The sequence below is a fragment of the Mucilaginibacter conchicola genome (assembly GCF_003432115.1).
GTDB lineage: Bacteria > Bacteroidota > Bacteroidia > Sphingobacteriales > Sphingobacteriaceae > Mucilaginibacter > Mucilaginibacter conchicola.
The window spans coordinates 1-396,708 of record NZ_QWDC01000004.1; the positions used below are offsets into that span (position 1 = coordinate 1).

Annotated in this window: 370 protein-coding genes, 7 tRNA genes and 1 riboswitch; of the genes, 217 read left to right on the forward strand and 160 right to left on the reverse strand. The window is 44.4% G+C overall.

The features are described from left to right. From D0C36_RS20695 to D0C36_RS20720, 5 genes are all read right to left on the reverse strand, one after another. Window positions 1–753, reverse strand: a 753-nt coding sequence (locus tag D0C36_RS20695) for a sigma-54-dependent transcriptional regulator (protein WP_262512212.1), incomplete at its 3' end; no start/stop codon positions are given. Window positions 754–1,003: 250 nt separating this feature from the next. Next, window positions 1,004–1,543 (reverse strand): OsmC family protein, encoded by a 540-nt coding sequence (locus D0C36_RS20700; RefSeq protein ID WP_147322073.1) that lies wholly within the window; start codon window positions 1,541–1,543, stop codon window positions 1,004–1,006. Between the two features lie 695 nt (window positions 1,544–2,238). After that, window positions 2,239–3,726 carry a catalase gene (locus D0C36_RS20710; RefSeq protein ID WP_117393976.1) on the reverse strand — a complete coding sequence of 496 codons (1,488 nt, stop codon included), beginning with the start codon at window positions 3,724–3,726 and terminating at the stop codon, window positions 2,239–2,241. A 139-nt stretch (window positions 3,727–3,865) separates the two neighbouring features. Next, window positions 3,866–4,669 carry an adenylate/guanylate cyclase domain-containing protein gene (locus D0C36_RS20715; protein WP_117393638.1) on the reverse strand — a complete coding sequence of 268 codons (804 nt, stop codon included), beginning with the start codon at window positions 4,667–4,669 and terminating at the stop codon, window positions 3,866–3,868. Window positions 4,670–4,744: 75 nt separating this feature from the next. Then, entirely contained in the window at window positions 4,745–5,170 is a 426-nt protein-coding gene (locus D0C36_RS20720; RefSeq protein ID WP_117393639.1) for a DoxX family protein, read from the reverse strand. Window positions 5,171–5,500: 330 nt separating this feature from the next. Here D0C36_RS20720 and D0C36_RS20725 point away from each other — a divergent pair, with 330 nt between their 5' ends. The 5 genes from D0C36_RS20725 (at window position 5,501) to D0C36_RS20745 (ending at window position 9,833) form a co-directional block, all read left to right on the forward strand. Further along, on the forward strand, window positions 5,501–6,433 hold the full coding sequence (locus tag D0C36_RS20725) for a heme-binding domain-containing protein (RefSeq protein WP_117393640.1): 933 nt from the start codon (window positions 5,501–5,503) through the stop codon (window positions 6,431–6,433). A gap of 19 nt (window positions 6,434–6,452) precedes the next feature. Then, entirely contained in the window at window positions 6,453–6,911 is a 459-nt protein-coding gene (locus D0C36_RS20730; RefSeq protein WP_117393641.1) for a hypothetical protein, read from the forward strand. Window positions 6,912–7,418: 507 nt separating this feature from the next. Next, window positions 7,419–7,676, forward strand: a complete 258-nt coding sequence (locus tag D0C36_RS24720; protein ID WP_199502104.1) for a hypothetical protein — start codon at window positions 7,419–7,421, stop codon at window positions 7,674–7,676. Then, the gene (locus D0C36_RS20740; RefSeq protein ID WP_117393642.1) at window positions 7,673–8,212 is read left to right on the forward strand and encodes a type 1 glutamine amidotransferase; all 540 of its coding nucleotides are present in this window, start codon (window positions 7,673–7,675) and stop codon (window positions 8,210–8,212) included. The genes D0C36_RS24720 and D0C36_RS20740 overlap by 4 nt, the downstream gene beginning before the upstream one ends. A gap of 337 nt (window positions 8,213–8,549) precedes the next feature. Next, window positions 8,550–9,833 carry an epoxide hydrolase family protein gene (locus D0C36_RS20745; RefSeq protein WP_117393643.1) on the forward strand — a complete coding sequence of 428 codons (1,284 nt, stop codon included), beginning with the start codon at window positions 8,550–8,552 and terminating at the stop codon, window positions 9,831–9,833. A gap of 63 nt (window positions 9,834–9,896) precedes the next feature. Here the strand turns inward: D0C36_RS20745 and D0C36_RS20750 are convergent, their stop codons facing one another. From D0C36_RS20750 to D0C36_RS20785, 8 genes are all read right to left on the reverse strand, one after another. Then, complete coding sequence (locus D0C36_RS20750; protein WP_117393644.1) at window positions 9,897–12,386, reverse strand: zinc-dependent metalloprotease; 2,490 nt, start codon at window positions 12,384–12,386, stop codon at window positions 9,897–9,899. A 36-nt stretch (window positions 12,387–12,422) separates the two neighbouring features. Continuing rightward, on the reverse strand, window positions 12,423–12,983 hold the full coding sequence (locus tag D0C36_RS20755; RefSeq protein ID WP_147322074.1) for a hypothetical protein: 561 nt from the start codon (window positions 12,981–12,983) through the stop codon (window positions 12,423–12,425). Window positions 12,984–13,028: 45 nt separating this feature from the next. Next, window positions 13,029–14,609 (reverse strand): RagB/SusD family nutrient uptake outer membrane protein, encoded by a 1,581-nt coding sequence (locus D0C36_RS20760; protein ID WP_117393646.1) that lies wholly within the window; start codon window positions 14,607–14,609, stop codon window positions 13,029–13,031. A 10-nt stretch (window positions 14,610–14,619) separates the two neighbouring features. Next, a complete protein-coding gene (locus tag D0C36_RS20765) occupies window positions 14,620–17,970 on the reverse strand; it encodes a SusC/RagA family TonB-linked outer membrane protein (protein ID WP_158557167.1) in 3,351 nt (1,116 codons plus the stop codon). A 183-nt stretch (window positions 17,971–18,153) separates the two neighbouring features. Next, the gene (locus D0C36_RS20770; RefSeq protein ID WP_117393648.1) at window positions 18,154–19,293 is read right to left on the reverse strand and encodes a FecR family protein; all 1,140 of its coding nucleotides are present in this window, start codon (window positions 19,291–19,293) and stop codon (window positions 18,154–18,156) included. A 158-nt stretch (window positions 19,294–19,451) separates the two neighbouring features. Further along, window positions 19,452–20,024 (reverse strand): RNA polymerase sigma factor, encoded by a 573-nt coding sequence (locus tag D0C36_RS20775; RefSeq protein WP_117393649.1) that lies wholly within the window; start codon window positions 20,022–20,024, stop codon window positions 19,452–19,454. 253 nt (window positions 20,025–20,277) lie between these two features. Continuing rightward, complete coding sequence (locus D0C36_RS20780; RefSeq protein WP_117393650.1) at window positions 20,278–20,637, reverse strand: response regulator; 360 nt, start codon at window positions 20,635–20,637, stop codon at window positions 20,278–20,280. A gap of 27 nt (window positions 20,638–20,664) precedes the next feature. Next, complete coding sequence (locus D0C36_RS20785) at window positions 20,665–21,042, reverse strand: response regulator (RefSeq protein WP_158557168.1); 378 nt, start codon at window positions 21,040–21,042, stop codon at window positions 20,665–20,667. A gap of 375 nt (window positions 21,043–21,417) precedes the next feature. Between D0C36_RS20785 and D0C36_RS20790 the strand changes: the two genes are divergently transcribed. The 8 genes from D0C36_RS20790 (at window position 21,418) to D0C36_RS20825 (ending at window position 29,065) form a co-directional block, all read left to right on the forward strand. Next, on the forward strand, window positions 21,418–22,716 hold the full coding sequence (locus D0C36_RS20790; RefSeq protein ID WP_199502106.1) for an epoxide hydrolase family protein: 1,299 nt from the start codon (window positions 21,418–21,420) through the stop codon (window positions 22,714–22,716). 33 nt (window positions 22,717–22,749) lie between these two features. Continuing rightward, entirely contained in the window at window positions 22,750–24,000 is a 1,251-nt protein-coding gene (locus D0C36_RS20795) for an MFS transporter (RefSeq protein ID WP_117393652.1), read from the forward strand. An 82-nt stretch (window positions 24,001–24,082) separates the two neighbouring features. Beyond that, window positions 24,083–24,559, forward strand: coding sequence for a nuclear transport factor 2 family protein (locus D0C36_RS20800; RefSeq protein ID WP_117393653.1), 477 nt, complete (start codon window positions 24,083–24,085; stop codon window positions 24,557–24,559). Between the two features lie 7 nt (window positions 24,560–24,566). Beyond that, window positions 24,567–25,784, forward strand: coding sequence for an epoxide hydrolase family protein (locus D0C36_RS20805; RefSeq protein WP_117393654.1), 1,218 nt, complete (start codon window positions 24,567–24,569; stop codon window positions 25,782–25,784). Window positions 25,785–25,883: 99 nt separating this feature from the next. Beyond that, window positions 25,884–26,624, forward strand: coding sequence for an SDR family oxidoreductase (locus tag D0C36_RS20810; RefSeq protein WP_117393655.1), 741 nt, complete (start codon window positions 25,884–25,886; stop codon window positions 26,622–26,624). A gap of 233 nt (window positions 26,625–26,857) precedes the next feature. After that, window positions 26,858–27,265 carry a winged helix-turn-helix transcriptional regulator gene (locus D0C36_RS20815; RefSeq protein WP_117393656.1) on the forward strand — a complete coding sequence of 136 codons (408 nt, stop codon included), beginning with the start codon at window positions 26,858–26,860 and terminating at the stop codon, window positions 27,263–27,265. Between the two features lie 216 nt (window positions 27,266–27,481). After that, a complete protein-coding gene (locus D0C36_RS20820; RefSeq protein ID WP_117393657.1) occupies window positions 27,482–28,537 on the forward strand; it encodes an alpha/beta fold hydrolase in 1,056 nt (351 codons plus the stop codon). 72 nt (window positions 28,538–28,609) lie between these two features. Continuing rightward, window positions 28,610–29,065, forward strand: a complete 456-nt coding sequence (locus D0C36_RS20825; RefSeq protein WP_117393658.1) for an organic hydroperoxide resistance protein — start codon at window positions 28,610–28,612, stop codon at window positions 29,063–29,065. Between the two features lie 79 nt (window positions 29,066–29,144). Here the strand turns inward: D0C36_RS20825 and D0C36_RS20830 are convergent, their stop codons facing one another. Together D0C36_RS20830 and D0C36_RS20835 are read right to left on the reverse strand one after the other, a co-directional pair. Then, window positions 29,145–29,738, reverse strand: coding sequence for a TetR/AcrR family transcriptional regulator (locus D0C36_RS20830; protein ID WP_117393659.1), 594 nt, complete (start codon window positions 29,736–29,738; stop codon window positions 29,145–29,147). Further along, window positions 29,739–31,337: an ABC-F family ATP-binding cassette domain-containing protein gene (locus D0C36_RS20835; protein ID WP_117393660.1), complete on the reverse strand. Its 1,599-nt coding sequence runs from the start codon at window positions 31,335–31,337 to the stop codon at window positions 29,739–29,741. A gap of 231 nt (window positions 31,338–31,568) precedes the next feature. On the opposite strand from D0C36_RS20835, the gene D0C36_RS20840 reads away from it, so the two are divergent. The 4 genes from D0C36_RS20840 (at window position 31,569) to D0C36_RS20855 (ending at window position 36,795) form a co-directional block, all read left to right on the forward strand. Further along, entirely contained in the window at window positions 31,569–32,600 is a 1,032-nt protein-coding gene (locus D0C36_RS20840) for a sensor histidine kinase (RefSeq protein WP_117393661.1), read from the forward strand. Beyond that, complete coding sequence (locus D0C36_RS20845; RefSeq protein WP_117393662.1) at window positions 32,581–33,342, forward strand: LytR/AlgR family response regulator transcription factor; 762 nt, start codon at window positions 32,581–32,583, stop codon at window positions 33,340–33,342. The genes D0C36_RS20840 and D0C36_RS20845 overlap by 20 nt, the downstream gene beginning before the upstream one ends. Window positions 33,343–33,468: 126 nt before the next feature. Then, the gene (locus tag D0C36_RS20850; protein WP_117393663.1) at window positions 33,469–35,718 is read left to right on the forward strand and encodes a sensor histidine kinase; all 2,250 of its coding nucleotides are present in this window, start codon (window positions 33,469–33,471) and stop codon (window positions 35,716–35,718) included. A 153-nt stretch (window positions 35,719–35,871) separates the two neighbouring features. Beyond that, window positions 35,872–36,795, forward strand: a complete 924-nt coding sequence (locus tag D0C36_RS20855) for an alpha/beta fold hydrolase (protein WP_117393664.1) — start codon at window positions 35,872–35,874, stop codon at window positions 36,793–36,795. 105 nt (window positions 36,796–36,900) lie between these two features. On the opposite strand, the gene D0C36_RS20860 is transcribed toward D0C36_RS20855, so the two are convergent. From D0C36_RS20860 to D0C36_RS20870, 3 genes are read right to left on the reverse strand one after another with little or no spacing between them, the layout of a single operon-like run. Continuing rightward, window positions 36,901–38,043, reverse strand: coding sequence for a hypothetical protein (locus D0C36_RS20860; RefSeq protein WP_117393665.1), 1,143 nt, complete (start codon window positions 38,041–38,043; stop codon window positions 36,901–36,903). Further along, window positions 38,040–38,660, reverse strand: a complete 621-nt coding sequence (locus tag D0C36_RS20865; protein ID WP_233524544.1) for an RNA polymerase sigma factor — start codon at window positions 38,658–38,660, stop codon at window positions 38,040–38,042. The genes D0C36_RS20860 and D0C36_RS20865 overlap by 4 nt, the downstream gene beginning before the upstream one ends. Before the next feature lie 54 nt (window positions 38,661–38,714). Further along, window positions 38,715–39,425, reverse strand: coding sequence for a DUF4397 domain-containing protein (locus tag D0C36_RS20870; protein WP_117393666.1), 711 nt, complete (start codon window positions 39,423–39,425; stop codon window positions 38,715–38,717). A gap of 523 nt (window positions 39,426–39,948) precedes the next feature. On the opposite strand from D0C36_RS20870, the gene D0C36_RS20875 reads away from it, so the two are divergent. The 12 genes from D0C36_RS20875 (at window position 39,949) to D0C36_RS20930 (ending at window position 48,836) form a co-directional block, all read left to right on the forward strand. After that, complete coding sequence (locus D0C36_RS20875) at window positions 39,949–40,302, forward strand: single-stranded DNA-binding protein (RefSeq protein ID WP_158557169.1); 354 nt, start codon at window positions 39,949–39,951, stop codon at window positions 40,300–40,302. A 34-nt stretch (window positions 40,303–40,336) separates the two neighbouring features. Next, window positions 40,337–41,407 carry a DUF932 domain-containing protein gene (locus tag D0C36_RS20880; RefSeq protein ID WP_117393668.1) on the forward strand — a complete coding sequence of 357 codons (1,071 nt, stop codon included), beginning with the start codon at window positions 40,337–40,339 and terminating at the stop codon, window positions 41,405–41,407. A 37-nt stretch (window positions 41,408–41,444) separates the two neighbouring features. Beyond that, window positions 41,445–41,819 (forward strand): hypothetical protein, encoded by a 375-nt coding sequence (locus D0C36_RS20885; RefSeq protein WP_147322075.1) that lies wholly within the window; start codon window positions 41,445–41,447, stop codon window positions 41,817–41,819. Window positions 41,820–41,822: 3 nt separating this feature from the next. Further along, window positions 41,823–42,074: a molybdenum ABC transporter permease gene (locus D0C36_RS20890; RefSeq protein ID WP_117393670.1), complete on the forward strand. Its 252-nt coding sequence runs from the start codon at window positions 41,823–41,825 to the stop codon at window positions 42,072–42,074. A 4-nt stretch (window positions 42,075–42,078) separates the two neighbouring features. Next, a complete protein-coding gene (locus D0C36_RS20895; protein WP_117393671.1) occupies window positions 42,079–42,666 on the forward strand; it encodes a PRTRC system protein E in 588 nt (195 codons plus the stop codon). An 11-nt stretch (window positions 42,667–42,677) separates the two neighbouring features. Further along, window positions 42,678–42,893, forward strand: a complete 216-nt coding sequence (locus D0C36_RS20900; protein ID WP_117393672.1) for a PRTRC system protein C — start codon at window positions 42,678–42,680, stop codon at window positions 42,891–42,893. A 46-nt stretch (window positions 42,894–42,939) separates the two neighbouring features. After that, window positions 42,940–44,049: a hypothetical protein gene (locus tag D0C36_RS20905; protein WP_147322076.1), complete on the forward strand. Its 1,110-nt coding sequence runs from the start codon at window positions 42,940–42,942 to the stop codon at window positions 44,047–44,049. Then, on the forward strand, window positions 44,024–44,770 hold the full coding sequence (locus tag D0C36_RS20910; protein ID WP_158557170.1) for a PRTRC system protein B: 747 nt from the start codon (window positions 44,024–44,026) through the stop codon (window positions 44,768–44,770). The genes D0C36_RS20905 and D0C36_RS20910 overlap by 26 nt, the downstream gene beginning before the upstream one ends. Beyond that, on the forward strand, window positions 44,767–45,582 hold the full coding sequence (locus D0C36_RS20915) for a PRTRC system ThiF family protein (protein ID WP_117393675.1): 816 nt from the start codon (window positions 44,767–44,769) through the stop codon (window positions 45,580–45,582). Before D0C36_RS20910 ends, D0C36_RS20915 begins: the two co-directional genes overlap by 4 nt. A gap of 354 nt (window positions 45,583–45,936) precedes the next feature. After that, window positions 45,937–47,310, forward strand: coding sequence for a DUF418 domain-containing protein (locus D0C36_RS20920; RefSeq protein WP_117393676.1), 1,374 nt, complete (start codon window positions 45,937–45,939; stop codon window positions 47,308–47,310). A 56-nt stretch (window positions 47,311–47,366) separates the two neighbouring features. Then, window positions 47,367–48,221, forward strand: coding sequence for an alpha/beta fold hydrolase (locus D0C36_RS20925; RefSeq protein WP_117393677.1), 855 nt, complete (start codon window positions 47,367–47,369; stop codon window positions 48,219–48,221). Between the two features lie 123 nt (window positions 48,222–48,344). Next, complete coding sequence (locus tag D0C36_RS20930; RefSeq protein WP_147322077.1) at window positions 48,345–48,836, forward strand: hypothetical protein; 492 nt, start codon at window positions 48,345–48,347, stop codon at window positions 48,834–48,836. Window positions 48,837–49,127: 291 nt separating this feature from the next. Here the strand turns inward: D0C36_RS20930 and D0C36_RS20935 are convergent, their stop codons facing one another. The 3 genes from D0C36_RS20935 to D0C36_RS20945 all read right to left on the reverse strand — a co-directional run bounded on the left by D0C36_RS20935 (window position 49,128) and on the right by D0C36_RS20945 (window position 52,064). Continuing rightward, window positions 49,128–49,817 carry a response regulator transcription factor gene (locus D0C36_RS20935; RefSeq protein WP_117393679.1) on the reverse strand — a complete coding sequence of 230 codons (690 nt, stop codon included), beginning with the start codon at window positions 49,815–49,817 and terminating at the stop codon, window positions 49,128–49,130. 388 nt (window positions 49,818–50,205) lie between these two features. Beyond that, the gene (locus tag D0C36_RS20940) at window positions 50,206–50,667 is read right to left on the reverse strand and encodes a protein-disulfide reductase DsbD domain-containing protein (protein WP_158557171.1); all 462 of its coding nucleotides are present in this window, start codon (window positions 50,665–50,667) and stop codon (window positions 50,206–50,208) included. 68 nt (window positions 50,668–50,735) lie between these two features. Then, on the reverse strand, window positions 50,736–52,064 hold the full coding sequence (locus D0C36_RS20945) for a glycosyltransferase (protein ID WP_117393681.1): 1,329 nt from the start codon (window positions 52,062–52,064) through the stop codon (window positions 50,736–50,738). Window positions 52,065–52,305: 241 nt separating this feature from the next. On the opposite strand from D0C36_RS20945, the gene D0C36_RS20950 reads away from it, so the two are divergent. The 7 genes from D0C36_RS20950 (at window position 52,306) to D0C36_RS20980 (ending at window position 58,582) form a co-directional block, all read left to right on the forward strand. After that, window positions 52,306–52,599 carry a hypothetical protein gene (locus D0C36_RS20950; protein ID WP_117393682.1) on the forward strand — a complete coding sequence of 98 codons (294 nt, stop codon included), beginning with the start codon at window positions 52,306–52,308 and terminating at the stop codon, window positions 52,597–52,599. A 64-nt stretch (window positions 52,600–52,663) separates the two neighbouring features. Beyond that, window positions 52,664–53,473: an SDR family oxidoreductase gene (locus D0C36_RS20955; protein WP_117393683.1), complete on the forward strand. Its 810-nt coding sequence runs from the start codon at window positions 52,664–52,666 to the stop codon at window positions 53,471–53,473. Window positions 53,474–53,485: 12 nt separating this feature from the next. Further along, window positions 53,486–54,214 carry a DUF3891 family protein gene (locus D0C36_RS20960; protein ID WP_117393684.1) on the forward strand — a complete coding sequence of 243 codons (729 nt, stop codon included), beginning with the start codon at window positions 53,486–53,488 and terminating at the stop codon, window positions 54,212–54,214. A 75-nt stretch (window positions 54,215–54,289) separates the two neighbouring features. Further along, the gene (locus tag D0C36_RS20965; RefSeq protein ID WP_117393685.1) at window positions 54,290–54,718 is read left to right on the forward strand and encodes an acyl-CoA thioesterase; all 429 of its coding nucleotides are present in this window, start codon (window positions 54,290–54,292) and stop codon (window positions 54,716–54,718) included. Window positions 54,719–54,744: 26 nt separating this feature from the next. Next, the gene (locus tag D0C36_RS20970; RefSeq protein WP_117393686.1) at window positions 54,745–55,563 is read left to right on the forward strand and encodes an SDR family NAD(P)-dependent oxidoreductase; all 819 of its coding nucleotides are present in this window, start codon (window positions 54,745–54,747) and stop codon (window positions 55,561–55,563) included. Window positions 55,564–55,598: 35 nt separating this feature from the next. Then, complete coding sequence (locus D0C36_RS20975; protein ID WP_117393687.1) at window positions 55,599–56,843, forward strand: MFS transporter; 1,245 nt, start codon at window positions 55,599–55,601, stop codon at window positions 56,841–56,843. Window positions 56,844–56,998: 155 nt separating this feature from the next. Next, window positions 56,999–58,582 (forward strand): DHA2 family efflux MFS transporter permease subunit, encoded by a 1,584-nt coding sequence (locus D0C36_RS20980; protein WP_117393688.1) that lies wholly within the window; start codon window positions 56,999–57,001, stop codon window positions 58,580–58,582. A 31-nt stretch (window positions 58,583–58,613) separates the two neighbouring features. Here D0C36_RS20980 and D0C36_RS20985 read toward each other — a convergent pair whose 3' ends face one another. The 3 genes from D0C36_RS20985 to D0C36_RS20995 all read right to left on the reverse strand — a co-directional run bounded on the left by D0C36_RS20985 (window position 58,614) and on the right by D0C36_RS20995 (window position 62,016). Further along, window positions 58,614–59,456 (reverse strand): HNH endonuclease, encoded by an 843-nt coding sequence (locus tag D0C36_RS20985; RefSeq protein WP_117393689.1) that lies wholly within the window; start codon window positions 59,454–59,456, stop codon window positions 58,614–58,616. Then, window positions 59,443–61,356, reverse strand: coding sequence for an AbiJ-related protein (locus D0C36_RS20990; RefSeq protein ID WP_117393690.1), 1,914 nt, complete (start codon window positions 61,354–61,356; stop codon window positions 59,443–59,445). The genes D0C36_RS20985 and D0C36_RS20990 overlap by 14 nt, the downstream gene beginning before the upstream one ends. Window positions 61,357–61,539: 183 nt before the next feature. Then, window positions 61,540–62,016, reverse strand: coding sequence for a GNAT family N-acetyltransferase (locus tag D0C36_RS20995; RefSeq protein ID WP_117393691.1), 477 nt, complete (start codon window positions 62,014–62,016; stop codon window positions 61,540–61,542). A 175-nt stretch (window positions 62,017–62,191) separates the two neighbouring features. Between D0C36_RS20995 and D0C36_RS21000 the strand changes: the two genes are divergently transcribed. Then, window positions 62,192–62,707, forward strand: a complete 516-nt coding sequence (locus D0C36_RS21000; protein ID WP_147322078.1) for a protease — start codon at window positions 62,192–62,194, stop codon at window positions 62,705–62,707. Between the two features lie 128 nt (window positions 62,708–62,835). On the opposite strand, the gene D0C36_RS21005 is transcribed toward D0C36_RS21000, so the two are convergent. Further along, window positions 62,836–63,624, reverse strand: coding sequence for an alpha/beta fold hydrolase (locus D0C36_RS21005; protein ID WP_117393693.1), 789 nt, complete (start codon window positions 63,622–63,624; stop codon window positions 62,836–62,838). Between the two features lie 135 nt (window positions 63,625–63,759). After that, window positions 63,760–64,098 carry a tyrosine-type recombinase/integrase gene (locus tag D0C36_RS21010; protein WP_158557172.1) on the reverse strand — a complete coding sequence of 113 codons (339 nt, stop codon included), beginning with the start codon at window positions 64,096–64,098 and terminating at the stop codon, window positions 63,760–63,762. 104 nt (window positions 64,099–64,202) lie between these two features. Between D0C36_RS21010 and D0C36_RS21015 the strand changes: the two genes are divergently transcribed. The 6 genes from D0C36_RS21015 (at window position 64,203) to D0C36_RS21040 (ending at window position 71,716) form a co-directional block, all read left to right on the forward strand. Beyond that, window positions 64,203–66,161 carry a DUF4365 domain-containing protein gene (locus D0C36_RS21015; protein ID WP_117393695.1) on the forward strand — a complete coding sequence of 653 codons (1,959 nt, stop codon included), beginning with the start codon at window positions 64,203–64,205 and terminating at the stop codon, window positions 66,159–66,161. A 266-nt stretch (window positions 66,162–66,427) separates the two neighbouring features. Continuing rightward, window positions 66,428–67,642, forward strand: coding sequence for a hypothetical protein (locus D0C36_RS21020; RefSeq protein ID WP_117393696.1), 1,215 nt, complete (start codon window positions 66,428–66,430; stop codon window positions 67,640–67,642). Between the two features lie 103 nt (window positions 67,643–67,745). Beyond that, the gene (locus D0C36_RS21025) at window positions 67,746–68,534 is read left to right on the forward strand and encodes a hypothetical protein (protein WP_117393697.1); all 789 of its coding nucleotides are present in this window, start codon (window positions 67,746–67,748) and stop codon (window positions 68,532–68,534) included. A 98-nt stretch (window positions 68,535–68,632) separates the two neighbouring features. Further along, entirely contained in the window at window positions 68,633–69,370 is a 738-nt protein-coding gene (locus tag D0C36_RS21030) for a Cthe_2314 family HEPN domain-containing protein (RefSeq protein WP_158557173.1), read from the forward strand. Then, the gene (locus tag D0C36_RS21035; RefSeq protein ID WP_117393699.1) at window positions 69,367–70,686 is read left to right on the forward strand and encodes a hypothetical protein; all 1,320 of its coding nucleotides are present in this window, start codon (window positions 69,367–69,369) and stop codon (window positions 70,684–70,686) included. The genes D0C36_RS21030 and D0C36_RS21035 overlap by 4 nt, the downstream gene beginning before the upstream one ends. A gap of 133 nt (window positions 70,687–70,819) precedes the next feature. Further along, entirely contained in the window at window positions 70,820–71,716 is an 897-nt protein-coding gene (locus tag D0C36_RS21040) for a bacteriophage abortive infection AbiH family protein (protein WP_117393700.1), read from the forward strand. Window positions 71,717–71,837: 121 nt separating this feature from the next. On the opposite strand, the gene D0C36_RS21045 is transcribed toward D0C36_RS21040, so the two are convergent. Together D0C36_RS21045 and D0C36_RS21050 are read right to left on the reverse strand one after the other, a co-directional pair. Then, window positions 71,838–72,878, reverse strand: coding sequence for a PDDEXK nuclease domain-containing protein (locus D0C36_RS21045; RefSeq protein WP_117393701.1), 1,041 nt, complete (start codon window positions 72,876–72,878; stop codon window positions 71,838–71,840). Between the two features lies 1 nt (window position 72,879). Continuing rightward, a complete protein-coding gene (locus D0C36_RS21050) occupies window positions 72,880–74,115 on the reverse strand; it encodes a tyrosine-type recombinase/integrase (protein WP_117393702.1) in 1,236 nt (411 codons plus the stop codon). A 257-nt stretch (window positions 74,116–74,372) separates the two neighbouring features. Between D0C36_RS21050 and D0C36_RS25025 the strand changes: the two genes are divergently transcribed. The 5 genes from D0C36_RS25025 (at window position 74,373) to D0C36_RS21070 (ending at window position 76,423) form a co-directional block, all read left to right on the forward strand. Further along, window positions 74,373–74,621: a GIY-YIG nuclease family protein gene (locus D0C36_RS25025; protein ID WP_117393703.1), complete on the forward strand. Its 249-nt coding sequence runs from the start codon at window positions 74,373–74,375 to the stop codon at window positions 74,619–74,621. Continuing rightward, window positions 74,602–74,684, forward strand: a tRNA-OTHER gene (locus tag D0C36_RS24605). Before D0C36_RS25025 ends, D0C36_RS24605 begins: the two co-directional genes overlap by 20 nt. A 109-nt stretch (window positions 74,685–74,793) precedes the next feature. Beyond that, window positions 74,794–75,306 (forward strand): GNAT family N-acetyltransferase, encoded by a 513-nt coding sequence (locus tag D0C36_RS21060; RefSeq protein WP_117393704.1) that lies wholly within the window; start codon window positions 74,794–74,796, stop codon window positions 75,304–75,306. Window positions 75,307–75,398: 92 nt separating this feature from the next. Beyond that, window positions 75,399–76,115 carry a pirin family protein gene (locus D0C36_RS21065; RefSeq protein WP_117393705.1) on the forward strand — a complete coding sequence of 239 codons (717 nt, stop codon included), beginning with the start codon at window positions 75,399–75,401 and terminating at the stop codon, window positions 76,113–76,115. Between the two features lie 2 nt (window positions 76,116–76,117). Further along, complete coding sequence (locus tag D0C36_RS21070; protein ID WP_117393706.1) at window positions 76,118–76,423, forward strand: hypothetical protein; 306 nt, start codon at window positions 76,118–76,120, stop codon at window positions 76,421–76,423. Window positions 76,424–76,480: 57 nt separating this feature from the next. On the opposite strand, the gene D0C36_RS21075 is transcribed toward D0C36_RS21070, so the two are convergent. From D0C36_RS21075 to D0C36_RS21135, 13 genes are all read right to left on the reverse strand, one after another. Then, complete coding sequence (locus tag D0C36_RS21075; RefSeq protein WP_117393707.1) at window positions 76,481–77,341, reverse strand: OmpA family protein; 861 nt, start codon at window positions 77,339–77,341, stop codon at window positions 76,481–76,483. 50 nt (window positions 77,342–77,391) lie between these two features. Further along, entirely contained in the window at window positions 77,392–78,099 is a 708-nt protein-coding gene (locus D0C36_RS21080; RefSeq protein ID WP_117393708.1) for a response regulator transcription factor, read from the reverse strand. A 338-nt stretch (window positions 78,100–78,437) separates the two neighbouring features. After that, window positions 78,438–79,286, reverse strand: coding sequence for a hypothetical protein (locus D0C36_RS21085; RefSeq protein WP_117393709.1), 849 nt, complete (start codon window positions 79,284–79,286; stop codon window positions 78,438–78,440). A 194-nt stretch (window positions 79,287–79,480) separates the two neighbouring features. After that, the gene (locus D0C36_RS21090) at window positions 79,481–80,260 is read right to left on the reverse strand and encodes a polysaccharide deacetylase family protein (RefSeq protein ID WP_117393710.1); all 780 of its coding nucleotides are present in this window, start codon (window positions 80,258–80,260) and stop codon (window positions 79,481–79,483) included. Then, window positions 80,257–81,228 (reverse strand): glycosyltransferase, encoded by a 972-nt coding sequence (locus D0C36_RS21095; protein ID WP_117393711.1) that lies wholly within the window; start codon window positions 81,226–81,228, stop codon window positions 80,257–80,259. The genes D0C36_RS21090 and D0C36_RS21095 overlap by 4 nt, the downstream gene beginning before the upstream one ends. 130 nt (window positions 81,229–81,358) lie before the next feature. After that, window positions 81,359–82,552: a glycosyltransferase family 87 protein gene (locus D0C36_RS21100; RefSeq protein ID WP_117393712.1), complete on the reverse strand. Its 1,194-nt coding sequence runs from the start codon at window positions 82,550–82,552 to the stop codon at window positions 81,359–81,361. A 91-nt stretch (window positions 82,553–82,643) separates the two neighbouring features. Then, complete coding sequence (locus D0C36_RS21105; RefSeq protein ID WP_117393713.1) at window positions 82,644–85,199, reverse strand: NACHT domain-containing protein; 2,556 nt, start codon at window positions 85,197–85,199, stop codon at window positions 82,644–82,646. Between the two features lie 29 nt (window positions 85,200–85,228). Next, window positions 85,229–85,486 (reverse strand): hypothetical protein, encoded by a 258-nt coding sequence (locus tag D0C36_RS21110; protein ID WP_117393714.1) that lies wholly within the window; start codon window positions 85,484–85,486, stop codon window positions 85,229–85,231. A gap of 256 nt (window positions 85,487–85,742) precedes the next feature. After that, complete coding sequence (locus D0C36_RS21115) at window positions 85,743–86,411, reverse strand: response regulator transcription factor (protein ID WP_117393715.1); 669 nt, start codon at window positions 86,409–86,411, stop codon at window positions 85,743–85,745. Continuing rightward, window positions 86,408–87,232, reverse strand: a complete 825-nt coding sequence (locus tag D0C36_RS21120; RefSeq protein WP_117393716.1) for a sensor histidine kinase — start codon at window positions 87,230–87,232, stop codon at window positions 86,408–86,410. The genes D0C36_RS21115 and D0C36_RS21120 overlap by 4 nt, the downstream gene beginning before the upstream one ends. Then, on the reverse strand, window positions 87,196–87,843 hold the full coding sequence (locus D0C36_RS21125; protein WP_117393717.1) for a hypothetical protein: 648 nt from the start codon (window positions 87,841–87,843) through the stop codon (window positions 87,196–87,198). The genes D0C36_RS21120 and D0C36_RS21125 overlap by 37 nt, the downstream gene beginning before the upstream one ends. 80 nt (window positions 87,844–87,923) lie before the next feature. Continuing rightward, window positions 87,924–88,592 (reverse strand): hypothetical protein, encoded by a 669-nt coding sequence (locus D0C36_RS21130; protein ID WP_117393718.1) that lies wholly within the window; start codon window positions 88,590–88,592, stop codon window positions 87,924–87,926. Window positions 88,593–88,642: 50 nt separating this feature from the next. Further along, window positions 88,643–89,041, reverse strand: coding sequence for a hypothetical protein (locus D0C36_RS21135; RefSeq protein ID WP_117393719.1), 399 nt, complete (start codon window positions 89,039–89,041; stop codon window positions 88,643–88,645). Between the two features lie 271 nt (window positions 89,042–89,312). Between D0C36_RS21135 and D0C36_RS21140 the strand changes: the two genes are divergently transcribed. The 4 genes from D0C36_RS21140 to D0C36_RS21155 are packed head-to-tail and all read left to right on the forward strand — an operon-like array spanning window position 89,313 to window position 100,623. Continuing rightward, the gene (locus D0C36_RS21140; RefSeq protein WP_117393720.1) at window positions 89,313–97,220 is read left to right on the forward strand and encodes a gliding motility-associated C-terminal domain-containing protein; all 7,908 of its coding nucleotides are present in this window, start codon (window positions 89,313–89,315) and stop codon (window positions 97,218–97,220) included. Between the two features lie 19 nt (window positions 97,221–97,239). Then, window positions 97,240–98,247: a PorP/SprF family type IX secretion system membrane protein gene (locus D0C36_RS21145; protein WP_117393721.1), complete on the forward strand. Its 1,008-nt coding sequence runs from the start codon at window positions 97,240–97,242 to the stop codon at window positions 98,245–98,247. Between the two features lie 11 nt (window positions 98,248–98,258). Further along, window positions 98,259–100,241, forward strand: coding sequence for an OmpA family protein (locus tag D0C36_RS21150; RefSeq protein WP_117393722.1), 1,983 nt, complete (start codon window positions 98,259–98,261; stop codon window positions 100,239–100,241). A 43-nt stretch (window positions 100,242–100,284) separates the two neighbouring features. Then, a complete protein-coding gene (locus tag D0C36_RS21155; protein WP_117393723.1) occupies window positions 100,285–100,623 on the forward strand; it encodes a hypothetical protein in 339 nt (112 codons plus the stop codon). Between the two features lie 49 nt (window positions 100,624–100,672). On the opposite strand, the gene D0C36_RS21160 is transcribed toward D0C36_RS21155, so the two are convergent. From D0C36_RS21160 to D0C36_RS21170, 3 genes are all read right to left on the reverse strand, one after another. After that, the gene (locus D0C36_RS21160; RefSeq protein ID WP_117393724.1) at window positions 100,673–101,077 is read right to left on the reverse strand and encodes a response regulator; all 405 of its coding nucleotides are present in this window, start codon (window positions 101,075–101,077) and stop codon (window positions 100,673–100,675) included. Next, window positions 101,077–102,672 carry a sensor histidine kinase gene (locus tag D0C36_RS21165; protein ID WP_117393725.1) on the reverse strand — a complete coding sequence of 532 codons (1,596 nt, stop codon included), beginning with the start codon at window positions 102,670–102,672 and terminating at the stop codon, window positions 101,077–101,079. The genes D0C36_RS21160 and D0C36_RS21165 overlap by 1 nt, the downstream gene beginning before the upstream one ends. 202 nt (window positions 102,673–102,874) lie before the next feature. Further along, a complete protein-coding gene (locus D0C36_RS21170) occupies window positions 102,875–103,075 on the reverse strand; it encodes a YtxH domain-containing protein (RefSeq protein WP_117393726.1) in 201 nt (66 codons plus the stop codon). Window positions 103,076–103,385: 310 nt separating this feature from the next. On the opposite strand from D0C36_RS21170, the gene D0C36_RS21175 reads away from it, so the two are divergent. Together D0C36_RS21175 and D0C36_RS21180 are read left to right on the forward strand one after the other, a co-directional pair. Beyond that, window positions 103,386–104,396 (forward strand): NAD-dependent epimerase/dehydratase family protein, encoded by a 1,011-nt coding sequence (locus D0C36_RS21175; RefSeq protein ID WP_117393979.1) that lies wholly within the window; start codon window positions 103,386–103,388, stop codon window positions 104,394–104,396. Between the two features lie 56 nt (window positions 104,397–104,452). Beyond that, window positions 104,453–104,641 (forward strand): hypothetical protein, encoded by a 189-nt coding sequence (locus D0C36_RS21180; protein ID WP_117393727.1) that lies wholly within the window; start codon window positions 104,453–104,455, stop codon window positions 104,639–104,641. Between the two features lie 165 nt (window positions 104,642–104,806). Here the strand turns inward: D0C36_RS21180 and gldB are convergent, their stop codons facing one another. Next, window positions 104,807–105,853, reverse strand: a complete 1,047-nt coding sequence (gene gldB, locus D0C36_RS21185) for a gliding motility lipoprotein GldB (RefSeq protein ID WP_117393728.1) — start codon at window positions 105,851–105,853, stop codon at window positions 104,807–104,809. Between the two features lie 70 nt (window positions 105,854–105,923). Between gldB and D0C36_RS21190 the strand changes: the two genes are divergently transcribed. The 3 genes from D0C36_RS21190 (at window position 105,924) to D0C36_RS21200 (ending at window position 112,386) form a co-directional block, all read left to right on the forward strand. Further along, complete coding sequence (locus tag D0C36_RS21190) at window positions 105,924–107,573, forward strand: NAD+ synthase (RefSeq protein ID WP_117393729.1); 1,650 nt, start codon at window positions 105,924–105,926, stop codon at window positions 107,571–107,573. A gap of 81 nt (window positions 107,574–107,654) precedes the next feature. Then, window positions 107,655–108,275, forward strand: coding sequence for a DUF4136 domain-containing protein (locus D0C36_RS21195; RefSeq protein ID WP_117393730.1), 621 nt, complete (start codon window positions 107,655–107,657; stop codon window positions 108,273–108,275). Between the two features lie 337 nt (window positions 108,276–108,612). Then, window positions 108,613–112,386 carry a S8 family serine peptidase gene (locus D0C36_RS21200; protein ID WP_117393731.1) on the forward strand — a complete coding sequence of 1,258 codons (3,774 nt, stop codon included), beginning with the start codon at window positions 108,613–108,615 and terminating at the stop codon, window positions 112,384–112,386. Between the two features lie 58 nt (window positions 112,387–112,444). Here D0C36_RS21200 and D0C36_RS21205 read toward each other — a convergent pair whose 3' ends face one another. Then, window positions 112,445–112,939, reverse strand: coding sequence for a hypothetical protein (locus tag D0C36_RS21205; RefSeq protein WP_117393980.1), 495 nt, complete (start codon window positions 112,937–112,939; stop codon window positions 112,445–112,447). A gap of 175 nt (window positions 112,940–113,114) precedes the next feature. Here D0C36_RS21205 and ggt point away from each other — a divergent pair, with 175 nt between their 5' ends. The 4 genes from ggt (at window position 113,115) to D0C36_RS21225 (ending at window position 116,924) form a co-directional block, all read left to right on the forward strand. After that, a complete protein-coding gene (gene ggt, locus D0C36_RS21210) occupies window positions 113,115–114,800 on the forward strand; it encodes a gamma-glutamyltransferase (protein WP_117393732.1) in 1,686 nt (561 codons plus the stop codon). 138 nt (window positions 114,801–114,938) lie between these two features. Beyond that, a complete protein-coding gene (locus tag D0C36_RS21215; protein WP_117393733.1) occupies window positions 114,939–115,379 on the forward strand; it encodes a MarR family winged helix-turn-helix transcriptional regulator in 441 nt (146 codons plus the stop codon). Between the two features lie 89 nt (window positions 115,380–115,468). Further along, window positions 115,469–115,975 (forward strand): FKBP-type peptidyl-prolyl cis-trans isomerase, encoded by a 507-nt coding sequence (locus D0C36_RS21220; protein WP_117393734.1) that lies wholly within the window; start codon window positions 115,469–115,471, stop codon window positions 115,973–115,975. A gap of 4 nt (window positions 115,976–115,979) precedes the next feature. After that, complete coding sequence (locus tag D0C36_RS21225; protein ID WP_117393735.1) at window positions 115,980–116,924, forward strand: FKBP-type peptidyl-prolyl cis-trans isomerase; 945 nt, start codon at window positions 115,980–115,982, stop codon at window positions 116,922–116,924. Between the two features lie 71 nt (window positions 116,925–116,995). Here D0C36_RS21225 and D0C36_RS21230 read toward each other — a convergent pair whose 3' ends face one another. Both D0C36_RS21230 and D0C36_RS21235 read right to left on the reverse strand, forming a co-directional pair. Next, window positions 116,996–118,312, reverse strand: a complete 1,317-nt coding sequence (locus D0C36_RS21230) for a cryptochrome/photolyase family protein (protein ID WP_117393736.1) — start codon at window positions 118,310–118,312, stop codon at window positions 116,996–116,998. Continuing rightward, the gene (locus tag D0C36_RS21235) at window positions 118,305–119,213 is read right to left on the reverse strand and encodes a TIGR01777 family oxidoreductase (RefSeq protein ID WP_117393737.1); all 909 of its coding nucleotides are present in this window, start codon (window positions 119,211–119,213) and stop codon (window positions 118,305–118,307) included. Before D0C36_RS21235 ends, D0C36_RS21230 begins: the two co-directional genes overlap by 8 nt. Window positions 119,214–119,312: 99 nt before the next feature. Between D0C36_RS21235 and D0C36_RS21240 the strand changes: the two genes are divergently transcribed. Continuing rightward, the gene (locus D0C36_RS21240) at window positions 119,313–119,600 is read left to right on the forward strand and encodes a hypothetical protein (protein ID WP_117393738.1); all 288 of its coding nucleotides are present in this window, start codon (window positions 119,313–119,315) and stop codon (window positions 119,598–119,600) included. A 92-nt stretch (window positions 119,601–119,692) separates the two neighbouring features. Here D0C36_RS21240 and D0C36_RS24610 read toward each other — a convergent pair whose 3' ends face one another. The 4 genes from D0C36_RS24610 to D0C36_RS21260 form a co-directional block, all read right to left on the reverse strand. Continuing rightward, a complete protein-coding gene (locus D0C36_RS24610; RefSeq protein WP_158557174.1) occupies window positions 119,693–121,717 on the reverse strand; it encodes an autotransporter domain-containing protein in 2,025 nt (674 codons plus the stop codon). 68 nt (window positions 121,718–121,785) lie between these two features. Further along, window positions 121,786–123,114 carry an ABC1 kinase family protein gene (locus D0C36_RS21250; protein ID WP_117393739.1) on the reverse strand — a complete coding sequence of 443 codons (1,329 nt, stop codon included), beginning with the start codon at window positions 123,112–123,114 and terminating at the stop codon, window positions 121,786–121,788. A gap of 239 nt (window positions 123,115–123,353) precedes the next feature. Further along, window positions 123,354–124,019 carry an HAD family hydrolase gene (locus tag D0C36_RS21255; RefSeq protein ID WP_117393740.1) on the reverse strand — a complete coding sequence of 222 codons (666 nt, stop codon included), beginning with the start codon at window positions 124,017–124,019 and terminating at the stop codon, window positions 123,354–123,356. A 202-nt stretch (window positions 124,020–124,221) separates the two neighbouring features. After that, entirely contained in the window at window positions 124,222–124,872 is a 651-nt protein-coding gene (locus D0C36_RS21260) for a TetR family transcriptional regulator C-terminal domain-containing protein (protein ID WP_117393741.1), read from the reverse strand. Between the two features lie 385 nt (window positions 124,873–125,257). On the opposite strand from D0C36_RS21260, the gene D0C36_RS21265 reads away from it, so the two are divergent. From D0C36_RS21265 to D0C36_RS21285, 6 genes are all read left to right on the forward strand, one after another. Beyond that, window positions 125,258–125,398 (forward strand): DUF2256 domain-containing protein, encoded by a 141-nt coding sequence (locus D0C36_RS21265; RefSeq protein WP_117393982.1) that lies wholly within the window; start codon window positions 125,258–125,260, stop codon window positions 125,396–125,398. A 49-nt stretch (window positions 125,399–125,447) separates the two neighbouring features. Next, on the forward strand, window positions 125,448–126,725 hold the full coding sequence (locus tag D0C36_RS21270) for a DASH family cryptochrome (RefSeq protein ID WP_117393742.1): 1,278 nt from the start codon (window positions 125,448–125,450) through the stop codon (window positions 126,723–126,725). 149 nt (window positions 126,726–126,874) lie between these two features. Next, window positions 126,875–129,682, forward strand: a complete 2,808-nt coding sequence (locus tag D0C36_RS21275) for a 2-oxoglutarate dehydrogenase E1 component (protein ID WP_117393743.1) — start codon at window positions 126,875–126,877, stop codon at window positions 129,680–129,682. A gap of 116 nt (window positions 129,683–129,798) precedes the next feature. Then, the gene (odhB, locus tag D0C36_RS21280) at window positions 129,799–131,379 is read left to right on the forward strand and encodes a 2-oxoglutarate dehydrogenase complex dihydrolipoyllysine-residue succinyltransferase (protein WP_117393744.1); all 1,581 of its coding nucleotides are present in this window, start codon (window positions 129,799–129,801) and stop codon (window positions 131,377–131,379) included. Between the two features lie 79 nt (window positions 131,380–131,458). Further along, window positions 131,459–131,632 carry a hypothetical protein gene (locus D0C36_RS24615; RefSeq protein WP_158557175.1) on the forward strand — a complete coding sequence of 58 codons (174 nt, stop codon included), beginning with the start codon at window positions 131,459–131,461 and terminating at the stop codon, window positions 131,630–131,632. Further along, complete coding sequence (locus D0C36_RS21285; RefSeq protein ID WP_117393745.1) at window positions 131,619–131,990, forward strand: type II toxin-antitoxin system VapC family toxin; 372 nt, start codon at window positions 131,619–131,621, stop codon at window positions 131,988–131,990. Before D0C36_RS24615 ends, D0C36_RS21285 begins: the two co-directional genes overlap by 14 nt. Before the next feature lie 183 nt (window positions 131,991–132,173). On the opposite strand, the gene D0C36_RS21290 is transcribed toward D0C36_RS21285, so the two are convergent. Beyond that, window positions 132,174–132,632, reverse strand: a complete 459-nt coding sequence (locus D0C36_RS21290) for a DinB family protein (protein WP_117393746.1) — start codon at window positions 132,630–132,632, stop codon at window positions 132,174–132,176. Window positions 132,633–132,722: 90 nt separating this feature from the next. On the opposite strand from D0C36_RS21290, the gene D0C36_RS21295 reads away from it, so the two are divergent. The 8 genes from D0C36_RS21295 (at window position 132,723) to D0C36_RS21330 (ending at window position 142,999) form a co-directional block, all read left to right on the forward strand. Further along, window positions 132,723–134,435 carry a glycosyltransferase family 39 protein gene (locus D0C36_RS21295; RefSeq protein WP_117393747.1) on the forward strand — a complete coding sequence of 571 codons (1,713 nt, stop codon included), beginning with the start codon at window positions 132,723–132,725 and terminating at the stop codon, window positions 134,433–134,435. Between the two features lie 10 nt (window positions 134,436–134,445). Continuing rightward, a complete protein-coding gene (locus D0C36_RS21300; RefSeq protein WP_117393748.1) occupies window positions 134,446–135,468 on the forward strand; it encodes a hypothetical protein in 1,023 nt (340 codons plus the stop codon). Between the two features lie 189 nt (window positions 135,469–135,657). Continuing rightward, window positions 135,658–136,374: a DUF2490 domain-containing protein gene (locus D0C36_RS21305; protein WP_117393749.1), complete on the forward strand. Its 717-nt coding sequence runs from the start codon at window positions 135,658–135,660 to the stop codon at window positions 136,372–136,374. Between the two features lie 3 nt (window positions 136,375–136,377). Next, complete coding sequence (locus tag D0C36_RS21310; protein ID WP_117393750.1) at window positions 136,378–137,298, forward strand: DUF58 domain-containing protein; 921 nt, start codon at window positions 136,378–136,380, stop codon at window positions 137,296–137,298. A gap of 259 nt (window positions 137,299–137,557) precedes the next feature. Further along, window positions 137,558–139,027, forward strand: coding sequence for a glycoside hydrolase family 130 protein (locus tag D0C36_RS21315; RefSeq protein ID WP_117393751.1), 1,470 nt, complete (start codon window positions 137,558–137,560; stop codon window positions 139,025–139,027). 36 nt (window positions 139,028–139,063) lie between these two features. Beyond that, window positions 139,064–140,095 (forward strand): tetraacyldisaccharide 4'-kinase, encoded by a 1,032-nt coding sequence (lpxK, locus tag D0C36_RS21320; protein WP_117393752.1) that lies wholly within the window; start codon window positions 139,064–139,066, stop codon window positions 140,093–140,095. After that, on the forward strand, window positions 140,079–140,894 hold the full coding sequence (locus D0C36_RS21325; protein WP_117393753.1) for a purine-nucleoside phosphorylase: 816 nt from the start codon (window positions 140,079–140,081) through the stop codon (window positions 140,892–140,894). Before lpxK ends, D0C36_RS21325 begins: the two co-directional genes overlap by 17 nt. Then, window positions 140,894–142,999: a putative porin gene (locus D0C36_RS21330; protein ID WP_117393754.1), complete on the forward strand. Its 2,106-nt coding sequence runs from the start codon at window positions 140,894–140,896 to the stop codon at window positions 142,997–142,999. Before D0C36_RS21325 ends, D0C36_RS21330 begins: the two co-directional genes overlap by 1 nt. 183 nt (window positions 143,000–143,182) lie before the next feature. On the opposite strand, the gene D0C36_RS21335 is transcribed toward D0C36_RS21330, so the two are convergent. Next, window positions 143,183–144,445, reverse strand: a complete 1,263-nt coding sequence (locus tag D0C36_RS21335; protein WP_117393755.1) for an asparagine synthetase B — start codon at window positions 144,443–144,445, stop codon at window positions 143,183–143,185. A 434-nt stretch (window positions 144,446–144,879) separates the two neighbouring features. Between D0C36_RS21335 and D0C36_RS21340 the strand changes: the two genes are divergently transcribed. After that, window positions 144,880–145,317 carry a peptidylprolyl isomerase gene (locus D0C36_RS21340; protein ID WP_117393756.1) on the forward strand — a complete coding sequence of 146 codons (438 nt, stop codon included), beginning with the start codon at window positions 144,880–144,882 and terminating at the stop codon, window positions 145,315–145,317. 83 nt (window positions 145,318–145,400) lie between these two features. Beyond that, window positions 145,401–145,904: a DUF5606 family protein gene (locus D0C36_RS21345; protein ID WP_117393757.1), complete on the forward strand. Its 504-nt coding sequence runs from the start codon at window positions 145,401–145,403 to the stop codon at window positions 145,902–145,904. Window positions 145,905–146,155: 251 nt separating this feature from the next. On the opposite strand, the gene eno is transcribed toward D0C36_RS21345, so the two are convergent. From eno to D0C36_RS21370, 4 genes are all read right to left on the reverse strand, one after another. Then, the gene (eno, locus tag D0C36_RS21350; RefSeq protein WP_117393758.1) at window positions 146,156–147,457 is read right to left on the reverse strand and encodes a phosphopyruvate hydratase; all 1,302 of its coding nucleotides are present in this window, start codon (window positions 147,455–147,457) and stop codon (window positions 146,156–146,158) included. A 107-nt stretch (window positions 147,458–147,564) separates the two neighbouring features. Further along, window positions 147,565–148,302, reverse strand: a complete 738-nt coding sequence (locus D0C36_RS21355; RefSeq protein WP_117393759.1) for a DUF2490 domain-containing protein — start codon at window positions 148,300–148,302, stop codon at window positions 147,565–147,567. Window positions 148,303–148,767: 465 nt separating this feature from the next. Further along, window positions 148,768–148,980 (reverse strand): hypervirulence associated TUDOR domain-containing protein, encoded by a 213-nt coding sequence (locus D0C36_RS21365; RefSeq protein WP_117393761.1) that lies wholly within the window; start codon window positions 148,978–148,980, stop codon window positions 148,768–148,770. A gap of 296 nt (window positions 148,981–149,276) precedes the next feature. Beyond that, a complete protein-coding gene (locus D0C36_RS21370) occupies window positions 149,277–151,085 on the reverse strand; it encodes a MutS-related protein (protein ID WP_158557176.1) in 1,809 nt (602 codons plus the stop codon). A 74-nt stretch (window positions 151,086–151,159) separates the two neighbouring features. Between D0C36_RS21370 and rlmH the strand changes: the two genes are divergently transcribed. The 3 genes from rlmH to D0C36_RS21390 all read left to right on the forward strand — a co-directional run bounded on the left by rlmH (window position 151,160) and on the right by D0C36_RS21390 (window position 153,387). Continuing rightward, a complete protein-coding gene (gene rlmH / locus D0C36_RS21375) occupies window positions 151,160–151,633 on the forward strand; it encodes a 23S rRNA (pseudouridine(1915)-N(3))-methyltransferase RlmH (RefSeq protein ID WP_117393763.1) in 474 nt (157 codons plus the stop codon). Window positions 151,634–151,738: 105 nt separating this feature from the next. Then, the gene (locus D0C36_RS21380) at window positions 151,739–152,656 is read left to right on the forward strand and encodes a cation diffusion facilitator family transporter (RefSeq protein ID WP_199502107.1); all 918 of its coding nucleotides are present in this window, start codon (window positions 151,739–151,741) and stop codon (window positions 152,654–152,656) included. Window positions 152,657–152,967: 311 nt separating this feature from the next. Beyond that, on the forward strand, window positions 152,968–153,387 hold the full coding sequence (locus D0C36_RS21390) for a Dabb family protein (RefSeq protein ID WP_117393765.1): 420 nt from the start codon (window positions 152,968–152,970) through the stop codon (window positions 153,385–153,387). Window positions 153,388–153,576: 189 nt separating this feature from the next. On the opposite strand, the gene D0C36_RS21395 is transcribed toward D0C36_RS21390, so the two are convergent. Together D0C36_RS21395 and leuS are read right to left on the reverse strand one after the other, a co-directional pair. Beyond that, entirely contained in the window at window positions 153,577–156,204 is a 2,628-nt protein-coding gene (locus D0C36_RS21395; protein ID WP_117393766.1) for a TonB-dependent receptor domain-containing protein, read from the reverse strand. A 416-nt stretch (window positions 156,205–156,620) separates the two neighbouring features. Then, complete coding sequence (leuS, locus tag D0C36_RS21400; RefSeq protein ID WP_117393767.1) at window positions 156,621–159,491, reverse strand: leucine--tRNA ligase; 2,871 nt, start codon at window positions 159,489–159,491, stop codon at window positions 156,621–156,623. Between the two features lie 174 nt (window positions 159,492–159,665). On the opposite strand from leuS, the gene D0C36_RS21405 reads away from it, so the two are divergent. Further along, complete coding sequence (locus D0C36_RS21405) at window positions 159,666–160,049, forward strand: DUF1634 domain-containing protein (protein WP_117393768.1); 384 nt, start codon at window positions 159,666–159,668, stop codon at window positions 160,047–160,049. Between the two features lie 40 nt (window positions 160,050–160,089). After that, the gene (locus D0C36_RS21410; RefSeq protein ID WP_117393984.1) at window positions 160,090–160,305 is read left to right on the forward strand and encodes a KTSC domain-containing protein; all 216 of its coding nucleotides are present in this window, start codon (window positions 160,090–160,092) and stop codon (window positions 160,303–160,305) included. 3 nt (window positions 160,306–160,308) lie between these two features. Here the strand turns inward: D0C36_RS21410 and D0C36_RS21415 are convergent, their stop codons facing one another. Next, window positions 160,309–162,756 carry an outer membrane beta-barrel protein gene (locus D0C36_RS21415; RefSeq protein ID WP_117393769.1) on the reverse strand — a complete coding sequence of 816 codons (2,448 nt, stop codon included), beginning with the start codon at window positions 162,754–162,756 and terminating at the stop codon, window positions 160,309–160,311. Window positions 162,757–162,954: 198 nt separating this feature from the next. On the opposite strand from D0C36_RS21415, the gene D0C36_RS21420 reads away from it, so the two are divergent. Further along, entirely contained in the window at window positions 162,955–164,241 is a 1,287-nt protein-coding gene (locus D0C36_RS21420) for an alpha/beta fold hydrolase (protein ID WP_117393770.1), read from the forward strand. A gap of 267 nt (window positions 164,242–164,508) precedes the next feature. Here D0C36_RS21420 and D0C36_RS21425 read toward each other — a convergent pair whose 3' ends face one another. After that, window positions 164,509–164,979: a DinB family protein gene (locus D0C36_RS21425; RefSeq protein WP_117393985.1), complete on the reverse strand. Its 471-nt coding sequence runs from the start codon at window positions 164,977–164,979 to the stop codon at window positions 164,509–164,511. A 94-nt stretch (window positions 164,980–165,073) separates the two neighbouring features. Here D0C36_RS21425 and D0C36_RS21430 point away from each other — a divergent pair, with 94 nt between their 5' ends. Next, complete coding sequence (locus tag D0C36_RS21430; RefSeq protein WP_233524545.1) at window positions 165,074–166,843, forward strand: DUF885 domain-containing protein; 1,770 nt, start codon at window positions 165,074–165,076, stop codon at window positions 166,841–166,843. Window positions 166,844–167,014: 171 nt separating this feature from the next. On the opposite strand, the gene D0C36_RS21435 is transcribed toward D0C36_RS21430, so the two are convergent. Together D0C36_RS21435 and panB are read right to left on the reverse strand one after the other, a co-directional pair. Further along, window positions 167,015–167,734 (reverse strand): RluA family pseudouridine synthase, encoded by a 720-nt coding sequence (locus tag D0C36_RS21435; RefSeq protein WP_117393771.1) that lies wholly within the window; start codon window positions 167,732–167,734, stop codon window positions 167,015–167,017. 100 nt (window positions 167,735–167,834) lie between these two features. Beyond that, window positions 167,835–168,650 (reverse strand): 3-methyl-2-oxobutanoate hydroxymethyltransferase, encoded by an 816-nt coding sequence (gene panB / locus D0C36_RS21440; RefSeq protein ID WP_117393772.1) that lies wholly within the window; start codon window positions 168,648–168,650, stop codon window positions 167,835–167,837. A gap of 98 nt (window positions 168,651–168,748) precedes the next feature. On the opposite strand from panB, the gene D0C36_RS21445 reads away from it, so the two are divergent. The 5 genes from D0C36_RS21445 to D0C36_RS21465 all read left to right on the forward strand — a co-directional run bounded on the left by D0C36_RS21445 (window position 168,749) and on the right by D0C36_RS21465 (window position 173,152). Continuing rightward, window positions 168,749–169,330 (forward strand): hypothetical protein, encoded by a 582-nt coding sequence (locus D0C36_RS21445; RefSeq protein ID WP_117393773.1) that lies wholly within the window; start codon window positions 168,749–168,751, stop codon window positions 169,328–169,330. Between the two features lie 135 nt (window positions 169,331–169,465). Next, window positions 169,466–170,566 (forward strand): glutamine-hydrolyzing carbamoyl-phosphate synthase small subunit, encoded by a 1,101-nt coding sequence (carA, locus tag D0C36_RS21450; protein ID WP_117393774.1) that lies wholly within the window; start codon window positions 169,466–169,468, stop codon window positions 170,564–170,566. A 107-nt stretch (window positions 170,567–170,673) separates the two neighbouring features. Continuing rightward, window positions 170,674–171,192, forward strand: a complete 519-nt coding sequence (lspA, locus tag D0C36_RS21455) for a signal peptidase II (protein WP_117393775.1) — start codon at window positions 170,674–170,676, stop codon at window positions 171,190–171,192. A gap of 131 nt (window positions 171,193–171,323) precedes the next feature. Then, a complete protein-coding gene (locus D0C36_RS21460) occupies window positions 171,324–172,718 on the forward strand; it encodes a DEAD/DEAH box helicase (protein ID WP_117393776.1) in 1,395 nt (464 codons plus the stop codon). Between the two features lie 137 nt (window positions 172,719–172,855). Continuing rightward, window positions 172,856–173,152, forward strand: a complete 297-nt coding sequence (locus tag D0C36_RS21465; protein WP_117393777.1) for an FtsB family cell division protein — start codon at window positions 172,856–172,858, stop codon at window positions 173,150–173,152. Window positions 173,153–173,162: 10 nt separating this feature from the next. On the opposite strand, the gene yiaK is transcribed toward D0C36_RS21465, so the two are convergent. Next, window positions 173,163–174,143 carry a 3-dehydro-L-gulonate 2-dehydrogenase gene (gene yiaK, locus D0C36_RS21470; RefSeq protein ID WP_117393778.1) on the reverse strand — a complete coding sequence of 327 codons (981 nt, stop codon included), beginning with the start codon at window positions 174,141–174,143 and terminating at the stop codon, window positions 173,163–173,165. 121 nt (window positions 174,144–174,264) lie between these two features. On the opposite strand from yiaK, the gene D0C36_RS21475 reads away from it, so the two are divergent. Together D0C36_RS21475 and purN are read left to right on the forward strand one after the other, a co-directional pair. Then, window positions 174,265–174,747 (forward strand): hypothetical protein, encoded by a 483-nt coding sequence (locus D0C36_RS21475; RefSeq protein ID WP_147322080.1) that lies wholly within the window; start codon window positions 174,265–174,267, stop codon window positions 174,745–174,747. 48 nt (window positions 174,748–174,795) lie between these two features. Further along, complete coding sequence (gene purN / locus D0C36_RS21480; RefSeq protein WP_117393780.1) at window positions 174,796–175,374, forward strand: phosphoribosylglycinamide formyltransferase; 579 nt, start codon at window positions 174,796–174,798, stop codon at window positions 175,372–175,374. 16 nt (window positions 175,375–175,390) lie between these two features. Here purN and D0C36_RS21485 read toward each other — a convergent pair whose 3' ends face one another. Beyond that, complete coding sequence (locus D0C36_RS21485) at window positions 175,391–175,921, reverse strand: STM3941 family protein (RefSeq protein WP_117393781.1); 531 nt, start codon at window positions 175,919–175,921, stop codon at window positions 175,391–175,393. Window positions 175,922–176,678: 757 nt separating this feature from the next. On the opposite strand from D0C36_RS21485, the gene purH reads away from it, so the two are divergent. The 6 genes from purH (at window position 176,679) to rodA (ending at window position 184,181) form a co-directional block, all read left to right on the forward strand. Then, a complete protein-coding gene (gene purH, locus D0C36_RS21490) occupies window positions 176,679–178,205 on the forward strand; it encodes a bifunctional phosphoribosylaminoimidazolecarboxamide formyltransferase/IMP cyclohydrolase (RefSeq protein WP_117393782.1) in 1,527 nt (508 codons plus the stop codon). Between the two features lie 226 nt (window positions 178,206–178,431). Beyond that, window positions 178,432–179,454, forward strand: a complete 1,023-nt coding sequence (locus D0C36_RS21495) for a rod shape-determining protein (RefSeq protein WP_067054626.1) — start codon at window positions 178,432–178,434, stop codon at window positions 179,452–179,454. A gap of 94 nt (window positions 179,455–179,548) precedes the next feature. Beyond that, window positions 179,549–180,385, forward strand: coding sequence for a rod shape-determining protein MreC (mreC, locus tag D0C36_RS21500; protein WP_117393783.1), 837 nt, complete (start codon window positions 179,549–179,551; stop codon window positions 180,383–180,385). Then, window positions 180,378–180,896, forward strand: a complete 519-nt coding sequence (locus D0C36_RS21505; RefSeq protein ID WP_117393784.1) for a rod shape-determining protein MreD — start codon at window positions 180,378–180,380, stop codon at window positions 180,894–180,896. The genes mreC and D0C36_RS21505 overlap by 8 nt, the downstream gene beginning before the upstream one ends. Further along, a complete protein-coding gene (mrdA, locus tag D0C36_RS21510) occupies window positions 180,893–182,917 on the forward strand; it encodes a penicillin-binding protein 2 (RefSeq protein ID WP_117393785.1) in 2,025 nt (674 codons plus the stop codon). The genes D0C36_RS21505 and mrdA overlap by 4 nt, the downstream gene beginning before the upstream one ends. After that, the gene (gene rodA, locus D0C36_RS21515; protein WP_117393786.1) at window positions 182,910–184,181 is read left to right on the forward strand and encodes a rod shape-determining protein RodA; all 1,272 of its coding nucleotides are present in this window, start codon (window positions 182,910–182,912) and stop codon (window positions 184,179–184,181) included. Before mrdA ends, rodA begins: the two co-directional genes overlap by 8 nt. Window positions 184,182–184,201: 20 nt before the next feature. Here rodA and D0C36_RS21520 read toward each other — a convergent pair whose 3' ends face one another. After that, window positions 184,202–184,543 (reverse strand): hypothetical protein, encoded by a 342-nt coding sequence (locus D0C36_RS21520; RefSeq protein ID WP_117393787.1) that lies wholly within the window; start codon window positions 184,541–184,543, stop codon window positions 184,202–184,204. A 24-nt stretch (window positions 184,544–184,567) separates the two neighbouring features. Then, on the reverse strand, window positions 184,568–185,818 hold the full coding sequence (locus tag D0C36_RS21525) for a hypothetical protein (protein WP_117393788.1): 1,251 nt from the start codon (window positions 185,816–185,818) through the stop codon (window positions 184,568–184,570). 82 nt (window positions 185,819–185,900) lie between these two features. On the opposite strand from D0C36_RS21525, the gene D0C36_RS21530 reads away from it, so the two are divergent. From D0C36_RS21530 to D0C36_RS21540, 3 genes are all read left to right on the forward strand, one after another. Beyond that, window positions 185,901–186,482, forward strand: a complete 582-nt coding sequence (locus D0C36_RS21530; RefSeq protein WP_117393789.1) for a thymidine kinase — start codon at window positions 185,901–185,903, stop codon at window positions 186,480–186,482. A 497-nt stretch (window positions 186,483–186,979) separates the two neighbouring features. Beyond that, complete coding sequence (locus D0C36_RS21535; protein WP_117393790.1) at window positions 186,980–187,270, forward strand: putative quinol monooxygenase; 291 nt, start codon at window positions 186,980–186,982, stop codon at window positions 187,268–187,270. 78 nt (window positions 187,271–187,348) lie between these two features. Beyond that, window positions 187,349–187,735, forward strand: a complete 387-nt coding sequence (locus D0C36_RS21540) for a response regulator transcription factor (protein WP_117393791.1) — start codon at window positions 187,349–187,351, stop codon at window positions 187,733–187,735. A 171-nt stretch (window positions 187,736–187,906) separates the two neighbouring features. On the opposite strand, the gene D0C36_RS21545 is transcribed toward D0C36_RS21540, so the two are convergent. Continuing rightward, a complete protein-coding gene (locus tag D0C36_RS21545) occupies window positions 187,907–190,087 on the reverse strand; it encodes a TonB-dependent receptor family protein (RefSeq protein WP_117393792.1) in 2,181 nt (726 codons plus the stop codon). 108 nt (window positions 190,088–190,195) lie between these two features. Beyond that, window positions 190,196–190,744: a hypothetical protein gene (locus D0C36_RS21550; RefSeq protein WP_117393793.1), complete on the reverse strand. Its 549-nt coding sequence runs from the start codon at window positions 190,742–190,744 to the stop codon at window positions 190,196–190,198. Between the two features lie 191 nt (window positions 190,745–190,935). On the opposite strand from D0C36_RS21550, the gene D0C36_RS21555 reads away from it, so the two are divergent. The 7 genes from D0C36_RS21555 (at window position 190,936) to D0C36_RS21585 (ending at window position 199,922) form a co-directional block, all read left to right on the forward strand. Beyond that, window positions 190,936–192,354 carry an alkaline phosphatase family protein gene (locus tag D0C36_RS21555; RefSeq protein WP_117393794.1) on the forward strand — a complete coding sequence of 473 codons (1,419 nt, stop codon included), beginning with the start codon at window positions 190,936–190,938 and terminating at the stop codon, window positions 192,352–192,354. 21 nt (window positions 192,355–192,375) lie between these two features. After that, a complete protein-coding gene (locus D0C36_RS21560) occupies window positions 192,376–193,461 on the forward strand; it encodes a lysylphosphatidylglycerol synthase transmembrane domain-containing protein (RefSeq protein WP_117393795.1) in 1,086 nt (361 codons plus the stop codon). A 73-nt stretch (window positions 193,462–193,534) separates the two neighbouring features. Then, the gene (locus tag D0C36_RS21565; RefSeq protein WP_117393796.1) at window positions 193,535–195,466 is read left to right on the forward strand and encodes a tetratricopeptide repeat-containing sensor histidine kinase; all 1,932 of its coding nucleotides are present in this window, start codon (window positions 193,535–193,537) and stop codon (window positions 195,464–195,466) included. A 726-nt stretch (window positions 195,467–196,192) separates the two neighbouring features. After that, complete coding sequence (locus D0C36_RS21570; RefSeq protein WP_117393797.1) at window positions 196,193–196,891, forward strand: response regulator transcription factor; 699 nt, start codon at window positions 196,193–196,195, stop codon at window positions 196,889–196,891. Beyond that, entirely contained in the window at window positions 196,875–198,233 is a 1,359-nt protein-coding gene (locus D0C36_RS21575) for a HAMP domain-containing sensor histidine kinase (RefSeq protein ID WP_117393798.1), read from the forward strand. The genes D0C36_RS21570 and D0C36_RS21575 overlap by 17 nt, the downstream gene beginning before the upstream one ends. A 242-nt stretch (window positions 198,234–198,475) precedes the next feature. Next, window positions 198,476–198,970 (forward strand): hypothetical protein, encoded by a 495-nt coding sequence (locus D0C36_RS21580; RefSeq protein ID WP_117393799.1) that lies wholly within the window; start codon window positions 198,476–198,478, stop codon window positions 198,968–198,970. 22 nt (window positions 198,971–198,992) lie between these two features. Further along, the gene (locus D0C36_RS21585) at window positions 198,993–199,922 is read left to right on the forward strand and encodes a bestrophin family protein (RefSeq protein ID WP_117393800.1); all 930 of its coding nucleotides are present in this window, start codon (window positions 198,993–198,995) and stop codon (window positions 199,920–199,922) included. A 416-nt stretch (window positions 199,923–200,338) separates the two neighbouring features. Here the strand turns inward: D0C36_RS21585 and D0C36_RS21590 are convergent, their stop codons facing one another. The 3 genes from D0C36_RS21590 to D0C36_RS21600 are packed head-to-tail and all read right to left on the reverse strand — an operon-like array spanning window position 200,339 to window position 203,833. Beyond that, window positions 200,339–200,758, reverse strand: a complete 420-nt coding sequence (locus D0C36_RS21590) for a hypothetical protein (RefSeq protein ID WP_117393801.1) — start codon at window positions 200,756–200,758, stop codon at window positions 200,339–200,341. Window positions 200,759–200,761: 3 nt separating this feature from the next. After that, the gene (locus tag D0C36_RS21595; RefSeq protein ID WP_117393802.1) at window positions 200,762–202,420 is read right to left on the reverse strand and encodes a response regulator; all 1,659 of its coding nucleotides are present in this window, start codon (window positions 202,418–202,420) and stop codon (window positions 200,762–200,764) included. 12 nt (window positions 202,421–202,432) lie between these two features. Continuing rightward, the gene (locus tag D0C36_RS21600; RefSeq protein ID WP_117393803.1) at window positions 202,433–203,833 is read right to left on the reverse strand and encodes an ATP-binding protein; all 1,401 of its coding nucleotides are present in this window, start codon (window positions 203,831–203,833) and stop codon (window positions 202,433–202,435) included. A gap of 266 nt (window positions 203,834–204,099) precedes the next feature. Between D0C36_RS21600 and D0C36_RS21605 the strand changes: the two genes are divergently transcribed. Further along, entirely contained in the window at window positions 204,100–204,510 is a 411-nt protein-coding gene (locus D0C36_RS21605; RefSeq protein WP_117393804.1) for a VOC family protein, read from the forward strand. 35 nt (window positions 204,511–204,545) lie between these two features. Here the strand turns inward: D0C36_RS21605 and D0C36_RS21610 are convergent, their stop codons facing one another. After that, complete coding sequence (locus D0C36_RS21610) at window positions 204,546–204,830, reverse strand: hypothetical protein (RefSeq protein WP_117393805.1); 285 nt, start codon at window positions 204,828–204,830, stop codon at window positions 204,546–204,548. A gap of 154 nt (window positions 204,831–204,984) precedes the next feature. On the opposite strand from D0C36_RS21610, the gene D0C36_RS21615 reads away from it, so the two are divergent. Beyond that, complete coding sequence (locus tag D0C36_RS21615) at window positions 204,985–205,500, forward strand: hypothetical protein (RefSeq protein ID WP_117393806.1); 516 nt, start codon at window positions 204,985–204,987, stop codon at window positions 205,498–205,500. A 13-nt stretch (window positions 205,501–205,513) separates the two neighbouring features. Here D0C36_RS21615 and D0C36_RS21620 read toward each other — a convergent pair whose 3' ends face one another. The 4 genes from D0C36_RS21620 to D0C36_RS21635 form a co-directional block, all read right to left on the reverse strand. Next, entirely contained in the window at window positions 205,514–206,659 is a 1,146-nt protein-coding gene (locus tag D0C36_RS21620; protein WP_117393807.1) for a serine hydrolase domain-containing protein, read from the reverse strand. A 38-nt stretch (window positions 206,660–206,697) separates the two neighbouring features. Further along, window positions 206,698–207,711, reverse strand: a complete 1,014-nt coding sequence (locus D0C36_RS21625) for a glycosyltransferase family 61 protein (RefSeq protein WP_117393808.1) — start codon at window positions 207,709–207,711, stop codon at window positions 206,698–206,700. A 140-nt stretch (window positions 207,712–207,851) separates the two neighbouring features. Beyond that, complete coding sequence (locus tag D0C36_RS21630) at window positions 207,852–208,400, reverse strand: hypothetical protein (RefSeq protein WP_117393809.1); 549 nt, start codon at window positions 208,398–208,400, stop codon at window positions 207,852–207,854. A gap of 131 nt (window positions 208,401–208,531) precedes the next feature. After that, window positions 208,532–209,086: a GNAT family N-acetyltransferase gene (locus D0C36_RS21635; RefSeq protein ID WP_117393810.1), complete on the reverse strand. Its 555-nt coding sequence runs from the start codon at window positions 209,084–209,086 to the stop codon at window positions 208,532–208,534. 230 nt (window positions 209,087–209,316) lie between these two features. Here D0C36_RS21635 and D0C36_RS21640 point away from each other — a divergent pair, with 230 nt between their 5' ends. From D0C36_RS21640 to D0C36_RS21650, 3 genes are read left to right on the forward strand one after another with little or no spacing between them, the layout of a single operon-like run. Continuing rightward, window positions 209,317–210,507: an ROK family transcriptional regulator gene (locus D0C36_RS21640; protein WP_117393811.1), complete on the forward strand. Its 1,191-nt coding sequence runs from the start codon at window positions 209,317–209,319 to the stop codon at window positions 210,505–210,507. Window positions 210,508–210,552: 45 nt separating this feature from the next. Then, a complete protein-coding gene (locus tag D0C36_RS21645) occupies window positions 210,553–213,696 on the forward strand; it encodes a SusC/RagA family TonB-linked outer membrane protein (protein ID WP_117393812.1) in 3,144 nt (1,047 codons plus the stop codon). Between the two features lie 26 nt (window positions 213,697–213,722). Then, window positions 213,723–215,642, forward strand: coding sequence for a SusD/RagB family nutrient-binding outer membrane lipoprotein (locus tag D0C36_RS21650; RefSeq protein WP_117393813.1), 1,920 nt, complete (start codon window positions 213,723–213,725; stop codon window positions 215,640–215,642). A 59-nt stretch (window positions 215,643–215,701) separates the two neighbouring features. On the opposite strand, the gene D0C36_RS21655 is transcribed toward D0C36_RS21650, so the two are convergent. Next, on the reverse strand, window positions 215,702–216,091 hold the full coding sequence (locus tag D0C36_RS21655) for a DUF2784 domain-containing protein (RefSeq protein ID WP_117393814.1): 390 nt from the start codon (window positions 216,089–216,091) through the stop codon (window positions 215,702–215,704). A gap of 128 nt (window positions 216,092–216,219) precedes the next feature. Between D0C36_RS21655 and D0C36_RS21660 the strand changes: the two genes are divergently transcribed. Beyond that, the gene (locus D0C36_RS21660) at window positions 216,220–218,547 is read left to right on the forward strand and encodes a family 78 glycoside hydrolase catalytic domain (protein WP_117393815.1); all 2,328 of its coding nucleotides are present in this window, start codon (window positions 216,220–216,222) and stop codon (window positions 218,545–218,547) included. 70 nt (window positions 218,548–218,617) lie between these two features. Then, complete coding sequence (locus tag D0C36_RS21665; RefSeq protein WP_117393816.1) at window positions 218,618–219,235, forward strand: hypothetical protein; 618 nt, start codon at window positions 218,618–218,620, stop codon at window positions 219,233–219,235. A gap of 64 nt (window positions 219,236–219,299) precedes the next feature. On the opposite strand, the gene D0C36_RS21670 is transcribed toward D0C36_RS21665, so the two are convergent. From D0C36_RS21670 to D0C36_RS21685, 4 genes are all read right to left on the reverse strand, one after another. Then, the gene (locus tag D0C36_RS21670; protein WP_117393817.1) at window positions 219,300–219,641 is read right to left on the reverse strand and encodes a HopJ type III effector protein; all 342 of its coding nucleotides are present in this window, start codon (window positions 219,639–219,641) and stop codon (window positions 219,300–219,302) included. Window positions 219,642–219,728: 87 nt separating this feature from the next. After that, on the reverse strand, window positions 219,729–220,154 hold the full coding sequence (locus D0C36_RS21675) for a hypothetical protein (protein WP_117393818.1): 426 nt from the start codon (window positions 220,152–220,154) through the stop codon (window positions 219,729–219,731). A 78-nt stretch (window positions 220,155–220,232) separates the two neighbouring features. Then, window positions 220,233–220,808 (reverse strand): hypothetical protein, encoded by a 576-nt coding sequence (locus D0C36_RS21680; protein WP_147322081.1) that lies wholly within the window; start codon window positions 220,806–220,808, stop codon window positions 220,233–220,235. Between the two features lie 75 nt (window positions 220,809–220,883). Beyond that, window positions 220,884–221,081, reverse strand: coding sequence for a hypothetical protein (locus tag D0C36_RS21685; RefSeq protein WP_117393820.1), 198 nt, complete (start codon window positions 221,079–221,081; stop codon window positions 220,884–220,886). A 141-nt stretch (window positions 221,082–221,222) separates the two neighbouring features. Here D0C36_RS21685 and D0C36_RS21690 point away from each other — a divergent pair, with 141 nt between their 5' ends. From D0C36_RS21690 to D0C36_RS21710, 4 genes are all read left to right on the forward strand, one after another. After that, window positions 221,223–223,844, forward strand: a complete 2,622-nt coding sequence (locus D0C36_RS21690; protein WP_117393821.1) for an NACHT domain-containing protein — start codon at window positions 221,223–221,225, stop codon at window positions 223,842–223,844. A gap of 579 nt (window positions 223,845–224,423) precedes the next feature. Next, window positions 224,424–225,020 (forward strand): TlpA family protein disulfide reductase, encoded by a 597-nt coding sequence (locus tag D0C36_RS21700; protein ID WP_117393823.1) that lies wholly within the window; start codon window positions 224,424–224,426, stop codon window positions 225,018–225,020. Window positions 225,021–225,055: 35 nt separating this feature from the next. Further along, complete coding sequence (locus D0C36_RS21705; protein ID WP_117393824.1) at window positions 225,056–227,311, forward strand: response regulator; 2,256 nt, start codon at window positions 225,056–225,058, stop codon at window positions 227,309–227,311. A gap of 109 nt (window positions 227,312–227,420) precedes the next feature. Next, on the forward strand, window positions 227,421–227,912 hold the full coding sequence (locus D0C36_RS21710) for a hypothetical protein (RefSeq protein ID WP_117393825.1): 492 nt from the start codon (window positions 227,421–227,423) through the stop codon (window positions 227,910–227,912). A 444-nt stretch (window positions 227,913–228,356) separates the two neighbouring features. On the opposite strand, the gene D0C36_RS21720 is transcribed toward D0C36_RS21710, so the two are convergent. Next, window positions 228,357–228,429, reverse strand: a tRNA-Phe gene (locus D0C36_RS21720). Between the two features lie 225 nt (window positions 228,430–228,654). On the opposite strand from D0C36_RS21720, the gene D0C36_RS21725 reads away from it, so the two are divergent. The 3 genes from D0C36_RS21725 to D0C36_RS21735 are packed head-to-tail and all read left to right on the forward strand — an operon-like array spanning window position 228,655 to window position 231,229. After that, a complete protein-coding gene (locus D0C36_RS21725; protein ID WP_117393827.1) occupies window positions 228,655–229,953 on the forward strand; it encodes a (Fe-S)-binding protein in 1,299 nt (432 codons plus the stop codon). A gap of 43 nt (window positions 229,954–229,996) precedes the next feature. Further along, window positions 229,997–230,431: a DUF2750 domain-containing protein gene (locus tag D0C36_RS21730; RefSeq protein WP_117393828.1), complete on the forward strand. Its 435-nt coding sequence runs from the start codon at window positions 229,997–229,999 to the stop codon at window positions 230,429–230,431. A 9-nt stretch (window positions 230,432–230,440) separates the two neighbouring features. Further along, entirely contained in the window at window positions 230,441–231,229 is a 789-nt protein-coding gene (locus D0C36_RS21735; protein ID WP_117393829.1) for a (Fe-S)-binding protein, read from the forward strand. Here D0C36_RS21735 and D0C36_RS21740 read toward each other — a convergent pair whose 3' ends face one another. Further along, window positions 231,230–231,793: a hypothetical protein gene (locus D0C36_RS21740; protein WP_117393830.1), complete on the reverse strand. Its 564-nt coding sequence runs from the start codon at window positions 231,791–231,793 to the stop codon at window positions 231,230–231,232. After that, window positions 231,793–232,275, reverse strand: coding sequence for a hypothetical protein (locus D0C36_RS21745; protein WP_117393831.1), 483 nt, complete (start codon window positions 232,273–232,275; stop codon window positions 231,793–231,795). Before D0C36_RS21745 ends, D0C36_RS21740 begins: the two co-directional genes overlap by 1 nt. 47 nt (window positions 232,276–232,322) lie before the next feature. Here D0C36_RS21745 and D0C36_RS21750 point away from each other — a divergent pair, with 47 nt between their 5' ends. After that, window positions 232,323–232,817 carry an ABC transporter ATPase gene (locus D0C36_RS21750; RefSeq protein ID WP_117393832.1) on the forward strand — a complete coding sequence of 165 codons (495 nt, stop codon included), beginning with the start codon at window positions 232,323–232,325 and terminating at the stop codon, window positions 232,815–232,817. 6 nt (window positions 232,818–232,823) lie between these two features. Here the strand turns inward: D0C36_RS21750 and D0C36_RS21755 are convergent, their stop codons facing one another. The 8 genes from D0C36_RS21755 to D0C36_RS21790 all read right to left on the reverse strand — a co-directional run bounded on the left by D0C36_RS21755 (window position 232,824) and on the right by D0C36_RS21790 (window position 238,059). Beyond that, window positions 232,824–234,227, reverse strand: a complete 1,404-nt coding sequence (locus D0C36_RS21755; RefSeq protein ID WP_117393833.1) for an NHL domain-containing protein — start codon at window positions 234,225–234,227, stop codon at window positions 232,824–232,826. A 79-nt stretch (window positions 234,228–234,306) separates the two neighbouring features. Continuing rightward, complete coding sequence (locus D0C36_RS21760) at window positions 234,307–234,696, reverse strand: DUF1801 domain-containing protein (protein WP_117393834.1); 390 nt, start codon at window positions 234,694–234,696, stop codon at window positions 234,307–234,309. 25 nt (window positions 234,697–234,721) lie between these two features. Continuing rightward, on the reverse strand, window positions 234,722–235,333 hold the full coding sequence (locus tag D0C36_RS21765) for a hypothetical protein (protein ID WP_117393835.1): 612 nt from the start codon (window positions 235,331–235,333) through the stop codon (window positions 234,722–234,724). A 42-nt stretch (window positions 235,334–235,375) separates the two neighbouring features. Beyond that, window positions 235,376–236,119 carry a monofunctional biosynthetic peptidoglycan transglycosylase gene (gene mtgA / locus D0C36_RS21770; protein ID WP_117393836.1) on the reverse strand — a complete coding sequence of 248 codons (744 nt, stop codon included), beginning with the start codon at window positions 236,117–236,119 and terminating at the stop codon, window positions 235,376–235,378. Window positions 236,120–236,236: 117 nt separating this feature from the next. Next, window positions 236,237–236,680, reverse strand: a complete 444-nt coding sequence (gene rplI, locus D0C36_RS21775; protein ID WP_117393837.1) for a 50S ribosomal protein L9 — start codon at window positions 236,678–236,680, stop codon at window positions 236,237–236,239. Window positions 236,681–236,696: 16 nt separating this feature from the next. Then, a complete protein-coding gene (rpsR, locus tag D0C36_RS21780) occupies window positions 236,697–236,960 on the reverse strand; it encodes a 30S ribosomal protein S18 (protein ID WP_095705209.1) in 264 nt (87 codons plus the stop codon). Then, window positions 236,960–237,325 carry a 30S ribosomal protein S6 gene (gene rpsF, locus D0C36_RS21785; protein WP_117393838.1) on the reverse strand — a complete coding sequence of 122 codons (366 nt, stop codon included), beginning with the start codon at window positions 237,323–237,325 and terminating at the stop codon, window positions 236,960–236,962. The genes rpsR and rpsF overlap by 1 nt, the downstream gene beginning before the upstream one ends. A gap of 98 nt (window positions 237,326–237,423) precedes the next feature. Beyond that, on the reverse strand, window positions 237,424–238,059 hold the full coding sequence (locus D0C36_RS21790; RefSeq protein ID WP_117393839.1) for a hypothetical protein: 636 nt from the start codon (window positions 238,057–238,059) through the stop codon (window positions 237,424–237,426). A gap of 132 nt (window positions 238,060–238,191) precedes the next feature. Here D0C36_RS21790 and D0C36_RS21795 point away from each other — a divergent pair, with 132 nt between their 5' ends. Together D0C36_RS21795 and D0C36_RS21800 are read left to right on the forward strand one after the other, a co-directional pair. Next, a complete protein-coding gene (locus D0C36_RS21795) occupies window positions 238,192–238,494 on the forward strand; it encodes a hypothetical protein (RefSeq protein ID WP_117393840.1) in 303 nt (100 codons plus the stop codon). A 73-nt stretch (window positions 238,495–238,567) separates the two neighbouring features. Continuing rightward, window positions 238,568–240,433, forward strand: coding sequence for a DNA polymerase III subunit gamma/tau (locus D0C36_RS21800; RefSeq protein ID WP_117393987.1), 1,866 nt, complete (start codon window positions 238,568–238,570; stop codon window positions 240,431–240,433). A 57-nt stretch (window positions 240,434–240,490) separates the two neighbouring features. Here D0C36_RS21800 and D0C36_RS21805 read toward each other — a convergent pair whose 3' ends face one another. Both D0C36_RS21805 and D0C36_RS21810 read right to left on the reverse strand, forming a co-directional pair. Continuing rightward, entirely contained in the window at window positions 240,491–240,901 is a 411-nt protein-coding gene (locus D0C36_RS21805) for a hypothetical protein (RefSeq protein WP_117393841.1), read from the reverse strand. 55 nt (window positions 240,902–240,956) lie between these two features. Beyond that, entirely contained in the window at window positions 240,957–241,673 is a 717-nt protein-coding gene (locus tag D0C36_RS21810; protein WP_117393842.1) for a hypothetical protein, read from the reverse strand. 263 nt (window positions 241,674–241,936) lie between these two features. Between D0C36_RS21810 and D0C36_RS21815 the strand changes: the two genes are divergently transcribed. The 3 genes from D0C36_RS21815 (at window position 241,937) to D0C36_RS21825 (ending at window position 244,837) form a co-directional block, all read left to right on the forward strand. Next, complete coding sequence (locus D0C36_RS21815; protein ID WP_117393843.1) at window positions 241,937–243,166, forward strand: NADP-dependent isocitrate dehydrogenase; 1,230 nt, start codon at window positions 241,937–241,939, stop codon at window positions 243,164–243,166. Between the two features lie 209 nt (window positions 243,167–243,375). Continuing rightward, window positions 243,376–244,359, forward strand: a complete 984-nt coding sequence (locus D0C36_RS21820) for a type I phosphomannose isomerase catalytic subunit (RefSeq protein WP_117393844.1) — start codon at window positions 243,376–243,378, stop codon at window positions 244,357–244,359. Between the two features lie 13 nt (window positions 244,360–244,372). Beyond that, window positions 244,373–244,837, forward strand: a complete 465-nt coding sequence (locus D0C36_RS21825) for a lipocalin family protein (RefSeq protein ID WP_117393845.1) — start codon at window positions 244,373–244,375, stop codon at window positions 244,835–244,837. Window positions 244,838–244,839: 2 nt separating this feature from the next. Here D0C36_RS21825 and D0C36_RS21830 read toward each other — a convergent pair whose 3' ends face one another. Next, window positions 244,840–245,274, reverse strand: coding sequence for a response regulator (locus D0C36_RS21830; protein WP_117393846.1), 435 nt, complete (start codon window positions 245,272–245,274; stop codon window positions 244,840–244,842). A 118-nt stretch (window positions 245,275–245,392) separates the two neighbouring features. Then, complete coding sequence (locus D0C36_RS21835; protein WP_117393847.1) at window positions 245,393–246,874, reverse strand: sensor histidine kinase; 1,482 nt, start codon at window positions 246,872–246,874, stop codon at window positions 245,393–245,395. Window positions 246,875–247,289: 415 nt separating this feature from the next. On the opposite strand from D0C36_RS21835, the gene D0C36_RS21840 reads away from it, so the two are divergent. The 6 genes from D0C36_RS21840 to D0C36_RS21860 all read left to right on the forward strand — a co-directional run bounded on the left by D0C36_RS21840 (window position 247,290) and on the right by D0C36_RS21860 (window position 252,996). Continuing rightward, on the forward strand, window positions 247,290–247,724 hold the full coding sequence (locus D0C36_RS21840) for a MarR family winged helix-turn-helix transcriptional regulator (protein WP_117393848.1): 435 nt from the start codon (window positions 247,290–247,292) through the stop codon (window positions 247,722–247,724). Between the two features lie 8 nt (window positions 247,725–247,732). After that, complete coding sequence (locus tag D0C36_RS21845; RefSeq protein ID WP_117393849.1) at window positions 247,733–249,037, forward strand: serine hydrolase; 1,305 nt, start codon at window positions 247,733–247,735, stop codon at window positions 249,035–249,037. A gap of 104 nt (window positions 249,038–249,141) precedes the next feature. Further along, entirely contained in the window at window positions 249,142–250,212 is a 1,071-nt protein-coding gene (locus D0C36_RS21850) for a glycoside hydrolase family 2 TIM barrel-domain containing protein (RefSeq protein WP_117393988.1), read from the forward strand. Between the two features lie 456 nt (window positions 250,213–250,668). Then, window positions 250,669–250,780: riboswitch (SAM riboswitch) on the forward strand. Window positions 250,781–250,923: 143 nt separating this feature from the next. Next, window positions 250,924–251,559, forward strand: a complete 636-nt coding sequence (locus tag D0C36_RS21855; RefSeq protein WP_117393850.1) for a peroxiredoxin — start codon at window positions 250,924–250,926, stop codon at window positions 251,557–251,559. A gap of 15 nt (window positions 251,560–251,574) precedes the next feature. Further along, window positions 251,575–251,645, forward strand: a tRNA-Cys gene (locus D0C36_RS24620). Between the two features lie 421 nt (window positions 251,646–252,066). Next, window positions 252,067–252,996, forward strand: a complete 930-nt coding sequence (locus D0C36_RS21860; RefSeq protein ID WP_117393851.1) for a DUF5996 family protein — start codon at window positions 252,067–252,069, stop codon at window positions 252,994–252,996. Between the two features lies 1 nt (window position 252,997). On the opposite strand, the gene D0C36_RS21865 is transcribed toward D0C36_RS21860, so the two are convergent. Beyond that, complete coding sequence (locus D0C36_RS21865) at window positions 252,998–253,657, reverse strand: class I SAM-dependent methyltransferase (protein WP_117393852.1); 660 nt, start codon at window positions 253,655–253,657, stop codon at window positions 252,998–253,000. Window positions 253,658–253,814: 157 nt separating this feature from the next. On the opposite strand from D0C36_RS21865, the gene D0C36_RS21870 reads away from it, so the two are divergent. The 3 genes from D0C36_RS21870 (at window position 253,815) to D0C36_RS21875 (ending at window position 256,779) form a co-directional block, all read left to right on the forward strand. Next, on the forward strand, window positions 253,815–255,983 hold the full coding sequence (locus D0C36_RS21870) for a carbohydrate binding family 9 domain-containing protein (protein ID WP_199502109.1): 2,169 nt from the start codon (window positions 253,815–253,817) through the stop codon (window positions 255,981–255,983). 271 nt (window positions 255,984–256,254) lie between these two features. Then, complete coding sequence (locus D0C36_RS24725) at window positions 256,255–256,431, forward strand: hypothetical protein (RefSeq protein ID WP_199502111.1); 177 nt, start codon at window positions 256,255–256,257, stop codon at window positions 256,429–256,431. Window positions 256,432–256,458: 27 nt separating this feature from the next. Next, the gene (locus D0C36_RS21875) at window positions 256,459–256,779 is read left to right on the forward strand and encodes a phosphoribosylpyrophosphate synthetase (RefSeq protein ID WP_117393853.1); all 321 of its coding nucleotides are present in this window, start codon (window positions 256,459–256,461) and stop codon (window positions 256,777–256,779) included. A gap of 281 nt (window positions 256,780–257,060) precedes the next feature. On the opposite strand, the gene D0C36_RS21880 is transcribed toward D0C36_RS21875, so the two are convergent. Both D0C36_RS21880 and D0C36_RS21885 read right to left on the reverse strand, forming a co-directional pair. After that, complete coding sequence (locus D0C36_RS21880; protein WP_117393854.1) at window positions 257,061–257,306, reverse strand: hypothetical protein; 246 nt, start codon at window positions 257,304–257,306, stop codon at window positions 257,061–257,063. Window positions 257,307–257,509: 203 nt separating this feature from the next. Further along, the gene (locus D0C36_RS21885) at window positions 257,510–258,754 is read right to left on the reverse strand and encodes a cystathionine gamma-synthase family protein (RefSeq protein ID WP_117393855.1); all 1,245 of its coding nucleotides are present in this window, start codon (window positions 258,752–258,754) and stop codon (window positions 257,510–257,512) included. Window positions 258,755–258,859: 105 nt separating this feature from the next. Here D0C36_RS21885 and D0C36_RS21890 point away from each other — a divergent pair, with 105 nt between their 5' ends. Beyond that, entirely contained in the window at window positions 258,860–259,462 is a 603-nt protein-coding gene (locus D0C36_RS21890) for a trimeric intracellular cation channel family protein (RefSeq protein ID WP_117393856.1), read from the forward strand. 96 nt (window positions 259,463–259,558) lie between these two features. Further along, window positions 259,559–260,881, forward strand: coding sequence for a hypothetical protein (locus tag D0C36_RS21895; protein ID WP_117393857.1), 1,323 nt, complete (start codon window positions 259,559–259,561; stop codon window positions 260,879–260,881). Window positions 260,882–260,888: 7 nt separating this feature from the next. On the opposite strand, the gene D0C36_RS21900 is transcribed toward D0C36_RS21895, so the two are convergent. The 3 genes from D0C36_RS21900 to D0C36_RS21910 all read right to left on the reverse strand — a co-directional run bounded on the left by D0C36_RS21900 (window position 260,889) and on the right by D0C36_RS21910 (window position 263,678). Further along, window positions 260,889–262,070 carry a hypothetical protein gene (locus D0C36_RS21900; RefSeq protein ID WP_117393858.1) on the reverse strand — a complete coding sequence of 394 codons (1,182 nt, stop codon included), beginning with the start codon at window positions 262,068–262,070 and terminating at the stop codon, window positions 260,889–260,891. Continuing rightward, entirely contained in the window at window positions 262,057–263,052 is a 996-nt protein-coding gene (locus D0C36_RS21905; protein WP_117393859.1) for a DUF2157 domain-containing protein, read from the reverse strand. The genes D0C36_RS21900 and D0C36_RS21905 overlap by 14 nt, the downstream gene beginning before the upstream one ends. A gap of 104 nt (window positions 263,053–263,156) precedes the next feature. Beyond that, window positions 263,157–263,678 carry an OmpA family protein gene (locus D0C36_RS21910; protein ID WP_117393990.1) on the reverse strand — a complete coding sequence of 174 codons (522 nt, stop codon included), beginning with the start codon at window positions 263,676–263,678 and terminating at the stop codon, window positions 263,157–263,159. Between the two features lie 237 nt (window positions 263,679–263,915). Here D0C36_RS21910 and D0C36_RS21915 point away from each other — a divergent pair, with 237 nt between their 5' ends. From D0C36_RS21915 to D0C36_RS21935, 5 genes are all read left to right on the forward strand, one after another. Then, window positions 263,916–265,520, forward strand: coding sequence for a tetratricopeptide repeat protein (locus D0C36_RS21915; protein ID WP_117393860.1), 1,605 nt, complete (start codon window positions 263,916–263,918; stop codon window positions 265,518–265,520). A 386-nt stretch (window positions 265,521–265,906) separates the two neighbouring features. After that, the gene (locus tag D0C36_RS21920; RefSeq protein ID WP_117393861.1) at window positions 265,907–268,684 is read left to right on the forward strand and encodes a TonB-dependent receptor; all 2,778 of its coding nucleotides are present in this window, start codon (window positions 265,907–265,909) and stop codon (window positions 268,682–268,684) included. Between the two features lie 29 nt (window positions 268,685–268,713). Further along, a complete protein-coding gene (locus D0C36_RS21925) occupies window positions 268,714–269,979 on the forward strand; it encodes a right-handed parallel beta-helix repeat-containing protein (protein ID WP_117393862.1) in 1,266 nt (421 codons plus the stop codon). 2 nt (window positions 269,980–269,981) lie between these two features. Next, window positions 269,982–271,052, forward strand: coding sequence for a phytase (locus D0C36_RS21930; protein WP_199502118.1), 1,071 nt, complete (start codon window positions 269,982–269,984; stop codon window positions 271,050–271,052). Window positions 271,053–271,152: 100 nt separating this feature from the next. After that, complete coding sequence (locus D0C36_RS21935; protein WP_117393863.1) at window positions 271,153–271,641, forward strand: RNA recognition motif domain-containing protein; 489 nt, start codon at window positions 271,153–271,155, stop codon at window positions 271,639–271,641. Window positions 271,642–271,803: 162 nt separating this feature from the next. Here the strand turns inward: D0C36_RS21935 and D0C36_RS21940 are convergent, their stop codons facing one another. The 3 genes from D0C36_RS21940 to D0C36_RS21950 form a co-directional block, all read right to left on the reverse strand. Further along, entirely contained in the window at window positions 271,804–273,672 is a 1,869-nt protein-coding gene (locus D0C36_RS21940; RefSeq protein WP_233524546.1) for a PAS domain-containing sensor histidine kinase, read from the reverse strand. Window positions 273,673–273,827: 155 nt separating this feature from the next. Beyond that, window positions 273,828–274,211, reverse strand: coding sequence for a response regulator transcription factor (locus D0C36_RS21945; protein ID WP_117393865.1), 384 nt, complete (start codon window positions 274,209–274,211; stop codon window positions 273,828–273,830). Window positions 274,212–274,271: 60 nt separating this feature from the next. Next, window positions 274,272–274,670: a hypothetical protein gene (locus D0C36_RS21950; RefSeq protein ID WP_233524547.1), complete on the reverse strand. Its 399-nt coding sequence runs from the start codon at window positions 274,668–274,670 to the stop codon at window positions 274,272–274,274. Between the two features lie 4 nt (window positions 274,671–274,674). Between D0C36_RS21950 and D0C36_RS24730 the strand changes: the two genes are divergently transcribed. From D0C36_RS24730 to D0C36_RS21965, 3 genes are all read left to right on the forward strand, one after another. Then, window positions 274,675–274,941 (forward strand): hypothetical protein, encoded by a 267-nt coding sequence (locus tag D0C36_RS24730; RefSeq protein WP_199502124.1) that lies wholly within the window; start codon window positions 274,675–274,677, stop codon window positions 274,939–274,941. Between the two features lie 15 nt (window positions 274,942–274,956). Then, entirely contained in the window at window positions 274,957–275,253 is a 297-nt protein-coding gene (locus tag D0C36_RS21960) for a hypothetical protein (protein WP_117393868.1), read from the forward strand. Window positions 275,254–275,320: 67 nt separating this feature from the next. Beyond that, window positions 275,321–276,604, forward strand: a complete 1,284-nt coding sequence (locus D0C36_RS21965) for an MFS transporter (protein ID WP_117393869.1) — start codon at window positions 275,321–275,323, stop codon at window positions 276,602–276,604. 76 nt (window positions 276,605–276,680) lie between these two features. Here D0C36_RS21965 and D0C36_RS21970 read toward each other — a convergent pair whose 3' ends face one another. From D0C36_RS21970 to D0C36_RS22000, 8 genes are all read right to left on the reverse strand, one after another. Further along, on the reverse strand, window positions 276,681–278,615 hold the full coding sequence (locus D0C36_RS21970; RefSeq protein WP_233524548.1) for an alkaline phosphatase: 1,935 nt from the start codon (window positions 278,613–278,615) through the stop codon (window positions 276,681–276,683). Then, window positions 278,572–280,086 (reverse strand): RagB/SusD family nutrient uptake outer membrane protein, encoded by a 1,515-nt coding sequence (locus D0C36_RS21975; protein ID WP_117393870.1) that lies wholly within the window; start codon window positions 280,084–280,086, stop codon window positions 278,572–278,574. The genes D0C36_RS21970 and D0C36_RS21975 overlap by 44 nt, the downstream gene beginning before the upstream one ends. 21 nt (window positions 280,087–280,107) lie before the next feature. Beyond that, a complete protein-coding gene (locus D0C36_RS21980; RefSeq protein ID WP_158557177.1) occupies window positions 280,108–283,488 on the reverse strand; it encodes a SusC/RagA family TonB-linked outer membrane protein in 3,381 nt (1,126 codons plus the stop codon). Then, window positions 283,448–283,633 carry a hypothetical protein gene (locus tag D0C36_RS24625; RefSeq protein WP_158557178.1) on the reverse strand — a complete coding sequence of 62 codons (186 nt, stop codon included), beginning with the start codon at window positions 283,631–283,633 and terminating at the stop codon, window positions 283,448–283,450. The genes D0C36_RS21980 and D0C36_RS24625 overlap by 41 nt, the downstream gene beginning before the upstream one ends. Further along, window positions 283,624–284,595: a FecR family protein gene (locus tag D0C36_RS21985; RefSeq protein ID WP_117393872.1), complete on the reverse strand. Its 972-nt coding sequence runs from the start codon at window positions 284,593–284,595 to the stop codon at window positions 283,624–283,626. Before D0C36_RS21985 ends, D0C36_RS24625 begins: the two co-directional genes overlap by 10 nt. 85 nt (window positions 284,596–284,680) lie before the next feature. Further along, the gene (locus D0C36_RS21990; protein ID WP_117393873.1) at window positions 284,681–285,283 is read right to left on the reverse strand and encodes an RNA polymerase sigma factor; all 603 of its coding nucleotides are present in this window, start codon (window positions 285,281–285,283) and stop codon (window positions 284,681–284,683) included. A gap of 525 nt (window positions 285,284–285,808) precedes the next feature. Continuing rightward, window positions 285,809–286,156, reverse strand: a complete 348-nt coding sequence (locus tag D0C36_RS21995) for a nuclear transport factor 2 family protein (RefSeq protein WP_117393874.1) — start codon at window positions 286,154–286,156, stop codon at window positions 285,809–285,811. A gap of 39 nt (window positions 286,157–286,195) precedes the next feature. After that, a complete protein-coding gene (locus D0C36_RS22000; RefSeq protein WP_117393875.1) occupies window positions 286,196–287,002 on the reverse strand; it encodes an AraC family transcriptional regulator in 807 nt (268 codons plus the stop codon). Window positions 287,003–287,062: 60 nt separating this feature from the next. Here D0C36_RS22000 and D0C36_RS22005 point away from each other — a divergent pair, with 60 nt between their 5' ends. From D0C36_RS22005 to D0C36_RS22015, 3 genes are read left to right on the forward strand one after another with little or no spacing between them, the layout of a single operon-like run. Further along, on the forward strand, window positions 287,063–288,394 hold the full coding sequence (locus D0C36_RS22005; protein ID WP_117393876.1) for a TolC family protein: 1,332 nt from the start codon (window positions 287,063–287,065) through the stop codon (window positions 288,392–288,394). A 1-nt stretch (window position 288,395) separates the two neighbouring features. Continuing rightward, window positions 288,396–289,466, forward strand: coding sequence for an HlyD family secretion protein (locus tag D0C36_RS22010; RefSeq protein ID WP_117393877.1), 1,071 nt, complete (start codon window positions 288,396–288,398; stop codon window positions 289,464–289,466). Beyond that, complete coding sequence (locus D0C36_RS22015) at window positions 289,453–291,051, forward strand: MFS transporter (protein ID WP_117393878.1); 1,599 nt, start codon at window positions 289,453–289,455, stop codon at window positions 291,049–291,051. The genes D0C36_RS22010 and D0C36_RS22015 overlap by 14 nt, the downstream gene beginning before the upstream one ends. A gap of 80 nt (window positions 291,052–291,131) precedes the next feature. Here the strand turns inward: D0C36_RS22015 and D0C36_RS22020 are convergent, their stop codons facing one another. The 3 genes from D0C36_RS22020 to D0C36_RS22030 form a co-directional block, all read right to left on the reverse strand. Next, on the reverse strand, window positions 291,132–291,983 hold the full coding sequence (locus D0C36_RS22020; RefSeq protein ID WP_117393879.1) for an endo alpha-1,4 polygalactosaminidase: 852 nt from the start codon (window positions 291,981–291,983) through the stop codon (window positions 291,132–291,134). 160 nt (window positions 291,984–292,143) lie between these two features. After that, window positions 292,144–292,227 (reverse strand) — tRNA-Leu (locus D0C36_RS22025). Between the two features lie 75 nt (window positions 292,228–292,302). Next, window positions 292,303–292,386 (reverse strand) — tRNA-Leu (locus D0C36_RS22030). Window positions 292,387–292,485: 99 nt separating this feature from the next. On the opposite strand from D0C36_RS22030, the gene D0C36_RS22035 reads away from it, so the two are divergent. The 3 genes from D0C36_RS22035 (at window position 292,486) to D0C36_RS22045 (ending at window position 293,856) form a co-directional block, all read left to right on the forward strand. Further along, complete coding sequence (locus D0C36_RS22035; protein WP_117393880.1) at window positions 292,486–293,499, forward strand: WD40/YVTN/BNR-like repeat-containing protein; 1,014 nt, start codon at window positions 292,486–292,488, stop codon at window positions 293,497–293,499. Window positions 293,500–293,632: 133 nt separating this feature from the next. After that, window positions 293,633–293,705 (forward strand) — tRNA-Lys (locus D0C36_RS22040). A gap of 78 nt (window positions 293,706–293,783) precedes the next feature. Continuing rightward, window positions 293,784–293,856: transfer RNA gene (locus D0C36_RS22045), tRNA-Lys, on the forward strand. 49 nt (window positions 293,857–293,905) lie between these two features. Here D0C36_RS22045 and D0C36_RS22050 read toward each other — a convergent pair. The 9 genes from D0C36_RS22050 to D0C36_RS22085 form a co-directional block, all read right to left on the reverse strand. After that, window positions 293,906–294,295 carry a hypothetical protein gene (locus tag D0C36_RS22050; protein WP_117393881.1) on the reverse strand — a complete coding sequence of 130 codons (390 nt, stop codon included), beginning with the start codon at window positions 294,293–294,295 and terminating at the stop codon, window positions 293,906–293,908. Between the two features lie 4 nt (window positions 294,296–294,299). Continuing rightward, window positions 294,300–294,542, reverse strand: a complete 243-nt coding sequence (locus D0C36_RS22055) for a hypothetical protein (RefSeq protein WP_117393882.1) — start codon at window positions 294,540–294,542, stop codon at window positions 294,300–294,302. Further along, window positions 294,535–295,107, reverse strand: coding sequence for an N-acetylmuramidase family protein (locus D0C36_RS22060; protein WP_117393883.1), 573 nt, complete (start codon window positions 295,105–295,107; stop codon window positions 294,535–294,537). Before D0C36_RS22060 ends, D0C36_RS22055 begins: the two co-directional genes overlap by 8 nt. A 118-nt stretch (window positions 295,108–295,225) precedes the next feature. Further along, window positions 295,226–297,010 carry a hypothetical protein gene (locus tag D0C36_RS22065; RefSeq protein ID WP_117393884.1) on the reverse strand — a complete coding sequence of 595 codons (1,785 nt, stop codon included), beginning with the start codon at window positions 297,008–297,010 and terminating at the stop codon, window positions 295,226–295,228. Window positions 297,011–297,043: 33 nt separating this feature from the next. Next, window positions 297,044–297,484: a hypothetical protein gene (locus D0C36_RS22070; protein ID WP_117393885.1), complete on the reverse strand. Its 441-nt coding sequence runs from the start codon at window positions 297,482–297,484 to the stop codon at window positions 297,044–297,046. Window positions 297,485–297,676: 192 nt separating this feature from the next. Next, entirely contained in the window at window positions 297,677–297,868 is a 192-nt protein-coding gene (locus D0C36_RS24425) for a hypothetical protein (protein ID WP_147322082.1), read from the reverse strand. Continuing rightward, window positions 297,811–298,512, reverse strand: coding sequence for a hypothetical protein (locus D0C36_RS22075; protein ID WP_117393886.1), 702 nt, complete (start codon window positions 298,510–298,512; stop codon window positions 297,811–297,813). Before D0C36_RS22075 ends, D0C36_RS24425 begins: the two co-directional genes overlap by 58 nt. 42 nt (window positions 298,513–298,554) lie before the next feature. After that, entirely contained in the window at window positions 298,555–299,778 is a 1,224-nt protein-coding gene (locus D0C36_RS22080; protein WP_117393887.1) for a PBSX family phage terminase large subunit, read from the reverse strand. A 9-nt stretch (window positions 299,779–299,787) separates the two neighbouring features. Beyond that, window positions 299,788–300,240 (reverse strand): terminase small subunit, encoded by a 453-nt coding sequence (locus tag D0C36_RS22085; protein WP_158557179.1) that lies wholly within the window; start codon window positions 300,238–300,240, stop codon window positions 299,788–299,790. Window positions 300,241–300,434: 194 nt separating this feature from the next. Here D0C36_RS22085 and D0C36_RS22090 point away from each other — a divergent pair, with 194 nt between their 5' ends. The 5 genes from D0C36_RS22090 (at window position 300,435) to D0C36_RS22115 (ending at window position 304,867) form a co-directional block, all read left to right on the forward strand. Then, the gene (locus D0C36_RS22090) at window positions 300,435–301,676 is read left to right on the forward strand and encodes a BamA/TamA family outer membrane protein (protein ID WP_117393889.1); all 1,242 of its coding nucleotides are present in this window, start codon (window positions 300,435–300,437) and stop codon (window positions 301,674–301,676) included. Window positions 301,677–301,855: 179 nt separating this feature from the next. After that, the gene (locus D0C36_RS22095; RefSeq protein WP_117393890.1) at window positions 301,856–302,449 is read left to right on the forward strand and encodes a hypothetical protein; all 594 of its coding nucleotides are present in this window, start codon (window positions 301,856–301,858) and stop codon (window positions 302,447–302,449) included. A 119-nt stretch (window positions 302,450–302,568) separates the two neighbouring features. Continuing rightward, window positions 302,569–302,847 (forward strand): RNA recognition motif domain-containing protein, encoded by a 279-nt coding sequence (locus tag D0C36_RS22100; protein WP_117393891.1) that lies wholly within the window; start codon window positions 302,569–302,571, stop codon window positions 302,845–302,847. Between the two features lie 208 nt (window positions 302,848–303,055). Continuing rightward, complete coding sequence (locus tag D0C36_RS22105; RefSeq protein ID WP_117393892.1) at window positions 303,056–304,339, forward strand: sensor histidine kinase; 1,284 nt, start codon at window positions 303,056–303,058, stop codon at window positions 304,337–304,339. 195 nt (window positions 304,340–304,534) lie between these two features. Beyond that, on the forward strand, window positions 304,535–304,867 hold the full coding sequence (locus tag D0C36_RS22115; RefSeq protein ID WP_117393893.1) for a hypothetical protein: 333 nt from the start codon (window positions 304,535–304,537) through the stop codon (window positions 304,865–304,867). Between the two features lie 181 nt (window positions 304,868–305,048). Here the strand turns inward: D0C36_RS22115 and D0C36_RS22120 are convergent, their stop codons facing one another. Both D0C36_RS22120 and D0C36_RS24630 read right to left on the reverse strand, forming a co-directional pair. Further along, the gene (locus tag D0C36_RS22120) at window positions 305,049–305,465 is read right to left on the reverse strand and encodes a hypothetical protein (RefSeq protein ID WP_117393894.1); all 417 of its coding nucleotides are present in this window, start codon (window positions 305,463–305,465) and stop codon (window positions 305,049–305,051) included. Between the two features lie 91 nt (window positions 305,466–305,556). Continuing rightward, window positions 305,557–305,730 carry a hypothetical protein gene (locus D0C36_RS24630; RefSeq protein ID WP_158557180.1) on the reverse strand — a complete coding sequence of 58 codons (174 nt, stop codon included), beginning with the start codon at window positions 305,728–305,730 and terminating at the stop codon, window positions 305,557–305,559. A gap of 206 nt (window positions 305,731–305,936) precedes the next feature. On the opposite strand from D0C36_RS24630, the gene D0C36_RS22125 reads away from it, so the two are divergent. From D0C36_RS22125 to D0C36_RS22135, 3 genes are all read left to right on the forward strand, one after another. Further along, window positions 305,937–306,629, forward strand: coding sequence for a S24 family peptidase (locus tag D0C36_RS22125; protein ID WP_117393895.1), 693 nt, complete (start codon window positions 305,937–305,939; stop codon window positions 306,627–306,629). After that, complete coding sequence (locus D0C36_RS22130; RefSeq protein ID WP_117393896.1) at window positions 306,629–306,931, forward strand: hypothetical protein; 303 nt, start codon at window positions 306,629–306,631, stop codon at window positions 306,929–306,931. Before D0C36_RS22125 ends, D0C36_RS22130 begins: the two co-directional genes overlap by 1 nt. 66 nt (window positions 306,932–306,997) lie before the next feature. Further along, on the forward strand, window positions 306,998–307,507 hold the full coding sequence (locus D0C36_RS22135; protein ID WP_117393897.1) for a GNAT family N-acetyltransferase: 510 nt from the start codon (window positions 306,998–307,000) through the stop codon (window positions 307,505–307,507). Here the strand turns inward: D0C36_RS22135 and porT are convergent. Then, window positions 307,494–308,222 (reverse strand): type IX secretion/gliding motility protein PorT/SprT, encoded by a 729-nt coding sequence (porT, locus tag D0C36_RS22140; protein WP_117393898.1) that lies wholly within the window; start codon window positions 308,220–308,222, stop codon window positions 307,494–307,496. The genes D0C36_RS22135 and porT overlap by 14 nt on opposite strands. Continuing rightward, a complete protein-coding gene (gene ubiE / locus D0C36_RS22145) occupies window positions 308,219–308,947 on the reverse strand; it encodes a bifunctional demethylmenaquinone methyltransferase/2-methoxy-6-polyprenyl-1,4-benzoquinol methylase UbiE (RefSeq protein ID WP_117393899.1) in 729 nt (242 codons plus the stop codon). Before ubiE ends, porT begins: the two co-directional genes overlap by 4 nt. Before the next feature lie 228 nt (window positions 308,948–309,175). Here ubiE and D0C36_RS22150 point away from each other — a divergent pair, with 228 nt between their 5' ends. Continuing rightward, window positions 309,176–310,552, forward strand: coding sequence for a Gfo/Idh/MocA family protein (locus D0C36_RS22150; protein ID WP_117393900.1), 1,377 nt, complete (start codon window positions 309,176–309,178; stop codon window positions 310,550–310,552). Window positions 310,553–310,682: 130 nt separating this feature from the next. Continuing rightward, window positions 310,683–311,516, forward strand: a complete 834-nt coding sequence (locus D0C36_RS22155; protein ID WP_117393901.1) for a TlpA family protein disulfide reductase — start codon at window positions 310,683–310,685, stop codon at window positions 311,514–311,516. Between the two features lie 155 nt (window positions 311,517–311,671). Here the strand turns inward: D0C36_RS22155 and D0C36_RS22160 are convergent, their stop codons facing one another. Next, entirely contained in the window at window positions 311,672–312,703 is a 1,032-nt protein-coding gene (locus D0C36_RS22160) for an aldo/keto reductase (protein WP_117393902.1), read from the reverse strand. A 184-nt stretch (window positions 312,704–312,887) separates the two neighbouring features. Between D0C36_RS22160 and D0C36_RS22165 the strand changes: the two genes are divergently transcribed. The 23 genes from D0C36_RS22165 (at window position 312,888) to D0C36_RS22275 (ending at window position 335,612) form a co-directional block, all read left to right on the forward strand. Beyond that, complete coding sequence (locus D0C36_RS22165) at window positions 312,888–313,652, forward strand: SDR family oxidoreductase (protein ID WP_117393903.1); 765 nt, start codon at window positions 312,888–312,890, stop codon at window positions 313,650–313,652. Between the two features lie 166 nt (window positions 313,653–313,818). Further along, window positions 313,819–314,268 carry a GatB/YqeY domain-containing protein gene (locus tag D0C36_RS22170; RefSeq protein ID WP_117393904.1) on the forward strand — a complete coding sequence of 150 codons (450 nt, stop codon included), beginning with the start codon at window positions 313,819–313,821 and terminating at the stop codon, window positions 314,266–314,268. Window positions 314,269–314,392: 124 nt separating this feature from the next. Then, on the forward strand, window positions 314,393–315,154 hold the full coding sequence (locus D0C36_RS22175) for an alpha/beta fold hydrolase (protein WP_117393905.1): 762 nt from the start codon (window positions 314,393–314,395) through the stop codon (window positions 315,152–315,154). 3 nt (window positions 315,155–315,157) lie between these two features. After that, entirely contained in the window at window positions 315,158–315,820 is a 663-nt protein-coding gene (locus D0C36_RS22180; protein WP_117393906.1) for a CBS domain-containing protein, read from the forward strand. A gap of 9 nt (window positions 315,821–315,829) precedes the next feature. Then, window positions 315,830–316,711 carry an NAD kinase gene (locus D0C36_RS22185; protein ID WP_117393907.1) on the forward strand — a complete coding sequence of 294 codons (882 nt, stop codon included), beginning with the start codon at window positions 315,830–315,832 and terminating at the stop codon, window positions 316,709–316,711. A 9-nt stretch (window positions 316,712–316,720) separates the two neighbouring features. Then, on the forward strand, window positions 316,721–317,494 hold the full coding sequence (porG, locus tag D0C36_RS22190) for a type IX secretion system protein PorG (protein WP_117393908.1): 774 nt from the start codon (window positions 316,721–316,723) through the stop codon (window positions 317,492–317,494). Between the two features lie 118 nt (window positions 317,495–317,612). Further along, window positions 317,613–318,131: an ExbD/TolR family protein gene (locus tag D0C36_RS22195; RefSeq protein ID WP_117393909.1), complete on the forward strand. Its 519-nt coding sequence runs from the start codon at window positions 317,613–317,615 to the stop codon at window positions 318,129–318,131. 270 nt (window positions 318,132–318,401) lie between these two features. Further along, on the forward strand, window positions 318,402–319,142 hold the full coding sequence (locus tag D0C36_RS22200) for an isoprenyl transferase (RefSeq protein WP_117393994.1): 741 nt from the start codon (window positions 318,402–318,404) through the stop codon (window positions 319,140–319,142). Between the two features lie 61 nt (window positions 319,143–319,203). Beyond that, on the forward strand, window positions 319,204–321,765 hold the full coding sequence (gene bamA / locus D0C36_RS22205; RefSeq protein ID WP_117393910.1) for an outer membrane protein assembly factor BamA: 2,562 nt from the start codon (window positions 319,204–319,206) through the stop codon (window positions 321,763–321,765). Between the two features lie 16 nt (window positions 321,766–321,781). After that, window positions 321,782–322,312, forward strand: coding sequence for an OmpH family outer membrane protein (locus tag D0C36_RS22210; protein ID WP_117393911.1), 531 nt, complete (start codon window positions 321,782–321,784; stop codon window positions 322,310–322,312). Between the two features lie 42 nt (window positions 322,313–322,354). Next, window positions 322,355–322,867 carry an OmpH family outer membrane protein gene (locus D0C36_RS22215; RefSeq protein ID WP_117393912.1) on the forward strand — a complete coding sequence of 171 codons (513 nt, stop codon included), beginning with the start codon at window positions 322,355–322,357 and terminating at the stop codon, window positions 322,865–322,867. Between the two features lie 63 nt (window positions 322,868–322,930). Continuing rightward, on the forward strand, window positions 322,931–323,767 hold the full coding sequence (gene murI / locus D0C36_RS22220; protein WP_117393995.1) for a glutamate racemase: 837 nt from the start codon (window positions 322,931–322,933) through the stop codon (window positions 323,765–323,767). A 113-nt stretch (window positions 323,768–323,880) separates the two neighbouring features. Then, a complete protein-coding gene (gene nuoH / locus D0C36_RS22225; RefSeq protein ID WP_117393913.1) occupies window positions 323,881–324,951 on the forward strand; it encodes an NADH-quinone oxidoreductase subunit NuoH in 1,071 nt (356 codons plus the stop codon). A gap of 141 nt (window positions 324,952–325,092) precedes the next feature. After that, window positions 325,093–325,683, forward strand: coding sequence for a NuoI/complex I 23 kDa subunit family protein (locus D0C36_RS22230; protein ID WP_233524549.1), 591 nt, complete (start codon window positions 325,093–325,095; stop codon window positions 325,681–325,683). Further along, the gene (locus D0C36_RS22235; RefSeq protein ID WP_117393914.1) at window positions 325,680–326,234 is read left to right on the forward strand and encodes an NADH-quinone oxidoreductase subunit J family protein; all 555 of its coding nucleotides are present in this window, start codon (window positions 325,680–325,682) and stop codon (window positions 326,232–326,234) included. The genes D0C36_RS22230 and D0C36_RS22235 overlap by 4 nt, the downstream gene beginning before the upstream one ends. Next, entirely contained in the window at window positions 326,231–326,536 is a 306-nt protein-coding gene (nuoK, locus tag D0C36_RS22240; protein WP_117393915.1) for an NADH-quinone oxidoreductase subunit NuoK, read from the forward strand. The genes D0C36_RS22235 and nuoK overlap by 4 nt, the downstream gene beginning before the upstream one ends. Beyond that, window positions 326,536–327,423, forward strand: a complete 888-nt coding sequence (locus tag D0C36_RS22245; protein ID WP_117393916.1) for a hypothetical protein — start codon at window positions 326,536–326,538, stop codon at window positions 327,421–327,423. The genes nuoK and D0C36_RS22245 overlap by 1 nt, the downstream gene beginning before the upstream one ends. After that, on the forward strand, window positions 327,420–328,637 hold the full coding sequence (locus D0C36_RS22250; RefSeq protein ID WP_117393917.1) for a TonB-dependent receptor: 1,218 nt from the start codon (window positions 327,420–327,422) through the stop codon (window positions 328,635–328,637). The genes D0C36_RS22245 and D0C36_RS22250 overlap by 4 nt, the downstream gene beginning before the upstream one ends. Continuing rightward, window positions 328,634–330,694 carry an NADH-quinone oxidoreductase subunit L gene (gene nuoL / locus D0C36_RS22255; RefSeq protein ID WP_233524550.1) on the forward strand — a complete coding sequence of 687 codons (2,061 nt, stop codon included), beginning with the start codon at window positions 328,634–328,636 and terminating at the stop codon, window positions 330,692–330,694. The genes D0C36_RS22250 and nuoL overlap by 4 nt, the downstream gene beginning before the upstream one ends. 4 nt (window positions 330,695–330,698) lie before the next feature. After that, the gene (locus tag D0C36_RS22260) at window positions 330,699–332,303 is read left to right on the forward strand and encodes a complex I subunit 4 family protein (protein ID WP_117393918.1); all 1,605 of its coding nucleotides are present in this window, start codon (window positions 330,699–330,701) and stop codon (window positions 332,301–332,303) included. Window positions 332,304–332,306: 3 nt separating this feature from the next. Further along, the gene (locus D0C36_RS22265; RefSeq protein WP_117393919.1) at window positions 332,307–333,818 is read left to right on the forward strand and encodes an NADH-quinone oxidoreductase subunit N; all 1,512 of its coding nucleotides are present in this window, start codon (window positions 332,307–332,309) and stop codon (window positions 333,816–333,818) included. An 87-nt stretch (window positions 333,819–333,905) separates the two neighbouring features. After that, window positions 333,906–335,213, forward strand: a complete 1,308-nt coding sequence (locus D0C36_RS22270) for an ammonium transporter (protein WP_117393920.1) — start codon at window positions 333,906–333,908, stop codon at window positions 335,211–335,213. 96 nt (window positions 335,214–335,309) lie between these two features. Further along, a complete protein-coding gene (locus D0C36_RS22275; RefSeq protein ID WP_117393921.1) occupies window positions 335,310–335,612 on the forward strand; it encodes a hypothetical protein in 303 nt (100 codons plus the stop codon). A 119-nt stretch (window positions 335,613–335,731) separates the two neighbouring features. Here D0C36_RS22275 and D0C36_RS22280 read toward each other — a convergent pair whose 3' ends face one another. Beyond that, a complete protein-coding gene (locus D0C36_RS22280) occupies window positions 335,732–336,520 on the reverse strand; it encodes a carbon-nitrogen hydrolase family protein (protein WP_117393922.1) in 789 nt (262 codons plus the stop codon). A 381-nt stretch (window positions 336,521–336,901) separates the two neighbouring features. On the opposite strand from D0C36_RS22280, the gene D0C36_RS22285 reads away from it, so the two are divergent. From D0C36_RS22285 to D0C36_RS22300, 4 genes are all read left to right on the forward strand, one after another. Beyond that, window positions 336,902–338,809 (forward strand): amidophosphoribosyltransferase, encoded by a 1,908-nt coding sequence (locus D0C36_RS22285; protein ID WP_117393923.1) that lies wholly within the window; start codon window positions 336,902–336,904, stop codon window positions 338,807–338,809. A 233-nt stretch (window positions 338,810–339,042) separates the two neighbouring features. Then, a complete protein-coding gene (locus tag D0C36_RS22290) occupies window positions 339,043–340,305 on the forward strand; it encodes an anthranilate synthase component I family protein (protein ID WP_117393924.1) in 1,263 nt (420 codons plus the stop codon). A 59-nt stretch (window positions 340,306–340,364) separates the two neighbouring features. Continuing rightward, on the forward strand, window positions 340,365–340,601 hold the full coding sequence (locus D0C36_RS22295; RefSeq protein ID WP_117393925.1) for a hypothetical protein: 237 nt from the start codon (window positions 340,365–340,367) through the stop codon (window positions 340,599–340,601). Next, window positions 340,583–340,960 carry a type II toxin-antitoxin system VapC family toxin gene (locus D0C36_RS22300; RefSeq protein WP_117393926.1) on the forward strand — a complete coding sequence of 126 codons (378 nt, stop codon included), beginning with the start codon at window positions 340,583–340,585 and terminating at the stop codon, window positions 340,958–340,960. Before D0C36_RS22295 ends, D0C36_RS22300 begins: the two co-directional genes overlap by 19 nt. 4 nt (window positions 340,961–340,964) lie before the next feature. Here the strand turns inward: D0C36_RS22300 and D0C36_RS22305 are convergent, their stop codons facing one another. The 5 genes from D0C36_RS22305 to D0C36_RS22325 form a co-directional block, all read right to left on the reverse strand. Beyond that, window positions 340,965–341,714: a YqjF family protein gene (locus D0C36_RS22305; RefSeq protein WP_117393927.1), complete on the reverse strand. Its 750-nt coding sequence runs from the start codon at window positions 341,712–341,714 to the stop codon at window positions 340,965–340,967. A 229-nt stretch (window positions 341,715–341,943) separates the two neighbouring features. Next, a complete protein-coding gene (locus D0C36_RS22310) occupies window positions 341,944–342,747 on the reverse strand; it encodes a M48 family metallopeptidase (protein WP_117393928.1) in 804 nt (267 codons plus the stop codon). Window positions 342,748–342,753: 6 nt separating this feature from the next. Beyond that, entirely contained in the window at window positions 342,754–343,401 is a 648-nt protein-coding gene (plsY, locus tag D0C36_RS22315) for a glycerol-3-phosphate 1-O-acyltransferase PlsY (protein ID WP_117393929.1), read from the reverse strand. A 197-nt stretch (window positions 343,402–343,598) separates the two neighbouring features. Beyond that, a complete protein-coding gene (gene nadC / locus D0C36_RS22320) occupies window positions 343,599–344,441 on the reverse strand; it encodes a carboxylating nicotinate-nucleotide diphosphorylase (RefSeq protein ID WP_117393930.1) in 843 nt (280 codons plus the stop codon). A gap of 47 nt (window positions 344,442–344,488) precedes the next feature. Then, window positions 344,489–344,881 carry a DUF4783 domain-containing protein gene (locus D0C36_RS22325; RefSeq protein ID WP_117393931.1) on the reverse strand — a complete coding sequence of 131 codons (393 nt, stop codon included), beginning with the start codon at window positions 344,879–344,881 and terminating at the stop codon, window positions 344,489–344,491. A 69-nt stretch (window positions 344,882–344,950) separates the two neighbouring features. On the opposite strand from D0C36_RS22325, the gene gpmI reads away from it, so the two are divergent. Both gpmI and D0C36_RS22335 read left to right on the forward strand, forming a co-directional pair. Further along, window positions 344,951–346,504, forward strand: coding sequence for a 2,3-bisphosphoglycerate-independent phosphoglycerate mutase (gene gpmI, locus D0C36_RS22330; RefSeq protein WP_117393932.1), 1,554 nt, complete (start codon window positions 344,951–344,953; stop codon window positions 346,502–346,504). Continuing rightward, the gene (locus D0C36_RS22335; protein WP_117393933.1) at window positions 346,491–347,045 is read left to right on the forward strand and encodes a hypothetical protein; all 555 of its coding nucleotides are present in this window, start codon (window positions 346,491–346,493) and stop codon (window positions 347,043–347,045) included. Before gpmI ends, D0C36_RS22335 begins: the two co-directional genes overlap by 14 nt. On the opposite strand, the gene D0C36_RS22340 is transcribed toward D0C36_RS22335, so the two are convergent. Then, complete coding sequence (locus tag D0C36_RS22340; RefSeq protein WP_117393934.1) at window positions 347,042–347,665, reverse strand: tetratricopeptide repeat protein; 624 nt, start codon at window positions 347,663–347,665, stop codon at window positions 347,042–347,044. The two genes, D0C36_RS22335 and D0C36_RS22340, sit on opposite strands and share 4 nt — an antisense overlap. A gap of 235 nt (window positions 347,666–347,900) precedes the next feature. Here D0C36_RS22340 and D0C36_RS22345 point away from each other — a divergent pair, with 235 nt between their 5' ends. The 5 genes from D0C36_RS22345 to D0C36_RS22365 all read left to right on the forward strand — a co-directional run bounded on the left by D0C36_RS22345 (window position 347,901) and on the right by D0C36_RS22365 (window position 354,159). After that, complete coding sequence (locus tag D0C36_RS22345; RefSeq protein WP_117393998.1) at window positions 347,901–348,944, forward strand: sterol desaturase family protein; 1,044 nt, start codon at window positions 347,901–347,903, stop codon at window positions 348,942–348,944. Window positions 348,945–349,212: 268 nt separating this feature from the next. Further along, window positions 349,213–351,690, forward strand: coding sequence for an endopeptidase La (lon, locus tag D0C36_RS22350; protein ID WP_117393935.1), 2,478 nt, complete (start codon window positions 349,213–349,215; stop codon window positions 351,688–351,690). A gap of 262 nt (window positions 351,691–351,952) precedes the next feature. Further along, on the forward strand, window positions 351,953–352,471 hold the full coding sequence (locus D0C36_RS22355) for a hypothetical protein (protein WP_117393936.1): 519 nt from the start codon (window positions 351,953–351,955) through the stop codon (window positions 352,469–352,471). 79 nt (window positions 352,472–352,550) lie between these two features. Beyond that, window positions 352,551–353,099: a tetratricopeptide repeat protein gene (locus tag D0C36_RS22360; protein ID WP_117393937.1), complete on the forward strand. Its 549-nt coding sequence runs from the start codon at window positions 352,551–352,553 to the stop codon at window positions 353,097–353,099. 85 nt (window positions 353,100–353,184) lie between these two features. Beyond that, a complete protein-coding gene (locus tag D0C36_RS22365) occupies window positions 353,185–354,159 on the forward strand; it encodes a lipid A deacylase LpxR family protein (protein ID WP_117393938.1) in 975 nt (324 codons plus the stop codon). On the opposite strand, the gene arfB is transcribed toward D0C36_RS22365, so the two are convergent. Next, the gene (arfB, locus tag D0C36_RS22370) at window positions 354,156–354,566 is read right to left on the reverse strand and encodes an alternative ribosome rescue aminoacyl-tRNA hydrolase ArfB (RefSeq protein ID WP_117393939.1); all 411 of its coding nucleotides are present in this window, start codon (window positions 354,564–354,566) and stop codon (window positions 354,156–354,158) included. The genes D0C36_RS22365 and arfB overlap by 4 nt on opposite strands. Window positions 354,567–354,679: 113 nt before the next feature. On the opposite strand from arfB, the gene cmk reads away from it, so the two are divergent. Further along, window positions 354,680–355,354 (forward strand): (d)CMP kinase, encoded by a 675-nt coding sequence (gene cmk, locus D0C36_RS22375; protein WP_117393940.1) that lies wholly within the window; start codon window positions 354,680–354,682, stop codon window positions 355,352–355,354. A gap of 128 nt (window positions 355,355–355,482) precedes the next feature. Here cmk and D0C36_RS22380 read toward each other — a convergent pair whose 3' ends face one another. The 3 genes from D0C36_RS22380 to D0C36_RS22390 form a co-directional block, all read right to left on the reverse strand. Continuing rightward, window positions 355,483–355,785: a GIY-YIG nuclease family protein gene (locus tag D0C36_RS22380; protein ID WP_117393941.1), complete on the reverse strand. Its 303-nt coding sequence runs from the start codon at window positions 355,783–355,785 to the stop codon at window positions 355,483–355,485. Between the two features lie 75 nt (window positions 355,786–355,860). Then, window positions 355,861–356,289 (reverse strand): deoxycytidylate deaminase, encoded by a 429-nt coding sequence (locus tag D0C36_RS22385; protein WP_199502119.1) that lies wholly within the window; start codon window positions 356,287–356,289, stop codon window positions 355,861–355,863. 115 nt (window positions 356,290–356,404) lie between these two features. Beyond that, complete coding sequence (locus tag D0C36_RS22390) at window positions 356,405–358,018, reverse strand: MFS transporter (RefSeq protein ID WP_117393943.1); 1,614 nt, start codon at window positions 358,016–358,018, stop codon at window positions 356,405–356,407. Between the two features lie 187 nt (window positions 358,019–358,205). On the opposite strand from D0C36_RS22390, the gene D0C36_RS22395 reads away from it, so the two are divergent. Next, complete coding sequence (locus D0C36_RS22395) at window positions 358,206–358,859, forward strand: LysE family translocator (protein WP_117393944.1); 654 nt, start codon at window positions 358,206–358,208, stop codon at window positions 358,857–358,859. 201 nt (window positions 358,860–359,060) lie between these two features. Here the strand turns inward: D0C36_RS22395 and D0C36_RS22400 are convergent, their stop codons facing one another. From D0C36_RS22400 to D0C36_RS22410, 3 genes are all read right to left on the reverse strand, one after another. Then, a complete protein-coding gene (locus tag D0C36_RS22400) occupies window positions 359,061–360,338 on the reverse strand; it encodes an adenylosuccinate synthase (RefSeq protein WP_117393945.1) in 1,278 nt (425 codons plus the stop codon). A 45-nt stretch (window positions 360,339–360,383) separates the two neighbouring features. Continuing rightward, a complete protein-coding gene (locus tag D0C36_RS22405; protein ID WP_117393946.1) occupies window positions 360,384–360,857 on the reverse strand; it encodes a Fur family transcriptional regulator in 474 nt (157 codons plus the stop codon). Window positions 360,858–361,050: 193 nt separating this feature from the next. Next, window positions 361,051–363,273, reverse strand: a complete 2,223-nt coding sequence (locus D0C36_RS22410; protein WP_117393947.1) for a RelA/SpoT family protein — start codon at window positions 363,271–363,273, stop codon at window positions 361,051–361,053. A 109-nt stretch (window positions 363,274–363,382) separates the two neighbouring features. Between D0C36_RS22410 and D0C36_RS22415 the strand changes: the two genes are divergently transcribed. The 3 genes from D0C36_RS22415 to bshB1 are packed head-to-tail and all read left to right on the forward strand — an operon-like array spanning window position 363,383 to window position 365,250. Continuing rightward, on the forward strand, window positions 363,383–364,000 hold the full coding sequence (locus tag D0C36_RS22415) for a DUF4294 domain-containing protein (protein WP_117393948.1): 618 nt from the start codon (window positions 363,383–363,385) through the stop codon (window positions 363,998–364,000). Next, a complete protein-coding gene (locus tag D0C36_RS22420; protein WP_117393949.1) occupies window positions 364,001–364,504 on the forward strand; it encodes a glutathione peroxidase in 504 nt (167 codons plus the stop codon). Between the two features lie 20 nt (window positions 364,505–364,524). Next, complete coding sequence (bshB1, locus tag D0C36_RS22425; RefSeq protein WP_117393950.1) at window positions 364,525–365,250, forward strand: bacillithiol biosynthesis deacetylase BshB1; 726 nt, start codon at window positions 364,525–364,527, stop codon at window positions 365,248–365,250. 238 nt (window positions 365,251–365,488) lie between these two features. Here the strand turns inward: bshB1 and D0C36_RS22430 are convergent, their stop codons facing one another. From D0C36_RS22430 to D0C36_RS22450, 5 genes are all read right to left on the reverse strand, one after another. Beyond that, on the reverse strand, window positions 365,489–365,926 hold the full coding sequence (locus D0C36_RS22430; RefSeq protein ID WP_117393951.1) for a hypothetical protein: 438 nt from the start codon (window positions 365,924–365,926) through the stop codon (window positions 365,489–365,491). A gap of 174 nt (window positions 365,927–366,100) precedes the next feature. Then, window positions 366,101–367,432 (reverse strand): L-lysine 6-transaminase, encoded by a 1,332-nt coding sequence (lat, locus tag D0C36_RS22435; protein WP_117393952.1) that lies wholly within the window; start codon window positions 367,430–367,432, stop codon window positions 366,101–366,103. 620 nt (window positions 367,433–368,052) lie between these two features. Next, window positions 368,053–368,724, reverse strand: coding sequence for a LolA family protein (locus D0C36_RS22440; RefSeq protein ID WP_117393953.1), 672 nt, complete (start codon window positions 368,722–368,724; stop codon window positions 368,053–368,055). A 76-nt stretch (window positions 368,725–368,800) separates the two neighbouring features. After that, window positions 368,801–371,407 carry an FtsK/SpoIIIE family DNA translocase gene (locus D0C36_RS22445; RefSeq protein WP_117393954.1) on the reverse strand — a complete coding sequence of 869 codons (2,607 nt, stop codon included), beginning with the start codon at window positions 371,405–371,407 and terminating at the stop codon, window positions 368,801–368,803. A gap of 269 nt (window positions 371,408–371,676) precedes the next feature. Further along, window positions 371,677–372,222, reverse strand: coding sequence for an outer membrane beta-barrel protein (locus tag D0C36_RS22450; RefSeq protein ID WP_117393955.1), 546 nt, complete (start codon window positions 372,220–372,222; stop codon window positions 371,677–371,679). Window positions 372,223–372,378: 156 nt separating this feature from the next. Between D0C36_RS22450 and D0C36_RS22455 the strand changes: the two genes are divergently transcribed. Further along, window positions 372,379–373,029, forward strand: coding sequence for an ankyrin repeat domain-containing protein (locus D0C36_RS22455; protein WP_117393956.1), 651 nt, complete (start codon window positions 372,379–372,381; stop codon window positions 373,027–373,029). An 80-nt stretch (window positions 373,030–373,109) separates the two neighbouring features. Then, on the forward strand, window positions 373,110–374,438 hold the full coding sequence (locus D0C36_RS22460; RefSeq protein WP_117393957.1) for a serine hydrolase domain-containing protein: 1,329 nt from the start codon (window positions 373,110–373,112) through the stop codon (window positions 374,436–374,438). 9 nt (window positions 374,439–374,447) lie between these two features. On the opposite strand, the gene D0C36_RS22465 is transcribed toward D0C36_RS22460, so the two are convergent. From D0C36_RS22465 to D0C36_RS22475, 3 genes are all read right to left on the reverse strand, one after another. Continuing rightward, window positions 374,448–374,636, reverse strand: a complete 189-nt coding sequence (locus D0C36_RS22465; protein WP_117393958.1) for a hypothetical protein — start codon at window positions 374,634–374,636, stop codon at window positions 374,448–374,450. Between the two features lie 308 nt (window positions 374,637–374,944). Further along, on the reverse strand, window positions 374,945–375,166 hold the full coding sequence (locus D0C36_RS22470; protein WP_117393959.1) for a hypothetical protein: 222 nt from the start codon (window positions 375,164–375,166) through the stop codon (window positions 374,945–374,947). Between the two features lie 80 nt (window positions 375,167–375,246). Continuing rightward, window positions 375,247–376,332 carry an acyltransferase gene (locus D0C36_RS22475; RefSeq protein WP_117393960.1) on the reverse strand — a complete coding sequence of 362 codons (1,086 nt, stop codon included), beginning with the start codon at window positions 376,330–376,332 and terminating at the stop codon, window positions 375,247–375,249. A 94-nt stretch (window positions 376,333–376,426) separates the two neighbouring features. On the opposite strand from D0C36_RS22475, the gene D0C36_RS22480 reads away from it, so the two are divergent. The 3 genes from D0C36_RS22480 (at window position 376,427) to D0C36_RS22490 (ending at window position 378,050) form a co-directional block, all read left to right on the forward strand. Next, entirely contained in the window at window positions 376,427–377,341 is a 915-nt protein-coding gene (locus D0C36_RS22480) for a DnaJ C-terminal domain-containing protein (RefSeq protein ID WP_117393961.1), read from the forward strand. A gap of 6 nt (window positions 377,342–377,347) precedes the next feature. Further along, window positions 377,348–377,641 (forward strand): chaperone modulator CbpM, encoded by a 294-nt coding sequence (locus tag D0C36_RS22485; protein ID WP_117393962.1) that lies wholly within the window; start codon window positions 377,348–377,350, stop codon window positions 377,639–377,641. A gap of 94 nt (window positions 377,642–377,735) precedes the next feature. Further along, the gene (locus D0C36_RS22490; RefSeq protein ID WP_117393963.1) at window positions 377,736–378,050 is read left to right on the forward strand and encodes a hypothetical protein; all 315 of its coding nucleotides are present in this window, start codon (window positions 377,736–377,738) and stop codon (window positions 378,048–378,050) included. Between the two features lie 241 nt (window positions 378,051–378,291). Here the strand turns inward: D0C36_RS22490 and D0C36_RS22495 are convergent, their stop codons facing one another. Continuing rightward, window positions 378,292–379,083 carry an enoyl-CoA hydratase/isomerase family protein gene (locus D0C36_RS22495; protein WP_117393964.1) on the reverse strand — a complete coding sequence of 264 codons (792 nt, stop codon included), beginning with the start codon at window positions 379,081–379,083 and terminating at the stop codon, window positions 378,292–378,294. Between the two features lie 223 nt (window positions 379,084–379,306). Here D0C36_RS22495 and D0C36_RS22500 point away from each other — a divergent pair, with 223 nt between their 5' ends. Next, window positions 379,307–381,937, forward strand: coding sequence for a PAS domain-containing sensor histidine kinase (locus tag D0C36_RS22500; RefSeq protein ID WP_117393965.1), 2,631 nt, complete (start codon window positions 379,307–379,309; stop codon window positions 381,935–381,937). Window positions 381,938–381,991: 54 nt separating this feature from the next. Then, window positions 381,992–382,369, forward strand: coding sequence for a response regulator transcription factor (locus tag D0C36_RS22505; protein ID WP_233524551.1), 378 nt, complete (start codon window positions 381,992–381,994; stop codon window positions 382,367–382,369). Here the strand turns inward: D0C36_RS22505 and D0C36_RS22510 are convergent. Then, complete coding sequence (locus tag D0C36_RS22510; RefSeq protein WP_233524552.1) at window positions 382,366–382,821, reverse strand: DUF983 domain-containing protein; 456 nt, start codon at window positions 382,819–382,821, stop codon at window positions 382,366–382,368. The genes D0C36_RS22505 and D0C36_RS22510 overlap by 4 nt on opposite strands. After that, window positions 382,818–383,693, reverse strand: a complete 876-nt coding sequence (locus D0C36_RS22515; protein ID WP_117393966.1) for a helix-turn-helix domain-containing protein — start codon at window positions 383,691–383,693, stop codon at window positions 382,818–382,820. The genes D0C36_RS22510 and D0C36_RS22515 overlap by 4 nt, the downstream gene beginning before the upstream one ends. A 788-nt stretch (window positions 383,694–384,481) precedes the next feature. On the opposite strand from D0C36_RS22515, the gene D0C36_RS22520 reads away from it, so the two are divergent. Next, complete coding sequence (locus D0C36_RS22520; protein ID WP_147322083.1) at window positions 384,482–385,114, forward strand: HAD family hydrolase; 633 nt, start codon at window positions 384,482–384,484, stop codon at window positions 385,112–385,114. A gap of 53 nt (window positions 385,115–385,167) precedes the next feature. Here D0C36_RS22520 and D0C36_RS22525 read toward each other — a convergent pair whose 3' ends face one another. Then, window positions 385,168–385,644 carry a ferritin-like domain-containing protein gene (locus D0C36_RS22525; protein WP_117393968.1) on the reverse strand — a complete coding sequence of 159 codons (477 nt, stop codon included), beginning with the start codon at window positions 385,642–385,644 and terminating at the stop codon, window positions 385,168–385,170. A 253-nt stretch (window positions 385,645–385,897) separates the two neighbouring features. Continuing rightward, on the reverse strand, window positions 385,898–386,671 hold the full coding sequence (locus D0C36_RS22530) for an Fpg/Nei family DNA glycosylase (protein WP_117393969.1): 774 nt from the start codon (window positions 386,669–386,671) through the stop codon (window positions 385,898–385,900). A gap of 132 nt (window positions 386,672–386,803) precedes the next feature. On the opposite strand from D0C36_RS22530, the gene D0C36_RS22535 reads away from it, so the two are divergent. The 3 genes from D0C36_RS22535 to D0C36_RS22545 all read left to right on the forward strand — a co-directional run bounded on the left by D0C36_RS22535 (window position 386,804) and on the right by D0C36_RS22545 (window position 388,862). Further along, window positions 386,804–387,859: a type III polyketide synthase gene (locus tag D0C36_RS22535; protein ID WP_117393970.1), complete on the forward strand. Its 1,056-nt coding sequence runs from the start codon at window positions 386,804–386,806 to the stop codon at window positions 387,857–387,859. Between the two features lie 6 nt (window positions 387,860–387,865). Next, on the forward strand, window positions 387,866–388,357 hold the full coding sequence (locus tag D0C36_RS22540) for an isoprenylcysteine carboxyl methyltransferase family protein (RefSeq protein WP_117393971.1): 492 nt from the start codon (window positions 387,866–387,868) through the stop codon (window positions 388,355–388,357). Between the two features lie 67 nt (window positions 388,358–388,424). Then, window positions 388,425–388,862, forward strand: a complete 438-nt coding sequence (locus D0C36_RS22545; RefSeq protein WP_117393972.1) for a hypothetical protein — start codon at window positions 388,425–388,427, stop codon at window positions 388,860–388,862. A 91-nt stretch (window positions 388,863–388,953) separates the two neighbouring features. Here the strand turns inward: D0C36_RS22545 and D0C36_RS22550 are convergent, their stop codons facing one another. Next, the gene (locus D0C36_RS22550) at window positions 388,954–391,980 is read right to left on the reverse strand and encodes a glycosyltransferase family 117 protein (RefSeq protein ID WP_117393973.1); all 3,027 of its coding nucleotides are present in this window, start codon (window positions 391,978–391,980) and stop codon (window positions 388,954–388,956) included. A gap of 491 nt (window positions 391,981–392,471) precedes the next feature. Between D0C36_RS22550 and D0C36_RS22555 the strand changes: the two genes are divergently transcribed. The 4 genes from D0C36_RS22555 (at window position 392,472) to D0C36_RS22570 (ending at window position 396,498) form a co-directional block, all read left to right on the forward strand. Beyond that, window positions 392,472–394,127 (forward strand): gliding motility protein RemB, encoded by a 1,656-nt coding sequence (locus D0C36_RS22555; protein WP_233524553.1) that lies wholly within the window; start codon window positions 392,472–392,474, stop codon window positions 394,125–394,127. A 50-nt stretch (window positions 394,128–394,177) separates the two neighbouring features. Then, window positions 394,178–394,570 carry a hypothetical protein gene (locus tag D0C36_RS22560; protein ID WP_117393974.1) on the forward strand — a complete coding sequence of 131 codons (393 nt, stop codon included), beginning with the start codon at window positions 394,178–394,180 and terminating at the stop codon, window positions 394,568–394,570. 225 nt (window positions 394,571–394,795) lie between these two features. Next, window positions 394,796–396,046, forward strand: coding sequence for a DUF2130 domain-containing protein (locus D0C36_RS22565; RefSeq protein WP_233524554.1), 1,251 nt, complete (start codon window positions 394,796–394,798; stop codon window positions 396,044–396,046). A gap of 104 nt (window positions 396,047–396,150) precedes the next feature. Continuing rightward, on the forward strand, window positions 396,151–396,498 hold the full coding sequence (locus tag D0C36_RS22570) for a single-stranded DNA-binding protein (protein WP_117393975.1): 348 nt from the start codon (window positions 396,151–396,153) through the stop codon (window positions 396,496–396,498). Window positions 396,499–396,708: the final 210 nt, after the last annotated feature.

A 396,708-nucleotide genomic window follows, 5' to 3' on the forward strand; every position in this document is an offset into this window, starting at 1 on the left:
CTCCAGGGGCATTTCGCCAACCTCGTCGAGAAAGATGGTGCCATTGTCAGCCTGTTCGAATTTCCCTGTCCTCTTATCGACGGCACCGGTGAAAGTACCTTTCTCATGACCGAAAAGTTCTGATTCGATCAGGGTTTGCGAGAGCGCCGCACAGTCGACGATGACGAGTGGTTTTTTCCCGCGGGCGGAGTGGTCGTGGATAGCGCGGGCGACCAGTTCTTTTCCGGTACCGCTTTCACCGAGTATAAGCACCGGGCTTTCAGCCGCGGCTGCGATCTGTATGAGGCGGGTCGTTTCCCTGAGCCCCGCACTTTTACCGGCCATTCCGAAACTGTCGGGGGCATTCCTTTTTGTCTCAACGGGGCTTTTTTGCACAACAGCTGCCCTGGCCAGCAGCAGGTGCTCACTGTGCAGGTCTGCGGCAATATCGAGCATGGCCAGGACATCCTTTTCCCTGAATGGTTTTACGAGGAATCCGTATGGAGCGGTTTGCTTGGCCATGGCAAATGTCTTTTTGTCGGAATTGGCAGAAAGATAAATGAAAGGGATATTGCGTTGTTTGAGTACGGGTGCCAGGTCAATGCCGGTCTTGTCACCCTTAAGGAAAATATCAAGCAGAACAAGGTCCGGCTCTTCTGTATCCAGGATATCCAACGCGATATCTACAGAGCGGGCAATAGAACACACCCGGTACCCCGCCACCTCCAGCATGATACGGAGATTGTTCGCTTCTATAAATTGATCTTCGACTATTAATACTTTTNTCTGCGCATAAAATAGTAAGCAGGTAGATGCTCAAAATTTTGTGATGTCATGTTAACTTCGCGGCTGCAGAAACGCAGGAACAAATAGAGACCTGATCAAGGTTAACGATAACCAAAGTGCAACGGAAAGTTAACGGTTCATCAATTCGGCCGAAAGATAGCGGTAATTTTAGTTTTAGCCAACTGCTGGGATATTGAACAGGCCAAATTGATTAAATGAGATGGTATCATTTATTATATCAGATTACGACATTGATATCAACATCGATGTTTTTTTGCAGCATCTTCGAATAAGCGCAAGTATGTTGTGCCGAGATGACCAAGGCATTAGCTTCTTCAAAACTGATACCCTGTAGGATGACATTAAGCCTGGCGGCCATCCTAAGTCCAGTATAGTGCATGATGAGATCAATCTCTGCATCTGCAGCGGCAGGGGTTGGTAGACCTATACGGTAGTAATCACAATATATCTGTACTGCTGATATAAAACTTGCAGACCATGCCGCCGCGATAAGTTGTAGCGGATTGGCCACATCGGCTTCCAGAAAGTTGTCGGAAACGAAAAACAGAGGTGAACCCGAAGTGCTCCTTATACGCCATTCCTTTTCGCCTCTCAACTCTGCACTGCCGGAACAAAGTAATTCTAAATTGGTGACCGGTGATTCGGCGATTTGATTGATGATATTTAAATTATGCATGGCATAGATTTGATAAGAGCGATTGGATTGCCGACCGCATCCTGCATTTGTCAGGCACGCGCGTTCGATAGTGGTATTCAAAAATAAGTTTCAACTTCCTGCGACATTCTGAAAGAATAGTTGAACCGGGCATAATTAACCTTAAAACGGGCTATTTGCGTAGCCAATATGAATTTGTTGATTAGCCGGAGCCAGCTCTTTGATGCCCTGCGTATTGGAAAAATCACCTCGTTCATGTCATCAAACTTGATATTTCATGATTTCTTGAAAAATCATTTTTTTTAAAAATTGTTTTCTTTTTTAAGAACCTGTTTATTAATATTTTATGTGTTTGGCATGATGTTTAAATGATTGAATCTAAAATCATCATATGAAATACCATTCCAAGGCTTATCATGTCCGGAACAGTTCCCTAACCAGAAGGGTGATTGACCTGCATGCTCAAGGCTATATCTACGACTACTGCCTTTACCAGGAACAGCAATTGATCTGTATACAAAGTAATCATTTGCAACCGATCGCTTCGGCGGTTATCCGTGTGGTGGATCAGGCTTTCGATCGGACCTCTCATACTTTCATGTACGTTCATACGATCGATACAGGGAATGGTGAGCTTGGTGTACTTGTTGCGGAATGCATCTTTACGAGCGGACCCCATACCTGATAACTTTCCGGCGCTTATAAATGAGGGAAAGGCCTGCCTGAAAAAAAATCGGCTTAATTATTTTACAAATGTTAATTCAGCCGGCGCACCAACTGAATTAACATGACGGTCCTTACCTAGACAGGGGGCTCATATCATACCCTTCAAAGGATTTTACTTCTTCCATAGACAAGCCAAGTGCATCAGCTACCCCTATCCCATAATTCGGGTCAGCCATCAGGCAGTTTCTGATGTGACGGATCTGTATGAATTTTTGTGCCGCTCCCAGGGCTGAAGCCGTATTTGTGAACAGAGCGTGCTGTTGTTTCTCATCCATCAAACGGAACAATGCCCCGGGCTGGCTGTAATAATCAGTATCTTCGCGATGGTCCCAGTGGGCGGCATCGCCACTAATCTTCAAAGGTGGTTCACTAAAATCACTTTGTTCCTGCCATTCGCCAAAGCTGTTAGGTTCGTAAGGGGTAGCACTGCCGTAGTTGGCGTCGGTTCGCATAGCACCATCCCGGTGATAGGAGTGATAAGGGCACTTAGGCGCATTGACCGGTATTTGGTGGTGATTAACCCCCAAACGATAGCGCTGGGCATCACCATAGGAGAACAATCTTCCCTGTAGCATTTTATCGGGAGAAAAGCCGATACCAGGAACCACTTGCGCCGGATTGAATGCTGCTTGCTCAACTTCCGCAAAATAATTTTGAGGGTTTCTGTTCAGAATGATCTCTCCGACCTGAATTAAAGGGAAGTCGGCATGCGGCCAGACTTTCGTGAGGTCAAACGGATTGATCGGATAGCTGTATGCCGCCTCTTCTTCCATAACCTGAACAAACATTGTCCATTTTGGAAAATCTCCTCTTTGAATGCTATCGAGCAGGTCGCGTTGATGGCTTTCCCTATCATGCCCGATCAATAATATAGCTTCGTCATTTGTTAAATTATCTATGCCCTGAGCGGTTTTGAAATGGAATTTTACCCAGTAACGTTTTTGCTCGCCATTGATAAAACTGAAAGTATGGCTGCCGAATCCGTCCATATGGCGGTAAGTCCGGGGAATGCCGCGATCACTCATGACGATCGTAACCTGATGCAATGCCTCCGGAAGCAAGGTCCAAAAATCCCAATTATTATCTGCGCTTCTGAGATTGGAATGCGGATCTCGTTTGACCGCGTGATTTAGATCCGGGAATTTTAACGGATCCCGGAGAAAAAAGACAGGGGTATTGTTTCCGACCAGGTCCCAAATGCCTTGTTCTGTGTAGAATTTGATGGCGAATCCCCTTATATCTCTTTCCGCATCAGCTGCGCCACGTTCTCCGGCAACCGTAGAAAATCGCAAAAATAAAGGGGTCTCCTTGCCTATTTCGGAAAAGATATTGGCTTTTGTATAACGGGTGATATCGTGTGTAACGCGGAATGTTCCGTAGGCACCGGAACCTTTCGCGTGCATTCGGCGTTCCGGAATGACCTCTCTGTCAAAGTGCGCCATTTTCTCAAGGAACCAGGCATCCTGAAGCAAAGCCGGTCCGCGCCTGCCTGCGGTCATGATGTTTTGGTTGTCAGCTACCGGAGACCCGGAACGATGGGTAAGCGATTTTAAATCCATGATCTGAAATTTAATTGGGATGAATATTGATGTTAATTGAATTGTTATCCCAAAATTATTTTCAAACCAAGGCACAATAAGTCCCGGATCGCTGAACCGGTCAATTTTTGTGTTGAAACGGACAATAAGCCACCCGGTCTTAACCCGCTATCGCCATGTAGTATTCGGTATCTTTTGAAAAATGCATAACGGCGTTTTCTGGCTGATAGGATTTTCCGGCAAGCCATATCGTTTGGATATCGTGGACACCGGGAACCCGGATATGCCTTCTCTCTTGATTGATGTCGATCTTGTTCTCCAATTGAAGGTAATTGTAAAAGTCATCTGACATGATTACATCGTTATCCGCTTTTTTCGTTTGTGCCTGAAGACGCGATGCAATATTTACCGGTAATCCCATCACGGATAATGGAATTTCGGAATTGTGCTCATATTCCACGATTACGCTTCCTGTGTGAAGGCCGACGCCGATCTCAAATTGGAAACCATATTTTGCGCTTACAAAGTTCTCATTGACATAGGCTAAAGCATCTGAGAGCATTTTGGTACTGCTATAAGCATCGTTGATCGCTGCTTCCAGGGGTTTGTTTAAACCGAAAACAGCAAATAGCCCGTCACCGGCCCGTTCGACGATCCGGGCGCCAAAGTGAACGATAATTCGTGAGAAAAGGTCCAGCAGGGATTTAACGGCCTGTACGTTTTCCAGTTGTGATCCATGTTGCAGAAAGGTAGTGAAATTCCTGAGATCAAGGAATAGGATGCCTAATTCTTTTTCGGATAAACTATTTACTGAATGCGCTTTAAGCACTTTATTTTGCTGATCAGGACACAGAATGCCTCCTTGTCTCTTGTTGCAATCCTGATGGATAAGTTTATTCAGCAATTTGCTTTCTATCGCCTGAGCGGTCTTCATTTGACCAGAATTACCGTTATATGTTTTCATGCCTATTTCGTGTTGTGCCGTTAAATTGCTTGCCTGTTACACTTTTGCAATGTTACAGGCAAGCCCATGTGAAAATTATAATCCTGCAGGTGACGTGCGATATTGATTATCGGCATGAGCCTTGGTATATAAAGCCGGATAAAGTTTACGGAACATAAGATAGGTAACACCGACCATAACAAATGCAATGATCGCATCAACGGTTGCCGGGAAACCCAAAACGGCAATCTTTGAAAGGAAAGCAAAAATAATGTCGAAAAATATGCCTGCAAATACCCATTCCTTTAATCTTAAAAGATTGTTTGGTATCAAAAGAACCAGGATTCCGGAAAGCTTTGCTACCCCAAGGATGTAGATGAAATGCGGCGGGTAGCCCAACTTAACGGTGATGTCCCAAACTACAGCATTTTTCGTCAGTTCACAAAAGCCGCTGGCTCCAAACCAAAGTGATGTTAAGAATACTCCGGTCCAGTAAATTGTTTTTGTTGTTTTAAGTGTCATGGTCGTGTTGTTTTAAATTTATAAAGCAAATGTGCGCCGGAATAGCGAGGGTTGACAACACAATATACCTGAACCGGACGTTTCAGGCGTTCAAGCCGACACTTTGGGGCCTGGCTGTGTCAGCTATCGCAGGGCAGGTGTTGAGATGATTAACTGCACGGGGAGCACACTCATTTAAGTAAATGAGAATCATCGACCAGGCCGGCCGATCTGTCTGTATCAACGCTGTAAATGTCCGTTTCAGCAGCTAGAATGTCGGCACCGGAGGCTTTTTAATAGTACCAGAGGCATCCTGCTCATATTTTTACTTATTGTTACCATTATCATATCATGAAGAGAACCAAACTAAATCCAATCCAAAGGATGATCGTCATCATTGGCGTTGCAATGATCATATTTGTTCCCCTGCAATTCTCGTCACCGGATTTGGGAAATCCGGCAACAAAAAAAGAGATCAGTCTTCCCACCGAAGTCAAAGCGATCCTGGAGCGCGCTTGTTATGATTGTCACTCTAACCGGTCACAACCGGAGTGGTTCGACCGGATCGCACCTGTTTCCTATATGGTTGGTCATGACATTAAGGAGGCCCGTAGCAGGCTGAACTTATCGGAGTGGGATAGAAATCCGCCTGCTGTACAGCAACTATTGCTTTGGGAAATGGTCAACGCGATCGAAGAAAAGAAAATGCCTCTTCCCCGTTATTTAACTATCCATCCAAACGCTGCAGTTTCCCCGGCTGAGTTGGCTGTATTGAAGCAATACGTGAACACTTTGCCTGGGAGAAACATGACTGATACTTCACCTATCGTCAGATCGGATAGCAACAAAAGGATGCCACTGGTACCTGTTGCGTTGAATGGCATCCACTACTTTTCTGATTTTAAAACATGGAGGATCATCAGTACAACAGATAAATATGACGGCGGCAGTATGCGGGTGGTTTATGGCAATGACCTGATGGTCCAGGCGATAAAAAGCAAAAAGCTCCCTTTTCCTGATGGTGCCAAAATCGTAAAGGTTGTTTGGGGAAAGCAGCATGAGGATAAAGATGGGAATATATTGCCGGGAAATTTTCAAAATGTTCAGATCATGATCAAGGATCGTAAAAAATACAGGTCTACTGAAGGGTGGGGATTTGCCAAATTCGACGGGCTTAAACTCAAACCTTTCGGAAAATCTGTTGCGTTTGCCACAACCTGCATTAATTGTCACCGTTTGCTGGTTAGTGAAAGCGATTTCGTATTTAACATTCCGACTAAATAATTAACCTTAAACAGATAACATGATGAAGATAATATTTTTTGCAGTGATAATAAGCATGTTCTTTTCAGCCTGCAGCGAAAAAAAAGCACCTGTCCTCGCCCCGGAATACCTGTTTCATGAAGAAGGTCAAAAAGTGATCACTTCACTGATCAACGATAAAATAGGTACCATTTCTATCATTTACGGAAACGAGGGTGCTTTTCGCTCAGCCCTGGATCCGGTGAAGAATCATGTTTCCGGGGAACGATATATCATGGTTACCTGGAAACAAAAACCTATGCCGCACTGGTACGGAACGGACATGAATGGTCCAATCATTTCTGTGGAGACCGTAATAACTCGGTCGGATCAGGCAGGGAGGGTTTCATTTGATTACAGTTCAGCTCTATGCAACGGAAAACTCCTTGATAGTAAAGACAAGGACCATAATCACCGGGCAAGGTTTATTGCGGATCAGCCTGCTGCAGTATTTCCCTGAGCAAATAACGTCAATGGCGTGGAAAACGACAGCGCGAATTTAATCGTTAAATTGGAAAGGTTGCATCAGCGGATCCGCAGCGCCTGCGAACGTCCGGGCCGAAGTGTGTCCGATGTCCAAATGATGCTAGCGACAAAAACAGTATCGCGGACAGGATAGCAGTTGCGATTCAGGCAGGTGAAGCATTGATCGGCGAGTATAAGATTCAGGAAACGTGGGACAAAGATCAATTATTGAAAGCATTGCCCCTAAAACGTCATTTTATTGGGCACCTGCAATCGAACAAGGTCAAAGATATACTTAACACGAAAATTGTATACAATCGCTGGATCGCCTCAATGTTGCTGAGCAACTGCATACAAGATTGGATATGGAGCAACGTATACTGGATGTTATGATCAGGTGAATATATCATTTGAAGGCAGTAAATTCGGTATTGCACCCTTGGAAACGCTTGAATTTATCTAACGCCTCGGTAATTTTCCCACTTTAAGGATGATCAGCTTGATGACCATAGGCCTTTTTGATGCCGAACCCGAAAAGGTTCGGCCGTCGTTTACATTGTTGCGTCAGTTAAGGGAATCTGTTTTATACAACAAACTGATTTCGGCTGGAACCTTTAGTTATTTATCAATGGGGATGAGCGCAGACCTCGAAACTGCCATAGAGGAGGGGGCGACCATCGTTCGCGTCGGCATGGCGATATTCGGACAAAGGGTCTGCCCTGACAGCTATTGCTGGAAAGAAAAAGAAAATAATTCATGACCATACACATTTTACAGCACGTTTATTTCGAAGGTCCGGGTTTTATTGCAAAATGGGCAGAGCAAAATTCATGTGAGGTAACCTATACACGCTTATATGAACCTGGACATCATTTTCCAAACCTCTCTAAATTGCATGCTTTAGTGATTATGGGTGGGCCTATGGACGTATTTGCTGAACACGATTATTACTGGCTGCATACCGAGAAAATATTCATCGAAGATTGTATCCAGGCTGGTAAAAAGGTCCTCGGTATCTGTCTTGGCGCGCAGCTGGCTGCTCATTGTTTGGGTGCTATGGTCTCAACAGCGCCGAACAGGGAGATCGGCTGGTATCCGGTCAAACTACTAAAGATGCTGTTCATTTGCCCTGGTTCCGTGCTTTGTTCGAAAATACGCCGGCGGTGTTCCACTGGCATGCTGATAAATTTCAGATTCCCTACGGCGGATTTGAGTTGCTTTGTTCTGAAGCTAACAAAAATCAGGCTTTTCTTTTTGGCGACAACGTGCTCGGGTTACAATTTCACCTGGAGGTAACAATTGAGTCTTTGGCCTTGATGTTAAATAGTTGCCGCAATGATCTAAAAAGGGATACTTTCATTCAATCTGAGGAAAAGCTCATCGAAGGAATCCGGCATATAGATCTCAAGCCATAGGATACTGTCTGGAATACTCCATAATTTTTTGTTAACGGATAAGGATGATGAACAGTAATCCCGAACGCGAGTGTATTTGGTATTTGCGAATTCTTCCGGACGGTGCTTTGCCCGCTTCAATAGGAACATTGTCCGCTTGAGCAGTTTCTATATCTTCTAATCCTGAACAGCCTGATATTTTCGTGTGATTAAACAATTAAAAACCAAATTTCAAGAAAATGAAAAACGTTTCACGACAATTCAAAGGGATTATACTGGCCGGGGCTATGTTACTAGGCTATACAAGCGGCGTCGCGCAAAAAAAACAAGGCGGTACAACGAAGATCAATGAGGATATCAGGCCTTTTCATGTAAGAATTCCTCAGGAGAAGCTGGAGGAACTTAAACGCCGCATCTCATCCACCAAATGGCCGGAATATGAAACGGTGAATGATCAGTCGCAAGGGGTACAACTGGCAACCATGCAAAAACTGGCGGCTTACTGGGCCAAAAACTATAACTGGCGCAGGATCGAAGCGCAACTTAATGCATTGCCTCAATTTAAAACAACAATCGACGGATTAGAAATTCATTTTATACATGTTCGTTCCAAACATAAGAATGCCCTGCCGGTCATCATCACCCATGGCTGGCCGGGATCCATCATTGAACAACTGAAGATGGTTGGTCCGCTTACTGATCCAACTACTTATGGCGGAAAGGCGGAAGACGCTTTTGATGTGATTATCCCTTCGCTGCCCGGTTACGGGTTTTCCGGAAAACCTAAGGTTATCGGATGGGACCCACAGCATATTGCAAAGGCGTGGACTGTTCTGATGAGAAAACTTGGTTATAAACACTTCGTTGCCCAGGGGGGAGACTGGGGGAATGCCGTTACGGAACAGATGGCATTGCAGGCACCCGCGGAACTTATAGGTATCCATACCAACATGCCGGCGACTGTTCCTGCCGGGATCGAAAGCGCTCTACAGGCGGGTCTTCCAGCGCCTGATTCTCTTTCAGCAGATGAGAAACATGCTTACAGCCAATTGGATTTTTTCTATAAACATGGTTTGGGTTATGCGAACGAGATGGCTAACCGCCCGCAAACCTTGTATGCCTTGCAAGATTCGCCGGTAGGACTTGCTGCATGGATGCTGGATCATGACGCAACCGGACTTGCGCTGATCACACGTGTTTTTGACGGCCGTAAAGAAGGGCTGACAAAAGATGATGTGCTCGACAACATCACTTTATACTGGCTAACCGGAACAGCAATTTCCTCTGCCCGCCTTTACTGGGAAAGCAAGCTTCCGTTTTTCGCACCCAAAGGAATTAAAATTCCTGTTGCGGTAAGCGCTTTTCCGGAAGAACTTTACCAGGCGCCAAAAAGCTGGGCAGAAAAGGCCTATCCTAACCTTATACATTACAATAAGATCGGAAAAGGGGGACATTTTGCTGCATGGGAACAACCACATATACTTGCGGAAGAACTTCGAGACTCATTCAGATCTTTGCGTTAACAGTAAAAAGGCGCGGGCGGTAAGACCGCCTCGCGCCAACTGAACTATTAACTGAAACTAAGATTATTCGTGGTGATCAAGCAGATTTTTGATCCTGTTTTGAAGATCACTGATATGATACCTGGTCATCGGATCCGATCTGCGCTTGGAAACGGCTTTTAACTCAGCCTGAAGATGTAAAAGATCTGCCCTCAGCATCGATCCTCCATCTGTTTCTGCGTCAGCTTCTTCTTTTGACGACAGGACCAACAATAGATTTTGAAAATAAGACTTTTGGAGATTACGGCGGTAGCTGCTGATGTAAAGCGATCCGGAGCCTTTTAGTTCTTTCCAGATCATTTCATGAATCAGGTCGATATATTCACTTGCAGTGCAGGTTTTTGATCCGAATTGCTTGGTGTTTGCCAGTAGTTTATTGATCCTCGCAATATCCATCAGGCTGTTCAGTACTCTGACCTGTATATCTTCTACAAAGTTTGCACGATCAGGTATGGTTGTCCTGCTCAATACCGATCTGTTCAAAAGCCAAACTGGTGTTTCAAATAGTTGCTCGCCGAAAAACTTTAGCGCACTGATCTGTTTACGTCGTGACACCGGCAAAATAGATGGCCCTGTTTCATCTGAAGTTTTGATGGTATATTCTACCCCGCCGATATTCTTCAGAACATGGTTCATATAACGGGCATATTGATCTTTCAGTTCTTTGTATAAAGAGAAAAGATTTTTTCCGAGATCGCCTTCTTCAGCCGTCCACGTTGGGAGGTTCGGCAGGATTCTTTTTAGGTTCTTGATGCCGTATGTACTCGCTTTGACGGCGTCATCCCCCAGGTCTTCGGTCTGACACCGGGGGTCGTAGTGGCGGGTTTCGCCGTCACCGAACCATAACCTTGGGTTTTGCCCGGTACGGGACACGATCATTTTACTCAGGATATTTTTATCTGCTTCGGCATCCACGCCTGCTATGTATTTGTAGCCCCATTCGATAGCCCATTTATCGTACTCACCGATCTTTGGAAATAAATATTCTTCCGGTATATGATCTTCAGGTTGTGCAACATAATTGAACCTGGCGTAATCCATGATACTTGACGTATGACCATGGGCAGCAAGGTAGCGGATATTGCGCAAGCTGTCTACCGGGGTACGACTGCTGCTGCCAAAATTATGACGTAGCCCCAGCGTATGGCCAACTTCATGGCTGGAAACAAACCGGATCAGCTGGCCCATCAACGCGTCATCGAACTTTGCTTTCCGCGCATTTGGTGCAACAGCAGAAGCTTGTATCATGAACCAGTCATGAAGTATCGTCATCACGTTATGGTACCACCCTATATGAGTTTGAATGATCTCACCGCTGCGTGGGTCATGTATCTGCGGGCCATAGGCATTCTCTACAGCAGACGGGAAATAATTGATAAAAGAATAGCGTGCGTCATCCATATGCATGGTGGTGTCGTTCTCCGGCCACTCTTTGCCTAAAATTGCATTTTTGAAACCAGCCTGTTCAAATCCTTTCTGCCAATCGTTTATACCCTGGACAAGGAAAGGCCTCCATTGTTTTGGGGTAGCCGGATCTATATAAATTATGATCGGTTTTTCCGGTTCTACCAACTCACCTTTTTTCCATCGTTCTTCATCTGCTTTTTTCGGTTCCAGTTTCCACCTGAAGATGTTCTTTCTTACTTCTGCACGCTGCTGTTTGTCTGAAAATTGCAGGTAGTCGTCTGCAAAATAACCAACCCTTGGATCAAAAAATCTTCGCCTCATAGGCGTCTCCGGGAGTTGGATGAAAGAGCAGTGCGTTTCAATAGTTACCGGTTGCCCCGTTGCCCCTAATTGCTTCGAGTCGTAATTTTTCGTAGAACTTATTTCAACGTTTATAGGGTAAGCGTGAATAAATTCAACATTGACGTCTTTCATAGAAGGTATGCTGAGACGGTTGGCGAGCTCGGTTGTGCCGTCAATGCTATTCAGGAAATTTTTTTCTTTAAGGAATGTCGTCATATCCACCACGTAACTTTTTTTGTCAGTAGAATAGGCGATGATCGGTAAAGACGCTGCGATCGCATTCAGACTGATGTTGGCCACAGCTTTGGATATACTGCTGGAGCTATCTGCCCTGCTAAATATCTTTACAAAACGGACTTTTATGGTTGAATCCCTGCCCAACTCAAGTTGAATCGTTTGTTCGTCGAGTTCTTCTCCCGGGTACATGCCCGCATCACCGGGGGCTTTGCTAAGGCGATTGATGACCATGATATCCTTATGCAGCACAGTGTCGCTGAATTCAAATAGGGTCTGCGCTTTTTCAGCGGAGCGATGAATGGTGAACAGGCCTCGCTGCGTTTTGAAATCTTTTGTAATGACCTCCCCATATTTTTTGATCTTGGAACGTACGGTGTTTTTTGCGCTGGTATCTTTTTTTACCAACTCTTCTACTTGTTCCCAACTGGTTGCAATAGGTTTGGTTTGTGCGTACAACAGACCTTGCCCCAAAAGGAAACTTATGGCGACAAGAATCAGGTAATGGTAGTGTTTGATTGTATTTTTCATAGTATGGGCCTGCCATAAATGGCTTTGGCTTATGGGTTAGTTAATTGTGACAGGGTTTAAACGCAGGGTTGGCATTTGTGCCGCAAGCGCTTTTATCTCGTTCATTCTGTAGGCGGTGCTTTTGTCATAAAAAATCACGACCGGAATACTGAAACCATCTTGCTGTTCCAGAAGGAAATCGGTACGCTGTTTTTCCTTAGAGGGGCTTAGCGTGAGATCAATGGCAACACCGTTACGTTGACGCCGTGCAAAATTTGCTAAGAGGGGAAGCGCAAACGGTTTTAAGTTTTGCAGCAGGCTTACGGTTGCGGAATCGGTCGAGGAATCCGGCAGATCAAACTGAACAAATGGCCTGCTGACCGAGCCGTAGTTCAGGTCAACATTTGATGTAGTGAACCCGTAGTGGTTCTTATCGGCTTTGCTATCACTGTGACCAAATGTATAGCCACCTTCAAAAGCATCATTATAATTATTCAGCTCGGGCATTTTTTTTCTGGTGGGTAATGAGGGAGTGCCGCCTTCACAACCGGCTATAAAAGGCAGCAATAATGCCAGGGCTATGGTAAAAAGTGAATTATTTCGACTTCGTGTTTTCATCTGTTCTTATTTGATAATGACTTACTTAATTGGGGAAGAATTTTGTTAGAAAGAATAACCGGGATTCTGAACAATATTTGGATTTGTAGAGATTTCCCTTGCCGGGATCGGGTACAAAAGCTTTGATGCATTCCATGGCTGCTTTCCTTTTAGCGCGCCGAGAACATCATTTGCTTTCCCTGTCCTTTTCAGGTCAAAAAACCGGTGGCCCCACTCGGCAAAAAGTTCGGTCTGCCGCTCGTGTGCGACAGCTGCCAGTACATTGGTTTGGCTCAGCCCGGCGGAAAGTGACGGTAACGGGTCAGGTACAGCGTTCGTAGCCTGGGCACGTGCCCTGGAGCGAATAATATTGAGGTCTGCGAGCGCGCCGTTAAGGTCGCCAAGCTGAGCCTTCGCTTCTGCCCTGATCAGGTATTGTTCTGCCAGACGGAGCACCATATAATATTGCGGCGGTTCATCGGTTGGGCTGAAAATACTCAGCCTATACTTTCGCGGATAATAAAAGCTGGCACCGGTGTAGGGCGCTATAGTCGGCGAGGGAAGATAAGTGGCCCATGCCTTGAGCCGGGCGTCGCCGTTTTCGAATGCAGAAAGCAGTTCGGGCGTAAAATAATAATTAGGAAGGCAAAGTGTCGAGATGCTTTCATACAGGTTGACATCACTCAGATATAGCGCTTCATCAGCCGGATTATCTCCGACAATTTCCTTCCAGCTGAAAACAGGCAAAAAGTTCTTGCCGTCCCAGGTAGCATTGTATATAGGAGGGGTTTCCTTGTTCTGTTGCCACTGGAGGATGGCCTCCCTGTTATTTGCATCAAATACTTTTGAAAGATCCGCCGATAAAGTGAACAATTGGGTATTCCCAATCACAGATGAGGATTCTTTAAGCGCGTTCCCGAAATCTTTCCGGTACAAGTACACTCTCGCGAGTAATGCCGTAGCAGCCCACTTATTTGCACGGACACGATCTGATTTGCTGGATACAAAAGTGTAGTTGTCCGGTAGGCTCTGCGCTGCCTCTGAAAGGTCGCGAACCATTTGCTCATAAACCTGTTCCTGCGGGCTTCGAGCCAGAAGCTTAGTTTGGTTGAAATCGGTCGTGAGCACTAACGGAACATCACCAAAAAAATTCACGAGGTAGAAATAACTGAATGCACGAAGAAATTTCGCTTCACCGGTGAGTTGCTTCCTCGTCGCGGCATCCAGCGCAGGGGTGGCCGGCCCGGATAGCTGTTCGACAGCGGCGTTGCAATTGTAAATAAGCTGGTAAGCGATCTTCCAGATCTGCTCTTCAGGTATGCTGTTATCCGACTGGATATTACCAGACGAAAACTGGTAATCGATCGGGCTGCCTGTTCCTGTGTATCCCAGCAATTCATCTGCAGATAATGCGGCATAGAGAGAGGTCGTACCGTTAGCAAAATTTGGCGTACCGTCACCTGACATTAATTTTGAGTATAGCCCAACAACAGCCTGGGTCGCCAATGCATTGGAGCTGTAGGCGACCTCCTGGGTCACAGTGTTTTCCGGGCGATCGATCTCCACGAGTTTTTTACAGCTGCTGATCGATGAATAAAGGCCGACAGTAACGACACAGATGATTTTTCTATAGTTTTTTGTAAGCATGATCTAATGGTTAAAAATTGCCGGTGAGTCCAAAAGTAATTGTGCGAACGGGCGGCAGGCCGCCAAAGCCCTGAATTTCCGGGTCAAGCCCCTTATAGGGCGTGATCACGAACAAGTTTTGTGCATTTGCATTTATGGACAAGTTTTTCATACTGATCTTTTTCACCCAGGAAGTGGGTAATGAATAGCCCAATGCGATTGTTTGTAGTCGCAGGTAACTTGCATCTTCATATTTTCCGTCAGAATTGGTGAACTGAAGATCGGAGGTCTGCTGGGCCGTTGTGAACCGCGCAAAAGTCGCATCGGTCTGTCCGGGATTTCGCCAGGTGTGGTTGAACTGATAAAGTGGTATGTTATTTTTGCCGCCACCGGAAGTTGCGACGCTTGCTCCAAGTTGTTTTCTGAAAGTAAAGAAAGCAGAGAAACTAACACCCCTGTAACTGAATTGCTGTGAAAACGAACCGGTGTATTTAGGCTTTAGCGATACGACAGAAACCATATCGTCCCCACCGGTGCCGGGAGCCGCATTACTCGAAGTTGTTATTTTCCCGTCTTGATTTGCATCCAGATAAGTGAACTGCCCGGTAGCCGGGTCTACGCCGGTATATCTTAACACGTAAATATCATCAAGCGACCCGCCGACTTTGAACAAACTGCGGTAGGGAGATAGCTCGATGAGCGGGTAAGCTAAAAGTTTATTTGAGTTGAGGGACAGGTTGAAACTTGTCGCCCAGGTGAAGTGTTCGCCCTGTAATATCCGTGCACTGCCGGAAAATTCCCATCCCGAGTTTTGAACGTTGGCAGGGCTATTGGCGACCACCGTAGGAAAGCCCGTATAGGATGGAAGCGGAAAGTTGATCAATTGGTTGTCACACCTGTTCCGGTAATACACAGCTTGCAAGTCAATGCGGTCTTCAAACAGACCGATATCAACAGCACCTTCCAGCTTTTTCGTGCTTTGCCAGTGGAATGCTGAATTGGCCATGATCTGTGCGATCAGCGGGCTGATGGTATTCAGGTAATTGGCATAGACCGGGTTCAGGTTACCCCATTGCGAAACGTAGGAGTAAGGCGTAACATTATCACTGCCGGTAATTCCGTAACTGCCACGAAATTTTAAGAGGCTGATCATTTTGGGAAGATGAGCTTTGAATAGCTTTTCCTCTGATACTATCCACGCTGCGCCAACAGAGCCAAAATTGCCGAACTTATTACCGTCCGCAAAATTGCTGCTTCCATCTCTGCGTCCGTTTAGATTGAGGATATACTTATTCTCCCAATTGTAGTTGATCCGGGCGAAAACACCAGCATATTTGTATTCCCCGAAGTTATCTGTTGCGATCACTTTTGGCGCGTTGGCCAGACTGCGCAGCAAGGCGTCCGATGTGTAGCCGTTACCGATCGAAAGCAACGATCTCGAACTGCTGGCCTGGCTTGTGGCACCTAATAACACATTCAGTGTCCCTTTACTTACCAACCGGTTATATTCAAGTTGTGGCTCTATATTCCAGTTGCTGGTTTGATTGGCGCCATAATTTGCTGTTCCTGTGCGCGCGGCACTTAGGTTCGGGTTCAACGATGTGATCGGAAGGAATTTTGTCTGGTTGTTGTAACTGAATCCATAACCCGCGTTGACCCTTGCCGTCAGCGCTTTAAAAATGCTGTAATTGATTGTCAGGGAATTGGTAATAAAGTTTGTTTTTGAGTTATATGGCTGCAGGATCTCTGCACCGCTGAATAAATAACCTGCCTTTTCATATTCGAGCCAGTTGAGATTCCCGTTTCCATCAAACACCGGGGGAGCGTTAGGGGCGAGCGCAGTAACACCGACAAGGTTGATCTGTGTATTTTCCGAAAACGAGTAATTTGAAGAAAAGGAAAGATTGAATTTATTGTCACTGCTGCGCGTATTAATATTTGATGAAAGAGATATGCGCTGATCGCTACCGCTATAATTTGTAATCGAGGTTGATTTGTTAAAGCCGCCGCTGATCCGGTAACTTGTGGATTCTTTACCCCCTGAGGCGGCTACTTGCGCTGATGTCCATTTTCCCGTTCCGCCATATGCGTACTGTTGCCAGTCGGTTTGCGCATTGTAATTTCCCAACAGGATATCTGCGGCATTATTTGCTGTCGGAGTTATTTTATCGTTTCGGAATGCCTCCTGCCTCATTTCTATGTATTGTGGAGTATTGAGCACGTCCCATTTCCTTGTAGGCTTCTGTATGCCCTGGCTTACTATCACACTCAATTGGTCACCCCCTATTTTTCCTTTTTTTGTGGTGATCAGTATGACCCCATTCGCACCTCGGCTGCCGTAAATTGCCGTTGCATCTGCGTCTTTCAATACTTCAATTGATTCAATATCAGCAGGGTTCAGACTATAAAGCGGGCTTTGTCCTCCTGCAGGGGATAACCCCGTCTGATCTAGACCTTTAGAAAGTGTGGCATTTAGGTTTGAATTATATTCATTAGAAGTTGTATTAAGGGAATAACCCCCTGAATTTGAATTGTGCATATCCGGTACGGTTTGCGGTACGCCATCGATAACGTATAGAGGATCTGACGTCAACGCCCTGTTTATCGAACTGCGGCCCCGTATCTCAACCTGGACAGGTCCTGATTGATAACCCGTGGCCGGAGTAATAAGCAATCCTGGGATTCTGCCTTCAAGTGCCTGGAGCGGGTTAAGGACCGGTTGTTTTTCAATCTCTTTAGCAGTAACACGGCCGATATTGCCCGTGGTAAGTCGCTGAGTAGTATGGCCGTATGCCTGAACAACCACCTCATCCAGGCTATTATTGGTCGGTTCCATGTTAATACTTAGGAATTTTACACCGGTGAGCGATCGTTCAATGGTATTATATCCGATATAGCGGATCAAAACAGTGTCGTCAGCAGTAGCATCTGATAATGTGAAAATACCATGAATGTCTGAGGTAGTACCACGTTTCGATCTTTTCACGATGATGCTGGCACCGCTTAATGGCTCGTTGGCCTTATTGGTCACCAAACCGCTAATGGTCATTTGATTTGCAGCGGATGGATGTTGTCGGTCTGCTGCAGGCTGTCCGCGTAACCTGATCGTAACGGTGCGGTCCTCGATCTGATAAGTTACCGGCTGGTTCCTGAAGATTTGCTGAAGAACAGTGCCAAGTTCCTGGTCGACCGCCTGAACAGTAACAGGCTTTGCCTGTTGAAGCACCTCTTCTGTATAAAGAAAATCGAATTTGCTTTGTTTACGAAGCTTGGTTAAGACTTTTTTTAGCGGGGTATTCTTTTCGTTAAGCGTGACCTTCTGGGCAGAACTGTTGATCGCTGTTAACATCAACCCCGCCAGGATGGAAAGCTGGATGATCATTCGGCGCAAATGCTGTGTGAAACGATGCCGCCCGGGTATGAAACAGCCATTTGTATAAATTTTATACATTTGTTTGGGTAGTTATTTAATCAGTTTAGCAAAATTTGTTAGAGAAGCACCCGGTATGGCAGGCTGTGTTAGCGCACAACCTGCCTTGTTTCCAGGCACAGTTAAAGGTTTAGTTTATTCTTTCACGATCACCCTCCTTCCTTCGATCGTAAAGTGGACGCGGCCGGTTAGTTCGAGCTTATGAAGCACCTGTTTAAAAGATTCGAAACGGCTGATGGTGCCGCCAAAACGGTCTGTCGGTAGCGCACCTTCATAAATAACTTCGATATCATACCAACGGGCAATTTTTCGCATAACCGCCTCTATGGTTTCGCCGCCGAACATAAAATATCCCTCTTTCCATGCCGCCGCCTGCTCGGTATCGGCTTCAGTAATGCTTACTGAACCAGCAACCACAGAGGCTTGTTGCCCAGGTTTTAGCTGATAGAAATTATTAGGATTTAGCGTTCCGGAAACGCTTATGCCGCCCTCTAATAATGTGGCGGTAATCGCAGGCTCGTCATTATATGAGTTCACAAGAAAAGTTGTTCCGATATCTTCTATGACCGAGCCTGCGACCTTCACGCGGAAAGGCCGTTTGGCGTTATGCCTAACCTCAAAATAAGCTTCGCCGCTGAGTTCCACCTCTCTAATCGGTTCATTCATGGAAACAGAATAGGTCAGCGTTGAAGCCGCGTTAAGCAAAACCCGGGAGCCATCCGCCAAGTTGACCCAATACTGCCCGCCCCTTGGGGTTGAGATCTTATTCTTTTCGCCTTGTACAACGCTTGGAGTATTGGACTTATAGGCCAGATGTCCTTCCGCCGTTTTAATAACCAACGCACCTGAAGTTGTGGCCAGCCTTCCTTCGGTAGCGCTATCTAACACTATCGTTTTGCCGTTGCCGAGCGTCAGAATAGCTTTATTTCCTCCCGGAATGATTTTGACTGCTGCATTTATGTTATCTGACGGATTGGTTCTTTTCCCGATCAGCCAGATCCCTATTACAACGAAGATCAGCAGAGATGCAGCGATACCCGCAAGGCGCCTGGCCTTCCTTAACCGGAATGCTGTACTCTCGGCTGCCTGCCTGCTTTTGATATTTTGAAAAATACGCGCTTTAAGTACCTCAACAGTCTCGTCACTTTCTTCTTCAAGGTAGGTGTCGTTATGCGATGCATACCATTGCTCAAAGGCTCGCCTCTCTGCTTCTGTAAAATTGCCGGCGGCCAGTTTACGTGCAAGCTCCTGTATTCTTTTATCTGGAAAGTTCATGGATTATATGTAGCCATTTATTACATAGTCAAATGGCCGGCAAAAAACCCCTACGTTATATAGTTTTTTTTGGTTAGTTCCTATGCTGCCAACCGGCTAAACCGGAGGACCTCAAATAAGGATGACATTCGCCTCTGGCAGAAAGTTCTCTATCAACGTCAGAGCAGAAGCAGGGGCAAAAGACCCCCAAATTGTTTTCTTAAACTTTTTCTTGCTTTAAGTAATTGATTTTCAACTGTTTTTATAGATATGCTCATTTCCTCCGCGATTTGACTCTGCGACATCCCGCGTTCCTGCTGCAGTCTGAATACAAGCTGACATCGTTCAGGAAGTTGATTGATCACCAGGTTATACCGTTCCTGCAATTCACTATAATCAAGTGCCTGAATCGTGGACTCGTCAATATCAGAAAGTCTGCGGCCAAGTTCACGTTCCAATACCGTTGCTCTCGATCGCTTCGCCAGTCGGTTAATTATCTCGTATTTAACGGCAACCGCGAAATAATTGTCAAACCCTTTAGTGAGTTCGAAAACGGCCCTGCGTTTCCACAGCTTATAAAAAAGGTCCTGTACCAATTCTTCAGCATCGGCCTTGTTGCCCATCCTATTGCGTGCTGCGAGGTAAATTTTTGACCAGTAACGATCGTAAAGGGAGCTAAAAGCCAGTTCATCGCCGGATCTGAGCAGCGCTGCAAGAGCAAAGTCGTCTGTAAGATTTTCATCCGGTCGCATTCAGTGCAGTGGTGATTTGATAATCTAAAATTAATCATTTTCTAATATCAAAGGTCTGATGGATGCTTCGTAATTGGTTACATAGGTTATATCAGGCATTTAAATGATAGCTGATGGGATGCTTTGCCGAAATGGCTTATTCAGTTTAACAATACAAAAAAAGCGTTTAATATAATGCACACAACAACTTAAAATGCCTGAGCAGCCTTTACAAGTTGATAGTTTAAAGCCAGGAATAATATGCTTATCGACATTAATTTATATATCTCCGTATAACAGAAACAAGATAATTAATGTCAAATGGCTTTTTAACGTATGCGTCAAAACTAAAGTTGCCAAGCGCAATCGCTTCTTTTTTATAAGCAGACATCAGTATTACCGGTAATTTTGATGTGCCTTTGTTTTGTTTGATCAGGGTACAGATCTGGCCGCCGGAAAGTCCGGGTAGCATGTAGTCTGTTAGCACCAGGTCGGGGTGGTGCCTTTCTACCAAATCTATGACATTATTCGTTCCCTCTGACCTGACAACCTCAAATTCAGCTGCTTTCAATACAGCTGATGTGATCTCGAGGACGTCCGCATCATCTTCTATCACAAGTATTTTCTTTTTCATGGATTTTGCAGTCAAAATAACACGTTATTACTCGGGACTTAAAACCTTCCTGATATCCTCAAGCGTAAGGGGTTTGCAAATAACAGCTTTAACCATGGATTCAGAATGTGATCTGCGTACATCCTCGCTATTAAAGATGCCAGACAAAATGAATATTTCGGTCTTCTTTGATTTGTCAAACCCCAACCGCTTATACTCCGAAAGAAATTGCCATCCATCCATATCCGGCATATCTATATCCAAAAAAATGTGATCCGGCAATAATTTCGAATTGAGATTCACTGCTAAAGTTAATTTTTCTATCGCGACCCGCCCACTCTGTATAGAATGAACCACAAAGTTTTTGTTGTATTTTTTTAAAAGAAGTGAAGATATCTGCCTGTCGATATCTTTATCATCGATCAAATAAATTTCCTTAAAAACCTTGTTACTCATTTAAGAAATAACCTCCCATTGAACACAGTCGTTTCTTAAAACTTAGATATTTAAAGCTAAAAACCAGTTTTTAACAGTTGTGCCGGCAATCTCTGCCATTAAAGATTGCCGGAATATAACTGTCGACAGCGACTATCCGGATTTACAAATTACACGGTACGCTTAGATGCAGTGATGGCCTAACCGTGGCCTCTTCTTCCTGTTTTTTCCCATTGCCCGTTCGCCACTGAGATTGCCCGATACAAGGACGAAAAAGTCCACTTAACCCATTTGGCAATGTTGTTTAATGCTCTCTGAAAATACTTTTGGTATATCAAATAAATCAAAAACAATAATCTTAACCAAATGAAAATCTTCAACAAAGTCTTAAAAAGCACAGCGCTATGCAGCTTTATGTTGCTGTTTAGCTTAAGCGGCTTCTCACAAAACGAACAGTCAAAAAGCGGTTCTCCGGCAAATAACAATGATCAAAGTATCCGTCCCTTTAAGGTTCATATCTCGGATGAAGCAATTGCAGATATGCGCAAAAGAATTGCAGAAACACGCTGGCCGGCAAAGGAAACTGTTGTAGATGCATCTCAGGGTGTTAAAACAGAAAAGTTAAAAGCCCTTGCCAGCTATTGGGCAACCGACTACGACTGGCGAAAAGCTGAAGCCAAACTGAATGCTTACCCCCAGTTTATCACCAACATTGATGGATTGGACATCCACTTTATTTATGTAAAATCTAAACACAAAAATGCGTTGCCATTGATCATGACACATGGCTGGCCGGGCTCTGTTTTTGAACTTTTAAAAACCATTGGCCCGCTTACCGACCCGACCGCATTTGGCGGAAAAGCAGAAGATGCCTTTGACCTGGTGATCCCCTCGATACCTGGCTTCGGTTTTTCTGGTAAACCAACGTCAACAGGTTGGGATTCAGATCATATCGGGCACGCCTGGGATGAATTGATGTCACGTTTGGGGTACAAGAAATATGTTTCCCAAGGCGGGGACTGCGGCTCGGTGATCTCGCAGCGCATGGCAAAAAATAAAGAAAAGGGCCTTATTGGCATACACGTAAACATGCCTGCCACCGTACCTGCCAACATTGCTAAGGCATTAACGGCCGGTGAAAAAGCGCCGGAAGGTCTTGCGGCAGATGAGCTTGAAGCCTACAACACCCTTGATAAATTTTACAGGAACAGCACAGGCTATTCTGGTATGATGGTTACCCGCCCACAAACGATAGGTTATAGCCTTTCTGATAATCCTGTAGGACAGGCGGCCTGGATATATGACGAATTTGCCGGCTGGACCTATTCTGGTGGCGATCCCGAAAAATCCCTGACCAAAGATGAAATGCTTGATGATATCTCTCTCTATTGGTTAACAAATACCGGTGCTTCTTCTGCAAGGATCTACTGGGAAGATCATTCCAACAATTTCAACGCGGTTGATCTGAACCTTCCGGTGGCGGTTACCGTTTTCCCGGGCGAAATTTACAAAGCTCCGAAGAACTGGGCGACCAAAGCGTATCATAACCTGATCTATTTTAACGAGGTTAACAAAGGCGGGCATTTCGCAGCCTGGGAAGAGCCTCAGCTTTTCACAGAGGAAGTGCGTAAAGCATTTAAAACACTGCGTCCGCTCGCCAAATAAAATAACAGGGCTGATCATTCTAAGTATCATATTATGGAAACTACTTTTTGCGCGTCACCGGACGTCGCCAATGAACGCGAAACAAAATCTTTGAGAAAACAGCATACAACCCTGGGATTGATCAGCCTTGTTTTAGTGTCGCTTGCCCTGCGTCCCTCACTGGTATCCGTGGGGCCTGTACTGCCAATGATCTCCAGGACATTTCAACTGTCCCATACGGTTGCAAGTTTGCTGACGACGATCCCGGACCTGTTGATGGGTGCAATGGCTTTGGTAAGCCCTTGGTTATCCCGGAAGTTTGGCAGGGACAGACCGATCGTTTTCGCCATGGCCGTTTTATCTGTTTCTACAGTTGCAAGGGCATTTTCTCCTAATGTGCTGACACTGCTATTGACAACCGCAGGAGTAGGCGCCGGCATCGCGGTAACAGGGGCTCTTTTGTCGGGCTTTATTAAAGGTACTTTTCCTCAGAAAGCAGCGATGGTGATGGGTGTTTATACAACATCACTTGCAATAGGAAGTACTTTGTCTGCGTTTTTGACAGCGCCCCTCGCAGCTTATTCAGGAAGCTGGCGATTCGCTGTCGGCATTTATTCGCTGATATGTTTTGTCGGGACGGTCTCATGGTATATACTCAGCAGGCAATCAAGGAACACTGATACGATGACTACCGAGTTGGTGGCCCCGCGCGCTGCACTTCCCTGGAAAGAACTGCAGGCATGGAAGATCGCCGTCTTCTTCGCATGCAATAACCTGCTTTTTTACGCATTACTGGCCTGGCTTCCCGGAATGCTGATGGAATCGGGTGCGCCAAAGGCGAGTGCTGACAGTGTGTTGGGTTACCTTACCTCTGCGCTCATTATCGGGACACCTCTGGTCAGCAGTTTGTCACGGAAGAGTGACCGACGTGCGTGGTTGGCAGGTTGTTCCATCCTTACACTGGAGGGACTACTAAGCCTGACTTTCCTGCCTGAATTTTTCCCCTCAGCCATCGTATTCATGATCGCCTTTGGACTCGCCGGGACTTTTACTCTTGGTATGACGCTTCCTTTGGATAACACAAGCCACGCAGAGGAAACAAATGCCTGGACAGCATTTACATTGCTGATCGGTTACGTTGTAGCATCAGCAGGCCCGCTGGCAGTCGGGATCCTGCGGGATTTTTGTGGAAGTTTCACTACCTCTTATTATTTCCTTATCACGGTCGCAGGAACTATGCTGGCATTTTCGCTAATGCTTAAACCACGAATGGAATCCGGGAATTTCAGGAAGAATGTGAGGTGAAACGGAGAAGAAAATGAAATGTAATGAAAGGCGAAATCATAAGAAACTTAACCAACATCAATAAATCCATAGATCTAAAACCATGAACACGAAAACCTTAAAAGAGCTGAAGACCAAGGATGATATCAGAGATCTGATGGCCAGATATGTCCGCCATGCGGATAACAAGGAATGGGAAAAATTAGCAGGACTGTTTGTTCCGGATGGTACGTTCACGCCCTTAAATGTTGAAGGCTTACCCATTTTGACCATGGTTGGCCGCGACCAGATTTTTCAAACGATATGGGAAAGTGTCGGAAACGCCACAGCTATTCACCATCTGTTTTCCTATGAGGTTGATATTCAATCGGATGATCATGTAAATGGTGTCTTTGCTATGGAAGACTATCTGATCAGGCCAGAGGATCAGCAGGCTCACGAAAAGCCTGATGCGGGCGAGCAACAATTTAAGTCAATGCACGGCTTTGGTCACTATCATGTGGAATTTATAAAGGTCGACGGCGAGTGGTCGATCGCAGGGCTTGTACAGACGAGAATCAAATTAGACTTTACTTATTAGATAGATTATGAAAACGGAATTAACACCTTTTACGATTAACGTGGCAGATGAGGTTCTACAAGACCTCCGTCGCCGATTAACAGATACGCGCTGGGCGCAGGATTTAAATAATGAAGATGAATATTACGGTTTAAGCACATCTTTTCTCAAAGAATACGGAGACCATTGGTTAAATAGTTATGACTGGCGAAGCGCAGAGAAAGGTCTCAATGCGGTCAGTCAATACCGCATCGATGTGGACGGACAGCCGGTTCACTTTATCTATGAAAAAGGGAAAGGGCCTAACCCAACCCCGATTATCCTCTCACATGGTTGGCCATGGAGCTACTGGATGTGGAGCAAATTGATTGGACCGCTCACCGATCCTGCAGCCCATGGAGGCGATCCTGAGCAATCTTTCGATGTCATCATACCATCCCTGCCGGGCTTTGGGTTTTCCACTCCGGTCAGCCGACCTGACCTGAATTTCTGGAAGATCGCAGATCTGTGGCACACGCTGATGACGGATGTATTGGGCTACGACAAATACGCAGCTGCAGGAAGCGATTACGGTATGCTGGTAACCGCTCAACTGGGGCATAAATATGCAAATGAGGTGATCGGCATACACCTGGGTCACGAAATGCCGTTAACGATCTTTCAAAGCGAGAGACCATGGGACCTTACTGAAGGCAACCTCGTACCTGCCGGCCTCCCGGATGAGGTACGCGACGAGATCATTCATTTCCAAAAAACCTTCGCATCTCATGTCGCCGTGCATATGCTCGATGCCCAGACACTGACCCATTCCCTTAATGATTCACCGATTGGAATGCTGGCCTGGATATTACAGCGCTGGAAAAAATGGAGTGACAAGAACGCTGATTTCGCTGACCTTTATACAAAAGACGATGTGATTACATTCGCAATGATCTACTGGGTCAATCAGGCGATCGGCAGTTCGATAAGGGTGTATTCAAATGCGAACAGATATCCCTGGAAACCGTCTCATGACAGGACGCCTGCGGTGGAAGTTCCTGCAGGTTTTTCATTATTGGTAGGAGAGGTCTATCCGCCATTCGCTACCGTAGAAAATCGTGTAGCGATGCTGAAAGACGGACCCCTTGCACAACAGTTTAACATCGTCTATGCCAAAGCATTTCAGAACGGCGGACATTTTGGTCCCTGGGAGAATCCCGCGGCATTTATTGAGGGTATCCGCGGTACTTTCAAATTGTTAAAGTAATGTCAATAACACTGGAGATACTGGTATCATCGATGATACTGATATAAAAATTATATCAGATGTGTTTTACATTTGTCCCAACAAAAAATTAAAAAGAAAATGGCAAATTTAAATGGAAAAAAAGCCCTGGTAACAGGTGGCAATAGTGGCATAGGTTATGCCGCTGCAATAGAATTAAAAGCGCAAGGCGCTGATGTTATCATAACTGGCCGTCGTGAAGAGGCAGTCAATAAAGCTGTTGAGGAACTTGGCGTAACCGGTATGATCGCAGATCAGGGTTCGGTTGCCGATATCGAAAAATTAGCGGCTCAGGTTGCGGATAAATTTGGTAAACTGGATATCCTGTTTATTAATGCAGGTGTATTAGGCGGTGCCGGCATTGAAGGTGCTACCGAAGCTGATTTTGATTATGTAATGGATGTAAATTTCAAAGGCGCATTTTTCACTTTGAGCCGCTTCATCCCTATCTTAAATGATGGCGCTTCTGTGGTTTTCCTTTCATCGAACGTAGCCAGCATGAACGCCGCAAATGCTTCAATTTATTCATCAAGCAAAGCTGCTCTTAATGCAATCATGAAAATCGCCGCCGTAGAATTGGCACCACGTAAAATTCGTGTAAATTCTGTTAGCCCGGGCCCAACGCAAACGGAAATTCTGAACAAATTAGGATTAGATGATGCCAGCCGCAAAGGTTTGGATGATTATATGATCTCACGAATTCCGTTGAGAAAAATTGGTACCGCAGAAGATGTAGCTAAACTGGTATCATTCTTCTCAGGAGAATCAGCAACGTTCATTACCGGTGCCGAGATCGTAATTGACGGTGGTATGAGTTTGTAAGGCAACAACCCTGTTTGACACAGTAGATATTTTAAAGGGGCGCCGACCTTTTAAGACGGCAAACCATCGGCTTTGTTTTTGAAGTTAGGGTTTATTGTTACTGCCTCCCGGGAGAATTTCCCGTGGGGCAGTTTTTATTATTTAGTATATTGTCAAGGATCGGGCGACCCGTATGGCAGAACCCGGCATCTTGTCAGAATATTTCAATTCGAATTGGTAATTTTATTATTATAATGAATGAAGAGCAGTTAAAAAGAGCAAGTCTTGTGCTTTCGGACCCGCGAAATCACAAGGAAGAGGTTCAGGCACTCCAGGACACGATGTATGTTATCGGAGGTAAATGGCGGTTGTTAATCATCAATTCGATTTGTAACGGCAACCGTCGCTTTCGTGAGATAGAACGGAGTATCCCGGGAATTACGACCCGGATGCTCTCCCGCGAATTAAAAGACATGGAGATTAATCGCCTGATTAAACGCACAGTAACACCGACCATACCCGTAACAGTCGAATATTCAGAGACCGATTACTGTTTGTCCTTCGGCAGCATTATACTGGAAATGATCCAATGGGGCAAAGAACACCGCGAACGCCTGAGAAGGGACCTCGCCGATGAGGCGAAAGAGGGTCCGCAGAAATAAACAAGTAATAACTTTGTAATATGATGGCCGGGCTCTATGCCTGGTTATTATATTCTCCCTTGGTAACGGGCCTGTAATTCACAATCCTTTTTGTCTGGTTAAAACAGGTAATTGTCCGTTTCGCACGGATTGTGGTTCGTAAATTTTTGTTCTTGTTTGATATTCGTTTCAATAGCCGCAAATAACGGCAGTGGTAATTTAACAAGATAGGAAATCATGAAACGCACAAACACATTTAACCGACGCAAATTCCTGGGTGTAGCCGCCATGGGTGTTGCAGTTTCAAAATTCATTGGCCTCGGATCAGTTCAGGCGAAGGAGATCGATCATAATAATAATTCCTTGAGGCATGCCCGGACCGATCTGAAATCGTTTAGCATTAAACAGGTTAAGACCGGTCAATTAGATATAGGTTATGCTGACGAAGGCCCCAAAAATGGACCAGTTGTAATATTATTACATGGCTGGCCTTATGACATTCATGCCTTCGCGGATGTCGCACCAATTCTGGTAGCTAAAGGTTACCGCGTTCTTATCCCACATCTAAGGGGGCATGGTAGCACCAGTTTCCTATCTGCCGCTACTCCAAGAAATGGCCAGCAAGCAGTGATTGCGCAGGATATTATCGATTTTATGGATGCATTGAAGGTAAAAAGTGCTATCATCGGTGGCTTTGACTGGGGTGCCCGCACGGCGGATATCGTTGCTGCGCTTTGGCCGGCACGCTGCAAAGCGCTGGTTTCTGTGAGCGGATACCTGATTGGCAGCCAGGAAGGTAATAAGAAGCCTCTGCCACCAAAAGCAGAATTATCGTGGTGGTACCAGTTTTACTTTTCCACCGAACGTGGCCGCCAGGGTTATGCGGCCTACACGCATGATTTTGCAAAGTTGATCTGGCAGACTGCTTCACCGCAATGGAAATTTGACGATGCAACTTTTGACAGGTCCGCGGCATCTTTCAGCAACCCGGATCATGTAGCCATTGTCATTCACAATTATAAGTGGCGCCTTGGCCTTGCTGAGGGAGAAAAAAAGTTTGATGACATAGAGAAGAACTTAGCGCAGGCACCATCAATCGACGTACCGGCTATTACGCTGGAAGGTGACGCGAATGGCGCACCTCATCCCAAGCCCGAAGATTATGCGGTACGTTTCAAATCAAAATATGTCCACCATACTATAACTGGTGGGATAGGGCACAACCTGCCGCAGGAAGCACCACAGGCCTTTGCCGATGCCATCATAGAAGCGGATAAATTAGCATCTAAATAATTTACGTTAATAAATCAGCAGACGATAGAACGATCTGCTTCATACAATTAAACATTAATATAAAACAATATCATGGGAAACCAACAAATTTTCGAATCAAACGGCAACGGTTCAGCAATTGATAAAGTACTTTATACCGGTAAGGTACATATCACCGGTGGCAGAGATGGCTCTGCGAAAAGCACCGACGGGCATTTAGATGTCAAATTAACAAGTCCAGGTACTCCGGGTGATGGTACTAACCCTGAGCAGCTTTTTGCAGCAGGCTGGTCTGCTTGTTTCATAGGTGCAATGCGCCACAATGCCTCGACTTTGCAGATCGCCCTGCCGGATGACCTTGCAGTTAATGCTGAAGTGGACCTGGCTTTAGGTAGCGAAGGTTTTGCCCTGCAAGCCCGCCTTAATGTATCATTACCAGGTTTAAGCGATGACGATGCACGCAAAGTAATTGAAAAAGCACACCAGACCTGTCCTTACTCAAAAGCTACACGCGGAAATATAAACGTCCAGATCAACCTTATCAGATAATTGGGTCTTATCATCTCTCGACCAGGACAACAAAAGGGGAGAAGGTTGCTTCTCCTTTTTTGTTAGTGTCTGGAACCGCCTATGGCCTTTTCAATACTAAGCGCAGCACTAACTCTTTTCGCTCTTGGATGATCTGGTCAAAGTCCTCTTTCGCGATTTGGAAAAACTGCCGGTACAGCGGAGCCATCATGATCGGATAGGACAAAAGAGCAAAAAGGTTCATCAGGAAATTGACAGGGCTCATTTTTTCGATCCGACCGGCACTGATCTCTGCCTCCACTTCTTCCAGAAAAATTTGTACAGGGCCCGCTTTGATTTCCGCAACAAGTTGTTGTCCGGCTTTATTTAATTCCGTGACCATAAAAGTCTCCTCATAAGGAAAAGACATCATTTCTTTTAAATAAATATCTATGATCTCGGTCACCTTCTCTTCAAATGAAGCGGATGAACCCATGGCATCGTCCAGCCTGTTGCTTAGGGCGATCATCGATTCCTGGAAAACCTGCATGATCAACTGATCGCGGGTTCGGTAATAGTAATGTACAGCAGAACGGTTGATCCCTGCTGCGTCTGCTATTTCCTGGGTGGTAGCAAATAGTTTTCCTTCTCCAAACAACATCCGTTTGGTGGTATCTTTGATCAGTTGCTCTGTCCCTGTATCTTTTAAAGGCATTTATGAACGTTTTAAGTGAATATGTTTATTTATTTTCATCCCGTCAATAAATGCTTTATCGTGAGATACAACAAGCATTGTTCCCTTATAGATATTGAGTGATGCCGTAAGGGTTTCGAGACTTTGTATGTCTAAATTATTGCTGGGCTCATCCAGTATCAACATATCCGGAGCTTGATCCAGGACCGAGAGGCAGCAAAGCGCTAATTTCATTTTTTCACCACCGCTCAAGTTCCCGCATTTCCTGTCCCAGCTTTCTTTCGGAAATTGAGAATAGATGAGCAAGGACTTTAGTTCATGCTCCTCCAGATTGCGGGCGTTATACCCACTAAGCTGTTCGTAAACGGAGCGAGCGGGCCTGATCATCGAGTAATCTTGGTCAAGATGTAAAAAATTAAATTCCTGTAGTATCAAACTACCTGATGATGGTAACATTTTTCCTGTAATTAAACCGATCAGTGTCGATTTCCCCGTACCATTATCTCCGGAAAGTTGAATACGTTCACCGGAACGTATCTGGAATGATAACGGTAATTCCCAAAGATGTATATCGTTATAACTATAATTTAATGCTTCGGCGTCGATCAATAATTTACCTTCATGCAGCGCAGGCGACCCAATGTCAATCCTTAGCACCTGGTTCTGCTGTATCTGTGAGCGGAGTTCCTGAATATCACTGATCAACCCTGCGTTCTTCTCCTGATGGGTATCCATCAGTTTGGCTGTGCTTTGCTCCGCTTTGCTCTTGAGGCCGCCTGAAATGATCCGCGGTAACGAATTGCTCTGACCCAATGACCTGCCACGTGATTCTTTCCTTTGCCGCTGTTCTGTCAGTTCCCTTGCTTTTTGCTGCGTTTGTTTTAGTGTTTTTGCCCGTTCGTCCAGTTGCGACTGAAGTGCGGTGACCTTGTTTTCTTTCTGTAACCGGTAAAACTCATAGTTGCCGCCAAAAACCTCCAAACCAACACGGGTCATTTCGATCGTCTTCGTAATGCTGTTCAAAAGCGTGCGGTCGTGACTAACCATTAGTATGGTGGCCGGGCTTGATTCGATGAGTTTATAGACTGCTGATCTCCCTGACGCATCAAGATGGTTGGTGGGTTCGTCCAGAACGATCACGGCGGGTTGCCAGATGCTGATGCCGGCCAGAAAAACTTTGGTTTTCTCGCCACCGCTTAGCTCATTCAGACGCTGTTCAAAGCCTAAATGTTTGAGTCCCCATTCATTAAGAGCGGTCCTTACCTTTGTTTCGATCTCCCAGTCATCTTCCAGCTCGTCATACAAAGAAAGGTCGGAACTTCCTTCTGTGATCAGCTCGATCGCGCGAAGCTTTTTATCTGCCTTAAGTACTTCTGCAATGGTCAAACTATCGTACTCGCCAAGATGCTGTGGAACGAACCATGAGATTTCATTGGTTTGAACCTCGCCGGCAGATGGCAATAAATTACCCGCAACTATCTTTAATAGTGTTGATTTTCCAACACCATTGTTTCCAATAAGAGCGGTCTTCTCTCCGTTTGCGATACTCAGGCTTAACGGGCCGAATAAACTCGATTTATCCGGATGCTCGTAAATTATTGTGTTGATGCGAATGCTCATAGAATGATATTAAGGTAGTCATCACTTTTATTAAACAATTTTATTCAACAAAATTGTTTAATAAAAGTTAATTCTCCAAATTTGCTTTGTTATATTCGTTGTGAATATTGTCCTGTTTGCCGGCGACTTTGTCCGTTTCACCCGATTAATGAATAATAAGGCATGCACAATTGTATTTTTGATAGTTGGTCGCGTTAGGCGGTCGTCCTCAAAACTTTTAGATGATAATTTATGAATTATAAGGTATCGCAAAAAAATATCAGGATAGCACCTTCCGTGATCTGGGGAAGTTCGATATTTATCGGGCTTCTATCATCTGTTCCCCAGATCGCCGCGATGCATTTCAACCCTGCGGAGGCTGCGGTAAACGCTGCTATAACAGCGGCATTTGCGCTGGTTATGTGGTACTTTAACATCTACATGCTGAGCCGTGGTTCAAAACATAAGCCTTCACAATCGATATCTTATTCGAGACTTTACAAAAGTCTGCTTTTTGGCCTTATTGTGATGCTTGGGCTGGCCTGGATACAGCAACTCATATTATCCCACATCAATTTCGGGCCTGTAATGCTCATGGTAGAGGTTCGCGGCATACTTATCAATCTGGTCTTTTATATGTTCTTGCATCTCGTGCAGCAGAATTATGAAAATCAGACGGTCAGCATGGAGCTGGAACGGATAAAGAACGATAACCTGGGCGCCCAATATGAACTTCTGAAGCAGCAGGTTAACCCGCATTTTCTATTTAATAGCCTCAATACCCTAAGGGCCATGGTGGAGACCCAAGATCCAGATGCGATTGATTTCATATTAAAATTATCGAATTTTTATCGCTACACCTTGGAAAGCAGAAAGCTTGACCTAATCCACGTTCATGAAGAAATGGAGATCTTAAAAGCATATCTTTTTTTGCAAAATGCAAGGTTCGAGGGAGGTTTTACTTTTCATGAGGATCTCCCTGACGAGGTATTGAAAACACTGATACCCCCGTTCACGCTGCAATTGCTCGTCGAGAATTGTATCAAACATAACGTGGTTTCGCTTGACAACCCCTTGCACCTCAGTCTATATGCTGAGGGACAGAAGATCATCCTGGAAAATCTTATCAGACTAAAAAAGTCAGAAGCCGGTTCGCTGGGTGTGGGATTAAACAATATACAATTGCGGTATCAGCACTTGATCGAGCGTGAGATCGAGATTAACAATGACGGTAAATTATTTCAAATTAAACTGCCAATCATAAATGAACATCATCATCATTGAAGACGAATTAAAGACCGCAAAGTCTTTGGAAAATATGATCATTAGCCTCCGGCCCGGAGCAAATATTACCGGGCGCTATCAAAGTGTTGAAAGCTCCGTTGCTGCTTTGTCTGCAAATGGGCAACCTGATCTTATCTTCATGGATATACAATTGGCCGACGGCCTTTCTTTTGAGATATTCAAAGAAGTGAAGATCACCTGCCCGGTAGTATTTTGTACAGCTTATGATGAGTATTCACTCGATGCCTTCAAAAGCAATGGCGTTGATTATGTTTTGAAACCTTTTTCGAAAGACGACATCCAAAATGCGCTTACAAAGGTGGACGAACTGAAGAATTTTTTCCAGCAGAAAGGCGTTCCTGATCTGGGAGAATTACTGGGGAGATTCAGTGTACCGGAAGGGAAAACAACTTTTTTGGTTTTCAAAAACAACAAATACGCTACCATTCAAACCGAGGATATCGCCTATTTCTATATCCGGAACGAAAGCACGTCGATCATGTGTTTTAATAAACAGGAATACGCCATCAACCAGTCACTGGACCAGGTTGCCGGTGCAGTGTCCGCAAAGCAGTTTTTTCGGCTGAACAGGCAATATCTGATCAATTTTAGGGCGATAAATGAAGTTGAACATTATTTTATGCGTAAACTTTACGTTAAACTCACTATCGAAACATCGGAAAAGTTGCTGATCAACAAAGAAAAGTCACACAGCTTCCTCGCCTGGATGGAAAATCGGTGAGATAACATTCGAAGGACCTTAATAAAACCGCAACGTAATAATTATCTGTAATGATCGGGGGGGACAGGATTGGTGGAGAGCCCCACTCTGCTCGGTATTTCGAAGCGCCGGAACCCAATCTTAATTATGAAATATAAATTTTTGATCACAGTACTGTTTGTTGTTGCTTCGTCAGCTTTAAGGGCTCAGGAAGTGGAAGAAACCCCTCAGCAATTATATAACAGGCTGAGGAAAATGCCGCGAGATACGGCAAGATTATCGACATTGTTAAAGCTTGCAGAAGCTTATACGTATATGCCTCCGCAAGCCGAACGGATGGATACGATCGCTTTTATCTTGAAAGAAGCGAAGCAGTTGAATGTAAAATTTAATGTACAAAAGTTCACTAACCATATCGATATTCTGGATGCGCAGAATAAGTATGACAGGGACCAGAAGCTCAATGTTGAATCCCTTTTTCTCCCAATTACAGAACGCTGTAGAAAAACCGGTGATATGGCGAATGAATGCCGTGCCTGGCAGGCACTAGGCTTGAATGCGGGCTCTGAAAAGAGGTCCAAATCATATCAAATAGACTGCTTCCAAAAGGCTCTGGCGTTGGCTGTAAAATTAAACGATAATCAAAATGCCATCGACATCATCAGGAATATAGCTCAGCTTAATTTTGAGCAGGGGAACAATTACCTCGCCGAAAAAGAAATACTTCAAATCATAGATCCCCAAAGAAAGGCTTCGGTCAATAATTTGATGTATGCTTATGACCTTTTAAGCAGGGTATATTTCAGCGATGCAAATTATCACAAAGCAATGATTTATGGGCTCAAGGCTATTGAAGCAATGCGCCAGGCCCGTGACTCCTCCTACGCTTACGAGTTCTATTCCCGTATATCCGCAATACATAAAACACTAAATAATTTGCCGGAAAGTTTGGAATGGTCGTGGAAGGCTTATCGTCAGGTTGTAAAAACTAAAGAGCGGCCATGGGTCATCGTCTACGCAAAAACGAATGTGGTAAAGCGAATGCTGGATTTGAATAAAGTGAAAGAGGGCCTGAGTTTCCTGAAAGTAAAGCCTGAAGAATATGCAAAGTTTGACCTTAATTCAAAATGGCAATATTCCTGGCAAATTGGCAATTGCTACCAAATGTTAAAAAAATACCAGCTTGCCAGGGAAAGCTTTTTTGAAATGATCAGGCTCGTGACCGTTGACTCGAATTATTTTTCTTTGAATGTGAAAGGGATTTCGTACCAGAGTCTGGGTGCTTTTTATCTCGAGACCAAGCAAAATCATCTTGCGAAACAAAATTTATTGAAAGCGCTGGAGTTTTTTAGAAAGGACGAATCCGTTGTCTTTTTAAAAGATGTCTATCAGGCGCTGTTCAGAGCAGACTCAGCGACTCACAATTATCAGCAGGCGATTTCATTTCTTTTAAAGCGGGATAAACTCAAAGACAGTATTTTCAATATTGAAAAAAGCAAAAAAGTACAGGAATTACAGGTCGTTTTTGATACCGAACAGAAAAATAAAAATATTAATGAATTGCAGGCTAAGGACAAATTACAGCAATTGAGTTTGAAAAGTGCCGGGGACATGCGAAATCTGCTGATTGCCGGATTTTTGATGTTGATCATTATCATGATGCTATTGTACAGGCAAACGCAAGTTTCTAAAAAGAACAGTAACCTTATTCAGGGTAAAAATCAAGTTCTCGAGCGTTTTCTAAAAGAGAAAGAGTGGTTGCTCAAGGAGGTTCATCATCGGGTGAAGAACAACCTCCACACCGTGATCTGTTTGCTGGAATCGCAGGCCAGGTTCCTGAAGGACGACGCGCTGAAAGCGATCGAGACCAGCCAGAACCGCATATTCGCCATGTCGCTCATTCATCAGAAATTGTACCGTTCAGAGGACGTTAAAACGATCGATATGGCGGAGTATATACCGGAATTGATCAGGAACCTGGAAAAAAGTTTTGATTTGTCGGAGCAGATAGGTTTTGAGCTCGATATCGCTTCGGTTTCTCTGAATGCAGGCTACGCAATCCCACTTGGACTGATCATCAATGAAGCGGTTACCAATGCTGTAAAATATGCATTTCCTGAAGGGAGACCCGGTCGCATCTCAATACTTTTTTACTGGTTCGAAGAGGAGATGGTACTGACGATCGCAGACAACGGTGTTGGCTTGCCGTCTCATTTCAAACACCGTTCGGTCCAATCCCTGGGAATGGACCTGATGAATGGCTTATGTAATGATATTGATGGCGAGATATCCGTTGACTCGAATATTGGAACAAGGATCATGGTAAGTTTTAATCCTTCCGGGGACTTTGACGATAAGGTGCCTGCTAGCAGCCGTGAAAATGATCATTGGAGCTGATCGCGTGAATTTGTCCGGTTTTAGGCAATTTCAATGTCGTCCATTCCCGCTTGGGAATGCCTGCCTCAGCCACGGATTTGCCCGGCTCGGCTTTAAAATACTGTTTCCAGACCCGTCCTGATATTAGTTTTGAGACATCAAGAAACAAACACTATGAAAAAAATCAGCTTATTATGTTTTCTCGGCCTTGCGATGATGTCCTGCAAAAAGAACCACGACCAGACGGAACCGGTTGAAAACAATATCGACTATCACCAGACTGCTCAGACGAAGTTTGCGCAGGTTGATAATGTGAAATTCGCTTACAGAACCCTTGGCGAAAAACCCGGCATACCGCTGGTACTTGTTGCTTCACTTGGAAGTTCCATGGACGACTGGGATCCTGCCGTTACCAATGGCCTGGCGCAGCAAAGCAAAGTGATCCTGTTCGATATTGAAGGCGTTGGTTCTTCAACCGGTAAAACCGCTGACAATATCGCTGACATGGCAAAGGGGGCAGTAAAATTCATAAAAGCGATGGGATATGAAAAAGTGAACCTGATGGGATTTTCCATGGGGAGTTTTATTTCACAGCAGATCATACTGACCGAGCCCGGCCTTGTCAATAAGCTTATCCTTACCGGAACCGGTCCCAAAGGTGCGGTTGGTCTCAGCAATTTGCCCAACCTGCTCGCCGCATCGGCCGGTTTAAGTGCTGAAGAAAGTTTTCTGAAATTTGCATTCACTTCATCTGACAACAGCATTGCTGCAGGCAAGGCAGCCTGGGCACGTACATTAAAGCGAACCGTTGATCGTGACGCACCATTGAGTCCGGAAGCTGGTGGTGCTGAGTTAAAGGCGGTCCTGGGCTGGGCGCAGCCTGCCCCGGGTGCATTAGATGAACTCAAAAAAGTTAGCCAGCCGGTTCTGATCGCGCAGGGCGAAGAGGATATTCCTTTACCGGTCGTTAATGCAAGGAATCTGGCCAAAAGCCTTCCTAATGCAAAACTGATCGTCTACAGCGATGCCGGACATGCTTCTTTTTTTCAATACCATGAAGAATTCGTTATCGCAGCAAATGCATTTTTAAAGAATTAAACGGTATCAATCACAGTTTCGGACACCTCAATGCAAGTTTGTATTGGGGTGTTTGTTTTAGATGTGCTGAATGACCGGGTTGAAAGGGAGGATGTTTACACGAAATTAAAAACCGATCTTCACTTGTAATCCGCTTTGCAAAAGATTGAAGCGCTGGTCTGCATAACGGGTTACGGGGACCTTTACGAAGGGTTCAATAATTACCGGGTGTTGCTTGTATCGGAATACCTGCAGGCCTATAGAAAGGTCATAGAAAGCGACAAACCTGTCCTTTTTAAGTTCTTGGTTTGTCAAAACGGCTTCCGTCACTTCCTGGATATTGATCGTCTCGGTATGCTCGCGACCATTCTCGTCGACAAATGTGTTGACGACAGATTTTGATTCTGTGAATTCCAGCGTTCTGTTCTGGTTGATCACCGGCAACACGGAAACACCGGCATGAGCATATACATTGGATGTCAACCGGTAGTTCAGCCTAAGCGGTATATTCAGACCACGGAGATCGGCGACGCCGCGTGTAAGCCTTTTTTCCGGATCTGCTGCAGTCGGCATCATGGAGGAACGTATTTCTGAGCCTGCTCCTAAATAATAGATTCCGGATCCTAAAGATACCCGTTCGGACAGTGCATAATTGATGTCGATGCCTGCCGTCCCGTTGCTCTTGCCGCGATTGTCAAGCCCGGAGCCGGCACCAAAACTGAAACTCCATCTTTTCCCTGCAGAAGGTGACGTGTTTTTCCTCGAATCGTCCCGTGACAGGATGTTTTGTGCCATATAACCACTTGTCTCAAATGAGCTGTCCCTTAAGCCTGCGTGGCGTATGTTAATTTCCCCAACGACTTCAGGTCGATGTATACTTTCAGGAAATACCATGGCAGGTTTTCCCAGATCAGCGGCCCTTCTGTGACCCTTCCCGCTGACGTGGCCTGATATGCCTACGTTTCGCGTTTTGTTTGCAGCGTCTTGCTCCCCGTGGCCCGGGCTGCTATTTCTGTCAGTTTGGAGAACCGGGGCTACAAACTTTTGAACGGCAACAACTTCTTCACGTGGATCTCCTTTCTCTGCATGATACATTTTATAAAGCACGCCCAGCACGAATATGAGCAGCGCGGCCGCGGCCAGCCGCCGATAGCTTGCCGTTCCTCTCCTTTTTTTGGCGCTGACGAATTCCTCCCATGCACCTTCACGATAACCAGCTTCGTAGGTGGTCAACTCGTTTTTGATATGTTCGAAAAGGTCTTTTTTCATCTTGCCGGAAATAAAAAATTTTGCTGGTAGAGCGCTCTGAGCTGTGATTTTGCCCTCCCCAGATAAGTCCTGCTATGATTAGGTGTGAATTTTAATTGCTCGGCGATCTCCTGGTGGCTGAAACCTTCGATCTCGAACATATTAAATACGACACGATGCACCGGAGGCAAATGCTCCAGTAGTTTAAGAATGTCCGCCACGTGTAGGTTGACATCCATTTCCTGGGAAGGTGTTTCAAAATCTTGATCACTGATCTCATGCGAGAGCATCCGGTTCTTTCCGATCCTTAGGTGGTCAATGACGGTACGGGAGGCGATCCTGCTGATCCAGCCCTTGAAAGCTTTTATCAGTTCAACATCTTGTGCCGGGAAAACGAACCTGTCAAGGTTATTAAAGATTTTAAGAAATGCGTCGTTGACGAGTTCCTCGAGTTGGGTCTCGTCGTTCATATAACGGCGGGTGACGGCCAGTAAGTAACCGTAAAACTCTTTATAAATGAACTCCTGGGCCGAAACGTCGCCGGCCCTGCATGAAACCAATACCGCTGCAAACGGCATTTTTTTATTTGCCGTTCTCTTTGGTATAAGGAAATTCAGGGTCAACGCAGCTGCTCTCATCTGTAAAAAGCCGCACCCTGTTAAGGCGTGCGGCTTGCGGGATGATAGTGGAATTTATTTGTTGGTCACAACGTTTACGCTCAGCTTGGTAGCATCGGTCGCCGCTTTAAGGCCATTGGCATAGATCGTATAGATCTTTCCTTTTTCGATCTTCACTTTTTCAACTTTTGCCAGTACCGTGGTTTTGGTCGTTTCGGTCACCTGGAAAGTTACCTCAGCACCCGGATCGGCAGCTGCAAAGGTCGATGCTGATTTGAACGCTGCGTTTTTGAACAATGGGTCGGTCTTACCTGAGATCGTTACATCAAGTGCGCCTGCATCAGGGCTTAAGTTCACGAACCTGATCTTCGCTTTGTCGGCAGCCGGAGCGGTCAGGTCATCTTCGGTCACGACGATGGTTTGTTTGCTGGTCACATCAGTCACATGTAAAGTGTAGAACTTATCTTTTTTGATGCTGGTAGATAGTTTTGACAGGACATCTGTTGCATCTTTTTTCGTGAAAGAAAACTCATAGTTTCCTTCCTGGATATTCACATACGGAAGGAATTTGCTGTAAGTGAAATCTTTTAGCTGGTTGGCAGATCCGTTGATCCTGAATGTCAGCTCAGGTGAGCCCGGTGACGCATGGTATAAGGCAAGATTCGCTATTGCCGGAACCGGCGCCGGTGAATTGTTGTCTTTACCGCAGCTGGTCAATAGGGTGCTGCCGATCATTAAGCCTAATGCAGCGAAGAGTACTTTCGGAGTAACTTTTTTAAGTTTCATGTTCTTGTTTTTTTCTTCGCTAAACGGGGCCCGGGTGATGAAAGCAACAAGGCCGCATAAAAAAAATGCGAGGGGGAACGGAGAGAGTTGATTATCAGCGCGAAAAAAAAATTATTAGTTTCTTAAAAAAAGGATCGACGAAGGGCAGAGCTGGGCCCTCATGTCTTTGGCGACTTCGTTTTCCTATCCCGCGCGATCTCTTTTGCTTAAGTCTTTCAGATCCGGTCATGGAGATCAGACCAGCCTGCACCTGCTGTTTTCGCCAGAAACGGTAAAAAAGGCAGCTAAGGTCTTGCCCGCGCCGAACGATCATCCCGAAACGACCAAAAGACTACGGCATAACGTCCCGTCGTCACGCATTCCTCCGGCCCGGCCTGCGGCACTTATTCCGTTTCCTTTTGGCTTCACGCGGGCAGACTTTTCGGCTTTCTTTTTTTCCGTTTTTTCTTTTGAAAACAGCTTTTAGGGGCAGGCGGCTAAAAAAGGGATTGAACATAATATAAACTTATCAAACGTAATGATTATGGAAATTACAGCAAGAGTCGTAGCAGATGCTACCGTGAGAAAGACAAACTCAGAAAAAGAAGTAACAGGGTTCAGGGTCGCGGTCAACCGCGCCTATTCCTCGAATGGGGAACGCAGGGAAGAGACCGCGTTCATCGAATGCGATTACTGGCGCAGTACCAAAATTGCCCCCTATATCACCAAAGGGCTGTTGGTGCAGCTTTCAGGATTTATGACCGCCCGCGCATGGGTAAGCCGTGACGGTGAGCCGATGGCAAGCCTGCATTTCAATACCTCTGACATTCAGTTTTTGACCGCATCCGCCAAACCTGATGCAGATGGCGAGCAAAGCCAGCTGAAAAGGCAACGTTAATCACCTCAATTATTCATTTTAAAATTTAATCATCATGGCACACAACATTTTTTATAACGAACATTCAGGAGAGCACAGTTTCTTTAGCGTAAAGGAAAAAGCATGGCACGGATTAGGGCAAATCGTAGAAGATTACCCGACCAGTGCGGAGGCCATTCGCTTTGCTGGTTTGGACTACAGGGTGGAAAAACGCCCCCTGTTCACTAATACGCTGCCCAACGATTTAACCGTTATGGAGGAAAGCATCAGCTTTCCCAAAACCGATGTGCCGGGCTTTTTTGCTACCGTTCGCAATGATAACAACGCGGTACTTGGTGTAGTGGGAAAAGACTACGAAGTGGTACAAAATGCGGATGCCTTCCAGTTTTTCGATGCCATCGTAGGCGGTGGTAATGGTATCAAGTACGAGACGGCAGGCGCGTTGGGTAAAGGCGAACGCATCTTTATCACAGCCAAACTGCCCGAGTATATCAGGGTCGGTAAGCAGGATTTAATAGAACAGTACCTGTTCCTGACCACTTCGCATGATGGTTTCGGCAGTATCACCGCGGCATTCACCCCGATTCGTATCGTTTGCAACAATACGCTCAACGCTGCCATGCGTAACCAGTCGAATGGTATCAAGATAAGGCACACGGCCTCGGCCAATGACCGGCTGAAACAGGCGCATACCCTCATGGGTATTTCTGCCGGGCAGGGCGGGCAATTACAGGAACTGTTCAATTACTGGACAAAGGTACGCATCACCGATGCGCAGGTGAAGAAACTGATACAAATCGCGATGGCACCGAACAAAGAGGTCATCAGCAATCTGGAACTGGGTTTATCGGATAAACTTTCGACCACATATACCAACATCGTCGATGACGCCTACGACTATGCAATGGGAAACGCCACCCAGCAAATGGAAACTACCGCAGGCACACTGTTCGGGGCGTACAATGCCGTAACGGGTTATTATCAGAACGTGCGGAACTTCAAGGACGGTGACGCCAAATTTAAATCCATCATGGATGGCACGGCCAAACAACGCGCACAGGTCGCCTTTAACCTTTGTAATGATTTTGCCAAAAAAGGCGCGGATGCCCTCAATTTTCATAATTAACCACTCGGGGGAGCAATCCCCCTTAAATCACCCCATCATGCGACCACTGAATGCAATGGACAATGTGCAGAAAGCAAGGCTTTTTCATGCACTCGTGTTAACTGATATACCCGCTTTCCTGAAGTATACCACCGATAGCTGCCTGTATATCGCCAATCATACTGATGCCATTATTCAATCGGGTAAAGACCACCTCTTATCACCCGATTTTTGGATAGAACTCTCAAAAACAGTCCACATCAACATCGAAAAACAGGGACGCAGGCTCGAACACAGCAGCGTCGTATTTGCCGAGCAATTGTTCGGTGGCTACGGGGCGATATTTATGATACATACTTTATTGAAATATGCAGGGACGCTTGGAGAGGCCGACCGCAAGTTCAAACAGGCCGTTGACCTTTTTTTTAGCTGAACCATGAAGGTAACACAAACATATACCACCATCGCAGGCGTTTTGCTCGTGGCGCTCGGTCTGCTCATCCGCTATGCTATCGGCAGGCGCAGGTTTTACCGCAGGAATTTCGCGGGGCTGCAAACCTTTTCGGGCTATAAACGGGCGTTGCTGATTTCGCTTGCCGAACGCCTCGGCATGTGGTTCGCGAACGCTTGTATCATCGCAGGGGGGCTGTTACTTGCAGCCACCCAAATCATTCACCATAAATTCTAAGCATATGAAAACGAACTTTTTTGAACAACTCGCAGGACTGCAAAACCAAAGCAGCCTGCTGCTAAATATCCAACCCGATGATAAAGGGCTGCTGACCGTCTCCGTTATCATGCGGAGGGATAACCAAACCAATGAAAGTTTGCCACCGATGCTGCTGCACGGTACTGCACAGGAACTGGACGGGGCATTCTTCGAGACCATCGCAGCACCCGTACAGCACACGAACGGCCTGCTGAATAACATCGATGCTTATCAGGCCACACTTGAAAAAGCAGGCAAAGAGGCAAAGGAAAAAGCGAAAGGCGGAAAGCCCGCAGCTCCCGCTGACGATGAAAAAGACGACGAGGCAAGCAATCTTTTTACGACGGCCACCGACGACAAGGAAGCGAAAGCAGAGAAAAAGCGCATCTATGATGAACAGATGCAAAAGGTGAAAACCCTTGCGCAGCAGATGAAATATGCCGAGGCATTGGCACAATTACCCGTTGCAGAGGACTATCCTGACAAGGTTGAGCTCATCAGCGCCAAAAAACAGGAACTCGAAAAAGGCAAAGAGATATATGACAGATTACAGAACCAGTTCAGTGACTAATCAAGACAGAAATGAAAGCTATCAAATTACCCAGGATTTTTCTGCACAGGAATAACGGGCAGGAAATACGTCTCCACGACCCTAACCCGAATTTTACACCTGCGGATGTTCAGCACTTTTACGCGGGTACGTACCCCGTCCTGACCAATGCCAAACTAATTGGTCCCGAATTTAAGGACGACGAAGCGCAATACCGCTTTGAGAGCATCATGGGGACGAAAGGATGAAAACACCGAAGAACAGGGTCGTTAACCTCAATAAATTTAGTGAGCAATGGGAGATACAACAATCATTCAAAGCATGGGCAGCGCGGTTAGACCGCCTGCCCGATGCCGACGAGGTCAGGCGCAACGCGCCCAGAAGCGCACCGCGCGGGTTCGTCGAAATGGTTTTCTGAAACATAGTTTTCGGCCGGTATGGGCGTACAGCTTTGCAAGGCAGGCCGCGGAAAGGCAATTTGCTGTTTCTTTAAAGAACCTCAACAACTACTATGGTCTGAACGTGGGAATGGCAGATTTGCCGTTCCCGCAAAATATATACGGCACATGGCAGGAGGCGAAAGCAAGATTGCGGGCTATCGACAGCGACCTGCATTGTATCGTTATCGCGGATGAAAAACGGCAGGCCGTACTGGCCACCGCGAAGGCCATGGACATCGCAGATTTGTACTATGTTCCCGTTAAAGGTTTTTGGCAGATGTCCCAATCATCACTAAAAACTGCCGAAAAGGCGGTTGTGCTGCGGCTTTTCGCATACCTGAATCAAAAAGCGGGTTTGCCGTTTTTTCAGGAGAACGGTTCATTCATGGATTACCAGTATGATACTTTGGAGAACTGGCTGAGCGAAGCGGAGACGGAAGAAGCGGGAGGGGAACGAAATTGGTTCAGCATGCAACTCGAGACGATCTACGAAATAAGGCGGGCAGGCGCGCATATCATGCCGCTTATCCAAAGCCCCGAAATTCTAAAATATTTCAAAAAGGTATGTAACAAAAACCTGCCTTTTGTCAGTGAGCCACTGGCGGAAATCACCGACGGCTTTCTGAAACTGGTTCAGGACTATCCCGAAAACAGCCTGCATGACCATATCCATACCGAATTGCTTTACCCTAACGAGGAGGATGCCATAAGGGTTGAACAATACACGGGTTTCTTTTGGAGCGCCTACGATACTTTCGCGGATGAACTGGATAGTTTGGTGACCTCCGAATTTCAGGAAATAGCCGTGATGGACGAACCTGTGGACCTGAAAATATTCGACGAACTGCCGACACCAGAAACGTACCCCGTACTCGACTATGAGAACCGTTTACTGCTATTGATACAGGATTTAAGGAATTATCTAAATGCATACGAACATGAAGAACGTCACGGAACAATTTAACATCGAATACAAGCCATTTAAAGCATTGTTGTTTTATCGTTATCAAAACCCCGAAAATGACCATCGGAATTTTATGCCCGACGATAGCACCGACCTGTATGTAGAAAGCTACGACATCGGGAAGCAGGGGCAGCCTATCAATGCCCACCCGCTTTCCATCAGTGAAATGGTCGGTTTAAGCGAGGTATTCAGCAGTGCGAAAGAAATGGATAACGGTTACCTGCGCTGCAAGGAACTACTGCCGCATAACCTGCTCAGCCTTGACCAGCGCACCAATGGTCACGCACTTTGGTACACGCCAACTCAACAAAGGGTTGTATTCTTTACCGAAAATCTTGGCATCCCGAGCGGCAGGGCCTCCGTTCCCGCGATGGTATGGAAAGCGACCGCCGATACCTTATCTGTTTTTGCCCTGAAAGGGAAAGCGAAACCCAACGAAAGCACTCCCCTCTACCATGCACCTTTTTTGAATATCTATTCGGGCGGGAACGTTTGCATGGGGAACGTCGCCATTCAAATCACCAAACAGACGAGCCTTGCTGAGTTCATGCAGCTATGGGAGGAATACTTTTTTCAAAGTAATTTCAGCCATAGCATCAACGGCAGCAGCAGTACCAAAGACGATACCGTTGCACTTTGGCGGACGCTTATTGGCCGTGATGAACCCTTCCCGCAGGAGCAACTGGTAAAAACGCACCAAACCCTAAAATCACTGTTATGAAAAAAGCAAACAAATCCCCGAGACCCGTCGTGCATTTCGTGCCGTCAGAATTGTTACAGCCCTATAACCCCGTCACCGTTAATCTTATCGGGGCGGGAGGGACGGGTGGTCAGATGCTGACCGCGCTGGCGCGCATCAACCACTCACTGATTGCTTTAGGCCATGCAGGGCTTTTCGTCCGCTTGTTCGACGACGATAAAGTAGACAGGGCGAACCTCGGCCGGCAGTTGTTCACAACAGCCGAACTGGGCGACCATAAAGCCGTTGCCCTCATCAATCGGGTCAACCGCTTTTTCGGGACGAACTGGAAAGCACACACCGAAAAATTTGATGCGGAATCGGCGGGAAATGATGATGCTTTTGCGGCAACACTGACCATCACTTGCGTAGATACCGTCAGCGCACGATTAGAGATTGCGGGGATATTGGCGAACCAGTCAAAACGACACCGGGGCAGGGGACGCCCGACCTATTGGATGGATTTCGGGAACAGCCGTTCATCGGGACAAGTCATCCTGTCCACCCTCGACAAGGTCAGGCAACCCGAATCCGAACAATTTGCGACGGCAGAAAAGCTGCCCCTTGTAACTGACGAGTTCAGCACACTTTTTAAGGATGCAGATTTGAATGACGATACACCGAGTTGCTCACTTGCGGAAGCACTGTCCAAACAGGACCTTTTTATCAATTCTGCTTTGGCCAACTGCGGGGCTTCCCTGCTTTGGCAGTTGTTCCGTGAAGGCGTACTGTACTACAGGGGATTTTTCATGAACTTGCAGGAATATACCACGCAGCCTGTGAAAGTGACTTAAAACCTATGTTTTCAGGCAGGCATATTGCTATCCCATTTGAAATACAGGAAAGCCATTATCAGCGTAACCACGAGAAGGATCAATGTCGGTGTATTCATGGTCTTTTTCAAAGATAACATTATTTAGAGAAAATAGCCCCCGGCGGGCGGGCATTCGCCCGCCCGCCGTTTCGCCCCGAACTTTCGGTTTCGATTACCGACGCTGAAAGTTCGGGGCGCTTCCATCGGAAGATCACTTCCCGGGACCTTTGATCTCGCCATGTATATATCCCCGCATTTGGGCATTGCTGCACTGTTCTCCTTGCAGCAATTTTGCCGCGATTCAGCATGAGCTGATCCTGAAATCAAATCTTATATGAGCTTTTTTTTTGATAAACCCCTGCCATCAGGTGCGACCGATCCGGGTCCCGTGACGGCGAGGATGGTATTTTTAGACGCTTTGCGCGGATTCGCCCTGTTCGGTATCCTGGTTATGAACATCATGGAAATGGGCCAGCCCACCTTTTTTTATTTCGGAATGGATCCCGCACGCCCTCTCACGGGCGCTAACTTTTACACCTGGTTTTACGGCTCGCTTTTCTGTGAAGGTTCGATGCGTGGCCTGTTCTCTATGCTGTTTGGCGCGGGTACACTGCTGCTGCTGGACCGGCTGGAGGTAAAATATAATACACTGGCTGCCGATATTTATTACCGCCGCGTCCTTTGGCTGATCGCATTTGGATTGTTGAATAGCTTCGTTTTTCTGTGGTTCGGTGATGTGTTGTATTTTTATGGCCTCCTCGCCCTTTTTCTATACCCGTTCCGGAAGCTTTCTGCCCGGCAATTGATGTTGCCGGTATTTTTTCTGCTGGCGTTCGGTGTTTTCCGCGAATCCCGCCCGCTTCTTGAGAAACAGGAAACCATTCGCAACGGACGGACTGCTGAGGCGCGTGTTCGCCGCCATCAAAACCTGACCGCCGAAAGCCGCGCCGACCTCGAAAAATGGCAAACCCTGAAAAAACAGAATGAAATTTCCGCCTTCAACGCTGCGGTAAAAGACGAAACATTCAAAAGGACTGCCTCCGGGGTCAGCGGATTGATCTCCTGGACGACCGAAACCAATATTTGGTGGGAAAGTACGTTCCTGTATAACAACTGGTGGGATATTTCCCTGATGTTCTTTTTGGGAATGGCGTTTTACCGATCGGGTTTTCTGCTGGGTAAAGCACGCACCGCCACTTATGTGCTGGTCTCGTTTGTTGGGCTTTCTGTGGGTTTAGGGTACAAATTCTTCGAATTGAAAGCCATGTACCGTGCTCAGTTCGACGACGTGCAACTGGCGGAGGGCGCGTGGCCGGTCGCTATGAACCAGATCAGGAGGGTTTTTCAGGTCTCCGGCTACGTATCCTTGCTTATCCTGCTGTATAGGCTTCGTCCATTCCGCAGCCTGTTCAATATTTTTGCACCCGCCGGCCGCGCCGCGTTATCGAATTATCTTTTCCAATCGGTCATCGCCGCGCTGGTCTTTTACGCCCTGGGCATCTTCGGCAAACCGGAGCGGTATGAATTGTTCGGGATCGCGGCGGGTATATTTATCATCCAGTTGGTCACCAGCTATCTCTGGTTAAAATATTTCTTTTTCGGACCATTCGAATGGCTCTGGCGTACCCTGACCTATCAGCAGTTGCAACCTTTTAAAAGGCCTTCACGGAATCAGGTCGGTACAGGGGGCTCAAAATCACCACAATAGGGGATTGGCAGATCATTGGAATTGCCTGAAATTTACGCAGCTTTAAACTACCTGTTATGATGGAACACTTCGCTGCCGCAGTATCCGGCGGAAAATATATCGACGTTTCGGGCGGGCGTAAATTACATGTTACCGATATCGGAAACGGGCGGCCCATTTTGTTAATACCCGGGCTGCCGATGAGCAACGAGATCTTCGGGCCGACCTCCGTTTTTTTAGCTGACGCCGGGTTCCGCGCGATCAGCATCACCCTGAGCGGGTTCGGTTTATCCGATCCGGCTGAACATTACCCCGTCGAAATGCATGCGGCTGATATCGATCAGGTGATCAGCATACTTGACCTCGAAAATGTTGTCCTGGCGGGCTATTCTTACGGTGGTGTTATCGCAGCATATTATGCTGCCGTATATTCTTCAACCCGGTTGACCCATCTGATGCTGATCAGCGCGAACGTACCAAAGTACAGCAGTTCTGAGGATTTTCCATTCGGTATGGAAAAGGACGCCATTGATCAGCTGAATGGGTTCATCCGCTCGGACATGCCCGCAAATCTGGACCTGTATGGTCCTGTTTTTGCATTAACAGAAGCGGAAATGCCAAAAGCAACGGCGGAATGGCTGACAGCGATCAACCTGCAGACCACGCCGGAAGGGATCAGTGAGGGTCTCTCATTGCTGCGAGATACTGATCTGAGACAGCAATTTGGGAATATCAGGGTACCGGTGACGATCATGCACGGCCGGACGGATACCATGGTGCCGTTCGAGATCGCGGAGCAGGCTTTTGCATTATTATCCAATGCGGAGATGATCACTTTTGAAGAAGGCGGGCACTGGTTCATTTTTACTGGACAGGAGGTTTTTCATCAGGCCTTGCTGAAAACGCTTCTCGAGTGTGTTCCCCACGCCTGACCGCCTCGTCAAATTAGAAACGATGCATGATGACAATGCGGGACGGGGGATGGAATGTTTTAATGAGCACACCAGAGATCAATGCACTATACAACTATCTTAAAACAAGTAATAAACAAGCAAATGAAGAAGTACTTTTTAATTAGTGTACTGGCACTGGCATCATGTGCCGGTAACAGTGACAAGAAAACCGATACGACCACCGTGGCGGGCGGAGATACGTCAGCCGGTTCCGCTGCTGCTCCCTCGCAGGATAGGGATCAATGTTTTGTACTGACAGAAGGTACGGCAGGTCAGGATACCACTGCGGTACACCTGGTCATAGCGGGGGATAAAGTAACCGGGGAGATGAAATGGTCGCCGAAGGAAAAGGATAGCCGTAAAGGTACTTTAACGGGTGCCGTGAACGGTGATGAGGTCAAGGCTGTCTGGAGTTTTATGCAGGAAGGTGTAAAAGATTCGATCAATGTTGTATTCAAACTATCGGCACAGGAACTTGCCCAGAAGCCATTGAAAGCAGGCGCTGACGGCAGGCAGGTGACCGATGAAAGCAAAGGCTATACCCTGATCTATAAACCGGGGAATTGCGAAACATCTGCGGCAGCGCGCAGGTAAGCACGAGATCAGGTCCAGTTTGTTGACAGGATACTACGAGGAGCGCCGTTAACTTTAACGGGGCTGGCTCCTCGTAGTATAGCATTACTGTGCCTCCCATGTCCTTTATTTAACGGCTGCAAGTTAAGGTTGGGTGAAGTAAATTACTGGATCCCCAACTGATGCTTCAGCGAAGCCCTGTGGCTTCACCGCAAAAAAAGAAAGCGGCCCGGAAGCCGCGATCTAACACTAGAATACAAAAACATACACTGAACTCTGCACTGACGCGACAGGGAGATCTTCGGCCACAGGTCAAACGATATGAAAATTGATTGATTTGGCGACCAGCTCCGTGAGCGATGTGACCTGCAACTTTTCGTAAATATTTTTAATATGGCTCCGGACGGTTTCGTACGAGATATTCAGCTCTACTGCGGCCATTTTATAGCTTTTTCCCTTCACGATACAGCTGAGCACTTCTTTTTCTCTGGCGGTCAGCTTGTAATCTACCGTTGATAACTCGAAATGGCAATCCCGGCGTTTCATCATTTCGATCACTTTTTTGGCAATCTGGGGGCTCATTGAAAATCCGCCCGAACGGATATCTTTGATCGATTGCAATAGCTTATCCCTTAGGTCACTCTTAAGAATGTAACCGGATGCGCCCGCCTGTAAGGCATGGTAGATCTGCAGATTGTCCTCGTTGGAGGTCTGAATAAGTATCTGGATCTGCGGGAGTTCCTCCCTTAATCTTTCCACCGCCTGGATGCCTTTCAAACCTGCGGCGGATATGTCCATAATGACCAGGTCGGGCTCGGCGTGCAGTAAATTCCTGATGAAATTGTTGACGTTATTATAAATGCCAACGATCTCGATAGAAACCTCGGGGCGAAGGATATTTAAAATATTATTCCTTACATTTTTATTTTCTTCAAACACAGCGACCCGCGTCAACTGACGGGTTGCCGGTGTCGTCTGAACCTGATATATTTCTTCTTGCATAACAATTTTCTTTTACAACACGGTTTGCTTCCTACTAAAGTGATGGGGTTATAGGTCGATACTACCAGATCCGGGTTTTGCATTGTTTGCCCGGCTTTTGCTCAAATGACGTTTTAAATGCGAACACTCGCCACAACAAACCCGCTGAGTTCGGCACATTAGTCTTTGAAGCCGACAATATGAGGGGTTTACCCTCCGCCTAAAAGGGGTATTATGTCACAATTTTGAGAGATCACCAACACGATCTTTAAGATCTTACATTTATGCAGGTGCTCAGTTGGTGGCTCCGAAATGCTTTAAAATGAAAACCCGAACATTTACCTTAAAGGTTGATTCGGGTTTAATGACCGCGCTTGTGTCAAACTTGCAAGCAGGTATGTTTCGGGCGTTAGCGATTTTCGGAGCCAGTTGGGACACTAAGCGTTACGTTTTCCGGTGACAGGCAAATATGGTCATTGAGAGCCATATAACCGATCTTTACCTTGATTGGCCCGGCATTTGATGATCTGCGGATCCTTTGCGTAAAAGTTACAGTCCCTGTAAAATAGCCGAGGTTCTTTTGATAAGAGTCTTCGTACTCGATGATAGGCTTAACACTTTTAAGTGGTCCGATCAACTGATAGCCTGTGGCGGGAAGAAATTGGATGGTCGTAGGGATCGGCCCGAATGAATATTTTTCTGTGGAATAAATGCGCCAGCCACTTGCGATATGCGCGGTTATCATTACCTGGATCTCGTTTCTTTCGATCTTACGCGATCCGACTTCAAACCATACCGGGGGATTTATCCGGCCGGCATCTGCCTTTACAGCGCAGAGGAGCAGCGCAAGGAATATAGCTTTTTTGAACATAAAAAAGGTAGATGTAATGAATGAGAAAATAGCCCCCGGATTATGGGGGCGTGAAAAAAACGTCATCTTCAGGAAACCTTGCTCGCACTGACAAGTTCAGAAAGGATACTGGTACATATTGCCGGCGCATCATAGTGCTCCATTTCCCCGGCAAGTGCGATGACGTTTGTCTTAAACTGCGGATCTGTTATGACCCTTTCTACAGCTTCTTTTATTTGGGTATGATTCGGTCGTTCTGTACCCAGATCGATGCCATATTTAAAATAGCCGACACGCGCGCAGATCTCAGCTTTTCCCTCGTGCAGACCTGCACATACCATAGGAAGGTGGTGCCCGATAGCCATCAGTGTACCGCCGTATCCCCCGTTTGTGATGTAGACATCGGCATGAGGCATGACCTGATCGAAAGGTATAAAGTCTTTGATGATCACATTGTCATATGGGTAATCGTTTGCTAACTTTTCCGTTTCAAAGCCACCGGTAGTAACGATCACAAGATATTCGGAGTTTTTAAACGTTTCGAGCGTCGGAATGATCAATTTGCTCACATCTCCCTCAATGGTACCCTGTGTCACCAATAACACTTTCTCATATTTCTTCAATCGCTCGTCGGTCCACTTCTCTTCTTTTCGGGGATCACTGTAGGGTAACAAGGCTCCGATGAATTCTATATTTGCTCCAGGTTTGCTCCTGGTATATTCGAAAGACGGGGTCCCGATCTGCAGATAACGGTCTGGCGCCTTCGTCATGATGTCGAAAAAGTTCACGCCTTTATGAGCAATCCCGTGCGCATCGAGCAGGGTGATCAGGCGATCGGTGCTTTCTTTATAAACTTCTTCGCGGAACATCGCCCTAACCTCGACCATTCTCATCATTTCCTCGTGTGTGGACGGGGGATAAAAACCTGGACCGTACGGGCCCAATTCTTCATCATCCTCCGATAGAGGGATGATGCCTATGGCTACTACCGGAACATCCAACCTCGCACTCAGGTAAGGTAGGGCAGGGAACATATTATCTACGATCACAGCATCGAACGAAAAATCTTTCCGTATTTCAATGATGTCCGCTAACTGATCAGGACCGGGCTCGATGAAAACATTGATCATATCGAAGTTTACTTTCTCCCCTGCGGTCTGGAACGCATTGCGTTCAGGGAAAATCTCATTCAGTGTTTCTCCGTTAATATCCTTCGCGAATTTAAACGGATAGTTCACTATTCCCATACTGTCCAGTTTATTCTTGTAGATACCGGACGTATACCACTTTACCTCACAGCCAATGTCGGAAAGATATTTCGCCAGGCCTGTTAAAGGTTTGAAATGACCGTCTGCAGCAACCGTAGCGATCAGTATCTTCTTATTTTGTAGTCCGTTTTGTTCCAGTTGTGATTTCATGACGCTTTTTAATTATTGATTAAAATTTATCTCCGGCAAATTTGTCGCAACCAACCCCTTCTATATATCCCCTAATTCGGTGAATTTGCCATCTTACAATATTTTAATTAAGCCAGAAATAGTTTTGGACCACACCTTAACCGGTTTCGGGGTTGCATATACCCTCTATTGGTTATAAATAGTCATTTGAGGACCGTTTAATTTTGTGGCCTGTTACGGAGTACAGTAATGTTTAAAGATTATGGAAGATAACAACAATGAACCGACCGACTTTCTTTTTAAAGCCGGATTTGTGAAAATAAATGACGCTGGCCCGCGCCATGTGATAACTGACCCGGGACGCCTGGGTAGTTTAATAGCTATTTTCCTGAGGAATTTGCTGAAAGACAAACCTGAATTGAAGATCTTTCTAAAGCTTCAGCCCGGTGGTCCTGACGACAGGTTACTGGAGTCTTATTTTGAGGTCAGACCGGAAATCGAAAGGACGGATTTGACAGACTATACGAGGAATTACTGGGTAGAACAACAAAGTTAACGGCGGAAAAATTCAAAACGGAAGTATTGGGAACAAGTTCCGGCGTAAAAAATCTAAAAATCTTATGAAGAAAGTAATATTGGTGACCGGTGCTTCGGCGGGCATCGGCTTGGCGACCGCGACTACATTAGCCAACGAAGGGCACGCCGTTTATGGTACGAGCCGTACCATTGATGAGGGCGATAACTATCCGTTTACAGTGATCCGGATGGATGTCACGGATGATGTGTCTGTGCAAGCGGCAGTGCGGAAAATAATGTCAGAGGAAGGCAGGATAGATGTATTAATCAATAATGCAGGCAATGGTATTGCCGGAGCTTTGTATGATACACCGGTCGATGCTGCCAGGTCACAGTTCGAAGTCAATTTTTTTGGCGTGATCAGAGTTAGCCGGACCGTCCTTCAGCTAATGATCCCGCGTCGCACCGGGCTGATCATTAACGTAAGTTCTATCGCCGGGCTTATCGGTCTGCCCTACCAGGGCCTCTACAGCGCAAGCAAGTTCGCCATTGAGGGCTATTCACAAAGCCTGCGAATGGAACTCGCCAGCACAGGTATCCATATTGCAGTAATCAATCCGGGCGACTTCAGGACCGCATTTACCAATAACCGTCAGAAGCTGCCTTTCGATTTCCCGGATAATAGCCTGCGGAAAGATTACGAGTCAGCTCTGGCAAGTATGGAAAGGGATGAGGCAAAAGGGGGCGACCCGGCTCGTGTTGCATCAAGGATCAGCAGGATCGTCAATTCCGCCCGCCCGAAGCAAAACTACCCGGTCGGCGCGTTGGGTCAAACCATTGCCCCTTTACTAAAGGCCTTGCTTCCCGGTAAACTTTTCGTCAGATTGATGAATGACCACTATGGTCTTCGTTAAGCGCCATTTGATATGATCGTCAATTATACAGCAGCGGGTTGGGAAGTTATCACCCAGCGCGCCCATGGTAATCTCTCCGGCATGATCGCCGCTCAATGGCTGCACGCTGAAAGAACGGAAAGATGGTTCGAGACAATGATCGCGGTAGCAGGACATGATGATGCCAGGCTCGAGCCTGATGGCCGTTCACTTCTGACAGCTATCGGTACCCCGCTTGATTTTCGGATGAACGGGTATGATCATGAACATTGCCGCCTCACACTAAGGTCTGCACTAAGTAAAAGCCGTTACGTGGCGCTGCTGAGTTCTATGCACCTTGATTTTGTTTATGGGAAGCTTGCGCTTGGATCCGATGACGGCAGAACGCTGATGCAGGTAATGAGCGCGGACAGGGAAAATTGGCGCGAAGAATTGGGTATCACCGAAGTTCAGGCGCAGCGAGAATACCGCCTGCTCGAATTTTGCGATGCACTTTCATTACTGCTCTGCCAGCGCCACTATCAGCCTGAACGACGCAGGGTAGAGATCAGTACAGGACCGGACGGCCGGCCGAGATTCCTCATGCGGAGGGATGACGGAACGCTAAATGTCAGCCCCTGGCCTTTCGAGGCAGATCATTTCGTTGTCAATGTAGAAAGCCGAGTAATTCCCCAAGTGGTCTTTACAAATGATGAAGCGTTCCGTTTCGCCTATGCATCCGCTACCGTGAAGATCAATAAATGGACCTTCAGCAAGAGCTGATATCACCATATATAACCGCTTTTGGTGATTTACCGGCATAGGGACATCCTTTAATTTTGCAGCAAATATCTGACTATGGAATATCAAAAAATATATACTGCTAAGGATGAACATATAGATGTTCAGGGAATCATGGACGGGCTGTACTATCCCTTTTACCTGGAATGGTGCAGGCATGATTTTATCCGAGATGTCCTTGGATTCGACCTTTATGCTGAAGCGGAAAAAGGAATCTACATGGTATTGTCCAGTTATAGCCTTCATTTCATCAGGTCGTTAAAAAAAGGCGATGAATTTATCGTGACCTGCGAAGTGTTTAAAGATAAAGGCGGCTCGCCAAAACTTCACTTTAAACAGACCATCTTACTAAATAAAAAAATCGTAACGAAGGCGGTATTTTCAGGAACATGCATCCCGGCTGCCGGAGGAAGGCCTTACCTGCCGGAATCAGTGGCCCACCTGCTGAAGGATGTACCTGAAATCCAAATAGACCACGCTTCCTGATACAAGTGTCATTTTATTTCTCTCATATGAAACCGAAAATTATATTCATCACCGCTGCCTCCCGCGGGTTTGGCCGGATCTGGACAGAAGCTGCGCTCGAGGCGGGCCACCGCGTCGTTGCAACAGCCCGGAACGTTGATTCACTTGCAGAACTGGTCGACAAGTACGGTGATGCCGTGTATCCTTTACAGCTTGACGTTACAGACCGTTCCGCCGCATTTTCGGCGGTAGCAGAAGGACACCGGCACTTTGGTGCACTGGACGTTGTCATTAATGTTGCCGGATTCAGCTTATATGGTACGATCGAGGAAACAACCGAATACGAGGCAAGAGCCCAATTAGAGACCAACCTTTTCGGTACCCTATGGGTGACACAGGCGGCACTGCCGTTCATGAGGCAGCAACAGGCAGGCCATATCATCCAGGTGTCAAGCGTGGGAGGCGTCGTTAGCTTTCCGACACTTGGGCTTTATAATGCGTCAAAATGGGGACTGGAGGCTTTCTCCGAAGCACTGGCGATGGAGGTTAAAGACTTTGGTATTAAGGTGACCCTGGTCGAACCGGGAGTGTACGAGACGAGTGACGATGAAAATGCGCCGGTACAGGAAAATATTATACCCGCATATGATCCGTTAAGGGCTGTAATCCGTCAAAAATTCAGTGCCAAAAAAGGTGACCCCGGGGCGACAACAGCATTGATATTAAATATGATCAGCGAACCTGAACCGCCGCTCCGTCTATTCCTCGGTAATTTTCCCTATCCGCTGGTAACCAGCAAGTATCAGGAACGCCTTGCTACCTGGGCGCAATGGAAAAAAGCGTCTGATGCCGCTCAGGGAAAATGATCTGATACCCAACCTATTTGAACAACACTGTTACCATGAGAAACTTTCACCACCCTTCTGTCGCGAAACAAGCACTTCCCGTTGCAGCAATCCTAGTCGCATCGCTGGGCTATTTCGTTGACATTTACGACTTATTATTGTTTAGCATTATCAGGTTGCCAAGCCTGCACGCTCTCGGGCTTTCCGGTGCGAAGGCGACCTCAACCGGGATTTTTTTACTGAATGTACAGATGGCAGGGCTCCTCTCCGGTGGTATTTTTTGGGGGATACTCGGCGATAAAAAAGGCCGTTTGAACGTTCTTTTCGGTTCAATCCTCCTTTATTCGGTGGCCAACATTGCCAACGGCCTCGTTACTTCTGTCAATGGTTATGCCCTATTCCGCCTGATCGCAGGGTTTGGGCTTGCGGGCGAGCTTGGTGCAGGGGTCACGCTTGTCGTTGAGCTTATGCCTGCAGCAAAACGTGGTTATGCCACAACGATGATCGCCGGGGTCGGGATCGCGGGTGCTGTCGTAGCGCACTTCGTTGCACAATATTTTGATTGGCGGACGGCGTTTTTTACAGGTGGCGGTCTTGGCCTTTGTTTGCTCTTTTTGCGGATTGGATTGGCAGAGTCTCATTTGTACACCAGCATCAACGCTGGTAACGTTATAAAAGGCAATTTTTTCTCTTTGTTCACTGATAGAGAACGCTTCCGAAAATATATTTGCTGTATCCTGATCGGTCTGCCGCTGTGGTTTGGTGTCGGTATCCTCATCACCCTTTCCCCTGAATTTGGCAGAGCGCTTGGTACGAAAGGTGCAATCAATGCAGGAGCGGCTGTTGCCTGTTGTTACGGAGGTTCTGTTATCGGCGATATCTTGAGTGGATTACTAAGCCAATACCTGCGAAGCCGAATAAAGGTCGTCGCGATATTTTTAACGCTGACAGCGGTTTCTATAGGGGCATATCTCTCACTTACAGATCTCTCCGTCTCCCAATTCTACTTCCTTTGCGGTTGCTTTGGTTTTTCCGCTGGTTATTGGGTGCTGTTCCTGACGATAGCTGCGGAACAGTTCGGTACGAATATCCGTTCTACGGTCACAACAACGGTCCCGAATTTCGTAAGGGGTGCCGTCATACCACTTTCACTGCTTTTTCAATACCTCCGTGTTATGTTCTACGGTTCGCTGGTATCTGCCGGCGCGGTGGTAGGGCTGCTATCCTTATTGCTTGCTTTTTGGGCGTTATATAGAACCCGGGAAACCTTCAGCGTCGATCTGAATTATACCGAAAATTAACGCCCGTTTGTAGAGGCGAAATATCAACCGATAGCTGAATTGACCATTTCACCGTCCAATGTGCCTATCTCGGTCATTGATGCGTTGAGAGGGCGCGTGGTTGAACCTATTTTTGAATTAATGCAACTGCGATTTATCCATATACCTGATCCTGCATGCAACCACAAACTGAATCTTTGATCGAACATGGCCCACGATTGGTGATCATCACCATTACGGCCGTATTTTGTGCACTCCTTGAAATCATTGACACGACGATCGTTAACGTAGCGTTGAACAGTATGCGTGGCAGCCTCGGTGCGACCCTCAGCGAGATCAGTTGGGTGATCACCGCCTATTCACTCGCTAACGTGATCATGATCCCGCTTTCCAGCTGGCTGTCCCAACAATTCGGTAGAAGGAATTATTTCGCAGGCTCTGTCATTCTTTTCACCATTTGTTCTTTTTTATGCGGCAATGCACATTCGGTCACTGAATTAGTGATCTTCCGGTTCCTGCAAGGCATAGGGGGAGGCGCTTTATTGGTTACGTCTCAAACAATCATCACAGAAAGCTGGCCGCCACATAAACGGGCAATGGCGCAGGCGATCTATTTTTTGGGCGTCATCGTTGGTCCGACACTAGGCCCGCCACTGGGAGGGTACATCGTGGACAACATCTCATGGCCCTATATCTTTTACATCAATATCCCGGTTGGCATAATGGCGAGTATCCTGACCATTCAATATGTAAGGAGCCCTTCTTATGGTAAAAAGCAGTCTTTGATGGATGCAGACTGGTTAGGTATCATTTTACTTACTGTTGGCCTGTCTTCTTTACAATACGTGCTTGAAAAAGGACAGGAGGATGATTGGTTCAACAGCGAACTCATCATCGTTTTAAGTGTTGCCGCCTTTTTGGGACTCTATCTTTTTGTGTGGCGGCAGCTGGTCGTAGCGTTCCCCGTGGTAGATCTACGCGTTCTGAAAGATAATAACCTTCGGATAGGGGTGACCCTGTCGTTCGTTCTCGGAGTCGGCACCTTCGGGTCGACGTTCATTATCCCGCTTTTCACGCAGTCTGTTCTTGGTTGGAGTGCACAGCAGGCTGGCGTTTTACAGCTTCCGAGCACCCTGTTTGTCGCGGTCATGATGCCTGTTGTTGCTACCCTCATCCAAAAAGGGGTGCAGCAGAAATGGTTGATCGCTGTAGGTATGTTCCTGTTCTATTGCTTTTGTATGCTGACCTATCACATTATCGTTCCCGATACGAGTGCCGGCGATTTCTTCTGGCCGTTGATGGTTCGCGGTGCAGGTCTTGGCCTTTTGTCCGTACCGATCAGTACGATGTCCCTGTCTACCCTCAAGGGTGCTGAGATCAGCCAGGGCGCAGCTTTCAGCGGCATGATGCGTCAGTTAGGCGGCTCCTTCGGGATCGCCATGATCACAACTTTTCTGGCAAGGAAAACAAGCATTCACCGTGCAGACGTAGCCAGGCATTTAAATGTATTTGATAACAATGTCCAGCAACACATCTCTCAGCTGGCCGCCGGCTTTCACAGGCAAGGACTCGACAGCCTGGCATCGCGAAATTCTGCCTACCAGGTCATTGAAGCTGCCGTCAACAAGCAGGCCACACTATTATCCTACATGGATGTTATGATGCTGGTCGGAGGCATCTTTATCGTTTTTGTGCCTTTGGTACTCTTGTTCATCAGAAGGTCAAAGAACAAGGTGAGCCTTGCTGACGCTGCACATTAAAAATGCCGTGGAAGAATGGGGCGCTTGGTAACTAGCTTATTTTGAGTAGTCTGATAAAGTATGGGCATTCGATCAGTTCCAGTTCAACCACACTTTTCCAATAATTCCGTCCAAAGTCCAACCGGTTGGCTTCTGCGGTTTCCCGTATTTCTTCTTTTATCACAGCATATGGGAGATTTTTCAGCCGCGAGCAGATCGTATTTCGAAGTTCAGAAATCAGGGGGATCGATTTTTCCCTCATCCGCTTAAGCAACTTCAATGATTTGAAATGTGATTCAATAAGTGAAAATACATCGTCGTCTATTCTGCCGGAATTTTCCAGATAAAATTCAAATTCCAGTTCTGAATATTCGTCCAGTTTCACTTCGACGAAAAGGTATTGATCGTCAGGCAACTGGTCAGTATACAGGTTGAGCGTCGTCCTTTTTTCGTTATTTCTCCATACAAACGATTTATGTTGGTTACATTTTGAACAGCTGGGGAACAGGTTCAATGGATTTACAGCATATTCAGGAAACTCATCTTTAGGTACATAATGATCCATCGATTCATTGCTTGTTAAAGTACAATACTGGCAGGTGGTCCTTAGTTGCTGCGGTTGCAGGCGCTCTATTTCATTTCTCAGGCGGGAGATCGCGCTGGAATTATAATTATACAATGATATAAGATCTCTCTTGTGTAAGATGAATGTTGGTCCCGGTACTAAAGACGCCAGGCCATTATCCCGGAAATGTGTCGCATAAATGTCAAAGGCCGCCTTGATCACACCGGATACCGGGGATAAGCGGAGTCGTAAGTCATCGGAATCTTTTGCAGATAGAACGGAATCGTAAAATTCGAAATCGTTAGCGTTATAGGGTTTAAGATTCTTCATCGCGATCACTGATCATGGCTTTTATCGTCAGCCGTGTGTTTAGGTTAGGTGTCAGGTTTTTTGACGTCAATAGTTCCAGGACCTCGTCGTAGTTAAGGTTTTGATTCACCAATTGGTTGATCTGTGTGAGGTGATGCTTATCTATGTTCCGGTTCCCAAAAATGTCCTCAGTGATCACGGTCAGGTTTTCCCCGAAAGATTCACGTGCCATCTGCCTGACATAGGCCATATTCTGATCGCGCTCCAGGATGATCACATTCCGGGCTTGTATCTCCTGGATGACAAGCGGAGAATGGGTTGCAATGATGCAGTAAGATTCAAACTTCTCAACCAACTCAAAGATCGTATTCATCAAAAGCGTGATCGCATTGGGATGCAAATGCGTTTCCGGCTCGTCATACAAGATCAGGGAATTTAACCGTATCTGGGAAAGGATCTCGGATATGATCAATACCAGTATGTTCTGTCCGGAACTTAACTTTTGATAGAATTCCTCAAAGTTCTGCGGTTGAAAAAGGGTTAATGTCCTTTGTCCTGTAAAGATCTCGGCAAGCAGGTCGTTAGGTATAAAATTTGCCAGGATTTTACGCCATTCCTGTACTAGCTTTTTATAAGTAATTTTATCTGCAAGGGTCAGGATCCGTTCCATGATCTCGTGCTCGGATAGAAAACCGCCCCCCTGTTTTTTCAGGCCGCAATAAACATAATTGAAAGCGGCATCTCCCGCAGGTATCTCAAAATGGTCGAATATGCTGTAGGACACCGTGAAAATTTTACCGTATAACGGTCTCCCGGGAAACAGCTTTTCCGTGTCGGTTTTAGATAACTCGTTAGCAAGCGTGCTCAATATCTGTGTTTTGCCCGTTCCGTTCTTTCCGATCATGGCGAAAACGCGATGGTCAACAGGACCTCCCGTCTCAAAATCAAATTCAAGTGCTATCGGTTCTTCCGCATACGGCAATTGATGCTGGAATCTGAATTTATACCATTCTCCGATATCGTTTCCGTTCAATTTGAACCGGATCTCTCTCAGTAGCTGCTCAGGCTCGTTGAATCTTATTAAAGATTCCTTGAATATTCCATCTTCCTCAAACGCTTCATGGATCTTTGGAAATAGCGCCGCATCCCGCAACGCAAGCAGAATGCTCCGGTATTTCTCCGGGAATAGACGGCTGATGTTCGCGTAATATTCATTTGCTTGTCCAAGGGAGCAGAACTCATCCGATAACGTTAGAAAATGATCCGACAGCACATCCGCTGTTTTTTTAGCCCCGCGCTTCATGAGCTTAAGTTCACCGATCTTTACCGAATTGAAATTATTTTCCCGGTAGCTTAGTTCGTAGGAGGTTTTATTGTGATAATCATCCCAGTTATCGTAAGTCAGATAGAAATGCGGGAAAGTTTTTTCCTTTTTGGAATCCGTATGAAAAAATGGAATTTCATTGGGCGGAACGTCTGATGGACGATCGTTTATCTCTGATTTACTTTGCAGGTTATAAACCGGCAGGCCGTTCTCGAAGTTGATCAGTGCAAATTTTGACGTTGAAACGGAAAGTATCGAGTTGATCATTGAAACGTACAGCGCGATCTGGCCTTTTTCTCCCCTCACAGCTGGACTTACGATAGTCTCGATGAATTTTTTGAATTTTTCGTCGTCGTCAAGGATACTTAACCTTTTGACAAAAAGATATTCATATGACCAGTCATCATTGCTGATAAGATGTTTTATGGCGTCTTCTTCCGCGTTGTCGTACCGGTCATCAAATGATGGCATTTCCTGCAAAGGCCAGATCAGATTAAGAAATCCAATGATGTCATCACTGAATTTACCGAGGAACTGATCTTGACCCAAAACAGCATCGAGAATTATAGGTTTTAAGGATTCAGGAAGCGTTATCATATTTTAGATTGTGTTCCTCATAACAAATGCAAGTTCATAGGTTTGGAGGACGTTGTATGTAACGCTGTAATTACTGATCATGTGGTTGGTCATAAGGTGCGGTGTTTCGCTATGCCAAATATAAAGAATATCTGAAAGGGTAGAATAGGAGGATGGCCAACGTCCGAAATGTTTCCGGTGTGATCATGGGGTCTCGTGCGATAGGGACAGGGAATATCTTATTTTATCTGTTTTACCTGTGGCCCCGATGCGTTCATAGAATTTAATGGCTTTTGCATTTGAATCCAGGGTCAACCATTTTATCGTCGTGCAATCATTGGACCTACCAATTTGCTGGAGGAGCTCCATCAGCGCATTGCCGATTCCCAAGCTTCGGTAGTTTTCCTCTACATAGATACAATCAAGCATCAGCGAGGGGGCGGCCTCCCAGGTCGAAAAAGTAAAATAATAACTTGCAAAACCAATCACGATATGATCACACTCAGCAATCAGGCAAAACAAGGAGGGCGGGTTTTTAAAAATTGCATTGCCCAGTTTCTCTTTTTTTTCTTCGGCCCTGAATTCGGCATGCTCGGCCCGGGCATGCATGCCGATCAGGTCAAGGATCTTGTCAAAGTCTTTTCTGACGGCGTTTCTCAAATGGATATTTAATTTATTCATTGCCTGGAATAGGAAGATGTGGATTTTGGATACAAGGTAAATCTTTCGTTAGCTTTTTACGAGGGTTTTTATCACCATGCTGATTACCGGCATGTTATCTGGTTACATCGGATACATCAGTTTCTGCTAAACTTTCATCTCAGTTCTGTGTCTATAGTATATACGATTCTACACGATGAGACAATATTTTTCTATTTCGCTGATCCTCCTGACAATTTTTGTTTCCGCCTGCGGCTCTCATAAAGTAAACCGACCAAACAGCAAGGCGACAGACTCAACTGCTTCCGTTAATGCAGCCGTCGATACAGGTTTATACGCTTATATGCAAGTTCCGGGGAAGATAAAAGTGGGGGACACCATACCGTTGAAATTCACGGTGCTGAACCGTACCGCAATGACCCGGAAATTTCTTAAATGGCAAACACCGTTTGAACCATTGCTGAGTAAATACCTGGATATACAAAACGAACTTGGTGAAGAGGTGCAATATAAGGGGCCGATGGCCAAGCGAGTGATGCCGCCTCCGGCTGATGCCTATATTTCTTTGAAGCCGAACGATTCACTAGTTGTGAAGGTAAATGTTTTGAAAGGCTATGATATCCATGAGCCAGGCAAGTATAAAATCTCCTATACAAGTGAAAACGTAAGCGGTTTAAAAGTTTTGGATTCTGTAAATTTTGAATATCGGTAGATCTTTAGCCTAAGATAAACGCCTTTTTTAGAGTAATTATGTATAGATCGATCAGTCCCGGAACTATCTTCCGGGGCTTTTTGTTATACACAATATCTTCTGGTTCTCTGTAATAGTGAGCGTTCCGTTTAGGAAAAACAATAGGTAGCAAATTCGCGAATCAGTCCGGCCAGTGCTTCGGGTTGGTCTAATTCTATGCAATGTCCTGCGTTATCGATCTTGAAGATATTGTTTCTCCATAGTTTCAGATCAGTTTTCTTAAGATAGTCGGATTGCACCAAGGCTTCCTGTGCTCCGTAAACTACCGCGACCGGAATGTTGGCGGACATTAGATTCTTTATACGGTCGAATTCGGGAGGTTTAACTGATGACTTCGAAAGACAAGCACGTACTTCAGAATCAGTTTGTTTGAATACTTCTTTATAATGTTGTTTGATCTCCGGACCCGCGCAAAAGATCAGCCGATCTATGAATTGGTCAATCTCTTCATCAGAGGGTACTGCCTTAAATCCGGAAACTCCGGTGGGATTTGGCTGCATCATATCTTTTACTGATATGTTTTTTGTTGAAAGCATAGCCGCTGAAAGAAATACTCCACTGCAAGCTTTTGGGAACGGATCAAGTGCGCTGATAATGCTTGTGCCTAAAGATGTACCTACCAGAATGTATTTTCTGTCCCGGTATACTTCTAAAAAATTACTGATCGTACTGGCAAAACCTGATATCGTGTAGTCTATTTGTGGCCGCTTACTTTTAAAAGATAAGCCGTGCCCTGGAAGATCTATTGTTATTTTAGTATAATTACTTAGCGCATCCTGGTAAATCACCTTGTCCCAAGTATGGAGTGATTGCGAGTTGCCATGTATAAAAACAATAGTATGTTCCCCGTCGCCCGTGATTTCTCTATTTAACAGCATGATATTTTGATATTAGCTGCATATAAAATTATGAATCTTAGAAGTCAAGGTAAATCCCCAAATGTGGGGGTACGCATATGTGGTGTAAGATTTAAGGACTTTCAGTACGTTCTAACAATTTGTTAATTTATCATATTAACCCAACGCTTCTTCAATACTACTCGCTATTTCAAAATCATCATATTCCTCCAGATAAATTCTCGTCGTTTCTTCGGTCCCGTGTCCCATGGCTTCCTGAATTATAGCGATATCAACTTTCTTATGTTTATGGTTTGTCGCAAATGAATGACGGGCTACATAGCCAGTGATATGGCGGCTGATATCCTGAGCGTCTTTGATGATACTTACGTCTTCGTTAAGATCTTTCAAGGCACTGTCAATTCTTGCGTCAAATTTTGCGGCAGAATTATGCTCTTTCTTCAAATATGAGAATAAATAGCCTGCATCACTCTGTAATGGGTAGGATCTGAACATATCTGCGATAGCGTGCGCTTTAGAGCATCTTAAAGTCATATAGCCTTCCGTTTTTTGTACGCAGGTATTTTAAAGGTTTCCGTTAAATATTAATAATTTAGGCCATGGACCAACCTAAACGCCCTCAAAGCCATATCATTTCAACCCGATCAGCTAAATACCTGGAAAATAATATTCCTGATGAATGGCATTTTAATGTTCCGGCCAATGATTATGGAATTGATTACCAGGTTGAAATTTCAAAAAACGGACAAGTCACTGGATTGAATTTCTCCTTACAGTTAAAGAGCACCGAGGAAACAGGCAAAGGTAATTTTGCAAAAGTGACCTTAAAACACACCACGCTAAATTATTACCAGGTCAGGTTAGAACCTATAATGCTGATAATCTATGACGCTGAACATAATGAAGCCTACTGGTCATGGCTATCTGACCACCGCATAGACCTGACCTCTGATAAAAAAAACTATTCCTTAAGGATCTCAAAGGAAAATAAACTAAGCGAAATAGACTGGAATGGAATAGCGAGCCACGTCCAAAAGCTTTTTAACGCAAAGTCATTTATAAGCGATTTTGATATCCTACAAATTGAAAATAACCTGGAATTAGGGGCATGGAAAGTTTATTATCAGGAAGATTACGAACAGGCGGTTTATCTATTCAGAAGACTGATCCGTGAAGGCAGCGTATCTTACAATATTCATCAGGCGTTGGCCTGGAGCTTATACCAGACCTATCAATACAATGATGCACTTTCAACGATTAATCTGGTTATAGAATCTTCTGAAACGCCAAATAGTCTAAAGATCAAAGCTTGCATCTTGACTGAATTTGGCTTTGCTACCCAGGACAAAGGCAAACTGATTCAGGCCCGGAATATTTTTAAGGAATTCCTCACAGGTGAAGATAGTGCAGTAATGCTTTACAATTATGCTAACGCGTTAAATTCACTTGGTGAGTTCAGGGAAGCTATCGTACAATACAGGCTAAGTATTAAAAAAGATCCTAATGAGGCGCGTTGTTGGAAAAATTTGGGTACAACGTATTACAACCTGGGTGAACATGATAAAGAAATGGCTTGTTATGATAAGGCTCTCGCTTTAAACCCGGAACTTCCTCAGGCGCTTTTCAGTAAAGGCATAACGCTTGCTCAACATTTTGCAAAACATGATGAGGCACTGGTTCTTTTCCACAAGGTTTTGAGTGAAAAGAATAATTTGGCACAGGAATATGTGAACGGACTTTTTTGGGTTGCATATTGTTATGAGCAGATTGGTGATATTGACAAGGCATTATTCTGGGTTGATAAAGGGCTGTCTTTTAATGGTTCAAGTATTTATTTTCTTAACTTCAAATCTAATCTCCTGGGCAGGGAGTGGCGGAACACTGCTAAGCTTAAAGAGATTGCCATTTCATTTTTCAAATACCGTGTAGAACTTGACAATGACCCTAAGAGCTGGCACCAGTTGGCAATCATTCATAACTGGGATCTGTCACAAATCCTTAGCAACGTTTCGGCTAAATTTGGTCTTTATAAAGATCTAAATTACAATGTCTTGGCGCAGTTGGGATTTACTAAGGAAGATTTGCAAAATACATTATCCTTTATGGAATATTATAAGCCATTTCGGGATAAGTATCCCACTTCCAGGTACATTAGTAATATTATATCACCTTATTTTTCGATTACTGCAGAGTTTTTTAATTTGTTGGAATTAGCATTTGCGGTTGCTTTTAATCAGGCTTTAATTTCTTATCGCACGGATAATAATGAAATAAACATTGTCAATAGCCTTACCGGAACGATGCTACGGTTTATGCCTGTTTTGATCAAGTACTATTTACCTGAAGAAAAGATAACTGATGCAGATACCAACGAGGTTATTCTGAGTTGCTTCCCGGGATATACGGATATGATTTATAGAGAAATTGGGGTGCAAAGCGGTCACATTACTGTAAACCTGAACTTAAGGAAGATCGATCCAGTTGAATATATTTCGGAGGAATATCAGGATCAATTGGGAGAAGCGATTTACAATAATTTTATAAAATATTTGAATTGATAAAGCAACAGAAATTCAGATTATGAAAAGCCGTTATCAAGCGGCTTTTTCTATTCTCTATATATTGGCGAGTCGAACATATTCCCTTTGCTCATCGTCATTTTTAGGTATTCAATTAATGAGGTTGATTTCCTAAACTTCCTTAAACATTACAATAATTTTAGCATTTAAGGATACTAAAATAAATTCCTGCTTTAATTCAAATCCCATTCTCTGCCGATAATTTGACTACCTAATTATTAGATTTAATGTACTAAATTTATATTATGAAGAAGCCTAAGCCTCTAAGTATCTCCCCTGTTACCCGTGAGAAGGAGCTCTATAAAGCCTTTTTAGAGCGCTTCAAATTAGCTTGCGAACGCATGGCCGGTAAAGGATTCTTTGAGCAATTACCGCCCGAACATTTTCCGCATTTATTCGAACAGCGGATACCGCCTTTAAAGCTCGAATTTGTATCAGGCGAATTTACGACAAAGCAGGAGACCGAAATGCACACTTTTTTCCGGTTGAAAATGGCCGGGCTGTCCTACAAAACGTTAACTGGAGAGTTTGTACAAGCATCTGACTATTTCCGTGAGGGTATATTACTGATTTCATATCTAAAAACATTATTTAAAATACGGCCAGATCTGCAGGTACTTCCTGTTATAATTGGTGGATATCAATTGGGCTCAGAATGGTCTGTTAATGCAACCAACGCGATTCTGCATTTTATGAATACCTTGTGCATTGTATTAAGCGATCAACTGAGCAGGGGCATTACTATCGATTATTCCACCACAACCTTGCTGGGTGCAAATGTTGCTGATAACAAAATCAAAGTGCGCTACGAACGTGTCCTGCCAAAAAGGGTGAAACTAGACGGGCATTTTCGTGATGTATTTCCCTTACAATGGACGGGCATTAAAGGAAAGCTTGAACCTGTAATGATACGACCAAATAATATCGGATATCCAGCCGAATGTAACCAACCCGCCCTTGTTTGTATGCAGCAACATGCGTTAACCCGTCTGACAGAACGGTTGTCGTTAGCTCCCGGTATGCTGCTATATATGCTTGATGTTTATTTTCGCAACCGACCCACCGGCATTTATTTTAACGACGCTCATCTCCTTGTGTTTAATGCCGGTGGCAAAAAACTCGGTTACCTGGTCACAGACCTTTTGAATGACATGCTGGTCATCCGCACCTTTCTTTTTCTGACCAACGACGGAACGCCTGAAGGTCGCAAAATAGCTGAACTCACACGGTTGCAACGACCGGATAAAAAACATCTCAGCATTGATACCTTGGAAGGTATAAACAGCTTAAGGTTATCTGAGGATGTCCAGTTGTCTGCTCTTTTCACAGAAGCAGGTTGTGAAGACTTGTTAGACCTCACTGTTTTTGAGAATTTTGCTGAACTGCATGCCACAGGCATAAATTCGGAAACCATGCTTCGCTATTTGCACAATAGTCCGTTCATGCGCCGTCGTTCCTGATTGTATTAATAATGGAATTGTGATAATATTTTTAATATCCTGAAAGTGCGCAAATACACTGCGCAGACAAGCCGGAGTTTTGTAAGAAATAAAAAATATAACTATGCATGTAAACAGTAAGGAATACCAGGAACATTCAATATTTGAGCAGCTTGAAAAATATTCCAGCTTTTACGACTCATTTTCTATCTCAATCATGAGTTTCATGACGTTGGGGACAAAAGCTGTATTGAATATTGATACAAGGGTTTATGCGTCCATGGCCGGCTCTTTAGATTCAATCAGACTTCTTCTTCAACTCGGTCGTATCAATGACGCCTTTGCCTTACAGCGGAAATTCTACGATTCATTATTGATGAATGTGTACGTGAACCTTTATCTCGATGACCATCACAGCTTAAAAAATTTCATTGTTGAGAAAATACAAAACTGGTTACAGGGAACCGAGCAGTTACCTGACAGCAGAACAATGATAAATTATATTAAGAACTCGCCCCGGACATCAGAATTATATTTGATGCTGCATAAGGATAAACGGTACATTCATATTCGCGACCGGGCTAATGACAATACCCATTATAATTTCTTCCGTAACGTCATGCTGAATGATAATAAAGTTTATAATGAAAAAAGAATAGAATATTTAAACGCTATGCAATCTGATATTAACCAGCTTGTACTGATGCATCTTTCATACATTTTCTTATTGAACCCGCATTATATGGTTTCGTCCGAACAAATGGATTGTTTTGATTTAGGCCTGGAACCACCTGAAAATGCCCAATATTTGGTTGCAAATTTTATCCAGCAAATATTTGATGAACTGGTTAAAAAATACAGGCCTGATATTGCTGAATATATTAAAAAAAATAGTTGCATGTTATTAGATTGATCACAAGGATAACTGCGAATTTCAAACTGCTGCATATGGAAATCTCTATAAAATTCGCCAAGAATAATTTTTTAATGAACCGATTTTCAATTGACCTGATGAAAAACGTTAGCGGGGCTTTAAAGAATCTGGAAAATGCAAAGGGGTTTAAAATCGGAGAAAAAAACAATCACCATTTGCTAAGTGAAGTAGATAAATACTACTCACGCGTTTTTAAAATCCAAAGTTCGCTTACAAAAACTGCCGAGCAGTTGAGTCAAATACGTATTTTTTTAAATCGGTATCCATTTAAAAAGTATTATTTTAAGAAGGGTATTTCACAGTTAGAATATATACAGTACCATACGGAGGTGCTTTTTCATAAAGTTCATACAGTACTCGAAATCATGAAACTTCTGATCAATGAGGTATATCAATTGGGTATCGCTCCGAAAGATTGTTCATGGGTCACATTGGTCAAAAAAATCCCCCTGAAGTCGGGGCCGATGAAAAACCTGGACCATTATTTCAAAACATTTGAAGATTTGATCGATCGCAGGCATAGTAACACGCATAGGGGCTATTATAAAGATCAGGAGAAAGATGATATCGATATGAAATATGGATTAGCATTTTACAAACTTGAAATGGAAGGGCATCGGATAGATGAAGAATTGAAAGATAACATGCCAATGCCCTTAATTAATTATATGCTGCGCGAGCATAAAAAGAAACGCGTCGAATTGATCGATACCTGCATAACGGAAAACGAAAAGTTGCTTACAGCTTTTCTAGAGAGCCTGTTTGATGAATATCAAAAACAAATTCTCCATTTATCAATCGTAGAGACGCAATGAAAATAAACCAAGCAGAACTCTATACCACTGCAGGTGGGTATTTGCCCTCTTTTTTTAAGATGAGTGTCGAAACAGGAGAATCATTTCTGGATATTCAAAAGTTAACTGAAGAAACAGCGAGTGTTTATTTTCATGAGTATATGCACTATATTCAAGATGTTAGCACCTTTCATGGTTTGAGCAATATGATAAGAATGGGTGAATACCTCCATTATTGCAAGAAAATCATTAAAGATGGCGATACAGTTTTTGAGGTTCCAATTGTTGTGGAAAGTTTAGATCCAGGTGTTAAGGTATCTGCGCAAATCGGAAATATTCTAAATGGGTCAAGTCATAATATAGTGGGTCCAGTCGAAATTGAGAAAATTGATTTTCACCAAACCGGTGTAGTATCCAGCGAGGGTGCGGACATTCCTGAAATAATAATCACTTATAACAATGGCAAACTATACCGCTTTGGAGCCTGGGCCGTTAATGAAAGCATGGCGTACATCGGTGAAAAGAAATTTTTCCCCGCAAGTCCGCTCGCACCAACGTTGCCCTATCATGCCGCCGAACTGATCACCAGAAAATTATTTCCAGAGTTTGCATTAGATAAGCTTAATATTTTTGCACTCTGTGATATTGCATTAATGAGTGCGGAACCAGGTCCGACCTACTATAAACATCTTATAAAACTTAGAGACAGTAATTTTGAGTGCAAAGATCCGAAAGAGATTTATAAGTTTTTTGAATCTGCGATTTTTGAATACCAAGACTGGAACCTTAACTGCATACAAATGCTGAGTACTCTTGGACAGATCGCGAGGATATATTTAAAGGGTTATTTTCCATTAGAAGATTACATAGCAAACGTTAATTGGATGGATCACATTATCGATCACGCCGTTGGTTTGCGTAACCGAAATATATCTTTCCCTTTGGATATTTTACTTCATGGTTCTTTTTACAATAATCCAGAACTTGATCTTACTATGAAAAATATTGGGGGGCCGCTGCAACTTAATAGCAACGGGCAGGCTTCTTTTATTATTATCGAGAAACTTGCGGACAAAATGATCCAACCGGATTTAAACTGGGTGATTTCAGATATATTAAAACAAATTATGGGCTCATCAAATCCATGTGGAATGAAAGCTTTTTGTAAAGCATCCGCAAGCAAGCAAAACATTCCGGATTTCACCAATCCATTATGTGATATCAGTCCGTGGTTTAGGGCTTACAACGATCTGGATTGTTCAATGACCAGAGTTTTAAAAATGTGGGAATTAGATAAAAAGATCCCCGTAAATGTTAATCAATCCTTTTTTTTTTGAGACTTATGCAGCCTATGAAAAACTGCATAAAGAGATTATGTCCCGACTTTCGGAGATGAATTTTTTTTAAAATTTGTCGCATAAAATCTGATTATCATTGTAATTTTTAATATTTCTACATGAGTATGAATAAATGAAAAAGCTATACATCATTGGAAATGGATTTGATTTATATCACAGCTTGCCATCCCGGTATGCGGACTTTCATCAACATATCGCCGTACATGAGCCTGATCTGTTACAAGAACTTGACAGTTACTTTAACTTCCGGGTAGATAAAAATTATTTGTGGAGTAATTTTGAGCAGGATCTTTGCCATTTTAATCATAAAAGGTTTATGGCAGCTTATAACCATATTGACATCATGTCTGATTCCTTTAAGCCAAGTGAATTTTACAGCTTATTTGATGAAGTTACTGCAGAGAGTGAAAGGCTGGCAGAGCAGATCAGGGGTGCTTTTAGAGAATGGGTAGAGGCCTTTGAATTGGATGAAATCGATCACACTCGCTATACGCCTTTGCTTTTGGATCAGGATGCGGCTTACATCAATTTTAATTACACGGATACCCTGGAAGAAATCTATCAAATCCCTAAAAACAGGATTTTGTATATTCATCATAATGCCAATGCCTATGATGGTGAACTGATCTTTGGACATGGTAAAAAAAGAGACCAAAAAGAAATTCCTACCATTGATGAAGGCGGAGAACCAACACGAACTCCCTATACTGATTCAGAAAATACATCCAGGTCTTTATTCTATGTTTTTCAGAAAAACACGAAAGAAGTTCTTAAAGAGCACCGGAAATGGTTTGGGACGTTGAAAAAGGTCGAAGAAGTGATCATCCTGGGCCATTCAATTGGTCGGGTTGATTGGCCGTATTTTAAGGAAATTTCCAAACAAGCCCCGCTGGCTGAATGGATAGTGAGTTATTACGGCGAAAAGGAATTAGCAAAACTGAAAAAATACGCGGCCAGGTTTTGTCGCCATCAAAATATTCAAATGATAACTTTTAATGATATCATTTAAATTCGCAACTTGAATAAGCTTTAATTCTGCTATTATTTTACTCTCATATGTGCTACCGATACATTAATACCTTCTACATCATGATGGTAAAGTCTTGCACCGATCCAAATTAACCAACGTCTTATTTAAGATTCTTTTCAATATCTGCAATTGAGGGCAAGCTATTTTTAAGGTTGTTTGGAATTGCCTTTGTTAAAAGGTATTCTGAGACGCCTATTGGTTTTTCTAATCCTTTTAGCGCATATTCCGCCACAACCTTATTTTTTTCTTTACAGATCAATATTCCTATAGTAGGCTGATCATGTTGATGTTTGAGTGTTCCGTCTACAGCATTTAGATAAAAGTTTAGTTTGCCTGCATATTCCGGAATAAATTTTCCGGCCTTTAATTCTATGACTACGAAGCAGCGAAGTCTTAAATGGTAAAACAATAAATCTATATAAAATTCTTCTCCACCGATTTCAAGTTGGTATTGTCTGCCGACATAACTGAAACCGTTGCCCAATTCTAATAGGAACTTTGTCATGTGGCCAACCAGGCCATCTTCCAATTCCTTTTCAAAATGATTATCTGTTAAACTTAAAAAGTCAAACTTGTAGGGGTCTTTAAATATTTCTCGGGCAAGATCACTTTGTTGAGGAGGAAGGGTTGATGAAAAATTAGTTACTGCCTTTCCTTTTCTTAAATAAAGATCGCTGTCAATTTGATTGACCAGCATATTTCTACTCCAGCCATTTTGCACCGTTTGATCAATGTAGAATAGCCTTTCATCAATATTTTTTACTTTGTCTAATAATGTGATGTGATGATACCAAGGCAATTTTGCAAGCGGCACTTGCAAAATTGCAGGCGAAGATTCATTTCTTGCAAGTGGCGCTTGCAAAAATGAGGGATAAGCCTCAGCAAAAGTTTGCATGTATTTTAAATTCCTTGGTGATATTCCTTTAATGTCTGGAAATTCATTTTTTAAATCAGCCGATATTCTCTCAATGATTTTTGTGCCCCAACCTTCAGCGTTTCTTTGTTGCAAAATGCTCTTTCCTATTTTCCAGTAAAGTTCAAGCAATTGTTCATTCACGGTAAAAGCAGCCCTGATTCTTGACTCGGCAATTTCCTTTTTTAAGTTATTTAAAAAGGATACATAGTTTTTTTCGTTTTCCATATTAATCCAGTGCCTCCTCAATACTGCTGGCCACTAATTCATCATCGTAGTCTTCCAAATAGATTCTGGTAACTTCTTCCGTTTCATGACCCATAGCTTCCTGGATCAGACTAACATCAACCTTTTTATGCTTTAAATTTGTGGCAAAGGAGTGTCGTGCTACATAGGATGTGACTACACGGTCAATGCCTTTTGCATCTTTGATCTTTTTAAGATCTTCGTTCAGGTCCTTCAATCCGCTGTCGATCCGGGCATCGATCTTGGCTGCCGTATCATGTTCAGCTTTCAGGATAGGGAATACATATCCGCCATCACTCTGAATAGGATAATTTCTAAAAACGTCAACAATTGCCTTCGCTTTGGAATGAAGTTTAAAATCATATAAGCGGCCGTTTTTGCTTCGCTTATATCGGACAATGTCTCCGTTAAAATTCGCTTCTTTAAGCTTAACGATGTCATTATAATTGATCCCCCTGCAGTAGTAACTAAACAAAAACATTTGCTGGCTACGATAGATTCTGCTACCATAATCAGCATCATAGCCCTCAATCAGCTTCATATCACCGGCTGATATAGCACGTTTACTCGTTTTATATTTCTTATATGGTTTAAACTTGATGAACTTCTTAGGATGATGATCCTTTGGACACATGCCCTCTTTGATCGCAAGATTCCAGATCCGGTAGAATGTACGCAAATATGCACTCATTGTGGTTTCTTTCAAATCCTGCTTGATAAGATACAATTCCAGCGCTTCGAAATCAGGTTTAGTGAAATTTACGAAAGCCTTGTCCTTTTCGCCAAAGACATGCTTCAGTACGTATTCCTTGATATTGTGAAACGTGTCAGCATAACCGATCTTATCGGCAGCCATGAGTTCTGCAACTATATTATCTGTGAATGCATACAACTTTGCTGGTATTACAGGCTTGTCCGATTTTTTTAGTTTATCAATAAGGTCAGCAAGGGAAATAAATTCATGCCCATTCTTTTTCATTAATTTGAGCTCAAAATCAATGTCGTCCAGTTTGTCCTCAATGGCCCTGCTAATAATTCTAAATTTAGGGTGAGTCGAACTAGGTTCGTTTGCTTCGAAATCCCAATGTTCAGGCTTCGACTTATGTCCGGTGGAAAGGTATTTTTGTTCCTTGTAAAATGTAAGCCTGATCCGAATTTCCCTTTCACCATTCGCATCCGCTCTATCCGCTCTTAGCGTTACTTTCTTTAAAACTTCCATATTCAACCTCGTATATTATAGTATCCCCAATAGCGATATGGGTATACTATGGGAATACTAAAATCGGAAAAATGGACGAATTTATGAAATAAAATGAAAAATAAATTTTTGTAAGTAATTGATAGTTAAATAGTTTGTGATTATTTGAACAACATTGAATGGGGCATAAAAGTTTATGGCATGCAAGAGGTCATCGGTTCGACTCCGATATTCTCCACTTAGTAAATTAATCGCCTCGAAAGGGCGATTTTTTGTTTATGGAATATTGTTGTTATATCATTTATTCTTTAAAACTTGATCGCTATTATGTCGGTCAAACAGACGATATTGAGCAGCGCCTTATTCAACATAATTCAGGTTTTTCAACCTATACTTCTAAGGCGAACGATTGGTGTCTTAAACATTTGGAAGTATTTGAAACCAGAGATCTTGCTCAAAATAGGGAACGGGAGATTAAAAGGAAAAAGAGCAGAAAGTATATAGAATGGGTTAGCTCAGCTAGATAGAGCGCTTGCGTGCCCCGAATGCTTTCGGGGAAGAGGTCATCGGTTCGACTCCGATATTCTCCACGGTAATTAAAAGCCTGATCGAAAGATCGGGCTTTTTTGGTTTTTGACATTTTCTTTCAGTTGCAGGTATTAGATTAGCGCCACAGAAATTTATAAAGTAGCCAAGCTGATGAACATACAAATCGAGCCGACCCGGATTGATGATCTGGATGAAATTTTTCACCTCTATAATGAAGCCATTGCTTATCAAAAAAAGGTTGGCAATAATCATTGGCTGGGTTTTGAACGTGAGATGGTTGAACAGGAGTTGGCAGAGAATCGCCATTTTAAAATATTGGGCAATGGCCATATCATCGGTACATTTCTGTACACGCTTAGCGACCCTCTTATTTGGAAGGATGCAAATGCTATTCCTGCAATTTATATTCATCGAATAGCAACCAACCCGGTGGCGCGCGGAAATAACCTGGTTGAAAAGATCATAGAATGGTCAAAGGCGTTTGCAGCGGCCAATCAGTTGCAGTATATCAGGATTGATACCGGAGCCGGTAATGATAGGCTGATCAATTACTACATTAAATGCGGTTTCACATACCTTGGCGATACAAAAGTAGATTATACTCCTGATTTGCCTTTGCATTATAAAGACGGCTCTTTTGCATTGCTTCAACTGGCCGTTTAACCGCTCAAATTTTCCCTGCCCACTCTTAATCTACATTAAGTTCGTTCAGTGTTTTGCACCTTAACTTTGTGTAACAATTAAGGAAAAATACAATGGCACAAACAATATTGCATAAAGCAGATACCCGCGGATACGCCGATCATGGCTGGTTAAAAAGTTACCACAGTTTTAGTTTTGCAAGCTATTATAATCCTCAACGAATAAATTTTGGTGCGTTGCGCGTGCTGAATGATGACAGTGTTGATGGCGGCCGTGGTTTTGGCGAGCACCCGCACGATAATATGGAGATCATCTCTATACCGCTGCAGGGCGATCTGGAACATCGCGACAGTATGAACAACGTTGCCGTAATTAAAAACGGTGATATACAGGTGATGAGCGCCGGTACAGGCATCTACCACAGCGAGTACAATAGCGATGCGCATAACCAGGTTAAATTTCTGCAGATATGGGTATTCCCTAATAAACGTAACGTTGAACCGCGTTATGACCAGCTTACTTTGCAGGCCGGCGAAAGGCACAACAAACTACAGCAGGTTTTATCACCAAATGCAGACGATGCAGGCGTTTGGATCCACCAGGATGCATGGTTTAACCTTGGCGGGTTTGACAAAGGCGTTAGCGTAAATTACAAGTTGCACAAACCGGGGCAGGGCGTTTACGTTTTTGTTTTAAAAGGTGATGTAAAAATTAACGACCAGCTATTGAACACCCGTGATGGTTTCGGGATATGGGATACAGATGGTTTTGATATCACTGCCGAAACCGATGCCGAATTTTTGCTGATGGAAGTACCAATGGAATTTTAAGCATGGAAAATATCCAAATACTGGTGATATGCCGCCACCCCGAAATTTTGGCAACGGTTGTGAGGCTGATAAACAACAAGCCGGAGTGGAAGGCCACCGGCTGCGAAACTGACGAAAGTGCTATAAACGCTTTTGAAGCCACCAAGCATGCCGTGGTGCTGATAGGTGCGGGTGTTGATGCCGATTCTGAAAGGCATTTGCGCCAAACATTCACCGGTATACATCCGCAGGTGAAAATTGTGCAGCACTACGGCGGTGGCAGCGGCCTGCTGTTTGCTGAAATATACGGTGCGTTGAATGCTCAATAGCTGAGGTTTTTATATTAAAAAGGTCGCCCTTGTTTTTTGGAGGGGCGACCTTTTTTGTTATTCTTCACCGGTATCGGCAGATCTTGCCGTTACTACTATCTCAACCCTGCGGTTGGCATCTTTATCGGCCGCCGTCTCTTCGGGGTATATTTTAGGTTTGGTAGCGCCCAAGCCTTTATATCTCATTCGGTTTTTTTTGATACCGTGATCGGCAAGGTAATCGTACACCACTTTGGCCCGGTTAACCGATAAATGCTTGTCGCGCGAGTCGTAATCGTAGCCATCTTTAAGGTTAAATTCGCAACAGATATGCCCTTGTATCTCAATCTTAATGTCCGTGTGCTTTTGCAGGTAATCCAGCAAAATATCCATATAGAACAAAGCCTGGCGCGTAAGTACATGCCTGCCGCCATAAAAATTAAGCTCGCTTAATTGCAGGGCTTCGCCTATTTGAATGTTGTCTAACTCCTGTATTTTCTTCCTGAATACTTCGTTTAAGCTATCCTGTTTGGTTGGCTTAGGAGCGGATGGAACAACCTGTACAGGGCGTACGGCAACAATATCTACCCGGCGATTATCTGGGTTGCCGATAATGCCTGTTATGCTATCCGCTAACATGCCATTACCAACTGCAAGCACGTTAAATTTAGGATCGAGAGATTTGAAGTAGGTTTGTACCGCCTGTGCCCGCCGCTCGGATAATGTTTGGTTACCGGTTTTACTACCAAGGTAATCAGCATAACCTGTAAGGCTTTTAACTGTGTAGCAGTTGAGTACGAGCGAATCGATCAGCTTTTTATCGCCAGCCGATAGCACCGTAGAATTGATGGCAAAATGCACCCTTAAGGTATCTGCTTGCGCTAATGAAGTAAAAGCTTTGCAAAGCAAAAGCGTAAATAATAAGGTTTTAAGTTTCATTAATATATCTCTGGCAAAACTAATGCTTATGTGATATAGTTAAAAGGCAACTACAGCCCAAAACGCTGCGCAATAAGGATCAACTCGCGGATGTTTTTTGTACCCAATTTGCGGTTGATATTTTTGCGGTGGGTTTCAATGGTATATGGTGCCAGGTATAACAGATCAGATATATTGGCATTACTTAAGCCTTGCGAAATAAGGCGCAATACCTGTTTCTCGCGTTTGGTAAGCGAGCTGAATTGCTGAAACTGTACCGGCGAAGGGCTTTCAATGTCTAATATTTTTTCTACCTGGTTTAACACGTTGTTGTGGGCTGCTGCAGCCATACCCAGCATAATGGTTTGCCCGGTGTTGCGCTCCAGTAACTTACCCGATAGGTAAAAGCGGCCCCAGTGGGTTTGTTTGTTTGGTCTTACCTTTTGATAAAAGCCCATGGTTTCGGCAACATCATCGCGCTCTATTACGCCTTTAAAAGTATGGGTAATAAGGCTTACTTCTTTAGGGCAAAATATTTCATCAACAAAATACTCAGGGCCCATCAGTTCCAGTTCTTCGGCCGATTTTCTGAGATAGTCGCAGCCCATGCGGTTCATGTAAGCGTTTTTCATGGTGCGCATATCATTAACCAGAACTACACCGGGCAGCAGGTCGCCAATTATTTTGATCATTTCAAGATTTACGCCGTATTGCTTATCCAAAGTAAACAGTTGTGCCTGTAACTTGGTATGCTGCTCGGCCTCACTTAACTTCATCATGTTTTAAAAATACAAACAAGTGGGTATTTTTTTACTATGATGATGCAATATTTTTGTGCGCAACTGCCCCCCACAGAACCTAATGAAAGCAGTTAAAGGAACAGGATCTTAATTTGAGCTTTACTATAAAGCTGCCATTATAAACCTGAACCTTATCACTCTAATTAAGCCCGGCATGAAATTATTGAACAAGCTCATAATAGCCATGATGCTCTCAGTATCTGCCGGCGCTATTTTATTCGCATTTAGCCTTAAACATCAATTCTCATAAAAATATTAGCCCAATAAAAAGGCCGTTTGTAAATCACAAACGGCTTTTTTATTGTTTTTCTGATCTGTTAATATTGTTGAAAGTTCAGCTCTGTAACTTCCCCTGTTTTCATATCAACCTGGTAAGCTTTTGTTTTGCCGGGTGAGCCGGGTATATTAAAGTATACCCTCATTGTGTTGTTAGCCCAAGGTTGCATATATCCGCTTGAGCTGCTTGTTGGCTGCGTGTTATTAACTTCGTTCCCTTTTTTATCAAAAACTAAAACGGTAAACTCAATTTCGCCTGCAAGATAAACGGGGTTTTGCCCGGGCGCGGGGCGTTGCGCAGCTACCTTTTTCCAGTTGTACGATATCGAGATCTTATTATACTCAGAAACAACACCGTTTATAACCTTTGATTTATATGAGTCTGAAGTTGTGGCACCTTCTATCTCAAGTTGAGAGTAATAGGCCGTTAACGACTTTACATGATAATCAATACTTGTATTATAAATGTTTTTGAAACCGGTACCGGTTTCTGTGGTAGTTACCGTATCCTGAAGGCGATAGGCATCAATGTTCCAACTGTTGTGGTAATAGCCATCGCACAGATAAGTGAAAACCCTGTTTCCTGTAACAGTACGGGTGGTATCACCAAAAATATTGCTGGTGTTTATATTACTTTTTTCAATTTGGCCACAAGTATTTTGGTAGTCCATAATTATCGGGCCACGGGCGCTAACAGCTTTCACACCATTTTCTGAAACGTTTTTTAAGCCGCTGTTGCCAGACTGATAAAAAGCCATTGCTATTTGTTTACCCAAGGCAGCATTTACAGCCGGGTTTTCTACATTTTTAATAATAGGTGAATCTTTTTTACATGATACAGCAAAAAGAGTGGCGAGTAACAAGACTGAGGTCTTTAAAGAAAATTTCATGCGGTTTAGGTAATTATTTATCAAATATAGTGTTATTGTTTGCTTCGCGACAGGCAAAAAGAAAGCCAGTTTTAATTTAAATAGAAATGTGCTTTTGTGCATTCAATATCAGGTGCTCATTTTGCCCATTATGTGAAATGAATGCCACATTTTTTATTCTTTTACCTGCCGGTTTAATGCCTGTTATTATCATATCAACGGCTTACCTTACCAACAAAATCAGCAGTACGCTCAAAGGTATAGCCCTTGCTTTTTGCCCATGTAATAAAACCACGCAGGCGTTGCAGCAGGTTGTTGCCCGAGTTTCGTACGATGTATGAGGGTAAACCGTACTGGGGTTTTGTTTCCAGGTTAAAAAACTCCCAGGGGTGGAAATACAGGTTTAAATAACCATCTTTTTTTAACGTTGATGCGCTAAGTGTTTTAAGAAGCCACATAGGCAGGTTATGAAAGCTGAGCCAAAATAGTGGTATACGTAAGCCCGGCGAAACCGAGGCAGGTAACTGCAGCACTCCGTTTTTATAAAACCATGTACGCGGCTGATCGAAATTGTTGTAACGGCCGGGCAACCATGTTGGGTTTAGTGATGAGTTGTAAGTATAAACTGCATCGGCAATTTCCTGCTCATCAACAGGCATCATACGCGGCATCCTGAAACCAGTTACCGGTACACCCGCTATCTCCTGCAATTTTAAACGCGATTGCAATAAATGTTCCTTCACAAATGCCGAATGGAAGTACCCGTGCGATGCTATCTCGTGGCCTTCCATTATTATTTGTTTAATAACCTCTGGTTTGTGGATGGCATAATTGGCGGTGCAATAAAATGTGGCTTTAACCGAAAACTCCTTTAACAGTGCCAATAGAGCCGTATTGCCGTAGGTTGATATAGTTAATTGCTCATCAAAGCTAATTGCATTACCCAATTCAATTGGTAAATCAAACTCCTCAAGATCAAAACCTAAAAGGATCATTTGTTAATAGGGTAGTTTAATTCTTCGTGGCTACCAATTAAATTAGTTGAGCGGATAATATAGCTTGGCCGGTTTTTAGATTGCACAAATATTTTACCTACATAAATACCGATAACACTAAGCAGAAATAGTTGCATACCACCTAAAAACTCGATAGATGCAATTATGGATGCCCAACCCGGTACGGCGTATCCGGCCAAATAACTTATCAAAATATAGGGGAAGTACAAAATAGCCAATGCTGCAAAACCAAGCCCAATGCCGGCCGCAACATACAAGGGGCGTGCGCTAAAGGCCATAATGTTACCAATAGCAAATTTTAACAATTTAAAAAAAGAATAGCTGGCATTACCGGTATGCCTTTTTGATGGTGTGTATGGGAAGCCGATTTGCTTAAAGCCCACCCATTTTACAATGCCCCTGAAGAATATTTCAGATTCATCAAGCTCTCTCAATTGTTTAACCACCTTAGCATCTATCAGGCGGTAATCGGCAATGCCGTTCTCCAGCTTAATGTCTGATAAGGTGTTTATCACTTTATAGAAAAGCTTAGAGGTGATGCGCTGATAAAATCTGGCGTGGCGGTTAGCAGTTTCGCGGTAAGTATATACCACATCAAAGCCATCTTCCCAATAGTTCAGCATCTTTTTTATAAGCTGTGGCGGGTGCTGCATATCGGCATCAATGGTAATTACTGCATTGCCTTTGGCAAGCGCCAGGCCGGCTTTAAGTGCGTAATCTTTCCCAAAGTTTCTTGATAGCTCAACAAAGTAAACGTTGCTGTGCAGGCGGGCATTAAGCTTTATCTCGTTAAGGGTGTTATCCTCACTACCGTCATCTACAAAAATAAGTTCGTAATCATAATCTATAGAACTGAATAGCTCTATGATGTGATTGGTTAGTTCACTGATGTTGCCTTCCTCATTATGGGCAGGCACAACAACAGATATTAACTTACTGGTGCGCATGTAGGGGTCAACTAATAGGGGTGATTAATACCTTTTGTAAGCATTACGCAATTCAACATCCAAATGATACAGCCGATGTTGAATTATGTAACATTTATGTTACGAATATAAGTAAAACTTATATTAATTATTATGCAAGTTTTAATTCTGACGGGGCGCTTACATTTTGCTGTTCTGCCTCAAAATTTCGGGTAAGCATCTCGTAAATTATCTTAAGCCATATCACCAAACAAGGCAAAGATTTTAGCCTGTATGGCTGTATATACTTTACGTTTATAGACTTGGGAAACAGATCTGACGGCGACAGGCTGGTAATGATTATGGCAAATACCAACAGGAAAATATCAAATTTAGTAACCGGGCGCTTTAAGTTCATGAACCAGATACCAACCCCGGTTAATGCAATAATGTATGTAGGCGACTCGGCCGAACTGCTGAATATTACAGTAAATATCAATACCGAAGCCAGCAGCAACAAGCGGAAACCTTGAAAGCGATACGCGCTGATACGCAGATAAGGCAGCAGGAACAACAATATTGCAGGTATAAGCACCACTGTGTTATTAAAGTTGCTGATATTGAACACCCGGGCAATCATTCCTAAAACAGATATGTTCTGCATTTTGGCTGTCATGTTTTCGGTGTTTTTGGCTATCAGGTCATAATACCAGTCATGGTAAGTTTGTATAATAAAACCGGGCGACGATATGGCCATAGGTAACACAAATAAAACTACGGCCCAAAAAGCAAGGCTAAGTATCAGTTTCAGTTTGTTATCAGAGAAAAAGAAGAACGCCAGGCCCACTATGCCATAAAGCTTGGTCATGGTGCCTAACATGATCATTAGCGCAGCCCAAAAATCTTTTTTTGTGTTAATGAAGTAGAATGTAAAGATGATAAACGCAGCTACACTGGGGTTAAACTGAAAATATAACGAAGAGCCAACCAGTTCGTTGGCGCAAAGCAGCAGGATAAAGTCTGATAGTTTGGTTTTTATGGGCAGGCTTTTGATAGCCAGGAACAGGAAAAAGGCGTTGAACATTACCCAAAGGATAACCCCCATGCTATCTGGCAATAAAGCAAAGGGCGCAATTATTAGCGCAAATACGGGGCCGTAATGGTTACGGTCATAATAATACTCCGGCTGTGGAGTATATAGGTTTAGCTGATGTAAAACATTAAGGAAGTTGTGCTTAAAAATGATGTAGTTGTTAAGCGACTGATGTGAACCAACGGTTTTGATAACAAAGAACAGGCTAAGCCCAAACCATAAAAAGTATATGGTATTGCGTGCAGCATTGCCACGCGTAAGTGTAAGCGTCATTTTTCTTAATAGGGGTTTGCGCAAAGATAGTTACCGCAATGTTATGTAACAAGAAAAATACATTCTTGCAAGCCGCGCAGCCTGGTTATGGCTAATTAGGAGTTGTCATTTCCGGAATAAACGCTTCTTTTAAAAGGCCGTTTTCGCGTACCATTTTCGCGTACTCATACTGGCATTGTTTGTAAAACTGCGGGTAAATTTCGCTTAGCTCGGTAGTTCTCGTTATCATGCCCAGCATTAAGGCTTTTGAGAGGTTATGATCGCCGGCGGCATCCATAAACATCCGGGTATCTTCAATAAGATGGCGGTAATCTTTAATACTCAGATTGGCTTTTAACCTTAAGGAGTAGAAAACCGTTTTCATATAATCGGTAAAAGTTTCGGGGCTTTGCTTGTAAAGCTGTTTATACTGTTGGTATGTGGTTACCAGGGGCTCTGTTTTATTCAGCTTGTAGTAACTATCGGCTTTAACGGCTTCTACAAAATATGCGTAGCCGTGATGGGCAGATACCTCCGGTTTTTTGTAATGCTGTTCAAGCGCGTTGATGTAACGCAGTGTTTTGAGCGGTTTTTGAAATAAGATCAAAGTGTAAGCGCCCAGTAAGAAAAGCATATCATGCGAGGCTGTATCGGCAAAATAGTTGCCCTCTTTAGGTGGGTTGAAATAAAATTTGGTTAATTCAACACCTACTTCTCTCTTTACTTCGGCAGTTTTAAAATAGGTATTTATAGCATCTAAACACTTAAGTGGGTTTATGGCAAACTTATTAAAGCTTTCGGGCGGCAGGCTTCTTAGTTTCTTTATGCTGTCTTCCAAATCATTCATGTCCAGCTTCAATATAGCGGTCATGGCCAGGGCGGTGTATATAAGTACGCGTTTACGGTTGCTTAAATTAAACTTTAATAAGCCATACAATGTTCGCTTGTATTTGATGTTTATAAACTCAAAACCAAAAAAATAATTAAATAACTCGGGGCTGGCATCTTGCTTAAAGTATGATATAAGCCACTCCGGTTGCCCTGTTGTGGTGCATTGTTCTGAGAACATATCACCCATAAAGTTTATCAGTTCAGATTTTTCGGTTAGGCTTAGTTTTGCGTGGGTAAGCAACTCGAAGTTTTCCTGTTGGCCGTTTTTAAAAGCATAAAGTACGCACCACTGTAAAACGGCAACTTTTTGCCCGTTCGTTTCAAGCAGTTTGTTTACCTGCTCTATCAATACCTCGTCAAAAATTGAGTTGTTATTGTATAGCAGGTATTTAGCTAAAGCGTGGTTTTGGAAATGTGTATTTGTAAACTGTACATGGGCATTGTAGTGCAGGCCTGTGCTTTGGTTGGTTTCGCGTAAGAAACCTATGCTCAGCATATCCTGGTATGCTTGCGGATATTGCTTAATGAGGCCGTTTATTTTAGCCCGAGATACACTGAAATTGTTATTCGGTATATCCATCCCCTCTACAAGGCCTTGTAGAAACAGCAGTTTTTCTGCCGAGTTGGGGCCCATGTATATCTTGCCGAGAATAAATGCCGATACAAGCTCATACAAACATACCTGGCTAATATTATTAAGCGTAAAGTTGCCGGTGTTTTGCTTATAGTAAAATTGAAAATACAGCGGATGGCTAAACTGTAAGGCTATATCTGTTGGTGCGTTATAATGATGCGCAGGGTTTATTTTTAATGCAAGCTGCTTAACCTCGTTAGCATCAAAAAGTGGTACGTTAACGGCACTGTTCTCATCGCCAATAAACCTGATGAACCACTTATCGTCGCTGGTATTAAACTCGTGCCTGTTGTTTATCCAGGTGAACGAGCGCATGGTTAATATAAGCCTAAACCATGGCGAATACCGGTAAAGTGCAAGTATATCAAGCAATTGGGCCAGTAATAACCTGTATTGTTCAGATTTGTAAACATGCTCGTCAAAAGCATCTACGATGAGGTAAAAATTGCCGCCTTTTTCACGTTGCTGGTCAAATATCGATGCAACATCATCATTTGCGGTATAGCCCAGCAAAGCAAGCAGCCAATGGTTAATGTCCTGCCCGCTTAAAAAAGCGTTCATGAGTGCACTGGTGCTAAAAAACAAGATAATATCGTTGTTGTTACCGGCGCCGTTGTTCAATAACCGTTCCTGTATCCAGTGGCATAAGGCAATAGTTTTACCGTGGCCGGCAGGTGCTGCCAATACGGTAGCAGTTTGGTCGCCGGTTAAAAAATCGTCTAAATGGTCTGATACAACCCGGCGTGTTATGGTTTGGCTGTATGGTATGCCCGATTTATTGCGTAAAACCTGTAAAGTAAAATTGGTTATTTTTTCGGCGTTGAGTTTAAGGCTGTTCCAATCAGGAGTAGTGTGTTCGGCAGTTTTGGTAAGTTTGGTTTCCTGGTTCTGGCAAAAATCTTCCCAGCCTTTATAACCGCAATACTTGGCCATTACATCAATAGTGAATATTGATGGCCTAAATTTGCTGTATGCGAAGCCAAAAATGCGTTTGAGCGTAGTTTCGCTAACACTTTGTTTAGTTTTTCTTACGATATCGGCAGCTATTATGCGGCAATCATGCGGCGTAATATTGCTAATACCGGATGTTGTGATAACGGCCCGCTTTAAAAGCTCGTAGTACTGAGGTAGAAATGATGTCATAAGCGATAGGTTTCAGGAACATTAAAATGTTAGGCAATAACCAGTTGAATACACTCGCGTACAGTCAGATCTTGAGAAATAGCCCCTTCCATAACCCTTTTACCGGTGTTATATTCTTGTGCTATTTGGTGTAACCTTTGTTCAAGCAAACGGCAGCGAATTTCATCGTTGTAGCCAACTTTTATTAAGGTTGTGGCAGCCAGTAAGTTGTAGGGGTTGTTAGCCGGCATGCCACCTGTAGTTAATATATCAAATTTAATCTGATTTGTAATAAATATCCTATCCATCTAATCAATCTTATTATGTTATTAAAACTTTTCAGAATATTTAATTTATACGTAAATATACTCAATACGGTTTTTTAAAATCCAAGGCTCCTAAATGCCACAACTGTTGGTTTTTGCGAGAATTATGGAATTACTCAATATTTTCGCTCTAATTGAAACAATATTGCTCAAATATTAAATATTTAATTGCCAGTAGGGGATATTTAACAGTAGAGCCAACAGAAAAAAATAAAAATCACGTGATTTTACGTGGTTTTTATAAGCCGAGGTCGATGAGATGGTATTTTATGGCAAATAATACCAGGCCTGCTGTGGTGTGGCAGCCTATTTTATTGATAAGTGAGGTACGGTGGCCTTCAATTGTGCGCACGCTAAGGTAAAGACTATCAGCAATTTCGTTGTTGTTACGGTCCTTGCAGATTAGGTCAAGTACCTGCATCTCGCGGCGGGTTATTTTTATGGGTACGTTGCTTATGCTTTTGGTGAGGATGTTGCGCTGGTTGGTACTATTCTTCAGCGCCATTTTAACTTCGTTATTAAAATAGAACCCGTTTTTAACAACTGCTTCAATGGTGGTTATCAACTCGTTTTTATCGCAGTTTTTCATCAGGTATGATGCCGCACCGTTATTTATCATCTGCGTTATCAGCATTTCATTTGCATGCCCGGTAAGGATGATCACTTTTATGGCCGGGTAATTTGCCTGCAGGTATTTATTAAGCTCGATACCGTTTATGCCCGGCATATCAAGGTCAATAATAGCAACATCAATTTCGCAACCGTTTTGCAGAGCATCAATAAACTCCTGCCCGCCAGAGCATTCTGTAACCAGTTTAAAATCGTTGATAGAATTGATAAGTATAGCAAGGCTCTGCCTGAATAAATTCTGATCGTCAACAACTGCTATATTTATTTCGCTTTTCATGCGATTGTTGCAGCCTGGTTTGCAGGAATAGGGTAGGTGATCTGGATAGCAAAACCTTTAGCTTCGTAAGGCAGTATAACGTAGCCGGCGTTTATGTTAAGCAGGCGGCTTTCAATATTTTGCATGCCCATGCCGCGTTTAAATACTTCGGGGCTTACAGACAGGCCTTTGCCGTTATCACTGTAATTAAGTAACAGGTTATCACCCTCTCTTTTTATACTGATGTTGGCACGGCTGGCTCCCGAGTGTTTAATGGTGTTATTCAGCAATTCTTCTAAAACACGATAAAGTGCAGTAGCGGTATTGATATGAAAATCAGCAAGCTCCTGCTCGGCCTCGTTCTCAAAAGTTATTGCCAGCTTGCCCGATTGATTGATAATACCGCAATGCTCCATTATTGCTGCGGCCAAACCATAATAACGCAGTGTAGTAGGTGATAGGTTGTGTGATATGTTGCGCACATCTTTAACAACCTTATCAATAATGGTTTTGCTTGATCGGGTAAACTCGATAAAGCTTGGGTCATCAGGGCCGGTGGGCTTAAACATCTCGATGAGTAAACGCAGGCCCGATATGGTGGTGCCTACATCATCATGCAGATCCTGCCCAATGCGTTTGCGCTCGGCTTCCTGCATCTCAATAGTTGCACGCAGAAGTTCTTTCTGGTGGTCTATCTGTGCCTGCTGAAACTCCTGGCGCTGGCGTAAAAGCCTGTTCTGGTTACGAACCGAGTAAATAATAAAGGCGGCTACGAAGATAAATACCCCCACCATAGCCAATATGATCAGGACTGCGGTATTGTCGTTGTTTGTGATCTGCATTTGCTAAAACCTATTGCAAATAAAATATATTCTATTATTAATATCGTATCAATCAAGCCCCATATAATATCGCTGAAAAGGGTTCTCTTCAGGAAAAAGTTGTATGATACAAACATGAAAAATCCTACGGCATAAAATATTAAAATGCCGGTGTTTACCCAGTTAAAACTATCAGCGGCCCAGGGGCGTAAGTTACTGCTGTTTTTTATAGTGTAGGCCATGCAAAAGGCAACAATAATAAGAGCGCCTATCGGCCTGGTATAAGTATTAAATTCGATCTTGTTTTGAATAAAAACCTGGTTAAAGGTACACAACGCGGCAAACACCGCAACAAGTATATAAATTGATACCCGCCATTTCTTATCAAATATGCGGCTAAACATTGCAGCAATAAAGGCAAACTCCATGGCCGTATAAAAGCTCATCAGCTTTACGGTATAGTAACCTTTTGATGCAATTATGATCATCAGCAAGTTAAACAGGCTGCCAAAAATAACGAACGCAAGTAGTATTTTAAATGCAGCCGGCAGGAACCGGTAGTTATTTAAACCAATAAAGATTGGAATAAGCGCACTTGCCGGAACAATGTACGTGGCATAAAAAACGAACATAAAAAGGGGGATTGTGCAAGCCCTAAAGATAACTAAAGCTTGTTAAAACGGCCTTTTTATTTAAAATTATCGGGTTGATCTTATTTAGTTACAGATTTATAAGCAATGCCGGATTTGTAGAACCCAATACCAAACAAAATATATTCAGTGATCAGGATAGTATCATGGATGGTCCATATCGTCAGCGTTAGCGTATTTAATTTGAGAAAGTAATTTGAGAATGTGAACATAATAAGGCCGGCCGAGTAATAAAGCAGCAGCCCTATGTTTATCCAGTTAAAATTATTATCCGTCCACTTGCTTTCTAAGGTTCCGGTTTTGATGATGTAGTTCATGCAAAACGCTATTATTAAAAGAGCACCCACAGGCCTGGTATAGGTGTTAAATTCTACTTTGTTTTGTATAAAGATGGCATTATAAGCGCAAACAGCAGCAAAGGTTATAATAAGCGCATAAAAGTACTTGCACCATTTTTTGTTATATACACGGCTAAAAACAAGTGCTATAAAACTAAACTCGAGCACGGTGTAAACGGGTATCCATTTTACCGTTTGTACATGATATAAGCCTATGGCAATAAGGTTTGCTGCATTAAACAGGCTTGATACAACGATAAAAGCAAAAAGTATTTTAAAAGGAGAAGTTAGCGAAGGGTAATTTTTAAAAGCGAAGTAAACAGGGAAAATAGCTGTTAACGGTGTAATATAATTTGAGAATATATTATATATATAAAGAAAAAGGGGATTCATAAGCGTTAAAGATAATCAACGCTTACGGAAAGCCCCTTTTTTATTTAGAATTATTCTGTCGGCGGTGGCGGTTCGGTACAAACAGGCGGGCATGCTTTGGTCATATCGTAGGTGTTGCTTTGGCTGCCATCACCATTTTCAACTTCAACGCCAGAACCTGGTTGCCCTTGTGGCATAATAATACGCCTTACCTCGTGCCCGTCAACTACAGGTATAAAAATAAGTCTTGCAGTTGTAGGGTCGTCGGCCACTTCAAGCCCTATGTGCACACGTACCGATTCTGCATCGGGATTAAATTGCACGATGTTGGTAAAACTGGCGATAGGGGTAAGAAAAGAACGTACTTCAAAGTGATTTGCCGGATCAGCAACATAGGCTTTCCAGTTGGCTATCATCTGGTCGGCTTCAAGAACAGGGATACTTCCCTCGGGGAAAAAAGATTCGCTCATTTTGATTTTTGTTTAAAGATTAATTAATAAGGAATTGATTGTGTAAGCGTTAACTAAAATGTGCAATCTTGTTAATCTCCGTTGTGTTAACTGGGCAATTTAATGGAATAAGCGTATTGTTTTGCCCTGCTAAAAATAGTGAACAAAATGAATAAATTATTCATTTTGTGAATAAAATGGCAGGTGTGAACAGTAAATGAACAAAGTGTTCTAAGGCTATTTGGAATGCATAGCCGTAATTAGGATTGATATCATACCTAACACTCTATGCATGAAAACCTCTACCTTTTTTAGCAGATGGGTAACTGTCTTGTTACTGCTGCTTTGTTCTACTCTCAATGTAATTGCGCAGCGCAATTTTGCTACCACACAGCAAAACGGCCGGGCAGACCTTTTGTGCCTCGGCTGCGTTGTTGATGATGCCGGTTTGGCCGTTGACGGAAACTTGCAAACCCACTCAACCATTAGGGTTGGTGTTGGGCTGATTGCCGCAACTTACCAGGAATTAATTTTTCCCGGGGCCGCCAAGGTTGCTGCCAACACACCCGTTAACATTAAACTGGGCACAGGAGATGATCTGCTTGATCTGACGGTGCTGGGGCGTATTACTATCCGGGCTTACAATGGCACTACGCCGGTGGGCGGGGCCATTGCAGCAAATACCCTATTAACGGCAGTAAGCAACAACAACCAGTTGCAGTTAAGCATTACGCCAACCGCGGTTTACGATCGTGTGCGTATTACGCTTGGCGGGGGGCTGGTTGGTGCCTTAAGCAGCATTTATGTTTATGATGCTTTTTACAACGGTAACGCCAATGTTGCCTGTAACAATGCGTTTGACGAGTTGCACGGCGTATCATCGGCCTTGCTTAACCTGGGGGTTGATGTGGGGGGCGTTGCCAACCCGCAAAATGCTATTGATGGAAACATCAACACGGCATCAACCCTTAATGCGGGTGTTGCTGCCCTTGGTGCTTATGCACAGCAAACTGTTATTTATGAACGACTCTCAACCGTAGGCGATTCTGTTCGCCTTACCATGGCTTTGCCGCCTGCATTGATTGACGCAGGGGTGTTGTCAAATATTTCGATATCAACCTACAACGGTAATACCTATAATAACGATGCCGTTGTTTTTAACTCAGCCCTGATCAATTTACGACTGCTTGACCTGGTGGGCGGCCGGCGCAGGTTTACAGTAACATACGCCCCGCCAAAAACTTTTGACAGGGTGCAGCTTCGCCTTGGTGGCGGCATAGCCAATGTGCTATCCAGCTTAAGCCTCTACGAAGCCGAGAAACTGATACCGCGCCCCGTTATCAGGTTTAACAATGTAGTTACTGATAATGCAAATATCTGCGCAGGCAGTTCGGTATCATTAACTGCCGTAGCAGTGCCAAATACCGTATTTAAATGGTACACCCAACCAACAGGTGGTACTGCGGTATTTACCGGTGCAACCTATTCACCGGGTGTACTTGCCGCTACAACAAGCTACTATGTTTCGGCCATGCGCAACGGCTGTACCGATGAATCTGAACGTACAAAAGTTACCGTAACGGTTAACCAGGTACCACTTGCGCCGGTTATAACCAACAATAATATTTCGGTTTGCCCGGGTGGTACGGTAACATTTACCGCAAACCCGGTTACCGGCGTTACTGTCAAATGGTATGCTACTGCTACCAGTACCACCGTATTGGCCACAGGCAATAGCTTTACTACGCCTGTTATAAACGCCACTACCACTTACTACGCCGAGGCTACAACAGGCGGTGCCTGCCCAAGCCCTACACGTACCATGGTTACGGCTACTTTAAGCCCGCTGCCTGCAGTGCCAACCTTAACTGCCGGCAACGTTACTATTTGCGATGGCGATGTTGCCATTTTATCAATAGCATCGCCTTTGGCGGCACAAACTTATAACTGGTACACTACCGCAACAGGTGGTACACCGGTTTACACAGGTGTTAACTTTACTACACCCGTATTACATGCTAACGCGATATATTACGCAGCCGCAGTAAATGCAACAGGTTGCGAAAGCGCCACACGCGTACAGGCTAATGTAACGGTATCGCCAAAACCGGCTAATCCTACGCTGGCTGCCAGTTCGCAGTCTGTCACCGCAGGGCAAACCGCTACCATCAACGTAACCAATGCCCAAACAGGTATTACTTACAGATGGTATACATCGGCCGCTGCAGCTACACCGGTGCATACAGGTAATAATTACACTACACCTGCACTATACACTAATACCACGTATTATGTAGCCGCATTTAACGCAGCAGGTTGCGAATCTGCAGCGCGTACGGCTATCACCATTAATGTAACTATTGATAATAACTCGCCGTGTACGTTTGCCAATGTGCAAACCGGCAATACCAGCGGCCTGTGTATAGGTTGTTTTGTTGAGAATGGTGCCCTGGCTGCCGATGCCGACACCACTACCGCATCAACACTGCATGTAATTGCAGGCTTGCTTGGTGGCTATCAGGAACAAAATCTGGTATTCCAACAATCTGGTTTTGCAGGCGATACTGTGAAACTGGTATTGCGTTCGCCGGTTGGTTTGGCCGATGTGGGTGTGCTGAGCCAGATCTCTGTAGCGTTATACAATGGCGCTACCGAAGTAGGTAGATATACTTTGGATAATAACCTGCTTACACTGCGCCTTTTAGGTGCAGGCAACCGTTATGCAGTTTACATCCCCGCAGTGGGTGCTTACGACCGTGTGCAGATCCGCCTTAATGCGGGTGTGGCAGGTTTGCTTACCGCGCTTGATGTTTATTATGCTATACAGCAATATCCTAAACCGGTGTTTACAAATGCTAACCCTCAAATTTGTGCCGGAAGCCCTGCAACGCTTAGCGTAACACCGCCGGCAAGCGGCACCATCAGATGGTTTGCCAATGCAACAGGTGGCTCAGCGTTAAGAACAGGTGCAACTTACACAACACCTAATCTTACAACCACTACTACTTATTATGTTGAGTATAGCCGTGGTACTTGCGTTAGCCCGGTGCGTTATCCTATAACCGTAACCGTAAATGATCCACCGGCTAAACCAACCGTTATCCCTTCAACAGCAAGTATAACTGCGGGCCAAACAGCTACCTTTAAAGCTACAGGCGCAACAGGTACGGTTATTAAATGGTACGAAGCACCAAGCGGCGGCACTGCAGTGTTCACCGGTGCTACGTTCACCACACCAGCGTTATCAGCCAATAAAACCTATTATGCCGAGGCAGTACTGGGCGATTGTCCGTCGCCGGACCGTACACCGGTAACTGTGACTGTTACCCCGGTTGTAGTACCAAATGTTACCGTAGTGCCGCCAACCCAGGCCATAGATCCGGGCACATCGGCAACGCTGGTAGCATCATCAACCACTCCTAACGTTACCTTTAACTGGTATACTCAACCAACAGGTGGTACCATAGTTTATACAGGTGCAACATTTAATACCCCTGCGGTATTTGCGCCGATAACTTATTATGCCGAGGCTGTTTCACAATCGGGCGTAAAATCGGCTACAAGGGCGCCGGGTGCTATAACGCTTAACTCGGTATCAAACAACCCTGTACCTTGTGATGCAGCTATCGCTCAAACCAATTCTGTTGGTGGCGGCTTGCTGTGTGTACTTTGCGGTATTTCAAACGCCAACGGCGCTATTGATGATAACCGCAACACGTTCTCGCAACTCAATGTGCCAATAGGTGTGCTGGGCGGCTATGCAGACCAAACCTTGAGGTTTGCCAACACAGGCCGTGCAGGCGATAGTGTTGTAGTTGAGTTAGGCGTGCCCGGTACATTAGCAAGTGTGGGCGTATTATCACAAATAAGCCTGGCTACTTACAATGGCACCACTTTCAATAATGACAGGACTGCTATTGACGGCGCCCTGATAAAGATCACTTTACTGAATAACACCAGCCGTTTCCGTGTAGTATTTAAAGCTAACGCAGATTTCGACAGAGTAGAGATCAGATTGAACTCGGGCGTAGCCGGAGTGTTAACTGCACTGAATATTTATGACGCTTCACAATCAGTAGCAGCACCTGTTGTAACTGCAGCAAGCGTTACTGCCTGCGCGGGCACACAAGCTACGCTTACCGCCACCGCGCCGAGCCATGTAACCATTAAATGGTATACAACAGCAACAGGCGGAGTGCCTGTAGGTACAGGCGCAACTTTTAATACGCCGGCCTTAACATCAACACGTACTTACTATGCAGAGGCAAGCCGTACTGCTGATGGTTGTACTCAAACCGTACGTACACCCGTAGTAGTTACCGTAACACCAACACCGGCGGCTCCGGTGGTTAATACACCAACGGTAACCGTATGTTCTGGCCAGCCGGCAACATTTACCGCTAATATCGTAGCCGGCGTAACCTTTGCCTGGTACGCGACCCCAACAGGTGGTACTGCTTTGGCAACCGGCAATACTTATACAACCGGCCCGCTTACCGCTACTGCCACTTACTATGTTGAGGCACAAGGCGCAGGTGGTTGCGGCAGCTCGGCACGCACACAGGTAACTGCCAACGTTACCGCTACACCACTGGTGCCAACCGTTGCACAAAGTACTGTACAAGACTGTTCCGGTTCGGCAGCTACGTTAACAGCAAGCTCAACCCAGGCAGGTGTTACCTTTAATTGGTACACTACAGCCACAGGCGGCACACCGGTGCATACAGGTGCAACTTTTGTTACGCCTACGCTTACTGCCAGCAGATCATACTATGTTGAAGCTGCATCCGGTACCTGTGTTAGTGCTACAAGGGCCCAGGTAAGGGTTAATGTTAACCCAACCCCGGCTAACCCTACAGTAACTATAACGCCGGCAGGTGGTCAGATCTCATCGGGCCAAACTGCTACACTTACTGCTTCATCAACCACTGCGGGTGCAACCTTTAAATGGTATACATCTGCAACAGGTGGTACCGCTATACACACCGGCGCAAGCTTTACAACTCCGGCACTTACCTCAAACATGACTTATTATGTTGAGGCTGTGCTTGCCGCAACAGGTTGTACAAGCCCTTCGCGTACGCCGGTTAATATTACGGTTAACCCAATATTCTCCACTTCGTGTGATTTTGCATCAACCCAATTAAAAGATGTGAACGGCGGCCTTGCTTGTTTGGGTTGTGATATCGATGACCCTAATAATTCGGTTGATATCGATACACTGAACTTTGCCCACTTGAGGATGCCTATAGCGGTGCTTGGTTCTTACGTTGCCCAGCAACTCATCTTTAGTGATGCAGGTTTGGCAGGCGATACGGTTACCGTTAAGATCGCTATCCCTGCAACAATTGCTTCGGCAACGGTGCTTAATCAATTGCAGATAGCATCATACAACGGCGGTACTTATAATAACGACAGGATAAACCTGAGCAGCAGCCTTATCGGCCTGCGTGTATTGGCCGGTGGCCAAAGTGCTATCATCAGGTTTAAAACAGGTGGTGCTTATGATCGCGTTGAAATAAGACTGAATAGTGCGGTTGCGGCCCTGTTTAATACTGCCGATATTTATTACGCAACCAAGCAAGTAGATGCGCCTAAAGTAACAGCATCAACCGCAAATATTTGTGCAGGTTCAAAAGCTACCTTTACGGTTAGCAACCCAACACCTGGAGTAAGCTATACCTGGTACACTACAGCAACAGGCAACACTGTTGCAGGTACGGGCGTAACCTTTACCACACCTGCTTTAACTGCTACAAGAACCTATTATGTGGCCAGCAGCCGTACATCAAACGGCTGTGCTAACCTTAACCGTGTAGCTGTTACAGCTAACGTTACACCGGTGCCGGTTAACCCAACACTTAACCAAACTGCGGCTACCATCTGCGCCGGCGAAACTGTAACCTTCACGGTTACCAATGCAGGTACCGGTACGGTAAGATGGTATAACGCGGCCACAAACGGCACATTATTGTTCACAGGCGTAAGCTATACAGTTACCCCGTTAATCACCACCAGCTACTATGCCGAGGTAAGCAATGGTACGTGTACCAGCCCGGCCCGTACAATGGCAACCGTTACCGTAAATCCACGCCCTGATAAACCGGGTGTTGACGCGGCTAACCTGCAGGTATGTACAGGTGGTACGGCAACTTTAAGCGTAACCAGCCCTGCTGTAGGTGTTACCTACAACTGGTACACCAGTGCAACTGCAGGCACTATAGCCTATACAGGTGCTACAGTTACCACAGTTCCTATCAGCCAAAACACAATCTTCTATGTTGAGGCAGTGAACAATACCGGCGGATGTACCAACAATGGTGGCCGTACGTCGGTAACAGTTACAGTTACCGGCCAGATAGCTGCCCCAACGCTTAATACAACTAACACAACAGTTTGTAGCGGTGGTTCGGTTACCATTAGTGTGAATAACCCTGTGGCCGGCCAAACGTATAATTTCTATACTGATGCTGCTTCAGCTACACCGGTATTTACCGGCACCAGCTATACGCTTACCAATGTTACTGCCAATGTATCATTGTTTGTTGAGGCTGTAAGAGGTACTTGTACCAGTGCAACCCGCACCCGTGCTGATATTACTGTTACACCGGCACCTAACCCACCACAAGTACAAGCACCAGCAGGTGGCCTAATTGCCTGCGATGGCTCTGACTTTACCCTGAGCATTGCCAACCCGCAAGCAGATCTGGTTTACAGATGGTATACCGCAGCCACTAACGGTACGCTGCTGTTCACAGGTACACAGTATACTATCAACATATCTGCAACCACAACTTATTATGTTGAGGCATCAAGCGCAGGTAACTGTAACCCATCAAGCCGTACACCGATTACGGTAACGGTTAGCCCGCTGCCGCCAGATCCTACAGTAACTGCAACAAACGTTACTGTTTGTCCGGGCAGTAGTGCTACACTAAGTGTTGCCGCGCCGCAGGCTGGTATCACTTACAGATGGTACAGTTCGCCTTCGCAAACTACAGTACTATTTACCGGGCCAACCTATGTAACTGATGCCATTTTAGCTACTACAAATTTCTATGTGGCAGCATTTAACAGCAATGGTTGCAGTAGCAGTAACCTGGCCATGGTACAGGTAAATACAAGGCCTGCACCGGCGCCACCGGTAATTGCCAATGATGTGCCGGTATCAACGTGTGCAGGTACAAGCGCAGCATTAACTGTTACCAATGCACAGGCAGGTTATACCTATAAATTCTATACTGTATCAACAGGTGGTACGGCAGTATTTACTGGTACAACTTACAATACACCGGTGCTTAACGCCAACACTACCTACTACGTTGAAGCACTTAATGAGGATGGATGTGCATCGCCAACCCGTACACAGGTAACTGTTACAGTTAACCAGGGCCCTAATGTTCCGGTAGCTTCTGCCACAGGAACGGAGATATGCCCTAACAACAGCACTACCATTACTGCAACATCTGATGCAGGCACTACCTTAAAATGGTATGCCGATGCAACTGGTGGTACACCACTGTTTACCGGCGCAAACTTTACCACACCGGTATTAACCACTACCACTACTTACTATGTAGAGGCGGTTAGCAATGCCACAAGTTGCGTATCGGCAACACGTGCCGCGGTTACGGTAACTATCCTTGGTGCGCTACCTGCGCCTGTGGTTACAGTACAAACTACAACCACATCAAGCGTAACATTTACCTACACTGCAATACCAGGTGCCATAGGTTACGAGGTAAGTTTGGATAACGGTGCTACGTTTATTACGCCAAGCTCCGGCGCAAACGGATTAACCCATACGGTTGGTGGCCTTAACCCTAACCAATCGGTAACCATTATAGTGCGTGCATTGGGTGGCAGCAGTTGCCAGCTAAGTGCAAACTCTAATGCGGTTACTGGCACCAGTTCTAATCCGTTTGGCGATGGCATTTTCGTACCAAACGCCTTTACACCAAATGGCGATGGTAATAACGATGTGCTGTACGTGTACGGTACCAACATCAAGAGCCTCGTATTCTCGGTGTACAACCAATGGGGCGAACAGCAGTTCCGCACTACCAATAAAGCTGCGGGCTGGGATGGTACCTACAAAGGTACGGCGCAGCCTGTTGGTGTGTACGTGTACTATGCGGATGTAACGCTCAACAGCGGCCAGGTGGTAAGGAAAAAAGGTACCGTAACACTCATCAGATAAACCTATAAAATCTATTCACATGAAAAACAAGATAATGATAATGATAGCGGTGCTGCTCCAGGTTGGAGCAGCCAACCGCTTGTTTGCCCAGATAGATCCGCATTTTTCGCAGTATTATGCTTACCCCATGTATCTGAATCCTGCGCTAACAGGGGTATTTAACGGAGATGCGCGTGTTACGGGCAACTTTAAAAACCAGTATGCCAGCATCAACAATGCTTACCAAACCGGTGCCGTATCGGCAGACTTCAGGCCGACGGACAGGGTAGGTGTGGGTGTTAACATCCTTAACCAGGCCGCCGGCGATATAGGGTATAACTATTTCTCGGCCTACGGCTCGTTTGCTTACAACATAGCCGTATCAAACGATGGTTATAAGAAAGTGAGCTTTGGTGTGCAAGCTGGTGTTATCAATCGTTTTTTTGATGCTAACAAAGCCCAGTATGGCAGCCAGTTCAACCCGGCCAGCGGCTTTGATCCAACACTGCCAAGCAATGAGAATTTCCTGAATACTAATGCTACCATATTTGATGCCGGTGCTGGTGTATTTTATTATGATGGCGACCCATCGCATACGGCCAATTTCTTTGGCGGTTTCGGCGTATCGCACTTAGCAAGGTCAAAAGACCCTATTGCCATGGCATCAAACACCAGCAGCGCTGCACGCTTACCTATGCGCTATACTGCCCATGCCGGTATCCGCCTAAGGATAAATGAAAGCTTTGACCTGGTGCCGCATGCTGTTTACATCAAACAACAAAAAGCCGAAGAAAAAGCCGCCGGTGCGTACAGCGAATTTAAGATAGATGGCGATAAAGGTTTGATACTGGGTGCCATGTACCGCTTTAAAGATGCTGCTGTGGCCAACGTGGGGTACCACTTTAATAACCTCATTATTGGTGCCAGTTATGACTTTAATACCACGCAAACCCGCTCGGCATTTGGGCAGGGCGGTATGGAGTTATCTATCAGCTACGTATTTCGCAGGCGCGTGCAGGAGCCAGAACCAATTTGCCCAAGGCTATAATCTTATCACTTATGAAAAAACTAATAACCATACTATTATTAACAGCCGCTATAGCCCCCGCACGCGCACAATACAGCAAGGATAACCCGCGCGGACTGGCCGACAAGGCATTTAATAATAAAGACTACTATGAAGCGGCCTACTATTACCGCAAGGCCGCCGAGGGGATGAGTTTGGTAACCCAGCAGTCGATACCTTATAGTGGCGGTGGCAAAACAGCCAAAGTGAAAGAGGGTAAAGTAAGCGACAGGGCGTACATCAGTTTCCAGCTGGGCGAATCATACCGTGGATATGAGAACTACCTTGAGGCCGAGCCGTGGTACTACCGGGTGTTAGAAGAAGGTAACGAGGCGCAGTTTCCGCTTGCCCGCCTATGGTATGGCGTATGTTTACGTGCCAACCAGCATTTTGATGAAGCCATAAAACAACTAACCGATTTTAACCTGGCCTACAAAGGCGATGCTAAGTACCGCGCCGTTGCCGAGAAGGAGATAATGAACTGCCGCTTTGCCAAAGAGCAGTATAAATATCCATTGCTGATTGAAGTGACCAAGCGCAAAGGCTCGTGGTTCTCTGATGGATCTGACTATGCCATGTACCTTAAAGATGGCATGAGCTACTTCACATCATCAAGGTTTGCCAAGGACGAGAAAACCCACGTAAACAGGTTGTACATGCTTAAGAACGACGGCAGCGGCCAGCCTGAACAGGTGAAGTTTAAGGATGATGCCGGTGTAAAAAGCAAAGACCTTGAATACGGTACACCAGCTTTTACACCAGATGGACAGCACCTGTATTTTACCCGCTGGTTTAAGGTAGGCAGCAAATCAACCTATGCTATTTACACCAGCCGTAAAGGTAGTGATGGCGTTTGGGGAACGCCTGAGAAGCTGAACTCAAACGTAAACGCCGAAGGCTTTAACTCGATACAGCCGTTTATTACTGCCGATGGAAAGCAGATGTACTTTGTATCTACCAAGCCCGGCGGGCAGGGGGGCGACGATATTTGGGTAGCAGACCTTAACGGCGACGGGACACCAACCAACTCAACCAACCTGGGCTCAACCGTAAATACTACCCAGAACGAGCAGGCGCCATATTACGATGTGTTAACCAAGCGCCTGGTGTACAGTTCAAAAGGTTTTACCGGCTTGGGTGGGTTTGATTTTTTTGAGGCCTTTAATAAAGATGGCAACTGGAGCACGCCAATGAACATGGGCTACCCCATGAACTCGGCTAAGGACGATCTGTATTACGTACCCGATCCTGCCGATGCCAATAAGTTCTACATCAGCTCAGACCGTGAATCTGACTGTTGTTTGAACCTGTTTGAAGCACATGACAAACGCCATACACTTAGCGGCTTGGTTATAGACTGTGACACCCGCAAAGCGTTGCCCGGCGTAAAAGTGAGCTTTGTTGATTCGCTGAACAAGCAAACCATCTACTCAATAGTAACAGATAAAACAGCCCGCTATAGTTTTAATGTAAAAACCAGCAGGCCTTATAGCCTCGTGTTAGAGAAACAAGGCTATTTCACTAAGGTGCTGCCTGTGCCGGCATCGGGGGGCGAGATGCAGGGCGATACGCTTTTTAATGCCGATATCTGCCTGCAGGCCTTTAAGGTTGATAAGCCTATCGTGATCAAAAACGTATTGTACGATTATGATAAGGCTACCCTTCGCCCCGAATCAAAAGAGGTGTTGAATGACCTGATCACTATCATGAAAGACAACCCTAAAATTAAAGTTGAACTGGCCGCCCATACCGACTCAAAAGGAAGCGATAAATACAACCTGGCCCTATCGCAACGCCGCGCACAAGCATGTGTGGATTATATAGTGAGCATGGGTATAGCAGAGGATAGGATATATGCCAAAGGCTACGGCGAAAGCCACCCAATTGCTTCTAATAAATTACCAAACGGCAAGGATAACCCTGTTGGCCGACAATTGAACAGACGTACTGAGTTTACCGTGATAAAAGTGGAATAGAATAGAAAAGTAGAACGAAAAAAGAAAAAAGGAGAAAAAAACTATGAAAAACACCGCATTTGTTTCAACCAGACCCACCCTTAAAACTAAGGGATTTTCAACCCATCACATCGACATTTTTAACTTGATCCTACTGGGAAAAACTAACCGCGAAATTAATCAGGTATTAGGTTACACCAAACGGTCGCATGCAGTGGTAGATCACTCACGCAAAGTAATGTACAAATTATTGGCACTTGAAGAATTGTGCCGCAGAGACAATCTGGATAGGGTAGTTTACCCGCGTAACTACCAGTTTTGGTGGAAAAAGCTTTTAGATAAACACATGGAGATGTTACTATCTGTAGCAATTGCTCCCGGTTTTTATGATGAGAGAGAGTAAGAGGATGAATCAGTGTACAAGTAGCCCCGCTTTCGCGGGGTTGCTTGTTTTAGGCATGTATCTGCGTTAAAATATCGTGCAGGTGGTTTACCGTTAAAGGTTTTACAATAAAGTCTGATACCAGCTCTATTTCGCGGGCCTTGGCATAATCAGCTTCATCAATAGATGAACTTACAATGTAAACAGTTATTTTTTTATGGATAGCCGGTACAAGGGCTTTAAACTCATCTAAAAACTGCCAGCCATCCAATACGGGCATATTAAGATCAAGCAATATCAAATCAGGCAGTTCACCGGTATTCTGTCTGTTCTCGATCACGAAATCCAGCGCAGCTTTGCCGTTATGGAAAAAGATGGTTTTCTCTGCAATATCAGCCTTCGCAATGATCCGCTTTACCGAAAAAGTATAAATTTCATCATCATCAACTACGCACGCAATACTAATTTTCTTCATTACAATATTATTTTAAAAGTGGATCCAATACCGGGTTTGCTTTCAACCTCAATTTGCCCGCCCTGTGATTCAACCTGCGTTTTTACCAGGAATAAGCCAACGCCATGCGCATCTTTACGGTCATGAAAGGTTTTATATAAGCCAAAAATTTTATTGCCGTGCAGCCTAAGGTCAATGCCAAGGCCGTTGTCGGCACACGCCAGCACCGTTTCTAAACTACTGTTTTTATAGGTTTTTATATCAATGTGTAACGGCACTTGCGGGTTACGGTATTTTATAGCATTTGATACAAGGTTAGTAAGAATGCTCTCCAGGTAAATACGCGGGAAACTGATGGTCTCCACATCCAATTGTACGCTAACTTTGGCATTATTAAAATTAAGGTCGGATTGGAAAATATCCAGCACCTTATCCACCTCTTTGCGAATGTTGAGCACCTCGCTTTGTATAACGGTATCCTTAATGCGGATAGCTTCAGACAAATGCTCAAGCGTATCGTTCAAAGCAGCGCTTACGTTATTCATCTTCTCAAACAACTCTTTATTGTTGTCATCTAATTTTTCTTCATCAACCAATGATGATATCAGCGCCATATTGCTGGCATGGTTGCGGATGTTGTGCGACAGGATATGCGTGAAATTTTTAAGCTGCTGGTTGTTAAGCGTAGTTAACTCTAATGATTTGTTCAGCGCCAGTTCATTTTGCTTATAACGGTCAATATCCATAAATATACCGCGCAGTTTTATCACGTTGCCGTTATCATCCTGTACGGGCTCACCGGTAGAGCGGATCCAGACGATGTTGCCTTTGGCCGTACGTATCTGTAGTTCGTTATCCCATTTGATGTTATTGTTGATAGCATCATCCAGCGCTTGTTGCGCTATGGTGAGGTTTTCGCCAAAAAAATAGTCTGATACTTTGTAAGTGCTCATGTCTGTATCATAGGGCAGCTCAAAAATATCGTAAACGGTATTGCTCCAGGTACGTTTATTGCCCGGCAGCTCGGTTTCCCAACCGCCAACACGGCTAATACGGCCTGCCTCTGATAATAAAAATTCGCTGGCGGCCAGTTTATCTTCCACCTCGCGGCGTTTTTCCATCTCGTATTCAAGGTCTTTAACCGTGCGGATGTTAACCGCCAGCGGCACAATGCGGTAAAGCGCATAAACCGAAAAGATAGATATGATACCGGTAATAAAGCGCACCAATGCACTAAAGCGGTAGGCCGGCCACCAAAATATGCCCGCATCAATCAAATGCGTTAGGCCGCATAGCAGAATAAAAGCAACAAACAGCAAAAATATCTTCGGGAAGGGAAGATCCTTTCTCCTGCGAACAAGCTTAAGTAGCAGGAAAGGGATGGCGAAATAGGCCGCCCAAATGCTGAGGTCTGATATGATGTAAAGCCAGCCATGAAAATCTGTCCAGGTGCCGCAATGCCAGCGGGCCGGGAAATCAACAGTGCTGAATAGCTTACTGAAAAACTCGCTGATCTGGTTGCCCAGCGAGGCTTTAGTGGCAGTATGTGCATGTGTTTTTTCGCAATAAGCGCCACACACCGCAACACTGTCTTTGATAGGGTTTAAGTGATTCAATGGGTAAATGATAATCTTTAAATATACCTTTAAATCATGTAGTTGTAAGAATTTTTATAATGATTTAAGTTGGATAAGTCTGTACTTGCATATAGGTTAATAATGTATTAAGCTATACTTAATTAGTGGGTTTTGGGTATTTTACAGCCCACAAAAAAAGCCCCCTGATTTTCAGAGAGCTCTTGTTATTTTAGCCGGTATATTAACCGTTATTTGAGCGGATCTTTTCGGTTGCCAGTTCAACTTTTTCTGATGCAAATTCTTTTGCTTTATTGAACCATTCGGGCGCTTTATCTGTAAGGTCGTCAAATATCGAGCGGCCGTCTTCTTCTCTTTTTTTGATGAGGTAATTAACGCCCAAGCCAACTGCTGCACCCAATGCTATAAATTTTATTAAGCCCATGATGTTTATTGTTTATGTGAATGATAAACAACAAAATGCAAGTATAGTGCCAAAAACATAACCGGGTAATGTACTTTATTGTTAATCAAAATTGGGCGAGAATATATTTAAGGATATTTTAGTGACGCAAATAATTTACCGGTACAAAGTGGGGCGTTGACTCAACGGTGTGGCGAAGGCTCGTTTACACCAGGTTGCAGCTTGTAAGCTTAAAATACAACCACAAGTGCTATATAAAGCAGGCGGCCTGGTTTTTGCAAGCGATTGGCAAAACAGCTTACAATTAATTAAACATATTATATCAAAACCTATGATCACTTCATTAGTAACCGGCGGGGCCGGCTTTATCGGATCGCACGTTGCCAGGCATTGTTTAGAACTTGGCCACAAAGTTATAGTACTTGATGACCTTAGTGGCGGTTTTGAAGATCATATACCGGCAGGTGCAAAGTTTGTTGAGGGATCTATAAATGATATTACCCTGTTAGAGTCTCTTTTTGAGAAATATCAGTTCGATTATGTATACCATCTTGCGGCTTATGCAGCAGAAGGCCTTTCGCACTTTATTCGCAGGTTTAATTATACCAATAACCTTATCGGTTCGGTAAATTTGATCAATCTTTCGGTATTGCATAAGGTTAAATGCTTTGTGTTTACATCATCAATTGCGGTTTATGGTGCAGGCCAGTTGCCAATGCTGGAGAGCATGGTGCCACAGCCCGAAGACCCTTATGGCGTAGCCAAATATGCTGTAGAGATGGATCTGAAAGCGGCTAACCACATGTTTGGGCTAAATTATGTCATCTTCCGCCCGCATAATGTTTACGGCGAAAACCAAAACATAGGAGATAAGTACCGCAACGTGATAGGTATTTTTATGAACCAGATAATGCAACAAAAGCCAATGACCATTTTTGGCGATGGCGAACAAACCCGCGCGTTTAGCTATATTGATGATGTTGCCCCGCATATTGCCAATAGCGTTAATACGCAAGCTGCGTATAACCAGGTGTTTAACATTGGTGCCGATAAGCCTTACACCGTTAACGAACTGGTGCAGGTGGTATCAAAAGAATTAGGCGTTGAACCACAAGTTACCCATCTTGAGGCCCGCAAAGAAGTAATGCATGCCCATAGTGATCACTCAAAAGCTGCCGGAGTATTTGGTGCCGGTAAAAACGTTAGTTTGCAGGAAGGTATAGCAAAAATGGCTGCATGGGCAAAAGTGGTAGGCTCGCGCGCAAGTGCCGAGTTTGAGAATATTGAGATTGAGGAGAACCTGCCGCAAGGATGGGCTAAAAAAGAAAAGGCAATTAATTAGCAATAGCTATCTGTTTTTCGCTAAACATTTATATTTTTGCGTCAAATAATTTAACAATGGCATCATCAACTCAAAACGCAAATTCAGAAAAACATTACGTAGCTTTAATTCTTGCTATAGTTATTGGTTTAGTAGGTGTTTTTATCCGCTTTGCCGATTTTAAACTTGCATCTGCAGTTGGTAACGTATTAATGGGTATTGGCTCTATCTTAGTGCTAAGAGCTGCATTTGCTATAATGAAGTAAGTTTCCCGATTTTTAGATATTGAAAGCGCTACCGGTAACGGTGGCGCTTTTTTTATGGGTCTCGCCACCACGTCATTGCGAGGTACGAAGCAATCGCTACATAGGCAGGTTCGCTCTGTATAGTTTGGAGATTGCTTCGTACCTCGCAATGATGCGTGGGGATTTCTACTCTTTCGGATTCTTCGGCCTATACTTAGATTCGTTCAGGATCCTTTGCGCATTCCGATCAGCCATTAACTGGGGCAGGGTAACCTCGGGGTGTTTATCCATGTAGGCCTTAACAATTTGCCAGCCTGTCCACACGCCAAGTTTTGGTGCCGATTCATTGTTATCGCCCAGGCCGGGAGTGAAGGGCGCCTCAGTTAAATATTTCTGAATTTTTTGATAATCGGTTTCGTAAAGCAGGTTCTCCTCAAGGAAATAACCCCAGATGTTGGCCTGGTAATCATCGCACCATTTCAGCTGTTTTTGGGTATAGCCAATTTTTGTAGAGTCGGGTACGTTTGGCATGGTCTGGTCCATAAAGTACAGGATCTTGCCGTTGTAAACCATTTTGGCCAGCAGGGTATTGTCCTCGTCATTCTCGGGGAACATATCCTCGCGGGCAATGCCTTCAACCACACGCGGGGTAATATTATCGGGCGTAAACCTGCGCGAAATATAGTGCGGAAAACTTTGTACCAATGCCGGATAAAACCTCGAATCGGCGCCCAGGAAAAGATCCAGCCCGATCCCAAAATAACCATCGCCAACCGTTACCTGTGTTTGAAAACCCGAGAAGTAGGCGTAAACCTTAGGCAGGTTTTTCTTAGGGAAATAGTATTTAATATGACGGAAAGCGTCGGTAAGTTCGGCGTTCTGTTTATCCAGGTTAGGGTAGGCGGCGTCAACATCGTGTTTAAGGTCTAAATATGCCTTGCCTGCAAATACCTGGCGCAGTACTCCGAAATATGCAGTATCCTGCGCACTACCGGCCTTTAAAACGCGTTCAATAAAATCCTGGTAAAACTTACCGTATTTGGTGTATAGTACGCCCGCCTGCTGATCCATTGATTTGGTGCGCATCAGGTCAAAATCTTTATCAAAACGTTCAACCTTTACATCAACAGGTATATTGCTTACATCAACCGTTTTGCGGCCGCCGCAGGCAGTCAGCAGAAGGCAAAAAACAAAACTTGCATAAATGACGGTTGTTTTACAGGAATAAGGCATCGTTATTAACGTTTTAGCAAAAATAATTCTTTTTATTTGTACAGCGCCTATTCGCGCTCGTTTATAAGCCATGAAAATAGCATTAGCACAGCTTAACTATCATATAGGTAACTTTGAATCTAACACGGGTAAGATCATCAAAACCATAAAAGAGGCCCAACAAAACGGTGCCGACCTTGTGGTTTTCTCCGAGCTTTGTGTGTGTGGTTACCCCGCCCGCGATTTCCTGGAGTTTGAAGAATTTATAAGCCTGTGCGATGCCGCTGCGCAGGAAATTGCCGCCGAGTGCAAGGATATTGCCTGCATCATCGGCCTGCCAACGCCGAATAATAACCCTCAGGGTAAAGACCTGAACAACTCTGCCTACTTTATCGAGAACGGCGAAGTGAAAGCCGTGGTTAATAAAGCCCTGCTGCCTAACTACGATATTTTTGACGAGTACCGTTATTTTGAGCCATCAACCTCATTTAACTGTATCGATTTTAAAGGTAAACGCATTGCGCTGACCATCTGTGAGGATCTTTGGAACACCATCGAAAATCCGCTGTACATCACCCGCCCGATGGATGAACTGATAAAACAGAAACCTGATGTGATGATCAATATAGCGGCATCGCCGTTTGCGTATAACCACGATGAAGAGCGTATTGCCATCCTGAGCGATAATGCCCGCCGTTATAACCTGCCGCTGTTTTATGTAAACCACGTTGGTGCCCAAACCGAGCTGATCTTCGACGGCGGCTCGCTGGTGTTTAACCGCGCCGGCGAAACGGTTGATGAACTGCCTTACTTTGTTGAGCATATTGCTTATTACGATCTGGATAACGATGGCGGCATCACCTTACAGCACCAAACCACTTTAAAACCAACCCGCGACAGCGACATACAGCAGATACACGATGGTTTGGTTTTAGGTATAAAAGATTACTTCCATAAATCGGGCTTTAAGCAGGCGATTTTGGGTCTATCAGGCGGTATCGATTCTGCCGTGGTTTGCGCCCTGGCTGCCGAAGCTTTAGGGCCAGAGAATGTAATGGCCGTGATGTTGCCGTCAAAATTCTCAACCGATCATTCTCTTAAAGATGCTGAAGACCTTGTGAATAACCTGGGTTGTAAAAGCGAAGTGATCGCGATAGCAAAAATTACCGATACGTTTGAAGAGGCCCTGCACCCACAGTTTAAAGGCCTGCCGTTTAATATTGCCGAGGAGAATATCCAATCGCGCAGCAGGGCTATCCTGCTAATGGCCATGACCAATAAGTTTGGTTACATCCTGCTTAATACCTCAAACAAAAGCGAGGTGGCGGTAGGCTACGGTACTTTGTACGGCGATATGTGCGGCGGAATGTCGGTTATTGGTGATGTTTTTAAAACGCAGGTTTTCCAGCTGGCGCGATACATTAACCGCGAGCGAGAGATCATTCCGGAGAATACCATCATCAAACCGCCATCGGCAGAATTGAGGCCCGATCAAAAAGATACTGATTCGCTGCCGGAGTATGATATATTGGATGCTATCCTGTCGCAATATGTTGAGCACAGGCGTTCATCTGCAGAAATTATAAAACAGGGTTTTGATGAAGCCATTGTGCGCAAAGTGCTGCGCCTGGTGAACATGGCCGAACATAAACGTTACCAAACGCCGCCAATTTTAAGGGTATCGCCAAAGGCATTTGGCATGGGCAGGCGTATGCCTATTGTGGGTAAGTATCTTACCTAAAATAATTTTTTTGTTACGTTAAAATTTGGTTAAACCTTTCGCGTACTTTTAGTCTAACAGATTATAACTTTTATTGACGTCATGAAAAAATATATCTATTTAGTGTTGATCGTAGCTTTCGTTTCAACGCTATCTGCCTGCAGCAGCTATAACTACTACACTGCAGCAGCCAACAAAACCAACCTTACTGCTTACCGCACTTTTGCTCTTGCAGCGCCCATGAAAGACCCCAATAAGCAATGGCGCCCGCTTAACGAGATTGGCAATGGCCGTATACAGGAAGCAACCAAGCAGGCCCTTATTGCCAAAGGCTTAACTCCCGAGCAGCAAAATCCCGATCTGTTGGTACGTTACGCAACCGTTACCGGTCGTGGTACCAAATGGGAAACCAGCTATCCGTATTATGGTGGTTGGGGCGGCGGCTGGGGCTGGGGTTACGGATGGGGCTACGGTGGTTTCTATCGCCCATGGGGTTGGGGTGGTTACGGCGGCTTTTATGGCCCGGGCTACGCTCAAAAAGTGCACTATAAAGAAGGTACAATTATCATTGACCTGATAGATGCCAGAACCCAGCAAATTGTATGGCGCGGTTACGGTGTAGGCGAATTGCAAAACCCTAAGAGAACCATGAACGATATACCAAAAGTAGTTGACGGTATCATCAAACAGTTAGATCTGGCTCCGCCGATGAGAAAATCATAATTGCGCAAGAAGAAATTGAAAAAGGGACGCCTGATAAGGCGTCCCTTTTTTGTTAATCATTTATCAGAATTATAGCGGCAAACTCATACAACAATCCAATATACTGAGTATCATTTGCTACCTTTCTTCACAATATGGTTAATTTTGTAGATTATTTTCTACAAATTGGGCAATATTTTCTACTGTCGCGAATTTGGTTCGCAAATTAATAGGTGCTCAACTGTTAAAATAAGCTTATCAAGCAAAATGTGATAGGTAGTTGCTTGCTTAAAATCAAAATTTACGCCATAGCTATAAACTTCATTTAAAACGGGTAAATTTAAGGCGCTAAAACTCAATGCTTATTGTGAAGAAATACCCGGCGTTAGTACTCTTCGTTTGTTTATATACTTGTATTACGGCGCAGGTTTTTGGGCAGGTTTTGCCGCTAACCGGTGCAGGCAAGCAAGAGTTAGATGCGCTATCGGTAAAAGCAAAGCAGAATTTTACCGCGGGTTTTACCAAAGCGGCTGCAGTAGCTAAACAAAACGGTTGGGCTTTAAGGCGTTTAAACAAAGCCGGTAACCTGGTGGCCTTGCAGGGGCTTAATGAACGCGGCTTTCCGGTTTTTTTATCTACCCATAACAATACTATTGCTGCGGCAACTACCGGTACAAACACCGTGCAGCCGGGTGGTTCCCTAAACCTCGATCTATCAGGCAGCAGCACATTCCTGAACGGAAAGCTGGGTATTTGGGATGGTGGTAGCGTTTACGCTGCTCATCGCGAATTTGCCGGTAAAACCATCACGCTAAATAATTCTTCGGCAGGGGTGGTAGATCATTCTACACATGTGGCCGGCACTATGCTGGCAAAAGGCGTTTATGCGCCGGCAAAAGGGATGGCTTTTAATGCGACAACTTTGGCATCATGGGATTTTGATGATGATGTTTCTGAGATGAGCGCAGCGGCTCCAAATCTGCTGTTATCCAATCATTCGTACGGTGATGTTGCCGGCTGGGATTATAATGCAGGCCAGCAGCGTTGGGAATGGTATGGCCTGCCCGGCGATACGGAAGATTATCTATTTGGTTTTTATGATTCGCGCACCCGCGATTGGGATAAAATAGCCTATAACGCACCGTATTACCTGATGGTTGAATCGGCAGGTAATAGTCATGGCAGCACCGGCCCGGCAGTTGGTGCCGAGTACTGGGGTTTCAGGAGCCGCACCGATCCTACTTTTGTAAGCAAGGGTGCCAGGCCCAACAACATAAGCAGTAATAACGGGTATGATGTGATCAGTACCACAGGTACGGCAAAAAATATATTAACGGTTGGCTCGGTAGGGCAATTGCCAAACGGGCCGGTGAACAGGCAGGATGTAGTTATATCCGGGTTTAGCAGTTGGGGACCAACAGATGACGGCCGTATTAAGCCGGATGTTGTTGGTTGCGGCGAGTTGCTTTTATCAACCGGTACGCATAATACCAGCTATTATTACTACTCGTCGGGCACCTCAATGGCGGCACCAAACGTAACGGGTTCTTTATACTTGTTGCAAGAGTACTATGCAAAAAAAAATAACGGTGCTTTTATGCGTGCTGCCACGTTAAAAGGCCTTGCCTGCCATACTGCATTTGATGCCGGCAACGTTGGCCCCGATTATGTTTATGGCTGGGGGCTGCTCAACATGAAAGTCGCCGCACAGGCCATTACCGATAATAATGTAAAAAGCCTCATCAGCGAAAATACTTTAGCACAGGGGCAAACCAAAACTGTTGAAGTAACCGCATCAGGCATCGGCCCTTTAGTGGTTTCTATCTCATGGACTGATCCCGAAGGTACGCCCACTGCAGATGCTACCATCAATAACCGCACACCCAAACTGGTTAACGATCTTGATCTGCGCATCAGTGATGGCGAAACCACTTACAGGCCATGGGTTTTAACGCCCGATAATCCATCGGCGGCAGCCACAACAGGCGACAACATACGGGATAATATTGAGCAGGTTTATATAGCTAATGCTATCCCCGGTAAAAAATATACCGTAACTATTTCGCATAAAGGTACGTTGCGGTCAGGTAGCCAGGCTTATTCGCTGATAGCTACCGGCGTGGGCGGTAACCCGTATTGTGCATCGGCACCAACCTCAACCGCCGATTCCAAGATCAATAACTTTACCCTCTCCAATATCAACAAAAACGGCGCTGCAGGTTGCACCAGCTATACTGATAATACCAACCTTTCGGCACAACTGGAGATCGGCAAGACTTATCCGTTCAGCATAACCATGGGTACCTGTGGGGCTAACTTTAACAAAGCAGCTAAGATATTTATTGATTGGAACGGCAACGGTGTTTTTGATGCCGGTGAACTGGTTGCTACCACAAATGTTATCAATGGCACAGGTACATACGCAGGCAATATTACAGTACCAACAACCGTAACCGCCGGTAATACCACCGTGCTGCGGATAGTGCTAACAGAAACAAGTAATGCTGCCACCATAACCGCTTGCGGCAGCTATGCCAAAGGCGAAACGCAGGACTACCGCGTGCAATTCGTAAAACCATCGGTTGATGCCGGTGCTACGGCTATTGTTAACAGTGCAGAAGGCGTTACCTGCGCATCGGCAGTAGCGGTAAAAGTAAGATTGAAGAATTTTGGCAGTGCTGCCATCAGCAATATCCCGGTAACGGTAACTATAACCGGCCCGGGTAATACAGTTACTACGTTTACCGAAACTTTCAGCGGTGCGCTTGCCCCTGAGGAAGAAACAGATTTTGTGTTCGGCAATAAGTTTAACACTACGCCGGGCAGCACTTATACGGTAACGGCTACCACTAAACTGGATGGCGACCCTATTACAGCAAATAATACCACTACCGGCACAATTGAGGTAGGTACAGCACCTGTTGTGGGTAATAACCTGCAAGCTTATTACTGCGTAAATACAAAGGCTTACGAGTTGAGCGGCAGCGGCGATGGCCAGCTGTTTTGGTATACAACCGCTAACGGTACGGTGCCGGTAGGTACAGGTTCTCCGGCTACGGTGACCACTGCGCCGATCAACAATACCTATTATGCCGGTTTAAACGACTTTAGCGGGCATGTGGGTTATGCCAACAAAGCTGCAGGCCCTGCGGGTGGCTATAACCAGTTTTCGCCGGGAGTAAGGGTAACAACCCAGGCGCCTGTGATTTTGGAGAGTGCAAGGCTGTACATCGGCTCATCCGGCAAGATAACTTTTAGCGCCACAAATGATAACGGCGAAGTGGTATCATCGGTAACGCTTAATGTAACCCAAACGCGTACCACCACCACTACACCCAACTTACCCGATGTTGAACTGGCCGATGATCCGCTTGACCAGGGTAAAGTTTTCGCATTGAACTTATTGCTGCCCGCACCGGGCAATTATACCATAACGCCGAGTTATGAGAGTGGCGCATCCATCTACAGAAATAAGGGTACGGGTATCAATTATCCGTTTACAATAGGCAGTACTTTTAAGATAGCAGGTAACGAAGCTACATCAGGTACTAACGAGGGCGATACTACTTATTACCGCGGCATGTACTATTATTTTTATGATATGCAGGTTCGTAGCCCCGGCTGTGCATCAGCCCAGCGTGCTGCTGTAACGGTAACCAAACCGGTTATTACCCAAAGCGGTGATGACCTGCAATCGAGCATTACGGGTGATAGCCAGTGGTTTTTAAACGGCGAAGCTATTGCGGGTGCTATAGGCCCAAAATATACGCCGCTAAAAAGTGGTGTTTACACGGTTGAGGTAACCCTGGGCACAGGTTGTATAGCCGAATCAGATGGGTTTAGCTTTCAGCTGCAAGCTAAGGACCCTGATAGGTCTGAGATAGCATTGGCCGTGTTCCCGGTGCCGGCAAATACTTACGTAAACATAGTGTTTAATGCGCCGCAAGCGGCTGATATGAGGTTGTCATTAGTAAACGCCATCGGGCAAACTGTTTACCAAAACAGCCGGAAGATAGCCGCAGGTAATTTTAGTACAGATATAAACACCTCGGGTATGGTGCCCGGCACATATATCATTAGGATAGATCTTGGGCAGAAACAATATTCGCGCAAGGTGATCATAGCACATTAAAATACAAAAGCCGCCCCGGCATACCGGGGCGGCTTTTGTATTAAGTGAGGTTTTTGTTTTAGAAAGTGTATTTTATCCCCAGGCCCGGCGCAATATCAAAAAAAGGCCCGGTAGCTAATTCCACACGCGGGTTAAGGTCTAAACTTATGGCAACAGGTGCCTGGTCGATTTTATACTCGAGGCCTAAAACACCGTCGGCACCCAGCAAAATATGGCTATCGTTATAAACTTTATCATCGCCGCCAAAGCGTTTGTAAACGCCGCTGCCTACGCTACCCAAGTGGGCACCAAAACCGTAGTAGAATTTTAGTCCGGCAGTGTTAAAGGCTGATTGGTGCAGCTCATACAGGCCCGAAAACACTACGCCATGGCTGCGGAAACCAACAAGGCCTTCAATGGCGGTACCCTCATCCAGGAAAAATTTACCTGAGATACCATTTTCATAACCGCCAAATTTAAGGCCTACTGCGGTTTTGTAATCCTGGGCCTGTAAGCGGCTGGTTACCAGTAAAAAAGAGCAAAGTGCTATTACCGAAAGGACGAATTTTTTCATTTTAAAGATGTAAATGTTGTTGAGTTTAATATGCATTGTTAACGGCGTAAAGCTGTATTTATGCTATGCCGCCGCAAATAAGGGGGCAAACATAGGGTATCGGGCTGATATTAAACAGTAAAAAAATCAACATATCCACAGCTGTTTTAAGATGTAAATAATATAAATTGCCCTCATGAAGTTCAACTTTGTATTGCAATATGCCTTTATATTTCTGGTAAGCACATGCAGTGTAGCCCTTGCGCAGCCATCCATTCTCTCTTACAAAAACGGAGTGGTGGTTTGTGCCTATCCAGATGCGTCAAAAGCCGGGGTTGAAGTGCTGAAAAAAGGTGGTAATGCAGTTGATGCAGCTGTTGCAGTGCAATTTGCATTAGCCGTAACACACCCGCAGGCAGGCAATATTGGCGGTGGCGGTTTTATGGTTTATCGCTCGGGAAAAGGCGAGGCCAATACACTTGATTTTCGTGAGAAAGCCCCCGCGCAGGCGAGTGAAAAAATGTATCAGGATAGTGCCGGTAACATCGTCCCTGATATGAGTTTGTACACCCACAAAGCCTCGGGTGTGCCCGGGGCGGTTGATGGCTTGTACGAGGCACACAAAAAATACGGTAAACTAAAGTGGACTGAGTTAGTGCAGCCAGCGGTTGACCTGGCGCTTAAAGGTTTTAAGGTGACCAAAAGGCTGGCATCAGATCTTAATCGCGCAGCAAACGAATTTAAAAAACTCAACCCGGGCAAAAGCTATCTGCTAAAAGAAGGCGGCTGGCAGGAAGGTGACCTGCTGATACAAACCGACCTTGGCCATACGCTTGAATTGATAAGAGATAAAGGCCGCGACGGATTTTACGATGGTAAAACTGCCGATCTGATTGTTGCCGAGATGAAGAAGAACAACGGCCTTTTCACTAAAACCGATCTGAAGAACTACCACTCGGTTTGGCGCAAACCGGTGCTGAGCAATTATAAAGAGTACCGCATTATCACCATGCCGCCGCCATCAAGCGGGGGGATAGCGCTGGTACAATTGCTGCATTCGGTAGAGAAATACCCCCTGAGCCGCTGGGGTTTTAACAGCGATAGTACTGTTAGGTTGATAGTTGAAGCCGAGCGCCGCGTATACGCTGACCGGTCAAAATACCTTGGCGACCCCGACTTTTTTAAGGTGCCGGCGGATAGCCTGCTGAACCCCAAATATATTGATGCCCGCATGCAAAGCTTTAGCTGGGATGCGGCAACACCGAGCACTGCCATACAACCTGGCAGCTTTATGGGCTACGAGAGCGACCAAACCACACACTACTCTATTGTAGATAAAGACGGCAACGCGGTATCTATTACAACTACTTTAAATGACTCCTTCGGCTCGCACATATTTGTTGCGGGTGCAGGTTTTTTGCTGAATAACGAGATGGACGATTTTAGCTCTAAACCGGGCGTCCCCAATATGTATGGCCTGGTTGGTGGTAAAGCTAACAGCATACAACCCGGCAAACGCATGCTCTCCAGCATGACGCCAACGATTGTAGAGAAGAATGGCAAATTATTTATGGTGGTAGGAACACCGGGCGGCTCAACCATTATTACATCCGTTTTCCAGACTATACTGAATGTGGTAGAATTTAACCAAGGGCTGCAGCAAGCAGTTACTTCAAAACGTTTCCACCATCAATGGTTGCCTGATGAAGTTGCTGTTGAGGCAGGTGCACTTGACGACATAACAAAAGAAAAGCTGCAGCAGAAAGGCTATAAACTTACGCCACGCGGCGCCATAGGCCGGGTTGATGCCATACTCGCCACCCCGCAGGGCTACGAAGGCGGCGCCGACCCGAGAGGGGATGATACGACCGTTGGGTATTAATTCAAAAGTCAAAATTCAAAAGTCAAAAGAGTGCAGCGGGTAAATAGAAATGTTAGCGTTTTGGTTGTTTTACTATGAACCATTAACTATTATCTATGAACTACGTAGTATTCATTTAAAATATTAAGTTTGTGCTTTATGCGAAGCAGTGTAAAACAGCAGGAAACTATCGACTATTTTTTGAAGATAGTTTGGCAAACCGTTGCCAACCGGTACAACCAAACGGTAACCGAGTTTGGTTTCACCCAGTCTATAGGTTACCTGCTCATCAATATTGATGAAGAGGGTACAACCGTATCACAGGCGGCTGCTTTGCTTGGCCTTAAATCAACCAGTTTATCGCGTATGCTTAACCAACTGGAGCAATCGGGCCTGATATACCGTGCATCAAACCAGGGCGATAAACGCTCGGTGAAAATATACCTTACCGACCTGGGCAAAGAGAAAAGGCAGATAGCCAAGAATGTTGTTAAGCAATTCAACAACTATTTAAACTCGCACATAAGCGAGGCCGACAGGGCCTACCTGACCGAAATGCTGAGGAAAATAAACCAGCTCACCCTTAACTACAAGCCCTGATCTTATTCTCATTATCTCCTAAGAGTGTTAAAAAGTGTTAAGCTGCATTTTTTGCGATATAAAACGATAACTTTGTCGTTATAACTTACATGAATAGGGTTCTGTTGATATTATTGCTGTTTGCAGGTTGTTTTGCTTCGTGCAAAAAAGGATATGATGCTATTGCTATAGAACGTAGCCAGGCAGCCGTAGATAACGGTATTATACAGGATTATATAGACAGCCATAACTTGCGCGACCTGGTACAGGAAGTGGATAGCATTGATGTACCCACAGGTATTTATTACCAGGTTTTGGCGCCCGGATCCGGCAGCGATATATTTTCGAACTCTACACGTGTAACGGTGGCCTATACTGCTAAAATATTAACAACCGGAAAGGTATTTGGGCAAAGCAATAATTTTCACCCATCGTTTACTTTGGGCGAAACTATCCGTGCCTGGAAACTATCTATACCGCAAATAAAAAAGGGTGGTAAAATACGTATCCTATCGCCATCGCGTTATGCATACGGCCCTTATGATCAGGATAGCCTCGGGGTGCCAAAAAACTCGGTGTGCGATTTTGAGATTGAACTTTTGAATGTAACGAACTGATTTAATGAAACAAAGAATTTTTACGCTTTTACTATTTGCTTTTGCGGGTTTAACCGCTTGTAGAAAAAATGACGATAATCAGCCTGATATAAAACAGTATGATGATGCGCAGATACAAACCTACATGTCTGCAAACGGCCTTACCGGCTTTACAAAAGATGAAACCCAGATAGCTGACGGTGCAACCGGTATTTACTACAAAATAATTAACCCGGGTAACCCAAGCACCGGCCCCGACTCGTTAAAATATTCTGACAAGATATCAATAGTTTACACCCTAAAATCAATGGATGGTAAATACGTAGCAACCGATACGATATTAAACCACTTTGATGATTACCTTGGCCATTTTGTTAACAGCAGTTACCCACAGGGTTTGCAATTAGCCATACATGACCTGTTGAAGTACCCGGGTGGCAGCATGCGTGTGCTTGTACCTTCGCGCCTGGCTTATGGCGTGCGTGGTTTTGGTGTTGGTAGCGTAACCTCAAGCGGCCGTATTGCAGGTAACCAAAGCCTTGATTACTATGTACATGTTATTAAAGATCAGGCTCAATATGATGATGAATCTATCAACAAATATTTTGCAGCAAACAGTTTAAGTGGTTACACTAAAGACCCGCTGGGGTATTACTACAAAATAAACACACAAGGTACCGGTACTATTGGTGATATAGGCGATTACTCAAACGTTGAGCTAACATACGTGGGCAGTATGCTAAACGGTACCGAGTTTGATAACGCTGCAAAAACAACAGCAACCACCATGACACCATTTGGTACTATTGATGGTTTTAAAGATGTGCTTACCAAACACTGTACCACCGGCACTTCAATATCAGTGTTTATCCCATCGGCTATAGGTTATGGCAGGTTTCAGTATAGCGCTATCCCGCCTAATTCAGTCTTACATTTTGAGATGCAGATAACATCTGTTACGCAGCCGTAATAAGATTAATACCAAAAATAAAGAGGGGATTAAAATCAGTAATGTTACTGCTTTAATCCCCTCTGCTTTTTTCAGGACTTGTTTAAAGCAACTTTAAAAGCCTTTAAGCAACGTTCGCGTGCTGCTGCGTGGTCAACAATGGGTTTTGGATATTTGCTGAAGTCAGCATATTCCGGCACCCATTTTTTTATGTACTCCAGTTTGGGATCAAATTTTTTAGTTTGGCTATCAGGGTTAAATATCCTGAAATAGGGCGCTGCATCAGTACCGCTGCCGGCTGCCCATTGCCAGCCGCCTACGTTGCTGGCCATCTCATAATCCAATAGTTTGCGGGCAAAATAACGCTCGCCCCAACGCCAGTCTATCAACAGGTCTTTAGCCAGGAAACTGGCAACTATCATGCGCACCCGGTTATGCATAAAGCCCGTGGCATTTAACTCGCGCATGCCGGCATCAACAATAGGGAAGCCGGTTTTACCCTCGCACCATGCAGCAAACTGTTTTTCATCGTTTATCCAGTTTATGCGGTCATACTCGGGCCTAAAAGCGTGGTCCATAGTTTGCGGAAAATGATAGAGTATCATGGAGTAAAACTCGCGCCATATCAATTCATTCAACCAGGTTTTATCATGTGCCTTATGTGCATCAGCAGCACAACGGCGTATGCTTAACGTACCAAAGCGCAGGTGCAGGCCAATGTGCGATGTGCCTTTTATGGAAGGCGTATCGCGGGTTTTGCCGTAGTCGGCAATAACATCTTTGTATTGTTTATCAGGAAATTTCTGGTTGCTTTTCTCAAAGCCCATCTCTTTTAACGAAGGGATATGTGGGGCCTTAAAATGCAGCAGGTTCTTTAAGTATTTTGTGGTTGGGTACGCTTTTAAATAAAACGGCTTCAGCTTTTGGTACCATTTGTTTTTGTATGGCGTAAAAACGGTGTAGGGTTTGCCGTCGTCCTTCACCACTTCCTGCTTCTCAAATATAACCTGGTCCTTATATGTTTTAAACTCGATATCGTGCTTTTTAAAGAGCTTTTCTATTTCGCTGTCGCGATGTTTGGCGTATGGCTCATAATCGTGATTGGTGTACACGGTTTTGATGTTGTACTCATCAATCAGCTTTTTCCAGGCATGCAGGGCCTTATCATAAACGGCTAACAAACCGCTGTGATGTTTATGCAGCTCTTTGTTGATGCCTTCAAGAGCCTCATAAATAAAAGTTACCCGGGCATCGTCCTTATCTTCCAGGTCGTCGAGTATCTCGCGGTCAAAAATAAAAATGGGCAGTACGGGGTGCTCACCTTTAAAGGCGTGGTATAATCCGGCGTTGTCATCTATCCGCAGATCGCGGCGAAACCAAAATATGTTTACGGGCTGTTTCTTATCCATAAATTTCTTTCAAGGCCGATTCAACATCAGGATAACTGAATTTAAACCCACTCGCCTGTATTTTTTGTGCCGATCCTTTGGTGCTGCCTAAAACCAATACGGCCATCTCACCAAACAATAATTTTATTAAAAACGCAGGTACGTTTGGTGCCCAAAGCGGTTTGTGCAATTCTTTTGCAACGGCCTTTGTAAGTTGCTTATTGGTTACAGGGTTAGGGGCAACCATGTTAAAGGCACCGGCTAATTCGGGCGTGTTTAACGCGTATAAATACATATCCGTTACATCCTGCGGATGGATCCAGGGAATCCATTGTTTTCCGCTACCCAGCGGCGAGCCTACATATAGTTGCACCGGCATGGCCAGTTTGGGCAGTGCGCCACCATTTTTGGTAAGCACAACCCCCGTGCGGAATTTTACTATCCTCAGGCCCAGCGCCGCACCTTCATCAACTGCTTTTTCCCACTCAACGCAGCAATTGCCTACAAAGTCATTAGCCGGCAAGTCACTTTCTTCCAAAAGTTTATCGCCGCTGTCTCCGTAATAGTTAATGCCCGATGCCGATATCACCGATGATATATTATGGGGCTTTTGTTTCATCAAACCATATATCAATCTGATAGATTCGGTACGGCTTTCAACTATCTCTTTTTTGCGTTCGGGCGTCCAGGGCTTATCGGCTATGCCTGCCCCGGCAAGGTGAACAATGGTATCAACGCCATCAATACAGGCGGGGTCAATTTCGCGCTTGTTCACATCCCACAAAAACGTTTTTACGTTGGGATTTTTACCGGCTTGCCTTGACAGGTGACTAACCGTATGGCCCTGCTCCAGTAATGCATCAGTTAAATGCTTGCCCAGTAGCCCCGAGCCACCTGTTATGAGAATATTTTTGTTGCCCATGCCTTGTTAAAGTGTTGCTAATATAGCCCGATTTTGACAACAGGCGGCATTACAGGTTGTTTGATATTATGCGCAACAGTTAACATTTACATAACAACTATGTTACAAAAACAATTGACACACTTTGTAGTTATTGTACGTATTACCACAAAAGGAGTTTATGAAATGATGTTTACGCGTACTTTTGAATTGTTTTTAATTGCCGCTTCTGTTGTTACTGTTTTGGCAATTGCGGGTTTTGCCGTTTTTTGCCGGTACAGGGCTAAATCTTTTGCGCACACCGGCCGTTTAACCGATGTGCAGATATGGGCCACCAGGGCCGATATTAGCTGGGTAATAGCTGTTTTATTTGCCGTTATTGCCTCATTTGCCGGTTACAACAGTTAAGCTTGCCAGGAAATATTTCTTAATCACTTATAGTGCATAAAAAAAGCAGTTACGTTTTGTAACTGCTTTTTTTATACTGAAAATTACAGGTGTTAAAATGCTGCGCTTACGCCGCCACCTATAAAGTAACGGTTATCTGTTAAGGCCGAGTTTACGGTGTGTAACATATTACGGGCATTAACAAATACCTGTAATTGTTTTACAACAGGCACTGTAAAGGTGTAACCGAAATAAATGTTTTGCAGCGATAACGGTTTCAACTTATTGTAAACGTTTGATAGTGGATAATTTTCTTTAACGCTGAACAGGTAAAGCATATCAATACCGGCAAATATTTTACCTGCACTTAACCTGTTGGCCCATCCGCCGCTCCATATTTTTTTGCCAAATGTAGCTGCAGGGAACGGCGTTGATTCGGCGTACTCTGTTTCAATATGTGTTGCGTTAAGGTTGCTGATAAGGCGTAGCTTATCGGCATCAATAATGCGCGCACTAACCTCGGCCCTGTGCGATCTGTAGGTAGCATCAGGATTGTAAAAGTAAACGTTCCCAAAATTGTCCATGTATTGGGCAAGCAGGTCATATTTTCTTTTCTCGTGGTTATAGCTAATGGTTAATTTATTGTTCAACACATCAACCTTAGCACCAAGGTTAATGGTATTGCCTACTTTGTTGGTGTACGCGTTTACCGGTATATTAAATAAGCCGGTTACAAGGTTATCATCTGCAAGGTTTGAGAAACTTGTGCTTGATGTATACAGTGAATTAACATTATCTAAAGTTGGTACAGACTTGCTGTAAGACCCATATACCGTTAATTTTAAAGCAGGGATAAAGTTTGATGAGTTAACACTACCGGTAACAAAGGGCAGAGTTTTATTTTCGGGCGTTGGTGGCGCTACCGAATTAGGGGTGTTAACATACGCTGCTTTGCTTTTTAACATGCGTGTGAAACCACCCTGCAAGTTTGCTATGTTTTTGTAGCTTAGGTTGATAGATGGCGTTAGCATTAGCTGTGTTGTTGTAAAACGCGCCTCGTTGGTTGAGCCGGAGTTGAACGGCGACGTAAAAATGAGACTAAGCGTATCATTTGTGTGCTGGTAACTAAAGTTTACCATAGGCTCTATCTCCACATCGCCTGCTTTAACATTGTAGCTTAAATTATCGCGAAGCAAAAACTGCCTCGAGGTAGCTTTATATGATGATGTTTGCACATCGGGCGTAGCGTTAGGATCAACTATTACCCTGTCATCCTGCGAAGGGCGATTGTTGTTAAAGCCCAAATTGAGGCTATTACGCAGGCCCTTATAAATATTGCTGTTTACATAAGCCTCGGCGCTAAAAAAGTTTTGTTTAAGCTGATTGCTGTAGTTCCCTAAAGCTTCGGTGCCTTTTTGGTTGGCGTAGCCCAATTTAACACCTGCAACGGTACCTGCAAATACTTGTTTTTCGGCATAACCAAACAGCCTTACACGGTTAAAGCGTGGGTCGTTCTTGTTGGTGATATCGGTGTAGATGGTTTTGTCGTAAACCAATGGCTGCACATCGTGCTGGTAGTTAAATGATAAACCAAAACGCGAGGTCTCGTTTTTCTTAAACGCCGCAACATTGTACTCGTGATAAGTACTTACTGTAGTTTTACCATTGTCTGGCATTTGGTCTGATACCTTATCGTGGCTGCGCGCAACAGCATTTATCATGGCCGATACCCTTACACCTGCGTTTTGAGCATGTTGCCTGCGGGTAGTTATTGCAACAAGTTGCTTTTGCTGATAAGCACCATTAACTTGTACCAGTGCGTTTTGTATTAGCGATACTTCCTCAATATCCTGTACGCTATAGCTGTTTATATCATTTATGAGATTGCCATCAATAACGTACAAAGTATTTTGGCTATCAAGATAAATACCGGTAAACCAAACATTAAGCGCACTGGCAATATTTGTGAACGGATATCGCTCCAGATCGGCACCTTTGACGGTTACAGCCTGGGTAAAATCTTTTTTTACTCTTACACGGCCAAGATCAAAATAAGTTGAATCGTTTTGCGCTTTAGACGTAAGCGCCGAAAAGGAAAGGGCGGTTAAAATAGAACCCGCCAACAGAAATTTCTTCATAATTAGGGTTAGGTCAAATACTGCCGCGAAAGTAGTATTTTTCCTGAACCCGCAAAATGATGTTTTTGTTAATTACGCCCGTTCTCTACATGTGGTTTGTAAGTATCTGTTTTTACAAAAGCTTTAAGATCATGCAGTATGTTATATAGCCCAAAATTGGTGCGGTTTACATAGATAAAGTGCTTTACGCCGCGGGCCTGCTTAAACTCGGGCATTTTTGAAACTTTCTCACCAAAGCCAAACAGGTCATCAAAGAAGGTTTTATCGCTGAAATCAAAAGTAGGGGTGATGTACGGCTTGGCAAACAGGCTTATCATCTGCTTGTACATGCCGTGGTAAAACTCTATTTGCTGAGGCGTGTCATTAGGTAATATCATCTCCAGTTTGCGAAAGGCTTTAATAGTTTCTTCTTTATCCTCAAATAAATTAGTTGAGGTGAGGGAGAAGAAGGGATAGTAAAAATCATCGGGCATTACCTTAATACAGCCAAAATCTATCACGCCCAGTTTATCATCCGTAGTGATCATGAAATTACCTGGGTGCGGGTCGGCGTGTACGGCGCGGAGTTCGTGCTGCTGATAATTGTAAAAATCCCACAGTGCCTGCCCAATGCGGTTACGTAGTTCCTGCGATGGGTTGGTGGCCAAAAACTCTTTCAGGTGCATGCCATCCAACCAGTCCATGGTGATGATGCGCTTGCTGGATAGGTCGGGGTAATAATCAGGAAACACTACGTTATCCAGTATTTTGCAGGCGATAGAAAACTCGATAGAGCGGCGAACTTCCAGTTCGTAGTCGGTTTCCTCAAGCAGGCGTTCTTCCACCTCTTTCATGTACACGTCCAGTTCCTTCTCGCTCATACCCAGCATGCGGAAGGCGAAAGGTTTTACCAGTTTTAAGTCTGATGATATAGAATCGCCCACGCCGGGGTACTGGATCTTTACAGCCAGTTTTTTACCATCAAGCTCTGCCTGGTGTACCTGGCCGATTGAGGCTGCATTGGTAGAGCGGATGTTAAACTTATCATAGATCTGATCGGGCGTTTTGCCAAAGTATTTCTTAAATGTTTGCACGATCAACGGTCCCGACAGCGGCGGTGCATTATATTGAGATTGGCTAAACTTATCTACATAAGCCTGCGGTAACAGGTTCTTATCCATACTCAGCATCTGCGCAACTTTAAGGGCGCTGCCCTTTAGCTCGCTTAATGATTGATAAATGTCCGTTGCGTTATCCTCGTTCAACTCGCTGCGATCCAGGTCGGGGTTGAAGAGCTTTTTGGAGTAGTGCTTAATATAATTACCGCCTATTTTGAAACCGGTTTTTACAAACTTGGCACTGCGCTCAACTTTGCCGGTGGGTATGCTGTTTTGCTCTTTAGCTTCTTCGTTGCTCATTTTGTTGTATCCTTAAAATTGACTCACCCTCGACATCGCTGCCAGCCCTTATTGAATCGCTCGCAGAGTTTACTCACCCCGACATCGCTTGCGCTTGTCGACCCTCTCTTCGCTGCGCGAAAAGAGGGTGAGGAGAAAACTTTATTTTAAATTTCTTTACCCTCTTTGCTGCTTGCAGCAGAGAGGGTGGTCCAGCGTAGTGTAGACCGGGTGAGTCAATTCTAACGCTGGTAATTAATTTAACTAACTAAGCCTGCCAGTTTTTGCAAACTCAGTTCGCTGTAATCGTCAAATACAATATCAGCAAGGCCGTCAATCACATCTGCTTTGTGGCTTGTGGTAATACCTGCAACCTTCATGCCTGCATTGCGGCCGGCTTGTAAGCCCATCAGCGAATCTTCAAACACCACACACTTATCAGGCTGCACGCCCAGCTGTTCGGCCGCCTTCAAAAATATCTGCGGCGACGGTTTGGGCTGACTCACCATGTTGCCGGTAATCAACACATCAAAATATTGGCCTATCGGGATGCTGTTAAATATAAAATCAATATCCGGCTGGTTTGATGAAGTAGCGAGGGCTATTTTAACACCGGCATCCTTCAGTTCTGCCAGAAAATTTTCTAAACCATTTATCGGCTGCAGATAAGGTTTAAAAGCTTCCTGGTATAAGCGCTGCTTTTCATCAGCCAGTTGTTTTTCATCCATATCTCCACCAAAAAACTGCCGAACGGTATTAATGATCGGCACGCCGCTTATTTGTTGCAGGTAGGTTTCCTTTTGAAGATGGGGCAGGTTATGCAGTTTAAACAGCTGCTGCCAGGCCAGAAAATGGTACGGTGTATTGTTGATGATGGTGCCATCCATATCAAAAATGGCAGCCAGGTAGGGTAGGTTGGTGTTCAATGGTTGGTGTTCAATTTGTCATTCTGAGCGAGAGCGAAGAATCTAACCGCGTTCTGCCCACCCCGTCATTGCGAGCGATAGCGTGGCAATCCTTGATATGCAGAGCCGCTCTGTATAGTTCGGAGATTGCTTCGTTCCTCGTAATGACGTGATGGCTTAAAGCCCCTCTCCCTCGGAGAGGGGTTTGGGGAGAGGCTTCTTCTCAAAACCCCATCTTCTCTTTCAATCCGCCATTTTTCGCCAGAAACTTGCCGTATTCAAACAAGTTATCTATCGGCGAACGTTGAAAAAGATCAAACGTTACGTTGATGCCTTTTTCAATGGCCTCGTCGGTTTTCTCGAAACCGGCTGAGTCGTCGTTTATCCAAAAGTTCAGCACAAAACCAAACTGGATCCATAGCGCATCTTTGTAACGCTTGCTGAAGAATTTGCGGTCGCTGAGTTCTGCAGTTTCCAGTCCTTCGTTAAGGATGTTGGTAGCAAAATCCTCAAAAATATCTTTGGCAGGCTCCAGCACTTTTGGCGTGCCTAAGCTGCGGTGCTTTTTAATACTGTAAACCGCAAAACTGCGGCTGCCCTTTAGCAACTCAAAAAAGCTGTAGAAAAAAGATAAAGCTTTTTCGCGGGCGGTATACTGTGGCCAAATTTCCTGGGCGCGTATCTCGGTTAGGGCACGTTCCATCAGGCCCGTCCATACGCTTTGCTCAACGGCATCAAACGAGCCAAAGAAACGGTAGAATTCGTCCTCGGCCATTTTATTCTTCTTTGCAAAAACGTAAACAGAGTTGGGTTGCTGGCCCTCGGTGAGCACGTAATCGATATATGCTTTCTGGATGCTTTCGGTAGTTGCCATGTTTGCTGGGGTTTATTGTTAAAGATAAGGTTGTTAATTAATAACGGTACAATGCTTGTTTTAGTTTTACTTTGAGATAACAGATGCATGTTCGCGGCCGTTCCATGAATGGGATGGTGATGAAATTTAAACCTGTTGATTGGGTAGCTCCTACGGAGCAAAATACATTGGCGGTTGTGGACTACAAAGCGGTAGTCCCTACGAGGCAGGAAAGATAAGTAGGCAGGCCGTCGCATTCATGGGAAGGCAATGAATATAATAAGTAATATCATTGCCGTCGGCTTCAGCCGACGGTTATCGTGTTCATGCGCGTGAACGTGGACACCCGGAAGACGATAAGCAAATGCTGTCGGCTTCAATCAATGGATTCATAACAGTAGCAACTATGCAAGACAAGGGCAATAAACAATATCTTCCTTCAAAAATTTGCCTTGTATGCAATAAACCCTTCGCCTGGCGAAAAAAATGGGCTAAGTGTTGGGACGATGTCAAATATTGCAGCGAAAAGTGCAGAAGAAATAAATAATCGCCATTTTTGTAATCAATCTAAATAAGGTTAGATTAGTAGTTCATATATGAGTGAGAAGACTATACTGGTTTGGTTTAGAAATGACCTGCGCATACACGATAATGAAATATTGTCTGAAGCCGTGCGCCGGGCTGATAAGGTTTTACCCGTATTTATCTTTGATCCGTTCTACTTTAAAACCGGTGCCTGTGGTGGTTGCAAAACCGGCAGTTTCCGCACCCGTTTCCTGTTAGAGTCTGTTGCCAACCTGCGCCAAAACCTGCAGGCCTTTGGTGCCGAGCTTGTTATCCGCACCGGCGACCCTGCCGAAGTGCTTGTTCAATTAGCCGAAGAATTTCAAATAAGCGAAGTTTATCATCACCGCGAGGTTGCACCTGATGAGACCACCGTATCTGAAAGGGTAGAAGAAGCGCTTTGGAAAAAGCAGCTGAATTTGAAACACTTCATCGGCCATACTATGTACCACAAAGAGGACCTGCCTTTCCCGATAAAGGATATCCCGGATAGCTTTGTGACCTTTAAAAAGAAAGTAGAGCGCGATAGCACCGTTCGCCCGGTGGTTGCCGCGCCTGAGAATATAGTTGTTCCCGAAATAGCCGATGCAGGCGAACTGCCAACATTGGAAGAGCTTGGTGTTCCACAACCCATTGATGATCCCCGCGCCGGCGATAAAATAATTGGTGGCGAAACCGAGGCTTTGAAACGCTTGCACGCATACCTTTCTAATACAGCTATCCGTAATCAGCCCAATTCATCAGGCCTTGGCCCCTGGCTGGCAGTGGGCTGTATCTCAACCCGCCAGGTTTACTGGGAAGTTTTAAATCATCAGAAAGAAAACCACCTGCAAAACGCCGACCCGCTGATGCTGGAACTGCTTTGGCGCGATTACTTCCGCTTTATGTTTAAAAAGCATGGGCAGCAGTTCTTCCGCTCAGAAGGTTTTGGCAGCGCACCCGATATTGCAGATAACCAGGACGAACTTTTTGAACGCTGGACGAAAGGCCAAACCGGCGAGCCATACATCGATGCTGCCATGCACCAGTTAAACGCTACCGGTTACATCAGCAACTATGCAAGGCAGGCCGTTGCCGCCTATTTGATAAAAGACCTGCAGGTAGACTGGACAAAAGGTGCTTTGTATTTTGAAGAGAAGCTTATCGATTACTCGCCGGCAAGCAACTGGGGCAATTGGGCATTTGTGGCAGGCGTGGGTAACGATACCAAGAGCAACCGCTTCTTTAACGCAGCAAAATCGGCACAGTCTGATGATGATTACATTGGTACCTGGGCACCCGCTACGGATGGAATTTCGACCACTGCCTAAAGGTTTTTGAGCCGTTTTTTTCCTGCTCATCTAAACCTTTAAATATTTCTTTTATCAAACCACAGTTATTACAAAAAGTTATAACATATAAATATGGCATATTGTACTATTATGCTTAGTTTTGCAACGTCTTACAACATAGCTATCTCATGGATCGCCTAAATTATATAAACAGCGGTAACGCTGACCACATCAACTCATTATACGAAGCCTACAAACAAGACCCTGAATCAGTAGACTACAGCTGGCAAAAATTCTTTGAAGGATTTCAATTTGGCCAGGATAATGCCCCTGCTGCAGGTGTTGCCGGAGCCGAAACCCCGGAGCATTTCCAGAAAGAAATTAATGTATTGAACATGATAAATGGCTACCGTTCACGCGGCCATTTATTCTCTAAAACCAACCCTGTACGCGAGCGCCGCAAGTACTTTCCGGGTAAGGAACTTGAAACTTTTGGTTTAAGCGATGCCGACCTGGATACCGTATTTAATGCCGGTGTTGAAGTTGGCTTAGGCCCTGCCAAACTGCGCGATATCCGCGAACTGCTTGAGCAAACCTATTGCCAGGCTATTGGTGCAGAATATACTTACATCCGTAATCCTATAAAACTGAAATGGTTTGAGGACAGGATGGAGAAAAAACGCAACACACCTTCTTTCTCTCAGGATGAGAAAAAAGCAATGCTTTCAAAACTGAATGAAGCGGTTGTGTTCGAGAACTTTTTGGGTACCAAATTCCTGGGCCAGAAACGTTTCTCATTAGAAGGTGCCGAGGCACTGATCCCTGCAATGGATTCAGTTGTTAAAAAAGGCTCAGAGTTGGGTATCGAAGAATTTATCATCGGTATGGCTCACCGTGGCCGTTTAAACGTGCTAACCAACATCATGGAGAAAACCTATAAAGAGGTATTCTCTGAGTTTGAAGGTAAAAACTACGATTCATCACAATCTTTCGGTGGCGACGTGAAGTACCACTTAGGTTACTCAACCGATGTGGAGACCAAGGATGGTAAAAAGGTTCACTTAAGCCTTTGCCCTAACCCATCGCACCTTGAAGCGGTTGATCCTGTAGTAGAAGGTATCACCCGTTCAAAAATTGACTTTAAATACAAAGGTGATCACTCTAAGATAGCCCCTATACTGATACATGGTGACGCCTCAGTTGCCGGACAAGGCATTGTTTACGAGGTGTTGCAAATGGAGAAACTGGATGGCTACAGCACAGGCGGTACTATTCACCTGGTGATCAATAACCAGATAGGTTTCACCACCAACTACAAAGATGCCCGCTCAAGTACTTACTGTACTGATGTGGCTAAAACTGTATTATCGCCGGTGTTCCACGTAAACGGTGATGATGTTGAGGCATTAGCCTATGTAGTTAACCTGGCAATGGAATATCGCCAAGTGTTTAATGAGGATGTGTTTATCGATATTCTTTGTTACCGCCGTTATGGCCACAACGAGGCAGATGAGCCAAAATTCACTCAGCCGGTATTGTACAAGGCGATTGATGCACACCCTAACCCGCTGCAGATCTACAGCAAAAAATTAGTTGCCGAAAAATCTGTTGATGAGGCCTATGTGAAAAATCTGGAGAAAACCTTCCGCGCCGAGCTGCAGCAAATGCTGGATGAGGCTAAAGCGGCAGACAGGTTTACCGATACCATTCCGATGTTTGAAGGCGCATGGAAAGGCTTACACCTGGCTAACCACAGCGAGTTTATCAGCACGCCTGATACATCGGTAAGCGAACAGGTTATCTCAGAAATTGGTAACGCGTTAACTACGCTGCCAAAAGATAAAGTGTTCTTCAAGAAAATTGAGAAATTGTTTGAAGACCGCCAGAACATGGTGAACAAAACCAAAGTGTTTGACTGGGCAATGGGCGAGCAATTGGCCTACGGTACCTTGTTAAAAGAAGGTTTCCCGGTAAGGCTAAGCGGTGAGGACGTTAAACGCGGCACCTTCTCGCACCGCCACGCGGTATTAACTCTGGCCGATTCTGAAGAAGAGTACACCCCGCTGGAGACCATCAACAATAAAGCTAAGCTGAGCATCTACAACTCATTATTATCTGAGTATGGTGTGCTTGGTTTTGAATATGGTTACGCTTTGGCTAACCCTAATGCATTAACCATTTGGGAAGCACAGTTTGGTGACTTCTTTAACGGTGCACAGATCATTATTGACCAGTACATTGCCAGTGCCGAAACAAAATGGCAGCGTGGTAACGGTTTGGTAATGTTGTTGCCGCACGGTTACGAAGGCCAGGGCCCCGAGCACTCATCAGCACGTGTTGAGCGTTTCTTAGAGCTTTGTGCCGATGATAACATCCAGGTAGCCAACTGTACTACACCTGCAAACTTCTTCCATATTTTAAGAAGGCAGATGCACCGCAGTTTCCGCAAGCCGTTGATCATCTTTACACCAAAGAGCTTGCTGCGCAGCCCTAACTGTATGTCGCCGCTTGATGAGTTTACCGGCGGTAAATTCCACGAGTTGATTGACGATAACTACGTTGATCCTAAAAAAGTAAAACGCGTACTGCTTTGTACCGGTAAAGTATATTACGACCTGTTAGAGAAACAACAGACCGACAAACGTAAGGATGTTGCCATTGTTCGTGTTGAGCAATTGTACCCTACACCGGTTCAGCAGATCTTAAAGGTGAAATCTAAATACGAGAAAGCCGAAGAGTTTATCTGGGTGCAGGAAGAACCTGAGAACATGGGTGCATGGCCGTACATCTGCCGTAAGTTCCATGATGATAAATATTTGAACCTGCGTGTTATCTCTCGTTTAGAGGGTAGCAGTACCGCAACCGGTTTTGCTAAACAACATGCTGCACAACAGGCGCACATAGTATCAAAAGCATTTGAAGCACCTGCAGGCAAAAAGGTTAAAGAAAAAATCGAAAAAACAACCGAGAAAATGGCTAACGCCGGAGCGGATTGATTCTAAGTCAAAAGTTAAAAGTAAAAAGTCAAAAGTAACGCTTAGGACTTTTTACTGACTTCAGACTAAAGACCCAAAACTCCAGACTTAACAAAACAACTACTATCCATAACAATATGAGTTTAGAAATAAAAGTTCCGCCGGTAGGCGAATCCATTACCGAAGTAACCCTGGCATCCTGGAAAAAGAAGGATGGCGACCATGTAGAAATGGACGAGGTGATAGCCGAACTGGAATCAGACAAAGCAACGTTTGAGCTTACTGCTGAAAAAGCAGGAACTTTAAAAACTGCAGCTGCCGAAGGTGATACTTTAGCTATCGGCGCTGTTGTAGCAACTATCGAAGAGGGTGGCGCTGCTGCAAGTGCACCTGCTGCATCTGCATCAGCTGATGCAGCTCCGGCTAAAGCCGAAAGCCCTGAGAACCCTGCCAACGCCCCTGCACCTGCTCCGCAGGCTGGCGGCGAATCTATCGAGATAAAAGTTCCGCCGGTTGGTGAATCTATCACCGAGGTTACTTTATCACGCTGGATCAAAAAAGATGGCGAAGCCGTTGAGATGGACGAAGCCATTGCCGAGCTGGAATCAGATAAAGCAACTTTTGAATTGACTGCCGAAAAAGCAGGTACTTTAAAAACTTTAGCTAACGAAGGCGATACTTTAGCCATTGGTGCTGTAGTTTGCAAAATTGAAGGCGCCGTTGCGGGTTCTGCTCCGGCACCTGTAACGCCTGCCGTTGCAGATAAAGTGAACGAGTCGCCGCAGGATGCTCCGTCAAAAGGTACTACTTATGCATCGGGCACACCATCGCCTGCTGCTGCAAAAATATTGGCAGAAAAAGGTGTTGATCCTGCTTCTGTAAATGGTTCTGGTGTTGATGGCCGTATCACTAAAGGTGATGCACTTGGCGCACAAGCTGGAAGTCCGAAGCCTCAGGCAGAAAGTCAAAAGCCTGCTGCTTCTGCTCCTGCAACTGCTGCCCCACAAGCACAAGGCGCACGTACAGATCGCCGTGAAAAAATGTCTTCGCTGCGTAAAACCGTAGCTAAGCGTTTGGTTGCCGTTAAAAATGAGACCGCGATGTTAACCACCTTTAACGAGGTTGATATGTCGCCGATCATGGAACTGCGCGGTAAATACAAAGATAAATTTAAAGAGAAACACGGCGTTGGCTTAGGCTTTATGTCGTTCTTCACCAAAGCAGTTACCGAGGCACTGAAAGAATGGCCTGCTGTAAATGCCCGTATAGAAGGTGAAGAAATTGTTTACAGCAACTTCGCTGACGTGTCTATCGCGGTATCGGCTCCTAAAGGTTTGGTTGTTCCGGTTATACGCAATGCTGATAGCTTAAGCCTTGCCGAAATTGAGAAAGCCATTGTTGTTTTAGCAGGTAAAGCCCGCGAAAACAAACTGACCATCGACGAAATGACCGGCGGTACATTTACTATTACTAACGGTGGTGTATTTGGTTCAATGATGTCAACACCTATCATCAATGCGCCACAATCGGCTATCCTGGGTATGCACAACATTGTTGAGCGCCCTGTAGCAGTGAACGGCCAGGTGGTAATTCGCCCGATGATGTACCTGGCGTTATCTTACGATCACCGCATCATCGATGGCCGCGAATCGGTAAGCTTCCTGGTACGTGTCAAACAACTGCTTGAAGACCCTGCAAGATTATTATTAGGCGTTTAATTAGCCTTTTTAATAGAATAAGAAAAGCCCCCGAATTTCGGGGGCTTTTTTGTTTAATGCTTATTAGGTATATTTGAATATGGGCAAAGTAATAGAAATAGATAAGAACACTACCCGTAGCCAACTGGATAAGGAGTTGGATAAACTTTCTACAAAGAAAGAACCTATTGATCTTAAAAAATACTTTGGTAAGGTAAAGTTTGGTGAGGACGGATTGGCGTATCAATTAAGGACACGCGATGAGTGGAGATAGTATTGTTATTGATACCTCATTAATAATTAACCTGTTTAATGGAGTTGATGAAGTCCATCAACTTATTGATGGCCGCAATCTTTTCGTCTCTATCATCTCCGAAATTGAAGTATTAAGTTTTCCCGGACTGTCTATAACCGACAACGATTTACTGAGAGATTTTTTATCTAAGTGCCATATTGTAGATATTGAGCCGGCGATCAAAGAGTTAACCATCAAACTTAGATCTCAAACAAAAATCAAATTACCCGATGCGGTGATTGCGGCAACAGCGATCTACTACGACTTGCCTTTGTTTACTATGGATAAAGGATTTAAAAGAGTTGCTGATTTGCAGGCAGTGATTTTAGCAGTATAGATTTACACTTGTCATGCTGAACGAGAGCGAATGACAAAAAAGTTGTCATTTCGAACGAGCCGGCTGCGAGGAGAAATCCCGTTATTGTGAAATTCAGTACTTACAGAGTAACAAGATTTCTCGTCGCCCCAACGTGCGATGCCTACGCTCTGCTCACTCGAAATGACATGATTTGTTTGTCCCTTACACCAACTTCCTCATCGCCATAATATAACCAATGTGCAAACCTTCGTGGAAAGGCAAAAAGGCAAGGGCATCGTCAATGGTACTCATTGAGAAGCCGTAACGGGTGGTCCAGGTGGTGTAATTGCCGAAGATGCCGGCTTTATAATCTTCACCAAGCTGATCAAGGCTGGTCATAAAAAGGGTTTTTATCAATTCGTATTCCTGCTCATCGGCTGGGCCTTCGGGTTTACTTTCAGATTTGTATCGGTTAAAGAAAGCTTCATCAACCCTGGTATCCAGCCCGGCGCGTTTGTAGCAAACGCCTTGCTGAGCGGCAACCATGTGGCCAAGGTTCCAGATAATGTTATTGTTGAAACCTGCGGGGATGGTGTTCAGCTGATCTAAAGTAAATTCTTCTAACGTTTTTAAGATGGTTATGCGTGGCTTACGCATAATTTCTAATTGTGTTTCAAGCATAGTGGGTTATGTTTTTCTGTTATCAAATGTAAAATAATCTGCATGATAAGCTGTGTGTTGCTTGCCGCATTTATTTTACATTTGTAGCCGATGGAAAACACTGCAACGGCAAAACAAAGTAACAGGGCTATAGGCTTATTTATTTTGTGCTGGACGGTGTTCAATATCATCCAGTCGGCCACGCTGGAGCTGCACGCCGATGAAGCTTACTACTGGATCTACTCCCGCTTTTTAGCCTGGGGATATTTTGACCACCCACCAATGGTGGCGCTGTTCATCAAAGCAGGATACGCCCTATTCCAGGATGAGTTCGGTGTACGTTTATTAACCATTTGTTGCAGCAGTATAGCCATTTATACCCTTTGGCTCATTGTAAAGCAATATGGCGTTAAGCCCAAATGGTTCATGCTCATCGCCTCGGGGATGTTCATTTTTAACATTTACGGCTTTACTACCACGCCCGATGTGCCGCTGTTTTTGTTCACCGTGCTGTTTTTTTACGTTTACAAAAAATATCTTGAGGACGATAATATAAAGGTGACGCTTCTGCTGGCGCTCATCATCGCCTGCTTGTTATACAGTAAATATCATGCAGTACTGGTTATCGGTTTTACCATCATCTCTAACCCGGCATTGCTCAAACGCAAAAGCTTTTGGTTAATGGCGATTGTGGCCACGGTGTTGTTTATCCCGCATATTTTATGGCAGGTAAATAATGGCTATCCAACAATTAATTATCACTTGTTTGATAGGTCTGAAGCCGGTTACAGAATCGACCAAACTTTGAGCTATATCCCGGCCCAGTTTGCCATGGGCGGGCCTTTTATTGGCTGGTTTGTTTTTTATGCAGCATTCCGCAAACGCGCTACTGATACTTTTAAACGCGGGTTATTGGTTAATGCTGCCGGTACGTTCATCTTCTTTCTGCTAAACAGCCTCAAAGGTATTGTAGAACCGCACTGGACTTTAATAGCGTTTGTACCTCTTGTAATACTGGCCCTGATATCTATTACAGAAGTGGGCAGGCCCTACGTATGGCTGCAACGCCTGGCGGTTGCTAACGTAGTTTTCATTTTTGCGCTGAGAGTGAGTCTCATCTTTGGCCCGGTATGGCTTATGAAAGTAGAGCAGTTTAAAAGCTATTATGGTTTTAAGGAGTGGGCACAACAGGTTAAGCAAAAGGTAGGCAACCATTACCTCATCATGAGCGAGGGTTTTCAGAATCCCGCTAAGTACGATTTTTACAACAATACCACCACCGGCTTAAGTTACGATGCGCGCGATTATCGCCGTACGCAGTTTAGCCTTTGGCCTATTGAGGATAGTCTGCAGCATAAGCGCATTTATCTGCTGCTCAACTGGAACAACCCTGCCGTAACACAGGATACCATACAAGACCGCGCCGGCTTATGGTACGGCGGCTGGGTAGATGATGTGCGCACTTATCAAAAAGTACCTATAAGTGTTGATGTTAAAGAGATGAAAGTGGCACCGGGGCAAAAATTACAATTTGACTTAACGATAACTAACCCATATCCTTTCGATATTAATTTTGCCAACCTTGGCGCAAAGCATGCCGTTTACCTGGAAACCTGCTTTTTTATACACACCACACCGGTTGATATACAAAAGGCAGATGACAGTTTTAACCGTATAAGTTTACAAAAAGGCCAAAGCACACATTATAAAATTACGGCCATTGCACCGCAAAAGAAAGGTAAGTACGATCTGTTTTTCTCGCTGCGTACCGAGCCGTTTACAGGTAGCCGTAACAGCCGCTTTATTAAATTAACCGTTGAATAAAATACTCTCGATGATAAAAAAATTACACGTCCTTTTCCTGTTTCTGATCCTATCTGCAGGTGCGGCCAAAGCCCAGAATGTTGATTTCCATTTAAACGGTTTCGGCTTTTTTGATAACCGCGAGTATAAGGAGTTTCCTGAACGTTCGCGCACTTACTCAGGTATCCGTACCACACTTGATGTAGGCTTTAACCTGGATAGCAATAACCACTTTATTGCAGGCGCCAACATGCTGCACGAGTTTGGTGGCAGGCCATTTTTTGTAAAAGTTAACCCGGTGATCTACTACAGCTTTACTAACAAGAACTGGCTGTTCAATATCGGCGCTTTCTCGCGCGAGGGTTTACTTACCGATTACCCACGTGCCATGCTCAACGATACCTTGAGATATTACCGCCCCAATGTAGAAGGTATGGCCGCGCGTTTTAAGAACGAGCACGTTACCGAAACCATCTGGATAGACTGGGTGAGCCGCCAAACTGCTACCGACCGCGAACAGTTCCTGTTCGGTTTCTCGGGTAAATATCAACCATGGAAAAAAGGACCGCTTTATTTGGCACACTATGCTTTTATGCTGCATGATGCCGGGACCGCTACGCCAGACCCTAATGATCATATACAAGATAACGGCGCCATACAAGTAAAATTGGGTGCTAACTTCAGCCACAAAACCTTTCTGGATTCATTAAACGTTGAGGCAGGTGGCATGATGTCGTTAGAGCGTATCCGCGGAGTGGATGGTTTTCAGAAGCCTACGGGCTTTGTTGCCAGTGCGTATTTAAGTTATTGGAGAGTTGCCCTGTATGATGAGTTCTACAAAGGCGATGGCCACCATATTGATTATGGCGATGCTTATTACCGTTTTAAAACCTATAACCGTTTAGATTTTATTATTACCCCGTTCAGCGCCAAAGGGTTAAAGGGACAGTTCGTTTTTAGTCTGCACAACTCGCCGGGCTTCAGCAGCAACCAGGAAGCCTTCAGGTTGGTGTATGATATCGGCAGGAAGAATTTGGTGAGGTTTAAGGATTAGACACACACCAATAATGTCATTTCGAACGAGCGACAGCGAGGAGAAATCTTCTGCATCGTAAGTATCGCCTGTAGAAGATTTCTCCTCGTACCTCGTTCGAAATGACAAGTTGTATATCACAATAAGATTTATCCCCGATCCCCGTTCATTTGACGGGGATTTTCTATTTTAGTACTCCAACAATAACCTATGAAAAAGCTACTCAAGATACTCCTGCTCATCATCCTGCTATCGCCGGTAAAGCTGTTTGCGCAGGAGAACCGTTTCTCCGGCTGGGGCGCATGGTTCCATACCCAGCGTTTCGGGAAGCATTGGGGCTTGTCGTTTGATGGGCAGGTGCGCTCTGCAGATGAATTTAATTATGTGCAGAACATCCTGCTGAGGCCATCAGTGAATTATTATTTTGACGGGAATAAGATGGGGGCATTGGGCTATGCCTACGTAACCGCCAATGGCCGCGATGCTGCGGGCAACAAAACCTTTCGCCCGGAGAGCCGCACTTGGGAGCAGCTGATCATCAACACAAAGATCGGCAAAACATCAACCCTGCAGCATAGGCTTAGGTTAGAGCAGCGCTACCTGGGTAATACCACCAATAAGAACGACCATTACTTTGCCCAGCGTTTCCGCTATTTTGCACGTGCCATTGTGCCCTTGGGTAACGATTCAACAACATTCACCAAAGGCCCCTTCCTTGGTTTACAAAACGAGGTGTTTGTAAACGTACAGAACAAAGACAAAGTGAACAAACACTTCTTTGACCAGAACCGTGCTTACGTGGCCGTAGGTTATCGCCTGCACAAAAAGATGGACCTTGAAGTAGGCTATATGAACCAATACATTAAACAAGCCGAAGCTTATGTGTTCAACCACATTGTGCAGGCGGTGGTTTATACGAGATTTTAACGCATGCCTCAACTCAGTAACGATCAGCATATACGCCAGTTGGCCAACCTGGAGCTGCTTGCCCGGCAGGTGGTTGAGGGCTTTATAACCGGCCTGCACCAAAGTCCGTTTCATGGGTTTTCGGTGGAGTTTGCCGAGCATCGTTTGTACAATAATGGTGAATCGGTAAAAAATATCGACTGGAAATTATTGGCCCGTACAGATAAATTGTTTGTTAAACAGTTTGAAGAAGAGACCAATCTGCGCTGTTACCTGCTGCTGGATACTTCATCATCCATGAACTTTCCTGAGAAAGGGGAGAGCAAGCTGCAGTTTTCTATTTATGCCATTGCTTCGCTTATTTATCTTTTCAAAAAGCAGCGGGATGCATTTGGGCTTTGTCTGTTTTCTGATCAAATGGATTGGATAAGTGCCGCCCGCTCCACATCGCAACACCTGTTTTATTTGTATGCCGAGCTGGAGAGAGCTTTTGACGAGCCTAAGCAAAATACACCAACTAACATCAGCCAAACGCTGCATTATATAGCCAATGAGATCCACCAGCGCTCAATGGTGATCATCTTCAGCGACATGCTGGAGAATAGCATGAGCGAGCAAAAAACACAAGCTCTTTTCGCCGCTATCCAGCACCTGCGCTACCGCAAGCATGAGATATTGATATTTAATGTCGTAGATAAACAGCACGAACTCGATTTCAACTTTGATAACCGCCCGCACCATTTTGTAGATATGGAAACCGGTAACGAAATGCGCGTGCACCCCAACCAGATCCGCGATAATTACCGCGCAGCTTTACATCAGTATCGCCATCAGCTCGAACTTAAATGCGCCCAATACGGCGTGGAGTTAATTGATGCTGATATTTCGCAAGGGTATAACCATATTTTAAAGAGTTATCTGGTGAAGAGGAACAGGATGGTGTAGAAGCCTCTCCCCAACCCCCTCTCCGAAGGAAAGGGAAAAAGAAAATAAAAACGCCCTGTCATTTCGAACGAGCGATAGCGAGGAGAAATCTTCTGCAAGCGATACTTACACCGTAGAAGATTTCTCCTCGTACCTCGTTCGAAATGACAAAGTTTCTGCGATATCCATAGCGCTCAACCCACTATTTTCAACCTTTCTCAAAATGTTCAAATCAATTTTAAAAAGCGTGTGTTATTGATAAAACGCACTTTTTATACGTATGAGACTTTCCGTAGAACGCAAACCCATAAGAGTTAATCCCGATCCGAAGCGTGTAATAGCCAGATTTTTTTTCAATGGAAACAGCAGGGCTAAGGAAGTCATCGAGCGGGTGATGAGCATTAGCGAGGATACAGCCTTTGGTATCATATCGCCTTTATTGCAGGAATACTCTAAGCGTCACCGCAATATTACCCGCGTGCTAAACCGCCATTGTAGCAAGTTAAAGCCGCTTTTTATAGAGTTAGGGATAGATTTTGATACGCTATCGGTTTACCGCAAACTGTTATTGGGATCGTATTTTACACACGAGTATTCGATAGAGTCGGCTGCGTTCTTTAACCCATCTGTTATTGAAGATCCCGACCAAACCGAATTGGAAGACGGACAAAAACGCCTCATCATCAGTTTCAGAGCAGTGGGCGAGGGGCACATCTCCTCTATCACTTTCCGCCGTGCATTGGTAGATAAAGAGAACCGAATAACCGTTTTGCCTGCCGGCGATTATATAGACGAAGCCGAAATTGTGCGTAATGCGGTCTATAACAAGAAACTTTTTTTCGAAAAGGCTGCTATCACCCAGATCAACATCAACGTACTGAACGAGCTGGAATCGAAACTCGATCACCACTTTGAATATGCTAACCTGCGCCGTATTATTATGGATTCGCAGAAACTGCAGGAAGATGATATTATGCGCCTGGAGTATGATAAAGTGCTTTGGCTGGCCGATTCGTACTACGAGATCGTATTCTCTATGGATACCGATATATCAGACAGGGTGATCTTCCCCATCTCAGAATATGAGCGTAAAGGTATTGAGGATGCCCGTTTCGTTAAATTCTTTAACGAAGATGGTACATCGCTTTACTACGCCACCTACACGGCTTACGATGGCTCGCTGATCATGCCAAAGTTGTTGCAAACTAACGATTTCTACAACTTTAAGATAATGCCGCTTTATGGTGCCGGCGCACAAAACAAAAATCTGGCACTGTTCCCGCGCAAGATAAACGGCCGCTACGCCATGATATCGCGTATTGATGGCTGCAACAACTATATCATGTACTCGGATAAAATAAACATCTGGGAAAAGCCTGATCTGTTGCAGAAGCCCGCCTTTACCTGGGAGTTTGTACAGATAGGTAACTGTGGTTCGCCGATAGAGACCAAAGATGGTTGGATTGTAATAACCCACGGTGTTGGCCCTATGCGCCGCTATGTATTGGGTGCAAGTTTGCTAAAACTTGATGACCCTGCGGTAGAGATAGGTCGGTTGAAAGAACCTTTATTGGTACCAAACAGTGATGAACGTGAAGGCTATGTGCCCAACGTGTTGTACTCTTGTGGCTCTATCATCCATAATAATAAACTCATCATCCCTTACGGTATCTCAGATTCATCAACCTCATTTGCCGAGGTTGACCTGGATGAACTGCTTACACGCTTAAAAGAGGATGGCGTAGCTTAATCAAATCAGCGCGGTAATAAGTATCTTTACCACCTTATGCAATACCTGCGCTGGTTTTTACTGCCTTTTTCACTCATCTACGGTTTGGTTGTGGTTATTCGCAACTGGTTGTATGATGCAGGTTTTTTTAAAAGCCATGCGTTTGATATACCGGTCATCTGCATTGGTAACCTTGAGATAGGCGGTGCCGGCAAAAGCCCCATGACAGAGCATATTGTTGGTTTGTTAAAAGATGAGCACAAAGTAGCCACGCTCAGTCGCGGTTACGGGCGCGAAACCAAAGGTTTTCTGCTTGCTGCTACCACTTCTACGGCCACCCAGATCGGCGATGAGCCATCGCAGTTCAAACATAAATTTCGGGATGTTACCGTTGCTGTTTGCGAGGACAGAGTAGTAGGTATTGAGCAGCTTAAGGCAAACCATGATGTAATTGTAATGGATGATGCTTTTCAGCACCGGGCGGTAAAGCCGGGCTTAAGTGTTTTATTATTCGATTATAAAAACTTACAGAAACCGCAAATTATACTGCCGGCCGGTAACTTGCGCGAATCGTTTAGTGGCCGCTGGCGTGCAGATATCATTGTAGTAACTAAATGCCCTGCAGGTATAAATGAGAACGATATGACAAGCTGTTATAACAAGCTGACGCCCTTAAGCTCGCAGCCATTGTTTTTTAGTTCCATAGCCTATAAACCATTACAAACCCTGGACGGAGCATCTGCTGATATTTCTGTAGATGCAGATACCACGGTGTTCCTGCTTACGGGCATTGCCAACCCTGTGCCGCTGGTTAATTACATCGGCCAAAGTAATGCGCGTGTAATACATCATAAATATCCCGATCATCATCAGTTTACCACAAAAAATATAGTTAAACTTGCTGATGAATTTAAAGCCTGTGCATCACAAAAAAAGATCATCATCACAACAGAAAAAGATGCGCAGCGTTTAGGCATACATGAGCTTGCCGGGCTGCCAGTTTATGTGCAGCCTATAGGCGTCGGTTTTTTGAACGATGCCAAGCCCGTGTTTGATAAATTGATACAAAATTATGTTAGAGAGCATTAACCACACCGCACAATATATTAAAAGCCGCATAGGCGATTTTGAACCTGAAGTTGGTATTATCCTGGGCACTGGTCTGGGCGGGCTTGTTACCGAAATTGAAGTTGAAAAACAGCTGATGTATTCCAATATCCCCGATTTTCCTATCTCAACTCTTGAGTTTCACTCCGGGAAATTGATATTTGGTACACTGGGGGGTAAAAAGGTGGTGGCCATGCAAGGCCGCCTGCACTACTACGAAGGCTACAACATGCAGCAGATCACCTTCCCGGTACGTGTGATGAAAATGCTTGGTATAAAAACGCTGTTTGTATCAAACGCCAGCGGTGCGCTTAATCCCGATTTCAGAAAAGGCGACCTGATGGTAATTGAAGATCACATTAACCTGCAGCCCATGAACCCGTTGATAGGCCGTAATGATAGTGATCTTGGCCCGCGTTTCCCGGATATGAGCGAGCCATATAAGTATGATCTGATAAATAAAGGGCTTTCTATCGCCAAGGCAAACAATATTACCTGCCATAAAGGAGTTTATGTTGCGGTTACAGGCCCTAACCTTGAAACCCGTGCCGAATACAAATACCTGCGCATTATTGGTGGCGATGCCGTTGGCATGAGCACCGTGCCCGAGGTAATTGTTGCCAACCACATGGGTTTACCGGTTTTTGCTATCTCTGTATTAACTGATGAGGGTTTTCCTGAACAGTTGAAACCGGTATCGGTAGAAGAGATACTGGCAGTAGCGACAGCGGCTGAACCAAAACTGACATTGATTTTAAAAGAACTTATTGCGGGGCTTTAATGGCGAATAAGCTTAAATACTTTCTTGTTTTATTGATATGCGCTGCTACGCAGGGGGCGTTTGCGCAAATTAGCAACCCGCGTTTCCCGGGGCAGGGTACAAATCAGCCCGTATACACACGGGATACGCTAAAGACACGCCCGCGCTCAAACGCTTCGGACAACCTCGATTCGTTGCGCAAGCGCGAGGAGAATAAACACGACTCTGTTGAATTTAACTCTAAATACATAAAGGTAACCAGCGAGCGTTTACTGGCCGATAGTATTCAGTTGTTTCCGTTGGATACAGGTTTGGTGAATTTTGAAAATTATAGTCCGCTTAACCAGCCGCGCAACCCTAAAATAAGTCTGGGTTACCCCGGCACGGCCGCCCGCGACCTGCTCTTCAATCCCCGTAAAACCATCGGTTTTGACGAGGGCTTGCACGGGCTGGATGCCTATGCAGTAAACCCGCAGGATATTAATTATTTTAATGCAAGGGCACCGTATACCTTACTATCTTTATACAGTACCATAGGTGGCACCAAAGAGCAGATATTTAAAACGCTGCACACGCAAAATATTAAACCGAACTGGAACATTGGGTTCATACTCAACTTTAACGGCTCTAAAGGATATTATGCTACCAACAACGTTATCTCACAAAATGTAAGCGATCTTACTGCCGGTTTATTTACCTGGTACCATAGTAAAAACAAGCGTTACAATTTGCTTGCTAACCTGTTGATGAATAATTTGAAGGCGCCGGAAACAGGGTCGATATTAAAGGATACGATATTTAACAGCCCTAACTCATCGTTTGATAAAACCGGCGAACCTGTGCGCATGCCGGGGAGTTACAGCAACATGAAAAACACCGGCCTGTATGTGAAGCAGTTTTACTACATAGGGCATATTGATAGTGCAAATAAAGGTAAAGCAGGTACAGCCAACGTGTTGCCAACCCAAAGGATAGGTTATACGTTTTATGCCAACCAGCGTAAATTTAACTACCTGCAAAATGGTTTAGACCAATACGGTGCCTTCCCTGATTATTATTTTACTGCAGCCCGCTCGCGCGATTCGCTGAACGTATTTCACCTGCAAAATGATTTCTCGTACAGTTTTTATCTGCGTGGTAAATCGCAAAAAGCTACAAAGAACGAGCTGAAGCTTGACCTTGGCTTAACCCAGGATTTTTATAAAGTAAGCCAGTTTGTTGCCGATACTATACTCAATACATCGGGCCGTAAAGAGATAAAGCCGGTTAGGAAACAGGATGAAACTTTCCAGAATATAACACTTAAAGGTAAGCTGGGCTACCGTTTTAGCGATCGGATTTATCTTGAGGGCGATATACAGCAAATTGTACAGGGCCGCAACTTTGGCGACTTTTTATACGATGCCAAATTAACGCTTGCCGGCAACCGCAAGGCAGGCCGTATTGTGATGGGGGCATACCAGCAAAGCAGTTCTCCAAGTATGGTGTATACCAACTGGATCTCAAACCACTTTATTTTTAATAATGACTTTGCCAACCAGAAGGTCACCAATCTATCATTCAATTACGTAAATGATGCGCTCGAGCTTGATGTTAAGGCAGAGTATTTCTTGTTGAACGATTACCTGTACTTTGAATCGCAACCCAACGGTATTGATGCTACACCAAAGCAATACGGCTCGGCAGTAAACATGCTGAAGATAAGTGTGGGCAAAAACCTGCACTGGCGCAAGCTTAATTTTGATAACTACGTGGTTTACCAGAAAACGGATAATCCCGGCCTGTTGCGTACCCCCGAAGTTTATACTTTTAGTAGCTTATACTACAAAGCGCAGGTATTTACGCTTAATTCGCAGTTTGGGGTAAACGTTCGATATAATACGCCTTACCTGGCACCATCTTATGCACTTAGCATCGGTCAGTTTTACAATGGGCCAAACGTTACCTTTACCTCGTACCCGGTAGCCAGTGTATTCTTTAAGGCTACCTTAGAGCGTACCAACATTTTTATCCAGTATGATTACATTAACCAGGGATTATTCAGCAACGGTTTTTACCAGGTAAACCGCTATCCGCAGTTAGACAGGATATTGAAATTTGGCGTAGCATGGACGTTTTATAATTAAGAGCGACGCCCCCTAACCCCCTGAAGGGGGAATAGAATTTGATTAGCAGCTTTTTTATTTAATATTGAACATTGAATGCTGAATTACGAATTTTGAAGGAAAAACACTTCATTATTCAAAATTCCACATTCAGTGTTTGACATTCTCTTTTATCCTGCTCCCCCTTTAGGGGGCTGGGGGGCATCACGTTTTCTGTTTCTTCTTCTTCGCCGCCGGGAATAACACATTGTTCAGTATCAAACGGTAACCTGCAGAGTTTGGGTGCAGCTTAAGATCGGTAGGTGGGTCGCCAACGGCGTGCTGGTAATCTTCAGGGTCGTGGCCGCCATAAAAGGTCCATTGGCCCTTGCCGTATTCGCCGTGGATATAGCGGGCCTCGTTGCCGGTCTTCATCTCGCCCATAATAGTAATACCCGGTTTTAATTTGCTTTTATTGTAGGCCGTAGTAAGACCCATAAAGCCTTTTATCACCTTGTCATGGTCTTGCGTAAGCATGCTGGGCACCACATCCCACTTGGCCGAAAAATCAAACAGGGTAAAGAAATCGCGCGTGCGGTCAACCTGTCGGGTAGGGGTCACATCCACATTCGCAAACTGGTGCGACATCGGGTTTTCATCCAGCGTAAAGTTCTGAAAAGCGAAGGTCTGCGTAAAATCAAGTTTTTGCTGAGCGTTAGGGTCAGCGGGGTCTCCATCAAACATAGCCTCGCAAATATCGGTGTTTGCTGCCGATAGGGCAATATCGAAAGTATCGGTAGCACTGCACATGGCAAACAGAAAGCCGCCGCCCGCGCAGAAATCGCGGATGTGCTGCACTACAGCCAGCTTCATTTGTGAAACCTTTTTAAAGCCGAGTTTAGTCGCCATGGCGTTCTGCGCCTTTACATCATCATTATACCATTGCGTATATTTATAAACGCCGTAAAACTTGCTGAATTGCCCGGTGAAATCCTCGTGGTGCATGTGCAGCCAGTCGTATTTGGCCAGGTCGCCGCGGATAACTTCTTCATCGTACACCACATCATAAGGGATCTCGGCATATTTGAGTACCAGGGTAACAGCATCATCCCAGGGCAGCTTGTTCTTAGGCGAATACACGGCCATTTTGGGCGCTTTCTCCAGTTTAACGATATCCATGTTAACGGAAGGGTCGCTTACTTCTGTGGCTATCTCATTGGCCTTAGCATCGGCGATCACCTCGTAGCTTACCCCGCGAATTTTACATTCATCCTCAAGTGCTTTGGCATATTTCATCATAAAGCTTCCGCCCCGGTAATTGAGCAGCCAGTCAACCGTCTCACCGTTCTTCAACGTCCAGAAGGCAATGCCGTAAGATTTAAGATGATCTTTCTGCTGATCGTCCATAGGGATGAGGATAGACGATGCCCTTGCCATTAAAGGTAAAAGGTAAAAGGCGAAAGCAAAAAGGTGTTTCTTGATTAGCATGTTGATGTGCTAATGTAACGATTAATTGGATAGGGTATTATGCAGAATTAGCTTGAAACATGATTTGTGGGATTTGAGGATTAACATTAAGTGCTTGTCAGTCTGAGCTTGTCGAAGACCTCTTTGAGCAATGAGTGGTTCGACAGGCTCACCATGACACTTTGGTTTTATCCTCGCAATGACGTGATGATGAGAATGCGTTAGGGATGGAAACAGATACCGGCCATCGTGCATAAAGCCTGCAGGCGTATGAGTATACAGCCCGACCGAAGGGAACGCCCGGATCTTAAATATCGAACACTGAATGTTGAATATAAAATGATGAAGTACATATTTATTCTCCGCAACTAATCGTTGATCAAAACCTTTAACCTTTCGCCTTTTACCTTTAACCTCAAATCATTACCTTTGCCACCTGTTAAAATTTAAAAACCATGAGCAAAGCAATAATTAAAACCGAAAAAGGTGACATGACCGTTGAGTTCTTCGACAAAGATGCGCCAAATACCGTAGCTAACTTTTTAGGTTTGGCTAAATCGGGTTTTTACGATAATGTAACCTTTCACCGTGTTATCCCTAACTTCGTGATCCAGGGTGGCGACCCAACCGGTACAGGTGCTGGTGGCTCTGGCAAACGTATTGACTGCGAATTGACCGGCGATAACCAATACCACGACCGTGGTGTACTTTCAATGGCACATGCTGGCCGTAACACCGGTAGCTCTCAGTTTTTTATCTGCCATAGCCGCGATAATACTGCACACCTTGACCGTAACCACACCGTGTTTGGTAAAGTAGTTGAGAACGTTGACGTTGTTGACGATATTCGCCAGGGCGATAAAATTTTAGGTATAGAGGTTATTGAGGGATAGTTAATTAGAGATCAGTTGATTGGAGATTAGTTATCACACGAAAACTACTCAATAAGTTAACTGATCAACCAACCATATAAAGAATGAATTTACACGGAATTGTGGCCGTTTCCGGCAAACCTGGTTTATGGAAAGCGCTTGCGCAAAACAAAACAGGTTATGTGCTTGAAAGCCTTGACGAGAAAAAAACAAAGCTAATAGCTAACGTAGCTACAGCTAAACTGGCTGCTTTAAGCGAGATAACCATTTTTGGTTTAGAGGACGATATCAGACTGGTTGACGTTTTCGAGAAAATGAAATCGGCAACTGTGCCTGCTACTAAAGAAGACGGCAAGAAATTGCGCACATTCTTTTTTGAGGTAGCACCAGATCATGATGAAGAGAAGGTTTATTCTTCTGATATCAAAAAGATCATTAACTGGTACCTTATTCTTAAAGACCTGCCATTATTCAACGAGGCTGACCCTGCTGAAGCACCGGCTGCTGAAGAAGCACCTGCTGCTCCTGTTGCAGAGCCTGTAGCTGAAGCAAAGGAAGAAGCTGCACCAAAAGCAAAAGCTAAAAAAGCACCTGCTAAAAAGGCATAATTTCGATAAGACTTTAAAGTATAAAGCCCCGATAGGTAACTATCGGGGCTTTTTTTGTGGCCTCAAACTACGTCATTGCGAGGAGCGACAGCGACGTGGCAATCCTCGACTTACAGAGTCGCTCTGTATATCGGGTATTCGGGTATTGCTACGCTCGCAATGACGTGATGGATAAACAATGACGCGTTTTTATTGGCACAAAAAAGCCCCGGACAAGTCCGAGGCTTCAATATCAAAAATCTGCTTACAGATTATTTTCTGTTTTTAACGTATTTGAAGTTTTTGCCGATGAAACGAGCGTTCTCAGCTAATTCTTCTTCGATACGTAGCAACTGGTTGTATTTAGCGATCCTGTCTGAACGTGATGCTGAACCGGTTTTGATCTGGCCACAGTTAAGTGCAACGGCAAGGTCGGCGATGGTAGCATCTTCAGTTTCGCCAGAGCGGTGACTCATTACTGAAGTGTAGCTATGAGTTTGTGCCAGGCTAACCGCGTTGATAGTTTCGGTTAATGAACCAATTTGGTTTACTTTAACCAGGATAGAGTTTGCAGTATCGGTATCAATGCCTTGTTGTAAACGTTTTACGTTGGTTACAAACAAATCGTCACCTACTAATTGTACTTTATCGCCAATTTTGTCGGTAAGGATCTTCCAGCCATCCCAATCGTCTTCTGCCATACCATCCTCAATAGAGATGATAGGGTATTTAGCAGCCAATTCAGCAAGGTAATCAGCTTGCTCGGCGCTGGTGCGGATAGCACCGTTAGGGCCTTCAAATTTAGTGTAATCGTATTTACCGTCTTTGTAGAACTCAGAGGCAGCACAGTCAAACGCCAGGAATATATCAACACCTGGTTTGTAACCTGCTTTTTCGATAGCTTGTAAAATGGTTTCAACACCATCTTCGGTACCAGAGAAGGTTGGCGCAAAACCACCTTCGTCGCCTACTGCAGTTGATAAACCACGGTCGTGAAGAATTTTCTTTAGGTTATGGAAAACCTCGGTACCCCAACGCAATGCTTCAGAGAATGAAGAAGCACCGGCCGGCATGATCATGAACTCCTGGAAAGCGATAGGCGCATCAGAGTGCGAACCACCGTTAACGATGTTCATCATCGGGATGGGTAACGTATTAGCGTTTACACCGCCAATGTAACGGTATAAAGGCTGGCGGCTTTCTTGTGCAGCAGCTTTAGCTACAGCTAATGAAACACCAAGAATGGCATTTGCACCTAGGTTACCTTTGTTTTCGGTACCATCTAATTTGATCATCAGGGCATCGATAGCGTTTTGTTCAAACACATCAACACCTCTTAATTCAGGAGCTATTTTCTCGTTTACATTTTCAACGGCTTTTAAAACGCCTTTGCCCATGTAAACAGCTTTATCGTTATCGCGAAGCTCAACAGCCTCATGAACACCTGTTGATGCACCTGATGGTACAGCAGCACGGCCAAGGGCACCGTTCTCGGTTAAAACATCTACCTCTATTGTAGGGTTACCGCGCGAATCCAGGATCTGACGCGCATGAACATCAATTATCAAGCTCATAGTGTATTATCGTATTTTGTTTTGAGTGTTTACTATACTAAGTTGGTGGGCTAAGTTAAGGGCAAAATAAAGAAATAGCAACCCAAATTTGTATTTGTAACAATTAATTAATCTGAAGTGGTTGGCAAATGCTCGCGTTCAACACTGTTTTTGCGGTTTATACGATACATCAGTGTAAGCATCATATTGTTTTTGGCGCTGCTGGTTTGGGTTGTATAATTGCGTTGGTTTATCCAACCTGCCTGCAATATCCATTTCTTATCAAATTGGTAGCCCAATGCTGCGGATACGCGGTTCCGCTCAAAATTAGGGGCTTTATTATTAAAGAAGATTTCATCAAAGATGGAGATAAACCATGTTTTAGCCACAATTTTAGTGTTGTTTAACGGCACAAACATGTTAAGGCGGTAGCGGAAACGGTTACGGTAATTGCCGTCTAACCAGCGCTGCTCTATCCGGTAGCGGTGTTCAAATTTTAATGGCGTAAGGAATTGGTTAATGGTCATCTGCTCCCAAACCCTGAACTCGTTGATAGTAGGGCCATCAGAAATATCCAGGTAATTATAGGTATGGTAGGTGCCGGTACCCAACAGGGCGATAAAATTCTTATCGATATCATAACTTACACCGGCTTTTGCCTCGTAATACTGAAACTGGCTGAAACCTGCGCCATTGGTACGCGCCTGAAACTCGGTGTAGCCACCCCAGCGATGGGCGCTATCGCCCGGCATTACCACGGTTACAATACCCCATGTACCTAATTTAGAATCCTGTGCGCTTGCATTAAACGAACACACTATTAAGGCAAGTAAAACGGTAGTAGCCTTAAGAAGATTTTTTAACATTATTTTAATAATTGATTAATACAAAAGTATTTCCTCAATGTTAGCTTGGTGTTAAATTAACAAGGCTTAATATTAAATTTATGTTAAGGAATGGATGATTTGTTTATAGGTTACAGGAATAGTAATACTGGATTATTTCAGTACTCATGTTAAATTTATAAGGTTTAAATACCTTTATGAATTATAAACAATATATGATCTTATTAGAAGCTGGCACCAATCTGTTACTCAGTGGAATCATCATATTAGGTCTGTTTACGCTGCTGATATTTGTGCCCGTTTGGTTACTCGACAGAAAGCTAAATCCTCAGGTAAAAGCCAGTGTAGGAAGATTATTATTTTTTTTCGTCATCTCAATTGTAATAGTGGCGTTTTTCATCTGGTTTATCCCTTTTATAACCGGCAGACCTCTGCTCGACCAGTTTTAAGATCATAAACGCAATTGTATCGCGCCACTGCAATAGCCTATTTCCCACCCTTCTTCAGTTCACTTTCAGATTTCAGCACCTTGCTGCCATCTTTTTGTTTGATGTCATAAGCAGGCTCATCCTTAGTAGCTTTTCGTTTTACGGTTGAGCCTTTGATGGTTTTGGTGGTGGTTGAGGTATGTTTCTTTTCAATTTTGCCTTCAGCTTCTGATGCCCCCCATTTCCAATGAACAGTATCTCCCTTTTTCATGGTTTTTGTTTACGGGATGAGATGCAATTGCCCTGCCAAAAGATATTGCTAAAATATACGGCGACCAATTAAGCCTACTACGGCAATAGCATGAGCAATAAAGGCCACTATGGCGGTAAATGCCGGGATAGTTAAGAGAGTTATCATGGTGATTTTGGGTTTTGTTTACAACACAAAAGTGTATCAAAACCAACCCCCATGGTTAGCTTTATTAGGCGAACGGGCGCAAATTGTCGGTAAAAGTATCCTTTGGCAGAATAAGTAAAGCTGTTTTGGCGGTTGGGGATTTTTGCCGGCTACTCCGGCTGTACATTAATGCCAATCTGTTTCAGCAGGAGCGAGGCATTAAAGGTTTTGCACTCGCCGTGCTTTAGTTTATAGTCAAACAGCATTTCGCCTTCTTTTACTTGGATATCAAAGTAGTAGTTGCGTACATAGTCGGGGTATTTATCTTCCAGGCGGGCAATCTGCAGGTCGTGGGTAGCTACCATGCCTACACCTTTTTTGGCAATGAGTTGTTCTATCACAGCCTTGCTGCCCAGGTATTTATCCATAGAGTTGGTGCCGCGTAGCATCTCATCAATCAAAAAGAAAACACGGTGTTCATGCTCAACAGCAGCTAAAAGCATCTGCAGGCGATCTAATTCGGCTTTAAAGGTTGAGGTGCTTTCGTTAAGCGAATCTTTGATACGCATGTAACTCACAATAGTGATAACCGATACTTCCATAGCCGATGCGCAAACCGGTGCGCCACTCAGCGCCAGCACGGTATTAATGCCGATGGTACGCAGGAAAGTACTTTTACCCGCCATGTTAGATCCGGTAATGATATCTATCTTAAAAGCATCCTGCAGGTCATAATCATTATCAACCCGTTTGCCGCGAATAAGCGGGTGGGCAATGTTTTTAGCGGTAAGGGTATAACCCTCAGTATCGGCAATGGTTGGATAAACCCACTCAGGATAGTTAATGGCCGGTACAGCAATGCTGATGAGCGCTTCAAACTCGGCAATTACATCAAAGGCTTCCTCAAAATTTTGATGGTTATTGCGCTTCCAGTTTTCGATAAGGATGATCTGTTTAAGCGCCCACAAGAAGAATACATTTAAAATAAACCCAACTATCATGATGAGGCTATAGCTGAGCTTGTTGATCAGTTTGGACAGCTCGGTTATGTTCTTTGAAGTTTGATTTACCTTAAGCTTCTCATAAAGCTCTGTACACCGCTTTGATTGCCATTGTTTACTTTCAATGGCCTCAAATACAACAGCATAACTGGCCAGTACATCACTTATTTTACCGGCAACCGCCCCTGCTTTTAATATATAACTGCCTTTTGAGAACAATATAAGCATGTTGGCAATTGCTACGGCGATGGCAACAAGGATAAATACAGGAGATAAAAAACTGCCGGCAAGCACCATCGCCAATAATAAAAATGGCGCTATTTTAATATAGATGCTCAGCCACTTTTCGCCCGATAGGTGCAATGGTGTGCCGAGATATATAAACAAGCGTTTGGTTTGGTCTATATCTTCTTTACCGGCAAATAATAGTTTGGTTTGCGTATTTACTTTCCAGTCGTTATTGGCAGCAATTTCTTTCACCGCATCCTGGCGTTGCAAAATGGTTGATTTATCGGCAGGAGCGCTTAACCAAGCCGCCAGTTTATCGTTTCCGGCTGATGTGGCCGTACGGTTAATGAGATTATACAGCGATGCATTGCCAAAAATATCGAGGTCTGAAGTATAAAAATGCTTCTCGTTACCGTAGCGTTGGCCGTTATTGTACAAGTTGCCCTGGGTGTTGATGCTATCCAACTCGTTAAGGTTTACACGTTCCAGGTCGAGGTAGTAATCGCGCAGGCGCTCGTATTTGCCTTGTTGGGCAACCAGCGCCGTAAATGCGGCCAGCAATATTATCACACCCACGCCAAGTACTACAAAATTATCCTGCTGAACGGTGAGATAAACCACAAATATCATCAGCGCAAAAACGCCCAAACGCAGCAGCGAGTAAGTATTGGCTTCCTTTTTATAGTGGTCGGCTTGCTGCTTTGCCTTAGCGGCAGCATCTTCGTAGTTAGCAATTATGGTTTGTTGCACAGATATAGGTATTTTTGCAGCTTCAATTTTACAACAATAAGATAACATATCCACGCAAATAGTTACAGCAAGGCATGAAGATAACTTTCATTACCGTTGGTAAAACCGAAGACGCCTACCTTAAGGAAGGTATCGAGAAATATGTTAAACGCCTTAAGCACTACACAAAACTTGAACTTTTTGACCTGCCCGAACTAAAAAATACCAAGGCCCTTACCGAAGACCAGCAGAAAACCAAAGAGGCCGAAATGATCCTGAAAAAAGTTACCCCGCAAGACCATCTTATCCTGCTTGATGAGGGCGGCGTGGAATACACTTCGGTGCAATTTGCTAACTACATCAACAAACGCTCGGTAAGTTCATCGGCCAATATCATTTTTGTGGTAGGCGGGCCGTATGGCTTCCACGAATCCGTTTACCAACGGGCAAATGACAAGCTATCGCTTAGCCGCATGACTTTCTCGCATCAGATGGTGCGTTTGTTTTTTGTGGAACAGCTGTACCGTGCTTATACCATAATTAAGGGGGAGCCTTATCATCATCAGTAGATGTGCAGATTTTAAATGTGCAGGTGTGCAGATGCACCTTAGTATGACAGAGATTATTAGATTAATTTGCACATTTGCATATCTGCACATTAGCACATCTAAAACATGCACATGCACAGTCACGACCACTCGCACCACCACGATCACGCGCCCAAGCTTGATCATCTGAATGCTGCCTTTATCTGGGGTATTATCCTCAACTCGGCCTTTGTAGTGATAGAAGTGATCTATGGATTGATCAGCGGTTCGCTGGCTTTGTTGACCGATGCAGGGCATAACCTCAGTGATGTGGCTTCACTTGCGCTGGCGCTGCTGGCTTTTAAACTGGCTAAGGCAAAATCAAATAAAAATTATACTTACGGCTATAAGCGCTCAACCATCATTGTATCGTTTTTTAATGCGGTGATATTGGTTGTTGCCGTAGGCTTTATCATTTACGAGGCCGTTATGCGCTTTATGCATCCCGAGCCGTTAGCCGGCGGTACAATTGCATGGGTGGCGCTGGCTGGTATAGCCGTTAATGGTTTTACCGCCTGGCTGTTTATGAAAGATAAAGACAGCGACTTGAACGTAAAGGGTGCCTACCTGCACATGGCGGTTGATGCCATTGTATCATTAGGAGTGGTGATATCGGGTGTGATCATCTACTTTACCGGCCTGGCCTGGATAGACAGCGTGGTAAGTATCATTATCGGTATTGTTATCCTTGCCGGTACCTGGAGTTTGTTGAAAGACAGTCTTCGCCTGGAGATGGATGGTGTACCGAAGGATATCGACCTGCAAAAAATTAAAGCCGAGTTATTGAAAGCCGATGGAGTGGTTGATATTCATCACATGCACGTTTGGGCGCTAAGCACTACCGAGAATGCATTAACTGCCCACTTGGTTGTGAGCCCCGATAACATGAATAAGTTTGACGAGATCAAACACGATCTGCGCCACAGGTTAGAGCATCTGTCTATTACCCATAGCACTTTTGAGCCTGAGTTTAGTACGGAGAAGTGCGAACAGCCGGATTGTTAGAACTTCCGTTTTTATGGGAAATCGGAAAGTTGCCAAAATCATTTTACTGTTCTTTGCACTTCTTCAGCTTGTTGGCTGTGTTGTTTTGTTGACGAGAGTTTTAGACCTTGAATTTGAGTTTATTAATGAGTTATTAGCTATCGTATTATTGATGGCAATTATTTACTACGTTGTTTACCTTGTAGTATTAATTTTGCATATCAAACGCACTATTGGCCTCTGCCGAATTGTGTTCCTGTCGTTGTTTTGTTTTCTTCCTGTAATACTCGTCTTGTGGTTATATTTGTTAAGAGTCCATATCAATAAGCCTTATGAAAACTACCCGTCGTAAATTTATTGCCACTGCTGCTGCTGTTACCGCCGGTACGGCTGTAGCATCGGCCATGCCATCAATTATAAAACCTGTAAATATGATAAGCAAGTACCCAATTGTTCACCACGTATTTTTCTGGCTTAAAAACCCTGGCTCGGTTGAAGACCGCGACAAGATCATAGCCGGACTGAAAACCCTGCGCAAAATTGATACTATAAAAGAACTACGCATAGGCGTTGTTGCCAGCACCGAGAAACGCGATGTTGTTGATAACAGCTGGGGCGTATCTGAGCTGATGTTCTTTGAGAACCTCGAAGGCCAGGCCACTTATCAAAGCCACCCTATCCACCAGGAGTTTATTAAAAACTGCAGCCACCTTTGGGAAAAGGTTGTGGTTTATGATGCGATGGATGTGTAGGTATCTGTCATAAACGACACTTACCCACAACACGTCATTGCGAGGTACGAAGCAATCTCTTCAGGACAAATTAGCACCTTGCATAAGGGATTTGCTTAAAGAGATTGCTTCGTGCCTCGCAATGACGCTATGTCAAAATGAAAGCCCCGATAGTTTTACTATCGGGGCTTTCTTTATTAAGAGCAAATATTAGCGTCCGCCGTTGCCGCCGCCGCCCATGCCGCCACCTTGCTGGTCGCCGCCTTGTATCTGGTCGTCGTTGTTAACGCCTTTCTTTTTCTGGCCCGGATTAGGTGCTTTAAAGCTCATTTTACCGAAGCTGTAGCTAAACGTGATACCGAAAGATTGGAAAGGGAATTGCGTTTTAGAAACCTGGCTAAAGCCCGGGCTTGATATATTCTGGTTAAATGCTTTATTAACTGCAAATGGTTGTACTGTATTGAAACCGAGTGAAGCTTTTTTGTTCATGAATTGTTTCTTCACGCCAAATGCATAAATACCGAATGACGGGCTTGCACCTTGTATAGTACGGCGCGGAGAATTTATAAAACCAAAGGCTTCAAAAATAAAGTCTTTAGGGAAGTTGTATGTTGCACTACCAAACATGGTGTACATGTACTGGGTTTTTATTGCATCGGTGTTGATGTAATTTGCAAACTCGGTGTACACGCTTGGGTTATAAGTGAACACGTTTACGCTACCTCTTATAGTTAAAGGCTTAAACGGATTTACCGAACCAAAAAAGCTTGCGCCCCATGAGTTGTTCAACGCTGCGTTACGTTGTATGGTACGTGTACCTATAACAGTATCTATTTTAGCGCCTGTTTGGATATACTCGGTAAGTGGCTGTGCCAATCCTTCTATTAGGTCGCTTGTTCTTTTGTAGTAAACAGAGAAGTTTAAAACAGACGATTTGATGAACGTATTGTAGTTTAACTCAATTGTTTGTGAAACTTCAGGAGCAAGGTTAGGATTACCTACTGATTGCGCCTGGATGTTAGCCCTGTTGATGAACGGATTTAATACCTGCAGGCTTGGGCGCTGGATACGCTTGCTGTATGATAATTTAAAGGTATTTGTACCTATTACTTTTTGTATGGTAAGGCTTGGGATATAAGTATTATAGCTTGCATTAAAAGGTTTCAGATCCTGTTGGTTTGCCTCGCTTGCAAAAGGTGTTTTCGGGTCACCGGCTATTTGTGTGTTCTCATACCTGAAACCTGCTAATACCGAGTAGTTTTTAGGCAGTGTAATGGTGAATACACCGTAACCAGCGTAAACGTTTTGTTTGTAATCGTAAAGGTTTGAGTTTAAGGCATCAATTACCTGGTTGTAACCAAGTGAATCTACCGAGTAAATGTTGTAATCGCTATTGATGCGCCTTTGGATAGTTTTACCACCTGCCTCTAATTTTAACGTTTTGTTGATAGGCAAGGCGTAATCGGCCTGTAAGGTGTACTCATTGTTTTTACCATTGTTATCACCCTTTTGGCTTGGTTGCGGTGCCGCTTTGCCGGTATTTGGCTGGGCTGCAAATAAGCTCGTATAATCTGTTTTGATTATGCTGTGGCTCCATTGGCCAGATACGGTGATCTCGTGACCTTCTTTTTTAAACTTATGGGTATAATCAAGGTTCCAGTCAAAGCCGCTAAATTTGTTACGGTTGGTGCTGTTACCAAAATAATTTATGTTTTTGGCCGAATCAATATAATTCTTAATGCTGTAGTCGCCACCACCGTTTGTGTTAAAACCACCATCGTTTAAAGCCAGCGTGCTGTTAATGCTGTTAAAGCCATTAAACTCGTAACCAGCAGTTAAAGTACCTCTTACGCCATGGCGTTTTGTCTTGTTAGCAGTATTGTTTTGGTTAAGCTGATTTACGGCATCTTTGGCAGGTGTTGAACCCGAAGCAGGGATAGCCGGGGTATTAATGGTTTGCGTAAATTCGCTTGTCATGGTTTGTGGCCATGTAAGATTACCGCCTATGTTAGCAGAAAAATTAAAACGGTTCTTGTTATAATTTAAGTTCATGTTACCGTTGTTTTGGCGTGTACCTACACCACCGCTAACAGAACCGCTTATGCCCGATGCATTTTTGGTTTTGGTGATAATGTTGATGATACCACCAGAACCTTCTGCATCATATTTTGCAGATGGAGAGGTAACAACTTCAATGTTTTTAATTTGGTCTGCAGGGATGGTTTTTAACACATCACTTAAGCTGGCAGAAGTAGCGCCAGATGGTTTACCGTTGATCAATACACGAACGTTTTGGTCGCCGCGGATGGCTACGTTACCATTCATATCAACCGATACCAGTGGAACTTTTTGTAAAACGTCTGTAGCGTTACCACCGGTTGATGTTACATCTTTTTCGGCGTTATAAACTATCTTATCAATTTTATTCTCGATAAGTGCAGCCTGACCAACTACCTGTACCTCTTTAAGTGCAGTAGCACTTGGTTTTAGCAGGATAGTGCCCATGTTGTTATCCGGCTTTGCAGCAGTAGTTTCAACAGGGTCAAAAGTCCTGGCAGGGTAGCCGATAAAAGATACGCTGATCTTGTATTTACCGGTTTTAATACCGTTGAACTGGAAGTTACCGTTGCCATCTGTCAGCACACCGGTTACTGGTGTTGTGCCGCCGCTTTTAAATAAGCTAATGGTTGCATAGTCTACCGGTTTCTTGGTCAGCGAGTCGATGACCTTGCCCGATATTTTGCCCACAATGTTTGAGCCGCCGCCACCCATTGGGATCTGTGCGTTGGCTGTAAATGCAGCACAAATAACTATAATAAGTAAAAGTATTCGTTTCATAATTTGAGCGTTTCGTAATTTGAGGCGAAAATGCTCAAAATGTTACAGCCGTTTCCGCGGAAATTAAAAAATTGTTAGAGTTGTAATGTATATGTTACACTAAGATGATGATAGGTAGGGAGTTGAGGGGGGTGTAGACCCGACCGCGTCATTGCGAGCGATAGCGTGGCAATCCTCAATATGCATATCTTGTCCTAAAGAGATTGCCACGTCGCTGTCGCTCCTCGCAATGACGGAATGGTTAACAACAACAAAGCCCTTGCCTGCAGGCAAGGGCTTTGTTGTTGTATAAAAATGTCATTTCGAGCGAGCCATGTGGCGGCATGTGCGATAGCGGCGACGAGAAATCTTCTGCATGCGACACTTACGGCGAAGAAGATTTCTCACTGTCGTTCGAAATGACAGATTTTAATAAATTACACCACCACGTTCACAATTCTGCCTTTTACAACAATTACTTTCTTAGGGGCTTTGCCGTCAAGGTGTTTTTGTACATCGGCGTGGGCTAATACTGCAGCTTCTACATCAGCAGCTTCCATAGTTAATGGCAGGCTGATGTTGGTGCGTACTTTACCGTTGAATGATATAGGGTAAGCAAACTCATCCTCAACCAAATACTCCGGCTGGAATTTTGGGTAAGTTGCCGTTGATATAGTCCCCTCAGCATTACCCAATAACGACCATAGTTCCTCTGCAATGTGTGGTGCGTAAGGTGCCAGCACGATAACCAGGTTTTCCAGTATGGCGCGTTTGTTACATTTAAGATCAGTTAGCTCGTTAACGGCTATCATGAAACTGGATACCGAAGTATTAAACGAGAAACGCTCGATATCTTCTTCTACTTTCTTGATGATCTTGTGTAAGGCCTTCAACTCTGCCTTGGTAGGTGCATCGTTTGAAACTGTGAAATTCCAGTTAGCATCATGGAACAGTCTCCAGAATTTACGCAGGAATTTGAATACACCCTCGATACCGTTGGTATTCCATGGCTTGCTTTGCTCCAGCGGACCAAGGAACATTTCGTACATACGCAAGGTATCGGCACCATAACGCTCAATCAGATCATCGGGGTTAACCACGTTGAACTTTGATTTCGACATTTTTTCGACCTCAACGCCGCAGATGTATTTGCCGTTTTCCAGAATAAACTCCGCGTCGGCAAAATCTTCTCTCCATGCTTTAAACTTGTTGATGTTTAGTATATCATTTTCAACAATGTTCACATCAACGTGGATAGGAGAGGTTTTATGTTCTTTTATTAAGCCGTGCGATACAAAAGTGTTGGTACCTCTGCCTTCCGCATCAATTAAGCGGTACACAAAGTTACTCCTTCCCTGTATCATCCCCTGGTTGATCAATTTCTTGAAAGGCTCTTCCTCAATTGCCTTACCAATATCTTTCAGGAATTTGTTCCAGAAACGGCTGTACAGCAGGTGACCGGTAGCGTGCTCGCTGCCGCCAATGTAAAGATCAACATCTTTCCAGTACTCAATGGCTTTTTCTGATGCAAACTCAGTGTTGTTATCCGCATCCATATAGCGGTACCAGTACCAACTGCTGCCCGCCCAACCCGGCATGGTGCTTAGCTCGTAAGAATAAGTTTCGTCTTGATTCTCGTCTCTTGATTCCTGACTCTGGTAGCTCCAGTCTGTAGCGCGGCCCAACGGTGGTTCGCCGGTTTCGGTTGGCAGGTATTTATCAATCTCAGGTAATAATAAAGGCAATTCGCTTTCCTGTATCAGTTGCGGCAAACCATCTTTAAAGTAAACCGGTACAGGCTCGCCCCAGTAACGCTGGCGGCCAAAAATGGCGTCGCGCATCCTGAAGTTCACTTTGGCTTTACCCAAACCAACTTCTTCCAGTTTGGCAACAACAGCAGCAGTTGCTTCTTTGTAGCCTAAGCCATTGATAAAATCACTATTTACGTACTTGCCCTCTTTAGTTGGGTCGGCTTCGGTTTCTATATTTTGAATATCGATGATCTGGATGATCGGCAGATCAAAATGCTTAGCGAACAGGTAATCGCGCTGGTCGCCGCTTGGTACAGCCATTACGGCACCGGTACCGTAGCCTGCCAATACATAATCAGCGATCCACACAGGGATCTTATCCCCGTTAAGCGGGTTAGTTACATAGCTGCCCGTAAATGCGCCTGATACGGTTTTAGTATCGGCCATACGGTCCAACTCGCTTTTCTTTTTAGTTTGGGCGATGTAGGCGTCAATATCGGCTTTTTGCTCCGCTGTGGTTAACTCAGCAACCAACTCATGCTCGGGAGCGATAACAAGGAAGCTTACGCCGAAGATGGTGTCCACCCTTGTAGTAAAGACTTCGATGTAAGAAGGAGTGCCGGTGTCAGTGCCGGTTGCCGGAGAAATTCCCGCACCCTCACTCGCATCCAAAACTTCTTCCAACGGAAATTTCACGCTCGCACCCACACTTTTGCCTATCCAGTTGCGCTGCATCTCTTTCAGCGGCTCAGGCCAGTCAATTTTGTCCAAACCTTGTAACAGGCGTTCGGCGTAGGCGGTGATGCGCATGCTCCACTGCATCATTTTCTTTTGCTCAACAGGGTAGCCGCCGCGCTCGCTAAAGCCGTCTTTTACCTCGTCGTTTGCCAATACGGTACCCAGGGCGGCACACCAGTTAACGGTGCTCTCGCGCAGGTAGGTAAGGCGGTATTTTAATAACTCTTCCTGCTTTGCTTTTTCTGAAAAAGCTTTCCATTCATCGGCTGTAAAGGCCAAAGTATCTTCGTCGCTAACGGCTACAATACCTGCAGAGCCATTGCTCTCAAAGTGGGCAACCAGGCTGTCAATACTTTCTGCTTTCTCGGCAGCTTTATTATACCAGCTATTGAATAGCTGCATAAAGATCCACTGCGTCCATTTATAATAATCCGGGGAACTGGTGCGTACCTCGCGGCTCCAGTCGAAAGAGAAACCTATCTGATCCAGCTGGCGGCGGTAGGTGTTAATGTTGGCTTCGGTAGTAAGCGACGGGTGCTGGCCTGTCTGTATAGCGTATTGCTCTGCCGGTAAACCAAAACTATCATACCCCATTGGGTGCAATACGTTAAAGCCTTTGTTACGTTTGTAACGCGCAAAAATATCAGAAGCGATATAGCCCAGCGGGTGGCCAACATGCAGCCCCGCACCCGATGGGTAAGGGAACATATCAAGCACGTAATACTTTGGCTTGCTGCTGTTGTTATCGGCTCTAAACGTGTTGTTATCAGCCCAAAACTGCTGCCACTTCTTCTCTATATCTTTAAATTGATAATCCATGTGTTGTTTACCGGTTTGAGGTTGCGAAAATAGTAAAAACTGCTTACAGATTAACCTTTTGGCCGCCGATTACAGAAAGTCTATATATCAGGTAGTTTAACATTAAAGTTGGCAGACAGTATTTTAACGGTTATTTTCGGCCTGTACCATCAACGGCGACCGCCAAATTAACCGATGTTAAAGAACTTTAAGGACAAAGATATGCAGGCTGTAATAGGCTGGGTGCTCCGCGCAGGGGTATTGATATCTATGCTTATTGTTTTTATTGGTGGCTGCGTTTACATTTCAAGGCACGGGAGAACGGTTGCCAACTACCACGAGTTTAAGGGTGTACCTGCTTTTATACAAACGGCAAGCGGTATATTCCACGGTATTATTACCGGCCGGGGCAGGGCCATTATCCAATTCGGTATTATTTTGCTGATAGCTACGCCTATTGTGAGAGTGATATTCTCGGCCATTGGTTTTATTCTCGAAAAAGACCACCTGTACACCGCCATCACCTTTATAGTACTACTCATCATTATTTCCAGCGCTTTAAGCGGGCATGCAGGTTAATTTTTTGCAAACCATACATATTCAGGCATGTTATAATTATATGCGAAGGCATAAAGTAGAGTCATCGGCTTTGGAGAGTATTGGTTATGATGCCGGTAAGCAGATCCTCGAACTCGAGTTCAGGGATAACCATAGCGTGTGGCAATACTTCGGTATCAGGCCATCAACCTACCGCAAATTCATTAGTGCTGAGTCATTAGGCAGATACTTTGTTAAGCGGATAAAGGGCCGTTACCCCGAACTAAAGTTGATCTAACAATTAATTGCCTATACGTTTTTGCTCGTCCTCGCTGCCTGTGCGGTGGCGCGCGGCGCCTTTAACTGTTGATTTACCAAAACGATAGCTGAAGTTTACCGAAAGGATACGGTACTCGCGCCAATCTACAGTAGACCTGTTAAGGTTTTGATAGGTGGTATATGCCCTGTCGCGGCGGGTTTTAAAAATGTCCAGAAGAGTGACGCTCAATTTTCCCAGTTTATTTAAAACCGGCATGCTTAAGCCTGCATTGGCGTAATAAGCCGATTTGAAATTATTAATACCGTAAACGGTTGGTGTTTCATAAAAACCGTAGAGCTCGGCGCTTAGCCTGCTGCCCAGTTTAAAAGTTTGAGTAGTGTTAATAATTACATCGCCTGCGCTTTTGTCAAAATCGCCGTACTTAGGGTCGGCTATGTAGCGCTGGTATGAAGCATCAATATCATAATTGCTGTTCCACCAATTAGTGAATTTAACAGGTGCGTTAAATGCTATGCCTATAGAATGAGTACGGCCAAGGTTAACATCTGTATTAATGATCACTTTGGTAGCATCATTTTGCTGATAGAACGGGAAAGTTGCACCCGTGGCAAAGGATGCATACAACCTGGTGCTTATTTCCTGGTTGTAGGTATGCATCAAACTTAGCGTATTTGCATATACCGGCCTCAGGTAGGCATTGCCCGATTGATAGGTATAAACATCAATAAACGACAGGAAAGGGTTCAGCTTATCATAAGCCGGCCTTGCAATACCGCGGGTAAAATTAAGCGAGTAGTCGTTTTTATCATTCTGATGATATTCTATCTGTACGGTAGGGAACAGGTTAAAATAATCTCTTGGGGTGATATGACGCTTGGTTGGCGATTGCTCGCGATACGAGTCGCCCCGCGAGTTGGTGTATTCGGCCCTTACACCGGCGCTGATATCGGTTTTGCCGAATTTACCACTGTAGTTGATGTATCCCGCAGCAATTTTCTCGGTATAAATAAAGTGGTTGCTGTAGGTGGTATCAATAGTATAAGTATTTAATGAATCCACTTTAGGGCCAAAAATGAGGTTATTATCCGTTTTGGTGCTGCTGAATTTTACCCCTGCATCAATCTTGGCATTTTTACCCAGCGGATTGCTGTAATCCAACAATGCCGACCATATATTCACCTTAGTTGGCGATAAGTTCTGCAGCAATAACGGATTGCGGTATTGGGCGCCGGCTGCGTTATTAAAAGTATTAGTAATATATTCGTCAGAACCGCGTGCATTATTAGTATAGGTAACATTAGCGGCTAACGTGCGACCAGTAGCGTCCAGTTTACCGTTGTAGTTTAAGTTGTAACTAAAGGTATGGATATCCCTGTCAAGCGCCGAGTTGGCGCGAACGGTTGAATCAAGTGTGCCCTGGTTGTAAATGCTGAGGGTATTACGCTTATCAAAGGTAGCATTGTTGATATTGCCGCTCACCAAAAAGCCCAATGTGTGTGCATCAGACAAAAAGAAATCGGTACCTAATCTGAAATTGTTGGTAAAAGTTTCTGATGTGCTGCGGTACATGGTATTGTACTGGCTTTGCAGGCCGTTGTAATCAATACCGCGTTGGGTGTTAAAGTTTTTGAAAGCTTTGTTGGCTGTAAAATTATAGTTGCCAAAAATGTTGTAGTGTTTTGTGCGGCTGTTAAAGCTTATGCCGGTGTTGCCTTTATAATAGCGTCCATAGCCTGCACCTAAAGTAAAAGTGCCGTTAGTGCCGATGTTTTTACCTTTTTTAAGTACGATGTTAATTACACCACCAGCCGATGCATCATACCGGGGAGAGCCGCCGGTGATCACTTCCATACGGTCGATATTGCTGCCCTGGGTGCTTTTTAACAGCGCAGCCAGATCGGCACCGCTAAGGTTGGTAGCTTTGCCATCTATCAGTATCAATGCATCCTGGCGGCCGCTTACGCTGACTGCATCATTATTATCAACCTTTACACCCGGCGATTGCCTTAAGATGTCCAATGCCGATTGCCCGTCGGCAATGATGCTTGCCGAGGGGTTAATAATGGTTTTACCGGGCTTAACCTCAACATAGGCTTTGCGGGCTGTAACGGTAACGTCTTTTAATTGCGTGCTGATGGGTGTTAACTGTATTGCGGCTAATGAAATGTCAATATCTGCCTTAGTTTCAAAGTTAGGCGAATAGGCACGTTTATAACCCAGCATTGTTGCCAGTATCACATACTTCCCGGGTTTGATATTATTGAATTGAAAAGCGCCTTTAGCATCAACCAATGCCGAGGTGACAAGGGCTGAATCTGGCAGGTGTAACAGTATAGCAGTAGCTGCATCAGCAGGCTGATTGCTTTGTGTTGAAACACTGCCTCTTATAAGTGTGATACCGGTTTGGGCGTAACAAAAATTAATACATACCAGGAATGCCAAAAAAAAGCATCCACGTTTGAACTTCATTAAAATAGTTAGTAGAAATAGTCCGTATAGTTTCAGTTAAAAAGTTAAATGTAGCAACAATATCGCATGTTTAGCCATCCTTGCTGCTCTTTTTTACGAGAATTGTATCAGAAATGTTGCTTTATTTAAATTTGGGGCTCATAACTTTGTAATTTGTTATTTTAGTGCCTCAAATAATATAAGATCGTAACCGTGGGTATGAAGAAACTATACTTTTTAATAACTGCTCTGTTTTTAACTATAGGAGCTTTTGCACAAGCCGCACCGGCTAATTTTACCGCTGCTTTAAACAAGTTTAAAGTATACTACAACGGCGACAAGCCCGATAGTATTTTTAACATGTTCAGTACCGAAATGAAGGCTGCGCTGCCGCTTGATAAGTTTAAACCTACCACCATACAGTTAAAAAAACAATTAGGCAGCCTTAAAAGTGCCGAGCTGCTTAAATTCAGCGCACCGCTGGCCGTTTATAAAGCAACTTTTGATAATGCCATTTTTAACCTTAACATTTCTCTTGATGGCCAAAGCAGGTTAACAGGTTTATTGCTGAGCCCTTATGTTGACCAGGCAGCTACCGCCATGAAGATGGACCCGGGATTGAAAGAATCACCGATAATTTTGAAGACTCTGAGTGGTTCGGTATCCGGTACGCTTACCATGCCTGAGAATGCATCTGATAAAGTGCCGGTTGTGTTGATCATCGCCGGATCTGGCCCTACTGATCGCGATTGCAACAGCCCTAAACTTGGGCTAAGCACCAACGCCTATAAAATGCTGGCTAACGACCTGGGCAAAGCGGGTATTGCCACCGTGCGCTATGATAAACGCCTGGTAGGCCAAAGCGTAAGCTCAACCAAACAAAAGGAATTACGTTTTGAGGATTATGTTGACGATGCCGTTGGCCTGGTGCAGTTATTGGCTGATGATAAGCGTTTTTCTAAGGTGATCATCCTTGGTCACAGCGAGGGTTCATTGATAGGCCTGCTGGCCTGCCGCGATCAGCCGGTAAAAGCATTTATTTCTGTTGCCGGTGCCGGCCGCTCTGCCGACCTTATTGTTACTGAGCAGATGAAGGCCCAGCCTAAGTTTATCCAGGATAACTTTAAAACCATGCTGGATAGTTTGAAGAAAGGTAAATTTACTGAAAGTATCGACCCTAAAATATATGCTGTTGCCGGCCCCGAAGTACAGCCTTACCTGATGTCGTGGTTTAGGTATAACCCCGCCCGCGAGATTAAGAAAGTAAAAGCGCCTGTATTGCTACTGCAAGGCACCACCGACCTGCAGGTACCCGTAAGCGAAGCAGAGTTGCTCAAAAAAGCAAAATCTGACGCGCAACTGGTGATCATCCCTAACATGAACCACGTGCTTAAAGAAGCCCCTGCCGACAGGGAACAGAATCTTGCAACCTATAACAAGCCCGATCTGCCTCTGAAACCGGAACTGGTTACAAGTATTGTTACGTTTGTAAAGGGATTAAAATAGATGTGCAGATTTAAAATGTGCGAATGTGCAGATGAAATATTGGTTCGCAGTTCGCAAAGCCAAGAGTAATGTCATTTCGAACGAGCGACAGCGAGGAGAAATCCTGTTAGATAAAACAAGCGTACTTGCTTAGCAATAATAACAAGATTTATCTTCGATGAGCTCCACTTTGTTCCGGTTCTCCCCGATTCTCGTTCGAAATGACATCGTTTAATTATTTCTATAATAATCTGCACATCTAAAATTTGCACATCTGCATATCTTAAACTACTTCCAAATTCCCAGCAACCTTCTCAGCAGGATGATTTCTGAGGTATGGTAAGAATTATGATCACCTATTTGCAATGCTTCGCGCAGGATGCTTTGGCCGTCTCCGTGGGGGATGGGCTGGTAAATATCATCGCTTTTTAATAGTTCGATAAATGCTTTTCGGTCGGCTTTGATGGCGGCAACGGTTTTGTCCCATGCACCTTCTGCAGGTTCGGCTTCTTTTGGCCAGTAATCATCGGGCCATTTTGGCGATTGATGGTTGCCATCCTTACTAAACTCAAGCATATCCCATTGCGCAATACGAATGTGCTCGGTAAGTTGCCATATACTATATGGCAGGCCGTGCGGTTTTACGCCCAGTTTATCGGCAGGGATACCATCTAAAGCATCTTCCAATGTAGCATGTGCGCCGCCGCCTTCCAGTAGTTTTATCAGTTCTTTTATTAAAATGTCGTGATGGTTATTCATGGTATCGTGTTTTCTTGGTTTAACAATCCGGTTACAGGTTTGATTTATCGTGATCAAATTTTTAAGTTTATCACCAAAAGCAAAACCCATCATCGTGATAAAAAAAATACTCCTTTGTGCGCTATATGTATTGGCCTTTACCGCTTGTAAAAAAGACGGCGGCAACGGCATAGATAACGGCTTAAAAGACGACGGAACCTTTACCCGTTATGAAGACCATTTTCTGGAAGAGTTATGGAAACTTAACCCTGATTGGGCAACATCAGTAGGTTACCACAAATACGATAGCCTGTTGATTGTGCCAAATGCTAAAGCACGCGAAGCGCAGCTTAAATTTGCCAAAGTACAATTGGATTCGCTTAGTCGGTACGAACCGGCTTTGTTAACGGATAATAATAAGATAGACCACGCCGTAATGAAAAACCAGTTGGAATCGACCCAGTGGAATGTTGAACAATTGAAATCATACGAGTGGGATCCATCATCATACAACGTTACCGGCTCATTCGCATTTATCCTGAATGAACATTATGCGCCTTTGCAAAAGCGCCTGCGCAGTTTTTACCAGAAGATGGAGAATATCCCGGCTTATTATAAAGCTGCCGAACTGCAACTGAAAAACCCGGTGAAGGAACTTACCGACCTTGCCGTTGAACAAAACGAAGGTGGCCTCAGCATTTTTGAAGCCGACCTTGCCGATTCACTCAAAAAAAGCAAATTGCCCGATGCCGAGCAAAAGCAAATAACAGATCGTGCCAAATTATCTGCCGATGCCATCAAAGCCTACGTTGCTTATTTAAAGGCAATGAAGAACGATAAGCCCCGCAGTTTTCGCCTGGGAAAAGACTTGTATGAAGCTAAATTTAAATATGATATACAAGCCGAGGGTACTGCCCAGCAAACCTTTAATGCCGCCGTTGAGCGTAAGAAATACCTGCACAAAGAGATGGCCAAAATAAGCCGACAGCTTTGGCCTAAGTATTTTAAAACCGAGGCTGCGCCAAAAGATTCATTGGAGATGATAAGCCGCGTGATAGATACGTTATCGGCAAGCCATGTTAAGCCGGATGAGTTCCAGTCGGCAATTGAGAAGGAGATACCTAAGCTAACAGCCTTCATCAGGTCAAAAGACCTGGTAACGCTTGACCCAACTAAACCTTTGGTAGTGCGTAAAGAGCCTGCCTATATGGCGGGTGTGGCAGGTGCATCTATAAGCGCGCCGGGCCCTTATGATAAAACGGGTAATACCTATTACAATGTAGGGAGTTTAAAAGGCTGGTCGGCAGAGCGGGCAGAAAGCTACCTGCGCGAATACAACGATTATATCCTGCAGATCCTTTGTATCCACGAAGCTATCCCCGGCCACTATACCCAATTGGTTTATGCCAACAAAGCGCCGAGCATGATCAAATCTATATTAGGCAACGGTGCCATGGTTGAAGGCTGGGCTGTTTTTAGTGAGCAGGAAATGATGGATGCAGGTTTCGGCAATAACGCGCCCGAGATGCGCCTGATGTGGTACAAATGGCACTTACGCTCGGTTTGTAATACTATATTGGATTACAGTGTACACACCGGCAACATGACCAAAGAGCAGGCCGTGAAAATGCTAACCAAAGAAGCTTTTCAGCAACAAGCCGAGGCCGATGGAAAATGGAAGCGCGTAAGTGTTAGCAGCGTGCAGTTAACCAGTTATTTTACCGGTTACAAAGAGATCAATCAACTTTACCAGGACTGGCAAAAGAAACAAGCCGACAAGTTTAAAGTGAAAGACTTTAACGAGAAGTTCCTGAGCTATGGCAGCGCGCCGGTTAAGTTTATTAAGGAAGCAATGTTTGCCCCACCAAAAGCGGAAAAAAAGTAAAAATTAAAAAGTAAAAATTAAAAAGCCCGTCCTGTTTATGCAGGGCGGGCTTTTGAATTTTTATAAAACCATGTCATTGCGAGGAGCGTAGCGACGTGGCAATCTCCTCGTTCGCTTAGATCAAACGCGAAGAGATTGCCACGCTATCGCTCGCAATGACATATTATAAGCTTACGGCACCAGATCCTCAAATTTATCCCAAAAGCCATCTTTTGGTAGCGATGCCACTATCTCTATCGGTTCATTCTTAACCGGGTGGATAAACTTTAAACGGCGGGCATGCAGGCAAATGCTTTTGCGCAGGCTGCCTCGTGGGTAGCCGTATTTGTTATCGCCAACAATGGGGCAACCCAGAGTAGATAGCTGCACGCGGATCTGATGGGGGCGACCGGTTATAGGGTCAACCTCAATGACAGAATAGCCATCGCGCTGGCCTACCAGTTTGTAGTTTAGTTCAGAGCGTAAGCTGCCTTGTACTTCTTTGTCGTGGGCTTTGGTTACGTTCTTTTGCGGGTTTTTCACCAGCCAGTGTACCAGGTTACCCGCCTCGGGATGGGGCTTTTGGCGAGTAATAGCAAAATAGGTTTTATGCATTTCGCGGGCTTTGAACATCTTGTTTATCCTATCCAGCGCCTTGCTGGTTTTGGCAAACAGGATAACGCCGCTCACAGGTCTGTCCAGGCGGTGTACCACGCCCAGGAAAGCGCCGTTGGGCTTATTATATTTTGCTGCGATGTAGCGTTTCACCTTTTCATCAAGCGGTTCATCGCCGGTTTCATCAACCTGCACAATATCACCCGCGCGCTTGTTTATGGCAATAAGGTGGTTGTCCTCGTACAGCACATCGGCATCAGTAATATCTTTATTTATATAGGTATGTTCGGGTCGCATATTTAAGTCGATAGTCCATGGTCCATAGACCATAGTTGATTTGCTATGATTAAGCCGACAGTTACTATGGACTATCGACTATTGTCTATGGACTTCAAAATCAATACTCTTCCTTTTCGCTCGGGAAGCTTTTTGCTTTTACATCAGTAACATAGTTGCCTATGGCATTGTTCATTACATCAAAAAGATCGGCATATTGGCGAAGGAAACGTGGTTTAAAACCTTTGTTAATGCCCAGCATATCGTGTATTACCAATACCTGGCCATCGCAGTGCTGGCCGGCACCAATGCCTATGGTTGGGATGTGCAGGCTTTCGCTTACTTCTTTAGCCAGTTTGGCGGGTATTTTCTCAAGCACTACACCAAAACAGCCCAGCTCTTCCAGTTTCTTAGCATCCTCTTTTAGCTTGGCAGCTTCGGCTTCTTCTTTGGCGCGTACGGTGTAAGTGCCAAATTTATATATCGATTGCGGGGTTAACCCTAAGTGGCCCATTACGGGTATGCCGGCAGTAAGTATGCGGCTAACAGATTCTGCTATCTCTACACCCCCCTCAAGCTTTATACCGTGCGCACCGGATTCTTTCATGATACGGATGGCCGATGAAAGGGCTTCTTTTGAATTACCCTGATACGAACCAAACGGAAGATCAACAATAACCAATGCGCGTTTGGCAGCACGTACTACTGATGATGCATGATAGATCATCTGGTCTAAAGTAATAGGCAGGGTAGTTTCGTGGCCGGCCATTACGTTACTGGCCGAGTCGCCTACCAGTATCACATCCATCCCGGCGTTATCAACTATGGCAGCCATCGAGTAATCATAAGCTGTAAGCATAGCTATCTTTTCGCCCCGGTTCTTCATCTCCTGCAGCGTATGCGTAGTGATGCGCTTAATTTCTTTATTTACCGACATGGTATAATTAGTTTTTGTAAGGCAAAGGTAGGATATGATTTTTAAAAATCGCTTTAGCTAATTATTTAGATGTAGCTTATATTAGTAAACCAAAACCAATGACCAAAGCACAATATCAACAAGCTATACAAACCGAACGATTGCCATTAACGCCATGGGAAAAGTTTGACCATTTTGGTATAGTGACCTATTGTTTAATTCCGGCGGCAATGTTGCTGTGTTTAGATCTATACGGATGGATAAGTAACGACCCGCAAATATTTGATATAAGGCAAGTTCAGATACTATCAATCTCTATTATAGTTTCAGGTTTATTCTTTTGGTTGCAGAGAAGTAGGTTGCCGTTTCATATTATTCCTGCCGCTTTGTATAAGCAAGATCTGAAGCAGATAGCACTTCAGGTTTTGAAGGAATTAAATTGGCGCGGGCGATTCAACGGAAACGTTTGTGTGGTGCGTATTGACAGGGGCTTTTTTTCTGGTAGTTGGGGTGAACAAGTCACTATTATTATTGATGAAGACCGTATATTGATAAACAGTATCTGTGATTTGAACAAACGGTCGTCTATCACTTCGTGGGGTAACAATGCTAAAAATATTAAGCACTTTACCGCTAAATTTGAAGAATACGCGTTACGGCAGATAAAAGCACAAAGCCCTGCTATAAAAATTGAAAATTAATGCGGAAACCCGTAAATTTTTCCATACTTTTGCGGCGTGAATAAAGAGGTACTTTACTTCAGCCCTTTACTATCTTTTCACGGAGCTTCGAGCCAGAAAATCCGAATATTTAACCCTTTCAATTTTTTTTGCTAAATGAATCATTTCACCAAGTTACCTGCTGTTTTGTTGTTGGAAGATGGCACCGTTTTTCATGGTAAGGCCGCAGGCAAGATAGGTACTACTACCGGCGAAATTTGCTTTAATACCGGCATGACCGGCTACCAGGAGATCTTTACCGACCCATCATACTTTGGGCAAATTATGGTAGCAACCAATGCACACATTGGTAACTACGGTATAGCGCAGGCAGAGGTTGAATCTGAACAGATACAAATTGCCGGCCTGGTTTGTAAAAACTATAACATTACTTACAGCCGCAAACAGGCTGATGAATCGATACAAGATTACTTTCAGCAGCATAACCTGGTAGGTATATCTGATGTGGATACCCGCCAACTGGTTCGCCACATACGCGATAAAGGTGCTATGAACGCCATTATCTCATCAGAGATACTGGATGTTGAAGAACTGAAAGCTAAATTGGCCGAAGTGCCTTCAATGGATGGTTTGGAACTGTCATCACAGGTATCAACCAAAGAAACTTATACTTTTGGTAAAGAAGATGCTACTTACCGCGTAGCCGTGCTTGACCTTGGTGTTAAGAAAAACATCCTGCGCAACTTTGATGATCGCGATGTTTACGCTAAAGTTTACCCTGCAAAAACCACCTTTGAAGAAATGGAGAAGGATTTTGCACCGTCTGGTTACTTTATTTCAAACGGCCCCGGCGATCCGTCGGCTATGCCTTATGCTATCGATACGGTTAAAAAAGTTTTAGCTTCTGATAAACCAATGTTCGGTATTTGCTTAGGCCACCAGTTGTTGGCCCTGGCTAATGATATCCCGACCAAAAAGATGTTCAACGGTCACCGTGGTTTAAACCACCCGGTTAAAAACGTAATTATTAACCATTGCGAGGTTACTTCACAAAACCACGGTTTTGGTGTGGTGCCAGAGGCGGTAAGATCTTCAGATAAAGTAGAAATAACCCACGTAAACCTTAACGACCAGTCGATAGAAGGTATCCGTGTAAAAGGTAAAAAAGCTTTCTCGGTACAGTATCACCCTGAGTCATCACCAGGCCCGCATGATAGCCGTTACCTGTTTGATGATTTTATCAACCTGATGAAATAATTTTATTGATATGCAGATGCGCAGATTTTAAATGTGCAGGTGATAATGAAAAGCCTTTCAAATTTTTGAAAGGCTTTTTTGTTTGATTTATTACCTTCGCTGCCGAAATGAAGTTGAAAGGTGCTTACCGTATTATAGCTATACTGGCGCTGCTGGCGCTTAATATCAGTTGCGACCAGGTTACTAAAATGATGATGCGCGAACATATCAATATATATGATCAGCACAGGTTTTTTAACGGGCATGTTACGCTACTGCATGTAGAGAATATGGGCGCATTTTTAAGCCTTGGTTCTAAACTGATACAGCCTTTCAGGTTTATCTTACTTACGCTGGTGCCTATACTGGCACTTATCGGCGGTTTGTTTTTTGTTATCCTCAAGAAAAATATCCATCCTTTAATGGGCATGGGCATAGTTTGCTGCGTAGGCGGCGGCATGGGTAATTTGTATGACCGTATACGCTATGGCTCCGTTACCGATTTTCTTCATTTGAAATTTGGCCCCCTGCAAACCGGTATCTTTAATGCTGCCGATGTTTCTATAATGATAGGCCTCGGCTTTATACTGCTGGATGGTTTTTTAACCAGCAGGCGCCAAAAACGCATACAAGCCAGGCGGGCATAATACCACATCAATTACTTAGCGATAAAAAGCGTATCTTTGCGGCAATGCCGGTGAGCCGGCTATAATCATATTTAATACTCTTCATTAGAAAAAGTCAGCGCCCTTAGGTTTGGCGTTTGCAAAACATATAAATGTTATTTACCGATCTTAAATTAATTGAGCCTATTTTAAAGGCTTTACAAACTGAGGGTTATACCAGCCCTACACCCATACAACAACAGGCTATCCCTTTTATATTACAACGCCGCGACCTGTTAGGTTGTGCGCAAACCGGTACCGGTAAAACGGCTGCCTTTGCCATACCTACGCTGCAACTGCTTTATAACGACAGGCAACAGCACCGCGAGCAAAAATCAATAAAGGCCCTTATACTTACCCCAACCCGTGAGCTGGCTATCCAAATTGGTGATAGCTTTACCGCTTATGGCCGCAATACCGGCTTAAAAAATCTGGTGATATTTGGCGGTGTATCGCAAAACCCGCAGGTTGATGCTTTGCGCCGTGGCGTAGACATCCTGGTAGCAACACCGGGCCGTTTATTAGACCTTATTAACCAGGGTTACGTGCATATCAACCAGATAAAAATGCTGATATTGGACGAGGCTGACCGTATGCTGGATATGGGCTTTGTTAACGATGTGAAAAAGATCATTGCTAAAGTGCCTGCAAAAAGACAAACGCTTTTTTTCTCGGCTACCATGCCTAAGGAGATCCAATCGCTGGCTGATTCTATTTTGACCAACCCCGAAAAAGTTGAAGTAGCACCGGTATCATCAACTGCTGATACCATACAGCAGGCGGTTTACTTTGTAGATAAAGGCGATAAGAAAAACCTGCTGATCCATATCCTTAAGGATAAAAATATTAAAACCTTGCTGGTATTTACCCGCACCAAACATGGGGCCGATAAAGTTGTTAAAGACCTGCACAAAGCCGGTATTACTGCCGAGGCTATCCACGGTAATAAATCGCAGAATGCAAGGCAGCGTGCTTTAACAAACTTTAAAAACCGTACTACGCGTGTTTTGATAGCTACAGATATTGCCGCGCGCGGTATTGATATTGATGAGCTTAGCCACGTAGTGAACTACGAGTTACCGAATATTCCTGAAACTTATGTGCACCGTATTGGTCGTACAGGCAGGGCGGGTGCAAGCGGTATTGCTATGTCATTCTGCGATGGCGAGGACGAAATAGAATACCTGAAAGATATTAACAAGCTCATAGGTAAAGAAGTACCGATAGAGGAAGGCCACCCATATCCACTGAGCATCGAGCTGATGACCTCAAGGATGACCGGCAAATTTGTAAGTGTAGCTGTTAAAGGCAAAGGACCGTCTGGCGGCGGTGGTCGCGGCGGCCGTAATGGCGGCGGCGGTGGTAATCGTGGTCGTAACAGCCGTGGCGGAAAAGGCGGTAGTGGCGAAGGCAGACCGGGCGGTGGCAGCGGTGGTAACCGTAGTGGCGGCAATCGCAAAGGTGGTTCCAAAAGCGGCGGTGGCAGCGGTATGAGCGGAAGGCGTTAGTTGATAAGTGGTTTGTGATTAGAGATTAGGTTTTTTTAAAATTTAAGTTTTAGCATTTAGTATTTAGATTTTAGAATTTGCTCTTTATTATATCAAGAAAAAAAATTAGCTTTAAAGTGAAATTAGATTCGTTGAAAATGAAACGCCTTTTGGATCTTATCAAGAATAAATTTTTCCTGGTAACGGTGGCTTTTGTAATATGGATGATATTTTTTGACAAGAACGATGTGTTCTCGCAGTATGAATACCGCCAGCAACTAAATAAGCTTAAAGAAGAAGAGGCTTTCTACAAGCAGGAAACCGAAAAGGTTAAGACCGATCTGAACGAACTTACCTCAGATAAAGCCAAACTGGAGAAGTTTGCCCGCGAAAAGTACCTTATGAAAAAAGATAACGAAGACGTCTTTGTTATCCTTCACGATAAAAAGAAATAAGCATAAGCGCCTACAGGGCGCTTATTTTTTGCCATATCTTTTCGTCTACCCAAACACCTTCACGTAAACTTTCTTCGCGTGTGCGCAGCATATTCTCGCCGGGGAATAATATTTCTTTGCCTGTATCGTCGCTTTTGGTATAGCTGATGATCTGGTCAATAAGCTCGGCGTTCTTTTCGTTGTCGGTTTTAATAGCAATAAAAACTTGGGATACTGCGCTTTCTTTGCGCCCTGCTTGCGTAATGGCCGCGGTTGATTGCCCGCCGCTGAGCACTGTCGCCAGTATATCCAGTACCAGCGATAACCCAGAGCCTTTCCAGAAACCAATGGGCAGGGCGCGTTTGCTTTCAAGAATAGCTGCTGCATCGGTAGTTAAATTTCCTTCATTATCATAACCACCTGGTTGGGGCAGGGGCTTGCCATCCATCTCATACTTCTGTAGTTTACCTACCGCGTACTGTGATATGGCCATATCTAAAACCACATGGCCGCCAGGGCGGGGTACAGCAATAATCAACGGGTTATTGCCCAAACGTGGTTGGGTGCCGCCCCACGGCGGCAGGTTGGCAATGGTATTGGTAAAACAGATGCCTACGTAGCCGGCTTCGGCAGCTTGCAGGCCGTAGATGCCGCCGCGCATCCAGTGGTTGGTGTTTTTGACAGCTATGCAGCCAATGCCGTTTTCTGCAGCTAATTCTACCGCTCGGTTCATGCAGAAGGATGCATTAAGCATACCGGGGCCAAGGTTGCCATCCCATTGTTCAATAGCGCCGAGGGTGCTTACTAATGATGGTTCTGCATCGGGCAGCACCAGTCCTTCTTTTACATATTCAATAAATGTAGGGAAGCGGTTTAATCCGTGGCTGTGTACGCCGTCGCGGCTGTTGCCGGCAAATATTGCAGCACAGGCAGCTGCTTTGGCTTCGGTAAAACCAATCTGCGTAAGTATCTGTTTAAAACGATTTGCTAATTCATGGTAGGGTATGCGCATAAGCAAATATATTGTTGGTGATACCTAAAAGCGATATCTGTTAAAATAATTATTACGCTGTGCAGTTATAGTAATGCTGCTTTTGAAATTAAATTATCTTTGCACAGCTATGGTAAAAAATATGCGTTATCCTTTAATTGCTGTATTGGCGCTGGTGTTTTTCGTCATCAACTCGTGCAAACGCGATAATACGGATAACATATCGGTACTTTTAACAAGCGGTTATTGGCAATTGGGCTCGTTAACACGGCTTGATTACCTTGGTTCGACCCCGCTTGCAGATACTACCTATGTTTGTGATAGCGTACAAACATTTACCTTTAATAAAGATAATACCTGTACTTTTGAAAACTTTGGGTGTGCGGCTAACGTTGTTACCGGCAAATGGTCTTTGAGCAGTACCCGTACATTTCTCATCTCAGACCTTACAGAACCTGATTCTACCGGCAAACCTTATCAACCTTTTATAAATGCACGTATTAATAACCTGGGCGATTATTCATTGGTATTAGAGACCGGTGATATCCAGAATTATTATGACGCTACAGACAGGCGCACTTTATACCGATGGGGGTTTGTAAGGAAAAGGACCTCAACGAAGTGATAAGTTGAGAAAAATTTATATTTTGCAGTACAAAAGCTACCAATTATTTTGAAAAAGAGAATCGCCATTTTTGCTTCGGGATCGGGTTCAAACGCTCAGAAAATAATGGAGCATTTTAAAAAGCATAACGATGCCGAGGTTGTGTTGATATTGACCAATAACCCGCAGGCATACGTTTTACAACGCGCCGATAACTTTGAAGTTCCCTCGCACATATTTACCCGCCACGAGTTTTACCAAACCGACGATATCATTAGCCTGCTGAAAAACCTGCAGGTGGATCTGATAGTACTGGCAGGTTTCCTGTGGCTGGTGCCGCAATCCTTACTGGCAGCATTTCCTAACAAGATCATTAACCTGCACCCAGCACTGTTGCCAAAATTTGGCGGTAAAGGTATGTACGGCGATAATGTGCACAAAGCAGTATTAGCAGCCGGCGAAGAAGAATCGGGCATTACCATCCACTTCACCAATGCCGAGTTTGACGAAGGCGAGATCATTCACCAGTCGCGGTTTAAAATTGAACCTGATGACACGCTGGAGATGGTGAAATTTAAAGGCCAGCAGTTAGAGCATCAACACTTCCCGAAAGTGATAGAAGGGTTGCTGAAGAAGATGAAATCGTAGATTTGTGGTTAGTTGATCAGAGATTAGGTCTGCGCTCTGTTATCAACTTATATAAGTCATCAAAACTCGATTGTAATGCCTGGGCTGATACGGCCACCGGCGAGCCGTGTATTCTGTAACTGATGGATGCCATGCGCCTGGAGAGCGCGTTGGGTTGCCTTCTGATGTACCCATCAGGGTCTTTAACATAAATTTTGATGATCTTTTGGCGCTGTATATAAGCCACCTCAATTTTTTGAACATCTTCCCAAGGTACAAAGCCTACCGCAAAAGCATTAGAGTTATCTGTAATGCCGTCATCATCAATAATAAAGCCCGGGCGCGTATCAAATAACTTATTCACTATATACAATGCTGCCACGCCAAATGCAACTATAGCTGCTATCCCTATTATCGTGATGATCAAAGGCGCACGATGAAACTGATTGGGGTGATTTACAAACCAAATTCCCGCCGCTACAAACACAGCCGATGCTGCAAGCCCTAAAGCCATACTGGTTTTACTCAGCGGTATTTCAATAATATCAAGCGGATTGTGGGGTTTCATGTTGCTGCTGTGATTAAATGCTATGCCAATAAAGATGCATGTATTATCTCATAAACAACTAACTCTCTGTTTTGATTGATTTTATAAGAAGCTTTTTAACATACTTTATTGCGAGATACTAAGCGATTTTTCTAAGATCAGTTCTCCGTTAGGAATGATTTGAGCATTATTAATCGTTAGTGGATGTACTTTTTCTTTTTCCGCAAAAGAAAAAGTACCAAAAAGAAAACTCGCGACTTGGTAACGCGCTACAATGTTAGTGCTTTAGCAATACCAGTGCTACCCGCACGTTACGCTATGTCGCATTTTTCGGTGGCGTTAGGTTCGTAGTAAAGTTTTTTCTTTCTCATCTTCTCCTGTCAGCAAAAAAGCTTCGGGCGAAAGCGGGCAGAACAATGGTGGGCAGTGCGGAGGCAAGGGGCATAGCAATACTTGCCTGAAGCGGGGGCATGTGCGAACGATGTGGCGGCAAGATTTTGCAGCCCGTGGTTCTGGCTGCTTTGTAGGGTAAAGGCAATGTGTGGCAAAGAAGCCTCTTTGCTGTATGAATTTTTGCTTCTTTTGTTTCAAGACAAAAGAAGTAGCCCCTGCGGCAATGAGCAGACTGGCGTTGATTAAGCACAAACTTGTGCTAAAGGACAATCACTCAAAATTTACCCTGATCAACCATTCACCAAACAATTAAAAAAACTAACCTCAACTCTCTAATCTCTAATCACTAATGCGTACCTTTGCGGCTCAAAAATTCCCTGTTGTAATGAGTCAATCTGTTCAAATCAAAAACGCCCTCATCTCTGTTTATTACAAAGACAATTTGGAGCCAATAATTCATGAGTTAAACCGCCTTGGTGTAAAGATCTATTCTACCGGTGGTACCGAAACTTTTATTCGCGACCTTGGTGTTGATGTAATTGCTGTTGAGGATCTTACCTCATATCCATCAATCCTTGGCGGTCGTGTTAAAACACTTCACCCAAAAGTGTTTGGTGGTATTTTGGCACGCAGAAGTTTTGATGGCGATCAGCAACAGTTGGCCCAGTACGAGATACCTGAAATTGACCTGGTGATTGTTGACCTTTATCCTTTCGAAGAAACGGTAAACTCGGGCGCAAGCCAGGAAGATATTATCGAGAAAATTGATATCGGTGGTATATCATTGATCCGCGCTGCTGCTAAGAACTACAAGGATGTTGTTATCCTTGCTTCAAAAGACGATTACAGCGAACTGGAAAACATCCTGAAAACGCAGGAAGGTGCTACCACTATTGATCAGCGCCGCCGTTTTGCCCAAAAAGCATTTAACATTTCATCAAACTACGATACGCATATCTTCAAATACTTTGACAACAGCGAGCCGATGCCGGTTTTCAAACAAAGTGTTCAGCAAAGCCAGGTATTGCGCTACGGTGAGAACCCGCATCAAAAAGGTACTTTCTATGGTAACCTTGATGCCATGTTCAACAAACTGAACGGTAAAGAGCTATCATACAACAACCTGGTTGATGTTGATGCTGCCGTTGCTTTGATCGACGAATTTACCGAGCCTACTGTAGCTATCCTTAAGCACACCAATGCCTGCGGTATTGCATCGCGCCAGCACATTAACCAGGCCTGGATTGATGCTTTGGCCTGCGACCCTGTATCTGCCTTTGGTGGTGTGATCATCGCTAATGATGAGATAGATGCTGCTACGGCAACCGAGATAGATAAAATTTTCTACGAAGTATTAATTGCACCTGCATTTACTGATGAAGCGGTTGCGATATTGAAAGCTAAAAAGAACCGTATCATTTTGGTTCGCCAACCTGTTGAGCTGCCTTCAAAGCAGTTTAAAACTTTATTGAACGGCGTTATTGAGCAGGATAAAGACAACACAGTTGAAGGCCCTGCGCAAATGACCACCGTTACCGAAAAGCAACCAACAGAGCAGGAGCTTAAAGACCTGTACTTTGCCAACAAAGTGGTTAAGCATACCAAATCAAACACCATAGTTATTGCTAAAAACGGCCAGTTAATGGCAAGCGGCGTTGGCCAAACCTCGCGCGTTGATGCCATGAAGCAAGCGCTTATTAAAGCAGCTGAGTTTGGTTTTGACGTTAAAGGCGCAGTAATGTCGTCTGATGCGTTCTTCCCGTTTGCAGATTGCGTGGAGATTGGTGCCGATGCAGGTATCACCGCGGTATTACAGCCCGGTGGCTCAATAAACGATAAACTTTCGGTAGAGATGTGTAACCAAAAAGGCATTGCCATGGTTACCACAGGCGTGCGCCACTTTAAGCACTAATTTTAATGATTGGAGATTGGTTAATTAGAGATTAGGCATAGTCAAATTACAATCAACTAATCTCCAATATCTAATTAACTAATCTCTGTCACCGACACTAATTTTTAAAAAATAGAGTTATTATTAACTAATCGGTTTTTATTCGTGAAATTAGCTCCCAACGGAACGATTTCGTAATAATTGGGTTTCTTAATTATTAACTTTGCAAAGTATTTAAAAACACCACATGGGTTTATTTAATTTTTTCACACAAGAGATTGCTATCGATCTGGGTACTGCCAATACCCTCATTATACATAATGATAAAGTTGTAGTTGATGAACCATCAATTGTGGCTTTTGACCGTACTACCAACAAAGTAATTGCCATTGGCCGCCAGGCTATGCAAATGGAAGGTAAAACGCACGATAACATCCGCACGGTACGCCCGCTTAAGGATGGTGTAATTGCCGACTTTAACGCCGCCGAGCTGATGATACGCGGTATGATCAAGATGATCAACCAGGGTAAAGGCTGGTTCTTCCCGTCGTTACGTATGGTTATCTGTATCCCATCGGGTATTACCGAGGTAGAGAAACGTGCCGTACGCGATAGTGCCGAAATTGCCGGTGCTAAAGAGGTGTACCTGATATACGAACCAATGGCTGCTGCCGTAGGTATCGGTATTGATGTTGAGGAGCCTATGGGTAACATGATCATCGATATTGGTGGTGGTACTACCGAAATTGCGGTTATTGCCCTTTCTGGTATCGTGTGTGACCAGTCTATCCGCGTAGCAGGAGATAACTTCGACTCTGACATTGTTCAGTACATCCGCCGCCAGCACAACATTATGATTGGTGACCGTACTGCCGAGAAGATAAAAATTGAAGTAGGTGCTGCATTGCCTGAGCTATCAGAACCACCTGCAGATTTTGCCGTACAAGGCCGCGACCTGATGACCGGTGTGCCAAAACAGATCACGGTATCATACACCGAGATAGCACACTGTTTAGATAAATCTATCTCAAAAATTGAAGAAGCGATATTGAAAGCATTGGAGATTACCCCGCCCGAGCTTTCTGCCGATATTTACCAAACCGGTATTTACTTAACCGGTGGTGGTGCATTGTTGCGCGGTTTAGATAAACGCGTTGCCGCCAAAACCAAACTACCGGTACACGTAGCAGAAGACCCGCTGCGCGCAGTAGTACGTGGTACCGGCACAGCACTTAAAAACATCGGTAACTTTAAATTTTTAATGCAATAATTGAAGAGATACAAGAAGCAAGAATCAAGAACCAAGACAAGCTCCTGGCTCTTGATTCTTGGCTCTTGATTCCAATAGCAAACTTTCCAGTCCAATGCGTAATCTCCTGATATTTATCACTAAGTATAACGCATTCTTTCTGTTTCTTATATTTGAGATAGCGTCGCTTATTGTTTACCTCAAATACAATTCGTTTCAAAAAGCTTCGGTAATAAACAGCACCAACCAGGTAACCGGCAATTTGTATGCCCGTGCCGATGAGGTAAAGGGCTATCTTACCCTGCGCGAGGTGAATGACCAATTGGCCCGCGAGAACGCCGCTTTGCGTAATCAGCTTAAATCATCTCAATACATAGATACGGTTGCGCATAAGAAGGTTGTTGATACCATTTATAAACAGCAGTATGAATATATTGCTGCCAAGGTGATCAATAACTCTATCAACAAACGCAACAATTATTTAACCATTGACAGGGGCAGCCGAGAGGGTATTGAGAAAGGTATGGGTGTGATAGCCTCTAATGGCGTGGTTGGCAAGATCGCCTTTGTGGGCGAGCACCTTTCTATTGTACAATCGTTGCTGCACAAAGATTCGCGGGTGAGCGGTATGCTGGCTTATAACAAAGAGATAGGCTATATACAATGGGGCGATGACATGAACCCGCGCAAAGCGCTTTTGGTGGATGTATCAAACAACGCCCAGCCAAAAATAGGCGAGCCTGTGGTAACGTCAGACCTGTCGTTATTCCCTGCAGGTATCCCGTTAGGGAAGGTAAGTAAGCTTAAAGCTAAAGGCACCGGTTTCTTCCTTAATTTAGAGGTTGCCCTGGCGGTCGATTTCAGCAAGTTGGAGTATGTTGATGTGGTAATTAATAAGTTTGCCAAAGAGCAGGCGGGACTGGAGGCCCAGGAGAAAAAAGCCGATGAGTAGAATTATCCTTACCAACCTGGTGCGCTTTTTAGTGCTGGTACTGCTGCAGGTATTGCTGTTAAAGAACATAACGCTGTACAACCTCTCAACGCCGTACTTGTACATTCTGTTTATACTGCTGCTGCCGTTTGAGACGCCGAACATATTGCTTTTTGCACTCTCATTTATATTAGGCTTAACTATCGATGCTTTTTATGATACCCCGGGCCTGCATGCTGCGGCATGTACTTTACTGGCTTTTGTAAGGGTATTATTCATTAGCATTACCGTACAAAAAGACGGTTTTGATAACGAGCCCGAACCTACCCTGAGCATTATGGGTTTCAGGTGGTTTTTTACCTACGCCCTTATCCTGACCTTGTTCCATCACTTCTTCCTGTTTAATCTGGAAGTTTTCAGGATATCAGAGATCGATTACACACTAAGCCGCTTTTTATTGAGTTCAGTATTTACAGTATTTTTGATGCTGGTCTCGGGCTTGTTGTTTTTCAGAAAGAAAGAGCGTAAATGAATAGTTATTTCGGCCGCAGGTACGTTATTGCAGGAATTTTTATGGTGTTTGTGCTGGTTTTACTGGCCAGGCTTTTCTATATCCAGGTGGTTGATGACCGCTATTTCCTGTATGCCCAAAACAACGTAGTACGCCGCCTTATCCAATATCCCGCCCGTGGCCCTATACTTGACCGTAACGGTAAAGTGATGGTAGAGAACGAACGCGTGTACGATATTACCGTTGTACCCAAGCAGGTAAAACCTTTTGATACCATTGAGTTTTGCAAGCTGTTAGATATTGATAAAGACGGCTTTGATAAAAGGATGATCAAAGCGCGTAAATATTCGCCTTACCGTTCATCGGTGTTTGAAAAGCAGATCTCGGCCCAGCAATATGCCTCTTTCCAGGAACGTTTATCGGAGTTTCCGGGTTTTGATGCAGTACAAAGGCCGGTACGTACCTATCCCGATTCAAGTGCCGCACAATTCCTGGGTTATATTGGCGAGGCTACTGATGCCATCATCAAACGCTCAAACGGTTATTACAACCCCGGCGATTATGTGGGTATTACCGGTGTAGAGAAATCTTATGAAGATGTTTTGCGTGGCCAGCGTGGTGTGCGTAACATGCTTTACGATTCGCACAACGTGCCTAAAGGTGTTTACGCAGGTGGCGCTTATGATACTGCCGCCGTTGCCGGCGACCGCCTGGTATCATCATTGGATACCAAAATTCAAAAGCTTGGCGAAAAGCTGATGCATAACAAGATAGGCAGTATTGTAGCCATCGAGCCATCAACCGGCGAGATACTTTGCTTTGTAAGTACCCCCACTTATGACCCCAACCTGTTGGTAGGTAAAGACCGCGGGCATAACGCCGGTATTTTATATAAAGATCCTTTTAAGCCGTTCTTCGTTCGCCCTATACAGGCTTATTATCCGCCGGGTTCATCGTTTAAACCACTGAGCGCACTGGTGGCCATGCAGGAAGGCGTAATTACCCCGCAAACGGTTTACCACTGCCCGGGATATTATACCACAGGTAACCGCCGCGTTAGATGTTTTCAGGGTGAGGTGCATGGCGATGTTAACCTGGCAAGCGCTGTTGCACACTCCTGCAACGGTTATTTTGATATGGTTTTTGAGCGACTGGTTAACCGCATGGGCGGTGGACGCAAAACGGATACAGCCTTTAATTACTGGCGAAATAACGTAGCAAAGTTTGGGTTGGGCGGTAAACTCCATATCGATCTGCCTGCCGAAAACAGAGGCAATTTGCCAAAGGCTTCTCTTTACGATAAGATGTATGGCAAAAAAGGATGGCGTTCAAGCACGGTGATATCTTTGGCAATCGGCCAGGGTGAGTTGCTGGCAACTCCTTTACAATTGGCTAATATCGAAGCTACTATTGCTAACCGCGGATATTATTACAAACCTCACCTCATCAAATCCATCGGTGATAAGCAGGTTATCCGAAAAGAATATACCGAGCGAAATTACGTTGGTGTTGATTCGCAATATTTTAACCCGGTAATAAACGGGATGCAAAACGTGGTTGACTACGGTACGGCCCACGGATCAAAAATACCGGGCATTATTATGTGTGGCAAAACCGGTACGGTTGAGGTAAAGAATAAAAAGGACAACTCCGTATTTGTTGCCTTCGCTCCGCGTGATAATCCAAAAATAGCCATTGCCGTGGTGGTAGAAAACTCCGGTCAGGGTGCTACCTGGGCAGCGCCAATAGCCAGCTTTATTGTTGAGCAGTATTTAAAGGGAAGTATCAGCAAACGGCCCTCTAATATTTACCCTGAGTATTACATGAATGCTAACCTGATGCCTGAGGTACCAGGCTCTGCCGAGGAAAAGGCACGCAAACGCGCCGATAGCTTACGACGGGTAAAACTGGATTCCATAAAAAAAGCAGCAGCCGATACCGCTAAGAAAGAAATAGAGCTAAAAGCTGCTAAGAACAAGCAGCAAAAGAAAATTGCCGAACGCGTAATAGCCATGTTACCAAAAAGGAGAGACGATGAATAACAACCAGCGCAGCTTCTTTTTTAATGTGGATTGGCTAACGGTGTTGATATACCTGGCCCTGTGTACCATCGGCTGGTTCAATATACATGCGGCGGTTTATGACGAGACCAATACCAACATCCTTGATCTGAGTACTGAGTACGGTAAACAGTTTATTTATATTGCATCGGCGTTAGTTATCGGTATAGTGATATTGCTGTTAGAGAGTAGGTTTTTAACTGCCCTGGCACCGGCGTTTTACGTCGTCACGGTGCTGCTGCTGTTGCTGGTACTGGTCATCGGCCGAAACGTGGGTGGTAACCAGGCCTGGATAGACCTGGGTGGTGGTTTCAGGCTGCAACCCTCGGAGTTTGCCAAGTTTTCTACCTGTTTGCTGCTGGCGCGATACCTCAGCTCAACCAACGTAAAAATTACCGAATTTAAATCATTCCTGATAGCGGGCGGTATTATTCTACTGCCCATGCTGCTCATTAAAATGCAGCCCGATGATGGTTCTACACTGGTATTCTGCTCGCTGATATTTGTGCTTTACCGCGAAGGCCTTTCAGTGTACTTCCTCATTTTTATAGGACTGGTAGCCACGCTTTTTGTACTCTCGCTACTGTACAGTGTATGGTTCGTTATAGCCGGACTGGTAGCTTTGGCCGTACTATTACTGTTGCTGTTCAGGCGTAACAGGCAATTTTCGGTAGCTATGCTTATTGGTTTGGTGGCCTGTATCGGTTTCGTTTTCGTGGTAAAGCCGCTTTACTATAACGGACTGAAGAAACACCAACGTGCCCGTATCGATGAGGTGCTGGGTTTAAATAATGATAAGCGCGGGGTAGGTTACAACCAAAACCAATCAAAGATAGCCATAGGCTCGGGCCGTGTGTGGGGCAAGGGTTACCTGCAGGGTACCCAAACTAAATACTCCTTTGTACCCGCCCAAAGCACCGACTTTATATTCTGCACCGTAGGCGAGGAGTGGGGTTTTGCAGGCTCGGTAACTGTACTGGGGCTATACCTTTTCCTGCTTTTACGCATCATCGTCATAGCCGAACGGCAGCGATCGCCGTTCTCCCGCATTTATGGGTATGGGGTAGCGTCCATCATCTTCTGCCACGTTACCATCAATATTGCCATGGCCATAGGCTACATGCCGGTTATCGGTATCCCGTTGCCATTTATCAGCTACGGCGGTTCATCGTTGTGGAGCTTTACTACGCTGTTATTTATCCTGCTTAAACTGGATAGCAACAGGATGGGTATTAACTATGCTTGATAAGATTTTTGATCTTGTATCTAAGAGCTTAGAAAGAACTCCCGCCAGGATAATAGAATTTCCCTGAAGTCAACCATCGGGATCTTAATCGGATTTAATCTATGTTCATCTGATAATATCAAATAATCAGGCGTTATTTCTGCATAAATCCCTATTAAAGAATGATCGTAATATATGTCTTCTACACTATCATATTGACCGTTTAAGCAGCGGTCAACGTCAGTGAGCAAATCGTCTATATCCCCTTTAGTTTCCCAAGAACCAACGTAGGTACTCAGCACTGATCGCCCGTCCGTACGTTCTTCGCCTCTTACGTTTTTGTAGAAGTGTATATTGTACTTTTCTAATATCTCATTATTCATGGTTGAAAAGTATTACTAAATAACTTACGCGTAACGTCTTCTCAGCAACGCATAAAACTTATCTGATGTAGTTTTTTTATCGTCCCAGTTGTTTTTGGTAACGTAGTTGGTTTTCAGGAAACGGTCTGCTTCTTCAAAATTGCCAAAACGGTTCACTATCTCTATGGCTTCGCTGTAGGCAAGGCTGTAGCCATTGAACAGGTCTTTCACAAACAATAACTTATCGTTCATGCTGATGGCAGATTTTAGATCAGTTATCGGCGCTTCCTGTTTCTGCTGACTTGGGATAGCGGTATTATCGCCTTGTTGCTGAGCGCGTAAACGCTCGTTTAAAGTAAGCGGGCGTTGCGGCTCGTCTGATTTTGCAGGCTCAACTGCAGGCGCTTCAGGTTGCTGAGGTGGCGCTGGTTCTTCGGCAACGGTTTTTGGCGTATTATCAATCACCGGCTCAGGGTTGGTAGGCACAATGTTGGCTTGCTCGGTCTCGTCTGCTTTTTGGTTATCATCAAGCAAAGTTTCAAGCGTAACAGGCACGCCGGTAGCAATGGTGTTTTGAATAACCGGTGCAGGCTCTTCCGTAAAAGTATCGGCCTCGTTCACCTCAAGGTTATGTTTGATGCTATCGGTATCCTCTCGCTGGAAAGAATACGTATCCGCATCGCGGCCCGCATCAAGGTTAATGCTGGGTACAGGTTTGTCCTCTACCTCTTCAGGTTTGGTAGCCTCGGGCTCTACAGGCTGTGGCGCAATAAATGGCGCCCTGTCTACAACCGGTTTTACGGGTTGTACCATTGGCTCAAAATATTTTGGCTCGCCTGCAGGGCGTTTTATCTCCGGTTGTTCAGGTCGTGGTGTTTCTACCTTTGGTGCCTGCGGCCTAAAGAAATCCGGCTTTGGTAAATTAAATCTTGTAGTTTGCTCGGGCTGAGGCGGCGTAACCGGCTCGGGTCTTGGTGGCTCGGGCGCAACTGGCTCCGGTTTTGGCGGAAGCGGTATGGCTGGCAACGGTGCTATCAACTCGGGCTGAACGGCAGGTTGCGGCTCAGGCTTTTTTTCCTCAACAACAGCAGGCGGCAAAGCCTTTTGTTCCTGCGAGCGTTGCAGGTTTAGTTTCTTTAATATCTCGGCATGATCCTTCAAAAAATGCGTATTGGCAACAAAAAGCTCAAGCTCAAGATCGTTCAGATCATCTTGCGTTTCCTGCAGATACTCGTATTGGTCTAACAGTTCTTTTATTATTGCGCCGGTCTTTCTAAATACTTCCTGCTGCTTCATAGTGGCTATAGATGTTAGGAAAAATGCTTACCAAAAATAGTACAAAATTCTGATATTAGCCCTTCACTAAAAATTGAAACACGTGTATAACGAGGATGTTTTCAGAAGAAAAAATGAGGTTGGGGGTAGCATCGAAGTTATCTGTGGTTCAATGTTTTCCGGCAAGACCGAAGAACTCATCCGCCGCGTAAAGCGCGCACGTATTGCTAAGGTAGAAGTTGAAATTTTTAGTCCGGCAGCCGATATCAGGTACGATCAGCGTGCCGTGGTATCGCATAATGCCAATTCTATTCCCTCAAAATCTGTTAGTAAAGCAGCAGAAATATTGCAGCTTGCCGAGCATATCCAGGTAATTGGTGTTGATGAAGCCCAGTTTTTTGATGACGAGCTGCCGCAGGTTGCCCAAACGCTGGCCAACAAAGGCGTGCGCGTGATCATTGCCGGCCTGGACATGGATTTTAAAGGCCGCCCCTTTGGTACCATGCCGCAACTGATGGCCATTGCCGACTCGGTAACCAAACTGCACGCCGTTTGTATGAAATGCGGCGGACAAGCCATGTATTCTTACCGCCTGGTACCCAACGAAAGTCAGATCCTTCTCGGCGAAAAAGAAAGCTACGAAGCCAGGTGCAGGGAGTGTTATAATTTGGACGGGGAGATATAAAGGAAGCCTTACAAGCCGCTCTTTAATACAAATCAATAAATGATGTCATTGCGAGGCGCGGTAGCGCCGTGGCAATCTCATCGCGTTTATACTCTTGTGCTATGCTTGCGACGAGATTGCCACTCCGCCGGCTGGCGGATCGCAATGACATTTTTTGTCATCAGGTTAATCTCTTAGTCCCAAAATCAAGGTTCAAAATAGCGTTAGGGGTAGTAGCGGATACCGGCCTGTGCCTAATGCCTGTGCGCGTATGATCCGCCAGCTGGCGGACCGCCCGCAGGGAACGCCCGAAATAAGAAGCCTCTCTAACTTGCGTCATTGTGAGGTACGAAGCAATCTCTTTAGGACAGGCGGCTCTGTAAGTCGGGGATTGCCACATCGGCTACGCCTTCTCGCAATGACGTGGTTTACAAACTTTCTGTACCACAAAATTTACAAACCTTCATAAACCAAAAACGGCCTCTGCGCGTTTTAAACTAAATATAAACCTCTTAGTTATGAGTATCAGTGTAGTTGCTTCGTTAGAGTGCCGCAGGGATGCCGGCAATGTTTTAAGCGCCGAGCTGAGGAAGCTGGTGATTGCATCGCAAAAGGAAGATGGTTGTATAAATTGCCAGGTTTACCAGAGCCAGGACCAGCCTTCGCATTTTTTTATTGAAGAGGAGTGGGCCGATGATGCCATGCTGAAAAAGCACAGGCAAACGCGGCACTATAAATACTTTACCCACATATTGCCCGCACTGCTTAACCATCCTGCGGATGTAAAAGTGCATAAGCGCCTAAATTAAAAAGGCGCAGTAAACAAAATAATTTTGCCGCTGTTGTAATAATAGCCTCTTAAGGGCCTATAATACATTTAATGAACTATGGCTAAGAAGATTTTGGTTATTGAAGATGATAGGGATATAAGGGAAAGCGTTACCTATATGCTGGAGAGTGATGGTTATGAAGTAACTGCTTCAGACAACTCCAGGATACTAAGATCATTACCGGATATTGCCCCCGATTTGATACTGCTTGATAATTGGCTTACTGATTGGGCAAGCGATGCCAGCGGCCAGCAGATAAGCAAAGAACTAAAATCGGACCCCAAAACAAGCCATATACCCATCATTATCCTCTCAGCCGTTAACAACGTAGCCGAAATAGCCGAAGCCGGCCTTGCCGATGCATACATCAAAAAACCATTTGATGTGGATGAGCTGTTGGCGCTGGTGAAAAAGTATATAAGCGAAGCCCCCCCCGCCCCCTGAAGGGGGAGCTTTTGAAAAGCATAAAGCCTGTTCATGTAGTTATGAACAGGCTTTTTTTAATATCGAACATTGAATCTTAAATTTTGAATGATGAAGGGATAATTTCGAAATTCAACATTCGATATTCATGATTCATTATTGCTCCTACTCCCCCTTCAGGGGGCGGGGGGGCTAAATCTTCACCCCAAACCCAATATTGAACGATATACCATCGCCTGGCAGGATGCCGGGGCCAGGGTACATGTTAATGCGGCGGGTAAAGTATTTTTGGTTGGTAAGGTTGTTTACGTTGAAATTAACGTGGTAGCTTTTAAGGAAGCTGTAGTTAAAAGCCAGATCAACCAGTTTGTAGGCCGGTACCACGCCTGATGCACCTGTTGCATTAAATACAGTGTTGTTAGCATCGCTAAACTGTTTGCCTACATAGCTGAATAATACCGTAGATGTGATGTGGCCGTTTAGGTAGGTTAAACCTGTGCGGTTGGTCCAGTCTGGTGTGCCTTCAATTTTGTGACCTACCAAGCTGGCATTGGTGCCGTTGTTATTGATGCTACCGCTTACGTACCTGCCATGGGTATAGGCAAGGGTATTGAAGATGCGCAGATCGCTTGTGGCCTGTGAGTTGAAACCGCGGATAAGCGATAACTCGGTATAAGCCTCGATACCTTTTGCTTCGGCGTTACCAACGGTGGTAAGGTATAGGTGGTTTGCACCGCCTGCATCCTGCACGGTAAGAGTACCTGCGCGGTTATTATAACGCACAAAGAAACCATTTACATCAAACGTAAAGGCCTGGCCAATTTTGCCGCGGTAGCCCAGGTCTGAGTTGTAGCCTTTGCTGTCTTTCATGTTAGGATCAACCAGGGTTAGCTGGTCTGCCGGGGTAACGGCAGCATAGATGTAGGGACGGTAAGCTTGCGAGAAGTTACCATAGATCTGCGTGGTGCCGGTAACCTGGTATTGCAAACCGGCGCCAAACAGCGGGAAGGTACGGTCGCGTTTGTAATCAACATTGGTGCTGCGGTTGTTCACCACGCCGTTGATGGTGGTTTTTATGCCCTCGAAACGTACGCCCGGCGTAAATGAGAATTTATCCGTAAGGTGGAAGATGTTCTCAGCAAAAGCTGCGTAGTTAATGGCGTTCAGGTCAAGGTCGATGCCGTAATCTTTAACCAGGCTAAGATCAAAATTTGTACCTGTGGTGCCCACGCCTTTTTGCAGGCGATGAGTTGAACCATCGGCGTAACGTACACCGGTTGTTAAGGTACTGCGCACACTGCCAATGTTGTAATTGGTTAACAAGCGGGCCTCGGTAGTGAAGCTTTTGTAGTGGTCGCGGTCAACCTGGCGCGGGTTGTAGGTGTTAAGGGTTTTGTTAACCGTATCGGCCACGTTTGAGCCGGCAATGTACTGCACGCTGCTGCGCTCGCCGAACAAGGCATGGGTGGTAATTTCCAGCCTGGTGTTTGGCGTAAAATTGTAATTGAAAATAATAGCCGGGATGTTAATGGCCGGCATAAAGAAGTTACGGAAACGCGTGCTTTGGCGGGCGTTTGCATTGAACATGGCATCAGTTAAACCGCCTGCAATTTGCTGCACATAATCAGACCGCGAGAACTGGAACGAAAGGCTTCCTTTATCATTAAACTGGTATTTGATATTGGCATAATAAGCGTGATAGTTGAACGCCGCATTAGGTCGCCAGCCATTGCCGCTGCGGGCATCAAAATAAGCGTAGTAGCTTACCTTGCCCACTTTGCCGCCAATGGCATTGTACGAGTTAAAGAAACGGTTGCTGCCGGTGGTCTGCTCGCTTTCAATACCGAAAGCTTTTGTAGTATCCGGTTGTTTTATCTTAAAGTTTACCATACCACCGAACTGGCTGCCAAACTGTAATGCCGATGCGCCGCGCACGTACTGCACCTCACCAATAGCCTGGAAAGGGGTGTTATAGTGATTTTCCGGGTAGCCTACCACATCAGAGTTGGTATTGTAGCCGTTCTGGCGCATGTTGGTTTCTATAGAACGGTGCATATCTGTACCGCGGGTACCAATATTTATTTGCAGGCCGGCACCATCCATCTCCCAAACGTTAATACCAGGCGTTTGCGCAAAAAGCGTGCGAGCGTTGTTGCCGGCTAAGTTTGCCTTACCTGCATCCGGATAGATAATGTTTGTTTTTTTGCCCGAGAAAAGGTACTGACCTACAACCTCGGGCAGGTATTTGTTGCGTGTTTCTTTTATCAGTACGCTGTCTAATTTCAGCGTGTCTTTAGTAATGGTTTGGGCATTGGCCTGGTATGCACAAGCTGCGGCCAATACCGTTAAAACGGTTTTATATAAATGTTTCATTGTAGTTTAAATCGAAAAATAAGTTAAAAACATAAAGCATCGGTAAACAGCATGGCTATGCCGGTTACGGTTAATTGTGACTTAGATGCTTAAAGGAAAAAGGTGTTATTAACTTAACAGCTCGGGGGGCTGGGCGGGGCCGGCAATCAGCGGGTCCTTTATTTCAGCGTGACGGCTCACGAAACCTTTGGCAGGTTCATCGTTAAAACGAACAAAGCTTAACTGTAATACCTGATGGTCATACTTGCTGTCGGCGCCACTCTTTTTGGCAGAGTCGTCACTTTTTTTATCAGTAGGGATATCATTCACCTGTTTAGCGTAAATGATATTGCTTTTAACCAGCTTGGTTTTTTCGTAGTTGGGTACGCACATTACATAGAGCGTATCCTTAGTAAATTTCAGCTTAACGTAGTTGTAACAAGCATTTTTTAATTGTATCTGGCCGGTTACGTTCTTGTAATCGCGCCATTCAAAAATGCCGGGAAGATTTTGTTTTACTTTAACTTCTACCAGAGAGTTGGGGTCGTAAAGGTTCTGGCTTATTAGCTCGTTCATGTGCTCATCGGCACGGGCTATCATATAATTTTGCAACAGCAAGTAACCACCCCAATTAAAGAGGTATATCACCAGGAAAACTATTGCAAAAAGCCTCTTCACTTAATCGGTTTAATCAATTACGCAATGTTAACAAAAGTTTACAACAAGCTAAAAATTTTTATAGAAAGTTATATTTCCGGTATCCTATAAGTTACTGTCTGCATCGCCAACATTCACAATAATTAATTATTTTCGCGTTCATTTTTAGGCGGCTGTTAAATTGTAGCCGTTGTTTTTAACCCAAAGTATCAATGCAAAGCAAAAAGCGGGTACTGTTTTACCTGGTTGACGGTGCCCACGCCGAGGTGTTGCCCGAACTGTTAGAACAAGGCCATCTCCCTAATATCCAACGTATCATTAACGAGGGTACTTACCGTAAAGCTACCACCTGTTTTCCGTCAACCACAGGGCCGGCTTACCTGCCGTTTTTAACCGGTCATTTCCCGGGTACTATGGATATTACCGGTATCCGCTGGTTTGATAAAAAGGAGTTTAAGCGCACCCGTTTCAACAAAATGGCCATGCGCAGCTACTGCGGCCCCGAGGCTGCCTGGTTCAATAGCGATATGCCGGCAGATAAGCCTACACTGTTTGAGCTGATGGGCGAATCATACAACCTGTACAACATGATAACCCGCAGTGTGCCTGATGAGTATGACCTGGGTAAGAAAGGCAAAGGCGGCCTGTATATGCGTGCCCACTTTAAACTGCGCCACCACCCGGTAGATATACAGGGCCATGGCCGTGTAATGGAGATGCTGAACAGCGGTAAAGATTTTGATTTTCTGTTTGCGGTATTCCCGAGTGTTGACTGGGATTCGCATTACCACCATATCCGCGATGAGCGTACGGTTGAGGCTTACAAAATTGTAGACCGCAGCCTGGGCGAAGTTCGCGCTAAGTTAGAGGAGCAGGGCAGATGGGATGATACCCTGTTTGTAATGACATCAGACCACGGCCTTACCCCAACCACCAAACACCTCGACCTTGGCGACTGGATGACCGCACAGGGCCTTAAAGCCGTTTACTACCCCGTGATATGGAAAACCAACCCTAAAAGTGCGGTATTCATCTCCGGTAACTCTTTCGGCGCTATCCACTTGCTTAACCACAAGGGCGACCATGTGCTACGCGAAACCGAGATAATGCAAACTATGGGTGCCGATAAGCTGCAGCTTTTGGTAAAAGAGGATGCTGTTGATTTTGCCATTTACCGCGGTGATGAAGAGAATACTTTTATTGTACATAACCGCGACGGTAAAGCTAAGATCTCTGTTAAGGATGATATATTTACCTACGAGCCGCAAACTGCCGATGTATTGAAATACGGCGGTAAAGTAGAAGCAACCGGTCACCGTGAGATATTGGCGAAGACTTTTGAGACCGATTACCCTGATGCGGTGTTCCAGATCTATCAGTTGTTCCGCAGCCGCAGGGCGGGGGATATTGTGATAAGCGCTGCACTGGGTTATGATCTACGCGATTTTTGGGAATACCCTGAGCATAAAGGATCGCACGGCTCATTGCACCGTCATCACATTCACGTGCCTTTAATATATAATCAAAAAGGCTGGAAAGATCATCCGGCCCGTACCGCCGATCTGTTCGACAGCATCCTGAAATGGAAAGGCATAACCCCAAAAAGTTCAGAAGGCGAACCATTATTTTAAATTGCTATTTTGCAGCAGCAAATGACAGAGACCACAGAGCCGAACGTGCAGCCCGAGAAACAGGATGCCAAAAACGTATTTAATAAAAAGGTAATTATAAAAGGCAGCCTGTGGTTTGCCTTGATCACTGTTGCCACTATTGCCGCCGTATTTTTCTATAACAATACCGGCGATACGGTTAAGGCCCTGCAGCATATATCATACAAATACATTGCTATTTGCTTTGTGATGTTGTTTATTGACCTGATGCTGGGCAGCTGGCGTAACCATATCTACGTACAAAAACTGGCGCCCGGTGTATCGCACTGGGTAAGTTTCAGGGCTAACGTAGCTAATATGTTTATGGGTGCAGTAACACCCGCTCATGGTGGTGCCGGTCCGGCGCAGATATTTGTTTATACCAGCAATGGAGTAAAGTTTGTTGATGCATTTGCCATTAGTTTGATAAACATGGGCGCTACGCTCATATTTATGCCGCTGGCAGGTTTTGTAGCCATTATGCTGATGAATACCACCGAAGTAGGCCATGCAGTACCTGCTATGTTGCAGTACGGCTTTATATTTTTCCTGCTGTTTTTGCTGGCTTTTTTGCTGGCCTTTTGGAAACCGCTTTTAATGGGTTCATTGATAAAAGAAATAGCTAAAGGGCTTTCAAGAGTATTTCCTAAACGTAAAGACAAGTTGGAGAAATGGGCCAATAACTCATTTGAAAGTATAAGCAAATACCAGCAATCATGTAGTGTTATCATTAGTAAAAACCCTTATCTGTTTCCGCTGAGTTTGGTGATCACCACGGCCTTGTATATGAACAAGTACTGTATGCAATGGGTAATTTTACTGGGGTTGGGTGTACATGCCAACCTGGTGCAGGTGATATCAATCCAGATCCTGATCCAATTTATGATCTATTTTGCGCCAACTCCCGGTGGCAGCGGTTTTGCCGAAGGTTTTATATCGGCCTTGTTTGGTAAAATTGTACCAGCCGCTTTGTTATCAATATTTACTCTACTTCAGCGCTCGTTCCTGTTGTTTTTCCCGGCCATGGTTGGGGCTTATGTAGTGATCAGCTTGCTGCGTAAACAAACTATGAAACAATCGGTTAAGTAATTTTTTAAATTTCAGCGAAATTTTTTTATTCCTTTCAGTTTTATATCTTTAGAACTCATTCTTGTTCCCCTAAATGAGAAAGTTACTATTGATAATAACCTTATTGCTGCCATTTGCCCTGCAGGCACAAAACCGGCGTATCGACAGTCTGAAAAACAGGCTTGTAGCAATCCGTGTTGATACCGCCCGGGCAGACCTTTATTACCACATTGCTGTTGCTTTGCAACGCATTGATCCTGTTGCTTCAAAAAAATATATCGATACCGCCGCGGTTTTAGTAAAGAAACTAAATTACCCTATGGGGCTGGCTAATGTTTACTCGTTTAACGCAGTACAAAGCTCGTTGCAAGGTAAGTTCGACTCCTTGTTTGTTTACAGCGAGCAATGTCTTAAAATAGCCCAAAAATACAAGCTGCCGCTTGCCACTGCCAAAGCCTATAACGGCATGGGTATATACCACTGGCAAACCGGCGATTACAGTGAGGCTATCAAGAACCACCTGGCCGCACTCCGCATCCGCGAACAGTATAAAGACCAGGAAGGTATTGCTGCCTCAAGGGCTAATTTGGCCTGGGTATATTTTGATAACCAGGATATAAAGAAATCCGAACAATATGGTTTAGACGCCTTAAACCTGGCAAAGAAGATAGACAACCCTACCATTGTAGTAAATGCCCTGCAATTGCTGGCCAATGTTTACGGCTCAACCGGCAAGTACGACAAAGCCCTGCATTGCGATGAGGAGACTATAGTAATAAGTAACCGGGAGGGTAACAAACGCGGCTTGTCGCAGGCTTACTCAAACATGGCCAATTGTTATACTGAGATGAAGCTGTACGATAAAGCCCTGCAGTACCAGCACGAGGTTTTAAAGATAGATGAGTTTTTTAACGATAAGAAGCAAATAAGCGATACTTACCTCAACATAGGCGGCATCTACACCCAAAAGAAAGACTTTTCTAATGCCATGAAATGGCTTAAAGGCAGCATTAAATTTGCCGAAGAAAGCAAATTTAAACAGGGGCAGCGTGGCGCCTGGCAATTGCTTAGCTCAGTTTATGAAAGTAAAGGCGATTACAAGAATGCCCTTGCTGCCCACCAGAAATATCAGGAAGCAAGTGTAGCATTGGTTAACGAGCAAAGCAATGCTCAGATAGCACACATGAACGCCCATTACGAAACTGAGAAAAAGGAGCAGACCATCAAACTGCTTAATAAAGAGAATACTATCCAGAAGCTATCTATCAATAAGCAAAAAACTACCATATCTATTATAGTAGGTTTGGTGCTGGTGGCTTTCGTGATGACGGCATTGGTGTATAACCGCAATAAACTAAAGCAAAAGGCCCAGCTGCAAACACAACTGATAAAACACCAGGAATCGATGACCAAAGCCGTGCTGGATGCAGAGGAGCACGAACGCAAACGCATAGCCGCCGACCTGCATGATGGAGTGGGGCAACTGTTCTCGGCCGTAAAAATGAACCTGAACGGCTTGTTCGAGCGAACAGAGTTCCCGCGGCAGGAAGATCGTTTCCTGGCCGAGAACACCATGGCATTGGTTGAGGAAAGCTGCAAAGAGGTACGCGTGATATCACATCAGATGATGCCGAACATGCTGCTGCGATCCGGCCTGGCATCAGACCTTAAAAGTTTTATCGAGAAGATAGATGCTGATAAGCTGAAGATCAACCTCGAAACCTCGGGTTTTAAAGATAAGCTGGAAAGCAATGTGGAGACCATGCTGTACCGCATTATCCAGGAAACCATCAACAACGTTATTAAACACGCTCAGGCCACACAGTTGAATATTGAACTAAAACAATGCAAGGAAGAAATAACAGCTATTATTAAAGACAACGGCATTGGCTTTGATACAAAGGCACAAGCCAACGGTATCGGTCTTAAAAATATCCTTACCCGTATAGAGTACCTTAAAGGAACTATCAACTATAATTCTGTACCGGGCCGTGGTACTATTGTGAGCATACAGGTGCCGGCTTAGTTTTAAGTCTTAAATAATAGTTCATTGCTGTTGGCTTTAGCAAACGGTTAACTGTACAGTTCAATTTGGCTAAAGCCATTTGGTTAGTTTCCCTATCCCGTCGGCTAAAGCCGACGGCAATGATGAAAGGCGTTTGTATTCATTGCCGTTGGCTTCAGCCAACGGTATCGAAGGCTTTGGCATAAAGCTGTTCTGATATTTTGAGATATGAAATTAAAAAGGGTGATTTTCCCCTTTTTTTAGGTGAGATAAGGGAAAACAGGCTTAGTTTAACCTCGTACATTAGCAGTGTTGAAACTAAACCTTATTTAAAATTTAACGGCCATACTTCGGGGGAGGTATGGCTGTTTTTATTTTACCCTTCCAATAGATCATCTGTTATTGGGTAGCTCCTACGGAGCAAAATAAATTGGCCGGTTTAAGCTACAAAGCGGTTGTCCCTACGGGACAGGAAATGGAGTGCCTTATAACTATCAATATCGGAATCAAGACAGATGCCTCGTTAAAGGCTACCGCTTTGTAGAAAATGCAGACCAAAGATATTTTGCTCCGTAGGAGCTACCCGCTTCGCAAATACTCAAGGTAAGCACCTTCATTATCGTTGCCGTCGGCCTCAGCCAACGGTATGCGCTTTTTTACCCATTTTTATTTTATTATGTATACATATTAAAAGTTACGCATAAAACCTTTATTTTGTACACTTGGTTATACCCTAAAACCACATAAATGAAAGTATTGGTTGTTGAAGATGAACCCGGGCTGGTTTCTGTAATAGTACGCGGACTAACCGAAGCCGGTATGGAAGTTAGCGTTGCCGCCGATGGCAACACCGGCCTGGAAATGGCCAAGGCCCATCAGTTCGACATCATTATACTGGATATTATGTTACCGGGCATGAATGGCATACAGGTGTGTAAAGAGATCCGCAAGGAAAATGAAACCGTTGCGATCCTGATGCTTACCGCCCTCTCGAGTACCGAAAACGTGGTGACAGGCCTCAATGCCGGTGCCGATGATTACCTTGCCAAACCATTTAAATTTCCTGAATTGGAAGCACGCATCCGCACCCTGGTGCGCCGTACAAAAGTTGGCGGGGTACAAAAAACGGTGGTTAGCGTGGGCGGCTTAGAGGTTGATACTACATCAAAAACCGTTAAACGTAACGAAAAATCAATTAGCCTTACTGCTACCGAATATCACCTGCTTGAGTATTTCATCAAGAACCAGAACATGGTGTTATCGCGCATACAGATACTGGAGAACGTTTGGGATATTGATTTTAACATGGGTACCAACGTGGTAGATGTTTACGTAAACTACCTGCGCAAAAAGCTGGATAACGGTTACGATACCAAACTGATACACACCGTTTTTGGTATGGGCTACATGTTTAAGCCGGAGAACGCTAATGAAGCTGCAAACTAAAATAACGCTGCTTTTTGTTGCCATTTCTACTGTGGGGCTTATCCTGCTCAATGCCTCTATCTTTTACTTTGTATCTGAGTTTAATTTTGAGGATTTCTTTAAACGCCTGGAAGCCCGCGTAAACCTTGCTGCCGAAACCAATATCGACCCCGATAAAGAATCGCTTGCTTATAAGCATGTGCGCCAGCAATACCTGGAGAAACTGGCCAACGAAACCGAGTTTATCGCTAAAATAGATTCTGCAAAAAAGCCTGCATTTAATCGTGTAGAAGGCCTGCCCGATGAATTTTATCGCACGGTATTATCAGGCCAAAAGGCGCGATATATCAGCCATAATCATTTTTACGCAGGGCGGATGTTCGCCAAAAGCAGCGGTAAGTACATCGTAATCGTAACCGCTAATGACCCTTATGGCTTTAAGGAACTGGCCCAGCTGAAGCGGGTACTTATCCTTGTATTTATAACCTTTATTGTGCTGGCTTATATTGCCGGTAAGGCATTTTCCTATTTCACCGTACAGCCGGTGCGTAACATTATTAAAGGGGTAAAAAATATCACGGCCAATAACCTGCACATGCGTTTGGACGAGGTAAAAGGTAAGGATGAGATAACTGAACTGGTGCAAACCTTCAATAACATGCTCACCCGGTTGGAGACCTCTTTTGAAACACAAAACAACTTTGTAAGCAATGCCTCGCACGAGCTGCGTACACCACTTACCATTATCTCCGGCGAGACCCAACTGTTGCTTACCGGTAATAAGGTGAACGAACAGGGCCGCCAATCGGTACAAACCATTATGGATGAAGCAGAGAAGCTGACCGGCATCCTGGAAGGGTTGCTTGGCCTGGCCCAAACCGGGTTTGACGGTAAAAAGCAACACTGGCACAAGATCCGTATTGATGAACTGATCTTAGAGGTGGCAGAATCGGTTAAGAAAACAAACCCCGGCAGTATCATCGACCTCGATTTTGCAAACCTACCCGAGGATGAGAATATGCTTTACACAGAAGGGAATATCAACCTGTTAAGGCTGGCCTTGAGTAACATCGTATCAAACGCCTGCAAGTATTCAAACAACAGCCCGGTGAGTGTGCAGCTGTCGTCATATACCGGCCGTATCGTTATCAGCGTAACCGATAGGGGGATCGGTATCCCGCAAGAAGAGCAGGCTTATGTGTTCGTGCCTTTCTTCAGGGCATCAAATACCGGCGATTTTCATGGCTATGGTATCGGCCTGCCGCTTACGCAGAATATCATTCGCCTGCACAATGGCGCTATCGGCATCCGCTCAAAAGAGCAGGAAGGTACCGAGATACAGGTGATTCTGCCGGTGGCTTAAAATTCGACATTCTCACACTGAGGTACATAATCCGGTAGATCTGCTCTAATAATTTTCTAATGGCTGGCGGTTGCTTGTTAGAGGCTTCTAATATCTGCACACAAATCCGCCTTTACGTTTATAAATCGCTGTAGTTAATTTTTTTAATTCTAATCATCTTCTAAGAACCGTCTTAATCCTTTCTAATGGGCCAATAGTAGTATTGCATTATACCGATTGATGTTTCACTAAACGCAATACTTATGAAAACCATTCTTATTCCAACTGACTACCAGGCCTCGTCTTTAGATTGCGTACCTGCTATATGCAGTCGTTTTAAGGATGAGGAGCTGAATTTGATCTTTGTGCATGTTTTTAAACTATCAGACTCTTTAACTGATGTGCTGATGCTAAGCCGCCGCAGCCGCGAGTATGAGCAGGTAAGCGACGAGTTTTTTAACCGTATGGAAGCATTGCGCAAACAATACACGCAGATAAACAACGTGAAGATCGAGTTCCTGTACGGCAGCACACTCAATATGTTCAAAACCTTTATTGAGGCCAACGAAGTTGACGCCGTTATTGAACTTGAGGATAGCGGTTTTAACCCTATTCACCGCTCCAGTATCGACCCTACATTGCTTGTGAAACGCAGTGGCCTGCCGGTAATAAGTACCAACAACCGTACTTATGCCCGCATTAAACAGCCGGATGCAGAACCTGTGCACGAGCCGCAGGAAGAGTTAACAGAAATGTGATACCCCTTAAAGCATTTACCCTATGTTACTGAAAGAGAATATCCCGGTTTTATACATCCTGGGGAAAATAAAAAAAGAACTGATACTGGTAACAGTGTACTCGGTGCTGATAGCCATCATGTACAATACTTTTCATGTTACCCGTATCTCTATTCCTATTGCCGTGCCAACCATTTTGGGTACGGTGATATCATTACTATTGGCCTTTAAATCAAACCAGGCGTACGATCGCTGGTGGGAAGCGCGTACGCTCTGGGGGGCCATAGTTAACGATGTACGCAGCTTTACCCGCCAGCTGCTCACCTTTGTTGATGCCCCTTACCACGAGGGCGAACGCAAAGCTTTTGTTGACCGTGTTGCCAAACGCCAGATAGCCTGGTGTTTTGCCCTTAGCCGCAACCTGCGCAAACAGGATCCGCTGCACGGCCTGGAGAAATACCTCAGCAAAGAAGATATCGATTACATCAGCAAGTATGATAACGTACCCGTGGCCATACTTGAACTGCAAGGTGCCGATATACGCAGTGCCTACAAACTGGGTTGGATAAACGAGTTTCAACAGGTGGCGTTAGACGAAACCCTAACCCGTTTCAGTAACGAGATGGGCGGTTGCGAGCGTATCAAGAATACGGTGTTCCCGGTTACCTATGCCGCCTACATCCACTTTTCGATATTGTTATTTGTGTTGATGTTGCCGTTTGGTTTGATAGAGTATTTCGGCATTGTGGAAGTGCCTGTGGTTATTGCCATTGCAACCTCATTCTTCCTGATAGAGAGCATGGCCATACACCTGCAGGATCCGTTTGAGAACAAGCCTACCGATACGCCAACCATCACCATATCGCGCACAATTGAGCGAGATGTGGTACAAATGCTTAAAGAAAAAGAAAAGTATGAACTGGCTGTTGCAGGCGGCGGGTTCAACAACTCAAAGATGTTCTACATTCTATAACAATGTGATTTAAGACCAACTGTGATTAATACCTAAGGGCTGCCCGGCGCGATGCATGGCACCCTTTTTATTTTATGAGGGATTAGGTTTATAACCATGTCATTGCGAGGAGCGACAGCGACGCGGCAATCTCGTCGCTGAAAGAATTTTAACGCGAGGAGATTGCCACGCTACGCTCGCAATGACATATTTAATAATATAGCATAATAACATAGCACCCAACCCAACGCCACCGAACAAGGCGACATAACGTAACGTGCGATAACCACAGGCCTTGATAAAGCACAATCATTGTAGCGCGTTACCAAGTCGCGACTTTTCTTTGGTTACTTTCTTTTGAGAGAAAAGAAAGTAACACATCCACTGATATTTTATATTGCTCATTACCATTCCTAACGAAGAACCTCAGCGAAGCTTTATTTTACTTTATTCTGAAGGCGTGATGGAAAATTACTCATCATAACAGGCGGCGGATATACACCCGGCGGCAGTGCCGTTAACTGATATTTTTGGTAGTTGCCACTTTTATTTTTAAGCCATACCCAAGGGCCTATATCACCACTATATATCCACAGTTGATCCTCGTTATCAAGCCATGCAAACCAGCGCGAATAGATGCTGGCGTGTTCATCATCAGAAACAAGTACCTTACCGGCTTTTGACAGCTGATATCTTAAAAGGCCATCTTCTTCCCAGGTGTGTAGCGTGAGATTTTCCTTTTCATTGGTGTAAGTACCCAACCTGTCTATATAGCCTTTCTGCCAGTTTTTAACTGCTGCCGTATGCCTGCAGGCACACAGCATCAAAAACATCGATATTAACAGGATGGGTTTCATGCGTTACACCTCATTTAAATACTTATGCACAAAGCTTATAGCCATTGAGCCTTCGCCTACGGCGGAGGCTACACGGTTCATGGCGCCGGCGCGTACATCGCCGGCGGCAAAAATGCCGGGGCAACTGGTCTCCAGCAGGTATGGGTCGCGGTTATTTTTCCATGTTTTCGGGAAGTCGGGGCAAAGGTTAAGGTCGCGGCCGGTCTCTATAAAACCACGGTCGTTTACCAGGATATCTTTGCACAGCCATTCGGTATACGGGCGGGCACCGATGAAGATATATAACGCATCGGCATCAACGGTAGTTACCTCGCCGGTGTTAAGGTCTTTAATGTTTAGTTTCTGCAGGTTTTCATCGCCCATGGCCTCGGTGATTTCGGTACAAGGCATCAGTTTGATGTTAGGCTGGCCGCCTATCTGGTCGATAAGGTACGACGACATGGTTTCCTCTAACGAGGGCTTCCTGATCAGGATAAATACCTCTTTGGCAAATTTAGAAAGGTACATGGCCGCCTGGCCTGCAGAGTTACCGCCGCCCACTACGTATACGTGTTTATCCTTACATGATGCAGCCTCTGTCATGGCGGCACCGTAGTAGATGCCAGCACCTGTAAATTTATCAATGCCTTTGGTGGTTAACTGGCGGTAATCAACACCGGTTGTAATAATGACGGATTTAGTGATCACCTCGGTATCATCATCCAAAACCAAAGTTTTGTAAGAGCCTTCCGTTTTTATTTGTTTAACCGCCTGCGGCGATAAAAATTCGGTACCAAATCTCGACGACTGAGTAATGGCCCTGCGCGTAAGATCGGCACCGCTTAAGCCGGATGGGAAACCCAGGTAGTTCTCTATCCGCGAACTGGTACCCGCCTGCCCGCCGGGAACTTTCTTTTCTATCAGTAAAGTTTTCAATCCTTCTGATGATCCGTAAACCGAGGCCGCCAGCCCTGCCGGACCAGCACCGATGATCACCACATCATACAGTTCGTTCTTGGCAGATTGGGTTAAACCTATCTTACCGGCAAGATCTTTAAGAGTAGGGGTTTTCATCACCGCGCCATCGGCACAAACAATAGCAGGCAGGTCTTTAGCCTCAAGCTTGTTGATCTTGATAAGCGATTTTGCTTCATCCGTATTGGCATCCAGCCACTGGTACGGCACCAGGTATCCCGACAGGAACTCTTTTATATCGTGCGATTTTGGCGAGTACTGGTAGCCCACCACTTTAATGCCGTGGAAGTCGGGCTTGTAAACACCTTTCCAGTCTTCCAACAAATCGGTAATAACGGGGTATAGCTTTTCCTCGGGCGGATCCCAAGGCTTGGTTAAATAATAATCCAGCTTCACCTCGTTAATGGCTTTAATGGCAGCATCAGTATCGGCATAAGCGGTAAGCAGCACCCGTTTGGCATTGGGGAAATACTGCATGGTTTGGCAAAGAAAATCAACACCATCCATCTCGGGCATGCGCTGGTCTGAAAGAAACAAGGCAACGGTTTCGCCTTTGTTCTTCAGGTCAAGCAGGCTATCCAGTGCTTCTTTGGCCGAGGCTGTGCTCAGCACGCGGTAATGTTCGCGGTATTGTGTTTTTAAGTCGCGGCTTATGGCGCGCAAAACTTGTTGGTCGTCGTCAATTACAAATATGATGGGGTTACTCATGTGCTAAAAAAACTAATTGTCGTTGATAGGGAAACAAACAGTGAACTCGGTATTGCCCGGTTCAGATTTTACCTTAACCGTGCCGTTATGCTGGCGAATAATGCGGGTAACCACATCCAGGCCAAGGCCGGTGCCTTTGCCCATTTCCTTAGTGGTAAAAAACGGATCAAAGATCTGCGATTGGATCTCGGCCGGTATGCCGGGGCCATTGTCATGGATGTACACGCAAACAAACTTGCCATCTTTTTGGGTACGGACCTCTAACACGCCGCCCGCCTGCCCGTCCAACGCGTCAATGGCGTTATCTACCAGGTTGGTCCAAACCTGGTTAAGTTCACCGGCGAGTGCTTTAACTTGGGGTAGGGTGGTGTCAAAATCTTCTTTTACCTCAATATTGGCTTTGCGCAACTTATAGTTGAGCATGGTAAGCGTATTACGGATGCCGGCATGTATATCCAGCATCTGCTTGTCGGTATCCCTATCCATGTGGGTAAAGGTTTTTACCGAGCTTACCAGTTCTGAGATACGGTGCGATGCATCGCGGATATCGGCCACCATCTTTTCCTGCAGCAGGTAATTGTTCATCCAGGCTAAAACTACATCCAGTTTGGGCGATGGGGTACAGCTGTTCAAATGTTCCAGATCAGCCGTGCCGAAGCCGAACTCTACAAAGTTTTCGGCTATATCAAGGTCTTTAATGTTATGATCAAGCAGCCAGTCGGTCAGTTCATCCTCGTTATCGGCGCGCTGCATCATGCTTAGCACGGGGCGCTCGGCATCGGTGGTTTTTTTGATGAGCAGGTTGTTGATACTGTCGATCTTCTCGGGCAGCATATCAATGGCGGCCACATCTTTAAACAGCTCGGGCAGGTTTTGTACCTGGCATTGCAGTGCCGATGCACCGCGCGTAATGGCCGATGCAGGGTTATTCAACTCGTGCGCCAACCCTGCGGATAGCTTGCCCAATGCAAACATCTTCTCGTTTTGTTGTTGTAGGGAAGTAAAATCGCGCACGCGGCTGGTCATGGCGTGTACCATGGCCTCGGTGAGTTCGTAATTTAGTTTAATGCCCTCTTTTATTTTTTCTTTGGGAATGAACAGTGCACGGCAAGGCTGTATGCACTCGCTGTAGCCCGGTGTTTTTACACCACGGCTAAAAGGCAGATATCCCGTAACGGTGCCGGGTTGTATAACAGTTATCTCGCGCAGCTTACCGTTCTGGTCGCTCAGTATGCGGATGCGGCCCTCGATCAGTATATATGTTTTATCAAGCGCCTGGCCTTTCTCAAACACGCGGCCACCAACTTCAATTTCTTCGGTTTCGCCGTTATCCAGCAACCATTGCAATTGGTCATCGGGTACGCCCTCAAAGGCTGGCACAGCTTTTAATTCGGCTAATGTTACTTTATTCATGGGTAGGGGCTAAAGTATGTACAAGTATAGTGGTAATTTGTGAATTGTTAATGGTTGATTGGGGGAGTAGTGAGTTGTTAAAAAGCATGTCATTTCGAACGAGCGACAGCGAGGAGAAATCTTCTGCACTGTAAGTATCGCACGTAGAAGATTTCTCCTCGTACCTCGTTCGAAATGACAATATTTATACTCTTCTCATCCCCAAATTAAAATTGAACTCTTCAATTATTTCCCCACCTTTACTATACACCAATTGAAAAACCTTTATGAAAACCACCACCATTTGGGCTAACATGGCCGTAAAAGATCTGGAGCGCACCAGCAAGTTCTATAATGCGATAGGCTTTAAACCCAACGGCGATTACAATTCAGATACCTTAACCAGCTTTTTGGTTGGTAACGATAATTTTGTGATCCACTTTTTTACCGAAGAACATTTGAAACAGGGCATGGCCGGCGAACTGTCTGATCTGACAAAGGGCAACGAGATCGTATTCACCCTTGGCGTGCCCGATCGTGCAAAGGCTGATGAATGGGCGGTAGAGATCCGCAATGCAGGTGGTACTATGGTTACCGAGCCGGTTGAGTTTGCCCCCGGCTACTACGGCTTTGTTTTCGCCGACCCGGACGGGCATAAGTTCAATGTTTTTTATTGTAAAGATCTGGAAGAAAAATAACAAAAGAGCCGTGGCATTGCCACGGCTCTTTTACTTTAGTTTCTTGCGCGGCCTGCTTCAATGGCCGCCTTAATGGCCCTGGCATCATCCTTAGTAAAACCATGGGCTTCAACTTTGTTGCCGTTGTGGTAAAAACGAATTGTTGAATAGCCGATGAAAGGCGTATCTATTTCAACCGCCGAAATACTGTTGTACCCTACAGAGGTTTCGTCGCCGCTGAAAAAACCGGGGATGCGTACCGTAATGCCCGTAGGTTCAACAATAACCTGTGCCGGGAAAAGTTTATTGCCTTCTGATAGGCGCGATGCTGTGTATTTCATGTTTCTGCAAATAAAGTTCTATAACGTATAGCACATTGGGTTGTTGTATATACCCATTATGCATTTGTTAGATGAGGGCAGGACTGAGAAGTTACAATAAGGACAGTGGTATGCATCTGAAAAACAAAAGCCAACCGCCGAAAGTTTAATGAGTATGACTGCCATACGTCTCCTAAACAACGAAGCAGAACTGCGCATTAGTTATTTTTACGCCAAGCCATTTTACATGAATTTCGGGTTTGTGTTTACGCTGGCGTTTGGCTTGCCCATTGTGGCAACATCATTTGTGTTAGGGAATATTTACCTCAGTGCCGGCATTCTGCTGGTTTGGATAGCGTTGCTTTACCTCATCTTATCAGTAAAAAAGCGTAAAATAAAACAGGCCAAAGAGGTTTACCAGTTTGGCAGCGAGGAAATGATCTATTTCCAGGGACTAAGCTATAACTACGGTATGAAAATTAACGGCGCCCCGCAGCCGGTCATCAACCTCAATAAAAACGGCGAACTGATCCAGATAAAAAGTTTTAGCCGCCGGGTGATAGCAGCCTTTGATGCACCTGTGCAAAAAGCATACGTGTTGGATAAGTATCCGGATATTATCCTTCCTGAAAAACTCTTCTCCATGATACTCAACCCGAGAACGGAGAAGACGAGGGAGATAAATATTTAGGCTTTATTGCAGATCAATCTTTATTTGCCGTAACTGCAGGCAGCTTTAGCTTATTGTTGAATAAAATACTTATGTAGCTGTCTTCTACATCATCCACAGTATTGTTGTTAGTGATGTTACGAAGCACTATAATGGTTTTATCAGGACCAATAAAGCGCGCAATATGCGTATCATAACCGCCCCAGCCACCATTGTGGGCTACGTATTTGCCTGCTACAGTATCTTTTGGCACTACACCCCAACCGTAGCCGTAACCAGCTTCGCGCCCGTTACCAAGTTTTGTGGTACTGAACATCTCATTGATCTTTTGATTGCTGATGAGTTTATCGGTGTACAAAGCCCTGTCCCATTTTAGCAGATCAGTGGTGGTTGATATTATACCGCCATCGCCAACAATGCCATCCAGGTAAATCAGGTAGTCAGATTCCTTTATCGAATCCTGAGAGGTTGGCTTAGGGTTATTTTTGGTGATGATGTAGCCGTAAGCATAATTTTTAACTATCTCGTGCTTTGCCAGTCGCGTATTATACACGCGGCTGCGGTTCATTTGTAATGGCTTAAATATATGCCTGCTCAAGAAATCGGCATAAGAGGTGCCGGATGCTTTTTCAATAACAGATGCCAGCAGAACATAGCCCGTATTAGAATATTCAAAAGTATAGCCGGGCTTAAAGGCCACCTTGGGATGATATTTAACCAATGCCGCTATAACATCATTATTGAACGCTATCTTGGTTTTGTCCCAATGTTGTGCCATCAGCTCCATATAGTCGGGCATGCCCGAGGTATGGTTGAGCAAGTTTTTAATGCTGATGTTACCATAAGTTCTTAGCTGCGGATAGTATTTGGTAAGCTTATCGCTCAGTTTCAGTTTGCCTTGCTTTTCCAATATCATAATGCCCATGGCTGTAAATTGCTTGGTAAGCGATGCCAGGTAAAAAGCAGAGTTTTCATTTAACCGTTCGCCGGTTTTGAAATTGGCATATCCAAATGATCTTTGATAAACTACTTTACCTTTGTCGGCTACAAGCACATTACCATTAAAGTTATCTTTCCTTTCCAGATAATGAAAAAGAGAGTCGTAGTTAGCTTTAAGCGATTGACTTTTCGCGGTAAAAAAGCAAACAATGAGCGTGATAGTGATAAGGTAACGGTTCATGTAAAAGACGAAGATATGGTCCGTTTAAAGATATAAAATCAGTGGCAAATCACTTTCGCAATTTCTTCCAGTTTATCTAAAGGGATAGTAAGGTTAACACCTTGCGGGCCTTCTATCACACCCTCGCCATCGGGCGCGCCAAAGAGGTAGTAATAGTTTAATTGAATAGCTTTTGCCAGGTGCCAGTAGCATTGGTTATGGTACACCTTATTGCGCCTAAACTCGATAATGCTGCCGCTGGGAGGCATGAAAATGCTGTTGGTGATGCCCGCGCCATGTATAGAAATCATTACTTTGGTGTTGGCCATGGTTTTTACCTGCTCCTCAATGCTCAACTCCTCAAAGGCTATGGTTTTAAAGTTGTAGCGCTGTAGTAGCTCAATCACCTTATCCTCATTTAAAACCTTACGGCTGGCAGCTTTCCTTCTGGTAACATATATCCTCTCCTGCGGGTTGGGGTTATCAAAGCGGAGTCTGCTACGCAGTTTCAGCATCAATTCATCGTGGGTTTTGCCGGTGGCTACTATGGGTGGGATAAATTTAAGGTTATGGGCCGCTACAAACTGTTTAGGCTTTATCCACTCAATGCGTTTGGGTTTTAGGTTAAAGGTCTCCAATAGTTTTGCGCCTGTTTGGCGGGCATAATCACTATCGGGTAACAGTAGCACATAATTGGGCAATTCGTCGATAACCAGGGTGAGTTTTGGCAAAAAATCAACTATCCAGTGATAGTGGTTGCTGCTCCAGGCATTAAAGCAATGCAGATAGGTATCGCCCTGCGAAAGGTTGCGTTTGTTTTTCAGGTATAACTTTTTCAATCGCGATAAAAAGCCCGACCGCTTAAATGGTTGCCCCTCTATCAGTGAGCGCTCCTCAACCTTAAAATCCCTGTTATATACCCGCCCGTTAAAATCAACAAAAACTTTATCTAACGATAGTATTTCCAGTTGTTCAGTTTGATATGTGAACTCACCTTTGCAAAAATCGAGTTCGCCCTCTGTGTAGTTTTCAGGGAAAGCGCGATTAATTTGCAGTGGCGGTTGAATGATCATACACGGCAAACTTATAAATTATTGCCCATGATGCCAATAAGCAATCCCGCCCCGGCACTGCCCAACCTCAATCACCGACACACGACTTTCTCCTGTGATGAGATCATAACAGCACCAGGGCGGGGATAGATGTATCTTAATTACTCGCCCGCCGGTATAAACTTCCAACTGAATTTATCTGTTGCCTGCGCGGCATCAAAACGGATCTCGGTAGGTAGGTTAGGGCTAAATACGAAACTGTGCATGGCGTCGCCGTTATAAAAAAGGCTTTTAATATACCATTGCTTCGGCCCCGGCCCGGCCACTATACGGTAGCTGCTGTTGTTGCCCGGCGAGCCTACCATAGGCGTATGATCTTTAACCGGGAAAGGCTGAAAATAAAGATTATCTGAGCCGGCCACTTTAATGGTATAGCTGATGCCTTTTTTGGTTTTATTTTGGGTTACGTCCCATTTTTGGGTGCCGCTACCATTAAATGATTGCAAAAAAACGTTTTGCCCAACAGTGGGTTGCCAGGGCGTTAAAGCGCTGCTGCCATTAACAATAAAATAAGTGCCGGTAGGCAGGGGGGCGGTGTTATCAAGGGCATTAGCGGTTGATGAGGTGCTTTGGCCGATAGATCTCATTTGGCTGCAGGCAGATATTGCCAGTGTTAAAGCCATCCAAAGGGTAATACGTAAAGTTTTCATAAGCCTGATATTTTAATGATTGCTGTTTGTGTATTGCAATATTAAATGGCTTACTTATAGTATTTTATGCTGATGAGTGTGCAGCGGCTTTGACTTAGCGAAGCAACTTAATGCGGATAGGGAAGTTGTTATTATGCATTAAGTTTTAAATGTAAATGTTCGTGGTTTCCGCCTAAAAGGGTGATGGTATTCTGTACTTTAAAGCCCATGCTTTCATATAGGCGTTTTGCATCGGGGTTGCTCACCAGTAACCCGGCGATAAGATGCCCTTCTGCGGCAATTTTATCACATAAAGCTTTGATAAGTTTACGGCCCGTACCCAGGCCTTGTTTATGGGGCAACACGGCAAGGCAATCAATATAATACTCTCCGGCTTGGGTTTCATCTTCGGGCGTGCCGGTAAAGCCAAGCTTTTGGGTTATATGGTTAAGAAACGGCCTGCGCAATTCATCAAGCAGGGCGCCGTCGTAGGCAATGATCATCCCGTTTATTTCACCCTCATCTTCATCAACCAAAATATTCTGATAACTGTACTGGTTGCTGTTTTGCATGATGAAATGAACAAACAAATGTGTTTGTATTTTAACATCGTCACTGTTGGCAAACTTTGCAGCCAATGGCCCCATAGCAAGCAGAATTAGTGGTGCAATTTGCTGTGCATCAGCAGTTGTAGCCGGTCTTATCATGCCTGTAAAGTTACTAATTAACCCTTCTCAATTGTAACATATCCGAATGAATGGTAATCATGACAATTATTAGTTTTTTGTTAAATATCTGATAATTAGTTTTTTATAATGTTTGTTAATTAATTGTTTTTAATAAAATGGTAAACCATAAAATAGTTTTTAAAAAAAATAAAAAGTTTGTGTTAAATTTAAAATTATGCATTAAGTTTGAAGAACCAATTCCCTGATTAATGACCATTGTAAAAAAGCACGACCTGCTAAGGAAAGAGCTTATTAAACAGTTTTACTATAATAAGCGCCTTACTCTTACCGAGTTGAGCAAGCTTACCCATAAGAGCTTGCCGCTGGTTACCAACACGGTTAATAATCTGGTAGAAGAAGGTTATGTGCAGGAGCACGGTCTTGCACCCTCAACCGGCGGACGAAGAGCATTATCTTTTCTACTTAACAACCAACTACAGCGCTATGTAGTTGCTGTGGCAGTTGACCAATTGGTTACCCAAGTGGTGATGTATGATCTGATGAATAACATCAGGATAGCGCCGGAGACAACTGAGATAACCCTGCTTAAGGATGATCCGGCCGTTTTAAATGCCCTTACCAATTTTATTAAAAACTATATATCGCGCTCGGGTATACCTGCTAAACAGATACTTGGTGTAGGTATAGGTATGCCGGGTTTTGTTAACGCGGTTGAAGGGATAAACTATACATTCTTTAAACCCGAGAGTGGCATCAGCCTGAAAAAGTATTTGACCAATGAACTTGGCCTGCCGGTGTTTATTGATAACGACTCGAGCTTAATTGCCCTTGCCGAGCTAAAGTTTGGCGCAGGTAAAGGCCTTAAAGATGTACTGGTAGTGAACATTGGCTGGGGTATAGGCCTCGGCATGGTGGTAAATGGTAGCCTGTTTAGGGGCCATACCGGTTATGCGGGCGAGTTTAGCCATATCCCGTTATCGGCAACCAACAAGATCTGCTCATGCGGCAAGCGTGGCTGCTTAGAGGTAGATACATCCCTATTGGTGATGATAGACCGCGCCAAAACCGAAATGGATAACGGTACCAGCTCGAGCATGGAAAAAATTTACAAAGGCAGCAGCGAATTACCTGCCGAGCATTTCCTGCAAGCAGCACGTGCCGGCGACCCGTTAGCGGTATCTATTATATCTGATGCGGCTTTCCTGATAGGTAAGGGCATAGCCACCCTTATACATATCATGAACCCCGGCCTTATAGTGCTAAGCGGAAGCGGCGCAACGGCAGGGAAAATTCTGATGGCGCCCATACAGCAGGCCATAAATGAGTTTTGTATACCCTGGTTGGCCGAGCAAACGGAGATAGAGGTATCACAACTGGCGGCTGATGCCAAACTACTGGGGGCTGCAACCCTGGTGATAGAAAACTGCAGCTTTAATTAACATACAATCAATCCACCCTGAATATTAACCTTAAACTCCTTAAAAATGAAGCAATTGTACTTGAGATGTACAGCCGTATTGTTTTTCAGTTTGATGACAATAGTGGCCTATGCACAAAAAACGGTTACCGGTAGGGTAACTGAGAAGTCGGGCCAGGCGGCGCCGGGCGTAAACGTTACCGAAAAGGGGACAACACACGGCACTACTACCGATATTAACGGTAAGTTTAGCCTTAGTGGCGTTAAACCCGGTGCGGTTTTAACGTTCTCTTTTATTGGTTTTAAAACACAAGAAATTACTGTAGGCGAAGGCTCAACCATAAACGTAGTTATCGAGAGCGGCGAGAGCGCGCTTAACGAGGTTGTGGTAACTGCATTAGGTATAAAACGCGAGAAGAAATCTTTGGGTTATGCCGTGCAGGAAGTAAAAGGCGCGGTGTTAACAGATCGTAAAGAAACCAACGTAGTTAACGCGTTAAGCGGCCAGGTAGCAGGTTTGCAGATCACCAAGTCTGGTAACGGCCCTGGTGGTTCATCACGTATTACTTTACGTGGTAATAACTCTTTAACCGGTACTAACCAACCGCTTATTGTTGTTGATGGTGTGCCTATCGATAACTTTACCGGTAACGAAATTGGCGGCGATGGCAAACCTAATAACGACTACTTCAACCCAACGAGGGATATGGGTAACGGCTTGGCAGACATTAACCCGGAAGATATTGAGAGCATGAGTGTTTTGAAAGGCCCATCTGCAGCGGCTCTTTATGGTTCACGTGCAGGTAACGGTGCTATTTTGATCACCACCAAAACCGGTAAATCTCAAAACGGCTTAGGTATTACTGTAACTTCGTCATTTGGTTTCGAAAGTATTTTCTCAACACCAAAAATGCAAACTCAATTTGGGCAGGGTGAGAGCGGTGGTTTTGTGGCTAATTCAACTTCAAGCTGGGGGGAAGAAAATAAAGGCCAAACCCAAACAAGACTTGATGGTACCACCTTTCAGCAAAACTTCCACGATAACGTAAAAAACTACTTCCAAACCGGTTTGCAATCGTTACAAGGTATATCATTCCAGCAGCAATACAAATCTACTTCTGTTTATACATCATATAATCGTTTAGATGATAAAAGCTATATCCCCGGCGCAAAGCTGATCCGTAACAATTTAACAGCACGTACTGTTAGTAAATTTGGTACCAATGATAAATGGACGGTAGATACAAAAGTACAGTACATCAACTCTACTGCACAGAACCGCCCACAAAGTGGTTACAACCCGAACAACTACTTCTACTACCTGCAAACCATGCCAAACTCTATTGATGTAACTGGTTACAGTAACCCGTTAAGGCCTGATGGTAAGATGAATTGGTGGCACGATGATCAAGAACTTAACCCTTACTGGGCTGCCAAATACAACCTGAATGAGGATGTACGCGACAGGTTCCTCTTAAATGCATCTATTAAATATCAATTTAACAACTGGTTAAGTTTTGAAAGCCGTGGTGGTGCTGATATTTATAACACTACAACTATAAACAAAACTTATGGCGGCAGCCCATCAAGTGTTAATGGATCTTATGGCGAAAGAAGAGCAGATTTCACCGAAACCAACTACAGCGGTTTATTAACTGCTAAAAAAGATAACTTAATTGGCAAATGGGGTGGCGTTTTAACTGTAGGTGGTAACTTGATGAACCAGCAGCGCTCTTTCTTAAGCGCAAGCGCAGGTACGTTAAATGTTCCAAATTTGTTTGCAATAAACAATGCTGTAGGTAATCCTGGTTATGACCAAGGCCGATTCTTACACAATATCTACTCGGTTTACGGATCATTAGGTATCAACTATGATCAGGTATTCTTTGTGGATGGAACAGCTCGTAACGACTGGAGCTCGGCATTAAGCAAAGCAAACCGTTCATACTTCTACCCATCAGTAAGCACCTCATTGGTATTTTCTGAAATGTTGAACAAAAATGGCAGCCTGCCATCATGGATCACTTATGGTAAGATCCGCGGTTCATACGCAGTGGTGGGTAATGATATGGATCCGTATCAGTTGTACAACACTTACACCATCAGCAAAGATCCGCTTGGTAACACTACAGCAGGCCGTAAAGGAACGTTGTATGATGAGAACGTTAAAAGCGAGTTGATCAAATCATACGAGGCAGGTTTAGAGATGCGTTTCTTTGATAGCCGTTTAGGATTTGATTTTGCGGTTTACAAAACCAATGCAACCAACCAGTTACTTGATATACCTATGGACCCTCTTAGCGGTTACAGCTACAGAAAGGTTAATGCAGGTAATATCCAAAACAAAGGTTTGGAGTTAATGGTTGATGGCAAGATATTGAGAAACGCAGATGGTTTCAATTGGAATACCATGGTGAATTTCTCTATCAACAGAAATAAAGTACTTGAGATAACTAAAGAAATTACCGTTTATCCTTTACCGGGCGGTACGTATGATAATGTCTCTATCATAGGCCAAACCGGTCAGCTTTATGGTGCAATTTATGGTTCAAGCTTTAGGCGCGTAACTGATGCTAATAGTCCTTACAAAGGCCAGTTGGTGTTAACAAGCGCAGGTTTGCCGCAAACTACAGATGGTGGTTCCCAGCTTTTGGGTAACCAGCAAGCATCAAGCCTGTTAGGTGTAACCAACTCGTTCTCTTACAAAGGTTTCAACTTCTCATTCCTGGTTGATGCACGTTTTGGCGGCAAGATCTTCTCAAGCACCCTATCGCGCATGGAAAGATCAGGTACATCTGCAAACACGGTTGTTAACGGTAAACGCGAAAACTTTACAGTTGATGGTGTAATATTAAATACAACCACTAACCAGTATGAGAAAAATACCATCAGCGTAACACCTCAGCAATACTGGACAGCTGTTACCTCTGGTAACCAGGGTATCACCGAAGCTAACTTGTACGATGCTTCAAACATCCGTTTAAGAAACGTTAACATTAGCTACGATCTTTCTAAAAGCTTATTATCCGGTACCGGTATCCAGAGAGCAAGAATTGGTGTATCTGCAAACAACGTTTGGCTAATAAAAAGCCACATGATGGGTTTAGATCCTGAATCTGTGTTTGCTACAGGCTCTAATGCAACCGGCTACGAGAACGGTAGTGCACCAACAGTACGTACCATTTTACTTAACCTGACTTTAGGTTTTTAATAACATTAAAAGAAAATTCATTAGATATGAGATCGATATTAAAAAAGTCATGCCTGGTGCTTACAGCCACAATGATGCTGGCATCTTGCAAGAAATTTGATGAAATAAATCAAGACCCGTTTGCCGCTAACGGCGATCAGGTACAAACGGAATATTTTTTAAATAACGCTATAGTAGGTGCACAACAAGACCCGGGATTATCTGAGCGTATGTTCATCCTGTACTGGGTTGTAGGCGGCCGTGCTTTACAAGACGAGGATGGAGATACCTTCTCTCGTGGTGGTTTTGTTGATGATTGGGCTTCCGCATATTATGGACAGTCATCAACATGGCAAAATAATGCGACATCGGCTATCACGGTTGGTACCGAACAGATGGCAAAAGGCACTTCTAAACCCTACACCTCAAATCTTGTGCAAGTTGCGCGTATCTGGAGAGCTTATTTGATGAGCGAATTCTCTGATACTTTCGGCCCAATGCCGATCAACGGGTTTCAGGGTACAAACCCTGAGTACAGTGATGTGAAAACTGTTTATTATCACGTTTTGAGCGAGTTGAAAGATGCTTCTTCAAAACTTGATGTGAGTGTTGTTAACCCTAGTATACCCGATCTTAAAAAGTGGGACCCGGCTTACGGTTATGACTACGCTAAATGGCGCAAATTCGCAAATTCGTTACGTATGCGTTTAGCTATGAGGCTGTCTGAGGTTGATGCGCAAAAAGCACAATCTGAATTTGAAGATGCCGCTAAAGGCGGCGACTTTATTAAAGATGCTTCTGAGATGTTCAGCGTACAAGAATCACAAGGTTGGGATCCGCTGTCAAGCGTATTCCGCCGCGAATCATCATGGATGGGTTTACCTATCTCTGCAACTTATAATAACCTTGCTGTTAACCTGGGTAGCGTGAAATCGGCAGATCAGTTGGGCGCTTCATTCCAATCTGCAATTAAACCTGCAGATTACCTTGGTCAGCGTTATTTTGACCAGTTTACTACCAAAACTAATGATCCAATGGCGGGTTACTGGTTAGATGGTCTGCCAAACGTTATCGACCCACGTGCTTACAAAATATTCAGCATACCGGGTAATACTACTGATCCTAATTATCCTGCAATCGGCGACTCGTTCACAACCTTCACCGGCCCGTTAAAAGATGCATCGGGGGCCACTGTTAAAACGCTTAACGCTAAAAATACATGGAATGCCAAAGCAGATGGTAACTGGGGTAACAAAGTGGCCAGAAACCAACCTATTGTTACCAACGGCGTTAAACCGTTGTTAAACATGGTTTACCGTGGTGGTACAAACCGCAGGGTATTTTTTGGCCCATGGGAAACTTATTTCTTAATGGCCGAAGCCGGTGTACGCGGTTGGGCTTCGCCGGTGCCTGCACAAACTGCTTATGAAACCGGTATCGCTAAGAGCTTTGAGTACTTTGGTACTTCTGCTAACCTTAGCACTTACACTTCATCAACCTCATACAACCGTGCGGGCACTTCAGTAGCGTGGAACCATACTGCTGAGCCGGGCAATACACATACCATGAATTACCAGGATGGTATTACAGGTGCAAACGGTACTGTATCTGTTGCTTATGCAAAAAATGACCTGTACCAATCTGGTAGCGTAAGAAACGACCATCTTACAAAGATCATTACACAGAAGTATTTAGCGCAAGTGCCATGGTTACCTCTTGAGACCTGGAACGATCACAGAAGGTTAGGTTTACCATTCTTTGAAAATCCTGCGGTTGAAGAGCCAATGGCTAACCTGCCGGATCTGAATGCTTCTAACTATATGACAGCGAGCATTAAGTTTTTGCCGCAGCGCGTACAATATCCATCAAACTTAAAAAACAGCAACCAAGCCGGCTACAACCAAGCGGTATCTGCGTTAGGTGGTGCTGATGCTGTGTTAACACCACTTTGGTGGGCAAAACACTAAGACTTTATATTTGATTGAGGTTTAGTTAAAGCTGACCCGGTTCGCCGGGTCGGCTTTTTTTATGCCTTTTGGTTGCGTCGTTTTTCAAGTCGCGGAGATATAAAGTTAAAGTAAACGGCCATGATAACGGCTAACAGGAACCCAAGCCCTGTTGCGGCATCAATAAGATCTGAATTGATATCGCGGCCGGTAATTTTATCAGCCATATATTTAATGAATGAGCCGGGCAGGTTCTGCTCACCCAGTTGTTCTTTAATACGCCACTGGTAATCGGTAACAGGGCAGTAGCCAATGCCATACCATATCCCTAATATAAGCCAGCAACCCGCTGTTATGGCCACGCAAAACAGGTGCAGTTTTCGTGTACGTTTCCAGATCCATCCCAAAAGGTTAAAACCAATGATAACGATGTGGACAAGGGTAAGCAGTATATCGAGCAGTTGGAGCATGGTATCACTAAAATAGCGAAACAAAATTTAGCGTGCATCAACAATGTAAAGGCAGCTAATGGTACGGTTGGGTATGCCAATATAAACCAAGCTTATTATATTGGCTTAATTTATCCTTAACCAATTATATGAGAACCCTCTTTATTAAACTAAGCTTGCTTTTGCTGGGCGTTTCTGTTACAAGTGCGCCGTTATTTGCCCAATCAAAAAATAGTACCGGCGATGGCCAGTTCTTACACAACGCTACCACCAATTGGAAAGCGCAATGGATAAAAATTGGTTACGCAGAGGATAGCGTAAAGCATCCATCGCAGTATTTTCAAAAAAGCTTTAAGCTTACGGGCAAGGTAAAACAGGCCAGGTTATTTATTACCAGCAGAGGATTGTATGAGGCGCAGCTTAACGGCAAACGCGTGGGCAATGCCTACCTTACCCCCGGCTGGACCAGCTACAGCAAACGTATAGCCTACCAGGGCTGGGATGTTACCACGATGCTTAAAAAGGGCGATAACGCCATACAAATTGCCCTGGGCGATGGCTGGTACCGTGGCGCATTAGCTTTTGAGAACCGTAGAAATTATTTCGGTAAAGAGCTATCTTTTATCTGCCAGTTAGAGGTTACTTACAGTAACGGGGAAAAGGCCGTCATCGCATCTGACGATAGCTGGAAAAGTGGCGGAGGCCCAATTCGCGAAACATCTATCAACAATGGCGAAACTATTGATAATAACCGCGAGCTGCAGGTAAATCAACCGGTAAAAGTTGCCCAAACCTACACGGGCAAACTGGTGCCTACAGAAAGTTACCCGGCTACAAAGCACGAGGTTTTTAAACCTATAAAGGTGATCACTACACCAAAAGGCGAGAAGGTGTTAGATTTTGGCCAGAACCTTGTTGGCTGGGTTGAACTAAAGGTAAAAGGTAAAAAAGGCGATACCATCACCTTAAAACATGCTGAGGTGTTAGATAAGTTTGGTAATTTTTATATAGCTAACCTGCGTGGCGCGCAGGCTACATCAACCTATATTTTAAGTGGTAAGGGCGAGGAATATTTTGAGCCGCATTTTACCTACTTCGGTTTTAGATATGTGCAGGTGAAGGGCGTTGATGGCGATTTAAACCCTGACGATTTTAAAGCTGTTGCCCTTTATGCCGATATGCAACCATCCGGCACTTTTGAATGCTCAAACCCGATGCTAAACAAACTGCAGCATAACATTCAATGGGGGCAAAAGGGTAACTTTTTATATGTGCCTACCGATTGCCCTCAGCGCGATGAGCGCCTGGGCTGGACGGGTGATGCTCAGGTTTTTGCCCGTACCGCGGCATATAACTTTGATGTGCAGCACTTTTTTAAACAATGGATGGTTGACGTGGCTATAGACCAGCGCCCTAACGGCGCGGTTACCTTTGTAGTGCCAGATATATTGAACGGTGCATCGGGAAGCGCGGGGTGGGGCGATGTGGCTACCGTAGTGCCATGGACCATGTACCAGGTTTATGGCGATACATCCATACTGCATCAGCAATACCAATCAATGAAGAATTGGGTGGGCTTTATGACCCAAAACAGCACCAATGATCTTTGGAACAAAGGCTTCCACTTTGGCGATTGGTTAAGCTACCACTCGCCCGATGATGATGGTACCGATGCCATTACCGATAAGTACGAAATAGCGCAATGTTTTTATGCATACAGCACGCAACTGCTTATTAATGCCGCCCGTGTATTGGGCAAAACCGATGATGTAAAGCATTATTCAGACTTGTTGGAGCGTATAAAAGCATCGTACCGTAAAGAGTATACCACCTACAGCGGCCGTATCCTTAGCAATACACAAACCTCTTATGTGCTGGCGCTGCAGTTTGATATGCTTTTAGAGAAAGACCGTGCCGTAGCTGCATCGTACCTGGTAAATAACATAAAAGCTTACCGGCATCATCTTACCACAGGCTTTTTGGGCACACCTTACCTGTGCCATGTGCTAAGCCGGTTTGGATACACAGATGAAGCTTACAAGCTGTTACTGCAGGATACCTATCCAAGCTGGCTTTATCCTATAAAAATGGGCGCCACCACCATCTGGGAACGCTGGGATGGCATTAAACCCGATAGCACTTTCCAAACAACGGCCATGAATAGTTTTAACCACTATGCCTATGGTGCCATAGGCGATTGGATGTACCAGCATATTGCCGGTATACAGGCAGGCAGCCCGGGCTACAAACAAGTGATCATAAAGCCCGAGGTGGGTGGTAAGCTTACCTGGTGCAAGGCATCATACCAAAGTCCGCAGGGAAAAATTGCTGTAAGCTGGAAGATAGATAACGGCCATTTTGTGATGGATGCCAGCATTCCTAAAGGTAGCACAGCAGTGATATACATACCTGATGCTGATGGTAAGCACATACAGGAAAAAAAGGTAGCGGCGGGTAACCATCATTTTAGCAATTAACAATTAGTTACGGTAAAGTCAATTCATTTTAATGTTATCTTAGCTTAAGCAACAACAAAGTGGCTAAGGCATGGACAAAAATTTTTACCAGAAGGGATTTTTTGAGAAGAAATGGTTTTTCATTACCGATAGTGGCTTGTCTGTCCGGTCTAAAAAAATGGGGAGTATACACGAGTATGATATCAATTTTGAAGATATAGGGACAAGGTTAAGAACATCAACCAAAGACATTGCGGCATTGAGGCTAATAGCGATAGCATGCCTTGTTATAGCTATTGTTGTATTTGTGGCCAGGTTATCCGGCAAACATGTAGAAAACTGGGCAGAGGCATTTTATTTGATAGTGGCAGTTGGCGCTGCATCAGCATATTATTTAACTTATAAAAAGTTACTTTATCTTCTAAAACCAAACAACAGCAATCCCATCGAATTTTTATTGGATAAGCCTACTGCAGCAGATCTGGGCGCTTTTATTGAACTGTTAGGGTCAACAAGACGAACGCATTTGCTGAAATTATATGGGCAATTAAACCCTAAATTAAGTTACCAACAGCAGTACAATAATTTGTTATGGCTAATGAATATCGAAGTAATAACCCAAGCCGAGTTTCATGAAAAAATTAGCCGGTTAGATAAGGCATTCCCGGCAACAACATCGGTTAAAGGTTTCGCCTTTGGTTCAAATTGATATTTGTTGAATAGAGCTTGACAGAACAAAAAAGCTCCCGAAGATGTCCGGGAGCTTTTTTGTTTTACTTAGCTTTTAAAGCCTCACCTTCAAAAGCGATGCCCGGCCAGCCGTTTAGTATAAACTGCCTTATATTCTGATGATCCGTACCTGTTGGGGTATCCAATACAGCCTGATAATGCTCGGCAAATAAATAAAGGGTATCTGCCTGGCTCAGGCCATTCAACTGCGCAAAGGCAAATACTTTGGCGCTGCCCTGGTTTTGGGTGGCCTCGTTATAAGCTTCGCCGTTTTTAAAGGCAGTTGGCTGGTGCTGGTAGTAAGTCTCTATAAATTTAAGCACGTCGCTAAATGGTACGGCGTTTTGCTTAAGGTTATTTAGTAAGCTGTCTATTTGTTCTTTCATATTAAAACGTGTGCCTGTGCACCGCCGCAAATATTGGCAATTTTAATAAAGCGGCAATAACTATTTCAAGGTTAAAATCAAACCAATCTAATTAACGGTTTGCGTTTGGCGTACTTTAATTGTATGGATCAAATACTTTCTTTCGGCAACCTTCTCTAAAAAGAAGAATCTGTATTGTTCAATTTTATTTTCATTGAGAACCTCTCTACATTTAAGCATAAGTTCTGACGAACTAACAATGTTAAGTTTTTTGAGTTTGATTGAACTCAGATAGGTTTTCTCATCCTTCAAGCTGTAACTTACAAAGGGCTTTTCACCGTTTTTCAAATGTACAGATTGCAATGTTGTGTATACCATGTGCTCATCACTATCAAAGTTCAGGATACTCGAATCCTTATCATTTTTATTTTCAGGAAGAATGTAATATATCGAGTCGACCTTAAAATTGCTTTGGCAGTATACAGACGAGAATTTAAGTAAAAGCAATGCGGTAATTGCCAATAATTTTTTCATAGGCAGGTTTAGGTTAATTGTGCTTTAATAAAGATGAAGCACCGCCGCAATATTGGCAATTTTAGCAAAGCATCTAAACTATTTCAAGGTTGTTTTAAGAGCCTGCGCGCCGGTTTGTATCTCTTTAGATAGGATCTTGTTGTTTATCTGCGATTCGGCGTCATCATAGCGCAGGTATTTCCAACCGCCGCCGGTGTTAGCATCTTTAATGGCCAGCAGGTAGTTGGTACCCTTCATCCTGATCTTGTTTTTGGCCAGCCTTTCAATAGTAGCATCTTTTACTTTGGCCTTGGCCATCATATCCAGCATGGTAGGGTTGGTTGATTCCATTATCATGCTCTGGTTGTATTTACCCAGGCAAATGGTGGCAGCGTTCAGCTTTTTCTCGGCGCTTAGCTTAAGGTTAATTGGTACTTCCTCGTAAACGGTTTTAATGCCCATACTTGTCATGGCGCTTTTGGCCATAGCGCTCATTTGCTCTTTAGGCATCACTTTAAACATAGGCGGATAGGTCATGTCCAGTACCTTGTCTATCTCCATTTTTTTGGTGTACCCGATGATGGTTTGGAAATCTTTCTGGATAGCTTGGGTATCCTGCGCAACAACCGCTACGCCCTGTAAAGCCATAATAAGGCATACGATGATCTTCTTCATACAAATATGTGATATGTGTTTGTTGAAGAACAGCAGGAGGGCAGGAATGGTTTATAAAATACTCAAATGAGTGTTTTAAGCATCCGGGAGATCTTTTTTAATGAACTTTCTGTAGAGGTATTCAACATAACCTACGCTTACATAATCAGGAAATTTCCAGGTAGGGTAGTATTTCCGTTGGATGTATTTAACGATGGTGAAAAAGATAACGCCTAAAACAAGCAGTAAGGCAAAACCAAGCAAAATTAGTCCGAGAGTGTGTACAATATCCATTGCGTAGAGGTGATCAGTTGGAGCAATTATACGGGTTTACTGGTGTAAGGGTTACGTTTTTTTGTTGCGACTTGAAAAACGCATCAAAATTTTTGAAGTATATTTTCTTTTCGTTAATATAGAAATCTAAACCAAAATCATATGAAAGTTGAGCTAATAAAATGTTTTCTAGCATCCCCTTCTGATACCGTGACTGAAAGAGACATTTGTGAAAAAGTTTTTAATGATATAAATAGAGGCATAGGGAAAAGCTTGGGGGTTCGATTAGAGTCATTGCGTTGGGAATTTGATAGTTATCCGAGTTTTAAGGGCGAGTATAGTCAACAGATAATATCTAACCAACTTGGCGACAATTATAGCTTATTTATAGGATTGATGTTTATGAAGTTCGGCACTCAAACGCGAAACGCAAACTCAGGAACAGAGGAAGAGTTTGACATTGCTTACCGAAAAATGCAGGCTGATAATGACGTCGACATAATGTTTTATTTCAACGATTCTTTTTCTGGTTCATGTGGCGATATAGATTTAGACTCGGTAGCAAAGATTAGATCTTTTAAAAAGAAAATACAGGAACTTGACGGATACTATTGGAGCTATAGGGGATCAAATGATTTTGAGAATGTTTTCAGGCATCATATTACTCTTTGGTTAACCGAAAAATTTTCTGCCTCGACAGAAAATGTTAATAGCGAAAAGAAAGATTTTTTGAAAGATGTTTTTGAAAAAAGGCTTAGAGATGCCCTAAGTACATTTGATTCACAACCTATTGTTTGGGTCGAGCCGATTCTTAGTACGACGGACGATATATCAGTTGATCCTAACGAAAATTTTGAAAGAAGAGTGCCTGTGGATTCTCTGCTTGTAAACACTAAGTCAACAGTTATTACAGCTGCTCCTCAATTCGGATTAACATGTTTGTCTCATTATTTAGTCAAGAAAGCTTGGGAATTAAATAAATTATGGATTTATATTGATTGCCAAAAGTATAAACCACATAATATTCATAATGCTATATCAAGAGAATTGGAAGCTCTTAATATAGAATTAAAAGATTTTGAATGTCTCGTGTTGGATGAGTGGACTCTAAGTACTTCTAATGTTAAAATGTTGAAGCATTTTATTGATAAACATCCTGAAAAGCCGATTGTATTGATGTCTACTGTTGATGATTCAAAGTTTTTTAACGATGATGTTGATATTGATATTGAGAGAGAATTCGATAAATTATATTTACTCGCTTTGCCTAGGCAAAGGATAAGGGATATGATATCGCAGTATAACAAACTTAAGCCGATAGGAGAGGAAAATTTGGTATTATCTAAAGTCACAACGGATTTAGAAGTACTTAATATACACAGGACACCTTTAAACTGCCTGACGTTACTTAAGGTTTCAGAAAAATACTTTGATGAAAGTCCAGTTAATCGAACTGCAATGTTAGAACTTGTATTGTTCGTGTTATTCAACACGGACGGTATACCTAACTACAAATCAAAACCGGATGTTAAGGATTGCGAATTTGTATTAGGAAAATTTTGTGAAAGACTTATGAAAGATGATGCATATGAATTTACTAGAGACAAGTTCATAAGCGAGTTAAAAGATTTTTGCGCTAGCGTTCTTTTGTATTTAGACGTAGATGTTGTCTTCGACGTGTTATTTTCAAACAATATCATTGTTCAAAAATCTTCAAAATTTTCTTTCAAATCTTCATATTGGATTTTCTATTTTGCGGCAAAGCGTATGCATATTGACGCTGAGTTTTGTGAATACGTGTTTTCAACTAAAAAGCACATTGCTTTTCCTGAAATTACTGAATTTTACACGGGTATTGACAGAAATAGGCGGAATGCAGTTGAAATCTTGACTAATGACCTAATAAATAATTGCAATACAGTGATTGAGAAAGTCGGGATCCAAAAAGACGTAAATCCACTAGCCTTGATAGAATGGCGGCCGACGGAGGAACAAGTCGAGAAGGCACAAAATGAGATGAATGATATCGTTCAAACATCATCCCTGCCTGAAGCAATAAAAGATCAATACGCAGATAAAAATTACAACCAGATAAAACCATACGACCAAAGTATTCAAACTTTTCTTGAAGAATACTCAGTTGTCAAGCTAATGCAAAATATTAAAGCGTCAGCTAGAGCTTTGAGAAACAGTGATTATGTTTCTCCTGACTTAAAGAAAAAGATGCTTAAAGAGATTTTAAGGGGGTGGGATCAAATTTCCAATATACTTTTTGCTATAAGTCCATTAATGGCGGCAAAAGGAGAAGCAAAGGTAGAGGGTGCTAGTTTCGTATTAGCTGGTGATTTTGGAGAAAGTTTTGAAGAGCGCATAACAAAAATTTTTCAGGTAATACCAGCTAATGTGGTTGGCTTCTTTAAGGATGATATTTTTTCTACTAAAATTGCTCCTTTACTATATGATGAATTCAAAAATGAAGTAAAACCCCTCAAAAAGCACCATTTAGCCCTTTTGATAATATATACGAGGCCGATACACTGGGAAAAGGAAATTGAAAATTACATCGTAAGTCTCCATAAAAATACTTTCTATTTGTTCAATATTGTAAACACTTTCAAGGCAAAATTGAAGTTTGATTTTATAAATGATGAAGATGCAAGAAAGTTAGAGTATCTTTTTAAAATGGGCTTGGCTAAACATGAATTTGGGGATAGAAAGCCGAGTAATCAAACGATCAATAAGATACCTAGAAGTGTTATTCCTAAAAGGGAAACTGATGATTAATTATTCTTCTTTCTTTTTTCTCTTCGTCTATCTCTCCCGTTTAGAACTTTAATTTCTGGTAGAGCGTCAAAGTCAACACTCGTTTTTACCAGAAATTGAGTGTCTTGTAAAGTAGTTTCTGAAATTGAGGGTATTCTCGATTGAGATTCACTTTTTTTTAATTCCCGTAAATATAGTTGAGTGAGTGACATCATTGCGAAAATAATTAAAGTTTGGGTAGAATTTGAGTTTTGTTTTTGACTGAACTTCGACAAAAATTTGGCCAAAAAACATTTTGGTGAATATTTATTAATTATTGGATAATAAAAAGCGGAATACCAAGCTATTGGCAATGTCCTAAACAAAATGAACAACATCGTTTAAACTCCACCTTCCCATTCTTAAAATATTATCTCCTCAATTAAATTATTCAGCTTTTAAGGCAATAAAAACAGCGTTTGCTTTTGTAAGAATTTCCTTAAAATTTAACCTACAACCTAACTGTTTAGATGTGAACTGGGCGAAGAAAATTATCGTATAATCGGCTAAAACCTTTCATTAATATCCACGGCGGTAAAGTCGTTTGCAAGTACTTATAAAATGAGGAAATTTTTAGCCGTAGTGGTGCTGGTGGTACTGATAACTGTAATTGGCGCTATATTTTGGTATAACGAGTTGCGCTACCAGTTGCCAACGCCAGTACCTGTAGGTTACACACCGATAAAGCCCGGTACGCTGATACACCTGCCCGATAGCTTGAAAAGTAAAACAGGCAAGCCCGTGTTCCTGCACTTTTTTAACCCCGATTGCCCTTGCTCGCGCTTCAACATCCAGCAGTTTAAAACACTGGTATACAATTACGGTCAACGGGTTGATTTTAAGATCATCGTGGTAAGTAAATACAAATTTACGGCTGATGAGATCCGCAAAAAGTTTGATCTGGATATCCCCGTAAGTTTCGACAACGGGCTATCAGCCCTTTGCGGCGTTTACTCAACCCCGCAGGTGGCGCTTATTGATGCCAAAGATCAGCTGTATTACCGCGGCAACTATAACCGTAGCCGCTATTGTACCGATGAACGTACCAGTTACGCCAACATCGCCGTAAACGGCTTGCTTAAGCAACAGCAGAAAATTGTTTTTGATAAGCTGGCGCTAACTTCTTATGGCTGCAGTTTGCCGGGTTGTACCAATTAATTTACCAGATCCCCCCAACTCTAAATCAACAATAAATGACACCCGCTGCACATCAAAATATAGCCTTCAGGACGCAGGTAAAAGAACGATCGGACAGGTTGATGAATTATTTTATCCCTGCGCACTTTATAATAGGCATTGGCCTGGCCTTTTTTTATGATACCTGGCTGGTGGCCTTCGGTATAGGCGGTGCCTGTGTAGCGGCTTATTACAGTACCAAATGGTTGCTGCCACAATCGGCCCTTTACCAGTATGTGCTTAGCGCTGTGCTGGGCGTATTTATGGCGCAGTACATTTACCAGATGCATGGTTTGTTTGAGATGCACTTTTTTGCGTTCATCTCAAGCGCGCTGTTAATAACCTACCAAAACTGGCGGCTGCAATTACCGCTGCTGATTATAGTAGTGTTGCATCACGCCACATTTAGCTATCTGCAAAACACGGGTTTAACCGGTATCTATTTTACGCAGCTTAATTATTTTGACCTGCAAACCTTTGTTATCCACGTAGCCCTAACCGGTGTTATTATGTTTATATGTGGTTTGTGGGCCTTCCAGATGCGTAAGTACAGCGAGCTGCAGGTACAGCAGGCCATGGAAATGACCGAGCTGAAAAAAGAGGCCCAGCTATCGCTTGAGCGTAAGCGCAACGAGGAGATACTGGCCCGTGCAAATGCCGAATTGCAATCATATAATATTGAGTTGCAGAAAGCCCGTGATACCGCCGATAGGGCCAACCAGGAGAAAAGCATCTTTTTGGCTACTATGAGCCACGAGATCCGCACGCCTATGAACGGCGTTATCGGTATGGCGTCCTTACTGGCCGAAACAGAACTATCAGACGAGCAGCGCATGTTTACCGAAACCATTTCGGGCTGTGGCGAAACACTTATCCACGTCATCAATAACATCCTCGATTTCTCTAAGATAGAATCCGGCAACCTTGAGTTAGAGGCCGCGGAGTTTGACCTGAGGCAACTGCTGGAGACTGTGCTGGATATGTTCAGCATAAAGGCTGCCCAGCAGGGTTTGGATCTTATTTATGACATGGACGAAACCTTGCCTGCCAATGTTATTGGCGACCAGCTGCGGCTTAAACAGGTGCTGATAAACCTGGTAAGCAATGCCATTAAATTTACCGAGCAAGGTGAAATAGGAATAAGGGTATCTAAAAAAAGTGCATCGGCGGCAGGGCAGGTAACCCTTAGTTTCGAGATATGGGATACCGGTATTGGTATCCCTAAAGATAAAACGCAGAAGCTATTTACGGCATTTTCGCAGGTTGATGCCTCTACCACCCGTAAATATGGCGGTACAGGTTTAGGCTTGGCTATATGCCAGCGCCTTGTTAGTTTAATGCAGGGCGATATATGGGTGCAAAGCGAGCCAAATAAAGGGTCGACGTTTATATTTACTATTCAGCTGCAGCCGGGTGCCGTGCAGGCGCCGTTGTTGCAGGAAACCGATAGTGTTTTGCTTGCAGGTAAAAAGATACTGATAGTTGATGATAACCATACCAACCTGCAGATACTGGAAAGGCAGTTCAGAAACTGGCGTATCGAGCCGATAATCACACGATCTGGTGAGGAAGCGCTACAAGTTCTTGAACGCGAAGCCGGAGTAGCTCTTGTGATTACCGATATGGATATGCCGGAGATGGATGGTATTGAATTGACCCGCCAGATAAGAAAGAGTTATGCTAAAATGCCGGTGATACTGCTCAGCTCGTTAGGGGAAGAAATTGCAGCCGGTAACCGCGAGCTGTTCACTTCTATCATGACCAAGCCCATAAAGCAACAGGTGCTGATAAAACAGGTAACGCAGGCTATCTCAAGGCATATTGCTGCTGCAAATGATAAACCGGCACAAAAGAACCTCTCGGCAGATTTTGCACAGCGTTTCCCGTACGAGATACTTACCGCCGAGGACAACGATGTAAACCAACTGGTGATAAAGCAGATACTGAAGAAACTGGGCTACAAAACCGACCTGGTTACTGATGGCAAACAAGCTATAGAAGCCATCTACGAGAAGGAGTATAATTTGGTGCTAATGGATATCCAGATGCCCGAAATGGACGGACTTGAAGCTACCCGCATCATCAGGCAGATAAACGTAAAACAGCCCATCATTATAGCCCTTACGGCAAACGCCATGGAGAATGATAAACGCGCCTGCCTCGAAGCTGGCATGGACGACTTTATCCCCAAACCGGTTAAACCCGAGGAACTGATGAAGAAACTGCTTCAGTGGCACGAGTTATCTAAAGGGGCTGACGTGACGGTTGAGTAGGGGCGTTAGTATTTTTTGTGTATAATTATTGAGAATTTACCACGCACTGTATAATTGGGGAAAGGTAAATTGCGAAATGATAAATTTCCTGTTCAATTAAATAGCGATAGTGGCCGGGGCGACAGATAAACAACTAATACAAAAGAAAGCGGTAAGTGATATTAAGCCTTTTTATAGGGTTTTACTTTGGGCCATAAGAGCTGCTTTATTTATAGCAGCCTGTGTTTTATTTTATGATCGCTCGGAATACATCAAAGCAATTGAGCAAAATCATAAGGTCTTATCCTACAACATTGAAGGCTGCTCGATAATACGGGGTGGCAAGTTCCGTCATTATGAGGTGTTCATCCGTTATGAAAACCAGCAGTATAAAGTGGGCCTTACCGATCAGCAGTATGTTGATATTCAATCAGGTAAACTTCCTGATTTTTATTATGTTCAGTCAAAGAATGCTGTTATTGCCGCCTGGGAAGTGCGCAGTAAACTTAACCTTGCCATCTCATTCATAGTTTTCTTTTGCTGCACCTTCCTGCCAGCCAAAAAAATAGAAGATAAAATACTAAATAGTGAAAAGCCGTCGTGGTTAAAGGTTGGGATTTAGTGAGTCCTATATAATAATTGTTGAACTATCAAATTGGAGAATGTGACAGCGGAGTACGGTGATGGTGTCAAAAGAATAGGCCTTTGATTGGAAGTTTAAAAGTTTTCTTATTTTTATTAAGGAGAACTATTTAGACAGTTCTTTAAAATGGGGCAATGTACAGCGAACGATCTACCGCTTAATGCTTCCATCTCCCGCAAACAGTATCCCAAGCGCTGCTGCAAATCCAATTCCGATAGCTACATTATGTGATGCAATGCCGATGGCAACACCCACGGCTATAGCGATTGCAAAATAGGTTCTTCTCACAAGTTTATTTAAGACCAATAATACAAATTATTGATAATAACGTTACGACGATTGCTAATGTGAATTGAACCTTACGCGTATGTGATTTGACTCAAAACAAAAAAGCCCTCAACTTTCGTTGAAGGCTTTTGAGTGTGGTGCCAGCTGGAATCGAACCAGCGACACAAGGATTTTCAGTCCTTTGCTCTACCAACTGAGCTATGGCACCATCTCCCCGTTTGGGGTCTGCAAATGTAGCCTTTTTTTCAGTTTTAAAAACATTTTTTTCAAAATAGATTACTTGGGCGCATACTGCTGTTGATTATCAGTGTATTAATTTTCAAAAAGCTTTTTGTTAAGCTAATTTATCTGCATTTAAAACATTTCATACCTTGTAACATTAAAACAAATAAGTATTTTCGTTAGTATAAATACTATGCATGCATAATAAATTATGATCAGTCAGGCTATCTTTATCATCATACTGGCGGCTGCGGTTTATCTTTTTTGGAAAAACGCGGCAAAGATCCGTCGTAATATATTGCTTGGGCGCGATGCTGATTACAGCGACCGCCCGTCTGAGCGCTGGGCAACCATGGCCCGCGTGGCCCTCGGGCAAAGTAAAATGACCAAACGCCCAGTGGCAGCCATCTTACACATATTTGTTTATGTGGGCTTTGTTATTATCAATATCGAGGTAATGGAGATATTGATCGATGGCCTGTTCGGTTCGCACCGTGTGTTTTCAAAATACCTGGGTGGTTTTTACGGCTTGCTGATAGGCGGCTTTGAGGTGCTGGCGCTGCTGGTGTTGGTATCATGTGCCATATTCCTGGTAAGGCGCAATGTGCTGCGTTTAAAACGTTTTACAGGGCAGGAGATGACCGCCTGGCCAAAATCTGACGCCAACTACATCCTTATCACCGAAATTTTGTTGATGGCCGCCTTCCTCACCATGAATGCCGCTGATTATAAATTACAGGCTTTGCACTACAGCCATTATCTGCAGGCCGGTAGTTTCCCTGTGAGCGGGTTTATTGCACCGCTGTTGCCATCGGCTGCGAGTGCTTTGGTTGTTGTAGAGCGTGTTTGCTGGTGGTTTCATATCATCGGCATTTTGGCATTTTTAAATTACCTGCCATATTCAAAGCATTTTCATATCCTGCTGGCTTTTCCAAATACCTACTACTCAAGGCTGCAGCCCAAAGGGCAGTTCACCAATATGGATTCGGTAACTAACGAAGTAAAGGCCATGCTCGATCCTTCTTTTGTGCCCGAACCTGCCGAAGTAAGCCGTTTTGGTGTAAAGGATGTTACCGATCTCACCTGGAAAAACCTGATGGATGCTTATACCTGCACCGAGTGTGGGCGCTGTACATCAGTTTGCCCGGCAAATATTACGGGTAAAAAACTGTCGCCCCGCAAAATAATGATGGATACCCGCGACCGTATCACCGAGGTGGGTAACAATATAGACAAGCATGGCAAGGACCATACCGATGATAAAACTTTACTGGATACCTATATCACCCGCGAGGAGTTATGGGCCTGTACCACCTGTAATGCCTGTGTTGAGGCATGCCCGGTAAATATCAATCCGCTGGAAATTATCACCGAGATGCGCCGCTACGTGGTGATGGAAGAGTCACAAGCACCGGCCAGCCTCAATAATATGTTCGGCAACATGGAGAATAATGGTGCCCCGTGGAAATACAGCCAGGCAGATAGGTTTAACTGGGCGGAGAAGGAATAGTTGATGGTTCATAGTTAATGGATCATAGAAAAGAGAAAATTACATGGAACAAAATACGGAGGCCTTTGAGGCCGCATATAAAACATTTGTAGAGAAAGCCGCAGCCAACCGATCGGTGTGGGGGTTAAAGGGTAAAGGCGGCTGGGCTAATGCCGAATCCAGTACTAATGAGGAGAACGCCGTGATCCCTTTCTGGAATGACCGTACGCAAGCCAAAAACTGCGCCCGAGATGATTGGAAAGGCTTTTTGCCGACCGAGATTCTGCTATCTGATTTTTTAGAGAACTGGTGCATTGAGATGGCCGGCAGCGATGCACAGGCCGGTATAAACTGGAATGCGCAAATGCAGGGGATAGAGGTAGAGGCTTTAGATCTTGCTGTGGATATTTTGAACAGGTTAAGTGAGATCAACTCGGGCATAACCTTCTCGGGTTACAGTAGTATTAATGAATTTATAAGCGACATCAGCGAAGAATAAGAGCTTACCATGGAACAGAAGATACCTACAATGGCCCAAATGGCTGCCGAAGGCAAGGAACCCGAGATACTTTTTTGGGTAGGTTGCGCCGGTAGCTTTGATGAACGGGCACAACGCATTACCCGCGATATCTGCAAGATACTGCAGCACGTGGGCATCAGCTTCGCAGTGCTGGGCACCGAAGAAAGCTGTACAGGCGACCCTGCCAAACGTGCCGGCAACGAGTTCTTGTTTCAGATGCAGGCCATGATGAACATACAGGTGCTTGATGGCTATAACATTAAAAAGATAGTTACCGGCTGCCCGCATTGTTTCAATACCATTCGTAACGAGTACCCTGCTCTTGGCGGTAACTACGAGGTGATACACCACTCGCAACTGATACAGCAACTGATAGACGAAGGCAAACTAAAAGCCGAAGGCGGCGAAAGCTTTAAAGGCCGCAAGATCACCTTCCACGACCCATGTTACCTTGGTCGTGGTAACAATGTTTACGAAGCTCCGCGCCGTGCCTTAGAGATACTGGATGCCGACCTGGTGGAGATGAAGCGCTGCAAAAGCAACGGGCTTTGCTGTGGTGCCGGTGGTGCCCAAATGTTTAAAGAACCCGAGCCGGGCAAAAAAGATATCAACGACGAGCGCATGCTGGATGTACTGGAAGCCAAAGCCAGTGTAATTGCCTCAGGTTGCCCCTTCTGCATGACCATGTTTACCGATGGGGTAAAACATATAGAGAAAGAGCAGGAAATAAAAGTTTTGGATATTGCCGAGATAACCGTGAAGGCGAACGGGTTGTAATTACTTGGTCCATACAGCAACTATCCCATTCTTTGCGGTAGGTCCATAATACTCTGCAGGTACCGGGTGTTTGCTGTAATAAATATCGGTAATAGATTCTATTTTAAGGTTAGATAATTTTGCATAGCTGTCTGTTGGTGAAACGGGTTGTCCATTAATTATTAAAACGGGCTTGGTAGCAGGGCTGGTACCAGTCTTTTGCGGGGCATACCTGCTTATGGCCAGTTTTAAGGTGGATTGTTTGATAGCCGGTGTTTGCTCGCCTTTTTTAACAATTAAAACCATCAGTTTTCCTGGCTTATCAGTTGTAGGTAACAATTCTTCGTTCCAAAATGGATCAATACTTAACAGTTCGGTACTTTTGAGCGATTGCAGGTCGTTGTTGAACTTTACCGAATCTTTAGGCTCGTACACTATCTTATTAAAGGCATAGCCAGATATCTTGCTCGCTTTGTATGATGTGTCGCATTTTACCAGCCATGTATCAATTGCCTGCTTATTAATGCCTTGTGCATTGGTAGTAAATCCTAAAAGTAGAAGTGTAGCTGCAAATAAGTATTTCATTAATTTGTCCCTTTTAAAAATATTAACGCTTCTTTTAAGCTGTCCAGTCTTTTGGGTGATAGTTTTTTTACCGGGATAGCCCATTCGGTAGCCATTGAGTCGAGGTCGCCGGCGGGGTCTTCAAACGTTTGGTAGATAATATCGTCGGTAAGTGTTTTAAATTTGATGGTATCTGTATTGGCGGTGCCTGGCTTATAATCGAGCGCACTAAAACGGCTCACTTTAAACGAAAAGTATTCTTGTTTACCCTGTTGATAAGTTTTGCGCAGGCGTATAAAATGATCGGGTGTGAGGTTGATCTCAAACTTCTTTACGTTCGGCTCAACCGATGGGTCATAAGCCTCGTTGAGCATGCGGTTTCCCCAGTTGGTCCATCCCTGTTCGTCCATAAAACCTTTAAAGCTGCAAAATAACAGGCATATTGCGGCAAAGGCAATGCTAAGGCGTGCTTTGGTAACAGGTTTCAGAATTGATGCTGGCATGACAACATATAATATCTTCAATTTAAAAAATCGCTTAAATTTGTGCTATGGAATTTTCTTCACATTCAAGGGTTTGGATCTATCAAGCTGACAGGGAATTAACCGCCTTAGAGGCGCAGGAAGCACAGGTATTGTTAGATAACTTTACCCGCAGCTGGACCGCGCACAACAACCAATTGTTAGCCAAAGCCGAAGTAAGGTACAACCGTTTCCTTATTTTGTTTGTGGATGAAAGCCAGGCCGGCGCAAGTGGCTGCTCAATAGATAAATCTGTAAACTTTATGAAGCAGGTAGAGCAGCATTTTGGCATCAACCTGTTTGATCGTTTTAACCTTGCCTACCGCGATGGCGAAACCATATTATCAGCCACGCGTGCGCAGTTTGAAGAGTTGATAAAACAGGGCAAAATAAACGCCGATACCATTGTGTTTAACAACCTTACCCAAACCCTTGCCGATCTGCGCACCAAATGGGAAGTGCCTTTCCGTGAGAGCTGGCACAAGCAGTTATTTGGCGACTTAGTGGCTGAATATAATAGCTAAGTTTAATTATTTAGCTGCTACTTTGCGGATGCGGTTTCGTTCGGCTATGTACAAGTTACCATTGGTATCTGTAGTAATACCAAAGGGGTCAGCAAGAGAATAGGCAGATGCATGTATGCCATCTCCTGTATAACCGTTATATCCGGTACCTGCAATTGTTGTGATAATGCCCGTTGCGCCGTTTACTTTTCTAACAATGTTGTTCAAGTCGGTAAAATAAATATCACCATTTGGTAATGCTTTAATTCCGAAGGGAATGATTTGAGCGTTGATGGCCGGTCCATTATCGCCGGAGTTGCCACTAACCCCGGTGCCTGCAACTGTAGAAATGATACCCGTTGCTGCTGTTATTTTTCTGATACGGTTGTGGTCTATCTCAGTAAAGTAGATATCTCCGTTTGTTGTTATCGATATATCGAAGGGCATAATATTGGCACTGGTTGCTGATATACCGTCGCCATTATAGTTTTTTGCTCCCGTGCCTGCAATAGTTGAAATGATACCGTTTGATATTTTCCTGATCTTTCCATTAGCATCACTGGCTATATAGAGGTTGCCTTGTGCGTCTACTGCTAAACCGTGCGGATAGGTGAATGTTGCCAGTTTTGCTGGTCCGCCGTCGCCTGATGCCCCTTGCTGGGTTGAGCAACCGGCAACGCATGATATTTTCCCGTCGGTGGTTATCTTATCTATCCTGTTAACCTGCGCTTCGGTAACGTAAAGGTTTTGAGCATCGTCAATCGTAAGAGTTGTTAGATCAAAAAGATCGATGCTGAGTGCAGGTGAATTATCTGTGAAACTCAGGCTGTTTTGGTTAAGGTTGCCTGTACCTGCAATAGTGTTTATTTTTCCATCAATGGCAGATATTTTTCTTATAACCCGGTTAAAGCGATCGCAAAAAAATATATTGCCGGTTTTGTCAATAACTACACCGGTAGCGCTTGTCATCTGCGCTGATTTAGCCGAGCCATTATCACCTGTGTAACCAGCTACTCCTGTGCCTGCAATAGTTGAAATAGCAGGCGTTGTGATGGCCGGCAGGTTTACCTTTGAAAAAGTTTCTTTAGTATTTCCGTTTTGAAACTCTAAAGTTGTTGCAGTTAATTTGGTTACTTTAAACTGGGTTGTAGATGTGCCGTTTTGCTCAACGCTGTACTTAATAACATCATTAGAAGTTTGCCAAAAGCCGGCCACAGGTATAATATCCTTAGCTAAATTCTGATAAAAGAAGTTATCATCACCAAAATAAATTTTCGGTTTTTCCTTGTCGGTAGGTTCCCACCAGCCGGTAAGCAGGGTTTTATCTATTGTAGTTTCACCGGGTTTAACAGGATCAGGGGTTTCAGTGTTTTTACACGAGAATACAAGCAATATTATGCAGGTGCTTAAAACGAATAGTTTTTTTGACATTGGTTTAGGGTATAAGATATAATTGTAGCTAAAGATAAATATTAACAGATGAAACACCACGGCAAAAAGCTGTTTTTCTTTATTTCTCCACCATATCTACCCACTGCCTTAGCAAGCTTTGCAAAACAGGGGCTTTGGCTTCAATATCGGCTTTATCTTTAAAATTGATAATACCTCGGCCATCGGTGTATTTACCTTCGAGCAGGCCGGTGTTATCCGTTAATCGGGTACCTGTGGGCAATACCAGCATAAGGCGGTTGCGGTTAAGGTTCATTACTGCAGTATCGCGTTTATAAGTTTTTGGGTCAAAAGAGGCCATTACGCCGGTATAATAAAAGGCAGGGCTATTCCATTTTATGTGACCGGCAATTTCGGGGTGGGCACTCAGAATAATATTGTGCAATGCTTCAACAGCTTCTTTTATAGCAATGTTTAGGCTGTTTACAAATGCAGTTACCTGGCTATTCATGTCTCCGGGTATGCTTTTAAAAGTGTTAGCTACCGGTGTTATATGAACCTGTTATAACGTGTTTGCTGCCGTCCTTTTTATCAATAACGTTTACTTTAAAGTAGCCCTTAATAACGTCAAAGCCTTCGGCATCTTCGGTGAAATAAGTGAATTTTACCGAGCCCCTTTCAACTGTATCTTCTTCTTCATCCGCTTTATCAACTATCTCATAATCGAGCGTGGTTGATTTAAGGCTGAATAATTTGATAGGGAATATTCCTGTAGCATCATTTACACCCACGCTAAAAGAAATACTTTCCTGCTTTGAATCTAAACTATGTGCCGACAGGTTGGTGTTCCCCAGGAAATCAATATCCGGGTCAGGATCCTGGTTGGCGTAGCTTACATTGTGCAAGGTAACTTTAGGCCCATTATCTATTTGGTAAATGAAAGTATCATCGGCGCCTATGCCTACGGTGTAAGTGGCGTCGGTTCCCGGATCTGGTGTGGTAGGAGTGGTGCCGCCACCAGGGTTGGTTGGTTTAACGCTGCCGTCTTTTACAACTAAGCCTTCGGGTAAAACGGGGGCGTCAATTTTGCAGCTTGCAGCCAATAAAACTGAGGCTATTGCAGTGATTGCTAAGGTCTTGGTATTCATAAATTTTAATGCGCGAATATAAGAAAATTAACTATTATATAATTAAAATTCTAAAGGGCCCAGGCGGCGCATATTCTTAAGTATAAGATATTGCCTGTGCTTTAAATAACGGGTAGGGTTGGTGGCGCTCCAGCGTAGCGGGCTGGGAAATATCACCGCAATAGCCGCCGACTGCCGTTTTGTTAATTTTGATGCCGGTATATGGAAATAGGCCTGCGATGCGGCTTCGATACCGTAAATACCATCGCCCATTTCAATAACATTCAAGTAAACTTCCATGATGCGTTTTTTGCTCCAAAAAGCTTCTATAAGTACCGTGAACCATGCTTCTAAACCTTTGCGCACAAATGAACGACCCGGCCATAAGAAAACGTTCTTGGCTGTTTGCTGTGTAATGGTACTGCCGCCTATCAGCTTTTTGCTTTTTGAGTTTTTCTCGATAGCTTTTTCAATGGCATGAAAATCAAAGCCGTGATTTTCAAGAAAAGTCTGATCTTCGGCGGCTACGGCGGCGCGTTTCATGGGGTCGGCAATTTCATCAAAATCAGCCCACTGTTTGTCTATTTTCCAATCCAAGCCACGACCTTTGCGTTCAAAGCCACGCTGTATCATTAGCCAGGTTACCGGCGGGTTTACAAAACGATAAAGCAGCACGCCAAACAGGCTTGCACCTACAAAAATGATAATAGCAAGCTTAAGTACCCGCAATACCAGTTTAACAATGCCGTTGCGGTGTATGCCTTTGCTGCTGCTTTTCTTTTTTGCCGGTTGCGCTTTTTTTGCCATTATGCTGCAAATGTACTGTAAATAAAAAAGGAGTGAGGCAAAGCCAAACTCCTTTTTTATTTTGAAATCCTTTCCTAAAGCCCTCTCCCTTTAGGGGAGGGTTGGGAGGGGTTATAATTACTCAGCTACTACTTCAAAAGGTACCTGAACTTTTACTTCTTTGTGCAAGTTTACAGTTGCAACGTACTCGCCCAGGAATTTTGGCTCCTGATCAAAAGTAATACGGCGACGGTCAACTTCAAAACCTTCTTTTTTCAATGCATCAGCAACCTGGATAGTGTTGATAGCACCGAAGATTTTACCGGTTTCGCCAGCTTTAGCGCCAATAGTAAGTTTTACACCTTCTAATTTAGCAGCAATAGCATCAGCATCTTTGCGGATTTTTTCTTGTTTGAACTGAGCTTGTTTAATGTTCTCAGCCAAAACTTTACGTGCACTTTCAGTAGCTAATATAGCGTAACCTTTAGGGATAAGAAAGTTGCGGCCGTAACCCGGCTTAACATTCACTACATCGTCTTTATCGCCGAGGTTTTTTACGTCTTGTTTTAATATAACTTCCATTTGTTTACCTCCTTGACTATTTTAATGAATCTGTAACATAAGGTAATAAACCGATGTGACGGGCACGTTTAACTGCCTGAGCCACTTTACGCTGAAACTTCAAAGAAGTACCTGTTAAACGGCGAGGTAATACTTTACCTTGATCGTTAACAAACTTTAAAAGGAAGTTAGCGTCTTTGTAATCGATGTATTTGATACCGTTCTTTTTGAAACGGCAGTATTTTTTACGGTTATCCTCCACTTTTGGAGCAGTAACGTATTTAATTTGGTCGTTTGCCATTAGTTGTTCTCCTCCGCTTTAGCTGCAGGTTTTTTGTTGAAAGCACCGCTGCGTTTTTTCTCGTTGTAAGCAATGGCATGTTTATCCAAAGCAATAGTTAAGAAACGCAGAACGCGCTCATCACGTCTGAATTCAACCTCCAATTTGTTAATTAAATCACCCGGAGCCTTGTATTCAGTTAAGTGATAGTACCCAGTAGTTTTCTTTTGGATTGGGTACGCTAATTTTCTCAAACCCCAATTGTCTTCTTGGACAATTTCGGCTCCGCCATCAGTTAAGATCTTTGTGAATTTGGCAATTGCCTCTTTCGCAACGTCTTCTGAAAGCAACGGGGTTAGAACGATCACGGTTTCGTACTGTTGCATTATAAATTGATTTTTAATTATTTACCCGGTATATCGGGGCTGCAAATGTAGAAAGAATAAATTTATTATCAAAACGTTTATCAGCAGTAATTTAAACGTTAATAAGCCTTGTGATAACCAATGCCGTAAACCAGGCCGCCCGAGAAGAAGCTATACTTTGAAATACTGCCTGCAAATTTTAAACCCAGGCTGGGGCCAAAGCCCGAGGGTTTACCAACCGGGATGAGAAAAAGTAGCTTGAACGGCCTTTTTTTTGACCTGAACCACATAAAAGTGAACTCATAAGGCATGCCTACATAGTAGTTTGTTACGTTGGCGTAGGCTCCAAGCGGTGTTTTATAAAAAGTATGAGCGCTATTTGATGATATACCCAATGATGCGCTAAATGAAACCCCGTTTTTTATAAAGCGTTGCCCGTATAGTAAAGCAACTTCTCTCATGGTTGAATTATTTTTAAGTACAACAGCGGGGGTGGGTAGCATATCAACGCGCTCGGTGCCGCCTTTTGTTGCAATTCCTCTCAAAATAAAAAGATTACGCTTGTATTGGTAATTAATAGAAGAGCTAAGCATAACATCGCGCCCTGCCAGGAAGCCCAGGTCGGCAAATATGATGGGGTTGGTGTTAACTTGTATTTTAAGGCCGTTTGTATCAATTTTTGATTGGATTGTATCCTGGGCGTACAAACAAAAGGCGCTTGCTATTAATGCAATTATAACAATCAGTATTTTCATGTAAAGGTTTGGTGCATCTAAAGTATACTTTAATTGTTAACACAATATTTAGTAATGTTAAATATCAAAACAGGCATTTTTACAAATGTGCGTGGCATACTATTTGCCCTTATCTAACCAAACAACATCGCCATGAATTACAGTTGCCAACCCCACGCATTCAGCGCCATTGAGTATGCCATCGTATTAATGCATACCCCGTATGAAGATAGTAGCATAGATGATGATAACGATAACCTCGCCGATGATCTTAATTTAAATTCGCCTGCAGAGGAAGCCCAACCCGAAGAAGGTAGTTGGGATGATGAGGACGATGATGATTTTGACGACGAAATGGAATCGCGTAATGATCTGCACGAGATCCGTGTTGGTGATGATGTTAACGAGCCAGATCCAGAGGATGATGATCACCTGCCAGATGATGATCTGCAGTAAGAGGCGTTTCTAATTACTCACATTTGGGTTTTAAGCCTTTCAGGTAAGCCATTTTCTTGCTACCTTAGTGGCTGTGGATAATTTTATTGTTTCGGCACGTAAGTATCGCCCGGCAACGTTTGAAACCGTTGTTGGCCAGCAACATATAACTAATACGTTAAAAAACGCTATTAAGAATAATCAGCTGGCGCAGGCATTTTTATTCTGCGGGCCGCGTGGGGTGGGTAAAACAACATGTGCGCGTATCCTGGCAAAAACCATTAACTGCACCAATTTGCAGCCCAATGGTGAAGCCTGCGGCGAGTGCGATAGCTGTCGTGCTTTCCAGAACGGTAACTCCTTTAACGTACATGAGCTTGATGCCGCATCAAACAACTCGGTTGATGATATCCGTAGTTTAATAGATCAGGTGCGCATACCGCCACAAGCGGCGCGCTACAAAGTGTATATTATTGATGAGGTGCACATGCTATCGCAGGCGGCATTTAACGCTTTCCTGAAAACGCTTGAGGAACCACCTAACTACGCCATATTTATATTAGCCACTACAGAGAAGCATAAAATACTGCCAACCATCCTGTCGCGATGCCAGATCTTTGATTTTAACCGCATCAGGGTAGAGGATATGGCGGGGCATCTTGCCAACATCGCCAATAAAGAAAGCATTTCTTATGAGGACGACGGCCTGCACATCATCGCCCAAAAAGCTGATGGTGGTTTAAGGGATGCACTATCGATGTTTGATCAGATAGTAAGCTTCTCGGGAGCTAAGGTTACGTACAAAGCGGTAATTGATAACCTCAACATTCTCGATTACGATTACTATTTTAATATTACTGATAGGCTTTTACAGGAAGACAGCGCCCAAACGCTGTTACTTTTTGATGAGATCTTATCAAAAGGATTTGATGGCGCGCATTTCATCTCTGGTTTATCTGAACACTTGCGTAACCTGCTGGTAGGTAAAGATACTGCTACCATTAAGTTGTTAGAGGTAAGCGAAACCATAAAATCGAGGTATTTGCAGCAATCGCAGGCGGCATCTGTATCGTTCCTGTTATCGGCCATGAATATTGCCAACCAATGCGATATCAGCTATAAGCAGAGCAAGAACCAACGGCTGCAGGTAGAGCTGGCTTTACTGAAGATGAGTAACCTGCAATCCGTCTTTAGCATGGCAAGTATGCCTGCCAATAATGTAGCTGCTCCCAACGGAGAGGTAAAAAAAAAACCTGATACCTCAGTAAATACGCTTCCCGCACAGCCTGTAGTGGCCGACGAGGTTGCCATTGTGCGCGATGCTCCGGTAAATTATAACACCGGGAAATCACCGCAGCCGGCTGCAGCAACGCCTTCATTATCAGCGCAACCTGTTGCGGCCACACCCTCATTGAGCGCTCCGCAAACTGCAACTGTTACTGAAAACCCAACTGAGAAACCAAAAGTATTTGTGCCTAATGTGCACACTTCAACCTCATCTATTAAGATACCATCGCTTAAAGAGTTAGGTAAACAGGTTGAGGAAGCCGCCCTTGAAGAAGAAGACCCGTATTTAAAAGGTGCCGATAAGGAGTCTTTCACGATAGACCAGTTTTTAGAACTATGGGTAAAATATGGCGGCGACCTTAAAAAAGAAGGTAAACCCGTTGGCCTTTACACAATATTTACCAATGTTACACCCAAAGTTTTAGGGCCCGAAACATTTGAAGTAGTTTTATCTACAAAAGTGCAGGAGAATGCTTTTAGAGAGCAGCGTGCGCATTTGCATAATTTTTTACGCAGCAGTTTAAAGAATTTTAGTTTAGAAGTAAACTCAAAGGTAGAAGAGGTTACCGCCGTGCGCAAACCCTATACCGCGATAGAAAAATTTCAATACCTGGCTGCAAAGAATCCGCAACTAATGGAGTTGAGAAACAGGTTTAACCTTGATTTTGATTAATACAAAAAAGGGATGCTTTAAAAAGCATCCCTTTTTTGTTGAGGATACATGGCCCTCTTATTTTTTAGGTGTATCGTTTTTAGGATAGCCTTCTTCGTCAAGATCTTCTCGGTCGTCTTCCGGGGTATGAGCCAAAGCTTCGTCGCGCGGGTTCAGTTGAACGATCTTACCGCTATCAATATGCATCCCTAATGATTCGGCATCGGTTTCTAATGAGCGGTCGGCATCGTATTCGCCTTTTGTATCGTAAGGATTAGCCTCATCATAGGTAGAGTCGATATCATCGCCATTGTTGGCCGTAGTGTCATACGGATCGGGATGGTCGTAATCAGCATCGTCGCCTTTTACATCATACTCATAACTGTTAAGCTCCTCATCGTAATTGAGGTTCTCGGTATCTGCGGTGTCATTTGTATCGTTATCTTCAGGATCCGTTACAAATTCGTCGTTTGGTTCGTTGGGTATCATAGGTTAGATATTTTAGGTAATTATCAACCAAAACCCTGCCAAAAAAAGCCAAAGGCTACAGTGTTTTACGGTAAGAGGTTACGCCACCTAAAGCAAATTTAAGGTTGATGCTTATCTGCGACCATACATCTTTGTTTTTACCCGCTGTAAAACCATCAAGGTTATCAGTAAGGTCGAAATTTAATTGGTAACCAATGTCAAGTTTAAATGATGGCTGGTTATATTGGTTAAAAAATTTAAACTCATAACCAATGCGCGCCGGTATATAAAGCTCGTTGCTTTTGTTGAGGCCGCCGGTGTAAAAAGGCGTGCCATCGTTATATTCCAACACGTATGATTCGCGGTTTATCTTCTTCATATCATTAAGTACGTAACCCACACCGGTAGATAGGTATAAGTTTTTTAAACCGCCCATAATACCGCCGCCGCTATAATCCATAATTTCGCCGGCCTGTAACTGCCCCCTGAAAACCAAAGCGGTATAAGAATTTTTAAAATACCGGCCTGTTGCAGATGTTATACTACCACCCTCTAAGTTGCCACTTTGCAGTTCGAAAATATAATTTGCGTATGGTGTTTGGTTATAATTAAAGCTAACGGCAATTGATGGGGTGCTTTTTAAAGATTCAGCATCACCATAAACCGTGTTAAATGCACCACCTAAACCTAAGTCATATTGTGCATAATCGTAACCTATTTGTGCTTTAGATACTACCGTAATAGCTGAAAGTAACAGGGTAAATAAGGTGCTTTTGAGAAACAATTTGATCATAAAATAGGTCTAAGGTCTTTTTATTAGGGTAATACACTGTAAAGGTAACAGCCTTAACGTAAAAAACAATATGCAAATGTGCTTAAACAGCTTAATTATTTGTTTACGAGTAATAGCAGTAGGCGTATTTGTTTATTGCGTAAGCTGCCAACAATTTGGGATAAATGCCGGTTAACTTTTTTCAATTAGTTAAGCCCATAAATTTTTCCAAATAAAAAAATATGTATGTTTGGAACCGTTAAAAATAAAAAACATAACAAACGATGTCGAAAATTAAAGTAGCAAATCCGGTTGTTGAACTGGACGGTGATGAAATGACCCGCATCATCTGGAAGTTTATAAAAGATAAACTGATCACTCCGTACCTTGATCTTGATATTAAGTATTATGACTTGGGTATTGAGTATCGTGACGAGACCGACGACCAGGTAACTGTTGATGCTGCTAACGCTATATTACAATATGGTGTAGGTATAAAATGTGCTACCATTACGCCTGATGAGCAGCGCGTTGAGGAGTTTGGCCTTAAACAAATGTGGAAGTCGCCAAATGGTACAATTCGTAACATCCTGGATGGTACAGTATTTCGCGAGCCTATTGTGATGAGCAATGTGCCTCGTTTAGTGCCAAACTGGACAGCGCCTATCTGCATTGGTCGCCACGCATTTGGCGATCAGTACCGCGCAACCGATTTCTTAACCAAAGGCAAAGGTAAACTTACCGTAACCTTTACCCCTGAGGATGGTGGCGAAGTACAATCATTTGAAGTGTTTAACTTTAAAAATGATGGTGTTGCTTTAACAATGTACAACACTGATGAATCTATCAAAGGTTTTGCCCACGCATGTTTCAACCAGGCGTTAATGAAAGGCTGGCCTTTATACCTGTCAACCAAAAACACCATTCTTAAAAAATACGATGGCCGTTTTAAAGACATTTTTGAAGAGATCTACCAAAACGATTATAAAGCTAAATTTGACGCTGCCGGTATTACTTACGAGCACCGTTTAATTGACGACATGGTTGCATCGGCCCTTAAATGGAACGGTAACTTTGTTTGGGCTTGTAAAAACTACGATGGCGACGTACAGTCTGATACCGTAGCACAAGGTTTTGGTTCATTAGGTTTAATGACCTCTACTTTGGTTACCCCTAACGGTACCGTTATGGAAGCCGAAGCTGCACACGGTACCGTAACCCGCCACTACCGCGAGCACCAGGCAGGCCGCCCAACTTCAACCAACCCAATTGCATCTATTTTTGCATGGACCCGTGGTTTAGAGTTTCGTGGTAAACTGGATAACAACCAGGAACTGATCGATTTCTGCCATGCTTTAGAGCAGGTATGTATAGAAACTGTTGAAAGCGGTAAAATGACCAAAGACTTAGCTATCACCATTAAACCTAAGGTTGAGCACGGTACCGATTACCTGTACACCGAAGAGTTTTTGGAAGCTATTGACGAGAACTTGAAAGCAAAACTGGGTAAATAATCATCCGGTTTGTTTAAAATAAAAAGCCCGGTTTGCATTGCAGACCGGGCTTTTTTGTGGTTTAGCTTATTTGCATTTAGTACCTCGCAATGACGCCTTGGTTGCTTTTTAATGCTCCACTACACGACGCACTACAAATTATTTATATCCTTATCATGGGTTCTTTAAAATCCATAACTTAGCCGCCAATAAACAAAAAACCAACTACCATGTCAACTCCATTATACCCGCTAAAGTTTAAAACCATATTTAAAGATAAAATATGGGGCGGCCATAAAATTGAAACTTACTTACACAAAAACATCGGCGACCTGCCAAACTGCGGCGAAACCTGGGAAATATCAGGCGTTAAATCTGATGTATCGGTAGTTGACAGCGGCGAACTTAAAGGCCAGTCGTTGGCTGACCTGCTTGAACAATATCAGGCGGATTTGGTAGGCGAGAAGGTGTACAAACACTTTGGTAATACTTTCCCATTGCTTGTTAAATTCATCGATGCCAATGATGATCTGAGTGTGCAGGTTCACCCTGATGATGAACTGGCCAAGAAACGCCACAACTCATTCGGTAAAACCGAAATGTGGTACATCATCGAGGCTGATAAAGGATCGACCCTGATCACCGGCTTTAACCAGGAAATGGATGAGCAAAAATATGTCGACGCATTAAACAGCGGTCATATTATGGATATCCTTAATCGCGAAGAAGCTGTGGCGGGCGATGTGTTCTTTTTACCTGCAGGCCGTGTGCACACCATTGGTAAAGGTTTGCTGATCGCCGAAATTCAACAGACATCAGACATTACTTACCGCATTTACGATTTTGACCGTGTTGACGATAAAGGCAACAGACGCGAACTGCATACCGAAGAGGCTTTGGCTGCTATTGATTACAAACACTACGATGAGTACAAAACCATCTACCAGCCACAAAAAGATGAGACCGTACACGTGGTAAGCTGCCCTTACTTCACTACTAACGTACTGGATGCAACGCACGGAACAGAGAAGGATTACTCAAACCTGGATTCGTTTGTGATACACGTTTGTGTTGAAGGAGAGTACACGCTTAAGCACAATGATTTAGCTTACCCCGTAAAAATGGGCGATTGTATCCTGCTCCCAAAAACTATTGATAAAGTAGAGTTGAAAACCACATCGGGTTTCAAAATTTTGGAAAGCTATATTGAGTAATTATATTAGGGGTATGAAAAAAACCTTACCCCTATCACTATTACTTTTTACGCTTGCGTTTTCGGCCTGTAAAAAGGACAATTCAATTAAACATAACGATCTTGTTGGCCAGTATTCTTTAACAGCTTACACAGGATACGGAGAGAGTGATAACCTATTATTAGAAGTAAACAGCAACAGTAAGCCTTGTATGCGTAATTTGAAATTTACGTTGCGCGAGGATAACACAGCCACCTCATCTTATTTAAGCAACGATGTTTGTAACCTGTCAGACCCGTCGGCCTCTGTAAAATGGAGCTTAAGCCCAAGGGAAACACAGTATTTTATCTGGAGTTTCAGTAATAATCAGATTCAGATCCAGGAAACAGGCGCCTCATCAACTCATACCTATTCAATTACCCGTAAAAATGGAAAAATTGAATTGACCGAAGACTATCAGGGGCCTTTCAAATACAAACAAACGTTTACAAAAGATTAAGCTTAATTATACTTAAGCTGATCGCCGGGATGTTGCAGGTTATGGAATATCTCGGTAAGATAACTTTCATCCAAAGGCTTTAAAAGATAATCCGCCACGAGCGGATTTTTTTTTGCCCTGTTAATATCTTCCAGGTCAATAGAAGAGCTTATGTTGTAGAGCTTTATGGGTTTGGGTAGCTGGGATTTTATTTCCCCAAATGCATCATTAAATTCCCATCCGTCCATTATCGGCATGTTGATATCTACAAACAAAACGTCGGGTAGGTGTTGGCTATTTATAGGGTCTGTGAGATAATTTATCGCTTCCTGGCCATTGCTAAAATCCAGTATTTCGTTAAAAAGGCCCTTTATGCCCGTTAATTTTCTGAAACCGTAGGTAAAGATCTTATCATCATCCACAATCCCCGCTGTCACAAATTTGGTTTCGCTGCTCATCTTATTGGTAATCTATACCACTGATACTGTAAATTTTATGCCAATGTTTACGGTTAATGGTAAAGAGATGTTTCCAAAGGTTTACTCACACAGGTTGTGCGGGTGAAGAAAGCCGTATTTATACCAGCTTGATGGTAAATTTTGTACCCACGTTAACGGTACTCTCTACGGCAATATTACCGCCTAATGCTTCAACCTGGTTACGGGTCATGAAAAGGCCAATGCCCTTTGAATCGGAGTTTTGATGGAAGGTTTTATACATACCAAACAGCTGTTCGCCATGCCGCTGCAGGTCAATACCCAGGCCGTTATCTTCAAATATCAGGTAAATGTTGTTGCCATCCTTATAAGTGGTGATGTTGATAATTGGTTGCCTATCCGGGTGGCGGTATTTTATGGCGTTGGTTAAAAAGTTCTGCAATATGCTTTCCAGGTAGGCCGGTACATAATTAATTACGGGTGCCTGGCTAAAATTGGTATTAATTTCAGCTTCGGTGGCACTAATATTTGTTTGCAGGGCAGATTCTACGTTGGCGAATATCTTTTCAAATTCAACCAACTTGGTGCCTTTTGATATCTCGGCCTGTATCTTTACTATCTCGTCCAGGTGCCCCATGGTAGCACTAAGGCTACCGCTTATAGTTTTTATGTGCTGAAAAATTTCTGTGCGATCTTCAGCAAGTTGACTTTCTTCAAAAAGTTCAACCATAAATTTCAGGTTCCCCGCATGCGAGCGTAGGTTATGCGATACAATGTAAGCGAAGTTTTGTAAGCGCTTGTTCTGATCATCCAATAAGTTGATGGACGATTGCAGGCTAAGGCCACGTCGTTTAACGTTATCAATATCCTGGAAAGTGCCGCGTACTGTCTCGCACCGGCCATACTCGTCTAAAACAGGCACCGCTTTACACTTAACCCATATGATGTTGTTTTTGGCAGTACGAAACTCTACCTCAATATCATAAGGCTTACACAGCGTAAGCGCCTGGTTAACTGCTTCCTCAATCATTGGGCGGTAAGCCGGCATAAAAAACTCAATAGCCTCGGGCACGCTAAGTTTTATATGGTTATTCAGCTCAAAAATATCGTAAACTTCGGGGCTAAACTTTAGCTCCATGCTGCGGCTGTCAACTTCCCAGATGCCTATCTTGGCAATGCGGCCTATTTCAAGGGCCTGCAATTCGCTTTCGGCGGTTTTAACCTGGGCAATTTTTATAGCGTTGATGTTGATAAGTATGCCATACATCACAACCCCTTCAGAAGTATCGCGGCGATGTGTAGTGCTTTCAAACCATTGGTAGCCGTTGTTATTGGTAAGCAACCTTATATGTGCTGTACGTGGGCCGCCGTGCCTTGGCGAATAAGTGGTTTTTACAAAGGTTTGTTTATCCTGGTAATACAGCAGATGGTCAAAGAAGTAAGAGTACGAACATTCTATCTCGCCCCGGGTATAGCCCAGCACGGCATAAAACCCTGCCGACCATTTCACCTGCTTGGTGTCGGTGTTGTATTCCCAAATGCCGATGTCCTTATTATCGATTAAATGCGCGATATGAGACAGGCTCTCGCCAGAAAACGTATGTCCGTCAGTAAAACTCATTTAACGCAATCAATAACCAATAATTTTCAATTCAATAACGCCTTTGTTATTATAAATAATATGCCAAAGCCGCTAAGCTTCGATTTTTACAACCAAATGTTGTTTTAAATTATCGCGAGTAAAGTATTAGTTTACTGTGGCAATAATATTTAACCGCTGGTTTATTTTCAAAATCGCTCTTCTGCACTCTACTGAACTGAAAATTAAACCATTAAACAGTATCGCATTTATACGACAGTTTTTCTGTTAGGTTATTAAAATTTAGACCGGGTAAAAATACCATATATTTTACGAGAATAATATGCCCCGCTTAAAAGGCTTACAACTTTTGGGAGATATCGTTGTGCTGTTAATCACTTTTTAATTTTATTATATTGATATATCAATTATATTTGTATCAATAAATTAAATTATTTTGGAGAATCTGAACGAAATTGTTTTCTACAGCCTTGATAAAGCCATACGCACTTACAGGCAATATGCTCATCAGCAACTTACTGCCCAGGGTTTTGATGTAACGGTTGACCAATGGCTGGTGCTGAAAGCCCTAAACGATAACCCCGATATGCCCCAGCAGCAAATAGCCGAAATGACTTTTAAAGACTATGCATCGCTTACGCGGATGATAGAATTACTGGTTAAAAAGCAGTATTTGAGCCGCACCATACACCCGCAGGATAGGAGGCGTTTTACGCTTACACTTACACAAAACGCGCATGAAGTACTCAATAGGATGCAAAAAGTTATTGTTGCTAACCGTAAACACGCTTTGCAGGGCATAAGCGAGGCGCAGATAAAGGCAATGCATGAAACGCTCGGGCAGATCATCCAAAACTGTAACAAAACTTAAAAATCACAATGAGAAGATTATTATTAATGCTGATGCTGGCCTTGCCTGCATTAGTAACTGCGCAGGATATAGCTAAAAAAGCTGATAGCTTGCTAACAACCTACACCAGTAATAAACAATTCAGCGGCAATGCGCTGATAGCCAAAAACGGCAAAATTGTTTTTGAGAAAGCTTATGGCTTTGCCGATAAAGAGCAGGGCAGGTTAAACAATTTGCAGACGGAGTTTCGTGCCGGTTCATTAACCAAAATGTTTACCGCGGTTGCCGTATTGCAGCTGGCAGAACAGGGCAAACTATCGCTTCATGACAAAGTGGGTAAATATATCCACAATGTGGCGGGTGGGGATAGTATTACACTCAAAAATTTGTTGAGTCATACCTCTGGCATCCGCGGAAACATTCAAAACACCAATGGTAACCTTGCCCAAATGGTAAGCAGTTTTAAGAGTGATGGCCGCGCGTTTGCACCCGGCGAGCGCTTTGAGTACAATAACTTCAACTTTATACTATTAGGTTACATTGCCCAAAAAGTAAGCGGCAAACCCTACGCGCAACTACTTACCGAAAGGATCTTTAAACCCGCAGGCATGCAGCACACCGGTATCGATTATAAGGGCCGCAAGGCAGCTAATGTTGCGCTGGGTTACATGATTGATGATAAGACCCAGGACCTTGCCCGTATGGAGACAGGTAACATCAACGCTGCATCCGGCGCGGGCGCGCTGTACACTACCGTTGGCGATCTGCTGAAATTTTCAACGGCTATTGATGCGCATAAGATACTATCAGCAAAAAGTTTTGAGCTGGCTTTTACGCCGGTTAAACCGGGCTACGGTTTAGGTTTTACGTTGCGCGAGAATAACGGACATCCTAAAACAGGGCATACAGGTTCTATAGAAGGCTTTATGGCCGAGTTTATGAAGTTCCGTAAGGATGACATCACGGTTATATTCCTTTCTAATTTGCTGCCACCGGTAGATCATCATCTGGACAAGGCACTGGCTTCAATAGCCTTTAACGAGCCATTTGAAATAGAAACCGGCAAAAAGGGTATTGAGGTATCTGTCGATGCCTTGCAAAAATACACGGGTACCTACGAGTTGGAAGGCGCCAAAATGGTGATATCAGTTAAAGAAGGCAAATTAATGGCACTTGCCCCCGGGGGGGACGAAGTAGAACTGGTACCCGAGGCCACCGATAAATTTTTTGTGAAAGGCCCGCAGATTGGAGTGATTTTTAAAGAGGAAAACGGTAAAGTAACTGCAATGTTCCTGGATATGCGCGGGGGGCAAACGTTTAAACGCGTGCAGTAAGCTTAATGTTTAGAGTGTAAAAGAGGCAACTTTATGTTGCTTCTTTTTTGTATATGTATTTTTGACATTTTTTATTTATGTTTACGGTAACCAATAAAAAATCAATGAAAACCACCCTTATTAAAGTATTTGCTGCTGCTTTGTTAGGCACAGTATCGGTTAACGCCTTGGCGCAAAAAGCTACTGTGGGCAAACAATGGTCGGCAGCTAAGGCTAATGCCTGGTACGCCGGACATAAATGGATGAGCGGCGCCGATTATATCCCTGCAACTGCCATCAACCAGTTAGAGATGTGGCAGGCAGATAGCTTTGACCCTAAAACGATAGATAAAGAATTAGGCTACGCCGAAAGCATTGGCTTTAATACCATGCGTGTGTTCCTTTATAGCCTTGCCTGGCAGCAGGACAAAGCCGGCTTTAAAAAGCGTGTAAACGATTATTTAGCCATCGCCGATAAACACCACATAAAAACCCTTTTTGTTTTCTTTGACGATTGCTGGAACGCTGATGCCAAAATTGGTAAACAGCCTGCGCCAAAAACAGGCATTCATAACTCGGGCTGGTTACAGGATCCGGGTAACCGCCTGGGTAAACCCGGCCAGGAAGCCATGCTGAAAGCTTACGTTACCGATGTAATGACGGCTTTTAAAAACGATAAACGCATCCTGCTTTGGGACCTTTACAACGAACCCGGAAACTCTAACAAAAAAGAAGCCTCTATGGACCTGCTTGTAAAAACCTTTAGCTGGGCAAGGGCGGTAAACCCAAGTCAGCCTTTATCTGTTGGCCTGTGGGACTGGACATTTGAGAAACTAAACACTTACCAGGCGCTTAACTCAGATGTGATCACCTACCATGATTACAGCGAAGAACCATCGCACCTGAAAACCATCCAGATGCTGAAAACGCACGGCAGGCCGTTGATATGTACCGAATACATGGCCCGTACCCGCAACAGCCGTTTTGAAACGGTGATGCCAATGCTGAAGAAAGAAAAAGTAGGCGCCATTAACTGGGGTTTTGTTGAAGGCAAAACCAACACCATCTATGCATGGGATACCCCAATGGCCAACGGCGGCGAACCTAAAGAGTGGTTCCACGATATTTTCCGCAAGGATGGTACAGCGTATAAACCTGAAGAGGTGGAGCTGATCAAAAAACTAAACGGTAAGTAGGACCGCGGATTTTTTTGATTTAGTGATTTAAGGATTTTATAAAGCGTCGATGTCGTGGCATCGACGCTTTATTTTTATGTCTGTCGCCCAACACGTCATTGCGAGGTACGAAGCAATCTCTTTATGCTGAGCCGCTCTGTAAGTAGGGGATTGCCACGTCGCTGTCGCTCCTCGCAATGACGGAATAGCTGTGATCTTCCCCCGCTGGCGCACGCGTGCCGTGTGTGCCTAATCCCCTTACTGCGTTAGGGATTGAAGTGGATACCGGCCCGGCGCTTAAGGCCTGTGCCATAGGCATCCCTTCGGGGCAGGCGTATGAACGTAAAGCCCGACCCAAAGGGAAACGCCCAAAATATTTTTTTCACCTCATTTTCAGCTAAATGCAATAATTTTAATAAAGACTACCATTTTTGTAGTTTTTATTTATAGCTTTGTGTTGTAATCGTTCTTTAAACATACTTATCCAGAAAGACCGAGGGAAGGGCCCTGCGAAGTCTTAGCAACCTGTACCGCTATGGTAAAAGGTGCTAATTCCTGCTTTGTGAATTGATACAGAGACAGATAAGCTGATTTAACGACCTGCATTAAGGTGCAGAACCGCCGCTGTAGCAGCTTATTCTCTCCACATTTCCGGATACATTTTTGAAACTATTTTGGTGATAGCAGCTTATTTTATTGCTGTTAAAATATTCAACTTAAAAAACTAAAAACATGAGCTTAAGAATTGGCGACGATGCCCCAAACTTTAAGGCACAAACATCTAAAGGCGAAATTGACCTGTACGAATACCTTGGCGATGGCTGGGGCGTGCTTTTCTCGCACCCTGCTGACTATACACCGGTTTGTACTACTGAGTTGGGTAAAACCGCTGCACTAAAAGACGAGTTTGAGAAGCGCAACGTAAAAGTGCTGGCCTTGAGTACCGATAATGTAGAATCGCACAAGGGCTGGATAAGCGATATTAACGAGACCCAGAACGTTGAGGTTACCTTCCCGATCATTGGCGATGAAGACCGCAAGATCTCTGAGGCTTATGACATGATCCACCCTAATGCTTCGTTAACCGCTACGGTGCGTTCGTTATTCATCATTGGCCCGGATAAAAAGATAAAACTGATCATCAGCTACCCGGCATCAACAGGCCGTAATTTTCAGGAAATTTTACGTGTGATAGATTCCCTGCAACTGACTGCTTACCACAGCGTTGCTACCCCTGCCGACTGGAAAGACGGCGAGGATGTAGTGGTGCTGCCATCCATAAAAACAGAAGATATCCCGGCGAAGTTCCCTAAAGGTTTCAAAGAAGTGAAACCATACCTGCGTACTACGCCACAGCCAAACAAATAAGGCTGCAAAACTCCAAGCCGCGTGACCGAGAGGATAGGTGAAGGCCTGCAAAACCTTTAACGGTAGTTCGAATCTACCCGCGGCATCTGAAACTATTAAACTGCTAACTATAACTGAAAGTAAACGGGCCGCAAGGCCCGTTGCTTTTTTAGTGCCTCTCCCCAACCCCTCTCCAAAGGAGAGGGGCTTTAATACATTTGTCATTTCGAACGAGCGACAGCGAGGAGAACCGGAACGAAGTGGAGCTCATCGAAGATAAATCCTGTTCGGTAAGACAAGCGGCTTGCTTAGCATTAATAACAAGATTTCTCCTCGTCCCTCGTTCGAAATGATATTCAATAAGGTTATGTCGTTGCGAGGAGCGACAGCGACGTGACAGGTCAGCGTGTTTGTCCTCTGAGATTGCCACGCTATCGCTCGCAATGACATGGTTCTTAAAGTCTTCCTTATCGGGGGAGATTTAGAGGGGGCTATCAACAATTCCTACCCCTCGCTTGTATTATCATTATGAGCAAATTACCCCACAACTGGCCCGTTCTTGATTTTCATTATCTGAAAGATACCATTGCTACCGTACACATGTGGACGCAGATCATCGGTAAGGTGCGTTTAAAGAAATCGCCGTGGATAAACCACTCTTGGCAGGTAACGCTATACGTAAGTGCAACCGGCTTAACTACCGGCAGCATCCCTTATAAGGATGGCATTTTCCAGATAGATCTGGATCTGATAGGTCATCAGCTTTGTATCACCACCAGTACAGGCGGCAAATGTACTATGGCTTTAGGGGCTACCACCATTGCCGGTTTTTATCATACGCTGATGGATAAGCTGAAAGCCGTAGGGGTAGATGTGGAGATATATGCCGTACCAAACGAACTGGAAACAGCTATCCCGTTTGCGGAGAATACCGCCCCGTGCACTTACAACCCCGAGGCTATGCATACTTTGTGGCAGGCTTTGGTGAGCATCAATAATGTATTTACCCGTTTTAGGGCGGGCTTTTTGGGAAAATGCAGCCCGGTGCATTTCTTTTGGGGCGCGTTTGATCTGGCGGTTACAAGGTTCAGCGGGCGTACAGCGCCGCAGCATCCGGGTGGTGCTCCAAATATGCCGGTTGAGGTAATGCAGGAAGCTTACTCGCACGAGGTAAGTTCATGCGGCTTTTGGCCGGGCAGCGAGGCTTTCCCGCAGCCATCGTTTTATTCGTACTGCTACCCAACCCCAGATGATTTTGCCAAGCAGGAAGTATTGCCGCCGCAGGCATTTTACAGCGGTGAAATGGGCGAGTTTTTGCTAACGTACGAAGCCGTTCAGCAATCAGATAACCCTGAAGAAGTATTGCTTCAATTTATGCAATCTACCTATGATGCCGCCGCCCGCACGGGTAACTGGGATAAGAACCTGGAATGCGACCTGCAATGGCTAAAGCAATAACTTAAAACAGGTTATTTACCGGCTTGTGTGCTGGAGTTGGCTTTTGCTGTTGTGCTGTTTTGCGCAGGCACCAGGTGGTCATGCAGCGCAGGCCCTGTACGTTGGTGGTTTTTATCGGCTCAAATAATTCAGCGCCCAGGTCAACGGTGTACTCCATCAGCATCTCTTCATCCACCAAAAAACGTTGCGAACCATCGGGCAGTACATAACGGCTGTTGCCCAGGTGCTGTACCTTATCGGTAATGCCGATGTCTGATGCCAGTCGGGCGAAGAAATAGCCACCAGGTTTAAGCACCCGCCACATGGAACGTAGCATGGCATCAAAGTGGTTATTATCCTTAGCAAAATGCAGCACGGCACTGCTCATCACCAGGTCAAAGGTGTTATCCTCAAATGGCAACTCTTCTGCCGGGGCAACTTTAAAATTACCGGCAGGCAGGTTTGGCGCCAGTTGGGCGGCTAATTGTTTCACCTGCTCTACAGCCCTTGTATCCGGGTCGATACCATGAACATTAAAACCATTCTGCAGAAAATAAATGATGTTTCGGCCACCGCCGCAGCCTGCATCAAGGATGTTCTTGCAATCATCAAACCGGCCTTTCAACAGCTGGTCGAACAGGTATATATCAATATTGCCAAAAGTTTGCTGCAGGGTGCTCATAGGGGTATTGGGTATTGGAATTTTATGCAATGTAACAATAACCAATAATGATTTAAAAGGTGTGCAGCGCAATTAGGTAGTTTACAGTATTATGTATATTATTGTGTAGCGCCTACACAATGGCGTTGGTATTATCTCACATTTTTACCCATACCAATTGACTAAACTTAAAACGTTGCTGCTGCTGGGCTTTGTTATGCTTTGTAGCGTCGCCTTTGCGCAAAAAAAGAACGCCAATTACCAGCTGCACATAAAACGTGTGCAATCTCCCATAAAAATTGATGGTTTGCTTGATGAGAGCGATTGGCTTAACGCCGATAGCACCCAGCAATTTTACATGGTATTACCCATGGATACCAGCTACGCCAATTTGAAAACCATTGTGCGTACGGCTTATGACGATAATAATTTTTACATATCGGCAGTTTGTTACACGCCTACGCCGGGCTATATGGTAGAGTCGCTGAAGCGGGACTTTAGTTTCCTGAAGAACGATAACTTCATTTTTTTTATGGATCCGTTTGATGCCCGTACGGATGGTTTCACCTTTGGAGCCAACGCTGTTGGTGCGCAATGGGACGGTATCATGTTTGAAGGCAGCAAGGTTGATTTGAGTTGGGATAACAAATGGTATTCGGTAGTGAAAAATTATCCTGATAAATGGGTTTTTGAGGCAGCTATACCTTTCAAAAGCATTCGCTACAAAAAAGGTATCAAAGAGTGGGGTATCAACTTTAGCCGGAACGATCTGAAGACCACCGAGAAATCGGCATGGGCACCTGTGCCAAGGCAGTTCCCTACAGCAGCGCTGGCTTATACCGGTACCCTGGTTTGGGACGAAGCGCCGCCCGTGGCTACGCACAACATCTCGCTGATCCCTTATGCACTGGGTGGTATCACCAAAGATTTTGAACACAACAAAGACGCCGTTTGGCGCAAAGAGATAGGTGGCGACGTGAAGATAGGCCTTACCTCATCCCTCAACCTCGACCTTACGGTTAATCCCGATTTTTCGCAGGTGGATGTAGACCAACAGGTGATCAACCTGAACAGGTACGAGTTGTTCTTCCCCGAGAAAAGGCAGTTCTTTTTAGAGAACGGCGACCTTTTTGCCAATTTTGGTTATGCCGATATCCGTCCGTTCTTCTCGCGCAGGGTGGGTTTGAATGCGCCTATCCGTGGTGGAGCCAGGCTTACAGGTAAGATAGACAAGAACTGGCGCGTAGGGGTAATGGATATCCAGACGGGCCAATCAAGCGCTGATAACCTGGCGGGGCAAAACTTTGGCGTGGTAACCTTGCAACGCAGGGTGTTCTCGCGATCAAACATCGGTATCATGTTCGTTAATAAAGATGCTACAGGGAGTGCACCTGTCGAGGGAAGCAAAGGTTCTGCCTACAACCGCAACATTGGTTTAGAATACAACCTGGCATCATCGAACAACCAGTGGACGGGTAAATTTTTGGGACTGAAATCATTTAGTCCGGGTTTGAAGGGGCACGATTATGTGCAGGCGGCCAACCTGCAGTACCTCAGTAAATACTGGACCATTGCCCTGCAACAACAGTATGTAGGCAGAAACTACAATGCCGAATCGGGCTACGTGCCGCGCAAAGGCTACAACAAACTGGCGCCGATATTACAGCATAACTTTTTACCAAAGAGCGGTATCATTCTTTCGCACGGCCCGCAGATAAGTGGTACCTATTTCTTTGATGAAAGCTACAAACCAACAGATAACGAGACCATCCTGAGCTATCTCATTACCTTTCGTAACCGGGCCACGCTCACCGTATCAGCCCTCGACGACTACGTGAAATTGCTGCAACCATTCGATCCAACCAATACCCGCAAAGATTCTTTACCCGTGGGTTTTAAAAATCACTGGAACACCATCGATATACAATACGCATCAAAGCCGCAAAGTGTGTTCACTTACTTAGTTGAGGCTGCGCGTGGCGGATACTACGATAACGGCACCAAAAATACACTGATAGGGCAAATAGGTTACCGCTTTCAGCCGTATGTGAATTTGCTGGTGAACGCCTCGTATAATGATCTGCATTTACCTGCGCCTTACGGGCGTAATAAGTTCTGGCTGATTGGTCCGCGGGCGGATGTTACCTTCACCAATACACTTTACTTTACCACTTTTGTGCAGTACAACGACCAGGCGCGGAACATGAACATCAACAGCAGGCTGCAGTGGCGCTACAAACCGGCATCAGACCTGTTTATTGTGTATGGCGATAACTCTATCCCTTCACCGTTTACCATTAAGAACAGGCAACTCACTATTAAGTGGACGTATTGGTGTAATATCTGATAAGGATAGATTCTCGTTGTAAGTTTACGCTATGGAAATATTATAGTTTACTCGCCCGGGCTACGCTACGCTGGACCACCCTCTCTGCTGCAGGCAGCAAAGAGGGTAAAGAGAAAGAAGGATTTTTCTTACCCTCTTTTCGCGTAGCGAAGAGAGGGTCGACGAGCGCCAGCGATGTCGGGGTGAGCCAACTATTCTCGCGTTTTCACCATTTTTCCAATTTCCACGAATTGCACCTCAAACCAATACACCATTTCGGTGTTAAAAGGGCATGAACAAATTTTTCCGTGCGTTAATTGCTGCCTGGGGTGCTAAAAAACTGGGTGGCGGGTGTTTGTCTACAATTGTTATCTTTATCATCATTTACACGCTGCTGGGTAAGTGCGATAATACATCGCGCGGAGCTGTGCCAGTGCATAGCCATACCAAAACAGCAGCTACGAGATAAACAAAAACTAACACAATTTCATACCCTATGAAACCAATGACCACCGTTACCGAAGTGATCAACAACCTTCGCGAAAAAGGTTATACCGAAGATTTTAACCTGCATGAAAACTGCCTTAAATGTGCGGGTAACCAAATGCAGTTACACCCCGAAGAATTTGTGGTGGATAAACACTACCGCTTTGAAGGCGACTCGAACCCCGATGATGAAGCCATTGTTTACGCTATCTCATCAGAGAAATACCAGATGAAAGGCGTACTGGTTAATGGCTACGGCCCGTCTGCCGATCCTGTTGCTGATGAAATGGTAAAGGCATTGGCGGAGAAGCCGGGTGCAGGGGAGTTGTAAAAGATAGTGATATCAATATGTCATTGCGAGCGTAGCGTCGCAATCTCTTCGCATGCTAAGAACGCGAGGAGATTGCCGCGTCGCTGTCGCTCCTCGCAATGACAAAGGTTTTATAACAATTAAGCCCACGCATTTGCGTGGGCTTCTCTGTTTCTTTTTTCCTACACGTCATTGCGAGGAACGAAGCAATCTCTTTAGGACAATTGTACTGCAATACATGTAGGACCTACCTAAAGAGATTGCCACGTCGGCTACGCCTTCTCGCAATGACGTTTTTATTATCATCCCAGCCAATCTATCTTTTCTTCAATTTTATCAGCTATTAAATGCACCAGTTTATTATCCAATGCGCCTGGGTTCTGGCAAAGAGATAACGTTTCATGGTCATCGGGGTTAAAGCTTACCAGTAGTTTATTATCCTGATAAACCTCAATTTTGCAGCGCTGATGGCTGTGATGCAGGTATTCTTTTACCTCAAGCGCCAGGTCCTGTTTGTTGTATTTGATATGCAGATCGAATCTCTCCATTGCCTTCGCGGTTTATAAATAAACCAGCCGGCTGCTGTATTGTTCGCATTCAAAAGCATTCATTGCCGTTGGCTTCAGCCAACGGTGCCATCATATAAGAGAATGGCTTCAGCCAAAATCCAAATGAGAGGTTCGGCTGAAGCCATCTTGTATATTCAATGTTCCGTCGGCTAAAGCCGACGGCAATGAAATAAGAGATCTAATTATGCAACCGCTTCAAAAGCCTTTTTAAAATCATTCAGCAGGTCTTCGCGGTCCTCGATACCTACTGAGAGGCGGATCATCCCTTCGGGGATGCCCATTTCGGCACGGCGCTCGGCACCCAGTTCAAAGAAAATGGTTTGGGCAACCGGGATAGCCAGGGTGCGGGTATCGCCAAGGTTACTGCTTTTTATCACCACCTCTAAGTTATTCAGGAAGGCAAATACATCCACACCATCCTTCAAAGCAAAGCTCATTAAACCACCATGCAGCCGGAACAGCTTTTTAGATAGCTCATGCTGCGGATGATCTGTTAAACCGGGATAATAAACTTTATCAACCAGTTCATGGCTGTTAAGATATTCGGCCAATGCTTGTGCATTGCCGCATGAGCGTTCAAGGCGCAGGGCCAGTGTTTCGGCACCTACAGAGATGTTGTGGGCAGCCTCTGGAGCCAAAGTGCCACCACCATCGCGCAGGCCGCGTTTACGGATCTGGGTAATGCCTAACAATTCGGGTTTTATCTGCTGGCGCAACACTTCGGCAATACCGGCGTAAGCATCCCAGTTAAACAGGCCGGTATCAGTAACCGCGCCACCAAGGGCATTGCCATGGCCGCCAATGTATTTGGTTAACGAGTTTATTACCAGCGATGCTTTTACATCGGCGGGCGTAAAAATATATGGCGAGGTCATGGTATTGTCCACCACGTATATCAGTCCTTTTTCTTCGCATAGGTTACCTATCGCTTCCAGGTCGGCTATTTGGGTGGCAGGGTTAGCAATGGTTTCTACCAATACCATGCAGGTGTTAGGTTTGCAGACAGCCTTTACATTTTCGGCATCGGTAGCATCAACAAAGCTGATATCGATACCCATCTCTGTAAAAGTGGTCAACACGCTGCGGGTGTTGCCAAACAGGAAAGAGCTGGCCACAATATGGCTACCCTCTTTCACTAAAGCTAAAATGGTTCCGGTAATGGCCGCCATGCCGGTAGCAAAACTAACAGTGGCAATGCCTTTTTCCATAAAGGTTACCTTGCTCTCTAAAGCAGCCGTAGTTGGGTTGCCCTGGCGCGAGTAAGCAAAGCCCTTAGCTTTATTCTGGAACACATTTACCAGGTCCTGCACATCATCAAAACCCCAGGTTACGGCAGTATGAATAGGCTGGTGTAATGCGCCAAATTCGGGTTTGCGTAAACGGTCGGCATGAAGCAGGGTAGTGGTAAATCCTTTTTGTTGAGTCATGATATTGTAGTACAGTAGATAATATTTCGCAATGATAGGGTATCTGCGCTGTAAATGCAAAGCGAATGGATTTTCGGGATAAAAGTTTAGGTTTGCATTACAATTATGCATCTGAGTTTTTCGGCCGTTATTGAGATCTTGGGGACCATGGCATTTACCGTGTCGGGAGCCTTTTCTGCCATGCAGAAGAAGCTGGATGCATTCGGTGTGCTCATCATCGGTTTTGTGACAGCAATAGGCGGCGGTACCCTGCGCGATGTACTCATTGGCAATACACCCGTAGCCTGGATGCGCGACCTGAGTGTTCCGCTCATCATCCTCGCTACCACGGCCATCACTATTGGCTTTAAAAATCACGTAAGTAATTTAAAAATTACGCTGCTGGTGTTTGATGCTCTGGGCCTCGGGCTGTTCACTATCATCGGTATACAAAAAGGACTGGCCATTAACCTTAACCCCGGTATCTGCATTGCCTTAGGTACTATTACCGGCTGCTTTGGCGGTGTGCTGCGCGATATGTTGCTCAATCACATCCCCGTTCTGTTCCATAAAGAGCTGTATGCCATACCCTGCATCACCGGCGGTATCTGTTACATCCTGCTGAAACCTGTTGTTGAACCTCAAATTGCAGAGGGCGTATCTGTGGTGGTCATCAGTACCTTTCGCATCTTATCGGTACGCTATAACTGGCGCTTGCCTACGGTTTAAGGGAGTATCCACAGCCTTCTAAGTATCGTTGAAAACTGTTGTAAACCTTTAGTGAAATGGATTTGTTACCTTGCAGCACATTTACAAAGCTGCCGTATGAAGAAATTGTTGTTACTGGTGCCCGTGTTGTTTGTACTTTCATGCAAGCAAAGAGCTGCTGATACTGTTGAGGGAAAAAAGTTAAGCAAGTTAGCCCAACAGTATGTTACCCTGGGCCTCAGCATAGGCCAGTACGACAAAGATTTTGTGGATGCCTACTACGGCCCCGATTCTCTGAAACCAAAAGAACTTACCGAAAAAGTAAGCAAAGACGATTTCCCGCGCGATAGCCTGCTGGCATCTATCAACGAGTTGATGAACAGCATAAAAATTGCCGGTGATGATGCCAAAATAGACTCGAACCGTTTCCGTGCCCGCTGGATGTATAACCAGCTGATAGCTTTTAACCGCCGTGTGCGCACTTTCGGTGGCGAATCGTTATCGTTTGATGAAGAGTCGAGAGAATTGTTTGGTGTGGCTGCTCCGGCTTATGCCGAGGAATTTTTTAAAGCCGAATTGGACAAGCTCGATAGCATATTGCCGGGTAAAGGCAACGTGAACGACAGGTTCCAGAAACTGGCCAACAAGTTCATTATCCCGAAGGATAAAATAGAGACCGTAATGAAGGCGGCCATTGCCGAAGCCCGCAAGCGCACCGTTGCCCATTTGCAGCTGCCTGCCGGTGAAAGTTTAACGCTGGAGCTGGTTAATGATAAACCATGGAACGGCTACAACTGGTATAAAGGCAATTACAAAAGCGATGTGCAGATCAATACTGACATCAAGATCTTTATCGATCGCGCCATTGATGTGGGCAGCCATGAAAGCTATCCCGGTCACCATGTGTATAATATGTTTTTGGAGAAGAACCTGTATCACGACAGAGGATGGGTAGAAATATCGCTGTACCCGCTGTTCAGTCCGCAATCACTTATTGCTGAGGGGAGCGCTAATTTTGGTATCGAGATGGCTTTCCCGGGGAATGAGAAAGTGGCATTTGCCAAAAATGTATTGCTGCCCATGGCCGGTTTAGATACTGCCAATGTAGAACTTTACTTTAAAGCCCTTGAGATAAAAGGCCGCCTCAACTATGCCCGAAACGAGGCAGCCCGCGGCCTGATAAACGAAACCATGAGCCAGAGCAAAGCCCGCAGCTACCTGCGCAAGTATTGTTTAATGAATGACGAGACGGCTGACAAATCTATGGACTTTATCAAAAAATACCGCAGCTACGTGATCAACTATAACTACGGGCAGGACCTGGTAAAGGATTACATTGAGCGCAATGGCGGCAAAACCAATAACCCGCAAAAGCGCTGGGAATTGTTTAGCCAGCTACTGAGCAACCCTGTAAACCCTGCCGATCTGGTAAAGAAATAACCGTCGTTTAAAAACTATCACTTGAGCCGCCGCCACCGCCCGTGCCGCCGCCAAATGTGGTTTGCTGGCCGGTATCAATGTTGGGCGTTTGCGTAGCCGTTTGGCTAATGATAAAGCCTTCGATGTTTAGTTTATCCCAGTCTGATGCTTTGCTTAGTTCGGCGTAAGTAACGCCGTGCTTTGGCGTTTTAAGGTATTTGATAACTGTGTAAGCCAGCAGCAATAGTATAGCCCCGGCAAGGGTAAGCATAGCCTCGATAGGCAATAGGTGATAATAATTGCGGAAAGTAGCCACCGCAGCCGCTACTATGATGATGCCTAATCTCAATAATAAGCGGTTCCTTTTGGTAACACCAAGGGCTATCAATACCAATGGCATCAACATGGTCCATGCCCAGAAGAAGAAGCCTAATTGCACCTGTGTATGGCTGTCATCTAACCCATGTAATTCATTATTTAACCTGTTTACTACAAAGTAGTTACCGGCAAGATACAGCACTACTAAAGCAGCGCAGCGGGCAACATCAATGCAGGTATGGTAGTAAGTATTCTTGTCATCCTTGCGCATTTTGGTAAGTACAAAATAAGCTGCGCCCGCAGCTATCATCATTACAAAGGGCATAGTTGCCAAACCAAAGCTGCCTGTTTTTGCCCAGGTAAAATAGATGAGGCTAAAAAAAGATATGCAACTGCAGATAGCCAGTATTACATCGGCAAAGCGCAGTGTAAGGAAAATTGCTGCAATAAGTAAAATCACAAACTGAGGTATGTAACCGATGCCCCAATTGGCCGGGTCGTTACAGGCCCACACAATGGAAAATGTGAACAGCCCTGCGCTGTAGTACAACAAAGCATTATCAATACCCGAGTGGAAATACTTGTTACCCTTTGTCATTAATTCGGTACAGGCATAATAAGCAAAGCTCAGGAACAACCACCAATAAGGCGATTCGATAAATTCGCCGGTGGCGGCCATCAGGCTTACCAGCCCGGTTGAAAGGGCGATGGCTATTAGCGTAAGGATAAAGAACCCTACACGGCCCACAATTTTTGGCAGATAAAATCCAACCAGATATTTCTGTTTTATCGCTACAAATTCTTCTTTGGTAATGTAACCGTCCTCATGATCGGCTTGCAGCTGGTCAACAACCTGCAGGTTATCCAGCCATAATTTGTTATATATGATCATCGGCTTTCAGTTTACGGTTAATGTTGATGAGTAAGATGATAAGGCCTATGGCCGAACCGATAAATGCCATCAGCAGGAAATATAATACGCCTTCGTCGTCTAATTTGGCATCGGCAACAAGCTCAACAGCCAGGCCGCATAATGCTATGTAGCCGTAGAGGATGGAGATCATTACGAAGTAAAAGGAGCGCTCTTTAAAACTTTCCCTGTACATATACCCGGCAAGTGCAAACACTACTGCAACGTAAACCAACGACAGGCTATGCTCAAAATAATGGAAGAAACCCGACAGCAGCGCCACAAAGGCAATGTGTGTACCGTAGTTTTGATAGCTGAATTTGAAATGTTTTTTAATCTTCAACTGTTTGCTCAGGTAAGCGGCCATTAACAATATAGCCCCCAACACCAAATAAGTGTTAATGAGTTTTGGCGTATTATATGTGCCCATCATCAGCAAAGTTTTGGGTGTTACGCTTACACCCATCCATATCCCGAGGTTGACGATTGCCATGCTGAGGATACCCAGATGATCAAAATCGTAAGCTATATAAAACAGCAAAGCCATTGGTACAAAAGTGGCAAGGCCGTAGCTGTTGCCAAATACCCCGTATTGGTATTGCAGGTAACCGATAAACGTTACCAGCGATATACTGCCCAACAGCAAAATATAATCGTACCCGGTATTGGGCGATGCTACTTTCTCCTTGCTAAATGGTTTCTTATGCTTAAAGCAATAGTAAAAACACCCTATGCATATAAGTGCAATTATAGCCAGCACCGCCTGGTGGCCAATGGTATCAATATTTTTATAAATGAGGGTACCCAGACCGCCGGTAAGCAATATTACACCAAGGTAGAGGATAGTATTCAGTTCCCAGTGAACGGAGAATAGCGGAGCTTCGTGGCGGGTTTTGAGTTTTTGGAAGCTTTCGTCGCTGAGCAGGCCTTCGGCATGCAGTTTAGTGTAGATATTTTGTTTCAAAGGTTTTAAGTGATGTTGACCCTAAAGTTAACAAATTTAACCCTCAAAACAAAAACGGCCCGCACTTATAAAGCACGGGCCGTTCCACTTAACAAAAACAATTACTATTGTTTATGTATCTCAACGCGGCGATTGATAACGCGTTCTTCTTCAGTTTTGTTACCGTTTAGCGGCTTGCTTTCGCCATAACCTTTTATAGAAAGGCTGGCTGCGCCAATACCACTGTTAACCAGGTAAGTTTTTACCGAGTTAGCACGCTCAACAGAAAGATCCATGTTGTGCTGCTCGCTGCCTTCTGCAGATGAGTGGCCATCTAACTGGAACTTAACCGATGGGTCTTTTTTCATTTCAACCACGGCTTTATCAAGGATAGCGTACGCACTGGTTTTTAATATGCCTGAGTTAAATTCAAACTGAATGTTTGCGAAATTATAATCAGGTGGAGCCGGTGCAGGCGCTGGTGCAGGTGCAGGTGCCGGAGCAGGCGCTGGTGTTACTGCCGGTGGTGGCGGCGCCGGGGCTGGTGCCGGTTCTTGTACTATTGGTTTTTTTGATTTACATGCAGGTAGCACAGCTACTGATGCTGCGATCAATAATGGTAGGTAGATTGCTTTTAAAAACTTCATTTTTTTGGATGTTTGTTTAAGTTTAAAACGATTAGGGCACTGTGATATTATAAATAATATTGCACAATTGCCGCCAAAAGTAATAATCGCCGGCAATTATCAAATAAATATCGGGCCCAAAAGCACATTTATTATATTTAATATATGATAATACGCTAAGCTGTATGTTAACATTAATTTAATATTGAAGCGCTTATTTTGTAGCGGCGCTCCCGTTAAATTAATCTGTTGTGGCTGATGGTCAGGTATTTTTACGTTTTAGTGTTTCTTGTTTTTAATGTTACCCGCCTGCAGGCGCAGGATACTGAGTTACAATCTATCAAAGCATTAGGCCAAAAACATCCTGATAGTGCATTGATACTTCTGCGTAAGCTTTACACCAAAGCCCAGGAAAAAGGCGACAAAACTACCGAAGGCCTTTGCATGCAGCAAATGGGTATTATTTGTTACAACCAGGGCCACTATAGCCAGGCTATGGATTTTTACCAGCACGCCGATAAGGTATTTGCTGAAGCTAATCTGCCCGCGCTATCTGCCGCCAACCTGGGCGATATGGGCATTTTGTACTACTACAACAAACAGTTGGCTCAATCGCGTGCCTCATATAATAAAGGTCTCTCTATTTATCGCCAACAAAACGACTTGAAGGGCCAGGCGCAGATGCTGGGTAACATAGGGCACCTTTACGAGAAGCAGCACAAGTACGATAGTGCCTTTTATTACCAGAACCAGGCGCTTGTTAAATATCAGCAGGCCAACTTTAAGCAAGGGGCTGCCAAGATCTATGAGAACCTGGGCAGTATCTACGAAGATCTGGCTAAGTACGATTCTGCTTACGTAAGCTTTAGCCGCTCATTGCAACTGTACCAGGAGCAGCATAACGAGGTGGGCAGCATTGAGGTGATCAATAACCTGGGTGATATTTTGCGCAAGACCGGTAAGTATAAAGAGAGTTTGGTGCAAACGCATCGTGCCCTGGCGTTAGCCTGCCAGATGGGGAATGTTTATCAGCTGGCATCATGCACAAAGGATCTGGGTAAAACTTATGAGTTAATGGGGCAGATGGATAGCGCTTATCATTATTCGGAGATGAGCCGCCGCTATTCGCTTGATGTGTATTCACTGGATGGTGCTAAGCAAACCACTTTTTTGCAGGTATTGTATGATATCAATAAAAAGAGTGATGAGATAGTGCGCCTCAACAACATCCGCAAAGTAAACCGTATTACGGGTGTGGCCGTGGCAATTGTGGTGGTATTATTGATTATATTAAGTATAGTGGTATTTAGCCGGCAGCGCCTTAAACTGCGCGACCAGCAAGCCCTTGCCCGCCAAAAAGCCGCCGAGCATGAGGTAGTACAACTGGAACTGAAGAACCAGCAGTTAGAAGAAGAGGGTTTAAAGCAGCAGTTAGATATCAAAAGCCGCGAGCTATCTAATCATACTCTTAATCTCATCAAGAACAATCAGTTTCTGGAACAGATGCGTAGCACGCTGCAGGCCATGGTGAAAGATGATCGCCGTGACCAAAAGAAGCAGATGCAGCAACTGATTGCAGAGATAAACGAGAACTTTAACCACGAGCAACACTGGCGCGAGTTTACGGTAGCCTTTGAGCAGGTGCACCAGCAGTTTTTTGATAGCCTGCGCGCCTTTAGCCAGGAACTTACCTCGGCAGATATGCGGCTGATAGCCCTCATCAAAATGAACCTCGATTCGGCAGATATTGCTACGCTGCTGGGTATTTCAACCGATAGCCTGCGCGTATCACGCTACCGCTTGCGTAAGAAACTGAACATCCCGCAGGGCGATAATTTATCGGCGTTTATACAGACGTTGTAAAGCCTCACCCTGCCCTCTCCAAAGGAGAGGGGGCTTTTATCTGTACCAAATATAACAAAATTCCTCTCCTTTAGAGAGGATTATTACATGAGGGCTTCGCCGTTTAGGTGAGGATTCACCGTTACAACCATACCTCTCAAAACCCTCTTTAAGCCCATATTAACCCACTTAACATTTTGTTAATGTAACGATAATAAAACCATAACGGCGCTTTTTGCATATCATAACTAATTGAAAATCAGTATATATTATAAAGTTGTTGCTTTTTGGTATACGGGTGTTGTAACGCTGTTGCCTTTTGGTAACGGCCAATATTTCATTTGTAGTTGGGCGTATACACACCTTTGCATCGTCATTTTTAAACTATTGACGAAACCCACTTAGCAATGAACAAACTTTTACAAATCTTATTACCGCTGTTGTTTTGTGCAACTATAGCCAGCGCAGCAAAAATTAAAGGCCGTGTTTATGATAAACAATCGGGCGAGGTGCTGGTAGGTGCCACCGTTGTTTTAGAAAATACCGGCAAAGCAACCACTACCGGTTTGGATGGTGCTTTTGAAATAAAAGATGTTACCCCTGGCCAGGTAACCATCCGTATAAGTTACGTTACCTACAAAACCATCAAACAGGAAATTACTGTTTTAAAAGAGGATAACGATCGCTTTAAGTTTTACATGGAAAGCGCATCAACTGATCTTAACGAGGTGGTTGTACGTGCTTCTACCGGTGGCTCAAATGACCGCGATGCACGCCGCATTGAGCAAAGGGCCAGCCAGATCATGAACATCGTATCGGGCAAAGCCATTGAGGTATCTCCCGATCTTACAGTGGCTAACGTAATGCAGCGCGTATCAGGCGTATCTATCGAGCGTAACAGCAATGGCGATGGTCAGTACGCCATTATCCGTGGTATGGATAAACGCTACAGCTACACCCTGGTTAATGGCGTTAAAATTCCAAGCCCCGATAACAAATACCGCTACGTACCGCTCGACCTTTTCCCCGCAGACCTTTTAGACCGATTGGAAGTTCAAAAATCACTTACCCCAAACCTTGAAGGTGATGCTATCGGTGGTGTTACCAATATGGTGATGAAGAACGCTCCTGAGCAGTTCCAGATCAATGCTAACATCGCTACAGGTTACAACCAGATGTTTATTGATCGTAAGTTTACAAGCTTTGATGCATCAGGCATCCAGCACAAATCGCCTTATGAGATCAACGGTCGTGATTACAATGCTACGCAGTCGGACTTTTCAAAAGGTGTGTTCGATTACAAAACCAAGCATCCTGCACCAAACGTGGTAGGTAGCTTATCATTAGGCCAACGCTTTTTTGATAACAAGCTGGGCGTAATTGTAGCAGGTAGTTATCAAAATACTTACCGTGGTAACAACAGCACTATTTACACGCCATCAGTAGCCGGTACCGATGAGTATAGCGTCATCACCAGCAAAAGCGAGCGCCTTTACTCTGTACAGCAACAACGTACAGGTTTACACGGTAAAGTTGATTATGCTTTTGATAAAAACAACAAGATAAGCCTTTACAATGTGTACGTTAACCTGCGTACCCAGGAACTGCGCGATGCGATATCAACCACCTACAACGGTGTTTATGACCCTGCCAACGGTAACGCCGAACTGGTTTACAACACCCGCAGCCGTTTAATAACCCAAAAGGTTTATAACAGCACCCTGCACGGTGATCATAAATTTTTTGATGATAAATTTAAAGTGCAATGGTCTGCAGTGTACTCAACTGCGCAGAACGACCAGCCGCAAAATGCCGAGATAGAGTTGAATGGTATTCAGCAGAACGGCGAAAGAAAACGCCTGTCGTTGGTAAATACCTCACCGGTTGAGATGCGCTGGCAGCGTAACACGGATAATGATAAGGCAGGTTATTTAGATCTTACTTACAACATTTTCCGTGGCACTAAAAGTCTTGATTTTAGCATCGGAGGTTTATACCGTGATAAGCAACGCAGCAGTTTTTACAACAACTACGTATTGGCACCATCTGCAGCAAACGCCAACTTAATTTACGGCCAGGATTATCAGAACTATACCGATCTGCAATTGGTGGTAAGTAACCCTACAGGTGGCGTTGCCAACCCGCTTACTTATGATGCTTCTGAGAAAACATCAGCGGGTTACGGTATGCTAACCTACAAATCAAATAAGCTGGAATTAATTGGTGGTGCACGTGTTGAGCATACCAACCAGGGCTACCACATGCTGTTTGCCCAGGGCGAATCAAGGCCATCGGGTAACCAGATCTATACGGATGTTTTACCAAGCTTAACAGCTAAATATCACCTTACCGAAAAATCGCAGTTACACGCTGCATACTACAAGGCGCTTAACCGCCCCGGTTTTTACGAGATAGTACCGGGTACTTCACCAGGCGAAGACTACGATGAAAAAGGTAACGCCGACCTGAAACGCGCCCTTGCCGATAACTACGACCTGCGTTACGAGTTGTTCCCGGGTGCATCAGAGCAGTTGTTGGTAGGTGCATTCTACAAAAAGATAAAAGACCCTATTGAGTATGTGTTCCAGGCCGGTAATACGGTACACAGTAATGTGGCTTTAACGCCAGGTAACTTTGGTAACGCCACTAACTATGGTGCCGAGATAGATTACATTAAGTTCTTTAACAAAATAGGTGTTAAAGCAAACTATACGTACACCCACTCGCGCATTACTACCACTAAGAATAAACGCCAGATAAATTCTTTAAACGGTGATATCGAGACTGTAGATGTGCAGCAGACAAGACCACTATACGGCCAGTCTGAACATATTGCAAACGTTTCGTTATTATACAAAGACACCAAAAAAGGTTGGGATGCACAAATAGCTGCCGCTTATACCGGCCCGCGTATAGTTGCCGTATCGCAGTTTGTAAACAACGATCAGTGGCAGCAAGGTATTATCCAGATGGATGTATCGGCCGAAAAACGTTTTAAAAACAACATCAGCGTATTTATAAAAGCAAACAACCTGCTTAACACGCCATACAAATTGTACATAAAAGGTACCAACCCTGCAAACGATGCATTGAAAGAGAATTTGGTACAAGACGGTCATACCCTTATCCGTAACGACCATTACGGCCAAAGCTATTTGTTAGGTGTAAGGTATAAGTTCAATTAATCAATAAAACATTCAAAAAAATATCAGATATGAAACTGAAACAGATCTTAGGTATGCTGGCTTTATCGGCCCTAACCTTTACGGGTTGCGAGAAAGCAAACATTGATGTTGATACAACGCCGCAAAACGGCTCATCAATAGGTGAGGTATCAGGCGTGTGGGCAAAAAACAGCGTGCACGAAGTAAAAGGCGATATCATCATCCCCGAAGGGAAAACCTTAACTATTGAAGAAGGGGTAACCGTTTTGATGGATGCTACTGCTAAACCAGAGGTGGTTGTTAAAGGTAACCTGTACTCGTTAGGTACTGCAGAAAACCCGGTTAAATTTACCGTGAGCGATGCTTACCGCACTACCGAAAATAAATTTGGTAAACTTTGGGGTGGTATATTGGCCGGCCCAACCTGTGCCGAGCTGGTATTAGATAACACTATATTAGAGTATGGTGGTAATACTACTTCTGATGCATCAACATCAGTAAAAATGGGCCTTTATAAAGCAACCGCCGGCGAAAACCTGCCTGCGCTTTGGTTCTCAAACGTAAATGGTAAACTGGTAGTAACCAACAGTATCATCCGTAACTTTCAGGAAGATTGTACTTATATAGAGGGTGGTAAGATCATCTTCTCAAACAACGTTTTCTACACTACCGGCGTAACCGGGGGTGAGGCTATGAACTTTAAATCGGGCTGTTTGGCCGATGTTGGTTTCAACTTTGTTTACAGCTGTAACACCAACGCGCTTAAGCTATCAAACAGTGGCGACCGTAGTCCGCAGGCTTACATTATCGCTTACAACAATACCATGGTGAACACCGGTTGGAGAAGGCCTACTGCAAAAGGTGGTTCGGTTTGGTTAGAAGCAAGTGTACGTGCCGACCTTTATAACAACCTTTTTGCCAATACCCGTTTCGGTATAAAACGCGACCCTAAAAAATTGGAAGACAGCCGTTCTAAAAACGATTATAACTGGTACTACGGTTTTGACCAAACTACTGTAGATCAGTTCCAGGTAGGTAAAAATGATGTGGTAACCGGCGGCACGCATGATGTAAGAGGTACAACTGCCGGCCAAAACGATCCTAAGTTTACCAATTTCCCGCTTAATAACCCGGTAAACAGCCCTGATTACAACACAGCATGGGATTTCCACCTGCAAGGTAATTCGCCTGCTTTAGGTAAAGGCACTACTGATTTTACACGCCACCACAAAGGCGGTATTGTAATGAGCAATGGTTTAACTTATGTATCGCCAGAGCCTGCAACTTACATGGGTGCTTACGGAACTAAATTATAAGAATGAAGAAAGAACTGTTTCGCATGTGTATGCTTCCGTTGGTTTTATCGCTTACAGCGGGAGCGTGCCATGCACAACAGGTTAACCTTGATGAGGTTAAACCTGCAATTGTAACCGAGCCGGTTAAGTACGATACTGATGACCCGGCAATATGGATAAACAAAGCCGACCCGGCAAAGAGCTTAATTATTGGTACGGATAAGGATGCCGATGGCGCACTTTATGTGTTTGACCTGCAAGGCAAGATAGTAGCTGATAAAGTGGTGCGCGGTTTAAAACGCCCCAACAATGTTGACCTGGCTTATGGCCTGATGTTGAACGGCAAACCAACTGATATTGCCATTGCTACTGAGCGTATTACACATAAGCTGCGCATATTTTCGGTACCGGATATGAAGCCGGTTGATAACGGCGGCATTGAGATGTTTGTTGGCGAGAATGGCTACGAATACCGCGACCTGATGGGAATTTCTATTTATACCACTAAAGATGGCAGGATGTACGCCATGGTGGGCCGTAAGAATGGGCCAAAAACCGGTGGTTATATATGGCAGTATCTTTTGCAGGATGATGGTACCGGCAATGTAAAAGCATCACTGGTGCGCAAGTTTGGCGAGTACAGCGGCAAAAAAGAAATTGAATCTATTGCGGTTGATAACGAGCTGGGCTACGTGTACTACTCTGATGAGCAGGTAGGCGTGCGCCAGTACTATGCCGACCCGGAGAAGGGCGACAAAGAACTATCGATTTTTGGTACTAACGGTTTTAAGGTTGACCATGAAGGTATCTCTATCTACAAAACGGGCGATACTACGGGATACATCCTGGTATCAGACCAGGGTGCTAACCGTTTCCAGGTATTTAGCCGCGAGGGTACTAAAGCTAATCCGTTTGAGCATAAACTGGTGAAAATTGTACCTGTTGCTGCCCGCGAAAGTGATGGCTCTGACGTGGTGAATGTGTCTTTAAATGAAACATTTAAACATGGTTTATTTGTGGTAATGAGCACCGATAAAACATTTCACTATTACCGTTGGGAAGATATTGCAGGTAAACAGTTGAAGATAAAATAGTTATATAAATAATTATTATATTTACAAGGCCTGGTTTTAACCGGGCCTTGCTGTTTTAATTTCGCTTGTTTTAACTTACCTTTGGCGCAGTATTCTACTTATGACAAAACTATTTGTAGTGGGGTTTCCCCGCGAGATGGACGAGATGGCGCTGGCCCAACTATTTGGCCCACATGGAGATATTGATATCCTTACTATCGTACGCGATAAATTTACCAAACAAAGCAAGGGCTTCGGCTTTATCCACATGAAAGATGAGGAAGGCGCGCAACTGGCTATTGAAGCTTTGGACGGCAAAGAATTTGGCGACCGCAAATTGGAAGTACGCATAGCCGAAGATAAACCTGCACCGGTAAACGGTAACCGTGCGCCACAAAAACGTTTCCCACCGCGTAATAATAACTACGGCAATAATAGCGGTGGCGGCTACGGTGGCAACCGCGGTGGCGGTTATGGCAACAATAATAGCAGTTACAACAAGCGCGATAGCGGTAACAGCAGCTACGGCAACAATAATAACTACAACCGCAATACTGATAACGACGATTCATCAGACGGTAAAAAGAAACGCCCGCGTTTAAGTAAATAAGATAAAAAGAAAAGCCCGATCCATTTTGGATCGGGCTTTTCTTTTTATCAACGCGTCATTGCGAGCGTAGCGTGGCAATCCCCGGCATACAGAGCCGCTCTGTAAAGTAAAGGATTGCCACGTCGCTGTCGCTTCTCGCAATGACGTACTTTGGTATTGAGTTTATTCTACAGTTGGCAGCGTAAAATAAAACGTGCTTCCTTCACCAACGGTACTTTCGGCCCATATATCGCCATCATGGCGTTTGATGATCTCGTTGCAGAGATACAGGCCAATGCCGAAGCCTGATATGTTGCGCATCTCGCTGTCTTTTACGCGGTAGAAACGTTCAAATAGTTTTGGCAGGTCTTCATGATTAATGCCTATGCCTTCATCGCTGGTGCAAACCTGGGCCTTACCATCTACCAGTTTGCAGCGCACCTGTATGGTTGAGTTGGGGCGCGAATATTTTACCGCGTTGCTGATAAAATTCTGTATCACCTGGGCTATCTTCTCACGATCGGCATTTACCCAGATAGATTTGGTGTAACCAAATTTTATCTGATGGCCGGTGTTTGATATTAGTGCTTCTTCTTTAACCTCTTCCATCAGCTCGGCCATATCAAAACGTTGTGCATCTATCTGTATCTTACCCGATTCAAGTCGCGATACATTAAGGAAACCGTTGATAATGCGCGTCATTTTACCCAACTGTTTCTCGGTCCGCTCCAGCATGCCTGCGGTTACGGTATCATTAGCCTCGGTAGCGCGTTTCTTTGAAACCTGCACATAGCTGAGGGCAGATGTTAAAGGTGTTTTTAGCTCATGGCTCACCATACTTATGAAATCGTTCTTGCGCTGCTCATCTTCCTTCAGTTCGGTGATATCAATACCTGCGCTGATGAAACCCGCAAAAGATCCATCCATATAATTCCTCGGGAAACCATCTATTAGTAACCAGCGGTATTCGCCTTCGCTGTTTAACACCCTGAAGGCATCATGCAGTGGTTTGTGGGCTTTAAAAGCCTTCTCATACACTTTTACGTGGCGTTCCTGGTCGTCGGGGTGCAGCAGATCAACCCAGCCGTAAGCCAGCAGGTCTTTCTGCGGCCGGCCGGTCAATTTGGTCCAGCTTTGGTTAAAGTAGGTGGCATTGCTGCTTTCGTCTGATGTGGCGATGTAGATATTGGTAGCCTCGGCCATCATCCTGAAACGGGCCTCACTTTCAGCAAGGGTATTCTCCGCTGCGCGGATATCACTTATATCGCGGGTAGTACCGGCAACAGCTTCCACTTCGCCTTGCGCATTTAATACGGGGTTTAAAATGTAATCATAAACACGGCGGCCCAACACCGCGTGGGGGAAGGCCACTTCGCCACGGATAGATTGCTTGGTAGCCACTATCTGGTCTATCTCGCGCTCGTGCATATCGGCATGCCATTGCTCGTAGCCGTTTTCAATTAAACGTTTGCCAATAGCAGTATCCCATGTTTTGCCCCACATAGCCAGCAAAGCCTCATTGGCATAACTGAAGGTGTAATCTAAGGCAAAAACATAGATCAGATCGGGCGTGCTCGAGGTAATGGTTTCGTAGGTGCGTTTTTGATGCTCGGCGGCATCTTTAGCATCCTGCAGGTCCTGTTCGGTTTGCTTTCGCGCGCTAACATCATTTGCTGCGCCAAACCATTCAATAATTTCACCCTGTTCGTTAAATAGAGGTACAGCACGAGAGAATGTCCAGCCCAGTGTACCATCTGCACGTAAAACACGGTGCTCTAATGCAAATATGGTTTTAGTACGGATGGCTATTTCTATAGCCTCATACACCTTTTGCTGATCTTCGGGATGAATGTATTTTTCTACCCAGTTATCAATAGGTTCGCCGGTATCTAAAAGGAAACTTCCGCCATCTAACTGGCTCATTACCTTCCAGTCGGGGCTCATGCGGTAAACTACATCAGATGTAGCTGTTACCAGTGCCCTGTAACGTTCTTCACTTTGTGTTAGCTGGTCTGCGGCAGCATGTCCCTTATCATGGGGCATTGTATTCATACGTATTATTCGCGGCTTAAATGATTGTAGGTTTTGATAAGCAACAAAATAGCTAACGCAAAAAAATAAAAAGTTGTTGGCCTATCGGAATAAATATACGATAGTTTGGGAATTACTTAGAACGGGAATATTTATTATAAAACGATAGTGCGGAATTATGCTACGTTGCTTGCCTGCCCACGGCTGATAGAGTCTTTAACCTTCTGCACAAAATCGGCCAGTTCAAACGGTTTGCTTAGGTAATCATCGGCACCGCATTCTTCTTTTATTTGAGGGAGATCAGGCGAAGCCGAAACCAATACTACGGGTGTATGCTGCAGATCGGGCTGTTCTTTAATATATCGGCAAACGTCGCGGCCATCTTCGCCCGCAAGGTTAAGGTCAAGCATTACCAAAGCAACCTCTTCAGCCTTTAATTTACGCAGGGCCGATGCCGTGTCATTTAAACTGATCACCTTGTAGCCCTCAATTTCCAGTAAAATGCACATCATCTCGCCAATTACCGGCTCATCTTCAATTACAAGTACTTTATCCCTCATGCTTAGCCTAATGCAATTAAAAGGCCATAAATGGTGTGAAACAGATTTATTACCAAATATTTAAAATGCCCTTAACCATGGCCTGTGGGTAAGCGGCGAAAACGCCCATGGAACAGAACTAAGGATGAGCAACAGCCCAATGCCAAACCACATCAACTGTGTTTTAAATTTAAGCTGATCTGTTGCCTGCCTTTTTGCTTTGGCAGAGCCGATGGTGAGGATGATGATCGCCAATAACATCATAAAAATATGCTCCATACCAAAGAATCTGATTTCGCGCATGTGAACGGCCTGCTTAAAATTTTGCCAAAAGTATTTTACCACCGGGCTAATAATATAAAGCCAGGTGCCAAGCAGCAATTGAATATGTAATACAGATGCCGTGATGGCGCGCAGGCTATTATCGGCTTTTGTGTATTGGCTTTTAGTGAGTAATGCCCAAAAAGAGCGTATTAACACAATTATGACAAACAAAAGCACCAGCCAGCGTGTTGCGGAATGTAATGCTAATAGCGGCAGATACATTTTAGAAAAGATTATAGTGAGCCCCGAATATCTAAAAAAACTAACCCTTACCATACTGAATTATGTTGGGTTAAACCGTACCAAAATATACAGTTTAATTGACGGCAAAAATAACGATAAATATTATCCGCAATTTGTTTTGCAACGTACCCGCAATTCTTATATTTGTTTAAAGGACGAACGTTCAAATTCCAGGTTACTTTAAATTCCTTATCAAAAGATGAACCCATTGGAACTTTCACCATTAGCAGACCTTTGCGCATCAGTAGCTGGGTTGTTAAAAGCCGAGATCGGCCCTGCCGGCCATGTGAGTGCGGTAGCCAATCAAATTGTAATTTCTATTTCGCGCTTTGAGGTTGAGCACCGTTTGGGCAACCTGCTGCAGCAGATCTATCGATCGGTTGATTTGCACTTTCCGGCGCGCAAAGAGAACATTTCCCTCATCATCCGCGATGCCGAAGGCGTTTATGAAAACTGCTTCAAAATATGGCATACGGTAACCAAGGCGAAAGGGTAATTATCTGCGCTGATTAAAAGGTGTTTAGTGGGTTTGTGAATTATATCTATTTTGATATGTTTGATTTATGAACCCACAACCCCCGTCTGCAAATTCCGTAAGTAGGATCTTGCTGGCAAGCCTTATTGGCACCACTATTGAGTTTTTCGATTTTTACATTTACGCCACCGCTGCGGTGCTGGTGTTCCCCAAGTTATTCTTTCATTCATCAGACCCAACCTCGGCCACTTTAGAATCATTGGCTACGTTTGCGCTGGCCTTTTTTGCAAGGCCACTGGGTGCTGCCCTATTTGGCCATTTTGGCGATAGGAAGGGCCGCAAAGCCACGCTGGTTGCCGCGTTAATGACCATGGGGCCATCAACCGTAGCCATCGGCCTTTTGCCGGGATATGACAGCATTGGTATTTTTGCACCTCTGTTACTGGCGTTGTTCAGGTTTGGGCAAGGTCTTGGCCTTGGCGGCGAATGGGGTGGTGCCGTATTGCTGGCTACTGAAAATGCGCCCGCCAACAAGAAGGCGTGGTATGGTATGTTCCCGCAGTTGGGTGCACCTATCGGCTTCCTGTTATCCAGCGCAACCTTCTTTATTTTAGGCAAAGTAATGAGCGATGCCGATTTTATCAGCTACGGCTGGCGGATCCCGTTCATTGCCAGTGCTATACTGATATTGCTTGGCCTGTATGTTCGCCTTAAAATTACCGAAACGCCCGAGTTTACCAAAGTAATTGACAACAACGAACGCTCTAAAGTGCCCTTTGCAGATGTGTTTACCAAACATACCAAAGCCATTACTTTAGGCACGCTGGCTACCATCACTACCTTCCTACTGTTTTACCTCATGACAGTGTTTACACTAAGTTGGGGTACTTCTAAACTGAACTTTACCAAGGATACTTTCCTTATCATGCAGATGATATCTATGCTGGCTTTTGGCGCAGGTATTCCGCTATCGGCGGTAGTGGCCGATAAATTTGGCCGCAACCGGATGTTGATTTTGGCCAGCGCCTGTATCATGGTTTTTGGGTTAACATTTGCACCGTTCTTTTCATCGCATGATGTTGTGGTAACTACACTGTTCCTCTCAACCGGCATGTTCCTGATGGGCTTAACTTATGGGCCAATCGGTACCGCACTGGCCGAGATATTCCCGGCATCTGTACGTTATACCGGTGCGTCGCTCGCCTTTACGCTGGCAGGTATTTTGGGTGCATCGCTTACGCCTTACCTTGCTACCAAACTGGCTAACACTTACGGATTACAGTATGTAGGTTATTACCTCACTGCTGCTGCAACGCTTACGCTGCTTGCATTGGTGGCAGCGCGCGGTATAATGGCGAAGCAACATTTGTAGATCATTCTGTAAATCCTTATAAAACCAAAAAGTCCGGAGTGATAAGCCCCGGACTTTTTGGTTTTATGATAAATTCTTACTTGCCTTTAAAAAGGGCTAAGATCTTATTATAGATCTCTGTATTCTGATAAGTACCTATAAACTCGCGCGAGTGAGGGCCATAGGCAAACACCGGTACGTTGATGCTGGTATGGTCATTAGTGCTAAAATTGCCGAATACCATACCTTTTTCGGTTGAGGCATCCAGCAGGCTCAGGCCGCCGGTCTCATGATCAGCAGTAATGATCACGAGGGTTTCGCCGTCTTCATCGGCAAATTTTAGGGCCTCGGCAACGGTGCGGTCAAAGTCATGTAGTTCTGTTACCACGTAAGGCAGGTCATTAGCATGGCCGCCATAGTCAATCTGCGCACCCTCGGCCATAATAAAGAAGCCTGGTTTATTTTGGCGAAGCACTTTGATAGTATGTAATAAAGATTGTTTCAGCATATCGCCACGGCCATCTTTTACGGGGCGGGTATCTTCGTTTTTCAGCAGAACCAGTTGCTTGCCGTTATCAACTTTTTCCGCATCGGTTACTGAGGTAAACAGCTGGTAGCCTTTTGCTTTTATCTTATCCATTAACGCTTTATCCCTGTTTTGCATGAACGAGCGCTGGTTTGAACCTATCAGCACATCTACATGGCTGTTCGCAAAATAGGCAGCAATTTTTTGGGACGAATCGCGCTCGGATACATGGCCGTAGAAGGCAGCAGGGGTAGCATCGGTAATATCACCGCAGCTGATGATGCCGGTTTTTATTTTTATATCCGCCAGCACATCAGCCAGGTTGCTTAAAGGTTTGCCTTGTGCATCCACACCAATGTAGCGGTTGTTCGTTTTTTCGCCGCTTGCCATGGCTGTTGCACCTGCGGCAGAGTCGGTAATGTCTGAGTTAGCTGATCTGGTTTGCGAGAAACCCACGCTGCGTGTCTGGTACATATTCAGCTGACCGTGGTTGGCCGTTAAACCTGCCTGGATCTGCGCCAGGCCCATGCCGTCGCCAATCAGCAGGATGATGTTCTTTATCTTTTTGTTGGTGCCGTCTGATTTGTAAGTCGGCTGATAAACCTGGTAAGGTGTAGCATTCACATACTCCAGCTTATGGCGGTTAATGAGGAAATCATGCAGTTGCTGCGGATGGTCGGTGTTTATCCAGTCAACGCCCAGTTTCTCCAGTTGGATCCAGGTGTTAGGGCTATCTTGCGTGGCCCAAAAACGGAAGGGTTTGCCCATGGCATGTGCCGCGTTCACCATCCCGCGTAGTTTTAAAGAATCTGCAGGTGTAGGAGTACCTTTGCCGTTCCATCTGGTATAATCCGTTAAGGCATCACTTATCATAGCAACATGCTTAAGCTGTTGTAGCGTGTAAGGGATGTTTGGTCGGCCATCGAAAAAGATATAATCTGGATATTGATCAAAGTTGGCAGGGGCGGGCATGTCACCGCTCAGCGCAATCCTCACCGCATTGCGGTTGGTTGGGCTGTTGAACATCTGCATGTAAGGCTTCAGCTCTTTTATCAGTTCGGGGATCACATGCTCGTAGTCTTCCTTTATATCTATCACCAGTTGCAGGTGCTGGGCGCTATCGGCATAGGGCTTGCCGCCATTTTGCTGAAAGCGCTCGGCCAGTGGCTTAAGGTATAGGTTCTCAAGGGTGCGGTTTGGAGCAATTTCCTTTTTCTCGTGTGCTACATAAAGCTTGCCCTCGTGCAGGTAAACATCAGCCTCAATAGACCCCATGCCGGCGTAATAAGCCTGCAGAAAGGGAATGTTCTGGTGATAATCGTTATGGCTGTGGCCATTGTTTGCCTTAAGCGACTGTGCCTGTGCGCTTGCGCTAAGCAGCGCCGCGGCCAGGAATAAACAGGTAGTTAATTTCTTCATAAAATAAAAAGGGCCACAGGTATGCTGTGGCCCTGTATTGGTTTTACCAACCGGCGTTTTGTTTAATAACGCCGTTGCTTCTGTCAATTTCTTTTTGTGGCACTGCCCAAACTCCGTTCACAACCGGGTCAAACGTGCGTGCCGGCCAAATTACCGAACCTGTTACGCCGTGTAATGGTTGTGCGTAAGCAGCCTGTGCATCGCCCCAGCGCACAAGGTCGCGGTGGCGGTCGGCCCATTCGCCGGCCAGCTCGCAGCGGCGTTGCTTTTTAAGCTCGGCCATGGTAGCATTTGTTATGCCTAACAAACCTGCGCGTCTGCGTACTTTATTGATAGGGTCGTCGGCGTTTTTGTTTTGCATCAAAGCAGCCTCGGCCTTAATTAACAATACCTCAGCAAAACGCATCAACGGTACGTTAAGATTGGTAGTAGGGTGGTCGCCGTTAGGGCTTACCGATGTACCAACAGGGTTTGCATACGTAAACGGCTCCATGTACTTGTTAAACTGGTAGCCGGATAAGCTGTTAACCGAGCTGTAAGTACGCTCCGCACCAAAGAACATGTGTTTATCGCCCGGTTTAAGGATAGTTACCTCGCGGCGTTTATCACCCGCCTCAAAAGCATCATACAATTCTTTTGTTGGCTGATAGTAACCCCAGCCATTGTAAATACCCCAGCCTTTGTTCTCTAACATTACGCCCGGTAAAATACTGCCCCAGCCCGCAGGGCCTTTAGCAGTACCCACGGCCGACCAGATATACTCTGTGCTGTAATTGTTAGCGGCTTTAAATACATCTGCATAGTTGTTTAACAACTCGCGTTTACCAAAGGTGATCACTGAGTCGGCATACTTCTCAGCATTGGCCCAATCCTTTTTGTAAAGATACATTTTAGACAGGTAACCCCATGCCGCAACTTTATGCGGGCGGCCGTAATCTGCAGCTGCAAGCTGATCTAAGTAAGGCAACATGTTGGCTGCTTTTTTCAGCTCAGCCTCAATGTAGTCATAGTTGGCATTTGCATTGGCAGCACGCGGAGTAGGGTTAGGGTCGTTGTTGTTCTCAGGGGTGATCAAAGGCACACCGGCACGGTTATCAGCATAGTTATAAGTTAGCTGAAAATACATCAGGGCACCCAGGAAGTGCGCTTCGCCCAAGTAACGTTTTTTCAAAGCCGCATCCATGCTTATAGCGGGTACTTTATTGATCACGTCGTTTGCGCGCCTGATAACGGCATAACGCATATCCCACTGATCAACCGTATAACTGCTTGAATAATAGGCGCGGTTAAAGTTTTTAATGTTATCGGCATTGGTGTTGATACGGCCTGTAACCATATCGTCGCTGGCGTTAATGAACCACATAAAGCCACGACCATAAAACTCTTCTCCATCAAAAGGGATGTACATTGAATTTACACCCAAAAGGGCATCCTCGCCGGTTTGCCAGAAGTTGCCTTCAGAACGGGCGCCCTCAGGGGAAATATCCAGTTGTTTTTGGCAAGAACCAAACAGTAGGCCGGCCGATAAAAGGCAGGTAATATATTTTAGTTTTTTCATTTGTTTGCTTTTATGATTTGGTTAAAGACTAATACTTAGGCCAAAGATGAACGAACGTGATTGAGGGTATTTACCTACATCCATACCATAGTTATCAAAGCCGGTCTCAGGGTCAAAGCCGGTATACTTGGTGAAGGTGAACAGGTTGTTTGATGTAGCGTATAAGCGCAGGTTGTTGATGCCGGCCCTGGTAAGTAGTTTTGGCGAAAACGTATAACCCAGGGTTACGTTCTTAACGCGCAGGTATGAACCTTTCTCGATATAAAAATCAGAGTTAGTACCAAAGTTGCCGTTAGCATCAGATGCTGATACACGCGGGATATCTGTATTGGTATTGGTAGGTGTCCATGCTTTTAATACATCTTTTAACAGGTTGTAATTTTGGCCCAAACCACCTGCATTTAAGCTGGTGTAACGTAAGGCATTGTATAACCTGTTACCTTGTACACCTTGCAGGAAGATGTTAAGATCAAAGTTTTTGTACTCAAAGTTCATGGTTAAACCGTAAGTAAAATCGGGGAATGCGCTGCCAACAAACTGGCGGTCGTCGTTATCTATTTTACCATCGTTGTTGTAATCTACAAACCTGATATCGCCCGGTTTGGCATTTGGTTGGATAAGGTTGCCGGCTGCGTTTTTGTAACTATCAACCTCGGCCTGGCTTTGGAATAAGCCATTTGTTTTTATAGAGTAGAAAGAGTACAAAGGCTGGCCCACTTCAGTCCTGATAGGCGAAAGCAAACCACGCACGCTCGGGCTCGAACCTACTGTTTTAGCACCGTTTGGTAATGACAGTACTTTATTGTTCAGCTTGCTAAGGTTACCGCTAAAGCTATAACGGAAATCTTTATCACGTGCACTATTGTATGTAATAGTTGCCTCAACGCCTTTATCGCGCACTTTACCACCATTAACAGTTATTGAGCCGATACCCATACCTGCAGGAATGCTCATTAACATATCCTCGGTATCTTTGATAAAATAATCAGCAGAAACGGTTAAACGCTCGTTAAGGAAACCTAAATCTAAACCAATATCTGTTTGTCTTGATTTAGCCCATTTAAGGTTAAGGTTTGGTCTGTCGAAACTATAATAACCGGTACCAAGAGCAGGATCAGAACCTAAATAAAAGCCACCTGTAGCCAGTAAGGGCCTTACTGCGTAGCGGTTTACGGTGGCAAGGTTGCCTATTAAACCATAGCTGCCGCGTAACTTAAGATTGCTTAACCAGTTAACTGATTCCATGAATTTTTCGCGGCTGATCACCCAACCACCAGATACAGCATAAAAATTCTCTGCCTTGTTTTGCGCAGCAACCAATGATGTAGCATCACGGCGGCCTGTTAATGATAACAGGTATTTGCCATCATAATCGTAATTAACACGGCCCAACCATGAGGTAAGCGCATCACTGCCTCTGTAGTCGCCTACGGCTTTGCTATTAATATCCGTTCCGTTTTCAAAATATTGAAATAAAGGGTTTTCATTGTTGAAGCCCGCCATGTAAGCGCTAACACCTTGTTGGGTGTTTTTTTGGTATGTATAACCTGCAACGGCGTTAATATTATGCTTGCCCAATGATGTTGTATAAGTAAGCAATTGCTCGGCAAGGAAACGGGTATCCTGAGATGATGACTCAGATAAACTGTTTGTTAAACTTGGCTTACCAACTTCAGGTACTTTTGGCGAAAAGCTTTTGAAATAACCAAAGCTTTTAGTGATAGAGTAGTTAGACCTGAATTTTAAACCTTTTATTAGCGTTGCTTCTAAATATGGGTTGGCAATAATGGTATTAGTAGGGCTGTAGCTGTTTATACGCTCAAGGTTGGCCACCGGGTTAACCACATCACCATAAGAACCTGCATAGGCAATTGGCAAGCCCGAGTAAGCGCCCTCGGGTGTGCGTACGGTTACGCTTGGCGGGTAAAAGATAGCTGCCTGTATAGCACCTGTATAACCGCTGAAAGTGTTTGTACCACGCGAGTTTGAGTAAGTGTAAGATAAGTTTTCGCCTAATTTTAGCCAGTTATTAACCTGGTGCTCTGAATTTATGCGGTAAGCATAACGCTCGCCAAAAGTGTTCAATAAAATACCGTCGCCTTTGCGGTAGTTAAAGCTCATGAAATAGGTAGAGCGATCGTTGCCACCATTAAGGTTAACATTGTACTCTTGTGTTTGGCCTGTACGAAAAATTTCATCAACCCAGTTAGTACGGGTGATCTGGCCATCAGGATAAGCAGTAGCGTCAAAAGCCGGGATACGTGGTTTGCCCGCAGCGTCAGTAGCTGCATTGTAAACATCAGCATATTCTTTGGCGTTAAGCGCCTGCAGTTTTCTCCAGGCATTTTCAAAACCATGTTTAACATCGGCAGTAATTTGCATTTTGCCTTTTACGCCTTTTTTGGTAGTGATCAAAATAACACCGCCCGATGCACGAGAACCGTAGATAGCGGCTGATGCATCTTTTAGTACCGATACTGATTCAACATCATTAGGGTTGATAACGGGTGTGCCGGGGTAGTAAACGGCACCATCTATAACGTATAACGGCGATTCGCCGTTGATGCCACCTAAGCCACGGATACTAACTTTAGGAGAAGCGCTTGGGTCGCCGCCATTGTTGTTAACTACAACACCGGCTGCTTTACCCTGTAAAGCTTCTTCCATGCTACGCATAGAGCGTGAGGTAACTTTATCAAGGTTAACAGAAGTAACCGCACCTGTTAAAGTAGCACGGCGCTGGGTACCGTAACCAATTACTACCACCTCTTTTAACGATTGTGTATTGGCCTTTAATACTATTGAAAAGCTTTCCTGGCCTTTAACCGGGATCTCTTGTTTCTCAAAACCGATGTATTGAAAAACCAGTACATCATTTGGGTTGGCGTTTAATGAGAATTTACCACCGGCATCAGTAGTGGTGCCGTTTGCGGTACCTTTAATGCCAACGCTTACGCCAATAAGGGCTTCGCCTCTTTCGTCTGTAACGGTACCGCTTATGCGGATGTCATTATGGTGATCGGCAGATTTTACTTTTGCTTCAGGCTGTTTCTCGATCTGTAACAAAATATGCTGCTCATCAACTTGGCTGATATTGCCTTTGTAACCTTTAATAAGGGTTTTAATAACGTTAACAACAGGCTCGTTGTTAGCAGATATGCTTACTTGTTTATCAGCATCAAAGTTTGTGGCATTGTAGCTGATGATGAAAGCTGTTTTTTGCTCGATAAGCTTAAAAATGTTTCTGATGCTCTGGTTTTGAGCATTGATGCTGATGCGCTCGGTTTTCATGTCCTGAGCTTCGGCAGAAAAAGAAGGCGTTGCAAAGCATACCATGAACGCCGTTAGCAGCGCCGATAGCTTAAACAAACTTTTTGTTGCTTTTTGATAGAGTTTTATCATTTTTATAAATGTTTTTATGAGATAAAGAGATCGTAAAAAAATGATGGCCTGCTGCTGCAGCAGCCATGGTACAGGCAGGTGTTGGCACATCCTGCCTGTTTTGTTTTTTTATCAAGCGAGTTTTACCATGGGCGTTTAATTGCAATTAGGTGTGTTAATAATTACTTTTTGGTTATTATACTGATAGGATAGTCCGGTTAATTTTTGCAGTACGCGCAGCACATCATCCAAAGGTTGGTTGTTAAAACCAACTGTATAGCGGCAATCCTGGCCCGGTTTGTCGTTCACTTCAATATCCACATTGTACTTGCGCGATAAAGCCCTTGCCATAGCCCTTACAGAAGCTTTCTCGAAATATAGTCTGCCGGTTTTCCAGGCGGCGCGGTCATCAGCATCGGTATGGCCTACAAAGCTTTTGTGGCTGGCCTTGTTGTAGGTGATCATGAGGTTGCGGGTAAGTACACCTGCCAGCGGCGTAACTTTACCTGCAGCAGCTTCGCTCACGCGCACGCGGCCATCAACCACAGCTATTTTATAATCTTTCTCCTCGGGGTAGGCAAATACATCAAATTGGGTACCCAGCACGCGGGTTTGCAGTTCGCCGGTGCTCACTATAAACGGTTTAGCCGGGTTATGCTTCACGTGAAAGAAACCCTCGCCAACTAATGATACACGCCTGTTACGCTGATTAAAATCTGAACTAAGGGTTAGGGCAGATGACGAGTTGAGCGTTATCTCGGTACTATCAGGCAGCATAATGGTTTTCTGCTCGCCGCGCCTGGTGGCAAAACGGGTAATAACCGGTGCCTGTGTTTGTACCGATGAATACCAGTAAGCTGCACCACCTGCTACCAATAACAGAACAGCCGCCACTCGCATAAAAGGCATTATTCGTTCTATGCGGCTTTTCGGCACAAAGCCTGTTTGCTCCATTATATTACGCCTTGCCCGTTTAAGGATAGTCTTTTCGTTCAATACCGTATCAGGCGCATTGTTACTTAAGTTTTGGAGCCATTGCTCTACACGTGCTTTCTCGGCAGGCGTGCATTGGTCCAGCTTGTATTTTTCCAGAAGGGCCTTTAACTCGGCAGGGCGATCAGTGTTCATCTGCTGTTATAATCAGCAAATGAGGCAGTAGGTACCGTTAAACAATCATCAATTGTTTGTTAGGCTAATATTAACAGGTGGGGGTTTAATTAAGGAAGAGTTTAACCGCAATAGCTACCATCAGCATCGGGTTTTCGATGCGTTTAAAGCGATAGTGCAGCTGCTTTATGGCGATGGAGATATTGTTCTTAACCGTTTGCTCGGACAGGGAAAGCTTGCCGGCAATCTCTTTTATAGATAGGTGTTCCATACGGCTCAGCGAGAAAGCTTCGCGGATATTAACCGGCATTTTCTCCACTTCGGTTTGTAGCCATTGGTTGAGTTCGGCATCAATAACCGCATTCTCCGGCGAGGCCGTTGTGAATGATTCGCGCTCCTGCAAAACTTCTTCTACTTCTACAATTGCCTTGCTGCCAGCTATGTAATGGTCAATTACTTTAAATTTGGCGGCCTTGTACAGGTAAGGCTCAAAGCTATCGGTTATCACAAGGTTGGCGCGGTTGTTCCAAACGGATAGAAAAATATCCTGCACAAATTCTTCTGATGCCTCAGCCGATCGGGTCTTACCTAAAATGTAGCGGAAGATCTTTTTGTCGTACCGTTTCATCAATGCAAGTAAGGCAAGCTGGTCATCAGCCTGCATCTGTTGCAGTAATTCAGCGTCGGGTGTAAGCCTTCGGGTAGACATACTGCAAACTTATCCCACGCCCTTTAAGTAATTGTTAGCTTATAATGAAAGGAAAAACAAATGCTTAAAAATGACAAAAGTGTATAATGCCGGAAAACGCCGGGTGGGTAGCTCCTACGAAGCAAAATAGCGTTGATGTAATTTTCTACAAAGCGGTAGCCCCGATGGGGCATTGAAAAGCACATTTATGCTTTTTAATCTGATTGTCTTCCGAAGCCGTTGTTGGTGAGAACACCAACAACGGCAGAGAATAAGGACCTTGTCCTGTAGGGACTACCGCTTTGTAGAAATAATCGAATGGAAGATTTTGCTCCGTAGGAGCTACCCATAGCCGTTACCTCGAAGCCGTTGTTGGTGTTGTCACCAACAACTCTTTATTGAAGCGTTTACTTTGCATGTGGCTTGTTGGTGACAACACCAACAAGGGCGAGGAAAAATTATAACATGATGATGTCCCGTAGGGACAACCGCTTTGTAGATTATAACCCGTTAGGAGATTTTGCTCCGTAGGAGCTACCCATCAGGCTATCTCTCTATCACAAATGCCTTCAACTCGGCCAGTTTGCCATCCCGCAATAGCCACACATCACAATAATCATAACTGATCATTTTGCCTTCCTTATTTTTCATGCTGATTTGGCCGATGGCAGTCACATAGTCGCCTTCGGCAATAATGGTCTCAATATCAAAAATCGGCGGTTCAATGTAGGCTTTGGCCATGTATTGCTTCACGGCTTCTTTGCCGTGCAATACCTGGTCGCCTATAAAGTTCCATTCGGTATCATCGGTACAATAGTTAAGGAACGATTCATAATCGCCTTTAGCTACAAATTCGTTTGCGGTTTGGAGTATGGTTTTATTGTTTGCGCTCATTTATGGATAACAAGCACGAGGCCGAAATGTGTAGCACTATTAAATATTGGCCATAAATTCTGACGGGCGCATGTGCATCATCTGCTGAAAAGTAGCGCTAAAGGCCGATAGGCTTTGGTAGCCGGTTTCATAAGCTATCTCCGTAAGGTTAGCACGGGTGTGCAGCATTAGTTCGGTGCCTTTAATAATGCGGCGCTGTTTAAGATATTGCAGGAAAGAAATGCTCAGCTCTGCCTGGAACAAGCGCGATACCGTACGCTCGCTCATATTAAAATGTTTGCTTACATCGGCCAGTGAGAGTGGCTGCGATATATGGTCTGATATGTAGTCAATGATAGGGCGCAACCTTTCGTTCTGGCTGGTGGGGACAACAAATGGTAAGGGTATTTTGCTGATGCGGGGCAGCATGTTTTTTAAGCTGCTTAGAAACTGAAACTCCTCAGATCCCGGAAAAGCCTCTGTAGCAAAACTTGCCGTGTATACGATCATTTCGTGAAGCAGGCGGTTTACCGGGTAAATGCCCATTTTGGTATAAAACGGGTCTTTATTATCATCGTGGCTATAGAAATATATGCTGCGTACATCGGTGGCAATATGACGTATCCTTAATTGATGGATCTGGCCTTTTGGTATCCAGATATAATGCCGTGCCGGTATCACAAAGGTTTTATCAACCAGGTGCACGTAGGCTATACCGCCTTCAACGTAAGTAAGCTGTCCTTTCAGATGTTGATGCACGGGCAATTTCCTCTCTCCTTTTTCATGCAGCACGCATACCGCCTTTGGGTGGCGGTCTATCAAATCTAAAGAGGCTAAATCAAAATCTGTTGCTTTGTCTGGTTTCATCTAATTATTGGCAAGTTACATCAAATTTTGCATCGCGCCAAGCCCGACATTTGTGGCATAATGAATCACAGGAGATATTACATCGCAGCCACACTGGCGCTGCTATTTTTAAACCGGGCCGCCCTCGCCCAAAACACCACAACCGGGGAACAGCAACTTAGCCTTACCGACGTTTGGGAAAAGGCAGTTGCCAACAATAAACAACTACACATTAAACAACTGCAGGTACAAACTGCGCAGGAAGAAGTTAAGGATGCCAAAGCCGAGCGCCTGCCCGAGATAAACGTAGGTGCCGAATACGCGCGTGTAAGCAATATGCCCGTTTTTGAGAATGGGTTGTTTGGCACGCCATCGCAATTTCCGGTGCTGCACTCCACCTACGGCGGTGATGCGGATGCTTATTTGAATATTTACAACGGCGGGCGCACCAATTTGAACATTGCACAAAAGAAAACGCTTGCTAACGTGCAGCAGATCAGAATGGCGCAAACCACATCGCAGGTGAAACTGCAGGCGGCTATGCTGTATTTGCAATTGCAAAAGAGTATTGTTTTTAGGCAGCTGTTACTGAGCGATATCGCCTTCCAGGAAAAGCAACTGCAAAAAATAGAGCAACTGCGTAAGAATGGCGTGGTGCTTAAAAGCGATGTGTTAAGGGCGCAATTGCAACTATCAAAACAGAAACTATCGCTTAATACCATTGATAACGACATCGCAATAGCTAACCAGCAACTGGATGTTACCATGGGCGAACCTGACGACATCAGGATAAAGCCCGATACCGCCGTTGCTGTTGATACCGCCGGACTTAAAAGTTACAACGATTATTTATCTGATGCTTATCAACATGCGTTTGCCGGCAAAATATCTGAAGGGGAAACTCAATTGCGCGAGTTGCAGCTAAAATCGGCCAAAGGCAAAAATATGCCCAAGGTTGGCTTGTTTGCCAATTATAAACTGAGCTATCCGCAGATCATGTTTTACCCATACTCACCTTATTTTTATGGATTAGGGTTAGCTGGGGTAAGGGCTACCTTCTCAATCTCGGGCTTGTACATTAACAGGCACAAAATAAAAGTAGCTGAGTTAGAATTAAAAACACAGGAAACCGAGCACTCGGATGTGCAGGATAATATAAGGCTGAGTGTCAACAACGCGTACCTGCGCCTGCAAGAAGCTCGGCACAAGGTTGAGGTGGCACGAACCAATGTAAAACAGGCCCGGGAAAATTCGCGCATTGTAAACAATACTTACTTCAACCAAACCTCATTAATTACCGATCTGCTTGATGCCAACAACGCTTTGCTGCAAACGCGCTTTGAGCTGGCTGCCGCACAAATAGCTGTACAAGCACAATATTTTCAATTACAAAACGCCATAGGAAACTTATAACATGAATACCTCTATCACCATAAATAAAACAGATAAGATCATCACGCGCGTATCGGGTATCATCGCGCTTTTAATATTGTGCGCCCTGATGGTTTGGGGCGCTATATACAGCTATCAAACTTACCGTAACGAAGAAACTAACGATGCGCAGGTGCAGGAATATATTAACCCGGTAACATCACGGGTAGGCGGCTACATCAATAAGATCTATTACGAAGAGAACCAGGATGTTAAGAGAGGCGATACCCTGTTGGTTATCGATAACAGCGAATACCAGTTGCAACAGCAGGAAGCACAATCTGCTCTGGCTAATTCAAAAGCGCAATTGAACGTTTTAGGAAGCAACGAGCAAACCACCCAAAAGCTGGCTGACGTAAGTAAAACCGCCATTGCCGCTGCAAAAGCAAGACTACTTAATAAGCAACAAGAGTATGCGCGTTATAAAAAACTATTCGAGGCAGAATCTGCCACGCGCCAGCAATTGGAAAATATAGAAGCTGCTCTGGCTGTAGCAAAATCTGACTATGAGGCCTCATTACAAAGCTACCAGTCATCACTATCAAAAATTAACGATGTGAGCGCACAGCGTGCCGTGCTTAATGCCGATATAAAACGGAAGGAGGCATTATTGAACCGTGCGGGGCTGGATATGGGCTACACTGTAATAAAAGCGCCTTACAATGGAAAAATGGGCCGCCGCACGGTGCAGGAAGGACAATCTATCCAAGCAGGGCAAACGCTGGCTTTTATTGTAGATCGCAGCTCTGGCAAGTGGGTGGTAGCCAATTTCAAAGAGACCCAGTTAGCCGATATGCGCGAGGGCGATATAGCCGAGATACATGCCGATGCTTACCCTAATAAAATGTTTAAAGGTGAGATAGTTTCCATTGCGGGGGCGACAGGTTCAAGTTTTTCGCTGCTACCGCCTGATAATAGCTCGGGTAATTTTGTTAAGATAGTGCAGCGTGTACCAGTGCGTATCCGCTTAACCCAAGCTGCTGATCTGATTCAGCCCCTGCGTGCCGGCATGAATGTGAGTGTTGTTATCCCCAAAGACCATGGCCGCAACTGATCAACAAATATTTAAAAGCTGGATGCCCGAGTGGGGGATCCGTATAATCATGTTCCTGGTGGCATTCCCGTCGTTGGGCTTGTTTGCCTTATCAATGGCTAACGGCAGCGCGGCGGCAGGTTATTACGGCATTGAGCCGCAGGATGTGCAGTATTCCATGATCGTGTTTTATGCGGCGGTGGTGAGCTTTTATAGTTTCGAGGTGAGATTGTTCCGCTTTATCAGTATCAAAAATTATCTGGTGCTGAGTACTGCGCTAACCATCATCACTTCGTACATCTGTTACTCTACACAAAACCTGGTAGTGCTTTTGATCTTTCGCTTTATACAGGGAATGGGGAGTTGTGCGGCTACCAGTATTTGCATTACCCTGATATTTGATCGACTTAAAACTGAGCGTGCAAGGGAAATTGGCTATTCGGTTTTCTACGGCATATTGCTGGTTATCTCTCAAATGATGACGCTGGTAACCGCGCCGCTTACTGATGCATTTGACTATAATACGCTATACAAAGTAATTATCTATGCCTACCTGCCGGGAACGATATTGCTTTACCTCATCCTCAATAATGTAAGAGTAAATAAACGTATGCCATTGTATCAGTTAGATTGGGCAAGTTTTTTGCTTTACGCCCTTGCTGCCCTGTCACTGGGTTATGTGCTCATTTACGGGCAGCAGAAATATTGGTTTGCTGATAGTAGCATCCGTTTTGCCGCCGCGGGTTTTGTTTTGTTGCTGATAATTTATGCCTTACGGCAAATAGCTTTAAGGCGGCCTTACTTGTCGCTACATGTGTTTAAGTACCGCAATTATTGTGTAGGGGCTTTGCTGCTGTTTGCATTGTATATGTGCCGTGGCTCGCTTAATGTTACCAATACTTACCTATCAGTAGTGCTTGGCTTGGATCAATGGAACCTGGGCATCATTATGCTGGCAAATGTGAGTGGCATTATTGCAGGTGTTATCATATCATCGCGTTTAACCATCATGAAACGGCCCATCCGTTTTACCTGGATGTGCGGTTTTATGCTGCTGCTGATATTCCATGGCTGGATGACCTTCCTGTTTGCTGCACAGGCAGATCAGGATGATTTTATTATCCCGCTGATAGTACACGGCATGGGTGCAGGTATGCTGATGGTGCCGGTTATATTGTTTATGATATCATCGGTGCCGCCAACCCTGAGTCAGTCGGCGTCGGGAGTAGGTGTGCTGGTGAGATTTTTTAGTTTTTGTACCAGCATAGCCTGTATCAATGCTTATTCGGATTATAGCAAGAACCAACACTATAATCGCTCGCTCAATCTGTTGGGCACTGATAATATGATACTCACTCAACGCCTTGCTTCCTATGCCGCCGGATTGGAATCAAAAGGAATGGCAAAAGATGCAGCAGCAAAAGTATCAAATGCACTATTGGCTAAAAATGTAAGCATGCAATCGCAGGTGCGGCTATCCATAGAGTATTACCAGTGGGTATGCGTGTTTTTATTGGTTGTACTGATATTGATAGCACTGTACCCTTATGTAAAGAAAACCATCATAGATACCCATAAGAGCAAACCATCTGCCGTGGGTATTTAACAAGATGGCAATTATATCAACCTATATTAACGAAGAAAGCCGGCGCTTAAAGCACCGGCTTTCTTATTTGAATGTTTTGTTTAGCGGCATTTGCTTACCCATGCATCCAGATCCCGTTTTTTAAAGATTGCGGTATAGCCCAGCTTAGCAGCCTCAGGGCAATATTTGTTATCAAAGGTGCTTTGTGATGTTACATCGGTGTACTCAACTGCAAACACCGGTTTGTTAAGTTTGATGTAAGATTGTAACTGCAATTGCCAACCTTGTTTAAAAGCGTCTTCAGTAAGTGCCCAGTCAAATTTGGCGGCATAATCAGCAGAAACTTCGGGAATGTTCTTTTGGCCTATGCCCAGGCCGTTTTCATGGGCAAGGGTTATCAGGTAATCCATATAATTGCGGGCATCCTGTTCTGTAAGCGGAAAACCCGTTGTGTTGGTATAGCCATCTAAGTTATCGGGCTCAATGGCATCAAATTTTTTCGCGAGTATCATATTGATGCGCGAATTGAGCCATGGTTTTATTTTATCCAGTTGCCTTATGTCTATCCATTTTTCGTGCGGCCACTCTGTATATTTTTTGCCAAGTACTTCGGCAGGTAATAAGGAGCCATCAGGACGATCATCTTCCAAAGTCCCTACAGACAGATAGGCTATAACCTTTTTGCCTTTGGCATGTAACGCTGCCACGGTCTCGGCAGATGTTGTGAAAGCGTCAACATCAACTACATCACCGCTGAAGCTTGCGTTGGCGGTAATGTCATCCAGTTCCCAATCAAAACTTACCCCGGCTTTAGGTTGCCACCAGGATGTTTTGCCACCGGGCGGGGTAGAAGGATCATTAGGGTTAGGGCTTTCATCAGCGTTTGAATTTTTCTTACAGGTGGTGAATGTTAAAAGGGCTATTACAATTACAGCGAGGCGGAAATTAAACATGCGAAGGATATTGATTGCCGATATAACGATAGAATAGGGTGAAGTATTGTAACAAATAAGTTACAATTGTGTGAGATGTATAACTACACACGTTTTTACACACGGTAATTTTTTATTATAAAAAAAGTAAGTTTATTGGCTGTATTCGCCGTTTGTGAAGTGCCCGGAACGAGATTCGAACTCGTACATCCTTACGAATGCCACCCCCTCAAGATGGTGCGTCTACCAATTTCGCCACCCGGGCCTGTTTTTAAAAAGTCTCAAGTCGGAAGCGTTTGCCGGGAGGCTCTTCACTTTCAACTTAAGACTTTAATGGATGTGCCCGAAGAGAGACTCGAACTCTCAAGAGACAATTCTCAACGGCTTCTGAGACCGCAACGTTTACCAATTTCGCCATCCGGGCATTAGAGGGTGCAAATATAATTTTTTTAGCTTTTTAACACATATAAATTTAAAATAAACTCTTTTTAACTTAGCTTTCACATCAAATGGCTAAAACATCATGCTGAGAATTTATATCGCATTTTTATTTCTGTTTACTGTTTCTGTAACTATTGTAAGCGCCCAAACGGTAGTAAACCTTTCTCAGGGAAGGAAAACAAGCATAAGAGGGCTGTCTGTCATAAACGATAACACAGCCTGGCTAAGCGGCAGCGGTGGCACTGTAGCCATTACCCATGATGGTGGTAAAACCTGGGACTGGCAACAAGTTAAAGGTTTCGAGAAATCAGATTTTAGAGATATTGAAGCTTTTTCTGACAAGGAAGCGGTGATCATTAGCTCGGGTTCACCGGCCTATATTTTAAAAACTACTGATGGTGGTCAATCATGGGAGAAGAAATTTGAACAGGCTGATACTACCTACTTTTTGGATGCGATGGATTTTGAAAACCCTAAGCACGGCTTTGTTTTAGGCGACCCAATTAATGGCAAGTTTCTATTGCTTGAGACGAAAGATGGTGGAAACACCTGGGCACAAGTGAAGGATGCGCCTAACGCTGTAAAAAATGAAGGGGCTTTTGCGGCAAGCGGTACATGCCTTAGGGTCACAAATAAATATGTAGCTATTGTTACCGGTGGTAGTGAAAGCAGATTGATTAGTTCGCCACTTAACCGTATCGCATGGGCTTATGAAAGCCTGCCGCTCACTAATGGCGCAGCAAGTATGGGTGCCTTTTCAATAGCTTTTGGTAAAAATGAAAAGGTTATAGTAGGCGGTAATTATGCAAAAGATAGGTTGAAAGATTCTGTTGCGTTTGTTATTCAGTTTGGCAAAACTCAGGTTAAACCCTTTTCTCCGGCAGAAGGCCCCGCAGGTTATCAGTCTGGCGTGGAGCATCTAAGAGAGGGTATTTATCTGTCAACGGGCACATCTGGTACTAATATCACCACAGATGGTGGTAAAACCTGGAAAAAGATAGATGCCGCCAGTTACAATGTTTGCCGTAAAGCCAAGAACGGTTCGGTAGTATTGTTAGCGGGCGATAGGGGTAACATTAGCTTATTGAAATTTTAATACTTTGTTTAATAGGGACTTGTTGTAAACTTTACAATTAATTTTAAATAGGGCTTGCAGGCAATTACAAATAGCCCTATATTTGCACCACTTTAACGGAAACGGATAACACTATCTAAAGAAGTTAAAGGATGATTCCGTAGCTCAGCTGGTAGAGCATTACACTTTTAATGTAGTGGTCCTGGGTTCGAATCCCAGCGGGATCACAAAGACCTCTCAACAGGTCGAAAACTTAAAAAGAGCTTCTGAAAAAGAGGCTCTTTTTATTTTAATAATGAAAGACCGATTCCGTAGCTCAGCTGGTAGAGCATTACACTTTTAATGTAGTGGTCCTGGGTTCGAATCCCAGCGGGATCACTTCCAAATCGGCAAAAGCTTCTCTGAGCAATCAGAGAGGCTTTTTTGTTTATAGACTCATGTCAACCTTGCTTTCGTCATAAACTAATTGAGCTGTGCTTAAAGTGGTTTGAAGTGAAAGTCCGCTGTGTTCGTTGTCAGCTTTCCAGAGTGCTGCAATAGCCGATAGTGTGTGCAGTACAATTGTTTTTTCCTGCTGGTCGGCCTCGGAAATTATTTTATCAGCCCAGCTAAGTTTCTCAACCATATCATTCATGAACTTTCTGAATGATGCCAGGGCAACATCGTCAAGCCCGGTAGGGGTTAGCGCAACGATGATATCAAGCAAGGGGCTGTCGGCCACAGATTTGATGGTGTTTGCCATATCTTTACCAAAAAGCAAACTGTTTTTGATCTTAGCGGTTACGCCGGTTAGCCAGCGCCATATTTTTTTAAGCATAAAATTAAGATTGAGATTTTTCGGGTACCACGATGCCAAACAGGTTACTGAAACCGAGGATCAGCATATCAAAAGATTTAAGGGCAAGGATGACCTCAACCTTAGCTTCGTCATGTATTAATTGTGTGGCGCCTATCCAAAAAGAAATTACTGTTGTTAGTATGGCCACTGATCTGAACATCCAGGTAGCCCATTGTGGTTTAGGCGAGTTTACTGCCCCAAATTTTACGGTTGGTGTGTTATGCATTTGTTTGTTTCTTTGCGAGTTGATACGCTCTGGCTAATCTGGTATCGTAACTAAATGTTTTATACCCCGAGCCGTTATAGTAGTAAGCCACTTTTGGCCAGTCTTTAGCTTTCAGGGCTTTGCTTAATTGGGGCATAGTTTTTATCCAGCACAAAGCAAGTATTACCTGGTTGTATTCGCTTAGTTTGGCAAAATCCCACATAGCGCCTACAGTTTTAAAGCCAATTTCGGCATAGTGGAAACCCATTATCTGCATCATGCCAATGGATGTACTTTTCATAGCTGCATTAGGCGACGATGCAAATGCGCTGTTGAATGCGGCCCACTCTGCGGTTTGGTCGCCAACTTTGTTGGCTTGCCATGTTTTATTTACGGTGTCTTTTTGCCAATCTGTTTTAAAGCGTTTAAACCAGGTCGGCTCAAACTGGATAATGATTCGACCAGTTTTTTCAGAAAAGCCTCTCTGGTTACTTTCTACCTCTACAATAGCTTTAACCGAAGCGTATTCGTAACCAAAAGACATAGCAAGCTCATGCAACTGACTGTCGCTTAGTTTCTTTTCCATGGTTTCTTATAATGATTATGAAAGCAGTATCACTACTTTACAGAGATATTGTTAATGAGATTGATCTGGTGTTGCAGCATAGATACCTGGCTCTCGAGCACTTTTAGGCGAATATCTGTTATGCGGTTCTGCGATTCCTGTTCCAGCTGCCGTTCAAACCTATCCAGCGCAGGTAAACAGATTGGTCTTCAACTGCATCATCAATGCGGATGGTTTGCGTTTGGGTAACCGTACGCGCAGTGCCGCCCTCATCATATTTAAGTGTTACATTCAGGTAGTAAACATCATCAGCAAAAGGCCCCTGTATTAGCAAGCGGTTTAGCCCAAGCTGGCCCGGTACGGCAACTTTGGCCACGCTTTGCTTTGCAATAACATATTTACTGCCATCGCTGTTCAGGAGCCAACTGCCGTCATCGTTTAAAAGATAAGTGTTGGTTGTACCTGCCAGCGGGTTACGGTTAATATCCAGCGGAATAAATTCTGCATATATGCTACGGCCCACGAGGTCTTCGCTGTAAATAAAGCCAATATCAAAAGGGTAGCCATTGCTGTAGGCCGGTTCAATAAAATCTGTTATCCATTTTGCATTTTCAATACCATTGGGTACACTGGCAAATGGCACGTAGGCTGCCATATTGCCGCCGTTTTTTTCGCCTAACTGCCTTGCCGAGTAAAGTATGTAATATGGCTGCTCTATATTAATGAAGGCAGTGGTATGGCCATCAGCCGTGTTATCGTCCCAATGCTGGGCGTAGGTTACCCGGTAACTGGCACTCAGGTTTTCATCGCGGTAGTTTAGGGCCGCATAATCATTGTCATCCTTAGCTCTTAGCAGGCTTTGCAGGAAATTGGAGATATCTGCGCGGGTTTTACCCTCATTATCAGGTCGGTTGGATGATGTAATGGTTGATGCCTTGCCCGTTAATTTGTCAAAAAAACTGATTCGGGTAAGCATCTTGTAATAAGGCCGCAGGCGGTTGATGTTCACAAATCCACTGCGCTCTACATAGGTATTGCTACCAAAGGTGTAGGGTAAATCTATTACCAGGCGGGCAGCATCATAAGGGGCAAGCACTTTAAAAGTGCCCTCGCATGCCGGGGTTTTTATGTAGATAAGATCTTCTTTTTGTACCAAACGCATATCACCGTCAATAATTATGCGGGTATTGCCATCGGCAGGGTTTTGCTCCATGCCACTTACAACAAAGTCGCGGCGCTGGTAAGTGAACACAATGGGATTGAAAGCCGCATTCCACCTCGATATATTGCCACCCGGTAATTTCACCGATGGGTCTGATATCAGCAGATTGGTAACCGTAGGGATAAACACGGTAAAGCTTGCCGTATTGCCCGATGCATCAACTGCGGTTATGATATGGCTGCCGCCGCTTAGCCCTGTAAATACGGGCGAGGCTGATGTAAGTGTATTATCAAGTTTATAGGCGATAGGCAGGTAGTTAGATGTGGCGATAACGGTTATCTGCGCATCTTTGGCATCCTGTGCCGATTCTGATTTATCTACCCTTACATTGCTGATAATAAGATTGCTTGCAGGCGGTGCAACCGGTGGCGTTGTAGTACTGCCGCCGGTAACGCTTACTACATTAAACTCTTTAAGTGTTGATGATACTACCCGCCCTGCACTGTTAAACATTACCTGTCCTATTTGCCCATCGTAAATTATTTGTTGCAGCCCGGGTATATTAGCCGTTTGGGTGATCTTGGCCGAGTTACCCCCGTCTGATATGGTGTAAGTAACCACGCAGTTATTGCCGTTGGTGCGCTGCCCGGTAAGGTCATCATAAATAGCTATGGATACCTGCGCGTACTGCGTGCGGCTGCCATAACTATCCAGTATGGCAGATGGTTTGTGGTATATCTCTATACTTGCTGTTAAACTCATTTTTAACGATCAATTATTGGTTTAGGAGAAGGTTCAGTAAACATCAAAATACATGGTGTTGAGGGTTATGGTTAGCCCAACGCCTGTGGTGTTTACATCAAACTTGTTATAAACGGGCAGGCATTTGGCTTTTTCGCCCGCCTTAAGCCTGAAGTAGCGGCCATCCGCATCGCGGTATTTACCGGCTTTTATAATAAATTCGTTGGCTATTTGCAGAGCTTGTTGTACCAGATCTTCGTTCTCGGCAGTGAAACGCCCGAAATCGGTTTTGTACAGAAACTCCAGGTACAAGGTGAAAACATTGTTCACCGATCCGTTTACGTGCGGCGACAACACTATAGGCTGCAACGGATGCATAAAAACGCAAGGGAAAACGGCATCATCGGCAAGGGTATTCAGTTCCTTTTCGGTGCCGTACAAAAATGAAGGTGATGCGCTAAGGCTTTGGGTGATAGATTCTATTTGGTTTCGCATGATGAGAAGCCCCCCAACCCCCTGAAGGGGGAGCGTTTGATTGATAGGTTACACAGGGATAAATACTTTTAAATCATTAATATTGAACATCGATCAACGAATGATGAACGTCGAAGTAGTTACTTCATCATTCAAAATTCTACATTCAGTGTTCGTTATTGATTATTAAACTTCTGTTCCCCCTTCAGGGGGTTAGGGGGCTAATTCACTATATCTCTTCTGGTATTCTGCTTCGGTTTTGTTGAGCAGCAGTTTGGTGAGGATACGCTCGTAAGGCATGGCCAGTATGAGGTGCCATTTGGTGAGATCGCCGCCGGCAAGAGCGTTTACAGTGTTGATGTATTTAAACTTCTCGAAGGTTTGTATGCCCGCCCGTTTCTCCATGGCCGACACACGCGATGCAAGAAGCTTGTTTTCCTGGTTGACCAATTGGGATAGCTGATAAAAAAATGGCGGGCTATGGGCAGCGCCTCCGTTACCCTCAGCTGCTCAATGTTTTCTGTAAACTCTGCCGCTTTATATTCATCATAAGGCAAGCCCGTTGCACGGCAGTAAAGGTATTGTGCTAATATTTTACAACAAGCCTCAAGCGATGGGTTGAAATTTTTCTGCCAGTTATCCTCTCCATATTGTTCTATATGGCTGCTTATTTCTTCGCCGATGATCTCGCGGGCAGCCATAAATGCGCCGGCGGGTTCCATGGCAAGGTTACGGGTAACCTTTACGGTAACCATTTTTCCGTCAACAGTTAAGGTAATTTCTTTCGGGATAGCTTCGGCGTTGTACAGGTATTTTATTTGCTGCGACAGGCCAATAATAGTATCTGCAAACTGCATTAATTCGCTGCCGTTGTTTATTTGCTGCAGGCTGGCCAGGGGCGTGCCCGATAAGATGCTGATGGCATCCAGATCGCGCAGCTCTTTTTTTGCCTGCAGGGCCATCATTTGCCCAAGTGTTATCTCGCTCAATTGCGACGGAATTTTTAGGCGTAGTTTGCCGTGGGTGGTCAGTAGATTTTTTTCGATCATATTGGTCAATAAAGATTTAAAGTACGGGAGAGGGGGGAAGCATCAGGCAGTGCCTATCAATTCATCAAACAGGCCGCTTTGGCTGTTTTGTGCCCTGGCCGGCAGGCGGCTTTGCAAAGGTTTGGTGGCCTTTATTTTTAATTTGTTCAGCGCCACATAACGCAATGGGTCTATCAGGTGGTTGTTTTGGTCGATAGGCTGGTTTATGGGTTTGCCGGCGGCATCAGTTCGCCAGGTATATTTGCCCAGCTCTTTACGCAGGTTTACGCTGCGGCGTGTAACGTTGATGGTATAGCGTTTAAGGATATCGATGGAGTTGGACACACTATCTGCACCCTTTTTTGCAGGGGTAACAAACCAACCTAAACGCCTAAGTTCTTCAATAGATTTTGGTTCGGCACTATCAGCAATGATCTCGGTGTTTTTTGTTAGGCCTTCGGCCTTTAGCCTGGCAGAAAGATCTGTGTTAGTGAGGCCGGTTTCATGCAGCAATTCATCAACCCAAAGCTCGCCATTTTGTTTATATACGGTAATGCAGCCTGCCTGGTCAACGCTGTATCCAAAATCAAGCCCTGCAGCTATCAGTTTGGCATCGGCTGGAATTTCTTCGCAGATATGCCATTTGGTAAACACCAGCCCGGTTATTTTGCCGGTAAGGCCGCGGGCATATACTTTCCAAAGTTCAGGGTCTTCATTTTTTATCGATTCAACCTTTCGCCTCGTCTCCTCATCAATAAAAGGGTTGTGGCGATGGTCTGATATCAGTAACTGCACATCAGGTTTACCTATCAGGCGTTCATGTGCCCAAAAGCCGTTGTTGGGGTTATAGTCAATATAAACGCGTTTGCGCGTACGCAGCGCCAGTTCGCTGTAAACTTCCCAGGTTAGGCCATTGGCCTCGTTCACAAACAGGTAATCGCGTTTGCCGGCTTTGGCATCCTGGGCATTAGAGTAACTTTTAAACTCAATAAGGCTGCCGTTAAAGAACTCGAAGATACGGTCGGTTCTGTTGTAATTGCGAATAAGTAATTTAAGGGTAGGCGAGGCATCATAAATATCCAGGGCATCGCGCAGGGCACCGGCTTTAAGGTTAGGAATATCCTGGCCAACAACGGTTATTACCTGCTTGGGCTTGGCTATCGCGAAGCAAAACAAAACTTGCAAAATGGAGTAAGTTTTGCCCGAGTTACTGCCACCCTGGTTAACTACTACCGGTGCGGTGCTCTCAAAATTATGTTTAAACAGGATAGATGTTCTCTCGTGCATAAAACAGGTTTATAGGTCTACTTCTTTTTCGGCCTGTGCCACCTTTGGGCCACTTGTAGTGATAGTGATACTAATGCTTTTTAATCCATCTATGCCGGTGCTTTGGTCATGCTGTTCCTTCCAGCCCAGGGTTTTTAGTGCAAATATGGCGCCCGTTGCCGATTGATAGTGCAAGCGTTTTTCGTACTCGGCCTCTATCATAAGGCGGCCCATCTGTAACTGTGCAGCGTAAAAGCCTGTTTGCTCGTAAACCTCAAAGGCCTGCAGGCTGGTAAAACCCAAAAATAACGCCAGGCCCGTCAGGGTAGGCGGCTCGGGTTCGCGGTCATAAACCTTTTGTTTGGTGGTGATCGAGGCATCCTTTTTATCGGGGACATCCTCAAAATGATAGTCGCCTTTTATGTGCTCAAAGTAACGCGCAATACGTGTACCGTAAGGCCGGGTAGTGGTAGTAGGGGGCATGAAATTAACAGGTATGTGTAAAATGCCGATTGGCATATTTGATATACAAAGATAAGAAAAATATCCGGCTTTTGCTAATGTTTTTAGGATTAATTTTGTGTTGACCTTTTGTAACTATTTGTCAATTGTGGTAGTCTGCTTTTTTAAAGGTTTATATTTGCCCCGTAATAAGCTCACCCCGAACCTTATTAATAATGAAGATACTCACAGTCACGGTGCTGGTCATCGTTTTTCCGGTTTTGCTGTTTGCGCAGGATAAAAGCACGGTTAAGCTTAGCCAGCGCAGAATAACAGATACCCTTGCCGTTGCGCAAACGGATACCGCTGCACAAAAAGATCTTTACGACCTTATAAAAGGCATTTTTAATAAAAAAGGAACGGTTACCAACAAGCCTACTACCGTGATAGGGGCCAAACCTGTTTTCTCATTATTGCCTGCAGTTGGCTACACACTGCAAACTAAGTTTGCGGTAACGCTGGCAGGAAATGTTGCTTTCCGTTTACCGGGCAATACGCGCATATCAACCATCACCTCAAACTCGGCTTATACGCAAAACAAACAGATCATTATCCCGCTGCAGTCAAACATCTGGACCAGCGGCGATCGCTTCAATTTTATCGGCGATATTAAATACTACAAGTATCCGCAGAGTACTTTTGGCCTGGGTACCAACTCAAAAACGGCAAATGAGAACCCGATGGATTATACCCTTTTCAGGTTTTACGAGACTATACTTACCCGTATCAGCGGTAACCTATACGCCGGGGCGGGATTTATATTTGACAACCACTTCAACATATCAGAAAAAGGTAACCCCGATGGCAGCGTATCCGACTATGCTAAATACGGCCCGCAAAGCAGCACAACTTCATCAGGTATTACCCTTAATGCTTTATTTGATATCAGGGACAATTCTATCAATCCATCAAGAGGTTTTTATGCGGCGATGCAATACCGCGATAACAAAAAGTTTTTGGGCAGCACCGAGTCATGGCGCTCATTGATCGTTGATATACGTAAGTATTTCCGCTTCCCGGAGTCATCTCGTAATGTTTTGGCCTTATGGAGTTATAATTGGCTGGTTTTAAACGGCAAGCCCCCATATCTTGATTTGCCGGCCAACACCTGGGACCAATACAACGGTACCGGCCGTGGATATATACAGGGCCGTTTCCGCGGCTCTAAAATGGTTTACGGCGAGGCCGAGTATCGTTTTGGCCTTACCCGCAATGGCTTATTAGGTGGGGTGGTATTCGGTAATGCAGAATCATTCTCGGCCGAGCCCGGTTCGGCATTGCAAAAAGTGCAGCCGGGCTATGGTGCAGGCGTACGCATAAAACTCAACAAAGTATCAAAAACCAATATAGCTATCGATTATGGTTTTGGTAGCCAGGGATCAAAAGGGATCTTCGTAACGGTAGGCGAGATCTTCTAAAAATGCTTTCTGAAAGAAAAATGAAAATTTGATGAAATTTTCAATATCTTCAGCAAACCTTTGCAGCCTTAATTACGTTTTAATAATAACGTTAAAAAATGTTAAATACGGTGCTGAGAGGGTTCGCTGGGGATAAATGACATGAGTTTTTTGTAATTTTATTGCGGTTAGTAGTGCTTATGCAGTTAAAACGGTTTACAAATTGGTATGTACTTTTGGTATTGCTCCTTACGGGGTTTATTTCGGCATGCCAAAAAGATACCGGCGAACAAGCTGTAGAAAACCATAAAATTGCCCTTGCTGCTGATAGCGCTTTAAAAGCCACATCACCTGATAACTACCTCGCCACTTCGGGTACATTATCTATCAAACTTAAAGATTCTACTTACACCTTTAATGCAGCAAATGATTCTGTTGCCTTTGTTAACCTCAGCAGCGGCGATAACCGTTATTTTGGTTTAACAGCCATCAACAAAGCGCATAACATCAGTTTCGGTATCAGCTCAAAAGGTATTGCTGCTGATAGTTTGACCAAGCCTGTAGCAGGTGGCCAGTTACTGATGATGCCTGATGCTATGCACACGCACCAGTACACACTTATGCAATATGCTAAACCCGGTGATTCCGGCACTATCAGGCTTTCTTCATACATGCGTAACGATACCCTTGCAAAAGGAACTTTCTTTACCTTCCTGTCAAAAGACGATGACTCAGAGTCGCCTTTCTATCGCGTGGATGGCACCTTCGAGTTGCATTTTAAAGCTCAGAAATAGCCTTTAGTGTTAGTTTGACACATTATTGTAAAAAACCATTTACAAAGCTCCTTTTTAGCCGTTTAAACACCAAAAAACGCATTTTTTGCGTATATTTGTAGCAAAAGAAAAGGAGTTTAATGAAAGTATTTATTGGTGGCCTTCCGCTGGAAGTTAGCGAGGCCGAACTAAATGCAGTTTTTGAAGATTTTGGGCCGGTTAAATCGCTCAGAATTATCAAAGATCGCGAAACCAAACAAAGCAGAGGCTTCGGTTTTGTTGAAATGGTTAATGAAGACGAAGCAAAAGAGGCTATTAAATGTATGAATGGCCAAAGCTACTACGGTAAACGCATTACTGTTAACGTTGCAGAAGACAATGGCCCGGGTTTTAACCGCACCAGTTTTAGTCGTAACTAACATCAATTAAGATAAAGAAAGCCGGATATTGCACCCGGCTTTTTTTATGCTTTTTAATTATCATTTAAGATAATTTCATCTGCATTTAAAATGTAACAACCTCAGTGTTTGTGTTATATTTTATTTGTAACCTTGTATTACTCAAACAATACCCCATTTGCGCCTTGTTTCACACATAAACCGTTTGTGGCTAAAGCTAACAGGCTCAATGGCGCAGTTCACCTTAGAGGTAAGGATATTTCACTCGCTTTGTGTGCTGGCTATTATAGCGCTGGCTTACAATGTTCCTTTTAATTATTTGATAGGCCTACCGGTAATATCGCTGCTGAGTTTTGTAACGCTGCTGTTGTTCTCTTTTTTATATTACCAATCAAGGTATCGCGGTAAAACAGCATCAACCATTACCATATTTACCATTATAGGTAACCTGCTGTTCCTCATCAATTACATATTTAATTCGGGTACGCAGGGGCCAACGGCCTTGCTTATGGGGCTTTGTATTTTCCTGGTGCTTTGTGTAGTACCCAAAAAGCAGCAAAAGTTTTGGATGTGGCTTAATATCGCCATCATCCTTGCGGGGCATTGGGTAGAGTATTTTTACCCCGAGTTTATTCCCTATACCTACTCAAAGAGAATTGACCGCTATTGGGACCTGTCATCGGCCTATGTAGTGGTGGTGATAGTGCTTTATTATACCATTACCTATCTGCGTAATAATTATGATTATGAACACCGCTCTGCAGCTAACAAAGCCCATGCTATTGAGATGCAGAACGTGCAGATAGTTCACCAGAACCAGGAACTGGAGCGCATTAACTCTGAGAAGAACAAGCTAATGTCTATCATAGCGCATGACCTGCGATCGCCAATCAGTAATATCCAGAACTATCTGGAGTTGGTTACCGAGTACGAGTTGGATACCGAAGAGCGCCGCATGGTTGAGAATGATCTTTTGAAAGTTACCCGCCGCACTATTGACATGCTGGGCAAGTTGCTGGTATGGTCAAAAGCGCAGATGGACGGCGTAAACGTTAAATTGGGCTATGTTGACCTGCGCGACGCTTTGTTTAATACCATTGAGCTGGAGAAAACAATAGCCCTTAAAAAGAACATAGAATTTACTGATGAGCTTGACTGGGATATCCGCATAGTAGCAGATAGTGATATGCTGCAACTGGTGATCCGCAACCTCATTAGCAATGCCGTAAAGTTTACCCCGCAGGGCGGGCAGATTAGTTTTAAAGCCAAACAAATAGGTAATGAATGCTGGCTCATTATAAGGGATAACGGTGTTGGCATGACCACCGAAAAACAATCAGAACTATTCACACTAAGGGCTACATCAACTTTTGGCACCGATAATGAAAAGGGGGTAGGCCTTGGCTTGCTGTTATGCAAAGAGTTTACCGAACTGCAGGGCGGCCGTATATGGGTGGAGAGTGAACCTGATAAAGGAACAGCTTTTTTTGTATCCATGCCGGCGGGAGGGTAAGTCTAAAGTCTAAAGTCGAAAGTCGAAAGTCTAAAGTCGAAAGTCGAAAGTCGAAAGTCGAAAGTCGAAAGTCGAAAGTCGAAAGTCGAAAGTCGAAAGTCGAAAGTCGAAAGTCGAAAAACATTATGTTAAACAGATATGTTTCTTCGCCGGGTATTCGACTTTAGACTTTTAACTTCTTACTTTTGACTCCTGATGAGGCCTGGTGATAAAGTAATTTGCATTAACGATAAGATAGATCCTGAAAAAAGCGAAGAGATACGCCGCGATTTCGAAATATGGATCACTAAGGATAAAGAATACACCATACGGGAGATACTGGATAACAACGGTATTGTAACCGGCGTGCTGTTGGATGAAGTGCATAATTTCCCAAAATTCTTTAAACTTATTAACCGTTACCAGGAGCCGGCCTTTGCCATCTGGCGTTTCAGAAAGCTCAACTATGCCAGCGCCCCCGCCGAAGCCCTGAGCGAAATACAAGAACTTGTTGAAGAAGAACAGTTAGTTAAGACCCGGGAACTGTAGTATCGCGTTTTGCTTTTCATTGCCGTTGCCTTCAGGCAACGGAATATCGAAGAGTAAGCCGGCTTTAGCCGAAACTAATTTTACTTATCTGGTTTGCCGTTGGCTAAAGCCGACGGCCATGATTTGACTGATCAATAAACGACAATTGTTATTATGTTTAATATGCTTTTTGGCATATTAATTACCAACCTTTATGTGCGGCTGCCTCAGTCTCTACCAATTGCGTAAGTACTGCTTTAAGCATTGCTTCGCGGGCCCATTGTTGTTCTGTTAATGATGCATCATGTTTGTACCAGGTAATGGCTTCGTTGATCTGAATGCGGGTGCGGTAGGCGTATTGCTTGTTGGGATGTAGTTTTTGGCCTTCATAGCTATTTAGATTCTCGGTTTTGATGAGTTTGGCGAATGCTTTTATTGGGATATCCATGCGCAGGCATTCATCAAGCGAGTTTTTAAAGTCTTGTTTGTCCTCAAGCCATAGGGTAAGGGTATCGTCGGTCAAATCGTGGTCTGCAATGCAGATGCGGCTGTAATTGTAATCAACGGTGATGATAAGCCACCAAAGCTGGTCGCGGAATTTTTGTGAAAGTCTGATCATGGCAATTTATTTAATGAGTGATTGAGTGAATGATGGAATGAGTGAGTGTTTATTTGCATATCTGAAACTGCATATCTGAACATCAGGAGTGTTAGCGAAAGCGCGGTGTCCACCCGGGCAAATACTTCTGTATAGCAGCAATTTCATGCCTGTATTTATTACATGCTGTTTGGTAACCCTCATAACGTTGCTGCAGTTGTTTGTCTGCAAATTGGGTTTGGTTGTTGATGGTGCGGGTACGCAGGGCGGAGTAAGCGATGTGCATAAGGTTATAATTTTAATTTTCTTGTCTTATTAAAGCTTTAAATCTGTATTCCGGAGCGGCTGTTTGTAAAGTAATTTCTTTACTATCTGTAAGCCTGTAATTTGGAATGTTAATTTAAAGTACTATCTTCGATGTAATTGAACATTCAAATATAAAGAAATATCTTTATATAAATCAAGAAAAATCTTTAAATATTTTTATTTGATATGGAAGACGCATCAAAACCAAACAAAATAAAAACGGTAAGGCCTGAAACACTGGAGTTTATCATCCTGTACAACCAATTGCGCGGAAAAGCTTTTAACAACAACAGCGAACTGGCAGATGCTTTAGGTTTTAATTCGGCCAGCTCCATTACCGAGATCATCAAGAGCCGCCAGAATATCGATCCTGAGAAACTGAAGATCTTTAAAGAAAAATTTGGAGAGCAATTGGGTATCCGTAAAACTGCAGAAAAACCTGTAACCCAACGCTCAGAAGAGGGGATACCTATGTATGATATCATAGCAACAGCATCGGGCGTTGAGGTATATAATGATATCAATGATTCGCTGCCGGTTGGCCGCATGAATTTCCCGGGAATTGAGGAGTGCGATTTTGCCCTGCCTGTTTGGGGGCATTCAATGTATCCGTATTTAGAGAACGGCTGCTGGGTGGCACTAAAGATCATCAATGATATGAAAATATTGCCTGGCGAGGTGTATTACATAGAATGGGGCGATTACCGTATGTACAAACGCTTGCTGGCCAGCGATAACCCCGAAGAGGTAATAGCCCACTCAGACAATGTAACAGAAATGGTAGGCGGCCGTTTAAAATATGCACCTTTCCCTATCCGCATTGAAGATATAAAAAAGCTTTGCCTGGTGAAAGATATTCATAAAAAGCATAATCATTAATGGAAGCGAAAGATCTATTAACAACACGCAGGTTTACCAAACCATTGCATTATACTTTGGCGTACTATGTAATAGTAATTGTTGCTATTACTTTGTTTAATGTATTGCCTGGTTTCAAATCGGGGCCATGTACACCTAATCTGGATGTGTTGTCGATTTTTCTTTCGTTTTTTGGTGCTGTTCTTTTGCTTTGTGTGAACCTTATCAGACTTAAACAAAGAGGCCGCATTTATTTGTCCTCGGTTATTATTCATGCACTGGTGGTTTTGACCGGCATTATTTTCCTTGTTCTCAATCCGTAAACTTGTTAAAAGATCAGATGCCAATTGAGGTTTTTTTTACTTTTTAATTTAGACTTTTTACTTAACATGATCCGTTTAGCCCTCATCTCTGATATTCCTCAAATAATGCGGCTGGTTAAAGAAGTGGTACCAGTAATGCGTGCCGCCGGCAATTTGCAATGGGACGACGTATATCCAAATCCACAGGTTTTTGAGCAGGATATCCAAGCCGGCCAACTTTGGGTGGCCGAAGTTGATGGCGAAATTGCCGGTGTAAGTGCCATAACTACCGAACAATACCCCGAATATGCGCAGGTTGGCCTCGATATAAATGAGGAAGCTATTGTTACGCACAGGTTGGCGGTTAGTCCGCGTTTTCAGGGTCGGGGCATTGCTGCTGCGCTGATGCAACAGGCCGAAGATGTAGCGATTGATCGCAACATCCCAATATTACGTGTGGATACCAACAGCCAGAACCTGGCTACACAGAAGCTGTTCCCGAAAGTAGGTTATGAATATAAAGGTGAAATTACCCTGCAATTCAGACCTGGACTAAAGTTTGTTTGTTTTGAAAAACGACTCTCTATTCAAAAATAAGGCTCAGCATCAGCGTGCGTAATCCCAACCGGCTTAACGGGCTTGCATAAGGTGTGTTATCTTTCACCAGCATATTGGTGAAAGAGTTGGAGAATTTAAGCTCGGGAGATAGTTTAAAATACTCAAAATAAATATCGAAGCCTGCACCAACTTCGTACGATGAATAGCCTTTTACGTTCTTCAGCAGGCGTTCGGTAGGGGCAATGTTATTGCCGGGGTCTTTTTTGGAACCGATGCTTTGCGAGTATTTGAGGCCACCTATAAGGTACACACGCGCGTTGGCAATGCGGTCTGATTTTAGCTTTAGTTGCAGCGGAAAGTCAACAGTGGTAGTTTGTACTGGTTTAGTTACCGCTTCCTCGGGTATGTCATACGTATATGTTACTTTTCTATCAGCAAAAAGCAGCGAAGGGGTTATCCTGGCTTCCAGATGCTCAGTTAACCGATAGCGGGTAATAAAACCTACGGCAAAGCCCGGTGCCGATGGGGATGAAATGCTTTTTCCGTAAGAGCTTACTGCGTTACCCGTTTGCGGGTCGCGGAAAGGTATTTGCCAGTCGGGCTTTTTTACAATATCATAAGAGCTTTGCACGTATGAGAATAAAAAGCCAAAGCTAAGATCGTTTTGGTCGGCACCGCCACCCCATGCCTGCGCAAGCAGTTTTTGGCTGCAGCACGTTAACATGATAAGGATAAGGTAGCGGAGTTTTATCATTTAATGCCTGTATAAATTGAACAGATACCAAACGCCAGCGGGCGCACTTTGGTATCTTTAAATCCTGCTTTATGCATTATCGCCCTAAACGCCTCGCCATCAGGGAAAGCGGCCACAGACTCTGGCAAATAAGTATAAGCCCTTGAATCTTTAGAGAAAAGCTTGCCAATGCCCGGTGTTATATAATTAAAGTAAAAGTTATAAAGCTGTTTGATAGGAAAGGCCTTCGGTTTTGAGAACTCCAGCACCACAGCTTTGCCGCCTGGTTTTAAAACGCGGTTAATATCGGTAAGGCCTTTTTCAAGGTTCTCAAAGTTACGTACACCGTAGGCAACGGTAACGGCATCAAATTCATTAGCCTCAAAAGGCAGCTTTTCTGAGTCGCCCAATTTTACCTCAAATTTATCGCCCAAGCCGCGTTTGGCTATCTTTTGTTTAGCCACATCAAGCATGCCGGCAGAAATATCTGCGCCGACGATCTTTTGGGGCTTTAATATTTTCAACGCCTCAAAAGCAAAATCGCCGGTACCGGTAGCCACATCCAGTATCAGTTTAGGCTGATCTTTCTTTAACTCGTTGATAGCCTTTTTACGCCAAATGATATCGATCCCCAGCGACATAAAGTGGTTAAGGAAATCGTAAGTTTTAGAGATATTGTTGAACATATCGGCTACTTGTTCTTTTTTGGTTGCCTGGTTCTGATATGGAGTTACAGTTTTGCTCATGAGAATGGCGGTAAAGATACGCATTTTTAGTAGTTCATTGTTGATAGTTCATGGTTCATAGTAGTAGGGTTGATGGACTACCATGATCTATTATCTATGAACCATGAACAGAGATCCATGAACTATCAACTATTATCTATGAACTATTAACATAAAACTCTATCTTCACTTTCGGGCTGTCCGGGCCTTGGGTTAACCACCATTCAAACTTAAACTATACTGATAACCATGAAAGAAAATTCTGAAGCGTCGCGCAGAGGTTTTTTAAAGAAACTTGCCACTACTACTGCCGCCGTTGCCGCGGGCAGCAGCTTAATTGCCGCCGGTAAAAGCAATCAATCATTTTACTACCTTAAAAAAGAGTACAAACCTTTTGGCCCTAACGATCAGGTAAATATTGCGCTGATAGGTGCCGGTGGTATGGGTACGCAGGATGCTATTGTGGCCCTGCAGGTGCCTGGCGTAAAAATGGTTGCCGTATGCGATTTGTACGATGGCCGTTTGGCAGAAGCTAAAAAGCGCTGGGGCAATGATATTTTCACCACTAAGGTTTACAAAGAGATACTAAACCGTAAAGATATTGACGCGGTAATTATAGCCACGCCCGATCATTGGCACCAGCAAATTTCTGTTGATGCCATGCATGCCGGCAAACACGTGTACTGCGAAAAGCCAATGGTACACTCGGTAGCCGAAGGCCCAGCGGTAATAAAAGCGCAGAAAGAAACCGGCAAGGTGTTTCAGGTAGGAAGCCAGGGTGTATCGTCATTAGGTAACGAGAAAGCGCACGAACTGCTGAAAAGCGGAGCCATTGGCGAACTGAACTATGCCGAAGGTTTTTGGGCGCGCCGTGCTCCTATCGAGGTTTGGCAATATCCAATTCCTGATGATGCATCGGCACAAACGGTGGATTGGGAAACCTATGTAAGCAACGTGCAAAAACGCCCTTACGATTCAAAAAGGTTCTTCCGCTGGAGAAATTATACAGATTACGGGACAGGCATGGCAGGCGACTTATTCGTTCACCTGTTCAGCAGTCTGCACTTTATTACCGAATCAATGGGGCCTAATAAAATTTATGCCTCTGGTGGTTTACGCTACTGGAACGATGGCCGCGAAGTGCCTGACGTTTTATTAGGCACTTTCGATTACGGCAAAACTGCCGCGCACCCCGCTTTTAATCTTTCGTTGCGTTGCAACTTTGTTGATGGCACCAGCGGTACCACTTACCTGAAACTGGTAGGCAGCGAAGGTTCAATGGATGTTACCTGGGACAGCGTTGTGCTTAAACGCAACAAAACCATAGCATCTGATGATCCGTTCTACCTGGAGAAACTGCGCAAAGCCGGCCAAACCAACAGCGCCCGCAAACACATCCTTCCGCCGGAAGAGATCACTTTCGATGCCGAAAAAGGCTACCTGGGTGGCCCGTACGATCACATGAACAACTGGATCACTGCTATCCGCAACAACGGTAAAGTTACCGAGGATGCTGTTTTCGGTTACCGTGCTGCGGCGCCGGCACTGTTATGTAACGATAGTTACTACAAAAACAGCCCTATGTTCTGGGATCCGGAGAATATGAAGATGGTGAAGAAAGCTTAGCATTAAAAGCATATCAAAGTTTTGAGCCGGCAGCGTGGTTGAGCGCTGCCGGCTCAAATGCTTTATCTGAGAGGGGCAAGTTGCCTCATGTGTTCTGTATAATGACGTAAACCTTATTATAATAACCTACATGATCAGGTCTAAATATTTTTGGTTAGGGGCGGTAATGATCGCCATTATCCCGCTGATGCTAATGGATATCAGTGAGTATTTTGTTGCCTGGGAAAAAGAAGTAAGGGGGCGAATAATTGATCTGGCCCAGGTCTATTCTGGCTTGCCGAAAATGCAGAAGGCCGGGATTCTGGATAACATTTTTGAGGTCAACCAAAAGCTTACGAGGCTTATCGCTGTAAAGGCTTTTATCAGTCTGGTATTATTAAGCGGCGGTATCTACTTCTTCAGGAAGTTCCTGAAAGCTACGAGCATGTCTTTTCTGAAACCGGCTTTAGCTACAATGGGGCTAATAGTTGTTTTTATTGCTGGCAAAGTTGTTTTCACCATAGCATTCACTACCCAGCCGGGTGCTACTTTTGTTAAGGTAGATGCAGATGCCAAATCCTTTAAAGATATCATCAGCAAGAATTTTCAGGGAAAAGTGGTGTACGTAGATTTCTGGGGAACCACCTGCGGGCCATGTTTAGAAGAGTTTGACAATTTTACCCAACCGCTTAAAGAGCACTATAAAAACCGCAGCGATATAGCTTACCTGTACATAGCAAATGGCAATAACTATTTATGGAAGAAACAGATAGTTAATCATAAAATAACCGGCAACCATTTATTTCTTGATTTGGATGAGTACAGCAAACTCTATCATCAGGCCGCACAAAACGATACGGCAGAAGTATTGATGCCGCACTATGTTATTGTAGATAAAACCGGCAAGATCACCGCGCCAGATGCCGCCCGCCCAAGTGATTACACTGTTTTAGTGGGGCAATTGGATAAAGTGTTAGGGCAATGACAGAACAAAAAACCGTCATTGCGAGCGTAGCGTGGCAATCCCCGACTTACAGAGCGGCTATGCAAGTGCCTCTGTATATCGGGGATTGCCACGTCGCTGTCGCTCCTCGCAATGACGGAAATAAAAAGGCCCTGCATTTGCAGGGCCTTTTCTCTTTAATAAAACTTCGGCAGAGGATTCAACTTAGTATCCTGGCGTTGGTGCCAGTATGGGTATATCGGGTCGCGGTCGCTGGCGGCATCAAGTTTCTTAACTTGCTCCGTGGTTAAGTTCCAGCCAACGGCATCAAGGTTTTGTTTTAGTTGTTCCTCGTTGCGGGCACCTATAATAATATTGGCAACGGTAGGGCGCTGTAACAACCAGTTGATAGAAACCTGTGCAACAGATTTACCGGTTTCCTCGGCTACTTCATCCAAAGCATCAACAATAGTATAAAGGCGTTCCAGGTCGGTTTCCGGGCCGTGGCTGCCACCCTGGGCGCGGCGGTTATCTTTAGGTAACTCTTGTCCGCGGCGGAATTTACCACCCAGTTGGCCTGATGCCAGCGGGCTCCAAACAATGGTGCTCACTTTTTGGTCGATACCCAGTGGCATTAGTTCCCATTCAAACTCGCGGTCTAATAACGAATAATAGGCCTGGTGTGCCACGTATTTAGCCCAGCCATAACGCTCAGATACCGACAGCGATTTCATCAAATGCCAGCCCGAGAAATTTGAGCAGGCAATGTAACGGATCTTACCATCGCTGATTAAAGTGTCTAAAGTACGCAGCGTTTCTTCAACAGGCGTATTGCCGTCAAAGCCATGCAGGTGGAAGATATCTATATGATCTGTTTTTAAACGTTTAAGGCTATCCTCAACAGAGTTGATGAGGTGATAACGAGATGAGCTGAAATCGTTAGGCCCATCGCCCATGCGGAAGGTGGCTTTGGTTGAGATGAGTACACGGTTACGCAAGCCTTCTAAAGCCTGGCCCAGTATCTCCTCAGATACGCCGCGCGAGTAAACGTTGGCTGTATCAAAGAAATTTACACCGGCATCAAGGCAAAGGTGAACCAGCTTTTTAGCATCCTCTAATTGCGTATTGCCCCAGGCTTTAAAAAAGTCGCCCTGACCGCCAAAAGTTGCTGTTCCGAAACTAAGAACGGGTACATTAAGGCCCGAGCCTCCTAATTGTCTGTATTCCATTTTTATGAGTTTTTATAGTAAATGTTTGATGATCTGTGAACCATCGCCGCCAAATCTCGGGCATATCGGCTAACAAAATATCATGCTAATACCATAAAGTGTAATTGAGTTTGGCCTCGTTTAAGGTTAGCACAAATAAAGTCGGTATAAAAACATAATTTCGCTGCCAATAGTTACATCTATTATGGCAAAAATAGCATTAATAACAGGTGCCACCGCCGGTATAGGCGAGGCCTGCGCACATACCTTCGCTCAGCATGGTTATGATCTGATACTTACCGGCAGGCGTTTGGAGAGGTTGGAGAAGCTGGCGCATCACCTTAATGATAAGTATAACGTAGAAATAGCGGTATCATCTTTCGATGTACGTAACCGCGAAGAAGTGGTACGCAGCCTGGATAGCCTGCCATCAAAATGGCGCGCGGTTGATGTGCTGGTGAACAACGCCGGCCTAAGCCAGGGACTGGATCCCATCAACTCGGGCAGTTATGAGGACTGGGACACCATGATAGATACCAACGTTAAAGGCCTGCTGTATGTTAGCCGTGTAGTATCAAACTGGATGATCACCAACGGCCGCGGGCATATCGTAAACCTGGGTTCAATTGCCGGTAAAGAGGTTTATCCTAACGGGAACGTTTACTGTGCCAGCAAACATGCCGTTGATGCCTTAACAAAAGGCATGCGTATAGATCTACTGCAGCACGGTATTAAAGTAACCGCAGTGCATCCCGGTATGGTAGAGACTGAATTTTCTGAAGTACGCTTTAAAGGCGATAAAGACCGCGCCAAAAAGGTGTACGAAGGTTTTGAACCACTAAAAGCCGAAGATATTGCTGACACCATCTGGTTTGTAGCATCGCGCCCGGCACACGTTAACATTAATGATATATTAATAATGCCAACCGCGCAAGCCACGGCAACTAATGTGATAAAGAAGAATACATAATATTATATAATATGTCATTTCGAACGACAGTGAGAAATCCTGTTAGATAAGACAAGCAGTGTGCTTAGCATTAACAACAAGATTTCTCCTCGTACCTCGTTCGAAATGACAATCGGGGTTTCAAAATCACTAATTCACTCATTCAACAACTCACTCATTAAATAAAATGTCACTCATCACCCAAATAGACCAGGATATTAAACAAGCCATGCTAAGCAAACAGGCCGACAGGCTGCGTGGCCTTCGCGCTATTAAATCGGCTTTGTTACTGGCTAAAACCGAAAAAGGCGCTGCCGAAGAATTGACGCAGGAAGCAGAAATTAAAGTGTTGCAGAAACTCATCAAACAACGTAAAGAATCTGCAGATATCTACAAAACACAGGGTCGCGAAGACTTATACGATATTGAGATGGCCGAGATGTATGTAATAGAGCCTTATCTCCCACAGCAAATGAGCCGTTTCGAGATAGAAGGTTACATACAGGAAGTGATATCGCGCCTGGGCGTAACTTCAGTAAAAGATATGGGCCGCGTTATGGGCGTAGCCAATAAAGAGCTTGCGGGCCGTGCCGATGGCAAAACTGTATCTGAGGTAGTTAAACAACTTTTAGGTTAATACAACCGTATTAATTGTATATAAAAGGTGTAAACTATTTTTATAATTATAATTTTACAACAAATAGGGCGGTTTAAAATTGCCGCCTTAAGGTATTATTTAGCAGAACTTACACACAATTTATATGGAGCTGGTGCTTAGAGAAGAACACGGATTTAGCTATATCGAAGTTGGCGAAGGCGAACCGCTTTTGCTTTTGCACGGTTTGATGGGCGCGCTAAGTAACTGGCATGATGTTGTTGAGCAATTTAGCAAAGAGTACAAGGTTTTGATCCCTATGCTGCCAATTTATGATCTGCCGATATTAACTACCGGCGTAAGGGCGCTATCAAAATTTGTACACAAGTTCATCAAGTTTAAAAAGTTAAAAAACGTTACGTTGCTGGGCAACTCGCTTGGTGGCCACGTAGGTTTAATATATGTATTGGCGCATCCGGGTTATGTAAAAGCTTTGGTGTTAACCGGTAGTTCGGGTTTGTATGAAAATGCTTTTGGTGGCTCGTTCCCGCGCCGCGAGAGTAAAGATTTTGTACGCGAGAAAGTACAGTTCACCTTTTACGACCCGGCCATAGCAACTGATGAACTGGTTGACGAAGTTTTTGAGACCATTAATGATAGAGCAAAGGTGATTCGCATACTGGCCATGGCAAAATCGGCCATTAGGCATAACATGAAAGATGATCTGCGTAAAATTACCATGCCGGTTTGCCTGATATGGGGCCGCGATGATAAAATTACCCCGCCTGAGGTGGCTGTTGAGTTTAACCAACTAATGCCAAACTCTGAGCTGCACTGGATAGATAAATGTGGCCATGCGCCAATGATGGAACGCCCGGTAGAGTTTAACGAATACCTTAAAGCGTTTTTAGAGAAACAAAAAAGATAACAAATGCGTGCAATTGAGCTGATAGAAGACGCCATACCGCCGGTACATACTTCTGATAGTATTCAGAAAGTGTTTGACCGCATGGCAGAGTTTCGCGTTAGCCACATGCCAATTGTAAACGAAGATCAGTTTCTGGGCCTCGTAAGCGAGGATGATCTGGTTGAGGAGCCCGATTATAATACCCCGATAGGTGCGCTGGCATTATCGCTGGTGAACCCTTACGTGGTAGAGGAACAACATATTTACGATGTTATCCGCTTGTTTTATGAGCAGCAGCTTACGGTAGTGCCGGTACTCAACCAAAAGAAAGAGTACCAGGGCCTTATTAGCATTAATTGCCTTGCGGCATATTTTGCTAAACTTACCTCATCATCAGAACCGGGTGGCATTATCGTGTTAGAAGTTGATATCAAGAACAACTCGCTGGCGCACATGTCGCAGGTGGTAGAGTCTGATAATGCGCAGATCCTTAGCTCATACACGCGCACCTTTCCCGATTCAACCCGAATGGAAGTTACCCTTAAAGTAAACAAACAGGATATATCCGGTATCCTCTCAACTTTTCAGCGCTATAACTACGAGGTAAAGGCAACATTCAACTTTACCGATAACAACAACAACTCCATGGATAGGTACGACTCATTGATGAACTACCTCAATTTATAAAAACCGCAAATGAAAATAGCAGTTTACGGCAGGCAGTTTAACGATGCATCGATATTCCCATACATACGCCAGGTGTTTGATACGCTGGTGCAGCATAACGTAGAGGTTTGCATCCACCCGCAGCTTAACGAGAACCTGCAGGGCAATATAGATACATCGGCCTTTACAGTTTTAAATTGCGATTCGGCATTAAAAGGCCATATAGATATTTTTCTAACCCTTGGTGGCGACGGTACCCTGCTGGATATGGTTACCGTAGTGCGCGACAGCGGCATTCCTGTTATTGGTATCAACTTTGGCCGTTTGGGTTTTTTGGCCAGTATCAACAAAAGCGACATTGCGGCAGCAATACATGCCGTGGTAAATGGCGAGTACACGTTGGATAGCCGCGAACTGCTGGTAATAGATTCTGACGAGAAAGTTTTTGGCGATAACAACTTCGCCCTTAATGATGTCACCATCCACAAGCGCGACGACTCGGCCATGATCACCTCGCACGTAGCATTAAACGGCGAGTTCTTAAACTCATACTGGGGCGATGGTATCATCGTATCAACTTCAACGGGCTCAACGGCTTATTCGCTTAGCTGTAATGGTCCTATTATTTTCCCGCAGTCAAATAGCCTGGCGCTAACGCCTGTTGCCCCGCATAACTTAAATGTGAGGCCTGTAGTACTGCCAGATACCAGCACCATATCTATTGATGTGGATTATCGTGGTAACAACTACATTGTATCATGCGATAGCCGCACGGCTATTGTTGATAAGCCTATGCAATTCAGGGTTTACAAAGCCGATTTTAAGCTTAACCTCATCAGGCTTAATAATGAAAGTTATTTATCTACGTTAAGGAAAAAGTTATTATGGGGATTAGACGCCCGTAATTATTAACTTTACCTAATGCCTAAATACTTTACTGTATTACTTTTAATGCTTTTAAGCTTTACTGTACGCGCCCAAACCTGGGAAGTTGGCGGTAGTGTAGGCGCATCTGCATATATAGGCGATCTGAATACCAATAACATTTTTAAGCCGAGCGGGGCTTACGGAGGTGTTTTTGTAAAACGCAACTTTGACAGGTATCTTGGCCTGCGCCTTAATTTTATTTATGGCGAAATAGCCGCCGATGACAGCAAATCGAGCATTGAGCAATTTAGAGAACGTAACCTTAGCTTTTCCGATCAACTGAAAGAATTGAGTTTAACGCTCGATTTTAACTTTATGAGCTACATACCGGAAGCCGGTAAAAATAAATATACACCTTACGTATTCCTGGGGGCGGGCGTAACTTCGTATGCCCCGCGCACAATCTACAATTACCGCGAGGTTAGCCTTCGTAACCTTAAAACAGAAGGTACTGCTTATGGTACAAGAACCGTTGTTGTGCCTTTTGGTGCCGGTTTTAAATATAACATAGGCGGCAAATGGACACTGGGTGCCGAGCTGGGTTACCGTTATACCAATACCGATTTTTTGGATGATGTAAGCGGCGTTTACAAAGCTTTCCCTACGCCAAACAGTGCTTCGGCACGTTTGGCTGATAGATCGCGTGAAGTGGGGGCAGGCCCGGCAATTGTAGGATCGCAACGCGGCGATTTTAATCCTAAAGATTTTTATGGTTTCTTTGGCCTTACCCTTTCATACACTTTTATTACCTCTAAGTGTTATTATTAAAATAAGTGATGGATAAGTAAGATATAAACAAAATTAAATTTTGTTTATTGAAACAAAACGGTATATTTATCGGTATGATAATTAAATAACCAATTATTAACCTTTAAACTATATCGCCATGGCCGAGTTAAATTCCACCCCACAAAAAAGCGGTAACAAAGTACGCGCAAGGAAATCAGTCCCAAGGGTTGATCTTACCGCAATGGTTGATCTGGCGTTTTTGCTGATCACCTTTTTTATGCTCACAACTACATTAAGTAAACCCAAGGCTATGAATGTTGTAATGCCGGTAGGAGATAGTAGCCCCGTGCCGCAATCGCGCACCATGACCATTTGCCTGGGTAAAGATGGTAAGGCACTATGGTACCTGGGCGAGGCTACACATCCTTTAATAGCAGCTACTACAACCAATTATAGTAAAAGCGGCTTGCGCCGTGCTATAAGTGAAACCCGCCAATGGGTTTTAAAAACTACCGGCAAAAGTATGATAGTGGTGATAAAACCCGCCGAAACATCGGTTTACGGAGACCTGGTGAATACACTTGACGAGATGAACATCAATAACATACAGCAGTTTGCTTTGGCTACAATTGATAAAACAGATATTGATATGCTGAAAGCTAAACAGGCATTCTGAAGATTTTTTTACCTAAACCATGTGTGAGGCGCTGCGGCTGTAAGGTTGCGGCGCTTTTTTTATACACTATATTAAAAGCTGATTAACAGCGCCAAAGTTAAAAATGGGGGATATTTCTTTTTTAACGCATACTAAAATAATACAAACTAAGTTTTTACCTTTGTCACCTGAAAAAAATAACATAAGTTATTGAGTGCTTTATTGCAACAAAATGGCAATTGGGCAAAAGGTACATCAGCATAAACGGTGCTGCAAAAAACCGTTAAGCAAATGAGTTATAAAGACCAGATAGATCTTCAGAAATTACCCCGCCACATAGCCGTTATTATGGATGGTAACGGGCGCTGGGCAAAAGGAAAGGGCAAGCTAAGGGTTTTTGGTCATCATAACGGGGTATTATCTGTTCGTGATGTGGTTGAGGCCGCCGGCGAGTTAGGGGTGGAGTATCTTACACTTTATACCTTTAGCGCCGAGAACTGGAACCGCCCCAAGCTTGAAGTTACTGCCATTATGGAGCTTTTGATATCAACCCTAAATAAGGAGATAGCAAAGCTTATGAACAATAATGTACGCCTTAACGCCATTGGCGACCTAAGTAAACTGCCGGGCAAATGCCATAGAGAGCTGCTGGCTGCTATTGAAAAAACATCGGTAAATACAGGTTTGGTGCTTACACTGGCGTTAAGCTACAGCTCGCGCGATGAGATAGTGCACGCTGCGCAGCAACTGGCAGCCAAAGTGCAAAGCGGCGAATTACAGCCGCAGGATATTAACGAACAATTGTTTGAGGATAATTTATACACCGGCGGTATGCCCAACCCCGAGCTTTTAATAAGAACGAGTGGGGAGTACCGTATAAGTAATTATTTACTTTGGCAGATAGCCTACGCCGAGCTGTATTTTACACAAAAGCTATGGCCCGATTTTAGGCGCGAAGACCTGTTTGAGGCCATTTTAGACTACCAGAAACGTGAACGCAGATTTGGCAAAACCAGTGAACAAGTAAATTAAATTTACTTTTAACAAATTTTAACAACTGTATAAATTATTTTTAGCCCACTAAAATATTCGGATGAATAAAGTTTTTTTTGCTCTTATCTTATCATTTATAAGCACTGCGGCGTTGGCACAAATAACCGGCGGCGGGCAGCGTAGTGTTCTTTCCGGCGGTTCATCTATCCCTGCAGATAGCCTTAATTATCTTAATCCAAAAGATTACATTATTGGTGGTGTTACCATTGCCGGTGTACAGCACCTGGATAAAGATGTTATCCTTACTATATCAAAACTTAATAAAGGCGATAAAATCAACCTTCCGGGCGAGCAAAATGCTAATGTTATAAAAGACCTTTACAAACAAGGCTTGTTTGATGATGTGCAATTAAACGTTACCGCTATACATGCCGATACCATTTTCCTGGAGATTGCCGTTACCGAGCGCCCGCGTTTATCGCGCCTGCATATTACCGGCCTGCGTAAAGGTGAGGTTGAAGACCTTAACAAAAAACTGAACGACAAAACGGGTAAAATTGTTAACGAGAACCTGATAAGCACCACTACAGCTATCATCAAAAAACACTTCCACGAGAAAGGTTATTTGAACACTACCGTAGATACCAAACAAACAAAAGACCCGGGCGATCCTAACAGCGTTATACTTGATGTTGCTGTAAACAAGCACAAAAAGGTTAAAATTAACAGTGTTACATTTGAAGGTAACAGTAAGCTGTCTGCATCTACATTACGTGGTTTCATGAAAAACACACGTCCAAAGAAGTTCTGGCATATATTCGGCTCAAAGAAATTTAAGCAGGATAAATATGATGAGGATAAACAAACCTTAGTTGAGAAAATGCAGGAGCGTGGTTACCGCGACGCCGAGATAGTAAGCGATACCGTTACCATGCATGATGAGAAAACAGTTGATGTTCGCGTTAAACTGCACGAAGGCCCTAAATATTACTTCGGTGATATCAAATTCTCTGGTAATGCAACTTATAACTCAGACCTTTTAACCCGCATTCTTTCTATCGAGAAAGGACAGGTGTTTAGCGAAGAGGAATTAGGCAAACGCTTAACCGGCCCAACGCCAAATAATGATGATGTATCATCATTATACCTTAACAACGGTTACCTTACTTTTAATGCAGACCCGGTTCAAACCCGCGTACATAATGATACTGTAGATTTGGATATCCGTATCTACGAAGGCCCGCAGTACACCATTAACCGTGTTATATTAAAAGGTAACGATGTTACCAACGATAAAGTGGTAATGCGCGAGATCCGTACAAAACCGGGTCAGAAATTTAATAAAGAGTTATTGATACGCAGTGCGCGCGAGATAGGCCAGCTGGGTAACTTTGACGAGCAAAAAACCGAACCGAAACCAACCAACATTAACCCTGTTGACGGTACGGTTGATTTGATATACAACGTGGTTGAAAAACCATCAGACCAGATAGAGTTATCGGGCGGTTTTGGTGGTGGCCAGTTGGTAGGTACACTGGGTTTAACATTCAACAACTTCTCGTTACGTAACATATTTAACTGGAAAGCTTACAAACCGCTGCCAAAAGGCGATGGCCAGAAACTGAGCTTAAGAGGCCAGTCGAGCGGTCGTATATACCAAAACTTCTCGTTCACATTCTCTGAGCCATGGTTGGGCGGTAAAAAGCCAATTTACTTTGCGGTATCAGCTTATACCCAGGGTGCTTCAACCGGCCAGTACTATCCAAAAACAAGCCCTAACTATAACAGGCTTCGTATCAACGGTGTGGGTGTAACATTGGGCCGTCGTTTAAACTGGCCTGATAACTACTTCCAGTTAAACTACTCGCTTAACTTTGACCACTATGATCTGGATAACTACGGTGGTTATGTATTGCAGAACGGTACATCATACAACATTAAGTTAACCCAGGAGCTAAGCCGTAACTCAATTGATGCGCCTATATATCCAACACAGGGTTCAAACATTAAGTTAACTATACAGGCTACGCCGCCATACTCGTTGTTTAATAACGTAAACTACAAAATTGCAACACCTGAGGAGCGCTACCACTTTGTAGAGTACTACAAATGGAAATTTGATGCACAATGGTTTAACCGTATAGCCGGTAAATTGGTATTAATGTCGCAGGTACGTTTTGGTTACCTGGGCCAGTATAACAAAATTGTAGGTGCATCGCCGTTTGAGCGTTTTAAACTGGGTGGTGATGGTATGCAAAGCTACCAATACTTGCAGGGTACTGATATAATTGGTTTACGCGGTTATGAGAACTTCTCAATTGTACCGGTAGGCTCAAACCAAAACTCAAACACTAACCAGGGTAATGCTATCTACAACAAGTACACGCTTGAGTTAAGGCACCCGGTTATTGCAAGCCAGTCGGCAACTATCTTCCTTGAGGCATTTGCCGAGGGTGGTAACGTGTGGGATAATTTTAGCCAGTTTAATCCGTTTAACGTAAGGCGTTCGGTGGGTGTGGGTGCAAGGATATTCTTACCTATATTTGGTTTGCTTGGTTTGGATTATGGTTACGGTTTCGACAAAATTCCGGGCCAGCCAGATGCAAACAAAGGTCACTTCCACTTCACAATTTCACAAAGCTTAAGCGGCGGATTTAATTAATTTGCATATTCGCATTATGAGGAAGATAATTTTAGTACTGTTTTTTACGTTCAGTGCATTTACAGCAGCATTAGCACAACGTTTTGCTTATGTTGATTCTGATTACATTTTAAAGCACATGCCAGAGTACGCTTCATCGCAGAAACAGCTTGCCGCTTTGTCAGAGTCATGGCAGAAAGATGTTGACGGCCGTTTCCAGGAAATTGAACGCCTTTACAAAGCCTACCAGGCCGACCAGGTGTTAATGACGCCTGAGCAACGCAAACGCCGCGAGGCAGAAATTGTAGAAAAAGAAAAGACCGCTAAAGACTACCAACGCCAGATTTTTGGCCCCGAAGGTGAGCTGTCTAAAAAAAGTAACGCCCTGATTAAACCTATACAAGATAGGGTGTCTAAAGCTGTACAGGCGGTAGCTGAAAGCGAAAACCTGGATATGGTATTTGATAAAAACAGCGAGGTTATAATGCTTTATGCAAGCCCTCGTTATAACAAGAGCGATGAAGTGATAACCCGCCTGGGCCTAAAACCGGGTGTGTTAGCCAAGTAAAGATTATACAATAGAACTATTATTAAACACGAAAAATCAAAAATGAAAAAACTACTTAAAGTTGCTTTAGTTGCAGCAGGAATGTTATTTGCAGGCAACTTTGCCCAGGCGCAGTCTAAGATCGGTCACATCAACTTCCAACAGTTAATTGACCTTATGCCTGAAACTAAAACCGTTAAAACACAGCTTGAAGCATACCAAAAACAATTCATTGATCAGCTAACTACTATGAACAATGAGTACCAAACTAAAGGCCAGGCTTACACAAGCAAAAGAGCAAGCATGACTGATGCTCAGAAAACTGCTGCTGAGAACGAATTGCAAGACATTGCAAAACGTTTACAAGATTACCAACAGTCTTCACAACAACAAGTAGAAGCTAAACAACGCGAGTTGGGTAAACCACTTATTGATAAAGCACGTGGTGCTGTTGAAGCTGCTGCTAAAGAAAAAGGTTACGGTTATGTTTTAGATACTACTAACGATTACTTAGTTGTATCTCCGGCTGCTGACGACCTGTTACCGGCTGTTAAAACCAAATTAGGCTTAAAATAATTTAAACGTTAAATAACAAGAAAAGCGCCCGCAATGCAGGGCGCTTTTTTTATTTTTGAGCAAATGACAACACAGGGGCCAATAGGTATTTTTGATTCGGGCATAGGCGGGTTAACCGTGTTCCGTTCTATTGTTGAGCAGCTGCCTCAGTACGATTACCTGTACCTTGGCGATAACGGCCGCGCTCCTTATGGTAATCGTTCTTTCACTACTATTCACCAATACACCTGGGAGTGTGTGCAATGGATGTTTGCACAAGGTTGCCCGTTAATTATCCTGGCCTGTAATACCGCATCTGCCAAAGCGTTGCGAACCATACAGCAGAACGACTTACCAAAAGATCATCCTGATGAACGCGTGTTAGGTGTTATTCGACCAACGGCAGAAGTTATTGGCAGCTATACCCAAACAAAAAACATCGGCGTATTAGGTACCAACGGCACGGTACAGTCGGGCTCATACCTGTTAGAGATTGAACATTTTGCGCCCGAACTGAAAGTTTACCAGCAGGCCTGCCCGCTATGGGTGCCGCTGATAGAAAGCGGCGACTATAAAAATGAAGGGGCTGATTATTATGTAAAACAGTATCTGGATGAACTAATGGCGCAATCAGCAGATATTGATACCGTTTTGCTGGCCTGCACCCATTATCCGCTGTTGCAGGATAAGATCAAAGCATACCTGCCATCAAATATAAAAGTAGTTGGCCAGGGCGATATTGTGGCCGAAAGTCTATCTGCTTATCTGCAGCGTCACCCCGAGATGGAGCAACGCCTTACCCAAAACGGTACACGTCAGTTTTTCACTACTATGGATAATACCCCTGAGTTTGATAAACATGCTTCAGAATTTTTTGGTGGCGATATCCAAAGCACCTTTACTGATGTGCGCCGGTGTTAGGCGCTCATTAACAGAATGTGGGTAGAAACATTCTAAATAAGCCTTAAAAAACCACTACCAAAACAGTCAACTATCCCCCGTATTTAGTAAGTTTGCAACCTTAGCAAACCGACTTGAATTTTTATCTTACATATTTTATCGTAGCTGCGGGTTTATTTGGTTTTGTGGCCCTGTTTACCATGTTTGGCGTATATGCCGAACGTAAAGTGAGCGCCTTTATCCAAAACCGTTTGGGCCCTATGGAAACCGGTAAATACGGTAGTCTGCAGGTTTTGGCAGATATGATAAAAATGGCACAAAAAGAGATCATCATCCCTGCTGCTGCCGATAAGATCCTGTTCATTGCTGCACCCATCATCATTTTTATTGGTGTTTATCTTGGCTTTGTAGCACTGCCATGGGGGCCGGGGCTTATCCCTGCCAATATCAATATCGGCTTATATTACGTGTTTGCCATCATCTCTATCGAAACATTGGGTATCCTGATGGCCGGTTGGGGATCAAACAACAAATATTCAATACTGGGTGCTATGCGTTCTGCCGCGCAGATCATTTCTTACGAGATCCCTGCAGGTTTTTCAATCATAGCAGTGGTGATGGTAGCGCAAACGCTTAACCTGCAGGATATTGCCATGCAGCAGGGCGTGCTATCGGCAGAGAAAGTGAAGTTTTTTGGTTTGTGGGATGTAACGCATATTGGCGGCATCCTATCATGGAATGTTTTTAAAGCCCCGCATTTGCTGGTGGCTTTTGTGATATATTTTATTGCATCGTTAGCAGAGAGTAACCGTGCACCGTTTGATATCCCCGAGGCGGAATCTGAACTGGTGGCCGGTTTCCATACCGAGTTTACCGGCTTGCAGTTTGCACTGGTTTTTTTGGCCGAGTATTCGATGATGTTCCTGGTATCCATGATAGGCGTGGTGCTGTTTCTTGGTGCCTGGAATACCCCGCTGCCCAACATCGGTGCAGCCAAACTTGCCGACTGGACAACAGGCGCAGGCTGGGGCATATTGTGGATACTGTTGAAATCGCTTGGCCTGGTTGGCGTACAAATGTGGATAAGGTGGACGTTGCCGCGTTTACGTGTAGACCAGCTCATGAACCTCTGCTGGAAGGTGCTTACACCCCTGGCATTTTTATGTATGCTGATATCGGGCGTGTGGCGGCTGTGGGTGATGTGACGTTAAGTTAAAAGTTAAAAGTTGAAAGTAAAAAGTCAAAAGTATTTTGGCTTCAGAAATATTAATATCGAACATCGAATGCAGGATGATGAATTAAGAACTTCATCATTCGATATTGGGAGTTCATTATTCAGGATTAAATTGATCAGACAAACAATAAAAGGATTAACAACTGCATGGAAGGGCCTATCCCTTACCATCAAAACCCTTTTTACGTCTAATTCAAAACGCAAGGTTATTTCGGTAACGGATAACAATTACTTTAAGCAAAAAGAGAGTACCAATACCATCCAGTACCCAAGTCAGCAATTGCCCGTGCCCGAGGTTGGTCGCTATCAGCTGGATGTAGAGATGGACGATTGTATTGTGTGCGACCTGTGCGCCAAGATCTGCCCGGTTAACTGTATCGATATAGAATCGATAAAATCTACCGAGGGTGTTATCGGCGAAACCTCTGACGGTTCAAAGAAATTGCTTTACGCGGCTAAGTTTGATATTGATATGGCCAAATGTATGTACTGTGGCCTGTGCACCATTGTGTGCCCTACAGAGTGCATCACCATGACCAACCAGTACGACCGCACAGTTTTCCAACTGGCCGATCTGAACTACGAGTTCTCAGACATGTCGCCGGCTGATGCTGCCGAGAAACGCCGCCTGTTTGATGAGCAGCAAGCCGCCAAAGCCGCCGCAAAAGCAGCAGCAATGAAAGCAAAGGAGGGTGGGGCATGACAATGGTAAAGATCCTTTTCTGTTTGATGGCTTTTGTTACCCTCGGCTCGGCATTGGTAGTGGCGGCGGGCAGGAATTTGGTAAGAAGCATTTTTATGTTTTTTGTCACGCTGTTCGGATTAGCGGGTCTATATGTATTAGCGCTGGCCGATTTTGTTGCCGTAACGCAGGTGGTAATTTATGTGGGCGGTATTTTGGTATTGATATTATTTGCCTTTATGCTCTCGGGTAAAGAGGCACTGGATAAGGTAGAAGAGCAGAGCAGTAAGTTTATCAGTTTGAAGAATGCCCCGGCGTTGTTCCTGGCGGGATTGTTTGTAGTGATAATGCTTAATGTAGTATTTAAAGCCGAGGTAGATAACCTGCCCTGGATACACCGGGCTATAGAAACCCACAATGTAATGCCGGTTGATGGCACGGGGATAAACGAGATTGGCGTTAATTTGATGACGCGTTATTTGCTGCCCTTTGAGGTTATATCTATATTGCTGATGGTGGCCTTAATTGGCGCGGCGCATTTATCGCGCAGGGAAGGAGCAAATCAGTCATGATAGCGCAGCAGGATTTTATGATCGTAAGCGTGCTGCTGTTTTGCATCGGCCTGTTTATCATCGTATCAAAAAAGAATGCCATACAGATACTGATAGGTATTGAGCTGATGCTGAATGCCGCTATTTTGAATTTAGTGGCCTTTGGGAAGTTTGATCGTGCCAACAACGGCGGGCAGGTTTTTGCTTTGTTTGCCATTGTGCTGGCGGCTGCAACAACTGCGGTTGCCTTGGCTATAATTTTAAATGTTTATCGCCGGTATAAAACTATCAACCCCGATAAAATAAACCAGTTAAGAGATTAATGAAACGGCTGTTGATCATTTTGCTTGTATTGTTTACCGTTGGCAGCGCTGATGCCCAACGGAAGAAAAGCAGTTCGAAAAAGAAAGCGAAGCATTCGTCTGTAAAGAAATCGTCAAAGAAAAAGCGCCATCGCAGTCGCGGCGGCAGCAGTTATTCCGAGCCTGATCCCGAGCCGGAAGAAGAGTTCCAGTACGTAACCATGGGCGCCGATAAACGCATGGTATTTCATGATCAGCCCGACGGTGAGCAAAAACCTTATGTACTGATAAACGACGTGCCTTACGAGGGCAACCTGCAGGATCTGAAGGTTGACGATGTGATAGAAGTATCGGTAGTGAAACGCAAAAGTGCCCGCGCCATGTACGGTGCCAAAGCAGCAGCCGGCGCGGTATTCATCAAAGCCAAGAACCTGCCAAACGGAACGGCTGCAGCGGCAGTTACACGACCGAGTCAGTTGCCGGTTAAAAAATCGTTCATGTATAACGAGGAAGTAACCTTCGGCAGCGTGCAGGATATATCGCCGGATAAGATCCTGGTGATAGATACCTTGATACAACCCAAATTTGTTGGATCAAAGGATAATGATACCACACTGAATGTAACTTCAAAAGTGTACGGCAAAAAGTTGTACCAGTACAAGTTTGGTACGTTCTCGAAAGCCTATAAGAGTTATATCCGCAGTCGCCGCGGTAAGGATGATGGCGTAAATTATTTGGTAAGTGATGGCACAACGCTTGTTGGCGGCAACGCGGATGATCTGCTTGCACTGTTCAATTTATACAGTGCAGATATTGCCTCGGCCACCTTTGTGCCGGCTAAAGGCACGCGTAAGAACCGCACACCGGCAACATTAAACATCGAATTAAACCAGGTACCGGCACCATGAAAAAATTATTATTAGCTATTTGCTTGTTTGCATCGGTTGGTGCAATGGCACAGGAAAGCCCAAAGTCAGATCTTCCGGTAAAATGGAGAGGCACTTTTGGCGATAAGAAGCCAGGCTTGGTCATTCTTGACGGGAAGAAATACGAAGGGCAACTGGAAGATATTAAAGCCGACAGCATAAAGAGTATATCGGTACTTAAAGATAAAGCATCAACAGCCCAATATGGCGAAGAGGCTAAAGACGGTGTGATTATTATCAGCACAAAAGCCGCCGCGGGCACAGTAAATATACTTGCATCTGATGCATCGGCAACTAAAAGCTTAGAACCGCTGTATATTATTGATGGCGTAAAAGCCGATAAACGCCGGGTAAGTGCTATAAACCCGCAGGAGATTGAAAGTATCAGCGTTTTAAAAGACGCTAATGCAACGGCGCTGTATGGCTCAGAAGGGATGAACGGCGTGGTATTGGTAACCACCAAAGCCGGCTTAAAAGGAGCTAAAACACTAATTAAACCCGATGCGAAATTGGCACCGCCAGCTAACGAACCGCTTTATGTGGTTGATGGCATAAAAACAGACGCTACCAAAGCGAAAGCTATCGACCCTAAAGAGATTGAAAGTATAGATGTGTTGAAAGATACCAGCGCTACAGCGCTTTATGGCTCGGAAGGCAGCAATGGTGTAATAAAAGTTACTACTAAAGCCGGCGAAAAATCTAAGTCGACCCGAGTTAGACTTGATGGTGATATGCACCCACGCCCCCAGCCATTATACATAGTTGACGGTGTAAAGAGCGATAGCACAAAAGTTAAAGCTATAAACCCAAAAGATATAGAAAGTATTAATGTGTTAAATGGAGCAAGCGCCTCCGCCCAATACGGTGAAGATGGTAAAAATGGTGTTATACAGGTAACCACCAAAGCTGGATTAAAAGATTTTACTGTAAAAGTCGGTAAGGAGTATCTGAGTAAGTTTGCAAAATTTTCGAAAGAATATAAATCTTATTTAATGGCTCATAAGAGCGATGATAGTAGGTTAATTTATTTTATTTATGACGGAACCGTATTGTCCAGCGATAAAGCGGAAGATGTTAAGCAATTAAATATGATATCTGAAAAAGAAATAGATAGTATCATTTTCAGCTCTGATTCTCAAACAGCTACTGGTAATAAACCAGGAATGGTATCAATCAAATTGAAAACAAAGAATTGATCCCCATACTCTCACATACCGATGCACAAACCGTAAGCTTCGCCATTTGGGCGGTGGCATTGCCATTTGTTGCATTTGCCTTAAACCTGTTGTTGTTTGGCAAAAGCAAGATAGCTGCATTGATATCAACCATTGCAATTGTGGCAAGTTTGGTGCTTGCAGTAAAAGTATTTTTATCGGTATGGAACGCACCTGTTATTCACGCGCAAACAACCTGGTTTATAATAGGTGCTACCAAAGTACAGGCAGGCCTGTTGTTGAATAATCTTTCGGTACTGATGTTACTGCTGGTGCCGGTGATCGCCCTGCCGGTGCATATTTACTCTATCGCTTATATGAAGGCCGATGAGGGGTACAGCCGTTACTTCCGCTACCTTAGTCTGTTTTGTTTCAGCATGCTGGGCTTGGTGGTGGTTGATAACCTCATATTGCTTTATGCGTTCTGGGAACTGGTAGGTTTTTCATCGTACCTGCTTATTGGTTTCTGGTTTACCCGCCAAAGCGCGGTTATGGCCAACAAAAAGGCTTTCATCATGAATCGCATAGGCGATATTGGTTTGCTTACCGCTATCATCATCCTGTACACGTTGTTCGGCACTTTTGATATTCAGGCTTTGTTTGGTAAAGATGGTTTTGTGCAATTATCAAACATTGCGGCAGGTATGTGGGCTGGTCCGCATAGTGCAATACCTGCCGTTTGGCAATATGTGGCTTTTGCAGGGATATTTTTGGCAGTGGCGGCAAAATCTGCACAATTTCCGTTGCATACCTGGCTGCCCGATGCCATGGAGGGGCCAACTTCGGTTTCGGCATTGATCCACGCAGCTACCATGGTGGCTGCCGGCGTTTTCCTGCTGGGCAGGGTTTACCCGCTCTTCATCGAAAGCGAATTAACCATACTTGCTATTGTTGGTGCTTTTACCGCATTTATGGCGGCAACCATCGCCCTCACCCAAAACGATCTGAAACGCATCCTGGCCTACTCAACCATTTCGCAATTGGGCTTTATGGTGCTGGCCATGGGGGTAGGGGCTTATGCTTCATCGCTGTTCCATTTGGTTACGCATGCGTTTTTTAAATGTTTGCTGTTCCTGGTAGCAGGTATCGTTATCCACCAGATGAAACACATCAAGGATGATAGCAACCTTGATATCGATCCGCAGAATATCCTGTACATGGGCGGTTTGCGTAAAAAGCTGCCGCTTACATTTATCGCAACTATTATTGGTGCGCTGGCACTTATCGGCCTGCCGTTAACATCGGGTTATTTATCGAAAGACGGTATCCTGATCCAGGCGTTTGATTGGGCGGAGAGTCGCGGCGCGATATTTAACATCATCCCATACGCAGCACTGCTCACCAGTTGGCTTACCGCTTTCTACGTTGCAAGGCTGGTGGTAAAAGTATTCTTCGGCGAGTTCAGGCTGCACAAAGCCAACCCGCATATTCACATCCACATGGGTGATGGCAGTTGGTTATACAAAGCGCCGCTGGTGTTTTTAGCTATTTGTAGTTTATTTCCGCTGTTCTCCAACAGCCCGATTTTTTATGAGGATGCCTGGATCTACAAAAGCTTCCTGCCATCTAATTTCCTGGCACGCGAGAACCTTTATCACATCATCATCCCTGCATTGGTAAATATCCTTGCGGTGGTGGTAATGTATGCTGCCTTTGCTATTTATGGCAAACGTAATGCATGGGCTTTCCCGCAAGCGGGGTTGCTGTACCGTTTATCATTTAATGAGTGGTATATTGATAGGTTTTACAGCCGCGTTATCATCAAATTTGTGATGTGGTTTAGTAACCTGCTGTACTGGTTTGATAAAAAAGTGGTGGATGGTGTTGTTGATCTCTTTACCAATATGGGCATCGCCCTGGCCAAACTTGCTGCCTGGTTAGACAGAAATATAGTTGACGGGCTGCTGCATTTAGTGTCTGCCGTTGTACAATCCATAGGTAACTTTGCCCGCCGTTTTCAGGGTGGCAAGGTGCAATATTATTTATACAGCATGCTGCTGGTGGTGGCTGTTGTTTTTATTTTTAAAATGATCTTTTAACCCGATGAACCTGTTATCGCTCCTCATATTTACCCCCGTGCTGTTTGGTATTATCATCCTGATACTGCCATCGAGCATGCGTGCGAGCTTCAGATACCTTACACTGGCGGCAACGCTGGTGCAACTGGTGATAAGCGTTATTATCTACCTTAACTTTAAAACAGGTACAACCTTCGGCGGCATTAATCACGAAGATCAGTTTCAGTTTGCGCAAAAGCTGCCCTGGATAGATCTTAACCTCGGCAGCCTGGGTAAATTACAAATAGAGTATTTTGTGGGGATTGACGGCATATCGGTAACCATACTGGTAATGTCAGCATTAGTGATGGTGGTTGCGGCTATTTCATCATGGGAGATCAACAGTAACCTCAAAGGTTTCTTCGCACTGTTCCTGCTGCTGGATATGGCAGTGATGGGCGTGTTCTGCGCGCTGGATTTCTTCCTGTTCTATACCTTTTATGAGCTGATGTTGCTGCCGCTTTATTTCCTTATCGGGATGTGGGGTGGCGTGCGCCGCGAGTATGCCGCTATCAAGTTTTTCCTGTACACCTTATTCGGTTCGGTGTTTATGTTATTGGTGATGGTGGGTTTATACCTGTCCGTAACCGACCCTGCAACGGGCAATCATACGTTCAATATCATCCAGATGATGAACCCGAACAATTACACAAATGGTTCGGTATTCTCAGCTTCAAGTCATGCTACTATCCTGGGCCTGCCTGCGCGTATGGTAGGTTTTGTGGTGCTGTTCATAGCCTTTGCCATCAAGGTACCTGTTGTGCCATTGCATACCTGGCTGCCCGATGCACACGTAGAAGCGCCAACGCCGGTATCTATCATCCTGGCGGGTGTGTTGCTTAAAATAGGTGGTTACGGAATCATCCGTATCTGTATGGGTATCTTCCCTGATGCGGCCGTCTCTTCAGCTTTCTGGTTGGGGTTGCTTGGTGTTATTTCCATCCTTTACGGTGCCTTTAACGCTTTGGCCCAGCGGGATCTGAAACGCCTTATCGCTTACTCATCTGTATCGCACATGGGTTTTGTGCTGCTGGGTATTGCATCCGGCACAGCCGAGGGCGTAAGCGGCGCCATGATGCAGATGATCAGCCACGGCTTCCTGTCGTCAATGCTGTTCTTCCTCGTAGGCGTGGTTTATGGCCGCGTACACGACAGAGATATTTACAACTTCCGCGGACTTGCATCTTTGATGCCGCGCTATACCGTATATGTGATGATCGCCTTTTTTGCATCGCTGGGTTTACCGGGCTTCTCGGCCTTCGTGGCTGAGGCATTCTCGCTGGCCGGTGCATTTAAATCAAGCTCAGTAAACGGACTGTTGCCACAATGGATGGCAGTTTGTGGTGCCGTAGGCATCTTATTAGGCGCGGCTTACCTGTTATGGACGCTGCAAAGAATGTTCTTCGGCACGGTATCATTAAAAGGCGGCGAGATATGGAAGATAGCCTTAACTGATATCAACTTCCGCGAAACGGCAGCTTTGTTGCCTTTAGCGCTTTTAGCATTAGCCTTAGGTATTATGCCATCACTGGTATTTGGTAAAATAAACGATGCCGTATTGGCCTTTGTAAGCTTTTTGCAGTTGAAATAATTTATGGAGCAGCTGGTACCAAATATCTCCGCACAACTAAACGACGTTCTGCAAAGCCTGCACTTTTTTGTGCCCGAGCTTTACCTCACCGTGCTGTTTATTGTGGTGTTAGTAACCGATCTTTTATTTGGTAAACGCTCAGCCAAAATGTGCCGCCTGGTAGCTACCGGCGGTTTGCTGCTGGTAATTTTACAAGTTATCAATCAGCAGGTAGTCTTGCCTCATGATATGGCCCAGCGTGTATTTAACGGTATGCTGGTATTGCACCACCCGGCCATTAGCTTTAAACTGGTGATAGATGTACTGGCGCTGATACTGCTGATGTATTTTGCCTGGGATAATAAGCTTAAACAACATACAAAGGGTTTGTCTGATCTGTATTCTATTGTGATAGGTTCATTGCTGGGCCTGCATGTAATGGCTATGGCGGTTAATTTGCTCAGTATTTATTTGGGCATCGAGTTCGTTTCCATTGCATCGTACCTGCTGGCATCTTACCGTACCGGTAATGCCAAAAGCACCGAGGCCGGTTTAAAATATGTACTGTTTGGCGCGGCGGCATCAGCGGTGATGCTTTACGGTATCTCGCTCATTTATTCGTTTACCGGCACGCTTGATATTTTTGCTCCGCAGATGCAAGAAGGTTTAACTCATGTAAACGGTGTAAGTTCAACCTTTGCGGTTGGCCTGGTATTGTTGGGTATAGGTTTTAAGCTATCATCAGTACCGGTACATTTTTACGTGCCCGATGTGTATGAAGGTGCTGCTACGCCGGTAACAGCCTACCTATCAACCCTGCCAAAAATTGCCGGTTTTGCTTTGCTGGTTAACTTTATTACACCGCTTATTTTATTTGGCACAGGCGCAAATTGGGCGGGTATCAATATCAGGATCGTATTATCTGTAGCTGGCATTATTACCATGATAGCCGGTAACTTTGCAGCGCTTTGGCAAAACAGTGTGAAACGGATGCTGGCCTATTCGGGGATAGGCCATACCGGTTTTGCGCTGATGGCTGTTACTACGTTCAGCGCGGCGGGTCTGTCATCAATAACTTATTATTTGTTCGTTTACGGCCTGGCTAACATAGCCGCCCTGATGATGGCCAACTTTTTTGAGAACAATGAGGATATCACCAACATCAGCGATTATAAAGGTCTGGGCTTTAAATATCCGCTGATCTCAGTAGCTTTTGTTGTGGTGATGATATCGCTAACGGGTATCCCAATTAGTGCGGGTTTCACAGGTAAGGTGCTGGTATTCTCAGCAGTTTATGATATTTACCAGCAAACGCACGATGTTTGGCTGTTGGCATTAATGGCAACCGGTGCCATTACTACCGTTGTAGGCCTGTTTTATTACATCAAGATCCCGCTAAACCTTTTCCTCAAAAGGGTGGAGATAGTCCCGAATGAAATTCTGAAATCTACTAATTTAGTAGTTTTTTCTTCTGTAATTGCATTATTGTTAATTATATTCGGTATTCTTCCTCATTTATTGACTAAAGTCCTTTAATAATTTCAATTTTTTCAAATTTTTTCTGTTTGTATTGATAAAATGTATAAATTGAGGCCGTTTTAACCAGACGAAACCAATTTAAACATGAAACGCTACTTTCCCTTCGGTGTTATTCTTGTCATTTTAGCACTAACGTTCATTTTTCCTTCTGTTGATTTCGATAAAACCGAAAATCACAACTTTAATACCGGCGATATTGCCTGGATGCTGATGTCAACCGCGCTGGTTTTGATCATGACGCCCGGATTAGCATTTTTTTACGGCGGTATGGTGAATAAAAAGAACGTTATCTCAACAATGCTGCAAAGTATTGTATGTATGGTGATCATTACCGTAATGTGGGGTATTTTTGGTTTCAGTTTAGCCTTTGGCGATAGCATTGGGGGCGTAATTGGTAATCCCGGCACTTATTTTATGATGAAAGGCATGCTGGGTAACGCCAGCTGGAAGTTAGCACCAACCATTCCGTTGCTGCTGTTCGCCATGTATCAGTTAAAATTCGCTATCATAGCCCCGGCGCTTATTACCGGTGCCTTTGCCGAGCGCATTCGTTTCAACTCATATATTATATTCCTTATACTGTTCTCTGTATTCATCTTTTCGCCGCTGGCCCACGCCACCTGGCACCCCGATGGCATTTTAGCCAAGCTGGGCGTGTTAGATTTTGCAGGCGGAACGGTAGTACACATGTCGGCAGGTTGGGCGGCACTGGCTTCGGCCTTGTTCCTTAAACGCCGTAACGAGGCCAGCCATTCGCCGGCGCGTATTACCTATGTAATGATAGGTACCGGTTTATTGTGGTTCGGCTGGTTTGGTTTTAACGCAGGGTCGGCGTTTGGTGCAAGTCATTTGGCGGTAACCGCATTGGCTACCAGTACAACAGCATCGGCAGCTGCGGGCTTAACATGGATATTTTTTGATATGCTGCGCGGGCGCAAGCCATCTGCTATGGGCACCTGTATTGGTGCAGTGGTAGGTTTGGTGGCTATTACACCTGCTGCAGGTTTTGTGAGTGTACCGCACTCGCTGGCCATTGGTATTATATCTGCCGTGGTGAGTAACTTGGTAGTTGAGTGGCGTACCCGCACCTCTATCGATGACACACTGGATGTGTTCCCTTGCCATGGTGTAGGCGGTATGGTAGGTATGTTGCTTACCGGTGTTTTTGCCAACCAGAACGTTAATCCCAACAACACCACCGGCGACGGTTTATTCTTCGGCCATACGCATTTGTTCCTCATCCAATTGGTAGCTTTGATAGCCACGTCTATATTTGCATTTGTAGGCTCAATGGTCTTATTGAAAATAACCGACATGATATCGCCATTACGTGTATCAAAAGAAGAAGAAGAGTTGGGCCTGGATATCAGCCAGCACGGAGAGAAATTGTAAGGTTTTCTGTATTATAATTTGTGTAGAGACGCGATACTTCGCGTCTCTTTTTGTACCGGCACTTTTTTATATTTGATGAAAATCCTATAATACCTTATGGCAGGGACTATCACTACAATTGGCTTATTAGCACTCGCATTTCTTGTTGTGCTGTTTACGTTTACCATAAGGCTTAAGCGACCAAAACTTATCTTTTTGGTTCACTTATCTGTAATTGTATTCTACAATGTGATAGGCTGGGGGTATCTATTCACCTATCTTGATGCAGGTGGTGCAAGTTTAGGCCCCGGCCTTTATTTATTAGCGGCCTCGGGCTTGCATTTTGCTTTTGCCGGGATATGTTATTTGATTTTCTTAGTGCGCCTGGCAGGGGATGTGGATACAGCAGTCAATAAATAGAAGCATTTTAAGCCCATCATGCCGAATTTATTTCGGCATCTCACTTGAACGCCTTCTCTGTAAGTAGGGGATTGCCACGTCGCTATCGCTCCTCGCAATGACGAGTGGAGAACTTCATTTTACCTGTATAATTCCGGTTTAAACCTTTTACCCAACAAACCGGTAGCTTTCCCCAAATCGATATCAACAACAATAACGCCTTCCTGGCCATAGGCCTGATAAGCTAAACATTTACCATCAGGCGCGATGATGGCCGACGTTGATTCCTGGTATTTCATGGCGTAGCCAACGCTGGCAAAGTAGATGGTGTTTTCCAGGGCACGCATCATCATGGCTTTTTCGTAGTATGGGCTATTAGGGTTGCACCATTCGGTGATCTGATTACCTTTTAAATCGCTGCCGCTGAGGTAGGGGTGAAAAACCACATGCGCACCTTCGCGAGCCGCCCAGCGCACCGATTCTGGATAACGAAAACCCTCGTGGCAAATAGTGATACCGAATTTTAATTCGCCCACTTCAAATAGCCGGCGCTCTGTCCCAGGTTGCCAGGTGGTATCTTCTGATGGATCTAACTGGTTTTTGGTTTGGTAGCCCAACACTTCGCCGTTTGCTGATGCTACTTGGGCAAGATTGTAGAATTTATCGTCCTCGTACCAATCCATCGGGATGATGATGGCAATGTTGTTGGCCTTAGCTATTTCGCAAACTTTGTTCAGCGCCTCTGCCAACTCTTCCTGCGATGCCTTCGGTACCTCAACATCAGCCAAAGGATAACCGGGAATAAAAGTCTCCGGGAAGCAAACCACCACAGCGCCCTGCTTTGCAGCATCGGTGGCCAGTTGTTCTACTTTGTTCAGTCCGTCGGTAATTGAGGTTGGGAAGTGAGGTGTGGCAAGGGCGATTTTCATGAAGGTAAATTTAAGAGATACATCGCAAATTTTCGATTTGTTATTACCGTAATTAACGTCATGCCGAATTTATTTCGGCATCTCACCTGCTAATCCCCGACTTACAGAGCCGCTCTATATATCGAGGATTGCCACGTCGCTGCCGCTCCTCGCAATGACGGATGGTGCATAGTTTTGGTACACGTGGTAAATCAGCGTTAGCGATAGCAGCGGATACCGGCCCTCGCGCCTAAGGCCTGCAGGCGTATGAGCGGATAGCGCGGGCCGCAGGTAACGTAATAACCTTTAAATTATAACCTCATTAAAAAAGTACCAATTAATGACACGCTGTTTAAACACAATATAAGATAAAGTCTTACCTTTGCGTGCTCATTCCCAATCATGAGCGATCAGATTAAACATGAATGCGGTGTGGCATTTATCCGCTTATTAAAGCCACTCTCTTATTATCAGAAAAAGTACGGCACTGCGCTGTACGGATTAAACAAGCTTTACCTTTTAATGGAAAAACAGCACAACCGCGGGCAAGACGGTGCGGGTGTTGCTACCATTAAACTGGATATTGAGCCCGGTAAACGCTACATAAGCAGGCACCGATCGATGGCTTCAAATGCTGTGGCTGATATTTTCGAATACATCCAGAAAAAGTTTGCTGAGATACAAAAGGAGATGCCTGAGAAAATGGCTGATACCGAATGGCTCAAAGAGCACGTAAGCTTTACCGGCGAAGTGTTATTGGGCCATTTGCGTTATGGTACGCACGGTAAAAACAGCATTGAGAGCTGTCACCCTTTTCTGCGCCAGAACAACTGGATGACCCGTAACCTGGTTATTGCCGGTAACTTTAACATGACCAATGTTGATGAGTTGCTGCAACAGCTTTACGAGCTTGGCCAGCACCCTAAGGAGCAGGCTGATACCGTAACTGTGCTGGAGAAAATTGGCCACTTTTTGGATACCGAGAACCAAGGCTTGTTTGACCAGTACAAACGCGAGGGCATGAATGATAACCGCGAGATCAGCAAGATGATAGCGAACGACCTTGACGTTGCCAAAATTCTGACCAAATCTGCCAAGAACTGGGATGGTGGTTATACCATTGTAGGTATCATGGGTCATGGTGATGCTTTCGTAATGCGCGACCCATCAGGTATTCGCCCGGCGTACTACTTCCAGAATGATGAGATTGTAGTGGCTGCTTCTGAGCGCCCTGCTTTGCAGACAGCCTTTAATATTCCGGTTGAGGAAATCAAGGAAATTAAGCCTGGTCATGCGCTGATCGTTAAGAAGAACGGTCAGATATCTGAGGATATGTTCAGCGAGCCTAAAGAGAAAAAATCATGTTCATTTGAGCGGATCTATTTCTCGCGCGGCAGCGATAGTTCTATCTACCGCGAGCGTAAACAACTGGGCCGTTTGCTTTGTCCGCAGATATTGGATGTGGTTAACAACGACATCAAGAACACCGTATTCTCATATATCCCTAACACTGCCGAGGTTGCGTTTTACGGCATGGTTGAGGGTGTACACAAATACATTAAAAAATACCAGCGCGACAGGCTCCTGAACCGTGCTGATAAAATTAGCGAAGAAGAGTTAACTGAGGTTTTAGCGCTTGCGCCACGCGTGGAGAAGATAGCTATTAAGGATGTTAAGCTGCGTACATTTATTACCCAGGATGCCGACCGCAGCGAGATGGTGGCCCACGTTTATGACAGCACTTACGGCCTGATAAAACGTGATAACGATACGCTGGTGGTATTAGACGACTCTATTGTTCGTGGTACTACGCTGAAACAAAGCATTCTGAAGATCTTAGACCGCCTTGGTCCTAAAAAAGTGGTGGTGGTATCATCCGCACCGCAGATCCGTTACCCGGATTGTTACGGTATCGATATGTCGCGTATGGGCGAGTTTGTTGCTTTTGAGGCAGCTATTAACTTGTTGAAAGAACAGGGTAAAGAAGATATCATTATCGATGTTTACAACAAATGTAAAGCCAGCACAGATGTACCTAAAGAAGAGGTGGAGAACTACGTAAAAGCTATTTACGCTCCGTTTACTGATCAGGAAATATCTGACCGTATTGCTAAGATCATCACCCCGGCAAACATCAAAGCGGAAGTACATGTGCTTTACCAAACTCTGGATAACCTGCACAAAGCCTGCCCTGATCACCTGGGCGACTGGTACTTTAGCGGCGATTACCCAACCCCGGGTGGTAACAAAGTTGTAAACCGCGCCTTTGTTAACTGGATGGAAGGTAATAACCAAAGAGCTTATATGTAATTTTTGACGCTAAAGCTGAAAGGTAAAAGGCCAAAGTTTTTAATAATATAGTCCCTCTTCGTTTTTGCGGAGAGGGATTTTTTGTTGAATGATTTTGTCATGGTGAGCTCGTCGAACCACTATTCGCGCGGCGAGGTCTTCGAGAGGCTCAGACTGACAACAATATAAATGCGCTAAAAAATAAATCAACTAACCTACCGCATTCGCCATTGCTTAACTATTTTTGCTGCGTGATGAGCCGGCTAACCGATATTGATTCTTTTAAACAAAAGGCCCTGCAATGGGCTGCCGGGTTTGATACCTGTTGTTATCTGGATAGTCATAATTTTACGAACCCTTACGGTAAATTTGATACGCTGATAGCTGTGGGAAGCAAAGCTGTACTCAAAGCTGATGCCGGCGACGCCTTTGCGCAATTAGAAGCCTTCAGGGCGACGAACCCTGGTTGGGTGATGGGTTTCTTAGGTTACGACCTAAAGAACGAGGTAGAGGCGCTTAGCTCTGCCAATGTCGATTACCTGAACTTTCCTGATCTATATTTTTTTGTGCCGGAGACCATTATTCGTATAAAAGGGGATGAGATAATGGTTGATGGGGGAGATATAAATGATATACTTGAAGCCGGGACGAGATTCGAACTCGTACCATCTATGAAGCAACGCGCGGTTAATTTCAAACCACGTTTTTCTAAAAACGAATATACGGAATCTATTGAGCAAATAAAGCAGCACATTGTGCGTGGCGATATCTACGTAACCAATTTTTGCCAGGAGTTTTATGCTGATGATACAGAGGTAGATCCGCTGATGGTGTACGATAGGCTGAAAGCTGTTTCGCCTACGCCGTTCTCTACTTTTTTTAAATGGGAAGGGAACTACATCATCTGTGCCTCGCCCGAACGTTTTATGGCCAAACGGGGTAATAAACTCATCTCGCAACCCATAAAAGGCACCGCCCGCCGCGACGCGGATGCACTGGTTGACCAAAGCCTGATAGAGGAACTACGCAATCATCCCAAAGAGCTGCAGGAAAACGTAATGATAGTTGACCTGGTGCGTAATGATCTTACCCGCTCAGCCAAACAAGGTACCGTACGCGCCGAAGAGCTTTACGGTATACAAAGCTTTGCCCAGGTGCACCAGATGGTATCAACCGTGGTATGCGAAAAGCGCGAGGATATCAGTGATGTGCAGGCTATTAAAAATACCTTCCCCATGGGCAGCATGACGGGGGCGCCCAAATTAAGCGCTATGCAGCTGATGGAGCGCTACGAACGCAGCAAACGCGGCGTGTACTCCGGCGCGGTGGGGTATTTTAGTCCCGATGGTGATTTTGATTTTAACGTGGTGATACGCACGCTGCTGTACAGCTCTGCTAATAAATATCTTTCCTTCCACGTAGGCAGCGCTATTACCTACCATGCTGATGCGGAGAAAGAGTACGAGGAATGTTTACTGAAAGCTAAGGCGATATTTGAGGTGCTGGGGGAATTATAACAATATTCCAAATATTCGATTTTTAGAAAATTGTTATATTTACTTAAAACAAGAAAGCGATGTCACTACAATATATATCTGATGATGCAGGCAATCATACTGCGGTTATCATACCCATCAACGAATGGAACGAGATAACTGCGAAACATGCTGACTTAAAAGAATTGCAGGATAAGCCTGAGTCTGCAGTAAAAAAGAAGCCTTCTGAATATGCCGGGACGATGAGTAAAGAAGAGGCGCAAAAGTTCATTGAGTATGTTGAACAAAGCCGCAACGAATGGGAAAGAGATTTTTGATCGACACAAATGTATTAGTCGATTTTCAGGTACGATCCCTTCCGCAAAAAGGTTTGGACTTCGTTTCTGAGGCTATCGATGATTCTTTTATCATATCATTTGTAAACTACATAGAGTTTTTAGGATATAACCATATATCCGAATCAATGGAAAGTTTTATAAAGCTGGCTACGGTTGTTGAGATTGATAAGAATATTATCAACCAGACAATAAAGATCCGTAAAGAAACCAGCCTGAAACTCCCCGACGCAATTATTGCCGCTACTGCAATTACGAACAATTACACGCTTATCAGCCGCAACTATAAAGACTTCAAGGCTATAGAAGGTTTGGATTGGATAAATCCACACGAACTTTAATTTTCTACTCCGGCAATACCGGCGCAAACAATAACTTATCCGCTATCCTTACCGCAATTTCAGATCCATTGGCCCAAAATGCCGAGAACGGTTTCGCACTCAGATATGGCACAAAAGCTTCGCCGTACAATTCTTTTATATCTGCTTCAAATACGTAGTCTTTCACTTCGGCTATTTGCCATTGGATATGCTCTACTTCGTACTGCATGGTCTTGTGCACATTAAGGCGGTTATAACCCCAGTAATGCTCAAAAATAAACTCTTCGGCACTGCCGGGTTCAATGGGTTTTAAACTGTTGCGCACGGTTACGCCCAGTTTGTTCCAGTTGCCTTTTAGCTTCCACTCGTACAGAAAATTGGTATGGTCCGCGCCATCCTTAGTGATGGAATGGCGCATAGGCAGGGCGCGATAGTGTTCTTTGTAAAGATTATTGGCTATGAGAACGATCATGCTCTTCGGCACCAGTTCGCTGATGAACACTGCGCCGCGTTTCCATTGCTTGCCATCAAAATGGCGTACGTAAAAACGCAGGTTCACTTCCTCGAAATTTACATGCCCCGGCCATTTTACGCCCATCACGCGGGTTTCTTTAAACAGGAAACCAACCATGCTTACCAGGCATTTGCCTTCCCAAAGGTCTATCTCGGTGTAGGCAGGCAGATAGGGTTTCAATATCTCAGGATCAACCTCGTAATTAAGCATTACCAGGTTGCGCCATTGGGCAGTTAGGAAACGAGATTTAGATGCAGCCATTACTTGATTAACCTGTAGAATGACTTTAGTGTTTTAATAAGTTCATTAATTGACTCACCCCCAACCCCTCTCTACTTTGCAAAGAGGGGAGCTTTTCTTCTTCCCTTTTCTTACCTTCTTTCCGCTTGCGGAGAGAGGGTCGCGCACGCAGTGCCGCGGGGTGAGTTAAAACACAAAGGTCACGAAGCTTAACTCAGTGACCTTTGTAAATATTATGATTAGCTTACCCTTACGGCTTGTAATATTTCATCGCCTCTGGTATCAGATTTTGGATGTTGGCAATACGTGTGGCATCAGAGGGGTGGGTGCTTAAAAACTCGGGCTGGGCACCGCCTTTGCTTTGGGCTGCCATGCGCTGCCAAAAGGCTACTGCCTCATGCGGGTCATAACCTGCCATTGCCATAAAAGTAAGGCCAAGGCGGTCGGCTTCTGATTCTTGTGCGCGTGAGTATTTTAACAAGGCTAACTGTCCGCCTACGCCGTAAAGCGTGTTGATGGCTGTTTGTGTGGCTGATGATTGCCTGCCTGCTGCTACGCCCACGGCTGCGCCGCCGGCCTGCAGGGCCAGTTGCTGTGATAAGCGCTCTGCCGAGTGGCGTGCAATAGCGTGGCCTATCTCGTGGCCCATTACAACGGCTAAACCTGCATCGGTTTTGGTAACGGGTAGCAGACCGGTATAAACGGCAACTTTACCGCCGGGCATACACCATGCATTCACCTCATCGCTTTGTATCAAATTAAATTCCCAGGCAAACTGGTATTTATCGGCATAACCGTTTTGTTGCAGGTAACGCTCAATAGCGCTCGCCAAACGGCTTCCTATTACCTTAACCTTTTGTGATTCGGTACCGGTATTAATAACCTTGGTTTTAGGGTCTGATAATAATTGCTTGTAGCTGGCTGCTGCGGCAGGGTTAACTTCACTGTCGCTTACTAAGCTTAACTGTGAACGGCCCGTTAAAGGCACGGTTGAACAAGCGTAAAGACCTACAGCTAATGTAGCTGCAGCAAGTGTGAGTTTTAGATTTTTCATGGGGTATCAGGCTGTTTTTTTCTTGAACAAATTTACTTTCGACTCCTTACCCTTCAATAATCGCTCTATATTTTTTTGATGTGTTACTAATACCAGTATAAATATGCACATCCCATATATGATGACCGATTTTACATACACCGGGAAAATAAACGTTACACCGATGGGATATATAAAACCTGCCAGTATAGATGATAGGGATACATAACGGGTTATCAGCAGCGTTACAATAAATACCGATACGCAGAGTAAAGCAGCCGGCAAGTTAATAGCCAATATCATTCCAAAAAGAGTGGCAATGCCTTTACCGCCCCTAAAACCGGCAAATACCGGGAACAAATGGCCCATTACTGCTGCTACACCCAAAGCCAGCTGTAAATTAACAAAAGCGATAGAATGGAACGCGCCAGTAGTACTTACACCAACCATGTACGCAAGATTGGTAGCCGTCCATCCTTTAAGGATGTCTAACAGCATTACAGGGATACCTGCTTTTTTGCCCAGCACGCGGAAGGTATTGGTAGCACCGGCATTGCCGCTGCCGTATTCCCTTACATCAATGTTGTAAAAGGCCTGCCCGATCCAAACAGCAGTTGGAATAGAACCGAACAGATAAGCAAGAATAAGCGCCGAAATCGAGTAGATTGATAGCATCTGCCTGCAATATTATTAATTTGCCGTAATAACCGCAATATAGTTATTATAATGTTACGAGCCCCTCTAAATCTCCCCCCGAAAGGGGAGACTTTAAGCTGCCTCTTATTAAAGATTTTAACTGGCTCTCCTCCGCTATTTGGGATGGAGACTTTTAAAGCCCTCCCTTTCGGGGAGGGTTTGGGTGGGGCTCAGGCTTATACAGCTTTAAGACTAAGATCTAAACTTTTAACCGAGTGGGTTAACGCGCCCACAGATATATAATCTACACCGCAATCAGCATAATCGCGGATATTATCAATAGTGATACCGCCCGATGCCTCGGTAACGTATTGGCCTTTAATAACAGCCACAGCCTGGCGCAAATCATCAAAGTTGAAGTTATCCAGCATAATGCGGTTTACATTGCCGGTTTGCAATACCTGCTCCAGTTCATCAAGGTTGCGTACCTCGATCTCGATGGCCAGTTTGCGACCGGTTTTTTGCAGATAATTGTTGGCATTCTCAATGGCCTGGCGTATGCCGCCCGAGTAATCAACATGGTTATCTTTTATCAGGATCATATCATACAAGCCAATACGGTGGTTTACGCCACCACCTATGCGCACAGCCCATTTCTCCAGGTAGCGCAAGCCGGGCGTGGTTTTGCGGGTATCTAATACTTTGGCGTTGGTGCCCTCTAAAAGTTTTACAATATCGTGGGTGCGGGTAGCAATACCGCTCATACGCTGCATGCAGTTAAGTACCAGTCGCTCGGCTTTCAAAATGCTTTGGGCATCGCCCTCAACTTCCAATGCAACATCTTTTGGTTTTACCGCAGCACCATCTCTAAGAAAAATGTTCAGCTTAAGGTTAGGGTCAACCTCGCGAAAGATCTCTTCGGCAAGTTCAACGCCGGCCAATATGCCGGTATCTTTTACCAGTAACCTGGCTTTGCCCTGTGTGCCTGCATCAATGGTGGCAAGTGATGTATGGTCGCCATCGCCAACATCCTCGCTTAAGGCATTTTGTATGAATTGATGTATAATTTCCTTATCCAAATTTTTACTTTTTTAGCGTTTCAAAAGTAAAAACAATCAGCGATTAATTAGGTTTTTTCGCTTTCAATACGCATCTCTATGATTTCCATGGTTTTACCCACTTCCTTAAGCGTATAGGTTATCCTGAATTTACCTTTATCCGTAACTAATGATATCACGGCATAGTTATAATTAACATTTGAACTTATGCGGTGCAATATTTTTACAGCATGCGGTTTATGCTCTTTGAAAAATTTATCCAGCAACATTTCGGCCTGTGCCTTTGAGTAGGTGTTGGCCTCATCCATCAACGTGATATCCAAATTGGCCGAAAAATAAGCGGCTATTTCATGGGTGTTGCCCTTCTTAAACAATTCGGCAATTTTTTCAATAGGGCCTGCGTTCACTACCACGGGTAGTAAGAAAAGTAGGGTAAGTAATGGCAGGTTATGTAGTTTCATCTCTAAGTATACGACAGTTGAAGTACCAAAAAGTTGCACCGCCAATAAAAAAGGTGACGTTTAAGTTTAATGTTTAAACGTTGCTTTTATATTTGCATTGTGGAAGATAACAAAAAAGTAGTATTAATAATACTGGATGGCTGGGGTTACGGTCGTAACGATGCCTCAAATGCAATTGTAGCCGCTAAAACGCCGTTTTTTGACGCTGCGTTAACCAAATATCCAAACTCAAAATTAGAAGCATCGGGCTTAGCCGTTGGTTTGCCCGAGGGGCAGATGGGTAACTCTGAGGTTGGCCACATGAACCTGGGTGCAGGCCGTGTTGTTTACCAGGAGCTTGGCCGTATCAACAAAGCCGTGCTTGATAACGAGTTTGTGCAAAACGAAACCATCCTTGGCGCATTTAACTATGCTAAAGAGAATGATAAAGACCTTCACTTTATTGGTTTGGTAAGTGATGGCGGTGTGCATGCCCATATCAACCACTTAAAAGGTTTAACAGATGCCACCAAAGCTTTGGGTTTAGAGAAAGTATTTGTACATGCCTTTTTAGATGGCCGCGATACCGACCCAAACTCGGGTTTAAAGTTTATTACCGACCTTGAACATCACATTGCCGATTCGCCTGCGCGTTTGGCATCGGCCATTGGCCGATACTACGCTATGGACCGCGATAACCGCTGGGAACGTGTTAAACTGGCCTATGACCTTATGGTTAAAGGCGAAGGCGCACCAACTAATGATATTTTAGCATCGATTGAGAGATCGTACGCCGAAGGTGTTACCGACGAGTTTATTAAACCGATAGTAAAAGTTGGTGAAGATGGCCAGCCGATAGCGGTTATAAAAGACGGTGACGTGGTGATCTGCTTCAACTTCCGTACGGATAGGGGCCGCGAAATTTCGCAGGCACTTACCCAGAAAGAGTTCCCGGAGTACGATATGAAGCCACTTGATATCGACTATGTTACCATGACCTCTTATGATGAGACGTTTAAAAACGTAAAAGTGGTTTTCCGTAAGGATGATCTGAGCAAAACCCTTGGCGAAGTTTTAGAAAGCGCCGGCAAAAAGCAGATCCGCATTGCCGAGACGGAGAAATATCCGCACGTAACGTTCTTCTTCTCGGGTGGCCGCGAAAAAGAATTTGAAGGCGAAAAGCGTTTATTAGTGCCATCACCAAAAGTGGCTACTTATGACCTGCAGCCCGAAATGAGTGCCGAAGGTATCCGCGATGCCATCATCCCCGAGCTGGAGCAAAGCTGGCCTGATTTTGTGTGTTTAAATTTTGCCAATACTGATATGGTTGGCCACACCGGCGTATTTGAGGCTGTTGTTAAAGCTGCCGAAACTGCCGATGCCTGCACACAGGCTGTGGTTGAAGCGGGTTTAAAAACAGGTTATTCGTTCATCATCATTGCCGACCACGGTAATGCCGATTATATGATAAACGAAGATGGTTCGCCAAATACTGCACACACCACCAACCTGGTGCCATGTATTATAATTGATAACGATGTTAAGCAGGTAAAAGACGGTAAACTGGGCGATATTGCCCCAACCGTATTAAACATTTTAGGCGTGCCTATCCCTGCAGAAATGACCGGTAATGTATTGGTATAATACGATCAAAGAAACATTTGTAACTACAAGCGTGCTGCTGCTTTTAAGCGGCAGCTACGCCTGTAATAAGCCCGAAATAAAAGAAACCGGTGCCGAGCTGAAGTACTTTGATCTTAAAGGATATTTTAAGCAGCAAGCCGACCAATTGAAGCAGGCAAACCCCGAGGTGAATAAATCTGTTGCACACAACGGAACTACCGAGGCCAAAAAGGTGCACATTACCGCCTGGAGCCAGGAGTTGAACCTGTTTGCCGAGAGTGATATTAACAAACCTGCCTGGCGCAGCAGCTACGCAGTAAAAAGCAATGCAGACAGCATTATCTATACGGCGCTGTCGCCCGAATTAAAGACCCGCCAGGTCATCATCAGGAAAAATGGTGCTAATGTTACCGAGATAGCCATATTTAACAGCGCGCATAACTTTTTGTATAACACTACCGAAAGGCTTGTTTACATGCCCGGCAAGTATTATTCAATAGATAAAAACCAAAAGGTAAAAGTAATGGGGGCTAATGATTACCGCATTAAAGGCAATTTTTAATGATGGCCTACGGCTGTAGCCAGTTTTTCTTTAGATAACTCTATCAGTGATGCAATATCGGCCCGGTTAGGATTGTCGTTGATCACTTTTTCCAGGTCGGCAATTGAAGCTTTTAATGAGCTGATGCCCCTCGCTTTATCAAATGTATGTGTATTGGGCTGCAGCTTAAATTCGGCATATTCGCGATAGGCTATCCCTCGGGTTTGCAGGCATTTACCCCTTTCGGCAGGGTCAATGGCAATAGACTTGGTGAGGTCAAATATCGCCCCTAATAAATATTTCTCTCGCTCCTGCGGCGATAGGTAGGTATCTTTCCCCATATAACCTTTTGCACGGGCACGGTAGTAATATGCCGATGCATCGGTAGGGTTTATAAAAATTACCTTATCATAAGAGCTGATGGATTTGCGATAGTTTTGGCTGTGATAGTACGAGTAACCCAGCATCCAATACGCATTGGCGTTTGTAGAATCAATCATACATCCTTTCTCCAACTGTTTTACGGCGGCTTTAAAGTTGCCATCCAAAAACGCCTGCTGGCCCATTTTTACATAGGCATTTTGTGCCGATGACTCGAGCGAGGTAAAAAGGAATAAAGAGATGATAGCGGGTAGCCTCATTTAATTAATACGCGTATAAGCCAATAACTAACAATACAACATTTTATTATGTACGCTAATTGAATTTTAATCAATTATTTGCGCTACACTTCAAAATAAACCCTCATGCTAATTGCCAGGGCCATTTAGCAAGTATAGTATTTTTAAATTAATAACATTTGGTGTTGTTTTAAATGTTATTTCTTGGTTAATTACGTTAATAATAAAGCAAGCTGCTGCAACCAATTATAAGCTGATGGATTTTTTAAAAGCGATAGTAAACGATTTTAAAGGTTTCTGGAACCTTAGCGGACTGATAGATATCATCAGCTCGGGTAACTATGATAAATTTTTAACGTACGATGGCATGCTCTCCCTGCTTGGGCCTGTGGTGCCGTTCCTGCTACTGTTTGAGATTATCCGTGCTGCCTTTTATAAACGCTTTAAGGTGATCAATTACAAGATCTCTTTTTGGACGTACGTGCTGAATGCCTTTGTAGGTCGCGTTATATCGTTTGGCTTAGTGGGGCTTTGTATCAAATGGCTTTTGCCGCATGCGCTTTTTAAAACCAGCTTTACCTGGTACTGGTTTATTTACAGCTATATTATTTGGGAGTTTGCGCATTTCTGGTACCATTATCTGGCGCACAAAGTAAGGGTGCTGTGGTGCCTGCACTCTACCCATCACGCGCCCGAAGATATGAACCTCGCGGTAAGCTATGCCCACTTCTTTTTGGAAGCGCCTTATGCCGATTTTATCCGCACATCCATCGCTATTTTATTAGGTGTAAACCCTGCTGTGCTTTTTGTGATCATGTTTATTGATGGTTTCTGGGGAACGCTGATCCACGTAGGCGAAAATATTGTAAAAGACGGCCGCCTGGGTTTTCTTAACAAAATAATCCTTACCCCATCGCACCATCGTGTGCACCATGCACGTAATGTGGTTTATATGGATACCAATTTCTGTAACCTGCTAAACGTATGGGACAGGGTATTCCGCACCTATCACGAGGAAGATATCAAGATCCCGATTGAATACGGTATCAGCAGGCCCATGATCAAAAACAGTTTTCTGGATGCTTATTTCGGCGAGATCATTGCGCTGGCAAAAGATGTTTATCGCGCGCCGGGCATCAAAAATAAGATCATGTACATTTTTATGCCACCCGGCTGGAGCCATACCGGCGACCATAAAATGACCCACGTGGTGCGCAAAAAATACTTTGAAGACCTGGCCAAACATAAAACAGATGCCACGCAGGTTGCCCCGCAAAACAGCGAAATGGTAAGCAGCTGAGCAAGCATCGCCCCAAAACTTACTGACTTTTTTTCATCTTTTAAGGAAACTCTTTGGCGTGCCTTATATTTTAATTTGGCCTTAAATTGTTAATAACGAGTTTGTTGCAAACCATTTGGCGCAAGCCATCGTAAATAGAGCATACTGGCACAGCTCTTGAAACCTTATATTTGCAAGTTATATTTATACTTCAATTAGCATTACTTACTTGCACGTTGGTATTTAACTGCCATTATGACGCTAATTGAGCCTACACGAAAGGTGATTAATGAGTTACGACCCGTTTGATTTTAAGAATACAATGCCTTCTATTAATGAAGATTCCGAATTTTTCCCGCTGATGTCATCAGAGGATGAAGAGGAAATGAATAATGAGCAGGTACCTGATATAGTTTCTATCCTTCCGCTGCGCAATACGGTGCTTTTCCCGGGCGTGGTTATCCCTATCACCGTTGGCAGGGATAAATCTATCAAACTCATTCGCGATGCTAACAAAGGTAACCGTCTTATCGGCGTGGTTGCCCAGCAGGATGTGAATGTTGAAGACCCTGCGTTTGAGCAACTGCACAAAACAGGTACAGTAGCCCTCATCATAAAAATGCTGCAAATGCCCGATGGTAACACCACCGTTATCTTGCAAGGTAAAAAGCGTTTCAGGTTAGGAGAGGAGATACAAAGCGACCCTTACATAAAAGCTACCATTGAGCCTTTTAAAGAGGTAAAACCAAAAGAAGATAAAGAGTTTAAAGCCTTGTCGGCATCTATTAAAGACATGGCCATGAGCATTATCCAGTTGTCGCCCAACATCCCGAGCGAAGCTGGTATTGCCATCAGGAATATCGAGAGCACATCGTTTTTGATCAACTTTATTGCATCAAACATGAATGCCGATGTACCGGCCAAGCAGAAGCTGCTGGAAACCCTGAGCCTGCGCGACAGGATGAATGCTGTATTAGAGCATTTAACGCTTGATCTGCAGATGTTGGAACTGAAAAATCAGATCCAAACCAAAGTACGCGTTGACCTGGATAAGCAACAGCGCGATTATTTCCTTAATCAGCAATTGAAAACTATCCAGGAAGAGCTTGGCGGTTCAACCCCCGACCTTGAACTGGATAACCTGCGCCAGCGTGCCCTTAAAAAGAAATGGCCTGCCGAGGTAAAAACTCATTTCAGTAAAGAGCTGGAGAAACTGGGCCGAACCAACCCCGCCGCGGCAGATTATTCGGTACAGATAAACTATCTGGAGTTATTGCTCGATCTGCCATGGAACGAGTTCACCAAAGATAACTTTGATTTGAAGCGTGCGCAGAAAATACTGGATAAAGACCATTTTGGTTTGGATAAAGTAAAGCAGCGCATCATCGAATATCTGGCGGTGCTGAAGCTTAAACACAACATGAAAGCGCCTATCCTTTGTTTGGTTGGCCCTCCGGGTGTTGGTAAAACGTCACTGGGTAAATCAATTGCGAAGGCTTTAGGGCGTAAATATGTGCGTATGGCGCTTGGCGGCGTGCGCGATGAGGCCGAGATACGTGGCCACCGTAAAACATACATCGGCGCTATGCCGGGCCGAGTGATACAGTCGTTGAAGAAAGCCGGTGCTGCCAACCCTGTTTTTATTTTGGATGAGATTGATAAGGTAAGCAACGATTTCCGTGGCGACCCTTCATCAGCCCTCTTAGAGGTGCTGGATCCCGAACAGAACAGCACTTTTTATGATAACTACGTGGAGATGGATTTCGACCTGTCTAACGTAATGTTCATCGCTACAGCAAACTCGCTGAGCAGCATACAGCCTGCTTTGTTAGATCGTATGGAGATCATTGAGGTGAACGGTTATACTATTGAGGAGAAAACCGAGATAGCCAAACGCCACCTGGTACCCAAACAGCGCGAAGCACACGGTTTAACCAGCAAAGAGGTGAATATCAAAAACGATGTGCTGGAGAAGATCATTGAGGATTATACCCGCGAGTCGGGCGTGCGCTCATTGGAGAAAAAGATAGGCTCTGTAGTACGTGGTGTTGCCAAAAGCATTGCCATGGAAGAGACTTACAATACCCAGGTAAGCAAAAAAGATGTAGAGAAGATTCTGGGCGCTCCCATTTTCGACAAAGACCTTTACGAGAATAATGATACCGCAGGTGTGGTAACAGGCCTAGCCTGGACATCTGTTGGCGGCGATATATTGTTCATAGAAGCAAGTCTTAGTCCCGGTAACGGCAAACTGACGCTGACAGGTAGTTTAGGTGATGTGATGAAAGAATCTGTCACTATCGCCTTAGGTTACCTGCGTGCCCATGCTGCAGAGTTTGGTATCGAGTATAAATTATTTGAGCAATGGGATGTGCATGTACACGTGCCCGCGGGTGCAACACCTAAAGATGGCCCATCAGCAGGTATTACGATGTTGACGGCGCTGGTGTCGGCATTTACCCAACGCAAAGTAAAACCGCACCTGGCCATGACGGGCGAGATAACCCTGCGCGGCCGCGTGTTGCCTGTTGGCGGTATAAAAGAGAAAATCTTAGCCGCGAAACGTGCCAACATCAAAGAGATCATCCTTTGCAGATCGAATCAGAAAGATATCCTCGAAATAAAAGAAGACTACATTAGAGATATGCAGTTCCACTACGTAACTGATATGGGCGATGTGATCAAGCTTGCCCTGTTGAACGAGAAGGTGAAAAACCCGATAGATTTAACAGTGAGGGAGAAACAACCGAGCCCCCCAACCCCCTGAAGGGGGAGCTTTTGTAGAAATAAAAGAGCTACTTAAAAAGTAGCTCTTTTATTTTAATAAATAAGGCTTGTCATGCTGAGGAACGAAGCATCTTTTCGCATTCATAACAGCTGAAAGCTTCTTCTCTGCCAGTGTGAATGATTAATATATTAATTTCCCATCCGTTAAAATATGTTAACTATGTTAAATAAAGTTAATTGATGTTATAGATTTATTCTTTTGGGTTATAATTGTGTTGAAAATCAAAACTTGTTTCACAATTATGAGAATTATCAAAACCATCCCTCTGGTGTTATTTGCACTGTTCGTTTTATCGTTAACCAAAACCAATGCACAATCTATCCCCAAAAACACATTTAAACTTGATGTAGGTGCCGAGGCCCTGCGGCCGCTTAGTGCTGCAAATGATTTTTACGATATTGGAATTGGCGGTACTGCACGCTTAAATTATGGCCTTACTGATAAGTTGGCTGTTACTTTAACATCCGGTTATTATCATTTCAATTATAAGGGTTCCGGTAATTATAATTTGTACGATGTTAACATTATCCCGATAAAGGCCGGCTTAAAATATTTCCTTATCCCCAATGTATACGTAAACGGTGAAGCCGGGGTTGGCCTCGGAAGAACGCCCATAAATTATACAAAAACCATTATAAGTGGGGGCTTTGGCTGGGTATATAAAGGCCTGGATGTGGGCCTGAAGTATGAGAACAACTTTGGCCGTTATGATGGGTTCAAAAACATAGGCTTACGTGTAGGCTATGGCTTTAAATTATAAAATCAATATCAGGTAAAATAAAAAGAGCAGGGAACATCACCCTGCTTTTTTTTACATTAGTAATGAAATCCTCATCACAATGAATAATAAATGCGCACTGTTGTTATGCCTGTTAATGTTAAGTGTTATAACAGGTTATGCTCAGAGTAAAAGGCACAATGCTGATTATTATTTTCATTCGGCCGCCAAATATTTAGTCTCCCCGGGGGATGCAGTGACCGATAGCATAATTAAATCAAATATTGCTTTATATACAAAGGCTATTCAACTTGATCATAAATTTTATCAGGCTTACCGAAACAGATCAAGAGAATACTACCAATTGAAGCTATACGATAAGGCGATTGCAGATCTGATCTCGGCTATCAGATATGCGAAACCCAAAGAGAAATGGTATTTATACGAAATGCGGGCCGATATTTATTATGAGATAAACAATTTCAAAGCTGCGGTATATGATTTGGGCTTTGTAATATCGGTTGATGGAAATGTCGCCAGGGCATATTTAAAGAGGGCAAAAGCTTACTGGCAATTAAATTTAAAAGATAAGGCTTGCAATGATTACAGTAAGGCTTTTAAAATGGATCCGTCTGTGGCTGATAACAAAGAATTTCTCATTTGTTATTGAACTTTCTGTTCTTAAAATCCAATAAAAAGCCAATAATAAAACAAAGTGATATTCTTACATTAGCAACTGCTATTAATCGCTTTTAATGAAGAAATTTATTTTGCTTGCCGCTGTATGCCTGTTTGCTACAGCCGGTGTGTACGCGCAAAGTCGCTCTAAAGAAATTGGTTTCCAATCAGATAATGATTCCTTTTTGGCGCAGGGGTCTGACCGTTATTATACCAACGGCTTTTTCCTGTTTTATCGTAAGGGCCTCAATATAGATACATCCGGTACAAACAAGCCTATAAAGCTGGCTAATGCTGTGTTTGGTTTAGAGCTGGGCCAAAAGATCTTCAACGCACGCTCGGGCAGATTGCCTAATGCCAGCTATGTAGATAGGCCTATTGCCGGTTATACCTATGTAGGCGCCTCGCTAAACCTGTTGGCTAAGGATGAATCGAACATCAAATTTACCGGCAGGGTAGGTGTTGTAGGCCCTGCGGCAGGTGGTTACCCTATCCAAAAATTCATTCACAAAACATTCGGGTTTTACCAGCTCAATACCTGGCAGTACCAGATACAAAACGATGTGGAACTAAATTTAACTGCCGATGCAAATAAATTGCTGGCACGCGCATCATGGATAGATCTTACAGCATCCGGTTACGTTAACCTTGGTAACGGTTTTACAGGTGCAGGCGTTGGCCCAATGATACGCTTGGGCAATTTTAACCAGTTGTTCCAGTCGGTAAGTACGCAGAGTACGGCCAGCCGGTTTGATAACAGCCGCCTGCTGCACAAACAAGAAATATTTTTCTACTACAAGCCAATGGCTAATGTAGTAGCCTATGATGCTACTATACAAGGAAGTTTATTCAGGGATCATCCGGTTGCCGGTACCGAAGAGATCACTTTAGATAAAAAGCCGTTCATCTTCAGCAACCAGTTCGGCGTAAGTTACGCCAGCAACCGCATAGTGCTTGATCTGGGTGTAGTGGTACAAACCCGCGATACCAAACAAATGGTGAAATCAACCCACCAGTGGGGATCTGTTGGGTTGATGTACCGATTTAATTAATCATCAAACGCACGGCGGCGATCGGCTTTCTTAGCTGAGTGCTTCTTTTTATCATCCACACGGGCCGCTTTTGCGGCCCTGCTCATTTTGGTAGGTTTACGCACCTTTCGCTTTTGCATAGCTTGTGTAAGCAGAACTATCAGGCGCTCAACGGCTATCTCTTTGTTCAGAAACTGGCTGCGCTCTTCATCGCAAACCACCTGCACCAAACCATCCTTATTAAACCGCGATTGCAGTTTTTCGCCCAGGATGGTCTTCTCTTCATCGCTAAACAAAGCTGAATCATGGATAGAAAAAAGCAACTCAACCTTGGTTGATACCTTGTTAACATTTTGCCCGCCTTTGCCGCCACTGCGCGATGTTTTATATTGCACCTCTCGCTGCAGGTCTGCCTTGTTTAAGTTCATGATAGCAAAGGTAATTAATCAAACCGAGCTGCAAACTGCCAACCGGCTACTGCAAACTAATCAACAACTGCAAACTATAAACTGCAAACTGAAAACCGTATCTTCGCTGTACGATGAGCAAGAATATTGTAGTGGCCATTGATGGCTATTCGTCATGCGGGAAAAGTACTTTGGCTAAGGCATTGGCTAAAAAGCTGCACTATATATATGTTGATAGCGGCGCAATGTATCGCGCTGTAGCCCTTTATTTTTTGCGCAATAATGTGGATACTCAAAACCACGAGCAGATAGAAGAGGCCCTAAAAAATATTCATCTCAATTTCCACTCCCGCGATTACGAAACCCACATCACCCTTAACGAAGAGGAAGTATCTGAAGAGATCCGCCAGATGCCTGTATCAGAAAAAGTGAGCGAGGTATCGGCTTTGAAAGAAGTACGCCGCGAAATGGTGAAACAGCAGCAGCGTATGGGCAAGTCCAAAAACATTGTAATGGATGGCCGCGATATAGGCACTGCCGTGTTCCCTGATGCATCCCTCAAAATATTCATGACAGCAGACCCGGCCGTACGCGCCAAACGCCGCTACGACGAGATCCACGCCAAGAACCCCGACATCACCTTAGAAGAGATCTTCGAGAATATTGCCCACCGCGATTACCAGGATACCACCCGTGCCGAAAGCCCGCTGGTACGCGCCCAGGATGCCATTATACTGGATAATACCGATCTGACGCCTGAGCAGCAGCTACAGTTTGCACTGGATAGGGTGGAAAGTTTGAATCGTTGATTCGTCATTGAGTCATTTCGCTGCGCTGTCATTGGGTCATTGGATAAAGTGTTACCTAAATCATGTCATTTCGAACGAGCGTAGCGAGGAGAAATCTTCTACGCTAAGTGCTTACGGAGGAAAGGCAACTAACCATTCACTTCATCATTCAAAAACCTCCACTCAGGATTGTTAGAATTGATCAACGCGTATTTTTTTTCGCGTCGCCATTTCTTTATCTCTTTCTCGCGTTCAATAGCGTGTTCAATATTTGAGAAATGCTCGTAGTGAACTAAATAATGGCAGTAGTATTTTGCTGTGAAAGACTTGCCGTTTCCTTTGCCTTCGCGATGCTCGAATAATCTTCTGCTTAAATCATTGGTAACACCAATGTACAACACAGTGTTTTCGTAATTGGTGGTGATGTAAACATAGTAATTGTAATTCCACATAGTTACTTATCGCTTTCAGAAGATTTCTCCTCGTACCTCGTTCGAAATGACAATTAGATAATATCAGGCAAATATTTACTCCCCCTTAAACTGCACAGCCTTCACGCCAAACTTGTTTAAAAAATCAACGCCTTCATCGCTGGCGAGCCCTTTGTATTGGGCGTATGATTTATCAAAGAAAACATGTTTGATACCTGCAGAGAATATCAGCCTTGCGCATGGCAAACATGGCGACAGTGTGGTGTACAGCGTAGCACCTTCCAAATTAGCACCGTTTTTAACGGCGTAAAGGATAGCATTTTCTTCGGCATGCAGGGCAAGGGAGCAACTGCCTTTTGAGTCGCGGGCGCAGCCTGTATCGGGCCATTCCTCGTCGCAGTTGTGGGTGCCTGCAGGGGGGCCGTTATACCCGATAGAAATAATGCGGGTATCTTTAGCTAAAACGGCACCGACCTGTGCCTTAACGCAATGTGAGCGTTGGGCCAGGTCGGTTGCCAGATTCATAAAAATATGTTCGAAACTGGGTTTCATGTTGTTCATTGAGTCATTCGCTTCGCTGCCATTGGGTCATTAGATTTGAATAATGACTCAATGACCTAATGACTCAATGACAAAATTCTTAGTGTCCTCCGCCTGCTTCAAGGTTATCTACATCGATACCTTGTTTTTTAAGGATGGCGCCTGCTTTAAATGCAAAGAATGCAAGGTAAGCAAAACCGATAACCGGGATAATGTATGATTTGTGGATACCGATGCCATCAGCTAAAATACCTTGTACCGGTGGGATGATCGATCCACCCAGGATCATCATGATCAAAAATGCCGAACCCTGACTGGTGTATTTGCCTAAGCCGGTTACCGATAATGAGAAAATTGATGGCCACATGATTGAGCAGCATAAACCACCTGCAGTGAACGCGAAGATAGCAATCATGCCTGATGATACTAAACCTACAACCATGAAAATAGCACCTAAAATACCGAACAAAGCAAGCGTACGTACCGGTTTTTGGTTACCAATAAGGAAGCCAATTACCAGCAGTGCAACACATGCTGCATAAGGGTAAAGCATGCTAACATCAGTACCGCTAATGCTGTTTACCAATAATACTACGCCAAATGCTACAAACGGTACAACAACGGTTAAGATAAATTTAGTTGCTTTTGAAAGGTTAAAGGCTGCGATGGCGCCTGTCCAGCGGCCTATCATTAAGCTACCCCAATATAACGAGATGAAAGGAGCAACCTGGTCAGTAGTAAAGCTGCCAAAAACAGGCGTTTCTAATAACGCACCCATGTTACTTTGGATGGTTACTTCAACACCCACGTAAGTGAATATAGCCAGCATACCGTAAACTAACTGAGGGTATTGCATAGCACCCCAACCACCATCTTTACTTTTACCGGCTGCAGAAGCAGAACCGATAAGCGTGAACAAAATGATTGCCAGCGCAGCATAAACAAGATATGATTTTTCGATACCGGTTGCCTGCGCGATAGGTGTTGCCGCCAAAATAAGCAGGAAAGCGATAAATATGATACCTAATGGTTTATTGGCTTTATTACTTGGCTCTATCTTTTCGTCGCTGGTTACGCTTGGTAATTTAGAGATCCAGAAGAACGCTGCCACGGCGAGGAACAAACCCGCCAGTATCATATATAAGGTATTTACCGATGATATTTTTACTTCAGATGCAGGGATCTTTGCTGATGCCGAGCCGAACAAAACGAAGCCAACGATTACCGGGCCCCAAATACTGCCAAAGTTGTTTACACCACCTGCAAAGTTTAAGCGGTGGGTACCAGTCTCGGGGCTACCCAAAGCTACCACAAACGGGTTTGCAGCAGTTTGCTGTAAAGAGAAACCTAAAGCGATGACAAAGAAGGTAAATAATATAAATGCAAACGAACCTGAGTTAATGGCCGGGATCATGATCAAAGCACCTACTGCTGAAATTAACAGACCGTAGATGATACCATTTTTGTAACCTATCTTGTTAAGGATGTCAACTTTTGATGCTGCTGAAGCAAAATACAGTATCAGCGAGCCGATGAAGTAGCCACCGTAGAATGTAAAGTCGATCAATTGCGACTCAAATTGGGTTAAGCTAAAATGTGCTTTACAAAATGGGATGAAAATACCGTTAGAGGCCGCTAAAAAGCCCCAAAAGAAAAACACAGTAATAATGGTGTATAATGCCGAACCATTACTCTTAGAGTTGTCTTGTGCCATTGTATAATATCAGGTTGTTTTAAACTGGTTAAAATAAAGTTCTAAACATAATTATTTTTTGGGTTTGGTTTCTTAAAATTTTCAAAATATAAATCCCAATGGCACTTTTGTTGTTAAACAGATTAAAAGTTGCATATTAGTGTCCTGATTTTATCAGTCAGGCAAATTAGGGACATAAGCCTAAATAATGATAGACGCTATTATTTCGGGGATTGGTTTTGGATTAGTGCTTACGTTTCTTACAGGCCCCGTATTTTTCGCTTTAATAAAAACCAGTATCGATAAGGGCTTCCATGCGGGCGTTGCTTTGGCGCTGGGTGTGGTGTGCAGTGATATGGTTTTTGTGGGCGCCATCCTCTTCGGTTCGCAATACTTTGATTTTACAGCACACGATAAAACCCTGGCTGGCATCATCGGCAGTGTTATCCTGTTCTCAATAGGTATTTACTACATCTTCAAAAAATCTGACGTTAACTATAAAAGCGCTGTGCCTGCCAAGGTGAACAAGGCCGGTTATTTTTTTAAAGGATTTTTGATGTGCATATTTAACCCTACTATCCTTTTCCATTGGACGGTGGTTATCGGCGTTGCCAGCACGGCTTACCACGAAGGCGTACCCAATCGCTCGCTGAAAATTGCAGTAATGTTCCTTACTGTACTTATCGTACAATTTGGGTTGGATACAGTGAAAGCATTTTACGCCAACAAACTCCGCGAAAAGATCTCTCCCAAGGTTGTACACCGTTTAAATGAGGTAGCCGGTGTAGCTTTGATCATTGCTGCATTGGTTTTGCTGGATAGGTTGGTTACTCATTTCTTCTTTTCGGCACATCCGGCTTAGGGGAGAGAGTCAGGACTGTTAGAGTCAGGAATCAAGATACCCACTATGTCATTGCGAGGAGCGACAGCGACGCGGCAATCTCATAGGCAACCGCGCGTTTTTGTCCTGTGAGATTGCCACGCTATCGCTCGCAATGACATATATTATACAACAAAAAAGCCCCGCATTAGCGGGGCTTTTAATATGAAATGGCAATCTTGCTTAGTGCAACACCAAAGTCTGTTTCCTGTCTGGCCCTACTGATAGGTATTTAACCGGAACCTCAAGTTCTTTTTCAAGGTAGTCAATATAGTCTTGCAGTTTGGCAGGGATCTCGCTTAACTCGGTGATACCTGTCAAGTCTTCGTTCCAGCCGTCAATTTCTTTCCATACCGGCTCAGCTTCAACCGAGCAGATATCGTAAGGCATATAGTCGATAGTTTCACCTAAGTAGTTGTAGTGCGTACAAGCGTAGATCTTGTCGAAACCGCTTAACACGTCAGCTTTGGTCATTACCAGTTGGGTAACACCATTAAGCATAATAGCATATTTAAGTGCCGGAAGATCTATCCAGCCGGTACGGCGTGGCCTGCCTGTTGTTGCGCCAAACTCGTGACCAATTTTGCGTAGCTCTTCGCCGGTCTCGTCATGTAACTCAGTAGGGAAGGGGCCGCCGCCAACACGGGTACAGTAGGCTTTAAAAATACCTATCACCTCGCCAATTTTATTGGGGGCTATGCCTAAACCGGTACAAGCACCGGCGGTAGTAGTATTTGATGAAGTAACAAAAGGGTATGAACCGAAGTCGATATCCAGCATGGTGCCTTGTGCGCCTTCTGCCAGTACTTTTTTACCTTCTTTAAGGTAGTTGTTCACCAATTGCTCAGAATCAACCAACTCAAATTTCTTGATTAGTTCAATAGCTTCAAAGAAAGCTGCCTCGCGCTCGCTGAAATCAGCCACCTCGCCATAAAGCGATTGCAGCATTGAGGTATGTTTATCAACCAGTTTCTGGTATTTTTCTTTAAAGTTTGGCAGGGTGATATCGCCAATGCGTAAACCATTACGGCCGGTTTTATCCATGTAAGTTGGGCCGATACCTTTTAAGGTAGAACCAATTTTGCCATCGCCCATCTTCTTTTCAGAAGCAGCATCAAGCAATTGGTGGGTTGGTAAGATCAGGTGTGCTTTTTTACCGATAACCAGGTTGCCTTTAGCTAACAGGTCGTGGCCGGCATCTTTTAGTTTATCTAATTCTTTTTTAAGGGTGATAGGGTCTATCACTACGCCATTACCAATAAGGTTAAGGGTGTTATCGAAAAATATGCCCGAAGGAATGGTGTTAAGTACAAACTTTTTGCCTTCAAACTCAAGCGTGTGGCCTGCGTTTGGTCCGCCCTGGAAACGGGCAATAAGGTCATAGCCTTTGCTTAATACGTCAACAATTTTTCCTTTACCTTCGTCGCCCCACTGGAGGCCCAATAATACGTCAACAGCCATTAATTAAATATTAGAAATAAGCTTAAAAAAGAATTGAAAATCGGTTTATGATACCTTACGGTCGCAAGTACCACCATCGCGTAGCTTGGTGCAGTTGCCGTAAAGGTTTAATGAGTGGTGTTTGATATCAAATTTAAGGATATCGCCCATCATGCTTTGTATCTGCTGAATGCGCGGGTCGCAAAACTCAACCACCTTACCGCAATCGATACAAATAATGTGGTCATGCTGCTTGTAACCGTATGATTTCTCAAACTGCGCCATATTTTTACCAAACTGGTGTTTGGTAACCAGATCACACGATACTAAAAGTTCGAGGGTGTTGTAAACAGTAGCACGGCTAACGCGGTACTTCTTGTTCTTCATGTGGATGTAAAGCGATTCCACATCAAAATGATCGTTTCTTGAATAGATCTCTTCGAGTATGGCAAAACGCTCAGGGGTTTTCCTGAGGCTTTTATTTTCGAGGTAAGCCTCAAAAATCTTCTTCACCATAGCAATGGTTTCCTGTACAGGCATAATGTTAAATTAACAATGCAAAGGTATTAATTATTTTAGAATGTTGTGATTAAGAATCAAGATACAAGAGTCAAGAATCAAGAAAAGAAAATCAACACATTAGAGCCAATAGACAAGAATTAAGAACAAAGAGATTATTTTGATCTCAATAAAGGGTCTTGACTCTTTATTCTTATCTCTTGGCTCTACTACACTAAGATGCTTTCTCCACTGCCGAATCAAACCTTACCACCTGGGTAATGCCCTTAACCTGGTTCAGTTTTTTGATGAGGTTTTCCAGATGGTCGGTATCATTCACGTACACCATTATCGATCCTTCAAAAATACCGTTATCGCTATCAACCGTAATAGATCGGATATTCACCTTAAAATCCTGAGAGATAACTGTGGTGAGTTTATTGATCAAACCAACATCATCAATACCGGTAATACGCAAACCTGTTAAAAAGGCCAGTTCCTGTTGGTTGGTCCAGCGGGCTTTTACAATGCGGTAGCCATAATTGGCCATTAGCTTGGCGGCGTTAGGGCAATTGGTACGGTGGATCTTGATACCATCGCCAACGGTAATAAAGCCAAAAACGTCATCGCCGGGGATAGGGTTACAGCAGGCAGCCAGCTTGTAGTCTATCTTCTGCATGTCCTCGCCAATGAGCAGTATATCGCTATCCTTGGTCTTGATGCTTTTTACCAGGCTCTGCAATTGGTCAACCTCTATCTTATCCTGTGGCTTGTTCTCAATTACTTTTTCTGATGCCTGATACTCGCGCAGGTCTTTAATATCAATAAGGCCTTTAGCTACGTTGTAAAACAGATCTTGTGTTGATGGCAGCTTAAAGTAATAGCTAAGTTTCTGCAGGTTCTCTGAATTGTAAGTCAATTTTATCGACTTCATCTTACGCTCCAGTATCTCCTTGCCATCCTCGGCTATCTTACGTTTCTCCTCTTTAAGGGCCGATTTGATTTTGGCTTTAGCCTTTGCGGTAACCACAAAGTTCAGCCAGTCTTCCTTAGGGGTTTGCTTGCCCGAGGTGATGATCTCTACCTGGTCGCCGTTTTGCAGTTTATGGCTAAGCGGTACCAGCTTGTGGTTCACCTTGGCACCAATACAGCTTGCGCCCACATCGGTGTGGATCTCAAAGGCAAAATCAAGCGCGGTAGCATTCAATGGCAACTGGATCAGCGCTCCTTTAGGCGTAAAGATGAAGATCTCATCGCTGAACAGGTTCATCTTGAAATCATCCAGGAAATCAAGCGCGTTCGAGTCCGGGTTTTTCAGCATATCACGCACCTTTTGTACCCATTGGTCAAGGCCGCTATCTGTTGATGATTCTTTGTATTTCCAATGTGCCGCAAAACCTTTCTCGGCAATCTCGTTCATGCGTTTGGTGCGGATCTGTACCTCAACCCATTGGCCGCGCGGGCCCATTACCGTGGTGTGTAACGATTCATAACCGTTTGCCTTTGGCGATGAGATCCAGTCGCGTAAACGGTCGGGGTTAGGGCGGTACAGGTCGGTTACTATGGAGTAGGCCTTCCAGCACTCAGCTTTCTCGTTCTCCGGTGTACTATCAAGGATGATACGGATGGCAAAAAGGTCATACACTTCCTCAAAAGGGATGGCCTTTTTCTTCATCTTATTCCAGATGGAATGGATGGATTTAGGCCTGCCGAATACCTCGCCATGCAGGTCTTGTCCTTCTAAAACTTTCTGAACCGGCTTTATAAAGTCAGAGATAAAACGCTCGCGTTCGGCTTTTTTCTCGTTCAGTTTATTTTTGATGAACTGGTAGGTTTCGCGCTCCATGTATTTCATAGAAAGGTCTTCCAGTTCAGATTTTATGGCGTATAAACCCAGGCGGTGGGCCAGCGGCGCATACAGGTACACCGTTTCTGACGATAGCTTCAACTGCTTATCGCGCGGCATAAACTCCATGGTGCGCATGTTGTGCAGGCGGTCGGCCAGTTTTATCAGTATCACCCTCACATCATCGGCAAGGGTAAGCAGCATCTTACGGAAATTCTCTGCCTGTAACGAGCTATTGGTATCAAAAACGCCCGATATTTTGGTTAAGCCATCAATAATTTTGGCTACTTTTTTGCCAAACTCCAGCTCAATATCTTCTAAAGTAACATCGGTATCTTCAACTACATCATGCAACAGGGCACACACAATAGAGGTGGTACCCAGGCCTATCTCTTCGGCTGCTATCTGGGCAACCGCAATAGGGTGGTAAATGTATGGCTCGCCACTTTTGCGGCGCATATCCTTATGGCTCTCTAAAGCCATCTCAAACGCCTTACGTATCAGTCTTTTGTCGCCTTTTTGCAAAGTAGATTTGCTGGCGCGCAGCAAGGCACGGTAGCGTTTTAAAATCTCCTTTTTTTCGGCTTCAAGGTCAATCACTAAATCTTTCATCTATTGGCGTATAGGGCTTAAAAATCATCACCATGCAACAATAATTTTTATTGCCGGTTAATATAAAATAACAAAATAAAATGCGTTAATTTTGTATGTTAGTAAAAATATGAAATTAATATTACCACTGCTATTGTTTTGTTTGGCGCTGGGTAGTGCAAAGGCGCAGGATGATAAACCTGCCCCGCCTGTACATTTAGGCAAAAATGATACCATCAAGGTATACATGACGAAACTTGACGGTGAACTGGTGCCATGGATAGTGGCCCCGCCGGTTAATATTGTTGAAACTCGTATTTTTGCCAGTGAGGCCGACAGATTGGCATACCGCCGCTTGCGATATAACGTTATGAAGGTGCTGCCTTATGCACGTTTTGCTGCCCAACGCTATATTCAGTTACAACGCGAACTTGCACTTACCGGCGATAAAAAGAAGCAGAAAGAGCTGATGAAGGCCTGCGAAAAAGACGTAAAAAACTTATTTAATAAAGATATTAAAAACCTTACCATAAGCCAGGGCGAAGTGCTTATTAAACTTGTGAGCCGCGAAACAGGTACCACCAGTTTTGCTTTGGCTAAAGAACTAAAAGGTGGCTTTAATGCCTTTTTGTTCCAATCCGTTGCCCGTATATTTGGGCACAATCTTAAAGAAACCTATGATGCCTCTGAGGAGCGCGATATTGAAGCTATCCTTGCAAGTGTAGGATACGTTTCTAACTACAATTAAATGGACAGTAAAAGCATCTACCAGTTCACCGTTGAGAAAATTGATGGTGATGTTGTTAATTTATCCCAATACAAGAACAAAGTACTTCTGATAGTAAATACGGCATCGCAATGCGGTTTTACCCCCCAACTACAGGATATTGTCGATCTGAAGAAAGAATTTGCCGGCCAGGATTTCGAAGTACTTGCATTCCCATCAAACGATTTTGGGCAGCAGGAGCCTCTTGAGGGAGCGGCTATCGAAGCGTTTTGCCATAACTACGGTAACAACTTCCCGCTGTTTGAGAAGATAAGGGTACGTGGCCCGCATGCGCACCCGCTATACCAGTTTCTGGCCGATAAGAAAGCCAATGGTAAAGTAAACGCCAAACCCCGCTGGAATTTTCATAAATACCTTATAAACAAGCAGGGCGAGGTGGTAGATTTCTATTTCCCGTTCACCAAGCCTACGTCATCAAAAATTAAAAAGAGCATTAAGCGCCTGCTGGCTGCTGATGCCAGGTAATACATCATCTTTTCTGCCAAATGAAATTAGATATTTTAGTTTTACCCGTACACCCCGATGATGCCGAACTGGGTTGTGCCGGTACCATCCTTAAGCATATAAAAATGGGCTATAAAGTCGGCATAGCCGACCTTACCCGTGGCGAACTGGGTACACGTGGCTCTGCCGAGATACGCGATAAAGAAGCAGCAAAAGCTGCCGAAATATTAGGCCTTACCGTTCGCGAGAATCTTTCGCTGCCCGATGGTTTTTTCCAGAATACAAAAGAATATCAGCTGGAAGTGATCGCCATAATACGTAAATACCAGCCGGATATCATCATTACCAATGCCTACCACGATCGCCACCCTGATCATGGCCGTGCAAACGAACTGGTTGAAGCATCAAGCTTTTTGGCCGGACTGCGCCGTATTGAGACCTTTGACGATAACGGCCAGCCCCAGGAAGCCTGGCGACCAAACCAAGTGCTCCATTTTATTCAGGATAGGTACATTAAACCCGATATTATTGTTGATGTTACCGAGTTTTGGGATAAGAAGATAGAAAGCGTTTATGCCTACAGCTCACAATTCCATAGCATGGAGTATAATGAGGATGAGCCGCAAACCTACATTTCATCCCCTGAATTTATTGACCAGATAAACGGCCGTGGCCGCGAGTTTGGCAAAAGTATCAATGCCAAATTCGGCGAAGGCTTTACCTCAAGGAAGATATTGGGCGTGGATGATCTGTTTGATCTGTTGTAGGTAGAGGTTGGAGATTGGTTTTTTATCATTGCGCTGGCGCACGCGTGCCTCTTTCAATTCATTGCCGTCCCATTCATGGGACGGTTAACAAACAAGCTAAGCAGGCTTTAGCCGAAAACCTGAAGTTTGGCTAAAGCCACCTGCCTCTCCGTTGCGGAGACCGTTGGCTAAAGCCAACGGCAATGAGAAAAAATATGGATTCAACAAAGAAGGCCGTTCATTTGAACGGCCTTCTTTGTTATGCTCCTACGTACTCAAAACGATTACTATCGTTGTTGCGTTCGCGGCGCAGTTTGTTTTCTTTTGATAGTTTGAGCAGGATGCCGGATAATTCTGATGTTTTAAAATCCGAATTGAATTTTTCGCGGCAGTATTCGGCAATAGCCGATATCGAGTGTGGTGTCCTGAAATAATCGCTGGTAAGCAGTTGGTTCAATACTTTGGTAGCACCTGGCTTTTTGCGGTTATTTGCATCGTCATCATGTTCGCCGCCGGCCGCTCGTCTTCCCCGTTTATTGAAAACTTCTGATCCTTCCGCTTCACCTTTCTCTGCCTCTATCATCTCGTCTAAAAGCCTTTCTACAACTTTAACCTGTACTGCTTCAGACTGGAAAGAATTAACAACTTCAGCAAGCTCTGTAAGTTGTTTTTTTAATTTTTCAATATATCTGTTCATCTCTCTAAATATCCTCTCTTCTATAATCTTAATACGTCACAGGCGATGAAATAATAACAGCCGTTATTAAATATATTATTATAACGCCGCCGTGTAATTATATTATCTTAACTATACAAAAAAAGCGCCTTTCAGTTACATGAAGGCGCTTGTAGCAATATTATTACAAATTAACTATAGCTTTGGTAATATCTGTTCCATTACACCAAGGCCGGCATCAATGTTTTCTTTCTCGATAATAAGCGCAGGCCTAAAGCGTATGGTTTTATCGCCACAGCCCAGGAACATTACATGTTGCTGTAAGCCCAGGTCCATAAAGCGGTTACGGGTGGCTGCATCAGGGAAATCAAAGGCCGTTAACAGGCCCTTGCCGCGCACATTGGTGATATTATTGTTTTTAGCAGCAATATCTTTTAAGCGCTGTTGCAGGTAAGCACCGGTTTCGGCGGCTTTATCGCAAAGCTTATCTTCTTCTATAATATCTAATATTTTGGCCGAGCGTACCATATCTACCAGGTTACCGCCCCAGGTAGAGTTAATGCGCGATGAAGTATTAAATACGTTATGCTCTACCTCATCTACACGCGTGCCGGCTAAAATACCACACACCTGCATCTTTTTACCGAAGGCAATAATATCCGGCCTTGCCTTGTCGCCAAAGTGCTCATGCAGCCAGAATTTTCCGCTTAAGCCCACGCCGGTTTGCACTTCATCGTAGATCAGTAGGGCATCGTTCTCATCAGCCAGTATGCGTAGTTGCTCCAAAAACTCCTGGCGCACGTGCTTATCGCCACCCTCAGATTGTACAGGCTCTATGATGATGGCACAGATATCATCTTTGTTGTCTACAAACGCTTGTTTTATCTGGGCGATAGATTGATCCTCACGGAATATCAGATCCTGCAGGTTATCATCCGTAAGCGGGAAACGAATCTCTGGCACAGATACCCTTGGCCAGTCGAATTTGGCGAACCATTTGGTTTTAACAGGCTGTGTGTTGGTTAAACTCAAGGTATAACCCGAGCGACCATGAAAAGCATGTTCAAAGTGCAATACTTTATGGCCTTTTTCTTCGGTGTAGCCTTTGGCGAAGTTTTTCTGTACCTTCCAGTCCATAGCGGTTTTTAATGCGTTTTCGATGGCTAAAGAACCACCAGCAATAAAGAAGGCATGCGGCAGGTAATCGGGGATGCCTACACGATCAAAGGTGTCAACAAATTGGGCGTATTGTTCGGTGTAGATGTCAGAGTTTGATGGGTTGGTTAATGCCGCCAGCATCAGGTTCTTTTTAAAACCTTCATCATTCAGCATTTTGGGGTGATTGTAGCCCAGTGGCACCGACGCAAAGCAGGTGAAAAAGTCTAACAGGGTACGGTTGTTCTTAGCGTCGTAAATGTGTACGCCCTGGCTGCGTTCCATATCAAAAGTAAGATCGAAACCATCGGCTAAAATATGTTTGCTCAAAGTATCATGAACAGTTTGCGGAGTAACTTTCATTTGGTGCATGTACAGGTATATTGGTTTATATCAAATATAGGGAAATGCCCACAGGAACGGTAGTTTTGCGGTTTTTGAACCGTAAGGCCAAAAAGTAACTTTAAATTAACTAAACCTGTTTTTTGTACCGATGTGCAGACTGGTATGAAAATATTTTTCAAAAAAAATGCGCAAAGGTGGCTTTTCGACTTGCTATTTCGGGTAGGGTAGCTCGTATGGAGCAAAAGAATTTCAGTGATGATTAGCTACAAAGCGGTAGCCCCTACGGGGCAACATGGTAGAGAGCGTAAGTGATAATAAGTTATAATAGCCTTCTGCATGCAATTACAAAACAAATCCAATGTCCCTTAGGGACTATCGCTTTGTAGAAAAAATATTGAACGAGATTTTGCTCGGTAGGAGCTACCCCTAAAGGCATTTGCTCATCAATTGATGAATCTATATTAAGTCGCTTGTGCAGTTGACTCATCCCGACATCGCTGGAGCTTGTCGGCCCTCTCTACGCAAGCGTAAAGAGGGTAAAGAAGTAGATATTTTTCTTACCCTCTTTGCTGCAAGCAGCAGAGAGGGTGGTCGAGCGAAGTAAAGACCGGGTGAGTCAAATATAAAATTGACAATTACCCCGATATTTATCGCAAATCAACCAATTCGGCCTTCGGATAAGCTTTCTTATCAAACGTAAACACACTCTCGGCAACCTTTACATTTGGGGTAAAGCTGCGCAGGGCATAGGTGTACTTGCTGCCGTTCTTATCAAATATCTGGGCGCTGTACAGCTGGTTCTTAGCCTTGTCTATCATCAGCCTCACTTTAAAATAGCTCGATTTTTCGGCAGTAGGGGTAAGGTCAATCACCTGGTAGGTTTTGCCGCCTGCTGTTTGCAGGCCGGTGTAAATGTATTTGTAGCCGCTTTCGTAAATAGTAAAGATCTTGCCGGGATTAAAGCCCTCCTCGCTGTTATCGGCGTTGCTCAGCTGCACCTCGTTGGCATCCTGTAGATACGTCCATTGGCTTTTACCATCGCTGATAATTTCCTGGTTAACCGTTTTTTTGCCCGGCTCCAAAACCGTTACTTTATACTTATTGGTTTTTGCACTGGATATAAGGGTACCGCTTTGGGTTGATTTGAAATTGGCCTGCTGATTATCAATACTCAGCGTAAAATCGGCTTTAACTACATTGTAAGTGCGGTATTGCTTGCTCAGTTTATTTAAGATGTTTTTTGCTTCAACATCTTTTTGGGCAAAGGCTGATGTTACGGTTATTGCGGATAATAATATATATGCGAAAAACTTTTTCATGTACGGTATAAATTTAAAAGCACACTGATAACCATTATGCTGTATAATGGTTTAGAGCGATAGCAGATAAATTGGTTTAATCGCGCGGTTTTTGTAATTCTTCAAGGTGGCGCTCAAGGCTGTACTCATCAGGAAATAATACCTCACGAGCTTTGCTGCCCTCAAACGGGCCTACAATACCGGCAGCTTCCAGCTGATCGATAATACGGCCTGCACGGTTATAACCTAACTTCATTTTACGCTGAATGAGCGATGTAGAACCTTGCTGATGCAGTACAATTAATCGTGCAGCTTCTTCAAACATCGAATCGCGGTCATCCGGATCAAAATCTTTAGGGCTGCTTCCGGCTTCGCCGTCGCCAACATACTCAGGCAGTAACAGGGCGGTAGGGTAGCCACGCTGATTGCCAATAAAGTCTGATATTTTCTCTACCTCAGGCGTATCTACAAAGGCACACTGCAAACGGATGAGATCGCTGCCTGTAGATAACAACATATCCCCGCGACCGATCAACTGATCGGCACCGCCCGCATCCAGGATGGTGCGCGAATCTATTTTAGATAATACCCTGAACGCTAAACGAGCCGGGAAGTTGGCTTTAATAGTACCCGTAATAACGTTAACCGAAGGCCTCTGCGTAGCAATAACCAGGTGGATACCCACCGCACGGGCCAGTTGCGCCAAACGGGCAATAGGCTGCTCAACCTCTTTACCGGCGGTCATCATCAGGTCGGCAAACTCATCAATTACCAGTACAATAAATGGCAGGTAACGGTGTTTCTCGGGGTCGCTTATTTTACGGTTTACGTATTTGGCGTTGTACTCTTTAAGGTTACGTACCTGTGCATCTTTCAGCAGATCGTAACGCTGGTCCATCTCAATACAAAGGGAGTTGAGGGTGTTTACCACCTTTTTGGTATCGGTGATAATGGCATCGCTCTCATCGGGCAGTTTAGCCAAAAAGTGCCTTTCTATCTTGCGGAAAAGCGTTAACTCTACCTTTTTAGGATCCACCAACACGAACTTTAGCTCGGCAGGGTGGCGCTTGTATAGCAGCGATACCAGGATAGCATTGATACCAACCGATTTACCCTGGCCGGTAGCACCCGCAACCAGTAAGTGGGGCATCTTAGCCAAATCGGCAATAAATACTTCGTTAGAGATGGTTTTACCCAGCGCAATTGGCAGATCCATGGTGTTACTCTGCCATTTTTCGGTAGCCAGTACTGATCGCATGGAAACCATCTCGGGGTGTTGGTTTGGTACCTCTATACCTATAGTACCTTTACCCGGCATGGGCGCTATGATACGGATACCCAACGCAGCAAGGCTAAGGGCGATATCGTCCTCTAAGTTTTTAATTTTAGAGATCCGCACGCCCGGCGCAGGGATAATTTCATACAACGTAACCGTTGGGCCGATGGTGGCTTTTATCTTATCTATCTCGATATTGTAGTGGTTAAGCGTCTCAACAATTTTGTTCTTGTTGGCTTCCAGCTCGTCCGCATCTACCGAAATTTTAGCCGTGCCGTAGTTCTCTAACAGATCTAACGTTGGCAGTTTGTATGATGCCAGCTCCAGCTTATGATCATACGTACCGAATTGCTCTACCAGGCTTTTGGCTTTATCGGTGTCGCTTTCCTCGATGCTCATCACCGGGTTAGGGCGCTCTACATCAATAGTAAACGGTATTTCAGTTTCTTCCTCAACTTCCTGCACTTTTTCAGGCACAGGCGTTACCTCTGGTGTAAGCACAACAGGCTCGTGGTAAGTGTTTACCGGTGTAGGCATCACCTGCTGCTGCATTACAGGTTCAACAACTGCGGCAGCGGCAGCTTCTGCAGCCAACATATCTTTAATACGGTTGTTGGCGCCATTGCGCGGCCATTCAACAGGGATAGAAATATCTTCGTTCTCCAACTCAACAGGCTCCGGCGCTATTACAGGAGCAACATCATCATTAAGGCGCTGCTTGCGGGCAGGTAATTTAAAGTCGATGTTGTAAGCGATAACCAATACGGCCAGCGCCAAAAATATAAGCAGGAAACCTGTACCTGATTGGCCTATCTGCGCAGCCAGCAAGCGGTTGGTCCAGAAACCGAAGTTACCCTCGGCAAAGTGCGGATAGTCTGACACGAAGGCGTGTACAAAACCAATGGTTACCGATAAAAATACAATACTGAAAAGCGTATACGCCAGCATTTTGCTTACCGAGAATAGCCTGATCTTGAACAACAAGCGGTAACCTATAATAAAGAAGATGAACACGAACAGGAACGAGGCCACACCAAACCACTCAAAAATAAACTGGTTTGATAGCAGCGCGCCGAATTTACCCAGCCAGTTGTCAACCACAGGGTTGGCTACGCCGTTCTCTATGAGCTCTTTGGTGGTTTTAAACAGGTTGCCCCAACCGCCGTTGGCTTTTGATACATAGCTTTGGTCCTGTTGCCAGGTGAACAGGTAGGATGTGAAGGCGATAAGGAAAAACACCGACAACACCAGCGAGAACAGGCCAACTATTTTGATGATACGGCCATCGCGCAGGTTAAACATGGGCAGGCGCTCGGTTTGCTGCTGCCTTGCAGGGCGCTCGCGTTGTGGTTTTTTACCGCCGGTTTCGCGTGGCTGATTTTCTTCTTTAAAGCTGTTAGATCGAAATTGATTTCCTTTGACCGGCATCCTTCACTCGTGGTTTTTGCAAATATAAAGTTATTCAAAATCTAAGAAGAAACAATAATGCAGCAGTTGGCAGTTTGTTAATAATTGTCATGGTGAGCCTGTCGAACCACTTGGCCCTTGTTGGTGTTGTCACCAACAAGCCGCGTTCAGGTGAAGCGTTAGAGCCTTGCATATATGTTGTTGGTGACAACACCAACAAGGGCGGAGATATTTAAAATAAAAAGATACGCCTGTTACCAAACGTACCTTTTCAATATCAAGAGGTTTATTTACAGTCCAAAGCCATAAGCCACACGCAGGCCAATTACGTTGTTACTGTAGCCGTTAGCTTTAAAGTTTTCGTAACGAACGCCAACGTCCCATTTTTTGTTAGCGTAGCCGAAACCGCCTGAAGACATAAATTTAGAATCGCCGCCACCGTTATCAACCTGGAAACCTATACCGGCTTCTGCACCTATATAAATGTTAGAGGTTACAAAAGCCTTAAGTCCCAGTTTTACGGGGATAAGATCCAGATCGTTTTTGATGGTGTACTGTTGTCCGTTAAACTCAGCTGGTATAGCCTTCGGGAAGAAGTGATAAAGCCCCGATGTAAACGTGATGGCCACATGGTCATTAATGCCGTATTGTAAGCGCGGCGTAATACCCAGGCCAAAGTTAGTACTCTTACTAAGTTGGCCAACCGGTGCCAGGCCATCTAAGCCGATGCCGAAGCGCAGTTTGCTTTTTTGAATGGATTGGGCGTTTGACCGCGTGCCGATGAATAATGCCGACACTGTTAAGAGAATTGCGAATAGTTTTGTTGCTTGGTTCATGTGTTTATTGTTTGATTAGGCATCAAACGGCAAAAACACAAAAAATTGTAGCCTTTAACTTTATTTAACATAATGTAAAAAGGCTGCCAAAAGTCCTTAAGAAAATAGGGCAGGCGGTGTTTATAAATAATTGAAATTTTTGTATTATTACGGTTAATGAGCATAGAAAATCTCGAAGAATACATTGCCAACGCCGATCTGGAGCAATTACAAACCCTGCTGGCTAACCATCCTGAACTGGCGACCGCTAAAACCAGTTTAAATGTATCTCCGCTGATGCTTTCATGCTATTACAAAAAGCCGCAGGTAACCGAGATCTTGCTCAGCCATGTTACCAATCCCGACCTGTTTGAAGCCTCGGCCGCCGGAGCTTTTGATAATGTGGCTTATCTGGTAACTGCACATCCCGGTAGGATAGATTATTATGCCGAAGATGGTTTTACCGCCCTTGGCCTGGCCTGCTATTTTGGCCATTATGATATAGCACGTTATTTGGTGCTGAAAGGTGCCGACGTAAATAAACCATCAGATAATGGCTTTAACGTTTACCCGCTGCACTCGGCCGCAGCCGGCGATTTTACCAATACCGCCCGCATGCTGATAGATAATGGCGCCGATGTGAATGTGAAACAACGCTCGGGGGCTACGCCGCTGCACTCCGCCGCGCAAAATGGTAATCTGGAATTATTGATTCTTTTGCTTGAAACCGGTGCCCATGTCGATATTCGCATGGAAGGCGGTAAACTCCCCGCCGATCTTGCCCGCGAGAAAGGTTTTGAAGAGATAGCCGAGATATTGGAGAGTTAGGTATATGCCGGGATATTAATGATCTAATTATCCTGTAACAACTTACATGGGTTTTTATCCAATATCTAAACCTATCAACCATGATCAAAAAAATACTCGCGTTAGCATTAACTGCCGCTGGTTTAGCAGCATCCGTACAAGCGCAAACCATAAACAAGCCACGTTTAGATAGCCTGTTAAATGTACTTGCTGCTAATAACAAAAGCATGGGCAGCCTGGCTATATCGCAAAACGGCCAAATAGTTTATCAGAAAAGCATAGGTAACGCGGCTATCGATAGCCCGGCCACCATCCCGGCTACGGCCAAAACCAAATATAGGATAGGGTCTATCAGTAAAATGTTTACGGGTGTTATGGTAATGCAGCTGGTAGAGGAAGGGAAACTTACGTTGGAAACTACACTGGATAAATTTTATCCGCAGGTGCCAAATGCAGCTAAAATAACCATAGGTATGATGCTGAACCATCATAGCGGCCTGCACAATTTTACCAATGATCCTGCCTACAACACCTATATGCTGGCCCCGCAAACGCATGAGCAATTGCTGGCCAGGATAGCCGCCATGAAACCGGATTTTGAGCCGGGTAGCAAAGCCCAATACAGCAATACCAACTTTGTTTTGTTAAGCTACGTTATTGAAAAAATTACTCAAAAGAGTTACGCGGAGTTGGTAAAACAGCGCGTGGTAAATAAAATTGGTTTAAAGGATACTTACTATGGCGTTAAAACCAACACGGCCAATAACGAGGCGCTATCTTATACGTACGATGGCAAGTGGAACAAGTTTGCGGAAACAGATATGAGCATACCATCCGGTGCGGGGGCTATGGTATCTACCCCGGCCGATCTGGATAAATTTATTGAATCGCTATTTGCGGGCAAACTGGTGAAGCCAGCCACGCTCGAACTGATGAAAACCATGAAGGATGGCTATGGCATGGCGATGTTTTTGACAATTAACGGCGATAAACAAAGCTACGGGCATGGTGGTGCCATAGATGCCTACCGGTCGGAGTTGGCGTATTTCCCGGTGGAGAAGATTGCGATATGTTATATCAGTAACGGTGGCAGTTATGGTATTGATAAGATATTTAAGGGTGTAAAAAGTATTGTTTTAAACCAAACATATACTATACCAACATTTAAAACCCTTGCGCTTAAAACCGAAGATCTTGATAAATATCTTGGTGTTTACACCAGCCCCGATTTTCCTGTTAAGATCACCATGAGTAAAGACAATACCACGCTGGTAGGCACGGCTGCCGGGCAAAGCGCCATTAAGTTTGATGCAGTCGCAAAAAATGTGTTCGAGTTTGAACCTTACGACATCCATTTAGAGTTTGATGTTGATAAAGGTCAATTTATATTGACACAACGCGGCAAGATAACGGTATTTACAAAGGAGTAAATCGCAGTTTTATTCAAACTGCAATTCCCACTTATTTTCGCCGCCATCAACAACGCGGAAAATAGTTTTCTCTACTGATCTATCGCTGTCTGCCGATACGATGCGGATGGTCTCGTGGTCGTGATATTCTATCTCATTCATTGGCACCATCACTGCGGTAAGTGTAGATGGGTCGCCGGGTACGGTTATGGTTTTCATGGTTTTAGCGTTTATATGAGAGGATAACAATGGGGGATGGAAATGGTTTACTATTCCACACGTCATTGCGAGGTACGAAGCTATCTCTTTAAGATTAGTTCTTCGTTAGGTATGGTTTTAACGATATGAATCGTCAGTGGATGTTACTTTCTTTTTCCGCAAAAGAAAGTAACCAAAGAAAACTCGCGACTTGGTAACGCGCTGCAACGTTTCTGCTTTAGCAATGTTTGTGCTATCCGCACGTTACACTATGTCGCATTTTTCGGTAACGCTTGGTTAGTGCGTTTGTTTCTTCTTCATTTTTTACTTTATCTTTTTCCTGTCAGCAAAAAAGCTTCGGGCGAAAGTGGGTAGAACAATGGTGGGTAGTGCGTTAGCAGGGGCATAGCAATACTTGCCGAAGCATTGGCCGTGTGCGAACAAAGTGGTGGCAAGATGTTGCCGCCCGTGGTTCTAACCGCTTGCAGGGAAAAGGCCTTGTGCGGCAAAGAAGCCTCTTTGCTGTATGATTTTTGGTTACTTTGTATCAAGACAAAGTAACAGCCCCTGCGGCAATTGAGCAGACTAACGTTAATAAAACGTAAACCTTCCTAAAACCACAAAATAATCGCTACCCCACTATATACTTACTCCCCGGCAAATACGATAACAGTTTGATCAGCACATAAGTCACCACGAAAGTGCAAGTCGCTAATACGGGGATAACCGCTACAGGCTCGCCTATCCATGCATTGATAAACGGATATAGCTGCACCAGCACAAGTATGTGCGCCAGGTACATCCCATAAGTTAAACCCGATACGCCAGCGGTAAATTTCTCAGCAGCTGCGCTTTTGAAGGAAATCGTACGGAATATTAAAAACAACCCTGTCGCCATCATAGCTACGTTGATGGTCGGGAAGGCCCATGAAAGTTCCAACTGTGGGATGTCTTTAGCTATCGGCATCTGGTGGGCAAATACAAAATTGGTGATCAGGTAACCTATCAGTATAAATATCAATCCCCAAACAGCACCGGCAGTTTTTGAAACATTAACATGTGCTTTTATATAATGACCCAGCAACAGGTAGCCAATGTATCCCGAGAAATAATATCCTGTGTGATATTTGTTCCAGAAAGCTTCGCCCCAAATTTCGGGGACGAAGGTTTTGATGTAGGGCATACACAGTGTGGCTATCCATATCAGCAGGAAAACCTGTTTAAATTGTTTGGATGCCTGCTGTACCCATGGCGAGAAGATCGGGATGAATAAGTACACACCTATAAACATATACACAAACCACAGGTGACCTGCACTGCCGGAGAAAGTTAGGGGGATCATATACAGATCATGCCACATTTGCGCGGCCGTGGCGGTTCCCAGCACAAACGGCACTATGGCATACATGGCGCTCCAGAAAAGGAAAGGCACAAGCAGGCGTGTAAAGCGTCGCTTGTAAAAAGTGGGCGCATCTTCTTTTATCGGCAGTAATAAATAGCCCGATATCATTACAAATAATGGTACACAGGCACGCATAAAACTGCCGTAGTTGTTCACCCAAACATAGTGCTCGCGAATGATCTTGCCCTGATCGCCGATGTAGAAAAACTCGCCCGAGTGCACCACCAGCACCATAAAGCAGGCAAATATGCGCAGGGCGTTAAGGTATGCGGTAGGGCTGCTCTTAAACTCGGTTGGGGCGGGCGTGGTAGTCATTAGTTTGATAATTAGGTTGTCTAAAATATGTAAAACACAGCTAACATTCACACATTTTTACGCTTCGCAGGTTTTAACAATACATTATTTAGCTATGGCATTTATTGATTACTACAAGGTATTGGGCGTAGCAAAAACTGCTACCGACAAGGATATAAAAAGCGCCTACCGCAAACTGGCGCGCAAATACCACCCCGACGTAAACCCTAACGACTCAGCCGCCGAACAAAAATTTAAAGAGGTGAACGAAGCCAACGAGGTTTTGAGCGATCCCGAAAAACGCAAGAAATACGATCAGTATGGCGAAAACTGGCAGCACGGCGAGGCTTATGAACAACAACGCCGGCAACAGCAGCAACAGCAAAACCGTGGCTATACTTACGAGGGCGGTTCGGCGCAAGATTTTGGCGATTTTGATTTCGGTGGAGCAGGCGGCGGCGGTTTCTCTGATTTCTTTAGTTCGATGTTTGGCGGTGGCGGTGGAAGTAAAAGGTCTGCACGTTATCGTGGTCAGGATCTCAACGCCGAGCTGCAATTGAACTTGCGCGATGTGCTCGAATCAAAAAAGCAAACGCTTACCGTTAACGGTAAAAATATTCGCCTCACCATCCCGGCAGGGATAGAGAACGGGCAGACCATTAAAATTGCAGGTCATGGCGGCCCGGGTAGCAATGGTTCACCCGCGGGCGATCTGTATATCAAATTCTTCATCCCCGAGGATGCCGAATTTAAACGTACGGGTAATGATCTGCATAAAAATATCACGCTCGACCTGTACACGGCTGTTTTAGGCGGCGAACTAACGGCCGATACCCTTAGCGGTAAGGTAAAGCTGAAAGTTGCGGCAGGTACGCAAAACGGTACAAAAGTTAAGCTGAAGGGCAAAGGCATGCCTGTATATAAAAAGGACGGGCAATTCGGCGACCTATACCTTACCTATAATGTGCAGTTGCCAACCAGCCTTACTACCGAACAGAGAGAGTTATTTGAGAAACTGGCCAAATTATAACCCACCATGAAAACAGAGCAAGTAATTAGTGTTGATGATTTTTGTGTGTACCACAACGTGGCCTACACCTTTGTTGAGTACCTGGCCGAAGCCGGGCTGGTAAAAGTTACCAGGGTGAATAAAATTAAGTGCATCCCGTTGGATGAGATCCAAAAACTGGAGCGCCTGGTGCGCCTGCACACCCAGTTAGAAATTAACGAAGCGGGTGTTGCCACCATAAATAATTTATTGCAAAAAATGCAGCTTATGCAGCAGGAAATGAGTGTTTTACGTAACAGGTTAAGCTTGTACGAACATTGATATTCTAAAAAAGAGTAGATTTTTATTAAACCCTGGCACATTTATAGGGTCATACCTGCAAATGAAACAATAATTGTAACTAAATCTACTTGTTATGAAAACCTTGAAAATATCAATTATAGCACTCGTTTTAACAGCCGGCGCACAGCTTGCAAAAGCGCAGGTGAGTGTAGGTATTGGAGTTAATTTGCCAGTGCGTCATGTGTATGTAGAACCAGAGCCTGTTTACTATGAACCGGCACCAGAGCCTGTTTATTACGAACGCCCTGTTGTAGTACGCAGATATGTTCGCCCTGCATATTATGGCCCGCGTTACTACCGCCGCCCGGTTGTTGTTAACCGTGTAGTTTATAGAGAACACTATTACCGTGGTCGTGGCCATCACTTTGGTCATGGTCGCAGATGGTAATATCTATATATAGATTAATACCCAAAAGCCTTCCGGATAACCCGGAAGGCTTTTTTTGTGTGTGCCTCACCCCAACCCCTCTCCAAAGGAGAGGGGCTTTATATTTAAAAAGTTATGTCATTTCGAACGAGGAACGAGGAACGAGGAGAAATCTTCTACAAGCGATACTTACAGTGTAGAAGATTTCTCCTCGCATACGCTCGTTCGAAATGACAGTGATATATAATATTTTTTAAGTCCTCTACTTTGGAGAGGATTTAGGTGAGGCGTTCAAAAAGCCATTCAACGCTTCCTGTGTAAATTCAGATAGCACCAACTCTCCGCTTATCGTTGCCCGCTCAGCAAGTAAAGTGTCCCAATTCTCAGTGCCTTCCCAAAGTATTTGTTTAAGGCCCACCAGTGCGACTGGGTTGTATGAGGCCAGTTTACGGCTTAAGGTTACCACAGCTTCGTTAAGCGCGGGGATATCGTCATGTACCTCGTTAAACAGCCCTTTTTCCATGGCCCAGTGCGCCGTCTGGAAATCGCTGGCGCGGATGGTGAGTTGTGAGAAAGCTGATAAGCCTATCTTACGCGTAACCACCGGCGATATTACAAAGGGGCCTATACCTATGGCCAATTCGCTGAGTTTGATAGATGCGCTTTCGGTAGCCAGGCAATAATCTGCCGCGGCAGCCAGCCCAACACCGCCGCCTACGGCTTTACCCTGCACGCGGGCTATGATGATCTTGCCGCAAGTGCGGCAAGCGTTGATCACATTGGCAAAACCCGAGAAGAATTTGGCACCCGCCTGTTTATCTTTTATTGCTAATAACTCATCAAAGCTGGCGCCGGCACAAAAGGTGCGGTCGCCGCCGCTTTGCAGTATAATTACGCGTATGTTGGGGTTTTGGCCTGCATCTGTAATGGTATCAGCCAGTTGTTGCAGCAGGTTTGACGGTAACGAATTTTGTGCCGGATGGTAAAAGTTGATGGTGGCTATGCCCTCATCACTCAAAGTAATATTTACGTTCCCGTTATCAAGAGTGCTCATAATGGTTTCAAATAGATATATGCCAATATAGTACTTAAATAAAGCCGCAGGCAAGTTGCAGCTAATTAAATTAAGAGAGTAGAAGGGTGTTTTAACTTCAAAATTATTCTTTATAGTTTAACACAACCGCAGATTGTAAAAGTGCCGCGAAATGGGTATTATTGTGAGTTAGCAGCATCCCCCGTATTTCTACCTTATCCGGGTGTAAACTGCGCTGTGTGTAATGGATCACAACTACCTTAATTCGCTTGCGAACGAAAATATATTCAGGACGCTTGTAGAGGAATCACCGTCGCCCGTGGGCTTATACGTTGGTCCTCATCAGGTTATTCGCCTGGTGAACAAAGCCATTCTTAAAGTTTGGGGAAAGGATACATCAGTTGTAGGGAAAACTTTTTTAGAAGCCCTGCCCGAGATGCACGACCAGCCTTTTTTGGGCATCCTCAAGAATGTTTATACTACTGGCATCCCTTACGAGGCCGTGGCCGAAAAAGTGAAGCTTTTTGTGGATGGCCGCCTGCAAACCTATTACTTCAACTTCAATTATCAGCCCTTAAAAGATGAGAACGGCAACGTTTGGGGCATCTTAAATACGGCTACCGATGTAACCGAGCTGGTGCTTACCCGCCAAAAATTATCTGAAACGGAAGAACGCATTCAGTTCGCTTTAGATTCGGCAGGGTTTGGCACCTGGGATTTGAACCCGCAGAGTAATATTGTACGCTGGGACGATCGCTGTAAGCAATTATTCGGTTTCTCTAAGAATGACGAGATAGCTTACGTTGATGTTTTAAAACACATCCATCCCGATGATCGTAGTTCGGTTGATGAGGCTGTGCAACAAGCTATCGATCCAAACGGCGACGGGCAATATAACACCGAGTTTAGAACCGTTGGTGCCGATGATAAAAAGATCCGGTGGTTGCGTTGCAAGGGTAAAGCTTATTTTGATGGGCAGGGCAATTGTATCCGCTTTGCGGGAACTGCGCTTGATATTGGCAACGAATTAAATGAGCGCGATGAGCAGAAACGCCTGATCTCACTGATAGATAATACATCAGATTTTATCAGCCTATCAGATCCCGAAGGGAATGTAACCTACATCAATGCCGCCGGCAAACAGATGATGGGCCTTGCGCCTGATGAACATATTCCGCATAACTCGCAGTTTTTGATGCCCGACGAATTGGACAGACTCAGAAGCGAGATCAATACCCAGCTTTTTGATAGCGGTAAATGGAGCGGGTTGGTGATGTACCGCAACTTTATAACCGGCGAGGCTATCCCCGTACAGGCAACCTCTATTATGATATTTGATGCTTACGGGAATGCTCGGGGCCGTGCATCTATAGCCCGCGATTTGCGACGCGAACTGGCCGATAAACAAGCCCTGGTACAAAGCGAACAACTGCTACAAAATATTACCAGCGCCGCGCCAACCGCCCTGTGGACAGCCGACGCCGAAGGCCTGATCACTTACGCCAATAAAACCTGGGCCGACTGGACAGGCCAATCCCTCGAAGAAACTTTGGGTACGGGCTGGCTAAATGCCATCCTGGAAGATGACAGGGGCCGTGCCGCACGCAAATTCATCCATGATCTGAATAACCAACGCGCTTACGAGATCGATTTCAGGATGCAGCGCGAGGATGGCGAGATCCGCTGGTGTATTGCTACAGGAAACCCGCAGTATGATGCCAACGGGGTGTTTACAGGCTATGTAGGCTCATGCACGGATGTAACTGAAAAGACCAAGACAGATATAGCACTTCAACTTAAAAACGAGGAGCTGAACAACCAGATAAACCAGTTTGCCTTTGTTACCGATTTTATGCCCGCCCAGTTGTGGACGTTTGATACCGGCGGCATGTTGGATTATGTGAACCGCCAAACCGAGCATTTCTTCGGTTTACCGGTTGAGGATATCATCGGCAATAAATGGCTGCAGCTGGTACACCCCGATGATAGGGAGAAATGCAGTGCCGCCTGGCTGCAGGCTTTGGCTACAAACGAACTGTTTGAGTGTGAGTTCCGCCTGCGAGATCGTGAGGGCGAATACCGCTGGCACCTCTCACGTGCTTTACCCTTTGCTGATGATGGCGTAGTAGTAAAATGGTTTGGTACCAATACAGATATTGACGAGCAAAAACAGCTGGCCCGCCAAAAAGATGATTTTTTGGGTATAGCCAGTCATGAGTTAAAAACGCCGGTTACCAGCGTAAAGGCCTATGCACAGGTACTGGGCGCCATGCTGAGCCAGGAAGGCGAGGAGAAAAAGGCTGCCATGGTAATGAAAATGGATGCGCAACTTAACCGCCTCACCAACCTTATTGGCGATCTGCTGGATGTTACCAAGATCAACTCGGGTAAGATCCGCTTCAATAAAGAGTGGTTTGATGTGAACGCTGCTGTGCAGGATGTAGTGCAGGATCTGCAGCATACCACCAGCCGCCACATACTGGTGATGGACTTTGCCGATGCCGGCGAGCTAAATTCTGATAAAGACAGGATAGGGCAGGTGCTTACCAATCTCATTACTAATGCCATCAAGTATTCGCCGCATGCCAACAGGGTTATTGTGGGCACCCGCAGGGAACAGGATAATGTGATTGTGAGTGTTGAGGATTTCGGCATCGGTATACCAAAAGATAAACTGGATAGGGTATTTGAGCAGTTTTATCGCGTGGGTGGCAGTAAGCAGCATACATTCCCCGGTTTGGGGTTGGGATTATACATTTCAAATGAGATAATACGCCGCGAAGGCGGAAAAATGTGGGTAAACAGCGAAGAAGGAAAAGGGTCTGTTTTTTGCTTTTCACTTCCTGTTACCGACAAAAAGGTAGCCGATACCTAATTAATTTACGATGTTAAACCTATTTGCATTTTTTAGTTCAAAAAGGTGAGGGAGATGGAAGTGATGAGTGAGAAACCTAAAAGAATTATGATAGCCGATGACGATCCGGCTATTGTAGACGCTGTAGAAATGTTGCTGGAGTTTGAAGGCTACCAGGTAAGTAGTACTGTGGATGGCGCAACCGTGCTGGATATGCGCGAAGAACTGCCCGACCTGCTGCTGCTGGATATATGGATGAGCGGTGATGACGGCCGCGATATCTGCAGAAAGCTGAAATCGGTACCATCAACAAAAAATATTCCTGTGATCATGATATCTGCCAGCAAGGATATCGAACAATCGGCACGTGATGCCGGTGCCGACGATTTTATAGCAAAGCCCTTTGAAATGGATGCCTTGCTACAAAAGATCGAAAGCTTTGTAAATCGTTAACTACCTGTTATTTCCTGGTGTGTTGTATTACTGTCTGCAGGTTTATCTGCAGCACGGGCGGGCTCATAGTGCAGTCCGGGGGTTAGCCAGTACAACAATATTACCCTTGAGTAGCGATAGTTAAATGGCGATAGTATAAAAATGATACCCAATAACACACACGTGTACAACCAGGGTGAGTTAGAGCCGGTGAGGATATGCACACCCACGGCAAAGGTCACCATCTCGGCAACATTGAGTGCGTAGCTAACAAACATAGCTACGTACCAATAGCCGGGTTCGCGCTCATAGTACAGGTTGCAGTGCGAGCAGCGCTCGTGCATTTTTTGCCCGCCGAAATTATAGGTTGGGGTAGAGAATATATCGCCACGGCGGCAGCGCGGGCATTTAGCTTTGGCCAAGCCTACCATCATAGGTACGTATCCGTTTGGTTTTTTATCAATAGTTGTCATTGCGCTACGGGGTTTTTTCTGAAATCTTCGGGTGTTAAGCCGGTATATTTTTTAAAGAATTTGGTAAAGTATGAGTTATCGGCAAAGTTGAGCTTGCCTGCAATCTCGTTAATGTTCATATCGTGGTTAATGAGCAATCGTTTAGCCTCAAGCACCACCCGGTTGCGGATCAGTTCGCCTGCCGAAATGCCCAGCATATCATTACATAAAGCATTTAAATGGTTAGGGGTGATGTACAGCAGCGCAGCATAGTCTTTCGGCAATCGCAGGCTGGTAAAATTCTTCTCTACCAGCTTCCTGAAACTCTGCAGCAGCGTGTAGTTGTAGTTTGGTCCGTTGCCTGTTTCAGCATCGGTACTTTCGCGTGCTACCATAATAAATAACTGTAGCATCAGCGCGCGTACCATATCCATATTGAGTCGGTTGGGCGTATCTGCTTCGGTCAGCAATTGCTTAAACAATTCAGTAACCGCTTTACCGGTATCAATGCTCAGGTTTATCACCTCATCATCCACATCACCGCTAAAAAAGGCAAATCCTTCCAGGTAATCGGGCCTCAGCAAAAACGACTGAAATAATTCTGCCGAAAAATTGATGATATAGCCATCAACCTTGCCCTCAAAATCCCAGCGGTGTACCTGGCCCGGTGCCATAAAATAGATCTGGTAAGGCTTAACGTCGAAATATTTAAAGTCGATAGAGTGTTTTCCGCCACCCTCAGTAAATAGTACCACATGGTAAAAAGTATGTTTGTGGGGTAAGCTGAGGTTCTGGTGTTTCTCCAGGTAAGGCGCAAAGCGGCTGATGAGCAGGTCGTTGTGTTGATGATCAGCCAGCGAGCAGATGTCATAAACCGGAAATGCCTTTTTCATACCACAAAGATATTGAACTATTACCGCCCTTAATGGTGTAAATTGATGTTGTTGTGGTATTATTTACTGATAATTGTTTAGTGCCATAAATACAAAAAAATGTCATTGCGAGCGTAGCGTGGCAATCTCATAAGTAATTCTTCGTTAGGAATGGCGGTGAGTAATATGAGTCGTTAGTGGATGTTACTTTCTTTTTCCGCAAAAGAAAGTAACCAAAGAAAACTCGCGACTTGGTAACGCGCTGCAATGGTTGTGCTTTAGCAATGCCTGTGGTTGCCGCACGTTACGCTATGTCGCATTTGTTCGGTAACGTTTTGACTGTGCGGTAATTTTTCAAATTGTCATTCTGAGCGTAGCGAAGAATCTGTTAACTGTACATAGAACGCGATTAGATTCTTCGCTACGCTCAGAATGACAAGCGGGCTTTTCTTCTTCTCCTGTCAGCAAAAAAGCTTCGGGCGAAAGCGGGCAGAACGCGCTGGGCGGTGTGTTGGTAAGGGCATAGCAATACTTGCCTGAAGCTTTGGCGCGTGCGAACGAAGTTGGGGCAAGATGTTGCAGCCCGTGGTTCTGAACGCTTGCGGGGTAAAGGCCTCGTGCGGCAAAGAAGCCTCCTTGCTGGCTTGATTTTTTGGTTACTTTTTGATCAAGCAAAAAGTAACAGCCCTCCGCGGCAATTGAGCGGGCTAACGCTGAATGAAAGCACAGACTTAGCGTATGGCGTGTTGAAAAAAGTTCAGCATGACGTGGCGGGGGAGTTAGTCAAAAAATCTTCTTACTTTCACCCCATGCAAAAGCCCGATAGCCTCATTTTTGATATGGACGGTACCCTGTGGGATGCCGTTGACACCTACGCTTACTCATGGAACCTTGTTTTTAGCGAAATGGGGATTGATAAAACCATCACCCGCGATGTGCTGGCCGGCATGGTAGGCATGGAAGGCAAAAAGGTAATTGAGATACTAATGCCCGAGTTTGACCACGACAAACGCGTTGAGATCTACAGCACCGTTAATGATCGCCGCCATAACCTCATCCGCGAGAAGGGTGGCATTTTATACGATGGTGTACGCGAAGGCCTGAAAGAGTTGGCGGAGCATTACCCGCTGTTCATCCTCAGCAATTGTGCTAAAGGCATCATTCGCCAGTTTATTGATTGGGCAGGTATTGATGATCTGATAAAAGACGAGTTGGCCCATGGCGTAAACTTTATGCCCAAAAACCATAACATCAAACTATTGATGGATAAGCACGGCCTGCAAAACCCCGTTTATGTTGGCGATACTGCAGGCGATGGTGAACAAAGCCGGCTGGCAGGCATCCCGTTTGTGTTTGTAAGCTATGGTTTTGGAACTACCGATGATTATGATGTGAAATTCGATGATTTTCCGTCGCTTGTGAAATATTTTACATCGCTGTAAAACAAGAAAGGCCCCTATGCATCGGGGCCTTTCTTGTTTAGAAAATTGTGATATTATGCTTCCTGCTTACTTGAATCGCGCAGGGCTTTAATGGCATCATGGGCAATTTTAAGCCCGCTTATATGGGTGTTAAGCAGATTGACCACCTTATCATCTTCCCAAATCAATTCTTTGTCATCCAGCGCTTTGCGGTAGGCGTTTTTTGCCACGTCTTCGCCATATTCGCAATCGGCCAAAACCGAATGGTTATCTTTTTTGCTGAAGGCCGATTTTACGTCCATCCAGGCATGATAAAACTTGCCCGAGAGGGTAGTGCCCTCAGTCGGCGATCCACCTAACACATGGATATGATCGTTCAGCTCATTCACATAGCCGCGGCTTTGGTCAATATAGCCTTCAAAAACGGTTTTAAGGCCGGTATCCTGCGTACCTTCAAGCGCTTTCTGGTAGCCGGCAATACGGTCGTTGTTTATCTTGATGAGATCGTTTAACGCCGCTATCTGGTGCTGTATATGTTGAAGTGTTCCCATAGTAGTTTATTGTTGTTATAAGCTAAACATGGGCTTTTGGTTAAATGTTTTAATTGTGGGGAAATCTTGACCGCTGATTTTTGGGGTGATTTTTTGATTACGCTGATTGACTAAAAAATCATGTCATTTCGAACGGGCTAAAACAAAACGCGTCATTGCGAGGAACGAAGCAATCTCTACACATGCAAGTCCGCTCTTTATAGTTCGGAGATTGCTTCGTTCCTCGCAATGACGCGTGGGAGAGGGGTTGATTTTACTCAAACAACTCCTGCTCATCTGTATAATATGTTTTCCTTGTTCCGGCATCTATTTTTATTTCGGCACCATCTGGGCTGGTTTTCTTCCTGGCGTTATGGATCAGCATAAAATCGCGTACCTCGCCGGCAATAATATCGGGGTTATGGCTAATGATATGTTTTTGGGCATCAGTAAGTACCGAATGGATGGATTTTACCAAAACCTTCAGTTTATCCCCGGGGATCTTATTAGCTACCGAGAAAGGCGAGATACGGGCATCCCACAATATCTCATCGGCGTAGGCATTGCCAATACCGCGGATGATCTTCTGATCAAGCAACACGGTTTTGATATTCGTTTTCTTTTTGGCGAGGATAGTTTTCAGGTAATCCGCGCCGCCTTCTTTCGAGAGCGCATCGGGCGCGGTCTTTTCTTCGGGGTTAAGGGTAGGGGTGGCCGCTTTCTGGAAATCTGTTAATACCAGTCCGCTGTTGTCATCAAACAACAACTCTATGATGGCGAATTTTTGGTCGTTTGTTTTATCAAAGTAATAGAGTTTGCCATGCAGCATCAGGTGCAGGGCCAGTGTATCGCCCTTGCTGAATTTGAAGTACAGTTCCTTGCCCTCACGATAAACTGACGATAGTTTTTGGCCGAGCAGGGTATCCTGTAATTCTTTGTGGCTTACATTTAACTTGGTGGAATGAACGGTAACTTGCTTAAGGGTTTTACCTTCTAATTTCTTCTGCAAGTTATGGCTAAATACTTCAAGATCGGGTAGTTCGGGCATGGCGATGGTTTTATTGTTGCTGACTAATGTACAAGGCAATTAAAAATAAAACAATGCCGGCGGTTAAAAGTTGTCAACCAAAGCCAACTTTCCAACGTATCTGTATACGTAACATCACCTTAAAAAAAGTATATGCCGTATATAGCAGCCGTTTCGGGTATTTCGTTACCCCATAAAGTTAACCAGCAGGATGTGAAGGCACAGGCCCGCGCCCTGTTTGCCGAAAATGTTGAGCACGCCGAGCGCCTGCTGCAAGCTTTTGATAATACCGGCATCGTTACCCGTAACTTTGCTAAACCTATTGAGTGGTACGGCAACAGTAGTACGTTTGAAGAACGCAACAGCGAGTACATTAAATTGGCCCTGCAATATTCTGAGCAAGCGGTTAAACAGCTATTGGCTGAAGCGGGTATAGATAAAGACGCGCTGACGGATATTATTTTCGTATCCACCACCGGATTAGCTACCCCAAGCATTGATGCCCTGCTCATCAACAAAATGCAATTGCCGCAGCACATTAACCGTACACCAGTTTGGGGATTAGGCTGTGCCGGGGGCGTGGCAGGCGTAGCAAAAGCTTCAATAGTAGCAACGGCCAATCCTGATGCGGTGGTGCTGCTGGTAGCAGTTGAACTCTGCTCGCTTACGCTGATAAAAAGCGATTACAGCAAAAGTAATTTTATCGGCTCGAGCCTGTTTTCTGATGGCGTAGCAGCTTGCGTGATAATGGGCGATAACCATGCATCGCGCCAGCAAATAAAAATAAAAGCCGGCAGCAGTAAACTCTATTATGACTCATTAGACGTAATGGGCTGGGATTTTAACGATGATGGTTTTAAAGTGGTTTTCTCAAAGGATATCCCCACCATTATCAATAAGTATATTAAGGATGATGTGGAAGCTTTCTTGCAAAAGCAAGGACTGACTTTGGCCGACATTAACAATTTTATCTTCCATCCCGGCGGCAGAAAGGTGATAGAGGCTTATACCGCTGCGCTTGATATAACGGAAACCGACCTGCAAAATACTATTGATGTAATGACCCAAAACGGAAATATGAGCAGCGTAACAGTATTGTATGTATTAGAGCGTTTTTTAAAACAAGGTTTTACCAATGGCTACGGACTGATGCTGGCCATGGGGCCCGGCTTTAGCAGCGAAATGCTTTTACTGGAAATGAAAAACTAAACAGGTATGACATTCTATATCTTCATCTCGTTCCTCATCTGCCAGCGCTTGTCAGAACTTTACGTATCATCCCGTAATGAGAAATGGTTGCTGCAGCACGGGGCGGTTGAGTACGGTCGCGAACATTACCCGTATATGGTGGCCATGCATACGCTGTTTATCATCAGCCTGCTTGTTGAGTATAACCTGCGCGATGAGGTTTTTGCCAATTACTACCTGATAGCATTTTTTGTGCTGCTCTGTTGTTTAAAAGCTGTGGTGATAGCCAATTTAGGTACTTATTGGAATACCCGCATCTACCGTGTGCCGGGCACGCCGCCTGTGGCAACCGGCATTTATAAATACATCAAACATCCCAATTACATTATCGTAATAATGGAGATAGCGGCCATACCGCTGGCCTTTGGTTTGTATTATACTTTTGTGGTTTTCAGCCTGCTGAATGCGGCGATGCTTACCGTGCGCATCAGGAAAGAGAATGAGGCCCTGAGGGCATGAATCATTAAAATAAATTGTAGTTTAGCCTTTAAGGTAAAATTGCCTTAGCAATCTAAACTAATATATCATGAAATTAAAAACCCTTAGCGCAGCAGCCATCACTTTATTGCTATCTGCATTCACCGTTGCGCCATCACCTGAAACAGACATATTGGGGAGTTGGAAAGTTGCCGATGCATCTGTTAATAAAATGGTGAAATATACCATTGATAAAATTGTAGAGACCAACCCCGATGCCGCATCCCAGGTAGAAGATCATAAAGACCAGATAGTTGACGTGATAAAAGGCATGCGGGTGGTGTATAAAGCAGATAAAACTTACGAATCGCAGTCATCTACCGGCAATAAATTGGGCAAATGGGAGTTTGCTAATAATTATAAAATAATGAAAGTGACCAAAACCGACGGCTCAACCCGCGAAGACGTTATTTTGGAACTAACTGCAAAAAGCTTTAAAGTGATAAACGGGCAGATGAAAGATACTGTAGCGTTTGATCGCCCTTAAGTGGCATTGATAAATTCATCCCTAATTCAGTTACCCTCACCTGTATTAACAATAAAAAAGAAAGGCCCTTCGCGCGAAGGGCCTTTCTTTTTTATTGTTCAGGCATGCCTAAAACAGGTGCAAACTTCTTGTTGTAGTCCTGCAGCTCGGCTGCCAGTTTTTTATGCAGTTCGGTTTGTTGATTTTTTTCGGTGTACTCGGTTAAATGCTCTAAAACCTGCATGCCTAACTGCACATCGCGCAGTGGTAAGCGGCCGCTGTTGGTTTCTAATAAGTGATAAAAATAGCCAAACTGGTCCATCAGGTATTTATTGATGTTTGTTGCCATTTTATTCCCCAGCTTATTATCGCCAAGGTTGTAGGCCATTTGTGCCATATACATTTTACGGCCGGCAATGTCAATGAATGGATAAAGGTCTTCAGGTAATTCATCATCGTATTTATGAAGCACTTTAAGGGCTTTATCGTTTTCGCCGCTTTTTACCAGGCTGGTGGCCAGATCAAGGAAAGTGGTGGTAATAACCGGGTAAAACATACCGGTTGATTCGGGATCTAAATATTTGGCCGTTTTAAACTTCCCAAATTTGAATTTGTTCATCACGTTATCGTACATCACCGCGTTATTTACTTTGCTCAGTTGCTCGTGGTTTGCGGTATCAGCCTTTAGCGGAAGCAGGCGATAGGTGAAGCCTTCTTTATACAGGTATTTCTGCAAGCCCATCAGGTTGCTGCTGCCTACGGTGGTAGCAAAGCATATAGGGCGTTTCCAGTTGTTATGTGCAAGAATGTCTATCATGGCCAAATCGTCCTTGGTAATGTAGTTTGATGTGTATTTCCACTCCAGGGTATCGGCTAACTGGTTACGTTGCTCCGGCGATACAACTTTATTCTTCATTACCTCATCGGCGTTCACCGTAAGCTTAAAGTTTTTGGTAGGCAAATAATTTACGTAATCGCCACCCTGGCTGCGGCCCTGCATGGCATGGTCGTCAGAGGTAACAAAGTTGAAAATATCGCTAAGTTCAACCGGGTCTTTAATGCCGCCATCGCTGTAGTAGATCACATCGCGCGTGCCATCTTTATACTTGCTGAACGGCATAGTGATAGGCAACGGTGCCGAGGCATTCATAGGGCGCTGCATCTGGCGGATGTACCAGGCTCCGCTAAATAAACTCAAATTCACGATGCGCACATCCGGGCGAATGCCTTCTACTTCCTGGTCATACCAAAGCGAGTAGGTATCGTTATCACCATAGGTAAACAAAATGGCGTTTGGCGGGCACGATATAAGGTAATTGTAAGCCATATCGTGCGGTGTCATCTTAGTTGAGCGATCGTGGCCGCGCCATTCTTGTTTGGCCATCAGCACAGGGGCTATCAGCAAACAAACGGCGGTGGCTATATAGGCGGCTGTCTTGGCATTCACTTTCCTGCGGATGCCATCGGCAATGGCAATTACCGATAGGCCTATCCAGATGGCAAAGGCATAAAACGAGCCTACGTATGAGTAATCCCGCTCGCGTGGTTGTACCGATGGCTGGTTAACGTATAATACCACTGCCAAGCCGGTAAAGAACCAAAGCAGGATAATTACCAATGCATCGCGCTTGCGGCGCTCAACATGGTAAACCAGGCCTATTAACCCCAATACTAACGGAATGCCGTAAAGTGGGGTGTATGAAGGGTTCTCAAGCACGTTTTTTGGCAGATGCTTGCCGCCATCAAAAATACCGCTGGTCCAGTTGCCATCAATACTTTCGGTGCTTTGCTGTCCGTCGGCATCATTGTATCGGCCAACGTAGTTCCACAGAAAATAGCGAAAATACATCTGGTACATTTGCCAGCTAAACATCCATTTAAGGTTATCCGTAAAGTTTGGTGCCTGCCCTTCGGGGATCTGGCCCCAGCCGCGGTAAAAGCCCTGGTCGCTTGGGTCGGTACTATACATGCGCGGCAATATGGTGGTATGGTCGTACTTGTAATTAATGGTTTTACCGGTGGCTTCGTACTTTTTATCGCCTTTGCTGTATATGGTACTGCCTTCTGTTTGGTCGGTTATCTGCGCGTCAAAGTAAGGGCCGGTTAATAACGGATTATCTCCATACTGGATACGGTTTAAGTAGCCATAAAGTGTAAAAGCATTATCAGGGTGCGAGTTATTGAGGTTGGTATTTGCTGTAGCCCTGATAGGGATATAAGCAAACGAACCGTACCCCAGGTAAATGAAAGCCACACATATAAATGCCAGGTTTAAAACCGGTTTATTTTTACGGATGCTGTAGATAATACCACCAACAATAATGCCTATCAGCAGCAGGAAAAACACAATAGCCCCGCTGCCAAAACCCATACCTAACGAGTTTACAAAGAACAGGTCAAAAAAAGCAGCAAACTTAATAGTGTATCCGCGGATGCCGTATTGTACAAATGCCAATATCACAACACCCATCAAAAAGGCGACAAAGGCACTGCCGCCTGTAATATTTTTATACCTGCGGAAATAATATACCAGCGCAATAGCAGGGATGGTTAACAGGTTTAACAAATGGATACCTATTGATAACCCCATCACGTAAGCAATAAAGATGAGCCATTTATCGGCTCCCGGTTCATCGGCATGAGCATCCCATTTCATTATCGCCCAAAAAACAACGGCTATACAAAGGATAGATAATGCAAACACGATGGTTTCAACCGCCGAGAACCAAAAGGTATCGGTAAAGGTAAAAGCCAGGGCGCCTACTAACCCAGCACCCATGATAACGGCAGTCTGCCCGTCGCCAAAATCTTTCTCGCGGCCAACTAACACTTTCTTAGCAACAGCTGTGATGGTCCAAAACAAGAACATTACCGTAGCGCCGCTGGCAATGGCAGCCATTGAGTTGGTATAGAAAGGCACTTTTGTATTATCGCCCATTGATAGCAGCGAGAATACTTTGCCCAGCATGGCAAACATAGGGTAACCCGGCTGGTGCGATACCTGCAGGCGGAACGCGCACGATATAAATTCGCCGCAATCCCAAAAGCTTACGGATGGTTCTAACGTTAAGATGAAAGTGGTGGTAGCTATTAAAAAGCAAAGCCACCCAAGCAGGTTGTTAAGTTTAGTGTATTGCATACGCACACGGTAAAGTTTGGCAGCGCCAAATATCAGTAAATAAAAGCTGGTTTTAAGTTAATGGCAACGGGCTTTAACAATTTTAACACAATTTAACTTTGAATTTGCCGTTACGCATGCCGTTGGCTAAAGCCGAACGGCAATGAATTGCAATGGCTTTGACCGCGTGACCAAGGGTAGCTCCTGACGGAGCAAAACTTATTTTGATGTGATTTTCTACAAAGCGGTAGCCTCTAACGAGGCATTAAGCAAAAGATTAGTCGTTCGCCCGAGCTCACATAGCCGAATAAATAAGCAATTCTTATGTCCCGTAGGGACAACCGCTTTGTAGCTCTTTTCTTTTATCCGGCTTTTGCTCCGTAGGGGCTACTCCTGCAAAATGACTATAAAATTATTCATTGCCGTCTCATTCATGTGGCGGCCAAAGCTGAATGCATTTACCTGAAGGATAAATTTTAATGTTACAATAATTAACGCTTAATTTGCTGCGTATGCAAAAAAACTACTTAAGGCTTGCAGGTAAAAGTATCATACTTTTTGCAGGGATAATGGTATACGCCGCAACAGGCAAAGCGCAGTCGGTTTATCTGCCGCAATCGTACCAGTTTTACCAAAAATTTAATGCCGATATCTATTCAAAAAGCAGCGGTATGCATACATCGCTGAGGCCGTTTTTGATAGATAGCACTATAAACGGCCGCTATAACCAACTCATGCAGATGGGGGTTGATAGCAGCCGCCACAGTTGGTTTCTGCGTAAGATATTTAACGAACACCTGATAGATGTTAAGACAAAAGACTGGACTTTTTTTGCTGATTATGTGCAGGATAACACCATAGGCCACGATTTTTCTGAACAAGGCCCAAAGGAAGAAGTACATTTTAAACCGCTTGGTTTTGGTTTTAGCACACGCATTGGTACCAACACCCGCGGCTTTCAATTGGGTGGTACTGTGGGCACTAAATTCTCGTTCTACACCAGCGGATACGAAAATCAATCAGCATTTCCCGATTATTATACCGCTTACGTAAAGCAAATAGGTTTTGTACCCGGCCAGGCTTATGACAGGGGTCCAAACAAAACCTACCGAGATTATTCTTATGCAACGGCTATTCTATCGTACACACCTATCCAGCAACTGAACATTACCTTAGGGCAGGATAAAACTTTTATTGGCGATGGTTATCGCTCTATCCTGTTATCAGATTATGCGGCCAATTATCCGCTACTAAGGTTAACTGCAAACATTGGCAAGGTACAATACATGATGATGTGGACTTACCTGCAAGACCTTAACCTGCCTAAGTTTGATGAGTTTGGCAGCAACCGCCGCAAGTGGGGTTTGTTTCATTATTTAGACTGGAATGTTACCAACAGCCTGTCGTTCGGGTTCTTTAACGCTTATATAGCGCCAGAGGCCGATGACCAGGGTAACCGCCGCGGGTTTGATGCTAACCTCATCAACCCACTACCTTTTGCGGTAGGAAGCGGCCCTTCATCACTGCCTGGTAATTCGCTTTACGGGCTAACCGGTAAGTATAAAATATTTGATAAACACGCCGTTTATGGTCAGTTGTTGTTTGACCAAACCAAACCTGCAGTTACAACAACCAGCAATGTTAAAAACAGTGGTGGTGTACAGTTGGGTGTGCGTGGTGCCGATATATTCGGTGTAAAAGACCTTAACTATTTGGTTGAGTACGATGCCGTGAAACCATATACGTACTCAAGCCCGCAGGTTATAAGTGCTTACTCATTCTTCAGTCAGCCACTTGGCGATCCGCTGGGCGCCAACTTCCGCGAGGTGATGGGCTTGGTTAACTATACGTACAAGCGTTTTGATTTCCAGGGACAGTTGATGTACGCCAAATACGGAGTAGATGCTACCGCCGCAGACAACGCAGGGCGTGATGTTACCAAACCACTTGTGCCAACGGTTAACGGCAACAGCATAGGGCAGGGCTTAAACACCAACCTTTACTATGCAGAAGGTACAGTAGCATTTCTGCTTAACCCAAAATACAATCTGCGTTTTGAACTGGGTGCCCTCTACCGTATGGAAAAGAACAGCCTGGGCGATAAAAAAGCAACGGTGTTAACGTTTGGTATCAAAAGCAGCTTCAGAAATTTATATCACGATTTTTAATTTAGGATAAAATCGTTCTTTAAGATTAGTTCTTCGTTAGGGTCGGTAATGTGGGTTATGAAGCGTTAGTGGATGTACTTTTTCTTTTTCCGCAAAAGAAAAAGTACCAAAAAGAAAACTCGCGACTTGGTAACGCGCTACAGGGGCAGTGCTGTTGCAGTGCCTGTACTACCCGCACGTTACACTATGTCGCATTTTTCGGTGGCGTGTGGTCTCTGCTTTTTATTTTTCTTCTTGTCAGCAAAAAAGCTTCAGGCGAAAGCGGGTATAACGCTGGTGGGCAGTGCGGGGGTAAGGGCATAGCAATACTTGCGGAAGCACAGGCAAAGAGCGAACGAAGTGGGAGCAAGATTTTGCAGCCCGTGGTTCTGACCGCTTTGCAGGGTAAAGGCCTCGAGCAAAAAGAAGCCTCTTTGCTGTATGATTTTTTGGTTACTTTTTGATCAAGCAAAAAGTAACAGCCTTCCGCGGCAATTGAGCGGACTGACGTTGATAATAACACAACGCTTACAAATAACTCACAGGCCTCACCCAAATTGCAAGGCTAATTCTCATTGCCATTCCTAATGAAATACTAATACAAGAAGTACGTTATCCACAACTATTATTTCCCCAACCTTCACCCAAACCGCAAGGCTATTTCTTATCTTTGATACTCATTAAAAATTATGGCTACAGAAGTTAAGTGCCCAAGCTGCGGACATGGCTTTCCTATTGAGGAAGTGATGGCCGAAGAGTATAAACAGCAGCTTAGGCTGAAGATGCAGGATTATACCCGCCAGAAAGAAGACGAGTTTAAGAAGAAGGAAGAACAATTTGCCGCTCAATCGCGCCAGCAACAGGAAGCTTTTGAACAGCGTTTGGTGGGCGAGAAGAAACAACTGCAGCAATCTCTTGAAGAAAACCTGCGCAAAAGCATCACATCTGATTTTGAGACACAGCTAACTATGTTGCAGAACTCAGTTAATGCCAGTGCCGAGAAGTTGAAAGAATCGCGACAGAAGGAGTTGGAATACCTGCAGCGCGAGGAGTCCCTCAAACAAAAGGAAGAAGAAATGGAAGTTTCCCTGCAGCGCAAGCTACAAGAGCAGCGTGCCGATATTGCTGAGCAGGTCCGCAAGCAGGAAGCCGAAAAACATAACCTAAAAGATACCGAATACCAGTTAAAAGTTAAGGAACTGGAAAAGCAACTGGAAGACCAAAAGCGCCTGGCCGACGAGATGAAACGCCGCGCCGAGCAGGGCTCTATGCAGTTGCAAGGCGAGGCACAGGAGCTGATACTGGAAGAACAGTTGCGCAATTATTTCCCGTTTGATATGATAAGCGAGGTGGGTAAAGGCGTGCGCGGTGCAGATTGTGTGCAAACCGTGCGAAACCAGTTTGGGCAGGAGTGTGGCAAGATCATTTACGAGAGCAAGCGCACCACGGCGTTCTCAAACGAGTGGATAGAGAAGCTAAAGAAAGACATGCGCGCCATGGGCGTTGATGTGGCCGTTATTGTTACCCAATGCTACCCCAAAGGCATGGATTGCTTCGGCGAGCGCGATGGCGTTTGGATCTGTAGTTTTGATGAGGTAAAGGCCGTATCATACATCCTGCGCGATGGCGTGGTGAAGCTGGCTAACATGGCCAAAGCGCAAGAGAACAAAGGTGATAAAATGCACCTGTTGTATGATTATCTCACCAGCAGCGAATTTTCTGAGCAGTGGAAAGCCATCCGTGAAGGTTATATGAGCATGCGCCTGTCTATCCAGAAAGAGCGCGACGCTATGGAGAAACTCTGGAAAGCCCGCGAGAAACAACTGGAGAAGGTATTGCTGAACGCAGCCCACATCAAAGGATCAATAGAAGGTATAGCTGGCAACGATATGATACAGCTAAGCCTGGGTGATGAGGATGATGCTTTGCTTTTAGATTAAGCTATTTAGTATTGTTCCAATTAAATAATATATTTTCTTATAACTAAAAATATTAGTAAGTTTACAACTCTAAGGAATGATAAAAATCGTTCAGTGTTTAAACTATGTCTACTACTACAGGGGTTAATAAAGTTATTTTATTCGGGGAGATTGCGGGGGAGCCGGTATTTAGTGATCATAATTGTGCTACGCAAGGCTGGCGTTTTACAGTGCATACGCACGAGATGGTAAGGCGCGGCGGCGAGATGCTCCCGCATACCGAAACGCACCAGATAAATGCGCCAAATGCATTGATCAAAGCTGTTTTACCCAGGTTGCAAAAGGGTTGCAAGATATATATTGAAGGGAAGGTTGAAACTCTGTCGCACGTTGACCGCCAGGGGATAAGGCGCTATGATACCCACATCAATGCATCGCGCATAGAGTTCCCGGGCCTGGCTATTGCAGGCTGATCTTAGCTTATTTTACATTTTCATAATACAGCTGTTTTGCTGGCGTTGCACAAAAAGCGTAATTTTGCCGTTCACTATAAAAGGAAAACTCCTTGCGTTTTATGGCAGATATAAGCACGTTGTCGCAGCAGGCGCTGCAGTTATTGCAGCAATTGATCTCTATCCAGTCTTTCAGTAAAGAAGAAGACCGCACTGCCGATCTGATAGAGC

Bases quoted from the DNA above. Each gene is read 5' to 3' on its own strand.
- D0C36_RS20740 (WP_117393642.1), top strand. From the start codon at position 7,673: ATGACCATACACATTTTACAGCACGTTTATTTCGAAGGTCCGGGTTTT.
- D0C36_RS21660 (WP_117393815.1), top strand. From the start codon at position 216,220: ATGAGAACCCTCTTTATTAAACTAAGCTTGCTTTTGCTGGGCGTTTCT.
- D0C36_RS21445 (WP_117393773.1), top strand. From the start codon at position 168,749: ATGACCAAAGCACAATATCAACAAGCTATACAAACCGAACGATTGCCA.
- D0C36_RS22165 (WP_117393903.1), top strand. From the start codon at position 312,888: ATGGCAAAAATAGCATTAATAACAGGTGCCACCGCCGGTATAGGCGAG.
- D0C36_RS22075 (WP_117393886.1), bottom strand. From the start codon at position 298,512: ATGATCGAAAAAAATCTACTGACCACCCACGGCAAACTACGCCTAAAA.
- D0C36_RS22010 (WP_117393877.1), top strand. From the start codon at position 288,396: ATGAATACCTCTATCACCATAAATAAAACAGATAAGATCATCACGCGC.
- D0C36_RS21520 (WP_117393787.1), bottom strand. From the start codon at position 184,543: ATGAATAATGAGATATTAGAAAAGTACAATATACACTTCTACAAAAAC.
- D0C36_RS21230 (WP_117393736.1), bottom strand. From the start codon at position 118,312: ATGGATAAGAAACAGCCCGTAAACATATTTTGGTTTCGCCGCGATCTG.
- D0C36_RS21535 (WP_117393790.1), top strand. From the start codon at position 186,980: ATGAGTATCAGTGTAGTTGCTTCGTTAGAGTGCCGCAGGGATGCCGGC.
- D0C36_RS21085 (WP_117393709.1), bottom strand. From the start codon at position 79,286: ATGAAATTTTCTTTAAAGACCTCAGTCTTGTTACTCGCCACTCTTTTT.
- D0C36_RS21745 (WP_117393831.1), bottom strand. From the start codon at position 232,275: ATGCCAGCATCAATTCTGAAACCTGTTACCAAAGCACGCCTTAGCATT.
- D0C36_RS21850 (WP_117393988.1), top strand. From the start codon at position 249,142: ATGAAAACCACCCTTATTAAAGTATTTGCTGCTGCTTTGTTAGGCACA.
- D0C36_RS21965 (WP_117393869.1), top strand. From the start codon at position 275,321: ATGAACCCACAACCCCCGTCTGCAAATTCCGTAAGTAGGATCTTGCTG.
- rplI (WP_117393837.1), bottom strand. From the start codon at position 236,680: ATGGAAGTTATATTAAAACAAGACGTAAAAAACCTCGGCGATAAAGAC.
- D0C36_RS21885 (WP_117393855.1), bottom strand. From the start codon at position 258,754: ATGACTCAACAAAAAGGATTTACCACTACCCTGCTTCATGCCGACCGT.
- D0C36_RS21810 (WP_117393842.1), bottom strand. From the start codon at position 241,673: ATGATCAAATTGTTTCTCAAAAGCACCTTATTTACCCTGTTACTTTCA.
- D0C36_RS22555 (WP_233524553.1), top strand. From the start codon at position 392,472: ATGCAAAAAAACTACTTAAGGCTTGCAGGTAAAAGTATCATACTTTTT.
- D0C36_RS22180 (WP_117393906.1), top strand. From the start codon at position 315,158: ATGCGTGCAATTGAGCTGATAGAAGACGCCATACCGCCGGTACATACT.
- D0C36_RS22185 (WP_117393907.1), top strand. From the start codon at position 315,830: ATGAAAATAGCAGTTTACGGCAGGCAGTTTAACGATGCATCGATATTC.
- D0C36_RS21475 (WP_147322080.1), top strand. From the start codon at position 174,265: ATGCGTTATCCTTTAATTGCTGTATTGGCGCTGGTGTTTTTCGTCATC.
- leuS (WP_117393767.1), bottom strand. From the start codon at position 159,491: ATGGATTATCAATTTAAAGATATAGAGAAGAAGTGGCAGCAGTTTTGG.
- D0C36_RS20885 (WP_147322075.1), top strand. From the start codon at position 41,445: ATGCGACCACTGAATGCAATGGACAATGTGCAGAAAGCAAGGCTTTTT.
- D0C36_RS24725 (WP_199502111.1), top strand. From the start codon at position 256,255: ATGAACAAATTTTTCCGTGCGTTAATTGCTGCCTGGGGTGCTAAAAAA.
- mreC (WP_117393783.1), top strand. From the start codon at position 179,549: ATGCGTAATCTCCTGATATTTATCACTAAGTATAACGCATTCTTTCTG.
- D0C36_RS22480 (WP_117393961.1), top strand. From the start codon at position 376,427: ATGGCATTTATTGATTACTACAAGGTATTGGGCGTAGCAAAAACTGCT.
- D0C36_RS20825 (WP_117393658.1), top strand. From the start codon at position 28,610: ATGGGAAACCAACAAATTTTCGAATCAAACGGCAACGGTTCAGCAATT.
- D0C36_RS22310 (WP_117393928.1), bottom strand. From the start codon at position 342,747: ATGAAAAATCTAAAACTCACACTTGCTGCAGCTACATTAGCTGTAGGT.
- D0C36_RS20730 (WP_117393641.1), top strand. From the start codon at position 6,453: ATGATGAAGATAATATTTTTTGCAGTGATAATAAGCATGTTCTTTTCA.
- D0C36_RS20805 (WP_117393654.1), top strand. From the start codon at position 24,567: ATGAAAACGGAATTAACACCTTTTACGATTAACGTGGCAGATGAGGTT.
- D0C36_RS21650 (WP_117393813.1), top strand. From the start codon at position 213,723: ATGAGATCGATATTAAAAAAGTCATGCCTGGTGCTTACAGCCACAATG.
- D0C36_RS21655 (WP_117393814.1), bottom strand. From the start codon at position 216,091: ATGCTCCAACTGCTCGATATACTGCTTACCCTTGTCCACATCGTTATC.
- D0C36_RS21620 (WP_117393807.1), bottom strand. From the start codon at position 206,659: ATGAACCGTTACCTTATCACTATCACGCTCATTGTTTGCTTTTTTACC.
- D0C36_RS21845 (WP_117393849.1), top strand. From the start codon at position 247,733: ATGAGAAGATTATTATTAATGCTGATGCTGGCCTTGCCTGCATTAGTA.
- D0C36_RS22430 (WP_117393951.1), bottom strand. From the start codon at position 365,926: ATGAACAGATATATTGAAAAATTAAAAAAACAACTTACAGAGCTTGCT.
- D0C36_RS21945 (WP_117393865.1), bottom strand. From the start codon at position 274,211: ATGAGGGATAAAGTACTTGTAATTGAAGATGAGCCGGTAATTGGCGAG.
- porT (WP_117393898.1), bottom strand. From the start codon at position 308,222: ATGATAAAACTCCGCTACCTTATCCTTATCATGTTAACGTGCTGCAGC.
- D0C36_RS22215 (WP_117393912.1), top strand. From the start codon at position 322,355: ATGAAAAAACTACTTAAAGTTGCTTTAGTTGCAGCAGGAATGTTATTT.
- D0C36_RS22090 (WP_117393889.1), top strand. From the start codon at position 300,435: ATGAAGATACTCACAGTCACGGTGCTGGTCATCGTTTTTCCGGTTTTG.
- D0C36_RS21740 (WP_117393830.1), bottom strand. From the start codon at position 231,793: ATGAAATACTTATTTGCAGCTACACTTCTACTTTTAGGATTTACTACC.
- D0C36_RS21390 (WP_117393765.1), top strand. From the start codon at position 152,968: ATGAAAACTACCCGTCGTAAATTTATTGCCACTGCTGCTGCTGTTACC.
- D0C36_RS21495 (WP_067054626.1), top strand. From the start codon at position 178,432: ATGGGTTTATTTAATTTTTTCACACAAGAGATTGCTATCGATCTGGGT.
- cmk (WP_117393940.1), top strand. From the start codon at position 354,680: ATGAGCAAGAATATTGTAGTGGCCATTGATGGCTATTCGTCATGCGGG.
- D0C36_RS21525 (WP_117393788.1), bottom strand. From the start codon at position 185,818: ATGAAGCAGCAGGAAGTATTTAGAAAGACCGGCGCAATAATAAAAGAA.
- D0C36_RS21330 (WP_117393754.1), top strand. From the start codon at position 140,894: ATGGCGAATAAGCTTAAATACTTTCTTGTTTTATTGATATGCGCTGCT.
- D0C36_RS20945 (WP_117393681.1), bottom strand. From the start codon at position 52,064: ATGAAATCACAACTGGAACAAAACGGACTACAAAATAAGAAGATACTG.
- D0C36_RS21575 (WP_117393798.1), top strand. From the start codon at position 196,875: ATGAAGCTGCAAACTAAAATAACGCTGCTTTTTGTTGCCATTTCTACT.
- D0C36_RS20870 (WP_117393666.1), bottom strand. From the start codon at position 39,425: ATGAAACTTAAAAAAGTTACTCCGAAAGTACTCTTCGCTGCATTAGGC.
- D0C36_RS21405 (WP_117393768.1), top strand. From the start codon at position 159,666: ATGTTAAAGAACTTTAAGGACAAAGATATGCAGGCTGTAATAGGCTGG.
- D0C36_RS20920 (WP_117393676.1), top strand. From the start codon at position 45,937: ATGAGCTTTTTTTTTGATAAACCCCTGCCATCAGGTGCGACCGATCCG.
- D0C36_RS21105 (WP_117393713.1), bottom strand. From the start codon at position 85,199: ATGACATCATTTCTACCTCAGTACTACGAGCTTTTAAAGCGGGCCGTT.
- D0C36_RS21675 (WP_117393818.1), bottom strand. From the start codon at position 220,154: ATGAAAAAATTATTGGCAATTACCGCATTGCTTTTACTTAAATTCTCG.
- D0C36_RS21195 (WP_117393730.1), top strand. From the start codon at position 107,655: ATGAAAAAATATATCTATTTAGTGTTGATCGTAGCTTTCGTTTCAACG.
- rodA (WP_117393786.1), top strand. From the start codon at position 182,910: ATGAATAACAACCAGCGCAGCTTCTTTTTTAATGTGGATTGGCTAACG.
- D0C36_RS22005 (WP_117393876.1), top strand. From the start codon at position 287,063: ATGAATCACAGGAGATATTACATCGCAGCCACACTGGCGCTGCTATTT.
- D0C36_RS20875 (WP_158557169.1), top strand. From the start codon at position 39,949: ATGGAAATTACAGCAAGAGTCGTAGCAGATGCTACCGTGAGAAAGACA.
- D0C36_RS21540 (WP_117393791.1), top strand. From the start codon at position 187,349: ATGGCTAAGAAGATTTTGGTTATTGAAGATGATAGGGATATAAGGGAA.
- D0C36_RS20930 (WP_147322077.1), top strand. From the start codon at position 48,345: ATGAAGAAGTACTTTTTAATTAGTGTACTGGCACTGGCATCATGTGCC.
- D0C36_RS20965 (WP_117393685.1), top strand. From the start codon at position 54,290: ATGGAATATCAAAAAATATATACTGCTAAGGATGAACATATAGATGTT.
- D0C36_RS21980 (WP_158557177.1), bottom strand. From the start codon at position 283,488: ATGATAAAACTCTATCAAAAAGCAACAAAAAGTTTGTTTAAGCTATCG.
- D0C36_RS22285 (WP_117393923.1), top strand. From the start codon at position 336,902: ATGAGCGATCAGATTAAACATGAATGCGGTGTGGCATTTATCCGCTTA.
- D0C36_RS21335 (WP_117393755.1), bottom strand. From the start codon at position 144,445: ATGCTAATCAAGAAACACCTTTTTGCTTTCGCCTTTTACCTTTTACCT.
- D0C36_RS22260 (WP_117393918.1), top strand. From the start codon at position 330,699: ATGAACCTGTTATCGCTCCTCATATTTACCCCCGTGCTGTTTGGTATT.
- D0C36_RS22340 (WP_117393934.1), bottom strand. From the start codon at position 347,665: ATGAGGCTACCCGCTATCATCTCTTTATTCCTTTTTACCTCGCTCGAG.
- lon (WP_117393935.1), top strand. From the start codon at position 349,213: ATGAGTTACGACCCGTTTGATTTTAAGAATACAATGCCTTCTATTAAT.
- D0C36_RS21940 (WP_233524546.1), bottom strand. From the start codon at position 273,672: ATGAATACAATGCCCCATGATAAGGGACATGCTGCCGCAGACCAGCTA.
- D0C36_RS21645 (WP_117393812.1), top strand. From the start codon at position 210,553: ATGAAGCAATTGTACTTGAGATGTACAGCCGTATTGTTTTTCAGTTTG.
- D0C36_RS21635 (WP_117393810.1), bottom strand. From the start codon at position 209,086: ATGATAAGACCGGCTACAACTGCTGATGCACAGCAAATTGCACCACTA.
- D0C36_RS21095 (WP_117393711.1), bottom strand. From the start codon at position 81,228: ATGCGCACCAGTAAGTTAATATCTGTTGTTGTGCCTGCCCATAATGAG.
- D0C36_RS21765 (WP_117393835.1), bottom strand. From the start codon at position 235,333: ATGAATACCAAGACCTTAGCAATCACTGCAATAGCCTCAGTTTTATTG.
- D0C36_RS21670 (WP_117393817.1), bottom strand. From the start codon at position 219,641: ATGAAAGAACAAATAGACAGCTTACTAAATAACCTTAAGCAAAACGCC.
- bamA (WP_117393910.1), top strand. From the start codon at position 319,204: ATGAATAAAGTTTTTTTTGCTCTTATCTTATCATTTATAAGCACTGCG.
- D0C36_RS21595 (WP_117393802.1), bottom strand. From the start codon at position 202,420: ATGAGTAACCCCATCATATTTGTAATTGACGACGACCAACAAGTTTTG.
- D0C36_RS22210 (WP_117393911.1), top strand. From the start codon at position 321,782: ATGAGGAAGATAATTTTAGTACTGTTTTTTACGTTCAGTGCATTTACA.
- D0C36_RS22295 (WP_117393925.1), top strand. From the start codon at position 340,365: ATGTCACTACAATATATATCTGATGATGCAGGCAATCATACTGCGGTT.
- D0C36_RS22535 (WP_117393970.1), top strand. From the start codon at position 386,804: ATGCCGTATATAGCAGCCGTTTCGGGTATTTCGTTACCCCATAAAGTT.
- rlmH (WP_117393763.1), top strand. From the start codon at position 151,160: ATGAAGATAACTTTCATTACCGTTGGTAAAACCGAAGACGCCTACCTT.
- D0C36_RS21250 (WP_117393739.1), bottom strand. From the start codon at position 123,114: ATGAGCAACGAAGAAGCTAAAGAGCAAAACAGCATACCCACCGGCAAA.
- D0C36_RS21300 (WP_117393748.1), top strand. From the start codon at position 134,446: ATGATAAAAAAATTACACGTCCTTTTCCTGTTTCTGATCCTATCTGCA.
- D0C36_RS20820 (WP_117393657.1), top strand. From the start codon at position 27,482: ATGAAACGCACAAACACATTTAACCGACGCAAATTCCTGGGTGTAGCC.
- D0C36_RS22305 (WP_117393927.1), bottom strand. From the start codon at position 341,714: ATGGCTGCATCTAAATCTCGTTTCCTAACTGCCCAATGGCGCAACCTG.
- D0C36_RS22155 (WP_117393901.1), top strand. From the start codon at position 310,683: ATGATCAGGTCTAAATATTTTTGGTTAGGGGCGGTAATGATCGCCATT.
- D0C36_RS21380 (WP_199502107.1), top strand. From the start codon at position 151,739: ATGCACATGCACAGTCACGACCACTCGCACCACCACGATCACGCGCCC.
- carA (WP_117393774.1), top strand. From the start codon at position 169,466: ATGAATCATTTCACCAAGTTACCTGCTGTTTTGTTGTTGGAAGATGGC.
- D0C36_RS21565 (WP_117393796.1), top strand. From the start codon at position 193,535: ATGAGAAAGTTACTATTGATAATAACCTTATTGCTGCCATTTGCCCTG.
- D0C36_RS21040 (WP_117393700.1), top strand. From the start codon at position 70,820: ATGAAAAAGCTATACATCATTGGAAATGGATTTGATTTATATCACAGC.
- D0C36_RS22530 (WP_117393969.1), bottom strand. From the start codon at position 386,671: ATGCCCGAACTACCCGATCTTGAAGTATTTAGCCATAACTTGCAGAAG.
- D0C36_RS20795 (WP_117393652.1), top strand. From the start codon at position 22,750: ATGGAAACTACTTTTTGCGCGTCACCGGACGTCGCCAATGAACGCGAA.
- D0C36_RS21340 (WP_117393756.1), top strand. From the start codon at position 144,880: ATGAGCAAAGCAATAATTAAAACCGAAAAAGGTGACATGACCGTTGAG.
- D0C36_RS21815 (WP_117393843.1), top strand. From the start codon at position 241,937: ATGTCGAAAATTAAAGTAGCAAATCCGGTTGTTGAACTGGACGGTGAT.
- D0C36_RS22455 (WP_117393956.1), top strand. From the start codon at position 372,379: ATGAGCATAGAAAATCTCGAAGAATACATTGCCAACGCCGATCTGGAG.
- D0C36_RS20840 (WP_117393661.1), top strand. From the start codon at position 31,569: ATGAATTATAAGGTATCGCAAAAAAATATCAGGATAGCACCTTCCGTG.
- D0C36_RS24615 (WP_158557175.1), top strand. From the start codon at position 131,459: ATGGGCAAAGTAATAGAAATAGATAAGAACACTACCCGTAGCCAACTG.
- D0C36_RS22520 (WP_147322083.1), top strand. From the start codon at position 384,482: ATGCAAAAGCCCGATAGCCTCATTTTTGATATGGACGGTACCCTGTGG.
- D0C36_RS21590 (WP_117393801.1), bottom strand. From the start codon at position 200,758: ATGAAACCCATCCTGTTAATATCGATGTTTTTGATGCTGTGTGCCTGC.
- D0C36_RS20960 (WP_117393684.1), top strand. From the start codon at position 53,486: ATGATCGTCAATTATACAGCAGCGGGTTGGGAAGTTATCACCCAGCGC.
- D0C36_RS21270 (WP_117393742.1), top strand. From the start codon at position 125,448: ATGAGTGAGAAGACTATACTGGTTTGGTTTAGAAATGACCTGCGCATA.
- D0C36_RS21110 (WP_117393714.1), bottom strand. From the start codon at position 85,486: ATGGATAGGATATTTATTACAAATCAGATTAAATTTGATATATTAACT.
- D0C36_RS20980 (WP_117393688.1), top strand. From the start codon at position 56,999: ATGCAACCACAAACTGAATCTTTGATCGAACATGGCCCACGATTGGTG.
- D0C36_RS21555 (WP_117393794.1), top strand. From the start codon at position 190,936: ATGCAAAGCAAAAAGCGGGTACTGTTTTACCTGGTTGACGGTGCCCAC.
- D0C36_RS21605 (WP_117393804.1), top strand. From the start codon at position 204,100: ATGAAAACCACCACCATTTGGGCTAACATGGCCGTAAAAGATCTGGAG.
- D0C36_RS21265 (WP_117393982.1), top strand. From the start codon at position 125,258: ATGCAAGACAAGGGCAATAAACAATATCTTCCTTCAAAAATTTGCCTT.
- arfB (WP_117393939.1), bottom strand. From the start codon at position 354,566: ATGAACTTAAACAAGGCAGACCTGCAGCGAGAGGTGCAATATAAAACA.
- D0C36_RS21890 (WP_117393856.1), top strand. From the start codon at position 258,860: ATGCATCTGAGTTTTTCGGCCGTTATTGAGATCTTGGGGACCATGGCA.
- D0C36_RS20995 (WP_117393691.1), bottom strand. From the start codon at position 62,016: ATGAATAAATTAAATATCCATTTGAGAAACGCCGTCAGAAAAGACTTT.
- D0C36_RS22460 (WP_117393957.1), top strand. From the start codon at position 373,110: ATGATCAAAAAAATACTCGCGTTAGCATTAACTGCCGCTGGTTTAGCA.
- D0C36_RS21100 (WP_117393712.1), bottom strand. From the start codon at position 82,552: ATGACGCTTACACTTACGCGTGGCAATGCTGCACGCAATACCATATAC.
- D0C36_RS22060 (WP_117393883.1), bottom strand. From the start codon at position 295,107: ATGGAAAAGAAACTAAGCGACAGTCAGTTGCATGAGCTTGCTATGTCT.
- D0C36_RS21895 (WP_117393857.1), top strand. From the start codon at position 259,559: ATGAAGAAATTGTTGTTACTGGTGCCCGTGTTGTTTGTACTTTCATGC.
- D0C36_RS21115 (WP_117393715.1), bottom strand. From the start codon at position 86,411: ATGAAAAGCGAAATAAATATAGCAGTTGTTGACGATCAGAATTTATTC.
- D0C36_RS21790 (WP_117393839.1), bottom strand. From the start codon at position 238,059: ATGAAAATACTGATTGTTATAATTGCATTAATAGCAAGCGCCTTTTGT.
- D0C36_RS22415 (WP_117393948.1), top strand. From the start codon at position 363,383: ATGAAATTAATATTACCACTGCTATTGTTTTGTTTGGCGCTGGGTAGT.
- D0C36_RS22170 (WP_117393904.1), top strand. From the start codon at position 313,819: ATGTCACTCATCACCCAAATAGACCAGGATATTAAACAAGCCATGCTA.
- D0C36_RS21665 (WP_117393816.1), top strand. From the start codon at position 218,618: ATGGACAAAAATTTTTACCAGAAGGGATTTTTTGAGAAGAAATGGTTT.
- D0C36_RS20855 (WP_117393664.1), top strand. From the start codon at position 35,872: ATGAAAAAAATCAGCTTATTATGTTTTCTCGGCCTTGCGATGATGTCC.
- mrdA (WP_117393785.1), top strand. From the start codon at position 180,893: ATGAATAGTTATTTCGGCCGCAGGTACGTTATTGCAGGAATTTTTATG.
- D0C36_RS22100 (WP_117393891.1), top strand. From the start codon at position 302,569: ATGAAAGTATTTATTGGTGGCCTTCCGCTGGAAGTTAGCGAGGCCGAA.
- D0C36_RS21150 (WP_117393722.1), top strand. From the start codon at position 98,259: ATGAAAAAACTAATAACCATACTATTATTAACAGCCGCTATAGCCCCC.
- D0C36_RS21310 (WP_117393750.1), top strand. From the start codon at position 136,378: ATGCCTCAACTCAGTAACGATCAGCATATACGCCAGTTGGCCAACCTG.
- D0C36_RS21825 (WP_117393845.1), top strand. From the start codon at position 244,373: ATGAAAAAAACCTTACCCCTATCACTATTACTTTTTACGCTTGCGTTT.
- D0C36_RS21580 (WP_117393799.1), top strand. From the start codon at position 198,476: ATGAAAACCATTCTTATTCCAACTGACTACCAGGCCTCGTCTTTAGAT.
- D0C36_RS20865 (WP_233524544.1), bottom strand. From the start codon at position 38,660: ATGAGAGCAGCTGCGTTGACCCTGAATTTCCTTATACCAAAGAGAACG.
- D0C36_RS21345 (WP_117393757.1), top strand. From the start codon at position 145,401: ATGAATTTACACGGAATTGTGGCCGTTTCCGGCAAACCTGGTTTATGG.
- lspA (WP_117393775.1), top strand. From the start codon at position 170,674: ATGAAGTTGAAAGGTGCTTACCGTATTATAGCTATACTGGCGCTGCTG.
- D0C36_RS21170 (WP_117393726.1), bottom strand. From the start codon at position 103,075: ATGGGCTTAATAAAATTTATAGCATTGGGTGCAGCAGTTGGCTTGGGC.
- lpxK (WP_117393752.1), top strand. From the start codon at position 139,064: ATGCAATACCTGCGCTGGTTTTTACTGCCTTTTTCACTCATCTACGGT.
- D0C36_RS22080 (WP_117393887.1), bottom strand. From the start codon at position 299,778: ATGCACGAGAGAACATCTATCCTGTTTAAACATAATTTTGAGAGCACC.
- D0C36_RS24630 (WP_158557180.1), bottom strand. From the start codon at position 305,730: ATGCACATCGCTTACTCCGCCCTGCGTACCCGCACCATCAACAACCAA.
- D0C36_RS20710 (WP_117393976.1), bottom strand. From the start codon at position 3,726: ATGGATTTAAAATCGCTTACCCATCGTTCCGGGTCTCCGGTAGCTGAC.
- D0C36_RS20715 (WP_117393638.1), bottom strand. From the start codon at position 4,669: ATGAAAACATATAACGGTAATTCTGGTCAAATGAAGACCGCTCAGGCG.
- D0C36_RS21090 (WP_117393710.1), bottom strand. From the start codon at position 80,260: ATGATCCTTTTAGGTTTTGATCTTGAGGAGTTTGATTTACCAATTGAA.
- D0C36_RS22050 (WP_117393881.1), bottom strand. From the start codon at position 294,295: ATGCTTAAAAAAATATGGCGCTGGCTAACCGGCGTAACCGCTAAGATC.
- D0C36_RS21690 (WP_117393821.1), top strand. From the start codon at position 221,223: ATGAAAGTTGAGCTAATAAAATGTTTTCTAGCATCCCCTTCTGATACC.
- D0C36_RS24730 (WP_199502124.1), top strand. From the start codon at position 274,675: ATGACAAACAAAAGCACCAGCCAGCGTGTTGCGGAATGTAATGCTAAT.
- D0C36_RS21725 (WP_117393827.1), top strand. From the start codon at position 228,655: ATGATCAGTCAGGCTATCTTTATCATCATACTGGCGGCTGCGGTTTAT.
- D0C36_RS20815 (WP_117393656.1), top strand. From the start codon at position 26,858: ATGAATGAAGAGCAGTTAAAAAGAGCAAGTCTTGTGCTTTCGGACCCG.
- D0C36_RS22130 (WP_117393896.1), top strand. From the start codon at position 306,629: ATGGAAGCGAAAGATCTATTAACAACACGCAGGTTTACCAAACCATTG.
- D0C36_RS22495 (WP_117393964.1), bottom strand. From the start codon at position 379,083: ATGAGCACTCTTGATAACGGGAACGTAAATATTACTTTGAGTGATGAG.
- D0C36_RS21755 (WP_117393833.1), bottom strand. From the start codon at position 234,227: ATGTCAAAAAAACTATTCGTTTTAAGCACCTGCATAATATTGCTTGTA.
- D0C36_RS22135 (WP_117393897.1), top strand. From the start codon at position 306,998: ATGATCCGTTTAGCCCTCATCTCTGATATTCCTCAAATAATGCGGCTG.
- D0C36_RS20830 (WP_117393659.1), bottom strand. From the start codon at position 29,738: ATGCCTTTAAAAGATACAGGGACAGAGCAACTGATCAAAGATACCACC.
- D0C36_RS21000 (WP_147322078.1), top strand. From the start codon at position 62,192: ATGAGACAATATTTTTCTATTTCGCTGATCCTCCTGACAATTTTTGTT.
- D0C36_RS21600 (WP_117393803.1), bottom strand. From the start codon at position 203,833: ATGAATAAAGTAACATTAGCCGAATTAAAAGCTGTGCCAGCCTTTGAG.
- D0C36_RS22465 (WP_117393958.1), bottom strand. From the start codon at position 374,636: ATGAAAACCATAACCGTACCCGGCGACCCATCTACACTTACCGCAGTG.
- D0C36_RS21120 (WP_117393716.1), bottom strand. From the start codon at position 87,232: ATGCAGATCACAAACAACGACAATACCGCAGTCCTGATCATATTGGCT.
- D0C36_RS20725 (WP_117393640.1), top strand. From the start codon at position 5,501: ATGAAGAGAACCAAACTAAATCCAATCCAAAGGATGATCGTCATCATT.
- D0C36_RS21005 (WP_117393693.1), bottom strand. From the start codon at position 63,624: ATGCTGTTAAATAGAGAAATCACGGGCGACGGGGAACATACTATTGTT.
- D0C36_RS22485 (WP_117393962.1), top strand. From the start codon at position 377,348: ATGAAAACAGAGCAAGTAATTAGTGTTGATGATTTTTGTGTGTACCAC.
- D0C36_RS20765 (WP_158557167.1), bottom strand. From the start codon at position 17,970: ATGATCATCCAGCTTTCCATCCTGGCGGGGTTGATGTTAACAGCGATC.
- D0C36_RS21985 (WP_117393872.1), bottom strand. From the start codon at position 284,595: ATGAACACTGATCGCCCTGCCGAGTTAAAGGCCCTTCTGGAAAAATAC.
- murI (WP_117393995.1), top strand. From the start codon at position 322,931: ATGACAACACAGGGGCCAATAGGTATTTTTGATTCGGGCATAGGCGGG.
- D0C36_RS20910 (WP_158557170.1), top strand. From the start codon at position 44,024: ATGAAGAACGTCACGGAACAATTTAACATCGAATACAAGCCATTTAAA.
- D0C36_RS21820 (WP_117393844.1), top strand. From the start codon at position 243,376: ATGTCAACTCCATTATACCCGCTAAAGTTTAAAACCATATTTAAAGAT.
- D0C36_RS22345 (WP_117393998.1), top strand. From the start codon at position 347,901: ATGGATTTTTTAAAAGCGATAGTAAACGATTTTAAAGGTTTCTGGAAC.
- D0C36_RS21075 (WP_117393707.1), bottom strand. From the start codon at position 77,341: ATGAAACTTAAAACCTTATTATTTACGCTTTTGCTTTGCAAAGCTTTT.
- D0C36_RS21290 (WP_117393746.1), bottom strand. From the start codon at position 132,632: ATGCTTGAAACACAATTAGAAATTATGCGTAAGCCACGCATAACCATC.
- D0C36_RS21835 (WP_117393847.1), bottom strand. From the start codon at position 246,874: ATGAGTTTTACTGACGGACATACGTTTTCTGGCGAGAGCCTGTCTCAT.
- D0C36_RS21570 (WP_117393797.1), top strand. From the start codon at position 196,193: ATGAAAGTATTGGTTGTTGAAGATGAACCCGGGCTGGTTTCTGTAATA.
- D0C36_RS22200 (WP_117393994.1), top strand. From the start codon at position 318,402: ATGAGTTATAAAGACCAGATAGATCTTCAGAAATTACCCCGCCACATA.
- D0C36_RS21730 (WP_117393828.1), top strand. From the start codon at position 229,997: ATGGAACAAAATACGGAGGCCTTTGAGGCCGCATATAAAACATTTGTA.
- D0C36_RS20970 (WP_117393686.1), top strand. From the start codon at position 54,745: ATGAAACCGAAAATTATATTCATCACCGCTGCCTCCCGCGGGTTTGGC.
- D0C36_RS25025 (WP_117393703.1), top strand. From the start codon at position 74,373: ATGGAATATTGTTGTTATATCATTTATTCTTTAAAACTTGATCGCTAT.
- purH (WP_117393782.1), top strand. From the start codon at position 176,679: ATGAGTCAATCTGTTCAAATCAAAAACGCCCTCATCTCTGTTTATTAC.
- D0C36_RS21275 (WP_117393743.1), top strand. From the start codon at position 126,875: ATGGATCGCCTAAATTATATAAACAGCGGTAACGCTGACCACATCAAC.
- D0C36_RS21700 (WP_117393823.1), top strand. From the start codon at position 224,424: ATGAGGAAATTTTTAGCCGTAGTGGTGCTGGTGGTACTGATAACTGTA.
- D0C36_RS21435 (WP_117393771.1), bottom strand. From the start codon at position 167,734: ATGCGACCCGAACATACCTATATAAATAAAGATATTACTGATGCCGAT.
- D0C36_RS22545 (WP_117393972.1), top strand. From the start codon at position 388,425: ATGAAATTAAAAACCCTTAGCGCAGCAGCCATCACTTTATTGCTATCT.
- D0C36_RS21910 (WP_117393990.1), bottom strand. From the start codon at position 263,678: ATGAAGTTTTTAAAAGCAATCTACCTACCATTATTGATCGCAGCATCA.
- rpsR (WP_095705209.1), bottom strand. From the start codon at position 236,960: ATGGCAAACGACCAAATTAAATACGTTACTGCTCCAAAAGTGGAGGAT.
- D0C36_RS22000 (WP_117393875.1), bottom strand. From the start codon at position 287,002: ATGAAACCAGACAAAGCAACAGATTTTGATTTAGCCTCTTTAGATTTG.
- D0C36_RS21025 (WP_117393697.1), top strand. From the start codon at position 67,746: ATGCATGTAAACAGTAAGGAATACCAGGAACATTCAATATTTGAGCAG.
- D0C36_RS22420 (WP_117393949.1), top strand. From the start codon at position 364,001: ATGGACAGTAAAAGCATCTACCAGTTCACCGTTGAGAAAATTGATGGT.
- D0C36_RS20810 (WP_117393655.1), top strand. From the start codon at position 25,884: ATGGCAAATTTAAATGGAAAAAAAGCCCTGGTAACAGGTGGCAATAGT.
- D0C36_RS21175 (WP_117393979.1), top strand. From the start codon at position 103,386: ATGATCACTTCATTAGTAACCGGCGGGGCCGGCTTTATCGGATCGCAC.
- D0C36_RS21030 (WP_158557173.1), top strand. From the start codon at position 68,633: ATGAAAAACGTTAGCGGGGCTTTAAAGAATCTGGAAAATGCAAAGGGG.
- D0C36_RS20935 (WP_117393679.1), bottom strand. From the start codon at position 49,817: ATGCAAGAAGAAATATATCAGGTTCAGACGACACCGGCAACCCGTCAG.
- D0C36_RS20985 (WP_117393689.1), bottom strand. From the start codon at position 59,456: ATGAAGAATCTTAAACCCTATAACGCTAACGATTTCGAATTTTACGAT.
- D0C36_RS21685 (WP_117393820.1), bottom strand. From the start codon at position 221,081: ATGGATATTGTACACACTCTCGGACTAATTTTGCTTGGTTTTGCCTTA.
- D0C36_RS21015 (WP_117393695.1), top strand. From the start codon at position 64,203: ATGGACCAACCTAAACGCCCTCAAAGCCATATCATTTCAACCCGATCA.
- D0C36_RS21065 (WP_117393705.1), top strand. From the start codon at position 75,399: ATGGCACAAACAATATTGCATAAAGCAGATACCCGCGGATACGCCGAT.
- D0C36_RS21415 (WP_117393769.1), bottom strand. From the start codon at position 162,756: ATGAAGTTCAAACGTGGATGCTTTTTTTTGGCATTCCTGGTATGTATT.
- D0C36_RS22020 (WP_117393879.1), bottom strand. From the start codon at position 291,983: ATGTTTAATTTCCGCCTCGCTGTAATTGTAATAGCCCTTTTAACATTC.
- D0C36_RS21410 (WP_117393984.1), top strand. From the start codon at position 160,090: ATGCGAAGGCATAAAGTAGAGTCATCGGCTTTGGAGAGTATTGGTTAT.
- D0C36_RS22275 (WP_117393921.1), top strand. From the start codon at position 335,310: ATGGCAGGGACTATCACTACAATTGGCTTATTAGCACTCGCATTTCTT.
- D0C36_RS20835 (WP_117393660.1), bottom strand. From the start codon at position 31,337: ATGAGCATTCGCATCAACACAATAATTTACGAGCATCCGGATAAATCG.
- D0C36_RS22395 (WP_117393944.1), top strand. From the start codon at position 358,206: ATGATAGACGCTATTATTTCGGGGATTGGTTTTGGATTAGTGCTTACG.
- panB (WP_117393772.1), bottom strand. From the start codon at position 168,650: ATGTCGGTAAATAAAGAAATTAAGCGCATCACTACGCATACGCTGCAG.
- D0C36_RS21010 (WP_158557172.1), bottom strand. From the start codon at position 64,098: ATGTTCAGATCCTACCCATTACAGAGTGATGCAGGCTATTTATTCTCA.
- D0C36_RS21880 (WP_117393854.1), bottom strand. From the start codon at position 257,306: ATGGAGAGATTCGATCTGCATATCAAATACAACAAACAGGACCTGGCG.
- D0C36_RS22335 (WP_117393933.1), top strand. From the start codon at position 346,491: ATGTATTGGTATAATACGATCAAAGAAACATTTGTAACTACAAGCGTG.
- D0C36_RS20950 (WP_117393682.1), top strand. From the start codon at position 52,306: ATGGAAGATAACAACAATGAACCGACCGACTTTCTTTTTAAAGCCGGA.
- D0C36_RS21735 (WP_117393829.1), top strand. From the start codon at position 230,441: ATGGAACAGAAGATACCTACAATGGCCCAAATGGCTGCCGAAGGCAAG.
- D0C36_RS20890 (WP_117393670.1), top strand. From the start codon at position 41,823: ATGAAGGTAACACAAACATATACCACCATCGCAGGCGTTTTGCTCGTG.
- D0C36_RS21760 (WP_117393834.1), bottom strand. From the start codon at position 234,696: ATGAATAGCCAGGTAACTGCATTTGTAAACAGCCTAAACATTGCTATA.
- odhB (WP_117393744.1), top strand. From the start codon at position 129,799: ATGAGTTTAGAAATAAAAGTTCCGCCGGTAGGCGAATCCATTACCGAA.
- D0C36_RS22390 (WP_117393943.1), bottom strand. From the start codon at position 358,018: ATGGCACAAGACAACTCTAAGAGTAATGGTTCGGCATTATACACCATT.
- D0C36_RS22405 (WP_117393946.1), bottom strand. From the start codon at position 360,857: ATGCCTGTACAGGAAACCATTGCTATGGTGAAGAAGATTTTTGAGGCT.
- D0C36_RS21220 (WP_117393734.1), top strand. From the start codon at position 115,469: ATGAATAGGGTTCTGTTGATATTATTGCTGTTTGCAGGTTGTTTTGCT.
- D0C36_RS21750 (WP_117393832.1), top strand. From the start codon at position 232,323: ATGGAATTTTCTTCACATTCAAGGGTTTGGATCTATCAAGCTGACAGG.
- D0C36_RS21640 (WP_117393811.1), top strand. From the start codon at position 209,317: ATGACCATTGTAAAAAAGCACGACCTGCTAAGGAAAGAGCTTATTAAA.
- D0C36_RS21975 (WP_117393870.1), bottom strand. From the start codon at position 280,086: ATGAAAAAACTAAAATATATTACCTGCCTTTTATCGGCCGGCCTACTG.
- D0C36_RS21615 (WP_117393806.1), top strand. From the start codon at position 204,985: ATGACTGCCATACGTCTCCTAAACAACGAAGCAGAACTGCGCATTAGT.
- D0C36_RS22550 (WP_117393973.1), bottom strand. From the start codon at position 391,980: ATGCAATACACTAAACTTAACAACCTGCTTGGGTGGCTTTGCTTTTTA.
- D0C36_RS22515 (WP_117393966.1), bottom strand. From the start codon at position 383,693: ATGAAAAAGGCATTTCCGGTTTATGACATCTGCTCGCTGGCTGATCAT.
- D0C36_RS22095 (WP_117393890.1), top strand. From the start codon at position 301,856: ATGCAGTTAAAACGGTTTACAAATTGGTATGTACTTTTGGTATTGCTC.
- D0C36_RS21930 (WP_199502118.1), top strand. From the start codon at position 269,982: ATGAAGAAAGAACTGTTTCGCATGTGTATGCTTCCGTTGGTTTTATCG.
- D0C36_RS24610 (WP_158557174.1), bottom strand. From the start codon at position 121,717: ATGAAGAAATTTCTGTTGGCGGGTTCTATTTTAACCGCCCTTTCCTTT.
- D0C36_RS20755 (WP_147322074.1), bottom strand. From the start codon at position 12,983: ATGAAAACACGAAGTCGAAATAATTCACTTTTTACCATAGCCCTGGCA.
- D0C36_RS20990 (WP_117393690.1), bottom strand. From the start codon at position 61,356: ATGATAACGCTTCCTGAATCCTTAAAACCTATAATTCTCGATGCTGTT.
- D0C36_RS22490 (WP_117393963.1), top strand. From the start codon at position 377,736: ATGAAAACCTTGAAAATATCAATTATAGCACTCGTTTTAACAGCCGGC.
- D0C36_RS21145 (WP_117393721.1), top strand. From the start codon at position 97,240: ATGAAAAACAAGATAATGATAATGATAGCGGTGCTGCTCCAGGTTGGA.
- D0C36_RS21705 (WP_117393824.1), top strand. From the start codon at position 225,056: ATGACACCCGCTGCACATCAAAATATAGCCTTCAGGACGCAGGTAAAA.
- D0C36_RS21585 (WP_117393800.1), top strand. From the start codon at position 198,993: ATGTTACTGAAAGAGAATATCCCGGTTTTATACATCCTGGGGAAAATA.
- gpmI (WP_117393932.1), top strand. From the start codon at position 344,951: ATGTTTAAACGTTGCTTTTATATTTGCATTGTGGAAGATAACAAAAAA.
- D0C36_RS21855 (WP_117393850.1), top strand. From the start codon at position 250,924: ATGAGCTTAAGAATTGGCGACGATGCCCCAAACTTTAAGGCACAAACA.
- D0C36_RS22540 (WP_117393971.1), top strand. From the start codon at position 387,866: ATGACATTCTATATCTTCATCTCGTTCCTCATCTGCCAGCGCTTGTCA.
- mtgA (WP_117393836.1), bottom strand. From the start codon at position 236,119: ATGGCAAAAAAAGCGCAACCGGCAAAAAAGAAAAGCAGCAGCAAAGGC.
- D0C36_RS21355 (WP_117393759.1), bottom strand. From the start codon at position 148,302: ATGTTAAAAAATCTTCTTAAGGCTACTACCGTTTTACTTGCCTTAATA.
- D0C36_RS22290 (WP_117393924.1), top strand. From the start codon at position 339,043: ATGAGCCGGCTAACCGATATTGATTCTTTTAAACAAAAGGCCCTGCAA.
- D0C36_RS21125 (WP_117393717.1), bottom strand. From the start codon at position 87,843: ATGTTCGTTTTTTATGCCACGTACATTGTTCCGGCAAGTGCGCTTATT.
- plsY (WP_117393929.1), bottom strand. From the start codon at position 343,401: ATGCTATCAATCTACTCGATTTCGGCGCTTATTCTTGCTTATCTGTTC.
- D0C36_RS21285 (WP_117393745.1), top strand. From the start codon at position 131,619: ATGAGTGGAGATAGTATTGTTATTGATACCTCATTAATAATTAACCTG.
- D0C36_RS20925 (WP_117393677.1), top strand. From the start codon at position 47,367: ATGATGGAACACTTCGCTGCCGCAGTATCCGGCGGAAAATATATCGAC.
- D0C36_RS22365 (WP_117393938.1), top strand. From the start codon at position 353,185: ATGAAGAAATTTATTTTGCTTGCCGCTGTATGCCTGTTTGCTACAGCC.
- D0C36_RS21560 (WP_117393795.1), top strand. From the start codon at position 192,376: ATGACAGAGACCACAGAGCCGAACGTGCAGCCCGAGAAACAGGATGCC.
- D0C36_RS21260 (WP_117393741.1), bottom strand. From the start codon at position 124,872: ATGGCAACTACCGAAAGCATCCAGAAAGCATATATCGATTACGTGCTC.
- D0C36_RS22360 (WP_117393937.1), top strand. From the start codon at position 352,551: ATGAATAATAAATGCGCACTGTTGTTATGCCTGTTAATGTTAAGTGTT.
- D0C36_RS22265 (WP_117393919.1), top strand. From the start codon at position 332,307: ATGGAGCAGCTGGTACCAAATATCTCCGCACAACTAAACGACGTTCTG.
- D0C36_RS22385 (WP_199502119.1), bottom strand. From the start codon at position 356,289: ATGAATCTGGCAACCGACCTGGCCCAACGCTCACATTGCGTTAAGGCA.
- ubiE (WP_117393899.1), bottom strand. From the start codon at position 308,947: ATGAGCAAAACTGTAACTCCATATCAGAACCAGGCAACCAAAAAAGAA.
- D0C36_RS21205 (WP_117393980.1), bottom strand. From the start codon at position 112,939: ATGAAAAAATTCGTCCTTTCGGTAATAGCACTTTGCTCTTTTTTACTG.
- D0C36_RS22065 (WP_117393884.1), bottom strand. From the start codon at position 297,010: ATGAGTTTAACAGCAAGTATAGAGATATACCACAAACCATCTGCCATA.
- D0C36_RS22380 (WP_117393941.1), bottom strand. From the start codon at position 355,785: ATGTGGAATTACAATTACTATGTTTACATCACCACCAATTACGAAAAC.
- D0C36_RS21200 (WP_117393731.1), top strand. From the start codon at position 108,613: ATGCTTATTGTGAAGAAATACCCGGCGTTAGTACTCTTCGTTTGTTTA.
- D0C36_RS21805 (WP_117393841.1), bottom strand. From the start codon at position 240,901: ATGATACCCAACGAACCAAACGACGAATTTGTAACGGATCCTGAAGAT.
- D0C36_RS21795 (WP_117393840.1), top strand. From the start codon at position 238,192: ATGAATTACAGTTGCCAACCCCACGCATTCAGCGCCATTGAGTATGCC.
- D0C36_RS21160 (WP_117393724.1), bottom strand. From the start codon at position 101,077: ATGAAGAAAATTAGTATTGCGTGCGTAGTTGATGATGATGAAATTTAT.
- D0C36_RS21080 (WP_117393708.1), bottom strand. From the start codon at position 78,099: ATGATGAAGTTAAGTGAGGCCGAGCAGCATACCAAGTTACAGGCACAA.
- D0C36_RS20880 (WP_117393668.1), top strand. From the start codon at position 40,337: ATGGCACACAACATTTTTTATAACGAACATTCAGGAGAGCACAGTTTC.
- D0C36_RS21020 (WP_117393696.1), top strand. From the start codon at position 66,428: ATGAAGAAGCCTAAGCCTCTAAGTATCTCCCCTGTTACCCGTGAGAAG.
- D0C36_RS22445 (WP_117393954.1), bottom strand. From the start codon at position 371,407: ATGCCGGTCAAAGGAAATCAATTTCGATCTAACAGCTTTAAAGAAGAA.
- D0C36_RS22525 (WP_117393968.1), bottom strand. From the start codon at position 385,644: ATGGGAACACTTCAACATATACAGCACCAGATAGCGGCGTTAAACGAT.
- D0C36_RS21395 (WP_117393766.1), bottom strand. From the start codon at position 156,204: ATGAAACGAATACTTTTACTTATTATAGTTATTTGTGCTGCATTTACA.
- D0C36_RS20750 (WP_117393644.1), bottom strand. From the start codon at position 12,386: ATGAAAAATACAATCAAACACTACCATTACCTGATTCTTGTCGCCATA.
- D0C36_RS21155 (WP_117393723.1), top strand. From the start codon at position 100,285: ATGAAAAACACCGCATTTGTTTCAACCAGACCCACCCTTAAAACTAAG.
- D0C36_RS21610 (WP_117393805.1), bottom strand. From the start codon at position 204,830: ATGAAATACACAGCATCGCGCCTATCAGAAGGCAATAAACTTTTCCCG.
- D0C36_RS22160 (WP_117393902.1), bottom strand. From the start codon at position 312,703: ATGGAATACAGACAATTAGGAGGCTCGGGCCTTAATGTACCCGTTCTT.
- D0C36_RS21215 (WP_117393733.1), top strand. From the start codon at position 114,939: ATGCGAAGCAGTGTAAAACAGCAGGAAACTATCGACTATTTTTTGAAG.
- D0C36_RS22235 (WP_117393914.1), top strand. From the start codon at position 325,680: ATGACAATGGTAAAGATCCTTTTCTGTTTGATGGCTTTTGTTACCCTC.
- D0C36_RS20720 (WP_117393639.1), bottom strand. From the start codon at position 5,170: ATGACACTTAAAACAACAAAAACAATTTACTGGACCGGAGTATTCTTA.
- D0C36_RS21625 (WP_117393808.1), bottom strand. From the start codon at position 207,711: ATGATCATTCAACCGCCACTGCAAATTAATCGCGCTTTCCCTGAAAAC.
- D0C36_RS22450 (WP_117393955.1), bottom strand. From the start codon at position 372,222: ATGAACCAAGCAACAAAACTATTCGCAATTCTCTTAACAGTGTCGGCA.
- D0C36_RS21830 (WP_117393846.1), bottom strand. From the start codon at position 245,274: ATGAGCAGCGAAACCAAATTTGTGACAGCGGGGATTGTGGATGATGAT.
- D0C36_RS21130 (WP_117393718.1), bottom strand. From the start codon at position 88,592: ATGAATCCCCTTTTTCTTTATATATATAATATATTCTCAAATTATATT.
- D0C36_RS24720 (WP_199502104.1), top strand. From the start codon at position 7,419: ATGACCATAGGCCTTTTTGATGCCGAACCCGAAAAGGTTCGGCCGTCG.
- D0C36_RS24425 (WP_147322082.1), bottom strand. From the start codon at position 297,868: ATGGAGAAACGGGCGGGCATACAAACCTTCGAGAAGTTTAAATACATC.
- D0C36_RS21190 (WP_117393729.1), top strand. From the start codon at position 105,924: ATGAAAATAGCATTAGCACAGCTTAACTATCATATAGGTAACTTTGAA.
- D0C36_RS21545 (WP_117393792.1), bottom strand. From the start codon at position 190,087: ATGAAACATTTATATAAAACCGTTTTAACGGTATTGGCCGCAGCTTGT.
- D0C36_RS22055 (WP_117393882.1), bottom strand. From the start codon at position 294,542: ATGCATAACACACCAACCGTAAAATTTGGGGCAGTAAACTCGCCTAAA.
- D0C36_RS22280 (WP_117393922.1), bottom strand. From the start codon at position 336,520: ATGAAAATCGCCCTTGCCACACCTCACTTCCCAACCTCAATTACCGAC.
- D0C36_RS21460 (WP_117393776.1), top strand. From the start codon at position 171,324: ATGTTATTTACCGATCTTAAATTAATTGAGCCTATTTTAAAGGCTTTA.
- D0C36_RS21920 (WP_117393861.1), top strand. From the start codon at position 265,907: ATGAACAAACTTTTACAAATCTTATTACCGCTGTTGTTTTGTGCAACT.
- D0C36_RS22400 (WP_117393945.1), bottom strand. From the start codon at position 360,338: ATGGCTGTTGACGTATTATTGGGCCTCCAGTGGGGCGACGAAGGTAAA.
- D0C36_RS22175 (WP_117393905.1), top strand. From the start codon at position 314,393: ATGGAGCTGGTGCTTAGAGAAGAACACGGATTTAGCTATATCGAAGTT.
- D0C36_RS22115 (WP_117393893.1), top strand. From the start codon at position 304,535: ATGAGGCCTGGTGATAAAGTAATTTGCATTAACGATAAGATAGATCCT.
- D0C36_RS21485 (WP_117393781.1), bottom strand. From the start codon at position 175,921: ATGAAACCCCACAATCCGCTTGATATTATTGAAATACCGCTGAGTAAA.
- D0C36_RS21050 (WP_117393702.1), bottom strand. From the start codon at position 74,115: ATGGAAGTTTTAAAGAAAGTAACGCTAAGAGCGGATAGAGCGGATGCG.
- D0C36_RS22325 (WP_117393931.1), bottom strand. From the start codon at position 344,881: ATGAAACTACATAACCTGCCATTACTTACCCTACTTTTCTTACTACCC.
- D0C36_RS21875 (WP_117393853.1), top strand. From the start codon at position 256,459: ATGAAACCAATGACCACCGTTACCGAAGTGATCAACAACCTTCGCGAA.
- porG (WP_117393908.1), top strand. From the start codon at position 316,721: ATGCCTAAATACTTTACTGTATTACTTTTAATGCTTTTAAGCTTTACT.
- D0C36_RS22565 (WP_233524554.1), top strand. From the start codon at position 394,796: ATGGCTACAGAAGTTAAGTGCCCAAGCTGCGGACATGGCTTTCCTATT.
- D0C36_RS22150 (WP_117393900.1), top strand. From the start codon at position 309,176: ATGAAAGAAAATTCTGAAGCGTCGCGCAGAGGTTTTTTAAAGAAACTT.
- D0C36_RS22475 (WP_117393960.1), bottom strand. From the start codon at position 376,332: ATGACTACCACGCCCGCCCCAACCGAGTTTAAGAGCAGCCCTACCGCA.
- D0C36_RS21925 (WP_117393862.1), top strand. From the start codon at position 268,714: ATGAAACTGAAACAGATCTTAGGTATGCTGGCTTTATCGGCCCTAACC.
- D0C36_RS21035 (WP_117393699.1), top strand. From the start codon at position 69,367: ATGAAAATAAACCAAGCAGAACTCTATACCACTGCAGGTGGGTATTTG.
- D0C36_RS20915 (WP_117393675.1), top strand. From the start codon at position 44,767: ATGAAAAAAGCAAACAAATCCCCGAGACCCGTCGTGCATTTCGTGCCG.
- D0C36_RS21860 (WP_117393851.1), top strand. From the start codon at position 252,067: ATGAGCAAATTACCCCACAACTGGCCCGTTCTTGATTTTCATTATCTG.
- D0C36_RS21180 (WP_117393727.1), top strand. From the start codon at position 104,453: ATGGCATCATCAACTCAAAACGCAAATTCAGAAAAACATTACGTAGCT.
- D0C36_RS20850 (WP_117393663.1), top strand. From the start codon at position 33,469: ATGAAATATAAATTTTTGATCACAGTACTGTTTGTTGTTGCTTCGTCA.
- D0C36_RS21045 (WP_117393701.1), bottom strand. From the start codon at position 72,878: ATGGAAAACGAAAAAAACTATGTATCCTTTTTAAATAACTTAAAAAAG.
- D0C36_RS20800 (WP_117393653.1), top strand. From the start codon at position 24,083: ATGAACACGAAAACCTTAAAAGAGCTGAAGACCAAGGATGATATCAGA.
- yiaK (WP_117393778.1), bottom strand. From the start codon at position 174,143: ATGCGCATACCCTACCATGAATTAGCAAATCGTTTTAAACAGATACTT.
- D0C36_RS22105 (WP_117393892.1), top strand. From the start codon at position 303,056: ATGGCGCAGTTCACCTTAGAGGTAAGGATATTTCACTCGCTTTGTGTG.
- D0C36_RS21240 (WP_117393738.1), top strand. From the start codon at position 119,313: ATGTTACAAAAACAATTGACACACTTTGTAGTTATTGTACGTATTACC.
- rpsF (WP_117393838.1), bottom strand. From the start codon at position 237,325: ATGCAACAGTACGAAACCGTGATCGTTCTAACCCCGTTGCTTTCAGAA.
- D0C36_RS20770 (WP_117393648.1), bottom strand. From the start codon at position 19,293: ATGAACTTTCCAGATAAAAGAATACAGGAGCTTGCACGTAAACTGGCC.
- D0C36_RS22270 (WP_117393920.1), top strand. From the start codon at position 333,906: ATGAAACGCTACTTTCCCTTCGGTGTTATTCTTGTCATTTTAGCACTA.
- D0C36_RS21865 (WP_117393852.1), bottom strand. From the start codon at position 253,657: ATGAGCACCCTGCAGCAAACTTTTGGCAATATTGATATATACCTGTTC.
- D0C36_RS22570 (WP_117393975.1), top strand. From the start codon at position 396,151: ATGTCTACTACTACAGGGGTTAATAAAGTTATTTTATTCGGGGAGATT.
- D0C36_RS22120 (WP_117393894.1), bottom strand. From the start codon at position 305,465: ATGATCAGACTTTCACAAAAATTCCGCGACCAGCTTTGGTGGCTTATC.
- D0C36_RS20845 (WP_117393662.1), top strand. From the start codon at position 32,581: ATGAACATCATCATCATTGAAGACGAATTAAAGACCGCAAAGTCTTTG.
- D0C36_RS21325 (WP_117393753.1), top strand. From the start codon at position 140,079: ATGTTAGAGAGCATTAACCACACCGCACAATATATTAAAAGCCGCATA.
- D0C36_RS20775 (WP_117393649.1), bottom strand. From the start codon at position 20,024: ATGCGACCGGATGAAAATCTTACAGACGACTTTGCTCTTGCAGCGCTG.
- D0C36_RS22250 (WP_117393917.1), top strand. From the start codon at position 327,420: ATGAAAAAATTATTATTAGCTATTTGCTTGTTTGCATCGGTTGGTGCA.
- D0C36_RS22410 (WP_117393947.1), bottom strand. From the start codon at position 363,273: ATGAAAGATTTAGTGATTGACCTTGAAGCCGAAAAAAAGGAGATTTTA.
- lat (WP_117393952.1), bottom strand. From the start codon at position 367,432: ATGCACCAAATGAAAGTTACTCCGCAAACTGTTCATGATACTTTGAGC.
- D0C36_RS20760 (WP_117393646.1), bottom strand. From the start codon at position 14,609: ATGCTTACAAAAAACTATAGAAAAATCATCTGTGTCGTTACTGTCGGC.
- D0C36_RS21960 (WP_117393868.1), top strand. From the start codon at position 274,957: ATGAACCCATTGGAACTTTCACCATTAGCAGACCTTTGCGCATCAGTA.
- D0C36_RS21630 (WP_117393809.1), bottom strand. From the start codon at position 208,400: ATGAAAACTTTACGTATTACCCTTTGGATGGCTTTAACACTGGCAATA.
- D0C36_RS21140 (WP_117393720.1), top strand. From the start codon at position 89,313: ATGAAAACCTCTACCTTTTTTAGCAGATGGGTAACTGTCTTGTTACTG.
- D0C36_RS21465 (WP_117393777.1), top strand. From the start codon at position 172,856: ATGAAACGCCTTTTGGATCTTATCAAGAATAAATTTTTCCTGGTAACG.
- D0C36_RS21915 (WP_117393860.1), top strand. From the start codon at position 263,916: ATGGTCAGGTATTTTTACGTTTTAGTGTTTCTTGTTTTTAATGTTACC.
- D0C36_RS21420 (WP_117393770.1), top strand. From the start codon at position 162,955: ATGAAGAAACTATACTTTTTAATAACTGCTCTGTTTTTAACTATAGGA.
- D0C36_RS20905 (WP_147322076.1), top strand. From the start codon at position 42,940: ATGGGAGATACAACAATCATTCAAAGCATGGGCAGCGCGGTTAGACCG.
- D0C36_RS21235 (WP_117393737.1), bottom strand. From the start codon at position 119,213: ATGGGCAACAAAAATATTCTCATAACAGGTGGCTCGGGGCTACTGGGC.
- D0C36_RS21135 (WP_117393719.1), bottom strand. From the start codon at position 89,041: ATGAGCGAATCTTTTTTCCCCGAGGGAAGTATCCCTGTTCTTGAAGCC.
- D0C36_RS20975 (WP_117393687.1), top strand. From the start codon at position 55,599: ATGAGAAACTTTCACCACCCTTCTGTCGCGAAACAAGCACTTCCCGTT.
- D0C36_RS21990 (WP_117393873.1), bottom strand. From the start codon at position 285,283: ATGTCTACCCGAAGGCTTACACCCGACGCTGAATTACTGCAACAGATG.
- D0C36_RS21365 (WP_117393761.1), bottom strand. From the start codon at position 148,980: ATGAAAAAGGGAGATACTGTTCATTGGAAATGGGGGGCATCAGAAGCT.
- D0C36_RS21295 (WP_117393747.1), top strand. From the start codon at position 132,723: ATGGAAAACACTGCAACGGCAAAACAAAGTAACAGGGCTATAGGCTTA.
- D0C36_RS20940 (WP_158557171.1), bottom strand. From the start codon at position 50,667: ATGTTCAAAAAAGCTATATTCCTTGCGCTGCTCCTCTGCGCTGTAAAG.
- D0C36_RS22355 (WP_117393936.1), top strand. From the start codon at position 351,953: ATGAGAATTATCAAAACCATCCCTCTGGTGTTATTTGCACTGTTCGTT.
- D0C36_RS22085 (WP_158557179.1), bottom strand. From the start codon at position 300,240: ATGCCCCCTACTACCACTACCCGGCCTTACGGTACACGTATTGCGCGT.
- D0C36_RS22195 (WP_117393909.1), top strand. From the start codon at position 317,613: ATGGCCGAGTTAAATTCCACCCCACAAAAAAGCGGTAACAAAGTACGC.
- eno (WP_117393758.1), bottom strand. From the start codon at position 147,457: ATGAGCTTGATAATTGATGTTCATGCGCGTCAGATCCTGGATTCGCGC.
- D0C36_RS21315 (WP_117393751.1), top strand. From the start codon at position 137,558: ATGAGACTTTCCGTAGAACGCAAACCCATAAGAGTTAATCCCGATCCG.
- D0C36_RS21070 (WP_117393706.1), top strand. From the start codon at position 76,118: ATGGAAAATATCCAAATACTGGTGATATGCCGCCACCCCGAAATTTTG.
- D0C36_RS20790 (WP_199502106.1), top strand. From the start codon at position 21,418: ATGAAAATCTTCAACAAAGTCTTAAAAAGCACAGCGCTATGCAGCTTT.
- D0C36_RS21225 (WP_117393735.1), top strand. From the start codon at position 115,980: ATGAAACAAAGAATTTTTACGCTTTTACTATTTGCTTTTGCGGGTTTA.
- D0C36_RS20895 (WP_117393671.1), top strand. From the start codon at position 42,079: ATGAAAACGAACTTTTTTGAACAACTCGCAGGACTGCAAAACCAAAGC.
- D0C36_RS22070 (WP_117393885.1), bottom strand. From the start codon at position 297,484: ATGCGAAACCAAATAGAATCTATCACCCAAAGCCTTAGCGCATCACCT.
- D0C36_RS21505 (WP_117393784.1), top strand. From the start codon at position 180,378: ATGAGTAGAATTATCCTTACCAACCTGGTGCGCTTTTTAGTGCTGGTA.
- D0C36_RS22510 (WP_233524552.1), bottom strand. From the start codon at position 382,821: ATGACAACTATTGATAAAAAACCAAACGGATACGTACCTATGATGGTA.
- D0C36_RS21425 (WP_117393985.1), bottom strand. From the start codon at position 164,979: ATGAATAACCATCACGACATTTTAATAAAAGAACTGATAAAACTACTG.
- D0C36_RS22300 (WP_117393926.1), top strand. From the start codon at position 340,583: ATGGGAAAGAGATTTTTGATCGACACAAATGTATTAGTCGATTTTCAG.
- gldB (WP_117393728.1), bottom strand. From the start codon at position 105,853: ATGCCTTATTCCTGTAAAACAACCGTCATTTATGCAAGTTTTGTTTTT.
- D0C36_RS22125 (WP_117393895.1), top strand. From the start codon at position 305,937: ATGGAAGACGCATCAAAACCAAACAAAATAAAAACGGTAAGGCCTGAA.
- D0C36_RS20900 (WP_117393672.1), top strand. From the start codon at position 42,678: ATGAAAGCTATCAAATTACCCAGGATTTTTCTGCACAGGAATAACGGG.
- D0C36_RS22500 (WP_117393965.1), top strand. From the start codon at position 379,307: ATGGATCACAACTACCTTAATTCGCTTGCGAACGAAAATATATTCAGG.
- D0C36_RS22245 (WP_117393916.1), top strand. From the start codon at position 326,536: ATGAAACGGCTGTTGATCATTTTGCTTGTATTGTTTACCGTTGGCAGC.
- D0C36_RS21680 (WP_147322081.1), bottom strand. From the start codon at position 220,808: ATGAAGAAGATCATCGTATGCCTTATTATGGCTTTACAGGGCGTAGCG.
- D0C36_RS22440 (WP_117393953.1), bottom strand. From the start codon at position 368,724: ATGAAAAAGTTTTTCGCATATATATTATTATCCGCAATAACCGTAACA.
- D0C36_RS22035 (WP_117393880.1), top strand. From the start codon at position 292,486: ATGCTGAGAATTTATATCGCATTTTTATTTCTGTTTACTGTTTCTGTA.
- D0C36_RS21995 (WP_117393874.1), bottom strand. From the start codon at position 286,156: ATGAGCGCAAACAATAAAACCATACTCCAAACCGCAAACGAATTTGTA.
- D0C36_RS21900 (WP_117393858.1), bottom strand. From the start codon at position 262,070: ATGATCATATATAACAAATTATGGCTGGATAACCTGCAGGTTGTTGAC.
- D0C36_RS21935 (WP_117393863.1), top strand. From the start codon at position 271,153: ATGACAAAACTATTTGTAGTGGGGTTTCCCCGCGAGATGGACGAGATG.
- D0C36_RS22015 (WP_117393878.1), top strand. From the start codon at position 289,453: ATGGCCGCAACTGATCAACAAATATTTAAAAGCTGGATGCCCGAGTGG.
- D0C36_RS20955 (WP_117393683.1), top strand. From the start codon at position 52,664: ATGAAGAAAGTAATATTGGTGACCGGTGCTTCGGCGGGCATCGGCTTG.
- D0C36_RS21305 (WP_117393749.1), top strand. From the start codon at position 135,658: ATGAAAAAGCTACTCAAGATACTCCTGCTCATCATCCTGCTATCGCCG.
- D0C36_RS21060 (WP_117393704.1), top strand. From the start codon at position 74,794: ATGAACATACAAATCGAGCCGACCCGGATTGATGATCTGGATGAAATT.
- ggt (WP_117393732.1), top strand. From the start codon at position 113,115: ATGAAGTTCAACTTTGTATTGCAATATGCCTTTATATTTCTGGTAAGC.
- nuoK (WP_117393915.1), top strand. From the start codon at position 326,231: ATGATAGCGCAGCAGGATTTTATGATCGTAAGCGTGCTGCTGTTTTGC.
- D0C36_RS20780 (WP_117393650.1), bottom strand. From the start codon at position 20,637: ATGAAAAAGAAAATACTTGTGATAGAAGATGATGCGGACGTCCTCGAG.
- D0C36_RS20860 (WP_117393665.1), bottom strand. From the start codon at position 38,043: ATGAAAAAAGACCTTTTCGAACATATCAAAAACGAGTTGACCACCTAC.
- D0C36_RS22505 (WP_233524551.1), top strand. From the start codon at position 381,992: ATGGAAGTGATGAGTGAGAAACCTAAAAGAATTATGATAGCCGATGAC.
- bshB1 (WP_117393950.1), top strand. From the start codon at position 364,525: ATGAAATTAGATATTTTAGTTTTACCCGTACACCCCGATGATGCCGAA.
- D0C36_RS20745 (WP_117393643.1), top strand. From the start codon at position 8,550: ATGAAAAACGTTTCACGACAATTCAAAGGGATTATACTGGCCGGGGCT.